Genomic DNA, 461,373 nt, shown 5'->3' on the forward strand with positions numbered 1-461,373 from the left:
TCGTTAACTCGTTTGAATACCGATCATTTAGACGTGTTACTCCTACATCGCCCTGACTTACTCATGGATGCAGATGAAGCGGCTGAATCGTTCGCTCAGTTAAAAGCTGCGGGGAAAGTAAAGCATTTTGGTGTGTCTAACTTCACGCCTGCTCAGTTTGCTTTATTGCAATCAAGAGTTGAACAGCCTTTGATCACTAACCAAGTCGAGATCAATCCAGTGAATTTGCAAGTGACGGAAGATGGCACGCTTGAGCAACTTCAGCAGCATCGCGTGCAGCCAATGGCTTGGTCTTGTCTCGCGGGCGGGCGTATCTTCGGCGAAGAGAGCGAACAGATGTGCCGTTTACGTCATACCTTGGCAGAAGTGGCGCAAGAAGTCGGTGCAATCTCGATCGACCAAGTGATCTTTGCATGGGTATTGCGCTTACCGTCTAACCCAGTACCAATCTTGGGTAGTGGCAACATTGAGCGTGTCCACTCTGCGGTTGGCGCGCTTGAACTGTCATTGACCAATGAACAATGGTACCGAATTTGGGTTGCATCGAAAGGTCATGGTGTAGCTTAAAAACTTAAAGCAACAAAGGCGTTACTCAAAGTAACGCCTTTGTTTGTTCTAACTGGTGCCACGTTTAGGTGACTTTCTCAACTGAATTTCGGCGTACCAAGGTCGGAGTAAACATTAATGCTTCATCGTTGGAGCTTTGTTCTTTGGCTAAATTCAGCGCTAAACGAGCCGCTCGTTCTGCCATCATGGCGATTGGATAACGGATCGTTGTCAGGCGAGGGCTGACATAGCGAGCGATCAAGCCATCATCAAAACCAAGCATTGAGATTTGATCCGGAACCTTGATGCCGTTTTCGTCTAATACCGACAGCGCACCCGCGGCCATATAGTCGTTGTATGCCACAACGCCAGTGATGTCTAACGACTTAGTCAGCAGGTTGGTCATGGCAACTTCACCACCGTCATTGTTCGGCTCACCATATTCAATATAGCTTTGCGGAAGCTCGATATTATTATCTCGCAGGGCTTGCAAGTAACCATCAACACGCTGATCCGAGTCTTCAATACGATGTGCTGAAGCGACGCAAGCTATCTTAGTATGACCATGGCGGATAAGGTATTCCGTGGCGAGGTAGGCGCCTTTGCGGTTATCCAGTGCAATGCAGCGTTCGGCCATTTCTGGAATATGGCGATTGATAAAAACCAAGCCTTTGACTTCTTTGGCATAGCCTATCAACTCTTCATCTGACAAACCTTTTGAGTGAATGACCAGTGCGTCACAACGGTTGTTGATTAACAGTTCAATTGCGTTGCGCTCTTCATCAGGGCTATGGTAACCGTTACCGATCAGGATATGCTTGCCGTGTTCATGGGCAACATTGTCGACTGCTTTGACCATAGTACCGAAAAATGGGTCGGATACATCGCCCACTAGCACTCCAACTGTATTACTGCTTTGGCTTACCAACGCTTTCGCCGCGGCATTTGGGCGATAGCCAAGTTTCGCCATCGCCTGTGTCACTGAGGCAATAGAGGCTTTGCTCGCTTTTGGGGATTTGTTTATGACCCGAGAGACGGTAGCGATCGATACGCCCGCTTCTTTGGCGACATCTTTAATAGTTGCCATGTTTGACCTCGATAAATATTCCTAGAGTTATTTAACCCTTTGGATGTAAATAAGGCAAATTGTATAGCATTCAGTTTCTTGAAATGCGATCTTTACCACTTGCAATATAAGTGGTTGCTGATAGTGTAAACGTTATCTTTTAGTAAAACTTTACTTAATCAATATACTGAGGTTTATCATGGAAACGATTGCATACACAGACTTCGCCAAACTGGAAATGCGCACAGGAAAAATCATCGAAGTCGCTCGCCACGAAAACGCGGACAAGCTCTACATAGTGCAGATTGATATTGGAGAAAAGACGCTGCAAACCGTCACTAGCTTAGTGCCTTACTACACTGAACAAGAATTGATGGGCAAAGAAGTGGTGGTACTGTGTAACTTGGCGAAAGCTAAAATGCGTGGAGAAACATCTGAATGCATGCTGCTTTGCGCTGAGACGGATGATGAATCACAAAGTGTACTGTTAACCCCAGAGCGTTCTATGCCTGCTGGGGTTCGTATTGTATAGAGCTCTCTTTTCGGCTGAGGGTTTTTAGTTAGGTTCTTGCTTCAGCCACCAGAGCATCAATTGTGTTGTGGTGCTCTGGTTTTACTCCTGCTAAATTGCCATATTTGGGCTGATGGCGATCATTCTCCAATGGAAAGTGCCAGCCAAAGGTATGTTCAACAAACTGTTTGGCAAACTGCTCGGAAATTTCTAGGCAGCCTGCCAGTACAGTATCGACGTAAGTCTGCATTATTGGGCTCAATGAACAAGGTGGCTCTGGACTGTCTTTGATATAGACCCAAATTTGGTCACCTGTCGACAGCGATAGTTCTGCGTCTAGTTTATCCGTTGAGATTAAAATTCGGTGGTACCCACGCTCTCTAACATCAAACTCTTGTAGCCCAGTATCGCTGACCTCAAGCAAAACTCCATTCACTTGTCCTTGGCCTTTATCGACGACTAACGGTGACAGAATGTAGCTCTCATCAACTTTGCCCCAATAGCGCTTGAAGCCATGTATTGTGGCCGGAGTTGCGGTAGAGGTTTGGCCCGTCAACTGGCGTGATTCAGAGTTCATTAGACTGCCATAACCAAAGATATAGCTTGCCATTCTGTTCTCCTTCTTGATTGGCATGATCAGTAGAGTTCTAAACTAGCGACTTTTCGTGACAAAAGGAAGTGATACAAATTGTTTTATTGAGGTCATAATGACATGTGTTTATTGTGTCATTATGACTTTAAATTGAGTGATTAGAGCGCTGAAAGCAAGAGTCTATAACGCTTTAACAAACTGGAACACTTCTTGCGATAGTTAAACGAGTTAGAGATTTTAATTTGTTTAGGAGTCTTTCAGTGCTCAATATTACCGACAAAAAGGTTGAAGAAGCCATTCCGCCCGTTTTGCGTCTAGGGTTTCGACCTTTCTTTCTTCTTGGTTCTATTTATGCCGTTATTGCGATAGCGGTTTGGGTATGGATGTTTCAATCCGGCCAACCAACAACATTGAAAGTGCCTGCGTTGTGGTGGCACGTACATGAAATGGTATTTGGCTTTGCGATGGCGATTGTTGTCGGCTTTGTGTTAACTGCAGTGCAAAACTGGACGGGCATTAACGGCACTAAACATCACCGTTTAGCCATCTTGGTTGGGTTGTGGTTGGCGCCTCGTGTACTGTTATGGACGCCGACGCCGTTGTGGCTCATCTCTTCTATTGAAGCGCTTTTTTTAGCCATGGCGGCATTCGAAGTTGGCACCCGAGTGGTGAAAGCCAAAGGGTGGCGTAATCTGTTTTTTGTACCACTATTCATCCTTGCGATTGCGGCTAACTTTGCCAGTTATGCGACTGTGAAAGGCATGCCACCATTCTCCTCATCTGCGGTTTGGCAAGCCATGCTGTGGTGGTTCACTTTACTGCTATCTGTAATGGGAAGCCGAGTGATCCCATTTTTTACTGCTCGCCGGTTTAATTTCGAAAAACCTCAGCCTATCGTCTGGTTGGACTGGGTGGCTAATTTGCCTTTGGTGGGGCTGTTTATTCTTAGTTTCTTCCCGATGACTTTTGCTGAACTTGGCCGGCCATTGATGGTCATATCGGGCGTGGCGCATCTGATTCGTGTAATGAGGTGGCAGCCGTGGCGAACTCTCAGTGAGCCTCTAGTCTGGTCGCTGCACGCAACCTATTTATGTATCCCAGTGAGTTTGTTGCTACGTGGTTTACTAGACAACCCATTTGCCAGCCACAATATGCTGCACATGTTTGCTATTGGCGCCATTGGTGGTGTTATCTTAGCGATGATCGCACGTGTGACGATGGGTCACACCGGGCGCGCGATTTACCAGGGGCCAAACATGAGTATTGCTTTTGTGGCAATTGTCTTAGCTGCTTTGATTCGTAGTCTTGGTGTCGCTTTCTTCCCCCAGTACCTGATTGAATCGGTTAACATCAGCGCTGCATTGTGGATACTCGCATTTGCTATGTATGTTGGATTATTTGGCAAAATGCTGATTACACCTAGAGTCGATGGTCATCCCGGATGAGTTATTAGACAAAGAAAAAGGCTTGGCATGCGCCAAGCCTTTTCTAGGTAGGACAGTGGGGGTTAACCTACCTCAGAAAACTCAACGACAGTTTTAGGTTGTTTGCTCTTTAGGTAGTCACCTAGCACCTGCTGCTCTTGGTCATCCAGATACAAGCCCAGTTTGGTACGACGCCACAAAATGTCTTCCTCAGTTACCGACATTTCATGCTCAATCAAGTAATCAATCTCACGCTGATAAACGCCTTGTGCTGAGTCTGAGAACTTGAAGCCAAGATCATCGACACTTTTTACACCTTCGAGCAATTTCCAGCAATAAGTGCCAAACTGAGTGACATAGCGCAGTAACAATGCCTCAGAAATCCACGGATAATCTTTGCGTATGGATGCAGCAAGTTGCTCTCGTGAACAGCTAAAGTTCCCACCCGGTAACGCGTGGTGAGCAGTCCAAGCAGTTCCCATCTCTGGCAAATAAGGCTTAAGTTTAGTTAACGCTGCTTCACCAAGTTTACGGTATGTGGTGAGTTTGCCTCCAAATACAGACAGCAGTGGTGCTTGGTCATATTTAGCTTCAAGTTCAAGCGTGTAATCACGTGTGATGGCTTGTGGCGAATCGGATTCATCATCACATAAAGGACGCACACCACTGTATGTCCAAACTACGTCTTCACGTTTAAGCTGGTGGATGAAGTGCTGGTTAACGATGTCGATGAGGTAATCGACTTCTTCGTCGGAGATCGCAACTTCTCGAGGATCACCCTGGTACTCCACATCGGTAGTACCAATGATCGAGAACTTATCTAGGTAAGGGATCATAAATACAATGCGATTGTCTTGGTTTTGAAGGATATACGCTTGAGGCTCATTATGAATGCGTGGCACGACAATATGGGAACCTTTAATCAAGCGAATATTACGTGGAGAGTCCTGCTCTAAGCCATCGTCGAAGAATTGTTTAACCCAAGGGCCAGCAGCATTGACTAGGGCTTTCGCTTGACGTTCAAATACTTGGCCAGTGCTTTCATCACGGATAGTGACGTTCCATATCGCTCCCTCTCTGCGGGCACTTTCTACGCGGCAGTAATTACGTATTTCTGCATTGTTTTCTTGAGCCGCAAGTACATTAAGTAGCACCAATCGAGCATCATCTACCCAGCAGTCTGAGTATTCGAAGCCTTTTTTCATTTCAGGCTTGAGTATGCCCGACTTGGCTAAGTCGATCCCTTTACTCGCAGGTAGGGTAGTACGTTTGCCTAAATTGTCATAAAGGAACAAGCCGCAGCGGATCATCCACGCAGGGCGTAAAAATGGACGGTGTGGTAGGCGAAAGCGCATGGGTTGAGCGACATGGGGTGCTTTTTTCAGTATTACTTCACGTTCTGCGAGTGCTTCCGAAACTAAACGAAATTCATAGTGTTCAAGATAGCGTAAGCCGCCGTGAATAAGCTTAGAGCTTGCTGAAGACGTTGCTGAAGCAAAGTCGTTCGCTTCATAAAGACCAACGGATAAACCACGACCAGCAGCATCGGCAGCAATACCTGCGCCATTGATACCACCACCAATAATGATCAAATCTAAAATTTTGTGCGAAGTAGCCGCATTCGGGTTGTTACTCATGAATATGACCTCGTGTTTGAGCGAACGAGCATTTGTGAACATGATTCAATCCTAGCCTAGGTTTCGTTTGTGGTCATTATTTATTTTCGTTTATGCTCGTTTGTGTGATTTAAACACAAAAAAACCTTTATCTAATGATAAAGGTTTCAATAAGGTTAAATACTTCTGAGTGGGGAGTAACTAATCTTCGTTCGCGACCACTTCAAGTGGAATGGCGTTTTCTTTAAGAATTGACAAGATTTCTTTAGGGGGCTGTTTGTCGGTAAACAACATATGTAGCTGAGATATATTGCCGAGCTTAACCATAGCGTTACGCCCAAACTTAGAGTGGTCAACAGCTAAGAATACGCTACGACTGTTTTCTATGATTGCTTGTTTAACCCTGACTTCATGGTAGTCGAAGTCGAGTAGAGAGCCATCAAAATCAATACCACTAATACCCAAAATGCCGAAGTCTAAACGGAACTGCTTAACAAAATCTAGCGTCGCTTCACCGACGATACCTCCATCTCGATTACGGACCTCTCCACCGGCAAGGATAACCTTGAACTCTGGGTTAGGCAGCAAGATGGTAGCAACATTAATGTTGTTGGTAACCACGCGTAGCTGTTTGTGATTTTTACTCAGTGCGCGTGCAATAGCTTCTGGTGTGGTGCCAATATCAATAAATAGAGTCGCACCATCGGGAATGTGTTTCACGACTTCGTCAGCAATGACATCTTTCTCATTGAAATTTAGGCTCTTACGTGTGTTATAAGAGGTGTTTTCTGAACTCAATGGGATGGTTGCTCCGCCGTGATAACGACGGATTTTATTCGTGTCTGCCAATTCATTTAAGTCACGGCGAATGGTTTGCGGGCTTACGTCAAACTTCTCGACCAGTTCTTCCGTGCTAACATAGCCCTGTTTTTGAACCAACTTGATGATCTGCTGATGTCTTGGTATCTGTTTCACTCATTGCTCCCTGAACGAGGTTGGTCGGCAATTTCGAAAAGCCGCATTCGATAGTTGTATTGTGACTATTGTGCTCGAATTTGACCATGGAAAGAAGAGGGAGTCATAAGGAACAAGGGCTAAGGCGCAAAAAGGGCGCTTGAATTGCGCCCTTAGTTGCTTAACGATACGGTGATCTAGTCTTCATCATCGTGCATTTGTGCCCAAGTTTGCGCACACTTCACTGCACGTTTCCAACCTTTATAGCGTCGGTTTCGTTTTTCTTCGTCATGGTGAGGAACGAAAGTGCGATCTAATACCGCTTTGTTTTGCAGCTCATCAATGTTGTTCCAGTAGCCAACCGCCAAACCCGCTAAATATGCTGCACCTAGCGCGGTGACTTCGGTAACTTGAGGACGATGCACTTCGGTGTCCAATACGTCAGATTGGAATTGCATAAGGAAGTTATTCGCAACTGCACCACCATCGACTCGAAGGTTTGCGAGTTTAATACCCGAGTCAGCTTGCATTGCGTCGAGTACATCTCGCGTTTGATAAGCAATCCCTTCTAATGTTGCACGTATGATGTGATTGGAGTTCACACCGCGAGTTAGGCCGACAATCGTACCACGAGCATACGCATCCCAATAAGGTGCACCCAGTCCGGTGAATGCAGGGACAACATAAACCCCATTTGACGAATCTACTTTAGTTGCGAAGTATTCAGAGTCTTTTGCGTCAGCGAGTAGTTTCATCTCGTCACGCAACCATTGGATCGATGCTCCTCCCATAAATACAGCGCCTTCTAGGGCATATGATGGCTCCCCTTTTGGTCCACAAGCTAATGTAGTCAGAAGACCGTTCTTCGACGTTACTTTTTCTTGGCCAGTGTTTATTAACAAGAAACAGCCTGTGCCGTAGGTATTTTTAGCTTGTCCTGCTTCGACACACATTTGCCCATAGAGTGCGGCTTGTTGGTCACCGGCAATACCAGCAATAGGGATACGAGTTCCGCCTTTACCACCAATGTTCGTTTGACCATAGATTTCAGAAGAACATTTGACCTCGGGCATCATGGATGCGGGGATGCCCAATTCATCGAGCATTTTTTGGTCCCAACAGAGATCATTAATGTTAAATAGCATGGTACGTGAAGCATTGGTGTAATCAGTCACATGAACACGGCCTTGCGTCATTTTCCAAACGAGCCAAGTGTCGACCGTACCAAACAGCAGCTTACCCGCTTTCGCGTCTTCGCGAGCACCTTCAACGTTATCAAGAATCCATTTTACTTTGGTACCCGAGAAGTATGGGTCGAGTACTAAGCCTGTGTTATCACGTACGTAATCTTCAAGGCCGCGTTGCTTTAAATCTTCACAAATATCTGCGGTGCGGCGACATTGCCAAACAATAGCGTTGTAGACAGGTTTGCCGGTTTCTTTGTTCCAAACAATGGTGGTTTCTCGCTGGTTGGTGATACCGATACCCGCTAATTGGTCGCTGCGGATACCCGACTTACCAAGAGCTTCAACCAGTGTTGAGCTTTGAGTTGCCCATATTTCGAGTGGATCGTGCTCAACCCAGCCTGCTTTAGGATAAATTTGTGTGAACTCACGTTGCGCAACGCTTACAATGTTTGCATCGTGGTCTAGGATTACGGCGCGAGAGCTTGTGGTGCCTTGGTCTAGGGCAACAATGTACTTTTGCTCAGTCATGGTAAGAATCCTTTTTGTTTCGTTACTTTTAATTTTAGTTAATTCAGGGTTGAAAGGTTATGCGCGCGCTTCTTGCGCTTCGTCTTCTTGTTCACATTGGTTGGGAATTGTGCAGCCGTGGCCTTCTTGAGGCAAATAAGCCGCAATGGCTTTCGGGTATAACCAACCACCAAAACATGCGCCAGCGATTGGGGCAAGTATAGGGACGATGAAGTACGGGATCTCTTTCGCTCCGGTTAGCGCGTATTCCCAGCCAGCAAAGTAAGCAAAAAGCTTAGGTCCAAAATCACGAGCGGGGTTCATGGCAAAACCCGTTAGCGGGCCCAGTGAGCCTCCAATCACAGCGATTAGAATTCCGATTAATAGTGGGTTCATAGCACCACGAGATGCTCCGTTGTTTTCATCCCCTAGAGCTAGAATGACAAACATAAGGACAGCAGTAATAACAAACTCCACAGCAAAGGCGCCAAAGAAAGAGAGTGAAGCATGTGGGTAAGTTGAGAAAATTCCAGCTGTTGCTAGTGCATCTTGGCTGCTGCGTGCGAAACCGTGGGCAATTTCATAGTCGGTGAATAAATTGCTGTATAGGGAGTAAACTAGTGCCGCTGAGCAAAAAGCGCCAAGTAACTGTGAAATGATGTAAGGAATAACTTTAGCTTTATCAAACCCGTGAAACGCGGCTAGTGCGATTGTTACCGCAGGGTTAATGTGCGCTCCGGATACGCCCGCAGTGCAGTAAATAGCAATAGCGACGCCTAAGCCCCACATAATGCTAATTTCCCATTGTCCGAATGTTGCCCCTGTTAATACCAAAGCAGCAACGCAGCCAACGCCAAAAAAGATAAGTAATCCTGTCCCGATGAACTCGGCCAAGCACTCACCTAAGAGTGTAGGTTGTTTGTTCGTTGTCATAGTAAGAGTCCTTTAATAATTATGCTTGTCTAGCACGGCTCTATTGTGCATATGTAAACGTCTTCGAAAACAAACGCGCATTAAAAGTGAGCGTTTGAACATAAAATTGTTAATCAAAATGTTTGTTTTTGTTAAATGGCGCATCTTTTGAACAAAAAAGAAAACTGATAAAGTCGTCATCAAGGAGGTGCTCTTATCTAGAAAGTTAAAACTACCGATGGAAAAATGATTTCACAAACTGGTAAGAGGAGTTTTGTGAGGCCGCGCCACTATTGATAATTGATCGTTAGCGTCTAGAAAATATATCGACATCAAGAGCAAATAAACCACGACCGATGTATAGGCGTGATTGGTTTGTTTCGTTTGCACATTTGGTCGAAGATAACATCGTAACCAAATATGTGAAAAGTGGAATCACGCGCTAATAATTTAACTTTAATACACTGTATTTACTCAGATTTAATTCTTATGCAACATTTGTCACAGAAATAAATTGAATTCCTAATAGAATGCATTTGCTTTCGAACGAAACTTATTTTTTGCTCGTTCGAGTTTGTTAAGACCTTTCCATCGCTCAAGTTATAATGAGGCCCCAATGTTTGGAATATTTAAACCTAAGGCGCATATCGATCGCTTACCCACCGATAAGATTGATAGCGCTTATTCGCGCTTACGCTGGCAGCTCTTTATCGGTATTTTTGTCGGTTATGCTGGCTACTATCTAGTACGTAAAAACTTCAGCCTAGCTATGCCTTACCTAATTGAACAAGGTTTTAGTCGGGGTGACCTTGGTGTTGCACTTGCCGCAGTATCTATCGCTTATGGTCTGTCAAAATTTTTGATGGGCAGCGTGTCTGATCGTTCCAACCCACGTTACTTTCTAAGTGGTGGCTTGCTAATGTCAGCGCTCGTTATGTTCTGTTTTGGTTTTATGCCCTGGGCAACAGAAAGTATTGCAGCTATGTTCATTCTGTTGTTCTTGAATGGTTGGTTTCAAGGCATGGGATGGCCAGCCTGCGGACGAACCATGGTGCACTGGTGGTCACGCAAGGAGCGGGGAGAGATCGTCTCTGTTTGGAATGTGGCACACAATGTCGGCGGTGGCCTAATTGGTCCGCTGTTTATACTAGGTCTATGGGCGTTTAACGATGACTGGCGAACTGCTTTCTATGTTCCCGCTTTCTTTGCCACTCTCGTTGCTATCTTTATCTGGTTTACGGTGCGTGACACACCTCAGTCTTGTGGTTTACCTCCGATTGAAGAGTACAAAGACGACTACCCAGATGATTACGACAAATCTCATGAAAAAGAGATGACAGCAAAGGAAATCTTCTTTAAATATGTCTTTTCTAACAAGTTACTTTGGTCGATTGCAATTGCCAATGCATTTGTTTATTTGATTCGTTACGGAGTGTTGGACTGGGCTCCTGTTTACCTCAAAGAAGCGAAAGATTTTTCTGTAGACAAGTCTTCTTGGGCCTACTTCTTATATGAGTGGGCGGGTATACCAGGCACACTGCTTTGTGGTTGGATTTCAGATAAGTTGTTCAAAGGTCGCCGAGCACCTGCTGGTATCTTGTTTATGGTTTTGGTTACTGTCGCTGTTCTGGTTTACTGGTTTAACCCTGCGGGTAACCCAACCGTTGATATGATGGCTCTAGTAGCGATTGGTTTCTTAATTTACGGCCCGGTGATGCTGATTGGTCTTTATGCGCTAGAACTTGCACCGAAGAAGGCTGCAGGAACGGCTGCTGGTTTGACGGGTTTGTTTGGTTATTTAGGTGGCGCTGTGGCGGCGAATGCGATTCTTGGCTACACGGTTGACCACTTTGGTTGGGATGGCGGATTTATTATCCTAGTCGGATCTTGTATCACTTCTATTGTTTGTTTGACTTATGCTTTTATTGGCGAGCGTGCACATCACGAACAAAAAGCTCGCGAGAAGGAAGCACTAGCGTAACTACAGGCTTGGTATTTCAAGAGTAACAACGTTAGTTAAGGGTATGCTTATCGTCATATGCCAATACGTAAGCGAAAAAATCCCCCAGCAGGTTCCTGCTGGGGGGGTCTTATCAATCTTATTGATTTAAAACTAAAACTGACGTTAGTTGTTGCTGTGAAGCTCTGAATTCAGCTCTACCGCTGTTTTGTTCGCCAGACATTCAATTTGGCCTGTTACTGAATTGCGACGGAATAGCAGATCAGAAACACCTGCTAGGTCGCGAGCTTTAACCACTTCTACTTCTTTACCTTCAGCAATCATGCGAACTTTAGACCCGGCTGTTACATAGAGACCTGATTCAACAGTACAGCGATCACCAAGTGGGAAACCTAGGCCTGCGTTAGCACCAAGTAGTGAGTTTTCACCGATAGATACTACAACGGTGCCGCCGCCAGATAGCGTACCCATGATAGATGCACCACCACCGATATCTGAACCGTCACCAACAACCACGCCAGCAGAAATACGGCCTTCAACCATACTTACACCTGTTGTACCAGCGTTGAAGTTAATGAAACCTTCGTGCATCACTGTTGTGCCTTCGCCCACGTGCGCACCAAGACGTACGCGAGAAGTATCTGCAATACGAACGCCAGCAGGTACCACGTAATCAACCATCTTAGGAAACTTATCGACACAATCTACAGACAGTGCACGACCGGCTAGGCGAGCTTCAATTTGACGCTCAGCCAGTTCTGGCAAGTCGATAGGACCTTCGTTAGTCCAAGCGATGTTGTGCAATAGACCGAAGATACCGTCAAGTACAGTACCGTGAGGTTGAACTTGGCGGTTAGAGATAAGTTGTAGCTTAAGGAAGCCTTCTGCCACTGATGCTGGTTTCTCGTCAGTTGCTAAGACAACCAGTACAAGTGGCTGTGAAGATTCGGCTGCTTTTGCCGCGAATGATGCGTTTGCTGTGTCGCCATTTGCTTCAAATGCGCCAGCAAGCTCAGCACTTTGAGCCGCAGAGATCTCGATAGCTTGGTTACCTTGTTCGTAACTTGCCACTTTAGCAACGGCATCGACAAGTGCGTCTGCTGGATTAAGCACTGGGCTAGGGAAAAATGCTTCGATGATTTTTCCATCACGGTTTTTGGTTGCCGTACCAAAGGCTAGAGAAAAGTAAGCCATGTTGAATCTCCTTGTTTGAATTCATTTAAAGACACCCTTCACTTTGAAGCCGTCACTGCAACGGATTTGGGTATCGAGCATCGTTGCTCTCAAATTAAGTTAAAGTCATCATAAAGAGAGGTTGTGAGACTTTAAAGAGCTGAAATAGATAAAGTCTGTAAGCCGATATTTTTTGTCTCTTTGGCGATATGTTGTCTTTTTGCCTATATTGATGATTTCGCTAGTCATCATTTGATACTAGGAAAAAAAAGAGCCCGAAGCGGTGCTTCGGGCTCTTGAGTAAGACTTTACTTATAACTGATTGGCGCTGCGCTTTTTGCGCTTATATAGCTTTATACTACCAACCGTTCATACCCGTGAGCTTGGGTATGTGAAACAAGTAATTACTTGCTTAGGTCTTCTGCGTGCTCAGATAGGAACGCTGCAACACCTTTTGGAGATGCATCCATTCCAGCTTTACCTTCTTCCCACTGTGCAGGACATACTTCACCATTTTTCTGGTGGAAGTTTAGAGCGTCAACCATGCGTAGCATTTCATCGATGTTACGGCCTAGAGGTAGGTCGTTAACTACTTGGTGACGTACAAGGCCTTCTTCGTCGATTAGGAAAGAACCACGGAAAGCAACGCCTGCTTCTGGGTGCTCAACGTCGTACGCTTTACAGATTTCGTGCTTAACGTCAGCAACTAGTGGGTACTTAACTTGACCGATACCGCCATCTTCGATAGCAGTGTTACGCCATGCGTTGTGTGAGAACTGAGAATCGATAGAAACACCGATTACTTCAACACCTTTAGCTTGGAAATCAGCTAGGCGGTTGTCGAAAGCGATTAGCTCAGATGGGCAAACGAAAGTGAAATCTAGTGGGTAGAAGAAAACAACCGCTTTCTTACCTTTAGTGAATTCTGCAAAGTTGAAGTTATCAACGATCTCGCCGTTACCTAGAACAGCAGCAGCAGTAAAATCTGGGGCTTGACGACCTACTAGTACCATTTTTTTGCTCCTAAAATATATGGTTAGTTCCAAACCAAGCTTGTTGTTTTTGGTTTGGTCCGTGTTTGTACGCGACAAACTATAGTACACATTGTAGTATGTAAAAAAGCGAATTAAATAGATTAAGTTAATCGAAAAAAGCGATAAGTTGGATTTTATTAACTTGGTCAATATCTACCCGGAAATTGTAAATAAATCTATGAATAAGTGGCCTAGCCTCAAACAGTTACATTATCTGATCACCTTGTATGAAACCCGCCATTTTAGTGATGCAGCTGAAAAATGCTTCGTTAGCCAATCGACCTTAAGTAAAGGCATTCAGAACTTTGAAGAGCTGATTGGGTGCCCTCTTTATGAAAAGAAAGATAAAAAGAGCCCGCTAGTCTTTACTAGGGCAGGAGAACTCGTTGTTCAGCAAGGGCGAGAGCTACTGGCTAAAGGGCAAGACTTAGTCGAGTTGGGGCGTCTGTGCCAAGGTGGGGAAATGGAAGGGCAGTTGCGCGTCGGCTGTATTCCGACGATTGCTCCTTTCTTGTTGTGCGATTTAGTTCAGGAAGTCAACCAGCGTTTTCCACAGCTTAACCTTCTATTAAGAGAAGACACCACTACTAATTTATTAGATGCGCTTCGTCATGGTGAACTTGATGTGCTGATTTTGGCGTTGCCGGTTGAAATTGACGGTATGGACAGTCGAATTGTGGGTAACGACCCTTTCCGGATGATCATCAGTCAAAACCAAGCCGACGCAATTCAAACACCGATTAAATATGCTGACTTGCCAAATGAGTTCGTCTTTCTGCTAGAGAAAGAACACTGCTTAACAGAGCATGCGGTCTCTGCGTGCCAGCTCACCGACAAAGAAAAGATTAATCCGTTTTCTGCTACGAGTTTACACACCTTGGTTCAAATGGTGGCCAACGGAATGGGGACCACCTTTATCCCGCAAATGGCGATTGATCACGGTTTGATTGAAAACCAAAATTTGGTTGTGGTCGATGCACCTGGACAGCAGGCTCATCGCCATATTGGCTTAGTTTGGCGTCCAAGCTCGTCTCGAGTGAATACTTTTAATCAATTAGCAGATGTTGTATCAGAGCTACTTTAGCGATAAGTCGTAGCTGATTACCTAGTTATATCCATAAAAAGCGCACTGGGTTTTGTGCGTTTTTTAGCATTTTATTCTGTTGGTAAACTTTAACTTGTAAAATTTCACAAAGAAATCTTGATGAAGCTTTCATTAAATTGTGAAATTTCACAGTGTCAATTTTACAACCAGTCAAATTTTCCCTGTTTGATCTCTCCGTTGCATATCATCTATAAGCCCAGCCCTAATTGGGTTTTCTCTCAATCGCTGATAATCAAACGTTTGTTTAAAACGTTTTTACAAGCTTAATTTTACTGTAATTAAATTACGTAATTACTTACGTTTTGGTGACCCAAATCAATAGTTTTAGGCTGACCGAATAAAACTTTGAATTTAACGGTTTGTTTACTTTTGCTCTTTTACTTAAACGCATGTTGGTATAGCTTAAATGCAGGCTTAGTAAGACTTATGTCTAGATTGAAAAGCGGTTTCTGCTCAGTCAATCTAATAGCCGATGAAACAAAAAAAACCAAACAAGCGATGGTCAATGTGGATGTTTGATTGTTGTTTGATAGTTACAAATGTAACTTGAAATAGACCAAGCAATACCCGAGTGACAGAAACAAATTAAAGGTGAGTGAACAGCACCCAGTTTCAACACTCTGGATAGTTAAGGAAGAAATTATGCTTGCCAACACACCAGATAGAGAAGAAACAACAGTAGAAGCCCAAGAAACCCTACTAACCGAAGGCATGCTTGATGTCACTGGTACCCTTTCACCAGAGCATCAGGCGATTTTCCCTGTTGAAGCCCAAACCTTTTTGTCTCTGCTGTGTGACAAGTTTGCTGGCCGAGTTGACGAGCTACTGGCTACTCGTGAAGAGAAGCAGGCGCGCATCGACGCTGGCGAAATGCCGGATTTTCTTGAAGATACGTTAGATATCAGGGAAGGAAGCTGGAAGATCCAAGGGATTCCAAAAGATCTGCAAGATCGCCGCGTTGAGATTACAGGTCCAACTGATCGAAAAATGGTGATTAATGCACTGAACGCCAACGTAAAAGTGTTCATGGCGGATTTTGAAGACTCTTTGGCTCCGGCTTGGGATAAGGTGCTTGATGGTCAAATTAACCTGCGCGATGCGATAAATGGCGACATCAGTTACACCAATCCGGTTAATGGTAAGCACTATGAGCTGGAACAAGATCCAGCAGTTTTAATCTGCCGCGTACGTGGTCTACATCTAAAAGAAAAACACGTGACATTTAACGGTCAGATTATCCCGGGGGCGCTGTTTGACTTTGCGCTTTACTTTTACAACAACTACACCAGCTTGTTGAAAAAAGGCAGCGGACCTTATTTTTATCTTCCTAAGTTGCAGTCTCATCACGAAGCGAAATGGTGGAGCGAGGTATTCCACTTTACTGAAGACTACTTTGGTTTAGACACTGGCACTATCAAAGCAACTGTACTGATAGAAACGCTACCTGCGGTATTTGAGATGGATGAAATTTTGTTCTCTCTTAAAGAGCATATCGTAGGTCTAAACTGTGGTCGATGGGACTATATCTTTAGCTACATTAAAACCCTAAAAAGACACCCCGATCGCGTGCTGCCGGATCGTCAGGTGGTAACAATGGATAAGCCGTTCCTAAATGCATATTCGCGTTTACTTGTTCGTACCTGTCACAAGCGTGGTGCTTTCGCTATGGGAGGGATGGCCGCCTTTATCCCAGCGAAAGACCCGCAAACCAATCAACAAGTGCTAGATAAAGTTCATAACGATAAATCGCTAGAAGCCAACAATGGGCACGATGGAACTTGGGTTGCTCACCCTGGGCTTGCAGACACTGCGTTAACGGTATTTGATTTAGCACTAGGTGAACGAAACAACCAGTTGAACGTCTCTCGTAAACAGGATGCACCAGTAACGGCTGAAGACTTGCTTGCTCCGTGCGATGGGGCGATTACTGAGCAAGGCATGCGTCACAACATCCGTGTTGCGCTGCAATACATCGAATCTTGGATTTCGGGTAACGGCTGTGTACCTATCTATGGATTGATGGAAGATGCCGCGACTGCAGAAATCTCCCGCGCTTCAATCTGGCAATGGATTCAACACGGTAAATCGCTCGACAATGGACAAACGGTGACTAAATCATTATTCGAGCAGTACTTAACAGAAGAGATCGAAGTGGTGAAAAGTGAGATTGGCCTAGAGCGTTATGACTCGGGTCGATTTGAAGAGGCTGCCAAATTGATGGCGAAACTCACCACCAGTGATGAACTGACTAATTTCTTAACTGTTCCAGGTTATGACTACCTGGATTAGAAACTAACTCCACAACAATAACGTGAATGTTCTACGGCAGAGATGGATGTACTGCCAAGGATAAAAGAAACATAGCGCCCATTTACCCACATAAGAAGCGCTCATCAAAAGAGGGATAGACCGATGACTAACTTAACTCGCCGCCAACAAATCGAAGCTCTGGAAAAAGACTGGGCTACTAATCCACGCTGGAAAAATGTTAAACGTCCTTATACAGCTGAGGAAGTCGTAGAACTACGTGGTTCAATGGTGCCTGCCAACACTATCGCTCAACGTGGTGCAGACAAGCTATGGTCACTGGTCAATGGTGACGCTAAGAAAGGCTATGTAAACTGTTTAGGTGCTCTAACTGGTGGTCAAGCTGTACAGCAGGCGAAAGCTGGTATCGAGGCGATTTACCTTTCAGGTTGGCAGGTAGCGGCTGATAACAATACGGCATCAACCATGTACCCTGACCAGTCTCTATATCCAGTAGACTCTGTACCTTCAGTGGTTAAGCGTATCAACAACTCCTTTCGCCGCGCAGACCAAATCCAGTGGTCTAACGGTAAGTCACCAGCAGATGAAGGCGGCATTGATTACTTTCTGCCAATCGTAGCGGATGCAGAAGCAGGCTTTGGTGGCGTACTTAACGCATACGAGCTAATGAAGTCGATGATCGACGCGGGTGCTGCGGGCGTACACTTTGAAGACCAACTTGCTTCAGTGAAAAAGTGTGGCCATATGGGGGGTAAGGTTCTTGTACCGACTCAAGAAGCAGTACAGAAGCTTGTAGCAGCACGTCTAGCCGCAGACGTATCAGGTACCACAACGTTAGTGATTGCACGTACTGATGCTAACGCAGCAGACTTAATTACTTCAGATTGCGACGCTTACGATGCAGACTTCATTCAAGGTGAGCGTACTCAAGAAGGTTTCTACCGCGTACGCGCTGGAATCGACCAAGCAATTGCTCGCGGCCTAGCTTATGCGCCATACGCAGACCTTATCTGGTGTGAAACGGCAACACCATGTCTGGAAGAAGCGCGCAAGTTTGCCGAAGCGATTCATGCTGAATACCCTGATCAGCTGTTGGCATACAACTGTTCTCCTTCATTTAACTGGGAGAAGAACCTAGATGCTGAAACCATCGCGAAATTCCAACAAGAGCTATCGGATATGGGCTACAAGTACCAGTTCATTACTCTAGCGGGCATCCACAATATGTGGTTCAACATGTTTGAACTAGCGCATGACTACGCGCAAGGTGAAGGTATGCGCCACTACGTTGAGAAAGTACAGCGTCCTGAGTTCCAAGCAGCAGAAAAAGGTTACACCTTCGTAGCGCACCAGCAAGAGGTAGGTACAGGTTACTTTGATAAGATGACCAATACCATCCAAGGTGGTAACTCTTCAGTCACGGCTCTGACAGGGTCAACCGAAGAAGACCAATTTTAATCCCTAGCCAGTAACCTGATATCAGTTGGCTACAAATACAGGCTTTAGATGACTGATATCGGGATTTGGTATTTTAACTAGCATAAACTTTGACATGCTTTTGAGCGGTGCAGACCGCTCCTTTTTATTCGCTTCTCGTTAGTTATCGCTTGGTGCATAACTGCTACAGAACTTAGGTTGACTTGAGCATTAAGCCGCAGGAAGTAGCCAACCTTTCACTCATGAATCACGCTGAACAACTCACAAATAGATGCTAGTTAGATAGGAATTCGAGCAGTTCCGTTTGACTCGGAAGCGCGCTCATTGCCCCTTTTTCAGTTGTTGCCAATGCGCCACATCCGTTGCCCCAACGAACCGCTTCCAGAATATTGAACTCTTGCTGCCAATCATCGCATTGTGATAGATAGGCGAGCAACCCACTGACAAATGCATCACCAGCTCCTGTGGTATCGACCACGTTTACAGAGCGTGATTTCACTTGATGCCTCTGACCGTTAGCTATTGCAAGCGCACCATCTTCACCTAATGTTATCAGTACAAGTGGAATTGAGTGGCGAGAGAGTGCAGCTAGTCCCTCGTCTAGAGACGATGTATCGGTTAAATAGAGCAGCTCTTGTTCTGAAAACTTCACGACATCTGCTATTTGAATTGCGCTCATCACGACTTGGCGGATCTCTTGAGGTTTTTGCCATACCTCATCGCGCAGATTTGGATCGAAGCTGACATAGCCTTTAGCATCCTTGATGGCGTTCATTGCTGTTAATGTGGTTGAACGGCTTGGCTCGTTGGCAAGAGCAATCGAGCAACAATGGAGCCATTGGTTAGCCTGAAACGTCGGAATATCGGTCAACTGAGTAAACTGATCAGCACTTGGCTTGACCATAAAAGTAAATGAGCGCTCACCTTGGTCATCAAGGTCAACGATGACCGTTGAGGTGCGGTGTTGATAATCTAGGGTGAGATGAGAAACGTCAATATTTTCATCGGTTAACACATCAGCCATAAAACGGCCCAGCGGGTCACTGCCCACACGACCAAAAAATCCGCATTGACCAGCAAGCCTTGCAATACCCACCGCCACATTTGCTGGTGCGCCACCAGGACATTTTAAGTAGCTGTTATCACTTTCAGGAATGAGGTCTACCACGGCATCGCCAGTAAGCCAAACTTTGTTCATTTTTCGTTCCTTACAAAAGTGCCCATCGGAGCATAGCAAGATGGGCAAAGACGTTAGTACACCTAGGGGGTGGTGTACCAACGAAAATAATGTTAATGACTATTTTTTACTGGGTTGTAGATTCGAGTCAGTACAAAAGAGGTTGCGAACGCACTGGCAATAACCGTCAAGTAGCCTAAAACAGCAGAGAATGATTGTGAGTATAGTAAAATGCCCGGTATAAATGTGATTCCCATGCCTGTCGCGCTGATATTGAGGATATAAGTGACTAATCCACCTACCGCGCCGCCAATCATGCCAAACAAAAACACCTTGCCGTATTGCAGATTCACGCCGAATAGCAGAGGTTCTGTGATGCCAAATAGTGTCGACATTGACGCACTGTACGCATTGCTTTTCTTCAGTTTGTCTTTAAGCAGGGTAGCCACAGCAATAGCTGCACCAAATTGGCCTGCCATGGATGCTGTGCCTAGAGGTTGAAGTGGATTTACGCCAGTTTCATTAAGCAGCCCAATTTCTATCACACCCAGAGCATGGTGTAAGCCGGTAATGACGATCATTTGCTGTACGGCACCATAGAGGATGTAACCTAGTCCCAGTGGCAAGTCGAGTGCCATACGAACGAGAGATGTGCAGCCGTGTTCAATGGTTTGCAGAATAGGGCCAAAGCCGAATAGAATCACAAACACTGCAATGGTAATCGTTAAAAATGGAGTAAAGACTAAATCCATGCTGGCAGGAATAAAGCGACGTAGGTTACGCTCTAAGTACGAGACAAACCAACCGGCAAATATCGCAGGCAGTACCGTGCCCTGATAGCCAACCAGTGGGAAGTTGATTCCAAGTAGATTAACCATCATCGGCTCGGCGCCACCATTGGCGACAACCCAAGCGTTAGGTAGTTGTGGGGCAACCATCATCAAGCCAACAACAATGGCGATAATAGCATTGCCACCAAATTTCTTTGCCGCAGAGTAAGCGATTAAAACGGGTAGGAAGGCAAAGGCGGTATCAGTTAGCATACTAAAGAGCGCAAGCGTTTCCGGTGAAAAATCGACACCAGAATGCAGCATCATGCCACGTAGACCCATCAACAGACCAGTGGTGACTAGTGCAGGGATCAACGGGATTAATATATCAGCTAAGGTACGAACGACTTTTTGGCTGGCGGTCATATCAGCGAAAGCGTCTTGTTTGAAGTCGGTAGTTTCAAACTCTCCACCGAGTGCACGTTTTAGTGAATCATAAACATGAGAAACCTTGCCTGTACCGATGATAAATTGGTGTTGGCCTGATTGGTAAAAGTAGCCACTTATCTGGTTAATCTCTTTCGCTTTATCTGCGTTGACCTTGTTATTGTCCTTAAGGATTAGGCGCAGGCGAGTCGCGCAGTGTTCTGCGTTACGGATGTTGCCTAGGCCCCCGATACTTTCCAGTATTTCGTTTACGGTAGCGTCATAATTCATTCTGTTCACCACTTTATTATATTGTAAGGTAGGTTAGTTGGGTATTGAGCTTCGCAACGTTTTCAACAGATATATTCAACTGGTGGCTTTCTTGCTTGGGGAAGAAAAGACAGGTAAATACATCTCGACCATTGTTAATATAAATTTCAATAATGCTCTGGTCGCATATGAAAGAAATATTGTTAATGTCGTAGTCTGTAAGGTGTTGACGTTTACAACCATATTTCCAATTTAGGGGGTGATGGTCATATAACTCTCTATCTAAAGTAATAGAGTTACTATTGATAGTGAGAGTTAGCTCGTTACCACTTTGTGTATTTAGTGATATGGTTAAATTCTGAGTATTAGATAAATTATCTAGTGTTAAAGAAAATGATAAACTTTCTAGTTTAACTCCTTGGTTAATTAACAAATGTCCATTTTGTTTGTTGAATGAATTTGAATTAATTATGTTCGGTTTTTGCAGCAGTCTATTGTTTTCGACCGCAAGTTCTCTTGTTAAGGTTAAGCAATTAATCCAACCATATTGTTCGCTCGGTAAGTGTTCATCAGTTCCAGCCCATGCAATTAATGTTTGTTGTTTTGGAGCATTCGCCAATGTCTGTGGTGCGTAGAAGTCAAAGCCTCGATCCAACTCATCCCAGTGAGATACTTCAAATGTTAGTTGCTCAAAGTCGAAACGACCTAAGCAATAGATAACATTGAATTTGTTGTGGAATCGAGTTCCATCAGCAGTAACGCCTTGCGGAGAGAAGATCAGTACGTCATTGCCATCGACCTGCAGAAGGTCAGGGCATTCATACATGTATGCGTCAAGGAACTTACCATCTACTTGAATGTCGAGTGGCCCTTTGTAGTGCCAATCTAAAAGATCTTGAGATTGATAAACAATGATCTCACCTTGTAAGCCTGCCTCTCGTTGAGCGCCGAGCAACATAAGGTAGTCGTTACCGTGTTTGATGATTTTAGGATCGCGTACATGGCCGCTGTAGCCTTGAGGCACGGATTCAATTACAGGATTGAGCGTGTGTTTGGTTACCTGGTTGTTATTATCCAAAATTGCTAAGCACTGATTAGCATCACGTTCATCACCTCGTTTTACATTTCCGGTATAGAAAAGATAAGCATGTTCGTTTTTAACTAGAGCAGATCCGGAATAAGCACCATGGGATTCATAACTTTCTGTTGGTGTTATTTGTGAACCATGTTCATGCCAATTTAATAAATCATCTGAGGTTAGATGCATCCAATGCTTTAATCCATGGTATGTGTCAAAAGGAAACCACTGATAAAACAAATGATATTGCTTATTGAAATAGCAAAAACCATTTGGATCATTTAATAACCCATGAGGTGGAGTTATATGAAACAAAGGTCGAAAGGTTGAGTTTGATTTTATTTTCTCAAACTTTTCTTTATCTGATTCAGTCGCCATACTGATTGTTTGGTATTTTTGTTGTTGCACTGCTCGTTACCTAATAACCTTGGGTTGAGAAAATCATAATGACGCTTAGAAATCGTTGAAATAGTGGTGAAGATTTAATGGCTAGAATTGGAGGGAAATTGAACGAATTAAGATTGTCTTGTGATGTAACACAAAGTCTTGTTACATGGTGTTGGTTAATATGTAGTGGCAAGTGATTGGTAGTTTGGATGAGTATGCAATGACAATTCGAGATGTAGCAAAAAGAGCAGGAGTCTCAATTGCAACTGTATCGCGAGTGTTGAATGGTAATGAGCGCGTTTCGGCAGAGGCGAAGCAAGCCGTTGAAGCAGCAATGAATGAGCTTAACTATCAGAAACCGCCAGAAAAGCGAAAGAGTCCGACTAAACTATTTGCGGTCATCGTGCGTAACATGTCTAATCCCTTTTTCTCACAGTTAGTCGATGTACTGGAAGAAGAAGCGTATAAACATGGACGCAGTTTGTTGCTATTTAATAGCCGTAATAACCTTCAGCTAGAGAAAACTTTCTTTTCTGAGTGTATCAATCATAAAGTGGATGGTGTGTTTCTTGTTCCTCGTTCTTTGAAGAAAGAGCACTTAGCACCGCTCAATGCATTGCCCTTTCCAGTGGTACTTTTAACTGCGACGTCCGAGAATACCATTAGTATAGGTACACACCACCAACATGGCGGCGAGCTAGCTGCAAAGCACTTTATCCAGCAAGGTTATCGTCGTGTAGGCTATATCGGTGCTAGCAATACGCAGTCTGATCGTTTGTTGGGCTATCGAAGTGCACTGAATCAATTGGGGATAGAGCTTGCAGAGTCGAGAGTTCTTGCACCGTACGACTTAAATAGTTTGCATCAATTTATTGATGAGCAAATCACCTTAAGTGAACAGCCGTTGGAAGGCGTGTTTTGCTCAGACGATATTTCAGCCAGTCACCTACACAGTGCCTTGCGAGAAAAGCAAGTGAAGCAGCATGTCGATATTATCGGCTTTGATGATACTTTTATTGCTCAGTCATTAGGTTTTTCTAGCGTTAAGCAGCCAATCAGAAAGATTGCCTTACTTGGTTTTGACATGATGATTGAAGTGATCCAACAGTCCTCTTTTCAGCAGCGCCTGGTGTTGCTTGAGCCTACACTTACGGTGCGCGATCAACCTTTGTTTAGAGTCATGCCCCGCCAGCCAGAAATCTTGCGAAATAATGAACCATAACGCTAAGGGCTGTGCGCCTCTTAGCGCCAATCATTCGTTGTAATAAATGCTCAGTCAATTTCTTCCGGTTCGACTTCTTCTTGTAATTCGAGCAAGTTAATTGCGATAGTGACAAAATCACTGTCGGTAATGATGCCGACCAACTGACCTTTTTCAACCACAGGTAAGCAACCCACTTTGTGTTTTTGCATGTAAACGGCGCTTTCTTTTAATCCTGCTTGTGGCGCGACTGACATGAGGCTAGTTTTCATCACTTCATACAGCGGCGTAGTAAATGTGTAGGATTGGCTTTCGGGGAGTTTTTGCAAGCTCGACTCTTGAGCGGCAAGGACATCTCGCTGTGAGACGACACCGAGCAGTTTTCTATCCGCGTCGATGATAGGAACATGACGGATATCAAGTGCTTCCATCATGTTTTTGGCATCGGCGAGATTGTGGGAGCGGAGAAGCGTATGCGGATTACGCGTCATCATGTCTTCTACCTTAATCATGGCTGCCTCCTGAGTTATTATTCTTGGCTCTTTAAATATAGTAATTTTCTGATTCAGAGTTTGAGAGCTAAACGAGTTTTTACTGCTATAACCACCACTTTTTTGCGATCAATCAACTGGTGAATCGTTCTACAACTGTATTGATTGGCTTAACAGTTATCAGGCGCAAAAGATTACAATAATTCACATCTCTTTCCTTGCTATTGCTAGCGCGCAGAATATACTAGTCGGCTGCGAAAAACTCGTCGTCTGTTTGTGACAGAACCAGTTCGACTTCCATCACGACAAGATAAACCACGACAAAAGATTTAGTGACATGCAAGTATCAGATTTCCACTTTGACTTACCTGATGAGCTGATTGCTCGTTACCCTCAGCCAGAACGTACAGCTAGCCGTTTGCTTCAACTCAATGGCGATAGCGGTGAGCTAAACGATGGCACGTTTACCGATGTACTAAACCACGTGCAACCGGGCGATCTCGTGGTTTTCAATAACACTCGCGTGATTCCTGCACGAATGTTTGGGCGTAAAGAGTCTGGCGGTAAGCTTGAGGTTCTTGTTGAGCGTGTTCTTGATGAGAAGAGTATCCTAGCTCATGTTCGCTGTTCTAAGTCACCGAAGCCGGGCTCAACCATTTTTATTGGTGAGAACGACGAGTACTCAGCGCAAATGGTTGCGCGTCATGACGCGCTGTTCGAGCTGAAATTCAATTCAGAACAAAACGTTTTGGCTGTATTGGAAGAAATTGGTCACATGCCACTTCCACCCTACATTGATCGCCCAGATGAAGATTCAGATAAAGAGCGCTATCAAACTGTTTACAATCAAAAGCCAGGTGCCGTTGCTGCGCCAACCGCAGGATTGCACTTTGATGAGCCTTTAATTGAAAAAATCAAAGAGAAAGGCGCTGAGTTGGCTTACGTGACACTTCATGTTGGGGCAGGCACTTTCCAACCGGTTAAAGTTGATAATATCAATGAGCACCACATGCACGCAGAGTATGTGGAAGTACCGCAACAAGTGGTTGAAGCGATCAATGCGGCTAAAGCGCGTGGCGGTCGAATCATTGCCGTCGGGACAACATCAGTTCGTTCTCTAGAAAGTGCAGCGCAAGATGCATTGAAAAAAGGCACTGAGCTAGCCCCTTTCTTCGGCGATACAGAAATTTTTATCTACCCAGGTTACGAATATCAGTTAGTCGATTGCTTAATCACTAACTTCCACCTGCCAGAGTCAACGTTGATTATGTTAGTGAGTGCATTCGCAGGTTATGAAAATACCATGAATGCCTACAAGCATGCTGTAGAGAATAAGTATCGCTTCTTCTCGTATGGCGACTCAATGTTTATTAAAAAGAAAACGGCATAGGTTACTTTGAGAGATTCCTGATATCTTGTCCCTAGATTCGGGAATGACAAATTTTGCTATCGCAAGGCGAACATGTCATTCCGTTGAGTGGGGAACTCAGACTCTGTCATTCCATAGAGTGAGGAACGAACGAATAGGGAATCTCTTATGTTCAGCATTGAGCTGAACGCAAACAATTTACGAGTGCTAGCAGTAGGCTAGGACGCAAACCAAAAAAGTTGGTTTGTATCTCGCATGGAAGGCGACCGCTCCTTTAATGGGGATAACCCCGAAAATATCGTCAGACTGTTTCTCTGACAACCGGAGGCTTCGTGAAGTTAAAATTCGATCTTAAGAAAAAAGACGGTGTTGCACGCCGTGGTCAACTGACCTTTGAACGTGGCACAGTTCAAACACCAGCATTTATGCCGGTAGGTACATACGGTACTGTTAAAGGCATGACGCCTGAAGAAGTAAAAGGTACGGGTGCTGAAATTCTGCTTGGTAACACTTTCCATCTATGGCTACGCCCTGGCCAGGAAGTGATGAAAATGCACGGTGACCTGCACGATTTTATGAACTGGCATGGTCCTATTCTTACTGATTCGGGCGGTTTTCAGGTATTCAGCCTAGGTAAGATGCGTACTATCACTGAGCAAGGTGTTCACTTCCGTAACCCGGTAAACGGTGACAAGATCTTCATGGATGCTGAAAAGTCGATGGAAATCCAAAAAGATCTAGGTTCAGACATCGTTATGATCTTCGACGAGTGTACGCCATACCCAGCGACACACGATGAAGCGAAGAAATCGATGGAGATGTCTTTGCGCTGGGCACAGCGTTCACGCGACCATTTCGATAAGTTAGAAAACCCGAACAACCTATTTGGTATTGTTCAAGGTGGTGTTTACGAAGATCTACGTGATGTGTCGGTTAAAGGTCTAACAGAGATCGGTTTTGACGGCTACGCGGTTGGTGGTCTTGCTGTAGGTGAGCCGAAAGAAGACATGCACCGTATTCTTGAACACACGTGTCCACAACTTCCGGAAGACAAACCTCGTTACCTAATGGGTGTTGGCAAACCAGAAGATTTGGTAGAAGGTGTACGCCGTGGTATCGACATGTTCGATTGCGTAATGCCAACGCGTAACGCTCGTAATGGCCACCTATTTGTAACTGGTGGTGTGATCAAGATCCGTAATGCGAAACATAAAACGGATACAACTCCGTTAGATCCATACTGTGACTGTTACACTTGTCAGAACTACAGCAAGTCGTACCTTCACCACTTAGAGCGTTGTAACGAAATCTTGGGTGCTCGTCTAAATACGATTCACAACCTACGTTACTACCAACGACTAATGGAAAGTATTCGTAAAGCGATTGACGAAGATCGCTTCGATGAGTTCGTTACTGAGTTTTATGAACGCCGTGGTCGTGAAGTGCCACCGCTAGCAAAAGAACAGTAATTACTGGTTAAAAGAATTAGAGCCTTTGGCATTACGCCAGAGGCTTTTGCTAATAAAGTAGGCAAACGCAGGTTATTTTTGAGAGAGCGATCTCTATTAGTCACTCTCAGACTTGAAACTAAAATGCGAAAGCCCAACTTGGATATTAATAAAAAATAATAGAGGACTTTTTAATGTTTATTTCTCAAGCTCACGCAGCAGCAGAAGGCGCTCCAGCAGGCGGCGGTTTTGAAATGCTAATCATGCTAGGTATGTTTGCGGTGATCTTCTACTTTATGATCTACCGTCCACAAGCTAAGCGTGTAAAAGAGCACAAGGGCCTAATGGCTTCGATGGGCAAAGGTGATGAAGTTCTAACAAGCGGTGGCCTAGTAGGTAAAATTACTAAGATCGCAGAAGAGAACGACTACATCTCTATCGAGCTGAACTCAAACAACGAAGTTGTTATCAAGAAAGATTTCGTTACTGCAGTGTTACCAAAAGGTACGCTTAAGTCTCTATAAAACAGCTAGAGGATCCTCGCTGTGCTAAACCGCTATCCTATATGGAAGTACCTGATGGTGGTGTTTACCATCGCTATTGCTGCATTGTATGCACTTCCAAATGTCTACGGTGAAGATCCGGCTATTCAAGTTACAGGGGCGCGTGGCGCCTCTGTAGATATGTCAACGCTGGATTCTGTCACTCAGGCTCTTGAAAAACAGGGCCTATCTCATAAATCCATTGCTCTCGAAAATGGATCTATTCTCGTACGTTTTAACGACACTGATACACAAATCAGTGCACGCGATATTATCAATGAAGCACTTGGTAGCGATAAAATTGTTGCTCTAAACCTTGCGCCTGCAACGCCAGATTGGCTTGAGTCTATTGGTGCTGCTCCAATGAAGCTCGGTCTTGACCTGCGTGGTGGTGTTCATTTCTTAATGGAAGTGGACATGGATGCTGCAATGGAAAAACTGGTTGGGCAGCAAGAGGAAGCCTTCCGAAGTGAACTTCGTGAAGAGAAAATTCGTTACCGCGCAATTCGTCCTTCAGGCAAAGATGCGGTTGAAGTTTTACTGCGTAATGAAGAACAGTTAGCTGATGCTGAGCGCATTCTAAAGCAAAACCACCCAGATATGATTTTTACACAATCAGACTCTGATGGTCGCTTTGCGTTAACCGCTACTTTTACTGAGCAACGCTTAACTGAAATTCGCAACTATGCTGTTGAGCAGAACATCACTATTCTACGTAACCGTGTAAACGAACTCGGTGTTGCTGAACCACTTGTGCAACGTCAGGGTGCAAGCCGCATCGTTGTAGAGCTTCCTGGTGTTCAAGACACTGCGCGTGCGAAAGAAATTCTTGGTGCGACTGCAACGCTTGAGTTCCGTGAAGTAGACTCTAAAGCCGATCTAGCTGCGGCAGCCAATGGTCGAGCGCCAGCCGGTAGTGAAATTAAGCAAGATCGTGATGGCCGCCCTGTGGTGCTGAAAAAGCGCGTAATTCTAGGTGGTTCAAGTATTACTGATGCAAGCTCAAGTGTGGATGAATATGGCCGTCCTCAAGTTAACATCTCGCTAGATAGCGAAGGTGGCAATAAGATGTCTGCGTTCTCGAAAAAGAATATCGGTAAGCTGATGGCAACCGTGTTTGCTGAGTACAAAGACAGCGGTCGTCGCACGCCTGAGGGCAGAGTTATCTTGTCTAAGCATGAGGAAGTGATCAACCAAGCAACGATCCAATCGGCTCTTGGTCGTAACTTCCGTATTACAGGCATTGACTCTGCGGCAGAAGCACACAACCTAGCGTTGCTACTTCGAGCAGGTGCATTGATTGCGCCTATCTCTATCGTAGAAGAGCGTACTATTGGCCCATCTATGGGTCAGCAGAACATCGATATGGGCATTCAAGCGTGTATCTTTGGTTTAGCAGCGGTCATGCTGTTCTGTCTGGTGTACTACCGTAAATTTGGTCTGTTTGCTAACTGTGCCTTGATCGCTAACATCATTCTTATTATTGGCGTGATGTCGATGATCCCTGGCGCGACGATGACGCTACCCGGTATTGCCGGTATCGTTCTGACGGTGGGTATGGCGGTCGATGCCAACGTACTTATCTTTGAGCGTATTCGTGAAGAGCTGCGTGAAGGTCGTAACCCTCAACAAGCGATTCACCAAGGCTACGCTAACGCCTTCAGTACCATTGCCGATGCCAACATCACTACGCTAATTACTGCAATCATTCTATTTGCAGTCGGTACAGGTGCGATTAAAGGCTTTGCGGTAACGCTGTCTATCGGTATCTTGACCTCAATGTTCACTGCCATCATTGGTACACGTTGTATCGTGAACCTATTGTACGGCGGTAAACGCATTAACAAACTGTCGATCTAAGGAAGTAATATGTTTCAGTTATTGAAAACAGAAAAAACGATCGACTTTATGCGTTGGTCAAAGTTTGCGTTTATCTTTTCGATACTAATGATTGGTGCGTCAATCTTTACTCTATCAACCAAATGGCTGAATTGGGGTTTGGATTTTACTGGCGGTACCTTAATCGAAGTAGGGTTCGAACAGCCCGCTAACCTTGAAGATATCCGCGGCGCTCTTGAGGCTAAAGGCTTCGGCGATGCCACTGTTCAAAACTTTGGTAGTGCACGCGATGTTATGGTGCGTTTGCGCCCACGCGATGATGTCGCGGGTGAGAAGCTAGGCAACCAAATCCTTAATGCAATCAAAGATGGCACGGGTGAAAGTGTTGAAATGCGCCGTATCGAGTTTGTTGGCCCGAATGTCGGTGATGAGCTAACAGAAGCGGGGGGGCTTGCGATCCTTGTTTCTCTAATCTGTATCCTTATCTACGTTTCGGTACGATTCGAGTGGCGTTTGGCGGCAGGTGCAGTAATGGCGCTTACCCACGACGTTATCATAACGCTAGGCATCTTCTCACTGATGCAAATTGAAGTTGATTTGACCATCGTCGCGGCGCTATTGACCGTTGTCGGTTACTCGCTCAACGATACCATTGTTGTATTCGACCGTATCCGTGAAAACTTCCGTAAGATGCGAAAAGGTGAACCCGCAGAGATCATGAACAGCTCAATCACGCAGACTTTGAGCCGTACATTGATTACTTCGGGTACTACCTTATTCGTGGTTATTGCGTTGTTTACTCAAGGTGGCGCTTTGATTCACGGTTTTGCAACCGCACTGTTACTCGGTATTACGGTAGGTACTTACTCTTCAATCTATGTTGCTTCGGCACTGGCGTTGAAACTGGGAATTACCAAAGAACACTTAATGCCACCTCAAGTAGAAAAAGAAGGTGCAGAGTTCGACGAGATGCCATAAAGCATATTGAACTCGCTATACGAAAGCCGCTGAATCTCAGCGGCTTTATTGTTTTGATACCAATCAGAATAAATATCTGACCACCTACTTATCCTGATTGGTCTAAGGAAACCCAATGAATCGTTGTTTTGTGTTTTTTATCTCTGTGCTGCTGAGTTCAACATTATGGGCGAACACGCTAGTCATATCAGGTGATACAGGTGATGAGTTGAAAGCGACGATTCAATCATCGTGGATGCATTGTGAGGAGCAACGTTGGTGTGCTGATGAGCTGTATTACTATCGAGAGAGCTTTATTGCCGAAGCGCAAGTTACCGAGCAGAGCCTTACCGTTGAGTTGTTTGCTGAATACTCACCTCACTTACTCTCTCAATTACAGCTGCATCTGCGCCAAGATGGCTTTGAACTGCTTAGAGTAAAGATTGAAGGGGGAGAGTTTGATGTTGCCTCTGCGGTAAAAGAGTCGTCACTTGCTGAAGCTGATAAAGCGCTAATTCTGTTTCTTAATCGCTACCCCTCGAGTGCTGAACGGACACTTGATTGGCAAAGTCGAGTTTGGCATGCCCAGCTAAAAAGTGATGGCGAGCTAGTCTCGTTGACACTTACCCAGCGTCGCATTCAACCAAGTGGAAACTGATTTGCAAATCTGGACTTGTTTTAACAACAGTTTTCTTATCGGTACTTCATTAACAGTGCTTCACGTACCTTGGTCTGGTCCATATTCGCTTGAGTAGCGAAGATACTATCTGTCGGAATGTTTTTAGGAAAAGGGTTACCGAGAAAAGTTTGATACAAAGCGTACACACCTCGATAGCCCATCTCATAGGGTTGCTGTATCACGAGCCCATAAATTCGACCGTCAGATAGGGCTTCTACAAGAATTTTGTTCGAGTCGAAGCCAATGTGAACTAAATCAGTCGGTGTTTCGAGTGACCCTAAAGCGATTAACACAGCAACGGTTGTGGACTCATTCGGTGTGAAGATGCCATCAAGTTGTTGGATTTTTCCTGTAAGGATTTCTTTGGCATGTTTACGCGCGTCACCAATCTTCAACCCTAAATAGCGGTCTTCAACAATCATTAACCCCGACGATGTTGCACCATCTTCAAAGCCTTGCTCACGGTCGTCTGTTGAAACAACTCCCTTTTCCATTCTTAGTAGAGCTACTTTGCCTTGGTTGCCCAGTTTTTTAGCCATTTTTGTCCCTGCAAGGAACCCTGCGTGGTAGTTATCTGTTGCAATAACGCTGATAACCTCCGCCGAGCCAGTATCTCGGTCGATATAAACGGTCGGAATATCTAGCTCTTTTAGCCGTGCTACATCATCAGCTCTGTCTGCAGAGTTGGGTGCGAGCAATAGTCCAATACACCTGTTTTTTATCACTTGGTCAATGATCATGCGCTGAGCATCAATGTTGGACTCGTCCTTTGGGCCGCGAAAATAAATGGCTAACCCTAGCTCTTGTGCTGCTTTTTCACTGCCAGCTTTAACCGATAGCCAAAAGTCGTGAACAGAGCCGGCTGGAACAACACCAATACAATCTTGAGATAAGCTATAGGAACTGAAACTGAGCAGGAACGGTATCATTAATCGATATAATCCTCTGAGCATCAAGAGAACCTCCGTTAAATACCAATGACTTTATGTTTTCTACTTTCTATCAGTAAGCATAGTGCGCTTCGCCATTTAAGTCGCAATTGCGCTATTAAACAAAAATACGAGCCTGAAATTAAGAATGATCATTTAGAGAGACATTAATGAATATCTTGCTATGATGAGCAAAAATAAAATAGCAGGAAGCATGTTATGCCACATTTACGCTTTAGAGCAGTAGAGCCGCAAACGGTTCAAACACTCTCGAAATCACTTATCGACGATCTGCAGCCGTATATGGATTGCCCACGAGAAGACTTTACCTTTGAGTACATCTACACCACTTTTTATCATGAAGGAGAGGTCAGCCAAGCTTACCCATTCGTCGAAGTGTTATGGTTTGACCGTGGTCAAGAGACTCAAGATGCTGTGGCTAAGATCATCACTAGTCAAGTTCGTGGCATGATAGGCGAAGATGTCGATGTTGCCGTGATTTTTACAGCACTAGAAGCAAGCAGCTACTATGATAATGGTGAACATTACTAGCTAGGGAGTAGGGATGAGAATTAATAAAATGCGAGCTACGGTGCTCTCGTCCTTACTTTCTATGTTTATTGCTCCCGCTTTAGCTACGCCTTGGGAGCAAATCACAACGCCCTCCAAACAACCCCCTCAAGCCATTGGTAGTTATGCTAACGGCTGTTTAGTTGGTGGTTCAGCACTGCCACTACAAGGTGACGGTTATCAAGTTTTACGCAGTCAGCGCGCGCGATATTATGGACACCCGAGTGCGGTGAGCTTTGTTCAAAGGCTGTCCGAGATGACTAAGCATAAGCTCAAAACAAGACTGCTTATTGGTGACATCTCATTGCCGCAAGGTGGGCGCTTTTCAACCGGTCATACTAGCCACCAAACAGGGCTCGATATTGATATTTGGCTACGCTTGGCAGACTCACCACTTTCACAAACGGATCTAGAGCAGCCAATGCCGATGAGTTTGGTTAACCTAAAGCAATATGCGCTGTTAAAAAACAGTTGGGAGTCACGTCATTTTCAACTGATAAAAATGGCTGCAAGTGACGACCAAGTCGCGCGGATATTTGTTCACCCGGTAATTAAAGAAAAACTCTGTACTACGGAAGGGAAAGTCGAGAGGGAATGGCTCCGCAAAGTTCGACCTTGGTGGGGGCACCACTACCATATGCATGTGCGCTTGAAGTGCCCACAGGGGAGCATGATTTGCAAACCTCAAGCCGAACCACCTCAGGGAGATGGTTGTGGTGCGGAGCTGGCGAGTTGGAAGCCACAACCAAAACCCGCAGCGCCCAAGGTAGCGAGCAACAAGTCGAAAAAGAAAAAACGTTCAATCATGCCAGTACAATGTCAGCAACTACTAAACAAAAACGCCGCTCGATGAGCGGCGTAATTTTTATTAAGCTAAACCTTGGATGATGACGAACTTCTCTAATAGTTCTTCATCAGTTTCAACGTGATTTGGATCTGTGATGATACATTTTGTTATCGGGCACACAGACTGACACGTTGGCTTTTCATAGTGACCTTTACACTCTGTGCAGAGATCGGGATCGATCTCGAAGATAGTGTCACCCATGGTAATCGCGCCATTTGGGCACTCAGGATCACACATATCACAGTTGATGCACTTGTCAGTAATCAGTAGCGCCATTGCTTACTTACCAGTTGGATTGCGAGTATCCTGACCTGAGTTTAGGTTACGCATTAATAGGCCGTATTCTAGGTCCATATCCTCAGGAACTGGGATGAATACAAAGTGGCCGTTTCCTTTTGCGTCCTCAATTCTTTCTGACTTGCGGTTTTCCATAGCTTCAAGAGTGAAGATGACGTTGCCTCTTGGTGTCATTAACTCAAGGCTGTCACCAACTAAGAACTTGTTCTTCACTTCAACTTCTGCTAGATCACCACGGCGTTTGCCCGTGAATTCACCGACGAACTGTTGCGCGTCAGAAACTGAGTAGCCGTAGTCGTAGTTTTGGTACGCATCATGAGTGTGACGACGTAGGAAACCTTCAGTATAACCACGGTGTGCTAGGCTCTCTAGCGTGCCCATTAGGTTTTCATCAAATGGCTTGCCCGCCACTGCGTCATCAATCGCTTTACGGTAAACCTGTGCAGTACGTGCACAGTAGTAGAATGATTTAGTACGACCTTCAATCTTCAGTGAGTGAACACCCATCTTGGTTAGGCGCTCAACGTGTTGAACAGCACGTAGGTCTTTTGAGTTCATGATGTAAGTGCCGTGCTCATCTTCGTAAGCGGCCATCTTTTCTTCTGGGCGATGCGCTTCAGAAAGCAGAACCACTTCATCAGTTGGTTTGCCACGACCGATAGTCGTTTCAGGACGCTCATCCTGAACTTCAACCGCTTGCGCTTGTGCAGGGTCAAATTTCTCTACGATGTCGCCAGTGTCGTTCTCTTTGCCTTCTTCAACTTTATATTCCCAGCGACATGCGTTAGTACATGTACCTTGGTTAGGATCACGCTTGTTGATGTAACCAGAAAGTAGGCAACGGCCAGAGTAAGCCATACATAGAGCACCGTGAACGAATACTTCTAGTTCCGTTTCAGGACAGTGCTCACGAATCTCTTCGATCTCTTCTAGAGAAAGCTCACGAGATACAATCACGCGCTCAACGCCGTTAGCTGACCAGAATTTAACGGTTGCCCAGTTCACTGCGTTCGCTTGAACTGACAGGTGGATTGGCATTTCTGGAAACGCTTCACGAACCATCATGATTAGACCCGGGTCAGACATAATTAGTGCGTCTGGGCCCATCTCAACAACTGGTTTTAGGTCGCGGATGAAGGTTTTTAACTTAGAGTTGTGCGGTTGAATGTTACATACCACGTAAAGCTTCTTGCCTTGGGCATGCGCTTCGTCGATACCGATTTTAAGGTTCTCGTGGTTGAACTCGTTGTTACGTACGCGAAGGCTGTAACGAGGTTGGCCAGCGTATACCGCGTCTGCGCCGTAGGCAAATGCGTAACGCATGTTTTTAAGGCTACCTGCAGGTGACAGTAGCTCTGGTACGAATGCTTTCTCAGTCATGTGTAATTCTCTTAATCTGATCTCAAGTCAGGCCGATTCCACCACATGGGATCGGGGGCGCAAATTTTACGTCAAAATGTGACTTGTGACCAGAGTTGAATGTGAACGAAATTTGTTCGAGGCATGAATGACCAGAATAGCTATTGCTTTCCAAGTCGCTTGAGGGGAGTTTTATATTCGAAATGATGCGCAGAGCAATGTCTGCGCATACTTGTCACAATAGCTACACAGGTCACTCTTAAATGTCCTGTGACAAATCTTTATGCGTTAGGGTGAGGTAAGCCGCCTAAGCACTCATATAGATTTGGCAAGAATGCGCTAAGCTCACCACACAGTAGTGAGAAGTCAGCGTCAAAGCGTGCTGCTTGGTCTTCACGTGGGATATCATCATTTTGATCTTTAAGCTCGTCAGAGAACTTAAGGCGCTTGATGCTACCATCCTCAGCTAAGATAAATTCAATACGTTCTTGCCACCAAAGCGCTAGTTTAGTCACGACTTTATCGGCATCAATATGGCTGCGAATCTCGTCTGCTGTCAGCTCTTGTTTCTTACAGCGGATCACGCCGCCTTCCTCAAGTACCGATTTCAGCTCAGCTTCATCAAGCATCTGCATGCCTACTGGTGTTTCACCGGTTTTCACCCATTCTGTTAGCGTTGTTTCGACCGCTTTCTCAGGGATAGCAGGAACCACGGGCAGACTGCCCATGGTTTTACGCAGCAGCGCTAAAACGTCTTCTGCTTTTTTGAAGCTACTCGCATCGACTAAAATAAAGCCTTCTTTGGGTAGTATAAGCACATACGTGTAGTTACTGCGGCTAAAGGCGCGCGGTAGCAAGTCGATCACGATGTCTTCTTTCAGGTTGTCTTTCTCTTTTTTCTTCAGAGGGCGACCTTCTTGCGCTTCAAGTGCTTCTACCTTGGCGTTTAAAGAGTCTTTGATCACTGAAGCCGGAAGCATTTTTTCTTCTTTTTTGGCGCAGATAAGAATGCGGTTTTCTGAAACGTGCGTCATCATGTCGCCATGTTTGCCCATCGCGGTAACCCAACCAAATTTCTGCTTATCTTGGCTACCACACGGGGTAAAACGAAACTCAGATAATTGTTTTTCAAGTTGATCTGCGTTGAACTCGATATCACGGTTAAAACGATATACCAGACAGTTTTTAAACCACATACTCTTTCTCTATACCTTTAAAATAGTTGCCAATCATAAAGACTTTTGCCGCGCTTGTCTTACTGCAAACACACAATAGTGGGATGAAAGTTATATGAAAATTTGTTTTCAAAGGTCACAAAAGTGTCATAATTGCTAGTGATAATGCTTAGCGTTGCACAAGGGTCAATTACCCAAGATAACTTAACTTACATAAGGTTATTAGATTATGTCTAGAAGGATTCTGGTTGTTGAAGACGAAGCACCAATTCGCGAAATGCTTTGCTTTGTACTTGAACAGAAAGGTTACCAAGCGGTGGAAGCGGAAGATTACGACAGTGCGGTAACTAAACTGGCTGAACCCTTCCCAGATCTCGTGTTGCTAGATTGGATGCTACCTGGTGGCAGCGGTATCAACTTTATCAAACATATGAAGCGCGAAGAGTTAACTCGTAACATTCCGGTTGTGATGTTAACAGCTCGAGGTGAAGAAGAAGATAAAGTGCGTGGACTTGAAGTCGGTGCTGATGACTACATCACTAAACCGTTTTCACCCAAAGAGCTAGTGGCTCGTTTAAAGGCGGTTATTCGTCGTGTCACACCAACGGCGTTAGAAGATGTGATTGACGTCCAAGGGCTTAAGCTAGACCCAGTTTCACACCGCGTGACAGCAAATGGAGAAGCTCTCGACATGGGACCGACAGAGTTCAAAATGTTGCATTTCTTTATGACTCACCAAGAGCGTGTGTACAGCCGGGAGCAGCTATTGAACAATGTTTGGGGCACCAACGTGTATGTGGAAGACCGTACCGTCGATGTACATATTCGTCGATTACGTAAGGCGCTTGAGGCTGCAGGACACGACAAGCTGATTCAAACCGTGCGTGGCGCAGGCTATCGGTTCTCGACCAAAGCGTAAAAACAGTACCATTTGGAGAGGTAAGTGGTAGAACGGTTAACTTGGAAAAAGCTAGCCTGGGAGCTGGCTTTTTTTTACACCCCTTGGGTGATTGTAGGTTGGATCTTCGGACATATGCCGTGGTTGCTTTTAGCTGCCACGGTTTTGCAGCTTGTATGGCATTTACATAACCAGATGCGCCTATCTGCATGGCTATGGGATGAAAAGCGTCTTACTCCACCTTCGGGTAGCGACAACTGGGAGTCTCTGTTTAACGGTATTTACCGCTTGCAGCAGCGCCAGCGTAAAAAACGCAAAGAGTTGACCAACTTAATTCGCCGTTTCCGTAATGGTGCCGAATCGCTACCCGATGCCGTTGTGGTATTTCGGGGTGAAGGTAATATTGTTTGGTGCAACAAGCTTGCACAGCACCTGCTTGGTTTCAAATGGCCAGATGATTCAGGTCAGCCTATTTCGAATCTGATTCGTACCCCTGACTTTATTAAGTACCTTAATAAACAAGACTTTTCAGAACCCCTCGAGATGCGTTCACCACTTAATGTTGAACGCATGCTAGAGCTACGTATTGTGCCCTACACCGAAGGTGAGCACTTGATGGTGGTACGTGATGTATCTCAGCTCAAGCAACTCGAAGGGATGCGCCGTAACTTCTTTGCCAATGTTTCTCACGAGCTAAGAACGCCGATGACAGTGCTACAAGGTTATCTAGAGATGACCGAAGACCCTGACATGGTGGTGGGCCCAATGTGGACCAAAGCCCATGGCGTGATGACCGAGCAGCTTAATCGAATGAATAGCCTGGTCAATCAGCTCTTAACTTTATCTAAGATTGAAGCCGCGCCAATGCATGAGCTAGAAGATGTCGTTAATGTACCTGCCATGTTAGAAGTGCTGGAGAAAGAGGCCATCAGTTTGAGTGGGGATCTTGAGCACAAACTGTCATTTGATGTTGATAATAGTTTACGTGTACTCGGTGATGATGATCAGCTACGCAGTGCCATTTCTAATTTGGTTTACAATGCGGTGAAATACACGCCTGCGGGTGCAGATATTCGCGTACGCTGGTATCAGTCGGCTCAAGGGGCGCATTTAGAAGTGGAAGATAGCGGTGATGGTATCGAACCCCAGCATCTACATCGGTTGACAGAGCGATTCTATCGGGTTGATAAAGCTCGTTCACGTGACACCGGTGGCAGTGGCTTGGGTTTGGCGATTGTTAAGCATGCGCTAAGCCACCATGACTCCCATCTAGACATTCACAGTGAAGTTAGCGTCGGCAGCAAATTCTCATTCATTTTGCCACCAAGACTGGTGGTGAGCTGATGAAACAAAATGTCGCATTTGCAATCCTTAGCTTCTGCTTCTCTGTTTCTGCACTGGCCGTTGATGGGCAGGTGGCTGAGGAACTGCCAAGCTACAGCAAAAAGTCAGGCATCACGGGGAGCTTAACCACGGTTGGTTCTGATACCTTAGCGGGGATGACAACTTTATGGGTTGAAGAGTTTAAGCAACTTTACCCTAGTGTGAATGGCCAGGTGCAGGCATCTGGCTCTTCGACCGCCCCTCCAGCTTTGACAGAACGCACTGCACAGTTTGGCCCAATGAGTCGACCGATGCGAAATCGTGAAATTGAAGCCTTTGAAAGAGAGCATGGGTACAAACCAACCGAGCTGAGAATAGCAATTGATGCGATAGGGATCTTTGTCCATCGAGATAACCCAATCAAAGGGCTTAACTTCGCTCAGCTTGATAGTATTTTTTCTGCGACCCTTCGTTGTGGCTCTAACTCTCATATTAATTCTTGGGCTGATTTGGGGTTAGACTATCAATGGGCGAATCGAGGCATGCAGCTATTTGGTCGCAACTCGGTGTCTGGCACTTACGGCTACTTTAAGAAAAATGCCCTATGCGGTGGGGATTTTAAAAACAACGTTAACGAGCAACCGGGCTCGGCGTCAGTTGTTCAATCTGTCAGTTCAGCAATCAACACTATTGGGTATTCGGGTGTAGGTTATCAAGTGTCTGGAGTAAAGCTACTGCCGATTGCTAAATCAGGTCATGACTACGTAGAAGCAAGTAAGGAAAATATCTTATCAGGTAAGTACCCACTATCTCGATACCTCTATGTTTATCTGAATAAGAACCCTATTAAACCCCTTAGTCCAATAGAGCGTGAATTCATTCGTTTTATCTATTCTAAGCAAGGGCAAGCCTTGGTGACTAAAGATGGCTACATTCCAATTTCTGCCGATATTGCACGTCGAGAGTTAGCCAAAGTGGGCATTGCTGAACCTGAATAAAGAAAGACCACTTTCACGCAACCTTTGACAGTTGGAGTTATGCGCTTGTATTTACTTCTAGAAACTCAACTCCCAGCCAGCAGCGAGCCAATACTCCTGTTCACTGCTTAAGTCAGCATCAAGCAGTTTGTTTGACTCTAACCAGCTCTCATCTTGTGAAGTGAGTGTCCACTTATCGCCATCGATAGAAAGGGTCAGTGTTGGAAGTGGATCATCATTTCGCTGCCCGTTGAGCAAGATGGCTAAACGTAAGATGCGTATCAAGCTAACAATGTGCTTCTTTTTGAATAGGGTAAACTCTTCCATCTCATGCAGTTTGAGTGCTTTTCGTTGAAATCGGACCAACATTGCTAACACTCGTTGTTGTTCGCGGTTAAACCCCGGCATATAGGTATTGCGCAGAATATAAGCCGAATGGCGATGGAAAGCTTGCAAGCTGATACTCAGCCCTACTTCATGTAACAGGGCACTCCACTCTAGTAAATCGAACAGCTCCGAACTTTTCTTTATCCCCAAATTTTTATGTACTTGTTGTAAGAAATCAGTCGCTTGAGTTTTGATTTTTGCTGCATGGTCTAAATCAACTAGATGTTTGCTGGCTAGGTTTTCTGTCGTTCGCATGCGAATGTCAGAGCGCTTGAAGCTGTCTTCCATTTCAAACAGCAGTCCTTCGCGTAGTGCGCCTTCAGAAAAGTGCATCTCCGAGACTTTTAGGCTGTTTATAATGGCCGATAAGATGGTGACGCCTGCGGCAAATACGGGTTTTCGTTCAGGTGCAAGTCCACTCAGTTCAATATCACTAATAGTCTCCCATTCGCACAATACGCTGATTAACTTATCAAGACGTTTAGCGGTGATCAGGCCATCTTCAAAGCCTAAACCAATAAGAACTTCACTAATTGACTTGATAGTCCCAGAAGAACCAAATGCGATATCCCAACCTTTCTTTTTGTAACGATAGGCTAAAGACTCCATTTTTTGCTCTGCGGCCAGAACGGCTTTAGTGAAGTTTTTTTTCGACAGCTTGTCATTGGCAAAGTAGCGCTTAGTGTAGCTAACACAACCCATCTGTTTGCTGTTGATTAGTTCAGGGTTAAAGCCGCGACCAATGACTATCTCGGTACTACCACCACCAATATCGACCACAAGCTTAGAATCAGATTCAGGTTGAGTATGGGCGACACCCAGATAGATCAGGCGCGCTTCTTCAATGCCGGGAATAATTTCTATTGGGAAAGGGAGCACTTCACGTGCGCGCTGCAAAAAGATATATGAGTTGTTAGCCTGGCGCAGGGTATGGGTCGCGGCGATACGAACATTTTGCTCTTCAAATCCTTGTAGGCGTTCAGCAAACATCGTCAAACATTCCAGCCCGCGCTCTATTGAGGCGTTGTCTAAATTTTTTTGTCCATCAAGACCTGCTGCAAGGCGAACCCTTTGCTTGTGGCGGCTGACAAGTTGTAAATCTTGTTCAACGACTCGCGCAACCACCATATGGAAGCTGTTGGAACCTAAATCGATAGCGGCAACATCACGAATGTCCGGAGTTTGAGTCATTTGATACCAACCTAAGTAAGTCGTTGAGCAGTCACTTATCCAGATTGGTATGCAACTGTTCTTTACGTTTCTGATTCTTTGTTTGTTTTTCTATATTTTTAAGATAGTCGTAAATGGCAATTTGCGAGCGGACTTTCTTACGGTTTCCACGCGGCACATAACTATTGCTCATTTCTTTATCGATCCACCTTGCCTTAACTGTATCGGTAAAATGGATGTTAATGATATCAATAATGCGCTGTTTAAGACGTTCGTCACGAACAGGAGCAGCGACTTCAATGCGATGGTCAATGTTTCGGGTCATCCAGTCAGCCGATGAGATGTAAACCTGCGGGTCACCATCATTGTGCGCAATCACAACTCTTGGGTGTTCCAGAAAGCGGTCAACGATACTGATGATCTGAATGTTTTCGCTGATTCCTTCGATTCCTGGTACCAAAGAACACATACCGCGGATGATCATTCTAATTTCAACGCCAGAGGCACTAGCGCCATAGAGTTTATTGACCAGCCCTTTATCAACCAAGTTATTCACTTTTAAGATTAAGGCTGCTTTCTTGCCGGTTTTAGCGTTAGCGATTTCATTGTCGATTAAACGATACATTTGCTTACGTGAGTTACGTGGTGAAACAATCAGGTGATCGAATCTAACCGGGCGATATGGGTTTTCAATATAGCCAAATACGTTACGCACTTCGCTGGTGAGTTCAGGGTCGGCTGTTAGCAACGAGAAGTCGGTATAGATACGGGCAGTTTTTTCATGGAAATTTCCAGTCCCGATGTGGGCATAGCGAACGATCTCTTCGCCTTCACGGCGGCTAATTAGCAGCAGTTTGGAGTGAATTTTAAGACCGGGGACACCAAAGATGACCTCAACCCCCGCTTCTGTAAGCACTTTCGACCACTCAATATTCGCTTCTTCATCAAAGCGCGCTTGAAGCTCGACAACGACAGTAACGGCTTTGCCATTATGAACGGCATCAATCAGTGAATTCATTAAGCGTGAATCTTTAGCCACACGGTAGATATTAATTTTAATGCTCAGTACCTTAGGATCGAATGAGGCCTGACGAACCCATTCACTGATATGCTCAAAAGTATGGTACGGGTAGTAAAGTAAAATATCCTGAGCTTTGATGGCATCGAACTTGTTGGCGTGGCCGTCAAAGTCTGCACATTGCATTGGTGGTAGCGGTTTGTTCTCTAGATATTCGCGCCCAACGTTTGGAAAGCCGATAAAGTCTTTGAAGTTATGGTAACGCCCGCCCGGAATCAAACTGTCGTAATTAGAGACTTGGAGTTTATCGCACAAGAAATCGAGCATCTCTTGCGGCATATCTCTTTCGTAGACAAATCGAACTGGCATCGCGGTTAAACGCTGGCTCACACCTTCGGACATCTGTTCTAACAAACTGTGCTCAACCTCATGGCTTAAATCATACTCAGCATCCCGAGTCATTTTCATTGCGTAGCCGTAAAGCGTGTCATAGTTAAAGAAGCCGCTAAATAGCTCATCCAAGCAATGGCGTATAATGTTGTCGAGCAATATGATGGTTTTACGGCGTTTGCCTTTCTGCTCAGGCACCATGACAAAGCGAGGCAGGTGATCAGTTGGGATCTCTATCAAAGCGTACTGATTGTGTTGCTCGGTTTTTAGTTCCACCGCGATATAAGCGTATTCGTCTTTGAGAAATTGCAGAACATCGATGTCATCGCGCATCATCAAAGGGGTAATGTGAGGCAGTACTTCTTTGCGGAAATATTTTCTTACCCACTTTTGCTGAGTTTCACTGAGCTGTGTTTCGTTGACTAAAAAGATTCGACGCCTAGCCATATCACGGATCAACTCTGCATAAAGTTCGTCAAAGCGCTCGTTGAGTTTGAGTGCTTTGGTCTGCATCTTAGTTAGCAAGTGCTTAGAATTGTCGTTACCGCCTCGCTCTTGGTTAATTAGAATTCGGCGTTTCACATCGGCAAATCGAACTTTATAAAACTCATCTAAGTTATTGGAAAATATGCCAAGAAATCGAATACGTTCGATCAAAGGGACATGTTTGTCAGCGGCTTCTTGTAAGACACGTTCATTGAAAGAAAGCCAGCTTAATTCCTTTTCAATATACAGTTTTTCTGCGCTCATGCTCTTACCCTTTAATCAGACTGAGAAAGTCAAATATTGAGAAAACACTCAGATGGATAGCAACTTAAGGTGTTAGTATGACAGTTTTATTGCATTTTTTTATTGCATTGTTTTCAGTTGTTTATTGCGATCTGTAATATAATTGTCACCTAATAGAAATATTATACCCTCGGACGAAAATAGGTAAGAGCAACAGATGGGCAAAGCAGACTTCTCATTGCGAGAGCGTGATCAAAAGCGACTAATTAAAGATCGATTAGTGCGTCTTGCTGTATCCGCTGGTGGTGTGGGAGTTTTAGCCGCTCTGGTTTTGATTTTTGTTTATCTTGCCATGATGGTACTGCCACTGTTCAGTGATGCTAAAATTACTCCAAATGTACGCTCGATGCCGATTTCAAGTTCGCAGCCTGTGGCTTTGGGTATAGATGATACAGGAGAAGGCGCTTTTGTTATTTCTTCCCAAGGTAATATCGATTTTTGGTCGCTAACGAATCCAACTAGCAAGCCCGTGTTATCGCAGAAAGTTAGTCACCCTAATGATTTGTTTGCGCAGTCGTTAGCCGTATATGGGTTATATGGCTTTGCTACGCGAACGGGCGAGGTGAACATCGTTAAGCCAAATCTCAGTTTGGAAATTGAGCAAGGTGCGCGTAAGTTTTCGCCGAGTATCAGTGAATTGACAATACAACTTGATCTTCATCGTGATGGAAAAACGCTGAATAAATTCGCTTTTTCAACCCAAGATAATTTAACCTTGGTCGGGTGGTATGATGACCACTCGGTGCAAGTACGTTGGCAAGCTGAAGGAAAGATACACCGATACACGTTTTCTGAGCCATTGCCAGATTTAGAACAGTTAATTCTCACGCCTGATGGAAATACCCTCTACCTACGTTCGGGATCTGAGCTTATTGTTGCGCTAAAGCAGGGGGATAAGTTTCAAGTTCGAGAGCTAGTGGATCTTAGCCAAGACCGCCCTGAACATGCCGTGACCGATATTGATCTGCTTCCTGGCGCCTATTCGCTGTTGGTTACCCACCAAGACGGTCTTGTTTCTCAATGGTTTGATGTGCTGACGGACGGAGAACGATACTTAACACATATCCGTCAGTTTAAGCTTGCGTCGGAGCTTCAGTTCCTGTTGCCAGATACCTACCGTAAAGGTTTCTACAGCTTTTATATTAATGGTACAGTTCAAAGTCATTACACCACCAGTGAAAAGTTGGTGATGTTTGAGCGTGCCTACACCAAAGCCCCTTTGCTAGCGGCGATGTCGAATAACGAATCGTATTTATTGGCTATCGATAGCAATGCATTAAATCTCGCAGTGATTGACAACCCGTTCCCAGAAGTTTCTCTTTCCTCTCTTTGGCAGAAAGTCTGGTATGAAGGTTATCCAGAACCTGAGTTTGTGTGGCAGACGACTTCAGCTAGTGATGAGTTTGAGGCCAAATTCAGCTTGGTACCAATTGCATTCGGAACATTGAAAGCGGCCGCGTTCGCAATGCTGTTCGCTATTCCTATCGCGGTTTTAGGGGCTATTTATACCGCCTATTTTATGGCGCCAAAAATGCGCAGAGTAGTCAAACCTTCTATTGAACTGATGGAAGCGCTACCTACGGTTATCATAGGTTTCCTCGCTGGATTATGGTTTGCCCCGATAGTTGAAAGCCATCTAGCGGCAGTTGTGGCGTTGATGTTGTTCTTACCTTTATCGACCATCCTTGTAGGATTCTTGTGGCACAACGTATCCAAACAGTGGTCAGGGCAGTTTTCTAATGGTTGGCATGCCGCGATTTTGATGCCAATAGTGGTTGTAATCTGTGCAGTCATTTTGTCGCAGAGTGGCAACATTGAAACGATATTCTTTAATGGTGATGTCAGAGTCTTCCTTGCTGAGCATTGCATCGACTTTGATCAGCGCAATGCGCTAGTGGTTGGCTTTGCGATGGGATTTGCGGTTATCCCTACGATCTTTACTATTGCAGAAGATGCTATTTTCTCGGTACCTAAGCATTTGTCAGATGGTTCACTTGCCTTGGGGGCCACGCCATGGCAAACGCTGATTCATGTTGTTCTATTGACGGCAAGTCCAGGAATCTTTTCGGCAATTATGATGGGTCTAGGGCGCGCCGTTGGCGAAACTATGATTGTGCTTATGGCTACAGGAAATACCCCCATTATGGATTGGAATATCCTAGAAGGAATGCGTACCTTGTCTGCAACGATTGCGGTTGAGATGCCAGAGTCTGCGGTGGGGAGCTCTCACTATCGGATCTTATTCCTAGCGGCTTTATTGCTGTTAGTCTTTACCTTTGCGGTCAACTCTTTAGCTGAATGGGTGCGCGAACGTCTACGTGACAAGTATCGCTCGCTGTAAATCGAATTATTAGGAAACCTTCTACGTGTTTAAGTGGTTAAAATCAGGCTCTCCTTGGATATGGTTAACAGGTGGTGCAGTTAGCATTAGTCTGTTGTCTGTGTTAGGGCTGTTGCTGCTTATCGGTTGGAAAGGACTTTCCTATTTTTGGCCTGCGCCACTCTATCAATGGCAGACAAAGCAAGGTGACGTTTTAGTCGGCCAAGTATACTCACAAGAGTATGTGCCAATAAGCCATTTACGAGAAATGGATGTTGATTTACCTGCAGATGTCGTTGAAAAAGGCTTAGTAAAAAGAATTAGCATTAAAATTGCTAATCGCGACCTTTATTCATCAGACTTTATATCGTTAATTGAAATTGACTTAGATGAACCGACTAAACCAGAAAACTGGGCGGTGATCGAGCGAGCGCGTAGCGGTGACTTCTATGGCCAACCAGTGGGCTATTTACACGCAGATGGACAAGTAAGTCGCAATATTGCCCAAGACTATACTGCGGGAATTGCGTTTGCTGAAACTCTGCGTGATGAAATTGAAAACCTCATTGAACGAGATGTTCGAGTTATCAATGCTCAGGCAGAAAGGTTACGCTTAGAAAAGAGAAAGCGCAGTCTGAATGGCACACTAGATGATGAGTTTCTATCTCTGTATCAAAGTCAAAATACCAAATACACCCAGCTACTAGACGCAACCGAATCTCAGCTCGATAGTCTGCGCAGCCAATTAGCCAATCAAGGCTTAATTGTTGAAGATATGACAGGCCAACGAGTCACTATTCCATTGAATGATATTCTTGATTTGTGGTACCCGAACCAAATGAATCTAGCAGAGAAAATTGCCAGGTGGGGTAAGCAGGCGTGGAAGTTCTTATCAGAAAATCCGCGCGAGTCTAACTCTGAGGGCGGTGTGTTCCCTGCGATGTTCGGTACAGTGCTACTGGTGCTGATCATGTCGGTCATAGTGATGCCACTGGGTGTGATTGCAGCTATCTATCTGCACGAGTACGCTAAGAACAATGCGTTCACCCGCTTAATTCGAGTGGCAGTGATCAATCTCGCAGGTGTACCTTCAATTGTCTATGGTGTATTTGGGTTGGGGTTCTTTGTTTACACGCTAGGCGGCTCAATCGACTCACTATTCTATGCCGAGAAACTGCCAACCCCGACCTTTGGTACACCCGGACTGTTATGGTCAGCATTAACGCTTGCAGTGCTAACGCTTCCTGTGGTGATAGTGGCTACGGAAGAAGGCTTAACTCGAATTCCGAGTTCAGTTCGTCACGGTTCTTTGGCGTTAGGCGCGACTCAATTTGAGACAATGTGGCGAATTGTCTTGCCAATGGCGAGTCCGGCGATTATTACTGGGTTGATTCTTGCGGTCGCTCGCGCAGCGGGTGAGGTTGCTCCGTTGATGTTAGTCGGTGCGGTGAAATTGGCGTCGAGCTTGCCTGTCGATAGCCAATTTCCGTTCTTACATTTAGAGCGTAAGTTCATGCATTTAGGCTTTCATATCTATGATGTTGGTTTTCAGACCACTAACATTGAAACAGCAAGACCTTTGGTTTACGCCACGTCATTTTTACTCGTGACAGTGATTGTAGGCTTGAACTTAACCGCGATCAGTATTCGTAATAACTTGCGTGAGAAGTACCGAACTCTAGGACAAGATTAACCATGTTTTCAGTCAATCAAACACTCGGCTATCAAGCCCCCTTGGATGTGAATAATCTGAGCGATGAGCAAACGGCGATTGCTATCGAAGGGTTAAACTTGTACTACCAAAGCAGCCAAGCGTTGCACGATGTTTCGATGAGAATTCCAAAAGGGCAGGTCACCGCTTTTATCGGTCCGTCTGGCTGTGGAAAGTCGACACTGCTTCGTTGTATCAACCGCATGAACGATCTTGTTGATGGTTGTCGTGTCGAAGGCAAGGTCAAACTACACGGAAAAAACGTTTACCACCCGAAAGTCGATGTCGCTACGCTTCGCCGCCGAGTGGGTATGGTGTTCCAGCGCCCGAATCCGTTTCCCAAGTCTATCTACGAAAATGTGGTGTATGGCTTGCGTCTGCAAGGGATCAAAAATAGCCGCGCTCTTGATGATGCTGTCGAGCGCTCTTTGCGTGCTTCGGCGCTATGGGATGAAGTCAAAGATCGCTTACATGAAAATGCATTTGGATTGTCAGGTGGTCAACAGCAGCGTTTGGTTATCGCGCGTGCAATTGCGATTGAACCTGAGGTACTGTTGCTTGATGAGCCGACTTCAGCACTTGATCCTATTTCCACTTTAACCATTGAAGAGCTGATCAACGACCTGAAAACCAAATATACTGTAGTTATCGTTACCCATAACATGCAGCAGGCGGCGCGAGTGAGCGACCACACTGCCTTCATCCATATGGGCAAGTTGATCGAGTACTCAGATACGGATTCCATTTTCACGTCGCCATTGAAAAAGCAGACTGAAGATTATATTACGGGTCGATACGGCTAATTCGTCGTATTAGAATTTTTACTTATCCATTGGGAGATTAACGTTAACTATGAATTTTGGACGCCACATATCAGGTCAGTTTAATGTCGAGCTAGAGTCGATCCGAACCCATGTATTAACTATGGGTGGTTTGGTCGAGCAGCAGTTGTCGTTTGCGATGCAGGCGTTGCACAAAGAAGACATCGAACTGGCGAGAAAAGTGGTGCGCGATGATCATAAAGTTAACGCGATGGAAGTCTCAATCGATGAAGCCTGTACTCGTATCATTGCCAAGCGTCAGCCGACGGCAAAAGATTTACGACTGATTATGGCGATCATCAAGACGATTACGGATTTAGAACGTATTGGCGATGTTGCGACCAAGATTGCATACGTCGCGATTGAGAGCCCTTCATCGCAAGAGCGCCAGTTTCATGTTTCTCTTGAGCCACTATGTCGCCAAGCGATTGCTATGCTGCACCAAGTACTTGATGCTTTTGCGCGTATGGATGTCGATGCGGCAGCCGAAGTGTACAAGCTTGACGATAAGATTGATGCTGAATACGAAGCAGTGATTCGTCAGTTGATGACCTATATGATGGAAGATCCAAAAAATATTCCCAATATCCTTCAGGTCATGTGGTCTGCTCGCGCGATAGAGCGAGTCGGGGATCGCTGTCAGAACATCTGCGAATACATCATCTATTTTGTCAAAGGCAAAGATGTTCGCCACTTGGGCGAACAAAGTATCGATGACGCGCTGCGTTAATACTCTCTATCGTAATTAGTATTTTTGTGGAACAAACGTTTGTTCTTCAAGTGGAGCTCGAATATAGCCTTCTTTATTGAGATCAGGTAGCTCAATTTCTGGGTAGGTGAGGTCTTGGTATTCTATCTGTTCGAGTAGGTGGCTAATACAGTTTAAACGCGCGCGCTTCTTATCATCAGAAGGTACCACCCACCAAGGACATTGTTTGGTGTCTGTATAAGCGAACATTTTATCTTTGGCTTCAGAGTATTCAGCCCAGCGGTTGCGCGATTCCAAATCCATTGGGCTGAATTTCCAGCGCTTGATGGGGGTTTTGATACGTTCTAAGAAGCGCTTTTCCTGTTCTTCATCGGAAACCGAAAACCAGTATTTGAGCAAAATGGTGCCAGAACGCTGCAACATACGCTCGAACTCGGGGCAAGAACGTAGAAATTCATCATATTGTTCTTCGTTGCAAAAACCCATGACCTTTTCAACCCCAGCTCGGTTATACCAGCTACGGTCAAACAGTACGATCTCACCAGCAGCGGGAAGATGAGCAACGTAGCGCTGGAAGTACCATTGGGTCTTTTCTTTTTCCGTTGGAGCGGGTAGGGCGGCAACTCGACAAACCCTAGGGTTAAGCTTCTCAGTGATGCGTTTAATGACGCCACCCTTGCCAGCAGCGTCCCGACCTTCAAAGATAACAACAACTTTTAACCCTTCTTGCTTAACCCACTCCTGTAGCTTAACCAGTTCAATTTGCAGGCGTCGAAGTTCGTTCTCGTAGATTTTCTTATCAAGCTTGTTCTTGCCCATAATGCACTCCTTTGTTATCAAAAGGTTAGCACTAGTAAGCGTTTGATGAGAGTTTTATCGCTGAGAACTGAGAGTTTCTACGACCTTTTTAATCGCTGTTCTGTCTGTGACTGGAATGGTGAAATCATCGACATTTTGATTACCCATTTTGGCCGCATCTCGGATGCTAGTCATGACACTTGAGCGGGTACTCTTGCCCGAGAGATGAACTTCCCTGACGCCAGTTTGCTGAACGATGTTTTGAACATTGTCGGCTGTTAGTCCAGCACCTGCCATGATTGAGATTCTACCGTCAGCCAGCTCAACCATCTGTTTTAATACAGGTGCGCCTTGCTCAACATTGGCAGCCAAACCTGAGGTTAGAATGCGTTCGCAACCGAGTGAGATAACTTGTTCGAGGGCTTGTCGCCAGTCACTGCTTTGATCGATGGCTCGATGAAAAGTGACGCCTAAGTTAAACAACTTCGCGCGCTGAGTAAGCTGTTCGGCTAGTGGCATATCGATATGTCCATCGGCACTCAGCACTCCCAGCACTACGCCTTCTAATCCAGCCTCTGCTGCCGCTTCGATGTCGAGTAACATGGCCTCAATATCATCTTGGTCGTACAAGAAGTCTCCTTGCCTTGGACGAATCATGGCGAAGATAGGGATAGGGGAGATTTGCGCCGCTTTTTTCATCATGCCAAAGCTGGGTGTTAATCCACCAAGCGCTAAAGAGGAGCATAGCTCAATGCGTGTTGCGCCGCCGCTAATCGCATTATGCAGTGATTCAAGATTATCGATGCAAACTTCAACGTGGTACTTCATTGGTAAAGCTCTCTGAAGATAAAGTTGGCGCTATTTTAACAGTAGGCGCGGAAGATATTAGGGTAAAGGTTGAGGATTTGATTTCCTCAAAACGGCGGAAGTAGATGTGTTGGGTTGAAACAAAAAACCTCAGCATGAGCTGAGGTTTAAGATCTTGAGCAGGAGCTAGGTTAAGCGGCGTCGTCTTGTGCTTGTTCAGCGTCTTCGACTGCTTCAACCTTTTTAGGCTTCTTAGGTGCAGGTTTGCGTTTTGCACCCAGTGCGTAGAGCACTTCTTCTTTGTTTTGTGCTAGGAACATAGCCAAGTCTTCTTTCTTGCCTTCGTCTTCTAGCAGTTCACTTTTACCTAGTAGCTCATAAAGCTCATCAGCCATATCAAGCATTTTGTCATATGCGTCAGCTTCCGCTTTAGAGGTAAAAGTCATTTTCTCTTCTCCGTTGCGTTCTACCACGTACTTGACGATTACAGCCATGGTTGGTCCTCTAACTCAAATTATCAAAAATATTCACTGTCTGTTTATACAGCTTATTGGTGAAAAAGTCTAGGTAGCACAGGCGATCATGAGGTTGAGAACGGTAAAAACTTGGTAACGCGCTGTTCACTATGAAGAAGACAATGGAGTGCAGGACTGGAAAAGATGCTCAGTCGCTATCTTGGCAACGCTTTCTAGCATTTCTGGTGGAGGATTATCTATCGAGTGAATCTGCAGTCCATCGAGCATGGTAACTGCATAATGCGTCATTACTTGAATATCGGCACCTTGCACGAGCTGACCATCATTCTCGGCTCTTTCAAAACGATGTTGGATGAGCTGAATAAACTCTGCGCGCATCTTTAGAGCAGATGTTTTAACCACATGAGAATCATCACTGCAAGCCAGAGAACTTTGGATCATCAAGCACCCTTTGTTCTTCTCGTTGCTGCATTTTGCTTCAGCAGTGCGAGAAAAAATTGTCTCAATGACATCGCGAATTTGAGGCTGTTCTAATGCAGTGAAGAAAGGCGCTCCTTCACGATGTTTATACATTTCTACAGCTTGAAAATAGAGTTGCTCTTTATTGCCAAAAGTTGCGTACATACTTGGCTTGTTGATGCCCATTGCTTTGGTGAGATCTTTGAGCGACGCACCGTCGTAACCTTGTGTCCAAAAGACATCCAAGGCTTTCTCAAGAGCGACTTCTTTATCAAAGCTTTTTGGGCGACCACAGGTTAAACGGACCATAATTTCATTCAATAACTTCTCATATATGACACTCAAATGGTAAATCGCAGGGCGTGTGTTGTCCATATCGAAAATGCATTCATTTGGTAAATTTAACTTGATCAATATCAAAACTTAGGATTATTATACCGATCGGTACAAAAATAATGTAAGGATAGCGAGATGGTAGGTAAACACCTTAAAACCCCCCTTCTACTTATCTCAATTGCAGCACCTTTGGTGTTGTCGGGATGTCAGGATTCACATGCAGAAGTGACTCAGTCCGCACCACCAGCTCCTGGTGTTGAAGTGGCAGAGGTGCTAGTTGAAACCATCACTGAGCTTGATGAATATACAGGTCGTTTAGAGTCACCTCAGACAGTATCGGTGATACCGCGAGTGTCGGGCTACGTTGAGCAAGTGCATTTTGAAGAAGGCACTATGGTTGAAGAAGGCGATGTTCTATTCTCAATTGATGATCGAGCATTTGTGGCAGAAGTGGCGCGACTAGAGGCGGAGCTAAGCAGTGCCAAAGCAAGTTACAACCAATCAATCAAAGATCACCAGCGAGCTCTAAAGCTCAACAAAAATAACGCTATTTCACAAGAAACGGTGGATGCTCGTTTTACCGCTAAGCAGCGCAGCGCAGCAAGTGTCGCGGCGATTAAAGCTTCATTGTCTCAAGCCAAGTTAGATCTTGCCTTTACTCAAGTCACGGCGCCGATTACTGGCAAGGTTTCGAGAGCTGATATCACTAAAGGTAACTATGTGTCTGCGGGTAATACTCAGCTCACCACGCTAGTATCGACTGCTCATATGTACGCTTACTTTGATGTCGATGAAGTGACGTTTCTGAAATACCAGAAATTGAACAAGCTTAAAGCGGGTGAAGGTTACGCGAAACAGTTGGTGCAGCTTGGCTTGGCCAATGATGCAGCTTACCCACGAGTAGGGCACATCGACTTCGTTGATAATGCAATCAATCAAGCTACAGGGACGATTCGAGTTCGCGCGGTATTTGACAACAAAGATCAGTCTTTGTGGCCAGGTATGTTTGCTAAATTGCGCATTACGGGCTCAAGCAGCTACGAAGGTATGTTGATAGACAATCGTGCGGTGGGTACTGACCTCAACAACAAATATGTGTTGGTTCTTGATGACAACAATATCGTGCAATATCGCGCGGTTTCTCTGGGTGAAAAACTCAATGGCTTGCGTATTGTGGCAGACGGGTTATTGCCAGGCGATAAAGTGGTGGTGAATGGCCTGCAACGTGTACGTGCCAACATGCCGGTTACACCGAGTGAAGTCTCAATGGCGAATGAATTAACGTTATCAATGCTGCGTGACCAACAAGATCTGATTGACCAACAGCGCCAATCTCTTACCACAGCGGCATTAAATGAGAAAGGATAACGGGATGTTTTCTCAGTATTTTATTCGTAGACCGATCTTTGCTTCGGTCTTATCGATACTCATTTTTATCGCAGGTGCGCTATCAGTGTGGCAGTTGCCTATTACTGAGTATCCTGAAGTTGTACCTCCTACGGTCGTTGTTACGGCAACATACCCAGGCGCAAACCCTAAAGTCATAGCCGACACGGTTGCATCTCCTCTTGAAGAGGAAATTAACGGTGTCGAAGATATGTTGTACATGTCTTCGCAAGCAACCTCAGACGGGATGATGACCCTAACGGTGACCTTTGAAATTGGTACCGATGCCGACAAAGCACAAAGCTTGGTGCAAAGTCGCGTTGACCGCGCTTTGCCAAGGTTGCCAGAAGAGGTTCAGCGTTTAGGTGTTGTTACCGAGAAGTCGTCTCCTGACTTGACCATGGTGGTTCACCTATACTCTCCAGATGAACGCTACGATTTGCTCTACTTGGCAAACTATGCAGCGCTTAACGTACGTGATGAAATTACCCGTATTGAAGGTGTTGGCGCGGTGCGTGTATTTGGCGGCGGCGAGTACAGCATGCGTATCTGGCTTGACCCTAATAAGGTCGCTGCACTTGGCTTAAACCCTACTGAAATCATTGCAGCGGTACGTGAGCAAAACCAACAAGCTGCGGCAGGTAGCCTAGGTGCGCAGCCAAGCGGCAATTCTGACTTCCAATTGCTGATTAATGTGAAAGGTCGTCTTACTGATGTTGAAGAGTTTGAAAACATCATCATCAAAGTCGGTGAAAACGGTCAGATCAACCGCTTGAAAGATGTAGCTCGCATTGAGTTAGGTGCTGAAACCTATTCACTACGTTCACTATTGGATAACCAAGATGCAGTAGCGATTGGTGTTTTCCAAGCTTCAGGTTCGAATGCGATTCAAATCTCTGAAGATGTGCGCAGCAAGATGGCCGAGCTTGAACAGAGCTTCCCACAAGGTGTGGCATACGACATCGTTTATGACCCGACAGTCTTTGTTCGTGGCTCAATTGAAGCGGTTGTCCAAACGCTACTTGAGGCAGTATTGTTGGTCGTTTTGGTTGTGGTGCTATTCCTACAAACGTGGCGCGCGTCAATCATCCCGCTGGTGGCCGTTCCGGTTTCTTTGGTCGGTACGTTTGCTTTCATGCACTTGATGGGCTTTTCACTCAATGCGCTATCGCTGTTTGGTTTGGTACTGGCGATAGGTATTGTTGTCGATGATGCCATAGTGGTGGTGGAGAATGTTGAACGAAACATAGCGGAAGGCTTGGCACCGATTCCTGCAACGGAAAAAGCGATGCGTGAAGTGACAGGGCCTATCGTCGCGACGACTTTAGTGCTTGCTGCGGTATTTATCCCAACCGCCTTTATGTCTGGCTTAACCGGACAGTTCTATAAGCAGTTTGCGCTGACGATTACCATCTCGACCTTTATATCTGCGATTAACTCTTTGACCTTGAGTCCGGCTTTATCGGCACTGTTACTAAAAGGTCATGATCAGCCTAAAGATTGGCTGACGCGTGTGATGGATTCACTGTTTGGACGTCTGATTTTTGCTCCGTTTAATAAGCTGTTTAATAAAGGTGCTAATGCCTACGGTTACGTGGTGAAGAAAACCATCCGTCTCGGTGCCTTGATTGGTGTTATCTATGCTGGATTACTTGGCCTAACGGCTTATCAGTTTGATCAAACGCCAACAGGTTATGTGCCAGGGCAAGATAAGCAGTACTTAGTCGCTTTTGCTCAGTTACCTGATGCGGCGTCTCTTGAGCGTACCGATGCTGTGATTCGTGAAATGTCTGAGATTGCACTTGCCCAACCAGGTGTTGAACACTCGGTGGCTTTCCCGGGATTAAGTATCAATGGATTTACCAATAGCCCGAACAGCGGCATTGTCTTCACGCCATTGTCTGATTTTGAAGACCGACAAGATCCTAGCTTGAGTGCGGGTGCGATCGCGATGCAACTTAACCAGAAGTTTGCTGCGATTCCCGATGCCTTTATTGCCATCTTCCCGCCGCCACCGGTTCAAGGTCTGGGCACGATTGGTGGCTTTAGGTTACAAATCCAAGATAGGGGTAATCACGGCTATGAGGCTTTGTATCAGGTCACTCAACAAGTGATCATGAAGGCTTGGGCTGATCCTGCGTTGACAGGCGTATTCTCAAGCTATCAGGTCAATGTGCCACAATTAGAGCTAGACGTAGATCGCACTAAAGCGCTGAAACAAAATGTCTCGTTAGATGATGTCTTTGCGACACTGCAATCTTACATGGGCTCAACTTACGTCAACGACATCAACCGATTTGGCCGTACTTATCAGGTGAATGTTCAGGCTGATGAAGCGTTTCGTCAAAACCCTGAGCAGATTCGCCAACTTAAGGTAAGAAATGCCGATGGAGAAATGATCCCACTTGGCTCATTTGTGAATGTTGATAACATCGCAGGACCTGATCGCGTCATGCATTACAACGCCTACAAAACCGCAGAAATCAACGGTAGCCCAATGCCGGGGGTTAGCTCTGGTGAAGCGCAGGCAGCGATTGAAAAGATTCTTGCAGAGACGTTGCCAATCGGTATGACCTACGAATGGACGGAGCTCACTTATCAGCAAAAACTTGCCGGTAATACAGCAACCTTAATCTATCCATTGGTGATTTTACTGGTGTTCTTAGTACTGGCAGCACAGTACGAGAGTGTGCGTTTACCTATGGCGATTATTCTGATTATTCCAATGACGCTGTTGTCAGCGATCAGTGGTGTGATCTTGTGGGGAAGTGACAACAATATCTTTACCCAAATAGGTTTGATTGTATTGGTTGGTTTGGCGACCAAGAATGCAATTTTAATTGTTGAGTTTGCCAAGGAATTGCAGGACAGAGGTCGTACAGTCATGGACGCAATCTTAGAGGCATCTCGCCTACGTTTGCGCCCGATTCTGATGACATCTATCGCCTTTATTATGGGCGTGGTTCCTATGGTGTTCTCAACTGGCGCAGGTGCCGAAATGAGACAAGCGATGGGCATTGCCGTCTTTTCCGGCATGATTGGTGTCACTGTGTTTGGACTCCTGCTCACTCCGCTGTTCTACTACGTACTGGCAAAACGTGGCCAACAGAAGAAACAAGCAGATGAACACAATATTGCACTTGAACCTGCAAATGAATCCACTGTCTGATCCCGCTCATTAGGATTCTTAGGGCAACTCTGGTTATTGGAGTTGCCCTTTTTTTAATCCCATTGATGGCAATATTCGATAAAGGATTTGAGCAATGGGCTCTGATACTTTTCTTTATGCACCAGCAACCAGTAGCGCCTTTTCATATCCAAAGAGAGTTTAAGTTCTACAACTCTACCAGCGGTTAACGCCGGCTGAGCCGCGAGTTTTGATAAGCAACCTAATCCAAGCCCAGCAGAGACACTGTTAATCAAAGCTTCTGTTGTGTTGAGCTGGAATGACTCATGCCACTGTTCAATACGCGGAGCAATAGCGCGAAGGAAAAACTCTCTCGAACCTGAACCTGGCTCGCGTAAAATCCACTCACTCTCTTCCAAATCACCAACACTAAACCTTTGTCTATTTGCCAATGGCGAATGAGGGCAGCAGATCACGCACATCTCGTCTTGGCTGAATTGGGTGGATATAAGCTCGGGGTGCAGTGTTTTACCTTCAATAAGTGCAAGATCAAGCTCATAGTCGACTAACTTCTGACAAATCAAAGCAGAGTTGGAGATAAACAAGCTTTGCGAGTGGTGATTGGTATGGCGGCGAAAGTCACTAATTAGATAGGGCGCAACTTGATTACCTATGGTGTCACTAGCCCCAATTCTTAGTTCACCAGTTAATGTTTGGTCATTATCAAATAACTGCTCGATATCTTGCGCCCGCTCAATGAGTTCGTCCGCTAAAGGCAGTAGTTTCTGCCCTTCTTGATTGAGGATAAGTCGATTATTGACTCTATCGAACAATGAATGACCGATTTGTTTTTCTAGCTCTGACAGCGCCATGCTGACTGCCGCCTTGGACAGAAACAAGGCTTCTGACGCTGCGGTTAACGTGTCATGTTGTGTAATTGAGATAAACACTCTGAGCTGTTTTAGAGATATATTCGCGGCCATAGCTTCGTTTAGATTGTCTGAACATATGTTCTAAATAATTAGATATTATCGAACACTTGGCAAGCGTAAACTAGCTCCATGGTAAGCAAACTAGGTAAATAAAGATGATTAAAGCAGCAAAAGCAAAAGTGATGGGTGCACCTACTCCTATGGCAGGCTTAGCGCTTGGTATTGCCAGTTTAGGATGGTGTTGGGAAAATGCTGCTCCATTCCATGGTTACGCTCAGTGGAGTGGTGCGGCAATCGCAAGTGTATTACTGGCTGTTCTAGCGGTAAAATTTCTCGTTCATAATCATCTATTGCGTGAAGACCTAGCTCACCCTGTCGTGGGTAGTGTTGTACCAACGTTTGCGATGGGCACTATGGTAGTTTCGAATTCTTTAGGGCACTTTTCCCCTTTAGTTGGAGACTTACTTTGGCTGTTTGCGGTTGGTCTTCACATTGTGTTTCTAGTCAGCTTTATCTACCACAGAGCGCAAGAGTTTGAATTGCACCATATGGTACCGAGTTGGTTTGTACCACCTGTAGGCATCATAGTGGCTGATGTTTCTTTCTCAGGTAACCCTGTTTTGAGCCATATTGCAGACGGCGCGCTATTGTTCGGAATGGTCGCTTATGCAGTGATGCTGCCAATGATGATCTATCGTTTTATGTTTACTCATGAGATTCCAGACGCAGCAAAACCAACCATGGCGATCATGGCAGCACCAGCCAGCCTGTCGTTAGCCGGGTATTTAACGGTAACGGCCGATCCTTCACCTGTGATCATAGGTCTATTATTTGGCATTGCGATTTTGATGACAGCAATTATCTACTTGGCTTTCTTTAAATTACTCAGACTGCCATTCAGCCCAGGTTACGCTGCATTTACCTTCCCAATGGTGATTGGTTCAACAGCGTTGTTTAAACTTGCCACATGGATGGAGACCATCGGTGTTGCAGTAAAATACGTCACTCAAGTGCACTACCTTGCCGTCTTAGAGCTCGTAGTAGCGACTCTAGTGGTCAGTTACGTTGCACTTCGTTACCTGCATTTCTATCAGCCTCACAACTTAACAGTGAGCAATGCGTAACCTTTTAGCCTAGATATTTTCTGATACGATATGCACTTATGCTAATCTGAGCGCAATAGCGGCAATATTAGTGTGAGTGCATTTTGTTTACTGTCTACCATTCCAACCAAGTCGATGTCTTAAAGTCACTTCTTGTTGAGCTCGTTCGTCTCAATCCATTAGAAAACCCTTTCGATAAAGAGCAGATCTTGGTGCAAAGCCCGGGGATGTCCCAGTGGTTGAAGATGGAGCTAGCTAAAGAGTTTGGTGTAGCGGCGAACATTGATTTTCCTCTGCCTGCGACATTTATCTGGAATATGTTTACAGAGGTGCTGCCAGATGTACCAAAACGCAGTGCCTTTAACAAAGAGTCGATGACATGGAAGCTGATGCACATCTTGCCTGGGCTTTTGAGTCAAGTTGAGTTCGAGCCACTTAAACGCTATCTAGAGCAAGACGAAGACGGTTCCAAGCTTTACCAACTCTCAGAGAAAATTGCCGACATCTTTGATGGTTATCTGGTTTATCGCCCAGAGTGGATTGCCAGTTGGGAAGCGGGGCAAACCGTGTTGGAGCTGGAAGATGAGCACCCTTGGCAGCCGATTTTATGGCAAGCGCTCTACGATCATACAATTGCCTTAGGTCAGTCACCTTATCATCGTGCTAACCTGTACGAACACTTTATCGATACCTTGGAAAACTTTCAGGGCAGTTTTGAACATTTGCCTCAGCGCTTGTTTGTGTTCGGAATTACCTCACTGCCGCCACGTTATATGGATGCTCTTAAAGCCATTGGTGAGCATATTGATGTCCACCTGATGTTTACCAACCCATGTCGTTACTACTGGGGCGAGGTACGAGACAGAAAGTTCTTAGCGCGTTTAGCAGCAAAACACCGTAAACATGTGGTGTGGAATCAAGACCACTCAGAGCAACAGGGCGAGAGTGAGCAACTTAAAGGTTCGATTGAAGACAACGTGCTTGATGAGCTGCATACCGATGCGGTGGGTAATAGCTTACTCGCGTCAATGGGTAAGTTGGGACGCGACAACATGTATCTTCTCTCGCAGCTAGAGTCCCACGAGATTGAAGCCTTTGTTGATGTCGAGCGAGACTTATTGCTCCATCAACTTCAAGCAGACATTCTCAATCTTGAAGAGCATCAAGATGATCATCAGTTAGAAACCAGCTCGCATAAACAAGTGGTGCAACTAGGTGATAAATCACTCACGCTGCATGCATGCCATAGCCCAATGCGTGAAGTGGAAGTCTTACATGATCAGCTATTGGCGATGTTTGATGCCGATCCAAGTTTAAAGCCACGCGATATTATTGTAATGGTGGCGGACATCAACGCCTACAGCCCCGCTATTCAAGCCGTGTTTGGCAACGCACCCGGTGAGCGATTTATCCCTTACTCTATTTCTGACCGTACCGCCGACCAAGAAAGCCCAATCCTTAATGCATTTATGCAGTTGGTCAACCTGCCAAACACCCGTTGTTTGGCGTCTGAGTTACTCGAACTGCTTGAAACTCCAGCGATCTTGGCTCGATTCGGCTTAACGGAAGATGAGTTTATTTTAGCCAAACAGTGGGTAGAGGAATCGGGTATTCGCTGGGGATTGAATGCGACCACAGGACAAGAGTTTGATTTACCTGAAACCGCACAAAATACTTGGCAGTTTGGTATTGAGCGTATGTTACTTGGTTACGCTATGCCAGAATTAGCAGGGTTGTTTGAATCAAGGTCAGGGGCGCTTTCACCTTACAATGAAGTGCAAGGAATGGGCGCGGAGTTAGCGGGCAAGCTGGCGCACTTTATTGAGGCGGTCAGCGATTACCGACACAAACTGCTACAAACTCAATCAATTGATAGTTGGCGTGAAATACTAACCTTGCTGCTGGATGATTTCTTTAGTGTTGAACTGGAAGGTGAGGCGGCGCTGAAGTCGATTCGTGACACCTTAGCCAATTTAAAAGAGCAACTGACTGACGCAGCCTTCGAGCAATCATTATCTCCGGCGATTATTACCACCTATTTGAACAACAAGCTGTCAGGGACGCGGATCAGCCAACGCTTCCTTGCTGGGCAAGTTAACTTCTGTACTTTGATGCCGATGCGTTCTATTCCATTCAGAACGGTTTGCTTACTGGGCATGAATGATGGTGTTTATCCACGTTCTATGCCGCCAGAGGGCTTCGATCTGATGAATGGACGAACCAAACCAGGGGATCGCTCTCGCCGAGATGATGACCGATACCTATTCTTAGAGGCCGTGCTGTCTGCACAGCAAACGCTATACATCAGCTATGTTGGTCGCTCAATCCAAGACAATACTGAGCGTGTGCCATCGGTGCTGGTTTCTGAGCTAATGGAGTATTGTCACCAAAATTACTGCCTAGATGGAGATGAGGCGTTAGCGAGTGATGAGTCTGGAGAAAAGCTGCTAGCAGTACTCATTGCTCACCACTCTATGGTGCCGTTTAGCGCAGCAGCGTTTGTTGGTGAGCAGTCAAGTTATGCTAAAGAGTGGCTGCCTGCGGTGAATAGATTAGGCCAGGTAAGCGGTGAATTTAATCGACAACTGCAAGATTACTTACTCGATGCCACTTACCCATTAGAGCTGGATTTAGTTGAGCTGCAACGCTTCTGGCGTTTACCGGTGCAATACTTTTTTAATCGCCGCTTAAAAGTGATGTTTGAGCCACCGCTTCCGGTTATGGAAGATGACGAACCTTTTGTGCTCAATGGCTTAGAAAGCTATCAAATGCGCGACAGTTTATTGGATAGCTTACTCAAACAGCAGCTTTCTGGTGGTCAAGATAGCAAGGGTGTGATTGAAAGCTTTGTTAAGCAGCAACGTGCGCAAGGGAAATTACCGGTTGGCGCATTTGGGGATATTGAATTTGAAACTAACCGAGTTCAAGCGCAGGAGCTGGTGGAAAAGCTGACCTTCTTATGTGGCAGCGAAGATAATGACCTCGAAGTAAAACTGACATTTGATGTCTTAGGTGAGGATAAAAAGATCAACCTAACTGGCTGGCTGACACAGTATTATCAGTCGGGCTTGATTCGCTTTCGCAGCGGTAAGATTCGCTCACAAGACTATCTGTCCGCGTGGATAGACCACCTAGCTATGTCGGCGATGGGCATCAGTAAGCGCACCCATATGATTGGTTATGATCGCAAGGAAGGGGTTGTTCATCTTATCTACCCTGAAATTGCAGACCCTAGCTACGCTCATAGCTTGTTATCTGAGCTGATTCGTTTGTTCTACCAAGGCATGACCGAGCCGTTGTGCTATTTCCCGAGAACTGCATTAGCTGGTGTTGAAGCGGGATTCAGTCGTGGCAATTGGGCAGATGATGAAGAGAAATCACTCAAGAAAATGGCCGATACATTTAACGATAGCTTCATGGCCGCAGGTGAAGGCAATAACCCTTACATCTCGCGTATCTGGCCAAGTTGGAACGACAGTTTAGCAGCGCAGGCACGTACTATTACAGCATTGGTACTGCAAACCCCTCGACTTGAGGTAAAGACGAGTGAAGACGCGCAATAGATCAGTTTAGTGGAAAACAGGTTGAAGGAAAGTAGGTGGCCGCCAGTAAATCATTATAGTGTAGGGCGTTCGCTGTACGGCCACAGGTCAGAGGGACCATTATTCTGTCGGTTTGTTGCAACTTGGCTGCTTAGACAAGCTCGGAGTTGCTCAACACATGGCGCGCATAGTAGCGGTTAGGGAACGAGCCTACCGTGAGAAAGATCTCATAAAGTCCCAAGTTTTTAGGGATTTATATTAATAATAATCGTTTTAAAGTCTGGATCACATTTGGATCTCGGTTTTTCATACAAAGGGCAAATATTTTATGACAGCAACGTCAATGGTTACTCCGCTTAATGCCATGACTTTTCCCTTGCACGGTGCACGATTAATTGAGGCATCGGCGGGTACCGGTAAAACCTTTACTATCGCTGGCTTATACTTAAGGTTGCTTCTCGGTCATGGTACATCCGAGACCAAGCATCAGCTGCCGTTGACGGTTGATCAGATTTTAGTGGTGACATTTACGGAAGCGGCAACCGCAGAACTCAGAGACCGAATCCGCGCTCGTATTCATGATGCTCGTCTTGCCTTTGCCCGAGGCAAAAGTAGCGACCCTGTGATTGAGCCTTTACTTGATGAGTTCAGTGACCACAAACAAGCCGCAGAGATCCTTTTGCAAGCGGAAAGGCAAATGGATGAAGCCGCGGTTTATACCATCCACGGCTTTTGCCAACGTATGCTAACCCAAAATGCGTTTGAATCAGGCAGTCGCTTTAACAACGAATTTGTGACCGATGAGAGTCATCTTAAAGCGCAGGTTGTAGCTGATTACTGGCGACGTAATTTCTATCCTTTACCGCTTAATTTAGCAGGAGAAGTGCGCCGAATCTGGAATGCCCCCTCTGATTTACTGCGCGATGTGACTAACTATCTGACAGGTGCACCACTTAGCCTGTCTGTCGCGGCGATGAGTGGAAGTTTAGCGGACTTACACCAACAAAATCTAAAGCGTATCGATGAATTGAAATCGTTATGGCGAGAGCATCAGGATGACTTTTTTGCCCTGATTAGTGACTCTGACGTCAACAAACGCAGTTACAGCAAAAAGTCTTTACCGACTTGGCTCGACGCGGTCAATGTGTGGGCATCAACGGAAACAACGGGTTATGACTATCCAGACAAACTGGAGAAGTTTGCGCAAAATACCTTGGTTGAGAAAACGCCGAAAGGCACCGCGCCGCAGCACCTTGTTTTTGAAGCAATTGATGCTTTCCTTGCTGCGCCAATTGGCCTCAAAGCACCAATGCTTGCCCATGCGATTGAACATTGTCGTGTGATGTTGGCAAAAGCCAAACAGCAGAAACAGTGGCTCTCTTTTGATGACTTGCTGACCAATCTTTCTGCCGCTATTGATGGTGATGAATCTGAGCTACTTGCAGAGCGGATTCGGACTCTCTATCCAGTAGCTATGATTGATGAGTTCCAAGATACCGATCCCCTTCAATACAGCATTTTTAGCCGTATCTACTTGAACAACCCTGAATGTGGTTTGTTCATGATCGGTGATCCTAAACAGGCAATCTACGGCTTCCGTGGCGCAGATATTTTTACTTACATCAAAGCGCGTAATCAGGTTTCGTCGCACTTCACTCTAGGCACTAACTGGCGTTCTAGCGCGGATATGGTTAGAGCGGTAAACCAGATTTTTGACTTGCCTTCAAGCCCGTTTATTTACGATAAAGATATTCCATTCTTGCCTGTCGACTCTAGCCCCTACGCGGATAAACGTATTTGGACTATTGGTGGTCAAAAGCAACCCGCTCTCACTTACTGGCTGCAAGATGCGGAGGAAAAGCCTCTGCCTAAAGGCGAGTATCTTAAGGCAATGTCTAAGGCAACCGCAGATCAAATCCAAACGATTCTCACTGCTGCGCAAAATGAGCAAGCGTTCTTTATGGATGGTAAAGAAGCAGATGGCAAAGATGGTCATCCTATTCAGGCTGGTGATATTGCGGTATTGGTGCGAACCGGTAATGAAGGTCGTATGGTGAAAGAGGCACTAGCAAAGCAAGGTATTGCGAGTGTTTACCTATCAAACCGAGACAGCGTGTTTACCTCGCTTGTCGCCCAAGATATTCAGCGTCTATTGCAAGCGGTGCTGACACCTGAAAATGATCGTGCCTTACGAGCAAGCTTGGCTTCTGAGATGTTTGCTCTCGATGCGGGCGGTTTAGACAAGCTCAACAACGATGAAAATGAGTGGGAAAACGCAATCAATGAGTTTAAAGAGTATCGTAAACTCTGGACTCAGCGAGGTGTGCTACCCATGTTGCGCAGTGTTATGAGCAAGAGACATATTGCGGAGCGTTTACTAGAGGAAGAAGGTGGAGAGCGTGCACTGACTGATTTGATGCATATCGGTGAGCTGCTACAGCAAGCAAGTCAAGAGCTAGACAGTGACCATGGTTTACTGCGTTGGTTGGCTCAAGCAATCAGTGATGCGCAAAACGGCTTAGGTGGCAGCGAAGACCAAATCCAGCGCTTAGAATCAGAGCGTAATTTGGTGCAAATCGTAACGATCCACAAATCAAAAGGTCTGGAATATGATCTGGTGTTGTTGCCTTTCGTTCTCAGCTATCGCGAGGCTAGCGAAGCGAAATACTACGATGAGCAACAAGACAAAACCATTTTAGATATTACTGGGCAAGATGCTTCTTTGGCGCAAGCTGATAAAGAGCGTCTTGCTGAAGATTTACGTCTAATCTACGTAGCGCTCACCCGCGCCGTTTATGGCTGTTTTGTCGGGGCTGCGCCACTGAGAAACGGTCGCTCGACCAAAGAACCAACCGGTGTTCATCATAGTGCGATGGGATATTTGCTACAAGATGGTAAAGAAGGGGGGATCAATGATCTCACTCAGGCAATCCAACAGCATGTGGATGGACTTGAAAGTGTGCGATTAAGTGACCTACCAGAGCTACAACAAGAGGTCTTCGTGGCCCCAAGTTCGCAGCAACAAGATTTAACGGCAAGCGAGCTGAAAAGTGTTATTGATCGAGATTGGCGAATCACTAGTTACTCTGGATTGGTAAAACAAGGCTCTCATCATAGCTCGGATGGCTTTACCGACTTATTGCATCTCGATATTGATTCTTCTGATGAGCATGATGAAGAGGAGTTAGTTGAACCAGAGCAAACCATCTTCACCTTCCCGCGCGGCGCTAGACCCGGTACTTTCCTGCATACGATATTCGAAGAAGTCGAATTTACCGAGCCAAGTACTAGCGAAGCGAATAGTGAGGTTATCACTCATCTTCTCGATAGTGAGCAGTTAGACGCAAGTTGGCTACCGATATTACAACAGTTGATTGATACCGTACTAGCCACACCACTGGATGGAAAATCTCTGCTGCTCAACCAGAAAGGTCCAAGCCAACGTTTAGTTGAGATGGAGTTCTTGCTACCAATTGAGGTACTGGCGGCGCCCGCATTAAACCGTGTAATCCAACGTCATGATCCTTTATCCGCTAAGTCTGGCGACCTAGGATTCTATACCGTTCAAGGTATGTTGAAAGGCTTTATCGACTTAGTGTTTGAGCATCAAGGCAAATACTATGTCCTTGACTGGAAATCGAATCATCTTGGTGACGAAGTCAGTTTCTATCACGGAGAAGCGCTAAAATCTGCCATGGCAGATCATCGTTATGACCTGCAATATCAAATCTATGCCTTAGCGCTACATCGCTTCTTACGCAGTCGAATCGTAGATTATGACTACGATCAGCACTTTGGCGGTGTCTACTACCTATTCCTTAGGGGGATGGACGGAGAAAGCGAGCATGGCATTTTCTCTGCCAAACCAAGCCTAGAGTTTCTTACCGATATGGACAGACTCATTGATGGGCAAAGTGTCGACGGGAAAACGAATCAAGCTGGCCAGATGGAGTTACTTTAATCATGACCACACTTATTTCTGTGCTTAAACAACTGGCAAATAAACCCAGCATCAGACAACTTGATTATCAGTTTGCCCGCTTTATCGCTAGCCAGTCTCAGGATGATCAGATCGCTTTTATTGCAGGTGTGGTTAGCCACGAACTTGGCAAAGGCCATATTTGCTTACCTCTGTTTGACGCAGAAGGGCAGCCTACCGATCTCGCTGCGAAGCTGGGTTTGTTTGGCGAAGCAGCATTAGAGTTGAATCAAACGCTGGTTGCGATTGACTGGGCATCCTTGCTCCATGGCTCTTGTTTGGTGGCTAAAAACTTGGCTGAAGAGGGCGAAGCTCTACCACTGATATTTGATGGTGAGCGACTCTATTTACACCGCTATTGGTACTATGAAGTGACGTTAGCTGAGCGTTTGAATAGCTTTGGGTCACCCATGATCCTAAAGCCTACTGAAATCCAAAAACTATCAAAGCTTCTTGATCATCTTTTTGCTCGCAACTATCGATATCTATTTGAAGTAATTAATAAATCTCAGCAGCAAGGTGATTCTACACCTGTGATGCGACAGCGTATGGTTTGTGACCATCTAGACGTCGTGGCAGAGGATAAGTTGGATTGGCCTACCATAGACCAAAAGCTCTTAGCAGCAAAAAACATTGAGCAGCTCACTGTGCTCGATGAACTAGTGCCATTGGCCGCTTGTGTAAACTGGCAGAAAGTCGCAGCGGCGGTTGCATTGAGTAAAAGGTTTGCTGTGATCTCTGGTGGTCCGGGAACTGGTAAAACGACTACTGTAACCAAACTGCTCGCCGCCTTGATCGAACAAGCACAAAGTTCGGATGCGCAAAATGGCAAAGGTGAGCCACCAACGATCAAACTAGTGGCCCCCACCGGCAAAGCCGCCGCTCGATTAACGGAATCTATTGGCAAAGCCGTGGAAGAGTTGCCTGTTGCACCTGAGCTAAAGCAGGCGATTCCAACTGACGCGAGCACACTGCACCGTTTACTGGGTGCGTTACCCAATAGTGCTGAGTTTCGCCACAACCGGGATAATCCACTCCATCTAGATATGCTGGTTGTAGATGAAGCCTCTATGGTCGATTTACCAATGATGTACAAATTGATCGATGCATTACCTAAACATGCTCGATTGATTTTGTTGGGAGACAAAGATCAGTTGGCTTCGGTAGAAGCTGGGGCGGTACTCGGTGATATCTGCTCGTTCAATCAATTCGGTTTCAGCCATGGTCAAGCGGCTCAAATTGCTCGCTTAACCGGTTTTGAAACACTCGCCCACACGACGAATACGCAGCCTTCTATTGCTGATAGCTTGTGTATATTGAAGAAAAGCTATCGATTTGATGCGCGCTCTGGTATCGGTCAACTGGCGCAAGCGATCAATGTTGGTTCAGCTCAGAAGGTCGATTGGGTATGGCAAAAAGATTTCGCGGATATTGCTCAGTTTCCAATTGATAGCCAGCACTACAATCAAATGATCCAGATGTTAGTTGCCGAATATAGCCACTATCTTAAACGTATTGATACACCGCAATTAGACTCAGTAACAGGCGAAGTTGAAACCATGCCGCAACGAGCCAAAGCGGTATTAGATCATTTTGCTCGCTGCCGCTTGCTATGTGCTATTCGTGAAGGTGACTTCGGTGTTGCTGGACTCAATCAGCGTATCGAACGGGCGCTGGCAGCGAGAAAGCTTATTCAGACCCAAGATGAGCTTTGGTATCACGGTAGACCAGTGATGGTCGCGAGAAATGATTATGCATTAGGTTTGTATAACGGCGATATTGGCATTTGTATGCTTGATGACTCAGAAAACCAGCCAAGATTAAAGGTCTTTTTTGAGTTACCGGATGGCAGTGTTAAATCTGTTTTGCCGAGTAGAGTGCCTGAGCATGAAACTGCATACGCGATGACTATTCATAAATCTCAAGGCAGTGAATTCGAGCACACACTAATGGTCTTACCGCCTGATTATACACCTATACTGACCCGAGAGCTGATCTACACAGGAATTACACGCGCGAAGAAGCGCTTGAGCTTATATATCGATCAACGGGTAATGAAGCGCGGAATCAAGGTTCGCACTCAGAGAGCTAGTGGATTGGTACAAAGGCTGCAGCGAAAGGGATAACCATCCGTGGCTACCGTGTTAAACGATTAAAGTGCTTTCGAGAAAGAAATACTGCGGATGCGGTACTTCTTTTGATAGTTCAAGATGAACGCTTTTAAGCCTTCTGTTACTGGGAAGACACAATGAACGTCTAGATCTTCTAGTAGTTCATTATCTGCCATGTCCCAAAAACTCTGTACAGAGTTACAGATAATTTTCTTCATCGATAGTTTGCTCTTAGTGACGTAGTCAGTAACCTCAAGCAATCCTTGCGACTCAACTTAGGTAAAAGTTAAGTAGAGAAGTGAATCCTATCTAGCTCCCCACTGAGGGCGGGGAGCCGAAATATTAACCAATTAAAAATATGAAATAAAGCTAATAATGTAAGAAAAATTAGCAACAAAGTAGCAAGTATAAGAATTACAGTCAGTTAGAGAGTTAACGACAAAATCTTCGATTTTCTTTGATAGTTGTATAAGTTTTGTTTCTGCGAAGGTAAGAAGTCGACGTTCATCTCATGAAAACCTTGTTCCCTAAACCAGTGCAGGCTGTGGGTAGTCAAAACAAAAATATGTTCAATGCCCTGTGCCTTAGATTGCAGGCGCATATGATTAAGCAACAGTAATCCTCTGTCACCATCTCGGTATTCGGGGTGAATTGCCACACAAGCCATCTCTGCCATTTTCTCTTCTGGGTATGGATAAAGAGCTGCGCAGCCAATTATCAGTCCATCTTTCTCAATGATGGTGAACTGATGTAGCTCTTGCTCTAGTTGTTCGCGCGAGCGTCTGACCAGAACTCCTTGCTCCTCTAGCGGTTGAATTAAATCTAGAATACCGCCGATATCATCAATGTTGGCAACGCGAACCTGCTCCGCACTCGCTTTCACCACTTGAGTACCTATACCATCAAGTGAAAACAGTTCTTGAATTAGAGCGCCATCCACCTTGTAACTGACTAGATGGCTACGGGGAACACCAGCTCGACATGCTGCTGTCGCGGCACGTAAAAACCTTAGAGTGCCAGAGGAATTATCAACGCCTTCTACGCGGTCGGTTTCTAGTCGAGATAAGATTCTTTCTGCATCTTTAGGGAACAGTTCAGCGACGACTTCACCGTTCTCGTCAATGATGCCCTGTTCGGAACAAAAACCTATCAACTTGTCGGCATTCAATTTGATCGCGACTTGAGTAGCGACCTCTTCAGAGAGTAAGTTAAATGACTCTCCAGTCACTGAGCTTGCAATGGGGCCTAGAAGAACAATTGATCCTTGATCCAACATGCGATTAATCCCCTCTACATCAATGCGTCGAATCCTGCCGCTATGGCAATAGTCGATACCATCATCAACGCCAAGAGGTTGAGAAGTAATAAAGTTGCCACTGACAACATTAAGTTGAGTACCGGCCATCGGCGTATTACTCAGGCTCATTGAGAGCTGAGCAGTGATGGTTAACTGTAGCTGACCAGCTGCTTGCATGACATAATTGAGCAAAACCTCATCAGTAACTCGAATTCCTTTATGGTATGGGCTATCATGCTGATTTTGCTGAAGAAGATGGTTGATTTGGGGACGTGCTCCATGAACAAGAACAATTTTAACCCCTAAGCTGTGCAACAGTGCAAGATCACTGATAATATTCGAAAAATTGCCGTCAGCCACGGCTTCTCCGCCAAGCATGACGACCATGGTCTTATCCCGGTGAGCATTGACGTAAGGGGCGGACTGTCTGAACCCTTTTACTAAAGCAGTGCTTCGAATCTTCACAATATCTTCCGTGGATTGAATTTATATACACTGATATTGCAATTTTATTCTGTGTGCGGCAAGGGTTTTTTCTGTGTGATTTGTGGGTTTCATTTAGTTTCTGGTTTGGTGAGTTCATTTTGCATATGAGATTTATGCGTCGCTAAACATTTCTAAATGAGTTTGGAACTCGCAGTTAACACAATTTTGGTTAACACTTAATGGTAAAATTGTTATTACATTGGTGACAAAGAAAGTGAATGGTGTGAGCGGTAAGAAAAAAATATTTGAGCGGGTGATAGTGTTGGGGGCGCTCATTGCTGCAGTTATGGCCATCATGATGGCGAGCAGCCTGTATCAGCTTTACTTAGAGAAAACCTACCCCAAATCGAATGTGTATGGCACTTGGGTTGAGCAAAACGTTGCCTCTTATGCGGCAGAGGAGTTTGTGCTTAGTCCGTCTGGTGTGGCGATTAATGGCGGTATTGTTGATACTCAGTACAGCTGGGATGGATCTCACCTTAAGTACCGCCTTGGTAATAAGGTGCGTAAGTTTAAGGCTCTTAACGAAGAATTCACCGAGCTTCAGTTAGTTTCTGAGCCTAATTATCAACCTGTCTATCGTTTGTCAGAAAAAGTTAAAAATAACATTCATTAACGATGACTCGATTGCGAATTCCTATCAAGTTTGTCATGCTCATGGCATCGCTTGAAAGGGATCAAATCGTGTTCAAAAAATATCTTCCTCTTGCAGCCGTCAGCTTACTGTACGGCTGTGCTCAACCTACTGACCGTGCTCAGCAATATGTCGATGATGAATTCAATGCCATTTTGAATAAAACTGCAGTTGTAGAGTCGAATAAGCCACGAGACTTTACCGAGTTTCACCGTCAGGCTGATCAAGTCGTGGTCAACTCGCCTTCGATGGCAAAGATTTATCAGCCGTTGTATGACCAGTTGAATGAATGGGTGCTGCAAAGTGGAGAGCCTACTGATTTAGCTAATTTCGGCATTCAAGCTGCTCAATTAGGTGGTGGTGATAAGCAAGGCAATGTGCTTTTTACGGGTTACTTTTCTCCGGTGATGGAACTGCGTCACGAATCGAACGAGAAGTTTAAGTATCCAGTATATGCAAAACCACAGTGTGAGAGTGATTGTCCCACTCGAGCGCAAATCTATGCTGGTGCACTAGAAGGTCAAGGACTAGAGCTGGGTTATGCAGCCAATAGGATTGACCCATTTTTGATGGAAGTGCAGGGTAGCGGTTTTGTTCATTTTGAAGATGATGACACCTTGGAGTATTTTGCCTACGGTGGTAAGAACAACAAAGCTTATATCAGCATAGGTAAGGTTTTAATTGAAAGAGATTTAGTGTCGCGTGCCAAAATGTCGATGAAAGCCATCAAGCAGTGGGTGATGGAAAATGACGAAGCAACGGTGCGCGAGTTGCTTGAACAGAACCCTTCTTTTGTCTTCTTTGAGCCTCGCGCAGATGCACCAGTCACTGGCTCAGCAGGTATTCCGTTACTACCTATGGCTTCTGTCGCTGGTGATCGCGCTATCTTGCCAATGGGCACCCCGATCTTAGCTGAGGTGCCATTACTTAATCCTGACGGCTCTTGGAGTGGAGCTCATCAACTGCGCTTGTTAATCGTGTTAGATACCGGTGGTGCGGTGAAACAAAATCATCTCGATCTTTACCATGGTATGGGCCCGCGCGCAGGCACAGAAGCGGGCCACTACAAACACTTTGGTCGAGTGTGGAAGCTTGGTCTTGAAGGAAGCGCAACACAAGCACCTTGGGCATTACCGCCAGAAAAGCTACAATAGCTTCATCTAGACTTTTTAATTAAGAGTGCGTATAAATCGCACTCTTTGTTTTTGTACCCAGCGGAAAACCATATGCGTGAACTCGACACTCCAGCTTCTGATAATTACAACCAACGTTTTGGTGGCACACGCCGTCTTTACGGTAATAGTGAAGTTGAGATTTTGCGCGCTGCGCATGTGTGTGTGATTGGTATTGGTGGTGTTGGCTCGTGGGCTGCCGAAGCCTTAGCAAGAACCGGGGTTGGTGAGCTAACGTTGATCGATATGGATGACGTGTGTGTGACCAACATTAACCGTCAGATTCATGCAATGAGTGGAACGGTTGGTCAAAGCAAGATCGAAGTGATGGCGGAAAGGGTTAAGCTCATTAACCCAGAGTGTAAAGTTAATCTGATTGATGATTTTATTACGCCGGATAACCAACACGAGTACTTAACTAAAGAGTACGACTACGTGCTGGATGCCATTGATAGTGTCAAAGCAAAAGCGTCATTGCTTGCTTACTGTCGCAGCAACAAAATCAAAGTCATTACGACGGGTGGTGCTGGTGGACAGGTTGATCCAACACAAATTAAAGTGGCGGATTTAACCAAAACAATCCAAGATCCATTGGCAAAAAAAATCAAAGATACATTGCGTCGTCATCATAACTTTCCAACTAACCCTGCACGCAAGTTCGGTATAGAGTGTGTATTCTCTACTGAGCAGCTGAAATACCCACAACCAGATGGAAGCGTATGTGGTGTCAAATCGACAGCCGAAGGGCCAAAACGCATGGACTGTGCTAGTGGCTTTGGTGCCGCGACGGTGGTAACGGCTACATTTGGTTTTGTCGCAGTATCGCGCATCGTAGAAAAATTAATTCAAAAATACAGTAAGTAAATTAGGTTAGAGAAAGAATGTCACCGTATCCTCAAACGCCGTTCGGCACTGAAATTACAGCCGATGATATCGCCCAAACCATGCAAGACTTTAAAAGCTGGGAAGATCGCTACCGTCAGGTGATTCAGTGGGGCAAGAAGCTTCCTGCCATGCCAGAAGAATTTAAGTCTGAGCAGGTAACCGTGTCTGGCTGTGAAAGCACGGTGTGGCTTGTGAGCAAGAACTTGGATGGCAAATGGTACTTTTGCGCAGATTCTGATGCACGTATCGTCCGCGGCCTAATTGCTTTGGTACTGGCGGCATTTGACGGTAAATCTTCGCAGGAAATCCAATCGTTCGACATTGATGCTTATTTTGCACAGCTCGGTCTTGTTAAACATCTGAGTCCTTCCCGAGGCAATGGTTTGAATGCCATTGTCGAACAGATTAAGCAAATCACAACTAACTAATTTAACCATCTCCAACTCGGTGGTTCCTTTCTATCAGAAGTGACGATTTGTATCTTGGCTAGCGTGTATATCCAGTCACTCCCGATAGCAAAGAACGTCCGTAACCGGCAATCTATTCAGCGTTTATATCGCTTATGTTTGTGTTGTTTAATAAATAACCGCTTTGATATTAACGCCATAGTAAATACAGGGCTTTACAGGTCTTGTTGTCACTGCGTAAAGGCTGTACAATTCGCGCCCTTAATTAATGTTCCGTCGCTTGAGAGGCCACATGACCACTGAAAAAATCAATCTACTCGACTTTGATCGTCAAGGTTTGCGTAAATTTTTTGCCGATGAACTAGGTGAAAAAGCATTCCGTGCAGATCAGGTAATGAAGTGGATCTATCATTTCGGTGTCGATAACTTCGATAATATGACCAACATTAATAAGAAGTTACGTGAAAAATTACAGCATCGCTGCGAAATCAAAGCTCCTACAGTCGCTGAAGCTCAGCACTCGTCGGACGGTACGATTAAGTGGGCTATGAAGGTTGGTGACCAAGACGTTGAAACGGTATACATCCCAGAAGATGACCGTGCTACCTTGTGTGTATCTTCGCAAGTTGGTTGTGCGCTTGAGTGCAAATTTTGCTCAACCGCTCAACAGGGTTTCAACCGCAATCTGAAAGTGTCTGAAATTATTGGTCAGGTATGGCGTGCCGCGCGCGAAATTGGCTTAGAAAAAGAAACAGGTCGTCGCCCTATTACCAACGTCGTAATGATGGGTATGGGTGAACCACTGCTCAACATGAAGAACCTCATCCCTGCACTTGAGTTAATGCTTGATGATTTAGGCTTTGGTTTATCTAAGCGTCGAGTAACGGTATCAACATCTGGTGTTGTTTCTGGTCTTGATCAAATGACAGGTAAGATTGATGTGGCACTGGCTATTTCGCTACATGCTCCGAATGATAAGCTGCGTAGTGAAATTATGCCGATCAACGATCGTTGGGATATCGAAGGTTTCTTAGCCTCTGTACGTCGTTACATTCAGTCTTCCAATGCTAACCGCGGTAAAGTAACGGTCGAGTATGTTCTACTAGACCATGTGAACGATGATATGGACCACGCTCGCGAACTGGCTGAGCTCATGAAAGACACACCTTGTAAGATTAACTTGATTCCGTTTAACCCGTATCCAGGTTCGCCGTATAAAAAACCAAGTAATTCACGTATCGATCGTTTCCAAAAAACCTTAATGCAATACGAACACACAGTGACGGTTCGTAAAACACGTGGTGACGATATCGACGCAGCATGTGGTCAGCTAGTCGGCGATGTTATCGATCGCACAAAACGAACTGCGACAATAAAAGCTGCCAAAGGTGAAACAATCCAAGTTAAAGCTGTTTCATAAAGAGAGTTATTTTCACCAAAGCCAGAGCCCAGCTCTGGCTTTTTTGTTACATCTGGTAGCGATCTCATGGTCAAAATAACGAAAAACCTTGAGCTGCTTGTAAATTATGCGTTTTGTTTGTGTTGTTTCATCTATGATATCTATTAGAATTGAAGGTTAACGCTTTCGAGGTATTTTTCCTCTGTTTATTGAGTGGAGCGTTAAATTAGATTAATTGAGGGTCATCCTCGACAAATTCAGAGTTTGGTTATTTTTCACGCAACAAAAATAAATAAATAAGCGATGAAGTGACGAAGCTTTAACAAGAAGAGAATTTTTACAATCATGACAGATGAACAACAACACCTAGCGAGTGACGAAAACGTAGAAAAAGTACAAGCAGGGACTTTGCTTAAGAACAAACGTGAATCGCTTGGTCTGAGCCAAAAGCAAATCGCCGACCGTTTGCGCTTGCGCCTTTCAATCATCGAGAACATTGAAAGCAACAATTTTGCCTCTGATCAAGTTGCTACTTTTACCCGAGGTTATTTACGCTCTTATGCAAGAGCTGTAGGGCTTGCTGAGTCAGAAGTGTTGTGTGCGATTGATGGTTGTGAAGAAACTCAACCCGAAGAGCAAGAAATGAAAAGTTTTTCGCGTAAAACTAAGCGCGAAGCTCATGATAGTCGCATCATGACCTTAACTTGGGGAATTATCATTGTTGTATTGGGGATTTCATCAGTTTGGTGGTGGCAGAACCAAGAAAAAAGCATGGAATCACTAACTTCTGACGCGGAACTTGAGCAACAGTTAGAGCAACAAGCTGAAAATCAACCGCTTGACTTTACGACACTTTCTGAGACCGACGTCGAACCTATGGCGAGAGAAGACGAAACTCAAAGCCTAGATTCAACCACGATGCCTACAACTGAAAACGTAGCGGTTCCTGACGCAGTAGAGACAGAAATCGTCGTCGAACCTCAACAAGCACCAGAGAGTAAGCCAGAACCTCAACCGCAAAGCACAAGTGAAGATAAAGCGGAACAGACTCCTGTCGTTGATGAACCTAAAACTGAACAATCTACCGCCGCCGCGAATTTGTTGTCTATGTCATTTGATGATGATTGTTGGATTCAAGTTAAAGATGCGACGGGTAAAACCTTATCTACCGGGGTTAAGAAAGCAGGTCAAAGCCTGAATTTAAGTGGCGATTTACCTTACAGTGTCATTTTAGGTGCTCCTGAAAACGTTTCAATGACATTAGCGAGTGAACCTGTCGACCTTTCTGGGTATACTTCAGGCAAAGTAGCACGATTCAACTTACCTTAAATACTATTATGCAATACGAATCTCCTATCAAACGTCGCCCATCGACTCGTATCTATGTGGGCGATGTACCTATTGGTGACGGTGCACCGATTGCTGTGCAGTCGATGACCAACACCAGAACAACAGACGTAGAAGCGACTGTTGCACAAATTAAATCACTGGAAAATGTCGGTGCTGATATTGTTCGCGTATCGGTTCCCACTATGGATGCTGCGGAAGCATTCAAGCAAATCAAGCAACAAGTGAATGTTCCTCTCGTAGCGGATATTCACTTCGACTATCGTATCGCATTAAAAGTTGCGGAGTACGGCGTTGACTGTTTGCGTATCAATCCAGGTAACATCGGTAACGAAGAGCGTATTCGTTCGGTAGTTGATTGTGCGCGTGACAAAAACATACCGATTCGCATTGGTGTGAATGGCGGCTCATTAGAAAAAGACATTCAAATGAAGTACGGCGAACCAACCCCTGCGGCGCTGGTTGAGTCTGCGATGCGCCATGTGGATATTCTGGATCGCCTTAATTTTGACCAGTTCAAAGTGAGTGTCAAAGCTTCGGATGTATTCCTCGCGGTTGATTCATACCGATTGCTGGCACAAAAGATCGATCAGCCACTTCACTTAGGTATTACAGAAGCGGGTGGTGCTCGCGCTGGTGCAGTGAAATCGTCGGTGGGTCTTGGGATGCTTCTCGCAGAAGGTATTGGTGATACGCTGCGTATCTCTCTTGCTGCCGATCCGATAGAAGAGATAAAAGTCGGTTTTGATATTCTAAAATCTCTGCGTATTCGCTCACGTGGTATTAACTTTATTGCTTGTCCAAGTTGCTCTCGTCAAGAGTTCGATGTGATTGGTACGGTGAACGCGCTTGAGCAGCGTCTAGAAGACGTGATTACGCCAATGGATGTTTCTATCATCGGCTGTGTGGTAAACGGTCCGGGTGAGGCCGAAGTATCTCACTTAGGTCTGGCGGGGAGTAACAAGAAGAGTGCATTCTATGAAGACGGCAAACGTCAGAAAGAGCGCTTCGACAACAACGACCTCGTTGACCAGCTAGAAGCTAAGATTCGTGCCAAAGCTTCAACACTAGATGAAGCCAACCGCATCGACGTTAAAGTACAAGATTAATCTCAACGTAACCCAAATTACGGTAACCATTTTTACGGTAAAAAAACTGTGGCAAAGAAAATCCAAGCAATTCGAGGCATGAACGACTGCCTTCCAACTCAATCACCACTGTGGCAGAAACTTGAAAACACAGTGAAGAACGTAATCAGCGCCTACGGTTACAACGAAGTGCGCATGCCAATCGTTGAGATGACTCATCTGTTCAGCCGTGCTATCGGTGAAGTGACCGATGTGGTTGAAAAAGAGATGTACACATTTGAAGACCGTAACGGCGATAGCCTAACGCTACGCCCTGAAGGTACGGCAGGCTGTGTACGTTCTTGTATTGAGAATAGTCTCATTGATCGTTCTGAACAGCGCCTATGGTATATGGGCCCGATGTTCCGTCACGAGCGTCCGCAAAAAGGTCGTTACCGTCAATTCCACCAATGTGGTGTGGAAGTGTTTGGTCTAAATGGTCCAGACGTTGACGCTGAGCTAATTATGATGACGGCGCGTCTATGGCGTGAACTAGGCATCGACAAGCATGTGCGCCTAGAGTTGAACTCCATCGGCTCTCTTGACGATCGTGCTAACTACCGTACCGCCCTCATTGCTTATCTTGAACGACACATTGATGTACTTGATGACGACTGTAAGCGTCGCATGCACACTAACCCGTTGCGTGTTCTGGATACTAAGAACCCAGATGTACAAGCTATTCTTGGTGATGCTCCGCGTCTATCTGATTATCTTGGGGAAGAGTCAAAACAACATTTTGCTGGTCTTTGTGAACTTCTTGACGCTGCAGGTATCGAATACACAGTTAACGAGCGTTTAGTTCGTGGTCTGGATTACTATAATCGTACGGTATTTGAGTGGATTACCGAAAGCTTAGGAGCTCAGGGCACTGTATGTGGTGGTGGTCGTTACGATGGTCTGGTTGAACAGCTAGGCGGTAAGGCAACACCAGCTGTAGGCTTTGCAATGGGCCTTGAGCGTCTAGTTCTTATGCTAGAAACGCTAGAGCTAACAGAAGTACGTCGCAGCGTTGATGTTTACATGGTCACAGCAGGCGAAGGTACGATGATGGCTGGTATGAAGCTAGCAGAATCACTGCGCGAGCAAGTATCAGGTCTACGTGTTATGAGCCACTTCGGTGGAGGCAACTTCAAGAAGCAGTTCAAACGTGCAGATAAAGTGGGCGCGGCTGTTGCGCTAGTGCTTGGTGAAAATGAAGTCGCTGACAACACAGTCGTATTGAAAGATCTGATTGGAGGTACTCAAGAAACTTTGAGCCAAGCAGATGTTATTACTAAGCTAGCAGAACTCGTTTAATATTAATGATTTATGAGTGGCAGTCTCGGCTGCCATTTTTGATGTAAGAGGACAGGAAGTGGAACTCTACGATACTGAAGAACAACAAGTAGAAGCGATCAAAGATTGGTGGAAAGAGAACGGCAAAGCAGTGATTTTAGGTGCTGTCGTTGGTCTAGGCGGCCTGTTTGGCTGGCGTTATTACCAAGATTCAGTAACAGCGGCTCAAGAAGCTGCGTCAGAAAGCTATACCAAAGCAGTTCAAGCTTTGGCTGAACAAGGCGCTTCAGCTGAAGGTGATATTCAAGCTTTCATCGATGCAAACAAAGAAACGGAATACTCAGTTTTAGCTGCGTTGCAACTGGCAAAAGTTCAAGTTGAAGCGGGTAATCTTGATGAAGCGCTAGCTCAACTTGAGTGGGCTAAGTCTGCGACTAAAGATGCGGCAGTTGCTGCGGTACTTGATTATCGTTTGGCTCGTGTTAAAACCGAGCAAGGTGAGTTTGATGCGGCTATCGCGCAGTTGGCTAATATCAGTGACGAAAGCTGGGCTGGTCGTGTGGCAGAGCTGAAAGGTGACATCTTGCTACGTAAAGGTGATGCACAAGCGGCTTACGCTGCATACACTGAAGCACAGCAGTCAGGCGATGCGAGCCAGACGCTACAGATGAAACTGGATGATCTAGCCAAGTAAGGGCGTCGCATGAAGAATATGCTGAAAAAAGCACTCACAACAGCGATGTTTGTTGGCGTTCTGGCTGGCTGTGCTGGTGAAGAAGACACCATCATTATGTCACCAGTGCCTCAAGTCGACAGTGAATTTACCCCCTCTAGTCAATGGAGTACTTCTGTTGGTAACGGCGTTGAACAGTATTACTCAAAGCTGACGCCAGAGTATGCTTATGGCAAAGTCTTTGTCGCCAGTCGCGATGGTGTGGTTAAAGCCCTTGATCCTGAAAACGGCAAAACCTTATGGGAAACAGAGATTGAAGCCGATGTTTCAGCGCGTTTATCCGGTGGGATTACAGCTGGCTACAGTCAAATCTTTATTGGTAGCGAAAACGGCCAAGTACTGGCATTCGATGAAGAAACGGGTGAAGTAAACTGGCAAGTTGAGGTGGATGGCGAAGTGTTAACGGCGCCAGCAACCGACAACAACTTTGTGATCGTTCATACCAATAGCGGTATGTTAGTCGCGCTCAATCAAGAAACGGGCGAAACTAAGTGGACCATCAGTACTGAAGTGCCGAACTTGACTCTGCGTGGTAACAGTACTCCAGTGACCGCATCTGGCGGTGTTTTCTGGGGAACAGCGAATGGTCGCTTGGCGGCGGCAATTGTTGAACGTGGTCAGCTAATTTGGCAACAGCCAATCGGTATGCCACAAGGAGCGACAGAAATCGATCGTTTGGTTGATGTCGATGCTGCGCCACTGATTTTGGGTAGCTCTTTATACATCGTTGGTTACAACGGACAGCTAACAGCAATTGACCTGCGTTCTGGCAAACCAGCGTGGAAACGCAGCTACTCTTCAGCAACCGATCTTGCTAGCGACGGCAGTCGCCTCTATCTCGTTACTGACAAAGATCATCTGGTCGCTGTTGATGCACGTAGCGGTACTGAACTGTGGACTAATGACCAGTTGGAGCATCGACTTTTAACTGCTCCGACTATGATCGATGACTATGTTGTTGTCGGTGATAGTGAAGGCTTTTTGTACTGGATTGATCGCAGCAGCGGTGAATTTGTATCAATGCAGGAAGTGAACAGTGCTGGATTTGCGGTTGCACCCATAGCTGTACCGGGTGGTTATGTCCTAATGACGCGCAATGGCGATGTAAAGAAACTTACGATCAACGAGTAATCGTGTGATATAATTCACATTCGGCTCCTAGCTGGTAACAGTTGGGAGCCGTTTGTTTGTTTTAGAACCCATAGTTGTGTGTGGTTATAGGTAAAGTGCTCATAGTGTGAACTCTGCGGAGTTGTTACCTATAACTACATAAAGAAAAGAATATTGTAGAGGTTATTATGGTACCTGTTGTTGCTCTGGTAGGGCGTCCAAACGTTGGTAAATCGACGTTGTTTAACCGACTGACTCGTACTCGCGACGCATTGGTTGCGGATTTCCCTGGCTTAACTCGTGACCGTAAATATGGCCAAGCTAAGCTTGGTGAACATGAATTTATCGTGATTGATACCGGCGGTATCGATGGCACGGAAGAAGGTGTAGAAACCAAGATGGCAGAGCAGTCGCTAGCGGCGATTGATGAAGCCGATGTGGTATTATTTATGGTCGATGGCCGAGCAGGTCTGACACCATCTGACATTGCCATTTCTAACCACTTGCGCAAAATTGAAAAGCCTTCAATGCTTGTAGTAAACAAGGTTGATGGTATTGATGCCGACGCAGCGTCAGCTGATTTTTGGCAGTTAGGTGTGGAAAACATGTACCAGATTGCTGCTGCTCATGGCCGCGGCGTTGGTGCGCTTATCGACCGTGCACTTAACCCATTTGCAGAAAAAATGGCTGAAGAAGCGCTAGGTGAAATCGAAGACTTAACTGAATTCGTTGACGAAGAAGAAGAGAAACTAGACTACACCGAAGAAGAAGCGGAAGAAGAGTTCAAGCGTCTACAAGATCAGCCAATCAAACTGGCGATTATTGGTCGTCCTAACGTAGGTAAATCAACCCTGACTAACCGTATTCTCGGTGAAGAGCGCGTGGTGGTTTACGATATGCCTGGCACGACTCGTGACTCTATCTACATTCCTATGGAACGTGATGGTCGCGAATATGTTCTTATTGATACTGCGGGTGTACGTCGTCGTAAGCGTATCAACGAAACCGTTGAGAAGTTCTCAGTGGTTAAAACATTGAAAGCAGTTGAAGATGCTAACGTTGTTCTGCTGGTTATCGACGCTCGTGAAAACATCTCAGACCAAGATCTAAGCCTACTTGGCTTTGCGCTTAACGCTGGCCGCTCAATTGTGCTTGCAGTGAACAAGTGGGATGGTCTGGATATGGACGTGAAAGAGCACGTTAAGAAAGAACTTGATCGTCGCTTAGGTTTTGTTGATTTTGCTCGAATTCACTTTATCTCTGCGCTTCACGGTACAGGCGTTGGCCATTTGTTCGAATCTGTGCAAGAGGCATACAAGTCAGCGACAACTCGTGTAGGGACTTCTGTGCTGACGCGTATCATGAAAATGGCAACGGACGATCACCAGCCACCATTGGTACGAGGCCGTCGTGTTAAACTCAAGTACGCGCATGCAGGTGGCTACAACCCACCAATCGTTGTGATTCACGGTAACCAAGTCAACGAACTGCCAGATTCGTATAAACGTTATCTGATGAACTACTACCGTAAATCATTGGAAATCATGGGTACACCAATTCGTATCCAATTCCAAAGCAGCGATAACCCATTTGAGGGTAAATCGAACAAGATGACGATGTCTCAGGAGCGTAAACGTAAACGCTTGATGAGCATGATGAAAAATCGTAAGAAGTAATCTGCCTAACATCAAATAGGAAAGATCGATTTCGATAAAAGCGCCTAGTTCTCTTGGCGCTTTTTTTATATTGGAAGAATAAATAGATGCAAATTACACCAACCATTACCCAATTTTGTCACCAAACTTGGCAGTTAGAAGCCAGTATTCAACTTATCAAGCAGGGGGAAGGGCATCTGTATGTGGTGACAGATGTTAGTCCTTTTCATCCCGTGAGCCATATTTGGCCAGATCATCCGGCGGACAAAGGCCATATTAATGATATCCCTGTGCTGGATTGCCAAGTCGGCGCGGTTGAGTTGAACAGTGGCGAACTATACGTTGGCAAAGCTATTCCTGTGAAACGTGATGAGCCTGGTTGGGCATTTGTGGTTGTTCACTGCATTGCAGCGGCTGGTTCTGACTTCAAAGTAGGGCAAAGCGTGCATTTAACTGTTGATAAAGAGTTTCAGTTAGCACTAAGTCGAGGACATAGTGCAGGTCATTTGGCCTATCTTGCCCTTAATAAGGTCCTGACTGAACAAGGCTATTGGCGTAAAGATGCTGATCGCAAAGACTCTCACGGAAACTATGATTTTAACAGTTATGCGCAAGTGAGCAGTTTTGTCACCCCAGATAAGTGCTTAGATACTTATCGTTTAGGAAAAACACTGCGCAAACGAGGTTTAAATAGCGCTGATGTGCTTGCAGATTTAAGTCATATTGAGCAGCTAGTTAACGTGCAGATGATCAAGTGGTTAGAGTTGAAATCTGATATCAAAGTTGAGTGTCATGGTGAGGCTTTGACAGATTCTCGCTATTGGCAATGTGACTTAGAAGAGGCGCAAACCGCAGTAATTCCATGTGGTGGCACGCATGCGAGTTCGTTAAGCGATTACCGTATTATTGAAGTGCTTTTGCGGCTTGTAGATGAACAAAATATTGAAATGCATACTGATGTAATATCAATATAGTGAATCCTGATCTTTTTATTAAATTCTAAATATTGTTTTTTTAAGTAGAATATTGAAGTTTTATTCTGGCACAAATTCAAATGCAGCACATGTAACTTATGCTTTCGGTGTGTGGTTATATAAATGTTCTTTTTATGGCAGATCGCTGATCAAATTGGATTTTGCCGACGATCAGACTTGGATCTTTTATCATGTTAACGGTTTTTATTGGGTATATTAATCAAGCGCAGCTATTAATGAGGTTACGATCGGGTTAAAAGCAATTTCTTTATGCTACTTTGTGAAGTGCAAATAAAACAAATAAAGAATCAGCCTTATGAGTCACCTTGAACTTCTCAATGCTCACAGAGAAGTAAATAAGTTGCTTGCTAAATTAGCTTTGGGAATGGGTAAAGAAGAACTCAACAGAAGAGTAGTTAACCTATCTGAGACCTGGTTTGGTGAGCGCAGAACTTCTATTCTTCGCTTAGAGCCGAAAACAAAAACGCTATATTTGGAGTACGCACCAAGCTTACCTCAGGTATATAACGATGCGGTAGAAGGCATCGAGATTGGTCCAAATGTAGGATCTTGTGGTGCGGCCGCTTTTCATAAGAAAACGGTTGTTGTAGAGGATATTAATCAGCATTCTAACTGGGTGCCTTTCACCGACTTAGCGCATCAAGCAAACCTACGTGCTTGTTGGTCTGTCCCTATTTTGTCAAGCGAACAGACTGCAATGGGAACCTTTGCTATTTATAGCTCGGAACCTTCTGCTCCCGCCGAGCATGAGCTGGAAGTGTTAGAAATGCTTGCAGCCCTATATGCTGTTGCTTGGGAAAAGTACCAACTAGAAGATAAGCTCTACTACCAGGCACGTTATGATCCATTGACCAAGTGCTTAAATCGTTTTGCCCTACTGCAGCAAGCTCAAGACTGTCTAAATACTGACTTGAAGTACATTTCTTGCTTTTTCGCGGATATCGATCAATTTAAGTTGATCAATGATCGTTATGGACATGAAGTAGGAGACAAGGTTCTATCGGCTGTAGGTGATCTGCTTAACCGAACTTTCAAAGGTTGTAGTTTAAAAGGGCGCTACGGTGGAGACGAGTTTGTCGTCTTTTCTTTCTCTGATAGTAAAGAAGTTTTCGCCAAGCTCGAGGAGACGTTTAATCGACAGTTGAAAAGTCTTTCTCTATTTGAAGGTTTAACGATTAGTGTCAGTGTTGGTAAATCAGTCTGCGAGGTTAACCGACTTACCTCATTGCAGATTTTGATTAAACAAGCGGATCAGCAGATGTATCGAGTAAAACACAGTCGTAGGCATGATAGAGATCAAGGCAAGCTGATAGCAGAATATTAGAGTGACGGTTAGCGCTTAACTACTATCGAGTACCTTTATGAAAGAAAATGTCTGCCCAGTGTGTGAGGATGAACTAGAGTGGATGGGTAAGTATCATTGCCCGGCTTGTGATGAGAACTACATTAAAGTTGGATTTTGCCCAGACTGTGAAGCTGAGTTAGAAAAGCTACAAGCGTGCGGTGCGGCGAACTACTTTTGTAATAACTGCAATGAGCTAAAATCCAAGTCTCGCATCCGGTTTGAGTTTCAGCCGAGCTAATTATCTAATTGGCTATCGAGCGAATCTCACCATCAGATAAACGGGTGACCAAAGTGTCGCCCGATTTTATTTGTGACGTTTGAGTCACGACGTTACCTTGCGCTGTTTGAGTGATCGAATAACCACGTTTGAGCGTGGCTAGTGGGCTTACTGTCTCAAGCTTTTCCGCTGCCATTGCAAGTTGGTGGCGAGTATTGAGCAGTTTTCGATCCATCGCATCCAATAGCTTTTGCTCCAGTCTTTGTAATGAAGCATTTTGCTCGGCCAGTCGTTTGATTGGAGAATTGAGCTGAATTTTGTGCTGTTGACGTTCAACCTTCTGATTACGCACCGCAATATATTGCCCCATAGCGCGATGTAGTCTAGCTTCGAGTTCATCGAGCTGCTGACTTTGGCGCTGAAGCTGATAGCTAGGGTGTTGCCGCTCTAGACGGTGAAGCAAAGAGGCGATGGTTTTTTTCTGCTCAGCCAAAAAGTAACGCATAGAGCTGCTTAGTTTGTGTTGGCGTGCTAGAAGCGCTTGGTCTTTATGGCTATTGTCTCTACTAACCAGTTCGGCTGCAGCCGACGGAGTAGGAGCACGCATATCCGCCACAAAATCGGCGATAGTGACATCGACTTCATGACCAACCGCGCTGATAATAGGAATCTGACTAGAAGCAATAGTGCGCGCAAGGATCTCGTTGTTAAAACACCACAAATCTTCCAGTGAGCCACCGCCACGGCCAACAATCAAAACATCACATTCATTGCGGCTACTGGCACATCCAATCGCTTGTGCAATTTGAATCGCAGCTTCTTCACCCTGGACCATAGTTGGGTAGATAACCACAGGAAGAGAAGGATCACGACGTTTGAGGACATCGAGGATGTCGAAAAGAGCCGCCCCGGTTTTAGAGGTGATAACCCCCACACATTTTGGATGCTCAGGCAATGGTTTTTTGCTGGTTTGGGCAAATAACCCTTCACCAGCCAGTTTCATCTTTAGTTCTTCAAATTGCTGTTGAAGTCTGCCGTCACCTTCTGGCTGCATGCTTTCAATTATTAGTTGATAGTCGCCACGAGGTTCATAAAGCGATAAACGAGCTTTAACCAAAACTTGATTGCCGTTTTGTGGCTTGAAAGTAACGCGACGATTGTTACCACGGAACATGGCACACTTTACTTGAGCGCGTGAGTCTTTAAGGGTGAGATACCAGTGACCTGAAACAGGCGCAGAAAAGTTAGAGATTTCTCCAACTAACCAAATAATGCCCATTTCATTTTCTAACAACAAGCGGACTTCAGCATTAAGACGAGATACGGTGAAGATGTTTTGATTGGTCAGAGAAGACACAGCTAATTCCGTAGGCGTGGGTATGGAAGTTAGCGGCAATATAATACATAGCAAGGGGGTAAATGCAAGAAAAAAATCAAAAAAACTAGTGGTCAAGCGATTGCGTTAGCCGTATAATCCGTCCGCAATATCTAATCCAAATGCAGCCTAGCATCTCTGCTTACTGCCCTCATTATGCGAAACGATGAGATTGGATTGTTCTTTTTACTCCTCTAATTGTGAGATATTGCAAATGCTAAGAATTGCCAAAGAAGCGCTGACATTCGATGACGTACTACTTGTGCCAGCACACTCCACTGTTCTCCCAAACACAGCTGATCTTCGCACTCAGCTAACTAAGAACATCACCCTAAACATCCCAATGATTTCGGCGTCTATGGACACCGTTACTGAAGCGCGCCTAGCAATTGCACTAGCGCAAGAGGGTGGCATTGGCTTTATCCACAAGAACATGTCGATTGAGCAGCAAGCAGAAATGGTTCATCAGGTTAAGATTTACGAAGCAGGTGTGGTTTCTCACCCTGTGACAGTTAGCCCTGATGCCACAATTGCTGATGTGGTTGCTCTTACTGAAAAGCATGGTTTTGCAGGTTTCCCTGTAGTGACGGATAACAACGAACTGGTTGGTATCATCACTGGTCGTGACGTTCGTTTCGTAACGGACCTTTCTAAGAAAGTAGAAGTTGTGATGACGCCTAAAGAGCGTCTAGCGGCTGTTAAAGAAGGTGCAACTCGTGAAGAAGTTCAAGAGAAAATGCACGAAGCGCGCGTAGAGAAAGTACTGGTTGTGAATGATGAGTTCCAACTAACCGGTATGATCACAGCAAAAGACTTCCATAAAGCAGAGCGTAAACCAAACGCATGTAAAGACGAGCAAGGTCGCCTACGTGTAGGTGCAGCCGTTGGCGCAGGCGCGGGTAACGAAGAACGCGTTAAAGCTCTAGTAGAAGCAGGCGTAGACGTTCTACTTATCGACTCTTCACACGGTCACTCTGAAGGTGTTCTAAACCGTATTCGCGAAACTCGCGCGGCATACCCAGATCTAGACATCATTGGCGGTAACGTAGCAACAGGTGCAGGCGCTAAGGCTCTGATCGAAGCTGGCGTAAGCGCAGTGAAAGTGGGTATTGGCCCTGGTTCTATCTGTACAACTCGTATCGTTACTGGTGTTGGTGTACCTCAAGTTACCGCTATTGCAGACGCAGCAGAAGTTGCTGGCGAGTACGGCATTCCTGTTATCGCTGACGGCGGTATTCGTTTCTCAGGTGATATCTGTAAAGCAATTGTAGCGGGCGCATCTGTTGTGATGGTTGGCTCTATGTTTGCCGGTACAGAAGAAGCACCAGGTGAAGTGATTCTATACAATGGTCGTTCATACAAAGCATACCGTGGTATGGGTTCACTAGGCGCTATGTCTCAAGGCTCTTCTGACCGTTACTTCCAGTCAGATAACGCAGCAGACAAGCTAGTACCAGAAGGTATCGAAGGTCGTATCGCATACAAAGGCCGCCTAAAAGAGATCGTTCACCAACAGATGGGTGGTCTACGTTCAAGCATGGGTCTTACAGGCAGTGCAACGGTTGAAGATATGCGTACTAAAGCTGAATTTGTACGTATCTCTGGCGCTGGCATGAAAGAGTCTCATGTACACGACGTTCAAATTACGAAAGAGGCTCCAAACTACCGTCTAGGCTAATCCTAATTCGATTAGTATAAACCTGACGGAAACGTTTGCTTTTTTCCTTGAAGCATTAATAAGAGGCGAGTAAACTCGCCTCCGTTTTAATAACCTAGCTTATAAGACTGCTCAAAATGACTAAAAATATCCATGACCAACGTATTCTGATCTTGGACTTCGGTTCTCAGTACACTCAACTTGTCGCGCGCCGCGTCCGTGAAATCGGCGTTTACTGTGAACTTTGGAGCTGGGATGTAGAAGAAGCGGATATTCGTGAATTCAACCCAGATGGCATCATCCTATCTGGTGGCCCTGAAAGTGTTACCGAGGACAACTCTCCTCGCGCTCCTCAATATGTATTTGACTCAGGTGTTCCAGTATTTGGTGTATGTTACGGCATGCAAACAATGGCTGAGCAGCTAGGTGGCAAAGTTGCCGGCTCTACTGAGCGTGAGTTTGGATACGCTCAAGTTAAAGTTTCTGGTGAATCGGCACTATTTAAAGATCTTGAAGCGACTCAAGACGTTTGGATGAGCCACGGTGACAAAGTAGTAGAAATTCCAGCAGATTTTGTCAAAGTTGGTGAGACCGAGACTTGTCCTTACGCTGCAATGGCGAATGAAGAAAAGAAATACTACGGTGTTCAGTTTCACCCAGAAGTAACGCACACTAAACAAGGACTGCAGATGCTAGAGAACTTTGTTCTTGGCGTATGTGGCTGTGAGCGTCTATGGACTTCTGAATCAATCATCGAAGATGCGGTTGCACGTATCAAAGAGCAGGTTGGTGATGATGAAGTTATCCTAGGTCTATCTGGCGGTGTTGATTCATCAGTAGTAGCGATGCTAGTTCACCGTGCAATCGGTGACAGATTAACCTGTGTATTTGTTGATAATGGTCTACTTCGCCTTAACGAAGGTCAGCAAGTTATGGATATGTTTGGTGATCAGTTTGGTCTTAACATTATCAAAGTTGACGCAGAAGAACGTTTCTTAGCTGCGCTTGAAGGCAAGTCTGATCCAGAAGAGAAGCGTAAGACTATCGGTCACGTATTTGTTGACGTATTCGACGAAGAGTCTAAGAAGCTTAAGAACGCTAAATGGTTAGCGCAGGGTACTATCTACCCAGACGTAATCGAATCTGCAGCATCTAAGACGGGTAAAGCGCACGTAATCAAATCACACCACAATGTGGGCGGTCTTCCAGATGATATGGAAATGGGCCTTGTTGAGCCATTACGTGAGCTGTTTAAAGACGAAGTACGTAAGATTGGCCTAGAGCTTGGCTTACCTTACAATATGCTTTACCGCCACCCGTTCCCTGGCCCTGGTCTTGGTGTTCGCGTACTTGGCGAAATCAAGAAAGAATACTGTGACTTACTACGCCGTGCTGATGCTATCTTTATTGAAGAGTTACATACTGCTGACCTATACAACAAAGTATCTCAAGCGTTCACGGTATTCCTACCTGTACGCTCTGTAGGTGTAATGGGCGATGGCCGCAAGTACGACTGGGTTGTATCGCTACGTGCGGTAGAAACTATCGACTTTATGACGGCGCATTGGGCACACTTACCATATGACTTCCTAGGCAAGGTTTCTAATCGCATTATCAACGAAGTAGATGGCATTTCTCGCGTGGTATACGACATTTCAGGTAAACCACCAGCAACAATTGAGTGGGAATAATTTTCCTGTTTGAATAGATTAACTAAGCCAGTCATCGGACTGGCTTTTTTTATACCACAAGATAATTAACGTTATTTCCTGTGTTTTTACCAAACGATGTTTCTATTAATTGAGACGTTTCTAGAACATTCGTTTTTTGAACCTACTAGACAGTTTTTATTAGTACGATAGTTTCAGATTCCGTTGCAACTTAAGAGTGACTCGCAACTTGACCTTAACGCAACATACTAGCCGTGAAGTTAGTGGCTGAGTTTTCTAGTCTTTGTTCAGAAATTCACTTAAGGACTTGTCTGATGAAGAAAACAAGCTACCTCGCAGCACTAGCCATGCTATCTGCGGCACCTACATCTTGGGCGACGATGAACATCCAGCCCGATCCTCAAAATCCTACTGGTTATGTCGTTTCACGTGCTGATATCCAAGCAGCAGAGAGTCAGCAGACGGCGGATCCTATGTATCACATATGGTCTCAAGCGTTACGAACGGCGCCAAACGCAGTGGTTGAAGCGATTGATTCGGGGTTAGCAACCAACCCTGGTAACGTAAAAAGAGCAGAGCGAGTATTTCCAAGAGCAGAGTGGGACTTTCTTACCCATATGGCTGCTCCAGAATACACCTATACGCGTTTCTTACGTGCTATTGGTAAGTTCCCTGCATTTTGTGCTGAGTACACCGATGGTCGCGACTCCGATGCAATCTGCAAACGTTCAATTGTGACCGCTTTTGCTCATTTTGCTCAAGAAACTGGTGGGCATATAGCGAAAGATAATATCTCTGACAACCCATTAGCTTTAGAAGAGTGGCAACAAGCACTAGTGCATGTACGCGAAATGGGCTGGTCTGAAGGTCAGGAAGGCTATACCACAGGTTGTGGGCAGAATGATTGGCAAAACAAAAAGTGGCCTTGTGCTACTGGGCAGGGCTATTTTGGCCGAGGTGCCAAGCAGCTTTCTTACCACTTTAACTATGGCGCATTCTCTGAAGCCATGTTTGATGGTGATGCGTCAGTGCTGCTCAACAATCCAGGTTTAGTGGCAGACTCTTGGTTAAACCTAGCTTCTGCTATTTGGTTCTTCCTCACACCACAAGCACCCAAGCCGGCAATGCTCCATGTCATTGATAAAACATGGTCGCCTTCTCAGCGTGAAGTTGACGCAGGAATTGGTTACGGTTTTGGTACCACGATTAACATCATCAACGGTGGGATTGAATGTGGTGAGCAAAACAAAAACAAAGGGCAGCCCGTTAACCGTATTCGTTACTGGGAGGGGTTATCGGCACACTACCAGATCCCCATCGAGTCGGATGAAAAGAACACATGTTGGCAGCAAACTCCATATGGCAGTTTAAACCTCAATGGTGCAACCGATGTGCTATACACTAACTGGGATGGGAACTGGAAATACTATGCAGACAGACCGGGGGGGTACTCCTTCGAGTGTGAGCTGGTTGGCTTCCAAACCGCTTATTCAGCTCTTGTTCCGGGAGATTACGAGAAGTGTGTGACGAATTTCTATGGTTCGCATGCGAGCTGGCCTGAAGTCCGTGTGGTTGAAAAGTTAGACCCTGTCGATCCTGATCCCGATAACGGCACAGGATGGAGCGCAACTAAGGTGTACAACGCTGGTGATAAAGCGACCTATAAAGGGGCGACATACAAGGCTAAATGGTGGACACGAGGAGATGAGCCTAGCTTAGGTGGCCCATGGGAGTTAGTGGCAGGTACGACTGAACCGACACCAAACCCTACTCCTGACCCAGCACCAACCCCAGATCCTGAGCCAACTCCAACACCTGATCCGGAACCGACCCCAAGCCCAGATCCAAATACATTTATTCAGTGGCTACCGGGTGTTTCTCAAGTCGCGGATGGCGATAAAGTGACATACAACGGTAAGTGCTTTGTCGCTAAAAATGGTCCTGGAGTATGGGAATCTCCGACACAATCTAACTGGTTCTGGGATGAAATCTCTTGCCAGTAAGTCATAGCTCGTTAATTGAGTAGCAAAACAGCCTTAAGATGTTTCTTAAGGCTGTTTTTTATTGCGAGATATTATCCGCATTTCGTGTCTTTTATATGTCTTATCGGCTCAAATACGGTCAAAGTTTCGATTTGGTGATTTTCGCAACCTTAGATTGCGATTCCGTACACTATCTTTTTTGTTGAACGACACTAAAATTTGCGCGTAATTTTTATTAACTTTTTTGAAAGGTGCGCAAAATGTCAACAAAACTGGCAAACCCGGCTCCACTGGGCCTAATGGGTTTCGGTATGACAACCATCCTGCTAAACATCCACAACGCAGGTTTTTTCCCTGTTGATTCTATGATCCTAGCAATGGGTATTTTCTATGGTGGTCTTAGCCAAGTTCTTGTCGGCATGATGTGTTTCAAACGTGGTGATACCTTTGGTACTACGGCGTTTACCTCTTACGGTCTGTTTTGGCTAACGCTAGTAGGTTTGATCGTAATGCCATACATGGGCCTACCAGCAAGCCCTGCTCACTTTATGGGCTGGTACTTAGCTCTATGGGGTATCTTTACTGGCTTTATGTTTATCGGCTCACTGTGTTACCCAGTCGCGAAACAGGTTGTGTTTGGTTCTCTGACTGTGCTGTTCTTCCTACTAGCAGCGCGTGATTTCACAGGTAGCCAGTTCATCGGTACTATTGCGGGTATTGAAGGTATTTTCTGTGGCGCGAGCGCGATCTACTTTGCAATGGCACAAGTACTGAACAACGAATATGGCCGTACTATCTTGCCAATTGGTGAGAAAAAGCCAGCAGTAGAAATGCCTCTAGAGCAGGTAGCGGCATAATTAAAAGAATTTAGTTGATGATGTGCCTGAAACAGCGTCGACTAAAACTAAATGAGTGAGTAGTCATTTAATTTAGTGCATTTTTGGGAACAATAAGACGAAAGGGGTTAGCCATTGGCTAACCCCTTTTTTTACCACTGCTTTTTATTTTTATAGCATGTTGCTATTAGGTTGAAGGTTGTTCAACCGGTTTGGACTCTGGTTCAGCCGTTGGCTGTTTGCCAGTTTTACGGCGGTACTTATCTTCCCAGTAATCAGCACCTTTGATGCCTAGTTTCACAGGGTTGAATGTGTACTCTTCAACACCTTGTTTTTGTTGCTCTTCGTAATCGTTGAGAGCTTTCAAAGCAGGCTTAGCCATGAAGAAGATGATCAGGATACCAACGATGTTTAGCCACGCCATTAGACCTACACCGACGTCACCCATTGCCCATGCAAGGTTTGCTGTCTTAACTGTACCGTAGAACACTACTGCAATTAATGCCACTTTTAGTAGGAACATCAGGCCATTAACTTTGATGTGGCGACGAATGTAAGCCACGTTGGTTTCGGCGATGTAGTAGTAAGCTAGAATCGTCGTAAACGCGAAGAAGAACAGTGCAATTGCGATGAATGGTTTACCAATGCCTGGTAATGCACTTTCAATTGCCATCTGTGTAAATACCGGGCCGTTTGCTGCGATGTCAGCGGCAACGTTTTGTACTAGGAAGCCTTCAGCGCCATGCACATTGTATGCACCAGTGATGATGATCATAAATGCGGTTGCTGAACATACTAGTAGTGTATCAATGTAGATAGAGAAAGACTGTACTAGGCCTTGCTGTGCAGGGTGGTCAACGCTCGCTGCTGCTGCTGCGTGAGGACCAGTACCTTGACCGGCTTCGTTTGAGTAAACACCACGTTTAACACCCCAACCGATAGCTGCACCAACACCTGCCATCGGCGTAAATGCATCGCCAATAATCATAGAGAATACGCGTGGTACTTCACCGATGTTGAGAAGGATGATGATGAAGGCTGTCACAATGTAAGCAAGCGCCATGAAAGGAACAACAATCTGCGTGAAGTTAGCAATACGTTTAACGCCACCGAAGATGATAAACGCTAGGATGACTGAAATCAGCGTACCTGTGAAGATCTTCGCAAAGCTGAATGTACCGATAGCTGTTTCAATCATTTCACCAGAACCGAATGCTGCTTCAACCGCATTACCGATACTGTTTGACTGAACGCCAGGTAGCAGGAAGCCACAAGCAAAGATAGTCGCGATTGCGAAGATCCATGCGTACCAAGTTTGACCCATTGCTTTTTCAATGTAGTAAGCCGGACCACCACGGAACTGACCGTCGTCTTCTTCCTTGTAGATCTGTGCCAGTGTTGACTCTGCGTACGCTGTTGCTGCACCAAAGAAGGCCACAACCCACATCCAGAATACCGCACCTGGACCACCAAAACCGATAGCCGCCGCAACACCTGCAATGTTACCTGTACCCACACGACCAGATAGCGAAACCGCTAGTGCTTGGAATGATGAGATACCCTTAGTAGAACTTTTCCCTGAAAGAAGTAAACGCCACATTTCACTAAAGTGACGAACTTGAACAAATCGAGTCATGATCGAATAGAACAAACCAGCGCCTAGGCAAAGATAAATCAGTACCGGGCTCCAGATTATTCCGTTCAGAAAATCAACTAATGACTGCATAAGTATTTTCCCTGTTTTGTTTTGTAGTGGTTGTTTTCTGAACAGGATATTACCCTTTCTGTAATGTAATTGTTAATTTATTTATTTGTTAGTGTTAATTAGCGTGACCCAAAACACAAAGTGCTAAAAAATTGTTAAATGGTAGCGATTGATTATTTACTGAGCTTCAATTGGAACGCTATATGGTCGATTGGGGAGGTTTGTTGGTGGTTTATACATGAGGCAAATAACCCAATTACGTTGCTATATATTTTGTTAATAGAACGTAAATGAGTTAATTGTGTTGATGCGAAAAGTGCGGTTTAACTAGGCATACCTCTCCATGCTGAGCTCCGAAAGAGACTTTTGACCGTTTGATGCCATCAACTCAGCTAAGATATCGGCTGAGCCACACGCCATCGTCCAGCCTAATGTTCCATGCCCGGTATTGGTGAATAAATTGCTGTACTTTGTCTGGCCTATGATTGGTGTTCCATCTGGTGTCATCGGGCGGAACCCTGTCCAGTATTCGGCTTGAGTAAAATCGACGCCTTGCGGGAACAAATTACTGACAACGTGATTTAGTGTCGCAAGGCGTTTATCAGGCAAGGCAGGATCAAACCCTGCTAGCTCTGCCGTTCCCGCGACTCGAATTCGTTGCTCAAAACGGGTCAGAGCGACTTTATAGGTTTCATCCATGATGGTAGACGTAGGAGCTTGATGTTCGTTGATCACAGGCAATGTCAGTGAGTAGCCTTTCACTGGGTAGACGGGAATATCAATGCCGAGTGGATTCAACAAAGCTTTTGAATAACTGCCCAACGCCACTACAAAATGATCACCATGCAGCGTGCCTTGGGTAGTTTTAACCGCCACCACCTTGTTGTTTTCAGCAAGCAAGGCATCTATATCGGTATTAAAGACAAATTCAACTCCGGCTTTTTGAGCCATTTTCTGAAGTTGCTGACAGAACAAGTAGCAATCGCCCGTTTCATCATTTGGCAGGTAAAGCCCACCGACTAACTCGCCTTGCATATTCGCAAGTCCAGGCTCTTGGTTCAGGCATTGTTTAGCATCGAGTAGCTGAAATTGTGTCCTACTCTCTTCTAGCAGCGTCATGTCTTTTTCTACGGCTTTAAGCTGGGCTGACGTGCGGAATATTTGCAGCGTGCCTTGAGTACGTCCTTGGTAATCGAGCTCAAACTGTTGGTTTAATGCGGCTAAACACTCACGGCTACGATTGGCGATGGTAAGCATGCGAGATTTGTTGACGCGGTATTTATCCAACTGGCAATTGCCGAGCATTTGGCTCGCCCAGTAGAGCAATTCAGGACTGAGGGAGGGCTTAATTTTCAGCGGGGCATGTTGTTCAAATAGCCACTTAATAGCTTTAGTAGGAATGCCGGGCGCTGCCCAAGGCGAAGAGTAACCATATGAGATTTGACCTGCATTGGCAAAGCTAGTTTCTTCTCCCGCTTTAGCTTGTCTGTCTATCACAGTGACATCGAATCCAGCTTGATTTAAGTACCAAGCACTGGTTAATCCGATGACCCCACTCCCTAAAACAATCACCTTCACGAACGCTACTCACAGTTTGAAATTTTGCTAAGGATGAATAATTTACATCTGCTTAACAATCGATAAGAATTGATACTAGGTTTTAGTTTTTCTAAAGGCTTAATATGAAATCTACCTTGCTGCATGGGGTGAACTTAATCTGCATTGTTGCTCGCCATCAGAGCCTAACAAGCGCAGCTAAAGAGCTGAACCTTACACTCGGGGCTGTCAGCCAACAACTTCAGCAAATTGAACAACGGTTAGGGTTTAGTGTATTTGAACGTCATGCTCGTGGAATACGTCTAACAGATCAGGGTAAGAAACTGGTTGATGCTACGAGTCACCACTTTGCTGCTATTGAAGAGAACGTTTTTCAATTAACACAAGTTTCTGAGCGCAAGCAGATTCGCCTCAAACTAACGCCTTCTTTTGCCTTTAAATGGCTGGTTCCAAGGCTAGAAAACTTCCACAAACTATATCCTGATATACAGATCCACACTTTTGCCGAGGGAGCCTTGGTCGATAGTGATAAGCGTAATTTCGATATTGCAATTGATTACGGGTCTTTGCCTTATAAGCACTCAGAAGCCGAGTTATTAATGGAAGAAATGCTCATCCCTGTGATGAGCCGAGAGTATTTTTCTGTCCATTCCAAGCTGGTGGAAGGTAGCAGCGCATGGGAAGGAGTGACTTTACTCCATGACGTAATGCCTTGGCAGGGAGCCGAGAAAGACTATGAGTGGTTGTATTGGGCTTCACAACAGCAACTCGATTTCGCAACCAACCGAGGACACTTTTTTAACCGTACCGATATGGCAATGTCGGCTGCAGAGGCCGGAGTTGGAATCGCCCTCGCAAGAGTTGCTTTACTGGGAGATGAGATCGAGCAGGGAAAGTTGGTTGCGCCTTTTACTGCAATTGAAGCCAATGCGGGTTATTTTGTTCTTACTCATATCGATGATCCATACACCAGATTGTTCAAACAATGGTTAAGAGAGCAGGTGAAGGGTAACAAAAACTTTCCCAGCTAACTCAGCGACTAAGAAATAGTCATATTAATTAAATTATAAATAACAATGGCGAGCCCATATGCACCCACTACACTTAATATTGTGTCTAGCTTGGCCTTTGCCGAGATAGATAATGTTAGGGGCAGCGCATATGGAATCTCACCAAGGCCAATGCAGCTATCAAAATCCAGATGGCTGGTGCTGCGATCAACCGTGTGGGGAGTCAGGATTGTGTTACTGGCATGACCCAAAAGTCGATAAAAGCAAAGACAATATAAAAGACAAGGTTGAACGATGGGCCGCAGCAGGTAAACCTTTAGACGGATTTCAGTTGGCAAGAACAAACCTCGAAGACCTTGATTTAGTAAACCGAGGCTGTAAAGAAGGTTATCAATGTCGAGATGTGGATTTTTATCGAGCAAATTTAACGGAGGCTCATTTTTTTGGCTTAGATTTACGTGGCTCATCTTTGATGAAGGCTAAGTTAATTGGTGCAAATCTACACTGCGCCAAACTAGACAACTGTAACTTACTCGGTGCTGAACTTTCTCGTGCCAAGCTTGAAAATATCGAGTGGGGAGGGTGTCTTAAGCAAGAGTTGGAAGCGAAAAAAGCGCTGAGGCAGCGTGATCGTAAGAGATCAGTCATGCTATGCCAAGAGGCTGAAGAGGTGTGCCGCAATATTCGTAAGCAGTGTGAGAAGCAAGGGCTGTTTGAAATGGCGGGAGACTTCTTTAAGCGCGAGATGCGTTATCGGCGTTATCAAATGCCACTTCTGAGTGTAAAAAGGATGATCTCCAAGTTGGTAGATGTCTTTTGTGGCTACGGAGAAGATCCAATTCGCGTAGTAGGCTTTTCTATCTTTTTGATTTTGGTCTGTGCATTGGCTTACTTCTTTTTGGATACCACCGGAGCCCACCCTATTTACGAGGGAGTCACTGGGTGGAAGTTCTATGTACTTGAGTTCTTCAACTCGCTTTATTTTAGCGTAGTGACATTTACTACATTGGGGTACGGCGATATATCGCCCGTCGGCTTGGCACGCTTTATAGCGGCCTGCGAAGCTTTCTTAGGCAGCTTTACCATGGCGCTGTTTGTGGTGGTGTTCGTTAAGAAGATGACTCGTTAATGCAAAGCGCTATTCTGCCTTGATGTCACTTTTTAACCAGTCACTGAGGATGATTTGATCGTCTTTGTACTGGTTAGAAAAGTGCTCAATCAGAGCAGCAAGGTGCTCGCCCGTGTCACACATGGTGTCGGCAACTAAATCTTCAGAGACGGTAATCGCGCCGCCTTGAGGGGTAGCATTTGTGGCTATCTGCACAGGGACAATAAACTTCGACTTACTTTCAAGATGGCACTCTTTTAGTCGCCTAGCTTGCTGGTGGATATTGGCTTTTAACTCTTCAGTATAGTTTTGGTTAACAAGGTCAATGGCGACTGGGAACACCAAACCGCGATAAAGAATAACAACCTCGATACCCAAATTAGAATCTGCTTGCGACAAACCCAAAACAATATCGCCCGCTAAATGAGGCAGTAGATTGAATTGCTGTTTAAGTAGGTCAATTTTTGTCTGCCAGTCTGAAATCGAGTGTGAAAGCTGCGCGCAGATGTCTGAGTTTTCAGATTGGAAAAAATCGAGAATGGAAGCGAAATATTGGGCGTGTAACGTCATCTTGGTTTATTGGCAAATAAGCGAAAAGCAGAGGCTAACCAAGATAGTAGAGTGAGGCTAGCGAGTTAGCTGAATTGTTTGAACTTAGTGTCGCGGAAAACAAAAAGGGTCACCAGATGGCAACCCTTTATGCTGGAACTCTTGCTGATTAAGCGGCGTTGGCAAACTCGGCTAAGAAGCAATCTTTACGCGCGTTAAAGCGCTCTACTAGGTCGTCAACCGCTTCTTGATTATAAGGTTTTAAGCCGCTTGCCACCATGCGCTTAATCCCTTTACCGACCACTTCGCCATCTTCCTTAAAGCTGAAGTTTAGTGTTACAAGACCGCGCTTGCCTTCAACGTCAAAGGTAGCACCAGCGAATTCAACTTCAGGATGAGTCAGGTCAAGGCGATCAAATTCAACTTCCATACTTTCATAAATCACCAATGGACGCTGGCAGTTGATCATCATCTGTGCTTCTTCCATCAGTGGAACCATGATGTGCGGGAAATTCATGCCAGAGAACTGAACATAGCTCGTAACTACGTGCTCGATAAATGCAGCATCGCGGCTTACTTCACCTTCGTGAGACATGTGTAAGTATTCCTTCGCATTGTCATCGACTAGCGCACTTTCTTTCTCACATTTGTTCTCAATCGATAGCGAAATCCCATCGTTAACCATACCTGAGAAATCAAAGCGCATTTTCTGGCTAATGCCTTCTTTGCTTAGCAATACAGCAAATAGCAGATCGCCAGGTACACAGAAGCGTTTGTTATCTTCGTCGTGGATAGGGTTAAAGTCGCCCGCTACCTTTTTAGCAAAGTGGCTTGCTTGCTGGCGAGTGAACTGGAACTGATTGTTATCTTGTGAAAAATACGGTGACAGAAACATACTTTTATTCATGTGGCTATAACTGCCGCGCAGTATACATGAAGCTATGCAATTAAATGGTCTATCCAGATGATCTTGACCAAAGCTTAACCTTAGCACACAAGGCAATATTAAAAGTAAGGCGACTCTGAATGTGAATGAATCCACATATTTGCGTAAATAATGAACAAGTTAATGCTGATTACTGATATGACAATACACAAAATTTACGTTAATCACGCAAGGAAGGCACATGAAAGACGAAACGCTCTCGATCCACTTTGGTTATGAAACCGACCCAACCACAAAATCAGTTGCGACACCAATCTATCAAACGGTCGCTTATGAGTTTGACAATGCTCAGCATGGCGCCGATTTGTTTAACTTAGAAGTCCCGGGCAATATTTATACGCGCATCATGAATCCAACTAATGACGTGTTGGAAAAACGCATGGCAGCTTTGGAAGGCGGGATTGCCGGTCTTGTTGTGAGTGCGGGTAGCGCGGCAATCAACTATGCGATCCTGACACTGGCTCAGACAGGCGATAATATCGTTTCGACGCCTCAGCTATACGGTGGCACCTATACCTTGTTTGCGCACATGTTGCCAAGCCAAGGGATTAACGTGAAATTCGCTAAAGATGATAAGCCCGAGAGCCTTGCCGAGTTGATCGATGAAAATACCAAAGCAGTGTACTGCGAAAGTATTGGTAACCCTGCTGGTAACATCATTGATTTGGAGCGAGTGGCCGAGCTTGCTCATGCTCAAGGTGTTCCGGTTATTGTTGATAATACCGTTGCAACGCCTGCGCTTTGTAAGCCCATTGAGTTTGGTGCCGATATTGTGCTGCACTCGCTAACCAAATACGTTGGCGGTCATGGCACCACGTTAGGCGGTATTATTATCGACTCTGGCAAATTTCCGTGGGCACAGCATAAAGACCGTTTTCCTGTGTTTAATCAACCGGAGCCGTCGTACCACGGTGTAGTTTATACAGAAGCTTTCGGTGAAGCAGCGTTTATTGGTCGTGCGCGTACTGTGCCACTGCGTAATACGGGTTCAGCCTTATCTCCAATGAATGCCTTTATGCTAATGCAAGGGCTAGAGACATTATCTCTGCGAATGGAGCGTCATACTGAGAACGCAATGAAAGTTGCCGAGTACTTACAGCAGCACGACAAAGTCAGTTGGGTGAGCTACGCAGGTTTGCCAAGCTCTGAGTTTTACCCACTGGCAGAAAAGTACATGAAGGGTAAACCATCTGCGATTTTGTCTTTCGGTCTAAAAGAGGGTTACAACGCAGGTGTTCGTTTCTATGATGCGCTGCAGATCTTTAAACGTTTGGTCAACATTGGTGATGCGAAATCACTGGCTTGTCACCCAGCCTCGACCACACACCGCCAGTTAAGTGAAGCGGAGCAGAAACAAGCAGGAGTATCACCTGAGATGATTCGTTTATCCGTAGGTATCGAACATATCGATGATATTCTTGCTGACTTGGAGCAGGCGCTTAGGGCCTAGAGAGAACGGGCTTCGCCCTGCGAGAAACGAGAACGGACTGCGTCCTATAGAACGCTACGCTCCGAGATGAAAGCACTAAAGGTTGACGTTGTACGTCAGCCTATAGAATTGTCTCGTTTCTCGTTTCTCGTTTCTCGTTTCTCGTTTCTCGTTTCTCGTTTCTCGTTTCTCGTTTCTCGTTTCTCGTTTCTAATCTCTTTCCGTTCTTAAACTCACCCGAACCTGCAATATTCGGTTGTTCTGTACTTTTAGAATCTCAAACTGCCATTCTTGATAAGCAATCACTTCACTTTCTGCAGGGACTCGGCCGATTAGCCAGGTTAGAAAGCCATTGAGGGTTTGGAAGCCTTCACTTGTTTCCCCCTCAATGACGCTGATATTTAAACGGCGTTTTAGCTCACTTAGTGGGATCAGAGCATCCATCCACCAGCTACCATCTTGATGTTGTCTCGCCCAAGTGTGCTGTGGGGCCAAGCCTAACTCTCCGGCGACAGATTCTAGAATATCGTAGTGCGTCACCAATCCTTGGATGTCTCCATATTCATCGACGATAAAAGCCATCTCACAGTTGTTTTGCTGCATTTGATTGAGCAAAGGTAAGCCTTTCATTGACTCAGGGAAGTAAAGTGGCTTTCTGACCAAGCGAGCGATTTTTTCAATCGAAAGTGACTCATATTGGTCGAGCAGCACCTTAGATGAAATTGTGCCGATGATATTGTCTAAGCTTCCATGACAGACTGGCCAAACCGAATGCTGAGTATGACGTATTTGCACTAGGCATGACTCTATCGGCTGCTCGATGTCGAGGTAATCCATATCGCAGCGCGGGGTCATCAAAGAGGTCACTAGGCGATCATTCAAATGCAGAATATTACGGATCATCTGCTGCTCTTGAGGCTCAATCGCCCCCGATTCTGAACCTTCACTCACTACCGCAAAGATATCTTCCTCTGTGACTTGCTCGCTATCATCACCTTGTTGGCGAAACAGTTTGAGAAGTGCATCGGTTGATGTGCTCAGCAATAACACAAAGGGTGTGGTCACTATTGCCAGCCAATGAATAGGATAGGCGACAATAATGGCAATTCTCTCGGCATTACGCTGAGCAAAACGTTTAGGCACCAGCTCACCAACCACAATCGCGAAGTAAGTGATTAACACAACGACGCTTGCGGTTGCGACGATAGAAGCCAATTCGGCATCAAGTCCTTGTCGTGTAAGCCACAGAGCAAAAGGTGTAGAGAGGGTTGCTTCACCGAAAATACCACTCAAAATACCAATCGCGGTAATACCAATTTGGATGGTTGATAAAAAGCGGGTTGGGTTGTTTTTTAGCTCAAGAGCGAGCTGCGCTGAAGACTGAGTTTGAGCGAGCGCTTTTAATCGGCTCGACTTCGCAGCCACAAGCGCCAGTTCTGACATGGCGAACAGGCCATTAAGGGTGATAAGCCCCACCAGTATGAATATGTCCATAGAGAATTCCAGCGAGAAACACTTGTTCAGAATAGCGTCTCTTTAACTGAAAAGATATGAGCGCAGTGGCGAATAGTATTTGTGGTTTCGATTACGATTATTGATGTCAAACTATTGGTTAACGTGATAACCAAGATCGTGAAGCTCACGAGCAAACTTGTCCTGAGTTTCGGGCTCGCCATGAATTAAGTGAACCTGTTTCGGTTTGTCGGCAATGCCATTGATAAAGCGCAGAAGATCGTGTTTATCAGCATGGGCAGAGTAGCCCGACATGGTATGAACTTGCGCTTTAACCTCTATCTCTTCACCATCAATTTCTACTTCCATTGCGCCTGTTTGTATTTCTCGACCCAATGTCCCTTGCGCTTGGTAACCTGCCAAAAGTATATCGGTGTTCTCTAGCGGCAGCAGCGCTTTGAGGTAGTCCATAATACGCCCCCCCTGACACATACCAGAAGCGGCGACCACTATTGCGGGCTCTTGGGTCGATTGCAGACGATTGACCAAACGCTGGTGGGTCCGATGATCTTCGACCGTAATGCATTGCTCAAAAGCCAATGGGTGACGGTGCAGTTCTAATCGTTGTTTGGCTTCTTGCCCCCACAACTGTTTGAAATGGCGATAGGAACGAGTGACACGCTGAGCCATTGGCGAGTCGAGAATTATAGGGATAGAAACATCTATTTGTTGGTGGTGGATGAGCTGCTCAATATCGAACAATAATTCCTGAGTGCGCCCAACACTAAACGCAGGAATCAAGATCGCTCCTCCATCTTCAAGAGAGCGTTCTATGATGGCTTTCAGTCTTTCTGCTCGAGTTTTTATATCGTCGTGATTCTTATCACCATAGGTGGTTTCAATCAACAGATAGTCGGCACGTTCGGGTGATCTCGGATCGGGCAGAAGAGGGGTATTGCTTGGGCCTAAATCGCCAGAAAAGACCACCACCTCTTGATTGGCTAAGCGTACTTCGACAAAGGCAGAGCCGAGTATATGCCCCGCTGGTTGAAAACGTATCGTCATCGAACCAAGGGGGTTAATCTTGTCGAGGCAATGCCAACAATTGTAGTCCAAGGCTTAATCAGGCGACGTACCTTGTTTAACACTCGCTCGGTTTGTTTACGGTCTAAACCGAGTTGTAGCTTTAGGCTATCTTCGAGCATTAACGGGATCAGCTCGGCTGTTGCGGTGGTGCAGTAAATAGGTTGGTTGTAGCCAGTTGCGAGTAACCATGGCAGTCGACCTATGTGGTCAATATGGGCATGGGTAATGACAATCGCGGTCAAGTGAGAGGTTTCAAATTCAATATCCAAAGGCCGAGCATCGGCGCCTTGAAACAGCCCGCAGTCGATAAGAATTGCTTGAGCCTCTGATCTGAGCTCATGGCAAGAGCCAGTAATGGTTTGTTTGCCGCCATGGTGAATGATTTTCATGTTAATTCCTCGCAACCTTTCAAGCTGACTGTGCCGACAAAGCTATTTTACGACAACTAACCCACTCAAATTTGCGAGGATTGAACACCTTTGGCAGTAAGTTATAGAGTACTCAGTGGTTTATCTGCGACTGAGTTACTCTTTGAGCGTATTATCTTGCGTGTTTACGCTAAAGCTATGCTGCGCTTCGAGAGCCGCCACTTCTTTATCCAGCTCAGCGATTTTAGCTTCCATTAACTGATGACAATGCTCTGCAAGAGCGCGGGCATCACTCAGGCTGTAATTGGTGGTATCAATTGGCTCAAGCATTTCAGTGATTACCACACCATTGTTGCGGCGGTTAAGGTCAATCTTGTTATGCGTGGTGCTCACCACCATAGGTGTGATTGGTACGCCGGCTTCAATTGCCATACGAAAGGCACCGGTTTTGAACGGTAGCAGTCCTCTCCCTTTGCTGCGGGTACCTTCCGGGTAAGCCCAAACGGACAGATCGCGTTGGTGGATGGCTTCCGCAACTTGCTTAATCGTATCGCGAGCTTTGGACTTATCTTGGCGGTTAATCAAAATATTGCCAGTGATCCAATACAGTTGACCAAAAAATGGTACCCAAAGCAGTTCTTTTTTACCTAATGAAACGGTACGTGGTCTTAGCATTCCCGGTGAGGTAACAAAGTCATACACGCTTTGGTGGTTAGAAATATAGACACTGTTTTTCGGCGTAGGCGCTCGCTCTAGACCGCGTTGAATCAACTTTAAACCAACCAATTTGTGTAGCTGGTTAAACCAACGGCAAAAGAAATACACGTGCCTTGGGTTCCTTGGGCTAAACAGGCAATAAACCATAGCGAAGAGGGTCATAAACACAATATAAATAGCAGCCAATACAAGGCGAAGAATACTTAACAAAACGCGCTCCTTCCGTTATCCAATCCACAGGTATGTGGTCAATCTGGTTTACACAGTTAGAGTTTTAATTCTATTTAACTAAATTGCAACAAGTTTTGCTGGCTCTTGGGGGGTAATCAATTATAAAGCCAATTACTATGCAGTAAGTTCCACTTCGGTAGCAAGGCTATGTCTTCAAGTTATTCTTTTTACAAGCAAAATGCGGAACAACTGTGCGCTCAATATAACAGCATTTCTGATGATTATGTGCATTGTTCATGGCAGCCTTACTGGTCTTTGCCAAATAATAAAGTACTTGATGTAGGTACTGGTAGCGGGTGAGTAGTGAGATCATTATCAGGTCTCATGAAACCGAATAATTATCTAACTTCTCTGTATTAATCGACTCTTGCTTGCCACTCGCCATTTGCAAAATCGTAGCTTGGATTGGGATGGCGAACTCGGCGTTGTTTTGTTTGATGATACGCTCGATGCTAAACAGAAGTTCTTGTTGCAGCTCCAGGAAACGCTCGCGGTTGGTGGTATCTAGGTGAGCGAGAATCTCTAAGTTGATGCGATAGTTATCGAATGTTGAGAAATGGACCCGAACGGGGGAATCCAGAGTGTCTGGATGAGCGACAAGCATGGTTTCAATCTCGTGGGTAATCTTTGTAACTACGGTGGTTGGGGTACCAAAGCGCAGTGCGATTTCTGCTTTAAACGGATATCGGTCACGGCGACTGTAGTTAATGATCTCCATTTTGACTAAATCACCATTGGCTATGGTGATTTGAGTTCTGTCTTTGGCGCGAATGCGGGTAGAGCGCACACCAATCCGTTCCACCACTCCTGACACTTTACCCATTTGGCAGTAATCACCCACCGAGAGTGACTTGTCTAAGAACAGAATCACACCACCAATTAGGTTTTCCATTGTTGGCCGAATAGCGAGCGCAATTGCCATACCGCCTAAACTCAGGCCAGTGACAATGCCATAGACAGGTACGCCGATCCGGCTCAGTCCGTAACCGAAAATGCTTACCGCTAGCGCAGAGCCAACAAGTGTCCCGATAATCTGAGTAATGCTCTGGCGCAGGTTAGAGGCGTCTGTGGTTTTAGCCATAGCAGAACATGTTTTGTAGCCAAGTAAGTAGGCAGCTTGTGCGATTAGCAGCCAGATAACCAACTCACCACATATCGACACGACAGACATTAATTGCCCAGTGAGATTAAGCTGGTGGTTGCTGATAGCGATAAACAAGCCTAAACCGACTGCCATTAACAAAGGGCGTAAAAGCGTTAGCCTGTTAGAGCGGTAAACCCAAACGCTATACATACAGAGCAAGATTGATAACGTTACTAATCCTAACCACTGCCACACGGCCTGTTCAGCCAGTTCTAGCATAAACACGGGGGGCAGGTCTTCAATCCATGCAAACCAAGCGGGAGGGACTAACTTACCTGCAGAAAGGGAGAAATAGCGATAGAAGTCTTTTTCTGTGCCATCCCGATTAGGCAGATGTTTAATGAGCTGATAGTTGCTATGTAAGCTGTCGACCGTTTGAGCAGAAAAAAGAAATTGACCGTTGGGCTGTTTTGTAATGACAAGTTGAGTATTGGGCACAGTCCATTGTTGTACCTGATTAGAGTCGGGAATGATGGAGGGATCGAAAGCTGGAATACGATCGAGAATCTCTTTCATTAACATCACTGATTCAAGTGAGATTCTAGGGTATTCAGATTTTGGTTGTTGCGAAAAATCAAAGCACTGTACCGCTTTGTTGAACAAGGCATAGACAGATTGCTTGGTCGCTTCGCGTTGTTCTGTTGGTAACTCTGGTAATTGAGATAGTTGGTGGTTAGCAGTAGAGACCAAACGATTAAAACTATCGAATGTGGCTTTAGGTGTGCTGGTATCAGGGGGTGATAATGGAAATACCTCCTCTGCACTGGTGGCAAAGGCCATGAACAGCAAAAGAGTTGAGACAATTATGTGAGTGACTATTTTCATTGTTTTGTACACCGAGTCGATCCCTGACGTTACTAAGCTAATTCATATCTCTTTAATTGCATACCCAAGTCTTGTTATCTCAACTTGTTTCACTGATATATGAGGTTTTAGTCAAGTGCCTGTTATCTAGTGCTTTAGTTTATAAACCTGAGAGGCTTTGAAGTGGGGTGAGGCTACCCATTGGGCTAGGGGTTATGACCTGTTAAATATGAGAATTTGCATGCGGCGTGTTATTAAGTGATTGCTTTATAAGGAAATAAATAATCTATTGAGTGTTCACCTTTTAGGTGTATTTGGTGAGCCTGAGCGTAAAATAGAGCATTAACTTTATAAATTGTTGGCGGTTTTATAATCATCCTTTAATGCTAGGTTGCTTGTGAGTTATCACTAAGAATGATGATTCATGAGTAAAAAGTGAATAAAAATAGCTCAATAAGGAATAGAGCAGATGCACAACATAACAAGTAAAACCAAAGGGTTATTCGCCCTTTCAACTATCGCAGTGGCTATGGCCGGAATCTCAGTGGCGAACGCTTCGCCATCAATGGGATTCAACGAGGCTGATTTACCAACCAAATACATTGTTAAATTTAAGCAAGATGCACCCATGCCGTTTACTCGAGCTGGCGAACCAGTGATGGCGCCAAGTGAAGTTCGTGAGTCGGTGCTACAGCAAGTAAAAGCTCGCAAGGTTGAAAAGCTAGGTTCTGAGCCTATCTACAGTGTTGAGATGGATGATAACGAGCTTTCTTCTTTGCGTACTAATTCACAAGTAGAATACGTAGAGGTCGATCCGCCGCGCTACCTGCTAAGTGAAACTACTCCGTGGGGCTTTAATGCGGTGAATGCGCAGCTTCTTAGCGACTCAAATGCAGGCAATCGCACGGTATGTATTATCGACTCTGGTTACGACATTAATCACAATGATCTAAGTGGTAACCGTGTGAATGGTACTAATGATAGCGGTACGGGCTCTTGGAGTTCACCGGGTAACAACAATGCTCACGGTACACACGTTGCTGGTACGATCGCGGCGATTGCCAACACCGAAGGTGTTAAAGGTGTTATGCCGAACCAGAATGTAAACTTGCACATCGTGAAGGTGTTTAACGAATCTGGTTGGGGTTATTCATCAAGCTTAGTGAAAGCGATTCAAACCTGTGCGGATAATGGCGCTAACGTCGTCAATATGAGCCTAGGTGGTAGCCGTTCAAGTGTTACCGAACAAAATGCAATGCAAGATCTGTATGATAAAGGTGTACTACTTATCGCAGCCGCAGGTAACTCTGGCAACACAGCGCACAGCTACCCAGCGTCTTATGATGCGGTAATGTCTGTAGCGGCGGTCGATACTAACAGTGACCACGCAGCGTTCTCTCAAGCAACGGATCAAGTCGATATCGCAGCACCAGGTGTAGCGGTACTTTCAACTGTGACTGTGGGTGAGGGTGTGCTGTCTGATATCACTATTAATGGTGCGACCAGCTTTGATCGTGGCGTTGTTCCGCATAACCGTAAAATCAAAACTTCAGGCAGTTACGAGTCAGCGCCTGTGGCTGGATCGTTCACCGCACCTCTTGCTGCGTGTGACATCTCTTCTGGCAGCTACAACTGTGGCGATATGACAGACAAGATCTGTCTGACTGAGCGTATTGAAAACCAAAGAACGGGTGTTCGCCCTGAAATCAACGCGGTGAAAGCGTGTTCTGATGCGGGTGCTAAAGCCGCGGTTGTATACAGTAATCAAGATTTACCTGGTTTGCAGAACCCATTTGTACTCGATGATAACGACAGCTACCGCATGGTTTCTGTTACGGTTGACCGAGCATTTGGTTTAGAGCTAGCGGGTAAAGTAGGCGATACTGTCACTGTGTCAACGGAAACGGGTAAAGACTACGAGTACTACAACGGTACATCAATGGCAACGCCACACGTAGCAGGTGTTGCAGGTTTAGTGTGGAGTTACCACCCAACCTGTACAGCAGCGCAAGTGCGTAAAGCACTAAACGCAAGTGCGACAGATATCGATGCTGCAGGACGCGACGATCGTACTGGTCATGGTTTGATCAATGCTGATGCCGCGAAAACATACCTAGATGTAGGCTGTAATGGCCCTATTGACACCAGCACGGTTCTAGAAAATGGTGTGGCGAAAGGTGCGCTATCTGGAGCGAGCAAGTCGGGTACGGTTTACACATTTGAAGTTCCTGCCAGCGCAACAAAAGCGACATTCAAGCTGACTGGTGGTAGCGGTGATGCAGATATGTACGTGCGATTTGATGGTACGCCAACAAACAAAACTTACGACTGTCGTTCTTGGGAAAGCGGTAACAACGAATCTTGCACTTTGGATGTAACCCAAGCGGGAACATACCAAGTATTGATTGACGGTTACTCTGCTTATTCGGGGGCTTCTCTAACTGCTACGCACAATGGTTCTGATAATGGTGGTCAAACGCCTTCGAGCTACAGCAACACTAATGCTATCGCCATTCCAGACAACAGTACATTAGGCGCAACAAGCGAGATTGATGTACTGCGCAGCGGCGATTCTGGTACAGTAACGGTTGCGGTTGATATCAGCCATAGCTATGTGGGTGACCTGAAAGTAACCCTGACTTCACCAACTGGTGGCCAAGTGGTATTGCATGAAAATACGGGTGGTTCAGCAAATGACATTCGTACCAGTTTCCAAGGGAACTTCACTGGCTTTGAGTCAAAAGGTAACTGGAAACTGAAAGCAGTAGATAGTGCGCGCCAAGACACAGGTACGATCAATAGCTGGTCACTGACATTTCAGTAAGGGATGAATATGAAGAAGCAAGTGTTTTATGGTTGCGCTCTGGCGGCGGTACTAACGAGTGCGGTGACGACTTGGAGCTATGCTGATAACCCAGCGTTTCCACCTGTTGACGAAAGGCAGGCAGAAGCAGAGGCTCAAGCCCCCCGGTTCTTTGTTAAGTATCATAAAGGCGCAGAGCAGCAGACTCGCGAGCTTCTTCAATCCTATCAGCTGGAAGTGGTTGATACCTTAGACAGCCAGCATGTGCTGGTGGTGTCGGGCAGTCAGGATCAAGTCGATAAGCTTACTTCCAGTAAATTTATCGATTATGTCGAACCAGAACCGATTCGAAGTTTATATTCTCAATAACAAAACACCCCATCTCGCGATGGGGTGTTTTTCTGTTTAGGCCTGTGCTTAAAGCTTTGACTGTGCTCGACTTAATCGATCATGAACAGCCAACCACTCGTCTGAGATAGGTGGACGTTCAACCCAGATCTCTTCACAGCCCCATTTATCTGCCTCATCTAAAGCGCGATAAAGGTCGTGAGAATAGTCAGCCACATCTGATGGCATTTGCTTCGACTTAAAGCTTTGGATTTCAATGGCGGAAATATGCAGGCAGGCAATGTTACTCCCTTCAGCGTTTTCAATCTCAGCAAGGTCAACCAAACGCACTCTGGTATTAGGTTGGTAGTGGCTAGTCACATTTCCCGGAACGGCAACGGTGTGTGCCTTTGGTGACAGCACTTCTTCGCCTAGCGTTTCTGATAGTTGCGCTGCTGTCACCGGGCCGCTGCGTAGAATACGGAAAGGTTTTTGGGTTAGGTCAATGATGGTTGACTCTAAGCCATGAGTGCAGTCTCCACCATCAAGCACTGCGGCAATTTTTCCACCCAATGAGTTGAGTACGTGCTGTGCTGACGTCGGGCTAAGCTTTTTATATGGATTGGCAGAAGGCGCCGCAACGGCCATGCCTGAAGACTTCAGCAAAGTAGCAAACACTTCATGAGCCGGCATACGAATACCTATGGTGTCTAAACCACCGGTTACCACTGGTGTCGCTTGGTCTGCTTTGTTGAGTAGTAAAGTCACAGGTCCAGGCCAATAGGCATTGGCAATGGTATAGGCTTGTTGAGGAATGTCTTTTGCCCACTCAGACAACTGCTCGACCTCTCCAATATGAACGATCAGTGGGTGATTCGCTGGTCTACCTTTGGCGGCAAAGATCTTTTTCACTGCTTCTGGATTTGATGCATCTGCAGCAAGGCCATAAACGGTTTCTGTCGGAATCGCAACAAGCTCGCCAGATGCGAGAATGTCTTTAGCTTGTTCGATATCTTTGCTGTCACTTGCCAAAAGGTGTTGCGTGTTCAATGTCTTTTCCTCAAACAACCAGTAGGGTTAAAAATCTAAGCGCGCTATTTTAACCATGTTTCACAAAGTTTCGACGTTTAATTAAGTATGAATTGTATCTATCGATAATATTTTTCTATATCAGTCGATCTTTCAATCGTTTAAGGTCACGATTAATATTGGTGGTTTGGAGTGGTATAGAGACAAGGAGCAATAGAGTGGATCAGAGTTACGATTACATTGTGATAGGTGGTGGGATTGTCGGTGTATCGACGGCTTGGCAATTGCAAAATCGTTATCCGGACAAGTCCATTCTCTTGCTAGAAAAAGAGCAGCAACTCTCATCTCACCAAACCGGGCACAACAGCGGTGTGATTCACGCAGGTGTCTACTATGCACCGGGAAGTTTGAAAGCGGAGTTTTGTAAGGCCGGAGTTACAGCCACTATCGACTTCTGCAGCAAGCATAATATCAAGGTCGAGAACTGCGGCAAATTGCTGGTTGCAACAAGCCCGATTGAAGTCGAACGCATGCAGGCGCTGTATACTCGTTGCCAGAAAAATGGCATTGAGGTTGAACTGATAGATCTGCAAGAACTTAAAAGGCGCGAACCTAACATAGTTGGGCTAGGCGCAATTGCCGTTTCTGCCACCAGTATTGTGGATTATCGCCAAGTCACGGAGGCGATGGCACAAGAGTTCCGCCAAGCGGGTGGGCAGGTGCGTCTTGGAACAGCAGTGGTGGATTTGCAAGAGTACTCAGATAGGGTTGAGGTTTCGGTTGTCAGTGACGGTCAGGCGCAATCAATCCGAGGTCAGTTCCTTGTGGTCTGCTCGGGGTTAATGGCCGATCGCATGACCAAGATGATGGGGCTACAAACCGATTTTCAGATCATTCCTTATCGTGGTGAATATTACCGCCTTGCGCCTAAGTACAACAAGATCGTCAACCATCTAATTTACCCAATTCCTGATCCTGATTTACCTTTTCTTGGTGTTCACCTAACACGTATGATTGATGGCAGTGTCACAGTTGGACCGAATGCGGTGCAAGGATGGAAAAGGGAAGGTTATTCACACATTAACTTTAGTTTTCGCGATGTGTGCGAAATGCTCTCGTTCAGTGGTTTCTGGAAAGTGACCGCTAAGCATCTAAAAACGGGGTTAATTGAGACGAAAAACTCTTGGTGGAAAGCAGGCTATTTAAAATTGGTGAATAAATACTGCCCAAAAATTCGAGTTGAAGATCTTGAACCCTATCCTGCGGGGGTTAGAGCTCAGGCTGTGCTAAAAGATGGCATGCTAGTACACGATTTTCTGTTTGCACAAAGCCCGCGTAGCTTGCATGTGTGCAATGCCCCTTCACCTGCAGCGACCTCTTCTATCCCAATAGGTAACTATATTTGCGACAAGATTGAGCAGCAACAATCTGCGACATCAGAGCCATTAATATAGCTAAACGCTAAAGTTAAACAATGCTATGTTCCATGTGGTTATTAAACTGTCATAAAAAGTTCATATTTATACAGCTAAGAAGTTTCTCGTCAGTTTTTGTTTTGTAAACCCATGATAAATGGCGTTTAAGAACAGGTGTGCGCTAGTACCTCTAAACCTTTTGCTTAGATTGAGTCTAATCGACTACATTCGTCTCTCTTCACTGTATCGCAGATTTATCTCTCTGATTTCATTTGGCTTATAAAAAGCTCAGCTGGCTAGATGAGAAATCAGGGGAGCATTGAAATTAGACTGACGTTTATCGGGAATTTTACATACTAGCACTTATTGACCAAACTGTTATTAGTGGCCAGTTGGATGCATTGGAGGGGCGTTATGCGTCGAGTGAAATTCATGGACTTGAAATTAAATCAGTTGCTTATTGTGTTGGTTTTTTTGTTCGCATCGCCTAGCTTTGCGCAAAACAACGATACCGAACCACTAAGACCTGGAACAGTAATTTATAAAATTAGTGCCAATGCATCACCGAGTGATCTAAAAGGCCTCAATGCTTTGCTGAAAAGTAACGGCTTAGTCTCAGAGCGGACATTAGAAGGCAGTCAAATTGTGATTGCGACGTTTGAGCACCACGGCCGCGAAAAAGCCATTGCTAAGATTTTAGATAAAAGTGGCTATGTAGAGTTCGCCGAACCCGATTATGCGATGGAACCGACGCTACAACCCAACGACCCACTGTTTGGTAATCAGTGGCATCACACTAACGTAAATAGCCGCCAAGCGTGGGATCTCACCACGGGTAATAGCTCAGTGTTGGTCGGAGTCTGTGATACGGGTTTTGATGTAAATCATCCTGATTTAGGCCCAAATCTACGTACCGATTTAGCTTTCAACGCCCATGATGGGTCCAACTATATTTTTGATGCCAACGGACATGGTACCGGGAGTGCTGGTACGTTAGGCGCTGTGGGTAATAATGCGACAGGGGTAGCGGGCGCGAACTGGGATGTTGATATTATTCCTGTTCGAATTGCGATCAGTGATCAAAACAGCTCGGCCTATATCTCGACCATGGCAACCTGTATTGAGTATGCTGCTGACAATAATGCTCGTGTGGTCAACCTCAGCTATGGTGGTATCCAGTACTCAACGATCGATGCTGCGGCGCAGTATTTGAGAGCTAGAAATGGCCTATTGTTTATGTCGGCGGGCAACAGCGGTCAAGAGCACCCAACATACCCTGATTACACTAGCTTAGTTGGTGTCGGCGCAACGGATCGCAATGATAACAGAGCAAGCTTTTCCAGTTGGGGGGCGTACGTTGATATTACGGCTCCTGGGGTAGAGATCGCTACTACTTACCCTAATAATCAATACGTTTACTATAGCGGTACGTCCTTTTCGTCGCCTCTGACTGCAGGTATTGCGGCATTAATGGTTGCGGCTAATCCGGCGATTACACCAGATGAAATCGAAAATGGCCTGTTCTCTACCGCGGTCGATATAGGCGCAGCGGGAGATGATAATGTGTTTGGCCATGGTTTGGTTGATGCTTTTGCTGCCGTAACTTTCGCGCAGAATTTGGGTAATACTCAATCTCCTGTAGCGGTCATTGTTGTGAGTGACAATTCCGTGCCTTTTGGTACCTCGGTTAACTTTGATGGTACCAATTCAAGTGATCCTGACGGGACTATCGTTTCATATCAATGGGACTTTGGCGATGGGACAACGTCGAACAGTGCGATTGTCGACCATACCTATCAGCAAGCGGGGAGTTTTCAAGTCAGCTTGACGGTGACAGACAATGATGGATTGTCTGACGCAGAAGTAACCACGATTCAGGTTACCAATGAATTGCCGACTCCCGTTATAGAGATCACCAATCCTCAGCCAAGTTATGATATTGGTGAAAGCATTTTCTTCGTCGGATCAAATTCATCAGACTCTGATGGCTCGATCGTCAGTTACGCTTGGGATTTCGACAATGGCGACTCTAGTTCATCGGCCAATGTTGAATATGCTTATGGTGCGGCAGGTAACTACACAGTCACCTTGACGGTTACTGATAATGCAGGAGCACCAAATAGCACCAATGTTACTGTCTCTGTGGTTGATTCATCAGTGCTTGTTGCCCCAACTAATCTATCCGCGACGGTCGATGGTTTGGATGTCTCACTGACTTGGCAAGACAACAGCCTCAGCGAAACGGGTTACTTCGTTGAGCGAGGGGTTAAACGTCGAGGCAGAATAAGCTTTGAGCGTGTTGCTACCCTTGGGCCAGACTCGACGAATTACGTTGATACCGTGCCAGACACAGGCGATTACAGATACCGTATTACGGTTGAAAACGCTGTCGACCAAGCCACCTCAGAGACAATTAGAGTAACGGTCGATTCTTCCTCGGAACCAGAACCTGGCACTTTGCCAGCACCGAGTAACTTGCAGGTCTCGGGCGGAGGTAATAGCACAAGCTTAAGTTGGGTGGATAATGCTAACGCTGACAGCTTTGTTATTGAGCGAGGGTTGAAACGTAAGGGACAGTTCAATTTTGTTGTGATCGAGTCTAATCACACCGGAACCACCTCATTTACAGATACTGAGTTTGGCAGCTTACCGAATGGCAATTATGGCTACCGTGTCAAAGCGATCAAAGGATCAGAGGTTTCTGGCTACAGTAACATTGCAGAGATCCGTAAAAAGTAGTCTCCGTATCAATTTAAGAGTCTTAGAGCTAGCAAAGGTGCTAGCTCTTTTTATATTAAGTTATATCTTGGCGGACAAAATCAGGGTTTTCATTGTACGGTTTCAGCTCTACCGTATTCCCTTCCGGATCTTGGATATAGAGTGAACGTCCGTAACCTTGCGCGCCATATCGCTCTGTGAAGTTTGGTGTCTGTATCTTATTTTGATGTAAGTATTCAATGAGCTCATTTTCATTGAAGGCTGTCACCTGCAGACAGAAGTGGTCAACGTTTCTGCCATTTTGCTGTGGCGCTTTCCCCCCCATTCGGCCTAGTTCACTATCGACTGTCACGATGTCAATTAATGCGCTACCTGCTCTTAGTTGAGTAAGCCCAATATCGAGTTTTTCTCGTTCAATCACACAGCCAAGAATGTCTTGATAAAAATGCAGCATGTTATTGATCTGGCTAGTTCGCAGCACAATATGATCGAGTGCGATGATATTGATAGGCCGTTTACTCATTGATTGCTGCCTCCTCTAAAACAATAAATTTAGTATACGCAGTAGTGGAAGAGGTGATCGATTGAGAAACATAAAAAAGGGCGCTAGAAATAGCGCCCATTGAGTTTGTCTCGCTTAGAGTTAGGCAGTTACTTGTCGAGTCGAGGACTGATAAGCCGGTAGCTCTGAGCGCAAGCCTTTGATCAGGCTGACACACATTACGAGTAGGACAAGAGTGAAAGGAAGACCTGTTGCAACAACCCCAGATTGAAGCGCTTGCAATGCCTCTTTACCACCAATCCAAAGCATAACCGCTGCAATCGAGCCTTCGATACATGCCCAGAAGATACGTTGTGGGACAGGTGCATCAATTTTGCCACCAGCGGTGATACTGTCGATGACTAGGGAGCCAGAATCCGATGAAGTAATAAAAAATACCAAGATCAATACAATAGAAAGTACTGAAATAATCGAGCTGTATGGTAGTGCATCATAGACATGGAACAACGTCAGTGAGATATCAGTTAAGCCGTTTGCGCCAAGCTCACCAACATTATTGACGACTTGGTCTAACGCAATACCACCAAATACCGACATCCAGACAAGAGTCACAACGGTTGGAATAATGATCACAGCAAACAGGAATTCACGCACCGTTCGGCCTTTCGACACTCGCGCGATAAACATGCCTACAAATGGCGACCAAGATACCCACCAAGCCCAGTAGAATACAGTCCAGCCGTGCATCCAGTCGATGTCTTCTCGACCATGAGGGGTACTTAGCGGAATGATGTTTTGCGCATAAGCGAGTGTGGTATCCCACAGTGATAGCATTGCGGTATCAAAGCTAATGAAAATCACAAATGCCAATAGAGCAAATGCGATCAGCATATTTATGTTACTCAGCAGCTTGACGCCACCATCAATACCGCGAACAACTGATAGCACCGCGATAAAGGTCACGAAGGTGATAACAATCATCTGCATGCCAATACCGCCATTAAGACCAAATACATGATTGATGCCGCTGGTTGCTTGTTGTGCACCTAAGCCTAAAGAGGTCGCTAAACCAAATAGGGTTGAAAGAACAGCTAGAATATCAATGACATGGCCTAACCAGCCCCACGCTCTATCACCAAATAGTGGGTAGAAAGCAGAGCGTAGAGAAAGCGGTAGTCCTTTGTTAAAGGCGAAGAAGGCTAAAGATAAAGCTACTATCGCATAAATAGCCCAGCCATGAATGCCCCAGTGGAACATGGTAGCACCCATCGCAAGAGACTTTGCTTGTTCGCTATAAGCCTCGGCGTTTAGCGGCATACCATACCAGTCGGTAAAGTAGGCGGTTGGCTCAGCAACGCTCCAGAAAAGTAGCCCAATTCCCATACCTGCGGCAAACAGCATGGATAACCATGAAACGGTCGAATGTTCAGCTTTAGCGCTTTTACCACCAATACGAATCTTGCCTAATGGTGAGAGCAAAAGTGCTATAGCAAACAGAATAAAGAAGTTAGTGGACCACATAAAGAAGGAATCAAATTGAGCGATGATGCCGTTTCTTAAACCGTTCAGTGCATCGCGTGCAGTCGCAGGTTCAACAATAAGAAGAGAAAGAAGGCATAGGATCACAAGACCAGCGCTAATCCCAAATACTGGATTGTGGATATCGAAGCCCCACTTTTGTACGTTGTCTTGCCCAACTTGATAATCGGTGGTTTCGATACTGTATTTTTTTAATGCATTTTCCATAAATACAAGGTTTACGTTTTTATAGTGTGCTTAACTTTTTCAAGAAAAACACTAAAACCGCCCTCCATTTGTTTTGAGTTCAAAGTAATTTTTGCGACGCAACTATAACCTTAAGTGTGACTGACTGCAAATTTGACGCAAAAACGATCGTATCCATCTGCTTTCTTGGTTAGTTATCTAATGTTTTGATGTGTAAGTTTTCGCTGGTTGTTTGGATGTAGCTAGTGGCAATCAAAGTGTGAGTCACGGGCAAAGAGGAGGAGAACTGTCACTAGGTAGTGGCGCCAAGTGGTGAATTTTGTCGAAACAAAAAACGCCTATCTATAAAGATAAGCGCCTTTTAACGTGTAGTTTAGTAAATACAGTGAGCCACTCATGGTGAATTTTTAAACGAGTAAACCCTGTCTACCACTAGTGTCTAGGCATTAAAAGCTCGAGCCACACGACCTTCACTACAGATGGTGTAACGGCCAACGTAAGCGGGAATGAAAGCTGACTGGCCTTTGGTTAAAGTTAACTGTTCACCCGTTTCTGCATGTAATGTTAAGTCACCATCAATTGGCATTAGAATTTCGGCACTCGACATTTGAACTTGTTGCTGAGGCGCTTGATAAATAGAGAACTGAAAGTCGTGTACTGGTACAGGGAAATTGTGCTCACAGCCATTTACTTTAGCTTGTGTGAGCAGAGTGTTTATTGGTTTAGGCACAAAATCCGTGCATTTAACCAACTCTTCTATGTCGATGTGTTTCGGTGTTAGGCCTGCGCGCAGCACGTTGTCTGAGTTTGCCATAATTTCTAGCCCAGTTCCTTTGATATAGGCATGAGGTGTTCTTGCGCTTAGGAACATAGCTTCGCCTGGTTTTAGAGTCACGACATTAAGCAGCAGTGGCGCAAACAAGCCGACATCATTAGGGTACTGCAATGAAAGATCAAAAATTAACTCATAAATAGGGTCTGCTTGATTTGTCGCTGCGCAGCTCAATAGGTGGCTCAGTGCATTGTTTTTCCGCTCTTTTCGCATCGAAAGCAACTCGACAAAGAACGTACTCAGACCAACTTGATTGGGATTACGCTTAAATTGCTCCAAATACTCACTAATTTCAGGAATTTCACACTGCTGAAAAGCTGCAATGATCTCATCAAATGGGCGGAAACCGTTCATTGCTTGGTAGTCGGTTAATGCGTAAACCAGTTCGGGTTTGTGGTTGGCATCTTTGTAGTTGCGATTAAAAGCATCGAGAGGGACACCAAGCTTTTGTTCGTTGGCGTAACCTTGCTCCGCATCTTGTTTATTTGGATGAACCTGGATCGATAGGGCTTTATCGGCAGCAAGAATTTTGAATAAGAAAGGTAAGTCTCCATAGACTTCAGCGGTAGCTTGAGACAAGCAAGCTATTTGATGATTTTTGATTAAATCAGACAAAGACACGGTCGAATTTTCTTCTTGAATCATGGAGCAACCATTTGGGTGAGTGCCCATCCAGATTTCCGCTTGTGGGTGTTGTTCTGAGTTGGCAAAGCCAAACAGATCTTGGATAGCAGTACGACTTCCCCAATCATAGTTTTGGATTTTGTTATCCATTTTGAAGAAGTTTTTCGATGAAATAGTGTTCAAATTCATAAATTTTACCCGTAGAAAACCCTCCGAACTGAATCGGAAGCAAAAAGTGGAGGTTAGGCGGGTGAGGGGTTAGCTCACCCTAGAGTGTGTAGAGCAGCAGTTTCTACAATCGAAGTTTGGGAGCGAGAGGTTTGCGTGAAGGTTGTGCTTGGAGAAATGGCAGCAGCAGTAAGCCAATAACAGCAGCACATACCGAGATAGTGATAAAGAATCCAGTCCAGTTATACTGTTCAAGAATTAACGCTAGTGGGTAGCCAGACAGTGCTGCCCCCATGTAGGCAAATAAACCGACAAAACCGGTAGCAGCGCCCGCCGAGTCTTTATGGGAGCACTCCGCCGCGGCCATACCAATCAACATTTGTGGGCCAAATACAAAGAAGCCAATAGAGAAGAGCCCCGCAGCTTGGAAGGCGAAGTTGGTCAAGGGCATCAGCCACAAGGCGGCAACAGACAGAAAAATACCCGCAGCAAACAGAAGGTTCATAGGGCCGCGATTTCCGCCAAACAATTTATCTGACCCCCAACCAGCGACAAGAGAACCAACAAAACCGCCAATTTCGAACATAGACAACGCGGCGTTGGCATTGATCAGGCTGTAATGGTGTTGCTCTGTTAAGTATAGGTTTCCCCAATCGTTAATCGCAGTGCGAACGATGTAAACCAATACGTAACTAAAGGCGAGTAACCAGATGTATTTGTTATTAAAGACATAAAGTTTGAGGATTTCTCGATAGCTTAACCCCTGACCATGATTCTCCTGGGCCAGCTCCAGAGCATCATTTCGCCATTGACCAACGGTCGGCAGGCCTTGTGTGGTTGGTTTATCTCTTAAGCGCCAACAGACAATCACGCCGAGAATTACGCCAATAACACCAGGAATGATAAAGCCTTCACGCCAGCTATAGTGAAGGGTGATAAAGCCAACGAGCAAAGGAATCAGCGCCCCGCCGACGTTGTGGGCCGTATTCCAAATAGCCCATAGAAAGCCGCGTTCAGAACGTGAATACCAGGTGGTGAGGAGCTTAGAGCATGATGGCCACCCCCACCCCTGAAACCAGGCATTTATAACCCACAGTGCGGCCAAGGCCACCAATGAACTTGAAAAGCCAAATGCAATGTTGATCAAGCCGGATGCAATAAGACCGACACCCATAAAGAAACGAGGGTTAGAGCGATCGGATATGGTGCCGGAAATAAACTTAGACAAACCGTAAGTAATGTAGAAAAGCGTGCCAATTAAGCCGATGTCACCTTTGTCTAAGCCAAGGTCGACTATCATCGCAGGTGCGGCATAGTTAAAGGTTTTGCGCGTAAAGTAAAATCCGGCGTAGCCCAAATACATGCCAAGCATGATGTGCAGTCGCCAGTATCGATAACGCCCATCGACTTCAATTTTGCTAAGCGGTGCTTGCGTATAGCGTGGAGATTGAAATAAGCCAAACATGCCCGTTATACCTTAGGTAGGGTGAAGGCAATTTGTGTGCCTTCTACATGATCGTTAAGAGAATAGATAAACATCTTTCCCCCCAATGCATGAACGCGCTCTTGCATACCACGTATGCCCATTCCTTTCATACACTCTTCGGTTTTAAAGCCGACACCATTGTCTGCAATGTTGAGCGATAGCTGCTCATCGATATATAGCTCGATAATGATGGATGTAGCGTTGGCGTATTTAGCGGCGTTATTGAGTGTTTCCTTGCATAGGCGAAACAGAGTAACTTTGAGCGTGTCACTTAATGATTCATAGTCACCATTCCAATCAAGTACCACTCGTGTGCCGTGGTTGTCGAACTCCATCTCACGAGTCAGTTGCTGCACGGATTCTTTGAGATCTAAGTCATCAAGCATTTTTGGTCTTAGTTTGCTGAGCAGGTTTTTAGTCGTGTCATAGACATTGAGAGAAAGGTTTTCAATCGTATTCGCACAGCGAGTATTCATTTCTGCGTTATCAATGCGCTTAATGATGCTTGCTTGTGTTCGAATTGCGGTAATGTTCTGGCCGATTTCGTCATGAAGTTCTCTGGCGATATCTTTTCGTACCGACTCTTCTGCTTGAATCAGTTGGCGAGACAAGGTCTGATTACGAGACAACTCCCCCCGCAATTTGTGATTAAGGTCTTTCTGTTTTTGCACAGCTAAACCAAGCATGATTCCAGTCAGGGTTTGCGCCGAGAGAGATAAAAGCAGATCCGTTATTTCTAAGTTAGATACGCCACTGCGAGCAGCGATAAGGGCGATACTGTTTAACATGGTCGCTAGGAATGCACCTTGCCAACCGTAACGCAGAGCCAGAACAATGATAGGAATGGCCATACAGAAAGGAGCAAAGCGTTTAAGCTCATCGGGCAAACTGGTTTGAATTAAAATACTGGCAATTAAGAGCACGGTGTAAAGCACAATATGGCGGACTTTGAACTCAATATTATTGGCTAACAGGTTAGACGTCAGTGGTGACCAAGGACTTTGAAATAGATAGTTCCAAAGCAGGTAACACATCGGCAAGATCATTAAGCCACCAGCAATACTTGCCAGCCACAGCATATAAACAGACTGAACATGAAAGCCTACCGATATAACGTTAATGCACGATGTGACAAGGATTAACACCGCCATCACAGCTAGGTGCTGGTTTTGATCACCGTGGTAATATTTTTTAGCTAAGTAAACGACAGGGATACTCAAAACACTGGCGACGAGCACCATCAGCCACTGAGGCTGCTCAAGCAATAGCGCCAGTGCAACTGTCAATCCCCATTCGGCAAGGTATACAATCGCCCAGTACTTAGTTCGCGTGTGTAGTGTGATTCCTAAACGTAAAGCAAATGGGAACAGCAAAATAGCCAGCTCTGCATCATTAACAAAATAGTAGGCGATAACCCACAAGCAAAACCATGCGCAGGCGGTCATGAAAAAGCCACAAATGGAGGTAATGGTGTAGCTACGCATTAAAATGACTCTTGGGTGAACAATTTTGCCAACTCGACGTTGTTCTTTACACCAAGCTTGTCTAAAGCATTTGCTCGATGGACATGTACCGTTTTATGGCTTAACCCAAGTTCGGTGGCGACAGATTTGACATCTAAGCCACGAGCAAGCAATTGACATACTTCACTTTCTCGGCGTGTGAGCTGAGTGAGTGTTTCGGCTTTGTCGCTAGGAGTCGCTAGTTTCAAAGCGATATCAGGTGTAAGGTAACAACCACCCGCAGCGCTGGTTCTGACCGCTTGAATCAACTCATCGGGACCGCAGCGTTTGCTCAAGTAACCTTTAGCACCAAGCTTGAGCGCTTTTTCTACCATTGCTGGTGAGTCGTGTACGCTTAGCATGACACAAGCAATGCCTGAGGGAATTTCGCTTAGTAGGGTAAGCCCACTTTCGTCTGCCATCGAGATATCGAGAATGACAACATTTGGCTTGCAGGCAGGTAAGCCATTACGAGCTTCTGCTACTGAGCTAAATTCACCAACAACCTTCATGTCTGTTTCTAAACTCAATAATTGAGCAAATCCAGAACGGACAATGACATGGTCATCTACAAGCGCTACGTTAATCATCTTAAATACCAGACTTCAGCAATACACAAACGAAAATGAGCTCCAGTGAGCTCAAAGAAAAACCAGTAATGATACTAAACAGAACAACTAAAATTAATGATCTTACGCGCTTTGGTTGGCAAAGCGCGCGAATTAATTAAGATTGGCTTTCGGCTAGTTGAAGCTTTTTCTTGTTTTGGCGGATCTTCTTCTCTTCTGCAATGGCAACGAAAGCAAGTAGAGTGATACAAATAACCGCTGATGTATCTAGGGCGGCGAATGTACCTTTCCAACCAGTTAAACCAAAGATCGGCGTACCATCGGCAATCATACCTAAGCCCAATTTAGCGAAGCTGTCACCGATTAGGTAAGCAAAAGTACCTTTAACACCATCAGCTACACTGATTGCTTTTTTAGGCACAAAGCCAACAGCAGCGACACCGATAAGAAGCTGCGGACCGAATACCAAGAAGCCAAGTACGAACAGAGACGCTAAGTACATAAACTCGCTGGTGGCGTGTTGGTAGAACTCGAGTGAAACAATGATCAAACCAAGCGAGACACAAGCCACCAAAGCGCGACGGCCATTAGCAAGATCAGATAAGTAGCCCCACATTAAGGTGCCGACGAGTGCGCCAACTTCAAACAGAGTGAAACCAGAGATTGCCGTTTCTTTTGATAACCCCAGTTCTTGGTATGCGTAAACCGTCGACCATTGGTCGATACCGATACGAACGATGTAGAGGAAGATGTTGGCGAAGCAAAGTAGCCAGATAACTTTGTTTTTCAGTACGTACTCAACAAAGATCTCTTTCTTGGTCATTTGATTTTCTTCAGCCGCTTCGTCTTCTTCACTCACTGCTTCATCAAATAGCTCTTCAACTTTACCAAGACCGTACGATTCAGGAGAGTCGTTACCAAAGCGCATACCGATGAAACCAACGATGATCGCAATGATAGAAGGGAACACGAACATACCAATTACGTGACCGTCGAACAGGTAGTTGGCACCAAACAGAGCGACACCCGCCGCACCCGCACCACCGACGTTGTGCGACATATTCCAAAGGCCTAGATACGAACCACGCTTGTTACGAGGGGTCCATTTAGTGATGGTCGAGTAACTCGAAGGGCCACCAGTACTTTGGAAGAAACCGCTCAGAGCGTAGAACGCAACCATTAAGAATAGGCTTGCGCTGCCTCCACCCATGCTGAAGCTGAACCCAAGCATTGCCAGACCAGAAAGGATCAGCATAAAAGGGAGGAACTGCTTGGTGTTCTTTCCGTCAGCGTAGTAAGAAACCACTGTCTTACCAATACCGTAAGTAATCGAGAAGCCAAGGCCGATCAAACCTAAGTCTGTCATCGACAAACCGTAAGTTGAAATCATGTCGTTTTGCGCGACGTTGAAGTTCTTACGAATTAGGTACATGGTTAAATAGCCAATAAATACCACTAGGTAAGATTGGATAAAGGGTTTGAACCACATTTTTCTACGCGCTTCGACGGGAAGGTCTAAGGTAGGCTTCCGGACCTGATCAAGGAATTTTAACATCGTCAACTCTCTTGTAATTGGTGTGATGCACAGAGTGCTCTATTTCTTTTTTCTAGCTGCGATTTTATAGAGTAGGTTTGTTAACCACATGAGAGGGCGGCTTAGATCGACTAGGAAAAATTCCTAATAATGGCTGAATGGCACAGAAAGCGTGAAAATCATCACGTTCTTAGTGAGTGTTTTGTCGGAAGGAATGGAAACTGAACAGATTCCGGTTGAGGGATAGCCTCTAAAGCAACAAATCTAGTGTATGCGTATCGAAATGGTCATGGTGTATTCAGTGATTTTGCCAAATCATTGGCATGGTTTGAGATTGCTCAGGAAAATGGCGATGAGGATGTCGAAAAAGAAATCCTCGACGTGAAGCAATATATGTTTAACGACGAACTTGCTAAAGCACAGCAGTACAAAAACGAAATCATCGACGAAATTTGGTAAGTATACAAAAAAGGCGCTAACTCTATGAGTTAGCGCCTTTCCAAACGTTTGGTGGAGCTGGCGGGAGTTGAACCCGCGTCCAAAAACCATTCATCATTGGTACTACATGCTTAGTCGATCTTTAAATTCACCAAGTACCTGCGAACCGACACGCTAGTAAATGACTATCCTGAATTATAATTCGCCGTTCATCTCTCAGGCGGGAGAATCCGGGCTAGCGCGTTTGGGTTTGATCTCTCGTTGGTCCCCGTCTTACGTGCGGAAGCTAGGGCGAGAGAGCTCTGAGCAGGTTATTAAGCTGCTAGTGCGTAGTTTTCGTCGTTTGCGACTATTTTTTTGCGGCTTTTTACGTGGCCAACCGCCCCACGGCATGCACCTCAGACTTCAAAATTCCTGTCGAATCCTAAATCAGCCCCAAGTGTTCCTCGCATAGTACCAGAAAAGCGTAGCCTGTCTATACTTGTGCGTTTAAGTGCTCAAGATTAACGCAATGAGCTCTTCATAAATCGTGCTTTTTCACGAGCCCAATCTTTTTCTTTAAGATCAGTACGTTTGTCGTGCAGCTTTTTACCTTTCGCTACACCAATTTTCATTTTAACCCATGAGCGTGACCAGTACAGTGATAGTGCTGCTAATGTCATACCTTCACGGTTGATGCGACCGAGTAGGTTGTCGAGTTCACGACGGCTCAGAAGGAGTTTTCGCACGCGCGTTGGGTTAGCAACGACGTGGGTAGATGCTTGATTAAGAGGAGTAATCGTCATACCACTGACAAAAGCTTCACCGTCACGCATGAAAACATAGCTTTCAGCGATATTTGCTTTGCCTTGACGAAGTGACTTAACTTCCCAGCCTTGTAGCTCAAGCCCAGCTTCAATTTCATCATCAATGAAGTATTCGTGGCGAGCTTTCTTGTTGACAGCGATGGTATTGCTACCCGCTTTTTGTTTTGATTTTTTCTTTGCCATAATGGCTGCATTATACGGTTAGGAGCTAAGTTAGGAAATCCCTTTATTTGCGCTGAGTGCAAATAAAAGTAAAATTGCTGCAAGCTTGAAGTTCAAGCAGATGTATTAAGGAGTCAAGATGAAGCAAGTTAGTCGTTCTGCTTTAGTGTCGTTTAGTGCCCAGCAGATGTTCAATCTAGTGAATGATGTTGCAAGTTACCCTGAGTTTTTGCCGGGTTGCTCTGGTTCACGTGTGATTGAATCTAGCTCAAATGCGATGGTAGCTTCTGTCGATGTCGCAAAAGCAGGGATTAGCAAAACTTTTACAACTTCGAATGAGTTGGTTGATGGTGAAGCGATCATCATGAACTTAGTCGATGGACCGTTTAAAACACTTAAAGGTGGATGGTTCTTTACTCCGCTTGATGATCAGGCATGCAAAGTTGAGCTTAAGCTTGAGTTCGAATTTTCAAGTAAGATGATTGAAATGGCATTTGGTAAGGTGTTTAACGAGCTAACCAGTAACATGGTTAATGCTTTTACCAAGCGCGCAAAACAGGTGTACCCCGCTTATGAGTATTGAATCTGAAATGATTCATGTTGAAGTCGTATACGCATTGCCGCAAGAGCAGCGCGTGTTTACGCTAGTGGTTAATCAGTCGATGACCGTTGAAGAGATCATTGTCCAATCTGGTGTCCTTGAGTTATACCCAGAGATTGACCTAAAGAAAAACAAAGTCGGTGTGTTCAGTCGCAACGTTAAACTTGATACGACGATCAATGATAAAGATCGTATTGAGATTTATCGCCCACTGCTAGCAGACCCGAAAGAAATCCGTCGTAAACGTGCCGAGCAAGCTAAAGCTGCAGGTTCTGTAGACCCAGTAACAGGCGGTAAGAAAAATCCCTTAAGGAAAGAGGCTTAAAGAGCGGGAACGGACTTCGTCCTTCGAGGGGCTAGACCGCTTCGCTCCGAGAGTCGGGGTAGGACCGCACCCTTCGAGAGGAGAGCGATGCTATATCGTCAATCCCTAGACTGACGAAGGAAGGAGTAGAAAATCTCCATACGTCATCGACTTGCTTTAAGAGATCCCCAACTCACTCATTCTTCGTTCTTGAGGATGACAGCTTAATTTATTGAAACAAAAAGGGTTGACGTAATACGCCAACCCTCCAAATTTCTCTAGCTCTCTAGCTCTCTAGCTCTCTAGCTCTCTAGCTCTCTAGCTCTCTAGCTCTCTAGCTCTCTAGCTCTCTAGCTCTCTAGCTTTCTAGCTTTCTAGTTAATACTCTCAAAGAAATCTTTGCTCGGTGGGAAATCGCCAGCGACATCAACTAATTGGCCTTCATCGTTAAAGTCAACGATCAGGTTTTTCTGAATAGAGTCTTGGTGACCTTCGGTATGGTGGTAGATGTAGTACCAAGTATCTGGGTAACCATTCTCGACAAGCATAGGTGAGCCCATTACATAGCGGACTTGCTCTTTAGTCATGCCAAACTTTAATTGCTCTACTGCAGATTGCTCTACATAGTTGCCTTGGTTTATATCAATGCGGTATACGAGCTTTTCTAATAGCGAGCAGCCTGTCAGCATAGTCATAGCGAGTGGTACAGCGATAAGCCACTTTTTTAATTGCATACTTAAATTCTTGTAACTGATAAAAATCAAACTCAGCCGATAATAAACAAGCTAGGCGCCAAAGTAAAAAGCTGAAAGCATTTTGAATTGATTCAGACCATGAATTTTGAATTTGGTTGCAAAGTCGAGTCAAAATTCCTCACAGAAAGGGACTTTGACTCGAAAAAGTAGGGATTAAGCAGCGATAAGCAGTTCTTTCGCGTTAGCCAGTGTTGAATCAGTAATCTCACTTCCGCCCAATAAACGAGCTAACTCGGACACACGTTGTTCATTATCTAAGCGGCGCATCTGCGTTTCTGTTTTCCCCGCCTTGGTTTGTTTAGCGACAAAGAGCTGTTGGTGACCGCAGCCAGCAACTTGAGGAAGGTGAGTGACACACAGAACTTGAGTTGACTCGCCAAGTTGGCGCAGCATTCTTCCGACCACTGCCGCCGTTGGACCACTGATACCTACATCAACTTCATCGAAGATTAGGCTAGGAGTGTCGACTTTCTGTGCTGTAATTACTTGGATAGCTAATGAAATACGAGAAAGCTCACCACCAGAGGCGACTTTGGCAATAGGTTGCATCGGTTGTCCTGGGTTGGTTGAGACAACAAAGCAAACGGTATCCATACCTAGTGGAGAGGGGTGGGTACCTTCATTAGATACCTCAATACGGAACTGTGCTTTTTCCATGCTGAGCTCGCGCATGCTAGTCGTGATCAGTTTATTTAATTCTTTTGCGTATCGAGTGCGCGATTTGTGTAGTTTTTCTGACGTTGTTAGGAAGCTTTGGTATTTGTTTTCTACTTCTTGTTCAAGTTCTTCTAGGCGTTCTTCCGAGCAATCAAGTGCTTCAATTTGACCAAGTAGATCTTGATGGTGTTGGTAAAGTTCATTAGGCATAACATGATGTTTTCTCGCCATCGACATGACTTTAGAGAAGCGTTCTTCCACATAAGCCATGCGTGCAGGATCGACATCAATATTGTCTAAGTAATTGCGTAACTCGCTGTTAGCTTCTTCGACTTGAATGATGGCTTCTGCAAGCATATTTGGTAGTTCAGCCAGTTTTTCATCCAATTCTGCAAGTTGAACTAAGGAGTGATTGGCTGATTGCAAAATACCAAGCGCGTTAACTTCCTCACCTTCATAAATAAGCTCGATGGCTTGTTGGCAGGTAGCGGCAAGTTCGCCGCTGTTTGATAGGCGTTTGTGTTCTTGTTCGAGTTTTTCATATTCGTCCTCGCCAAGAGAGAGTTCATTCAGCTCTTTTATTTGGTACTCAAGAAGTTGCTTCTGAGCTAGGTTGGCCGCACTGTTTTCTTTTAACTGTTTAAGGTTGTTATCTGCTTGACGCCAAGACTGGTAGGCGTTGCGTGTATTTTTAAGTTGGTTAGAGTGACCAGCATATTGATCTAGCATTGCCATCTGATAGTCACTTTTCATCAACTGATGGTGAGCGTGCTGACCGTGGATGTTAATTAAAAGCTGCCCCAAAGTTTTTAACTGAGAAAGTGGGACTGGGCTGCCGTTAATAAACGCACGTGACCGACCTTCTTTGCTGATTATTCGACGTAAAATACAGTCGTTGCCGTCTAGCAGATCATTGTCTTCTAACCAACGAGTGGCATTGATATTGTTCTCTAAAGAGAAAGCTGCACTGACTTCGGTTTTCTCTTCCCCCTGACGTACCATGCTGGCTTCCGCTCGCCCGCCTAAACACAAACCGAGGGCGTCAATGGCGATGGATTTCCCCGCACCTGTTTCACCGGTAATGGTTGTCATTCCTTTGGATAGCTCTAGCTGTAGAGACTTAACAATTGCAAAATTATTAACACTTAGATGAGCCAGCATTTTACGCACCTGTTTAAATGAACAATACTGTATAAGAAAACAGTATATACTGTTTCTTTATACAGTAAAGATTGTATTTAGAATTTTTTGAAGAGGATCTAAACCTTGTAGGAGGAGTTTATTGTCATTCCATAGAGCGACGAAGGAGTGAGTAGGGAATCTCGCAACGGCTTGGCTTAATGGTTCTTTTTTCAAACTTTTTATTCAGAGAGTCCATCTATTATTGATGGAGCGTGGGGTTAGGTGAAGGAGTCCATGTGAAACAACCTGCTATATACATACTGGCTAACCAGTCCGGTAGCTGTTTGTACATTGGCGTCACTAGTAATCTAAAAGCGCGGGTATGGCAGCACAAAAATGGTAGTGTAGATGGATTTAACAAGCGGTATAACATTGACCGTTTAGTCCACTATGAGCTTTATCTTGATATCAAAGACGCCATTGTGAGAGAGAAACAGATGAAAAAATGGAAACGAGAATGGAAAGGGAGATTAATCAATGAAACCAATCGTAATTGGGGGAACTTATACGACTCTCTTTGAGAGATTCCTGACTCTGTCGTTCCTCCACCTCAGTAATGACAGAACATTGTATCTTGTTCTGTCATTACTTACTAAGCTCCTAAAACAACCGACTCGACCAGCCCAATTTGTTTCTCAGGACATGGTAATAGCTGTAATCTTTCGGGTGGATTAGCTTAAGTACATTTGGGCTTTGGTAGATGTGGACTTCATCGCCAGGTGAAACGGGGAGTGAAACTTGACCATCACAGCCGACTTCTTGTGTGCCGCGATTATCTGGTGAGACAATCAGTTTGATGTGGCGCTTACTGTCTACAACCAGTGGCCGGCTAGAAAGCGTGTGTGGGAACATAGGCACAAGTGAGATAGCATTTAAGCTTGGTGACAAAATAGGGCCTCCACCAGAGAGAGAGTAGGCCGTAGAACCTGTTGGTGTCGAGATGATTAACCCATCAGCACGAAGAGAAAACGCGAAACTATCATCGATATAAACTTCAAATTCGATCATATGGGCGACTTGCCCTGGGTGAAGTACTGCTTCATTTAGGGCTGCATTATGGCTTTTAACCTGCCCGTGTCGATGGATCTCTGCCTCAAGCAAGAAGCGCTCTTCTTCAATGAACTCGCCGTTTAACACCGCCGATAACGCCGTTTGGAAATCTTCAGGGTTTAAATCAGTCAAGAAACCCAGGTTGCCGCGATTCACACCGATAACCGAGATATCAAAACGTGATAGGACACGCGCTGCACCAAGCATGTTGCCGTCACCACCCACAACGATGGCTAGATCCGCAATACGACCAAGTTGAATCAGACTGGCAAAATCATCTTTAGGAATGTCATCTAAGATTTCGCACAGTCTATCGTCGATATACACTTTGTAACCTTCACTTTGAAGCCAGGTATAGAGCTCTCGATGAGTGGCTATAGCTTGCTGATCTCTTGGTTTACCAATGATGGCGATCACTTCAAAAGGTTTTTTCATAGGTTTTCCGCACCAAATAGGCTTGATTCGACAATCTTCATCCCCATAATAATGGCAAGTTAGCTATTTATGCGAATTTTTGTGTATCCCAATACGATAAACGTGATGTGTTGGGGACCAATGATGAACAATTCTGGAGATATCATGAGCAACGAAGAAAACAAAGTTACAGAAGAAGAGCTGGATCAAATCATCGAAGAGGCAGAGAAAGTTGAGGCGACAGCTCAAGATGCTGAGGCTGAACTTGAAGAAATTGGTGATGAGAAAGACGCTAAGATTGCTCAATTAGAAGCCGCGCTGCTGACTAGCGAAGCGAGAATTCAAGAACAGCAAGATGGTGTTTTACGCGCTAAGGCGGAAGTTGAAAACATGCGCCGCCGTACCGAAACAGAAATCGACAAAGCTCGTAAATATGCGCTAAACAAGTTTGCTGAAGAGTTACTTCCAGTGATCGACAACCTAGAGCGTGCGATTCAGGCTGCTGATACTGAGAGTGAGGTTGTGAAGCCACTGCTAGAAGGTGTTGAACTAACCCACAAAACGTTTGTTGACACCGTTTCTAAGTTTGGTCTTAAAGAGATCAATCCTGAAGGTGAAGCGTTCAACCCTGAAATGCATCAAGCGATGTCAATTCAAGAAAGCCCTGATCATGAGTCAAACACAGTGATGTTCGTGATGCAAAAAGGTTATGAGCTAAACGGACGTGTTGTTCGTCCAGCCATGGTGATGGTCGCTAAATAATTTGCGCATACAAGATGTTTTAAACACAAGAGAGGCTTAAGCCTCTCTTTTTTTATCCTTCCGGGCTAGATTTGTATGTTGTCAATAACTAATTGATTTGGTGAATTATTCTTGTGATGAACTTTAACTGAAAATTAATTTCTGATTTGAAACTTGTAACATTATCGTAAACAAAGTCTTTATTTTGTAACCTTTGTGTGTATTATGTGCGAACTCCGTCGTAAATAGTGGCGGAATAAACTATAAAACCATAATTTAAGAACACAACATTCTGGAGATGGATGATGGATAAATCGCTTTCAAGCAAGATTTTTGTAGGCTTGTTTGCTGGTCTACTAATTGGTACTGCGATTCAGTACCTTTTCAGCGGGATTGCAATCTTTGATACTTACCTTCTAGGCGCTGCGGAAGGCGCAGGCGGTATGTTTGTATCACTGATCAAGTTACTTGTTGTACCTTTGGTCTATGTTTCAATTGTGTGTGGTATTGTTGATTTGAAAGACATCACTGCATTTGGACGTCTTGGTGGTAAAACCTTTGCTCTATACATTATTAACACCATCATCGCGATTACCGCTGCACTGACTGTTGGTCTTATCTTCCAACCGGGCGCTGACGCGAACTTAGCAGGTACAATTTCAGAGACTGTTAAACTAACGACCACTGAAACACCAGACATCTTCTCACTAGTAGTAAACATTGTACCAAGCAACCCTGTTCAGGCGTTCGCTAACGGTGACATGCTACAAATCATCTTTATGGCTATCCTGACCGGCCTAGCAATTCAAGCGCTTGACTCACGCGGTGGCCCAGCTATCCGTACGTTCAAGATGGCAAACGAAATCATGATGAAGCTAGTTGGTCTAGTGATGAGCCTAGCACCATTTGGTGTGTTCGCGCTGATGATTCAACTAGGTGCAACACTTGACGCAAATACGCTGATGTCTGTAGCAGGCTACGTAGCACTCGTTGTATCAATGCTAGTTTTCTGGATTTTCTTCTTCTATCCAATGGCGGTAGGAGTTGCAACGGGTACTTCTCCAAAGACGTTCCTACGTGCAACGCGTGAGCAGATCCTATTCTCTCTATCAACAGCAAGCTCGAACGCGACTATCCCTGTTACAATGCGCACTTTGACTGAGAAGCTAAAAGTATCTAAGTCAGTAGCAGGCTTTGGTGTACCACTAGGTGCAACAATGAACATGTCAGGTGTATCTATCTACATTGCACTAGCGACTATCTTCGTGGCGAACGCATTTGGTCAGCCTATCAACACGGCAGACGTATTCACTCTGGGTCTTACCATCCTTCTGCTATCTATCGGTGCGGGTGGCGTTCCGGGTGGCGGCGTTGTAATGGTCGGCGTTCTTCTTCACCAATTAGGTCTTCCACCAGAAGGTCTGGCAATCATCGCTGCTGTTGACCGTATCAACGATATGTTCTGTACATCTTCTAACGTAGTGGGCGATACCGCAGTCAACACTATTGTTGCTAAATCTGAAGGTGAAATCGGCAAAGAAGAAATTGAAGTAGAAGCGAAACCAGCTCAAGCGAATGCTTAATCTTTAAAGTGTCGGAAATTGAAAGCGAGCCTTAGGGTTCGCTTTTTTTTTCTTGCTTGTGAGGTAATCAACACTGGAGATGCGATTATTGTCATTTCATAGAGCGAAGAATGAGTGAGTAGGGAATTTCTCGAAGTTATCTGCCAATCTTTTTTAACTTTTTTTCACTGCCTCCCTTGAAAAGCCATTTGCCGCCCTTATCTATTGGGCATAGAGAAGCAAACATCATTATTTTTGTTTGTGAGCAAGGGTTGCAAACCCGATTCTCCATCCCCACATAGGGGATATAGCAAAACGAAAATAGAAATTTATTCGGAGATAGCCTGATGGGTAAAATCATTGGTATTGACTTAGGTACTACTAACTCATGTGTCGCTGTACTAGACGGCGACAAACCACGTGTAATTGAAAACGCAGAGGGTGAGCGCACCACTGCATCGGTAATTGGTTACACAGACGGTGAAACGCTAGTAGGTCAACCTGCAAAACGTCAAGCAGTTACTAACCCAACAAACACGCTATTTGCAATTAAGCGTCTTATTGGTCGTCGTTTCGAAGACGAAGAAGTACAGCGTGATATCGAAATCATGCCTTACAAAATTGTTAAGGCTGACAATGGTGATGCTTGGGTTGAAGCACAAGGCCAGAAAATGGCAGCTCCTCAGGTTTCAGCTGAAATCCTAAAGAAAATGAAGAAAACTGCAGAAGATTTCCTTGGTGAGGAAGTAACTGGCGCAGTTATCACAGTACCTGCTTACTTTAACGATGCTCAGCGTCAAGCAACTAAAGATGCTGGCCGTATCGCAGGTCTAGAAGTTAAACGTATCATCAACGAACCAACAGCTGCTGCTTTAGCATACGGTCTAGACAAGCAAGGCGGTGACCGCACTATCGCTGTATACGACCTTGGTGGTGGTACATTCGATATCTCTATCATCGAGATTGATGAAGTTGAAGGCGAGAAAACTTTCGAAGTACTAGCAACTAACGGTGACACTCACTTAGGTGGTGAAGACTTCGATAACCGCATGATCAACTACCTAGTTGAAGAGTTTAAGAAAGAGCAAGGTATCGATCTTAAGAACGATCCTCTAGCAATGCAGCGTGTTAAAGAAGCAGCAGAAAAAGCGAAAATTGAGCTTTCTTCTACTTCTCAAACCGACGTAAACCTACCTTACGTAACTGCAGATGCAACTGGTCCTAAGCACATGAACGTTAAAGTGACTCGTGCGAAACTAGAATCTCTAGTTGAAGACCTAGTTCAACGCTCTCTTGAGCCACTAAAAGTTGCTCTAGCTGACGCAGACCTGTCGGTAAACGACATCACTGACGTTATCCTAGTTGGTGGTCAGACTCGTATGCCTATGGTTCAAGCGAAAGTTGCTGAGTTCTTCGGTAAAGATGCTCGTAAAGACGTTAACCCTGATGAAGCAGTAGCAATGGGTGCTGCAGTTCAAGGTGGTGTACTTGCGGGTGATGTGAAAGACGTACTTCTACTAGACGTTACTCCTCTATCTCTAGGTATTGAGACTATGGGCGGCGTAATGACTAAGCTAGTTGAGAAGAACACAACTATCCCAACGAAAGCGAACCAAGTTTTCTCTACAGCAGAAGACAACCAGAATGCGGTAACTATCCACGTTCTTCAAGGTGAGCGTAAGCAGGCGATGTACAACAAGTCTCTAGGTCAATTCAACCTAGAAGGTATTCAGCCAGCACCACGTGGTATGCCTCAAATCGAAGTTACTTTCGACCTAGATGCGGACGGTATCCTACACGTATCAGCGAAAGATAAGTCGACTGGTAAAGAGCAGAAGATCACTATCCAAGCTTCTGGCGGTCTAAGCGACGAAGATATCGAGAAAATGGTACAAGAAGCAGAAGCTAACAAAGAAGCGGACAAGAAGTTCGAAGAGCTAGCAACTGCACGTAACCAAGCTGACCAAATGATTCACGGTACTCGCAAGCAAGTGGAAGAAGCAGGTGATGCACTTCCAGCGGACGAGAAAGAGAAGATTGAAGCAGCTATCTCTGAGCTAGAAGAAGCACGTAAGGGTGAAGACAAAGAAGCGATCGACGCTAAAGTTCAAGCACTTATGGCTGCAGCTCAAAAGCTAATGGAAATCGCTCAACAGCAAGCTCAAGCACAGCAAGGCGCTGAAGCTGGTGCAGAACAAGCCCAGCCTCAAGACGACGTAGTTGATGCTGAGTTTGAAGAAGTTAAGGAAGACGGCAAGAAGTAATTCTTGATTCGACATACTTAATTTAATTTCTTACGGGCGTTTGAGGAAACTCATACGCCCGTATGTTTGTAACTAAGATGTCAGTCTAGATAATGGTTCTCGAATCTCGAATCTCGAATCTCGAATCTTTATCTAGAATGATACAAACACCAAGCGGTGAGACAAGCGTCTCCCGTTTGCAGTACTACAGTGGTGACGAAGAACATGTCAAAACGTGATTTTTACGAAGTATTAGGCGTAAGCCGCGATGCATCAGAGCGTGATATTAAAAAGGCCTACAAGCGCCTAGCGATGAAATTCCACCCAGACCGTAATCAGGGTGATGACAGCGCAGCAGAAAAGTTTAAAGAAGTAAAAGAAGCGTACGAAATTCTTCTTGATCCGCAAAAGAAAGCTGCTTACGACCAATATGGTCACGCAGCCTTTGAACAAGGCGGCATGGGTGGTGGCGGCTTCGGTGGCGGCGGCGCTGATTTCGGCGACATCTTTGGCGATGTATTCGGTGATATCTTCGGTGGAGGTCGTCGTGGTGGCGGTGGTGGTCACCGTGCACAGCGTGGTGCTGACCTTCGTTACAACATGGAACTATCGCTTGAAGAAGCGGTTCGCGGTGTCTCTAAAGAAATTGAAGTCCCGACACTGGTTCATTGTGATAGCTGTGAAGGTAGCGGTGCGAAAAAAGGCACTTCAGCTGAAACGTGTGGGACTTGTCATGGACATGGTCAAGTACAGATGCGTCAAGGCTTCTTTGCGGTGCAACAAACTTGTCCTACCTGTCACGGTAAAGGCAAAATCATTAAAGATCCTTGTAACGTGTGCCATGGTCAAGGCCGTAAGCAGAAGACTAAAACACTTAACGTTAAGATCCCAGCTGGCGTAGATACTGGCGATCGTATTCGTCTATCAGGTGAAGGTGAAGCGGGAGAGCATGGCGCTCCAGCGGGTGATTTGTATGTACAGGTCCATGTCAAAGAACACCATATTTTTGAGCGTGACGGCAACAACCTCTACTGTGAAGTACCAGTAAGCTTTGCTATGGCTGCGCTTGGCGGAGAAATCGAAGTTCCAACACTCGATGGCCGTGTGAATCTTAAAGTTCCGACTGAGACGCAAACTGGTCGTATGTTCCGTATGCGTGGTAAAGGTGTGAAAGGTGTTCGAGGCGGTGGTATTGGTGATCTAATCGTTAAACTTGTTGTGGAAACACCTGTGAACTTAAGCGCTCGTCAAAAAGAGCTTCTTAAGGAGTTTGAAGAGTCTTGTGGCGGTGAAGCGGCAACTAAGCACAAACCAAAATCTGAAGGCTTCTTCAACGGTGTGAAGAAATTCTTCGATGACTTAACAAGTTAATTCAACATTACGATTTAGGAAAAGCCTGCAACGAAGCAGGCTTTTTTATTGCCAGCAGCTTTCCGGTTGCATTTCACCCAATTGGTTTAAGGTTAATTGGTTGTAGCTGTTGCCACCACAGCGATCATTTAGCTGAGATCCTAACGGCTGTGCTTTGATGGTATAGCTAGATTTGGATGCAGATATGGTAATGCCGAACTGTGCGCTGTCTAGGGTACAAAAACTACAAACGCCACCATAAAGCACTGAACTTGCTGCCGATTGGTAACTCGCTTGATATTGACGCTCTAATTCTAGCTGTATTTTTACCATGTCGGCGATAGCAGTGGTTCGATGTGCTTTCAGACTATGACTTTGATAGCTTGGGTAAGCCACGGCTGCGAGTATTGAGATGATGGCGACGGTGAGTAGTAGTTCGATCAGCGTCATTGCTTCTAGTTTATTTTTTCTTGAATTACATAATATTTTTCGAATCATTTCTAATGCTTCCTATCTGATTTTAAACCTATTTTTCTAAGCTGTTAGCATGTCATCAAGTTGGAAATTTCTTTTCATTGGACTTTGCATAGGAATTTGGGAAATGTCTCGCGGGTTTACTTTGTTAGAGCTGCTGATCGCGATCATTGTATTAGGAGCTTTGCTCTCGGTGGCCGCACCAAGCTTCCACACTCTTAGCGTAAATAGCCAAATGATGAGAGCAGCGAATGAGCTTAACGGCTTTTTAAACCAAGCTCGCTCCGAGGCTGTGTGGAGAAACCGTGACTTATGGGCGCATTTTTCATTCTCTTCATATCCAGTCCTAGCTAAAGAGTGGGCACTTACATTGACAGATTCTGATACGTTGGGTTCGGGGAATAAAATCTTACTCCTGCAAGGCTCGTCGTTTAAAGATATAAAGTTAGATTGGACGTATACCGCCAATAAAATCAAATTCGAAGGAACGCGAGGTAGAGTGAAAGACGGTAGCTTGACCTTTTATCCCAAAGATCAGGTTAGCTTAGCACTGCGCTTAAAAAGTTCGTTTGCTGGAAATCGAGTTATGATTTGCGCCCTTAGTGAGAGTGACTATGGTTTCCCTGTGTGTGAATAAGAGTCATCAAACAGGAGCTAGCTTAGTCGAACTTCTTGTTGCTTCGCTGATAGGGGTTATCGTGATAGGTACTATTGGTTCGGTGTTTATTAGTGGGCAAAAGCTAGTGGCGCACAGAGGAAAGCAGTTGCTCCTAACCCAGAATTTATCAAGCACAATGTTACAAATCAAAGAGGATATTCAGCGGGCAGGCTTTAATGGTGTTGCTACTTCTCCCGCCATGCTGTCTGGTGCAACTTCAAACCTTTATATAGAAACACAACCTGGTTTGGTTGGGTATGTTTACCGTGTCGCTTCATCGGGAACATCGGCATTTCGTAATGTTGTGTTTAAGCGTGAAGAATCACAAGTGTCAAACCTTGGAGACTCGCTTAAGGTATGTGAGAAGCACACGGTTGAGCCTCTTTCTGTTTCCTCTGCCTCTAAATCCGGCCTAGGAGGTTTTTGCTTTAACGTATTTAACCCAAAACAAATATCAGTATCGGATTTTGCACTACATAGTCAAACAGTTAAAGGCGGCGAGGCAGAGATGGCAATGGTGACTATTTCAATCAGCGCGTACCTTGTTGCTGACAGTGGGATTTCTTACCAAACCGGTATAACCATTCTAGAGAGAAATTGGCAATGAGGCGTGTAGATGAAAAAGGGTGGGTGACTCTACTAGTGACATCTGTACTTCTTATTTCAACTTTAGTTTTGGGGTTAACGAGCTACAAGGTGTTGTTTTATCAAATTAAAAGAGCGCAAAATGAAATAAAGGTAAGGAAAGCTCATTGGTTGTCGGAAGCGGGAATAGAGTGCGTTTATGCTTATATACATAGGTACCCTGATAAACTGAGTGCGCTCTCTTCCGCTTCAAACACCTTACTTAATGATGTGTGCAAGCAAGACTTGAAACTAGAATCTCTCTATATTGAGCCGCTAAGTGGAGATAGCTACGTTGTACACGCCAATAGTGAAAACTATCGGATTAATCGACGCTTTCATCACAGCGAAGTGAGTGGTATGGGCGCGATTCAATCGAGAGCTGACTTGCGTCTGATAGGTAGTATTAATATTGCACCAGATGCTCCAAGAGAGGTTAGATCTGACGGCCTTTATGAGTGTGTGGCAGTGAGGTATCTATCTAAAGTAGTGTTCGAAACAGAGGGAAGCACAGGTACACTGTCGACTCGCTCACCTATGCGCAATGGCCCCTACAGCGGATTTAACGGCGAGTGCGCACCAGAGTACAAAACCGCTCTTTCTAGCAACCAAAGCACATCTGAAAATGGCAACCTGTTTAAAAACGATTACCAGCAAGATTCACAACTTAGTACATTTAACAACTACTTCAATATGGAAAAAAGTGCTGAAAATATTGCGCTCGCTAAGCTGCAATATCAAGTGATCTCGTTAGCGACGATGATTGATGGGCACAACTGCGCCGATGTTATTAATACCTATTTGACACCAACCGCCAACAAGTTATGGATCGAAGGACACTGCGTGATAACCACGCTATTGAACGTCTCTTGGCCTTCATCATTAGTGGTCGAAAATGGCATCTTTGCTGCAACAGGACCGAATGTGTTTGCGGGATCTTTTTATCATTTGGTTGATATGTCGTCGCTCGACTTTAGTGAACTGAGTATTAGCGAATATTGGAATGAGGTGAGTTTTAAAAATTCGATTGAAACTTGGCTTGGTAATAAAACGGTGTATTTTGATAATGGAGCATTTCGCCCGGAAGGTGGAATGCACTTCGATGCCGAGGGGGGCGAAGCCGTATTAAAAGGCTCTTATGATTTAGATTACTTCTCTTCTAACAATCCCGTACAGGGACGCAAAGTATTTACTTGGTATCCTGGAGGTTGGTATGTGCAGTAATCAGCAAGGTTTTAGTTTTCTGGAAGTGCTGATTGCCTTGCTATTGATTGGTATTGCCAGCTTGGCGCTGATAAAGATGCAAGTGTATACCGAGCAACGTGCCGATTTTGCTGTTAAGAGTTTAGAAAGCCTGAATTTGATGGAACAAAAACTTGAGTGGTTTCGCACACGTGAAGCGGATCCAACTCTGTCGGCAATTTCAGTAGCAGATTTTGAGTTGATCACTAATGGTTCAGAATCACACCCGCCTTATCAGCTTATTTGGAAGGTCACAACGCCATCGAGCGCTGTTTCTTCGGCGCTAAAGCACATTACTATTACTGCACATTGGCAAGATCGTTTAGGAAAGCTCCAACAAGTCACGCTCAACACCATGATTGCAAAACATGGTGAATTTATAAGCAGATAGATTCATATTGTGAATTGGTAGATCTATTTTACTAACCTGCATACGTTATATTTTGCATTTTGGTTTCATTATTGTTTAGTAATGTCGAGTGTTTGTGTTTTGACTTTGTTGCACGTAGATGGCGTTTTTGCAAAATATGTCTCCAATTATGGAAAAACCTCTAGATTGTTGTGCTTTATTAGAGTGGATTCACTAAAATACGTGGTGAAAAATAGACCGACATAATAAATGCATAAAGGTCTACCGCAACAACATCACATATGGAGTTACCATGAGTAACCAAGCAATTAATAAAGCTCCGTCACCAAAGCCTAGTGGTATGGACCGCTTCCTTAACTTTATTGAACGAGCAGGTAACAAGATCCCGGATCCTGCTATTCTGTTCTTTTGGGCACTGATCATTACATGGGGTGCATCTGCCCTTCTTTCTAACTTCACGTTCGATCTCATTAATCCACGTTCGGGTGAAGCGCTTGCAATCAACAACCTTCTGACTGGCGAATCTTTAGCAAGCTTTCTAGCGAACATGGTGACAACCTTTACTGGCTTTGCACCATTAGGTATCGTGCTTGTTGCGATGCTAGGTGTTGGTGTTGCTGACTCTTCTGGCTTCATTACAACTGGCCTGAAGAAAATGCTTAACTTCACACCAGCTAAGCTACTTACACCAATGCTGATCCTTGTAGCAATTGTATCGCACACTGCAGCAGATGCGGGTTACGTACTGGTTATTCCTCTTGGTGGTATTATTTTCCACGCAGCTGGCCGTCACCCTCTAGCGGGTATCGCAGCGGCGTTTGCTGGTGTCTCTGGCGGTTTCTCTGCTAACTTTATCCCTTCAGGTATCGACCCACTGTTAGCAGGTTTCACACAAACAGCAGCGCAGGTACTTGACCCTGAGTATGTAGTTAACCCATTGGCTAACATCTTCTTCACGGGTATCTCTTCAGTAATCATCGTAGCGATTGGTTGGTATGTTACAGAGAAAATCATTGAACCTCGCTTAGCAAATACACCGGTTGATGAAGATGCAGAAAAAGCACCGGATCTAGGTTCATTCACTGAGCTAGAGTCTAAAGCGTTCCGTTACGCGGGTTGGGCTATGCTTGCGGGTATCGCTGTGCTAGTTGCTGCTTTGATCCCTGAAACATCAGCACTGCGTTCTCCAGACGGTGAAATTACAGCGTTCTCAGCGCCAATTATGAAGTCGATTGTGCCATTGATCTTCATCCTGTTTATCATCCCTGGTTACGTTTACGGTAAAGTGTCGGGTACGTTCAAAACCAGTAACGATATTATCAAAGCGATGGCGGATACTATGTCTACCATGGGTGCTTATATCGTAATGTCGTTCTTCTGTGCTCAGTTCCTATCAGCGTTCGCTCAGTCAAACATTGGCACTCTATTAGCGCTATACGGTGCTGAAGGCTTGAAAGCGATGAACCTGCCTGGTGAAGCAACGATCATCGGTATGATTCTTCTAACAGCGGCAGTTAACCTTCTCATCGGTTCTGCGTCAGCGAAATGGGCTCTGATTGGCCCAATCCTAGTTCCAATGCTGATGGCTGTAGGTATCTCACCAGAATTGTCTCAAGCGGCTTACCGCGTCGGTGATTCTGTTTCGAACATCATTTCACCTCTGATGGTCTTCTTCCCACTTGTCGTGGTGTACTGTCAGCGTTATGTGAAGTCGACCGGTATTGGTACACTTGCTTCACTAATGATGCCATTCTCTATCGCAATGCTAATCGGTTGGTCTATCTTCCTAGTTGCGTACTGGATGCTAGGTATCCCGCTAGGTATTCAAGCTCCATACACTTACACCATGTAATTGTTGGTCACCAAACACTAAATGATAAAGCCTCGCTAATTAGCGAGGCTTTTGTTTTTGAGTGGAATATAAGTCTGCTAAATGGGTTAATGCTGGTTTCTTTAATTGTTAAAATTAATTTTTATTGGTTATAAATTCTTTCAAATGGCTATTAAGTGACATTAATAGTAGATCTGTATGTTTCGCTTTGGCCTTTTGTTTGGTTATAACTATTCACGATAGTTTTTTATATTACTTACTCTTATAAGTGTGGTTTTACACCATATATTCTGTTTGATAATGTGCCCGACCAATTTATTAAATGTGACTCAGTTAAAAGTTTAGGATGTCATTTATGAGTGAAATTGCAGCACCTGAAGTAAAGCCTTCAGGGGTTATCGGGTTCATCGAAAGAGCGGGTAAGAAGATCCCAGATCCGGTCATTATATTTATGTTTTTGTTTGCGCTTTCTCTGGTTATTACCGGATTAATGGATGGCGTGAGCTTTGAAACCATCGGCAAGGGTGGGGAAGCGGTTCAGTTCTCGATTAAGAACATGTTAGCGGCGGAAAATTTCCGTTGGATGTTTGAGAACGCTCTACTGCAAAACTGGCTAGCGTTTGGTCATGGCGTACTTGGCGTTATCTTGATTGTTATGTTAGGTGTTGGTATTGCGGAGAACTCAGGACTTTTAACCGCAGTCATCAAAAAGGTCGGCCTAAAGATTAGTGACCGCTTACTTCCACTACTGGTTGTCTTCCTTGGCATCATGAGTTCCATTGCGGCTGATGCGGGTTACTTAGTACTGATTCCTTTAGCGGGTCTTCTATACGCAGGTCTTGGCAAAAACCCACTCATTGGTATGGCGGCGGCATTTGCTGGTGTATCAGCAGGCTTTAGCGCCAACTTACTACCAGCAACACCAGTTGATGTTGTTTTAGGTGTGAATGCTAAGATCTTTGCTGAGTCACAAAACATCCCATTCGTTGGTCGTAATGGTGAAGAGCTTAATCCAGCTACCATGCACTATTTCTTTGTTTTAGTGTCAACCTTCTTACTCGCTGTGGTTGGTGCTTGGGTTACCACACGTTTTATCACTCCTCGTCTGGAAAAGATGACTTATCAACTTCCAGAGGAAGTAAACTTTGATGAGTTTGAGCTTACCAAGCAAGAGCAAAAAGGTCTGCGTTGGGCCGGTGTTGGTCTATTAGTGACTTTAGCAGCGATCTATGGCTTAGCGATTGGTCCATTAGCGACTTATACCAATGACGCTGGTAAAGAGGTAACCCCTTACCTAGATAACATCATCCTTCTTATCTCTTTGGTGTTTGCTGTTGTTGGTCTGTGCTTTGGTGTTGCAACTGGCAAATTCAAGAAGCTTCAAGACGTTGTAACTGCGATGGTTAAGCAGATGAACACCATGGGTTATGTGTTAGTACTAACCTTCTTCTGTTACAACTTCTTAGCGCTACTTAGCTACTCAGGTTTGGGCACTTATGTGACTTATCTAGGCGCGACTTTCTTACAGTCACTGGGTCTTCAACAGTTCCCTGCGTTAATGCTGCTTGGCTTTATTTTGACCACCGCTGTGATTAACTTGTTCGTTGGTGGCCTAACATCCAAATGGATGCTGCTTGGTCCAATTTTCGTTCCAATGTTGTATCAGGTTAACCCGAATATGACACCAGATTTAGTCACCGCGGCTTACCGTGTTGCTGATTCTTCCACCAACATCATTACTCCAATGATGAGCTATGCCGGTGTTGTTCTCGCCTTTATGCGTAAGTACAAACCTGAGCTGACATTTGGTGATGTGATTGCCATTATGGTGCCTTATTCGGTCGCTTTCTTAACTTTGTGGTCGGCAGTATTGATTGGTTTCTTTACCTTTGGCTTGCCGTTAGGTTTTTAATCTTACCGAACTATCTATTAACAACGCCCAGCTTAAAATGTTGGGCGTTTTGTTATACTCGATTTGAAACGCTATAATCCATCTCCCTAATTAATGCTGCGAGCAAACATAGTGTCTATTGAGCAAGAAGCCCCCCAATTTTCTGAACAAGATCATCACTTTATGCGTATGGCTATGCAACTTGCCGAGAGAGCCGAAGCGGAAGGTGAAGTGCCCGTCGGTGCTGTTTTAGTCAAAGATGGTGAAGTGATTGCACAGGGTTGGAACCAGTCGATAGGTGAGCACGATGCCACGGCGCATGCTGAAATTCAGACATTGCGTAAAGCAGGCCAAGCGTTGCAGAATTATCGGCTGTTGGATACTACCCTTTATGTCACTCTAGAGCCATGCCCCATGTGCGCTGGGGCGCTATTACATAGCCGAGTGAAGAGAGTTGTATTTGGAGCTCGCGATCTAAAAGCTGGAGCTGCTGGGACTGTGTTAAATCTGTTTGAGCACCAAGCAGCTTACCACTATGCAGATGTCGAGTATGGTTTGCTAGAAGAAGAGTGCCGTATTCAGCTTCAGACATTCTTTAAACGTCGTCGTAAAGAGAAAAGAGCGCAGCGTAAAAAGGCAAGAAAACTAAAGCTGAAACTACAGGGTGAGTAAGCTTTCAAGCAAACATCTTCATTAAGATGTTTGCTCTTTGTGGATTATACAGCGATTAACTGCATAAAAGCGCGGTGACGTGCAATCACCTTTTTCTTGTTGTTGCTTAACATACGCTTTCGGCGGTTTGCTGCAACAGTCTTATTAAGGCGTTTTGACTGCATTCTACGTCTAGCCATAAAACAACCTCCTATTATGGTTAAAACTAAATCAATCACGAATGGAATCGAAGGCGACAAATATTCAAACGGTTAACGTCTTATACCTGCTCATTGTTACGATTTTAAGAAAGTCCGTAAGTGATCTTCGACACGATATTATATGTGGGCGATTTGAAGGGAAATCAAGAGCGCTATCTTTAAGCAAAATAGCGCTCCCGGTGATTATTGTTCGCCTGTATTCTCATTTACTAACGCGGGCTGTGCTGCAGAAGTCGATGTCGCGTCTGAGATTGAAGCTTCAGGTACTTGGATTACGGTTAAATCATCTATGCTGGCATCATCATTTGAGACTGATTGTTGCTCTACATGACCGATGATACTTTGGTAATAACGGCGAATGTTTTCAACGTAGTTACGTGCCTCATCGCCACGAGCGAATCCGTAACGCGTTTGACTGTAATACTTTTTCTGACGCAGCAGTGGCAGACGATCTTTAACATCTGACCACGCATCTGGGTTACCGCCTTGGCGCTTGGTCAGACGTCTGGCATCCATCATATGACCATAGCCCACGTTGTAGGAAGCCAGAGCAAACCAAATCTTTTCATGTTCTTCGATTGAATCAGGGATGCGTTCAACCATCCGGCGTAGATATTCCACGCCACCGCGCACAGACTGATTAGGATTGAGGCGATTGGTAACGCCAACGCTTTTTGCTGTTGGCAATGTGAGCATCATCATCCCACGTACCCCAGTTGGTGATTTTGCTACAGGGTTCCAATGAGATTCTTGGTAAGCCAAGGCTGCAACTAGGCGCCAGTCAAATTCATCAGAATATTTTTTAAATAGTGGTGACCATTTCGGTAGTTTAGAATCGAGAGCGCGAATAAAAGCGCGGGTATCAACATAATCAAAGCTGCCAACATGGCCAATGTATTTCTCTTCGAGAGAAGCAAGGTGGCCGGATTGGTTTATTGCACCGAAAAACTCAATTAAAAGTCCGTACAGGCTTTCATCTTGAGAGGGACGTAAAAACCATGAAATAGGCTGATCTTCTGTCAGTTCGAACGCTAGTGCGATATCTGGATAGATTCGCTGAGAGAGTGATACCTCTACTGAATCTGCGACTGTGAATCTCAACTCTCCTTTAGATACGGCTTTAAGCAGATCATTAACATCTGCATTGGGATCAACGTGATAGGAAAACTCAGGATACTGGGTCTTAATATCTGTAAGAGTTTTATTAAAGTGAGAGTCACCGACAATGCTTAAGATATCTTGCCCCTGATTTTTTTCGATCAGTTCAGCCTGCTTTGCGAGTAGTTGTTTCAGGCTTCTGGGGCGCCAATTGCCTTTCTTATACACCACTTGTTGGCTTACGTAATAGTAAGCAGGGCCTGGGCGGAAGTTGTTAAGACGTTCAGGTGATTGACTCAGCCCTGCCGCTATGATGTCTATTTCACCTTTTTCGAGAGCAGGGTAGAGGCTAGAAATACGGTAAGCAGGTTTCATCTCAAGCTGAACACCTAACTCGTTAGCGAATTCGCGTGCTAACTCATAGTCGAGACCAGCAGGGCCGTCGGGACCAATATAATATGACAGTTGGTTGTTTAGGGTACCTACGCGTAGCACGCCACGCTCTTTAATTAAGTCGAGTTCACTTTTGGGTTCTGATTCGATTTGGCAGCCTGAGAGCAACAAGGCTGAAATCATAATCAGACTCAGTGACATAAAGTGACTTTTATAATACTTCTTCATTAACGACGATCTCATACATCCAGTACGGCATTTATAGCAGAGTGTCATAACAAGGCAAGCCAATCAGTGAGTAGGCGAGATAACTGTAGTTAAAATCTTAATCTTGTTGTAATTCAAAATTGACAAAAAAAATGACGCAAACGGTTGCTTTTGGTGTTACATCACAAAAATAATTGCTATATAATGCGCTCGCAAGTGAAGAGGTGGAATCGGCATAGGTTTGGCAGAATTTCGTGAATAGCTTCGAAGTAGTGCAGTAACTCACTGAATTTATTCCAATATCACCTTAATCAATTGCATAAGAGACCTAAGCGCATGAGAATTTTTCGTGGCTCCCCAGCTCTATCTGAATTTCGTGTTAACAAGCTTCTAGAGCTTTGTCGTGAACTGGGCCTACCTGTAACAGGTATTTACGCTGAGTTTGCACACTTTGCTGATCTAACGACAGACCTAGATGCGTCTGAAGTTGAGAAACTAGAAAAACTCCTAACTTATGGTCCAACACTTTCTTTTGACGAAAATGGTGAAGAGTACGCACCTGAAGGTCTACTTCTTCTTGCGACTCCTCGCCCAGGTACTATCTCGCCTTGGTCTTCAAAGTCGACGGATATCGCTAATAACTGTGGTCTAGATAAGGTTGTTCGTCTAGAGCGTGGTACGGCTTACTACATCGAATCATCGGCTGAGCTAAGCGAGCTTCAACTGGTTGAGCTCAAAGCTATCTTGCATGACCGCATGATGGAAGTGGTATTCACTGAATTTGAATCTGCACAAGCACTATTCCAAGTGGCTGAGCCTGCGCCAGTCGCGGATGTTGACCTACTTAAAGGTGGCCGTGCTGCACTTGAAAACGCAAACGTTACCCTAGGTCTTGCACTTGCCGATGACGAAATCGAATATCTTTACGATGCGTTCGTAAACAAACTGGATCGTAACCCTACCGACATCGAGCTAATGATGTTTGCACAGGCGAACTCAGAGCACTGTCGTCACAAGATCTTCAACGCAGATTGGACTATCGACGGTGTTAAGCAAGAGAAGTCTCTGTTTAAGATGATCAAGAACACTTTCGAAACGACACCAGAAAATGTGCTATCTGCATATAAAGATAACGCAGCGGTAATGGTAGGTTCTGATGTGGGTCGCTTCTTCCCGAATCCAGAAACTCGTCAATACGGTTACAGCCAAGAGAAAGCACATATTCTTATGAAGGTGGAAACGCACAACCACCCAACAGCTATCTCTCCATGGCCGGGTGCCTCTACAGGTTCAGGCGGTGAAATCCGTGATGAAGGCGCAACAGGTATTGGTGGTAAGCCAAAAGCAGGTCTTGTTGGCTTTACAACTTCTAACCTACGCATTCCAGGTTTTGAACAACCATGGGAAACAGATTTCGGTAAGCCGGGGCGAATCGTTAACGCACTAGACATCATGCTAGAAGGCCCACTCGGTGGCGCGGCGTTCAACAACGAATTTGGTCGTCCAAACCTGCTCGGTTACTTCCGTACTTACGAAGAAAAAGTGAACTCTCACGCAGGTGAAGAGGTTCGTGGTTACCACAAACCAATCATGATTGCTGGTGGTATGGGTAACATCCGTGACGAGCACGTGCAGAAGAAAGAGATCCCGGTCGGTGCAAGCTTAATTGTGCTTGGCGGTCCTGCAATGAACATCGGCCTAGGTGGCGGTGCGGCATCTTCAATGGCGTCTGGTCAATCAGCAGAAGATCTAGATTTTGCTTCAGTACAGCGTGAAAACCCAGAAATGGAACGCCGTTGTCAGGAAGTGATCGACCGTTGTTGGCAGCTAGGTGATGCTAACCCAATCGCATTCATCCACGATGTTGGCGCCGGCGGTATCTCTAACGCACTTCCAGAACTGGTAGACGATGGCGAACGTGGTGGTATTTTCCAACTACGTGATGTACCAAATGATGAACCAGGTATGAGCCCGCTTGAGATCTGGTGTAATGAATCTCAAGAGCGTTACGTAATGGCGGTTGCACCAGAGAACATGGAAGTATTCGATGCGATCTGTAAGCGTGAGCGCGCACCATACGCTGTAGTAGGTGTGGCAACGGAAGAGCGTGAACTGAAACTTGAAGATTCACACTTCGACAACACGCCAATCGACATGCCAATGGATGTGCTTCTAGGTAAGACGCCTAAGATGCACCGTGATGCAAAAACACTTAAAGCGAATAACCCAGCAGTTAACTGTGATGGTATTGAGTTAAACGAAGCAGCAGAGCGCGTGCTACGTCTACCAACAGTTGCTGAGAAAACATTCCTAATTACTATCGGTGACCGCACGGTGACTGGCCTGGTGGCGCGTGACCAAATGGTTGGCCCATGGCAGGTTCCAGTAGCAAACTGCGCAGTAACAGCAGCAAGCTACGACACGTACCACGGTGAAGCGATGTCGATGGGTGAGCGCACGCCAGTGGCGCTACTAGACTTTGGCGCTTCGGCTCGTCTAGCGGTGGGCGAGGCGATCACGAACATCGCAGCGACAAACATCGGTGATATCAAACATATTAAACTGTCTGCGAACTGGATGTCTCCAGCAGGTCACCCAGGTGAAGATGCAGGTCTTTACGAAGCGGTGAAAGCTGTGGGTGAAGAGCTATGTCCAGCACTTGGTCTAACTATCCCTGTAGGTAAAGACTCAATGTCGATGAAGACTAAGTGGATCGATAACGGCGAGCAGAAAGAAGTAACTTCTCCGCTGTCTCTAATCATCACTGCGTTTGCTCGTGTTGAAGATATACGTAAGACAATCACACCTCAGCTTCGCACCCCTGAAACCTTGGAAGGACTAGGTGACACATCTCTAGTTCTTATCGACCTAGGTAACGGTAAGAACCGTCTAGGCGCAACAGCACTAGCACAGGTTTACAAGCAGCTTGGTGATAAGCCAGCAGACGTAGACAACGCAGCGCAGCTAAAAGGTTTCTACGAAGGTGTTCAAACTCTAGTAGCGAACGACCAAGTCGTGGCTTACCACGACAAGGGGGACGGTGGTCTGTTCGTAACACTTGCTGAAATGGCATTCGCGGGTCACTGTGGCGTTAAAGCAGATATTGCGAACCTAGGTGAAGATGCACTAGCTGCTCTATTTAATGAAGAGCTCGGTGCAGTACTTCAGGTTAAGAATGATGATCTAGATGCTGTTCTTTCTACACTTGCTGCAAACGGTCTAGAAGCGTGCTCACACGTAATCGGCTCTGTAGAAGCATCTGACGAGCTAGTCATCACTTCTGGTGAGACAGTGGTTCTAGAACGTAACCGCACTGAACTGCGTACTATCTGGGCAGAGACAACGCATAAGATGCAAGGTCTACGTGATAACCCAGCATGTGCAGACCAAGAGCATGAAGCGAAGAAAGATAACTCAGACCCTGGTCTAAACGTTAAGCTAAGCTTCGACGTAAACGAAGATATCGCTGCTCCTTACATCGCGAAAGGTGCCAAGCCTAAGATGGCAGTTCTGCGTGAGCAGGGCGTTAACTCTCATGTTGAAATGGCAGCAGCCTTTGACCGTGCAGGTTTTGAAGCAACAGATATTCACATGAGTGACATTCTAACGGGTCAAGCTGTTTTAGAAGAGTACCAAGGCCTAGTGGCTTGTGGTGGCTTCTCTTACGGTGACGTGCTAGGTGCAGGTGAAGGTTGGGCTAAGTCTATCTTGTTCAACGAGCAAGCTCGCAACCAGTTTGAAGGCTTCTTCAAACGTGAAGATACCTTCTCTCTAGGTGTGTGTAACGGCTGTCAGATGCTATCGAACCTAAAAGAGTTAATCCCTGGAGCAGACCTGTGGCCACGCTTCGTTCGTAATGAATCTGAGCGTTTTGAAGCTCGCTTCAGCTTAGTCGAAGTACAGAAGTCTGACTCTGTATTCTTCGATGGCATGGCAGGTTCTCGTATGCCAATCGCAGTCTCTCACGGTGAAGGTCGCGTAGAAGTACGTGACGCTGACCACCTAGCCGCGATTGAAGCATCAGGTATGGTTTCGGTTCGTTACGTGGATAACCACGGCAATGCGACTCAGCAATACCCGAACAACCCGAACGGTTCACCAAACGCAATCACAGGTCTAACAACTCAAGATGGTCGTGTAACGATTATGATGCCGCACCCTGAGCGTGTATTCCGTACAGTAGCGAACTCTTGGTCTCCTGAAGGTTGGGGCGAGAACGGTGCGTGGATGCGTATGTTCCAAAACGCACGGAAAAACATCGGCTAAACGCTAAGAGTATAAAATAAGATGTTAAGCGCAGATCGAGAGGTCTGCGCTTTCTTTTTTTAGAATCGAGAATCGAGAAGCGGGAACGGGCTGCGCCCTATGGATCGCTTCGCGGGATGAGAGTGTGCATAATACCATGCACCAAAACCTACTCATGTAACACTAGATTAAACCTCTCGAAGGGCGGAGCCCGTTCTAGATTCTCGCGGGCGAAGCCCGATCTCGTAGCGAAGCGTTCCTGATAGACGTATTCCGCAAAATACTTGCAGCGTTTTGATAGCTTTTATGCTCTAATACCGCGCTTGCCAAGGGATGGCTAAATCCCTCAATATTCCATTAGAATCCCTTAGGAAATGAAAATGTCGAACAACAAAAAATTTGCCATTCGTGTCACTGAAAAGCGTAACGGTTGGTGTGCAGAGATCACTCGCCAAGTGACTTCACGTAAAACGTCAGTATCAAAACGTGAAACTGGCTTTGAAACTGAATTAGCAGCACAAGAGTGGGCTGAAAAAGAGCTAGCAGGTTTCATTCAAAACCAAGCTGTACGTAACGAGCGTAAAGGCGAAGCGCGTAAAGTTCGTGTCGAACGTGAAGAGCGACTGGCTCAAGAAGCAGCTGAGAAGAAAGCACGTTACGAAGAAGCGAAACGTGCAGCAGCAGCGCAAGCTGAACTTGACGATGAAGATGAATTCTTCGAAGAAGAGTAATAGTCGTCATTCAATAAAAAACCGCCAGCGAGGCGGTTTTTTAATATCTGATAACGCAGTGATCAGCGGAATTGCCCAGCTTCAGGTAAAAAGTCAAAACCAGCAGAAGCTAACTTAGTTTCTAGCGCTGATTTATCAATATCAAAGAATGTGACAAGCTTGTCTAAATCACCGCCGAAGTCATCGCGTAGCTTCATGTTGACGATGCTCATCAGCATGACAGGGTCCATTGTTTCAAAGTTGGCTAAGTTCATTACTTATCCTCAAAATCTGAGATCAGCAAGTTTGCCGCCGCAAATGCCGCTTTTTCACGAGCCTCTTTAGGCAAAGATTCGTCAGCAGCGATTTCGTTTAACGCTCTTACTGCGCATGAAATAGCTTGTGGTATATAGGCTTGATCGCCGCTTCCTATTTGTGCGTACAGTTCGCGCACTAACTCACAACAGCCGTATACTTGCATGGCTTGCACTCCGATAAATGATAACTGCTCTCAAATATACACACTCAAATGCGGAAACTCAAAGTGTAAGCTTGTCCTAACGCAAAGCGTATGACGACGTGTTCAAAACCTAATCAAAATTAATCAGTTTGTAGTTGTTGCTCTAGCTGGAATGTGATTTCAGGGGCAAGCTGGAGCTGCTTAGCGAGCTCTTGAAGATAAGCCTTTTCCATAAAGTTTTGTTCATCAACCACAATCAAAGAGGCAAGATAAACCTCTGAGGCCTGCTGTGGTGATTGAGCAAGCCTTGCTATTTCACCTGGGTCGAGCGGCTTGTTGAGTTCGCTGTGAATCAATTGCTGAAGTTGGGTGTTGGCACCAGCTTGTGTAAGAGTGGACTCAATGCGCTCCATCTCTTCATTATCGACGTGGCCGTCAGCCTTAGCGGCGGCAATCATCGCCTTGATGATCAACTCGTTATGGATATTGTCATTTGAATTAAATGTTTCTTGTGGAGAAGAAGTAGGCTGCTTAGCTTGATAGTCGTTGTAGACTTTGTAAGCCAACGCACCAAGCGCAGCGACGCCACCAATCTTTAGTGCGTTTTTGCCGACTTTTTTACCCATCTTTTTGCTCTTCTTCGAACCCATTAATAGGCTCACTAAGCCACCACCTACGGCTCCTGCGCCTAAAGACTTTAGAGTGTTTGAATTGGATTGCTGCTTAAGCTGCTGTTGCCCTTTTTGGACAATGTCTGAGCTAAGGGCTTGATTGAGTAGGCTTTTAAGATCCATACGTTACCTCCGTCATTTTTGTCAGGATAAGGTAGCGAAGATGAATAGAGGATTAACAGTCGTAAAGAAAAAAGACGAGCATGAGCTCGTCTTTGTATTTGATTGGGTTTAGCAGAGTATTAGTCTTCTGCGTGACCGTGGATTCCAAGCAGCTTACCATCGAGGTAGGCTTCTTTTTCATCTTTCATTACCAAGCGCTCTTCCACTAACCATTTTACCACCATAGGGTAAATACGGTGTTCTTGAGTTTGAACACGCTCAGTCAGTGTCTCGACCGTATCTTCGTCAAAAATAGGCACTTTCGCTTGCAGAATCACAGGTCCACCATCAAGTTGCTCAGTGACAAAGTGAACGCTAGTACCGTGTTCTTCATCACCGGCATGGATAGCACGTTGGTAAGTGTTCAATCCAGGGTATTTAGGCAATAGAGAAGGGTGGATGTTAATCATGCGTCCCATATAGTGACGAACGAATTCGCCACTTAAGATGCGCATGTAACCCGCCAGCACGATGACATCAGGTTGATACTCATCGATCTGCTTCATCAACTCATGGTCAAAGGCATCACGAGTATCGAATGCTTTAGGATCAAGGAAATGTGCCGCTGAACCTGCTTTTTCTGCTCGTTCTAAAGCATAGACGCCTGCTTTGTTAGAGAATACGGCAGTGACTCGGCCACCGGTAATTTGGGTGTTACATGCGTCAATAATCGCCTGTAAGTTGGAGCCATTTCCTGAAACTAAAACAACAATACTCTTCATGCTTATTTGATCTCTACTTGTTCTTCGCCTGCTTCAGCGTTTGCGATTTCGCCAATTACCCATGCATTCTCACCTTCATCCTGAAGAAGCTTCACAGCAGCATCTGCTTGATCTTTTGGTAGAGCAACAACAAGGCCAACACCACAGTTAAATGTGCGGTACATTTCGTGAGTGGTTACGTTGCCTTTTTCTTGTAGCCATTTGAAGATAACAGGCCATTCCCAGCTGTTTCCATCGACAACTGCTTTAGTGCCCTCTGGAAGAACGCGTGGGATGTTTTCCCAGAAACCACCACCTGTGATGTGAGAGATTGCATGGATATCGTGCTTCTCAATCATCTTAAGTGCTGATTTGATGTAAATTTTGGTTGGTTCTAGTAGGTGTTCACCAATAGTGCGGCCTGCTAGTTCTTCGTTTTTGTCTGCGCCAGATACTTCGAGAATCTTACGGATCAACGAGTAACCGTTTGAATGTGGACCGCTTGAACCGACAGCAATCAGCGCATCACCCGCTGCCACTTTAGTGCCGTCGATAACGTCTTCTTTTTCAACAACGCCAACGCAGAAGCCGGCAACGTCGTAGTCTTCGCCTTCGTACATGCCAGGCATTTCAGCCGTTTCACCACCGATTAGCGCACAACCTGCTTGTACACAGCCGTCTGCGATACCAGAGACTACGTCAGCAGCAGTATCCACATCGAGTTTGCCTGTAGCGTAGTAATCTAAGAAGAACAATGGCTCAGCACCTTGTACGATCAGATCGTTTACACACATAGCAACTAAGTCAACACCGATGGTGTCGTGCTTTTTCATATCCAGAGCTAAGCGCAGTTTAGTACCAACGCCATCTGTACCTGAAACAAGAACTGGCTGCTTGTATTTAGTTGGCAGTTCGCATAGTGCGCCAAAACCACCAATACCACCCATTACTTCTGGGCGACGTGTGCGTTTTACTGCACCTTTAATACGGTCAACAAGCGCATTGCCTGCATCGATGTCAACGCCAGCGTCTTTGTAGCTAAGAGAAGTGTTATCAGCACTCACAGGGAAGTCCTCTGGTTTAAAGTTGGATATGAAAACGGCGCTATTCTACCAGTGGATAAACATAGATAGCAAACGTTTGCGTAAGTTTTTTCTTTTGTCTTAGAACAAGAAATTGAGAACGAAATCGTTTATAATCTGGAGGTTTGTTTAAAAATCACCAAATAAGCCGGAGATGGAAATGAAAGTTGTTGAAGTAAAACACCCTCTTGTTAAGCACAAACTTGGTCTAATGAGAGAAGGTGACATCAGCACTAAGCGCTTTCGTGAGCTAGCAACAGAAGTTGGTAGCCTACTTACTTATGAAGCGACTGCAGACTTTGAAACAGAAAGAGTAACCATTGAAGGTTGGAATGGTCCAGTACAAGTAGACCAAATTAAAGGTAAGAAGGTAACAGTTGTACCAATTCTGCGTGCAGGTCTAGGTATGATGGATGGCGTTCTTGAGCATATGCCAAGTGCACGTATCAGTGTTGTTGGTATCTACCGTGATGAAGAAACTTTAGAACCGGTACCTTACTTTAACAAACTAGCATCGAACATGGATGAGCGTATCGCATTGGTTGTTGACCCAATGTTAGCGACAGGCGGCTCTATGATCGCGACTATCGATCTGCTAAAAGAGAAAGGCTGTAAGTCAATCAAGGTGCTGGTACTAGTAGCTGCTCCTGAGGGGATCGAAGCGCTAGAAAAAGCTCACCCAGATGTTGAGCTATTTACTGCAGCTATCGATGAGAAGCTAAACGACAAAGGCTACATTGTTCCTGGTCTTGGCGACGCAGGCGATAAGATCTTCGGTACAGTATAAGCTAAATACGTTAAGTGAATTAAAAGGGGAGCCGATTGGCTCCTCTTTTGTTTAGGAACGGACTTCGTCCTTGAGAGCGCTCCGCTGCGAGATTCGGGACCGAGCTTCTCGCTTACTTCTTTAAACCCAAAGTGCCACCAGAGCGTGGTTTTGCTGCTGGCTTGTCACTCGTTGGCTTGTAGAAGGTCTTACTCTTGTTTGGCTTCGCTTTTGGCTCATCTTGCTTAGCGGTATTGCGGCCTTTTTTAGAGTTTGGTGCATGTCGGAACTCATCGGCGTTGCGGCCCTTAAAGGTACGCTGCTTTTGGTTGCGACGTGCAGTAGAGTCTTGGTTTTCTTCACGGCTATCAAATAATTTAGCATCGGTCGCTCTACGAATGCGTTTACCTTTTCCATCCATCTTTGAGGCTTCTTCCGTGCCGCTAGAACCTTCACACATAGCAAGAATCTCAGAGACTTCAGCATCAGTGAGGTAACGCCATTGACCGTTTGGAATGCCGTCAAGTGAGATGTTCATAATACGTACACGGCGAAGTTTAAATACTTCATAACCTAGTGCTTCACACATACGACGAATTTGGCGGTTAAGACCTTGAGTCAGCACAATACGGAAGGCGTACTTGGTCTCTTTGGTGACTTTACATGGAAGTGTAATGGTATCAAGAATATTGACCCCAGAAGACATCTGCTTGATAAACTCATCGCTGATTGGCTTATCTACACGCACCACATATTCTTTTTCGTGGTTATTACCAGCGCGAAGAATCTTATTGACGATATCACCGTCGTTGGTGAGGAAGATCAACCCGTCAGAGGGTTTATCTAAACGACCAATCGGGAAAATACGTTTTTTGTGGCCAACGAAATCAACGATGTTACCCGGAATATCACGTTCGGTGGTGCAGGTGATTCCAGTTGGTTTGTTAAGTGCGATGTAGATTGGTTTGTCTGTCACCGCGCTGATTGGCTTATCATCTACACGGACATCATCGCCAGGTAACACTTTTGTTCCCATTTCAGGTACGTTGCCATTTATTGTGACTCGACCTTGTTCGATTAATCGATCTGCTTCGCGGCGCGAGCAAAAACCGGTTTCACTGATAAATTTATTCAGGCGCTTTGTGTTATCTTGTGACATGTTGCTCTCCTAACGTTTCACAACGGCGGTTTAAAGGTGTGCTGAACAATATATCAACACATAGAGGGCGCATATTCTAGCACTGTGCTACTTGTTAACCCAGTCGTTTTTGGTGGCGTTCACGAGTTTCGATTTTTTTCTCGGCGCTTTTTCGTAGTAATACGTACACGGCACCAGTGCCACCATGGAAGCGCAGGGCGCTGTGAACACATTGCACTTCTTTGATTTGCATTAGCCATTGAGCGACAAAACTCTTCATCAATGCTGGTGGGTTAGAACGCTCACCTTTGCCATGAACAATGACCACGGTACGAATATCCATCCGCATACACTGCTTTAAGAACTTAACTACTTCATCACGCGCTTGTTCTAGCGTGCGCTTGTGTAAGTCTAGTCTTGCTTGTATCGGATATTTAGCAAGACGTAACTTCTTGTACACACCATCTTGTACGCCATCACGTTTGAACTCGATAATGTCGTCAGGCTTTATCATCTGGGCATGATCGATTGACAGATATTCAGGATCATCTTCGGTCAACCATATTGCCGCCTCGCGTTTTGCTAGCTGTGCATCGGTTACCTGATGTTGCTTTTTATGCTCGGTCGTATCTTGCTCAAGAGGTTTTACGTCGCCCATCATTTGTTGAAATAGGCTTAAGTCATCATCATGAGACATAGTCACATCTCAGAGTAGGAAATCAATATCGATATTATACCTGTGAAGGTAAGGGGGGGATCAAGGGTTTGCTGAAGGAGAAATAAAAAACCGAAGCAGACAAGGTATCTACTTCGGTGCATAGCGAATGTCTATTCTAAGAATAGGGCTAAGCGATTCTAGTGAGGAGATTTGTCGTTCATCACTTTGTAGATGATAAAACCGCCATAGAACAGCATCAGACCCAAGGCTCCAAAGATGACAATCATTGAAGATAGACCTACCGCATTACCAAATAGGAGATCAAGCCACAAGTCCATAGTTCCTCCATCGATTACAAAGTGTGATGACAAGGTTTAAGGTAAACTGTGGTTAAATATGCAACACTGATCTGGATCAATTGTTGTTATTAGGTTGCGAATTTGTTTTTGTTGATGTGTTTTTGCTCACACTTTGTCGCCCGTCGATGGTGTTTTAGGCAATCGAACTAAAATTTTCAAAAAGTTAAATAAAATGGCTTGCGTTCAAATTCAGAATCCGTAATATACGCCTTCGTTGACGGGCAATGAGCTCGAATAAACATCTCGATAAATAGCGTGCTTGGTAACGCATCGAGGGGTTTTGGAATGGCGAACCAGAGGTTGACCCTCTTAGTAACGCAAGTTTCCAAGTCAACATTTCGGTGAATAGCGCAGCTTGGTAGCGCATCTGGTTTGGGACCAGAGGGTCGGGGGTTCGAATCCCTCTTCACCGACCACCTTTAGAAAAAGGCTCTGCAGAAATGCAGAGCCTTTTTTGCATTCATGGTGTAGAGATTCGAACCGAGGTGGGTTCGCCTGATGTTCAAAGAATGGCTCTTCACTGACTACTTTTAGAAAGCCTGCTTTATAGCGGGCTTTCGTCGTTTTGGAACGGGCGACGTCCTATGGAACGCTACGCTTATGGAAAACAGGATCGAACTTCGCTCTGCGAGAGAAAGATTTGTCATTCCTTAGACCGAAGAATGAGGGAGTAAGGAATCTCCATAAGTCATAGACTAGATTGAAGATATCCCCAACTCGTTCCTCGTTCTTGAGGATAACAGCGTGATCAGGTAGAAACAAAAAGGGTGACGCAGTGCACCACCCCTACAAATTACGCTCGCTTTTCGCTATTCCACATCACAACTAATCTCTTTGATTGGCGTATCTGAAGTTGTAAAGCAGACGTAAGCCTCGGCGGGATTATTTGGGCCGATACGAATATAGCCCGCTTTCACTTGGTCTTGATTAAAAGTAATGGAGTAAGACCTGCTCGTCTGATTGTCAAAATACAGCGCTTCGAAGCTTCCTTGCATTTGGCTAGCGACGCGATCGCGGGTATGTGAAGTCGAAAAAGTGATGTTAGCGCAGCGCATTGGTGGTTTTTCTTTAATTAGGAATTGACCACTTTCTTCATCTAGGACTCCGCCCTTAGTTTCTGAAGCGACATCAATAGGCTGGTAGTGTTCTATAGTGCATTTGGCTTTGGCAAAGGTACTTGCAGAAAATAAACTTAAGGACACAAAGCAGTAGCTTAAAGCTTTTGATTTTTTTGACATTGATTTTTAGTTTACTTGGTTAGTTTTGACCTAAGCGTAACATCTCACCGTGTCTTAAGTATGTTAAAACACTGCAAAATTAATGTTGTGATTAGCCAGAATTTGAACAAGTAGACTTAGTATTTGAATTCACAGTTTGAGGCTATGCTCTCAGATAGCTGGGTCACTTTAAAGTCTTCATTTTCTAAAAGCTTCAGTACGCTTTGATCACCGAGTAAATGCAGGGTTCCTACGACAATGACATATTCTCCCTTCTGTTTAGGTAACCATTCGGGGTTTGAAAGTTTTGCCACCCAGTCTAGGTTCCGATCGATAAGAAACGATTTTTCAAATTCTGGTGACGTTTGTGTCAATGAAGCGAATTCTTCGAGTTTACTAATATCTCCTGCTTTCCAACTTTCTATCAGGCAATGTGTTGCGTTTTCGGAATGATCAAACTCTTCAATCACACTGACTAATAGTTCTTTGCCTGCTTCTTTTTGGCCAGTTAGCAAGTCAATTTGGAACTGTAGTGATTCGAGGCTTAATACATTTTTGCCCAATGAGCTTGCTTTGTAAGCGAGCTTAACATCGACGCCATCGGCTGCTGAGTAGCCAAGATATTCGATTTGCCTCATCTGAATGGCGAGTGCAGCGGCCCACGGTGGAGTGTGCAAAAGCTCATTGCCATTTAATTCTAATAAGTTTGAGATACCGCGCAGTTCGTCTTGCAGGCCTTGTGAAAGTACATCTTTGGCTAGAAGTGTTGTTGGAGGGTACGTAATACCACTGTTCTGGCGGATGTCGGTTTCCACAATTAACCCTTGGCTTGCCTTGAGACGATAGAAGATGATTTCAGGTAGTGGGTACATACTTTTGTCGCCTACATGGACAGAGCCGATGATTGTGTAACGCAGCCCACCTTTTTCAACGTTCCAGATGAGAGGTTCGGCTTGGACGCTCGTTGATAACACTAACAACAAGAGAAGTAATTTACGCATTATTGATCCTTACCGATGCGGAAAAATTGTTGAAATCCGTTATTTCAACGGAGTTCAACGAGGGAAAAGTGTGTACAAAGTCATACTTTCTTATCTAAGTCATCTTTAGATATTACGATAACAAATGCCGTGTTGTGATCTTTCTTTACTTTTAATTGTGTTTTGAACTTAAAGGTGTGATTAGCTTCGCAGTAATCTCGTTAAATTAACTACGTCGAAATTGACGAGTTATATAAGTTACTGTTTTAAATTGCTTAAATTTAGTTTGAAAATGTAAAGTTTGAATCAGATCACTTTGGTCGCTGATTAATTTTACGATGAAAAATAACTCGCGATATGTTGTTTGCATCTTAGTTTTAGGGCCAACATTTTTCGGCTTAATTTACGTTTGGGGTAAGTAAGATGTTTAAACAGAGTCTGATCGCGACATCGGTTGTCGCCACACTAGCTGGTTGTTCTTCGTTTCAATCTCATGAGCAAAGTGTTGTTAACTCACTAGCGAACAACCTCGATGTTCAATATCAAGTAATAACTAACCATGGTGCCAACGATGGTCTTGCGTGTCAGGATATGGGCGCTGAGTGGGCTTCTTGTAACAAGGTCAACATGACACTAGTTAACCAAGGCGAAGCGGTTGACTCAAAAGATTGGGCTATTTACTTCCACAGCATTCGCCTGATTTTGGATGTTAATAATGAGCAGTTCAAAATCTCACGTGTAACGGGTGACCTGCATAAACTACAACCAACCGATAAGTTTGATGGTTTCGCTGCAGGTGAAGAAGTATCGCTTCCTCTGGTAAGCGAATACTGGCAGCTATTTGAAACAGACTTCATGCCAGGTGCATTCGTTGCGGCGCCAAACGCAGAGCCTAAGATGATCGCCTCGCTAAACACGGAGGACGTGGCCTCTTTCGTGACTGGCCTTGAAGGTGACAATCTAAAACGTACACCGGATGACAACAACGTTTTTTCGAGCGCAGTGTCTCGTTTCGAGAAGAACGAAGATTTAGCAAAACAAGACGTATCAACCACGCTGCTGCCAACGCCAATGTTTGTTGAAGCGGGCAAAGGTACAGTCGATATTTCTGGTGGTATTGCGCTGCCTATAGATGGGTTCGATGCGACACAGTTTACGGCAATCCAAGCACGCGGCGAAGTGGTAGGTGTGGATGTTCGCGGTGGTGTTCCAGTTAGCATCACAGTTGTTCCTGCAGACTTCACTGGTGAATTGGCGAAATCTGGTGCTTATGAGATGAGCATCAAAGGCGACAGTATTGCGATTAAAGCGTTCGATCAAGCGGGTGCTTTCTATGCGGTACAATCTATCTTTGGTCTGGTAGATAGCCAAAATGCTGATTCTCTACCACTTCTGTCTATTAAAGATGCACCTCGTTTTGATTACCGAGGTGTGATGGTGGATGTGGCGCGTAATTTCCACTCAAAAGACGCAATTCTTGCAACGCTAGACCAAATGGCGGCGTACAAGATGAACAAACTACACCTTCACTTAACGGATGATGAAGGCTGGCGTTTAGAAATTCCGGGTCTGCCTGAGCTGACAGAAGTCGGTGCTAACCGTTGTTTCGATATGGAAGAGAAAAGCTGTTTACTGCCTCAGCTTGGCTCTGGTCCAACATCAGACAACTTTGGTTCTGGCTACTTCAGCAAAGCAGACTACGTGGAAATCTTAACCTACGCGAAAGCACGTAACATCGAAGTGATTCCAGAAATCGATATGCCAGCGCACGCTCGCGCAGCGGTAGTATCAATGGAAGCGCGTTACGACCGTCTAATGGAACAAGGCAAAGAAGCTGAGGCGAACGAATACCGTCTGATGGATCCACAAGATGAATCAAACGTAACCACGGTTCAGTTCTACAACAAACAGAGCTTCATCAACCCTTGTATGGAATCGTCAACTCGCTTTGTTGATAAAGTGATTTCTGAAGTGGCAGCAATGCACATCGAGGCTGGCGCGCCGCTTACAACATGGCACTTTGGTGGCGACGAAGCGAAGAACATCAAGCTAGGCGCTGGTTTCCAAGACGTTAACGCACAAGACAAAGTAAGCTGGAAAGGCACGATTGACTTGTCTAAGCAAGATAAGCCATTCGCGCAATCGCCTAAGTGTCAGACGCTAATTACAGATGGTACGGTAAGCGACTTCGGTCACCTGCCAAGCCACTTTGCTGAGCAGGTGTCTAAAATTGTGGCAGAGAAGGGCATTGCAAACTTCCAAGCTTGGCAAGATGGTCTGAAGTACAGTGATGGCGAGAAAGCGTTCGCAACAGAAAACACACGTGTTAACTTCTGGGATGTTCTTTACTGGGGTGGCACATCATCTGTGTACGAGTGGTCTAAGAAAGGTTACGACGTGATCGTTTCTAACCCGGACTACGTTTACATGGACATGCCATACGAAGTTGATCCGAAAGAGCGCGGCTACTACTGGGCAACACGTGCAACGGATACTCGTAAGATGTTTGGCTTTGCACCAGAGAACATGCCTCAGAACGCAGAAACCTCTCTAGACCGCGATGGCAACGGCTTTACTGGTAAAGGTGAAATCGAAGCGAAACCTTTCTACGGTCTTTCAGCACAGCTTTGGTCTGAGACAGTACGTAACGATGAGCAATACGAGTATATGGTATTCCCTCGCGTACTAGCAGCCGCTGAGCGTGCATGGCACCGTGCAGACTGGGAAAACGACTACAAAGTGGGTGTTGAATACTCGCAAAACTCTAACCTAGTAGATAAAGCAGCACTAAACCAAGACTACAACCGCTTTGCCAACGTACTTGGTCAACGTGAACTGGCTAAGTTAGAAAAAGCAGGCATCGACTACCGCCTACCAGTACCAGGTGCGAAAGTAGAAGATGGAACGTTGTCAATGAACGTTCAGTTCCCAGGTGTTGAGTTGCAATACTCTCTAGATGGTGAAAACTGGCTGACTTACGCAGACAACGCTCGTCCAAATGTAACTGGTGAAGTCTTCATTCGCTCGGTGTCACCGACGGGTGAGAGGATCAGTCGTATAACTAGCGCGAAATAACGTGATTGAATCACCATAAAATAAAAATGCCCAACCAATGATTTGGTCGGGCATTTTTAATTCTTACTATTAAGCCACTTGAGCTTGTTGTTCTTCAACTTGTTCCGCATTGCTGATTGGTGATTCAGCACCGTGCATCCAACGAACCAGTGTGTTTGAGAACATTAACAGGATGACACCAGAAATCGTGGCGGCAATCGCGATACCACCAAAGATTGGTAGTGCGCCCAATTCACCTACGTGAGAGCCAATCAGGCCTGCTACATAGTTTGCAATTGCATTAAAGCCGAACCATGCCCCCATCATTAGAGAAGCAAGGCGAAGGGGGGCAAGTTTAGTCACAAGAGATAGACCGATTGGCGATAGGCACAGCTCACCCAGAGTATGGAAGAAGAACGCGCCGACAAGCCAAAGCATTGATGTTTTCACTGTCGTGTCACCGCCTTGTTCCATAACAGCACCCACCATACATAGGAAACCAAGTGCTAAGAAGAAAAGTGCGAGAGCGAACTTAATTGGTGAGTTTGGTTCTTTAGGACCGAGCTTCACCCAAAGCGCTGCAAGTAGAGGCGCTAGGGTAATAATGAAGAATGGGTTAAGTGATTGGAACCAAGCTGCAGGAACTTCAAAACCGCCGATCATACGATCAGTGTACTGCTGAGTGTAGATATTCATTAGGCCGCCAGCTTGCTCAAAGCCAGCCCAGAATACGATCACAAACAGACCCATTACCAGAATCACTTTAAGGCGATCTAGCTCTTGTTTAGTTAGCGGTTGCTTAGTGGCTGATTTCTTTTTCTCGAGATCACGTGCTGCCGCTGGAACGACACCGATATCACCAAGCCACGACTTGGCCAGTGTCATCTGCATCACTAGGCTGATGATCATACCTAGGCCAGCAACTAGGAAGCCAGCTTTCCAACCAAATGAGTTAGTAACAGAACCTGAAGCGACACCCGCGATCAACGCACCTAAGTTAATACCCATGTAGAAGATGGTAAAGGCACCGTCACGACGGTTGTCACCTTCTTCATACAGGTCACCAACCATAGTGGAAATATTTGGTTTAAAGAGACCGTTACCAATGATAAGCAAAGCAAGGCCAAGATAGAAACTGTGGGTAACACTGAGGCCAATCATGTCTGCTGGAAGTGCTAGGGTAAATTGGCCAATGGCCATTAAAGCACCACCAATCAAAATAGAACGGCGTTGACCCAGGTAGTTGTCTGCAAGGTAGCCACCAATCATTGGTGTGATGTAAACAAGTCCAGTATAGATGCCATACAGATCAAGAGCATCTTTAGTCGACCAGCCTAAACCACCATTGAGGGTTGTATCTGTCAGATAAAGGACAAGAATGGCACGCATTGCGTAGTAGGAAAAACGCTCCCACAGCTCAGTACCAAACAAAAGGAATAGACCACGAGGGTGGCCAAGAATTTGTCGATGTTGGTTTGTCATAAATTTTACTAATGTTACTTATTAAAGATTTTTATTTGTTGTTACGTATACTCCTTAGTTGATCTATCTGCAATGACTAGAACCATAAGCTATATTTATGGTTTTTACTTAAGGTCTTGAAATAAAAGAAATATTTATTTTGATTGATTAAAAAGTGACGTGCTACAAACTTAGTTTTCAAAATCGAGATTGTTGTTTTTACATTATGCTGTCATTTCATAAAGCAAAAATAAGTAGGTAGATTTGATAAGGGTTGGCTGGTAAGTGAACAAACAGGTTGTTTTTCAGCAATTGAAGGATATTGTAGTGAAATAAAAAAGAGGCTCGATGAGCCTCTTTTAAGTTTGGTTTGATTAGTACGAGTCGTTGTGAACGCTTTGAACTGCACGTCCTGACGGATCTGCCATGTTCTTGAATGATTCATCCCATTCAATTGCTTTGGCTGAAGAACATGCTACAGATGGACCTCCAGGGACACATTCTGCTGCCGATGGAAGTGGGAACAGCTCCTCAAAGATTTCTCGGTATACATAACCTTCTTTGGTTGAAGGTGTATTGTATGGGAAGCGGAAGGCTGCTGTTTCCATCTGTTGGTCAGTGACCTTAGCTTCAGCGACTTCTTTAAGTGTGTCAATCCAGCTGTAGCCAACGCCGTCAGAGAACTGCTCTTTTTGACGCCATGCGATTGCTTCTGGCAGGTAGTGTTCGAAACACTCACGTAGGATATGTTTCTCCATCTTACCATTGCCACACATCTTATCTTCAGGGTTTAGGCGCATTGCAACGTCGATAAACTCTTTATCAAGAAACGGTACACGGCCTTCAACACCCCATGCCGCGAGCGATTTGTTAGCACGAGCACAGTCAAACATATTCAGAGCAAGTAGTTTACGTACCGTTTCTTCGTGGAATTCTTTTGCGTTTGGTGCTTTGTGGAAGTAGAGGTATCCACCGAAGATTTCATCTGCACCTTCGCCAGAGAGTACCATCTTGATGCCCATCGCCTTTATTTTTCGGCCCATTAGAAACATTGGTGTAGAAGCGCGAATAGTGGTTACGTCATAGGTCTCAATATGGTAAATCACGTCGCGAATCGCATCTAAACCTTCTTGGATGGTGTAAGTCATCTCGTGGTGAACAGTACCAATTTGGTCAGCAACTTCTCGCGCTGCTTTTAAGTCTGGTGCTCCTTCTAAACCAACTGCGAATGAGTGCAATTGTGGCCACCAAGCTTCAGACTTTTCATCGTCTTCGATGCGCATTGCAGCAAAACGTTTCGCGACCGCAGACGTGATAGAAGAATCTAAACCACCGGACAGCAGCACGCCGTAAGGTACGTCTGTCATTAGTTGGCGCTTAACCGCGGCTTCTAGTGCTTCTGTTAGCTCTTCTTTACTGGTGGAGTTACCTTGTACCGCAGCGTACTCGTTCCAGTCGCGAATGTAGTAACGTTGTGCTTCGGTATCGGTGGAGCTAAAGTAGCTACCAGGTGCAAACTCACTCACTGTTTTACATACTGGAACGAGTGCTTTCATTTCAGATGCAACATAGTAGTTACCATGTTCATCATGTCCTTGATACAGTGGGATGATACCGATGTGGTCACGGCCAATTAGGTATGTGTCTTTCTCTTCATCGTATAGAACAAATGCAAAGATACCGTTCAATTCTTCAAGAAGATCGGGCCCCATATCTTGGTATAAAGCTAGAATCACTTCACAATCAGAATCTGTTTGAAAGTCGTACTTGCCTTCGTAACGAGCGCGAATCTCTTTATGGTTATAGATCTCACCATTTACTGCAAGAATGTGTTTTTTATCAGGGCTGTATAGAGGCTGTGCACCACTATTAAGGCCAACAATCGCTAAACGCTCGTGAGCAAGAATTGCTTTCTCTGAAGAATAAATACCAGACCAATCTGGACCACGGTGGCGAAGTTTCTTAGACATTTCTAACGCGACAGGGCGTAGCGCTTCTGCATCACTCTTGATGTCTAGAATACCGAAAATCGAACACATACAACTTCCCTTTAAAATAAAATTAACTCGTTGAGTTCAATTTGCCATTCTGATTAAAAAAATCAACAGTGTTTGATTAAAAAGTTTAATAAACTCGCCTGTATTTAAATTCCATCTAAATAAAGTGCAATTATAGTGAATGAGGTTTAAGTGTTGTCGCGTTTTTGTGCGGTGGGGATAAAAAAGGCAGCAAATTGCTGCCTTGAAACTGGGATTATTTGATAAAGGTGGGTTTGAGTTGTTCGCAAACATGCCTTGCAAAACCACTGCCTGCCTCACTATAAATGTTGAACGCGGCATCAACTCCACCTTCGACTAAGGCGTCAAGTTGGTCGGGGTACTCGGCAATCGCAGCAATCTGACCTTGGAAGTTTTTACGCTGTAGTTGCTCTAAGGCAATTTGGTTACCTTGGTGGTGTGGCATCGCAAGCAGTACAAGTTTTACATTAGCGACGTCAAGAATACGCTCCCAAAAGTCAGGGTCGGTAGCATCACCTGTGATTACGTTTCTGCCATGTGTTTTGTGCTGATGTGCTGCATCTTCACGGACTTCAATACCTAAGCTGATTTTACCATAGCGATGCCTAAGCTCGTCGTAAGCACCAGTGCCAATGCGACCCATGCCAAGAATCAGGACTTGAGCATGCCCTGCGCTTATCAATTGATCACGAGTATTGAGGTTTTCTGCCGCGTGATCACGTAGCCAACGGCCAGAGCGCTGATAAAGTGCGTGACCATGACGACTAAGTGGGGCTGCTAAGACAAATGAGATTGAAACTGCAATGGCAAGGGCCACGAGTATGTCGCCGCTCATCCAGCCCATTTTAAATGCTAGTCCGCCGACTATTAGACCAAACTCACTGAAGTTAAATAGACTTAAAGATGCCAGAAGAGATGTACGCACACGGAATTTAAATGTATTAAGCACTAGGAAGTAGAGTATCCCTTTAAGTGGTAGTAGCAACATGAACAAAATGGCAAGAGCAAAACCTGACAAGGTGGGTTCTGCGGATAGACCAATGTTTAAGAAGAAACAGACCAGGAACAGTTCTTTAAGGTTGAATAGAGATTTGGATAATTCAGATGCTTTTTTATGTCCGGCGAGCATCATTCCAAGGATCAGAGCCCCAAGGTCTGGTTTCATACCAGCCAATTCAAATAGGCCAGCACCAGCGACTAAGGCGAAGAATATCCCTAATAGGACCAGCATCTCACCGTGGCCTACCCAATCAAGCATTTTGAAGAATATAGGTCTGAGTAAAGGTAGTGCGAATAAAGCGATAGCATACCACTCAGGAAGTTTACCTGTAGATGCGGTGAGAAATACAACCGCGAAGATGTCCTGCATGACCAGAATACCGATGGCGATGGTACCGTAAGTGGCGTTCATTTCCCCTTTTTCTTGCAGTGACTTAACCGCAAAGACGGTACTGGAGAATGATAGCGCAAAGCCAAGCAGCACAACTTGTTCGATAGACATTGCCGCTAATGAGCTAACACCTAGGAACTTAAAACAGAACAGTGCAACACTAAAGAGTGCCGTAGACAATAGATTGTGTATGGTTGCGCCTGCCCAGATCTCTTTAGAGAGTAGGGTTTTGATATCGAGCTTGAGACCAATAGTAAACAGCAGCAGCGTAACACCGAGGTCTGCGAGCGTAATTATGGTGTCGTTAGATTGAAAACCAAAAGCATGTAGGCCAAAACCCGCTAGCAAAAAACCGACTAAAGGGGGGAGGTTGCATTTCAGTGCAATAAATCCGGCAATGAATGCCGCTGAAATCAAAATCAATTCCATATTCGTATTGTTTCGTCCTAAAAAAACGGGCTACATATCGTAGCCCGTTATTCTAACTCAATTAGTTGCTTACAGGGGGAGAAGATTAATCTTCTAACAATTTTTGTAGCAGAACTCCGTTCAACATTGCACGTTTAATCATAGCAAACGCGCCTAATGTTGGTTGCTTATCAATTTGTGAGGCAACAATTGGTAAGTCTGTATGAAAAGTTGTTAGTGATTGGTTCTCAACGTTACGACGAATAGCCGGGAAAAGAACTTCTTCGCATTGGGTAATATCACCAGCTATGACGATTTTTTGCGGGTTAAATAAGTTGATAGTAATTGCAATTGCTTTACCCAATTGGTTACCAACGCGCACCAAACTTTGTTTTGCTAGTTCATCGCCAAGATTTGCGTGTTCGCATATGTCCGTAATATTGATCGTTTCTAGTTCAGTTAAGCTCGACTCATAGCCTTGGTTGATCAATTTATTCACCCGTTCAACGATTGCGGGGTTAGCAGCCACGGTTTCTAGACAGCCAAAGTTGCCACACTGACATTGTTCGCCAAGTGGATCTATTTGAATATGCCCAATTTCGCCCACATTGCGGTTATGACCAAGAAACACTTGCCCATTGACAATGATACCAGCGCCTGTTCCTCGGTGTACACTGACTAAGATCGAGTCTTGGCAATCCCGGCTGGCACCAAAGTAATGTTCGGCAAGTGCCATACCACGCACATCGTTACCAACAAAACATTGCACGTGGAAGGTGTTGTGAATCAGCTCTGACAGGGCAAGGTTATCAATCGAGATATTCGGCATGTACTCAACAACCCCTGTCTCAGGGTTGACTAGGCCGGGTAGCGCGACACCAATAGCAATGAGTTGATTGATATGGCTTTGGTTGATCTGAATAAAGCTTTTTAGCTGTGAAATAAGCCCTTCAACAAGTTCTTCTTGAGTGGTATAGAAAAACTCGTTGTAATTAGAAGCAAGCTCTTTGCCACCTAAGTCGTATAGACTGAATTGAAGATAATCACGCCCTAGTCGAATTGCGACTGAATGAAATGGTTCAACCTCAGTTGTTAAGGATATCGCTCGGCGACCTCCGGTAGAAGCTTGTTGCGCGACCTCTTTTATCAGACCGCGTTCTAGAAGCTGGCGGGTAATTTTCGTAACACTGGCAGGTGCCAGTTGGCTAACATCGGCAACTTGAATCCTCGAAATAGGACCTTGTTGATCGATCAGCCTGTAAACAGCTGCACTATTTAGTTGTTTTACTAAATCTACGTTACCTATTTGTCCGCCATTCATTCTTAATTTTGCTCGTATTGTCCGTTAACAATTGTCGCCTGAACATTGAAGTCACGATCAAATACAGTAAGGTTAGCCACCATGCCTTTTTTAACTCGACCTAGTTTTTCTTCTAACCCTATTGCTTTAGCAGGATACATAGTAGCCATGCGGAGTGCTTCGTCCAGTGCGATACCGACGTGCTCAACAGTGTTTTGAACTGCTTCAATCATTGTAAGTGCTGAGCCGCCAAGTGTGCCATTTTCATCAACACACTTACCATCTCGGTAATATACTTTCTTACCAACAAAAATAAAGTAATCCATGTCAGCGCCTGCAGGAGCTGTGGCATCGGTCACTAATACTAATTTTTCGCCCTTAATTTTGTGAGCGATACGAATGTTTGCATAGTCGACATGGAAGCCATCGGCGATGATGCCAGCGTAAACATCCGGGGTATCGTAGATAGCACCCACAACACCGGGTTCGCGACCAACCATCGGAGTCATGGCATTAAATAGGTGCGTAGCGAATGAAATACCTGCTTCAAAGCCTTTGCGTGCCTCTGCATAAGTTGCGTTTGTGTGGCCGATTGAAACTACAATACCAGCCGTTTTTAGGCGCTCGATGTGAGCAGGATCGTTATGCTCTGGAGCAAGGGTCACTTTAGCAATAACGTCTGCGTTTTCGCACATGAAATCGACCATGCTGTCTTCTGATGGTCGGATGTGGTCAACACTGTGAATGCCTTTCTTCATCACATTTAGGTATGGACCTTCTAGGTGAAGCCCTAACGATTGGTTTTGATATTGAGCATGGTAGTCCCGTGCAGCCGCGACCGCTTGGCGCATGTCTTCATCAGAAGAGGTAATCAGAGTCGGTAAGAAGCTTGTACAGCCAGACTGTAGATTCGCTTGATGCATGATCTGCATGGTCTCAGCCGTAATCTCGTCATTTAACATGACGCCACCGCAACCATTTAATTGAAGGTCAATAAAGCCAGGGCTAACGTTGGCGCCGTTTAGATCACGCGTTTCTATACCAGAAGGTAGTTCAGAAATTGGGCATACAGAATCAATCAGATTGTTGTTAATGATGACAGCATGATCAACGAGGACGTCGCTGCCGGTAAAAATTTTACAGTTAGTTAGCGCATACATGGTTAGCTAATCCTTATAAGTTTAGATTCTAATTACCTTCGGTCATCTATTGAAGCCAGCGATTCACTACATAGTTGTACTTTATTTGTGAGCTTCAATTAGATCGCAAAATATCTTTAGCAAACGAAAAATGAGTTATCAATATTCTGTAAGCACCTTGCCTAGTGCTAGTGTGGCGAGTGATTTACTTCGCATTGATATAGGTTGCGAATACTATACCAGATGATCACTGCGGCCTTATTTGTACTGTAAGAGTACCGCGAAAATTACTCAATGGATGCTATTTTTTTGTATTGTAAAATAAGTTTTATGATCTCGCTAGCAAAAACCTTCCGGAACACCTGTTTCTGGTGATTATGATCACAAATGATAAGGTTTTAATTTGCGGAGCAAAATTAATGTCATAAACTGAGCAGGACTAAATTGAGCGGCTAAAAAAAGTGGCTCAGCCAAAATACAAAATCCTATAGGGGGAACTTAAGGTGAATATTCTTGGATATGCGCAAAAGTTAGGTAAAGCTCTTATGCTTCCTATCGCAACGCTTCCAGTTGCGGCGCTCTTACTACGTTTAGGTCAAGGTGACCTATTAGATATTCCATTTATGGCGCAAGCTGGTGGTGCTATCTTTGGTCAACTTCCACTATTATTCGGCCTAGGTATCGCGATTGGTCTTTCGAAAGACGGTCAAGGTGCTGCGGGTCTAGCGGGCGCGGTTGCGTACTTCGTTCTAACTGCGACAGCAACAACAATTAATGCAGACATTAACATGTCATTCTTCGGTGGTATCATCGCTGGTATTATCGCTGGTCACTCATACAATGCTTTCCATGCGACGCGTCTTCCTGAATGGCTGGCATTTTTCTCTGGTAAACGTCTAGTGCCTATTATGGCTGGTCTATTCGCGCTAGTCGCAGGTGCAATCTCTGGCGTTGTATGGCCAACTATCCAAGGTGGTCTAGACGCACTAGCACACGCAGTTTCGACTTCTGGTGCAATTGGTCAGTTCGTTTACGGTACTCTTAACCGCGCGCTTATCCCTGTAGGTCTTCACCACGTTCTTAACTCTTACTTCTGGTTCGGTATGGGTACGTGTCAAGAAGTACTAGTGACTGGTGCTCAAGCAGCGGGTGAAGCACTTCCTGCTCTACAACAACTTTGTGTAGACCCAGCTCTAGCGAAAACTCTTGTTGCTGGTCAAACTCACACGTTTGAATTCGCAAACTCTGTAACCCCAGAAATCACTGCAACAGTAAAAGAAGTAACTGAAACAGTTAAATCTGGTGACCTACACCGTTACTTCGGCGGCGATAAATCTGCTGGTGTATTCATGAACGGTTTCTTCCCAGTAATGATGTTCGGTCTACCTGGCGCAGCTCTAGCAATGTATCTAGCAGCGCCGGCTGAGAAACGTAGTCAAGTAGGTGGTGCACTATTCTCGGTAGCATTCTGTTCATTCCTAACAGGTATTACAGAGCCACTAGAGTTCATGTTTGTATTCCTAGCACCAGCGCTATACGCAATGCATGCTGTGTTTACAGGTCTAGCTCTAGTTGTTGCTAACATGTTTGGTACACTACATGGCTTCGGTTTCTCTGCCGGTCTTATCGACTTTATCTTGAACTGGGGTCTAGCAACTAAACCGTTCCTACTACTTCTAATCGGTCTGGGATTCGGCGCTCTATACTTCTTCACATTCAGCTTCGCAATCCGTGCATTCAACCTGAAATCACCAGGTCGTGAAGATGATGACGAAGAAGCAGCAGCCCCAGCAGGTGAAGCGAAAAGCGGCGACCTAGCGCGTCAATACCTCAAAGCTCTAGGTGGTCACGATAACCTAACTTCAATTGACGCTTGTATCACTCGTCTACGTCTTACTCTAAAAGACCGCTCAGTAGCAGACGAAGTAGTACTTAAGAAACTCGGCGCTAAAGGTGTTGTAAAACTAGGTGAGAACAACCTTCAAGTTATCCTAGGCCCACTAGCTGAAATCGTTGCTGGCGAAATGAAAGCAATCGGTGCCAATGAAGATCTGTCGGATGTAAAACTTCCTTAATTACGACACGTAAACTAAGAAAGTGATGAAAGCCTCCTTCGGGAGGCTTTCTTGCGTTTTGAGGGTTTCGAAACTGATCCCTGCTAGCTTATTAACCATACAGAGAAAAAAAAAGACGTTTTGCTTCGAGATATTGTTGTGTAATCCACCATAATTGTGGATCATTAGACGCTATGTACTTGACGGTCATTTTAATCGTCTAAGTAAGAATTATCTGAACAATACTAAAACAATTGAGGTGCTATAGATGAGTGAAGCTGAGGCTCGTCCATCGAATTTCATTCGCCAAATCATTGATAAAGATTTAGCGGATGGTAAACACACTAGCGTGCATACTCGTTTCCCGCCAGAGCCAAACGGCTATCTGCATATCGGTCACGCTAAGTCAATTTGCTTAAACTTTGGTATTGCTCAGGACTACCAGGGAAAGTGTAACCTACGTTTTGATGACACTAACCCAGAAAAAGAAGACGTTGAATACGTTGAGTCAATTAAGAATGATGTGAGCTGGTTAGGCTTCGAGTGGGATGGGGACGTATGTTACTCATCAAACTACTTCGATAAGCTATACGGTTACGCAGTGGAATTAATTAACAAAGGCTTAGCGTACGTTGAAGAGCTAAGTCCTGAGCAGATCCGTGAATATCGTGGCACACTTACCCAGCCTGGTAAGCCAAGCCCGTACCGTGATCGCACACCTGAAGAAAACTTAGCGCTATTTGAGAAGATGCGTGACGGTGGATTCGAAGAAGGTAAAGCCTGTCTACGTGCAAAGATTGATCTAGCATCTTCTTTCATTGTGCTACGCGATCCTGTTCTTTACCGTGTGCGCTTTGCTGAGCACCACCAAACGGGTGACAAGTGGTGCATCTACCCAATGTACGACTTTACGCACTGTATTTCGGATGCACTAGAAGGCATTACACACTCACTGTGTACGCTTGAGTTCCAAGATAACCGTCGTCTGTATGACTGGGTACTAGAGAACATTACTATTGATTGCCAACCTCACCAGTACGAGTTTAGTCGCCTAAACCTTGAATACACGGTGATGTCTAAGCGTAAGCTAAATCAGCTTGTCACTGAGAACCTAGTGAATGGTTGGGATGATCCACGTATGCCGACTATTTCTGGTCTGCGTCGTCGTGGTTTCACGCCTGCTTCTATTCGTGAGTTCTGTAAACGCATTGGTGTTACTAAGCAAGACAACATGATTGAGATGAGTTCTCTTGAGTCTTGTATTCGTGATGACTTGAACGAAAATGCACCTCGCGCAATGGCAGTGCTCGATCCGGTTAAGATCGTTATCGAGAACTTCGAAGAAGGCAAAGTAGAGTCTTTGACGGTAGCAAATCATCCAAACAAACCTGAGATGGGCGAGCGCGAAGTACCGTTCACTCGTGAAGTTTGGATTGAGCGTGAAGACTTCCGTGAAGAAGCGAACAAGAAGTACAAGCGTCTGGTTCTGGGCAAAGAAGTGCGCCTACGTGGTGCTTACGTGATCAAAGCTGAGCGTATCGAAAAAGATGCAGAGGGTAACATTACCACTATCTTCTGTAGCTACGATGCAGACACACTAGGTAAGAACCCAGCTGACGGCCGTAAAGTGAAGGGTGTTATTCACTGGGTATCTGCTGATAAAGGTCTTCCAGCTGAGATTCGTCTATACGATCGCTTGTTCACTGTGCCAAACCCAGCAGCAGCGGATAACTTTGCTGAGACAATCAACCCTGAGTCACTGGTTAAGCTGAATGGTTTTGTTGAGCCAAGCCTCGCTCAAGCGCAAGCTGAGAAGGGTTTCCAGTTTGAGCGTATGGGTTACTTCTGTGCAGATATTAAAGACTCTAAGCCAGAAGCTTTAGTGTTTAACCGCACTGTAGGTCTTCGCGACACTTGGGCGAAAATCGAAGCTAAGTAATCGTCTTACACTCTAGTTTGAAAGCCAGTCCTCGTGACTGGCTTTTTTATTGATGGCGATTGGGATTAAACAGCAGACATAAAAAACGCCAGCTTTTGGCTGACGTTTTAAAGTTGGCTGTTAAGACGAAATTATTTCTTCGACTTATGCGCGTCTGGGTTGTCTTTGCAGCTACCGTCAGCACATTTACCGTAAAGGTATAGGCTGTGGTTAGTCAAAATAACATTGTACTGGGCCGCGATTTCTTTCTGACGCTCTTCAATGATGTCATCAGAGAATTCAATCACTTCACCACAATCTAGACACACTAGATGGTCATGGTGGTGCTGAGTTGACAGTTCAAATACAGATTTGCCGCCTTCAAAGTGGTGGCGAGTTACGATACCTGCATCATCAAATTGGTTTAATACGCGGTATACAGTCGCTAGACCAATCTCTTCACCTAGATCAATCAGCTTTTTGTACAGTTCTTCAGCACTGATATGTTGGCATTCAGGTTGCTGTAATACTTCTAAAATCTTTAGTCTTGGAAGGGTAACTTTAAGACCAGCATCCTTAAGCGCTTGGTTATTGTCTGACATATACTTTCCTGTTGATGATCTGCAGTTATTAACAGAATTCAATATTCCTATCATTATAGGGTAGTACTGATAAACAATAAACCACGAACTTCAAAGGGTTACTAGTATTTTTTTATAAACAAGTGAGAAGTCACTGATAAAACATGTCAGACCAGTTACAATTGATTAACAAGTGAGGAAAAATAATCAGTTAAGGACAAGGAATGAATAAGTCATTGGCTAAAATTTATAAGCCTGGAGTGGTTAAATTTGCGCTCAACTCATGGCCACCTTTTTGGGGAGCTGGGATAAAAATCCTGTCGATCAGCGACGACTTTCGCGAGGTCAAAATGAAGCTCAAGCTGCGTTGGTGGAACAAGAATGCCAATCGTACCCAATATGGTGGGAGTATATTCTCATTGACCGACCCAGTGTATTCTTTGATGTTAATGGGCATTTTAGGTGAGCGTTACTATGTGTGGGATAAGGAAGCTAGCATCAATTTTATCAAGCCAGGGCAAAGTGACTTGTTTGCTGAATTTTGTGTCACACAACATCAACTCGAAGATATCTTAAGACAGACAGCAGAAGGGGATAAGTCTTTTCCTGAATTCATTATTTACGTTAAAGATAAACATGGAAATATCGTTTCTGAAGTACAGCGAAAACTCTATGTGCGAAAAAAACCACAATTCAGAGAAGAAGATGGTGAAGAACAAGCGGCATAAAAAAACCTCCTTAGTGGAGGCTTTTTTACAGTAAGTGATGAGGCTAGTCTTCTAGTTCTGCTAGGCACATCTCTTCGTGAATTTGTTTACACCAACTGTTGACACGCTCTTCAGTAAGTTCTGGTTGGCGGTCTTCATCGATACATAGACCAACGAATTGGCTCTCATCGCCTTCAACTAGGCCTTTAGAAGCTTCAAACTCATAGCCTTCAGTTGAAGTGTAGCCAAGGATAGTACCACCTTTCGCTTCAACGATGTCACGAACTGTACCCATAGCATCACAGAAGTACTCTGCGTAGTCTTCTTGGTCGCCACAGCCGAAGATTGCCACTAGCTTAGTCGAAAAATCGATTTGCTCTAGTTCTGGGAAAAAATCATCCCAGTCACATTGCGCTTCGCCATAGTACCAAGTTGGGATACCAAGAAGCAGAAGATCGAAGTTATCAATATCTTCTTTGCTGCTTTTAGCGATATCTTGAACGTGAACCAGTTGTTTACCTAGTTGCTTTTGAATCATCTTTGCAACAGCTTCAGTGTTACCTGTGTCGCTACCAAAGAAGATGCCTACACTTGCCATAGATTCGTTACCTTTACTAATTTCTGTTGTGGGCTCGGTTGATATCAGCCGATACCACCACCTTCCCAGCTAATCTGAATAATGCCTTTGGCGATAAACCCAGCACAGCCAAGGAATAGGACTAACCATACAATGCGACGACCGAAAGGGGGAACATTACCCGCTTTTAAGACATCTTTTATCGCCATACCGATAAAGAAAAAGATAGACGCGAAAAGCAGATCGAGACCAATTGACTCGAGCATATTCATGTAGTCGTAGAGCATGGAATCCCTTTATGCCAAATTACTTGCGCCGCACTATACCACTGTTACCTGATAAAGTTAACGGGCATCGCACAACTGATCTCTCATTCTGTTTTAAGCAATGAATTTGCGAATCGCACGTAATACTTCAGCTGGCTTTTCGGCATGTAACCAATGGCCGGTATTGGCGATAACATGGGCTTTGGCATTACTGAACTGTTGTTGAACTTGACTCTGGTGCTCCGCGGTTAAGTAATCGGAATCGCCACCTTTGATAAACAGAGTAGGCGTAGAAATTGTCTCAATAGTTTGCCAACCAAGAATTTCCCAATAGTTGTCCCATAAGCTTTCAACATTAAACCGCCACGCCAAATGTTCACCTGTGTTATACAAAGATTTACCGAGAAACTGGCGAACTCCTTCTAGTTCGATATGCTCGGCCAAAATGTTTAGTGCTTGCTTACGCTGGGTTGGCTTTTGCTCGATGACGGCTTTGAGTCCATTGAATACATTGTCATGTCGACTTTCTGTGTAGCGAACAGGTGCCATATCCAAAACAAGCAGTTTATGCATCTGATCTTGGGCAATTTCTGCCAATTTCATTGCTACTTTGCCACCCATGGAGTGGCCGACCACAGTGTAGTTAGGAAGGTTTAGGTGTTGCAGCACTGCATAGACATCTTGCGCCATTAATGGATAGCTATGTTCATCACTCTGAAAGGAGAGGCCATGGTTGCGCAGGTCAATACTCAGTACTTGATGATCCTCTTTTAGATCGCGAGCAAGTAAACCTAAGTTGTCTAAATTACCAAACAACCCATGGATCAATACAATGGTGTGACCCTCACCTTCGAGTTTGTAGTTGAGCAGATGTGACATTTTATTCTATTCGTGACAGGTAAACCGTAGAGTCTCTTTAAAGATCTCGCTATAATCCCCCAGAGTTTAAACATAGAGATTGTGAAAAGCGAATGAAAACAATTGAGGTTGATGAGGATCTATACCGTTACATCGCAAGTCAAACCCAGCATATTGGTGAGAGTGCTTCAGACATTTTACGTCGTCTTTTGATGACGCAAGCAGAAGAGTGTGCAACCAAACCGCAGGTAGTGGCGCAACCAAAGGGTGTAGTGGTTAGCAAAGATGCAATACAAGAACAAGCTGTAGACAGTGTTAAAGAGATGCGTTCATTACTTATCTCTGACGAATTTGCTGGCCTTAAAAAAGCAATTGACCGCTTTATGCTGGTTCTCTCTACACTGCATCGCATTAACCCGAATGATTTTTCAGAAGCAACTCAGGTTAAAGGTCGTAAGCGTGTTTACTTCGCTGATAATGAGCAGACGCTACTGGCGAATGGTAATACAACTAAGCCGAAGTCGATTCCTGGTTCACCATTTTGGGTTATTACCAATAACAACACTAGCCGCAAGAGGCAGATGGTTGACCAACTGATGGCGAGAATGAATTTTCCAGCAGACCTTATTGAGAAAGTGACTAACTCGATCTAGAGAATTCTGATAGAAACCTCATAATGCACAACTCAGTTAACGTATTATGAGGTTTTTTTGTGTCTAAATATTTTTAAGAAAGGATGTCAAATGGCTATGCACCCACGAGCGGGACAAAAAGCTCAACAGCAAGACCTGCATAATATACCAGCCCTCGTCGCAAATTATTTTCTTCTTCAACCTGACTCTTCCAATCCAGACCATAAAGTAGAATTTGGTACTTCTGGTCACCGTGGTAGTTCAGACAAGTCTACGTTCAATGAACACCATATTTTAGCGATTACTCAAGCTGTTGCGGAAGTTCGTGCAGAAAAAGGCACAACAGGCCCACTGTTTGTTGGTAAAGATACTCATGCGTTATCTGAGCCAGCATTTTCAACAGTTGTAGAAGTGCTTGTCGCCAATGGTGTGCAAGTGATTGTTCAGCAAGACAATGGTTATACGCCAACGCCGGGTGTTTCTCACGCTATTTTGACTTACAACTTGAAACATCAAGACAAAGCAGACGGCATTGTTATCACGCCTTCGCATAACCCACCGCAAGATGGCGGTATAAAATACAACCCAACTCATGGTGGCCCTGCTGAAGGTGAATTAACTCAAGCGATCCAAGATCGCGCTAACCTACTGATTGCAGAAGGCTTACAAGGTGTGAAACGCATGCCGCTAGGTGATGCGAAATCATCTGAGTTATTTGACGAGCGTGATTTGGTGAAGCCTTATATTGATGACCTAGTTAATGTTATCGACATGGAAGCGATCCAAAAAGCAGATCTTAAAATTGGCGTGGATCCGCTAGGCGGTAGCGGCATAGACTATTGGCGCCAAATCGGTGCTGCTTATAATCTAGATCTGACTTTGGTTAGTGAAGCAATTGACCCATCATTCCAGTTTATGTCGTTAGATAAAGATGGCGTCGTTCGTATGGACTGTTCATCTCCGTATGCAATGGCTGGGTTGCTAGCTCTTAAAGATGAGTATGATCTAGCATTTGGTAATGATCCAGATTATGACCGCCACGGTATCGTTACACCAAAAGGGCTAATGAACCCTAACCATTTCCTAGCAGTATGTATTGATTATCTGTACCGTCACCGCGAAGGTTGGGGCAAAGACGTTGCTGTTGGTAAGACACTGGTATCAAGTGCGCTGATTGACCGTGTAGTCTCTGACCTTGGTCGCGAACTTTGTGAAGTGCCAGTTGGCTTCAAATGGTTTGTTGATGGTCTTTATGAGGGTAAATTCGGCTTTGGTGGTGAAGAGTCTGCGGGCGCTTCAATCTTACGTAAAGACGGTACACCTTGGTCAACTGACAAAGATGGCATCATCTTATGTCTGCTAGCCGCTGAAATTACTGCTGTAACAGGTAAGAACCCACAAGAATACTACGAAGAGCTAGCGGCGAAGCACGGTGCGTCTGAGTACAACCGTATTCAAGCGGTGGCAAATGGCCCGCAAAAAGCAGTGTTGTCTAAGCTTTCTGCTGAAATGGTAACGGCAGAGATGCTAGCAGGTGAAGCTATTACTGCTCGCTTGACACATGCTCCGGGCAATGGCGCTGCGATTGGTGGTCTAAAAGTCACTACTGAAAACGGCTGGTTTGCTGCGCGTCCATCGGGCACTGAAGATATCTATAAGATCTATTGTGAGAGCTTTAAAGGTGCCGAGCACTTAAAGCAGATTGAAGCAGAAGCGCAAGAGATCGTGAATCAGGTATTTGCAGACGCAGGTCTCTAATTTCGACGACTAAGTGTTGCATCAAGGGCTGACAAGTTGTCAGCCCTTTTAATTGAGACTCGGGAACGGACTTCGTCCTATGGAGAACGGGATCGGGCTTCACCCTGCGAGAGGAATATTTGTCATTCCTTAGACCGAAGAATGAGGGAGTAAGGAATCTCTTTGGTATTGCGTCTGTTATAAGAGATCCCCAACTCGCTCGTGCCTCACTCTTGAGGATGACGCTTATCGTGTATTTATTAGTTCGGCCAACTATCCGGCACAACAAACCAAAATTGACCACCTTTGGTCTGAGCATGGACGAACCTTCCATTAGGTTTATCGATAGGGTTGGTGAACTCTTCTAGTCCGATGGCCCAAAGTGGCTTTTCGAGTTCATAAAGTGGCTCACCAATTTGTGTCCACTGGCTTTGATAGCACCAGTATCCAGTAATTTGGCTTTGATTGAGGGGCAGCCCTAAACATTCTTGAGGAATTGTTTCTGGTGAGAAGGGGTTTATATACAACCTTCCTTGAATCAATAGGTGCTCTGTAAGGTTACCATATTGAGGGTATTGCTCAAGAAACTCATCAGTCGAGCTCATTTTTAGCTGGTGGGAAAGCATTCTGGCTAGTTTTTTATCGAGCTGATCATGAGCATTTGGTCCATACCAAACTCCACCACGTAAAAGGTAGAACTTAATCGCGACTTCCCAGTGTTCATTTTGCTGTGACGTAAGGTTATGTAGGATCAGATCAATCGCTCCTAAGGTTTGACCTGATGCCTTATTGATTTGAATCTCTTCTTCGAGCAGCGAATATTTTGAACTATTGCTGATGAGCTCAGTGCATAGGTGCTGGTAGATGAATCCTAATCGAGGGTTTCCCTGATAGTGATCTTGTTTTAGAGGAGTGATATTCAGCGCTTTGACATCGACAAACGGCGGCGTCAGATTAAATAGCGATGGAGTCTCATGGACCCAATGATAAAAACGTTGTAAAGCGTTCATCCTTAAACCTATATCTGCTTGAACGCCACTATTGTAGCTAGGTGCTGGTAAGGTTGCTATGGTTCGAATACACTTTGCACAGCAAGATAAAGCAGTAATGAAAGCAATGAGATGGAAGCTGTCATGAACAACATACGATTAGAAAAGATCCTTAACGAGAAACTCTCTCCACAACTCATTAAAGACTATGCACCTAACGGCTTGCAGGTTGAAGGTAAAGAGCTGATTAAAAAGGTCGTTACCGGTGTGACGGCTTCACAAGCCTTAATTGATAAAGCGGTGGAGCTCAACGCTGATGCACTTTTGGTTCATCACGGCTATTTTTGGAAAGGTGAACCTGAGCCAATCCGAGGAATGAAAGGCAAGCGCATCCGTACTCTGATCAAGAACGACGTAAACTTATTGGGGTACCACCTACCACTAGATATCCACCCTGAACTGGGTAATAACGCTGAACTGGCACGTTTGTTAGAAATAGACGTTGAAGGTGGTCTTGAAGGTCATCCGCAATCTGTCGCGATGTTTGGTCGACTAAAAACACCAATGACAGGTGTTGAGTTCGCCAGCAAGATTAATCAAGTACTCGCTCGCGAGCCACTGCACATTGCGCCAGATAATGCCGATAAGATGATTGAAACAGTCGGTTGGTGTACTGGTGGTGGTCAGGACTTTATTGAATTGGCAGCGAGACACGGTTTAGATGCGTTTATTTCGGGTGAGATCTCAGAACGCACTACTTATTCTGCTCGTGAGCAAGACATTCACTACTTTGCAGCTGGGCACCACGCGACTGAGCGCTACGGAATCAAAGCACTAGGCGAGTGGCTAGCCACTGAACATGGCCTAGATGTTGAGTTTATTGATATCGATAATCCGGTTTAGGTAGAGCTGAAACGGGCTGCGCCCTATGGAACGCTTCGCTTCGAGATCGGGCTTCGCCCTGCGAGAGAAAGATTTGCCTTAAGAATTTCCAACGAACTTGTTCCTCGGTCTTGAAGGTAACAATAATAAAAACAGAGGGTTGACAATAAGTGTCAACCCTCAAACATTTCTCCAGCTCTCCAGCTCTCCAGCTCTCCAGCTCTCCAGCTCTCCAGCTCTCCAGCTCTCCAGCTCTCCAGTTTTCCGTAGGACGCAGTCCGTTCCGAAATCCCGCATCCATCTTCTCCCAAATAAAAAGGGCTGACGTTTTCACGTCAGCCCTTAATATTTTTCGATTCTCGATTCTCGATTCTCGATTCTCGATTCTCGATTCTCGATTCTCTAACGCTTACTCCCGCTCATGTAGAGGTGAGAATTCACGCTGTACTTCACCAGTGTATAGCTGACGAGGACGACCGATACGGTTTAGTGGGTCGCTGTGCATTTCGTTCCAGTGTGCAATCCAGCCGATCGTACGAGATAGAGCGAAGATCACTGTAAACATTGAAACTGGGATGCCGATTGCTTTAAGAATGATACCTGAGTAGAAGTCTACATTCGGGTATAGTTTCTTAGACACGAAGTATTCGTCAGAAAGCGCGATACGCTCAAGTTCCATAGCAACGTCTAGCAGTGGATCTTTGATTTTTAGCTCTTTAAGCACTTCGTGACAGGTTTCACGCATAACGGTAGCGCGAGGATCGTAGTTTTTGTATACGCGATGACCAAAGCCCATTAGGCGGAATGGGTCATCTTTATCTTTTGCGCGTGCAACGTACTCAGGAATGTTGTCAACACTACCAATCTCTTCAAGCATTTTTAGACAGGCTTCATTTGCACCGCCATGAGCTGGGCCCCATAGAGATGCGATACCCGCTGCAATACATGCAAATGGGTTAGCACCAGAAGAACCCGCCAGACGAACAGTTGAAGTGGAAGCGTTCTGTTCGTGGTCTGCGTGTAGCGTAAAGATCTTATCCATAGCGCGAGCAACAACAGGGTTTACTTCATACTCTTCACATGGGTTTGCGAACATCATGTGAAGGAAGTTCTCGGCGTAGCTCAGGTCATTACGTGGGTAAATGAAAGGCTGACCAATAGAGTACTTGTAACACATCGCCGCAAGAGTTGGCATTTTCGACAGTAGTCGGTATGCCGTGATTTCACGGTGTGTGTCATTATGAATATCGAGTGAATCGTGGTAGAACGCAGCCAATGCGCCAACTACACCACACATTACAGCCATTGGGTGAGCATCACGACGGAAGCCGTGGAAGAAACTCGCAATCTGCTCATGGACCATAGTGTGACGAGTAACGGTTGTTTTAAACTGCTCGTATTGTTCACGTGTTGGGGCTTCACCGTAAAGAAGGATGTAACATACTTCTAAGTAATCAGCGTTGTTCGCCAACTGATCAATTGGGTAACCGCGGTGCAGCAGAATACCTTTGCCGCCGTCGATGTAGGTGATTTGAGATTCACAAGATGCAGTGGCAAGAAAACCTGGGTCAAAAGTAAAAAATCCTTTTGCGCCCAGTGTACGAACATCAATCACAGGAGTGCCTAGTGCACTTTCCATAATTGGCAGCTCGATAGGTGCTTGGCCTTCGACATGAAGGGTAGCTTTCTTATCTGCCATAACAATCTCCTTTGTTTATTATTTAATCCGTCCAGGATGTTTGTGTGCCATTTTTGTACGTGTGATCGTTATCAAAGTCAATTTTTCTCATCTGATGTGTGCACTTGTTATGATTTTTTGAACGTATAAGATGAAAAATCTGGTCTGTGTAGCAAAAATTGTTACATCAATTGTATTAGAATGTTGCCAGCCGTATAGTGGCGCAGTAAATTTTGGTGGAAACCTTATAAATTCAAGGCTTGAAAGAAATGTGAGGTGAAATTTCAATCCTTGTTGTTAACAAATGTTTTACAAAATACTCCGGCAATTGTTGCAGTCTTGTGTTAAATAAATGTTAAGTTTTGTAGGTTTGCAATCAAAATTCGTTCATAACTATAAATGCTCAATGGAGCTGAGTGAGCAAGCCCGTGAAAGAAAGAAAGTCAAGACCTGTTAATTTAGATTTACAGACCATTCGCTTTCCGATCACTGCAATCGCATCCATCTTACACCGCGTATCTGGTGTAATTACGTTTGTCGCAATCGGAATTCTGCTTTGGTTACTATCCATTTCTCTATCCTCCCCAATCGGCTACGCACAAGCTGTTGACCTAGTCGATGGTTTCTTTGTGAAGTTTATCTTATGGGGCATCCTAACGGCTTTGGCCTATCACATTGCAGGTGGCATTCGTCACTTATTAATGGATTTAGGTCATTTTGAAGAGCTGGAATCTGGTGCAATGAGCGCTAAGGTTGCATTCGCAGCAACAGCCGTTCTGTCTCTACTTGCGGGGGTTATGGTATGGTAAAACACATTTCATCTTTTGGTCGTAATGGTGTACACGATTTCTTATTAATCCGTGCTACTGCAATCATTATGACGCTTTACACTATCTATCTGGTGAGCTTTTGCGCTTTCACAGATATTTCTTACGTATCTTGGACCCAGTTCTTTGGTGGCACATTCACTAAAGTGTTTACTATGCTGGCGCTACTGTCTGTTCTTATCCACGCTTGGATTGGTCTATGGCAGGTACTGACTGATTACATCAAGTGCGCCAAGCTCCGTGGTGGCCTACAGCTAGGAATTATTGCTGTTCTATTTGGTTACTTCTTCTCTGGTCTATTTATTCTGTGGGGTGCGTAAGTGTCTATTCCAGTTCGCGAATTTGATGCCGTAGTAATCGGCGCTGGTGGTGCAGGCATGCGCGCTGCACTGCAAATTTCTGAGCAAGGTCTTTCTTGCGCGTTGCTTTCTAAAGTATTTCCAACACGTTCACATACTGTTTCTGCTCAAGGTGGTATTACGGTTGCGCTAGGTAATGCGCATGAAGACCACTGGGAACAGCATATGTACGATACAGTCAAAGGCTCTGACTACATTGGCGACCAAGATGCTATCGAATACATGTGTAAGAACGGTCCTGAGTCTGTAATTGAGCTAGAGAAAATGGGGCTTCCTTTCTCTCGCTTTGACAACGGCAGCATTTATCAACGTCCGTTTGGTGGCCAATCAAAGAATTTTGGTGGAGAGCAAGCGGCACGTACTGCGGCGGCGGCAGACCGTACTGGTCACGCACTTCTGCATACTCTGTACCAGCAAAACATTAAGCATAAAACGACGGTATTCTCAGAGTGGTATGCACTCGACATCGTAAAAAATGAAGATGGTGTTGTTTTAGGTTGTACTGCGCTTTGTATGGAAACAGGCGAAGTCTGTTACTTCAAATCGAAAGCGACCATTCTTGCAACAGGTGGTGCGGGTCGTATTTACGCATCCACAACTAACGCACACATCAACACGGGTGATGGCGTTGGTATGGCACTGCGTGCCGGCGTTCCAATGCAAGATATGGAAATGTGGCAGTTCCACCCAACGGGGATTGCTGGTGCAGGTGTACTTGTAACGGAAGGTTGTCGTGGTGAGGGTGGTTATCTTCTCAATAAAGACGGCGAACGATTCATGGAGCGTTACGCTCCTAATGCTAAAGATTTGGCGGGTCGTGATGTTGTTGCTCGCTCGATGATGATTGAAATCCGTGAAGGTCGTGGTTGCGATGGTCCATGGGGGCCACACATTAAATTGAAGCTAGATCACCTAGGTAAAGAGACACTAGAGTCTCGTCTTCCAGGTGTTTGTGAACTGTCTCGAACATTTGCTCACGTTGATCCAGTGAAAGAGCCAATTCCAGTAATCCCTACTTGTCACTACATGATGGGTGGTATTCCGACTCAGGTTTCTGGTCAAGCGATTAAGCAAGACGAGAGCGGTGCTGATGTTGAAGTTCAAGGTCTATTTGCTTGTGGTGAAATTGCTTCTGTATCGGTTCACGGTGCGAATCGTCTAGGTGGTAACTCACTACTAGACTTGGTGGTATTTGGTCGTGCAACAGGTCTACACCTAGGTGAGACTCTCGCTAAGCAAGCGGAGGCTAAGCCCGCAACTGATGAAGATATTGAGCGTTCTCTTGAGCGTTACAATCGTTGGGAGAACAGCACTGAAGGTGAAGACCCTGCGCAAATTCGTAAAGATCTGCAACAATGTATGCAGAACAACTTCTCGGTATTCCGTGAAGGCGATGCAATGGCAAAAGGTTTAGAAGAGCTAAAAGTGATTCGTGAGCGTTTGAAAAACGCACACCTTGCAGATAAATCAACAGAGTTTAACACTCAGCGTATTGAGTGTCTTGAGCTAGAAAACTTGATGGAAACGGCATTCGCAACAGCTGTAGCAGCAAACTACCGTACAGAAAGTCGTGGTGCTCATGCTCGCTTTGATTTCCCGGATCGTGACGATGCACAGTGGTTATGCCACTCGATCTATAACCCGGATACAGAGGCGATGTCTAAGCGTGATGTGAATATGGAACCGATTCACCGTGAAGCGTTTCCACCAAAAGCACGTACGTACTAAGGAAAGGAGGGCATAATTATGAAACTGAATTTCTCTTTGTACCGCTACAATCCAGATGCTGATCAAAAGCCATACATGAAGGACTACACGCTAGAAGTGGAAGAAGGATCAGACATGATGCTTCTTGATGCGTTGATTCTGTTAAAAGAACAAGATCCTACCATCTCATTCCGTCGTTCCTGCCGTGAAGGTGTGTGTGGCTCTGATGGCCTTAATATGAATGGTAAGAATGGGTTAGCTTGTATTACACCACTTTCTGCATTGAGCGGTGACAAAATAGTTATCCGTCCACTGCCTGGTTTGCCAGTTGTACGTGACCTTATCGTTGACATGACGCAGTTCTACGACAACTATGCGAAAGTTAAGCCGTTCTTGATTGATGATGGCGCGCTTCCACCATCTCGCGAAAACTTACAAACGCCAGATGAGCGTGCGCATTTAGATGGTTTGTATGAATGTATCATGTGTGCATGTTGTACTACTTCATGTCCATCATTCTGGTGGAACCCTGACAAATTTATCGGTCCTGCTGGCCTGCTTGCTGCCTACCGCTGGCTAATTGATAGCCGCGATACTGCGACAGATGAACGTTTGTCAAATCTTGATGATGCATTTAGCGTTTTCCGTTGCCATGGCATCATGAATTGTGTAAGTGTTTGTCCTAAGGGACTAAACCCGACGAAAGCAATTGGTCATATTAAGACTATGCTTGTTAACCGTTCGGTTTAATTAACAAAAAATTGCCGACCCATTTCGGGTCGGCTCTTAATAGCTCGGCGTAAGACCGCAGCAAACGTGAAAACTACTGGTTAAGGGAAAATATGCACAACGGCGTGATGAAGGCGTGGCTCGAGTCTTCACACTTGGCTGGCGCCAATGCAACGTATGTAGAGGACCTCTACGAACTGTATCTAAGTGACCCCGATCTGGTAAGTGAGGAGTGGAAACGTGTTTTTGAGGGCTTACCTAAGCCTTCAGATGAAGTGGTGGAACAACCCCACTCACGTGTCCGTGACTACTTCCGACGACTCGCTCAAGAAACAAAGCATTACAATGTCCAAGTTAGTGATCCTGATGTCGACGCTAAACAGGTAAAAGTACTTCAATTAATCAATGCTTACCGCTTTCGTGGTCACGAAGCGGCACAGCTTGACCCTCTAGGTCTATGGCTACGCCCACCTGTGGCGGAGTTAGATCCTGCATTCCACAATCTTACCGAAGACGATTTAGAAGAAACTTTCAACGTAGGCTCTTTTGCTATAGGCAAAGAGACAATGCAACTGAAAGACATTCACTCGTCACTGAACAAAATTTACTGTGGCTCTATTGGTGCTGAATACATGCACATGACTGATACTGAGCAGAAACGTTGGATCCAGCAGCGTCTAGAGTCAGTGGTCGGTCAACCGTCATTTAGCAAAGAAGAAAAACAAGAATTTCTTGAAGAGCTGACAGCTGCGGAAGGTCTTGAGCGTTACCTAGGTGCAAAATTCCCAGGGGCTAAACGTTTCTCTCTAGAAGGTGGCGATGCTCTGATCCCAATGACAAAAGAGTTGATTCGTCATGCGGGTAAGAGCGGCATGCGTGAGGTGGTTATCGGGATGGCTCACCGCGGACGTTTGAACATGTTGGTCAACGTTCTTGGTAAAAAGCCTCAAGATTTGTTTGATGAGTTTGCGGGTAAACACGACGAAACATGGGGAACGGGGGACGTTAAGTATCACCAAGGCTTCTCTGCGGACTTCGCCACACCAGGCGGGGATGTTCACTTAGCGCTCGCGTTCAACCCGTCTCACCTTGAAATAGTTAATCCTGTTGTTATCGGTTCAGTGCGCGCACGTCAAGACCGCCTAGGTGATAGCGAAGGTAACACCGTTCTGCCTATTACTATTCACGGTGACTCTGCGATAGCAGGTCAGGGTGTAGTTGCTGAAACATTTAACATGTCACAAGCACGGGGTTTCAGCGTAGGTGGTACAGTTCGTATCGTTGTAAACAACCAAGTTGGTTTTACAACGTCTAACCCGAGCGATACACGCTCTACCATGTACTGTACTGATATCGCCAAGATGGTTCAGGCTCCTATCTTCCACGTAAATGCCGACGACCCAGAAGCGGTTGCTTTTGTCACTCGCATCGCATTGGATTATCGTAATGAGTTCAAACGTGATGTGGTTATCGATCTGGTTTGTTACCGCCGTCATGGCCACAATGAAGCCGACGAGCCGAACGCAACACAGCCTTTGATGTACCAAAAGATCAAGAAACACCCAACACCACGTAAGCTATATGCTGACGTGCTGATTGAGCGTGGTGACTTTGGTATCGAGACAGCGACCCAATATGTCAATGAGTACCGTGACGCATTAGATCGTGGTGAAGTTGTGGTTAAAGAGTGGCGTCCAATGGCACTGCATTCAGTTGACTGGTCTCCCTACCTGGGGCACGACTGGGATACAGAGTGGGACAACCAGTTTGATACTCAACGTTTGCTAGAACTTGGTCAACGTCTGTGTACTTACCCTGAAAGCCATAAGCTGCAAAGTCGTGTAAATAAGCTTTATAACGATCGAAAAGCCATGCTCAGTGGTGAAAAAGCGATTGACTGGGGTATGGCTGAGACATTGGCTTACGCAACAATTGTTGATGATGGTAAACGCATTCGTATTTCCGGTCAGGACTCAGGTCGTGGTACTTTCTTCCACCGTCACTCCGTACTGCATAACCAGAATGATGCGAGCACTTTTGTTCCGCTTGCGAATATTCACGATAAGCAAGGGCCATTTGAAGTTTTCGATTCTGTGTTATCTGAAGAAGCAGTGTTGGCATTTGAATATGGTTACGCAACTGCAGAGCCAAGCGGCTTAACCCTATGGGAAGCGCAGTTTGGTGATTTTGCCAACGGAGCCCAAGTGGTCATCGACCAGTTTATCTCATCAGGTGAGCAAAAATGGGCACGTCTATGTGGCCTGACTATGCTTCTGCCGCATGGTTATGAAGGTCAAGGCCCAGAGCACTCATCAGCTCGCTTAGAGCGCTACCTACAGCTTTGTGCTGAGCAAAATATGCAGGTGGTTGTACCTTCTACACCAGCTCAGGTTTACCACATGATTCGTCGCCAGGTTGTAAGACCAATGCGTCGTCCTCTCGTGGTGATGTCTCCTAAATCGCTTTTGCGTCACCCGCTGTGTACTTCAACAATTGAAGAGCTAGCAGAAGGTACATTCCAAGCGGCAATTGGTGAGATTGACAACCTTGAAGCAGCTAAAGTGAAACGTGTGGTCTTCTGTTCAGGTAAGGTTTACTTCGATCTGTTGGAGCAGCGTCGTAACAATGAGCAAGAAGATGTGGTGATAGTTCGTATTGAGCAGCTATACCCATTCCCTCTGGAAGAAGTAAAAGCCGCAATCGAGCAATACACAAACGTAGAAGATTACGTTTGGTGTCAAGAAGAGCCTCAAAACCAAGGCGCTTGGTACTCTAGCCAACACAACTTCCGTGCTGCGATTCCAGCCGGCGCTGATCTGAAGTATGCAGGTCGTCCAGCTTCAGCATCGCCAGCAGTAGGTTACATGTCAGTACACTTGAAACAACAAAAAGCGCTAGTTGATGATGCGCTTAACGTGAATAAAAAAACTTCGAACTAAGAACTAGAAGTGAAAGGAAGAAACAGATATGACAATTGAAATTCTGGTTCCAGATTTACCTGAATCGGTTGCTGACGCAACAGTCGCAACATGGCACAAACAACCTGGTGACGCAATTGAGCGTGACGAGGTTTTGGTCGACATCGAAACTGATAAAGTGGTTCTTGAAGTACCAGCTCCAGAAGCAGGGGTTCTAGAAGCCATCATTGAAGAAGAAGGTGCTACAGTGCTTTCAAAGCAGCTAATCGCTAAGCTTAAGCCTGGTGCAGTTGCGGGAGAGCCGACTAAAGACACCACTGAAGAGTCTGAAGCATCTCCTGATAAGCGCCATAAAGCTTCGCTAACAGAAGAGAGCAACGATGCGCTTAGCCCTGCGGTTCGTCGTCTACTCGGTGAACACGGTCTTGAAGCAAGCCAAGTGAAAGGTACTGGTGTTGGCGGTCGTATTACGCGTGAAGACATTGAAGCGCACTTAGCGAACGCAAAAGAAGCGCCTAAAGCAGATGTTCCTGCGGCTGTGGAAGCACCCGCTGCCGCTCGTAGTCAGAAACGTGTACCAATGACACGCCTGCGCAAGACAGTGGCAAACCGTCTTCTAGAAGCGAAGAACAATACAGCGATGCTGACCACGTTTAATGAAGTGAATATGAAGCCAATCATGGATCTTCGTAAACAATACAAAGATCAGTTTGAAGAGCGCCACGGTATTCGCTTAGGCTTTATGTCTTTCTACGTTAAAGCGGTAACTGAAGCGTTGAAGCGTTATCCAGAGGTAAACGCATCGATTGATGGTGAAGACATTGTTTACCACAACTACTTCGATATCAGTATGGCGGTATCAACGCCACGTGGTCTAGTGACTCCAGTACTGAAGGACTGTGACACACTAGGTTTTGCTGATGTTGAGAAGGGCATCAAAGAGCTAGCAATCAAAGGCCGTGATGGCAAGCTAACAGTTGATGAACTAATGGGTGGTAACTTTACTATCACTAACGGTGGTGTGTTTGGTTCTCTAATGTCGACACCTATCATTAACCCGCCACAGTCGGCAATTCTTGGTATGCACAAAATCCAAGAACGCCCAATGGCGGTGGATGGCAAGGTTGAAATTCTGCCTATGATGTACTTAGCGCTATCTTACGATCACCGTTTAATCGATGGTCGTGAGTCAGTGGGCTTCCTAGTAACCATCAAAGAGTTACTTGAAGACCCAGCACGTCTGCTGTTAGACGTTTAATGTCGCTAAAACGTCTAGTGGCCTGTGGTTGCTAGACGTTGAATAAATTTCAAGGCTAGACTAGCTCAACTGTCTGGCCTTCACTTGAGTCTTTATTTGCCCAAAAAGCGAAATAAGATTTATTTGAGAAGACCCTACAGACGTCTGCACTTAACCAGCGGCGTTATGGAAATAATAATCCCTACAAGGGAAAATAAACGGAATATCAAAATGAATTTGCATGAATACCAAGCCAAACAGCTGTTTGCAGAATTCGGTTTGCCTGTACCGGAAGGTTACGCGTGTGATACACCACAAGAAGCCTTTGAGGCGGCTGGTCGTATCTCAACAGAGAAGAAAGTCGTTAAGTGTCAGGTTCACGCAGGTGGACGTGGTAAAGCGGGTGGTGTAGAGCTACACGACACCAAAGATGGCGTTAAAGAGTTTGCTCAAAAGTGGCTAGGTAAAAATCTAGTTACTTATCAAACAGATGCGAATGGTCAGCCTGTAACTAAAATTCTTGTTGAAGAAGCGTCTAACATTGCTAACGAACTTTATCTAGGTGCGGTTGTTGATCGTGCAACGCGTAAAGTTGTATTCATGGCATCGACTGAAGGTGGTGTTGAAATCGAAAAAGTTGCAGAAGAGACTCCAGAGTTAATTCACAAAGCAGCTATCGATCCACTAGTCGGCCCTCAAGCTTATCAAGGCCGTGAGCTAGCATTCAAGCTAGGTCTTGAAGGCGATCAAATCAAACAGTTTGTTAAGATCTTCATGGGTCTTGGCAACATGTTCTCTCAGTACGATTTAGCTCTACTAGAGATCAACCCTCTTGTTATTACTGGCGAAGGCAACCTACTTTGTCTAGACGGTAAGATCAACATTGATTCTAACGCTATGTACCGCCAGCCTAAGCTGCGTGAAATGCACGATCCTTCGCAAGAAGACGAGCGTGAAGCACATGCAGCTCAGTGGGAACTGAACTACGTAGCACTAGACGGTAATGTTGGTTGTATGGTTAACGGTGCGGGCCTTGCGATGGGTACGATGGATATCGTAAACCTACATGGCGGCAAACCTGCTAACTTCCTAGACGTTGGTGGTGGCGCAACTAAAGAGCGTGTTGCTGAGGCATTTAAGATCATCCTTTCTGATGACAATGTGAAAGCGGTACTTGTAAACATCTTCGGTGGTATCGTTCGTTGTGACATGATCGCAGAAGGTATTATCGGTGCGGTTAAAGAAGTAGGTGTAACGGTTCCTGTTGTTGTTCGTCTTGAAGGTACTAACGCTGACCTAGGTCGCGAAGTTCTTGCTAATTCTGATGTTGATATCATTGCTGCTGAGTCGCTAACAGATGCTGCTCAGAAAGTTGTTGCTGCTGCGGAGGCTAAATAATGTCTGTACTAATTAACAAAGACACTAAAGTAATCTGTCAGGGCTTCACTGGTGGTCAAGGTACTTTCCACTCTGAGCAAGCTATCGCATACGGTACGCAGATGGTCGGTGGTGTTTCTCCTGGTAAAGGTGGTCAAACTCACTTAGATCTACCTGTATTCAACACAGTACGCGAAGCAGTCGAAGCAACTGGCGCGACAGCAACCGTAATCTATGTACCTGCTCCTTTCTGTAAAGATGCAATCCTTGAAGCGATTGACGCAGGTATCGAGCTGATCGTAACAATCACGGAAGGTATCCCAACAACAGATATGATCGATGTTAAAGTGAAGCTAGAAGAAACTGGTGTTCGCATGATCGGTCCTAACTGTCCAGGCGTTATCACTCCTGATGAGTGTAAGATTGGTATCATGCCAGGCCATATCCACAAGAAAGGTAAAGTGGGTATCGTTTCTCGCTCAGGAACACTAACGTACGAAGCGGTTAAGCAAACAACTGACGAAGGTTTCGGCCAATCTACTTGTGTAGGTATTGGTGGTGACCCAATCCCAGGTTCAAACTTCATCGATATTCTGAAGTTGTTCCAAGAAGACCCTGAGACTGAAGCAATCGTAATGATTGGTGAAATCGGTGGTACTGCGGAAGAAGAAGCTGCAGCGTACATCAAAGAGAACGTCACGAAACCAGTTGTTTCTTACATTGCAGGTGTTACAGCTCCTCCAGGTAAACGTATGGGTCACGCAGGTGCAATCATCTCTGGTGGTAAAGGTACTGCGGAAGACAAGTTTGCTGCATTAGAAGCAGCAGGCGTTAAGACGGTTAAGTCTCTAGCAGAAATCGGTAAAGGTCTACGCGAGATTACTGGTTGGTAATTTAGCCAATTGTTATAAATGAAGGCTTGGCATTCGCCAAGCCTTTTGTTTTTGTGCTCTCCAGCTCTCCAGCTCTCCAGCTCTCCAGCTCTCCAGCTTTTTATCCCGCTAACTTCTTCTCAATCGCAACCAGTCTTGCGGTTAGATCTGCAACCTCTTGTTCCAATTGCTTTATACGATCCTGATCGTTTGATCCAGTTTTCGCCGCGACTTCGATTTTTGGTACACGATTAGAGCTCTTCCAGCTTTTTAATGTAGTGATTAAAGCCGGCATTGGGACAGAGGTACTCAAGCGCACTTTGACTAAGGCTACAGTCGGCTCCTTTCCTTCTGCGTGTAACTGTTCAAGGATATCTTTTAGCTCTTGGCTAACATCTTGAGTAAGCATAAAACCTCCATTGTGTTGTGATCACCAATAATACTGAGCTTAGCAATAATTGACTAATGGAAAATTAAGAAATGGCGTGTGCGAGATTTCTCACAAGTGATGTAAGACAAAGTGCGTTTGAAACACAGTAATAGTCACTAATTATACTTTAAGTTATTGATTTATAATGGTTTTATGTTTTATTTCTAACTTATTTCAATAATAGTTTTCTTTCATGGCATTGTCTTAAAGGTGAATTCGAGTAAATTAGAAAGTGTCGGAAGGATGCTGACACGGAACAGGAAATACCAAGGATTGGGAATCTTCAGGATGAAGATTGGTTGACGAGGAACGTTGATCAAGCATGGAGCGAAAGGACATTGTAAGGATACGTTCGCTAACAGGATGTTAGTGGCAAGGATGACAATGGACACCTCTAGGATGAGGCTAGGACAGTATCAGGATGATATAAAGGACACCGCTCAAGGAACAAGTGATGTGGAGCTGACGAGGATTGTTAGCTATCAGGACGATTAGGACACCGCTAGGAAGGCGAAGGCAGGATTTTACTGAAGGATTCAGTAACTTATTAAGGAAGATGCATGGAGCACCTTTTGTAGCCGGATTGCTGCGAGTAAGACTATAGCCCCGATACTAACGTATCGGGGCTTTTCTTAGATCTCACCTTTATAAAAAACTCTAACAACAACGTTCAAAAAACTACCTAGATCAATAAAGGCTTTTACAAGTTGGTTTAACTTTCGGCTTTGTTTTACAAGACAATTTTGCTGCTAACAAGGATGTGTCATGACTATAGTGACTCGCCGTGCGTTATTGGTTCCCTATAACGACTCATTACAATCTGAATTTCTGATGCTCAATTGCTGTGCTATCAATCGAGCTCAGATGAACGGTGCCCATACTGTGGCGTCTGCAAAGAAACTATTTGATAAAGTTCTCAGTGATCGAAACATTTACGCGATGGCGGTATTAGATAGTCATACTCGTGAATTTATTGGCCATGTTTTTATTTCAGACTTAGATACTCAGCCAGAGCTCGGATACATTTTTGATAAAGGCTATTGGGGTAGAGGCATTGCGAGTGAAGTGTTGCAGGCATTTTTCCCTAAAGCAGTCAGAGACTTAAATCTGGAACAGGTACTAGCAACCGCTAATGTTGGTCATGAACCATCAGTGCGAATCCTTACAAAGCTTGGCTTTCAGTTAAACGCACATAAGAAAGATACATTTGGCTCGTATGATGAATATGTATTTACATCCGATGTGGTGGAAGCTCAACCTTTGCTAGCTGGAAACCTTGCATAAGGATTCGACCTTGATAGCAGTCATCACCGAGTGAAGAAAATTCAAATTGATAAACAGAATGCCAACGCCAGACACCGTCTGGCGTTTTTAGTTTATGACCTTTAAGTGCCACGCTCAGCAGTTGCAAATCAAGCTCTTTGCACTTACGCGCAGCGATGGTTTTAGCGAGTTCTGCTTGGCGCCGTTGTTGCCAAAAAACAAGGCACACTATCGCCAACCCTAGGATAGCAAAAAGGTCATGAATCATAGTTATGCCTTGGCAGCCTTCTGGAGGTTAATTAGCGCTTTAGCTAACTCTTGAGAAGGACTAGAGTGTAGCAAGGGTAACAGCACCATTCTCAGTTCAGGCAGCATAACTAAATCGGCAAACAACTGGTTAAATAACGCCTGATTACCTGTTTGAGCAAGCCTTAGCAGGAACTGTTCCGCAGTTTTAGGGTCACTTAGCCAATGCCAACAGCGGCCAGCAACACCAATTAACACTTCTTGATGACTTAAACGTGGAGAGGCGAGTATTTGGTCGATGATTGGTTGGCTAAGCGGTAGTGGTGCACCTGACAACGCGCGTATCAAAGCAGACAGTAGGAATAGGTCCGGTTCGTTGCTATCAATTTGCTGTTGCGCTATTTCAACCAAGCGTTCAGCCAGTTTTTGCGGTAAGTCAGTATGTTCAAGTGCACCAAGTAAGGCATACAGAGGCTCGTTAGGAAGGTATTTTAATGCCTTCTTAATATTGACGCCATTCTGCTCCTGGCCCAAACGTGCGCAGATGTCGGTCACACCTTGTAAGCCAACCGTGTGCCATTTGTCCCACTCTAATCCACCAGAGAAATATTGCTGGGCATGTTCATAGTATTGGCTGCATGGAAGATTTAACTCAGCTCGGATTTGGCTATGGAAAACCGCCATCTTATCTTCGGCAGGTTTGAAAGTGTACGGATTGTTGGACAGCTTTTGCTGCTGCTCTTCGCTCATATCTTGATTCAAGCGCGTTCCCATCGCTTCAATCACGTATTTGATGAAGTTACCGATATCGGCCTGTTTAAGTAGCCCTCGTTCATCCAATTCAAACTTAAGAAACCATATCCAAGGCTGCTGTTGAGAGTTCCAGTAAGCGATTGCCAAGTGCGCCTTGCGCTGCATTGGAAAAGGGTAAGCTTGTTGACCCTTTTCGACATCGGCAAAAACCTTACTATCAATCTTCTTGATTCGACGACCAAGATCAAACACTTGATAGTGACAGTCACTGTTGGTCAACAATTGGCTAAGAGTATGAATGGTTTCCATTAGAGATTTGTCCTAACTTTCTTTCCTATATAAATGGTACTCTTAGGGTAATTTTCAAGGTCAGTAACAAAGATAAATGACAAAAGAGAAACAATTAGCGGCGTTGATTGATCAATTAGAGCAGTCAATGAAGCAGCTTGATAGGTGGCAAACCGAATCACCAACTGAGAAAGCACTTCAAAGTCAGCAGCCGTTTGCGCTCGATGCTTTAACCCCCGAAGAGTGGTTGCAGTGGATCTTCATCGTAAAACTACGTGCAATGCTAGAGCAATTACAACCAATTCCTTACGGGTTTTCGCTGTCGCCTTATTTTGAGGAGTGTTGGAAAGATCAGCCCGATTTGATGCCAATTATTACTATCTTGCAGCAAATTGATAAGGAGTGCCGCTAATGCTTGAGATTGTGTTTCAAGATGAATACTTTGTCGCAGTGAACAAGCCTGCAGGTATGTTGGTTCACCGTAGTTGGTTAGATAAACACGAAACCCAGTTTGTGATGCAAACTTTGCGTGATCAAATTGGTCAGCATGTTTTTCCACTTCATCGACTTGATCGCCCTACATCGGGTGTACTGATTTTTGCCTTGTCGAGTGAAGTGGCCTCTCAGGTGATGCCGATGTTTGCTAATCATGAGATGGAAAAAACCTACCATGCGATAGTGCGCGGCTGGGTTGAAGAACAAGGACGTTTGGATTATCCACTCAAAGTCGAGCTCGACAAAATTGCCGACAAACATGCAAGCCAAAACAAAGAAGCTCAAGAAGCGATAACGGATTACTCTCCATTAGCAAAAACAGAGATTGCTTACTCGACAGGTAAATTCCCCACTACACGTTATTGTATGGTAGAGATGAAACCACTGACTGGACGTAAACATCAACTTAGACGTCATATGGCGCATCTAAGGCACCCTATAGTGGGTGACACTACACATGGCGATGGTAAGCACAACAAGCTATTCCGCGAGGTTTATGATTCACATCGCTTACTGTTGCATGCCTCTAGCTTGAAGTTTGTGCACCCGTTTACAGGGCAGGCGTTAGTGATTACAGCGGGAGTGGACGAGACTTGGCACAAGCTATGTGCTGAGTTTGACTGGGATATACCCAATTAGGAAACAGAAACCGTCACTTCGAGACAAAGTGACGGTTAGAAGCGGAATTACTTACAGTAAACACGAGCTTCGCGAGGAGTGTAAATACCAAAAGTAATCGTGCTAAATACGATGTCTTTGAAAGTTTGCTGCGTTTCTACTTTTGCTACTTTATCCACTGAACCACATACTTGAGCGGCGTCAATTTGCTTGCTTTGTCCAATACCGCTAACAAAGAAATGATGCGATGTGAGTTCAGTAGCTTCGTTGGTTTCTGCTGGTGCTACAACAAATGTTTGCTGGGCACAGCCAGATGCCAAAAGAGCAATTGCCGCTGCGATAACAAGTTTTTTCATAACTCTTTCCTTAAAAAATAATGGTTCCAAACCGGCAAGTGTACGGATTGATTTGCCAAGCGCAGTGTAACAAGTTTCTTATTGGTGCGTATGTCTCGTGTTTGTATTTATTTGTCATGTGATTAAGTTTTGTGATATCGATAACTAATTGAACGAGAAAACAAAAAGCCCTCCGAAGAGGGCTTTATCAGTAACAGATTAATGACAAACTTATCGAGTAAGATATTCGCGAATAGATTGCTCGATGCCCGCAGCGTCAAGACCAAGCTCTTGGTGCAACTCTTCTTGAGTACCTTGAGCGATGAACTTATCAGGCAAGCCAAGATTGAGAACGGGTTTGATTATTTTCTCTTGCATCATAAACTCGATCACACCCGCACCGGCCCCGCCAGCAATTGCATTCTCTTCTAGCGTTACCAATACGTCGTGCTCAACAGCGAGTTGCTTAATGAGTGCTTCATCGAGGGGCTTAACAAAACGCATATCTGCGACTGTCGCATTGAGTGTTTCTGCTGCTTGTTGGGCACTACTTAAAAAAGTACCAAAGTTGAGGATGGCTACTTTTTCGCCTTGGCGGACTATGCGTCCTTTACCGATTTCTAGCGCCGTGAATGCCTGTTCGATTTCTGCTCCTGTTCCGGTCCCGCGTGGGTAACGTACTGCAGATGGTCCGGTATGTTTGTGACCTGTGTAGAGCATCTGACGGCACTCATTTTCATCACTAGGGGCCATAATGACCATGTTTGGAATACAGCGCATAAAGCTGAGATCAAACGCGCCTTGGTGAGTTTGACCATCTGCTCCAACAAGACCGGCTCGGTCAATGGCGAACATCACAGGTAGATCCATGATAGCGACATCGTGAATTAACTGATCGTAACCGCGCTGCAAGAAGGTTGAGTAAATTGCCACAATAGGGTGGTCGCCAGCAATTGCCATACCTGTTGCAAGTGTGACGGCGTGTTGCTCTGCGATTGCGACGTCAAAGTACTGCTGAGGAAACTCCTTAGAAAAGCGAACCATGCCAGAGCCTTCACGCATGGCAGGAGTAATCGCCATTAGCTTTGGATCTTGCGCCGCCATATCACATAGAAAATCACCAAAAATTTTCGAGTAACTTGGCTTTGTACCATTGCTCTTCGGCAGTGAGTTATGGCTTGGATCAAATTTCGGTACGCCATGATAACCAATCGGATCTTTTTCCGCTGGTTCATAGCCTTTACCTTTTTTGGTCATGATATGTAAAAATTGTGGGCCTTTAAGTTCACGCATATTTTTAAGCGTTTTGACTAGCTCGTTAACATCATGGCCATCTACTGGTCCAATATAGTTAAAACCGAGTTCTTCAAACAAAGTCCCTGGAACGACCATGCCTTTCAGGTGTTCTTCAGTGCGACGTACTAGCTCTTTAATTGGAGGTACGCCTGAGAGCACCTTTTTGCCACCTTCGCGGATCGATGTGTATAGGCTCCCCGATAGGACTTGAGCAAGATGGTTGTTAAGCGCACCGACGTTCTCTGAAATTGACATTTCGTTGTCGTTAAGAATGACCAGCATATCAGGGTGAACGTCACCTGCATGGTTCATGGCTTCAAATGCCATACCCGCAGTGATAGCCCCATCACCAATGACGCTGACCACTTTACGGTTCTGCTCTTCTTTGCTCGCACTTATCGCCATACCAAGAGCCGCACTAATCGAAGTCGAAGAGTGGCCTACAGAAAGGGTGTCGTACTCACTCTCTTCGCGCCAAGGAAACGGGTGCAGCCCTTCTTTTTGGCGGATTGTTGGCATTTGATCACGACGCCCGGTCAGTATTTTGTGTGGATATGCTTGGTGGCCAACATCCCAGACCAATTGGTCAAAAGGCGTATTGTAGACGTAATGTAGAGCAACGGTAAGCTCTACGGTGCCAAGACCAGAGGCGAGGTGACCGCTCGACTGACTGACCGAATTCAATAAGTAGGTGCGTAGTTCATCACACAGTTTTGGTAGCACTTCTTTAGGAAGACTACGTAGCTCTTCAGGTGTATCTGCTAAAGCCAGTGTTGGATATTTCGAAATATCAAGAGTCATATAAAAATGCGCGCTTATAGTGTTAGTTTTTGCGCTCGATGACGTATCGGGCGAACTCTTCAAGTAACTCTGTATTGTATGGGATTGCAGCCAAAGCTTGAAGGGCTTCATTTAACAGAGTGTGAGCTTTGTTGATAGCTCCGTCTAATCCAAGCAAAGCTGGGTAGGTGCTTTTGTTTAATTCTTGGTCAGAACCCTGAGGTTTACCTAAGGTCTCTGTATCACTGATGATATCTAAAATATCGTCTTGAACCTGAAACGCGAGACCAATCGCATCGGCGAACTTATCAAGCTGAGGCATGACTTCTAGCCCTTTTTGCCCTGCTGCAAGTGCGCCAAGACGAATAGCAGACTTCATTAAAGCCCCTGTCTTGTTACGGTGAATCTCTTTTAGCTCTTGTAAGGATACCGCTCTGTTCTCTGCGGCGAGATCGAGAGCTTGTCCTAGGCACATGCCGTTGGCTCCAGAAGCATCGGCCAGCACTTTGACCATTCGTATACGGTTGCACTCAGCGGTAGGGTGCAATGAACCTTCTGCCAAAATCGTAAACGCTAAAGTTTGCAACGCGTCACCAGTCAAAATGGCAGTGGCTTCATCAAACTTGATGTGGCAAGTAGGTTTTCCACGGCGCAACTCATCATCATCCATTGCCGGAAGATCATCGTGAATAAGCGAGTAAGCATGGATACATTCCACAGCGGATGCCGGAGTATCAAGATCATCAAGGTGGCAACCCAGCATCTGGCCCGTAATGTAAGCCAGAAATGGGCGCGCACGCTTACCACCGAGCAGTAGCCCATAGCGCATTGCTTCAATCAGAGGTTGGTTTTGATGTGGCAGCGCTAGCAGCCAACGATTAAGCTGAGCATTGTTTCGCTGTTGAAGAGAGGTTAATGCCTCATACATGACAGACATATTCTATAACTATTATTCAGGCTGAGCGTTAAATTCAGAAAGCGGAGACTCATCATCATTTTGCAATAAGATGTTGACACGTTGCTCTGCGTCACTAAGTTTTGACTGCCCTGAGCGAGCAAGCGCAATACCACGCTCAAACTTTTTCAGCGCATCTTCTAATGCTAAATCACCATTTTCAAGATTCTCAACGATTACATCGAGCTCTTCGATGGTTGCCTCAAAGGTCATATTTTCTGGTTTCTTACTCGCCATAATGGTTTTACCTAGATAAAGATGGACGAAACTTACCTTAGCCGATAATGATGGTCAAATGTAACCGAGAAAATTTGTCACAAAAATCGAGCTTGTACGGTCATATTCTGCGCGCACACTCAATATAGGGCTAAAGTCTAGTAAGTATCTGCTACTCAGCATCTATATTTATGTGAGTACAGTACCAATAAAATACTAAAGATCTTAAGATGTTGCCGATATAATTTGTTAGAAGCTTAAAGATAGCATGAGGAGTGCTCTGTGGATTTAGCAACGCTGGTAGGACTGATTGGCGGTTTTGCTTTCGTCATTATGGCAATGATACTGGGCGGAAGCATCATGATGTTCATCGACGTCACGTCGATTCTTATCGTGGTGGGTGGCTCTACCTTCGTAGTGTTGATGAAGTTCACTATGGGGCAGTTCTTTGGTGCAGCCAAAATCGCCGGTAAAGCTTTCATGTTCAAAGCCGACGAGCCAGAAGATTTAATTGCTAAAGTGGTAGAGATGGCAGATGCAGCGCGCAAAGGCGGTTTTCTTGCTCTAGAAGAGATGGAAATCACCAATAGCTTTATGCAGAAGGGTATTGACTTGTTAGTGGATGGCCACGACGCGGATGTGGTTCGTGCGGCGCTGCAAAAAGACATTGCCTTAACCGATGAAAGGCATGATTTTGGTTCTAGTGTATTCAGAGCCTTTGGTGACGTAGCACCCGCGATGGGGATGATCGGTACTCTTGTTGGTCTGGTTGCCATGCTGTCTAACATGGATGATCCGAAAGCGATCGGTCCTGCGATGGCGGTAGCACTTTTGACCACACTATACGGTGCGATTCTTTCCAATATGGTGTTCTTCCCAATCGCCGATAAGCTTTCTCTTCGTCGTGAGCAAGAAAAACTCAATCGCCGCTTAATCATGGATGGCGTACTTGCAATTCAAGATGGTCAAAACCCACGTGTTATTGACAGTTATCTGAAGAATTACCTCAATGAAGGTAAGCGTGCTCTTGACGTAGATAACGAGTAAGGTCGCTGATATGGAAGAAGAAGAACCAAAATGTCCGCCACCTGGCCTTCCGCTATGGATGGGAACTTTTGCTGACTTGATGTCGCTGTTGATGTGTTTCTTCGTGCTATTGCTCTCGTTTTCCGAAATGGATGTACTGAAGTTTAAACAGATTGCCGGTTCAATGAAGTTCGCATTCGGTGTTCAAAACCGATTGGAAGTGAAAGATATCCCGAAAGGAACCAGTATCATTGCTCAGGAATTTAGACCGGGTCGACCAGAACCGACGCCTATCGATGTGATTATGCAGCAAACCATTGATATTACTCAGCAGACTCTTGAATTCCACGAAGGTGAATCAGACAGAGCAGGAGGGACGCAGCGTGATGAAGGTAAACTCACTGGCGGGCAGTCTCCCGATACCTCTACGCAGAATAACCAAAACTCTGAATCTGACAGCCAGCAGCAACAGTCCGCTGAACTTTCCGAAGAGTTAGAGACCATTATGGAAAGTATCAAGAAAGCGCTTGAGCGTGAAATTGAGCAGGGAGCGGTTGAAGTAGAAAACCTTGGTCAGCAAATCGATATCCGAATTCGTGAGAAGGGCGCGTTCCCAGAAGGGTCGGCGTTCCTACAACCTAAGTTTCGTCCTCTAGTTCGCCAAATTGCCGATCTGGTCAAAGACATTCCCGGTATTATTCGAGTGTCTGGGCATACAGATAATCAACGTATAGATTCAGAACTGTATCGTTCCAACTGGGATCTCTCTGCGCAGCGAGCGGTGTCGGTGGCGCAAGAAATGGAAAAAGTGCGTGGATTTAGCCATCAGAGGCTACGTGTGCGAGGAATGGCCGATACAGAGCCACTCGGACCTAATGATACAGAAGCGCAGCGTTCACGTAACCGCCGAGTCGAAATCAGTATTATGCAAGGTGAAGCCCTTCTGAGCGACGAAGTTCCTGTTATTCAATAATCTTGCTGGACCAAAAAAGACGAGCACAAACGCTCGTCTTTTTTATGGCCTTTGCTTCATGTATAATCTTGCGCCCTTAGAGGCAGCTCATAGCTGCGAAGCGCCATTGAGCGTGAAAATAGCGAAACAGTTAACTTGTGAAGTGAATTATGAAATTTATCGTAAAGCCCCATCCAGAAATTTTTGTAAAAAGTGAGTCGGTGCGTAAGCGCTTCACAAAGATTCTTGAGTGCAACATCCGTAACGTTATCAAGAGTCGTACAGAGTCTGTCGCTGTTTTCAACCGTCGTGATCATATTGAAGTCACGGCGGAAACGGATGAATTTTACAAAGAGACAATCGAAGTATTGACTCATACTCCGGGTATTCACCACATACTTGAAGTGCAACAGTCAGAGTTTAAAGATCTGCACGATATCTTTGAGCAAGTGCTAGAGCTAAACCGTCCTAACCTCGAAGGTAAGACGTTTGTGGTTCGCGCTAAGCGTCGTGGTAAGCATGACTTCACGTCTATTGAGCTAGAGCGTTACGTAGGTGGCGGCTTAAACCAAGCGATTGAAAGTGCGAGTGTAAAACTGCGCAACCCTGACGTGACGGTTAAAGTGGAAGTCGTTAACGAGAAGCTTAACCAAGTGCTTAGACGTTACAAAGGTTTAGGTGGTTTCCCGCTGGGCACGCAAGAAGATGTATTAAGCCTGATTTCTGGTGGTTTTGATTCTGGTGTCTCTAGTTATTTACACATCAAGCGTGGCTCTAAAGTTCACTACTGCTTCTTTAACCTCGGCGGCCCTGCACACGAGATTGGTGTTAAGCAGGTTTCTCATTATCTGTGGAATAAGTACGGCTCGTCAGCAAAAGTACGCTTTATCTCAGTTGACTTTGAACCTGTAGTGGCAGAGATTCTCGAGAAGGTTGATGATGGCCAAATGGGTGTTATCTTAAAGCGTATGTTCATGCGTGCTGCGGGTATGGTGGCGGAGAAGTTCAAGATTGAAGCTCTCGTCACTGGTGAAGCATTAGGTCAGGTATCAAGTCAAACCCTAACCAACTTGCGTCATATCGATAACGTTACAGATACGTTGATTCTGCGCCCGCTAATTAACTGGGATAAAGAAGACATCATCAACCTAGCGCGCGATATTGGCACTGAAGACTTTGCTAAGACCATGCCTGAATACTGTGGTGTCATTTCTAAGAAACCGACAGTGAAAGCGATCAAGGCGAAACTTGAAGTAGAAGAAGAAAAGTTCGACTTTGACATTCTTGAGCAGGTTGTGCGTGATGCTCGAGTGATGGATATTCGTGATATCGCTAAAGAAACAGAGCAAGCTGCACCAGAAGTTGAACAGGTTCAAGCGGTAGAAGAGCACGCTATCGTATTAGATATCCGCAGCCCTGAAGAAGAAGATGACAGCCCACTTGAGATTGATGGTGTAGAAGTCAAACATATCCCATTCTTTAAATTGGGTACTCAGTTTGGTGATTTAGACCAAGCGAAAACGTATCTGCTTTACTGTGACCGTGGCGTAATGAGTCGTTTGCAGGCACTGTACTTGCAAGAGCAAGGTTTCAATAACGTTAAGGTATACCGACCGTAACGAATTACTGTCATTGAGTGGAAAAGCGCAAATCGTTATTCGTTTTGCGCTTTTTTTTTGCTCTTGACTTATTTTGGGCATAAAAAAACACCGCCATATAGGCGGTGCTAAATATTTGACAGACAGGTCAAAATAAATACAGGAAGTATATGTTTTGTTTCCTTAGAAACAAAACTGGTAGAAACCTACCGAACTCGAAATACGAGTTTGCAAACACAACATCGCAACAAGAGGCCAATTGATCTAACAAGTAAATCAAGCCGTTCTGACTTCTCGTTGCGGAGTGAAATATAGAATTTCTCTGGTCGTCAGGCAATGGACATTTTATAATGTTTCAGATAAAAAAAACTAATCCAATTCATAGAAGGTCACTATGTCCAGAAGATTGCCTCCTTTGAACTCACTAAAAGTGTTCGAAGCCGCGGCTCGACATCTGAGTTTTACTCGTGCAGCCGAAGAGTTGTTTGTGACTCAGGCTGCTGTCAGTCATCAGATCAAAGCGCTAGAAGAATTCCTTGGCTTAAAACTATTCAGGCGAAGAAACCGATCGCTACTGCTTACCGAAGAAGGTCAAAGTTACTTTCTTGATATAAAAGATATCTTCACATCGCTAGCGGAAGCTACTGATAAAGTACTCGAGCGTAGTGAAAAAGGAGCGCTAACCATCAGTTTACCACCAAGCTTCGCGATTCAATGGTTGGTACCACGTTTGGCTGACTTTAATCAACAGGAGCCAGATATTGATGTGCGAATTAAGGCCGTGGATATGGATGAAGGTTCGTTGACAGATGATGTCGACGTCGCAATCTATTATGGACGAGGTAACTGGCCGGGTTTGCGAGCAGATAAATTGTATCAAGAATTTTTGATCCCACTCTGTTCACCTTCATTACTTTTAGGTAACAAATCATTAGAAACTCTAAGTGATCTGAAGTTGCATACACTGCTTCATGACACCTCTCGGAAAGACTGGAAACAGTTTGCAAAGCAAAACGGTATAGAAGGGGTTAATGTCAACCACGGACCGATCTTCAGCCACTCAACTATGGTTCTTCAAGCTGCTGCTCACGGTCAGGGTGTCGCACTTGGCAACAACGTACTCGCTCAGCCAGAACTTGAGGCAGGGCGCCTGATAGCGCCATTTGATGAGGTATTGGTATCTAAGAATGCCTTCTATGTCGTCTGCCATGATAAACAAGCCGATATGGGGCGTATTGCTACTTTCCGAGACTGGATGTTAGCCAAAGCGCAAAGTGAGCAAGAGGAGCTGCTAGATGACTGATTATCTCATTGACGGTGACAAAGGCAATCCACTGTTTATCTTTGCTCACGGTGCTGGAGCAGGAATGGATCATACTTTTATGGAAGCTGTGGCAAAAGGCTTGGCCGAAAAAGGTATTCAAGTTGTTCGCTTTAACTTTCCTTATATGGTTAAGCGTGCTGAAGATGGCAAGAAGCGTCCACCTGATAGAGCGCCTAAGCTATTGGAAGCTTATCAAACCGTTATCGAAGAGCATTGTAAAACAGGTGCGGTGGTGATCGGTGGTAAGTCCATGGGAGGGCGTATGGCGAGTCTTCTAGCGGGCGAGGATAACGTTGCAGCAGTAGCTTGTTTGGGTTTTCCATTCCATCCACCCGGTAAACCGGAAAACTACAAAGGTGCCCACTTAGTAAAGCTAGAAAAGCCTTGTCTGATTGTTCAAGGCGAGCGTGATACCTTTGGCAAGAAGGAGGAATTCGAGCAGTTTGAATTTTCTTCTGCAGTTCAGGTGGAATTTATTCCTGATGGTGATCATAGCTTTAAACCACGTAAACGCTCTGGGTATGGTGAAGAAAGCAATATTGCCTTAGCTGTTGAGCATCTGGCGAAGTTTATTCGTGAGGTTTACGATGGGCAGTAAGCATTGGCTAGCATTAGGCGGTGTGATTTGTGGACTTGGGGTCGGCTTAGGCGCATTTGCAGCCCATGGTCTAAAGAAGATTCTGTCACCATATCTGATTGAGGTATTTTCAACAGGCGTGCAGTATCAGTTTATACATGGCATCGCTATTTTGCTTTGCGGCACCTTGCTTAGCCAAAAATTGCCACTTAAGTCACAAAAATATTTCTCCCTTGCCGCCGTTTGCTTTATCATCGGCATCCTTTGTTTTAGCGGCAGTCTCTATTTGCTGGCATTAACAGGCATTAAATGGTTTGGTCCTATCACTCCATTAGGTGGTGGAACGTTTATGCTTGGTTGGGGATTGTTCGTTTACGCAGCACTACAGGTTAAAGAGGTGAATCAGTGAAACAATTAATGCTCTACTGCCGCAGCGGCTTTGAAAAAGAGTGTGCCGGAGAAATTCAGGATCGTGCGACTCAGTTAGAAGTATTTGGTTTCCCGCGTCTCAAGAAGAACACAGGTTACGTGTTGTTTGAATGCTATCAAGATGGCGATGCACAAAAGCTTGTCAAAGAGCTTGATTTTAAATCACTGATTTTTGCTCGCCAGATCTTTGCTGTTGCTGTTGAAATTCAAGAACTGCCACGTGAAGATCGTATCTCGCCGATTTTGCATGATTTAAGCTTCGTAGAAACAATGCCTCGTTGTGGCGATATTCGCGTCGAAACGCCTGATACCAACGAAGCGAAAGAGCTACTCAAGTTCTGTCGTAAGTTCACTGTGCCAATGCGACAAGCTCTACGTGGCAAAGAGATTCTGTTCCCGAAAGACAGCCCTAAAAAGCCTGTGCTACACATTTGCTTTGTCGCTCCGACGCATTGCTTCATCGGTTATTCTTTACCTAGCAATAACTCACAGTTTTTTATGGGGATTCCACGCCTTAAGTTCCCGGCAGATGCTCCAAGCCGTTCAACCTTGAAACTTGAAGAAGCGTTTCATGTATTTATTCCTCGTGAAGAGTGGGATGAGCGTCTTGCTGCAGGTATGTGGGGTGTCGATCTGGGCGCATGCCCTGGGGGGTGGACTTACCAACTGGTTAAGCGCTCAATGTTCGTTCATTCTGTCGATAACGGCATGATGGCGGATAGCCTAATGGAAACGGGTCAGGTTAAGCATCACCAAGAAGATGGTTTTAAGTTTGAGCCTGCGCGTAAGAACGTGACTTGGCTGGTATGTGACATGATTGAGAAACCATCACGTGTTGCGCAGTTAATGGGTGAGTGGATTATTAGCGGTTGGGCGAAAGAGGCGATCTTTAACCTTAAATTGCCAATGAAAGGTCGTTATGATGAAGTACTAGAAGATATCGAGAACTTAAAATTCTTCCTAATTGAAAATGGTGTGAAGTTTAAGTTGCAAGCGAAACATCTCTACCATGACCGTGAAGAGATTACGGTTCATGTTCAGTGTCTATCTAATATTTCCCCGCGCTAAGATTGAAAAACGCTCCCACTCATGGGAGCGTTTTTGTTTAGTTAGAGGTCGGCCACATCTGCCAAAGCTGCGCTTCCATCGTCTCCTCAGTGCTGTCAGCGATGAGAGAGAAAAAGTCTAAACCAGTTTGCTGTTCAACTGCGTCGATTGTAGTGACAAAGTTTGCGAGTTCACTGCTTGAAACGTCTCTATGCGGAACGATGAAAGCAATGGCTTCGTTGAAAGCTGGATCTAACACAACTTTATAAAAAGCGCTCGGTATGATGACATTGTTACCGATAGTGCTTTCATTCCCCTGATAGATAGGGCCAGTGACAACATAAAGTTCATTGTACTCATTGGCAAGATCGCGCACATGCTCTTCCAGTATGCGCCAGCCTACTCGGTTAAAGCCCGGAAGTTGAGGAGACATATTGCTCATCAGAAAGCTTTGTTTCATCGAGTCTTGGCTAAAATCCATGGTGGCGGATGGTGCGAGATGTCCGCGGTCGTATCCTGAACCGCTGTAATCTGCCAGCTTGGAGCGAGCATAATCAGGTAGCTCATTGTCTTCTTTAAAACTATTACTGCGTTTGAAGCTCGCGTTTACGCTTTCTGCGGTAACGTGGTAAGCAACCCAATCGGCGTTTTTGGTTTGGTAGTTGTAGCCAACCGCATAACCATCTCGACACAGTACCTGATCAGATTGATAAGACGGTAAACCAACATCTAAGTGCTTACCGCAGGTTGTTTGTGCAAATGTTGGCAGTGAAAAGATAACAGCAAGTGTGAGTAAAATTGTATTCTTCATTATTATGCTCCTTGTTATTGGAGCTATGAAAAATAGTTGATTGGTCTTGAGTTACTGTGATGGTGATTAAATGTTAATCAATACCCAGTCTGGTATTGAGTAGATAAATATTAAGCGTGTGAAAGTAACGGATTTCACAACAGATTAAATTAACATTGTATTTCTAATCAATAACTTGCTTATATTCAATCTCTTACTCAGTGTGCTCATTTGCACCACTGAAACGGATATCTTGCAGATTAAAGCCAAGTTGCATATCAGTTTTAAGTGCGGCAATGGTTTTACACTTACGTGCTGACTCAATGTGTTCATCGAGTTTTTTTCGATATTTCTCTGGGAGTTCGTCGCTGGCAAAGGCTTGTTCAATATCGCTAAATTGAGTCAGAATTGCTTTGGCTGCTTTTGGTCCAATCCCCGGAACTCCAGGAACTTGGCTTGAGCTGATTCCAGTTAAGCCCCAGTAGTCTGCAAGCTGATTCGGTTTAACGCCAAATTCTGCTTCGATAAAAGGTTCATCTAGCCAACGATGTTGAAAGTAGTCTCGGATCTGCAGAGTCGGGGAAAGGAGCTGGCAGTAGCCTTTATCTGTGGAGACAATGGTGACTTTTTCACCATGATTGGCAACCTTAGTTGCCAGTGTCGCGACCAAATCATCGGCTTCATCTCCATCGGAAAGGAGAGAATCAATGCCAAGCTTCCACCACGCATCTTGAATCGCGTCTAAACCTTCTAGCAGAGGCTCTGGCATAGGTTTTCGGCTCTGTTTGTACTCTGGCAGGATTTCTGCTCGCCAGCCGCGCTCTTGCTGGTGATGATCAAATACGGCAATGATATGAGTAGGCTGTGATTCAGATAAGATGCGATTGATCGTTCGCATTGTGGTATTAATGGTTCTTGCTATATCAGTGGGATCTGGCTGTGCTGAATGAACGCGTCGGATCAGATTAAGGGCGTCGATAATAACAAGATGAATAGACATACAAATCAAAAAAATAAGGGCTTGAAGCCCTTATTGTATAGATTGAGGTTGAGATTACCAGCGACTAACCATTGGTCTTAATCTGATAGCAAGGTTCGTAGGCGCTACCACCGGGTAATTTCATACGATCTTGTTCGACAAAGTCTTTCAGCAGTTTATCCATTTTTTTCATCAGGTTCGCATCACCATCCAAGGTAAACGGTCCATGACGTTCGATTTCGCGGATACCTTCTGCTTTAACGTTGCCTGCCACGATGCCTGAGAACGCCTGACGTAGTGCGGCAGCCAGGTTTTCTGGACGCTGATTTAAATGCAAGTCTAAGCTCGCCATATTGTCGTGGGTCGGGTCGAATGGCAGTTGGAATTCCGGTTCAATCTTTAGCGACCAGTTGAAGCTATATGCATCGCCCGTATCTTTACGGTATTGACGGACATCCGTCATACTTTGCTTCATGATTTGTGCTACTTTGGCTGGGTCATCAACCACGATTTGATAGTGCTTCTGCGCATCTTCACCCAATGTATCACCTATAAAGCGGTCAATAGAGCGGAAGTACTCTTCACTCTCTTTCGGGCCAGTCAAGACGATTGGTAGTGGTTGTTCTGCATTGTCAGGGTGCATCATAATACCCAAGATATAGAGTAGTTCTTCTGCCGTTCCTGCGCCGCCAGGGAAAATGACAATGCCGTGAGCCATTCGAACGAACGCTTCTAGACGTTTCTCGATATCTGGCATGATCACCAGTTCGTTGACTATCGGGTTTGGTGGCTCGGCGGCAATAATTGATGGTTCAGTGAGGCCTAAATAGCGCTGTTCATAGTAACGTTGCTTTGCATGTCCAATCGCAGCCCCTTTCATTGGTCCTTCCATCGCGCCGGGCCCACAACCGGTACATATGTTTAGCTCGCGTAAGCCTAGTTCGTGGCCCACTTCGCGGGTGTATTGATATTCTGTGCCATTGATTGAGTGCCCACCCCAACAGATCACCAGGTTTGGCTCAATGCCCGGGGTCAACGTACCGGCATTGCGCAGAATACCAAACACTAGGTTAGTAATGTGGCTCGCATTGGTTAGGTTCAAGCGCTGGTTATCGGCAAGATGCATATTGACGTAGACAATGTCGCGCAAGACAGAGAATAAGTGTTCTTGAATGCCTTTGATTATCTCACCATCAACAAAAGCATGCTCCGGTGCGTTGGTGAGTTCTAGCTTAATCCCACGCTCACGGCGTACGACATTCACATCAAAAGATTTGTATCTATCCAGTAACTCTTTGGAGTTGTCAGTGTGGCTACCAGAGTTGAGCACCGCGAGGGTACAGTTGCGGTAAAGTTGGTAAAGATCACTTGCAGCGGTTTTCTTAAGGCGCTCAACTTCTAGTTGAGAAAGCAAATCCATACTACCAGCTGGACTAATGTGTGTGATCATAGTGACCTCCTTGACGAAACAGCACTCAAGTTGAGTGAGGTATCATTATTGTTATTGTCTGCATGCGTTGGATGATATTGGGGAAATCAAGCAAACGCTTATTAAGCTTAGCAGCTTTTTACAGATAATAAACCTAACTAGTTGATATCTATAGATCAATCACATTACTAAAACAATTATTAGCAAGAAAGGGTAACGACTTAGCGCCAAACGAGTTGGTTCTTGCCGAGTGTTTTAGCTTCGTTGAGGCAAAGGTTAAGGCGCTCTAAGATTTCTTCTGGAGTGTCTGAATCTTTAAAGGCTGTACTTGCAGCCGACAGGGTGATGGTCAAGTTACGATCGCGGAACTTAAATGGCAGTTTAGAGACTTGGTTCTGAATTGCTTGAATCATATTGAATGCATTGCTATCAGATAGTTCGGGAAGCAACAGAACGAATTCTTCACCAGAGAAACGAGCAATAGTATCGGTATCACGAACTTCTTTTTTGATGGTACGAGCGATTATCTTGAGTGCTTTATCTCCGGCAGCATAACCAAAGCTGTCGTTGATCGCTTTAAAACCATCGACATCTAGTATAACGACGCGAAGGGGATGCTGGGCGCGAATCCAACGGCGGTATTCAAGCTCAAGGCGATCGCCAAATGCCGCGCGGTTGTATACTTTAGTCAATGGATCAAGCAGCATGCGCTGAGCTTGATCCTCTAGGCGTCGACGATAGTCCTGAGTGACTTCAAATAGGGCTTCTAGTTGGTTCTTACCGTAATCCATTCGCTCAAGTAGGGCTTGCTCACGTTGCTCGGCATGTTTTAAGCGCTCTGATAGCGAGCTGAGTTGAGCCAATAAAGGGTTCACTTGCTGTTTCAGTGAATCTAAGCTTTCGGCACCTGCAACTTTTGCCTGAGTATCTGCCACTAGCTCGGATAACTCGTCGTTCATTTCCTGTCGGTGAGCAAAATAGCTTTGAGATTGCTGAGAGTTCTGTAGTGAACTCTTTAACGAAGAGGAGAGAGAAGCGTTAACTTGTTCCAGAAACTGTTCTGAGGTTTTTCGTTCATAATGCGTCCCTTCGATGACCAGTTTGAGTGTTTGTAATGTCAGTTCCAAAAGAACATGACTGTTTACACCAATCAGTAGCTTAGCGCGAATATCTGTGAGCAATTCTCCAGACTCACCTTCAAAATCCAGTTCAGTAATTAGGTGCTGTAGTTCTTCACAAAGGCGAAGTAGCAGTTCACGATCTGAACTGGCTGCAATTTGATTGACACTGTAGTCAGGGTTGGTGGTAATAATTTTGACTGAGCGTTCATAGAGACTAAGCAGCCTAAGTGCTTGCTCTGATCTCGGGTGCTTAAGGCCATTGGAATAACTGAGTAAATCGCGCAGGTCGCGCTTGATTTTAGCGGGCAGACCAGTCAGGCGCAGCAGCGTTTCGCCACTATGCTTTATTTGGCTGTCTAAATGTTCAGTTTGTTGTTCCATAGCCAAGCCTTGTTGTTTTAGCAAACGTTCCAATACCGCAAGTTTTGGTATTAAGGAGCTGACGTCTTGCTGCTGCTCGATAGCTTGTATTAGTTCTGTTAGTCCCGCTTGTAGCCGCGGGTTTTCACATTTATAAGCACTACTCAAAGACGCGATCACACGCTGAAGTACCTTTTGTTCTCTATTAAATTTGAACGAGGTATCCCTTTGTGTCAATCGAACTTGTTCCAATTGAGATTTCAGGTTGTGCAGCTGTGACTGAAGATCTTGTTCGATAACGCCCATGAATAAACTTAAAAATAGAATCTACTTGTATCTAGTGATCTGTCGATAATATCAAATAAATCGCACGCGTCACGACTTACAACGTTTGATTGATGAGCTTTTATTCATCTTTTAGCAGTTTTTTGATGCCGTCCTCATTCTTGAAAGAAGAGTGAACTTTTATTAGCCCCTGATTAATAGAGTGCTTGCAAGCCTTGCGGATATTGCCTGTGGCTAAACTTGCTGCTGGTGCGTTCTCAATTGCGCGTAAATAGACCCACTGACTCGAGTGTTCTTTCATACTTAATGTTCTAGCAGTACTGGTTGACATTAGTAGTACATCAACTAGTTCCTTATCATTAACTGCAGTATACGCTCTTGGGAGGAAAGGATAATCCGCCATACCAATACGGATGATGCGATTGAGCAGTCGGTCTGGTTCAAATTCAAGGATCCACTGTTGAATCTTTTCAAATAGTTGTTCTGGGTTGGTATTGCGCTCACTATTTGGCTCTATATAAAGCAAGTTTGCATCAGAAAAGTGATATATCCGTGCAGGATGTTCAACGCGCTGTTTTAAGTAGTCTCCAAAAGCGCGCTCAAGTTTCAGGCCTTCTTGGTAACCGTGCTGTAGATACATGTTGCGTAAAAACGGAACGTCAATCATTACAAAGCGCAGGCGATCATTGAGCGGTTCGTGGATCAGTTCTCCGACGTGCCATTTCTCAAATTTATGGCTGCTCTCTTCTAAAGAAGCGGGTAGCTTGGCGTTAAGCATACGCAGGTTTTTAAGGCCCGAGCGTGAGTGGGTGTAGAGATCTTCATTGAGGTCATCAAGCTCCTCTTTTTGCACATTGATGACATGTCCGCGGCGGAGAATAAAAACAAATAGCAGTGCGCAAAGGACAAACAGGGTAAATGTGATCTTTTGGAACTTGCGGTACTCGTTACGTGTTTCTTCTAGCTCTTGTTTTTGTCCACTTAAGTGCAAGGTCTGTTCAACGAATTCTTTTTGCTGGCGGAAGGCATCTTCACTGATCAAATCGAGTTCTTGTTGTTCGATTGTGGCTAACGAATTGTAGTGCTTAAGGTAGTCTAATGCTTGCTGATATTGACCATTGAGTTCATAGCCTAGGTAGAGCATTTGATAGGCGGATTTTTGCATACTGATATCTTGTAAGTCTTTTGCGATATCAAGTGCCTTGTTGGCTCTATCTAGGACTTTTTGTGGCTCTTTCTTATGGCGAGCGAGCCCGGCGTCAAGTAGGAGTGCGTAAGCTTTGAGTTTAGGGATATCGGCATACTCAAGTAACTCTTGCGCCCGTTCTAGATATTGTTCAGCCAACGTAAAGTTAACCAAATGCAAATAGGTTGCCGCCAAAGAGATACGAATATCAATCACGCTTTCAATATTGTTCTGCAATCGCTCATGATCCATCGCATTGAAATAGTGGACTAATGCGAGGTTGTACTTGCCTTGGTAGTAATAGATATCACCCATACGTTTAAGCAGTGGCGCCAAGGCTGGTGAGTTTTCGTAGTTGTCGTAAAAGTCTGCGGCTTGAGAAAAGTGATCATTGGCCTTGTCTAACACGCGACGATCATAGAAAAGCTGACCAAGAATGCGGTTGACCTCAGCAAGCTGGCGAGCAGAGTCGGTTTCAATCGCAGTCCAGTAGCTAATCAACAATTCTGATAGGGCACGATTATATTGTTTATTCGCTAACAAGTGCTTACCGACCGTAGTGTGATACTCAATCACAGTGGGAATTGACTTTGAGCTGTCTACATAGGGTTTTACTTCGAGGTATAGCTGGTCGGCAAGATCGGTACTCCCTTGCGCGGAGGCAATTTCGGCTTTAAGCATCTTCATGCGGTATTTGAGACCGCGAGCGAGTTGCTGAGGATTGTCGATGTGGCTGAATTTTTCTTCAATTTCAGCCATGTTCTGCTTTGCAGTTTCAGCATCACCATCTATCAGCCAAGAAAACCTGACTTCGACCAGTCTCAGATCAAGCAACAAGAAAGGAAGCTTATAAGACTCCGCTAACGATTTGGCCTGTTTCAGCAAACTGAGAGCTTCAAGTTGGTTTCCTAAGTTAAACTCGGCCCGAGCGAGAATACGTAAGGCATCGATTGTCCCCCCAGGAGTACGGGTTCGACTATCGGCTTCATCGCGAGAAATTGCTGAGGGGCTTTTTTCGGTTTTGTTAGTTAAGGTACGCTGGGTTAAATAATCCGTCGCAAGCTGCTTAGCTTGTTTAGGGACAATATCAACTAAACCATTGGCTTCACTCAAAACTGCCGATGAATACAAGGTATTCGCCCATAGTGGCGCAGAGAGAAGGAGTAACAATGCGCTAATAAAGCGTTCCCAGCGTACTTTTATCATTAGTGTTGACGTCCTATTGTCGAGCCATACGTTGATTGTGACTAGGTTGGCTGTTTACGTTAGAGCGATAAGGGTTGATATCTAAACCACCACGCCTTGTATAACGTGCGTAAACCGTCAACGTTTCAGGCTGGCAGAATTCCATAATGTCAGTGAAAATACGCTCAACACATTGTTCATGAAACTCATTGTGCTCGCGAAATGAGACAAGGTAGCGAAGCAGGGCTTCACGATCTATTTGCTTACCCTTGTATTGAATTTCGACACTGCCCCAATCCGGTTGGTTAGTGATTAGACAGTTTGATTTCAATAAGTGGCTGTGTAGGCTCTCTTCGACAAGTTCACCGATTGCAGCACCTTGAATCAACGTGCGGTCAAAGTCATAGTTAGTGATCTCAATATCTTGCTCATCAATGCACTCGCCATCCATTGTTACGACAACAGAATCGGTGTAATCCACCACTGAACGTACAGTAACGGAAACAGTTTCACCTGCGCATGCCGAAAGATCCTGTACTAAAGTCTGTTCCACGTGATCCCAAGACGAAAAACGAGTTTGGTTGAAGCTGTTTAGATACAACTTGAATGACTTAGATTCAATCAGGTTAGCGCTAGTCGCAGGAATTGACACTTCGCCAATCGCCACTTGTGGTAAGCCTTTCTCATTGAGCCAAGAGAGTTCGTAAAGCGTCCAAATATCACAACCTCGAAACGGCAATGAATCGCCAAGATTTAAGTCATCACGGTTGAGGCTACGAGGAACCGGTTGCAACAAACTTGAATCATATTGGTTCGAATACTCAGTCTTTTGACCGAGCGTCAGGCCAGTAAGCTCTTTAGCGTCAGAATATTTGCTCATACTTTTGTTCATTTTCTATTAGAATGTCGAGAATTTTACGCAATCCCGCACTTAAAAGCGAATATTCATGTTGGAGAATCTAATGGCTGACCATGCCTTGCAAGCGTTGCTCTCATTCAGCAAAAAATACCGTCAGGCTTATCTTGATGCACATGGCCATCTTCCAAGAAGTGAAGAGTTGGTTGATTTAGTGTCGCCTTGTGTCGAGAGTAAAACGGATAATGCAGTTGAGTGGCAGGCGTACCAAAGAGAGCAAGCTGCAGATTTTACCAATGTAGAAAATGGTATTGAGCTAACACTGCATGAAGACATCAAAACCTTTTATGGCTCTCAATACAGTGCAGATATGGATGCGACTTGGCAGGGCAACGAGCTAACGCTGCTGCAAGTATGGAGCGATGATGACTTTGTTCGTTTACAAGAGAACATTCTAGGCCATCTGGTGACTCAGCGCCGTTTGAAGTTAAAGCCAACCGTGTTTATCGGCGCTACGGATGCGGAATTGGATGTTGTCTCAATCTGTAACTTAACAGGGAACGTGATTTTAGAGCGACTAGGCACAGATAAGCGCGATGTCTTAGCACAAGACATCGCCGAGTTTTTGGCCAACCTAGAACCTGTGGTGTAATCATGTACGTTGTAGAACTTCAGTTTGAGTGTTTTGATAACACCACGATTAGTGCGGTCGACAAAGCGATTAATGGCTTAATGGATGCTCTGCGTTATAACGGTCAAGTGTTGGGGCGTGAGTTTCCAATTGTGATGGGGGAAGGCGAGTTTTTTGCTCGAGTGGTTTGCCCCGAGCAAGACAGTTTACACCCAAGCTACCATTCTGACTTTGTAAAGGTTTGCTTGAACCGCCTGTCTGAGGCAAGTCTACTTGCGCCTAAAATGCGTCTTCTTGGTCGTGACCTTAATTCTGAGGAGGCTGCGGAAGAGGAGCAACCAAGTTGGCAGGTGCTGTATACCACGTATGTTCATACCTGCTCTCCGCTAAGAAGTGGTGAAACACTATTACCTATCCCACTTTATCGCAATGAAGCGACGTTAAATGGTGATCATAAAGCGGTGGTAAAATGGCAGACCGAGTGGCAAGCGTGTGATGAAATACAGATGGCTGGTGGTTGCCGAGCCGAGCATGCTGCGTTGCATGAGATTTGTGATATAGACAGTGTACTATTTAAGCGTGGTTGGGATTTACGCGGTCGCATCGAATATATCACTAAGATACCAACATACTACTATCAGTATCGAGTCGGTGGACAAAGTCTCGCAGACGAAAAAGCACGTAAATGTCCTAAGTGCGGCGGTGAGTGGCTATTAGATGAGCCATTACACGATATCTTCTACTTTAAGTGCGATGATTGCCGAATTGTCTCTAATATCTCCTGGGATCACCTCAAATAACACTTGAAAATAAAAAAGACGCTAATTTAAGCGTCTTTTTTGGAGTCTTGCGACTCTGGAGTCGTCTCTTCGCCATCGATGTGTGGTTTCTTTTCAGACTGACCAAACTTCATATTGGCTGTGTATTTAAGGGCTGCAATGTTGCCTATTACGACGCTCAACACAATAACAATAATAACCCATGGGTTAGTCAGTAAATCCATCACAGCACCTATTTTGAAATATTGCTAATAAACTGATTGTAGATCGTTTCGAGCTGTTCTAACACCGTCTTCTTACCCAAAATCGACGTTGAGGCAAGCTGTTGTTTGAGTGTCGATGCATCTAACTGCTTTAAGCATTGCTCGGCCACGTCTTTATGGCTGATATGCCAAGGTTCAACCGCGACACCACCGAGATCTTGGGCATAAGGAAAAAAGAACCCATAATCATGTAGATTGCGGCTTAACCAATCATAAAAGGCTTTCTGATGTCCAGTGAGATACTCCCAAGGTTCCAACTTGAGTGCTTCACCCTGAGGTAAGCTATCTCGATCAAACACATCAAAATCTGTTCCCCAGTGATGGCGACTGCCGCCAGGTAAGGCTGACCAACGAAGAATCGCGATAACCTTATTTGCTTCAGACAAAGATTCAGTGTTAATTACTTGGCTATCGCTGTCCAAGATGTCAGTTTTTCCCGACATCTTGTTATTCCAGATCGTGGTTTGGCGATCAAAATCGCGAAAGCCACTGGCGATATTGAAATTAAATCCAGCCTCAGTGGCTGACTGTTTCAGTGCCAGTAAATCTTGGCTCACTGCAGCGTGAACCAAGAATGCTTTTTGACCAACCACAGTTTCAACCAGATGGCTGGTGGATTGACCTGTCAGTTGCTCTGGTGTCATGATTAAGCTAATAGGTTTTCCAATGTTTTTTGGTACATCTCGGTCAGTTTTTCTAAGTCTGAAACCTTAACGCACTCGTTCACTTTGTGAATGGTAGCGTTTACTGGACCTAGCTCAACCACCTGGCCACCCATACGGGCAATAAATCGACCGTCAGAAGTACCGCCTGTCGTCAGCAGCGCAGGCTTAGTTTGGTTAACCGCATCTACCGCATCAACCACTGCATCAAGTAGCGCACCGGTATCGGTCAGGAACGGGTCGCCATTAAACGTCCATTTAAGATCATAGTCTAAGTCATGCTTGTTTAATGTTTCAGTTACACGAGAAACAATGGCATCGTTGTTTAGCTCAGTACTAAATCGCAAGTTGAACTGAACGTTAAACTCGCCAGGAATGACATTTGATGCGCCCGTGCCTGCATGGACATTAGGGATCTGGAAACTGGTTGGTGGGAAGTAGGCATTGCCTTTATCCCACTCAGTGGTTGCCAATTCATGGATAGCCATCAGAGATTGGTGAACCGGGTTTTTCGCCAGGTGTGGGTAGGCGACATGGCCTTGAATTCCTTTGACTGTAAGATCGCCAGTAATAGACCCACGGCGACCATTCTTCACGACATCACCCACAATCTCAGTGCTTGAAGGCTCACCGACAATACACATGTCGATGTTTTCGCCGCGCTCCATCAGTGTTTCAACCACACGGACTGTTCCGTTAATAAAAGGGCCTTCTTCATCTGATGTGATTAAGAAACCAATCGAACCCTTGTGATCTGGGTTATCAGCAATGAACTGTTCAACCGCCACAATCATACTTGCCAGAGAACCTTTCATATCGGCTGCGCCGCGACCGTGCAAGAAGCCATCTTTGATGGTTGGTTCAAAGGGAAGGGTGTCCCATAGCTCCAATTTACCAGCTGGCACGACATCTGTGTGACCAGCAAATGCGAATAGGGGAGCTTGTGTACCACGGCGAGCCCAGAAGTTGGTGGTATCCTCAAACACCATGACTTCAATTTCGAAGCCCAGTGCTTTAAGTCGCTCAATCATTACCTCTTGGCAGCCTGCGTCTTCAGGTGTTACCGATTGGCGACTAATTAAATTTTTTGCGAGAGCCAGAGTTGGGCTATCTGTCATCCTTGAAATCCTTACGAAAAATTATGAAAAAATAGTAGCGTATTGGTCAGCTTTGAAGCCTAGATGGTATTCAGCACCTGAAACCAGAATTGGGCGTTTGATCATTGCTGGCTGCTCAACTAAAAGCTCAATTGCGTTCGCTTCGTTTAGCGACTCTTTTTGTTCTTGAGTCAGTTGGCGGTAGGTTGTGCCGCGCTTGTTGAGAACGTTTTCCCAGTCAAGTTGTTGGCAGAAAGTTTCTACCAAAGCTTTGTCGATACCTTGCTTACGGTAATCGTGAAAATTGTATTCCACTCCTTCAGCTTCAAGCCATTTTTTGGCTTTTTTGATTGTGTCGCAGTTAGGAATGCCATACATGGTGATTGTCATAGTGGAACCTTTGAAAGTGACTTTGGGCAATCTGCCCTTGTTGTTTTTTAGTTTGTTTTTGCATCCTAGCAGGAAGTGAGGAGCGAGACAAAAGTGTGATGTATATATTTCATTGAGCAAAAAAAATGTGTTTCAGGCAAAGGCGATCGTCGAGTTTTTGATCAAACTCAACACACTTACGAGCAAAACAGAAATAATGACTCTAGAAATTTTAAGGAGATATCAATGGAATTGAGTCCTGTTTTTGCAAGGCGCTTGTATCTTGCACTGCTTGTTGAAAATCTAGAGCGTCCAAATGTACCCAAATTAATTGAGCAAACAGGTTGGCCACGTCGTACTATCCAAGACGTGATTAAGGCTTTACCGGGGATTGGCATTGAATTGATGTTTGTCCAAGATGGACGACGCCATAACGATGGCTATTATCAGCTATCCGATTGGGGACCTTTTGACAGTCAATGGGTTCTAGAAAGGGAGACTGACATCGCTGCAAGCCTTGGCTTTTAGGCGAATGAATTGAATACACAAACCTAGCCTTTAAACGCTAGGTTTGTTGCTATTGGTTGCTACTTTTTTCAGGACAGTTGTAGGCATTGCCCATTACCGTGAATGAGGAAATAAAATCTTGCGGTTGAACCAGATAAACAGTGTTAGCACCTAGATCAAATGCTTGATTTTTAATGTCATTCAGAGCACCGCGCACCATCACATCATTAGGGAAGAAGATATAACTGTACCAGTGACCTTCGCTTCCCGTTACTTCTCCTAGCCACTGACAATCGTCGGCATTAAACTGAGCATCTAGGCGCAGATGTACTCCACTGGCATCTGGATCCAATTTGGCGGTTGGTGTTGAACATCCAGCGAGCACAGCAAGAGTGGCTGCGAATACAATGTATTTAGTTTTGGCCAACATAGGCAATAAATCCTATCCAACTGATGACGAGTAACACCCAAGGTAATATTGAACGTTTGCTGTTGATTTCTTGGCTTTCAACTTCAACTTGTGTGTTGTCTATGCTTACATCTTGTTCAACTCTCTTTGCCTTTTGCGCCTTTTTCTTCGCTTTATCCGCTTGTCGAGAGCGCTCTTTCTGCTGTTTTTTGTATTGGGCGATACCTTTCTCGATACCTTGCGCAATCAGCTTTGTTTGTTCTTTTGTTTGACCAGGCTTTTGCGTTGCTTTGGCAATCTTCATCGCTTCTTGTTGTGTTTCTTGAGAAGGAACCACTTTATTTTTCATATTGATAGGTCTTGCTAGATCAAAGATGTATTTATCCTAACAGGATATACTTTGTCAGTAATGAACAAAAGCTTTGGAGTGCTGATGAAACGAGTTTTACTCGCCAGCTTGGTAATTGCCGTACCTGTGTATATTTGGCTTCAAGGCCAGCCACCTGCACCCATTGCAGAGCTTGAGCCGCAGCAGACTCATCAAGAGTGGATGTCGTCTTTGCAAGATCAGCTCAAGCAAGACCCAAATCAAGCTGAGCTTTGGTTTCAACTCGGACATGGCTATCTCAACAATCAAGATTTTCCCTCTGCTTTGACCTGTTTTGACTATGCAGTTCGATTAAGCCATCCACCGTCCGCTAACCAGCTAGCGGCAAAAGCAACCGCCCTTTACTATGTTCATAAGCAGAGAATGACACCTGAAGTCTCGTCTCTACTTGAACAAGCGTTGGTTATAGAAGCTAATAATCTCACCGCCTTAACCTTGATTGCTAGCGACCATTTTATTAGTTTCCGTTACCAAGAAGCGATAGATACTTGGACGCGTATGCTTGACTCTAATCATCCTGAATTGGATCGTGAAATGGTGATTCGATCTTTGAACCAAGCAAAAGCTCTGAATAACGGGTAAGCTGCGATTGAGAGAATAGAGAAGGAAGAATAATGATAGTTATCACTGGCGCTAGCAGTGGGTTAGGTGCCGCATTAGCGAAGCAATATGATGAACAAGATGCGCGAATCCACCTAACAGGGAGGAGTGAACAAAAGTTACTGCATGTCACCAGTCAGTTGTCCTCTAACACCACTTACCAAGCATGCGATCTCGCCAACCACAATGATGTTGAGTCACTGTTTGAGCAACTGGATGAAGTGCCAGACAAAATTATTCATTGTGCTGGCAGTGGCTACTTTGGCTTGCTAGAAGAACAAAACCCTGAGCAGATTGAAGCGCTAATTAAAAATAATCTCAGTTCAGCCATCAATGTTGTGCGTGAGTCAGTAAAACGCTACAAAGCGCAACCCGTTACGTTAGTTATGGTTATGTCTACGGCGGCGCAGCAACCCAAAGCTCAAGAGTCAACCTATTGCGCGGTGAAGTGGGCAGTGAAAGGGCTTATCGAATCCGTCCGTCTGGAGCTAAAAGGTCAGCCAATGAAGATTGTTGCCGTATACCCGGGTGGAATGGCGACGGAATTCTGGATGACCAGTGGCAAGGCGTTAAATACCGATGGTTTTATGTCTGTGCAAGATGCAGCATCAATGATCTACGGTGCGCTCACTGGGCTAGGTAATGGCTATGTGTCGGACATTACAGTAAACCGGGTGTGAGAAGAGTCATCTCAATCTAAACGTCATTCAGTGTCGCTATAAAATAACAAAGCCAGCAATTGCTGGCTTTGTCTATTAACGCTCTAGTGACTTATTGCTCGTAGCTAGCTTCGCGTTGTTCCGCGGCTTTCTTCCACTCTGGGACCACAGTTTTTAAGAAGTTCTCTTTATCAGAGTTCATCTTATCCATATCCATACCCAGTGCTTGTTGTGCAGCGGCTTTAGTCGAGATATCAGGCAGCTCTACAGGATCTGTGATGCCTTTCTTAGCCAATAGGCGAACAATCTTGGTGCGAGCATCTGCCGCGCGGTCTACCGCTGTACCTAATACTTCAAGTGCGACTTCTGGAGCGTGCATATGTACACCGTGTGAGGCGATAGCATAGTCCCAGCGCCATTGAGCGTGGCGGATATCTTGAAGAATATCTTTCATCTCTTCTTCCGTGGCACCGGCTTTCCAAGCTGCGCCCGCTTCGAAGTGAGCAGCAACAATTTGCTTCTCAGCGGTCAGCTTCATGTTGAGCACTTGAGCTTTGCGAGTAGAAACAATGTCACGTAGCTGATCTTTAGACTGCGTATGACAATTTGCACAAGTGTCTTCGAAGCGATCAAATGGGTTACCGACTTTATGATCGGTGTAGACAGTGCCATCTTCTTTGGTCACTTTTGGCATATGACAGTCGACACACGCCACTTTGTTCTTACCATGAATGCCATCACGCCATGTTTCGTAACCTGGGTGTTGCGCTTTTAACATCGGTGCTTTAGAAACCTTGTGCGTCCAATCTTTAAAGCCAAGTGCGTCGTAGTACTCTTCCATATCATCGACAGTGGTGCCCATATCCCATGGGAATTTGACGGACTTGTTTGGACCTGTGAAGTAGTACTCTACGTGGCACTGACCACAGACAGAGGCTTGTTGATCAAGGCGAGATTGTTGCTCAAAAGGTTTGTCTATCGCCTTAAATGCGCGTTCAACATAAGGTTTTGCCAACGCAAGTGCTGGCTCACCATTCTTGAACTCTTCACTACGTGTATCGTGACAGTCTGCACAACCAATAGGGTTGTTAATTTGGTCACCTAAACGGGCCCATTTGCCTTTAAAGTAGCCGTCTTCACCGCGTTCATCGATTACGCGACCTACGTCTGGGCTTTTACAGCTCCAACATGCCATTGGCATTGGACCGGAAGTTTCATCTTGCGGCGCACCGGTACGTAATGTTTGGCGCACATCATCCACCGCGTAAAAGTGGCCACGAGCCTTGTTGTAATCTTTAGCGAAACCATAGCCAGCCCACAAAATCACCATATTCGGATCTTCTGCAAGTGCGTCTTCGATATGTTCGCTTTCTGAGGTGGCTTTCCAAGAGTGGTATTGATCAGGGTGCTGTTGCTCATACGCATCGTTGCGAGGATCAATTAAGCCTTTTTCTTCGGATGCAGCAAAGCTTGTGACACTCATGAGTGAAGTGGCCACAATTGCTAATGCTGCAGCGGATTTTGGTATCCAATGCAATTTATTCACAGTGCTATCTCCGTATTCTGTTTTTTATTAGCAGCGTTGTGAACTGGCTATATTCCAAACTAAGAATTGGAGAACTGAAATATATTGTAATAAATAGAAATAAAATAAATAACTTAGTAATAGTACTTAATTGTTTAAGATCAATTTTAACTAGTGATCCAGTTCAAATTCATCTACCTATACCCCTTTAGGGTTAGTTGGTGTGTGTCTGTACAAGAAATGAAAACTATTATCATCAATGACTTACAACATTGCCCTTTATATTGATAGGGTGATTGAGATCGAATTTTGAACAGTTTTGCCTACCCCTTTAGTGTAGGCGTTGTAATATATAATTTATTAGCGTTGTGGCTTTTCCAAAATAAGAATTGATCTCATTTGATGTGCTTTGAGCGCATTGAAGGATTTTAATTTTTAACCGTATTTTTAATTTGTTGATTGTTTTACGAATTAGTACGGAATAAGGAAAGGATAATATGGGCAATATAAAGTTGGCCATAGTCATAATGCTTAAGTCACTTCTAGCATTTTGCCTCTATGGTTATTCTCTTCATGCCGTAGCCGATACTTCAACAGTGCAGTCTGAAGACAAATCCGCACGTCATGAAGTCACGCTTATCCGTGACAAGGATTATAAGTGTATCCAATGTCATAAGGATTCGCAGCAGACCATCCATCAAACGCACACCACTGAGAAATTTGAGCAGATCGGCAAAACGCTGAACTGTACCACCTGTCACGGCAACATCGGGCCTGACCATCGTGAAGGGGCGCCAGTCGTGACTAAGTACGCGCCAGCTCAATCGCAGATGGGAAGCGACAAGGTGCAAATGCCGCATCAGGGAATACTTGATGCAAATAGCCAGTGTACCAACTGTCATACTTCAGAGCGGTTACATAAAGCGAGCTGGACGCATGACGTGCATGCCAAAAATCTTACCTGTTCAAATTGCCACAATGTTCACGCGGAGAAGAAGTCGAAAGTTCTTAGCCTAGAACGTAAGGACAAAATCAAGATGTGCGTGGATTGTCACTCGGATATTACCCAGCTAAAAGAAGAGGAGAAGTAGTATGAGTTGCTCAAGACGAAACTTCTTAACTGGCGCAGGCGCGGTTATCTTCACTACGGGTGTGGCGGGAACCGCTGTTATCAGTAGTCGAAAAACACTCGCTAATGTTGAACAAGATGGCAACAAGCTCTACGGGATGGTTCATGATGAAACCGCCTGTATCGGTTGTACCGCTTGTACGGATGCATGTCGTGATGTGAATAAGGTTCCTGAAGGGGTATCACGCCTCGAAATTATACGCAGCGAACCACAGGGTGAGTTCCCGAATGTTGATTACCGTTTTACCCGCAAATCTTGTCAGCATTGTGAAAATCCTCCTTGCGTCTATGTCTGCCCAACAGGTGCGGCGTACAAAGATGAGAAAACAGGTATTGTTGATGTCCATAAAGAGAAATGCGTTGGCTGTGGCTACTGTTTAGCTGCTTGTCCGTATCAAGTGCGTTTCTTTAACCCTGAAGATCACTCGGCTGATAAATGTAACTTCTGCCGCGATACCAACCTTGCCAAGGGCAAATTACCTGCTTGTGTTGAGTCTTGCCCAACTAAGGCACTGATATTTGGTGACCTTAACGATCCAAACAGCGAAATTAACCAAGTGTTAAACAGCGAAGTCGTTTATCGAGACAAGGCACACTTAGGCACTAAGCCTAAATTGTACAAAGTGCCTCATCAGAAAGGGGAGGTTTAATCATGACTGGTTTTGAAAGTGCATTCCACTTTGACTCTCTGGTGTGGGATTGGATTATTGCGGTTTACCTGTTCTTAGCGGGTATGTCTGCAGGGGCGGTAATGATTGCGCTTTATCTAAGGCGCAAAGTGATTGAAGGGGATCCGGCGAACAACGGTATCTTGAAGGCAATGGCATGGTTAGCGCCATTTGGTATCATCTCGGGTCTGACGATCTTGATTTTCCACCTTACCAAGCCTTTAGAGTTCTGGAAGATCATGATTTACTTCAATATGAACTCCGTGATGTCAATGGGGGTTATCCTATTCCAGGTCTACATGATCGTCTTGTTTATCTGGATTGGTATTCTATTCCGTCATCAAATCATCGGTTTCGCTGAAGGTAAACTGCCTAGTAAATTGCTCGATTTTGTCGATGGATTCTTAATTAAATCGGGCAAATACAACAATGCAATTGAACTCTTTTTAGGCTTCCTTGCGGTTGTTCTTGCTGCTTATACGGGCTTCCTGCTTTCAGCATTGAAAACATACCCAATGCTGAACAATCCAGTGTTGCCGATTTTGTTCTTGTTCTCCAGTCTTTCATCTGGAGCGGCTGCTTGTTTGATGTTTGGCATCTTAGTGTTCAAAGAGTCTGCGACAAGTCCAAGTGTTTCTTGGGTGCATAGTTTCGAGCGACCAGTGGTGCTGTTTGAACTGTTTGTGTTAGTCACCTTCTTTACCGGGCTTATCTTCAGTGGTGGTCAGAATGAAGTTGCGGCTTGGAATGCGATCGGTGGTGGCTTCTGGTCGAACTGGTTCTGGTTTGGGGTGGTGTTAATCGGCATGCTTTTACCTTTGACGCTTAATGCGGTTGCGCCAAAAGAGACGCGTCATAATGGTGGGTATATCTTTATGGTGACCACCTTAAGCTTGGTCGGTGTACTTATGTTACGAACCTTTATCCTCTACGCAGGCCAGATGACGGTAGTGTAAGTATGGTCGGAGAGCTAGGACACTTTGCATTAGTCTGGGTCGCGGTTTCAAGTTCGCTTATCTCGGCGGCTTATGCATGGAATAAATGGCAACAGCGAAGTGCCGCGCTCTCTTTATCATTGTTAGCAAGGCTTAATGGCGTTGTTGCGTCGTTAAGTCTTGTCGTTCTTGGCTACCTATTTGTTAGTGATCAGTTCCAGTTTCATTATGTCGCCTCTCACTCGAACACAGCGCTGCCTGATTTCTTCAAAATTGCCGCGGTGTGGGGAGGACATGAAGGGTCGATGCTATTTTGGGTTTTCACTTTAACTATCTGGTCGGCCTGTATCTCTTTTGTTCAACAGACTTGCAAAAAATACCTCGATGATGTGCTGTGGGTGATGCAGCTGTTTATCGCTGCGTTTGCCTGGTTCACCCTGATCGCTTCTAATCCATTCTCTTATGCTGAAGTTTGGTTAGAGCAAGGTCGAGACCTCAATCCAATGCTGCAAGATATCGGATTGATCTTCCATCCACCGCTGCTCTATTTGGGGTATATCGGTTTTTCTACCGTGTTGGCATTTGCCCTCGCAGCCTTAATGCAGGAAAGATTCGTCGATGATTGGGTAAAGCTCGCGACTCCTTGGGCAATATCTGCGTGGGCGTTTTTGACGCTGGGCATTTTGGTGGGTTCATGGTGGGCCTATAATGAACTAGGCTGGGGAGGCTGGTGGTTCTGGGACCCTGTTGAGAATGCGTCACTTTTGCCGTGGTTAACAGGGACTGCATTACTGCACGCTTTACTTGCAGCTAGCCGCTATCAACAGCAGCGAAGAACTGCACTGGCGCTAGCATTAGTGACTTTTAGCCTGAGTATTCTAGGCACTTTTATTGTGCGCTCTGGCGTACTTACATCAGTACACGCTTTTGCGGTGGATCCCGGTAAAGGTATTGCTCTGTTAGTGATTCTCGCCGTGACCTTGATTGGCTCATTTGCCTTGTTGTTTGAGCGAGGCGAGGCAATCAAGAGTCAACATGTTCAATCGCTCTTTGGGCGCAGCTATCTTGCCATCGCTTCTGTCGGCATGCTAGCGGTGGCGGCGTTTACAGTTTTTCTCGGTACTTTCTACCCTATGGTGTATGAACTTGTCGGGTTAGGCTCGGTATCGGTTGGTGCTCCTTATTTTAATACCTTGTTCTTACCTTTAGTTCTGCTTGCTCTCATTGGTATAGGATTGGTTCCATTACTCAAGTGGCATAAAGGCAGTCACTATTCCAAACAGCAGATCATCTTGTTATTTATCACCTCCATGCTCGTCGGCATGGTGATGTATTGGTTGCAAGATATGTGGTTCTCGCTAGCTGTCTCTGTGGTCTGGGGGCTAGGGGCTTGGGTGATAATCAGTCACTTGCTATTGGTGGTAAAGCAGCAAAAGCTTACCTTTATGGTGCTTGCTCACATTGGTTTGGCGATAAGCAGTATTGGCGCAGTGATGAATGCAGAACACTCTTTCGAAGTGAACCATAAAATGGCAGCGGGTAGCACTTTAGAATTTGGTGAGTGGCAAGTTGAATACCTTGATACTCATTGGGTTATTGGCGCTAACTATAGCGCTGAACAGGCGAAATTGAGATTCTCTTCCGAGCAGCGAAGCTTTACCTTGATACCAGAGCGTCGTCATTATCCTGTTCGGGTGATGAATATGAGTGAGCCTGCAATCCGGCCATTTTGGCATGGTGACTACTATGTGACGCTAGGCAGCAAAGTTGATGCCGATTCTTATGCGGTCAAGATCCAATATAAGGCGTATATCAGTTGGATTTGGGGCGGGGTGCTAGTCGCTATGCTCGGTGCTGTGTTACCTTTTCTCTCTCGTCGACGAAAGGAAGTGGCTCATGGCTTTATCAAGCAAGCATAAAATTACTCTCTTTAGCGTGATTTTAATGGGTTTTATTGGCTTTCTTATCGCAGGACTGAACACCCAGCAGTTTGGTCCAGCCTCCCAGCCCGTGGTTAGGCAGTTTCCGGAACAATCGATAGCGCTGCTTATGAAGCAGGCACAAGCGCAAAGCACACAGCTATTCCGTCATGAATATCAGCTAGTGAATGTATGGGCATCATGGTGTGGCGTATGTCGTAAAGAACATGCTTACCTCAACCAGCTAGCGAAATTCGGCATTCCTATCATTGGATTAAATTACCGTGATCAACGCTCAGGTGCGGTAAATTATCTTGGCCAGCTTGGTAACCCCTATAGTGAAGTTATGTTCGATCCCAAAGGTATTCTCTCTCTTGATCTCGGAGTAGTGGGAACGCCAGAAACTTACCTCGTCGATCAAAGTGGGGCGATTGTTTATAAACACCTCGGTGTTCTGAATCAAAATGTATGGGACAAGCATTTTGCTGACTTCTTTGCTGGTGGGGAGAACTCATGAACTTAAGGCTGGCTGTTGTGCAGTCTCTGTTGTTATTACTTTCGATAGTAGCGCCACTAAGTCTTGCGAGTGCAAACCAAGATGTCTTTGCCGCGGCTACGACAGAGCAAAACGTTCAAGTCGAGCTGTTTCAATTCGATTCGCCACATAAACAAAAGGTTGCTATTGAACTGGCAAAATCGCTACGTTGCCCCCAGTGTCAGAACCAAAATTTAGTCGAGTCCAACTCGCCGATCGCGAAAGACCTACGCTTGATTGTGTTTAGTAAAATCAACCAAGGACAAAGTGAGCAGCAAGTGATTGATTTTATGACAGCTCGATATGGCGAATTTGTTCTTTATAAGCCGGCCTTTAGCGCTAGCAATGCACTACTTTGGTTAGCGCCTGCTTTGCTTCTTCTGCTCTTTTTTGTCGTTTCGTTTAAACGAGTCCGAACCAAGCATCAGCAATAATCTCGCTGTGGCTATTCGCTATTATCTATCACTCTAATATGCAATAACTGATAGCAAAATACGCTAATTGGTATAGAGTGGAGTCTAATTGAATTCAAGCAGTGACATAGCAGTGCGTTACTCGTTAGAGCAATATGATAAACATGGTTTTTTAAGAGCGCCGAAACTGGTTTGGTTAGCGTGGCTGTTCTTAGCCAAAGCTTGGGTCGTGTTTGTGGTCGCCGGTGCTAGCCGCGAGAGTGGCAGTAAAATTCTTTCGATAGTTTACCCTGATCACAATATGCTTTATCTCGGGCTAGCGATGGGGATTCCGAGTATCCTATTAATGTGGATGGTGAGTCTGCGCAGCCCAGAGCGAGCATGGATAAATCACTTAGTGGCATACGGCAGAGGGATTACGCTTGTGACCGCAGCTGCTCAACTGTCTCAAACTTTGTATCATGTCTATCTAGTCCATGGCGCATTTAGCTGGACAAATGGCGCTGTGATGTTGTTGCTATTATGGTTGATTATTTACTTCGCAAAGAGTCGTAGTGTCAGAGATAGCTTTCGGAAAGTTCCGACACAGTAAACTTCCCCAGTGATGATCGCCATCAATATACAAAATTAATAACGAAATACACTGAGCAAAAAAATCGAGTGAGGAATTAAAAATGTCATACCCTCAAAGTGCAATTCTTCCTGAAGCAGGTCCTTTCGCGCAATACACCTTGCTTAAGGTCAATCAAAACGAAACCAAAGTGTTGGAGCAGCTTCAAGCTCTACCGACTCTAGTTGAAGAACTCAATAAGCAGCAACCCGGTGCAGAGTTAACCCTGTCGATTGGTTTTACTAAGGCATTTTGGAGCAAGCTTGATGTGGCTATGCCAGCAGAGCTCATCGACTTCCCACAACTTGGTGAAGGCGATGCAGTTGCGCCTAGTTCTGATGTTGATGTATTGATTCACTGTCACTCGAACCGTCATGACCTGCATTTTTACCTGTTGCGTAAGCTCTTTGCGCTAGTGTCTGAAGATGTTTCCGTCATTGATGAAACTTACGGCTACCGCTATCTAGATTCACGTGATATGACGGATTTTGTCGATGGTACGGAAAACCCGAAACAAGCTCAGCGTGAGGAAGTAGCGATCATTCCACAAGGGGAGTTTGCTGGTGGAAGCTATGTTATGGTGCAGCGTTTTATTCATGATCTGCCTTCTTGGAACCGCCTTAATGTTTCCGCGCAAGAGAAAGTGATCGGACGTACTAAGCCTGACTCAATTGAACTGGATGATGTTCCTGCAGCGTCGCATGTAGGGCGAGTCGATATTAAAGAAGAGGGCAAAGGGTTGAAGATTGTTCGTCATAGTTTGCCTTACGGTAGTGTTTCTGGTGAGCATGGTCTGTTGTTTATCGCGTATTGCAATACACTGCACAATTTTAAAGCGATGCTAGAAAGCATGTATGGTGTTACGGACGGTAAAACGGACCAACTCCTGCGTTTTACCAAAGCCGTAACGGGCGCATACTTGTTTGTACCTTCAAGTGATATGCTTGCGAGTTTAAAGCTTAAGTAGAACGATACAATTATCTATACTTCAACGATTTAAAACCGAACTTTAGTGTTCGGTTTTTTGCATTTATTCGTTAAAGAAAACCTGTATTTGCCGATAAAGAGAGTAACCCGAGAAAGGACATCATCACTTTATGACCATTACTGTTAATACTAATGTCTCAGCAATGACTGCTCAGCGGCACTTGACCAATGCGACAGACATGCTGAATCAATCTCTGGAGAGACTCTCTTCAGGGTATCGTATTAACAGTGCTAAAGATGATGCTGCTGGCCTACAGATTTCAAATCGTCTTGAATCACAGATGCGTGGTTTAGACGTGGCTATGCGTAATGCCAATGATGGAATATCTATAATGCAAACGGCAGAAGGAGCGATGAATGAAACCACCAACCTTCTGCAACGGATGCGAGATCTGTCATTGCAATCGGCTAATGGTTCAAATAGTCATGCGGAACGAGTTGCATTACAAGAAGAAATGGCTGCTTTAAACGATGAATTGAATAGAATTGCTGAAACCACCTCTTTTGGTGGTCGAAAACTGCTCAATGGCTCGTTTTCCTCCTCTTCTTTTCAGATTGGAGCAAGTTCGGGTGAAGCGGTACAAGTGTCGCTAAAAAATATGCGTTCTGACAGTCTGGATATGGGGGGCTTTAGCTATCTTGCCGCAGGCAAAGCAGATAATAACTGGCAAGTCACGCAGGGTAACGATCAATTGGTGATGGAATATACTAATGCCCAAGGCCAGCAAGAGTCGATAAATATCGAAGCAAAAATCGGTGACGACATTGAAGAGTTAGCGACCTATATTAACGGTCAAACTGATAAGGTTTCTGCATCGGTTAATGAAGAAGGACAACTGCAAATCTTTATGGCGGGCCATGAAACTTCAGGCACCATCTCGTTTTCTGGCAGTTTGGCGAGCCAACTAAATATGAACCTTGATGGCTATGAAGCCGTTGATAATATAGATATTTCCCTGGTTGGGGGGGCCCAACGTGCAATCTCAGTGATTGATACTGCTCTTAAATATGTTGATAGCCACCGAGCTGAATTAGGTGCGATGCAAAATCGTTTCAATCACGCCATTAATAATCTCTCTAACGTTAATGAAAACTTGTCGGCTTCGAATAGCCGTATCAAAGATACTGACTACGCCAAAGAAACCACTCAGCTAGTTAAGCAGCAGATCTTACAACAGGTGAGCACTTCTATCTTGGCTCAGGCGAAGCAACAGCCGAATCTTGCTTTAACTTTATTGGGCTAATTCTCAAAAAAGAGAATGTTATCGACAAGCGAATCGAAAGCTTTAGCGAAAAAATTACTTAATTTGCAGTTTTCTCCCTTTAGTCACGCTTTCCCTACCAAATGAACTTTTTTCAAAAAAAACTCAAAAAAATCCTCAAGGTTTTCTTATTCACGCCGTTAATAAAAGTAACTTTAAGAGAAAACGACTTTGGTTTTCCGAGACGTCGGAAACCGGTTACATCGGAAAATCAAATGGAGAAATCACCATGGCAGTAAATGTAAACACTAACGTATCAGCAATGACAGCTCAGCGTTACCTAAATAGCGCGACTAATGCTCAACAGACTTCAATGGAGCGTTTGTCATCTGGTTTTAAGATCAACAGTGCAAAAGACGACGCAGCGGGTCTTCAAATCTCGAATCGCTTAAACGTTCAAAGCCGTGGTCTTGATGTTGCTGTACGTAACGCGAACGATGGTATCTCTATCGCGCAAACTGCTGAAGGTGCGATGAATGAAACTACAAACATTCTTCAACGTATGCGTGACCTATCACTACAATCTGCGAACGGTTCAAACTCTAAGTCTGAGCGTGTTGCGATTCAAGAAGAAGTAACGGCATTAAACGATGAGCTAAACCGTATCGCTGAAACGACTTCATTTGGTGGTAACAAGCTACTAAACGGTACGTTCACAACTAAATCTATGCAGATAGGTGCAGATAACGGTGAGGCGGTAATGCTAACACTGAACGATATGCGCTCTGATAACGTCGGCATGGGTGGTACTGCATACCAAGCAGCGAATGGTAAAGACAAAGATTGGAGTGTTCAAGCTGGTGCAAATGACTTAGCGATCACTCTTACTGATACAGCAGGTCAACAGCAAACAATCAACATTACCGCGAAAGAAGGTGATGATATTGAAGAGCTAGCGACTTACATCAACGGTCAAACTGATCAAGTCACAGCATCGGTAGATGAAGAAGGTCGCCTGCAAGTATTCGCTGGTACAGATAAAGTTGACGGCCCTGTAAGTTTTGGCGGTGGTCTAGCTGGTGAGCTGAGCATAGGCGCTGGTACAGCAGTTACTGTTGATACTATTGACGTTACGTCGGTGGGTGGTGCTCAAGAGTCAGTGGCTATTGTCGATTCAGCACTGAAATACGTAGATAGCCACCGTGCTGAGTTAGGTGCTTTCCAAAACCGTTTCTCACACGCTATCAGCAACTTAGACAACATTAACGAAAATGTAAATGCTTCTAAGAGCCGCATTAAAGATACAGACTTCGCGAAAGAGACAACGGCACTTACTAAGTCACAAATTCTTTCACAAGCATCAAGCTCAATCCTTGCTCAAGCGAAGCAGGCACCAAACTCGGCACTAAGCCTACTAGGCTAAAGCCGATCTTAATCACAAAAATCCAGCTTAGGCTGGATTTTTTTGTTTGTGTTAACTTTTTGATCTCTAAAACAAATCTCGTTCTGTGAGTAAAAAAGTACCAAAAATGGAAATTATTTTTCTAAAGGTATTTTTTTGTTCGCCGTTAAAGGATTGAGAGAAATGAGATGTGTGGATGCGAGGTGAGAGACGCTGAAACACATCACCTTAATGCCTAAGGAGATCAAATATGGCAATTAACGTAAACACGAACGTGTCTGCGATGACTGCTCAGCGCTACCTTAATGGTGCGACTGATGGCATGCAGAAATCGATGGAGCGTCTATCTTCGGGTTACAAAATTAACAGTGCCCGTGATGATGCTGCTGGCCTTCAAATATCCAACCGCTTGAATGCGCAAAGCCGTGGCTTAGACATGGCTGTGAAAAATGCCAATGACGGTATCTCGATTGCTCAAACCGCTGAAGGTGCGATGAACGAGACCACCAACATACTACAACGTATGCGTGACCTGTCTTTGCAATCTTCAAACGGATCGAACTCCCGTTCGGAACGTGTTGCAATTCAAGAAGAAGTTACCGCACTGAATGATGAGCTTAACCGTATTGCAGAAACCACCTCTTTTGGTGGTAACAAGCTGCTTAACGGCATGTTTGGCACTCAGTCTTTCCAGATTGGAGCAAGCTCAGGGGAAGCGGTTCAGCTTTCTATGGGCAGTATGCGCTCCGATACAGTTGGAATGGGCGGTAAGGCGTATATTGCTCAAAATGGTAAAGCACCGGATTGGGCGGTATCTGCTGGGGCAACTGACCTTACTCTCGACTATACTGATGTACATGGAGAGGCAAAAACACTCACCATAAATGCAAAAGCTGGCGACGATATCGAGCAGCTTGCTACGTACATTAATGGTCAAAGTGAAGATGTGAAAGCTTCTGTAGGTGAAGAAGGCAAGCTTCAACTTTTCGCAGCTTCCAACAAAGTCGCGACAGATGTGACAATTGGCGGGGGACTTGGTGGTGAAATTGGTTTTGGTGCAGGGCAAGATCGTACTGTCGCTGATGTCGATGTTTCCACCGTGGCGGGTTCTCAGCTAGCTGTATCTGTCATTGATGGTGCTTTGAAAACGGTAGACAGTCAGCGTGCTGAACTGGGTGCATTCCAAAACCGTTTTGGCCACGCTATCAGCAACTTAGACAATATTAACGAAAACGTTAATGCGTCTAGAAGCCGGATCGTTGATACCGACTATGCGAAAGAAACTACGCAAATGACTAAGTCGCAGATTCTTCAGCAAGCGAGTACATCTGTTCTAGCGCAAGCCAAGCAGTCTCCGTCGGCAGCTCTTAGCTTATTAGGTTAATCGATAGGTTCGATAGGAGCTTATTGGTGCAACAGTATGTTGTAACCTGCTAAGGTGGAAGGGAGATCGTTATGGAAATACCATCCTACACATCGAACATCCAGCCTTATGGCTCAGATAGTGGCACTAAACTTGCTTCAAAATACGATGTACAGCAAGTTTCCTCGGAAAAGGAACAGGTCTCTACTAAGGAGATAAGTGAAAAAGCGACTCAGACTGTTGAAAAAGCGATAGAAGCCTCGAAAGAGCGCCAAAAGCTTAACAGGGCAGAGCGTGAAAGAATTGTTCAGCAGATGAATGACTTCATCTCGTCGATCAATAAAGGCTTATCGTTTCGCGTTGACGAAGAATCTGGTCGAGATGTTGTAACAATATATGAAGCGGATACTGGGGATATCATTCGCCAGATACCCGATGAGGAAATGCTAGTTATTTTGCGTCGCCTAAGGGAGCAAACCGCCCGGTATTCATCGGGGATTGTGAACCAGACGGTGTAATCGTACTTGAGGTGAATAGATGAGTTTTGGCCCTATAGGCATGAATTCTGGCATGGATATCAATTCCATGGTCAGCAAAATTGTGGATTCGGAGCGCGTACCTAAGCAGCAACGTCTCGACAATGAGCGGGCCCAAATTGATTCCAGTATCAGTGCCTATGGTCGACTCAGAGAGTCGCTGGATACGATGAAAAACTTGATGGCGAGCTTTCGTCAGGAGAAAGCTTTCGCCGCGAGAACAGTGGAATCAACTGATGAAGCTGTTGTGTCCGCGACGGCAACCACTGAAGCTATCGCTGGTCGATATGCTATCGATGTGTTGCAGCTTGCCCAAAGCCACAAAATTGCGTCAGATGTACTGCCGGAGGACGCAAAGTTTGGTCCGGGTAAGCTGCAGATTTCAATGGGGGACAAAGAGTTCTCCATTGATGTGCAGCAGAATTCAAAACTGGTTGATATCGTGCGTGGTATCAACTCTAGTAAATCTAACCCTGGGGTTCGTGCTGCAGTTATCAACGACACACAAGGCCCTCGTCTAATTGTTGCGTCCAATGTTTCGGGTCACGACAATGATATTTCAATGCGCGCCGAAGCTAAATCTGGCGACCCGCTAAAATTACTCGAATACAAAACTCTTGAGCAACGAGTCAAAGACCTCGAACGAGCACGTGCGACTGCTCAGGATTTACTTGCCCCTCTAACACCAGAGGAGCAAAAAATTGCCGATAAAATTGCTCAAAATAACATCGATGCGGCAAAAGCTGTCGATGAAGAGATCGCGGCCACCTCAAAACAAGCGGCAATTCAAGCCGACCCTAATGCGGCGAAAGATGCGACTGCCGATAATGAAATGTCAAAAAATGCGACGGCTGCCGCCGCTCAAGCAGGGATTGAGGCGAATAAATATATTAAGCCGGAAGATCGTATTCCTGGTTGGACTGAGACCGCATCGGGCACATTACTCAGCTCCTATTGGGAGCCTGAACCGCAGCTTGATGATAAAGCGCGAGAAAAAGCGCCAGATGTTCCAGGTTGGTCTAATTCGGCATCTGGAACCTTGACTGATTCGTATGTCACTCCAAAAGAGGCGCAAGCCAAGCTTGATGCAGAACAAGCACGCATCGAACAAAAAGTGGCGGATGAAAAAGCTTTGCTTGCTCAACGTGTAGCGGCGGGAGAGCTTACCCCAGATCAAGCGAAACAGATGGAACGCGCAAAACTTCCAAAAGAAGAGCGCGAATACTTAGAACGAATTGACCAAGCTCAAGCTGACTTAATAGCGGCGCAGCAGTCCTTTGATACTTACCGTGGTATGACGGAGGTACAGGCGGCGCAAGATGCCAAAGTGCTGCTTGATGGTGTCGCTCAACTATCGAGCAACAATAATATTATTGAAGACGCTATTGATGGTGTCGATTTAACCCTTAAAGGACGTACACAGGTAGGCAAACCAGCTTCAGAAATTGACATTGAGTATGATCGCCAAGGTGTTCGTAATGATATTGAACAGTTTGTAGCCGCTTACAATCAGTTTTATCAGACCTCACAAGAGCTTGGTGGTGTTGATCCTAGAACAGGGGCAGCGGGGCCTTTAGCTGGTGATAGTATTGTTCGTAGTGCTGACTCTCGTCTCAAGTCGGTGTTCTCTTCTCGTGTAGAACCGGCTCCGGAAGACTTAAAGACACTTACCGAGTTCGGTATCACTACCACGCGCCAAGGTACTTTAGAGATCAACTATGACATGCTTGACCGTCAGTTGAACAACAACTTCAATAAACTAGAAGACTTTTTTGGCGGTAATCAGGGTTTTGCGAAGAAAGTTGAAGATGCGATTCAAGGTCTTACTGGAGTAACGGGCTCGATACGCAACCGCGAAAAAAGCATGACTGAGCGAACTTATCGACTCCAAGATGATCAAGTGACACTCGATCGTCGTATGGATAATTTAGAGAAGCGCACTCACGCCAAATTCTCGGCAATGCAGGATGCTACAAGCAAAATGCAGTCTCAGCTTGCAGGTATGATGAATGCACTCGGATAATGAAGCCCTTAGCCAACTGGCTGATTTGTGTGAATTAGATCAAAAAATTTCTGAAACTCTTACATCGGAAGAAATAAATGCTGAAGAAATCGTTCAGCTAGTCGATATAAGGGAACAGTTATTGCAAAGTTTACTAGGTGTAATAGAAATGCATCCAGAACTTGCGAAACTACAGCAGTGGCATGATGCGGTCAAAAGAACTCAAACTGTTGTACAATTAATGCAGAATAAAACTTCTGAATTGGGTGTGGCGTTACAAAAGTATCGTCACGGTAAACGCTCTGTTCAGCAGTATCAAAAGTTTTTATAGATTAAGAGGGTTGTTATGCGTGGTTCACTACAGGCTTACAAGAAGGTATCGGTTGATAGCCAGCTCAGTGCGGCCTCCCCGCATAAAATTGTTCAAATGCTGATGGCTGGCGCTATTGAACGTTTGATTCAAGGTAAAGCGGCGATGGAAGCGGGAAATATTCCGGCTAAGGGTGAGCGTTTGGGTAAGGCTCTGGATATCATTATCAGTTTACGTAGCTGCCTTTCGATGGATGATGGTGGAGATATTGCTCAAAATCTCGATCAACTCTATGAATTTATGATTACTCAGATTACTGAAGCTAATCATCAAAATAACCCCCAACCACTCGATGACGTGATTGAAATTATTCGCGAGATTAAGTCAGCGTGGGATCAGATCCCAAATGAATACCACAACCTAACTGCGGCTGATGTTGGTTTATAAATTAGGCCCAGTTTTTAGGATTTTTTATGGCTTAATGAGCATGTATTGAAATATGTTGCTTATTGAGCTTTTGGGCTAATATCACATCAAGTAATTGCTTGGTTGCCTTATTTTTTTTATCAAATAGAATAGAAGCCACTTACTAGCCTAGTGGCTTTTTTTGTTGCTGAAATTTCTAAATTGTCTAACTTAGTTTATCAACTATAGTTACAAGTGACGTTTAGATTTTTAACCCAGCCACAACGTTTTATAATAAAGGCAAACATTCTCACCTATGCAAGGTTTAGCAAAAATACTTGTGATTGAAGATAATGCGCAAGCACGAGTCAATCTCAGTAATATTTTAGAATTTGTTGGAGAACAGTGTGAAGCGATCACTTCTGATCAGCTTGAAGACCTAGATTGGTCTCGAGTGTGGGCCGGTTGTATTCTTGGTTCTCTGAATAATAATAAATTACCTTCCAAGCTAAGCGATAAATTATCCCAGGCCAATCATATTCCTTTGCTTATTGCCGGAAAGCACTCTTATCCAGTTGAAGAGCTGACTAACTATGTTGGTGAACTGGAGTATCCGTTAAATTACCCGCAACTAAGTGAAGCGCTGCGTCATTGTAAAGATTTCTTAGGCCGTAAAGGCGTCAATGTGGTTTCCTCCGCGCGTAAAAATACACTTTTCCGCAGTCTTGTAGGACAAAGTCATGACATTAAAGAAGTTCGACATCTGATTGAGCAAGTGTCAGGGACGGAAGCGAATGTGTTGATTCTCGGTGAATCAGGAACAGGTAAAGAGGTTGTCGCTCGTAATATTCATTATCACTCAGCTCGTCGAAATGGGCCTTTTGTTCCCATTAACTGCGGAGCAATCCCACCAGATCTGCTTGAAAGTGAATTATTTGGACATGAAAAGGGTGCGTTTACTGGGGCGATTACATCTCGTAAAGGCCGCTTTGAGCTGGCTGAAGGTGGCACGCTTTTTCTTGATGAAATTGGCGACATGCCGATGCCGATGCAGGTTAAACTGCTGCGTGTTCTTCAAGAGCGTTGTTTTGAGCGTGTAGGTGGCAACACTACTATACGCGTCAATGTCCGAGTTATCGCAGCAACTCACCGCAATTTAGAGACGATGATTGATGCAGAGTCTTTCCGTGAAGATCTCTACTACCGCCTAAATGTATTTCCAATCGAAATGCCTGCGCTGCGCGATCGTAAAGACGACATTCCGTTGTTGTTACAAGAGCTAATGACGCGTATGGAAGCGGAAGGGGCCCAACCTATCTGCTTCACACCGCGTTCTATTAACTCTCTAATGGAACATGAGTGGCCGGGTAATGTTCGTGAATTGGCTAATCTCGTTGAGCGAATGATTATACTTTATCCAAACAGTTTGGTTGATGTGAATCATTTGCCTACTAAGTATCGTTACAGTGATATTCCGGAATTTCAGCCAGAATATAACAATCTTGAGTCTGTTGAGGATCAAGAGCGTGATGCGTTGCAAGATATCTTTTCTGAGGACTTTAGTCTTGAATCAAGTGATATCTTCCAAGAGCACGAAAATGCACCGCAAAGCCTTCCACCTGAAGGGGTCAACCTGAAAGAAATGCTGGCTGATCTTGAAGTCAACATGATCAATCAAGCCTTGGAAGCGCAAGGTGGAATTGTGGCAAGGGCTGCAGATATGCTTGGGATGCGTCGTACCACCTTGGTTGAGAAAATGCGCAAATACAATTTGCAGCGTTAAATTGACCGAAATGTGACTGTCAATTTACTGACCTTTAATTAAGTGCTTGAAAAATAAATAAAATAGCCTGGCGTGCCTTTTGCATGTCAGGCTATTGTAGTTTTTAAGGCAGAAATACGTCATGCAGTTAACCCCGTCGGTTGATAACCCGATGCCACTAGGCACACTAGAACAACAAGTAGAGCGATATCAGCAGGTACTCGATGTTATGCCCGCTGGTGTTATCTTGCTAGACACCCAGGGTGTTGTTCAGGAAGCGAACCCTGAAGCGTTGAGATTATTGGAAATCCCTTTGGTGGGTGAAAAATGGTTTGAAGTGATTCAACAAGCATTTTCGCCTCGTGAAGACGATGGACATGAAATTTCGTTACGTAATGGTCGTAAAGTACGTTTGGCGATTTCCGCTTCGAAAACAGGTCAACTTATTCTGATTACTGATTTGACTGAAACACGCCTTTTACAGTCGCGCATTAGTGACTTGCAGCGTCTTTCTTCTCTTGGTCGTATGGTCGCGTCATTAGCCCACCAAGTGCGTACACCGCTTTCTAGCGCAATGCTTTATGCCTCCAATCTAGGTGCGCCGAATTTGCCGCCAGCGACCAAAGACAGATTTCAAACCAAGTTAATGGATCGCCTGCATGATCTCGAAAAGCAGGTCAATGACATGTTGTTGTTCGCCAAAGGTGGCGACAACAAAGTCGTTAAGCCGTTCACGGTTGAAGATTTAGTCGCTGAGTTTTCGCCTATGGTAGAGACTGCCCTTAAAAACAACCAAATCGACTATTGCTTAGAAGTTGAACAAGAGCAAACCCAGTTGCTTGGTAATGTAAATGCGATAGCGTCTGCATTGAGTAACTTAGTGATGAACGCGATTCAAATCGCGGGTAAACAGTCTCAAATTGACGTGTTTTTTAGGCCCGTTAACGGCGAACTGAAAATCTCTGTACAAGATAGCGGACCTGGTGTCCCCACCGAACTGCAAAACAAAATCATGGAACCTTTCTTTACCACTCGCTCGCAAGGAACCGGACTCGGACTTGCTGTTGTCCAGATGGTGTGTCGTGCGCATGACGGAAGGTTAGAACTTATTTCAGAACAAGGTGACGGGGCCTGCTTTACTGTTTGCATCCCACTTGAACGTCACCCTCACCCTGATCAACTCGCGATGACTGGAGAATGATAATGGCTCAAAGCAAAGTACTGATCGTAGAAGATGACGAAGGTCTACGCGAAGCGTTAGTCGACACTTTGGCTCTGGCTGGCTATGAGTGGCTCGAAGCGGATAGTGCCGAAGATGCATTGGTGAAGCTTAAGTCGAATAGCGTAGATATTGTTGTATCAGATGTACAAATGGCGGGCATGGGTGGCTTAGCTCTATTAAGAAACATAAAACAACATTGGCCGAACCTTCCTGTCTTACTCATGACGGCCTATGCCAATATTGAAGATGCAGTCTCAGCGATGAAAGACGGCGCTATTGACTATATGGCTAAGCCTTTCGCACCGGAAGTACTGCTCAATATGGTCAGTCGCTATGCGCCAGTGAAATCCGATGACAATGGCGATGCCGTAGTCGCTGATGAGAAGAGTATTAAATTATTAGCTCTTGCCGATAAGGTTGCAAAAACCGACGCCAGCGTGATGGTACTTGGTCCGAGTGGTTCGGGTAAAGAAGTGATGTCACGTTATATCCATAATGCATCCAATCGCAAAGAGGGGCCGTTTGTCGCAATTAACTGCGCAGCAATTCCTGACAACATGCTTGAAGCCACACTATTTGGTTACGAAAAAGGGGCGTTTACTGGGGCGGTACAGGCATGCCCAGGCAAATTCGAGCAGGCGCAAGGGGGAACAATTTTACTTGATGAGATCAGTGAAATGGACCTAAGCCTCCAAGCTAAGTTGCTACGTGTGTTACAAGAGCGAGAAGTTGAGCGTCTAGGTAGCCGTAAGAGTATCAAACTTGATGTGCGCGTGCTGGCGACCAGTAACCGCGATTTGAAGTTGTATGTTCAAGAAGGTAATTTTCGCGAAGACTTGTATTACCGTCTAAACGTATTCCCAATCGCTTGGCCAGCACTTTGTGAGCGTAGAGGTGATATAGAGCCATTGGCGCAACATCTGGTAGAACGCCACTGTCAAAAATTGGGAATGCCAGTGCCTAGTCTAATGCCAAACGCCGTCAACAAATTGCTGACTTACACTTGGCCAGGGAACGTTCGTGAATTGGACAACGTTGTTCAGCGAGCATTAATTCTTAGTGAAAGTGGTCAGATTGATGCAGAGCATATTCTGTTGGAAGGCTTAGATTGGCAAGATGCCTCCAGTCTACAGATTGCAGTTGAAACGGGAGATTGCGTCGTACCTAACGTTAAACCTGTTGCCGAGCTAGGCAGCAATAACTCGACAGGAAATGGTTTAGGAGGTGAGTTACGCGATCAAGAGTATGCAATTATTCTCGATACGCTTGAAGAGTGTAACGGTCGACGCAAAGAAATGGCCGAAAAATTGGGTATAAGCCCACGTACGCTGCGTTACAAGTTAGCCAAAATGCGTGATGCTGGGATTGAAATTCCAAACTAAAGTGTTATTTTTCTTCTGGTACTGACGTGGCACGGAGCTTGCAGCGTCAGTAGTCCAACACTATTTTAAGTCAAAGAGTTGACTACTGAGGTTTTGATGAGAGTTGACGGTTTTCAAAACGAAATGCAAGCAATGATGTTTGAGGCCACTGGCACTAAACCAGCGGCGACTGGGCAAACTGTCGGCGCGGATTTTGGTCAACTGCTGAACAACGCAATTAATAACGTCAATAGTCTTTCAAAGACGTCAAGCGACCTGCAAATGCGATTCGATCGTGGTGACGCAGACGTCTCACTTTCTGATGTAATGATTGCTAGAAACAAGTCTAGCGTCGCTTTTGAAGCCACAATTCAAGTACGGAATAAGCTGGTCGAATCGTACAAAGAATTGATGAACATGCCCGTTTAACGTTAGGTAAAGTCTGTGTCAGAGCAAAACCCATCTACCGATCTAACCGTGACTGAAGGCGCTGGTGAAGGCGCAATGGTCGCCACATCGGATCTTGATACACAAGTTCAAAACCCTGATTTGGACGAAAAATCCAGTTCTAAGTTTGATATGGCGGTAGGCGACCTCGATTTGCTTCGCCAAGTGGTGCTGGTTCTCTCGATCTCTATCTGTGTCGCTCTGATCGTGATGTTGTTCTTCTGGGTGAAAGAGCCAGAAATGCGCCCACTAGGCGTTTATGAAACTGAAGAGCTGATTCCTGTTCTAGATTACCTTGACCAGCAAAAACTCGATTACAAACTCGAAGGCAACACAATCTTAGTCCCTACCAGTGACTTTAATTCGTTAAAACTTGATATGGTTCGCGCTGGACTTAATCGAGAAAAGCAGGCTGGCGACGACATACTGCTGCAAGACATGGGCTTTGGCGTGTCTCAACGCTTAGAACAAGAGCGTCTTAAGCTTAGCCGTGAGCGCCAGCTCTCCAAAGCAATTCAAGAGATGAAGCAAGTACACAAAGCGCGTGTGTTACTCGCATTGCCAAAACAGAGTGTCTTTGTTAGGCATAATCAAGAAGCATCAGCATCGGTGTTTTTAACGCTAAAAACAGGTGCTAACCTTAAGCAAGAAGAAGTCGATTCAGTGGTGGATATGGTCGCCAGTGCGGTTCCTGGTATGAAGCCAAACCGTATTACTGTCACCGATCAGCATGGTCGCTTGCTAAGTTCAGGATCGCAAGATCCTGCATCGGCAGCTCGTCGTAAAGAGCATGAACTTGAGCGTAAACAAGAGCAGGCGCTACGCGATAAAATTGATTCAGTGCTTATCCCAATTTTGGGCTTTGGTAACTACACCGCTCAGGTTGATATTGAACTTGATTTCAGTGCCGTCGAACAAACCAGCAAGCGTTTTGACCCAAACACTCCGTCAACGCGCAGTGAATATACCCTAGAGGATTACAACAACGGCAATGTAGTCGCAGGTGTACCTGGCGCGTTGAGTAATCAGCCTCCCGCTGATGCTTCAATCCCTCAAGATGTGGCGCAGATGAAAGATGGTACCACCTTAGGCCAAGGTTCGGTGCACAAAGAGGCGACACGTAACTTTGAACTCGATACCACCATTAGCCACGAACGTCGACAAACGGGCGTAGTGAATCGTCAAACGGTTGCCGTTGCGGTTAAAAATCGTGCTGTTGTGAACCCCGATACTGGAGAGACCAGCTATCAGCCAATTTCTGAGGCTGAACTAAACTCTATTAAGCAGCTATTGATTGGTACGGTTGGATTTAGCCAAGCGCGTGGCGACTTACTTAACGTGCTGAGTATGCAGTTTGCCGAGCCTGAAATTGAAGTCATGGCTGATGTGCCAATTTGGGAGCACCCTAATTTCAATGACTGGATTCGCTGGTTTGCAAGCGCATTGGTTATCATTGTTGTAATACTGGTACTTGTACGCCCAGCGATGAAGAAACTGCTTAACCCTGCGTCTGATGAAGATGAAGACCAACTTTACGGACCAGATGGCTTACCAATTGGTGCTGATGGTGAAACCAGCTTGATTGGTGGTGACCTAGACGGTGGTGAGTTGTTTGAGTTTGGCTCAAGCATTGACTTACCTAACCTACACAAAGATGAAGATGTACTGAAAGCGGTACGTGCACTGGTTGCAAATGAACCTGAGCTTGCCGCACAAGTCGTGAAGAATTGGATGCAGGATGCCTAACGAAATAGTTCCACAGGAAGAGGGCGGTGAGGTAGTAGAAAACACCGTGGATATATCAGAAATTCCGGGCGAAGAGCGCGCGGCGATTCTTTTACTCAGTCTTAATGAGGAAGACGCGGCAGGTATTATTCGCCATTTAGAACCAAAACAAGTTCAACGAGTGGGTAGCGCAATGGCGCGTGCTGCCGATTTAAGTCAAGACAAAGTCGGTGCAGTTCATCGAGCTTTCCTAGAAGATATTCAGAAGTACACCAACATTGGTATGGGCAGCGAAGACTTTATGCGTAATGCACTGGTCGCTGCACTGGGTGAAGATAAAGCCAACAACTTAGTTGATCAAATCCTGCTGGGTACTGGTTCGAAAGGTCTAGATTCTCTTAAATGGATGGACCCTCGCCAAGTTGCGAGCATCATCATTAACGAGCACCCACAGATTCAAACTATCGTATTGTCTTACTTAGAGCCCGATCAGTCTGCGGAAATTCTCAATCAGTTTGCTGAGCGTGACCGTTTAGACTTGATGATGCGTATTGCCAACCTAGAAGAAGTTCAACCATCAGCATTGGCTGAACTGAATGAGATTATGGAGAAGCAGTTTGCGGGTCAGGCTGGTGCGCAAGCGGCCAAGATTGGCGGCCTGAAGGCAGCAGCAGAGATCATGAACTACATGGACAACAATGTCGAAGGTATCTTGATGGAGCAAATTCGCGATCAAGACGAAGACATGGCGACTCAGATTCAAGATCTTATGTTCGTATTCGAGAACCTTATCGAAGTGGACGACCAGGGCATCCAAAAATTGCTGCGTGATGTACCACAAGACGCGCTACAGCGCGCGCTTAAAGGTGCCGATGATGGTCTACGTGAGAAGATCTTCAAGAATATGTCTAAGCGTGCTGCTGAGATGATGCGCGATGACCTTGAAGCAATGCCCCCAATTAAGGTTTCTGATGTGGAGGCAGCACAGAAAGAAGTACTGGCAATCGCAAGACGCATGGCTGACTCTGGCGAAATTATGCTAGGCGGTGGTGCGGACGAGTTCCTGTAAACTAACGAAACAAGGTATCTATGTCTTTGGAAAGGAAACGCGGTTTTTTACGTCTGGATGATGATGAGCTGGTAGAGAAACCAGAGCGATGGGGTATGCCCGATTATACCTCGCAGAGTCATAAACAGGCCAAAGAAACGGCGATGAATTATGACCCGAGCTGGATGCCAATTGCTGAGCCTGCAGCGGAAGAAGCACCCAGAGAATTGACTGAAGATGAAATAGAACTGCTAAGGCAGCAAGCTTATCAGGAAGGGCTTCACCAAGGTCAAGAAGCTGGCTTCAAGCAAGGATATGAAAAAGGTAAAGAGCAAGGAACGCAAGAAGGACGTCAAGAAGGTTTAGAAACCGGTAAGATCGAAGGTGTTGCAGCAGGGCAAGAGTTTATTCAGCAGCAAGTTCAGACGTTTGTCAGTCTTGCGAATCAGTTTGCTCAGCCACTTGAGTTAATGAATGCTCAAGTCGAAAAGCAACTGGTTGATATGGTGTTGACATTGGTCAAAGAAGTGGTGCATATCGAGGTACAGACCAATCCACAAGTCATATTAGATACTATCAAGCAATCAGTAGAGTCATTACCGATTTCTGGGCACGCTATCACGCTTAAACTTCACCCTGATGACGTTGAGATCATTCGCTCATCCTATGGCGAAGATGAACTTGAATTCCGCAATTGGACATTAATGGCTGAACCGGCACTTAATCGTGGCGATGTTCAGATCGAAGCGGGTGAGTCCAGTGTTAACTATCGAATGGAAGATCGCATTCGTAGTGTTATTCAAAGCTTTTGTGGGGTGAATCGACACCAAGGTGGTGAGTAATGCTCGCGCTTGCAGAACGTCTCACTCAATACAAAACTCAAGGTTTAACCTGCAGACCTGTCGCGGCGGGCAAGCTGGTGCGCGTAGTAGGTTTAACCCTTGAGGCAACTGGATGCAGAGCACCTATCGGTAGCTTATGTACAGTCGAAACCATGCACGGTGAGATGGAAGCTGAAGTTGTTGGCTTTTCAGGTGAAAATTTATATTTAATGCCTAGCGAGCAGATCACGGGCGTGCTTCCTGGTGCGAAAGTGACACCTCTAACCAGTGAGACGGGTTTACCTGTGGGGATGGAACTACTAGGACGCGTCATCGACGGTGTGGGCAACCCACTTGATGGTCTTGGTCCTATCTATACCGAGAAGCGTGCTTCTTTTAATGCGGAACCGATTAACCCTCTTGCACGTAAACCTATCTCAGAACCTCTTGATGTTGGAATTAAAGCGATCAACGGCTTATTAACTGTTGGTAAAGGTCAGCGTATTGGCCTATTTGCTGGTTCTGGTGTCGGTAAATCGGTCACTTTGGGTATGATGACCCGAGGTACAACTGCGCAAGTGGTTGTAGTTGGTCTGATTGGCGAGCGTGGCCGTGAGGTAAAAGAATTTATTGAAGAAATCTTAGGTGTGGATGGTCGTCAACGTTCAGTGGTCGTTGCTGCCCCAGCGGATTCATCGCCCTTAATGCGATTGAAAGGGTGTCAGACAGCACTGACGATAGCGGAATACTTTCGTGATCAAGGCTTAGATGTTCTACTCTTGATGGACTCTCTGACTCGCTTTGCTCAGGCACAGCGTGAGATTGCTCTTTCTGTTGGGGAACCACCAGCGACCAAAGGGTACCCACCTTCTGTATTTGCTAAGTTGCCAGCATTGGTGGAACGTGCTGGTAATGGGAGCCCGGAACAGGGTTCGATCACCGCTTTCTTTACCGTTTTAACCGAAGGTGATGACTTGCAAGATCCGATAGCCGATGCGTCACGGGCTATTCTCGATGGCCACGTGGTGCTATCGCGTGAAATGGCTGATGCGGGTCACTACCCTGCAATCGATGTTGAGAAATCTGTCAGTCGTGTTATGCCTCAAATTACTTCTGAAGAGCATGTGCTAATGTCGAAGGCGGTTCGCCAAGTGCTGTCGGTGTGCCGTAAGAACCAAGATCTCGTCTCAATTGGCGCGTACAAACCGGGAACTGATCCGGCAATTGATGGTGCATTTACGCTGAAACCTAAGCTGGACGGTTACTTGCAACAATCAATGAAAGAAACCGTACCATACGACATGTGTATCAACGTGCTGCGTGGATTGTTACAAGGCGAGTAATTAGCGATGGATAACGCACTAGAATTTCTTTTAGAACAGGCTAAAGAGCGTGAAAACCAAGCGGTGCTAGCGCTCAGTCAAGCTCGCAGCGAGCTAGATGGCTATTATCAGCAGCTTGAGCAAATTGAACAGTATCGTCTTGATTATTGCCAGCAATTGGTCGATCGAGGTCAGCAAGGTCTCACTGCGAGCCAATACTCTCATCTAAATCGCTTTTTGACCACGCTGGATGAAACTCTCGCGAAACAAAAGCAAGCGGAAGCCCATTTTAAAAGCCAAGTTGAAGGGTGTGAACAGAACTGGCTCGAGAGTCGTAAGCAACGACGTTCTTATGAATGGATGATAGAAAAAAAACAGGCTGAAAAACAACGTCTACAAAACATCCGTGAACAGAAACAGATGGATGAATTCGCAACTCTTCAGTTTTCCCGTCGAAGTTTGAATTAATCTTACATACTTAGGCTGTGGCTCACAGTATGTATCTAATTGGCGTGCTTTTTGCAGGTAACCTAAAAAATGTATGCAATCCTATTGGCACTTTGCCGCCTAGAGTCTGACTGGCGCTGAGCAACTGAGAGTGAGCCTGGTATGAATATCAATTTATCATCGGTATCTGAAAGTCCTAAAGTGACTAAAGCGACAACTGAAGGGGAAGGTGCGACCTCTGAATCTTCAGAATCTGGTGGCTTTTTCTCAAAGCTTGCCGCGTTGATTAAGGGGGAGAGTGATTCAGAGGGCAAGGTTGATAAGAGTGAATCGACTACCAAACTAGAAGGCGAAGATGTCGCTGTAGAAGACGGTGAATCAGAGCCTACCAGTGTAAAGGCGTCAGCTACTGAGGGTCAAAGTACTGACGAATTGCTAGAGTCAGATGACGCAGAATCCGTTAAGTCGGTAACTAGCGACATTGAAGGTAATGCGAAGGAAGCGAAAAAAACAGAGGTTTCTAACACAACGGATGTTGCTTCAATCGACAGCAATAAAGCGGCTTCACAATCGGCTGAAAAAATTGTTTCTGAAAACGATGAGGTATTGCAGCGCCTCGACCACTCCAGCAAAGCTCTTCAGCCGAAAGACGGCAAACCGTTGCCACAAGATAACAGTACTCCGCGACCAGCCGATGCGCCAATTACTGAAAATGACAAACAAGCGGCAGCGCTGGCATCAACGGATGGTGGCAAAGAGGTGGAAGGTGATGAGGGTCAACAAGTCACCTCAGTAAACTCAAACCAAAAGCCCTCATTAACCCACTCTGATGCTCAACAATTGACTGACTCTGAGCAAGAAGCACAAAAGGTCATTGTCCGTTCTGTTGAAGGGGAAACCGTGGCCGTTCCAGCTTCTGCAGAGCGTTTTCTGCAGCAAAAAGACGTTGAAACGAATGAACAATTAAAAGCCGAGCTGCAAACCAAAAATCATGCTGTTTCTGCTTCAAGTGCGGCCGCACTCAGTCAACAAGATACAGTAGAATTCGTTGATGGTTCTACCAAGCCACAACTAGACAGTCAGCCATTTCAGACCGAAGTGGCGTCAACAACTGTTTCACAATTTGCCACGGCTGATGAATCACCTGATACAGACGATTCAGAATCGAACGTCGTTGAGGGGGCTGCTCTAGTGGCAGGTTCTGCCGTACTTGGTGCAGCGGCAGTGACTACTGCTGCTGCGGCTGAGAAGGGCACACAAGAGGTAAGTAAGTTAGCGGTCGATGCCGAAACAAGTGCCCAAGCGCTTGCAGTGGCGGCTGATGCTCAAAGTGACTCAGAACTTGATCCGAGTATAGCGGCGGCCACGGTAGTGGCTGGTGCAATACCTTGGGCGGCTTCATCAGAAGGTCAAGTAAAGGATGACGTTGCTTTGAAAGCTGACTCTACACCGAGAACACAGCAAGCCCCAGTTGCTCAATCTGTACATCAAGCACTTGCTCACCAACAGTCCCAAGCACAGCTAGCGCAAGCTGTTCAACAGCAGGTTAGCACCGCAACGATACCAACGGACTTAGCGGCAACGCAAATACAGCAAATGGCAGCGGCCCCAAATGCTACCATTGCTCAGGATCAAGCAATGCTTAAAGCCGTGATGGGGGCGAAAGTAGCAGGAACACTTGGTAAAGTCGCGACAAACAAAGATGGGTCACAGCAAGGCACTGAAACCAATACAGGTTTTGCTCAGCAATTGGCCCAAGCGTCAGGCCAGCAAGGTTCTGGTTCGTTAGGCCAAGTTAGAGCAGAACAAGCTGCCCAAGCACCTTTGCAGTTAAACCGAGAGTTGGCGGGGGAGCAAGTGGCTGAACGCGTGCAGATGATGATATCGAAGAATTTGAAAAACATCGATATTCGTCTTGATCCACCAGAGTTTGGGCGAATGCAAATTCGCATGCATATGAACGGGGATGCCGCGACGGTCCACTTTACGGTTGCCAACCAACAAGCCCGTGATGTAATTGAGCAATCAATGCCAAGATTGCGTGAAATGCTTGCCCAGCAGGGTGTACAATTAGGAGACAGCTCTGTTCAGCAGCAAGCCTCAGGTCAACAGCAAAGACGCTATGCCGACAATGGGCAAGGCAACAATGGTCAAGGTAACGGCAATCTAGGCCCCTCTGGTGAAGAAAACCTTGAACCAGACATCAATCTTGATTTGAATGTCGCAGCAAAGAGTGATGGAATTAGTTATTACGCATAAACTGTTAAAAACAAAAGAATAGAGAACGTTAAGTTATGGCAGACGAAGAACTCGAAACGGAAGCGCCCAAAGGTAAAAGTAAGTTACTTATCATCATTATTGCGGTGGTTGTTTTACTTGCCGGTGGCGGTGGTGCTGCATTCTTCTTGATGGGCTCAGATGAGCCAGCGGCAGGGCAAGAAGCGGCGCAGCAAGAAATGGTCGCACCGATTGATCCGGTGGCTTACGTGAATATCCCGCAACCTTTCTTATTTAATGTCACTGGTGACAAGAAAGACCGTCTGGTACAGATCAAAGTGCAGTTGATGGTGCGTGGTAGCGATAATGAAAACCTTGCTCGTTATCACTCACCACTTATAGAAAGCTCACTATTGAGTACTTTTGCGTCTGCTACTGTAGACCAATTGAGAACGGTAAATGGTCGTGTCGAATTGCGAGATAAGGCTACCGATGACATTAAAGCCAGTTTGAATCGCGCAGTAGGGCAGCCAGTAATTGAACGGGTGCTATTTACTGACTTTGTAATGCAGTAGGTGACGAGTGACTGATCTATTAAGCCAAGATGAGATTGATGCTCTCTTACACGGTGTAGATGATGTTGATGAGGCAGAAGAGGAACAAGTAGCCTCCGATGCCAGTGCAGTAGAGTTCGACTTTTCATCACAAGACCGCATTGTCCGTGGTCGAATGCCAACGTTGGAGTTGATTAATGAGCGTTTCGCGCGTCATATGCGCATTAGCTTGTTTAATATGCTGCGTAAAACTGCAGAAGTCTCCATCAACGGCGTGCAGATGATGAAGTTTGGCGAATACCAAAATACTCTGTACGTACCAACCAGTTTAAACATGGTACGCTTTAGACCGTTAAAAGGTACGGCCTTGATTACCATGGAAGCACGTTTGGTGTTTATCTTGGTAGAGAACTTTTTTGGTGGTGATGGCCGTTTCCATGCGCGAATTGAAGGTCGTGAGTTCACGCCGACTGAGCGCCGAATTGTTCAGTTACTACTTAAAATTGTATTTGAAGATTACAAAGAAGCTTGGTCACCAGTGATGGGGGTTGAGTTTGAATACCTAGACTCGGAAGTTAACCCGAGCATGGCGAACATTGTCAGTCCGACAGAGGTTATCGTGGTCAGTTCATTCCACATCGAAGTGGATGGCGGTGGCGGTGACTTCCATGTTGTGATGCCTTACTCAATGGTTGAGCCGATTCGTGAGCTATTAGATGCAGGTGTTCAGTCAGACAAGATGGAAACTGACGTTCGTTGGAGTACTGCGCTACGTGAAGAAATTATGGATGTGCCAGTTAACTTCCGAGTTGATTTGCTAGAACAAGATATTTCACTGCGGGATCTCATGGAGCTTCAACCTGGCGACATTATACCCGTAGAAATGCCAGAGCACGCTGTGATGTTTGTTGAAGAATTGCCTACTTATCGCGTAAAAATGGGGCGTTCAAGCGACAAATTAGCGGTTCAGGTCTCAGAAGAAATTAAACGACCAGATGTGGTTAAAACGGATATCGCCTTCTTAGGTAAAGACGTCATCTCTGAATTAGAAGAAGATGAAGGCGAAATCGAAGATTAAGAATAATATAGGTAACAAGTATGGAACCGAGTGACGACCAAAAACTGGCGGACGAATGGGCTGCGGCGTTAGGTGAAGATCCAGATGCACCTGAGGTAGACGTTGATGAAGTGATGAATGCCCAACTCGACGAGCTACAAGACACTTCGTCACCCATTTCAGAAGATGAACGTCGTAAGTTAGACACGATTTTAGATATTCCAGTGACGATCTCGATGGAGGTTGGCCGTTCGCAGATCAGTATTCGTAATTTGCTTCAGCTTAACCAAGGTTCAGTTGTGGAACTAGAGCGCTTGGCGGGCGAGTCATTAGACGTGCTGGTGAATGGTACTTTAATTGCTCACGGTGAAGTAGTGGTGGTCAACGATAAGTTTGGTATTCGTCTCACCGATGTGATCAGTCAAACTGAGCGAATTAAGAAACTTCGATAATGTAAGGATTAGTATGTCTTTTAAAGTTAAGGAGTACTTACTTTACTCACTTATACTACTTTCTCCTTCGGCAATGGCTACCGTTTCCACACCAGGTAGCCAGCTTGATTGGGCGACCACCTTTGGGTCGCTCTTATTCGTTATAGTCTTTATTTTATTTTTGGCTTGGCTACTTAAACGCATGAGAGTGCCAGCATTGGTCAATCAGAAAGGCTTAAACATAGTGCGTCAGCTTGCCGTCGGTCATAAGGAACGAATTGTGATTGTACAGGCGGGAGAGGAACAATTTTTAGTTGGTGTTACCGCACAATCGATCCAATTAATCTCGAAACTGGAGAAACCTTTGTCTCAGGAGGAGATGGCTGCGAGTCCGTTTTCAAATCAATTGACTCAGCTATTAAAGAAGAATGATAAAAGCCAATAACCTAACTTCGATTGTTTTAGCGTTTGTCCTAACGTTCTTTTCTGCACTATCGTTAGCGCAGCAGGAACTCGATACGTCTATTCCTGCTAATGCTGCGGTGTCAGATTCAGTGACAGTAAGCGCTATGGAGAAAGAGCAAGGCGCCTCAAAGTCAACAGCGTCAGGGAGCGTTACCGGCGGTGGAGGTATTCCGGCTTTCACCATGACTGCAAACCCTGACGGTAGTGAAGACTACTCCATAAACCTGCAAATCCTTGCTTTGATGACCATGCTAGGCTTTTTACCTGCCATGGTTATTTTAATGACCTCATTTACTCGAATCGTGGTTGTGATGTCTATACTTAGACAGGCGATGGGCTTGCAACAAACTCCGTCAAATCAAGTTATTATTGGTATTGCTATCTTTTTGACCTTCTTCATCATGTCGCCGGTTTTAAACAAAATTAACGATGAGTCGATTCAGCCTTACATCAATGAGCAAATTTCAGCTCGTGAGGCGTTTGATTTGGCCCAGGTGCCGATGAAAGACTTTATGCTCAAGCAAACTCGGGTCAAAGACTTAGAAACTTTCGTTAATATTTCTGGCTCGACCGCAACCGCCCCAGAAGATGTTTCAATGGCGGTTTTAATTCCAGCCTTTATCACTTCGGAGCTAAAGACTGCTTTCCAGATTGGTTTTATGCTGTTCTTACCTTTCTTGATTATCGATTTGGTGGTGGCATCGGTCCTAATGGCGATGGGTATGATGATGCTTTCTCCGATGATCGTATCATTACCATTTAAACTGATGCTGTTTGTATTGGTAGATGGGTGGAACCTGATTTTATCGACCTTAGCCGGCAGTTTCGCCTTGTGACGGGAGAAAGACTATGACTCCTGAAATGTTCGTTGAGTTGTTCCGTGAAGCGTTATGGATGGTACTCATTATGGTCTGTGCGATCATTATACCCAGCCTAATGATCGGTCTAGTAGTGGCTATTTTCCAAGCCGCGACCTCTATTAACGAACAAACCTTAAGCTTTCTACCTCGTTTGATTGTTACATTGCTTGCTTTGATGTTATTCGCCCACTGGATGACACAGATGCTAATGGAGTTTTTCTTTAGCATGATCGAGCGGCTTCCTCAGGTGCTCTACTAGGTATTGCTATGGAGTACCCAACGAGCGTAGTACTGGATTGGATTGCCAACTATTTTTGGCCTTACACCCGAATCGCTGCGATGCTGATGGTCATGTCGGTGACCGGAGCTCGGTTTGTCTTTACTCGCGTCCGCCTATATCTTGGCTTGGCGATTACCTTTGCTGTTATGCCCGCGATCCCTGCAGTTCCCGAAAGCATTGAGTTGCTCTCTTTTGCTGGCTTTATGACTCTTCTAGAGCAGATCATTATCGGTGTTGCTATGGGGACAGTAACGCAGTTTATGATCCAAACGTTCGTAATTTTAGGCCAGATCCTAGGTATGCAATCAAGCTTGGGTTTTGCTTCTATGGTTGATCCAGCGAACGGACAAAACACGCCGTTACTAGGTCAGTTATTTATGTTCTTAGCGACGTTGTTTTTTTTGGCGACAGATGGCCATTTAAAGATGATTATGTTGGTGGTGATGAGCTTTAAGTCACTGCCTATTGGTTCGGGATCGTTGACTACAGTGGACTTCAGAGAGTTAGCTTTGTGGCTCGGCATAATGTTTAAAGTCGCATTGAGCATGTCGTTGTCAGGCATTATTGCGCTGCTGACGATCAATTTGTCATTTGGCGTTATGACCCGTGCAGCTCCGCAGCTGAACATTTTCTCTTTGGGTTTTGCCTTTGCATTGATGGTCGGTTTGCTGCTTTGTTGGTACATTATCGCCGGGCTGTACAACCACTATGAGATATTCTGGATACAGGGTGAACAGCAAGTTTGCTCGTTTATCAGGCTGAACTGCTAGGGTCTGTTGACCTTTTGAGCCGATAACGCAGCAGAAGGGAGCCACAAACGCCGCCCTAAGGGTTCGGCTAAAAGCGTTTTACTCTTTGTTGAGAGGAGTTTTGCTTAGAATGACTAGGCGGCAAACAACTAGCCGTCCGCCACTCGCCGCGATTAAAACGCTTTTATCTCGAACAAAATTTAACCGCAAAAGGTCAACAGACCCTAGGAGGCTGAATGGCAGAGTCAGACGGTCAAGAACGCACAGAAGACGCCACGCCCAGACGCTTGCAACAGGCCCGTGAAAAAGGGCAGGTTGCAAGGTCAAAAGAGTTAGCTTCGGTTTCTGTACTAGTTGTCGGTTCGGTCGCCTTAATGTGGTTTGGTGAAGGGCTCGCTCGCGCATTATTTTCTGCGATGGGCAGAATGTTCACCCTCTCGCGTGAAGAAATTTTCGATCAGGTCAAATTGTTTGACATTGCCTTGGGCTCTTTAAGCAGCTTGTTGCTACCTTTGCTACTAATTCTAATTACCTTATTTATTGCAGCCCTGATTGGTGCGGCAGGAGTTGGTGGAATTAGCTTCTCGGCGGAAGCGGCGATGCCGAAATGGTCAAAGATGAACCCGCTCAGTGGTCTAAAGCGTATGGTGGGACTGCAAAGTTGGGTCGAGCTAATTAAATCAATTCTTAAAGTAGCGCTAGTTTCAGGTATGGCGTTTTATCTGATCAGCGCAGCCAAAGAGGATCTGTTCCAACTGAGCATGGACGTTTATCCTCAGAACATCTTCCATGCACTGGATATCTTACTCAATTTTGTCTTGTTGATCAGTTGCACTTTATTGATCGTGGTAGCGATCGATATTCCTTTCCAAATCTGGCAACACGCTAACCAACTTAAAATGACTAAGCAAGAGGTTAAAGACGAGTACAAAGAGACGGAAGGTAAGCCTGAAGTTAAAGGGCGTATCCGAATGCTACAACGTGAAGCAGCCCAGCGACGTATGATGTCTGAAGTCCCTCAAGCTGATGTTATCATCACCAACCCCGAGCATTTCTCTGTTGCATTGCGCTATAAACAAGATACCGATCGTGCACCAATAGTGGTGGCAAAAGGGACAGACCATATGGCACTCAAGATTCGTGAAATCGCCCGCGAGCACGACATTTACGTTGTCCCAGCGCCGCCGTTAGCACGTGCTTTGTACCACTCGACAGAGCTAGAACAAGAGATCCCCGACGGCTTATTTACCGCCGTGGCTCAAATACTGGCATACGTATTCCAGTTGAAACAGTTTCGTAAACGGGGAGGTCAAAGGCCGAATCTTAAAGCGTCAGAGCTTCCAATTCCTCCTGAGTATAGGAAATAGGGCTAGCGCGGAAAGGACTACGTCCTATGGAATACTTCGCTTGTGGAAAACGGGAGCGGGCTTCGCCCTGCTGGAAAACTAGACTTAATTCAATCAACGCGAGTTACCCAGTTCTGTGTCATTCCATAGAGTGACGAAGGAGCGAGTAGGGAATCTCATAGCTTGGTGCACTCACTTGAAGAGATCCCCAACTCGTTCGTACCTCACTCTTGAGGATGACAAGTCAACTTGTTGGAATAAAAGGGCTGACACTAAGCGTCAGCCCTCGAAAACTTCTCCAGCTCTCCAGCCTTCTACTTCTCAGGTATCGAAAGCAGAACCAATAGCGCGCCATCACCACCAAATTCTAATGGAGCTTGGTGAAAAGCCATAACGTCAGGGTGCTGAGCAAGCCATAATGGGGCTTTTTGCTTAAGAATATGTTTACCAATTCCGTGCTGGACACAGGCACATGAGATTTCGTTTTTAATGCAATAAGCGATCATCGCGCCGAGTTCACGTTTGGCTTCTTGCTGAGTCATACCGTGCATATCTAAAAACACATCAGGAACATATACGCCACGGCGCAGGCGTTTTACTTCATAATGGGAAACGTCATCACGAGCATAGCGGGTTGGGCCATCTTCATTGAGAAGTGGTACAAACTCATCAGAAAAGTAAAACTCGGTATCGCTTGCTTCACGGGCGGTGCGGGTAATTTCTTTTTGCTTAGTATTTTTTTTTGGTTGCTGGACTATGGTATCCTGTGACAACTTTTTTACGCCTTGTACTGCATCCCTAAAAAGGGCGAAGTCATCATCTGTATCGGTGTCTTTTTTGCTCATGGGACTAATTAGTAAATATGTATAAATGCAATTAGCAGTATTGTAGCGCTTTTCGGAGGCAATTTTGGATAAGATTTTTGTAGAAGAAGCAGTTTCAGAACTTCACACGCTTCAAGATATGATTCGTTGGACAGTGAGCCGTTTCAACGCCGCGAACCTATTTTACGGTCACGGTACTGACAACGCATGGGATGAAGCGGTTCAGCTAATCCTACCAACGTTGTACTTGCCAATTGATGTGCCTCCGCATGTATTGAACTCACGTTTAACGACTAGTGAACGCATGCGCATCGTTGAGCGTGTTGTAAAGCGCATTAACGAGCGTACTCCAACAGCCTACCTGACTAACCGCGCTTGGTTCTGCGGCTTAGAGTTCTTCGTTGATGAGCGCGTATTAGTGCCACGCTCGCCAATTGGTGAGTTGATTCAAGCAGAGTTCCAGCCTTGGTTAATTGACGAGCCTGCACGTATTATGGACTTGTGTACAGGCAGTGGTTGTATTGCTATCGCTTGTGCTCATGCCTTCCCAGAAGCAGAAGTTGATGCCATTGATATCTCAACCGATGCCCTTCAAGTTGCGGAGCAGAACGTGCAAGATCATGGGATGGAGCAACAAGTTTTCCCTATCCGTTCTGACCTATTCCGTGATCTACCAAAAGAGAAGTACAACATCATCGTGTCTAACCCACCGTACGTGGATGAAGAAGACATGAATAGCTTGCCGGATGAATTCACTCATGAGCCGGAATTGGGTCTTGCAGCAGGTACAGATGGTCTGAAATTAGTTCGCCGCATTTTGGCCAACGCACCAGACTACCTGACAAACAACGGTATTCTTATCTGTGAAGTGGGCAACTCTATGGTTCATATGATGGAGCAATACCCACACATTCCATTTACTTGGATTGAGTTCGAAAACGGCGGACACGGCGTGTTTATGCTGACTCGCGAACAGATGTTAGAACATGCAGCGGAGTTTTCTATCTACAAAGACTAACTCTTCTATTCGATGGTTTTAACGAAACGCTAAGCAGATGTTGCTTGGCGTTTTTTATGCGGGTTAAAAAACAAAATAGATCCTTTTTAGGGGTTTACATCAAACCGTAATAAAGCGACTATGAATTTACGAAGAATTGAAGTGTAAAGCCCAGTTTACGGGTACATAGGATTGAGGAAGTAATGGCAGGAAACAGTATCGGACAACATTTTCGAGTCACCACATTCGGAGAAAGTCACGGTATCGCACTAGGATGTATCGTTGACGGATGCCCTCCGGGTTTAGAAATCACTGAAGCGGATATTCAAGTTGATTTGGATCGCCGTCGCCCAGGCACTTCTCGTTATACCACTCAACGCCGCGAACCGGATGAAGTAAAGATTCTATCTGGCGTATTTGAAGGTAAAACAACGGGTACTTCAATTGGTCTGTTGATTGAAAATACCGATCAACGCTCGAAAGACTATTCAGAAATTAAAGACAAATTCCGTCCGGGCCACGCGGATTACACTTACCATCAAAAGTATGGGGTGCGTGATTACCGAGGTGGTGGTCGCTCTTCTGCGCGTGAAACCGCAATGCGTGTTGCCGCGGGTTCTGTTGCTAAGAAATATCTTAAGCAAGAATTCGGCGTTGAAATCCGTGCTTATCTTTCTCAAATGGGTGATGTTTCAATTGAGAAAGTGGATTGGGACGAGATTGAAAACAATGCATTCTTCTGCCCAGATGCTGACAAGGTAGACGCATTTGATCAACTTATTCGTGATCTGAAAAAGCAAGGTGACTCTATTGGTGCCAAGCTTCAAGTGGTTGCGACCAATGTTCCTGTTGGTCTGGGTGAACCAGTATTTGACCGCCTAGACGCAGATATAGCTCATGCGCTGATGAGCATCAATGCGGTGAAAGGTGTTGAGATTGGTGACGGATTCGATGTTGTAAACCAAAAGGGCAGCGAGCACAGAGATGAGCTAACTCCAGACGGTTTTGCCAGCAACCACGCTGGTGGCATCTTAGGCGGTATTTCTACAGGTCAAGATATCGTGGCGAATATTGCGCTAAAGCCGACTTCAAGTATTACTGTGCCAGGTGAAACCATCACTAAACAGGGTGAGCCAACGCAACTGATCACTAAAGGTCGTCATGACCCATGTGTGGGTATTCGCGCAGTACCTATTGCTGAAGCCATGTTAGCGATTGTGGTATTGGATCATCTGCTTCGTCATCGCGGTCAAAATCAAGGTGTGATGACAGAAACACCAAAGATTTAATCAACCAAAGATTTGAAAACGGCCTCCATTTATGGAGGCCGTTTAGTATGTGTGTCAATAAATATGAAGGCTATCTATTGGTAGGCTAAATGCTAAAGTCTCGTGGTGATATATGTCACAATTTTATTTGTAATAGTAAGGTCAAGTTATCTGTTGTAATGACAGAAATCACACATATATGTCCGCCTTTATACTAGTATCCGCCTGGTTTATTAACAACTAGGTGAATAAAAAATGAACAAGAAGCTGTTATCTTGTGCAATCCCCTTTTTCCTCTCTTTTCCTACATTCGCCGCAGATGGAGACATTCATCAGGTTACCATCTTAGGTACATCTGATATCCATGGTCACTTTATGCCATGGGACTACGCCGCGGATAAACTCAACATGCGTGGAAGCCTTAGCCAAATTGCGACAAAAGTTAAGGATATTCGTCAAGAAGAGTCTAATGTCATCTTGGTAGATGCGGGCGATACGATTCAAGGCAACTTTGTAGAAACCTTCAAAGATGAACCGATTGATCCTATGATGCTTGGCTTTAATGAGATGGATTATGACGTTTGGGTCTTGGGTAACCATGAATTTGATTTTGGCGTCAGTGTGCTCAATCGTTCTCTTAGACAGTTTAAAGGTCAAAGTTTAGCTGGCAACATTAAGCGCCCAGACGGTAACCGATTCCTACCAGGCTACACAATTGTCGAGCGTGGCGGCATAAAAATTGGTGTGATTGGTATGGATACTCCAATGACGGAAGTGTTTGCCAAAGGTACTAACCGTTTAGATGGTATGACATTTACTAACCCTAGCCTCGAAGTGAAAAAGATCATTAAAAAGTTGGATGATCAAGTTGATGCGCTAGTGCTCGTCGCGCACATGGGGATTGATAATGAAAATGACATTGCTGATACGGGCGTTACAGATATTGCCAATATCAACCCAGAGCTAGATGCAATCGTCGCTGGCCATATGCATACACGCATTGATAAGGCTGTCGTCAATGGCGTTATTGTTACGGAGCCGGATAAGTATGGACGTGCACTCTCGCGGGTTGATCTCCAGTTTGAAGAACGTGATGGGCAATACACCTTAGTCAACAAAGACAGCTTTACTTATAAAATAGATGGCATTGTCTCAGACGAAAAAATGGAAGAGTTGTATCAGCCATACCACAAGCGCTTAAGAGAGATGGCTAACCGTCCAATCGCTGAGCTAAAAGGTGTTGACCTAGTCCCGGAAAATGAAATTCGCGGAATTCCGCAGGTTCACGTGCAAGATACGGGGATAAGTGCCTTGTACCAAGAAGCGAGCTTCTATTACTCACCGAAAGCAAATGTGATTGCTCTACAAATTGACAACGATAAAGCGCAGCTTAATGTTGGGACAATTAAGGCCAAAGACATCGCCTACAACTATCAGTATGCAGGTGGCGAAATTACCGTTTATGAGATGACAGGTAAAGACCTTAAGACTTACATGGAGTGGTCAGCAGGGTACTTTAATTCGGTGAAGCCCGGTGATGTGACTTACAGCTTTGACCCAGAGCGTCGCGCATCAAAATACTCGACGAACGACTTTTTTGCAGGTGTAACCTATAAGATCGATTTAACCCAACCGAAAGGTCAACGAATCACAGATCTTAAGTTCGCAGATGGAACCCCTGTTAAAGATGAGACGGCGATTCGACTAGGTATGAATAGCTATCGTATGGGCCACTTGACCAAGCAAGGCGGAGTACTTGAAGGTCGTGACTTTAAAGTGTTGTCAGATTCGAAAGCGGTGTATGGTGAAGAAGAAGGTACGATTCGCAACTTAACCATCCGCTATTTGACTGAACAGAAAAAAGGTCATTACCAAAGCAAGCCGCAAAAGCGTTGGCAGCTAGTGGGCATGGATGATAGCTACGACAAAGAACGAGAAATCGTTAAGGCTTTGATCAATGAAGGGAAAGTATCTGTACCAAGCAGTGAAGATGGAAGATATACCAATATTGCTTCAATCAATGTCAAAGGGCTTAAGTTTGCCAATGACCAAGCAACGAAAGAAGCGTTGCAAATTCGTCAAAGCAAACTTGCCTCAGCCACTGGTCATGAAAAACTGGCTCTAGAGAGAGACATCGCGATAATAGAAGCGATCAACTAATTTAAATGGGCTTGGTAGTACCAAGCCCATTTTCTATCTTTACTTTTTCGACGTTATCCAGTTATTGATGTTTTCGCGCACCACTTCCATCGGCTGTTGCCCGTAGCGCAGAAGGTGGTCATGAAATTCTGCGTAGTCAAACTTATCACCTAATTCAGCCCGTGCTTTGTTCAGTAACTCTTTGATTACTAAGTATCCTGACTTATACGAAACGGCTTGCCCAACATAGGCTGCATAGCGGAAGCTTTCCGATTCTATGTCACCATCCCCGAGTGCTGAGTTAGCCTTCATGTAATCACGAGCTTGCTGGATGCTCCAGCCTTTGCTATGAATACCCGTATCAATGGCTAGGCGCATATTGCGTAGCTGTGCTTCATTAAGGCTACCGAAGTATTGCAGGGCGTTACACTCTTGCTCATCTTGGTATATCCCCCCTTGTAGTTGACTATAATCAGCATTAGGTGCACACATGCCTGTCCCTTTAACAAAGGTGGGCTTTCCTTGATCATCTAACTCGCCGTAGATACCCATCTCCAAACCTAGCCACTCAGTATAGAGCGCCCAGCCTTCACCATAGGCGGTGTACCAAATATCTTTCATATATTCAGGTATCTTGGCAGGTGGGTACTCTTGCGCATAGGCGTTTTGGAAGTGGTGTCCAGGGGCGGCTTCATGAAGTAGCAGAGTAGAGACATTCCATTTTTGTAAGCTGTAGTCGGGATGAGTATTTAGTGTGAAGGTATTGTCATCGTATGAGGCGACGCCCGCATAGAGTTCATCTTCTGCTGGGGCTGGCTCAATGGTGTAGTCTGTTGCTATTGGTTTAAAGTAGCGACTCACGACATCATTGGCGTTAATCTTGAACGGATAGTAATCGGTTAGCGCACTTTCACATGCTGCTGGAGTTGAAGCTTGATTACATACCTCGGCATATTGATGGTTGCTGACTATCTGGCCATCTCGGCCAAAGAAAAACTGTTCACTGTTGAGGTATTTGAAAAACTCCTCAAGATTAATGTTTCCAGAGTCGGTAGTTAGCTCGAAGGTACGTTTCGAAACTCGATTGGTGAGAGGGTTACGGTAATCAGCTTCGACAATTGAGCCTCGTTTACTGACGACCAGTTTGGCGACGCGAATCATTTCGGCCTTGGCATCAGTTACGAGCTGTTCGCCTAAACGATGTAACTCTGCGGCGGATTTTCCTGTTGTACTGTTTCTATCTAAATGCCACTGATACCAGCTTTGTCCGTTAGGTAGATCTCCCCAACCGATGTTTGTGTCGGTAAGCTGGCCATCGCCACGCGCAGTTTTAGTGTACTGTCCGTGAAGGTAAGCGAGTAGCTTTTGTGTTGCGAGTTGCGCTTTGTCGACTTCCTTAGCATATTGCTCTACAAACTTGTCGCTGTACTCTGGCTGAATCTTTAGATCATTCAGGCCGACCTTGAGAATAGAGAAATCATCATAGCTAATCGCATCCACACTACTTTGATATAACCGTTCGGCAAGAACCGTAGGCAATTGTATACCTTCTAATGTGGCAAGTTGGTATTGACTGCGTAGGTTGTTGACCCAGGCGGTATACTCTTGAAGTGTTTCAAGTTGATCTTGATATGTCTTCGTCTCATCTATATCGGTATCGAGAGCAGCGCCTGCTTCTTCGGCATTCCACTGGATATAGTTGTAGAAATGGGTGACAGGTACATCTAGGTTACCAAATCGAGCATTGGCAAAGCTGGCTCCACGGATAGAGATGTTGCGGTCAAAACGAAATGTGTCGTAGTAAACCTTATCTTCATCCGATAGTGCATCGCGATTAATGTCGAGCAGTTTGCTTAGGTAGAGCCTATCAAGAGTTTGTTTTGCTGCGGCCATTTGGTCATTAATGATACCAAAATGCGAGCTATCTAGTGACTTGGATTCAGAGCTGTATTCATCAAGCAGTGTAGATAGTTGTTGCGAAGCGTTTGGTGTGGATAAAGAGCTACACCCAGATAGGGTAAGTGCAAGTATAGAGAGGGTAAGACCTAGTCTATTTTTCATCGTTAGACCTTTCAGCTTATTAATTAGAGGAAAAAGGAAAGGTTGGGCAGAGAGGGCAAAGGCCTGAACTTTTCCTTGTTGGCGGTAAGAGTAAGATAAATTGCCCGTCGGGATTGTGCAAAAGGTCACAGGATTAACTTGCTGATAATTAACCAGTTGTGCACATTAAGTTGAAGGTTTGTGGCTATGTGATTTGTGGGTAAAAACTTGCTAGTAGATGCAAAACCGCCCTGACAAGCAGGGCGGTGACAAATATCAATGAAGAGAACTTTCGGTTTCTAGATGAAATGATGGTAAACGCCACTTAAATCGGACAGCGGCCATACGTAGCATATAGCCGACAATTAAGGTAGAAATGGTTGCTGTTACTTCGTTCACGCCAAGTTCGAGCTGAAGTAGGTACATACCTGACGCGATAAGCGCCACAGAAGCATAAAGCTCTTCATGCAGCACAAGTGGTGTTTGGCGACAGATCAAATCACGTAATAGACCGCCAAATACGCCTGTTACCAATGCAGAAACCATACAGATAAGCGCATGGTGACCCATTCCTATAGCTACTTTAGTACCAATGATACTAAATACGATAAGACCTAGCGCATCAAGTCGAATGAACAAGCCTTTCAGCTTAATGACCCATCTCGCTAAACCCGTTGTAAGAACACCTGCAATACAAGTAATGGCAAGAAACTCTGGATTTTTGACCCAACCTAGCGGGTAGTGGCCAAGTAGAATATCACGTACGGTGCCGCCACCAATAGCTGTGGCACTGGCGACAAGCATGACGCCGAACCAGTCCATTTTACGTCGACCAGCACTTAGCGCACCCGTCATCGCTTCCGCTGTAATACCGATAATATATAAAACACTTAGCAGCATGGTGAATTCTCAATAAATGGCCAAAAAGTTAGGCAGATCACATAAATTTAAGGCGTGAGTGTAGTGGGAAATGTGATCTGTGACGAATGAGATTTTGTTGGTACGAAAGCGGCTTTCAGATAACTATTTCTAATATCACTATATAAGTTGTGGATTTGCAATTACGATTAAAAATGCGAGAATGCTTGCCGCTGTATAAAAACGCTAACCACTGAGCTATGAACCACGACTACCAAGACTTAATCCGTATTTTTAATGACACATTTTTGGCTGACTATAACACCAAACTTGAGCTAGGTGGTGACGAGCCAATCTATCTGCCAGCAGATGAAAAAACACCATACCATCGGATTATTTTTGCTCGTGGTTTTTATGCTTCGGGAATGCACGAAATTGCTCACTGGTGTGTTGCAGGTCCTAAGCGCCGATTATTGGAAGATTTCGGCTACTGGTATGAACCTGATGGTCGTACTGAGCAAGTTCAGGCAGAGTTCGAAAAGGTCGAGATTCGCCCTCAGGCCTATGAATGGATTCTTTCTAAGAGTGCAGGCTTTTCGTTTACAGTGAGTTGCGACAACCTCAATGGTGAATTTGAGCCAGACCGTCTAGCCTTTATGGCTAAAGTACATAGTGAAGTAGGTAAGATCTTTGAGCAAGGAATCCCACTGCGGGTCAAAATGCTATCTGAAGCGTTAAGAGCTTATTATCAGGTCCCTGAGCTAAACTACTCGATGTTTGCAGTGAAATGAAAATCAAGCCGCATGATGCGGCTTGTTTGGTTTCAGTTACTGGATGAGCCAGTTAGTTTCAGGCTGATTGTTATGATTGAGGGTATACACAAGAGGCTGGGTATTGGGTTCCATTACAGACACAACAGCAATGAGTGACTCACAATGATTGGGTACCTGCAACTGGTAGTTTCCTGTTCCTGATTTTAGTGCCGCTTTCACTAAGCATTTGTTGTAATCCACGGATTCTAGATTACCGTCAGCATTGTCACAGATAGAGATGTAGACCAGGGACGAGGCTAAATGAGGTAAGCTCACATCCACATCTACTTGGTAAATCGATGTCAGGCTATTCTCAGGATCAATCTGTAGTGTGCTGAGAGAGACTGGTGTACCGTTGCTTGCTGGTGCTGGTGCTGGTGCTGGTGCTGGTGTAGAAGAATCCGTAGAGCCAGTTGAACCTGAAGATCCTCCTTCACCGCCTCCACCACCGCCACAACCGTAGAGAGGAAGGATAAAAGCGAGCCCAAGTAGCATTGCTGTATTTGAATTCCACATAATCTTCTCTCCTTTAGTCGACATAAATTCTGTTTGTGTTCGGAATGGTGTACCAAGTAGATTCAGTCAGTCCGGTCTCATCTTGAGCAAAGTCGGCGAACTTTGAATAGGCTTGTAAGATGTTGTGTTGCTCAAGCGGATGCTGCCATGTGGTTGGAATCTCAATAGCCCAAGGTAGTCCGTTGATATTATGGTAATGGGTCTCACCATTAGAGGTGTCTAAACCATAAGCCTTGTATCGGATGTCAAACTTGTTAGTGGGGGCTTGATTTTTTAGATGGATCTCTAAACCGCGCCCCGGGTAACCACCACTCAACTGATAGCCAACATCACCGTAATAATGACCTGGAGATGCAAAGATAAACGGGTCGTAAGGGAAATTTGGCATAGTATCGGTGTTAACGGCGTTTTCTAGCGAGAAAGTTAAGCTCCATGTTGGGCGGTAAGTGGTACCACAGTTCTCCTGCGTTCGGAACATGGTACAGCCTTCCGCTTCGCCTGATTCGATGATCTCCCAAAGATCGGTATGGATGATAAATACCGCGTCTGATGTGTCACTTTCTAAACTGCCAGATTGAAGCGTATTGTTCACATAGAGTTGTACTGAATCAGATTTAATGTCTTCGCGATCTACATCAGGTAAGCGAATAGCAAAACCAGAGTGATAATCGCCACCAAGTGCAGCAACTTTGCCCTCGATTTTAATTCGGATAACCTGATTGTTAAGCTGATACTCAGTAAACTTAACGTTCATCAACACATCGTTCATGTCATAGTCACCCACTAGAGGGTATTGATCTTCGTAGGCAAAAGTAGTGAAACCGCCCCCGCTTGGATAAACCTCAGTGACCACACCGCTTTCAGTAATATCCACGAGGTAATCTTCTACCTCCCCCGCAGGTACACCACCACTCGGGCCTATTCCCGAGGTATTTGATACACGAAAGCGAGCCCAAGTTTCTCCTGCAACCGCCCATGTCGGTACTGAGAAGAAGAGGTCTCCAGTGTTGGCATCCACGAACTGATCACTGATGATAATTTCGTTAGATTCAAATTCTCCATCGCGATCGAAGTCGATCCAAGCATTGAGTACCGAGTTATCCGTTGCTCCGGAGACGGTCGCAATAATTTTGCTGGTTTGACCTACTTGAATAGGTACTGGGAACTGAATGCCGTCATCGTCATTGCTGCCGTCGGAAATGTCATCGCTGAGTGGGTATGGGCTGGCATCGGTTTCTCCGTCAACTAAAGCACCGAGCTTAAGGTCAGACATACCGTGTCTAGCACCTGATGAAGCGAAGGTGGTTTTGTAAGAGTCTGGGGCGTCACCGAAATCGGTGTACTCGCTAGGCTCGACAGGCGCTAAAGCACAGCGAGCACCGTCATTCGAATTACTTGATGGTCCATAAGCAAAGAACTCGGCCGTTGAGCTAGTGCCATTGATGGAAACTTTAAACACATAGCCATTACTGTTGTTACTGGCATAGAAGTTACCATCCACGTCAAAGTAGACCGCGCCGAAAGTCAGGCGATAGCCAAGTACGTTTTTGTCGAGTAATTGGTTTAGTCGGGTTGAGGTACCTGCGCTGACATCAATTTGCCATAGATAGCCATTGGCATCGATTGAGTAGGCTAATCCGTTATCTGGATGGAACGCTAAATCGTAGATGGAGGGGTTACCAAATTGACTTGGTGGAGAAGATAACTCCATAACCAAGCTATCCAAATCTATTCGATATAAGCCGTAGTTTGGTCGATAGCCATACCAGGCATTTTCATCGATAGAAACGTCACCGACGTAGATTGAAGTCGGTGCGCCAGCAGGCTTTGAAACATTCAGTAGCGTCTTGGTAAAGGTTGAATCAATTCGAGAAAGCGAGGCAACACCGTAATCCCAACCATAGATGAAGTCATCATGCTTGCTATAACCGACTCCGTTTAGCTTATCTAAGCCTAAGTTAGAATCTAGAGTGATGTAGCTACCGACATCAATGTTAACACCATAAGCTACTGGCGTTCCGGTCGGATTTTGAATTAAGAATGCCTGTGTAGGGCACTCCGTAAAAGGTATTTCTGCCATAGCCATTGACGAGCCATTTAAAGCGACAGCGACCATAGCTATTTGATGAGCAATGCGTTTTATTTGCATTGGTTCTTCCTCGCTGAACTTAGGTGAATATTTGAGGAAGTGCACAGGGCGTGCCATACGCGAAAGCCTTGCTATTACTAGGGTTTGCGTTGGAATTCTCAATGTGAGAAGCTTGGCGTTCTTTTTGAGAAGCAAACTGATTAGGCGTTAACGCAAAATGATTATTGAATTTGAAGAACAGCTGCTAGAGCTAATTGATGCACGTATTTCATCGGCATCGGATGATGAGTTGTTTGCTGGTGGTTATCTACGAGGTCATATTTCTTTGTCAGCAGCAGCATGTGAAGAAGAAGGCATTAACGATGTCGAAACGTTGAAAGAACGAATCCAAGCCAGCTTAGATGACGCACGCTCCGAATTAACACCTGCTGACCGTACTATAGTTAACGACCTGTGGGTTGAGTTAGTTAACAACGCGTAATCAGACTCGCACAAATGGTCTTAAATTAGGGGTTGTTCGAATTTTTCGAACAACCCCTTAAATTTTTTATGGTTGTTGCTTTTCTGCTCGATGGATATTCTTTTTAGCACATATCGAGAAACGAATAGGAAATCAGATTATGAAAATTGTAGCCTTTGGAGCATCAACCAGCTCAACATCAATTAACAAGACTCTAGCGACATATGCTGCGAATCAGATTGAGGGAGCCGACATTTCTGTTCTCGATTTAAATGACTATCAAGTTCCTATGTTTAGTGAAGACGTAGAGAAAGCAATTGGCCAGGCAGAAGGTGCGAAAGCGTTTTTGGCCGACCTAGCGGCTGCGGATGCGATTGTTGTCTCTTTTGCTGAACATAATGGCTCTTATCCAGCTGCTTATAAGAACCTATTCGACTGGTCTACACGTATTGAGCGTAACGTCTTCCAAGAGAAGCCAGTTGTATATCTTGCGACTTCTCCAGGACCGGGTGGTGCGCAAACCGTTCTAGCGGCTGCTACTGGCTCAGCGCCTTACTTTGGCGCACAGGTGAAAGCTTCAGTTTCAGTACCAAGTTTCTACGACAACTTTGATTTAGAAACAGGTCAGTTCCGCAATCAAGACATTGCTGAACAGATTAAACAAGCCGTCGCTAGCCTCGCATAGTCATTAGGGGAGTATTAAAAAACGCTGCCACCACTTGGAAGTGAGTGGCAGCGTTTTGTTATCTGGGGTACTTAAAGTTCTGTAATTGCTTTGCCCTTACGTAACTTTCGAACCCACATCCTGCTTGGGTGAAGCGTTTCCAATACGTCAACTGGCAATGGCAAGGGATCACCACAGATCTGCGAAGCAAGTGTCTCTGCCAGTAAAGGTGCAGAGCATAAACCTCTAGAGCCCAATCCCAGCATACAATATAGATTTGGGTAACTCGGGACATCTACTGCGTTCTTAGCTGGTTTTTTCTTGTGTATGTCAGCATAGACTTGTTTTATTAGTTCTAGCTTACCTACGTTGCCAATAAATGGCAGGTGATCTCGGCTTACGCAACGAATGCCTTGGCGAGACAGGTTACCAGAGGTATCGACTTGGTTAGGCCAATCTTGGTTTGAAATGCATTTGTGTAGTTTGTCACCATTATCCTGTTGTGCCTGTGGGTCAAACTCGGTATCCAGATGTGAACGATCGTAGCTGGCACCAATACAATGATGATCATTGTTAAGGTTGACTGGCGTCATATAGCCATCGTAGCAAAGCACAGTTTTGAGCTGAGACAGTTCGTCTGTTGTCGGTATATGACTAACCTGACCTTTTACCTGACCAAGGGGAATCTTCGCAGTTTGTTCTAGCTGGTCAAACTGGTGTCCATTAGCAACCACAACGGTTGAGTGTGTAAAGTTTTTTTCACCGGATAAAAGTGTCCAAGTTTGCGTCTCTTCGTTCCAATCTAGAGCGTCTATCTTGGTTTCAAACCGTGTATCAAATAATTTGCTTTGCTCAAGTTTAGTAATTAAACCTTGAGTTAATTCAGCAGGGCACAGCCAACCGCCAAGTGGATAATGGACACTTTCTATATCGATCGGCAGTCCGATAGTCGCACTGGTTTGCGATTGATCTAGACGGTGAATAAGCTGTTGGTCAAAACTGCCCTTTAACATCCTGTCTAATTTCTCGCTCGATTTCTCATCCCACATTAGCTGGGTGACACCACACCAGTCGTGATCGAAAGTTATCTGCTCGGCTGTTTGTTCAACAAACTGACGAGCAAAAAGAAAGGCCGGAGCGAATACACGAGAAACTCCCGAGTGATCGCCATTAAGTAGCGGATAGACAGCTCCTTGGCGGTTACCTGAGGCCCCCTGAGCAGGTTTAGCATCTTGGCAATACAGAGTGACCTTCTTTCCGCGCCGGACTAGCATTTTAGCCAAAGTCGCACTGGCAATGCCGCCACCGACTATCGCAATGGATCCTGACGAATTAGCCGGAGTTCGCGCGAACCAAGGCTTAATATTGGTGGTGGTTTGGCGCTTGGGTAAATGGCCCGCAATCATATCTCGTTTAGTGCCAAAACCTTTGACTTTCTTCATTTCGAAACCCGCTTCAATTAAGCCTCTACGAACAAAGCCCGCAGCGGTAAATGTCGCACAGGTACAATCTTGCCTTGCTAGTTTTGCCATGCCATTGAATAAATTCTGATTCCACATTTCTGGGTTCTTGCTCGGGGCAAAACCATCTAGGAACCAAGCATCAACAATTCCTTTTTCCCCGACAGGCACTCTTGGCATGCAATCTTTAATATCACCGAACCATAAATCGAGGGTGATCGCACCTTCCTCAAGCACTACTCTATGACACTCAGGAACCGCGATAGGGTAGTGCTTTTGTAGTTTTTCAGCGTATTCGGCAAGCTCAGGCCAAGACTGATGCGCCTTGATCAAATCATCTCGACTGAGTGGATATTTCTCAAAGCTCACGAAATGGAGTTCTTTTAGTGGCGCATCCGGGTGTTGCTGCTTAAATTGATCAAACCACTGCCATGCCGCTAGGAAGTTCAAGCCAGTGCCGAAGCCAGTTTCAGCAATAATAAAACGGCGCTGGTCATAGGTTTGCCATCTTTGTGGGAGATGATTCTGGTGCAGAAACACGTAGCGGGTTTCTTCGAGACCATTCACATTGGAAAAATAGACATCATCAAACTGATCGGAAACAGGCGTACCTGTATCGTTCCAGCCTAGTTGAGCATTGGTAATCGAGGTCATAGTGTCGGAAATATGTAAATAAAAGCGATAATATGATTGCAATTGTACGGTTTTAAGGGAAAGCTGACCACTTTTCCCCGCTATCTTAGTTATCATCTAGCGGATTTTTGAATTATAGGAATGTCATAATGAAACGAGTCGTAATCACCGGTATGGGTATTGTTTCAAGTATCGGTAACAACGTCGAAGAAGTTTTAGCGTCTCTAAAAGCAGGTAAATCTGGTATTACTGCCTCTGAGCAGTTTAAAGAACAAGGTCTTCGTTCACAGGTTTGGGGTGATCTAAAAATCAACCCAGCAGAGCACATTGACCGTAAACAGATGCGCTTTATGGGTGATGCGGCTGCTTATGCATACCTATCAATGCAGCAAGCAATTGAAGACGCAGGTTTAACAGACGATCAAGTTTCAAATGATCGCACTGGTATTGTTGCAGGTTCTGGCGGTGCATCGGCACTAAACCAAACTGTCGCGACAGATACAATGCGTGCCAAAGGCGTAAAACGTGTTGGTCCTTACATGGTTCCTCGTACTATGTCTTCAACGGTTTCTGCGTGTCTTGCGACACCATTTAAAATTCGTGGTGTGAACTACTCAATGAGTTCGGCTTGTGCAACATCGGCGCACTGTATCGGTCACGCAATGGAGCTTATCCAACTTGGCAAACAAGACATCGTATTTGCTGGTGGTGGTGAAGAGCTAGATTGGTCTCAAACTATGATGTTTGATGCGATGGGCGCACTGTCAACTAAATACAATGAAACCCCTGATCAAGCCTCTCGTACTTACGATGCAAACCGTGACGGTTTCGTTATCTCTGGTGGCGGCGGTATGTTGGTTATCGAAGAGCTTGAACATGCACTAGCACGTGGCGCGAAAATCTACGGTGAGATCGTAGGTTACGGTGCAACCTCTGATGGCTACGACATGGTTGCTCCATCGGGTGAAGGCGCGGTTCGCTGTATGAAGATGGCGATGCAAGACGTTGACAGCATCGACTACGTAAACACGCACGGCACATCTACACCAGTTGGTGACGTAAAAGAGCTAGGTGCAATTCAAGAGCTATTTGGTGACAACAGCCCAGCGATTTCAGCAACTAAAGCGATGACAGGTCACGCTCTAGGTGCAGCAGGCGTTCACGAAGCAATCTACTCAACACTAATGTTAGATAACAGCTTTATCGCACCAAGTATTAACGTTGAAGCGTTAGATGAAGCTGCGAACGGTCTAGATATCGTGACTGAGAAGCGTGATGCAGAGTTGACGACAGTGATGTCAAACAGTTTTGGTTTTGGTGGCACAAACGCTACGCTAGTTATCAAGAAGTACCAAGGCTAACTGAATTTGCTCATTACAGCATGTAATGGGTAATCCAGTTTCCAGAGCTGACTAACCTTTAGCAATAAAGGTTAGTCTAACAGACGCAGACTTTAACCCATGGAGAGCGGGTTAAGATCCTTTTGTTCTGGACTATTGCCCGGCCAAGTGCCGGGCATTTTTCTATCTAATACCAATCGGAATAATAGGTGATCAGATAATTACTCGACACCGACTCACCTTTTTTGCACAATCAATGCCATTCAAAGCCAAATCGATAAACCCATGAAAATTCTTGTAGATGAAAATATGCCTTATGCTGAACAGCTTTTTAGTCAGCTAGGAGAGGTTGTTTTAAAATCCGGTCGCACACTGACCGCGGATGACTTAATCGATGTTGATGCGCTTATGATTCGCTCGGTGACTAAAGTCAACGCGGAGCTAATTAGTAAAGCCAACAAGTTGAAATTTGTCGGTACCGCAACGGCGGGAATGGATCATGTCGATCAAGCTCTACTCAGAGAGAAGGGCATTTACTTTACCGCTGCACCGGGCTGTAACAAAGTGGGTGTTGCTGAGTATGCATTCAGCGTGATGATGGTGCTTGCTCAGTTGCATGGTTTTTCAGTGTTTGATAAAACCGTTGGAATTATTGGAGCAGGTCAAGTCGGTAGCTACCTGCAAAAATGCTTAGAAGGCATCGGCATTAATGTGTTGATCAACGATCCACCTAAACAAGCTGAAGGGGATTCTCGTCAATTTACTCCTTTGTCTGAATTGTTGGATCAAGCAGATATTATTACTCTGCATACCCCCATCACACGTGATGGTGAGCACCCTACGCATCACCTAATTGATCAAGCAGTGTTGGAAACGTTACGTGGTGACCAAATTTTAATCAATGCGGCTCGTGGCCCTATTGTCGATAACTCTGCACTAAAAACGCGTTTACAGAAGAATGATGGCTTCGTTGCGGCATTGGATGTGTTTGAATTTGAGCCAGAGGTTGATATGGAGCTTCTGCCTCTGCTAGCATTCGCAACCCCTCATGTCGCAGGTTATGGCTTAGAGGGGAAAGCTCGCGGTACGACAATGATCTTCAATAGCTATTGCGAGTTTCTAAACAATGAATTACGTGCGCATGCTAGTGACTTGCTGCCAATTGCGCCAGTTCCACAGCTCTCTTTAGATCGCGAGTGGGACGAAGCAACACTGCACAACATCACGCAGCTAGTCTATGATGTGCGTAAAGATGACGCCTTATTCCGACGCGAAATCAGCAAGCCTGGTTCGTTTGACCTGATGCGTAAAAACTATTGGGATCGTCGTGAGTACAGTGCAGTCACGTTAGTCGGTGGAGAGTCATGCAATCTATCCCCACTAGCAAAACTAGGTTTTCAGGTTGAGGTAAGTCAATGAGCCAACAATATAATGTTGCAGTTTTAGGCGCGACTGGTGCAGTCGGCGAAACAATTATAGAAGTGCTGCAAGAGCGCAAATTCCCAGTGGGTGAGATTTACCTTTTAGCCAGTGAGCGCAGTGAAGGTAAGACTTATCGCTTTAACGGTAAAACTGTCCGAGTTCAAAACGTAGAAGAGTTTGACTGGTCTCAAGCACATATCGCGTTGTTTTCCGCAGGTGGTGATTTATCTGCTAAATGGGCGCCAATCGCTGCAGATGAAGGTGTTATCGTGATTGATAACACGTCACAGTTCCGCTACGAGTACGATATTCCACTTGTAGTGCCTGAAGTGAACCCTGAAGCGATTGCCGAGTTCCGTAACCGCAATATCATCGCTAACCCAAACTGCTCAACGATTCAGATGTTGGTTGCCTTAAAGCCAATTCACGATGCAGTGGGTATTGAGCGTATTAATGTATCAACTTACCAGTCAGTGTCGGGTGCAGGCAAAGCGGGTATTGATGAGTTAGCAGGTCAAACGGCTAAGCTTCTTAACGGTATGCCAGCAGAAAATGAAGAGTTTTCACAGCAAATTGCGTTTAACTGTATTCCGCAGATCGATCAGTTTATGGAAAACGGTTATACCCGCGAAGAGATGAAGATGGTTTGGGAAACACAGAAAATCTTCAACGATCCAGGTATTACTGTAAACCCTACCTGTGTTCGTGTGCCTGTTTTCTATGGTCATGCGGAAGCAGTCCATCTAGAAACATGTGCACCAATCGATGCGCAAGAAGTGATTAATCTGCTAGAGCAAACTGAAGGTGTCGAAGTTTTCCATGGTGATGACTTCCCAACACAAGTTCGCGATGCAGGCGGTAAAGATCATGTGATGGTAGGTCGTATCCGTAACGATATCAGCCACCATAGCGGAGTAAACCTGTGGGTAGTGGCAGACAACGTTCGCAAGGGTGCGGCAACGAATGCAGTGCAAATCGCAGAAGTTCTGATTCGCGATTACTATTAAATCACTGTTGATAATTGTCCAACTAAAGCCTCGCCATAGTGTGAGGCTTTTTTAATCGAATTTTGAAAAATTGTGTGAGATTAATGCGAATATGGCGCCGGACACACATTTTTTACCTCTCCACCTATAGTTTTGAGTGGTTTATCCGATATATTTAACAGATCATCGTCATTAATTTAATTGAGCACATAGCTGAGCCTTATATGCGTCGAATTTTACAGCGTCTACTGTTGCCCCTAGCAATGGTTGCCGTGACTCAAACTACTATCGTAAACGCGGAGAGCATTCGCCTTAAAGGGCCAAATGGTGAGATCCAGTCATCTCCCCAATTCTCAGAGCCCCTTACTCGTAATACGCGTGCGACAGCGGAGCCTTCTCAATTCTATGGCCCGACCACAGAACAAGAAACTTTGTGGAGTATTGCCTCTCAATTGCGACCTTCTCGTGCGGTCACTGTACAACAAACGCTATATGCCATTTTTCAACTCAACCCTCAGGCGTTTGAAAACCAGAATATCCACGAACTCATTCCACAAAGTACGATTCGTATTCCTTCACTGAGTCAAGTTCGCGCCGTCTCTACTCAGGAAGCTGTCAACGTGATGGCAGCTCACCAAGCGCGTTTGGGTAAAGCACCCGCTGTTAAGCCACCACAGCAGACAGCCTCAAAAGTGCAGGTTACCCCCGTCTCTCAACCTGTCGAATCACTCAAGGTTACAGACAAGGGCACTGATACTAATCAGGAGAAGATGGTTGATAAAGACAGCGATCTAAAAGCGATTGCTGAGCAAGAGAAGCAAAAACAGGTTAAATCACTCGAAAACCAGCTTGAGACTTCTGAAACAGAACTAATGGCATTGGAAGAGAAGAACCATAAACTGCGTCTAATGCTTGCTGATGTCCAGTCTGAAGTGGATGTTCTTAAAGATGAACTCGGTGATGAAGACCGCATTCGGACTGAAGTTGAAAAGCTACTTGAAGCGGAGCGGCAGCGCTTAGCAGAAGAACAGAAAATGGCCCCATCTGCGATGGATCAGCTGTTCTCGAATACTTGGTTAGTGGCAGCACTTGCGATTATTCCTGGGCTATTAATTGGCCTGATCGTTATGATGTTGTTAGGCCGCCGTTCAAAAGAAGAACCACAAGCAGCACCCGTTGCGCAGCAGCCTGTGCAACCTGTTGCTCCTGTTGCGGCAGAGACCCTCAACGAAGACCTTGATGATGACCTGCTACTCGATGATGATTTGTTTGGTGAATCAGACAAAGACGAAGAAGAGCTGTTTGGCGACGACTCGGCCGATCCGGATGAAGTAGACGTCTTTGCCGATTTAGATGATGGTGATCTCGACTTTAACCTTGAAGGTGAAGACAGCGATGATCCGTTTGCTGGCATTGGTGATGATGGTGATTTAGATGAATCGCTCGCTGATGCAGACGTTGACATGAGTTCCAACGGCATTAGCGTTAATGGTGATGATAAAGCGCTTGGTCTTGAAGAGATGGAGCGTGCCCTTGATGAAGTCGTCATTGAGGAATCGGATGACGAAGGATTCGACTTGTCAGATGATGGCGAGTTTTCTCAAGATGAATTGGACTCATTGCTCGCTGATGATGGTGGCACTGAAGAGTTAGGTACAGATGAGCTTGATCAGTCACTATTGGACGACTTATTCAATGAAGCTCAGGATGACAGCAACGAAGACTTAGATTTCGATAGCTTACTTGATGAAGGTGAAGACAGCTTCGATTTAAGTGACGAATCTAGCAGTGATATATCTGAACCGAGCCTTGCTTCTGATAGCGAAATTGACGATATCTTTGCCCAGATGGAAGCGCAAGCTGATCTAGAAACGCTTGAAGCGAATGCGGTTGATGAAACTGCGCTGCTAGATGAAGAAGGCGTGCAAGTTAGCGAAGACAGCACTGAATTATTAGACGAACTCCTAGATGAAACGGAAGAACTGTCAAAAGATAGCGTCGAAGAGAGTGACGTATTTGATGAGCTAATTGCTGTTGATGAGCCTGCTGAAGAAAGTACAGACCTATTAGATGAATTTATTGCTGAATCTGCTGATGATATAGACCTAGATTCTGAGCTTGATGAATTAATTGCTGATGATGCAGCAGAAGGTGATATTGATTTAGCCGATAGTACTGATTTACTCGCTGATGTGGTTGATTCTGAACCTCAAATAGAGCAAAGCGTAGAGCTTGGTGATGACGCAACGGATTTATTTGAAGAGTTACTTGAAATTGATCAGCGCGACGAGTTGGCGGAGCCTGAGGTAGCAACGGAACCATCCGTTGAACAATCTGCCGTTGAGCCAGAAACACAAACTACAGCTGATAAGGACTTTGCTAGCGAAGATTTTATCGATGATCTGTTAAGTGTTGCCCCCGAAGGCGACCCGTTGCTTGACGAGTTAGAGCTTGATGATGTTCCCGATGTTGATCCTATTGATGACATTGTATTAGACACAGAAGTCGATCAAGCTATGCTTGCAGAGCCAGAGCCAGAGCCAGAGCCAGAGCCAGAGCCAGAGCCAGAGCCAGAGCCAGAGCCAGAGCCAGAGCCAGAAGAAGATGAAGACGATTGGCTAACAACGGCTATTGAAGACTTTGAGAATCCTCAAGACGAACTTGATGAGCCTACCGATATCGATGAAGTAGACAGTCAAGACGTGCTGTCCAATGAAGGTGTTGCTGAGCAAGCTCCAAGTGAAGATGAACCAGAAGAAGATTGGCTGACTTCAGCAATTGATGAGGTTGAAAGTCCACACACGGCGTCTGAACCCGCTCAAGTTGTAGAGACATCTTCAGCCTCTTTGAATGAGTCGTCAGCGACCTCAGGTGCTGAACAGCAAGCAATTGTTGAAGATGATTTGCTTGCGCAGCAAGAGCAAAATGACACACTGAAAGAAGAGGCTCCAGAGGCTCCAGAGGCTCCAGAGGCTCCAGAGGCTCCAGAGGCTCCAGAGGCTCCAGAGGCTCCAGAGGCTCCAGAGGCTCCAGAGGCTCCAGAGGCTCCAGAGGCTCCAGAGGCTCCAGAGACTCCAGAGACTCCAGAGACCTCAGAAGAATCCAAGTCTTCACCATCTATTCCAGAAGCTATCCCAAATGAGTTTGGTGTTCCTCAAGACGATGATTGGTTAATTGATGAGCCTCAAACTGAAGAAGCTCAAGCAGAAGATACTTTGGCCTCTCAAGCACCAGCCGAACCAGAAGTGCAAGAGCCTGTAGAGCTAGATTTGCCTGATATAGCTCAAGAGCGTGTCGCCGAAGACCCACAGCCAGAAACAGAGGTATCAACAGCAGAGCTTGAAGAGGAATCTTTCGAACTCGATGAGCTAGAGCTACCAGAATTTGGTGAAGAAGAAGCGCTCGCTGAGGTTGCCGACGAGCCGCAGCCAGAATCGGAAGCGCCTGCCGTAGAGCTTGAAGAGGAATCTTTCGAACTCGATGAGCTAGAGCTACCAGAATTTGGTGAAGAAGAAGCGCTCGCTGAGGTTGCCGATGAGCCGCAGCCAGAAGTAGAAGCTCTTGCCGTAGAGCTGGAAGACGAATCTCTCGAACTCGATGAGCTAGAGCTACCAGAATTTGGTGAAGAAGATGAGCTCGCTGAGGTTGCCGACGAGCTGCAGCCAGAAGCGGAAGCGCCTACTGCTGAACTTGAAGGCGAATCTTTCGAACTTGATGAGCTAGAGTTACCAGAATTTGGTGAAGAAGAAGCGCTCGCTGAGGTTGCCGACGAGCCGCAGCCAGAAGCGGAAGCACCTACTGCTGAGCTAGAAGAGGAATCTTTCGAACTCGATGAGCTAGAGCTACCAGAATTTGGTGAAGAAGAAGCGCTCGCTGAGGTTGCCGACGAGCCGCAGCCAGAAGTAGAAGCTCCTGCCGTAGAGCTTGAAGATGAGTCATTCGTTCTTGATGAGCTAGAGCTACCAGAATTTGGTGAAGAAGAAGCGCTCGCTGAGGTTGCCGACGAGCCGCAGCCAGAAGCGGAAGCACCTACTGCAGAGCTTGAAGAGGAATCTTTCGAACTCGATGAGCTAGAGCTACCAGAGTTTGGTGAAGAAGAAGCGCTCGCTGAAGTTGCCGACGAGCCGCAGCCACAAGCGGAAGCACCTACTGCTGAGCTAGAAGATGAATCATTCGATCTCGACGAGCTAGAGCTACCAGAATTTGGTGAAGAAGAAGCGCTCGCTGAGGTTGCCGACGAGCTGCAGCCAGAAGTTGAAGCGCCTACTGCTGAGCTAGAAGATGAATCATTCGATCTTGATGAGCTAGAGCTACCAGAATTTGGTGAAGAAGAAGCGCTCGCTGAAGTTGCCGACGAGCCGCAGCCACAAGCGGAAGCACCTACTGCTGAGCTAGAAGATGAATCATTCGATCTCGACGAGCTAGAGCTACCAGAATTTGGTGAAGAAGAAGCGCTCGCTGAGGTTGCCGACGAGCTGCAGCCAGAAGTAGAAGCTCCTACTGCTGAGCTAGAAGATGAATCATTCGATCCTGATGAGCTAGAGCTACCAGAATTTGGTGAAGAAGAAGCGCTCGCTGAGGTTGCCGACGAGCCGCAACTAGAAGCGTCTACCGCTGAATCTGAAGAAGAGTCTATTGAAATTGCAGAGTCAGATCTTCCTCAATATAACGAAGAAGATGCTCTCGAAGATTTGGAGCCAACCAGTGATGAGTTAGCGCAGGATGACTTTGAGCTAGAGCCCGTAGAGCTACCTGAACTAAGCGAAATACCTTCCGAAAATGTTGCACCTTCAGTAGATGAGATCGAATTAGCACACCAAGATTATGATGAGAGAGCGTTTGATGAATTGCTGTCTGAAGAACAGCCTGAAACAGCAAACTTCTCATTCGAGACGCCAATAGATACAACGACGTCTGATAGTGCAGGGATGGATATTGATGCGATGCTTGAAATGGGCGAAGACTGGAATGGCTTTAGTCTTTCGCCTGAGCAACAGGCAAGTATTCCAGATGATATTCCTGAAGACCAGGCGGATGTGTGGTCGCAAGACAATACACCAGAACAGGCGAAAATTCTTGAAGAAAACTGGGAAGAGCAATCGGATCTTGAAGAGTTTAACCCCAATGAAAACAACTACCGCACTATTGACGAGTTAATGGCTGAAGTGGAGTCTGAAGAAGAACAATCTGTTGATGACGAGCTGAAACTAGATGTTGGCTTGAATGACTTCCCTGATGTGATTGGCGATATTGGTGATGCAACTGATGTCGATGCTAACGCTGAAGCAGCAGGTAAGCTAGACCTTGCAAAAATCTATATCGAGATGAATGACTCACAAGGAGCCATCAAGCTTTTAGAAGAAGCCATTGTTGATGGTAGTGATGAAATCCGCCAAGAAGCAAAAAACCTTATCGATATCATCAATAAGGGGTAAGTAACCTCGTTCTACAAGGGGGCAGTTTAGCCCCCTTGTTTTTTGGTATATACTTCTGCCCCCATTATTCGGCCCAAAATTTCAACGAGAACACCCTGATGAGAATTGCTTTAGGTATTGAATACAACGGTACTCAGTATTTTGGTTGGCAGCGCCAACGAGAAGTTAAAAGCGTACAAGAGAAGCTAGAACACGCGTTGAGCATCGTTGCAAACCATCCTATCGAAGTCCAATGTGCTGGACGTACAGACGCAGGCGTACATGGTACGGGCCAGGTTGTTCATTTCGACACCACAGCAACACGCAAAATGGTCGCTTGGACGATGGGAGTCAATGCTAACTTGCCTGATGATATCGCTGTACGCTGGGCTAAAGAAGTGCCAGAAGCCTTTCACGCCCGTTTTTCTGCCACAGCGCGTCGTTACCGCTACATCATTTTTAATAGTGCATTACGACCAGGAATTCTTTCTTCAGGTGTCAGCCACTACCACGGCGACCTTGACGAAAAGAAGATGCACCAAGCAGCGCAATACCTGCTGGGAGAAAATGACTTCACTTCTTTTAGAGCTACTCACTGTCAATCACGTAGCCCGTGGCGCAATATGATGCACATCAACGTGACTCGTCATAATCAGTATGTGGTGATCGATATTAAAGCCAATGCATTTGTTCATCATATGGTTCGTAATATCACGGGTAGTCTGATTTGTGTTGGCCGTGGTGATCAAAATCCAGAGTGGATAAAAGAGCTATTAGAGATCAAAGATCGCAAGCAGGCTGGGGCAACGGCAAAGGCAGCAGGTTTGTACCTAGTTGATGTTGATTATCCTGAAGAATTCCAATTGCCAAGAGTGCCGATTGGGCCACTATTTTTGCCAGACAATTTGAACTAATACGTGGTAAATTGTCGAACTAATCAGGTTTTTAGTGTGTGTGGAATTGATTCAAGAAATAGGTACAACCAGTTTTTTGTCTACACTTGGCATTTAATATGCTTTAATCCTCACGCGTAAATTCAGAATTTGTATCCTTCGCTTTAAGCGCGGGAGTAGAGAGAAAAGGTCTTCCATGAGTTGGCTTGAAAAGATTTTAGAAAAAAGCAATATCGTTAGTTCACGTAAAGCGTCAATCCCTGAAGGGGTTTGGACAAAATGTACTTCATGTGAACAGGTGCTTTACCACGCTGAACTAGAGCGTAACCTAGAAGTATGTCCGAAATGTGACCATCATATGCGTATGAGAGCACGTCGTCGCCTTGAAACATTCCTAGACGAAGATAATCGTGTAGAGATTGCCGACGAGCTTGAGCCGCAAGATAAGCTGAAGTTTAGAGATTCAAAGAAATACAAAGATCGTATTTCTTCGGCTCAGAAAAATAGTGGCGAGAAAGACGCGCTAGTTGTAATGAAAGGTGAGCTACTTGGTCAGCCTATCGTTGCCTGTGCATTCGACTTCTCTTTCATGGGCGGTTCAATGGGCTCTGTTGTTGGTGCTCGCTTCGTTCGTGCAGCTGAAGCCGCAATGGAAGCCAACTGTGGTCTAGTGTGCTTCTCTGCAAGTGGTGGTGCACGTATGCAAGAGGCGTTGATGTCTCTTATGCAAATGGCAAAAACCAGTGCTGCGCTAGAGCGTATGTCTGCCAAAGGCTTACCGTTTATTTCAGTAATGACAGACCCAACTATGGGTGGTGTTTCTGCTAGTTTAGCCATGCTTGGTGACGTTAACATTGGTGAGCCTAAAGCACTGATTGGTTTTGCAGGTCGCCGAGTTATTGAACAAACGGTACGTGAAGATCTACCGGAAGGCTTCCAACGTAGTGAGTTCCTTCTTGAGCACGGTGCGATTGACATGATTGTTGATCGTCGTGAAATGCGTCAACGTATCGGTAGCCTAATGGCGAAGATGAACAACAATCCATCACCTTTGGTGGTTTCTGTTAACGATTCGCCAAATGAAGCTGCTTATTCTGTACCAGAAGCAGACGAAAAAGGGTAAAGTAGCTCACTAACAAGCAACCGCAATCAATTGGTTATAGTTAGATGAGTCAAACCCAAATTCCTCAAGCCACATCTCCACTATCGATGTGGCTTGATTATTTAACAAACATCCACACCTCTGCGATAGATCTAGGTCTAGACCGCGTCCAAGCTGTCGCTCAAACAGCCAATCTTACTAAACCTGCTGCTACTGTTATTACTGTCGCTGGTACTAACGGCAAAGGCTCTACATGTGCGCTGATGGAAGCAATTTTGCTCGATGCTGGCTATTCTGTTGGTGTCTATAGCTCACCACACCTTATTCGTTACAACGAGCGTGTCCGTATTAACGGTGAAGAGCTAAGTGATGACAAGCATGCGCAAGCGTTTGATTTTGTTGAAAAACAACGCGGAGAAATAAGCTTAAGCCTATTCGAATACGGAACGCTAGCAGCACTGCGCCTTTTCCAAACAGAGAAAGTGGATATTGTTCTGCTGGAGGTCGGCTTAGGTGGTCGTCTTGATGCGACCAACGTGGTGGATCATGATGTCTCTGTGATTACCAGCTTAGCGATTGATCATGTTGACTGGCTTGGTGACGATATTAACGTCATCGGTTTCGAAAAAGCGGGAATTTACCGTAGTGGCAAACCGGCGATTTGTGGTCAACCCAAAGCGCCATCAACCGTTGCAGCTCAAGCTGATGACATTGGTGCTGAGTTCTATGCAGTTGATATACAGTACAGCTACAAACTACAAAGTGAATCAATTTGGCAGTGGACACATGGAAGCTACACCTTAGAAGATTTACCTGTCCCAAACTTACCACTGCAAAACGCCGCAACGGCGCTTATGGCACTTGCGACAGCGAACTTAGACTTAAGCGACGTAAATATCGTTAATGGCCTCAAAAACGCTCAGTTACCGGGACGTATGCAAGTTATCAGCACTAAGCCAACCATCTTGCTTGACGTTGCTCACAACCCGCACTCAGCTGAATATTTGGTTGAAAGAGTTGAGCAGCAGTACCAAGGTAACAACATTCATATTGTGGTGGCTATGTTGCATGACAAAGACGTTGAAGCGACGCTAAATGCGCTAAGCCCAATCGCTGCCAATTGGTATCCTGCTTCTCTTTCTGGTCAACGTGCGGCAAGTTCTGAGGAGCTATGTCAGTATCTTCCGTCAGGTACAACCCAGTATCCAACTCCAGTAGAAGCATTTGAAGCAGCAATGACAAACGCCAAGCCTCAAGATGTCATTCTAGTTGTTGGTTCTTTCCACACTGTGGGTGAAGTACTAGAGTATTGGCAAAACAAAGGTGAATAAATGGCAAGTAAATTTCAAAACCGCCTCGTTGGTACCATCATCCTTGTCGCGATAGGGATTATTGTTTTACCAGACGTGCTAGACGGCAAGAAAACCCATTATAAAGAAGAGATCGCTAGCATTCCTCTTAAACCTGAGCTTGATAGTGAGTTAGAGAGTTTTGAAGTGTTAGATCCGGTTGATGATAGCCAAAGCTTACCTGATACACCAGTTGAGGTAACCATCTCGAGCAACGAACCAATTGAAGAAGATAAACCATTACCAGTGGTGGTAAAAGAAGTTCCAGAGCGCAACGAGTACCAAGATAGTGCATGGATCGTTCAATTAATGGCATTAAAAAATGCCGACAATGCTAAAAATCTGGTGAAAGATCTACAAAAGCGCGGTTATCAAGCTCACACAAAACCCGAAAATGGTTTTACACGAGTCATTATTGGTCCTGATGTATCAAAGAGTAAGCTTGAGCGTCAGATCATTGAACTAGAAAAAATTACTGGTTCCAAAGGTCAGTTGCTCAAATTTAAACCACTAAATCCATAAGAAAACGTTTGCGTCAGCGTTTTTTCTGTTAAAATGCGCGCCAACTTAAGATGTAAGTACAGAATGAATCCGTTAGATATTGTCATTTTAGGTGTGATCGGCCTGTCGGCTTTGATCAGTTTAGTTCGTGGCTTCGCTAAAGAAGCGTTGTCATTGGTGATTTGGTTTGGGGCGTTTTTTATCGCGAGTCAGTACTACGCGAAGCTAGCGGTCTACTTTACCAATATCCAAGATGAGATGGTTCGTAATGGAGCCGCGATCGCAGCCTTGTTTATTGCAACCTTAGTTGTGGGTGCTCTCGTTAACTACGTGATCTCTCAACTAGTGCAGAAAACAGGCTTGTCGGGAACAGACAGAGTATTAGGCATCGTCTTTGGCGGTTTGCGTGGTGTTCTAATTGTTTCTGCCGGACTATTTTTTATGGATGCGTTTACTTCGTTTCCAGATTCACAGTGGTGGAAAGGTTCTCAATTGGTGCCGGAATTTAGCCGCGTCATTGCCCCTTTCTTCGAACACTTACAAGCAACATCTAGTTTCTTATCTGGCGCGCTATAACGCGCCAGTCATTGTCAAAATCGAGGGTTAGGACATGTGTGGTATTGTTGGAATCGTGGGCACTTCGCCTGTAAACCAGTCTATCTATGATGCATTGACGGTATTGCAGCACCGTGGCCAAGATGCCGCGGGTATTTGTACCATAGAAAGCAATCGTTTTCGTCTGAGGAAAGCGAACGGTTTGGTGAAGGATGTGTTTGAAGCAAAACACATGCAAAGGCTCCAAGGCAGTGTGGGTATCGGTCATGTTCGCTACCCTACCGCGGGCAGTGCAAGCTCTTCTGAGGCTCAACCATTCTACGTAAACTCTCCATTTGGTATTACGCTTGCACACAACGGTAACCTTACCAATGCAGCCGAAGTTCGTGAGAAATTGTTCGAGAAAGATCGTCGTCACGTAAACACTACTTCAGATTCAGAAGTTCTGCTCAACGTGCTTGCCCATGAAATTGACACCGTAAAGGGGAATGTCACGGCTGAAGACGTGTTCCGCGCAGTGACCAATGTCCATCGCACTATTCGCGGTGCTTACGCAGTTACAGCAATGATTATCGGTCATGGCATGGTGGCGTTTCGTGATCCTAACGGCATTCGCCCTCTATGCCTAGGTAAACGAGAAGTAGCAGGTAATGTCGAATACATGGTTGCTTCAGAGTCTGTTGCTCTCGATGCTGTAGGGTTTGATTTCCTACGTGATGTAGCGCCAGGTGAAGCGATTTACGCTACATTTGATGGGCAACTTCATACTAAGCAATGTGCCGATAACCCAGCACTAAACCCATGTATTTTTGAATTTGTCTACTTTGCTCGACCTGATTCATTTATCGACAAAATCTCGGTATACAGTGCCCGGGTTGAAATGGGCAAAAAACTAGGTGATCGTATTCGCGACGAGTACGAGCACCTAGATATCGATGTGGTTATTCCAATTCCAGAAACTTCATGTGATATCGCGCTTCAAATTGCCCAAGCGATTGATAAACCTTACCGTCAAGGCTTTGTGAAAAACCGCTACGTAGGTCGAACCTTCATCATGCCGGGTCAGCAGCAACGTAAGAAATCGGTTCGTCGTAAGCTAAACGCGATTCGTTCTGAATTTAAAGATAAGAACGTTCTACTAGTAGATGACTCTATTGTTCGCGGAACTACCTCAGAGCAGATCATTGAGATGGCGCGTGATTCAGGTGCGAAAAAGGTATTTATGGTATCAGCAGCACCAGAAATTCGTTTTCCGAACGTGTACGGTATTGATATGCCAAGCGCGACTGAGTTGATTGCTCATGGCCGTGACAACGATTCAATCTGTAAGCAAATTGGTGCTGATGAGCTTATCTTCCAAACACTTGAAGACCTTGTTGATGCAGTCGGCATGGGTAACCGCGATGTCGAGAAGTTTGAAACATCAGTATTCAGTGGCGAATACGTTACAGGCGACATCGACCAAAGCTACCTAGACTTCTTAGAATCCCTACGCAGCGACGATGCAAAAGTACAGCGTGAGCTCCAGCAAGACCTAGCTAACCTAGAGTTGCATAACGAAGGTGCTTAACGCTGCGCTCGGGAACGGGCTTCGCTGCTGGAAAGCAACCTAGTTTATGATAACTAAATTAAGCCCTAACGCCCCACTTAAGTGGGGCGTTAGCAGTTTGTCACCCCTTTGACGCATTATTGGCGTTAAACTGTCGTATAAGAAATTTGGAATTATTATATGCTTTGGACATCAAACATTAGATGTTGGACGTGTGATGAAGGTTAATACAAAAACAATACTCAATGAACGTAAGTCAAGGGCATGGAGTCAACAACATTTAGCTGATGTAAGTGCTTTAAGTTTAAGAACAATTCAAAGAGTTGAGAAAGAAGGTGCAGGTTCACCTGAAACAGTGAAGGCACTAGCGGCTTGTTTTGAATTAGATGCTAGTGAACTGCTTCTACGAGAAGAGACTAGAAGAAATTCATTCGAGATAAATATCAGAACGAAACTGGCTGCAATGTGTTCTTCATTTATCGTCATTTTTGTCAGCACGATTATGTTTTTTGTGCAGCCTACAATGGCTTCAGATATAGAAATTAGTGCGGATCAGATAGAAAGTTCTGATGAAAATAACTATCAACTATTTAGTGGTAATGTAGAAATATTTGTGCCGGAAGAGATTACTTTTGAAGTCGAATCTGATGAACTTTGGGGGACCGAAGCAGCTTCAGTTGTCACGGGGAGTGTGAAGGTAGTACTAGATGAAGCTACATTGGTAGTAGGTGATGGTGTGATCATCAAAGTCGACAACGGTATAAAAATAACTACAGATTACGCCGAACTGCGCCCTTTACCACTATGATAGAAAACTGCTAACGAAAGCGTAAGGTTTCAAGATCCTCTTTCTAATCTGGCCAAAATTGTTAGAGCTATAATCTAAAATATTCCTGTCCAAAAATAAAAAGAGCTGGCGTAGAACGCCAACCCTCCGAAACTGTTCCAGCTCTCTAGCTCTTAACCCGATACATCTGACTCAGCATAAACATCGCTGTCGCGCTGATTACTACTGATGGGCCGGCAGGTGTGTCGTAGTGCCAAGACATGCTTAAACCAAGTAGAACAGCAATTGCACCAATGACAGAGGCGAGTATCGCCATTTGTTCCGGCGCTTTGGCGAAGCGGCGTGCGGTTGCTGCTGGGATGATCAGTAGTGACGTCATAATCAGAGCACCAACGAACTTCATACCAATGGCGATGACAAGGCCGACCATAAGCATTAGGATTAGGCGCATCAGATCAACGTTATGGCCTTCTACGGCTGCTAGATCTTCATTTACTGTGGTAGACAAAAGTGAGCGCCAGAATAAGGTCAGCACTGCTGAAACAACTGCCACACCAATATAGATATATACGAGATCTTCTGGCGTTACTGCTAACAAGTCGCCAAATAGATAACTCATTAGGTCAATACGCACGTTATCAAGAAAGCTTACTGCCACTAAACCTAGCGATAGGGCGCTGTGTGCAAGAATACCTAATAAAGTATCGGTCGCGACTAACTGTTGTTTTTGTAACGTCACTAAGATAACCGCTAACGCTAAGCAACAAACAGTCAATGCGAGATACAGGTTAATATCGAATAAGAAACCGAGCGCGAGCCCCATTAGAGAAGCGTGAGCTAGCGTATCACCAAAGTAGGCCATACGGCGCCAGACAACAAATGAACCCAAAGGGCCGGCGATTAATGCGATACCTAAGCCCGCTAATATTGAAGGTAGCAAAAACTCAATCATGATGATGGCCGTGAGAATGGTTTGAACAGATTTCTGCATCACCGTCGACGGGCTCTCCGGCTAAGTCATGATGGTGATGGTTGTGTTTATGGTGATAGAAGGCAAATGGCTGCTGATGCGTATGACCGAATAGTGCTATATAGCTTGGGTGCTGTGCGATTTCTGCAGGTGCACCAGAACAGCATACATGGTGATTGATACACACTACGTCATCGGTTTTTGCCATCACGAGGTGTAGGTCGTGTGAAACCATAAATACAGCACAGTTGAAGCGATGACGAATCGTGTCGATTAGCTCGTAGAGATCAATTTGCCCTTGAACATCGACACCTTGCGCAGGCTCATCTAGCACCAATAAATCAGGACGTTGTAGAAGTGCACGCGCAAGAAGTACTCTTTGGTTCTCGCCACCCGAAAGAGAGTGCATGTTACTCTTGAATAGGTGTTCTGCTCCAACGAGTTTAAGCGCATCATTCAGTTCTTGTTTACTGTATTTGCCCGCCAAACGCAGAAATCTTTCTACATTCAGGGGCAGCGAGTCATTGAGCCTAAGTTTTTGTGGCACATAACCAATCTTGACACCTTTGGTCTTGGTCACTTTACCGTTATAGTCTTTCAATAACCCAAGAAGCACCTTGACTAAAGTAGATTTACCCGCCCCGTTTGGGCCAATCAAAGTGGTAATTTCACCTCTATTGAGGCGTAGAGATATATTGTCGAGTACTTTGCGTTCACCAAATTGAACGTTAATACTATTGAGTTCGACTAGAGCCGACATGAATGGAACTCATTTGCAATTGACTAATGTTATAATGTAACATTTATTCACTCTTTTAACCAGTCGGTAATCACCAATCTATGAAACGTTTTCTAATGGCTTGTGCAATTGTTGTTGCAAGCCCGTCTTTTGCTCAAGCATCAGAGGTTTTAACTAGCATCAAGCCAATTCAGCTCATCACGGTTGAGTTGACAAAAAATATCTCACAACCTGATGTACTCCTTGGTTCAAACACCTCACCTCATGACTACGCATTACGCCCTTCAGACGTAAAACGCCTGCGAAATGCGGATCTCGTTGTTTGGTATGGTAATGATTTAGAACCGTTTTTAACTAAAGTTCTTAAAGACCAAGACAATGTACTGACATTGAGTGATATCAATGGCTTAGAGTTGCGTGAGTTTGCTGGTGGTCATCACGATCACCATGATCATGACGGCCATGACCATGGTTCTCACGATCCGCACTTTTGGTTAGGTTATAAACCGACTATGCAAGTTGCTGAAGCGATCACGCAAAAACTTGTTGGGTTAGATGTGACCAACAAAGCTGAGTACGTAAAAAATCTAGAAGCGTTTAAGCAGAAGTTAACCGAACAGAAAGTGGCAATAACTAAACAGTTAGCGCCAGTTGCCGATGCTGGCTACTATGTCTTCCATGATGCTTACGGTTACTTTGAGCAAGATTTCCCACTTAATCATCTCGGTTATTTTACGGTGAGCCCTGAACGCAAACCAGGGGCCAAAACACTGATCGCTATTCGTAAAACGTTAGCGGCAGAAAAAGCGCTATGTGTTTTTTCAGAGCCACAATTTACTCCTGCGGTTGTAGAGTCTGTCATTCGAGGTAGCAAAGTCAAAACAGGTGTACTGGACCCGCTGGGGATAGAAGTAGAAGCCGTTGTTGGCGGATACTTTGAATTCAAACAGAATCTTGCTGATAGCTTTAGTCGTTGCTTGGTGCATTAACGTGATATTCAGCCAAAGACTCTCGAGTCTTTGGCTGACTACCTATCTGTGAACTGATCGAAAAAGTCGTCAACTAATTCTCTTCCTTACTTGTTAATCCCGCTATTTACTAGATAATTATTACCACAAAATAACAATAGAGCCTGCCAAGGTTCAGAATCGCGCACGATTGGTAACTTTCATTTGCTGCTAGGGATCGGATTATCTTGAATAAGTTTATAATGTTGCTTCTTTTGCTCCTACATACCGGAGTATCTTTAGCTGCAAATACTTCGCCTAAGTTGTTTTACCCTTTGCCAACCTTAGCGCAAGGAAAAATTTTCGCGGCGAAGCAGTTATTCTTGGCTGATGATGGCGGCATTTGGTTTCAAGATGTGCGAGACCAAGTCCTTTTTTTTGATGGTCAACATATTCTTCCTGAGAAAGGCTCTGCACTTGATCACGAAGCCTCACATATCGCTTTTCTAGACAATGCATTCTGGTCATTCTTCCAAAACGAAATCTACCGCACTGTTCCTAATCAAGAAAAAGAGTTGGTGTTTAGTCTAACGCCCGGAACCGAGATTTTAAGAATTGGTTCATCGAAGCGTTATATTTGGGTGTCAGATGAAAGGAATTTTTATACTTATCATATCGATACCGGAGAATTTCAAACCTTCTCTTTAATGGTGCTGTATAAATATAATCAATCGTCGCAAATTACGATTAATGATGCCAAATTCATTCTATCTAAATGGGTAGTAGCGACGAATGCGGGGGTGTACTTATCTGATGGTGAGCAGTTTGAACACGTTCCAAGCTCCGGGAAAAATTATGTTGAGAAACTCTATTTTTCTGAAAAACGTCGAGAATTGATTGTTGGCTCTTTGAACGGGGCACTGATTTTTAATATCCAAAAGCCTCAGAAACCGATAAGAACCATTTCGGGTAGTCATGTTTTAAGTATCACAGAAACAAGCCAAGAGTACTGGATTGGAACAGAAAAAGGCTTATACGTTTATACCTTTTTGACAGGAGAAACTCAGAAATTTGAACATGGGATTGGTGCTGGAAACAGTCTTGCTGGGGAAAAGATCTATTCGTTACTTAATGACAATACAGGTGGTATTTGGGTTGCAACAGATCGAGGGGTGAGGTACTTCTCACTCTATTCGCATAAATTCACCCGCTACTCCAATGAAGCTATGTCGCTCCTTAGTCGCGGGGAGAAAACACTCGAGATCTATCGAAGTAAAGGGCAAGACGGATACTGGTTGCTGACCAACAAAGGAGTCTTTCGCCTTAACTTACTCAATTTGGCGTCACGTCAGCAACTATATAGAGGGAATGTTTATGACCTGGAAGAACGCGACGGTGTACTGTGGTTAGCGACTGATGATGGAGTCGTGTGTGTGAATGCAGATACTGGGGAAGTGATCGATGATGACCTACCAAACTTTCTGAAAACGACCAAGGTTAGATTTATTGAGTTCGATCACCATCAAATGTTGTGGGGGGCGAGTGAGACTGAGCTTTGGAGTTACCAACCCGGTAGTCGCAAACTGACTCAGTACGGTTCTGATTGGATGATCGACAAGTATTTACCCGCTCAGTTAACGCATATGCATGTGACTTCTCAAGACTATGTGATGTTGGGGACAGAACATGGTATGTACATGGTGCAGGACGGGCAAATTAGCTTTGTTGGAGAGAGTATTCCCTATGGTGAAGTCATCGATACTGCGCAAGTTTCAGAACAAGAGCTTTGGGTGGCAAGTCGTTATGGATTGTATCGTCTAGACCTTGATAAAAATAGAGTTGAGCCGATCGATATGGTCGATGGGCACGTGACGCCAAAATGCTTAATCAAAAACCAAGATGGTATCTGGTTGACTTCGTCCACAGGGCTATCACGTTACTCATCAAACGGTGCACTTAGTCAGCACTATGGAGAGCCTTTCGGGGTGATTAGTAACGAGTTTCTTTCTGGTGTATGCAGCTTTGGGAGTGACAGTGAACGAACAATTCTGTTGGGAGCAAAAAGTAGCTTGGTTAAAGTCAACACTCAGCAGCTTGTTGTGAGTCGCTTACCTGATACACGGGTAATATTTAGCCAGATAAAACATAACCAAAAGCTATTTTCATTAGCCAATACACTAAAGCAGACTCCAGAGATTGGTTATGGCGAGTCGATTTTCTTCCAGTTTGGTTTTCTTCCCAGTTCAAGCAACATTAATCTTGAGTATCGACTAAACCAAAGCAGCGAGTGGCAAGTATTAGAGGGGAGCACATTGACCATAGAACACCTTATGCCAGGAGAGTATCAGCTTGAGGTGCGTCCAATAAGACACAATCGAGTAAAAGGTGACAGCAATAGCTACCATTTTGTGGTGACAGAACCTTGGTTTTTAAGCCATGTCGCTTTTGCCATTTATATATTGGCGATTCTGATCATTATCGCGATCATTGTTTATTGGCGCTCTCGGTTGATGGCAAAGTCAAACCGTGTGCTTAAGGCTCAAGTGGCACTAAAAACCAACCAGTTACGTCATCAAAGTAGAGTGTTGCTAGGTAATAACAACCAGTTACGTAAACAGCTTCAAGTACGTTGGTTGATCTACAGCCAGTCTATCAGTGGTCTAAAAGAACGGCTCAAAGTCGTGGGCTCTAAAGAACTCGCCCCGGAACAGCTAGTTGACTATGTACAACGAGAGTTAGAGATGTTGGTCAATGTAAGGTCTACCAATGGACAAGCGTTACCCGTTTTTAATCTAACCATGATATTGCATTCGGTTATCAGTAGCTGGAAAGATGAGTTGGCTAAAGTGGGAGTCAATGTCACTTTTGAATCGGACACAGAGCTACATATATGCCTGACTGATTTTAATCTTGATGAGATCTTCAACCTGGTGTTTGACGGCATTCTACGTCGTTGTTACCGCAATCAAACCGTTGTAATTCAACTTACCCAAGCAGAAGGTAAAGTTACGTTTTCTATGCTCGATCAAGGCGATGCCTTTGACGCAAGTACAGCTAGCGCTAGCTCCTCGGAAAACTTGCATGAGCTCGTTGCACAAAGTGGTGGCGAGATGAGTGTGTTCAGTTCAGATGAGAGAAATTTACTGGAGATTAGTTGGCAAGAAAGTGTGTCATTTGAACGTAGCCCTGTTGTAATGTTAGATGAGGAAGATGGGGCTGACTTAGTGCAAGATGATCCTTGGCTTTCAAGAGTGGTGAAAGTGGTTGAATTGAACTACACAGATCCTGACTTTGGTACTTCATCTGCAGCCAAGATGCTTTACGTTTCTGAGCGTAGTCTACAGCGACGATTTAAATCGTCGGTAGAGAAAACTTTTACTGAGTATTTGACTGAAGTGCGCTTAGATAATGCTTGCCGACGCTTGCTGGCCGGAGAGAAGGTGTCGGACGTTGCCTTTGAATGTGGCTTCAATGATCCATCTTACTTTAGCCAAAGATTTAGACATCGCTTTGGTATGTCACCGACGCAGTTTGTTGAACAACAAGGCGATTATTAGCGATCGTATGAACTGCAATCCATCCTTTGTTTCCTAAGTTATATCAATCTCTGTTCTCTGATAGGCCTTGAATGCTTAATTCAGCACTATCTCTGAGAGCCACGTCATTGCAACTTTAAGAATGCGCGGATAGCCATACTTCACTACAAACTGTGTGTCGACTATTGATATAAATCACTGGGTTAGTACTACGTTGTACGTGGATGTGGTGTTAAGGATAAGAAAAAAATGTCGTGGTATAGTCGGGGAGACTATACCACGGGTGTCAATGACACCTTCGCTTGCTGCCGGAGTGACGCTGATGCGTCACCTCTGGAATTTTAATGTCGTCTTAAGGGCGTTCCCTCTTGACGTGATTAACTATAGCGAGGTGGACTTTTTTTACTTATAAAATTAACGCCAAGGTGACATAAGAAAAGCGACACTTAATTAAGTATATGTTTTATTTGAACTAATTTGTTTGCTTGATATTCAGTTGAGTGATTGTTGGGTCGAGCTGATAACTGGATAAGTCTTTTTTGACGAAATTGACGAGTATTGTTTTGACGTTTTTAGAGCAGGGCCTGTGGAGCGATATCTCTACCAATTGTGCTAGTAATCGCAAGAGCTGTTGCTTCAATATCTGCCTATATCACATCACCCCATCTTTACGCTCATACTCCACTTATATATCGCTTCTTTTAGTAACCAGTTACTGACCCCGATTTTCTCGAAACATGAAAACATTGATTTCAGGCAAGATCTGTTAAAACAATTGAAGATAGAATTGTAAGCACAAATGAAAATATTTCTCATTACAAATAACTGGTATGATAATGAAACTCTCACAACTACAACAGGGACAAGGTGCGACCATCACTGGGCTTTCTGAGCTCTCTACGGATGTGCGTAAAAAATTGATGGTTATGGGGCTTCTGCCGCAAACACCTGTCACATTAATTCGAAAAGCACCGATGGGAGACCCACTCCAAGTAGAAGTTCGCGGGGTTTCGCTAGCAGTACGTGTCAATATTGCTGATGCAATTACAGTGGAGGCAAACTGATGGAATACAAGATTCTTACGGTAGGTAATCCAAATAGCGGTAAAACAACGCTTTTTAACGGACTCACTGGTGCCAAGCAACAGGTAGGTAACTGGGCGGGCGTTACCGTCGAGAAAAAAACAGGTAAGTACTCACATTCTAGCGACGACTTTTTACTTACCGATCTGCCAGGTATTTACGCTTTAGACAGCGGCAATGATGGAAACAGTATCGATGAGTCTATCGCTTCTAGGGCTGTGCTGACTCATCCTGCTGATTTGATCATCAACGTAGTCGATGCGACTTGTCTTGAGCGTAGTCTCTATATGACGTTGCAGTTGCGTGAACTTGGTCGTCCTATGGTTGTTGTACTCAACAAGATGGATGCCCTAAAACGTGAACGCCAAACCATCGATATTAAAGCTTTGGAAAAAGTGCTTGGTTGCCCAGTTATGGCTATCTCGGCCAACAACAATTCTCAAGTTCAGGCATTTAAAGAGCGTTTACATAAAACGCTTGTACAAGGTGTTGCACTGGATGAACTGCGCCTTAATTATGGTCAAGAATTTGAATCAGCAATTGAACAAGTACAGCCACTATTTGCAGATCATTCAGAGGTTGCTAAGCGTGCTTTGGCGATTCGAGCACTTGAAAATGATGTGTTGGTACTGAACTCTCTATCTCAACAGCCACGTACAATGGCGCTAGCTGCACAACGCAATGTAGAGCTAGACGTTGATTTGCTTGTCGCTGATGTCAAATATACGTTTTTGCACGAACAGTGTAAGAAGGTACGCCGCTCAGAAGGTAAACTCAGTCACAGCTTCACAGAGAAGGTTGACGCTATCATCCTAAACAAATGGGTGGGTGTACCGTTTTTCTTTGTTGTAATGTATTTGATGTTTATGTTCTCGATCAACATTGGCAGTGCCTTTATCGACTTTTTCGATATTGGTGTTGGTGCTCTGCTGGTTGATGGCGGTCACTACTTGTTAGACGATCACCTTCCTGTTTGGCTGGTGACACTGTTAGCTGATGGTGTCGGTGGCGGTATCCAAACTGTTGCGACATTTATTCCCGTTATTGCATGTCTATACCTATTCTTAGCATTACTAGAAAGCTCGGGCTATATGTCTCGCGCTGCGTTTGTATTGGACAAGGTCATGCAAAAAATTGGCTTACCAGGAAAAGCGTTCGTTCCGCTAGTGTTAGGCTTTGGTTGTAACGTACCTTCTATTATGGCCACCCGCACACTCGATCAGGAGCGTGAACGCAAATTAGCGGCCTCGATGGCGCCATTTATGTCATGTGGTGCTCGTTTACCCGTTTATGCTTTGTTCGCTGCTGCATTCTTCCCTCAAAGTGGTCAGAACATTGTATTCTCACTTTACCTGCTAGGTATTGTTGCCGCAGTGTTCACTGGTTTGGTACTTAAGAAGACACTTTACCCAGGTTCAAGTGATAGCTTGGTGATGGAAATGCCGGACTATGAACTACCGACGATTCGTAATATCGTGATTAAAACATGGCAGAAATTAAAGCGCTTTGTTTTAGGGGCGGGTAAAACGATCGTGGTTGTTGTTACTATTCTTAGCTTCCTAAACTCTGTAGGTACAGATGGTTCATTTGGCAACCAAGACAGCGAAAACTCAGTGTTATCAAAAGCATCACAAATCGTGACGCCTGTCTTTGCTCCTATTGGTATCCAAGAAGACAACTGGCCTGCAACAGTAGGTATTATCACTGGTATTTTTGCGAAAGAAGCCGTAGTGGGTACATTGAATAGTTTGTACGCACCAAGTGAAGAGGAAGGCGGCGAGTACGATCTGATGGGAAGTCTAGAAGAGGCGGTGATGTCTATTCCAGACAATCTAGCAGGGCTTAGTTATTCCGATCCACTTGGTATTGAAGTGGGCGATCTTTCTGACAGCCAAGCGGTAGCAGAAGAGCAAGAAGTTGATGCTTCAATCTTTGGCAACCTAAAAGGTTACTTTGCTTCCAGCAATGCGGCATTTGCCTACCTAATCTTTATATTGCTGTACACGCCTTGTGTGGCCGCTATGGGGGCCTATGTGCGTGAATTCGGTCAGAAATACGCTCGCTTTATCGCGGTATGGACTATGGGGCTGGCATACGGAAGCGCAGCCTTATACTACCAAGTGACGCACTTTACTGATCACCCTGCGTCAAGTTCGGCGTGGATTGCTGGTATTTTGTTGATGAGCTTTGCGACATACAGAGTGCTTAAATCTGTCGGTACCAAACAAAATCAAACGCTAGAGGTACAAGTTGCATGATTCTCTCTGATCTAAAGCTGTGTATCGAGCAAAGTGCTGGTATTTCTCGTCGTGAGTTAGCGAAGAAGTTTGCGATGAGCGAGGATGGGGTAGACGCGATGCTGTCTGTGTGGATTAAAAAGGGCAAGATCTCAAGGTTTGTTGATACTAACTCTTCAAAAAATGTCACTCGGATTAGATACGCAAAAGTCAATGATGACGCTTTAGCTCTGAATGTCACCATGTAATCGGAGACTAATGTTAAAAAGCCGTTCTTGCTAGAAGAACGGCTTTTTTAATGTCCGACGTTTTATTAGTAGGCTTAGAATCTATGCGGCGGTAAATATCGAGCTTAAAGAAAGGACATTCTTAATTCGGTATAGAAGTCTACCTTGCTCATCATCGCTGCGGAACTTACCTTTGGTATTTCCCCAGACAGGACCAGGCCAGGCAACGTCATCTTTAAAACGAGCGATATGATGAATATGAAGCTGAGGAACCATATTGCCGAGTGCGCCAAGATTTAGCTTATCAGGTTGGAATGTCGCTTCTAACGCTTGGCTTACCGCTTGTGATTCAAGCAAGAATTGCTGTTGCTCTTTCATTGGTAAGTGATGCAACTCTTTTAAGTTGTTTCGTTTAGGCACTAAAATTACCCAAGGAACAGCGTTGTCTTTATGCAGTAGGGCAATGCATAAAGGGAATTGACCAATCACAGTGGTATCTTTAGCGAGTTGAGGATGCAGTTCAAAACTCATAGTCGTAATCCATTTTCATCCGATTGTGCCTAGTATACGCCAAATAAAACAAAAGGTTGACGCTCTCGCACCAACCTTCATTCTAGCTCTCTAGCTCTCTAGCTCTCTAGCTCTCTAGCTCTCTAGCTCTCTAGCTCTTACATACGCTCTAGCGTATCGATACCAAGCAAAGAGAGACCTTGCTTGATTGTTTTTGCAGTAAGTGCTGCTAGCTTCAAGCGGCTTTGCTTCACAGACTCATCTTCACTGCTTAGGATTGGGCATGCTTCGTAGAAGCTTGAGAATTGACCCGCAAGTTCGAATAGGTAACTACACATGATATGCGGTTGACCTTCACGAGCAACAGATTGAACCGCTTCTTCGAATTGAAGAAGTTTGGCAATCAGTGCTTTCTCTTTGTCTTCAGTTACTTTGATCTCACCAGATAGCTCGTCCATAGAGATACCCGCTTTAGCGAAGATAGAAGAAACACGAGTAAAGGCGTATTGCATGTAAGGTGCAGTGTTACCTTCAAATGCTAGCATGTTGTCCCAATCAAACACGTAGTCAGTGGTACGGTGCTTAGATAGGTCTGCGTATTTAACCGCTGCCATAGCAACAGTTTTCGCGATGTTGGCTTTCTCTTCAGAATCAAGGTCAGCGTTCTTAGACTCAATCAGTTTAATTGCGCGCTCTTCTGCTTCATCTAAAAGATCGGCAAGACGAACCGTGCCACCTGCGCGAGTCTTAAATGGACGACCATCTTTGCCTAGCATCATACCGAAAGCGTGATGCTCTAAAGAGACTTCTTCCGGTACATAACTCGCTTTACGAACGATAGTCCAAGCTTGCATTAGGTGCTGGTGCTGACGAGAGTCGATGAAGTACAGTACGCGATCTGCACCGAGTGTTTCGTAACGGTACTTGGCACAAGCGATATCAGTGGTGGTGTATAGGAAACCGCCATCACGCTTCTGGATGATAACACCCATCGCTTCGCCGTCTTTGTTCTTGTACTCGTCTAGGAACACAACTTGAGCGCCGTCATCTTCTTGCGCTAGGCCTTGCTGCTTAAGGTCAGCAACAATGCCAGGTAGCATGTCGTTGTACATACTTTCACCCATTACGTCATCACGAGTTAGAGATACGTTTAGGCGGTCGTAGTTACGCTGGTTTTGAACCATAGTAACATCAACAAGCTTTTTCCACATTTCAGCGCAGTATTCGTCACCGCTCTGAAGTTTTACAACGTAGTTACGTGCTCTTGCAGCGAACTCTTCGTCTTCGTCGTATAGCTTTTTAGATTCGCGGTAGAAGGCTTCAAGATCTGAAAGCTCCATTGAGACTTCACCAGACTCTTTCTGTACGCGCTCAAGGTTGGCGATAAGCATACCGAATTGAGTACCCCAGTCACCAATGTGGTTGGCACGGATAACTTTATGACCAAGGAACTCTAGAGTACGAACAACAGCATCACCGATGATGGTAGAGCGTAGGTGACCGACGTGCATTTCTTTTGCAACGTTGGGTGCAGAGTAGTCAGCAACGATTGTTTTTTGTTCTTCTGCGGCAACGCCGAGACGAGTGTCAGCGAGTGCTGCATCTGCTTGCGTCGCTAGAAACTCTTCGCTAAGGAATATGTTGATAAAACCAGGACCTGCGATTTCTGTTTTGCTCGCAATACCTTCTAGGTCCAGAACATCCAATACTTTTTGCGCGAATTCGCGTGGGTTAGTCCCTAGTTTTTTTGCAACGCCCATAACGCCATTTGCTTGGTAATCACCAAACTGAGGTTTTGCAGATTGACGAACTGCTGCAGGGCTGCCTGCAGGTGCGCCAGCGGCTTCTAAAGCCTGAGAAACTTTGTCATTAATAAGTGCTTGGATATTCACACGCGCTTCCTTCAATTCTTGGGAATTGGTTAGCTATGCATTCGTTATCACTCGGCTGGTTCATCGACAGGAGCCGTGAATAATATCCAACAAGTGGAATGAATGCATATCTCGATCTTGTTCATAAATTTGGCGCACATAATAGCAACTTTATTGCTTCGCTTATAGGGAGTTAACTGGGAAATTTTCTACTTTTCCTGACGATCTTGTTAGTATTGGGGAAAAATCAACACATTGGGTATGAAAAAATGTCACAACCGCTGTTCAACGCTGAATTAATGCCTTCTCAAATGAAAACAAACCTTGATGAATTTATGCATAAAATTCAAGGTTTAAGCGATACTTTGCATATTAATCTCAAGCCATTTCAGGCTGATCATATCGCTTTGCGTATCAATGATGCTGAACTAGCGAAATTAGCGCATCAAGAGTGGCAAAAAGAAGGGAAGGTCATTTCGAATGCTCAGATTAATGGCCGCTCAATCATCGTAATTCTGTTTGAGCAAGCTTTGAATAGCCATGGTTGGGATATTGAGTGCTTGGAACTGCCTTACCCAGCGCCCGGGAAAATCTACCCAAAGCAGAATTGGGAGCATGTCGAGTTTGTTGTTCCTTCAACTGCGCAAACCGCAGATGATTACCTAGTAGATTTAAAGAAGCAATTTCCTGATTTTGCGGCTCAGTGGGAGCGACTGTCAGATCTTGGGATCAAAACCAAGCTATCAAGCCCGAAAGGGGAAGGTGAGCGTTTGAACAACCCAACGGTTGCATTTAAATGGCAAGGGGTGTGCATTAAGCTTCACCCCCATTCATTGAAGAACATTGTTGAATCTGAGCAGGCAGGCTAGCCTAACTCAATATCTTGTGGTCTTAATTGGAACTCTTCAATTGAGCCTATTTCCATACCTAGGTTAAGCGTCTCTGATTCATGATGCGCGTTACCCTGAGTGTGCATTATGAGTCGATTCGCTGTGCGTGGTTTGAGTTCATTGACCACGAAGCGAATCATATCTGTGCGGGTTAAGGTTTTGAGCTCCTCCAAAACCACCTCTTTCTGATTGAAATCCGTATCTTTATTGCCAATAGCAACCCACAGTCGCTGAGCGCGGCCGCGTAAGGTGGTATCAGGGGTTGAGATCTGATTCCATAATCCCCGTTTACTGCTATGCCATTGGTACTCGTTTAGCTCTAATAGCACCATATAGAATGCGTTGAGGAATTCATCTATTGAGCTGATCAAGTCAATCGGAGCAGCGTTGGGAGATTGCACATACAACGCAATACCTGGGTGTCGATTTAGTGGTAAGTTGCCTGTACCTACCATATAGCCAAGCTGCTGCTTAGTACGAATCTCATGGAAAAAGGTGGCTGACATTAGGTGGTTGGCTAATGAATATAGGGCGATACTTTTTGGACTAGTGTCGTCACATTGATAGTAGAGTACCGTCGCTGAGTCTTCTTGATCGCAGAACACTTCGCGTTGGAACGAGCCATTTTTACCTAACATAACCAGTGGGCGTAGTGCTTCTTCATACTGTTGGTTTTGCACTCTAAGTGCATCTTTTAAGGTGTGACCGAGAGCAAGGGCGTCGGCTCGAGTCCAATCTCCGTAGACAAACATTTCAACATGCAACTCAGCTAGTATGGCTTCGACAAAACTTGCCAACTCATCGACTTCGATTGATTCCAGTGCTTCCACCAATACTGAGTAAGGTGGGTTGTTTGGTTGTAAAATCCCAGTAAGTGCATTGAAAAGCTGTGAAATTGGACGATCTTGAGCTGAATTACGCCAATTTCTTAGTAATTGCTGTTTGATGGTATTAAATCTCTGGCTACTGAACTCACGTTGGGCGAAGCGAGTTAAGATCTGCTTCATCAGTTCTGGCTGTTTTTGACTAAAGCCTGAGATGGTTAACGTTACTCCCCCTTGATGAGCATACATGTTGTAACCCATCCCTGCGATTTCTGCTTGATAAGTATCAGCAGCGAGGCTGTCTAGAAACATCTCGACGCAGAGGCGAGTCTTAACAATATTGCGTGGGTTGGCTACGGCATGAGGGCTATCAATGGCGATATAAACCACGCCTTTTGGGACGCGAAATTCATCGTCTTGCAAGTGCCAAAGTTTAAAGCCTGGTAACTCTTCTAATACTTGTGGTACAGAGTGAGAAATCTCTAATTCCTTTGGGTCTAAGTCATAGCAGATAAAAGGATTCTTTTCGGGCAGTTCAAAGACCAATGGGCTAGGACGTAAGTAATGTTCTATTTGCTCATGGGCTAATGCACTTACAGAATAAGGTGTGAAATACCATTTAGCCGCTTTGGTGTATTCATACCCATGTGCGATAAGTGTTGTACGGAGATTGGCCGGAGTGAAATATTGCAACAAAGATTTTAGGACGGACTCGTCATAGTGATTCATCATGAAATCACCATAAACAACATCCTCTTCTTGATAATGCTGCATATTAATAACTAAATGGCTGACTAAATCGAGTGAACGAGTGGGCTCTTGAAAACGAAATGCTGACTCCAAGACCGCTTGCTTTTCTGCGTATCGCCACTCATCTAGCCCCTTCTCGCTAATCAAAGAGATATAGCTAAAGACAGCCTGGGTAATATCATCAATGTGATCGAGGCCAAGCGGAGTTAACGCGCAGCTAACGGTAAATTCACGATAGTTGCTGCCACTGGTGCCACCGCCAGCAGATAGAGAGGTGATCCAGTCTTTGTCTTTGAGTGTTAGCATTAAACTGCCGCTACCTTCATAACCTAACAAGTGGGCAAAGTAAGACAGAGGTTTGCTTTGGTAGTACTGATCCATGCTTGGCATAGGAAAGGTAAGAATCAGTTTTCGGATCTCCTTTACGGGTTCTACTTTGACCAAAATCGAGGTTGAATACTGATCAGTAAATGGCGTTGTAATGCACTTTCCGGCTAATTGATGATTTGGGATCGCTGAGAACTTTTCATGACACATTGTTTCAAGTTCATCTAGATCCTGAGGGCCAGTCACAGCCAACGTCATTAAATCGGCAGAATACTGCTCGTAGTGGAAGGCAATAATTTCCTCTCTGATCGACTCACCGTTACGATCCTCTAATGTTTCTAAGTTGCCAACAGAAAACTTACTAAAGGGATGAGCGGGATTGACAATTTCTTTATGGACTTGATAGAGCCTTCTTGAATCATCATTGAGTTTAAGTTTGTATTCAGACTCAACAGCTAGGCGTTCTTTGTCTAATGCTTCGGGGTTGAAAAGTGGGGCGGTAAAAAACTGACTGAAGCGATCTAGGCTTGACTCGAATGCATTGGGTGTTACATCGAAGAAGAAGCAGGTGTGTTCGGTACCTGTCCACGCATTATTACTGCCGCCATGCTGATTAATATAGCTTTGAAATTCTCCGACTTTGGGGTATTTTTCTGTGCCCAAAAACAACATATGTTCTAAATAATGGGCGAGACCTTCTCTATCGGATGGGTCGTCGAAGTGACCCACATTGACCGCGAGGGCTGCTGCTGATTTTTGCGCACCTTGATCGTGAATCAATAAAACCCTGACTCCGTTAGCTAAGGTAAGATAACGATATTGGTTCGTATCATTGGGGCTAATGTGCACAGTACACTCTCCGAAACTGTTTAAGTGGTCTTATAGACAATAGAGTAATTATGACTCGGATGTAGTCGACTGCAAACTATCTGTTTGAGAAATATGAGCAAAATGGGTCAAAGAACTGAACTGATTAGCTTTAAATAGTGTTAAGAAAGTCGGGGTCTTTAGTTAGAGAGTTGATATAATTGTTTATAGGTCCACGCTGATGTTGGGGCCGAAATAGCTCAACACTTGATAACAATGAAGCTGTGTTTAAACCAGCACGACAAAAATAAAACCGCGCCAGAAATAAAGCGGATAGTATTAGGAAAATGCCATGAAAATTTTCATCATGCGCCATGGGGAAGCCGAGCACTTTGCTCAATCCGATGCCCAGAGAGAGCTAACAAACAACGGTAGAAGTGCTTCTGTTGCTGTCGCCCGTGCCTGTGTTAAAAGAGGTTTCTCACAGTTTGATAAAGTGCTTGTAAGTCCATACATTAGAGCCCAACAGACTTGGCAAGAGATCTCGGAGTGTTTCAGTTCCGACCAAGTGGAAACTTGTGATGAGATCACGCCATATGGCGACTCGGAGCAAGTGGCAGACTATGTATCGGCCCTTATTGATGTACATCGCTATGAGCGTATTTTACTGGTGTCGCATTTACCTCTAGTCGGATATCTAACAGCTGAGTTTGTGCCTGACCTTGCCCCGCCAATGTTCCCGACCTCTGGGCTCACATGCATAGAGTATTCTTTAGAGAAGTTAACGGGCGAAGTTGCTTTTAATATTCAACCGTAGCGACTGAGTTTGGCCAATTTGTGTTGGTCATATGCTTGCCGAACACAAACTCCCCTTGCGCTGAGTTATTGCGCAGCCATTAATTTGACAGAGTTGCTGGACTAGATATTGCATAGCTAGTCCAAGTTCTTCTTTTTCAGACTATTGTAGCTACTCAACTATGAAGTTTTCTCTGCCGTTTACGGACAAATTGCCTCCAATCCCTCAACGTGCGATGCCCGCTGTTGGCGCGCCAGTTATGGTATTGTCGACATTGGCAATGGTTATTCTGCCAATTCCAGCATTTTTGCTCGATTTGTTCTTCACCTTCAATATCGCGTTAGCGATGGTTGTCTTACTGGTGACGGTATATACGCGTCGACCACTTGATTTTGCTGCTTTCCCCACGGTGTTACTTATCTCGACGCTTCTGCGCTTGGCGTTAAACGTCGCATCAACACGTGTTGTTCTTCTCTATGGTCATGAAGGGTCAAGTGCGGCAGGTAAGGTGATTGAAGCCTTTGGTAGTGTGGTTATCGGTGGCAACTATGCTGTTGGTCTGGTTGTTTTCCTTATCTTGATGATCATTAACTTTATGGTTGTAACCAAAGGTGCAGGACGTATTTCGGAAGTGAGTGCACGTTTCACCTTGGATGCGTTACCGGGTAAGCAGATGGCTATCGATGCCGATTTAAATGCTGGACTCATTGATCAAGACCAAGCAAGAACAAGGCGTCAAGAAGTTACTAAAGAAGCAGATTTCTACGGTTCTATGGATGGTGCTTCGAAATTTGTAAAAGGAGATGCCATTGCCGGTATCTTGATTTTGTTTATCAACATTATCGGCGGTCTTTCTATCGGTATGATCCAGTATGACCTTGGCTTCAAGGAAGCACTGCAAATCTATACTCTGTTGACCATTGGTGATGGTTTGGTCGCACAAATCCCATCGCTACTCCTTTCCATTGGCGCGGCGATCATGGTTACACGCCAAAACACTGATGAAGATATGGGTCAACAGGTTGCCTTTCAAATGTTTGACAACCCGAAAGCACTCATGATTACCGCGGGCATACTCGGTGTGATGGGGCTAGTACCTGGCATGCCGCACTTTGCTTTTTTACTACTTGCGCTTATTGCGGGTGGTGGTGCTTACTGGATCTTCCGCAAGCAGAAGAAAGCGGCGGAAGAGCCAAGCACTCAAGCGACGACAGAGCAAGAGACAACAACGCCGAAAGAACTATCTTGGGATGACGTTCAGCCTGTTGATATTATTGGACTAGAGGTGGGATATCGATTAATTCCATTGGTGGATAAAGACCAAGGTGGTGAGTTATTAGAACGCGTTAAAGGGGTGCGTAAGAAGCTTTCCCAAGACTTCGGCTTTTTAATCCCTGCTGTACACATTCGAGACAATCTAGAGCTTACGCCCAACAGTTATCGTATTACCTTGATGGGTGTCGCAGTTGGTGAGGCAGAAATTCGACCAGATATGGAGTTGGCGATTAACCCAGGTCAGGTTTATGGAATGATTGAAGGCGAGCCGACCATCGATCCTGCTTTTGGCCTCGAAGCCGCTTGGATTCGAGAAGAGCAACGTGAGCATGCTCAAGCACTTGGCTATACAGTGGTTGACTCTTCAACGGTGTTGGCGACTCACCTTAGCCAACTACTGACTAACAATGCTTCTCAGCTTATTGGCCATGAAGAAGTTCAGAACCTACTCGAAATGTTGGGTCGAAGCACGCCTAAGCTAGTAGAAAGTTTTGTACCGGATCAGCTTCAATTGGGCGTGGTAGTGAAAGTGTTGCAAAACCTGCTTAATGAAGCGGTACCAATCCGAGATATTAGATCTATTGTTCAAACCTTGTCCGAATACTCAAGTAAGAGTCAAGAAGCTGACATTCTTACGGCTGCAGTGCGCATCTCGTTAAAACGATTAATTGTCCAGGAAATCAATGGGATAGAGCCTGAGCTGCCAGTCATTACTCTTATTCCTGAGCTGGAACAAATATTGCATCAAACAATGCAGGCTTCAGGCGGGGAATCGGCGGGAATTGAGCCAGGCTTAGCAGAACGACTACAATCATCATTAAGCCAAGCGACACAAGAGCAAGAGCTTAAAGGTGAACCAGCGGTACTTCTAACCTCTGGTGTACTACGTTCTACGCTAGCTAAGTTTGTCAAAAATACGATTCCTTCATTAAGAGTTCTCTCTTATCAAGAGGTCCCTGACGAGAAACAAATTCGCATTGTTCAAGCGGTTGGAAACTAGAATGGATGCGTTGAGATACGGTACTTAATTTGAAGATTAAACGATTTTTTGCCAAAGACATGCGCAGCGCCTTACTCCAAGTTAAAGGGGAGTTAGGTGATGACGCGGTGATCATGTCAAATAAAAAAGTCGCGGGTGGTGTAGAGATCGTTGCGGCTGTCGATGGTGCTGAAGGAGTTAAGCGCCAAAGTAACGGCTATAACTCAAGTCCTCGCCATAACAATACTCGCCAGGCCCCTGCAAGTATTCCTACTCCAAACCAACGTACATTGGACGATGATCAAGTCAGTTTGCAAACTCAAGCCGATTCTGGTCGCTCTATGACTAAGCGTTTTGCCACTATGCTTAAGCAATACAGCACAAATGGTGCCGATGCTGTCGAGCAAGAGGGCAGCGATAACCAAGACTCACTTTCAGCGTTGCTAAAAAGGCAGTCAGCGTCACGTGATCCGTCTCGAGATAATGTACAGCTCAAAGAAGATTCGCCACTTGCGCGTTTAATTGCTGAAGATCGCCGGGTAGATAAGCCAGCCGCCAAATTAGATCCAACGCGTTATGAAAGACAGCGTCGTGAAGAGCCTCCGGTCTCAAGTGAAGACTTGGAAGAGATGAAAGAAGAGATGACGTCAATACGTCAGCTTCTAGAACATCAAGTTTCGGGCCTGATGTGGCAAGAGGTAGAGCGTCGAGAGCCTCTGCGAGCCATGTTAATCAAACGTCTTGAGCGCATGGGTGTTTCATCTGACCTTGCTGATCAGCTTGCTTGCTATATACCGGAAGACACACCTCCGACTAAGGCATGGAAAGCATTACTCGGATTGGTGTCAGATCAGATCCCTATTTCTCGACAAGATATCTTAAAACGAGGTGGTGTGGTTGCTTTGCTCGGGCCTACTGGTGTGGGTAAAACCACCACTGTTGCAAAACTGGCGGCACGCGCCGCAATGGAGTACGGCTCAGATAATGTGGCACTGGTTTCAACAGATACTTATCGTATTGGTGCGCATGAGCAATTAGCGATTTATGGAAGAATTATGGGTTGTCCTGTAAAAGTCGCTAAAGATTCCAATGAGTTAGCCGATGTAATATATCAATTACGAAATCGTCGCCTAATTCTAGTTGATACCGCAGGTATGGGGCAGCGTGATGTAAGGCTGTCTGAGCAATTAGATACGCTTATGCATGAAAGCGGAGAAATGATCCACAGCTACTTAGTTTTGCCTGCAACGGCGCAACGAAAGGTACTGCAAGAGACCATTGACCATTTCAAACGTATTCCGTTGTCTGGTTGTATTATGACTAAACTAGATGAATCACTGAGTTTAGGTGAGTTTGTCAGCGTAGTTGTACAGAACTCTTTACCCGTTGCCTACATAGCGAATGGACAACGAGTTCCGGAAGATATTGTGATAGCGCAACCTAAATATATGGTCGCAAAAGCAAACGAATTATTAGAGAAGTCGACAGAAGATGAACCTCACTACTGGAATAGTGAAGCGGAGAGGTTCTAGGCGGCGGACGATTATGACTAAAAATATGATACAAGACCAAGCAAGCGGATTACGCCGCTTAACACAGCCATCATTGACCAAGGTTATTTCGGTAACGGGTGGTAAAGGCGGTGTTGGTAAATCAAACGTAACGTTGGGCATGGCAATCTCAATGGCGCGCCAAGGCAAAAAAGTCATGGTATTAGATGCTGACCTTGGGTTGGCCAATGTCGATGTAATGCTCGGTATTCGGCCAAAGCGCAACCTAGGCCATGTGCTTGCGGGTGAATGTGAACTTAAAGATGCGATTGTAGAAGGTCCGCACGGTATTAAGATCATTCCAGCGACATCTGGTACTCAATCAATGACTGAGCTATCTCACGCTCAACATATTGGTCTAATTCGAGCCTTTGGTAGCTTAGAAGACGAAATGGACGTATTGCTGATTGATACGGCAGCGGGTATTTCCGATATGGTTGTGAGTTTCTCTCGAGCTGCGCAAGATGTTGTTATTGTGGTTTGTGATGAACCTACGTCAATCACTGATGCATATGCTTTAATTAAGTTGCTGAGCAAAGAACATCAGGTGCAACGTTTTAAAATCGTTGCAAATATGGTCAGAAGCTATCGAGAAGGCAGAGAATTGTTCGCAAAGTTGACCTTGGTCACAGAGCGATTCTTGAATGTGAGCCTAGAGCTCGTAGCATGTATTCCGTTGGATGATAAAGTTAGACAATCTGTTAAGAAACAAAAGATTGTTGTTGACGCGTTCCCAAGATCTCCGGCGGCACTAGCAATTGGTTCATTGGCAAATAAAGCGCTGACATGGCCAATTCCTAAAACACCGAGTGGACATCTTGAGTTTTTTGTAGAACGCTTACTAAATAGACCTGAGATGCTAGAGGAACCATTTGGTGAATAAGGCTTTGACTTATGAACAGTATGCGAATCAAAACAGCCAACGAGCATTTCTAGAGAAATACTCGGTGCTGGTGAAGCGCATTGCTCATCATTTACTAGGGCGCCTACCGCCTAGTGTACAAGTGGAAGATCTTATTCAGGCGGGCATGATCGGTTTGCTCGAAGCGCAAAAAAACTACGATGGCAGTAAAGGCGCTAGTTTTGAAACATATGCTGGCATTCGTATCCGAGGTGCTATGCTTGACGATATACGTCGTGGGGATTGGGTTCCTCGGTCAGTGCATAAGCATAATCGTGAGGTTAGTCAGGCGATCTCCACTCTAGAAGGTTTACTGAATAGAGATCCTACTGATGCAGAAGTTGCACAGCAGCTAGGAATAAGCCTTGACCAATACCATACTATTTTAACGGATATAAACTGTTCGCGTTTGATTGGAATCGAAGATCTCGGAGTGTCAGAAGATTCAATTTCTCCCGAAGATGCCGATGAAGATAATCTTCCATTTCAGGGTGTGGCAGACGAGTTTTTCCGAAAAGCGCTAGTAGATTCAATTAAATCGCTTCCAGAACGTGAAGCCCTAGTACTTTCGCTTTATTATGATGAAGAGTTAAACTTAAAAGAAATCGGTGAGGTGATTGGTGTTAGCGAGTCACGCGTTAGCCAAATACTAAGCCAATCAATGCAGCGTCTACGCACAAAGTTAAGTGCATGGACAAATAATGAGTAAACATCACTGATCTCGAACTCAGTGGAGGCAATTTTGAATAAAAACATGAAAATCCTTATTGTTGATGATTTTTCAACGATGCGTCGTATTGTTAAGAACCTACTGCGCGATCTTGGGTTTAACAATACTCAAGAAGCGGATGATGGCTTAACGGCGTTACCTATGCTGAAGAAAGGGGAGTTCGACTTCGTCGTGACAGACTGGAATATGCCAGGTATGCAAGGTATTGACCTTCTAAAGCATATTCGAGCGGACGAAGAGTTGAAGCACTTGCCGGTGTTGATGATTACTGCAGAAGCTAAACGTGAGCAGATCATCGAAGCTGCGCAAGCCGGTGTTAATGGGTACATCGTTAAACCATTCACCGCTGCAACACTAAAAGAAAAACTAGATAAAATATTTGAACGTTTATAAGTCAAGGTATTGACTTAAGGCGCTAAAGGCCAATTCAGAATGATTTCATTAGAACAGGCAAAGCAACTCGTAGAGATGTTGGAAGCAGGTCAGCAGCAAGAAGCGGATCTTCTTGTCAAAGATATCTACCAAAACAACTCAAATCCAATGTTTCAAGAAATTGGGGAGTTGACTCGTGATTTACATGAGTCAATCAAACATTTCAGCGTGGATGACCGTATGAGTGAGATTGCCAATGACGAAATCCCAGATGCAAGGGATCGCCTCCAATACGTCATTGACAAAACAGAGGTAGCTGCAAATAAAACAATGGATGCAGTTGACCGCTGTATGCCAATAGCGGACAACCTCCATGAAGGACTGCTACAAGTTCGCCCTCAATGGAATGAACTTATGCATGGTCGAATTGAGCTAGCTGAGTTTAAGGCGCTCTGTCATCGTATTGACGATTTGCTCGGTGAAGTGGAAGGAGACAGTTCTGAACTTCGAGGGCAATTAACCGAGATTCTAATGGCTCAAGACTTTCAAGATCTGACAGGTCAGATTATTCGCCGTGTGATTACCTTAGTCGATGAGGTCGAAGGTAGGTTAGTCGAAATACTTACGGCGTTTGGTTCGAGTCAGCTGGAAGAAAGCACGAATAACAAGAACAAAGCATCTACGGATCCTGAAGGTCCGATCCTTAACCCTCAAGAAAGGGATGATGCCGTTTCATCACAAGACGAAGTCGACGACTTACTCTCAAGTCTTGGGTTTTAGAGGTAACATATGAGCTACGATTTAGACGAAGACATCCTACAGGACTTTTTAGTCGAAGCAGGGGAGATACTAGAACTTCTCTCTGAGCAGTTGGTCGAGCTGGAAAACAATCCTGAAGACAAAGATCTCCTCAATGCCATTTTCCGTGGGTTTCATACGGTAAAAGGTGGGGCGGGGTTCCTAGCGTTAACAGAACTCGTTGATACCTGTCACGGTGCAGAAAACGTGTTCGATATTTTGCGAAATGGACAGCGCTCCGTTACCGCAGGCCTGATGGATACCATGCTTCAAGCCTTAGATACGGTTAATGAACAATTTCAAGCCGTTCAAGATCGTGAACCTCTGCCTCCAGCAGAGCAGTCTCTGCTCGACGAGCTACATCGATTATGTAAGCCTGAGTCTGAAGATGAAGTTGTAGCAGATGCTCCTGCTGTTGTTGAAGAGGCAGTAGTTGCAGAGCCTGTTATCGAAGAGCCTGTTCAAGTTGAAGCTCCTCAAACTGAGGTTTCATCTGGTTCTATTGATGAAATCACACAAGATGAATTTGAGAAGTTGCTTGATGAGTTGCATGGTTCAGGCAGCGCGCCTGGTTCTGCGGCAGGTGAAGCAACGCCTCCACCATCCACGCCACCTCCTGCTGCACCGAGCGCAGACTTGAGTGGTGATATTACCGATGACGAATTTGAGAAGCTGCTCGATGAGTTGCATGGTTCGGGACAGGGTCCTGGTAAAGGCGAGGCGGCACCAGTCGCTCCGGAGACGCCAGCAGCAGCGCCACCCCCACCTCCACCTTCTCCTGCAGCGGGGGCTGGAGACAGCGACTTGATGACCGATGCCGAGTTCGAGAAACTACTCGATGATCTTCACGGTTCGGGCAAAGGTCCTTCGATTGAAGAGCTTGATGCTGCGACTAAACCTGTAGCGGCAAATCCAGCTCCTCAGCCAGCACCAACACCTAAGCCTGAATCTAAGCCGGCTCCTGTAGCTCAAGCAGCACCAAAAGAAGCACCTAAACCGCCAGCGAAGAAAGAAGCCGCTGTACCGGCAGCGCAGGCTAAGAAACCTCAGGCTGAAGCTACAGTACGTGTTGATACATCTACTCTCGACACCATCATGAACATGGTGGGCGAGTTGGTATTGGTGCGCAATAGACTACTTAGCTTAGGATTAAATAGCGACGACGAAGAAATGGAGAAGGCGGTTGCGAACTTAGATGTGGTCACTGCCGATCTGCAGGGCGCGGTAATGAAAACGCGTATGCAGCCAATCAAAAAAGTATTTGGCCGTTTCCCTCGCGTGGTACGAGACCTTGCGCGTAGCCTGAAGAAAGATATTAACCTAGAGATGCGTGGTGAAGACACAGATCTAGATAAAAACCTAGTTGAAGCACTAGCTGACCCATTGATTCACTTGGTGCGTAACTCGGTTGACCACGGTGTTGAAATGCCTGCAGATCGTGTTGCCGCCGGTAAGTCTAAAACAGGGAAAGTGATTCTGTCTGCATCTCAAGAAGGTGACCATATTGAACTCGCTATCGTCGATGATGGTGGCGGCATGGACCCAGACAAATTACGTGGTATCGCAGTTAAACGCGGTATCATGGATGAAGATGCCGCGTCACGATTGACTGATAAAGAATGTTTCAATCTTATCTTTATGCCAGGCTTTTCAAGTAAAGAACAAATCTCTGACATTTCAGGTCGTGGTGTTGGTATGGACGTTGTAAAAACAGCGATCAATACCCTAAACGGTTCAATTGATATTGATTCTGAAATGGGCAAAGGCACCAAGATTACCATCAAGGTACCATTAACACTTGCTATCTTACCGACGCTGATGGTTGGTGTTGCTAATCACCCATTTGCGCTTCCGTTGGCAAGCGTAAACGAGATTTTCCATTTAGATCTGAGTCGCACTAACGTGGTTGATGGTCAGTTAACCATTATTGTGCGTGAAAAATCGATTCCACTTTTCTATCTACAGAACTGGTTGGCACCTCAAGCAGGTCAAGTTGAGTTGCGTAAAGGTCACGGTCATGTAGTGATTGTGCAAATTGGTAGCCAGCGTGTTGGTTTTGTAGTGGATACACTTATCGGTCAGGAAGAGGTGGTGATTAAGCCGCTAGATAACTTACTACAAGGTACACCGGGTATGGCTGGTGCGACCATTACAAGTGATGGTCACATTGCACTTATCTTAGATGTGCCAGATTTGCTTAAGCAGTATGCTGCTGCTTCTCGAATCTAAATCGCGAAATATAGAAGGACAAATATGGCGATCAAAGTATTAGTTGTAGATGATTCGAGTTTTTTCCGTCGTCGCGTAAGTGAAATCATTAACTCTGATGCACGTTTAGAGGTGATTGATGTCGCGACTAACGGTAAAGAAGCAGTAGATAAAGCGTTGCGAATCAAGCCTGATGTCATAACCATGGATATCGAAATGCCTGTCATGGACGGTATTACCGCGGTTCGCGAAATCATGGCAAAAAGCCCAGTGCCAATTTTGATGTTTTCGTCATTGACCCATGATGGAGCGAAAGCAACGCTCGATGCGCTTGATGCCGGAGCGTTAGACTTTTTGCCCAAGAAATTTGAAGATATCGCTCGTAATCGCGATGAAGCCGTCACTTTGCTGCAGCAGCGCGTGATTCAAATCGCGTCAAAACGTGCAATGATGCGCCGCAGCATGCCAAAGCCCACGACGACAGCCAAGCCAGCTTCTCAGACTGCTACTGCGCGTTCATCGCTCCGCCCTTCCCCCACATCACCTGCCTCGAAACCGCCTGTAGCGACGCGTTTTAAAGCGAGTGGTAAAAAGTATCAGCTAACCGCAATTGGTACGTCAACTGGCGGGCCAGTTGCATTACAAAAAATCCTGACCAAGTTGCCAGTCAATTATCCACACCCAATTGTGCTGATTCAACATATGCCAGCAACCTTTACCGCAGCATTCGCTAGCCGTTTGAATTCTCTGTGTAAGATCCAAGTAAAAGAAGCGGCTGACGGTGATGCGCTGAAGCCAGGGGTCGCTTATTTGGCACCTGGTGGAAAGCAGATGATGATCGAAGGTCGACCAGGTTCTGCCAAGCTGCGCATCATTGATGGTGGAGAGCGCATGAACTACAAGCCATGTGTTGATGTTACTTTTGGAAGCGCAGCAAAAATCTATTCCGACTCAGTCTTATCTATGGTGTTGACGGGAATGGGAGCAGATGGTCGTGAAGGTGCGCGTATGTTGAAAGGTGCAGGCTCAACCATATGGGCTCAAGATGAAGAGAGCTGCGTTGTTTATGGCATGCCGCAAGCGGTTGCAAAAGCGGGTATATCCACAGAAGATTTGCCGCTAGAGAGAATTGCTGAACGTATGTTAGTCGAAGTCGGTCTAGCATAGAGGTTATAGATGATTGTTTGGAGCATAGCAAACCAAAAAGGCGGGGTCGGTAAAACCACAACAACCATTACGCTAGCTGGCTTACTTAGCAAGCAAGGTAAGCGCGTTTTACTGGTTGACACGGATCCACATGCTTCGCTAACTACTTACCTAGGCTATGACTCGGACAGTGTGCCTGTTAGCTTATTCGATTTGTTTCAGTTAAAAGAGTATACCGAACAAACGGTTATGCCACTTGTGATGCAGTCTGATATTGAAGGTATAGATTTGATTCCGGCTCATATGTCTCTGGCGACGTTGGATCGTGTTATGGGTAATCGTAGCGGTATGGGTCTTATCCTCAAGCGCGCGCTCCTCGCTATCAAGGAGCGCTATGATTACGTGCTGATCGATTGTCCGCCAATTCTTGGTGTGATGATGGTTAACGCCTTGGCAGCAAGTGACAGAATCCTTATCCCCGTACAGACAGAGTTCTTGGCAATGAAAGGCCTAGAACGAATGATTCGCACTTTGGCAATTATGCAAAAGTCGCGCAATAAATCATTCAATGTCACGATTGTGCCAACCATGTACGATAAACGAACACGAGCGTCATTGCAGACTTTGCAACAGCTTAAGAAAGATTATCCAAGTCAGGTATGGTCGTCAGCCGTACCAATTGATACTAAATTTAGGGATGCTAGCTTAAAGCATTTACCCGTGTCCCATTTTGCATCGGGCAGTAGGGGGGTGTTTGCTTATAAGCAACTGTTGATTTATTTAGAGAGGTTAGCGATTGATGACTAACCACTCTTCGCTTTCAAGTGAACAAGCATTAGATGACTACTTTTCTGCTTTATTAGAAGAGTCTCTCGACGTAGAGGTAAGTGAAAGCACGCAGGAACAAACGCCAGAGTTGTCTGTAGTCCCTGCCGCTGGTACTGAACTTGATGAAGAGTCTAACCTAGACCCGATGGTTCAATCAGTAGAAGAAAAAAGCTATTACCAACTTCCAACTGAAGAGGTTGAGGTCCCTAACCTAGAAGATGTTGAACGTCTGTTAGAGCAGTTAGAAAACACCAACCCAGTTGCTGAGCTAGAACTTGAAGAGGTGATGGAGAAAAACACAGCTGATATTGCTCAAGTTCAGACAGAAATTGCCGTTGAAGAAGAAGAGATTCAAGAGTGGGTTGTTGAAGAACCCGAAATTTTGGTTGAAGAGCCAGAACCTAAGGTTGATGTGCCCGACCTTGATGAAGTTGTCGCTGAACCAGTGATATCTGAGCCAGACGTAGCAGTCGATGCCAGTATTGAACCTGAGCAGGACCTTGAAACACAGGCTGGTGGCAGTGAGATTGGTGTTTGGCACTCAACGCAACGAGATGTTGCCTTTCAAGTGCTCTATTTTGATGTCAATAGCGTGACTTTTGCAGTCCCGCTTGATGAGCTAGGCGGTATTCATAGAATAGCCGAGCTAAACCATTTAATTGGCCGTCCAGATTGGTACTTAGGGTTACAGACCAGCCGTGAAGCGCAATTAGATGTTGTAGACACTGCAAAATGGGTGATGGCTGAGAAGCTACAAGACGACAGTTACAAAGAGAAGTACCAATATATAGTGATGCTAGGTGCAAGCATGTGGGGCCTAGCATCAACACAGCTAATGGGTACTGAAGCTTTAAATCCAGAAATGGTCCGCTGGCGAGAAACGGCAGGAAAACGCCCTTGGCTTGCTGGTATGGTAAAAGAAAAAATGTGTGCTTTGATCCACGTTGAAGCATTGATAGCTATGCTTAATGCAGGACTTGATGTTAAAGCATTAGATAATTAGAACATTTGTGCCGATTTAGGCTTAGAGAGGATAAGGTATGTCTCAAACAAATGAAGTAGAAGTAAGAAAAGAGCAGTCTAACGACGAAGTGCTTCAGTGGGTGACGTTCCAGCTAGAAGAAGAAACCTATGGCATCAATGTAATGCAGGTACGAGAAGTACTTCGTTATACTGAAATTGCGCCAGTGCCAGGAGCACCAGACTATGTTCTCGGTATTATAAACCTGCGTGGTAACGTGGTTACTGTTATTGATACACGCTCTCGTTTTGGTTTGATGGAAGGTGAAATCACAGACAATACGCGCATTATTGTGATTGAATCTGAGCACCAAGTTATCGGTATCCTAGTGGATAGCGTTGCTGAAGTTGTTTACCTACGCTCATCAGAGATCGATACAACACCAAGTGTTGGTACAGATGAAAGTGCTAAGTTTATCCAAGGTGTTAGCAACCGTGATGGCAAGCTACTTATCTTGGTTGATCTTAACAAGCTGCTGACTGATGACGAGTGGGATGAGATGGCTCACCTATAATGGACATGAGTTGGATGACCAGTGCTCCAGTTGTTGCTGGGGCAATAGCGTTAATTTTTCTGTTTATCTGCTTAGCGTTATTTCGACTTAAACGTGGCCAAGTTCGTTCTGCCGAGCACTTACGCCAACAAAATCGTCATCTAGACAAAGAGCTGCAAAAAGCGAGCAAACAGCTTCTAGAAGTTCGCTCGGTTGTTGTTGGACTCGGACAAAAGGTCAGCGAGCAGCAAGATATTATCCAGCATTTAAATGAGCGTATCACAGAACTAGAACAAGCAGACAGTGATGGTCGTTTATACTCGCGAGCAAGTAAAATGGTTCAGCTAGGAGCTGACGTTAATGAGCTCATAGAGGAGTGTGAGTTACCAAAAGCGGAAGCTGAGCTGATGATGTCGTTGCAGAACAAAATATCGGGTAAAGAGAAAGTCCCGCCCCTTGAAACTCGCCCCCAGCGGCAAAAGTTTGCGACCAAAAAACGAAGCGCGAAATGACCGGCTGAATAAAAAGTGTCTTAGGGCACTTTTTTTATATTTGAATGTAACTATTTAGTGGTAGTTAATACGATTTATGTTTGAATATTAACAGATTCTTACTTAGTTTCGTGATTCGTATAGGTCTAATTCTATTTTGCGATGAAAAGGCTGTGGTAAGATGTTAGCTCAAAGTTTACCTAGTGACCGCAAATGTTAGAAGTATCTCAACTGACAGCAATAAGAGATGAAAGAATTCTCTTTGAATCCCTATCTTTTTCCATAGAGTCTGGAGAATTAGTTCAAGTAGAAGGGCGAAACGGTACAGGAAAAACCACCTTACTGCGTATCATTACGGGATTAGGCGACCGCGACAATGGCGACATCTATTGGAGTGGTGAGAACATTGAGTCTAACCGAGATGCTTTTCATCAAGATCTTCTCTTTCTAGGCCACCAAACAGGTGTTAAGCGCGAACTAACGGCCTACGAAAATTTGCGTTTTTATCTAAGTATTCATTCACGCAAGCCAGTCGACAAGCAAACCATTTTCAATGCTCTCACCAAGGTCGGGTTGGCGGGGCGAGAAGATGTCCCAGTGGCTCAATTGTCAGCGGGCCAACAGCGTCGAGTGGCATTAGCCCGATTGTGGTTGAGTGATCACAAATTGTGGATACTAGATGAGCCTTTGACTGCGATTGATAAACAGGGTGTGAAAGTGCTTGAATCTCTGTTTCTTCAACATGCGGAAAATGGTGGTATCGTTATGCTGACTACGCACCAAGATATGTTCGCAGATAACCCAAAACTAAGAAAAATTAAGTTAGGTAATTGAACATGCTAGGCACTATGAACAGTATTATAAGACGCGAGCTGCTCATCGCTTTTCGCCGCCAAGCAGATATCTTTAATCCTCTGTGGTTTTTTATTATTGTTATTACACTGTTTCCGCTAAGTATTGGTCCAGAGCCAAACCTACTGGCTCGTATTGCGGCTGGTATCGTTTGGGTTGCGGCTCTACTCTCTGCTTTATTGTCTCTTGAACGTTTGCTTCGTGACGACTTTCAAGATGGCGCGTTAGAACAGATGATGTTGATGCCTGTTCCATTGCCCATAGTGGTGATTTCAAAAGTCATCGCACATTGGTTGTTAACTGGTTTGCCACTAATTCTGATTAGTCCATTGCTGTCCATATTGTTGTCGTTAGACTTCAACACTTGGTTAGCGGTGGTATTGACACTACTGATAGGCACACCGACGCTGAGTTTTATTGGTGCTATCGGTGTTGCACTGACCGTTGGGCTGCAGAAAGGGGGCGTGCTGCTCAGTCTGCTTGTTTTACCGCTTTACATTCCAATATTGATATTTGCGACGTCTGCCATTGATGCTGCGTCGCTTGGAATGGCGTATAACGGACAATTGGCTATATTAGGCGCGATGTTTATGGGGGCAATGACCCTGACACCGTTTGCTATTAGTGCGGCACTCAGAGTAAGTGTCAATTAGTTGTTTTTGATCAAGCACGAAATTTCCCCTTTATATAAATTACAAAACTAATAATTGTTTAACAAAATAAGTTAAACGAACTGAAGTAAGAGTGAGAACGACGATGTGGAAATGGCTCCATCCCTATGCCAAGCCCGAATCAGCCTACCAGTTATGTGGTAAGCTTTTGCCCTGGTTCTCCGTACTGGCGCTGGTGTGTTTAACCGTCGGCACAGTGTGGGGATTAGCTTTCGCACCTTCTGATTACCAGCAGGGTGATAGCTTTAGAATTATCTACATACATGTCCCTTCTGCGATTTGGTCAATGGGCGTTTATATGTCTATGGCTATTGCAGCCTTCATTGGTATCGTATGGCAGATCCGTTTGTCAGATATGGCGGCATCGGCGATGGCTCCCATTGGTGCAGTTTACACCTTTATTGCTCTTTTAACTGGGGCGATCTGGGGCAAGCCGATGTGGGGTACATGGTGGGTATGGGATGCCCGTTTAACCTCCGAACTTATTCTTCTTTTCCTCTACTTAGGTGTGATTGCTCTTTATCATGCATTCGACGATCAGAAAACGGCAGCAAAAGCAGCAGGTATCTTGGCAATTGTCGGAGTGGTAAACCTACCGATTATTCATTTCTCAGTTGAGTGGTGGAACACCCTTCATCAAGGCGCAACGATCACTAAGTTTGAAAAGCCTTCAATTTCTAGCAATATGTTGTGGCCGTTGCTATTGAACATATTTGGATTTGCTTTCTTCTTTGGCTCAGTCACTATGATTCGTCTGCGCAACGAAATCATTAGTAAAGAGAGTCATCGCCCGTGGGTGGTTGAGTTAGCTGCGAATAAATCTCAGAGAGGGAGTTAAACATGCATTTTGAGTCTTTGAGTGATTTCTTTGCCATGGGCGGCTATGCCGGTTATGTCTGGACTGCATTTGGTGTCACATTTGGTGTCATGCTCTTTCTATTGGTATTAAGTGTGAGAAGAGGTCAATCGCTACTCTCTGAAGTACAAGCAAAAGTAGACAGACAAGCACGAATTGACGCGGCGAAAAATTTGGAGAACACATTATGAACCCAAGACGTAAAAAGAGGCTCGGCATTGTTCTTGCGATCTTTATTGGTATCAGTGCCACATTAGGTTTGATGCTTTATGCACTTAATCAGAATATGGATCTTTTCTATACACCGACTGAGCTTGTTAATGGTAAGCCTGATGGGACAAAGCCAGAGGTAGGTCAGCGCCTACGCATTGGTGGTATGGTCGTTGTTGGATCGGTAAAGCGAGATCCAGAGTCATTGCGCGTATCGTTCGATTTACATGATGTCGGTCCAAAAGTCACCATCGTTTATGACGGTATTCTTCCTGATCTATTTCGTGAAGGGCAGGGTATTGTTGCTCAGGGTGTATTGAAAGATGCGACAACGATACAGGCGTTTGAAGTCTTGGCTAAGCACGATGAAGAGTACATGCCACCAGAAATTGCTGAAGCGATGAAGAAGACCCATGAACCGTTGCAATACTCAGAACAACAGAAACAAGGAAGCGGTCAATGATTGCTGAAATAGGTCACTTTGCACTGATCATCTCTTTGGCATTGGCAGTATTGCTAAGTATCTTGCCACTGGTTGGTGCATCTCGAAACAATACATTGCTAATGAACAGCGCAAGACCTTTGTCTTGGGGCATGTTCTTACTTTTATCGATCTCTTTCGCCATTTTGCTATGGGCGTTTTACACCAATGATTTTACCCTCAATTACGTGGCCAGTAACTCTAATAGCCAGTTGCCTTGGTATTATCGTTTAACCGCAGTTTGGGGTGCGCATGAAGGCTCGCTGCTGCTTTGGGTATTGATCCAAGCCGCGTGGACCGTTGCAGTAGCCACATTCAGTCGCGGTATGCCACAAGAGTCGGTAGCGCGCGTGTTGGCAGTGATGGGTTTGATTACAGTCGGCTTCTTGCTGTTTATTATTCTGACATCGAATCCATTCCTACGTACTTTGCCGTTCTTTCCTGTAGATGGTCGAGATTTGAACCCGCTTCTGCAAGACCCGGGCTTAATTATTCACCCTCCTATGCTCTACATGGGGTACGTGGGTTTCTCGGTAGCCTTCTCTTTTGCGATTGCTTCACTAATGACCGGTCGCTTAGATACGGCATGGGCCCGATGGTCTCGTCCTTGGACAACCGCTGCTTGGTTATTTTTAACACTTGGTATCGCACTAGGCTCTTGGTGGGCATATTACGAACTCGGCTGGGGCGGTTGGTGGTTCTGGGATCCAGTAGAAAACGCATCGTTTATGCCGTGGTTAGCGGGTACTGCATTAATGCACTCACTAGCAGTCACAGAAAAACGCGGTACGTTTAAAGCGTGGACAGTACTGCTTGCTATTTCTGCATTCTCACTCAGTTTGTTGGGGACGTTCCTTGTTCGTTCAGGGATTTTGGTTTCAGTACATGCGTTTGCCTCTGATCCATCACGAGGTATGTTTATCTTAGGTTTCCTTGTGTTTGTTATCGGTGGTTCACTGCTGCTGTTCGCACTTAAAGGCGCGTCAGTAAGAGTTCGCGGTAACTTCGATTTGGTATCGCGTGAAAACGCATTACTCGCTAACAACGTTCTGCTGATTGCAGCGCTTGTTGTTGTACTTGTCGGCACATTATTGCCATTAGTACACAAACAGATTGGTTTAGGTTCAGTGTCCATTGGTGCGCCATTCTTTGACATGCTGTTTGCTTGGTTAATGATCCCGTTTGCCTTTTTGCTTGGTATTGGTCCTCTGATCCGATGGAAGCGTGACAATCTATCTGCGCTGAGGAAACCTATGCTGATTTCAGGCGTAGTGTCGCTAGTCCTCGCGGGTGTATTCGTTACTCTGCTCTCAGAACACTTCCTGTTTATGGCTTATCTTGGCTGGGTAATGGCGCTATGGATCATTTGTTTGCATGGCTTTGAACTATATGAACGTGCCACTCATCGTCATCCATTTTTTGAAGGTGTGAAAAAACTTCAGCGTAGCCACTGGGCGATGATGTTCGGTCACCTTGGTTTAGCTGTAAGTGTGATCGGCATTGCAATGGTGCAGAACTACAGTATCGAGCGAGATGTTCGCTTGGCTCCAGGGGAGCATATCCAGATTCAAGGCTACGATTTCCATTTTGAAGGGCTGCGTGACAAAGACGGTCCAAACTATGATGGATATATTGCAGACTTTAAGATCACTCGCGACGGGAAATACATCAATACTCTGCATGCGGAGAAACGCTTCTATACTACAGCGCGTTCTATGATGACTGAAGCCGCGATTGATCGTGGTATTACTCGCGATTTGTACATTGCGATGGGTGAACGTCTAGGCGATAACAAATCTTGGGCTGTGCGTATTTACCACAAACCGTTTGTGCGTTGGATATGGGCTGGTTCACTGTTTATGGCACTAGGTGGTGCGATTGCTATTAGTGATAAACGCTACCGTTTTAGAAATAGTGCGAAGAAGCAGGAGGCATAATGAATAAGAAGTTTCTGTTTATTCCCTTAGTGGCATTTTTGGGCTTGGTCGCTGTTTTTGCGACCCAGTTGATCAAAAACCAACATGGCGACGATCCAACTAAGCTTGAATCTGTGCTCGTGGGCAAGCACGTTCCTGAGTTTCGTTTAGAAGACCTCGCCGAGCCTGGCAAGTTATACGACCAAGCGATATTTAAAGGGGAACCGTTGCTTCTCAATGTTTGGGCAACTTGGTGTCCAACTTGTTATGCGGAGCACCAGTATCTCAATGAGCTAGCTGCGAGTGGGGTAAAAATCATCGGTCTTAATTACAAAGATCAGCGTGACAAAGCAGTTGGTTGGTTAAATGACCTAGGTAACCCTTACCTGATTAGCTTATTTGATGGCAACGGAATGCTTGGGCTCGATTTAGGTGTTTATGGCGCGCCTGAGACATTCCTCATTGATGCTAATGGCATTATCCGCTACCGCCATGTTGGTGACGTTAACGACCGCAACTGGAATGAGACGTTAAAGCCAATGTACGAGGCAATGCTAGCGGAGGCGAAATCATGAAAAAATGGATGATGGCGTTACTCGCAAGTTTGAGCTTTGCTGTGGTCTCTCATGCGGCGATTGAAATCCATGAATTTGATACGTTAGAGCAAGAACTGCAGTTCAAAGAGCTAGGTGATACGCTACGTTGCCCAAAATGTCAGAACAACACTATAGCTGATTCAAATGCTGAACTTGCCGTCGATTTGCGCGAGAAAGTGTATGAAATGACGAAAGCGGGCAAATCGAAGCAAGAAATAATCGACTATATGATCGCTCGCTACGGCAACTTTGTCACTTATAATCCGCCATTTACAATGGCCACTTCTATCTTGTGGCTTGGCCCTATTGCAGTAGTTTTGTTTGGTTTTGGATTCATCTTAGTCCGAAGCCGAAAACGTAAGGCTACCGTTGCTGAAGGTGCAAAGCAGTGGGATGAAGAAAAAGAAGCACGCTTAAAAGCGCTGCTTGATGAAAAGAATGATGGAGATAAGCAGTAATGACACTATTTTGGATAGCTTCTGTCATTCTAGTTGCCGTTAGCGTATTGCTAATAGCGCTGCCTTTTATCAAGAAGAAATCAAATATCGATGAAGAGCTTCGTGATGAACTCAACAAAGCGTTCTATAAAGATCGTTTGGAAGAGCTAGAAGAAGAGACAGATGAAGGTTTAGTCGAAAACCAACAAGAGTTAATTGAGGATCTAAAACAGTCGCTCCTTGATGATATACCGCACGAAGAGCAACAGAAACAAGAGAGTCGTATTTCTGCTCTAGCGGTCATTGTTCCTTCTACTTTGTTGGTTATCGGATTGTCATATGGGCTGTACTTCAAATTTGGAGCATCTGAAGATGTGCAGAAATGGCATGAAGTTAGTGCTAACTTACCAGCGCTGTCTAAGAAGCTAATGTCACCAGAAGGTGCCGCTCTGAGCGAAGATGAAATGCAAGATCTCACTTTGGCTTTGCGTACTCGTTTGCACTACCAACCTGATGATTCCACAGGCTGGCTGCTGCTTGGTCGGATTGCACTCGCTAACCGAGATGTGGGCACTGCTGTTGGGGCGATGAAAAAGGCCTATAATCTAGAGTCAGATAATCCAGATGTGATGTTAGGTTATGCTCAAGCGCTAATGTTGTCTCAAGATGATAGTGATCAAGATAAAGCACGTCGCTTACTAGGACAGCTAGTTCAACAAGATTATGTTGATTTACGAGTATTCTCACTTTTGGCATTTGATGCTTATGAAAGGAAAGATTATCCTGCTGCTGTTCGTTATTGGAGCATCATGCAGCAGATGATAGGCCCGAAAGACAGCCGCTATGAAATGCTTTCTAGAAGTATCGAAAATGCTCAGAAGCAGATGGGGCAGAAGGTGGGAACAGGTAAGTCAGTATCGGTCAGTATCTCTTTAGCGGACGATATCAATGCCGATCCAAATTCTTCGCTGATTGTTTCTGTGCATACTGCTGATGGTTCGCCAATGCCAGTAGCGGCAGCAAGATACCCGCTTGGAACTTTCCCACGAACCGTTGTCTTAGATGATGGCAACAGTATGTTGGAAGATAGAAAACTATCGTCACTTGAATCTTTGATGGTGCGCGTTCGTATAGACAGTGATGGTAACGTTGCAACCAAACAAGGGGACTGGTTTGGAGAGAGCGAAGCCGTTAGAATGGGTGAACCAGTTGAAGTTATAATTGATAGTCAATATTGATAATTGTTGATTATGAATATACGAAGGCCGGTAACATTACCGGCCTTTTTTATGGATTTATAATAATGAAAAAAAGCACGTTGCAAATAGGGATCTTGTGTTTAGCCTTTGCGCTAACCGGGTGTGCGTCAGCACCTGAAGACGATTCTGCTTTCAGCGAACCGCAAGTCTATGACCCGATGGAAAGCTTTAACCGCTCAATGTGGGCGTTAAACTACGACTATCTAGATCCTTATTTCGTTAGACCCGTTTCTTTAGCATACGTAAACTATATACCCTCGCCAATTCGTACAGGTATTAGCAATTTTTTAGGCAACCTAGACGAGCCTGCAAGTATGGTCAATAACATCATTATGGGTAATGGTGAGAAAGCGGTCGATCACTTTAACCGTTTTTGGATCAACTCAACCTTTGGTATTGTTGGCCTAATCGATATTGCTTCTGAAGCAGGTATTACAGACCACAATGAGAAAACCTTTAGTGATGCGGTAGGTCACTATGGTGTAGGCAATGGGCCTTATGTGATGGTGCCCGGTTATGGTCCTTGGACGGTTAGAGAGGCGTCGGACTTTGTTGACAAAACCTATGTCCCGCTGTCATTTCTGAATTTTTGGGCTGGCTTAAGTAAATGGGCGTTAGAAGGGATGGAAACACGGGCTGCTTTAGTAAACCAAGAAGCCCTGCTTGAAAACTCTCCCGATCCTTATGCTGTTGCACGAGATGCGTATCTTCAGCGTCAAGCTTATAATGCTGAGATCGAAAAAGATGACTATAACCACGAAGAAGAAGAGCTATTAGACGAGTACTTAGAAGAGTTTTAGTCAAAAGTTACTGGAGACAATAAAGGCTTGGAAAATTCCAAGCCTTTTTCTAAACGTGCTTCGATGACTAGAAAGTGTAGTTCGCTTGTAGGCCGATTAGCCATACGTTGCCACTCACTTCACCAATAAACTGACCACCAATTGCCTGTGCGTCATCATCTGATGCATAACCTCGAGACTCAGTGATTGGAGCGTCTCTAGCGATAATGTAAGTCAGACCACCGTCAAGGGTAAACTGCTTAGTAAACTCATATGTTGCACCAAGACTTAGCCAAGTACGATCTGTTTCCGGAATAGTAATCGTACGGTTCTGATCACTAACTGCTGAAGTATCATATGCGACGCCAGTACGTACTGCTAGCTTAGAGTCTACTTGGTAAGTAGCACCAAGAGCAAAACGGTAGTTGTCTTTCCAGTTTTCCTCTTTAACCATTTTAGTGCCGTACGTATCTAGCTGGGCTTCAAGTTTCTCGAAACTGCTCCAGTCAGTCCAATTGATGCTGGCGTGAATAGCAAGTTGGTTGGTAAGCTGATGAAAACTCGCTAGTTCTGCGGTAGCTGGTAATGCTAAGTTCATATAGCCATTATCACGAGCATTGGCCAATGCTGGGTCGAAACCAATACCAGTAGCATAACCTTCTAACTTTAGTTCTACTTCAGATTTGTATGCCAAGCCAATACGATGGTTTTCGTTTATTTGCCATGCTGTACCTGCTTGCCAACCGAACGCAGTGTCGTCACCTTCCATATATTTGAGAGTTGTAACATTGCCTGGTGATACAAGGTTACTTTTCGGTGTTTTAGCTCCAAAACTACCTTCACCCATTACATAGCGCAGACCACCACCAAAGCTCACACTGTCGTTGAGTTTGTAAGCTAGATTTAGGTTTGCTTCCATGGTTGTTACACTAGCTTCGTTGCCAAAGTGAGCAGCGGCAAAGTCGTTACCGAGGTTTGTTTCCATACCGTAGTTTGTACCTAGCGCAAAACCCACTGCAAACTCGTCCGAGTAACGATGTGAAATGTACAAGTTTGGGATAATAGCGTCGTTGGCAAAGTCTGATGAAGACACGGATGAATCTGGTAGAGTTACTTGAGCTTTTGAGCCATCGATGTTGCCATTAACATCGACATTTGGATCAACATAAATCGCACCAGTGGAGATCTGAGTACCTTCAAGGTAAGTCAGCATAGCAGGGTTGCGCCACTGTGCGCTTGCGTTGTCTGCCATTGCCGCTTCACCTGCGTATGCGCGGCCTAAGCCCGTTGCTGAGTATTCTGCTAATTGAAAGCCTGCTGCGTTAACAGTCGATGAGGTTGCCACTAGACCACAAGCGACGGCAAGTGATAAAAGAGTCTTATTTGTTTTCATTGTAATGTTCGCTGAATTGGTTTTATTTGCGTCGGGCGATGATAAGGTTAGAGTTATTACTTTAAAAATTAAAAACACTGTATTTCGAGTTTTTGAAGCTATCAATTAGTCCATGGGTATTTTTTAGTGTTTTATTCTGTATGTTAACGGCGTGTGTGCTGATTTCAGCGAACGTTTGTAGTGCCAAAAGCAGAGGCTTGAGTACACCTGTGCGCTAAAACCCGTAAACATTGGATCACGAACTGACAGAAATTTAGATATCAGAGTAGGTTAGAGGCAAAGAAAAGGCCAGCGAATGCTGACCTTTGCGTAGATAATGTAAGCTTAGTTTAGAATTTATGAGTGTACTGAACACCAAACAGCATCGCTGTCGCCTTGGTCGTCGTATCTAGCTTAACTGTACCGATCGTATCATTAACTTGCTTATCTTTACCCACTAGGTAAGTAAAGCCTACATCAAGAGCCTGATCTTTATTGATATGGTAAGTCGCACCTGCTGAGAACCACTGACGGTCAGAGTCTGGTACAGATACTGAAGTTAGCTCGTCTTGCACCCCTTCATCGAACATGTAACCGATACGAGCTTCCCAGTTCTCATTTACGTAGTAAGTACCACCGATTGAGTAGTGGAAAGTATCTTTCCATTTGTACTCTTTAATCTCTGTACCATTGGTCGTTGCTAGGCGGTCAAATGCACTCCAACCGATCCACTGTACGCTGTAGTGAACGGCAAATTTAGTGTCTTCAATGCGGTGATAACCAGAGAACTCAAACATATCTGGTAGTGGGATTTTTAGATCGCCAATGTTCGAATTACCGCTGTAAGAAACTGTGCCGCTTACTTCTTTCTCTGGACTGTAATGGTAGCTTAAACCGAAACGGTTGTTTTCATCCATTTCAAATACGGTACCTAGGTTAAAACCAACTGCCCAACCCGATGCATCGATATCCATTAGTTGCTGAGTGCTTGTGGTTCCTGTCGGTGTCGCACCGACGAACACATTCATTTCTGATTGACGCTTTAGTTCACCTTCACCGTAGATGATATCTAGACCACCACCAACACTCCATTGCTCGTTGATACGATACGAGCCAAGTAAGGCAATGTTTGTAGTAGTTACGTTAGTAACACCACCAAACCCGTCTGCACCAGGTACCACAACTGGTTGTGCGCCACCTGTAATAACAGAGCCAGTGCCTTTGCCCCAGCTGCTATCAAACTCGTTGGTCGTACCGAAGTTAGAGTAAATACCTAGACCGACGGCAAACTGATCATTGACTGGGTGAACGACATAAAGGTTAGGGACAACAGATGTTGCATCATTTGTCGTGTTATCTAACGAAGTTGGTGTACTACCTGGTAGAGGGGAAGTATACGTAGCGTCTTTGATCTCTACTTTCGAGTCAATAACGTTAAAACCAACAGAAATTTCAGTACGGTCAAATAGAGACATTGCCGCTGCGTTGCGAGACATTACCGAAGCGTTGTCTGCGATGACAGCATCGCCTGCAAATGCTCGGCCTAGGCCAGTTGCAGATTGAGAGTTAAGTTGGAAACCGGCAGCGAGAGCTTGCTGCGAAGCTAAAGTAGCGGTTGTGATAGTCACGGCTAATAGTGATTTTTTAAACAGACGCGTCTTGTTCATTTGTGCTTTTTCCTTTTTGTTCGTCTCTAGTGGACGATATTATTTGAGCAAAAGCTCAGTGGTGGCTGATACTAGACTCAAGTATATGATATAGAAATCCGACCATTGCCGATCAGGACGATAAAATTATGGAAATGATGTGTATCTGGCAGGAAAGTGCTGCAAAAAGCGCCTTTTTAGAGTCTTGACTCTAATTTTATGCTAAAAAAATGGCTTGGGCGCGATGTCCAAGCCATGATGTTGGTCACAAAATGTTGCGATTTTGTTAAGTCATGGGTTTGATGATTTTGGATACGCTTTCTGCGATCTTAGCGACATTTTCACCTTGTTCGCCAACGATGATCAAACTGGTATCACCCATAGGCTCAACAATGCCTGTCATACCATCTTCGTTAAAGTCGACGGCTTGATTCGATGGAATGCCGGTCAAAAATAGTGTGACTTTGCCTTTTTCTCCTTGGAATACCATGTGTAGAGCGTTGGTTTTGCCAAAGCCACAGTGATTTAAGTAGTACACGTGGTAAGGGAAAGAGTCTGACAACTGATGGTCAAATGGCATCATCTTCGCATTGATCTGTGAAGACTTTACTTGCTCATCCAGTCGGTCGACGAAAGGCTTCTCATTTACAACATGTTTCATTGCTGTTGAAGCTAGGCTCGCTTGTGCAGGTGATACAACTAAGTTCCCCCAATTGAGCTGGCCAACTAGTAAACCTGCAACAAAAGCTACTGATGCAGCCATTGCCATCGCTTTACGAGCAAAGTTCGGGCGCACCACATTATCTCTACTAACAGAGGTTTGATTAAATAAAATTCGGTCTGCGAGATCTTCTGGCACGTCGACAGTCATCGCTTTCGCAATTTGTTTGTCGAGTTCGAGGACTTCATCTGCGAATTGCGCATTTTGTTCATTCTCTTTTAGCGCTGCATTTACCTCGCCATCTCTCTGTTTAGGATCGGACATAATGCGTCGGCGAAATTCTAATTCATCCATTTTGCTGCCCCCTATGAGTTTTGTCTGAATCTAACATCTCTTTAAGCTGGTTTCTCGCTCTGAATAGTCGAGTCATCACTGTATTTTTGTTTAGGCCTAAGATCTCACCAATCTCTTCGCCGCTAAATCCTCCGACTACTTGAAGGAACAAAGGCTCACGGTAGTCTTCCTCAAGCTTCATTATCTGCGCCTGAACCCATTGTGTCTGATGGTGAGGATCGTCCGAGACCTTAGCATCATTGCCGTGGTCATCGATATCAACCAGATCAAATTGTTTGCGCTCGAATCGACGTGCGTTCTCGCGCCTTAATATGGTGATGAGCCAAGACTTGGCTGCTTTTTCATCTTGCAGGCTATCAAGAGATTTCCACGCTCGCAGGCAGGTTTCTTGCACCAGATCTTCTGCAACGGTTGGGTCTTTACACAACCAATAGGCGTATCGGTATAAGTCCCTATGGTAGGCCCTGACGAGCGCTTCGTATTTTCTTTGTCTGTCCATATCCGAGTTGACCGGATCTTTGGACTTTTTCTTTCCAAAAATATTTATGATTGACACAGGAGCCTCCCTCGTTGCTCTGTGATTTTTATTGTTGTCTTTTGCTCTATAGTTTTAGAGCAATATCCACGGTTGAATGTAGCAAGCTCTAAGTTTTCGATGACCATTGGTCAAATGCACCACTAATTGATGATGTGAATAGGTAAAGTGAAATATAACAGCATCTATAGGGCAGTATTCCACTTAAAATTGATCTATTTCAAAATCTAGCCAACTCTAACGGTTATAGTAACACCTGTCATCTAGTCGGTGTTTCACTGACAAGTTGAGCAAGATGACACTTCCTTTTGAAGGCTGACTTTACTTTCTCCTAATCAGGAAACTGATTATTTCAATTGGCGTAAGTTAATTGCTTTATATATTCCAACCACACAGTTCTGTGTGGTTTTTTTTTGCCTTTCGTATAGGCTTTTCGGTGTAGTTCATTAGATCTCACACCTACCTAACTTAACGATTTTTCTTCACGATACTATTTACCGTAATTCTAGTTATAGTAGCGGAATCTGTTGTAAGTCACGTTTATTCAAACGACCGTTTGATTGAATTAACATTCTCGTTACAATGATTCTGGTCAGACCTCTATTTATTAAGGAGTAACAATGGGCAAGCAGGAAGTTAAAACTCGCTCAGGAGAACGCGTGGCGATTGTCGCTGGGTTGCGAACGCCGTTTGCACGTCAAAGTACGGAGTTTAGTCAAGTTCCCGCAGTGGACTTGGGTAAAATGGTAGTGAGCGACATGCTTGCTCGTACAGAAATCGATCCAAAGCTGATTGAGCAGGTCGTATTTGGTCAGGTTGTGCAAATGCCTGAAGCGCCAAACATTGCTCGTGAGATTGTTCTCGGCACTGGAATGCACATTCATACTGATGCTTATAGCGTGACTCGTGCTTGTGCGACAAGTTTTCAATCAGCGGTGAACGTTGCAGAAAGCATTATGGCTGGAACAATCGATGTTGGCATTGCGGGTGGAGCGGATTCTTCTTCGGTGTTGCCTATTGGTGTGTCTAAAAAACTGGCGGCTAATTTGTTGGCGTTAAGTAAAACAAAAACACTGAGCCAAAAGCTAAAAATTCTAAAGACACTTTCTTTGAAAGACCTTATGCCTGTCCCACCAGCGGTTGCCGAATACTCGACTGGGCTATCTATGGGCCAGACAGCGGAACAAATGGCGAAGTCACACGGCATTACTCGCCAAGCACAAGACGAACTCGCCCACCGTTCTCATTCTCTTGCTGCTCAAGCTTGGAATGAAGGTAAGATCGAAGGGGAAGTGATGACCGCATTCCCAGAGCCGTACAAGAAATGGATCGCGAAAGATAATAACATTCGCGAAGACTCGACTATCGAAGGTTACGCAAAACTTCGCCCGGCATTTGATCGTCAATACGGCAGCGTGACTGCGGCAAATAGTACACCATTAACTGATGGCGCAGCGGCGATTATGTTGATGCGTGAAGGTAAAGCAAAAGAGCTTGGCCTAGATATCATGGGATACATTCGCTCTTATGCTTTCTCAGCTATCGGGGTAGAGAGTGACATGTTAATGGGGCCTTCTTACGCCACTCCTATGGCGCTTGATCGCGCGGGTATTGAGCTTTCTGATCTTACCTTGATAGATATGCACGAAGCATTCGCAGCTCAAGCACTTTCAAACGTAAAGATGTTCGGTAGTGCACAGTTTGCTAAAGAAAAACTCGGCCGTTCAAAAGCGATTGGCGAAATTGATATGGATAAATTTAACGTGCTAGGTGGCTCAATCGCTTATGGTCACCCATTTGCTGCGACAGGTGCTCGTATGATTACGCAAACGTTGCGTGAACTACAGCGCAGAGGTGGTGGTTTAGCACTGAATACTGCATGTGCGGCAGGTGGATTAGGCGCAGCTATGGTACTGGAGGTCGAGTAATGAGCGAGAAAACAGCATTTAACTTATCAATTGATGATCAAGATATCGCTTGGCTTTCTATAGATGTTCCTGGCGAAAAGATGAATACCCTTCAAGCGGCATTTGCAGAGGAAATGGAAGCGATCTTCGGCCAACTTGCTGAAAAAGGGGCGGCAATTAAAGGTCTGGTTGTACACTCTTTAAAGCCAGACAACTTCATTGCGGGTGCCGATGTTCGTATGCTTGACGCTTGTACCAGCGCCAAAGAAGCCCAAGCACTGGCGGAAAAAGGCCAACAGATGTTCCAGCAACTATCCGATCTGCCTTATCCAGTAGTTGCCGCTATTCATGGCCCTTGCTTAGGTGGCGGGCTGGAGCTCGCTTTAGCGTGTGATTACCGCGTGTGTACGGATTCGGATAAAACTCGTCTTGGTTTACCTGAAGTTCAGCTAGGTTTGCTACCTGGCTCGGGCGGAACGCAACGCTTGCCCCGGCTCATTGGTTTGCTACCGTCGCTAGACTTGATTTTGACGGGTAAACAGCTACGTGCCAAGAAGGCGAAGAAACTTGGTGTGGCAGATGCAGTTGTCCCACACACAATTTTGCTCGATGTTGCTAAAAGCTTTGTAGAGAAAAATGTAGGCAAGAAGAAGGGCAAACGTAAAGTCCCGGCCAAAGAGAAGCTAATTTCTAATACTGGGCTAGGGCGTAAAGTTATTTTCGAGCAGGCGGCAAAGAAAACCAATGAGAAAACTCGCGGTAATTACCCTGCGGCTGATGCGATTTTAGAAGTAATTCGATTTGGTCTAGAAAAGGGCTTTGAAAAAGGCCAGAAGAAGGAAGCTGAGCGCTTTGGTGAGCTAGTGATGACTTCTGAATCGAAAGCGCTACGTTCAATTTTCTTTGCAACCACAGAAATGAAGAAAGAAAATGGCAGCGATGCTCAACCAAAATCCATTGAACGCGCTGCGGTACTTGGGGGCGGTCTTATGGGGGCGGGCATTAGTCATGTAAGTATCGCCAAAGCCAAAGTGCCTGTGCGTGTTAAAGATGTCTCAAATGATGGTGTGCTTAACGCGCTTAAATACAACTACAAGCTGTTCGACAAGCAAAGAAAGCGCCGTATCATTTCTAAAGCTCAGCAACAAAGCAAAATGCTTCAGCTTTCTGGCGGGACGGATTTTACAACTTTCAATCACACCGATATCGTGGTTGAAGCCGTATTTGAAGACTTGAATCTAAAACAACAAATGGTTGCAGATATTGAGAGTAACGCGAAAGATAGCACTATCTTTGCAACCAACACCTCTTCTCTACCTATACATCAAATTGCTGAAAAAGCTGCACGTCCAGAGAATGTCGTTGGGCTACATTACTTCAGCCCAGTAGAAAAAATGCCTTTGGTTGAGGTGATCCCACACCATGGAACATCGGATGAAACGATTTCGACTGTGGTTGAGTTTGCTCGCAAGCAGGGTAAAACACCGATTGTAGTCAAAGATTGTGCAGGCTTTTACGTTAACCGTATACTCGCGCCCTATATGAATGAAGCGGCTCAAGTGCTTATGGTCGGTGAGCCAATTGAACAGCTTGATAATGCGTTATTAAATTTTGGTTTTCCGGTCGGTCCAATAACCTTGCTTGATGAAGTCGGTGTCGATATCGGCGCCAAGATCATGCCTATTTTAGTAGCTGAGCTTGGTGATCGTTTTCAGGGGCCAGACGTGTTCGATAAATTGTTAAACGATAATCGTAAAGGGCGTAAGAGTGGCAAAGGCTTCTATACCTACAAAGGTAAAAAGAAAGAAGTCGATAAGTCAGTTTATAAGCTACTGAGTTTAAATCCTGAATCTAAGATGGCAGAAAAAGATATCGCTATGCGTTGTGTGCTGCCGATGCTCAATGAAGCCGTTCGTTGTTTGGATGAAGGTATCATTCGCAGCCCAAGAGATGGCGACATTGGTGCGATCTTTGGTATTGGTTTCCCTCCTTTCCTTGGTGGACCATTCCGCTATATGGATCAGATTGGAATTAAGAAGCTAGTTGAAATCATGAATGAGCATGCTCAGAAGTACGGAGACCGCTTTGCGCCATGTGATGGCTTACTAACACGGGCAGGGCTTGATAAACCGTTTTATGATTAATGACATACCATGAATTGAGGCGAGCCATTAGGTTCGCCTTTTTTGTGTGTGAGAGTTATTATCAAGAAGAAAACAATAAAGCTTTAAGGAAGTGAAATGGATGCGTTAGATTTACTGCTCAATCGCCGCTCAATTGCGAAACTATCAGAGCCAGCACCTGAAGGAAAAGCGTTAGAAAACATAATCCGTGCGGGCCTACGAGCCCCAGATCATGCTGGTCTAACACCGTGGAGGTTCGTTATTGCTCAAGGAGAAGGGCTTAGTAAGCTGTCCGATATCTTAGTTAAAGCGGCACAATCAGAGAACAGTGAACAAGCCGTGATTGATAAGCTCAAAAATGCCCCATTTCGTGCTCCGATGGTGATTACCGTGATTGCTAAAGTGACAGAGCATGACAAAGTTCCTGCTCTTGAGCAGTATCTGTCGGCGGGATGTGCGGTACAGGCGATGCAAATGGCTGCTGTTGCTCAAGGCTTTCAAGGGTTCTGGCGCTCTGGAAAGTGGATGTTTCATCCAGAAGTACATCAATCATTTGATTTGGAAGAAGACGATGAAATCGTTGGCTTCCTTTATCTTGGTACTCCTAGTTGCACACCAATGAAAGTCCCTGAAAGGGATCTAAGCAAGTTCGTCGAATACCTATAAGAATCAAAAAAAGCTTGGTGAGTACCAAGCTTTTTTACTTTCAGCGTTTGCTTAATGTAAGTTATACGCAATCACAAAATCGATAAACAGTCGGACCTTTTCAGGAAGGTGATCTTTGTGGTTGTACAGCATATAGATGTCTCTAGGGTTGGCACTCCAATCTTCGAGTACACGAACTAAGCTGCCGTCTTCAATATATTCTCGTAACATCACGTCTGGCATTAGTGTAATGCCTAAACCAGAAGAACATGCGCTTCTGACTACATCGAGAGTGTTGGCTTGGAATCGGCCCTTGTCGTTGTTGATGATGGTTTCACCACTATGGTTAGACAATTGCCATTTCAGCAGTGGAGAGCCTTTAAGCAGTGAATGGTGGTGTAGATCTTCAGCGTGCTTAGGTGAAGGGCACAGCTTCAAGTACTCAGGACTTGCAACAAGAATGTCGGCCACTGCACTGATTTTACGAGCGATTAGACTAGAATCACGCTGGGGGCCCACACGGAAAATAACATCCCACTCAGTTGGGTCGAGCTGGTCAGAATGATTGCTCGTAGTGAGTTCAATGTTTATATCAGGGTACTCAACCATAAACGCATTGAACATCGGCATCATCATGCGTTTGGTCAAGTTAGAAGGTGCTGTGATGCGTATTTTACCCGCAGCACCTCGGCATTCATCTGTTAGCTCTTCTGCCGCTGAAGCTAAACGGCTTAATAGCGGAGAGCATTCATTGTAAAAACGTTCGCCTGCTTCTGTAAGGGATAGTTTACGCGCATGACGATTAAGAAGGCGTAAGTTTAAAGAGTCTTCTAGGGCCTGAATTCGACGCGTAATTGTAGCTACTGGAATCATCGTTTTACGGGAAGTTGCGGTATAACTCCCATTTTCGACCACGAGCCTAAATAGGTTTAGATCATCTAATTTCATTGTTCAGACACACATTTTTACGATTTCGGTTAATTTATATGTATATCAAATGTCAAAGCTTGCGTCACATCAACAAGTTTATCGATACTTGATATTCCATACATATAGTATGCAACAACGCTTCAAAGTGGAAGATTTGTATAAATCACGGTTCAGGACTACTTTTTAAAGAGTGTGTGAAGCAAAAGACAATAAGAACAATAAGAGTAGTAACCGTAGTTGTGTGAGGCAAAGGTTTATGCATAAAACAATAGAAGTTGGAACCAGTGCGGCTGTGCCTGTCGTACCTGGGCAGAAAGTAATTATGCTGGTGGACGATGACCCAATTTTCCGCCGCATCACACTCGGCTTTTTAGAAACCCAAGGTTATAAAGTTATTGAGGCAGAAAATGGCCTTGATGGACTACAAAAACTACGTTCGAATGAACCTGATCTCATTCTTTGTGATCTCTCTATGCCTATTTTGGATGGGATAGAGTTTGTCGAAGAAGTTAGTCTCGAGTACCCATCACTACCACTGATCGTTGTTTCTGCAACAGATGAGATTTCGGATGTCGCCAAAGCACTTCGGTTTGGTATTAAGGACTTTTTAGCAAAACCGATAAGTAATCACGAGCATCTTGCTTGCGCGATTGAAAACACACTTGATGATTCTGACAATCACCTGTGTGATCAGCGCGACTTTTCGAGTCAATGGTTTAGGGTTGATAGCGGTGATATGCCGGAAGAGCAAGAGCTGCATTGGCATCTTGAGTACTTAGAAGAAAACCCAAGTGCCGCCAAAGATTTGTTGCACGCTCTGTTACCAGACAAAGATACCTCGCAAGGGGATTGGAAGTGCAGCTATCGGTTACTGCAATCGACAGATGTCATGCCACTTGTATTTGACTACGCATGGCTGATCAATGGTCAGTTTGCCTTCTATCTTGTTGATTCTGCAAGTGAGGGGCAACATGGGGCAGCAACGACGTTGTTAGTTCGTGCCTTGTTCCATGACTATTTACGTAATCTCAAATGCTTTAATGCTGATCTTAAGGATATAGCGGCGCTGCTTGAGAAAGGGATCAAGTGCTCGGATTGCAGCACGCCAGTTAAAGCCTTATTTGGTGTGGCTGATTTGTCTGAGGGATCACTCTCTATCTTGCCTGCGGGTTTAGACGCACAGTGGGCCAACGGGTATTTTTCCCAACACATCCCAGCAGGCCTACTGCTTGGAGAAAATTGCGGAAAGAACTTTATCACCACTGATTTGCCAATTCAGTCCGCCTGTCAGTTAAGCTTAAGCTGCTTAGGTTCGAGCAGCTTTAGCTTAGATATATACCGCGGGAGTAATGCCTAAATTCAGTTCCCTCTATTCATAATAACCCTTTTATTCGTCGGTGTTTGTCGGCGGATGATTAGGGTATAGTCCGCCATAAAACAAAAACAACCCAAGTTTTTAACATTTAGTTAATCAATTGGGAGTAAAGTCGTTACCCTGATTTAGAGAAGTGAGCTCATGGCAGACAAAGATTTTAAAGAACCATATAATATCTACTACTTTCTAGGATTTATTGCAGTCCTACTTATCCCGACGCTACCAGCAACATTGACTTGGATACGCGTGCTTAACGGATATGCGGGCTTCTAAATAGCACTTGGAGCATACCATCATAATCCGTAGACTTTTTCTTCATTTTGTTGGTGTGCTCAGCCTTATACTGGGCATCATAGGGATATTTCTCCCTCTTCTCCCTACTACACCATTTATTCTTCTTGCTAGTGCATGTTTTATGCGCAGCAGCCCCAGATTTCATCGCTGGCTTCATCAACATAAAACGTTTGGGCCCATTCTAACCAACTGGCATCAAAACCGCGCAGTAACCACCAAGGTCAAAAAACGTGGAGTGATATGGATACTACTAAGTTTTGCGTTTTCCATATGGGTAGTGCCACATTTTTGGTTAAAGATTGGTCTCGTCGTAATGTTGGTGATTTTGTTGAGTTGGTTTATTCGCCTGCCTGTGATTGAGTACCTTGCCGATAGCGAAGAAAATCACTAAGATTGTGAAGAAGTGTGCCCGCTTTTATAGTGGGCGTTTGTTTTTTATGCACAACAAACCATGGCAACTATTTTAGTTATTTTCATTGGTTAGATTGTGCTGAGAATTACGCTAACTATTTTGGTCAGTGTTGTAATAAACACGCCAACTCGCCAATCTAAGAAGAACTATGACTACTGAAACAATCTCACAGATCAAATCTAGCATCAAAAGCATTCCTGACTACCCAAAACCAGGTATTCTATTTCGTGATGTAACCAGCCTAATGGAAGATGCGAAAGCGTATCAAGCAACGATCCAGTTGCTGGTCGATAAATACAAAGATATGGGCTTTACCAAAATTGTTGGTACTGAAGCGCGCGGTTTTCTATTCGGTGCGCCATTAGCTCTTGAGCTAGGTTTAGGCTTTGTTCCAGTTCGTAAGCCAGGCAAACTCCCACGTGCTACCGTTGCTCAGTCTTATGAGCTAGAGTACGGCATGGATACATTAGAGATTCACACTGATGCGATAAGTGAAGGCGACAAAGTGTTGGTTGTCGACGACTTGCTTGCAACTGGTGGTACGATTGAAGCCACAACAAAACTGATTCGTCAGTTGGGTGGTGAAGTTGAGCACGCTGCATTTGTTATTAACCTTCCTGAAATCGGTGGTGATAAGCGCCTTGAAGGCCTAGGTCTTAACGTATACAGCATCTGTGAGTTCGAAGGTCACTAATCGGGTAGGTTATTTATGGGTATAGTTGCATGAGTTATCTTGCCTTAGCGCGAAAGTGGCGACCGACTAAGTTCAATGAAGTGGTTGGTCAGGCCCATGTATTAACAGCACTTGAAAATGCGTTAGCTCAAAATCGTCTTCATCATGCCTACTTGTTTAGTGGGACACGAGGCGTAGGCAAAACCACAATTGGTCGCCTGTTTGCTAAGGGGTTGAATTGTGAAACAGGGATAACAGCAACGCCGTGTGGTGTGTGTGATACCTGTAAAGAGATCGATGAAGGTCGCTTTGTTGATCTACTAGAGATTGATGCGGCATCACGGACCAAGGTTGAAGATACTCGTGAACTTCTCGATAACGTGCAGTACAAACCTGCACGTGGTCGGTTTAAAGTATACCTAATTGACGAAGTGCATATGCTCTCTCGCCATAGCTTCAATGCATTGTTAAAAACATTGGAAGAGCCTCCGGAGTATGTGAAATTCTTACTGGCGACCACTGATCCGCAAAAACTGCCTGTGACTATCTTGTCTCGCTGTCTTCAGTTTCACTTAAAACCGATCAGTGTCGATAATATTCACGAGCAGCTCGATCACATTCTTCAGCATGAAAACGTCACGGCAGAGTCGCGGGCGCTCGGTATGATTGCCCACGCGGCAGATGGCAGTATGCGCGATGCATTAAGCCTAAGTGATCAGGCCATTGCTTTAGGTAACGGTCAAGTACTGACCGAAAGCGTCGCTCACATGCTGGGGACATTAGATACCGATCAAGCACTGCATCTACTTGAGGCGATTAGCTCTAAGCAGCCACAAGTGGCGATGGAGTCTATTAGCGCGCTGGCTCAAAATGGTGTTGAGTGGGATGGTTTACTACAACAGCTTGCTAGTCAACTTCACCGCTTAGCCATGTATCAAGCGCTGCCTGCTACTCTCGACCAAAGCCAACCAGATGCTGAAAAAGTGGAGCTGCTTTCGCGTGAGCTAAGTCCGCAAGATGTTCAGCTTTACTATCAGATCGCTTTAAAAGGTCGGCAAGATTTACCTTTAGCACCCTCGCAAAGAGTGGGGCTAGAGATGGTTGTATTACGCATGATGGCGTTTAGACCAGCCTCGCAGCCGCAAGCGAATGTGATCAGCACGCGAGTTGAGGCTCAGCCGCAACCGACTGCTGCACCTGTTAATACGGTGCCTGTTGTTAATCCGGCGATGCGTAGCCAAGCTCGTCAGCCTCAAGCGCCACAAGCAAGCCAATCAACTGCTATGCCTAGCTCGGAGCCACCTGCGCCAGATTATGGTTACGAGCCACCACCTTACGCAGATTCGGCCGATGCCTATATGCAGCCTAATGAGCAGTTTACACCACCACCTTCTGAGATGATGCCACCGCAAGTACAGCCGCGCCCAAGTTCAGCGCAATCAGAGTCAACGCCACGAGCTTCATCACCAGTCAGTGGGCTGCGTCACCAACTGCGGTCGCAGCGAAAAGGGCTAGGATCTGACCAAGGCAATACGCCAAAAAAGATTAATGCGGCATCTGCAAAACCAGATTCTGTTCTAGATCGTGTTGCTAAAAAACACGCTAGCTCAGTGCAGGTGTCGCCATTGTCACAGTCGAACTTCAATGCAGCACCTGAGCCAGCTAAGGATGAGCCCTACCAATGGAAGCCAACCTTACCTCAGATACAAAAAGAATCGATAGAGCTAACGCCAACTTTACTGAAGAAAGCATTAGAACATGAAAAGACGCCAGAAATGGTGCAAAAGTTGGTTGATGAAAGCTTAGAACAAAGCGAGTGGGCGACATTAGTTAGCCAGTTAACGACAGCCAAGTTAACAGAGCAGCTTGCGCTAAACTCATACTATGAGAAAAATGGCGCTTCAATATCGTTAACTCTAAGAGCGAGCCAAGCGCATCTGAATACAGATAGAGCACAAAGTGAATTGCTTGGTGAACTCAATCGTGTTCTTGGTGAAGAGTGCCATCTAAGTGTTGAAGTCGGCGATAGTGGTGAGACGCCGCTAGAGTTGAGAGACAAGCTTTATCAAGGGCGCTTACAGCAAGCATTCACAAGCTTAGAACAAGATGCGAATGTTCAGTTTATTGAGAAGCGCTTTGCCGCAGAGCTCGATAAAGAGAGCGTAAGACCAATATAATTGTCGGGGTTGAATTTTAGCAATTGAGCCCCATCTAATAACGAAACAAGCTAACTAACCAGAGAGATTAACATGTTTGGTAAAGGCGGTATGGGCAACCTAATGAAGCAAGCCCAGCAAATGCAAGATCGCATGCAAAAGCTTCAAGAAGAAATCGCTAATATGGAAGTAACCGGTGAATCTGGTGCTGGCCTTGTGAAAGTAACGATTACTGGTAGCCATAGTGTGCGTCGTGTTGAAATTGACGAAAGCCTGATGGAAGACGACAAAGAAATGCTTGAAGATCTTATTGCAGCAGCATTCAATGATGCGGCGCGCCGCGTTGAAGAAACTCAAAAAGAGAAAATGGCTGGTGTGACTGGTGGTATGCAATTACCACCAGGCATGAAGATGCCTTTCTAACAGAGTAAGAATTAATGCGCACCAGTCATATGCTGGAGCAATTGATGGAGGCCTTACGTTGTCTACCTGGGGTTGGCCCCAAGTCGGCGCAGCGTATGGCCTTTCATTTGTTACAGCGGGATAGAAAAGGCGGTTTGCAACTTGCCGATGCTTTAAGTCATGCGATGACCGAAATAGGTCACTGTAGTGAGTGTCGCACTTTCACCGAAGAAGAAACTTGCCATATCTGTACAAATCCTAAACGTCAGGAAAACGGCCAAATCTGTGTGGTGGAAAGCCCAGCAGATATCGCAGCGGTAGAAGCGACAGGTCAGTTTTCGGGGCGCTACTTTGTGCTAATGGGGCACTTGTCGCCACTCGATGGTATTGGCCCTAGTGATATCGGCCTAGACGTTCTGGATTTTCGTCTGCGCCGTGGTGATATTAGCGAAGTGATCCTTGCGACGAATCCTACTGTTGAGGGTGAAGCAACGGCACACTATATTGCTGAACTCTGTCGAGAGCACCAAGTTCAGGCGAGCAGGATCGCGCATGGTGTCCCTGTCGGAGGAGAGCTAGAGCTTGTCGATGGCACAACCTTGTCGCATTCATTGCTTGGTAGGCAAAGACTCTAACCTTATCTTAAAATTGCCGCAAACTCGTGCGGCTTTTTATTGCTTGCTAGCCCCAGAATCATAGGATTTTTATCTCCAACTATTTGGGGAATAGCCGCTAAGTCAAAGACTCTAACTCGGTAATGTTCTTGAGCGCGGCAGCATTGGTATTGCCACATATAACAGGACAAGGCTTAAACGCATGGCACACCTTGGGTCTTTCTGACTTACCAAACAGTTTACAAAGATTGTCTTCATTTAGCTGAATACATCGAGTACCAGCAGGCTTACCATTTGGCATACCTGGAATTGGTGAAGAAATACTTGGTGCGATACAACACGCCCCGCAACCCAATCGACATTCCATCTACATACACCTTTTACTGAAATTGGCGGCATTGTAACAAAAGATGTGATCTGTATCAGTAGGATTATAACTGTCGTATTACTAATGATTTTTAGGGCTCGAGTGCAGTATGTGCGAGAGCCTGGACAAGTTCATTGCGATCGAGCTGAGCTGAAATTAATTTTTTCGGGTCACCCATAGAGCGAGGCGTTGAGCTAGTATAGTGCTCAAAGTCAACATGTCTGCCGTTAAGTACAAGCTCAATGTGTAGGTGGGGACCCGTTGTCCTGCCACTGTTTCCAGAGCGTCCAATTTGTTGCCCTTGTGTAATTTTGTCTCCTGCTCTTACATTTCGTTGAGATAGATGAAGGTATCTGGATATCGCTCCATCTGCGTGCTGAATATTTATATAGTGACCAGCGAAACGATTATAGCGAGATTTAATGACGCGCCCATCAGCAACACTATAAATGGGTGTTCCAATAGGAACGGCGTAATCTGTTCCCAGGTGAGGTGTAATCCGTTTAGTTATTGGGTGTTTACGCTTAAGATTAAATTCAGAGCTTACTTTGTGGAAGCTATTTAGAGGATATCTATAGACAAGAGGAGTATTAAATTTAGCACCAAACTCATTCAGCGCACCGTTATCATTATCTGTACTTACGAAAAAGTCATTTCCACTGCCGGAGTAGTAAAAAGAACGGATGTTCCTTTCATTATATCTATTGCTTTCAAGTTTAATTGAAAATCGATCCCCTTTTCTAACAGAGCCTACAATATCAAAATTGTTCCCTATTAACTTCAACAATGAATTTATCTCTCTTTTAGACAGTCCTACATTAATCATTGAAGTGATGAATGAGTAGTCAATGGTCCCAGTTACGACGACATTTTTTTTAGCCAGCTTATGAGATGTTGTTTTAGTGGGGGGGCGAAAGTCAATGCTATTACTAGGAGTCGGGAATTGAGTATCTGGAGTAAGAACACTGTGCGTAACGGATACTCCGAACACCACCGCAACAGCTATGACAAAGAGTGTTAGAGCAATATTATTAGTGTTTTGTCTAAATATTAAACTAGTCATTAAGTTAAAGGTGGTTCATAGAAGAGCAGTTGATGGGAAGTATAATATTTTGAAAAAAAACTTACACTCTGATCGACCTAATTAGTGTGTTTTGACTAATTAAATAATTATACATACTGTATTGAGGTAATTATAGGCGTTAAATTTAACTATTGAGCTAGTTTTTGTGTCTGTTTTCATGGTTGTTTTGCCATGTTGAGATATTTTTTGACGATAATATAATCGCGTGAAAATATACTTTGCCAAACTACTATGTTCACTAAAAATATGCTGAAACTGCACCTTAGTCTTATAACTGCATCACTATTGTTAACCGCGTGTGGCGGTGGTGGTGGTGAAGGAGGAGATAACACTCCTGATGCCCGTAAAACAGGAACTATCTTTGGAAATGTTTTTGACGCTCCGGTTTACGGTGCGACAGTAAACGTTTGGGAATATGACGACGGGAAGCTTGGCAGGAAACTGGCGAGTACAAAAACTGACTCAGTAGGAAACTACAAGTTAGAGTTTGAAGCGGCATCTCGACCATTATTGATACGTGCTGAAGGCGGTGGGTACACAGATCCACTAACCAAAGAAACGGTTTCAGTTAGTAATGGCAACATGCTCAAGCTGGATGGTGTGATTAATTACAGCGAAGGCGGCACTCATAGCTTAATGTTAACGCCATTGACGAACATAGCAGCTGGATTGACAAAGTATAAAATCTCCCAAGGTTTAGCAGGCTCTACTGCGATTTCTTCGTCTATAGAAAGTGTGAACTCGATGTACGGTTTCAATGTTAACGAAACCTTACCGATTGATATCACAAAAGGTGGTCAGAGTGGGTACGCGACTCCTGGCCACCAGTACGGAGCTTTACTGACTGCCTATTCGTCATTGTCTTACGACATGATCAAAAAGCATGGTAACTCAGACAATATTTATACCTCGATGCATCTTGCCGACATTCAATATCGAGATGTGGCCGCTGATGGCTTACTCAATGGTGAAGAGATCAGCTCAGTAACTGGCGGTCTTAGCAAATCAACGTTCGGTCAAAAAAAGATCACCAGTGATGTATATACCAACGAGTTTTCTCAGCATGTCCTAATTGTTGTAAATGATCCTGATCTCAATGTATCTGGTACATCTGGCGATGATTATGTTGAATTTAGTAAACAGCTAAATGGTCAGGGAGCGAACGGAAACAGTGGGGGGCTTGTTCCTCCTAGAGATGAAACTCAGATCGATACCACTGCGCCAAATGTCACCCGAGTTGGAAGTGAGGTGCTTGCGGGCAAAGATAAAGTCGATATTGCTTTAACTGATGAAGTCGGCGTGAAGGATGTATCCGTTTATATCCAGTATCAACTGAATGGCTCATGGTCGAGTGAATATCAGTGTGACGATTTACAGTCCTCAGGCAGCCAATTCTGTTCAATTGTATTTGATGACTTTAAAGCAGGTTTACGTGAAACCAAGATCAAAGTGAGTATTGATACCGCAGCCATTGATGCAATTGATGTTAACGATGATACAAAACTATCAAATGTTACAGCGGCTCGTTTGGTGGCGTATACATCTGACGTATTGGGTAACGCGCTTGTAGCAGGAACTGGTTCAGGGCATTTAGTTCCGTTCGAATGGGACAATAATGCCCCTGTTATTGAAATTACCTCAAGTGTTACCATCAAGAAGCAGGATCAAGGTGAAGACTATGTACTTAAAGGTATTGTGAAAGAGCCGCCTGAAGAGCTAGCTTCAGTAACAGTATCGTTTAAAGGAGGTTTACCTACTGAGTTGGAATGTGTTTCAGCTAACTCAGGTAAAGCCTGTGAATTTAGTAATTCCTATCCTATTGCCGAATTTCACTCGTCTACATCGTTTGAGGTGCGCGCGACAGACAAAAGAGGCAATGTTGGCATTGAGCCTTTTGAGGTACGTCAGGATGACCAAGAGCCTACTCAAGATCTTTCTTTCCCTGAAGGTGCACCCATGAACTTTCTTCAAGTTGATATAACTGGAGAAAGAAGCACCAAAGAAGTTTCTTATAATCAAGATACTTATACAAAAGAAAATGTTCAGACGATCCGAGACTATTTAAAGATCGATTATATCTATGCGAGCGAAGGCATACAGAAAGCGATACCTAATATTGACTTTAAGAACTTTAACCCAAGTGTGCTGAAAGAAAATAAAATCCCTTATCTACGTGTAAGAGTGTTCGACATTAATAGCAGCACAGTACTGGGTTCGAGCGCGGACGACCTAACACTAGAGGTTAAATACTATGTAAGCCCTAACAACGATGGCAACTATACGTATAAAGACGTAATCAAGAATAAAGCGTCGGAGGGTACGGCCAACATTCCACATGAGACGATTGTAAAAGAGAATGATCGTGTAGAAGAAATGGTCTACTACGTGCCATATGTTAAAGAAATACTTGGCTCAGGTTTTAAGAGTACGTCAGAAAACAGCAGCCATATGCTTACCATTCAAACGATAGATGGTGCAGGCAATAAGAGCCAGCTTCAAAGTGTTTACTTCCGCAGTAGTTTTGATTTGCCAACAATGAAGGTGGTGACACCGTTCATTGGAGCTCGTGTCCAATTAGAAGGTTTAACGCCTGCAGGAGAGTTCACATCATTGGCAAGTTGTACAGCTCAAACCAGTCAGGCGAAACCAGAACTTGATGTTGCCTCTTGTGAAGTAACAACTGACCTTGTCAATTACGACTTTATGCGTTTAAGACTAATTGGTGTTGAGGGCTCTTCCCCACATTACTACCAGTGGAAAAACGATCCAAGTGCAGAGCAGGAAGTCAAACTTAATGACGCCAATATTGGGGCCTATTTTAAGCTCAACGGTTCGCAGTCATTTTATTTGACTGAACTGTCGACTTATCAAACTGGTCTGTTTGACTACCAGTGGAATAAGCTTACTGCAGGTGAAAAAACCTCAGCGCGTGCCATTGAAATTTTAGATGATGTAAAAGAAGCATTAGCCGGACGTTATAACAACTCGTTTTTCGGCTTTGATCCGACTGTTACACCTTATGCAACCAATGCAATGTTGGCTAATGCGATTCCGAAGAACCCTTCCAATGATTATTTACACCGTTTCCTAGTTGAAGGATTTGAAAAGCTGGCGCAACAAACTCCTTCGTACAATTCTGTAGATTTCTCATCAGCAGTCTATGATGACTTTAGCTTTGACGGAAAAGCAAATGGTTTGGGGAAAGGCAATCATCAAATCGTGCTAGATTTGTATGAGTTTGGTCCTGATACGTATAGGAAACATTTAGCTCAAAGCTACTACGATATTATGACGAGCAATGGTATAGAGCCTAATGTTGCGCAAGCATATGCGGATGCCATTTCCAAAGCTAACCCAAATTTGGATGGTAATCCCATTTTTGACAAAGCAGGTGAAAGTATTGATAAGTCGGCTCCTGAGCCTACTATCGTGATCGAAAGCGGCAGAGAAACCAAAGTTGGTAACAATCTATATGTTGCAGGGCAAGTTGAATCAAAAATTATACTGGAGGACCCATCTGGTATTGATACAAAAGACGGGAGTCAGCCTAAGTTTGTGACAAGATGGTACAAACAAAGTGATCCAAATACCCCGATTGATTTAGTCCTTGATATTACTGAGAGTGGAGCGAGTTCGAGCTATCGCAAAGAATACGAGTTCACTCTCAACACTCAGTCAACGAATTTACCAGGCATTGTTGAATTTGCATTGGAAACCAGTGCGAAAGACTTACAAGGCAATGCCCACGGTTATAATGGTAAAGCACCTCATACACAGTCACTTTACATCGACAATGACTATCCTAAAGCGAGTTATGTGTTACCGAATGGCATTGAGTCTGACGAAGTCTATCTGAATACAAGCTACGTGCAGGAGTTGATGTTTAAGATAGAAGATACCGTTGGTGACAAGTTGGAGCAACGGGGGATAACGTTTTCAAAACTAAGCGGGGAGAAATTCTCTTATACACACGATTTGTTTGATAGCAACAACAATGAGTTCTTTAAAGTCAAACTCTGTACTGGCGATCGTTGTGCAGAGCAAGGCAAAGTCATCGACCTAGGTGAAGGTGAATGGATAGTATCGGTATCTGCCGAAGATAACCTAGGCAACAAAGTCACAGATGGCACTTCTTCTGCTCCAAAGTTTAAGGTATTAATTGATTCAAAGGCTCCTGCTGTAAATGGAACAGTCCTTACTAACAGAATCGGTGGTAATGCGGCTTGGACGCCTGATATTAGTTGGGGATTAAGTCCGGGTAAGCAAGTTGACGTTTTACTGAAAACGGGGGCTGGCAAGCTCGTGAACCTGAAGCACTATGAGGTTGAACCACAAACCAGTGATGAGCCTTATTTGTTCGGAACACAGCCTGACGTTAAAGTTCGGTTGATCCCCACGGCTTTTGATTATAAGGAAAAAAACACCTTTAAGGTTATCGCAACAAACAGTGCTTTCCCAGCGAGTTCAGGTGAAGGAGAGTTTGAATTTCTAGTCGACAACAAGGGCCCAGATATTGTTTTGGACAGCCCATGGATTGTCGATGCTGCGTCTGGTAGCTATGTTTTGGGCCGTAAGTTTAATGTGAAATTTAAATCTGTAACGGATGACTCAGCAGTCAAAGCAGTGTCACTTTGGCAGAAAGGGCAAGAACAATCACAAGATAGAGAAATATACACCATTACTGAGCCTAAAAACCCGACTCAACCTTTTGATATGTCGATAGGTACCGCTGAAAGTGACAAAATTGTACTCAGCCAAGACGATAATCTGGTCAGTTTATTTGTAAAAGCAACGGATGAGTATGGCTTTGTATCTGAGTCTCAGCCAAGCCAAATATTGCTCGACAGAGAAGGTCCTACGTTATCTTTGCATGGCTTTAAGCCAGAGCGTGAGGATGTTTACTATCCTGGCAAGTATGTATTTGACGTCATAGCAGAAGATCTTGATAAAGACGGCGCTACATCACTTTCGGGTGTCGACATTGGAAGCCTCGAATATTGGACATATACAGATCTTCCTCCTCAATCTGAAACTGGAACAAAAGTCGGAGAGACGCTGAAGTTACCTTTGGGTGATTTGAAAGATGGTGATAACTGGGTACGTCTTAAAGGTAACGATGTTCGAGGAAATACTTCTACGTCTGACTTTAAAGTGAAAGTCCATAACAACATGCCTAGTGTTAAGTCTTATACGTTAGCGTATAAAGATGACCAAAGTAGCATTGACGGTGCGATTACTCGCAATGCCCCAGTCGTGATAACGATGGAAGTAGAGGACGTAAGTGGTATTGATAAAATTGAGGCGACTTATAAACACTCGGCTCAACCACAATCTTCCAATCTTGCATTCATAGAGATTTCGAAAGGGAAGTATCAGGCGGAATTATCACCAGCAGACCTCCCTGAAGATGGAAGGTATGACCTTAGGATTAAGGTTTTCAATAATGTTAAATATAACGCGGAGTCTGATCGTAAAGTTAATGATTTTACAAAAACGATGAGTGTTCAGCGACAAGGTGTTCCCCTGAAGATAGCTGCGCCAAAACCGTTCCAAAGTCATATCTCTGGCCCTGAACTAACGGTAACGTTCGAGCCTGTTGGAGAAGTGAAAGCTAAGACTTTAGAGTGCTGGGTGAGAGAAAACTACACTTCAGACGACGCTCCAACAGATAGCGGTGCTTACTCCGGCATCATTGATAATCCGAATGAGCCTTACTCTTGTACTGTTAAAAGTAGCACTAGCATGTCGGATAAAGTAGTGCTGATAACTAGAACTATTGGTACCAATGATAAATCTACAGTAAATAAATATAGCTTTGAAATGGTAGATACTGATGCACCGGTAGTGAAGCATGGTGATACGTATCAATTTGTGGGTACTGAAGTTTCTGATGGCTCTCAGGATGGTACAAACAAAACACTCCAATTCTCGCTAGATTTTGAAGATAAGTTGTCTGGAGTAAACATCTCTGATCAGAATGCTTACCCTAAACTAGTCAGAAACCGCGGCAATATGGCTTTTACTCCGCAAAGCTGTAATACAGATACAAAAGGCTTGACTTCGTGTACTTACAAAGAAAAGTACAGTGACGTTATTGATGGTTTAAGTTCTAGTCACGATTACAAAATTAAGAACTTGAGCGACGTTGCGGGTAATTTAGCCGCTGACCATAGCTTGTCGTTGTTACTCCCGACCGTTAATCCGACTGTTGAAATTCTTAGCCCTCAGGCAGACTCGGTAATTGATGGGCAGCAACAGCTGAGTGTGTCATTTAAAATTAAACGCAACGACAATTCTCGGTTAGATAATATAACCGCTAACGTAGGCGGTACGTCGTATAACAAGAGAGATAACGATGGCTTGTTTACCGACCTTAAAGTATGTGGAACAGGAGATTTGGCTGGTTATGATTGCTCGACTTTTTCTATCCCACTTTCTAAAGATACTGATGGTAAAACTCTAAATGTTAGCATTTCTGCCATTGATGTATGGTCGAATAAAAGTAGTGATAGTATCAATGTCAAAGTTGATCAATCACCACCTACTATTGGTGATGAGGTATTTATCACTCAGTCAGGCGCTGACAAAATTCGTTTCAGATTCAATATTGATGACGAGGTAAGTGGTCTAGCCAAAGTTAAGTACAAAGTTCTCAACCCATCATTCGTAGAAGAGAAAGTAACGGATATGGACTACTTTGAGCTAGATAAATCGCAGCTTGAAGGCCTTGATAGCATTAAAGTTGACATAATAGCGACCGATAAAGTAAACCTGACCACTACCGCATCGAAAACTATCGATATAAAGACTCCGGAAGTTACGGTGAGTTTGGACGGTATTAGCTCATTAGAAGGTGGCAAGCTGCTACTTAAAAACAACAGCCAGCCCTATACGATTACAACCGTAGATAAACAAGGTATAAGTGCTTCCCAGTATAGCTTAGAGTTAGTACCAAGCGCTGGGGACAGCTTGAAATACACTGGTAACATTAACTCATCAAGTGCAAACGGCGTGATGAACTTTACGGTTAATGATCAAGCTGCGTATACCTTTAAGGTAACGGTAACGGATTCTATTGGTAGACAAGTGAAGAGCTTCAAACTCTTTAACGGTAGTTACGACGATAAAGGTATCCCTGCCGTAGTAGACCATGAGCTACCAACGGTTTCTATAGCAAGTGCCAATCAGTTATCCCAGGTTCCTGATAACGGCAGGTATCAGCTAGATGTTACAGCATACGTCACTGACAAGAATTTGAATGTTGTTAGTTCAGCTGCGGATAATGGTACCGGACTTTTTGGCCCTGATCGTGTTACTAAACCGACCAACGAGTCGGATCCTTATGTATTCCACTATCTTCTTGCACCGGGGAGCTATACGTTCAAAGTAAGTGCAACCGATCTCGCCAATCAGAGCGCTGAGCGTACGATTGACGCGAAAGTTGAGGCTGCGACGATTCCGACAGTTGCAATCTCGACGACAGCCACTCCCCCTCTGGCCGGAGGGGAAGAGGCGACTCTAACGTTTACATTCTCTGAAGAAGTCAAAAATTTTGACTTCTCAGATGTAAAGCTCAGTGCGAGCGATAGTGGGAGTGTTGGCCAACTAAAACAAGAAACTTGGGCGACCGCTGACAATATTACCTGGACGGTTAAGTACTTAAGTCCAGTCGGCGAAAACAAAAATATAACGATACGGGTTGATGATAATAGTTACCAGAGCTTAAACACTATCCCCGGAAAAGGGGATAGTTTGCTTCTGGGGGTTGAAGGCGTTTTACCAACCCTAACAAATGCGACTTTTACCCCGGGTTACCAAGCCATCGGTCAAACTGTCGGTGTCAGACTGGAGTTTGATAAAGAGCTGCAATCAGCGACAGCGACCTTAGGCGGAACAAGCATCAGTTCGCTAGCGGCGACGGCAGACAAAAAAGTCTGGACGGGTGATGTGGTTGTGCCTAACAGCAGTGAGCGCAGTATCAGTCTTGAAGTCAGCAATTACACCGATTTAACGGGCAACGTGGGTGATACCAACACAGCGCATGCCTTACCGATTACACCGACTATCACAATTGGCAGCATCAACGGCGGTAATACGATTAACGCCTCGGATGCAACGTCAGTGGCCATCACGGGTAGCAGTACACGTTTTGCGACGGGTGAGTCATTAACGGTTCAGGCGAGCGATACGAACGGTGGTAAAACCGCAGAAACGAGCGTCAATGTGTTGGGCGATGGTAGCTGGAGTTTGAACCTGGATATGAGTGCGCTACAAGATGGGCAAATCACCGTGACAGTGAAAGGCGAAAACAACCTTAACGCAGTGGCAACGCCAGTGACAGATACGGTGCAGATGACTCGAGCGAAGCCAAGCCTATCGTCAGTGACATTCACGCCAAGTCATGAAGCCATCGGTCAAACTGTTGGCGTAAGACTGGAGTTTGATAAAGAGCTGCAATCAGCGACAGCGACCTTAGGCGGAACGAGCATCAGTTCGCTAGCCGTGACGGCAGACAAAAAAGTCTGGACGGGTAATGTGGTCGTGCCTAACAGCAGTGAGCGCAGTATCAGTCTTGAAGTCAGCAACTACACCGATTTAACGGGCAACGTGGGTGATACCAACACAGCCCATGCGTTACCGATTACACCGACTATCACAATTGGCAGCATCAACGGCGGCAATACGATTAACGCCTCGGATGCAACGTCAGTGGTCATCACGGGTAGCAGCACACGTTTTGCAACGGGTGAGTCATTAACGGTTCAAGCGAGTGATACGAACGGTGGTAAAACCGCAGAAACGAGCGTCAATGTGTCGGGCGACGGTAGCTGGAGTTTGAACCTGAACGTTGATGCGCTGCAAGATGGGCAAATAACGTTTACCGTTAAGGGAGAGAACAACCTTAACGCAGTGGCGACGCCAGCGACAGATACGGCGCAGATGACTCGAGCGAAGCCAAGCCTATCGTCAGTGACATTCACGCCAAGTCATGAAGCGATAGGTCAAACTGTTGGCGTAAGACTGGAGTTTGATAAAGAGCTGCAATCGGCGACAGCGACCTTAGGCGGAACGAGCATCAGTTCGCTAGCCGTGACGGCAGACAAAAAAGTCTGGACGGGTAATGTGGTCGTGCCGAACAGCAGTGAGCGCAGCATCAGCCTTGAAGTCAGCAATTACACCGATTTAACGGGCAACGTGGGCGATACCAACACAGCCCATGCCTTACCGATTACACCGACTATCACAATTGGCAGCATCAACGGCGGTAATACGATTAACGCCTCGGATGCAACGTCAGTGGCCATCACGGGTAGCAGTACACGTTTTGCAACGGGTGAGTCATTAACGGTTCAGGCGAGCGATACGAACGGTGGTAAAACCGCAGAAACGAGCGTCAATGTGTCGGGCGATGGTAGCTGGAGTTTGAACCTGGATATGAGTGCGCTGCAAGATGGGCAAATCACCGTGACAGTGAAAGGCGAAAACAACCTTAACGCAGTGGCAACGCCAGTGACAGATACGGCGCAGATGACTCGATCGAAGCCAAGCCTATCGTCAGTGACATTCACGCCAAGTCATGAAGCCATCGGTCAAACTGTCGGCGTGAGACTGGAGTTTGATAAAGAGCTGCAATCAGCGACAGCGACCTTAGGCGGAACGAGCATCAGTTCGCTAGCGGCGACGGCAGACAAAAAAGTCTGGACGGGTGATGTGGTTGTGCCTAACAGCAGTGAGCGCAGTATCAGTCTTGAAGTCAGCAACTACACCGATTTAACGGGCAACGTGGGTGATACCAACACAGCCCATGCCTTACCGATTACACCGACTATCACAATTGGCAGCATCAACGGCGGTAATACGATTAACGCCTCGGATGCAACGTCAGTGGCCATCACGGGTAGCAGTACACGTTTTGCAACGGGTGAGTCATTAACGGTTCAGGCGAGCGATACGAACGGTGGTAAAACCGCAGAAACGAGCGTCAATGTGTCGGGCGACGGTAGCTGGAGTTTGAACCTGAACGTTGATGCGCTACAAGACGGTCAAATCACCGTGACAGTGAAAGGCGAAAACAACCTTAACGCAGTGGCGACGCCAGCGACAGATACGGCTCAGATGACTCGAGCGAAGCCAAGCCTATCGTCAGTGACATTCACGCCAAGTCATGAAGCGATAGGTCAAACTGTCGGCGTAAGACTGGAGTTTGATAAAGAGCTTCAATCAGCGACAGCGACCTTAGGCGGAACGAGCATCAGTTCGCTAGCGGCGACAGCAGACAAAAAAGTCTGGACGGGTAATGTGGTTGTGCCGAACAGCAGTGAGCGCAGTATCAGTCTTGAAGTCAGCAATTACACCGATTTAACGGGCAATGTGGGTGATACCAACACAGCGCATGCCTTACCGATCACACCGACTATCACGATTGGCAGCATCAACGGCGGTAAAACGATTAACGCTTCGGATGCAACGTCAGTGGCCATCACGGGTAGCAGTACACGCTTTGCAACGGGTGAGTCATTAACGGTTCAGGCAAGTGATGAGAACGGTGACAAAACCACAGAAACGAGCGTCAATGTGTCGGGCGACGGTAGCTGGAGTTTGAACTTAGATATGAGTGCGCTGCAAGATGGGCAAATCACCGTGACAGTGAAAGGCGAAAACAACCTTAACGCAGTGGCAACGCCAGTGACAGATACGGCGCAGATGACTCGAGCGAAGCCAAGCCTATCGTCAGTGACATTCACGCCAAGTCATGAAGCCATCGGTCAAACTGTCGGCGTAAGACTGGAGTTTGATAAAGAGCTTCAATCAACGACAGCGACCTTAGGCGGAACGAGCATCAGTTCGCTTGCGGCGACGGCAGACAAAAAAGTCTGGACGGGTAATGTAGTTGTGCCTAACAGCAGTGAGCGCAGTATCAGTCTTGAAGTCAGCAATTACACCGATTTAACGGGCAACGTGGGCGATACCAACACAGCGCATGCCTTACCGATTACACCGACTATCACGATTGGCAGCATCAACGGCGGCAATACGATTAACGCCTCGGATGCAACGTCAGTCGCCATCACAGGTAGCAGTACACGTTTTGCGGCGGGTGAGTCATTAACGGTTCAAGCGAGTGATGAGAACGGTGGCAAAACCGCAGAAACAAGCGTCAATGTGTCGGGCGACGGTAGCTGGAGTCTGAACCTGGACGTTGATACGCTGCAAGATGGGCAAATCACCGTGACAGTGAAAGGCGAAAACAACCTTAACGCAGTGGCGACGCCGGCGACAGATACGGCTCAGATGACTCGAGCGAAGCCAAGCCTATCGTCAGTGACATTCACACCAAGTCATGAAGCGATAGGTCAAACTGTCGGCGTAAGACTGGAGTTTGATAAAGAGCTGCAATCAGCGACAGCGACCTTAGGTGGAACGAGCATCAGTTCGCTAGCGGCGACGGCAGACAAAAAAGTCTGGACGGGTAATGTGGTTGTGCCGAACAGTAGTGAGCGCAGCATCAGCCTTGAAGTCAGCAATTACACCGATTTAACGGGCAATGTGGGTGATACCAACACAGCGCATGCCTTACCGATTACACCGACTATCACGATTGGCAGCATCAATGGTGGTAATACGATTAACGCCTCGGATGCGGCGGCAGTGGCCATCACGGGTAGCAGTACACGCTTTGCAACGGGCGAGTCATTAACGGTTCAGGCAAGTGATACGAACGGTGGCAAAACCGCAGAAACGAGCGTCAATGTGTCGGGCGACGGTAGCTGGAGTTTGAACCTAGATATGAGTGCGCTGCAAGACGGTCAAATCACCGTGACGGTGAAAGGCGAAAACGATCTCGGTGCAATAGCAGAACAAGCCCAAGATACGATTACTTTAGATAAGACACTGTCGGCATTTATTCAGGACTTCAGTCCGCACTTGCTTAAAGAAGATCTCTCATCAAATTTGCCTTTGGCAGCATAATCAAAGCGAGCGTTAAGCTCGCTTTTTTGTGATCTGTGTCTACTGAAGTGATTTATTATATAAATGAGAAACTTAGCATTATGGCTTTTATAGAAGGCGAAATATCTAGAACAACTATCACTAATGTGGTTTTGGGTGCCGATAGAGTCATTATGAGCGTTATATATTGCTTATTGTGGTCAATGTGTCACGTTGAAAATCTTTATTAGTATTATATAGTTACGCCCGTTTCTATACCCAAGTATAGAGTTCTGCTTTAGGTGGCTATTACCACCTTACATTTTGTAACCGAATATAGGGCATATAAACCTAGCTTGCTTCTGGAAGGTTACCTTTGTGAGTGTTTCACACACTCACCTTTTTATTCTTACCTCTTTAGCAGCGTTGATAGACTTCAAAACTCTGCTGTGGAGGCTATATGGCTTAAACATCAATTCCAACGCGTCTAGCCATTTTACGATAAGTGTTAATTGTTACCTTCTGCTCATAAATAGAAACTTAGTACTTCAATGAAATATGCCGTATAGCGTTAAAGTGAGGGCGTTTTCATTGATTATTTTGGTTGCTATGAAGGTTTGTGTGGTTACTTTGACTTTTAATCTAGTTATTGTGCAGGTTTTGCATTTCTTCGCATCTAATTGAAATTAATCAGATAACTTAGTATCATTTCGCGACCAAATCGTACTTGTAAGCCTTATCAGCTTAAATGTCACCGCAACCATATTTACGATGTTGGTTGTGGAGAATTCACATGCAATTAGTTTGCAAATTTATACTTAGCTCGAAGTTATCCTCCAACGAGCTACCTTATGTTCTTACACCGGATGAGTGTATAGGGCAGCTTTCGCGTTTAAGAAAGTCTGATGATATCTTAAGAGCCCTTCCTAAAGGCTTAGTCGAAAAAATTTCCATATCGGCAAAACACTCTACGAACAGCCTGCTCGTTGCAGTGAAATCTGAATTAGCCAACGCTCACTGGGTAGCCCTATCGATCTTGCCGCGCAGAGCCGCTCTAACAGACGCCCAGTTACAATCTGCGCCCCGCTTAAAGTCGCGAATAAGCGCGTTGGCAGGAACAGGTGAGAATAAAGTACACAAAGCCAATTACCAGCAAGTGACCGACGATGTGCCTTTGGTCCGCAATTACACCTTTGTTCCCTCTGAGCCAAGCCCAGATCATAAAATCGTTGTCGAATTTGCGGGGCAGTGGTCTAGCAATGCAGCCTGCTTGATGCTAGGTAAGACAGAAGAGCAAAAAGAAAAAGTGACTGTAGGCAAGGCCGATACCGAAAATAAACACCGTAGCCTTGCGACATTTAAAGATCTAGAAACAGAAGGTAAAACACTTTACATCAAAATCCCTTGTGTCGACCAACCACAGCCGATCTTGCTAAAACTGGCAGAAGATATGCAACCCGTTGATAAAGAAACTCAGATGGATGAGTGGGATAACGTGTTAGTGCCTGTGAGACCGTTGGCTTACTTAGATGGCAGTAAAGACAAAGCAAAAGCCTCGGATCTGAGTGGTGGTTTCCTTTATGTCTTTTGGAAAGGGAAGCTTTGGCGAGAGATGGCCATAAACGAGAAAGGTTACTACCAAGATGTTGACGTCGAGTATTACCGTACCTTAGAGCAAGAAGAAAAGAAAAAAGACACACCTCAGGTAATACAAAGAAGCGCAAGCGGTTTTGCCATGGCGCATTTCTGGGCACCTTACAAAATATCGGGTGAAGTCCAACAGGGAGAAAATGGACTCAAGATCATTTTCTCACCAAAGCAAAAGCGCTTTGCTCAAATTGAAGCATTAGAATCGGATGCTGCTTTGCTAGAGAAATCCAGCACGCCATTAGATGAATTAAGCAGTTACAGTGACGCACAGTCATTCAGTGCACAAGAATTCACTTCCGATGTAGACAGTGCAGCCATCCACAAAGTAACCGAAGACGACATGCCATGGCTGAGCGACCAGCAAGCCATAGTACGCAGTTACGATCAGAGTAATACCGTGATCGCTTATGTGGATGGTAAAAACAGTGGTTTTCTATTGTCAGTTGAAACCGGGCTGATCGATTTTAATACCCCTGTCATTCATTATGCGGTGATATCTGATAGTGAAAGTGATTGGGTACTGAGTGAAGCGCTTCAATATGACCAAGAAAACCCACATTTTGCGACGGCGCAGCTCGGTGGTTTTCCCCCAAAAGGAAAATTTACTTTACAGATCACCTCTCCAGGTTATACCCATCACTCGGAACTGGTTTTTCAAGACTTAACTCTTGAGCAAATACAGAATTGGTCGACTCCGAGCCAAATGGCGGAAAGGGTAGAACCCGAGCCAGAACGCAGCGAACAAGAGCTGAATGCAGAAGATAATCTCAGCCAATATATGTCGCTGTGGAAACAAGAATTAGGAATGTAAGTGATGAATAAAAAAGTCGTATTTGGCTTGACCGCATTTGCTATTGCGGGCGTTGGGGTAGGCAGTGCCTTTAGCCCACAAGTTCAGCAATGGTTAGATGAAAGAGCGATTGCACAAGCGGAGCAAGAAAAATATAACAAGGCGTTAAACACGGTAGTCTCTTACTTAGGGCTAGCTGTTGGTGAAAAGTCAGAGAAAACTGATTGGATATTAGAGGTTGCAGACCCACGTACCGTGCCGTTGGCTCAGTGGGACAACCCCGGAGAAAAGCCGCAAATCATCACGCAGATTCACCTTGCTGAAAATCGCGAGACGGCAGGCTTATACACCATGAATTTAGACGGCAGTAACCTGCAAACCTTGTTGACCCCAGAAGAAGTTGGCGGCTTAGTTGGGTTTACCAAAAACTTGCGCCCGCAGCGCTCACCAAATGGGCGCTTCTTATTTTTTAACATGGGGTTGTTCGTACCATTAAAAGGTTGCGTCGTTGCAGACCTTAAAACCCGCCAAATCGAACGCTTCGGGGGTGATTGTAATTTTGGTGGCTGGCTGCCTGACAGCAGTAAAGCCTACATGTCGCAACTCGGTAAGGCGTATGAATTTGATACCAACAGCATGGTTATGAGTGAGCTACCGTTGGCTTTACCTAACCCGGATTCTCCTGAACTGAGAAAGAAATGGCTTGAAGGTAATTGGGGGGATCTTGCCTATGACAAAATTAAAAGAGTAAGGCTGTTAAATGATGGGAAAGAACTTCTGGTTAAGACAAGGACCTCACGTAGCAAAAAAGTTTTGGGTAGAGCCGATGAGGAAACCAATCTCATCTATCAAGTTGGCGACTGGCAACATTACACTGTGGAGCGTTATTACCCTAAGGAATGTTATTTACTCGAAGAGCGGAGAAAGTACAATGCCGTTGCAGATTATATCTACTGGCGGGAGGATGGTGGTGCGTTTACTTGCAACACCAAGTATGGCTATCGTGCGTTTAATACTCGAGATATGAGTAAGTCTACTCCATTAATTGGAGACAGTCGTTACGCACTTCAGATTGGAGTGTTTAGTGGAAAAGAATCTATCTTAACTAGGCTTAATCGAGCGCGACAAGCAGAAGAGATGTCACCAATTAATGAATTAACGTATCAATATCAAACCCCGTTGAAAGGCGATCGTGTCAGCGGTTTTTCCCTTTATGTTCCAGCGAGTTTACAGCCTCATTTTTCTGATTATGATTTACGTCAGGAATTCCCAGCCTTGCCAAGTCATTCCCAGTTTAAAGAAGCCTATGCTCGCTACCTCGCATCTCAGGAACAAAAGTGCAAAAAAGTAACCTACGAAAATTCTTCTGGTGAAGATATCTTTCGATGTGAACGTACATGTCAAATTGAAAAACAAGGCAATGTTTTTGTGACAACACGTTGCGACTCAAATCAGGTCAAATAAGGAGTAAACTTCGTGGCGAAATCAAACCTTAAAGTCAGTGGTGTTTACCTCCTGGGTCAACTTTTTGATGACACTGAACCAGTACCAAATAGTCGGTATTTTCCATTACGTAATGTGTGTTTCGCGCATAAAGACGACCGTGAAACTAGGGCTGTCAGCTATGATGGCGAAGGGCACCAAACTCAAACGACACCGAAGGCGGCGTTACTGTACAGTGACGCACTCGGGAAAATTACCTATTTTAACGCGCCTGAATCATTAGATTTGGGGCAAGATTTGCCACTGCAAGGTAATCCTGCATCCGTGACAACGTTTGCCTCTGGTAACTCTCGCTTACTATTTTTTCCGCCTTATTTAGCGCCAATTCATCTTATGAGTGAGGAGGGCAAAGACGGTAAATGGCTGGCGAATTTGTATAATTCGCTTATCTCGGGAGCAGAAACTAAGCCTTTAGAAAATTATTATCAAGTTTCTGAACAAAGTGATTATTCCATCTCTGAACTATTACCAAGTAAAGAGGTCAGTGATAAACACTATGCTGCTGCTATCGGTAAACTTGAGGACTCGATAGAGAAAAAGCAGCTGAGTACGCTAAAAGCCATTGTATTACCACAGAAATATACGATTGTGGTCCACTTCTCTGATGCAAACTTTGTTGGTGCGACGGTTACGCTGTCGAATTTTTCTTCACAGTTGCGAATTACAGGGGATGCAGAAAGCAGTAATTTAACCGCGGTGAGCAAAGTCAAATCATTAGAGTTTCGAGATATTGACGGGAAGAATAAAAACATCTACAGCGCGACATTTTGGGTAACTTCCGATTCGGTATTTAAACTCGAGGAGGCGAGCCAGCATTGCCGTTTTGATATTGATCTCTCTACTGTGGACAGAAATGTAACAGCTTACTGGTTAAGGAAAGACTTTCAAAAAAAATACAGTTTTTGCGAACGGGTGTTGCACTTACCAATCTCAACCCCGCTTGGGCGCAGTGCTTTGGTGAACGGTGATCCCATCTCGGTAGAGGAAGCACTGTTTAATCAAGCCCCTCACCTTTACCCCAATTTACTGGAAAAACTGAAACAAAGCCCAACTGATTTGCCTGAAAAACTCGCTAGTGAGCCAAAAAACGCGATTGCTCCCCAGATATGGCACAGTGTACAAAGTAATAAAGCGTACATTGAAAGTGCAGCCCAAACGATGCAACACAAGCTAAGTTGGCAAACCGTTGCCAAGGTTGCGGCAGCTTCTGTTGGTGGCAGTGCTGAGAGCGAAATCAGAAATATTGCGGGTGCTACTGGGGCTTGTTTATCTGTTATGAGCAAAGCCAATGATCTTTCAGCGAACACAGCCGCATTTGGCCAGAGCCAAATCGATCTGATTAATTTGTTCGGTGACAAAGGCAATATCTTATTTGATAAGTTGAAGGATAAAATCAATTTGATTGAAGTACCTTCGCAGTGGCGTCAGTTATTACAAGACACTCAAATAGCTGAAAAGATTGGTAAAGCTTACACCTTAGCGGATGTCATTGTTAAAGGTGGGAACTTAGTAGAGGCTTACAACAAAGACGACAAGGCAAATAAAAAACTTGATTCCGTTGTGGTTGAGTACCTTGCGACTGTACAGCAGCCTGGAATGCGGTCTTTGGCCAGCATTGATGATAAGGCGCTTTTGAACGCAGAGACGAAGGCGCTTGAACAACTCAAAAAGCTACTGCCTAGTCTTGGAGGCAGCGATGAGCTTTCAGTAAATACTGAGGTTCAAGAAAGGCAACACATCTTCGAATTGAGGAGTACAACGTTTGCTTTTGACCGCAGTGTTTCAGATAACTCTAAAGCGAAAGAGAGTTTAATGAAATTGGGGGGGATACTAGCGCAGTTACATCGTCCGATTCCAATAACTATAAAAGGTTACACTTGTTCTCGTGGTTCAATTGAATACAACCAGAATTTGTCAGAACAGCGAGCGAGTTATATACGAGAATGTATTTTAGAAGGGATTACGTCTAACCAAGCCGTTTGGAAAACGTGTATTCGCGCCATTGGTCTAGGTGAGCAATATCCGCTTGTTCCAAATGATTCTGAAGAGCAACGCCGACGCAATCGTCGTGTCGACTTACTGCTTCATTTTGAAGCAATCTTAGATTACCCGGTTTCTCGCGGTGGGTTAACGGTCGTTGAAAAAGCCCGCCAAATGATGATTGCTAATGAGATGCAGCTTGATAAAGCCACTTTAGATGCAATAGAACTTGCCCTTGATACCGCCCTTGATGTCGCTTCAGTAACGCCTTTGGGGGCTTCTGCTAACTTTATTTATACTGTTGCGAAGGAAGGAGGAGCGGCGTTCTCAAATCTTTATGATTTGTGCACCGAAAATGCCGACACGTTAAAGCTACGCAATAATCTTGAACAAATACAGTACCAAAATATCGTCTCTCAAGAACAGATATTGTCATTTGGTTCAGAGAATCTATCTGACGAAATGAAATCAAGCTATTACAAACGTGCTCACGCGCTTAATGGTTTGAGTCGATTATTACTTGAACGAAACTATCAGGAGATGTCAGGTGAAAAGACCAACGTTTCGTTAACGCATATCAATGATTACATTAAACAGTTTCTGCTCAACGATCAGTGGCAACTCAATGAGAATGGGTTTGGCATGGTTCATCTTGATGAGTTCTTTATGGATTCGGACTATGCAAAAGCCGAGTTATCACTCCTAAAAGCCAGTACTTATTCTGCTTATGCGCAGCTTGGTGCAAGTATAGCGGGCAGACGGTTAAGCGATTGGTACTCGGACGCTGAGGGTAGTGAAAGCCCTAGACCATTTATGGAATACAGCCCAATTCACTACATGGCATCTTCTAAGATTAATTCGCTCGTCAAAATGTTTCAGATACCATTTGATAGCGAGGAACTTGAGGCCTTATACAAAGGGGCTAAACAGTCTATATCGGTTAAAACATCTCGTGACGGCGCACCTAAAGACTGGATAGCAATGGATGAGTTCCTAGAAGAGAATGGATCTTTGTCACCATTTGATGAGGTCAGGATTATCGTCGTCTTGGCTAAGGAAGCTGTAGAGTCGTTATCTGAAGAAAAGCGTCGCTTATTGCATCGAGTAGGAATTGAGGTTCAGGCTCGCTGGAATTGGTCGAATTACTCAGATTTAACAGATGCTGTGCTAAAACGCTCAAAAATCGTTAATAAAAGTTCAGAGTACCTGCGAGATATTAAGCCTATAGTCGATAAGTTAAGGTTAACTTCTAAGGAAAAAGCGCTTCTTAGCCAGCAATCTGATGATGAAACTTGGGGCGTCATTATCGAACCGTCTTTTGTTTTTGGTGCCAATAAAATTAAAGGTACAAGACCGTGGATTCCGTTAGACTCGACGAAATACATGTATTTGAGCCATCTATTTAAAGAGGAAAATAGAGAATTACGCTCCGGTGAGTTGCCTCTAGATTATGAGTATCTGGCGGGCATCAAAGGGGTTAATGATTCATTTGAACCTATTGATTATAACTTTTGGGGGACATGGGGGATTTCTACATTCAATCTTTCATTAAGTCCTTCTCGACTTTATCAATTTGGTAAAAATAAGGATGTTAGGCATGCTGATCACTTGTTAGTTTCAGAAAGTTTCCTATCAGCGCCAAAACCGGATGCAGACCAAGGTAGTTTCCCTAAAGTATTTGATGACCCGATCGTTGAACTCCATATAATGCAAAGAGGCATTGGAGGCGAATACTCTGATTTTAAACGGTACTATAAAAAAGAAGTTAAGGGTTTTGATTGGAGTAAGTGGGTTAATTGCTTAGCTGTAGTTAAAACGACGCACTGTGCTGATACTCAATTTACTAATATGGGATTTGCTCCGGGTAAAGTGATAGGTGTTGAGGCCAAATTGAGAGAGGTTGAGCTTACAAACAATATTGATTTTCTACCTGGTGTATCAGGTGGAACTCATTTCGCTTTGGGTAAAAAGGAGTTATACCGAATAGGCACTATTCTTGAAATAGATGATGAATGGCAGTTTGATGTAATGACCTCACAAAAGAATGGAGCGTCATTAAAATCCGAGCTTTCCAACCAGCTTGAGACCTTGCGTCAATATTATTCAAGAATGAATTCGGATGAACTTAAAAGTCATGCCATAACCAACTTTGTTGGATTAAGCCAGAAAACGGATATTTATGCTCAGATCTTTAAGCCTGAATATGTCAATGCATTGGGTACAAAAGTTGCCGGGCTTAAACCATTTAAGAGAGTTGAGAATTTAGTTGATAATTTCCATGAATTTATTGATCTTCAACTTGAACTCATTGGCCCTACCGGTTCCGGGTTAAATGCTCAGTCGGACGAGCTAAAGCTAAATCTTCATTCTGTTGACCGAGAGAACATTCCCGAAACATGGTTCTCATGTAATGAAAAGCACATTCAAGCTGCCGAAGAAATTTTCCAAATTGAGGAAAAAGACGCTCTTTATGTGAAAAGAGGAATAGCAGAAAAGTACGGTAAAACGTATTCGGACATTAAGCCAATTTTAAAATGGTTAGAAGCGGGTGAAGCGAAACCTTCAAGAATAACTGATGCACAACTAAAACTGATAAATGATTGGATTTCAAGCAAATAAAAAACCGCCTTCGGGCGGTTTTTCTTTTCTTATCAATTAAAACAGAAGCTAAAATTTTCCCGTTTCCCCATCAACCCGCAGCAGAAATATCGTATTTCTTCATTTTGTGGTTAAGAGTGCTTAAAGGTAAAGAGAGTTGCTCAGCAGCGCGCTTGGTGTGCCAGTTACAAGCATTTAGGCAGTCTAAGATGACAGTGCGCTCATATTGGCTGACCACTTCCTTAAGACCTAAAGCATTATCTTCTGAGTCAACTGGTGTCGGCTCGTGAGAAGGTTGAGCTAGAGCAGGGGCTTCCGCTTTAACTTCGATGCTTGGCAGTTCTTCTGGGATTTGCTCACCAAATTCAATATGAGTAATGGTTTCGAAATCAGACAGCAGAACAGAACGCTCGATGATGTTCTTCAGCTCACGCACGTTACCAGGGTATGTGTAGGCCAGAAGCTGCTTACGAACGTTGGCACTTAGCCCAGGCGCTTGTGGTAAACCTAGCGTGTTGGTGGTGTGCTGAACGAAGTGCTCCGCAAGTGGAATGATATCCGACTTACGTGCCCTCAGTGGTGGCAAGGTAATCGGGAACACATTTAAGCGGTAAAACAAGTCGGCACGGAACCCGCCATCTTTGATTTGCTGCATTAGATTACAGTGCGTCGCTGCGATAACACGAACATCCACTTCAATCTCTTTGCTAGCACCCACAGGGCGAACTTTACGTTCTTGCAGAACACGGAGCAGCTTGGCTTGCAATAGCATTGGCATGTCGCCAATCTCATCCAAGAAAAGCGTGCCGCCGTTTGCTGCTTCAAACAGGCCAACCTTGTCTTTGTCCGCTCCTGTGAAAGAGCCTTTTTTATGGCCGAACAGCTCTGATTCCAATAATTGTTCTGGAATCGCAGCACAGTTTTGCACAATCAAGGGCTGCTCTGCGCGATTGGAGTTATCGTGAATGTACTTGGCGATCACCTCTTTACCTGCACCTGTTTCTCCGCGTAAGAGTACATCGACAGGTAGCGATAACACTTTATCAAGTCGAGCCAGCACGTTAAGCATTTCATCGCTCTCTGCAATCGGCCCTTGATAGGTTTTCTGAGTACGCTTTTTAAGTTGAGTGTTCTCACGCACCAAAGCCTGGTTATCTGCACTTAGGTTCTTAATGACTTGGCCGTACTGCTCTAACCACACCGCTTGGCGAATATTGCTCGCTGCCATGCGACAAAACTCCGTCAGCGCGGCTTCATTATCAATAACGCTTAAATCCATTAATACCAACAGGCCAATAGTTTTACTTTCACTGTCGATAAGTGGCCAGGCGAGTAGGTTTTCGCTCTTTAATCCTAGCGTTTGCTCTGCCTGGTAGATACTGTCACAGTCGTAGCCGTTGTACTTGTACAGTTCATTGATTAACACCACTTCACCATTGCGAATTGCAAAGTTAAACGGGTCGTTTTCACTGGCAGAATCAAGCTGAAGTGCATCCCAAGGGTGAGAGACAATCGTTTTATCACTGTGATGAGCAGTACTCGGAATCAACGCCTGTCCAGTTTGGTCCAAAACATAAATGATACCGTGCTTGGCGAAGGTCATTTGCCTCGCGGCAGTTAAGACGGCATCTAATGTTTGAGTTAACTGGCTGCGATCAGCCAAAGACTGGCTGATCGCAAGTAGTGCGTTGCTTAGTTCGCTATGGTTAGCTGAACGCATAGGTGAGAGTTCCTTGCTCATCGACAGAGACTGCGATTTGCGTGTGTGAATCATCCTTGTCGTGCACCAGCAACTGAGTAGATAGCTGAGGCAGCAACTGGCGGTTAATTACTGCATCAATGTTACGTGCACCGGTTTCAGCAAGGCGACAGTTACCTAATACGAACTCAACTAAACTCTCTTCGTAGCTCAAAGACAACTTATGGTGGCTTTGTAGACGCTCAGAGACTTTATTTAGTTTGTGATGAATGATTTCTGTCATCGCTTCATCAGACAGTGGTACGAATGGCAATACAGACATGCGGGCCAACAGCGCTGGTTTGAAATGCTGGTTCAACGTAGGACGAATCGCTTCAGCAATGATATTGGCATCGATGTCTTTCGACTGATGAACCAAAGACTCAATTTCATGTGTAGCGAGGTTACTGGTCATGATGATCAGTGTGTTCTTAAAGTCGATAGTACGACCTTCACCGTCGTTCAACGTACCCTTGTCGAACACTTGATAGAACAAGTTAAGAACTTCAGGATCTGCTTTTTCGACTTCATCGAGCAGAACCACAGAGTAAGGGCGTTGACGAACGGCTTCTGTCAGCATACCACCTTCACCGTAACCTACGTAGCCCGGAGGTGAGCCAATCAGGCGAGATACCGTGTGCTTCTCTTGGAATTCCGACATGTTAATGGTGGTCATAAAGCGCTCACCACCAAACATTTGGTCGGCAATCGCACGCGCAGTTTCAGTTTTACCTACGCCGCTTGGACCTACAAGCAGGAACACACCAGTTGGTGCATCTGGGTTACCTAGGCCAGCTTTGGCGGTTTGAATTCCTTCTGAAAGGGCATCGATGGCAAACTCTTGGCCTTTAATGGCTTGAGTTAGGCTGTCTTTTAGCTTGAGTGTGGTTTCTGCTTCGTCTTGAAGCATCTTACCCATAGGGATACCCGTCCAATCTGAAATAACATGGCTTACTTCATCTGGGCCCACTTCAAAGTGAACAAGCGGGTTACCACCACGGATCGCTTCCAGCTGTTCTTGGCAGGCTGAAATAGCAATGCGAACCGCTTCTTCATCCATTTCTGCGTATGGAGAAACTTCTAGCTCAGCCTCTGACTCTTCATCAGCCGCTATTTCCTCTTGTTCAGATTCACCACTAACCAGTGCATGAAGGCGAGATCGCAGGGCAATCATCTCTTGGATTTGCTCTTTCTCTTTGTGCCATTGTGTTTCTTGCTCTGCTAATTCTTCTTTTGTTGCGTCCATCGCCAGTTTTAGATCTGGAATGTTAGCAAGACTGTGCTTGTCGCCAGTTTGTTGCAGTGCGTCACGTTCAAGCGCTTCAAGTTCGCGCTGCTGAGCTGCTAGCTCTTGCTGAAGTGTTTCTACAGAAGCGGGAATGGCATTCAGGCTGATGTTGACTCGTGCACATGCCGTATCTAACACGTCAATGGCTTTGTCTGGTAGTTGACGGCCAGAGATATAACGAGCAGAAAGCGCTGCCGCTGCGGTGATCGCATCGTCACGAACGTAAACGTTATGCGATTTCTCATACGCAGGGCGCAGACCACGAATGATCAAAGCCGCTTGTTCTGGAGAAGGCTCATCAAGCTTAACAAGTTGGAAACGACGCGCCAACGCTGGATCTTTTTCAAAGTACTTCTTGTACTCAGACCATGTTGTTGCAGCAATAGTCTTTACTTCGCCACGCGCTAGCGCAGGTTTTAGTAAGTTTGCCGCATCGCTTCCACCTGCCTGATTACCACCACCAACAAGTGTGTGTGCTTCATCAATAAACAAGATGATTGGTGTTGGCGAGTTTTTTACTTCATCTAACACTGCATTTAAGCGCTTTTCAAATTCGCCTTTTACGCTTGCGCCCGCTTGAAGAAGCCCCATATCAAGGCCGTAAAGTTCAACGCCTTTTAGGTTGTCTGGCACATCGCCTTGGACGATTTTAAGTGCTAAACCTTCTACTACAGCGGTTTTACCTACACCCGGTTCACCTACCGCTATTGGGTTGTTTTTACGGCGACGCGCAAGAATATCAACGATTTGACGAATTTCTTGGTCACGACAGAAAACAGGATCGATTTCGCCTTTACGCGCTTTACCTGTGAAATCAGTGGTGAACTTGCTCAATGCAGAGCCATCTTCACGAGCTTGAGTATTCTCAGATGTGGCCACTTGAGCTTCAAGAGAATGAGTGGTCAGTTCTGCAAAGTTACGCTTTAGGCTGTCGGGGTTTACGGCTTCTAAAATAGAAGCGTATCCGTGTTGTCCGTATCGTAAAGGGTTACTGACCAGTGTTAAAAGCAAAGCACCAGAGCGGATCTGTGTTTCAGAAAGATCTAAAGAAGAAACCAGCCAGCTTTCTTGAAGCCACTCAATCAGCAAAGCAGAAAAAACGGGTTTACTGCCGTTTCCGTTGGAATTGCTGTCGAGAGATGAACGAACTGATTGTCTTAATAAATTCTCAGAACAATCAAAATGACTTAATAAGACGTCAAAATCACTATTTGGCCTTTCTAATAGACTCAGTAGGTAATGTTCAATTTGAACTTCGTTTGCTTTTTCAGAGACCGCTAGCGCAGCAGCATCTTCTAATGCGACTTTTGCTATTGGGTGTAGACGTTGAATTAATGAAGAAAGATTTATATTAATCATGGTCATATTGTTAGTTAGAGGAAAGAAATAGCCTCCATTATACTAAAATTGATATTTATCTTTTTTTATTGTGATATTTTACCTAGCGTTTTTTGGTCACTTTAATACGGTCAACAGGGTGTTTGATTAAAATATTTTCTCTGTGATTGTTATTATGAATATATTTCTGGTTGTTTTGACTAAAGTGGTAGTTTAATTAACTTAATTTGAATAAAAGTTAATGGTTATTTTCACTTTCGAGAATGAAGTCAATTTATTACTATTGGATTCCAATTTTTTGTTTATTTAACCAATAAGTTGTAATTAACAAACTAGATATTAATGGTGGTTTTTTATAAGTGCTTGTATTTAAAAGGCTTATGAAGTTGGCATGGAGTTTGAATAGTAGTAATCAGTCGCGGTGATAAGCGATTTGGTGATTTAACAAATTTAGATTTTAAAAAAGGAAATAGCGATGCCAACTCCAGCATATATGTCTATCAACGGTGAAACTCAAGGTCACATTACTAAAGATACTTACTCTGCAGATTCTGTAGGTAACACTTGGCAAGAAGCTCACGTTGATGAGTTCCTAGTGCAAGAGCTTGACCACGTGCTAACTGTTCCACGTGACCCACAAAGTGGCCAGCCTACAGGTCAACGTGTACACCGCCCAGTAGTTGTAACTAAAGTACAAGACCGTTCTTCTCCGCTTCTATTCAACGCGCTAGTGTCTGGCGAGAAGCTACCTGAGTGTGTAATCCGTTTCTACCGTACATCAGTTCAAGGTAAGCAAGAGCATTACTACTCAATCAAACTGATTGATGCACTACTAGTTGATGTTCAAACTCGTATGAACCACTGTCAAGACGCAGCAACTGCTGACCGTGTGACTGAAGAAGTGCTTAAGTTCACTTACCGCGCAATTGAAGTTACTCACGAAAACTGTGGTACAGCGGGTAACGACGACTGGCGTGCTCCACGCGAAGCTTAATCGCTTTTCGTGTAAAGATTCAGGGCCAACGTATGTTGGCCCTAATTCCATTATTTGTATCAGGTAAAAGATATGGTGAATGACGTAGAATTTAAATTTGAAGTGCCTGGATGTGGGCATGAATTTCGGGTCGAAAGTTTTCAGGTAACTGAAGAACTATCCAAACCTTTTCACATCAGTCTCTCATTACTTTCACTTGATCCAGATATTTCATTCGATACGCTAATTCGCAAAGCAGGTTCGTTAACCCTTTATGGTCAAGGGGTTGGAGCTGCTCGTGTTTTTAATGGTGTCGTCAATGAAGTGCGCTACCTAGGTTCTGGTCGTCGGTTCTCGCGCTACCAGTTAGTGTTAGTACCACAAGCTTGGTTCTTATCGCAGCGTCAAGATTGCCGCATTTTCCAGCAGAAATCGGCGTCAGATATTATTGCTGAAGTTCTAGATGATGGCTCAGTTACAGATTATCGCCTTGAACTATCGGGTATTTATCCTGCTAAAGAATACGTTTTGCAGTATCGTGAGTCTGACCTTCATTTCGTACAGCGAATTATGGCAGAACACGGTATGTGGTACTATTTTGAGCATACTGAAACCAATCACACTATGGTTATTGTCGATAGCAACGATGCTATCGCTCCGCTGTTAAGCACCCCGTTGAACTCATCTTACTTAGGCCCAGTTGTCTATCATGCCGATGGTGGTGGTGTCGCAGATAGAGAACATATTACCGATCTTGAGCTAGTGAATAGGGTACGTACGGGTCAGGTAACATATACCGACTACAACTACGAACACCCTAAAATTCCTCAAGAAATGACCAATGCCGGTGATTTGGACCAAGATCTTAAGCAATTTGACTATCCGGGACGTTACTTCGACCCAGCCATGGGCCAGGTGAGAACAACAGAGTGGATGTCTGAACATATTGTAGACAACCAGCAGGTGGAAGCGAGCAGTGATGTGATGCGTTTAGCGTCAGGTTATAGCTTTAACATTGGTGAGCATCCTCGCTCGGAAATAAACCGTGATTACATCATGCTGTCTGTTGTTCATACCGGGCAAGATCCACAAGTCCATGAAGATGAGACAAGTGGTATGCCGACAACATATTACAACCATTTTGCATGTATTCCACGTGACGTGGTGTTCAAAGCTCCAAAACTCTCTGCCCCAATAGTTGATGGCCCACAAACAGCGGTAGTTGTTGGCCCTGCTGGTGAAGAGATCTACACCGATAAGCTCGGTCGCATAAAGGTACAATTCCACTGGGATCGATACGGTGACAATGACGAGCATTCAAGTTGCTGGATTCGGGTTAGTCAGTCTATGGCTGCGCCAACCTGGGGCGCGGTATATCTGCCGCGTATTGGACACGAAGTTGTTGTAACCTTCTTAGAGGGCGATCCAGACCGACCACTAGTCACGGGTGCTGTGTACAATGGTCTTCATTTTCCTCCGTATTCTTTGCCTGAGAACAAAACACGTACCACATTCCGTACTCAGACGCATAAAGGGGCTGGGTATAACGAGCTGAGTTTTGAAGACGAAGCGAATCAGGAAGAAGTCTATATCCATGCTCAAAAGGATATGTCGACAAAGGTACTTAACAACCGTTATCGAGATATAGGCCAAGACGAGTTTCTAAAAGTTGCGCGACACCAGACCAATGATGTGCACGGTGATCATAAAGAAACGATTGATGGTCATAAAACGACTCAGGTTAACAGCACCTTTACTGAAACCGTTGAGCAAGATGTCAAGGTGACATACAACGCCAACGAAACTCAATATGTGAAGAATAACTCTGACTTAGAAATCGGAGACAACCGTACTACCAAAATTGGTAAGAACGACGACCTAGATGTCGGAGAGAACAGCAATTTAAACGTTGGTGCTTCTAAAAACTCTGACGTTGGCGCTGATGACAACCAAACGGTGGGTGGTAACTTAACCGTTTCAGTGAAAGGCAATACTTCGTATAAAGCCGATGGTGCAACACAGATAATCAGCGGTGAGAAGATAGTACTAAAAACAGGTGGCTCTTCTTTAGTCATGAATAGTGATGGTTCAATTAAACTAACGGGATCTGCAATCACTATTGAAGGTAGTGACAAAGTTGTGGTGAAGGGTGGCAACGTAGCGATCAATTAATGATGGAAAAACACAGTATTCAAGTACAAACCATCACGGAACAGCAAGCCGAATCAACGGCTTGCTTTTCTCGTTTTGGTACCATAGTGGCAATCAACCAATCAACGAATAGTGTTCGAGTGGAGTTTGAGGGAAATCCGTTCAATCAACCACTGACTGCGCGATTAGGTCGGGCTTTTCGTAGCAGTGAATTGCAAATGGCGATTGATAATCAACTGAGCTGTCGCATTGAATTTTTGAATGATGATCTAAGTTTGCCCTTGGTGACAGACATTTTTTTTTCGATTCTTGATGAATCAGAAGAGTTTACCTTGCGGGCTAAAAAGATGGTGATAGAGACAGAGCAAGAGTTAATCGTCAAAAGTGGTGACACGCAAACACGCTACAGTGGACGTGATGGCCGAATTACAACCAAAGCCAAATATGTGACTTCTCAAGCGGAAAAAGCCCAGAAAATTCAGGGTGGGACGATAGCGATTAACTGATAGCCATGGTGTTATTGGCGCTAAATACGGAAAGGTAGATGCGACAAAGAATCGGTGCTGAGCACCTTAATGCTCCCATTACGAGCCAACAAATTGATACTGCGCTAGAAAATTCAGAGCGAACTATCGATGCGCTTTCAGCCTTGTCTGATAGGTGGCTAAGCTTTTGCAATGAAAAGCTGTTGTTGGCCTCAGAGAGCCTAGGATTTCTTCTTAGGCAGCGAGTACAGATACATAAACAGGGCTACCCAAGTCGAGACAATACCTACTTGAACTTAATTGAGCGACAAATTGATGAGCTCAAGCAAGTTTACTTGTCTTTTTATCGATTGGCACCTGGCTTAATACATCAACAAAAGGATGTCGAGCCTGGCATCTATGCATGGCTGATGTTTCAACACGAGTTTGGTGATGAGCTAGATAACCTGCTTAGTGGCGTACGCTATCTTGATGAGCTTGATACAACGACAGCGACACTAATCGTTACTCACTCGTCACTTTCTTCACTAGATAACGTATTGGCGGAGCTTATAGAAGGACAGGCAAAATCAGCCTCTCTCTATTTTGAGTGTTTGCGCTTACGTCAGACTTTGAGCGTTGGATTGGTTAAGCATTGGTACAAAGCAGGGAGAATCAACGCAGAACTGGCTTGCCCTACACTCGCACTAAATGATGTGGAAGAAGGGGTTAGTTGGCTTAGCGAAAATGCGCAAGGTGACCAGTATCTATTTGAACGGTTAATTACCAAAGGTGATAGAAGCACCTGGTTTCGTAGGTACTTTGGCACTGAAGCTAAGCATATCTCCTCATCAAAAACCAAAACGTTCGCCAAACTTCTCGAGATCAAAGAGTTTATGGAGTTTGATATTGAGTCATCACTGGCACCTATCGACTTTGCATTAAGTGGAGACTGCAAATTAGTGCCAATAGTGATGGAGAATCTACAACACTTTGATGACCATCAGTACGAAATTTGGCTTCAGGCTCTATATGTCGTTTATGGTTCTCAACTTCCGATTAAGCCGCAAAACTTTGGCATTGATTACGATCGACAACAAGCGCACGATTTGTTGAGTGATTGGGTTGCTCAAGACAAGCATATACAAAACTTACCAAGTAGGCTCGGTTACGCGTTGAATTTCGACACGACACTGACGGCAATGCAAGACCCTAATATTGGCTTCACATTCCGCCAGTGGATGTGGCGACAGCTATGCATCCAATCAAGAGCTTACATTCCTTGGAACATGGTGATGCCTGTTCATCAACAAGATTGGAATTTCCGTAATTTTAAAGTAACGCCTTCGGTGAGTGAGCGATTCAACTTAAGGAGCACCAATGCAGTTATGGGACATTGAACCGCATTCCGAAGTCACTTTGAAAGGTCGATTTCAACGTGATGAACAAGGGAATGAAGTTTGGGTTGTAGTAGGCAAACGAACCTGGCAATTGGATGGAAGTGGTTGGTGCGAATTGGAACAAAGCGAAGTCTTTGATGATCCGCAGTATTTGGGCGAACCCGGGTTTTCCGCCATGAAGGTTGACCACGAGTTTGCCTACACCAAAAAGAACACTGATGTATTGGTTTTTGGCAAGGCGAGAAGCTACGCCAAAAAACCAGTGATCTATCAGGAATGTCGAGTGCTGATTGATGGCCATATCGATAAAACCTTATCTATTCACGGAGATCGTATTTGGGTTGAACATGGTGGTAGCGTTACCTTAAGCAAACCTATCCCTTTTGTTGAAAAAGATATCGATTATTCTTGTGCAATTGGTGGCGACATTCGCAACCGGCTAGGTGGAGGTATTGCGGGATCAACTGAAGAGTTACTTAAACAGAAAGTACCCTCGGTGTTCTATCCTAAGGAAGAATGGAGTGCGACTAGCTCGAAGATCCGTGTAGCTGGTTTTGGTCCGTTACCGCCTTTTTTTGAGGCTCGCCAAAAGCTGGCAGGCACGTTTGATGAGAACTGGGTCGAAAATCGTAAGCCATTGTTACCTATAGACTTCAGCCAACAGTTCTATCAGAGTGCCCCGCAAGATCAGCAGTGCAAAGGTCACCTTGCTGGTGGTGAACGCTTAATGATGAGCGGATTTTGTCATGATGACACGATCTCATTTCGCATTCCTAAAGACAGGTACGTTGCAGTCGCGAAGTTTCAAGACGAGACCTATCAAGCACCAATGTCCATTTATAGCCTATTTATAAATACGGAAGATAAAACAATATCAATGAGTTACAACGCGTCTTTTTTATGTCAGGACAAAGAACACTTGTTGGTATCTACCTCAATAGTTAAACAACAGGAAGGCTAGGGATATGAATGGGTCCACTGCTCGTTATGTACTTGGGATGGAAGTGATTACCCCGACAGGTATGAATCTGGAAATAGCTCAAACTGTTGCAAAAGCGGATCTCGCCAGGTTTGAGCAACTGGAGGGAGACGATGGTATTGAACGCTTTACGTATGCGAAAATTGATTATACCGAAGCACAAACACTACTCGACAAAACTTGTCAGCTGTCTGGCTACATACTTAGCTCGTTACTGGAACAATTACCACAATCGCTAAAGCCTATACCGTTAATTATCGCAGTCCCTAACGAGGTTTCCCTAGTAAAGGTGCAGGAATGGATAGGTGAAAGTACTTATTCTGACTTCATTTCTAAAATTGATGTTGTGCATTCAAGTGGAGCAAGCTTTGTACTTAAAGCGATGAAGTCCCTAGATGATAATGATGCAATGATGTGTATTTCGGTTGATTCTTTAGTCGAGTCACTGGGTGATCTAATCAAAGATGGCAAGGTGATGAGTACTAGTAACCCATGGGGCATTATCCCTAGTGAAGGTGGGGCTGGCTTGATTGTTTGTCGGAGAAACATCATTGAGACACTCAAGCTAAAACCTAAAGCAAAACTAGGTTACTTAGATATTGAATTAGGCGCTACTGATCGTAGAGGCATGTACCGCCTTGTCCAGCGCGCGAGTCAGCAGATTGATTCATTTGGCGAAGTGTACTCGGATATGTCTAACCTGCGAGCGCATACTGAAGATTATGGGTTTGCTTTGGGGGCGAAAGCAGAGCGCTTTATTCAACCTCAGCAACCTCACTTGATCAATGAATTGTGGGGAACTATGGGTAGTTGCTCCTCGCCAGCATTAATTGCTTACGCAGTAAAGAACCACCATTTTAATCAACCTACCACGCTTATGATGTTTGGCCCAGATGGCGACAAAGCAATACTTCAATTGCTAGCCTGTTGAGTAAATTTGCGCCAAATATACAATTGCAATAATGCCAATTTATCGGGTTGGTATTATTGCTATTAAAACTACGTAATCTACATAGTTAAAGCGTAAGTTAAAGACGCAGATTAGCTAGTAATAATAACTAAATTAATAGGCGTACTGTTCGTTTTTAATACCAGCCTTGAAACTGAGATATGTCAGCAAATATTATCTGCGCTTAATAATATTTTTCGATTAAAGAGTGCAGAGTGTCTGATAAGCAGGGAGCAGCCAAAGGATATATTGATCAGTTGGTTGTAAAAGCGATTGAGAGAAAAAAACAGAACGAACAAAGATTGGCGAATAAGAATAAGCCAAAGCTTGAATACGTTCTTTTTTCACAATTTGATGTGCTAGACACACTGCCATCGAAAAATGGTAGGACAACGGTTTACCATCTTGCCAAAAAAGGTCAGCCTGAGAAACAGATCTGTTGCAAGGTCGTCAATGAAGATGCCTCAGACATAGCAACTAAGATGCTGATTAATGAAGCCAGTAGACTAGAGATTTCTCAACATCCTAGTGTGGCTGAATTTATCAAAGTCGGAAATGAATTTGAGCGGCCTTATTTGATGTATGAGTGGATTCAGGGCGAATCCTTAGCTGAAAAGATGGAGCGCTATTCTACCAAGGGTTTCCGCCACGATCACATTGCTTGGTTGGTTTACCAACTGGCAGGTGCACTCGAGTTCATGCATACCAGAGGAATTTGTCATCTCGATATCAAGCCTTCGAATGTTCTGGTAAGTGAAGGCGACTATGTAAAGTTGATTGATTTTGGAGCTGCCCGCTACATTGGTGAGTCAGAATCATACTCTGAAGCAAGTTTGAGCTATGCATCTCCGCTTTACCTAGAATCAGGGACGACAGAACCACAAGATGATGTTTATTCGTTAGCTTTGCTAACAGGCCACCTATTTTTGGGGGCTATTTTTGGTGATGCTTGGCACAAACAACTGAAAGAGCGCAAGCGCGTCCCACTTATCCCAAATCATATCTGGAAACTGCTCAAAGAAGTCATCAACAACCCAAGGGGGCATGGCTACACGGCTATCTCTTTTGCACAGCAAGTTGCCCGTATAGACACTCAAGCGATTGACTCAAAGTCGAATGCACCGATTTTTAGTAGCCTGAGAAATGCTGACCTGTTGCTGACTCACCGCAAACCTTATGAACGTTTAGGGTACGGGCGTTTCAAAATATTGGAAGCGAGTTTGGTGTTGAGTGTTGCCGTAATTACCGGCAGCTATTTGTACAACCAGAGTCAACCGGAGTGGAAATCTATCATCAATCCCGCTCAGTCCTCCAATGAAGTCGTTAGTGTAATTAAACCAGCTCAAACTGCTTCGTTTCTGGCTCAATCACCTTGGGATATCGAGTTTTCACTCAATGATATGGAGAAGAATGTTGTTACGACGGCGCCTTATCGAGAAGCGTATCAAGTTCAGCAGATGAAACTCTCCAAGCTGTATAAGAGTAACCAATCTGAATTGCACTCTTATCAACTTCTGGCCGACGATTTACCCAAAGAACTGGTTGATTTGCGCAAAGACCTAGTCAATCTCAAGCAGAAACTGGTTAATGATGGCGCTTTGTTCCCTTATGCCGACAAGACGTTGACTGCGGTAATGGCAGGGCTTAATACGGCTTCAATTAACGCTTTGAAATTATCCGCTTTATCAGGCAGTAAAGAGCAGCAACTGACTAATCTGATTCTGAATGGAGAAGCAAAGCTTGCGGATGAAGAGCTTAAAGCGGCTTGGTTGCTCAACCAATCAGAAGCGTATTTCTATAGTCAGGTATTACCTGCAAATGTACTTTCGAAGCTCAATAGCTCAATAGCTCAATTGAGCAGTATGCAAAAGAGCACTACTACACGAAAGCTATTACTCAGGCTGAAGCGGCGATAGCATTTTTTGGTCGAACGCCCGAGCTAAACCAAAAAGTTAAAGACCTGATTGTGGCTAGAAGTGAATTTATTTTGTTTAGTACGGTCACGGAACAATCTATTTTTGACCAGCAACGACTGCATGACTCGTTAGTAGACTTAGAAACGAACGCACCAAAGACATTCAGTGAAATCATTGAAGTCTTGAACAATATGGCGAAGGAATCAATTGATAAAGGACATCAGATTTCCCAACCTGCCAGAGGAGCGTTAGCAGTCGATAACGCGCTGAAAGACTATTTCTCTGAGGTTAGAAGTTAATTATGTCGACGATTGATTCAGAAAAGTTGCTCGCTCCGATTTCAGACTCTTCTCCAGCAGGAGAAGATGCCCGTTACGAGTTTTGCTATGAAATGATGGAAGCTGAGGTCAAAAAGTTCGGCTCTCTATTTGGCGAAACAGTCGACTGGAAGATAGTTAAAACTCATGCAACCGAGGTCCTTGAAAGACATAGCAAAGACCTTAAGGCACTATGCTATCTTGTTCGAGCACTAAGTGAAGAGAGCGGATTGCAAGGACTCAAGCAAGGCTTAATGCTGCTTAATGAGTCGTTAAATAGATTTGGTTCAGATCTGTACCCAACTCGGAAACGAGGAAGAGATGGTGCGGTTGAGTGGCTTAACCATCAGTTTAAGTTGCAATGCAGCAAATTAGCTGAGGAGCCTCAACCGTGGGATCTGGTTTCGGCTTGTGTTACGGCAATTGAAGAAGTGCAAAGGCAGTTCGATGACGTGTTTCATGATTCAGAAGCGGATTTTTTCGAAATCCGTACTCAGCTGAATGTGTTATCTCAGCAAGCCGTAGATGACTCTCAAGGTTCATCCGATCAGATTGAACAAGCTCCACAGGCGGTGCCGCTCAATCCCACGGCGCATGAATCTGTACCCTCGGTAGAAAATGCGAAAACGGCACCCGCGCCGACAAGTAAGCAGTCAGACTCGGCTACAGTCGCCACAAACAAACCTGCGATTAAACAAGTCGACGTTGATACCGATTTTACATCACCATCGGCTTCTAAGCGTACTTTGAAAAAAGTGGCGGAAGTAATGATTGGCTCAGATGCCAGTGATCCACTCGCTTATCGCATCTACCGTCATTTGACTTGGGATGATATTGATGGCTTGCCGGATCATCAAAACTTCGAGACTCCTTTAAGTCTTGCAGTTTCAACAGATCAACAAGCGGAATATCGTGATAAAGCTCTTCAAGAGAGTGATATTGATACGATCAAGCGTCTAGAGAGAACCCTCACAGATGCGCCATTCTGGTTGACTGGCCATTACATGGTCTACTCGATGTTGACTAATCTTGGTTTCGATGAGGCCTCTGCTGCGGTAAAGCAAGAGGTGAAACGTTTCGTTGAGTCACTCGAAGGCATCGAACATCTAAAATTCAAAAATTCTATACCATTTGCAGATGAAGCGACAATAAGTTGGTTGTCTACTCAAGTTGCTGATTCATCGTGCTCTCAACCGATAGTTCAGACGGTTGTTATCACCGAAGAAGACTCATCGCTGATGGAGGATATCACCCTAGATAATCTAGGGGAACGTGCTGCAGAACTGGCCCGCAAACTTGAGTTAGATAGCTCAGGAAGAGGTCAGTTTATGCTGTATTTACAACTGATAGCAGCTTACCAGTCTGTCGGGTTATACCCCTTGTGTTTACCATACCTTGAGAAAGGGTGGGAGGTGCAAAAGGAATTTGATCTTGCTAGCTGGGAACCCCACTTATCGTCGCAATTGGAAGACCTATTTCGCAAAACACTTAAACAGTTATACCGAACCAAAGACCTTCTACCTGCGAAATACGAAGAGTGGCAAGCAATTTATGACTAATTACAAAGTTAGATAAGGAACTAAATATGTCACGTGATGGCTCGGTGGCTCCTAAAGAGCGAATTAATATCCGTTATGTTCCAGCAACAGGTGATGCGCAAGAAGACGTAGAACTGCCGCTGAGCATGATGGTTGTAGGGGATTTTACTGCGCGTGCAGATGAAACACCAATCGAAGAGCGTACTCCGATTAATATCGACAAGGACAACTTTAATGAAGTGCTTGAAGGGTATGCTCCAAATGTTAAAGCAAACGTTCCAAACCAGCTTTCAGATGAAGAAGGCGCTCAGATTGGCGTAGATTTAACATTCACAAACATGAAAGATTTCTCGCCAGAAGCGATTGCTAAAAGCGTTCCTGAACTTAACAGCTTGCTTGAACTACGTGAAGCCTTGGTTGCATTAAAAGGCCCTCTAGGTAACGTTCCTGCGTTCCGTAAGAAAATTGCGGCAGTGCTTCAAGACGAAGAAGCGAGAAAGAAACTATTGGATGAATTGAGCATTGGCCAAGACCAAGGCGCTAAAGAAGAATAAGGGATACCATGTCTGCAGAAGCACAAGCTCCAGAGCAAGAAGCTACCTTAGCGGCTTCAGATTCACTTCTGGATAGCATTCTTAATGAAACACGTTTGAAGCCTAGTGATGAAGGATTTGATGTTGCAAAACGCGGCGTTGAAGCGTTTATCGGTGAGTTGTTAAGTAGCTCAAACACTGAAAAAGTAGATCAATCTCTGGTTGATCTTATGATCTCAGAAATCGATCAGAAACTGTCTAAGCAAGTGGATGCGATTCTTCACAATGAAGAGATTCAAGCGGTAGAGTCGACTTGGCGTGGTCTGAAGTACCTTGTTGATCACACTGACTTTAGAGAAAACATCCAAATTGAGCTGATTTCTGCGAAGAAAGACGAAGTTCTGGATGACTTTGAAGATGCCCCAGAGGTCGTTAAGTCTGGCCTTTACAAGCAAATCTATACTCGTGAGTATGGTCAGTTCGGTGGTAAACCTGTAGGTGCAGTAATCTGTGATTACCAACTTTCAGCATCATCACCTGATGTTAAGCTAATGGAGTACATGGCGAATGTAGGTGCGATGTCTCATGCACCATTTATTACTTCGGCATCTTCTAAGTTCTTTGGCCTAGATAGCTACGAAGAACTGCCTAACTTGAAAGACCTAAAGTCTGTATTTGAAGGTCCTCAATACACTAAATGGCGCGGATTCCGTGAGCATGAAGATGCTCGATATGTTGGCCTATGTACATCTCGCTTCATGCTACGTACGCCATACTCAGTAGAAGACAACCCAATTAAAGCATTCGATTACGATGAGCAAGTAACTGACAGCCACCACAACTATTTGTGGGGCAACTCGGCGTATGCGATGGCTTCTAAAATCAGTGAGTCATTTGCTAAGTACCGTTGGTGTCCAAACATCATTGGCCCGCAAAGTGGCGGTGCAGTATTTGACTTACCGGTATATAACTTTGAGTCAATGGGTCAAATCGAAACTAAGATCCCAACTGAGATTCTGGTTTCTGACCGTCGCGAGTACGAGTTAGCTGAAGAAGGCTTTATGGCCCTTACCATGCGTAAAGGTTCTGATAATGCAGCATTCTTCTCTGCAAACTCCGTTCAAAAGCCTAAGGTGTTTGCCAATACTCCAGAGGGCAAACAAGCCGAAATGAACTATAAACTTGGTACTCAGCTACCGTATATGTTCATTATCAACCGTCTTGCTCACTACATTAAAGTGCTTCAGCGTGAGCAGATCGGTTCATGGAAAGAGCGTTCTGACTTGGAAATTGAACTGAATAAATGGATTCGCCAGTACGTTTCAGACCAAGAAAACCCGCCAGCAGAAGTACGTGGTCGTCGACCTCTACGTGCAGCGAAAGTTGAAGTGTCTGACGTAGAGGGTGATCCAGGCTGGTACAAGGTATCTATGTCTGTTCGTCCTCACTTTAAGTACATGGGCGCAAGCTTTGATTTATCATTGGTTGGTAAATTAGACCAATAAACCTTGATGAGCAAAATCAAGCAGCCAGTGAATACTGGCTGCTTTTTTCGTAGGACTGAGTATGGAAAAAGGTTACCGACTTTTAGAGCGTATTGAACTTGGCGAGCCAAAGAACTGCTATGAAAAAGTTGTTTCACACAAGCACTTGATCGAGTCGATACATTTACATTTGGCAGATTTACTGAACACACATTCAGGGAATGCGATGATCGATGACGAGTACGGTCTGCCAGATTTTAATGATGTTCTTTCCAATAACACCAACCTAGTCCGTCACATTCAAAAGAATATCACGTCAACAATAGAGCGTTTCGAACCGAGATTGCGTAGCGTCGAAGTTCATTATCGCGAAGATCACCATAACCCTTTACAACTGGGTTTTGGCATTCGCGGTGAAGTCTCTCACAACGGCGGTAGAGTTCCGATGTCGATTGATGTCTACATGGGTACTGACGGCCAATTCAACGTTTAGTAGGTATCATTTGAGCAACAGTAAGTACTTTCAAGATGAGCTCACGTATCTGCGTGAAGCTGGTAGCGAGTTTGCTAAATATCACCCGAAGTTAACGCACTTTCTTTCGGAAGGAACCTTTGACCCTGATGTAGAGCGACTGCTTGAAGGTTTTGCATTCCTTACAGGTAGAATTCGCGAAAAAATTGATGATGAATTGCCAGAGCTTACTCAGTCATTAATGACTTTGTTGTGGCCTCACTACATGCGTTCGGTACCGTCTTTGTGTATCAGTGAGCTAAAGCCCCATACCGGAAGTGTAACGGAAAAAACCGTTGTAAAAAGAGGGGCAGAGATGGCGAGCGAGCAAGTAGAAGGAACACAATGTTTGTTTCGCACTTGCTACGATGTTGACTTATATCCCATCACGATCACTGGCATAGAGCAAACCAATAGTCGCACCAGTTCAACGATTGATGTCACGCTTTCAACGGAGCATGGTCTAGAGCTGTCTCGTATCGGCTTAGATACTCTTAGGCTACATCTCCATGGCGAAATTCACATATCACGCGCGGTATTCTTATGGTTGTTCAGGTACCTAGATTATGTAGAGCTAGATGTAGGCGGTGGCTATAAACATAAGCTTGGTCCAGAGTTTGTTAAGCCAGTCGGGTTCGAAGAGGAAGAAGCGTTACTTCCTTACAGCAAAAACTCTTTTGCAGGCTATCGATTGCTGCAAGAGCTATTCTCATTACCTGACAAGTTTATGTTCTTTGATATTCACGGTTTAGAGTGGCTCAAAGGCGTTCCTCAACGTAGCAACGTAAACATTAAGTTTCATTTTAAACGTGCGTTGCCGTCAGAAGTGGTATTAAAGGACAAGCATTTACGCTTGCACTGTACACCAGCGGTCAATTTATTCGAAAAAGACGGTGACCCGATAAGGTTAGAGCATCGACGTAACGAATATAAAGTACGTCCTCAAAGTACTAGCCAAGAGCATTATGAAGTTTACTCCATTGAGCATGTTGAAAGTTGGAGTAAAGATGAACGGCGCCGCAAACCATTGATTGAGTTTGAGACTTTCGAACACCAAATCAATCAACGAGATAAACGTGAGTTTTATAAATCGAAGGTGGGTGAACGTGTAAGTGGCCGCGGATTAGAGCGATATATTTCCTTTCACACCCATAATGGTGACATCGCCGATCTAGGTTCTGAAACGGTATTGATGAAATTGCAATGTAGCAATGCAGATTTAGCCGAGCGATTATCCGTCGGAGACATCACTTATGCCACTCACAAGTCACCGACATTTGCGACGTTCGAGAATATTACTAAGCCAACGCAATCTGTCAGCCCTCAAGTCAATGGCGAGCTACAGTGGCAGCTAATTGCAAACATGTCGTTGAACTATTTGTCTTTAGCAAATATCGATGTTCTTAAGGTTTTACTATCGACATACGATTTTCATTCTCGCGTTGACAGGCAGGCACATCGAGCTTCAATACATCGACTGGATGGCATTATTTCTTCTGAGATGAAGCCTATCGATCGTGTGTTTAGAGGTGTCTCGGTGCGTGGCAATCAGTTCAAGTTAGTCACCAACTCAAAATACTTTGTTAATGAAGGCGATATGTTTTTGATGGTGAATGTACTGAACGAGTTCATCAGGCTTTATTCAAGTGTTAACTCATTTACAGAACTTGAGGTCTTTGATGAAGCGAGTGGTGAAGTATACAGGTGGGCAAGCTTAATCGGACAACAGACAATATTATGATCAATGTACTATCTGAAGAGTCGTACGAGTTCAGCTTCTACCAGGCAGTGTTGTTGCTCGAAAAGCACTATCAGCGCCTACCTGATTCCAATTTTACTGCGGTGGGTGAAAACAAGTACTTTCACCAAGAACGTATCGAGTTTAGTGTATCGCCGAAGCTAAGCTTCCCTAAAAGTGACATGGACTTCATTGTCCATATGGAACGTAATGGCCAGCAATACTCTCGAATTGAAACCAATTTTCTAGGTTTACACGGAGCCAGTTCACCGTTACCCGCATCATACACGGAAAAGCTAGCAGGCAGAGATCCAGAAGATAATCCGGTTAAGGGGTTCTTTGACTTCTTCCATAATCGTTATACGAGCTTACTTTATCGTGTATGGAAAAAGTATCGCTATCACGTTCAGTATCAAAGTGGTGCTAGCGATGCATTCTCAGGCCGGATACTGCATTTAGCGGGTCTGTCTGGTGTGATGCAAGATTGTGATGTCGCTGAGCTAGATAGGGCAAAAATACTATCTTACGTTAATCAATTATCCACACGTACGCGCTCCCCTAAGTTGATTGCGGGGATAGTTTCTCACTACTTCTCTCTGCCGAGCGTGAGAATTGAAGAGTGGGTTTACCGAAGAGTAAATATTGCTGAGTGTCAGAGAAACAAGTTAAACCGATCCAATTGTGTCTTAGGTCAGACTTTACACTTAGGTCAAAGTATTGCTGACTTAAATGGCAAGTTTAACCTATGCATAGATGATATCGACTTTGCCACTTTTAGACGCTTCTCTTATGGTGGTGAGCTGCACAATACATTGGTTGGGCTGATGCGATTCATACTGCGTGACCCTATGTCTTGGGATCTAAAGCTAACGGTGAACCTTGATACAGTGCCTGCGAATAAACTGGGTCATGGGGAAGGAAATAGCTTAGGACAGACGGTATGGTTAGGTAATCCCAGTGAGAAAGACGTTAAGATTAAAGTTATTGGAAGTATTTAAAAAGCCGCTCGAAAGAGCGGCTTTTTTCAATGGAATAGATCGACTACTAACGACTAATCGGCTGGTGGAGTACTACAGTCGTATCCAGCTTTTGAATCCCACTAAAAGACTCAATCTCGTTGGATAGATGGTGAATAGATTGTAGGTCCGGTGCTTCGATCAGGGCAATAATATCGAAGTTACCGCCAACAACACTCGTTAAGCGTACTTCCGGGATCTCTTTAAGCGCGTTTGTGACATCGTTTTTTTTGCCTTTCTCACAAGAAATAAGCAAGTAGCTCGCTGCCGTACGCCCTTCGTTTTCGACACGTATTTGAGCAGTATATCCTTTGATAATACCAGTCTGCTCTAATCGGTTGATTCGCTCGGCCACTGCTGTACGAGACAAACCGATGTTACGAGATAGGTTTGCGATTGACTGACGTCCGTTTGATAACAGGCTCGAAAGTATTTTTCGATCCAACTTATCTAAGCCTTGTAAAGTCATGTTAGAAATCATGTGTTCTGCCTAGTTTATTTTTATATATTTATTAAATTGACTCTGGAAGTGTAAAGTTATACAGCTCCGCTAGAGTAAACGGGTTTTTCTGTGTCAATGGGGTGATACGAAGGCTCAAATCCCGTCCTGACACTTTTATGTTACTGACGAAGCTACCGTTATGAGTGTTTGTCAGGGACGAATCACCTAGCAATCTATATATCGCCCATTGACCACTCTTATTTAAAACGTGCTGTTTACCTTCGTCGGTTACATCTTGGATCGTGATGCTGATGTTGAAGTCACCGTTTTGTGGTGGCCACTCCATTTCACGAATTCTGCTTGGACCGTGATAGTAGCTGATATCAGTGTCAGCAATTTTTATGCTGGCTCTGATGGCACTTGAATCAAGGTCTAGTACTTTGGTGCTAAAAGGTATGTTAACGCGGTTAGTACTTTTATTAATTAGCGTATCTCTTATGACATTGTAGTTGCGTAGCTGCACCAGCATCGCAGGAGAGAGTGGCATAGTCTCGCCATCAACCTGTTTTGGTGTCCATAAGTTGGTGTCATAAAACGGTGCAAAGTTCTTTTGTATAAATGTGTCTAGTAATCCACCCGACGCGAAGAGTAGCTCAAAGTCTTCAATCGAGATTTCTTCTGTTGCCGATAGATCGAAAGGGTACTTGCCGAGGCCGAGTTCTTTAAACTTGGTATAAACCTCGCTATACCATTGAGTTTGAATGCCTTTTGACGATTCAGTAATCATCACCGACCAACTCTGTTGTACGACGCCAAGAAGCCAACTTCTGACTGGCTCAGGCGATTTTTGCGCAATTTGTTTGAGTTTAATTAGCGGATCAGCATCCGTACTGTTCATTCGATGCTGAGTAGCGGCCAACGCTGCCATTTGTGGATCTGGCGCATCAGCAATGTCTTTCATGTAGGTACGAACGCGGCTAAGAGCTGCAATTGTTTCGTCCCACGGTGTCGGAGAGTTTGGAGTCTCGCTTACTTGCAGTTGGTTTAGCAAATGGAAAGCCTGCTCGACACGTTTCATCAGTAGGTAATCAGGTTTGATCACTTCTTCTGCTGCTTCTGAAGCAGAGTTGACGACATCTAGTAGCTTTGGGTTGACCTTTGAAACTAGCGCATTTTGTTCTCCTACAGGAGAGAACTGAGTATTGGCGTAGACCTGCTTTAATACAGTAGTCAAAGGAGATGAAGGCCCCGAGATCAAATCTACGGCATTGGTTAGATCGCCAACATTATCATAGTGCTGTACTTTGAGTTCACTCAGCGCGTTACGCCAATAGCTAATGTAGTCATCAGTATATTTCTTGCGGACCTGGTCTTTAAAGGCCTCTTGTTCTTGCGCAGTAGGGATAACATGATTCGACAATCCAAGTACCCAGTTGTCACTAATGACTTGTTGAGACAATAAATCTACACGAGGACGATAAAAAGTGCTGAAGCCTGTGGAAGTGTAGGCTTTGTCAATCGCCAATCGTTCTGCATCAGTAGGTGTAGAAAAGATGTTGCTAAACTCAAACCCAACAGCACGTTGAAGATCTAAAGTGCCCAAACCAATGGCTTTTGCTTGGCCTAATATGCCAGCGTAGACAAGGTCAACATTGGAGTTCGATAGCAACGAACGTCGAGTGGCACGAACGATGTCCATACTTATGTTTACAGGGGCAAATTCAGTACGGAAATAAGCATCTAGATAGCTCATCGTCTGCTGCACCAGTTCAGGCTCACTTAGTTCGCCAAGCACTTCTAAAGTTTGGTTGCGAAGAAAAGTGATATCTCGCTTAGAAGGGTCATGGAGCATTAAGTACCCTTTAAGCAATGGCATCGAATGATTGACGTCATGAAGATTTTGCGTCAATTGAATACGATAACCACTTTCTAAAATCGGCATTATTTGCTGAGAGACCTGTTGGATGAGTGCCCCATACGCGATTTTAGTACTTTCGTCTAAACGGCTAATATTCAGTGGCAATAGTTCGTCATCTAGAGCTTTTGAGCCACTTAACCATGCATTGTACGAAGGCTGGACTGCTTTGTTCGCATCAGAGAGTAAAGTGTTAAAGTCTGAGTTTTGATCTCTTTGACTTTTGTCGTCAATTCCAAGCAGCTGGTTGATGACACGTAAATTACTATCTAGCGTAGTAGCGAAGAAGTAACCACCGCCGACAAGTAAAACAACGGACGCCAGCATGGCTAGACGACTTTGCCTTTGAATTATACGAAGGTAAGTTTTGTTCTCTCCGGCGAAGTCACTTTCAGGCAATACCTGAGAATCCATTAAAAATCGTGAAAAGTAAGGGGTTTCTGTTAAGTGGGTATGCTCTGACGCAATGATTGGTAAGTTAAAATAGTTGCTACAACTTTTGGCTAATAAGTTGTACTTTCGACCACCTTGTAAGCTAGAGCAGAAGAAAATTTCACGGATGTCTAACGCGTATAAGCCACTATTTGCTTCGCAAAGACGATCAAGAATGTAGCCGATTTCTGGTTGACAGAGCTCGAACTGCTTTGGAAATGAAAGAATGGCTTGTTTCTCTGCAACATCGTTCGATGCTGATGAAGAGTCTAGCGCATTAGTCTCAAGTACTTTTACCAGGTTCTGATAGCTGTCGCGGTAGTACTCAGTCAAGACCCCTTTTGCTTCTTTTAGTGGAATAGAAAGGAACTCCACACGAGATTTGAGTGAGCTGAAACCTACATATTCTTTGAAGCCATCAAGCTTATCTAACTTGGACATCATTAAGTACACAGGCAGAGCTGACGATGTTTTTTCGCTGATAGACTTCATGCGCTCTAGCAATGCGGTCATCGTATAGTCTTTTTGCTCTGGCTCTGAAATGATGAGGAATTCAAAGTCAACAAACAGTAGGCAGCCAGAAAAGGGCTTGCGTGGTCGATAACGGATCACTTCGTCAACAAATGTGGTCCAAAGAGATGCGTCGCTGCTTGAGACCTCTTGGAATACCAACCTTTGATCTGGTTTTACATAAACAGCATTGTCAGATTCGTACCATTGGAAAAAATCGTTTTTCGCGGTGCGAGTCTTGTCCATAGGTTTAATGGCACTAGAGTTAAACAAAAACTGACATCGCCCAGACGCTTTATTACCAATCATCAAGTAAATTGGCTTTTTACCTGCGTTGGCAAGCAGTGGTCGTATGACCATAGATAGAGCTTCTTCTTCTGTCTCGAGGTGCTGCGCTTTTAAGTTATTTTTCTTCTTATACCAAAGCGTGATCTGAAAAATTAGATAAAAAGCAAATATCGCAGCCAGCCCTATCCACAGATACAGCTTTTTTGCATCTTCAAGCCAGAATAAATATACGGCGGTCAGTGTCGCTGCGAGGAGCAAAGCAACGACGGTGGAAACCACGATTGGGTTTCTAAGTATTTTTTGTTTGAACATAAGCCTACGTTTTTTTTGACGTTGTTATTTATTGTCGGTTTTGACTATTTTTATTTGCTTTAACTTGTATAGATAGGTGTTAAGCAACAGGAGAGAACGCTCTACTTCCGATTGTTGCTGTTGTTTTTCCGCGTATTCAATTCTACCTAGTAAAGGAAATAGTGAGTTGCTGTATTTATATGCTGCGATTGCATCTTGATCTGAGTTCTGATTTGCGACATTGGCGAAGACAGTTCTAGCATGTGCAAACCGCTTGTGAATGTTAGTGAATTCGTGCTCGAAATTGCCGCGTTGTGCTTCGAAACCCTCGCGAAGTTGCGAAATAGAAGATGAGTCAGGATAAAGCGCAGTTAATTTTAAAGTCAGCTCATCGATTACTTCGATATTACTGACTTTGACAGGGTCAAAATACCAATTGCTCATAAGGGAGCTAAGGCGGTCTACCGCAGGTTTTCTTAGCGTTGCTGTATGGCGTTTGTTTTCATGACTGAGAGAGTCAACGATGGAAGACAGCTCTGTTAAAGATGCATCGTTAATCTGTTGCTTAAGCGAAGAGTACTCATGTTGCTTATGAATGAAATGTGCAGAAAAGGCAACGAAAATTAATCCGATCAGTGCATAAATGGCGACGTTACTGGATTTTGCCTCTTTTGGTTCAGGCGTGTTTTTTGCTTCGACAGGCTTTGTTGGAGGCGCTATCTCAACTTTGATTCCAGGTACCGGCGGTTCTGTGCTTCTAGGCTTTGGTTTATTTGCTGTTTCTAGCGCTATGCGTGCTTCCTTGAACTCTTCAATCCATTGATTCAATATGCGACGAATACGACCAAATGAAGGCGCTTTGATGCCATAGTGCAGGCGCAGTTCTTCTTCAATACGTAGGCATAGCTGGTGGGCTGCTTCTATGAGTGGTAGCTCTTCAGGGCGAGGCGTGTACTTTTTAATACGTTTTTCAACATATTCGACCATCCACTCAATGGCACTCATTCGAGCATTTGGTTTAGAGTGCTCAGGAAAAGCGGAGTACCAGTAGACAATACACAGATCGAGTAGCGAGTTAAGGCCTTCGACGAGTCCTTTTAATCCTTCATTATGGGTTGACGCAACAGTGTAGTAGCAACTACAGCGAAAGTCCTTGCCATGAGAGGTGAGGATTTTTTTTGATAATGTCTGAACAATTTTCCATGACACTCGACCTGTCACTTTATTCAAGTTATTTATTTGACGCTTGATCTCATCAAAATCATCTAAGCCGTTAGGGTTTAAACCGCTTGGATTATTTTCATCGATCGGCCTTCTGGCGAAGTCGCTGAAAAACATAATTCTAGTACCAACTGTTCAATAAATGTCCACACTATGTTGTGTGATACGAAATATTATTATTAAGACTGATTAATCTTTTTTTTTGGGGATTTTATAGTCAAAAGAAAGAAATTGAACAATAACTAGTAATAAAAAACATATAAATTAACTTAATGTGAGCTAGATTCACATTTTTTGTGTCTATCTTGAGACTATTAACATTAAGTTAAGTGCTACTGATCGCAGATATTGGAATTTTTTGTGCATATATTAGTCGTAAAATCATCAATCTCATTTATAAGACAGCCTGATTGTGGAATCAAAGTAACAGCTTTCATGTCTATGTTTATTAATTAGAGATAATTTTTCTTAATTATAGAGAATTTTTATAAATTGGAGAGTGCTTGAGTCATCGATGGCAATCAAGCTTATGTCGTGTTCAAGTTTTGACATGGTTTTCGAAGCTCGGTTGATAGCGGTTCGGTTAACAATTAGGCGATTTAGGCTAATTAAGCCTGTTTAAGTAGATCCGACTTTGTGCAATTTATAATAGTTAAATTGCTTTTATTTATAGTCGAAATGCCTTATTTGATGGGGGTATTTTTTACCTTATTGAAAAAGAGAAGATTATTGATATCTTTCGCCTCTAATTCTAATCGTCGGTTTTTCCTAGAGGGACGAAATGCTAAAACCAAGTCAAGTCGGGCTGATTTCAGCTTTATGCCTATTCTCAACCTTTGCTGTAGCTAAAGGTGAGCGATACGGTGCATCGGTAAACATGCTAACTATCGATAGCATTAAATATGATCAAGGTTCTAGTGGAGAACAAGATACATTTCGCTATGGCATCGTACATACCCGTCCGATTGATGAGAACAACAATCGCTGGCGATGGTGGCTTGGCCTAAACTACTTGTCTGAAGATGTTAAGGCTCCGGCAAACGGCGTTTATCAAGAAACAACTAATTTCGAGTTGCGCGTTGTGCCTCAGTATGCACTCGAGACGTGGTCTGTCTTTACCCCATACATCGGTGCTGGCCTGTCGCTTGGTTACTCACAGTACTCAAACCGTTGGAAAGTAGACAACGAAGGCTTCAGATATGGTTCGCAACTTGAAGATATCGATCAATTTGAAGTGGGTGCCGTCGCGACAATTGGTACGGTAATCAAGTTAGGTAGCAATCCTGACGCACATATTCAAATCATTCCCCAAGCTTCCTATATCCTTCCTGTGGTTAATGATGGAATCGGCGGCGTTGAACTTTCTGTCTCACTGCTATTTTAAAGGTTAGCAATGCGCTTAAATCAGCTTGTTCTATTCATTTCTAAATGCCCAGAGGAGTACACTGGCGCCAAGCACATTGAAATGCCAGAAGGTGGCGGATCAATAGGTAGGGCTGCCGGTTGTACTCTATCTCTTGCAGACCACAATAGATTCATATCCGGTACTCATTGCTTGGTAAGTGTTTATGGTGATACTCACTATATTAGTGATGTAAGTACCAATGGCATTATGGTCAACGGCAACAAGATTTTGAAAAATCAGCCAGTATCTATATGCAATGGTGATGTCATTTCGCTCGGACAGTATGAGATCGGAGTTTCCCTCGAACTTGTAACCACTAATCAAGATATAGCGGCTGACATTGCACCGGAAAGGGTGTCGAATGATCCACTGCTCAATTTAGGCGAAGCAATGGTTGAAGAAGAAGACCAGAGCGGCGTACTAGAAGATCTGTTTATGGAAACAAAACAGGAAGAAGTAGATAGCCATGATCCTGTCGCGCACCTTAATTTTTCTATGCAGCGAGATGACGATTATCTGATTAAGGATGTAGAGCGCCCAGAGCAAACCAAGCCTATTTCAATCGAAAGTACTCGTCAGATTGCTGATGACAGCTTGAGCATTCATTCGGAATTTGATTTGCCAAACCTAATACCTGAAGACTGGTTCGGCGGCGATAAAGCAAGTCAATCGAGTGCTAGTGAATCGATGCAAGTGTCCGATCTTTCAACTGAAAAATCACAAGTCACCAGAAGTACACCGACAAGTTCGCCTGTTACACAGCCTGAAATAGCCGCGCAGCCGAAAGTCGAACAACCACTCACCACCTCGCAGGCTCCTGCTGAAGCAGTAGGACAAAAGTGGGAAGAGGTTACACAGCCATTTACACCTTCATCTCATCAAGCTGACCAACCAGAACATTCGCAAATTGATCCTAAAGTGGGTTTATTTACTAGTGAACCTGAAGAGAGTAAGAACCTCGCTCAATTTGACGATATCAGCCAAGCATTTTACGAAGGTCTTGGTATTAATAATTCAGAATTAATCAGAAACGATGCATCGCTTTTCAGGCAGATGGGAACGTGTCTGCGTTTATGCATGGATAACTTGCAGAAAGACTTACGTGAAGTTGAAGCTTTAAAAGACGAGCCGAGCGCAAATGAACCTGCTGCTAACTTAGCGGAGTTGATGCTCACCTTGAACAGTCAGAATTTGCTTTCCCCCAATGAGCTGGTTGAACAAATGCTTGATGAGCTTAACGATCATCAAGTGATGTTTAACCGCGCCCTTAATGATCTTCTAGTTGAGCAATCAAAAACAAATGACCCCGAGGCTTTTGCTAGTGAGCGTGCCAAAGGATCTATGTTTACAACTAAATCCAAGCTTTGGGCAGAGTATCTCGACTTTTACGCCAGCAATCGCCGCCAGTTCAATGAAGGCTCATTGAGTGGACTGATTAAGAAAAATTACAACAAAGCTTTAAAGGGAAACCATGCGTAGAATCATCGTATTAATTGGCTTTGCTCTACTACTGTCTGGGTGTGCGATGTGGGAGCAGTTTAAAGAGTCTTCCGGCATTACCCCCGAAACATCGTCAATTGAGCTGGTTATTGAGGCTTCATCAGTATTGAATGTTCGCGAAGGGGGGCAGTCTTCACCTGTCATCCTGCGCATTCATGAACTCACATCTCCGGTGCTTTTCCGCAGCTTAGATTTCTTTGCATTATTTGAAAATGACAAAGCTTCACTCGGTGATGAATACATCAAGCGTTACGAATATCAAATACAGCCGGGCGACAAGATTCACGAGTTGCTGATCTTAGCACCCGAAACAAGAGCAGTAGGCTTTTCGGTAGCGTTTCGCGATATAGACGGATCTTCATGGCGCAAAGTCGAGATCATTGAAGAGAAGAGTGAATACTTTTTAAACCTCAACATTGAAGGCAGTGAGTTAACGTCAAATAATACTCGCGGCATTGAACAAGTTTACTTTTAAGGGATAGAACCATGTCTTTATACAATCCAGTTGTTTGGCAAGATGGAATGTTCATGAAGCCGCAGCATTTTCAGCAGCTTGATCGTTCGCAAAGTAAACTGTCTAGCATGCTAAGCTCTGTTGCATCGCCGCTTCATTGGGGTATCAAACGGTTAGAGATCAACTCGCAGTTATTGGCGTTAGGCAAGATTGGCATTACGCGCGCCGAGGGAATCCTTCAAGACAGGACGCCATTTGATCTGCCATTATTGGCTGAACTGCCAGAAGTAAAAGATGTTGATCCCTCTATTGCAGATAAAGTGGTTTATCTATGTTGTCCACTGCCATCTGAGCGTTCGGAACTTTTTGGTACAGATAAAGACGATGCGCGCTACACCATTGAATCGCAAGAAGCGGTAGATGCGTGCTACGACTCTGAAGATATGGCCAATATAGCGGTGGGCAAGCTTAACTTCCGTTTAATGTACGATCACGAAGACAAAAGTGCCTATACATCGATTCCAATCTTAAAAATTTCAGAAGTTAAGCCTGATGGCAGCGTTATTTTAGACGACAGCTTTATTCCAACCTGTATTGATATTCATGCTTCTGCAGTGCTAAGTAAATTTGCCACTGAGTTTGCTTCTATGCTCAAACACAGAGCAGAATCGATTGTCGAAAGGCTGGGTGTGGTTGATCAGCAGGGGGTATCTTCAGTGTCTGACTTTATGCTCTTGCAGGCACTTAACCGATACGAACCGCTTTTCTGGCACTATGAAAGTAGTGAAGGCATTCACCCGGAGTCTTTATACCGTACACTGCTGCAAGCGGAAGGCGAGCTTTCTACCTTATGTTCTGCGTCGCGCAGGCCGATTGAGTTTACCAAATACAACCACGGTGATTTGAGCAGCTGTCTTTCGCGTACATTAGATAGTGCGAAAACAACCTTAAGTGTGATGTCTGAGCAGCGTGCAATTCCACTTACATTGAAAGATCAAAACTATGGCATTAGAACGGCTGCACTTCCTGATAGCAAGCTGATTGATACCACGACCTTCATTCTTGCGGTTAAAGCCGATGTTACGCTCGATGTGCTACATACTCAGTTTGTTAGCCAGACTAAGATCGGCTCAATCGACAATATCCGTGATCTGATTAACCTGCAATTGCCGGGAATCGAGATCAAGCCTATGCCTGTTGTGCCACGCGCTCTACCATACCATGCAGGTTACACCTATTTTGAGCTTGATAAGAGTGGCGAAGAATGGGCAGCACTGAAAAACACTGCAGCGATCGCCGTTCATATCGCAGGTGATTTTGCTAACCTATCATTGCAACTATGGGCTGTACGTCTATGAGTTATGCAGAAACTGATTTAACGGTAGTACTGTTCCAGCCGGAACCAGGGAAACCGCTGGAGGTAATGCCGCCTCCGGATCTCTCACGCAATATCGCGGTACAAGACCTTAATATCGAATCGATGGGAATTAACCCCTTGGTCGATCAGTTCTCTTGGCTAATTGCGACTTTGTCTTGCATGTCATCTATCCCGTGGTTAGACGACCCAATGCCATTTCGTGAAGAGGTGGCGCGCGAGATCCGCAAGGGCGAACGCAAACTTAACGAGATGGAACTAGACCGCGCTTCAATACTGGTTATCCGCTACTGTTTGTGCGCCGCGATTGATGAATCGGTATGCCGACAAGAGTGGGGGGCAAATAGCCATTGGAGTCAGAACAGTCTGTTGTCTGAATTTCACAATGAAACCTCTGGCGGCGACAAGTTTTTCATCATTCTAGAGCGACTAAAAGCAGACCCGCGAAAGTACCGTCATGTGATTGAGTTCCTTTACCTGCTACTGCAACTTGGTTTTCAAGGTAAGTATGGCCGTGAAGAGCGCGGAAACGAAAAGCTTTCAGAGATTGGTAACACCATATATCGCCTTGTGCGCGATGACCGCCTAGCGGAGCAAGAAAAAGTCTCTTTAGTTAACCTAAAAGCTAAGTACATAAAGAAACCGCTCAAAAGAGTGGTTTCGCCTAAGTTGATACTGGGCATTAGTGCACTTACTTTTGCTGTTATGTATGCAGCGACTTACATCGTGATCGACATGAAGTTTCAGAAATTGCTAGAAGTCTATCAACAAAGTATGTAATTCAAAGTGAGATCTTCTGCCAGATTTTTAAGTTAGCGTGATTTTTCAGGTTACTTCCGTGGAAATCACTAAGCATTTAGAGAGATTGCAATATGCGATCTCTTTTATTATTCACTCATTACATATTCATATGGATTGGTTATGGGCGTAACAGTTTGTGCAAATGGACTCAGCGTAGTTCATAAAGGGTCGGGCGGTGAAGCAAATGCCACGCTTCCCGACGTGTGTCTGACGACAGTAGGCAACTCGGTAGTGCCTATTCCGTATGGCAATAACGCAAAATCTGCTGATTTGGCCGATGGCACCACGACAGTGTCGATGGATGGTGGTAACAGCATTGCAATCAAAGGCAGTAAGTTCAGTGCCAGTACGGGTGATGCTGGCGGCGACAAAAAAGGCGTATCTTCAGGAACGATAGAAGCCGAAGCCGAATTTATTTCCGCTTCACCGACCGTTAAATTTGAAGGCAAGGGCGTGTGTCGCCTTTCCGATCAAATGACCATGAACAAAGCCAACACCATGTGTTTAGGTGGCGCCCAGAACCCATCTGTGACTGTGACGGAAGAAGCTGAAGGGACTTATACGGTTGATCTATTCTTAACTTACTCTGATGGCGAGCCTGTGCAGGGTGCGACGTATAAACTCATTGATCAGACTGGAGCGACATTTGAAGGAACGCTAGACAATAGCGGTAAAGCCACGGTCGGTGGTGTGGCCCCAGGAGAGTTTGATATAGAGTACGGAGAAGATAGTCGTGACTTTATGCCCAATGTTCCAACCAAAACCAACCCGAATTTTAATCCGAACGCTAATGCACAGCTGCTTATAGAAGAAGCGAAAAGAGGGGAAGTCGGTTTTTGGGAAAATGCCTGGAAACGCATGTCGGGAGCGGCTAGCTGGATTTGGGGTGTAATACTTGGTGATTTTAATGACGATGCTTCCGTAGAACAAATCATTGCCAACACCGCCCTGACTATGATTCCCGTTGTTGACCAAGCTGCTGATGTGCGAGATCTTTCTGCGAACGTGATGACGTTGTTAAGTGAAGAAGAGCGCGATAAACCGGAAAACTGGTTGGCACTTTCTTTGACACTAATTGGCTGTATTCCGACGTTCGGCAGTGCAGTAAAAGGAACTTGTAAAGTTGCTTTAAAAGGCGGGAAAGGTACTTCTAAGGACACGTTACTCGCGGTTCTTCGTGGGATGGGTAAAGGTGATCCAGAAAAGTTCTTACGCACTCTAGATTGGGTAGACTACGCAAAGCAGGCAAGTGGAATAATTTCTGACGTACTCAAGCCATGTATCGAAGTAGCAACCGAGCTTGCCTCTTACGCAAATAGAATGGGAGCAGACGAACTTGGTGCCTATTTCTTAAAGCTCGCTGACGAAGTGAAAATCATTGACAAAATGGTACCAGATAAGTTGAAAGAAGCGATGGGCGAATTTGACGATCTGTTTGCTCGTATCTTAGGTAAGAGTGAGAAAACTTATCCGGCGAAGGTTAAACACAGTAAAGGAAAGTCCTCTCAAGCTGGTCGTACCGACGATAAAACTAGTGAAGAAAAGGACAGAAAGACTGCTAGATGTAAGATTTGTCGTCGAATAGCTGGTAAGGCCAAAGGACAGTGTACCGAAGCTCTCAAAATGAAATAAGGAATGTAGCATGGGGATTATAGAAAATGAAGGCAGGTATATTCGTTCGAAAAGCCTGAGGGACTCAGCGGTAAAAAGAAAACACCCACTAAATTTTATGGATAGATCCGTTGCTTCTCATCATATTATTTCTTGTGAGGCTACGAGAAGGTTATCGAGTTATCGAAGAAAGCAAATTACTTACAAAGGATATGATGTAAACCACCCTTGGAATCTAGTTATTCTTCCCATGAAAGATAGAATTGCCTGTCACTTCAAAATGCCACTTCACAAATCTGGACACAAAGATGAGGGTATTATTACTCACTACGAGAGATCTCTGGGGGTGTCTTTAGCTGGTTTACAATCCGAACTTGTAGATGAGGCGAGTCAAGAAAGTAGCCAAGATAAAAGGAAAATCCTTGCGGATGATGTCAGTGTTATAGATGTTCTAAGCGGGTATCATAAAATTGTTGGGGTTAAACTGGCTAGAGCATTAAAAGGTTTGACATGCAAAACCAGTAAGGAGGGGTTTTCTTCTGCATTGGATGATCTATCTATCGAGATACTAGGTGAGATCAGTAGAGATAAATTGCTCTTAATTCGAAGAGGGAAAGACTTTGCAAAAAACAAAGCTGGATGTGAAATCTGCCAAACACCTGGGTCAAACACTAAACGAGTGCATTTTGGCCCATTAGATAAGGCACCTAGTTTAGCCAAAGTACGTGTTTTTTGTTATGCCGGACGTAGACTAAAAACAGTGAAAGAACAAAAATGAGTGGAACATTTATATGTATTTATCCTTGATAACAGAAAATTATTTTACATCTAGTGTTAATTTTACATCGGTAGACAATAGAGAATCGCTGTATAGCACTAATATTTTTCATCCTACGTCTTCAGAAAACTCTATCGTATGGCAAGAGTCAGAAAGCGGGAGCATAAAAAATGTTGGCCCAATTGTTGATTGTGGTGATTTATCCGTAAGCTCGGGATTTGCGTCTAAACTGATGAGTTTTGACCCTTATGGAGTTGAGGTTTATCCCTCTAAGCTAAAACTTGATGACGGACAGTTAGAAGGAAGGTATTTAGTTGCTGTAAATAATATTATTGACGTGCTAGATGAAAATAAATCTGATATTGAAATCTCCCCTCGGAGTGGGAAGAAAATCGTACACGAACTTTACTTTTCAGAAGAGAAACTTCGTAGTATCCCTATGGATAAGAGAATAGCCTTCAGGGTTAAAGGAGCTGAAACGGCATTGTTTTTCTGTGAGGAGTTGTTTGATGTATTGGATTCATCCTCTGAATTTGATGTTTTAAGAAAAGCTAAGATTAGCACCAATGATATAGCTCCTAAATTTTAAATAAAGGTAGATTCATGAGACAAGAATACAGTGTTCTAACAAAGAGGAATCTAACTAGCTTTCCTTTCAAACAAACTCCAAAACCGATTGTACCAGTTGAGCCAGACTTACTACTGGAAATGACTTTCTCACCAAAGCTTTTTATTATTGGGGATATTGCCTCGAAGGTAGAGCAGCTAGTGCAGCACGGTGTGGAGTGGCTAGATGCTCGTGTCGATTGCTCTCCTAGCCAGCCTTCAGATGACCAAATCAAGGTTTACGAAGATTATCGAATGCCGTACATCCATCAAACCTATAAGTTGACGGACAAAGAAAAACAATACGGTAAGTTGAACTGGTTAGATGTTGATTCTACAGAGTTTGATTTCTCCAAGCTAGAGCATGTGCCTCTTGAAGAGCGTTTAATATTTAAGCTAGAAGAAGACTATGGCTTGGTATTTATACACGAAAGCGTGATTGAGCTACTCAAAAAACACGTCAAAGATGTATGGGTTAGAGATGTATAAAGAGCGCCGAAAGGCGCTTTTTCTTTATCAGATTTAATAACTTTAGAAGACAAAAAAGGCGTATCTTCAGGAACGATAGAAGCAGAAGCCGAATTTATCTCCGCTTCACCGACCGTTAAATTTGAAGGCAAGGGCGTGTGTCGCCTTTCCGATCAAATGACCATGAACAAAGCCAACACCATGTGTTTAGGTGGCGCCCAGAACCCATCTGTGACTGTGACGGAAGAAGCTGAAGGGACTTATACGGTTGATATTGAATGCCGTTATCCTGATGGCGTGCTTCTTAAGAACGCAGACTTTGACATTACCGACGTCTCCGGCGGGGTGCTTTCTTCCGGTCATATTGATGATTCTGGCAAAAGCAATGTGTCAGGCTTAAAACCCGGTCAAATCAAAATTCTAGCTAAGGAAAGTGCGGATGATTTTGTCACGACTCCTGTTCGCATTACCAACCCGCACCACCTGCCGGATTACAATGATTATGACTTTTTTGATAGGTCTGCTCAGGGGCAGCAAACCTTTTGGCACCCAAACCGCATTGCCCCTCCAGTAGAAGGTTGGGGGACCATGGGGCCTAGTCTCACTGCAGACCGATATTTCGCCGATATTGTGAAAGAGGAAACGAAAGCTCACTTCGAATTTAGACACCCTGATTTTCAGTTCAGCGTATTGGCAGAATCGTTAATCGCGGGGATTGATAGCCTATCTGAAGTCAGCTTTGACAGTGTACTGGTGAATGGCTTACCAATGGTGATGGAAGAAGGGGAAATTCTCTCCGTATTATTCCGTTTACCCAAGCATGAAACGGCAGACCGTATGCTGGCTTACATGCGTGCTCGAGGTAAAGGTAATCCTCAGACTTTTATCAATAATTATCCTTGGGACAAAGCTAAGAAAAGCCTCAATTCAGAGATTGATGGGCTGTTAAGCAAGATAAAAGGGCGTGTTGAGTCTCTAAAGTCTGAAGCCAGTCGGTTGAATTACGTTTACTTGTCTTCTGATATCTATGAAAAGCATGTAAGTACCATTGATACTTATGCTAAAAAACTGCCCGATAATCTCAGTCAAGCTTTCAAGCGTATGGAGAAGAAAGCTAGCCAACTTATGAGTGATGTATCGGCTGTCTCGGTCATTCAAGCGCCTGATCATGTTTACTCTGCGGAAGCAGGGGCTATTGAAGTTGTGGTTAATGCGATACAGAAAATAGATTTAGAGGAGCAGAAATGGGTCAAAGTCCGTGCAATATACTCCGATCGGTGGCAGACACCTATCTATGCTCAAAACCTCAAAATAACCGCTAACTCAGTGGTGCATGAAGAGAACGCATCACTCAATGCTCTACCCTTGAATAGCACAGAATCTGAAACCATAGATTTGGCTGTCGAAACAAATCAAGTTGAAGGTGGTGTAGCGGTATTTGACACATTAAAGCCTAACACAGATATCGTAACAGCAGAGTTCGTTGGTGAACCAGGTATTGAGGAGCAAATCGTCAATATCCAAGACAGCGTTGAGGCAACACTTGATGGTACATACAACGCACTTATTGAGGACATGAAAGGGTTCCAACAACAGTGGGATGAAGAGGGTTACTGGACTTTAGGTGATGGTGTGATTGACGGTGCCCAAGCGTGGGGCGCTGATATAGTTGATATGTTGTCTCCTAGTTTTTGGGGAGACGCTGCGGACACTATTTCAGATTTATCTTCTTCTGCTGTCGATAAATTGGCGATTTATTCAGTCGATAAGTTCAATTCCATCACCAAGGCAATGCTTAACGAGAAGGGGCAACTGAAAAATCCGACTTGGGTATTGGAAACATTAGGAAGAGAGTTTGACTCATTCCAAGATAGTGTTTTTGAATCTGTCGATGAAGCGATTGAAGATGTGAGTAAGCTGTACGCGGAAAGTCAAGATGTGGTGCGAAAGCTAGAGTGTATTGCTAAGCATCGACAGACGATTCTAGAGCTGCCGCAGAAAATCTCTAATGGTGATGTTGATGCGGTCGAAACCTTTGTTGATACGGTGCTGATGGAGCTTGACCCTGATTGGGCACAGGAAATAAAGAGCCACGAACAGTTCCCTAACGCAATGGCGATCATAGAAGACCACGACACGATTCTGACCTATGTGACTTATCTATCTTTAATGCTTGAGGCTATTCCACCTAACTTCTATTTCTACTACGGCGGTAAAGCGGGCACATATTTGATCCTTGAACTGATTCTCACCGTTGTGCTGGCCATTTGTACGTTAGGCACAGGAGCAGCGGCTCGTATTGCGACACTGGTAGCACGTTTTGCGGGAGGTGCTAAGAAGGTCAAGGGAATAAGAAATGCGGCTAAGGCATTGGATTCATTTATTAAGGCTGTGGAAAGCTTGATTGATGTACTGTCTGATTATCAGGAGCTAGCGGAAAAACTGGTTAAACGCCCACTTGGGAAATTCAAAGGCAAGCCCGTTACAACTATGACTGCGAAAAAGAAAGCGGTGAAACGAGATGCAAGCTGTAGGCTTTGTCATTCCAACCAACATAAAACGCCTCGTTATAAACGGGGTGAGTTAGATTATATTTAGGGTTTAAAAGATGGGATATAGAAAAAATATTCTGAATCGCATAAAAAATGATTTGTCGCATCCAATAAATCATGGGTTTAAAATGCAAGTTCACCACCTAGTCTCGAAAAATGGTGTGACTAAATCTGGAAAGAAAAACATTCTAGAAGCATATGGTTATGATATAAATTTAGCGGGGAATTTGGTTGCATTGCCATCAACATTAGATGGCGCATGCCATTTGAAAGTGCAGCTTCACAGAGGTAATCATACTACTCCTATTGAGGATAACGACAATGACAAGGTTCACCCAATGTCTTATCACACTTATGTGAAAAAAATGCTAAAGCCAGCCGTCAAAGAAATAAAAACAAAATGTAAAACGAATGATATACAAAAAGTACAAGCGTATTTAAATCTACATAGTCAAGTTATATTAGATGATATATCTGACTTTAGATTACCATTGACGAGGGTTTTTAAAGCTTTTGAATCAGGTGCGGTTGGGTGTTTGGGTGAAAAAAAGTTGGTAGTTTAGCAAATAAAATTAAACTGAATATCCCGTGTACTTGCGATCGTGTTCATTCAGAGTACAATTCGTTTCCGTCAACAGGCTATACACTTAAACGAGGTAGGTAATGAAAAATTATAATGATGAATACTATATTATTGAACAGGACTACTCCTTCGAAGAGAATGCAGCATATCCATCCGAGTCTTCATCAAATTTTGACTACGATTATGATGAGTTAGTACTAGGAACTAAGCCTTTAAAGTTTCACGCAGAAATCAGTGATGTTGGAGACTTTAAATCGTCTTATATTTTTCTTTACGATGGGCCTTCATTTCTTGTGAATACAGATCTTAAGGAGAAAATAGACTTTGGTCTATATGGCTCTCAATTCTTTCCTGCAATTATTGTTGGAGAAGACAAAGGAGTAAGAGATGATTTTTGGGTTCTTAACACCTATGATATGCTTGATGCTTTAGATGAAAGTAAATCTGATATTAAAACTATTTCCGAGAGTGTTGATGGTCTATCAATGAGCGGCTCGGTATTAAAATATTCACTTAATTTTGAATTGCTTTCATCAATCCCAGAAGAAGAAAGACTAATATTTAAAATGTCAAATACAAGCACTGAACCTGTTTTTGTTCATGAGAAAATTGTAAGAATATTTAGAAAACTATCAGTTGAAGGTGTGAAATTTTATAAAGTCAGTGAATATGAATTTGGTGATGAGTTTTAATAGATTAATTTGTTGTTTTAATTCAAAAACCTGAAGATAATTAAAAATTACATTGCAAGCTGTTTTTATATCAACGCTTGAGTGCTCTGTGAAATTAAGTGCCCGAGTATGCTTGAGGTACTTAATTGCAATAAATCCTTGTTCTATACTTAGTGTGAAGATTTTCATCGAATCAATTGTAAATATATCTACATTGAATATTAATAGCTAATATTATGGAACTTGATAAGAGATATTTTAACATTTGGATATGTGTCTCGTATAATGAAATACGATTTTGTCAAAGTGTCTGATTGGGTGATAGGTCTTCAGTTTGTTGAGTCTTAACGACTACATCCTCTCGACCATGCACCCTTAGCCGAGATGGATACCAAAGGTAGGACAATGAGCCAATATAACGATCAATACTATATTGTTTTTAAAGATTATGATGAAAATACTTTGTATCTAAAACCTCAAAAACATTCATCCATGAGGGACTATGAATACACTAAGCTAAGTGGTGGTGAGCCAATGTTTTTTGAAAATTGCTATCGCGATGAAGATTTGGCGAGAGGGGCCTCAAGGCCAATTAAACAGGCACACTTAGATTCAACTTATCCTGTGTTTTCCGATGCTATTAAGCAGTCACTTGGCAATATTGACAATGAATATTGTCAAACTTATCCCGCAGTGATTGTGGATGATCATGGTAAGAGCCATGACGATTACTGGGTATTCAACGTATTTGAAAAAATGGATGTGTTGGACATGGATAAATGTGCCATAAGAAAAAGAAATCCCAATAGAGAGGGGCAAAAAATTCAACAATACTGTTTGAGTGATGAAAAGTTAGATGAAGTGCCAGAAGAAGAGCGCTTGGTTTTTATGCCTAAATTCAGCAGTACCCCTCATATTATGATGCATGAGAAAGTAGTGAAAGTGTTTAAGAGACACAACGTAGATACGCTTAACTGTGTCAAAGTGTCTGATTGGGTTATGGGTCTTCAGTTTGTAGAGTCTTAATCTATATCCTGCTCATAGAGGAAGAGATTGACCTTCTTTCCTCTAATGGCCTTTGAATCAATTTCGTTCACTTTTAGGTTCGCGGTTATATTGGTGCAATGGTGGCGATTTGAAAAACAATTTCCGATGTATCCAGTAATCGGCATCGCAAAGCAATTAGTACAAAACAGTGTGAAATGGTTAGATGCTCGGATAGATTTATCTAAGTTAGAAGATGTGCATCTAACAAGAGTACTTGATATTACTCCCCCCCCAACAGAATCACTTGCACTTTGGACAAAGGATCTATATAAATTCGGCTTTCCTTTTTCCACAATGACATTTGAACACTTGGGGTTACCACATGACGCAGTTTTGGCAGCAAAAAGCTCTCGAAGAGATGACCGAAGTAGAGTGGGAATCTCTATGTGATGGTTGTGGTAAATGCTGTCTACACAAACTAATGGATGAAGACAGCGATGAAATCTACTATACCAACGTTGCGTGTAGTTGGTTAAACAGCAAAACATGCTCGTGTAAAGACTACCCAAACCGTTTCACTTCTGGTGAGGAGTGCACCAAGCTCACCCGTGATGATATCGATGATTTCACGTGGCTCCCGCATACCTGTGCTTACCGCTTACTTGCGGAAAAGCAGCCACTGCCAGAGTGGCATCCACTCATTACAGGCTCAAAGTCAGCCATGCATGCCGCTGGCGAAAGTGTCCGCAACAAAGTGGTGTACGAAATTGATGTTGTGGATTGGGAAGACCATATTTTAAACTTACCTTCATAAGATTGGAATGCAGCCTATGATCTACTATAAGGTTTAATTCTACGGTTGGTCATGACCTTTCCCCCTGAATTAGCACCATGACTTCGATGAGATTTCTAATACACTAGAAATAATGGAGATCTCTAAATGAAAAAACGATACACGGAAGAACAGATCATTAAAGCGATAAAGCAGCGCGAAGCTGGTGCTAAGGTAGACGACATTTGTCGTGACATACGGGTATCATCGGGCACGTTTTACAATTGGCGTAGCAAGTATGCAGACTTGGAAATCAACGAAACGAAACGCTTAAGAGAGCTTGAGTCTGAGAACAACAAGCTCAAGAAACTGCTCGCCGAGAAGTTACTTGAAGTTGAAGCGATGAAGGACGTCGTCTCAAAAAAGTGGTAACGCCATCTTCTCGAAAGCTCATTGTCCGCCACCTAATTGATACTCACCAGTTAAGCGAAAGAGCGGCCTGTAAGCTTGCATGTTTGAGTCAAACGGCGTTTCGATACCATCCTAAAGCCGCGTCAGACATAGACGTACGTGGGCGCTTGAAAGAACTCGCGGCGCAATACTCTCGCTACGGTTACTTGATGCTCCATAGCTTACTAAAGGCTGAGGGCTTGGTTGTGAACAAGAAGCATACGTATCGCCTTTACACAGAAGAAGGGCTGCAAGTCAGGACGAAGAAACGGAAAAAGCTACAGCGTCCTCGATTGGTCATGGATGTTCCAAGCAGATTGAACCAACGTTGGTCGATGGACTTTGTCTCCGACCAACTGAGCAGTGGAAGACGCTTTCTCATTCTCAATGTCATTGATGACTATTCACGAGAAGTCGTCGGGCAACTTGTATCTGTATCAATCAGTGGACAGCAAGTCGCTCGCTTTTTGACTCAACTGATTGAAGTGCGTGATAAGCCTAACCACATTGTTTGCGACAACGGAACGGAATTCACCAGTAAAGCCGACTCAAAACGCGTTCGTGGAAAGTTTAAACGGCAAGTTCAGAAATGAGTGCCTCAATCAGCATTGGTTCCGCACTCTGGATGAAGCAAGGTACGAAATAAAACTATGGAGAGTGCACTACAACCATATTCGACCACATAGCTCTCTAAATTATATGTCGCCAATTGATTATGCCAATCAAGCGGCGTAAACATGGGAAACTTCATCGAGGTGGTGGTATTAATCTCGGGGAAAGGTCAGTCATTTATGCTTAGTTTATAATACGTACAAATCTCAACGATTAAAGACTACACGTATAAAAACATTGTTGTCTAAAGGTTGCAATTAGAAGCTAATTAGTGAGTGCCGTAGTAACAATAACGGTGTATTGATAAAAAAGATGCCGCTTCACTAGCAGAGTGGTTGTGATGGCTAAATCACCGAAAACACGAGGCTTGCCCATACTTGTTTGCTTCCATTCACTTTTCGCTTCTTCATAGGTCCGAAAAGTTAGAGACTATCGGTTGATTAGCACTTGATTCAATTGTTTCCAATTCTTTGTTTGTGACGTAGTTTAGCATGAGATTGCAACGATTAATGAGTGTAGCTGATTAGATCATAGCTTATTGATTTAGTTCCACAAATTTAAGCAACAAAGCAGATAGGCGACTAAACCGTATAACTTATCACTGTTTTTTTAATCCCGCTAATCTGCGATGAACCAAGAAAGTAATGTTAGTAGCTAATAGGATATATTTTTATTCTCTTGTTAAGTCCATCAGCTATAAAAAGTCTTTCGTTGGCAATAATTGCGTCAAATGGGGAACTTAAATGACCTATGGAAGTCCCTCGAATCGCAGACTCACCCGTATTGCTCCAGTTGACATAAATGTTACTTTTACTTGCCCCAAGCCATCCAACATATGTTCCATCTAAGTTGAATTTTTGAATTCGATTGTTCCCGAAGTCTGCAACAATAATAGACTGGTTATTATGGATGAAGATCGAGGCAGGCTTATCGAAACCGCCAGGTAAAGATGTCGGTACAGCTTCTCCTCCTACTTCAAATTTAAGGGTCGTTCCTCCGTTTTTTTTTGCTCCAATCCATCCAAGTGGCTGCCCATTTTGGTCAAATTTTTGTATTCGATTGTTTCCTACCTCTACCACATAAACGAAACCATTTTTATCGACTTTAACCATGTGAGGTTTGTTAAACCCTCCAAGGGCACTACTGCTCACTGGTTCCCCGGATTGTGCAAATCCATTTGTAGGTCCGGATGACGTCGCGCCTAACCAACCAATGAAGTTATAGTTTGAATCAAACTTAAATACTCTATGCGAGCCATAGTCAGAAACCCAAATATTTCCAGTTGGGTCTACGTAAGCGTTTGCTGGCCCTTTAAACTTTAGAGATGAATCATTAGGGGAGCTATTTAGGAACTGAACAAAATTCCCACTATCGTCATAGATATGTACTGATAGATTATAATATGCAGACACTACTATATATCCGTGAGAACTAAATGAAATAGAATGAGCGCCAATGGGAGCTTCTAGGCTATCGACGCTAGGGGATAGATCTTCATCAAACCATCCAGATGTATTGGTTTCAGAAGAATAACCAAGCCATTTTTCAAAAGCTAACTCACTAGAAAATCTTACTACTCTGGCTTCGACAATATCAGGTACATATAGTTTAAAGTCATGTGAAACGAGAAGACCATATGGGCCTTGAAAACCTGTAATTGATGTTATAGTTGAGTTGCCAACTACACTGGTAGTTGCAAGCCATTGACTTGACTGGTTAATGCTGCTCTGTTCTGTACCACAGGCTGCTAAGAAGATGGGCAATATAATTGTCCTTAAACGCATGAGTTGTCGCCCCTCGAGTTAACAGGCAAAATTGCAGCCTCATCTTAGATTGAATACATTAATTATAGACTATTTGTTTTACTATCCATATAATTACTTGTTTAAGGTTTAGAAAAAATAAATATAAGCATGGATAATAACTTCAAACTAGCATACAGAAAAGAACTTGATGGGTTGAGGGCTCTTTCCGTTTTTGCTGTGATTACTTATCACGCTGGAATTGAAATTAATGGAATGGAAATGTTCCAAGGTGGCTTTCTTGGAGTTGATGTTTTCTTTGTATTATCGGGGTATTTAATTACTTCCATTATTTTGAGTGAAATAAATTCTGATAAATTTAAAATAATGGATTTTTATTGGAGAAGATTTAAGCGTATTGTTCCTGTGTTTTTAGTGGTCTTGCTTTTTACTAGCTTGATTTCATTTTTTATATTCTTGCCAAATGACCTATTGTCATACTCGAAATCTTTGAAATCTGCAATCTATTTTGGTTCGAATTTATTTTTTCTAGGAGAAGACAGTTACATTGCGGATTCTAGCCTCTATAAACCACTTTTACATACATGGAGTTTATCTGTTGAATGGCAATTTTACATTATTTTTCCTTTGTTTATGTGGTTTGTATGTCGATATTTCAGAAAATATTTATTTGGCTTTATTCTATCATCCGCTCTTTTATCTTTCCAATATTCGGTAGTATTAGCACCTAAATATCCAGATATGGCTTTTTATTCACTTGCATCACGAGCTTGGGAGTTGTTGTTTGGTGCTGTATTGGTGTTTTTTAAAAGAGATTTAATGCTAAATAATATGCGAAATCCAATTGTGAATTTTGCATCGAAAATACTTCCAGTAATAGGGTTGTATATTATATTTTATAGCTTTTTCTTTGTAAGTGACACCTCTATACACCCTTCATTTGTGACATTGTTACCTGTGTTAGGAGCTGGGCTTTTTATTTTATTTTCGAACGAAGGTGAGTTATATAGTGATTTTTTATCTTGGAAGCCCATTGTTGGAATTGGACTAATATCATATTCCTTGTATTTGATTCATCAACCGCTGTTTGTGATGTTTCGTTTTTTAAAATATGAAGAGTTTAGAAATGAACAATTTATATTAATGCTATTTGTTTCAATGGTATTTGCAACAGCACTCTATTTTGGAGTCGAGAGGCCTTTTCGAAAGAGAAGGTGGGCTCTTTGGCAGTGGTGCTTAATGATTGTAACTGTTGTGCTACTTTGTACTTTTTGCTTATTGGTAGAAAAGAATGACGGTTACCCTGAACGAATACCCCCAGAAAATAGGTTGCTGTTTGAGAACTTTAAGCAAACAGAAGAAACAAGGCTGAAAGGAAAAGAAATTGGAGAGTGGTATCCTTTAGGGAAACCCCATGAACCGTGTATTTTACGTGAGCCATCTAAAGCTTGTAGGTTCGGGGATGAGTCATGGGTAACCCTAGGCAGTAGCTATGTTGGGATGTTTGAATATGAACTCCAACAGCGTTTAGATCAGATTGGCAAAGGGTTAGTTTCTTTGACCTATTATTCTTGCCCTTTCTTTTCGACTGACTTATGGATGGAATCTACTCCAATATGCCCGATTATTAATGAAAAAAGGTGGCAAGTTATAAAAAAAATGAATCGACCTAAGACATTTTTTATTAATGCGCCTTATTTTTTGTTTTCAGAAGTTAAGGTTAGAGAACAAGATAATGTTTACGAAAAACAAAAAAATAGGCTTTCTCAAGGGATGAAAGCAGATCCTCAATTGGCGTGGGTAAGTTTTGTAGGAAATATAAATAAATTAATTGATATGGGTCATCGTGTTGTTGTTGTTTACCCCATGTATAATACAAATGTGAATGGATTCCTTCTAGTTAGGAAAAAGATGACACAAAATAAGACTCTACAGAAGATTACGTTTGAAAGGGTAAATGCCCCTCAACGAGAAATTGATAGTATTTTGAAGCTAGAAAGTAAGTTGGATTCACTTCTTTTAGACAGAGAAGGACTATACAAAATAAAGCCATTAGAGATTTTATGTAAGGATAATATATGTCCGTTAGTAGATGAAAAAAATGGCCCTTTGTTTAATAATGGGACGCACTTGTCTAACTACGCAGTAAGCTTGATTCTAGATGAGATGAGCGTAAAATTATCTTACTAGATAACCGTCTATGACTAAAGTATATAGTATAAAGTTGGTATATATTTATTAATCCCATACCTTTTGTTTTCTTTTCGTTACAAACAGTCGCCATTGGCGGCTGTTTTTGTATTTGCTATCTACTACCACTCAATATGCAAACCTTTGAATTTAGTGGTGTACAATTAGGGGTATCAATATAAGAAACAAAGACTTGTGTTTGTCTGAGCGAGGGAATCATGGACTTGTTGTCCTATCGAAACGTTAGAGTGATGGCCGTCGGGCTATTTATTTCACTAGCTGCGATTATTAGCTGCTATACACATGCTTCACAAGAGCCGCTTTCCATCTCGAAACAAGAGCAACTGATAACGAAGATAAATAATGATATCAAAGAGTTATCAGATACTCTCGAAATGAGTAGTGGTGATGAACAAGATGCAATTCAACTCAAGTTGTTTCAGAAAAATGAAGAGCTAAGATCTGTTCTTCAGAGTGCGGTAAGCCGCCAAACCATTTCTGCCGAAAAGCTAATACCTCAAGTTGAAATGCAGCAAAACTACTCAACTGCAGCCGCTTCTTATCTTGAAGATCGAATTAAAGCCCTCAATGCCGAGATTGATTCTGCCAAAAACGAAGAAAAGCTCTCACTGCTTAATGATTTTCAAGAGCTTCAACACTATTTGGATAATGTGATTGAGTCGAGATGGGAAAACATTCAGTGGCTAAAAGTGCTTGGTGTTGACGAATCTCTCCAAGAGTCACAGTTTAAAGATTTACTCACTAAGCGACTTAGATTGACGTCGGCTACTGTAGAGTACTTTAGCCAGCAAGTCAGTGTAGTGGGAAAACAGATTGCGGTTAGTCCGAAGTCTGAAACAGCAACTCTACAGCTTGCTCAGTTGGTGATTAAACAACGAATGAATATTGCCGTTGATAGCTTGACTTCCTTAATCTCCATCGCTGACCAGCTAAACCTTGATACCTCAGAATATAAACGCATGTTGTTTGAGGTGACAGGAAGCATTACTCAAGACTTGTTTGAAGGTAAGGTGATTTGGTCGATCTTAACAAGTTGGTCGGATAATGTGTGGGATTGGGTGGCAAACAATGCACCTCAGCACTTGTTTCAGCTGTTTATCTTCGCTCTAATCATTATTGCCACCAAAATGCTGGCAAAACTTGTGCGTAAAATTGTCAGCAAAACGGTGGTATCAAAAAATCTCAAGCTGTCGCAATTAATGCAGGACTTTTTTATTGGCATGTCGGGCAATATCGTCTGGGTGGTCGGTATTTTAGTCGGTTTGTCGCAGATAGGTTTGAACCTTGCACCGGTGTTGACAGGTTTTGGTATTGCGGGGGTGATCATTGGTTTTGCCTTGCAAGACACCTTATCAAACTTCGCTGCAGGTATGATGTTGCTAATCTACAAACCTTTTGACGTCGGTGACTTTGTCTTCGCTGGTGGCGTAGACGGTAAAGTCAGCCATATGAGCTTGGTGAACACAACGATTAAGACGTTCGATAATCAGATTATTATTATCCCTAACGGCAAGATCTGGGGGGATGTAATAAAAAACGTGACTCATGAACGAGTACGACGCGTTGATATGGTATTTGGCATTGGCTACAGCGATGACTTGCTTAAGGCGGAAAGCATTCTCACGGATATTGTCATGGCTCACGCGGCAGTGTTACGTACCCCAGAGCCAAATATTCGCGTTCATACTCTTAACACTTCTTCGGTAGATTTTATCGTTCGACCTTGGGTTAAAACGGATGACTACTGGGATGTGTACTGGGATGTGACCAAAGAGGTAAAGCTTAGGTTTGACCGTGAGGGCATCTCGATTCCTTTCCCACAGCAAGACGTGCATTTGCATATGGTCAAAGAATCCCCAGAAAAAGAATAAATTAGAGCGCCATCATCGGCGCTCTTTTTTATGATTCAGCTAACTCGTCGTAAAAACAAATTTCTGGCTCTCCGATAAGTAGGCCATCGAGTTTTTGTAGAAGATCATGGAAGTAAGGCTGATCGCAGTGAGCATCAAAAGCGGCCTGACTTGCAAACTGTTCTTGAAAAACAAATATACTAGGATTGGCTTTGTCACGTAGTAGTGTGTATTTCAGGCAGCCTGGCTCGCTGCGAGTTGGGGCTAGCATTGACACCAAGTACTTTTCCAGTGTTGCCTCTTGGCCAGTGTTAGCGTGAAATTTAGCTGTTAAATTGATCATTGTGTTTGCTCTGTTTTTGTCATGTTATAGGTATCGTCCTTGACGTTGTAGAAACTCGATCTTATATCCATCGGGATCGGTGATAAAAAAGAAACGAGCAAGAGGGGCCGAGTGGTGTTCAAGCACTTTTATGTCCGAAGCTTGAATCCCCTTGTCACTCAGGTAGGCGTGAGTTGATTCAATATCCTCTACACTGACTGCAATATGTCCATACCCTGTACCATGTGTATAAGGCTCAGTTTGAGAGTGGTTATAGGTCAGCTCTAGCTCAAACTCGGTTGTTGGGTTGGTTAAATAGGTCAACGTGAAGTTGTCAAAGACAAACTGGTCTTTTATGTTTAGTTGAAGCGCTGTGCGGTAAAACTCGATTGACTCGGTCAGATTGCTCACCCGTATCATGCTGTGAATAAGTTTTGTCATACATCTACCCTTATTTTCTTTGAGGGTAGAGTAAAGGGATTCAAAAATAGTGTGGTAGTACTGGAGTACGACAATAAGCTCAGCTTACTCCTGAGTGAGTTGCAGCTTAACAATATCCATAACTGATGCTGGTTGGCGCAGATAGATCAAGCAGGCGCACCTTAGTAAAGAAGTGAAGTTATTGATTTCTCCATTGTATACCAACGCCTCTGTGTAGATAGAGCTGATAAAGCGTGGCAAAGTCATTGACTGCTGCTCGGCGATCTCTTCTAAGATGTGCCAGAAGCTAGCCTCCAGTTTGATACTTGTCGCATGACCATCAATTCGAATGGAGCGGGCAATGGTTTGATAGTTTTCTTTTGGTTGGTTGGAAAATATTTCGCACATGGTGAACGCATTAAAGTGGGTAAAGCCTGCATTTTTGTCTTTTTATCGTTATAGCGTCAATGATTAATTACCTCAATGGATATCCGATCACGGGCATCCATTGAGGTTGTTTAATGCCGTTAAAGGCTTAGTTCACCTGAGATTTAATGAACTCGCCCAGCTCTGAGTGGTGCATGATCTTAGACACAGGCAGTACTTTGTCAGCAGGACCCCATGCAAACACATTGACTGGGGTGTGAGTATGCGTCCCTGTACCCCACACAATGTTTTGACCTGTTGCTTGCTCACGAGCAAGTAGGTTGCCTCGGTCGTTATATGGGAAGAAGGCATCAAAATCGTTTATCGCAGGCACCTGTTCTGTCGACAGATATTTATGTTGAGCTAAACGATATGGGTTTGGTTTACTCGCAAGTACCCTAGCGGCCTGTTCTGTCGTGATTGGGAAGGCGCTATTTTGATTAACTATCTGAGCGAGGCTTTCCGGTGTCTGTTTGGCTTTGTCTAGCTTTTGGAAAGAGCTGATCATGCCGTAGTAGCTTTGTTTCTGATTATATAAACCATCTAACACGTCGAAGGAACCGAAGTTAAAGTTTGGTGCGTAATCTCTGTTGGCAAAAGCTTCACCTGAACGTTTTTCAGGTTTAGGTAAATCTTGAGATGAGTAGCTGAAACCAAAAGAGCCTGTTTCGTGGTCGGCTGTTACAATGATGAGTGTATCGTCACGACCTTGAGCCCATTCATAAACAGAGTTAACCGCTTCATCAAACTTGAGCATTTCATGCAGCATAGTACCTGCATCATTACTGTGCCCAGCCCAGTCAATTTGCCCGCCTTCCACCATTAAGAAAAAGCCCTGTTTGTTCTGAGATAGGATGCTCAGCGCTTTATCTGTCATCTCTTTTAGGCTTGGCTGACTGCGTTTTGGATCGGCTTTTTTGTTGCTGTAGGCGATACCATCATCCATACCTGAATAAGCAAATAGACCGAGCAGCTTAGAGCCGTTTGCTTTGTCTAGCATCGAGCGGTTGAATGCCAAGCTATAGCCCTGTTGTTGTGCTTCAGCAAGCAGGTTGCGTTCGTCTTTACGTTTTGATTTCAGGTACACATCACCTTGGGTAAGTTGTTCAAGCTGCTTGTAGGTGTCGCCTTTATCATTGGTTGATTTTGGAATCCAATGGCGTAAGCCGCCAGAAAGCATAACATCAACGCTGGTTTCAAGCATGTCTGAGGCAATGTCATTTTCTAGCGAGCGATGGGGCTGGTGAGCGGCGAATGCGGCAGGGGTAGCGTGGGTTAGGCGAGTATCTGAGATCAGGCCTGTTGCTTTACCTGCTTTTTTGGCTTTCTCGAGAACGGTCTCGATGTGGTGACCTTGAGAGTCAATACCAATAACTTCAGAAGAGGTATATATTCCAGTCGCAAGCATAGTTGCTGAACATGCTGAGTCAACTACAATGGCGTCTTCTGGGTGGGTCAACGATGAGCCAATCACCCCTTCTTGCGCTAACTTGAACAGCGCCGTTGTTTTCCCTTCATAAATCGAATTTGGTGCTTGGTTCGCGTACGTTTCTAACAGGCCAACTTGTTGTGGGCCCATACCATCGCCAATCATCAAAATAACGTTTTTGATCTCTGCCGAAAGTACGTTGAAAGAGAGCGTAGAAGCTACAGTCGCGGTTAGTATTGGTTTTATAAAGCGCTTCATGAAATTGTCCTTGTTTTTAAAAGCGCATAGATTTAACCACTACATTATGTCAGTGATGTTAAATATATGTTTCACGAATATGACAAATGGTGCCCCATAACTCTTGCGAGTCTAAACTTGCGGTAATGTGGCACTAAAGCATCAGGCAGGATTAACGTTAATCGAGGAGGGTATGGTGATTACGTGCAGCAGACTGCTCACAATAACCCAAGGTAACATTATAGGTTGTACATGCGAGTGACGACGAACAGCGTAATTTGTTGCGAGTTACAAAGGCTTCTATGGTTGATTACAGTCTTAGAGTATCGCTAAAAGAATTCCTCCAACGGTTGCCGCAGCGGAAAGGTATTGCCCTGCGGAATAAGAACCGTCTTGCTCGTCTTCAATTGTATCAGGATGATCAATACCGAGTGCGCCGTGGGCAAAAGACTCAACTTTGTCACCGACAGTTTTGTCGCCTTCTTTCGCACCTTTTCCTTCTTTTTCAATTTCTTGAAGCGCTGCCAATAGCGCTTTTCCTTCATCTGAAAGCGTGACTTTGTTTTGCTCAACCTTTAGTGGGGCTTGACCCACGTTCGAGTCAGGTGCCTTGGCTTGAGGCGTTACCTGCTGGGTTGGTGACAGCTTTGCCGCCTCCATTCCTACTGGTGTCATAATGCTCTCCTTACATCATCCTCAGACAATATATCGACCGCTTAGTTAAAAACTTGTGCATTTTATTTAAAAAATGAATCTGAATTATTAAAGCATAAATCGTGCCTGTTTAAAGAATGCCCATCAAGTCACTTGCGTTTGATCGGCATTGAATTAAAGACGAGCAATAAGGGTGCCTACTTACACTCTAAATTATCATTTCGCTTAGTCAGATGTTTGTATGCGGCCATTCTGTTTTCCATTTTCACGTAACGGATAGGTGGTGGCAACACTTCAAGTGGGTAGTCGCTCCCGATAGTTTTGCTGTCGAGTGGTGATTCGGTTGGCGTGATGACTAGCACGTTAAGATTCGGGTTGCGCTTAAGAATTGATGCTTTGATTCCTAGCCCTTGTTGAGTGTGAAACAATCCGGCGATATGGAAAACTTGTTTGTTTGGGTTGCGCGCTAGGTATTCGACAATGCTCTCTGCCATGGTTTCATCCCAAGTGACTTGGGCGGCAAACTGGCGCTCAGTCTGCTCTGGTTTGCCATGGTGCATTGAAGCCATGAACTTTTCTTTGTATGGACTGCTTGCAGTATCAATCGTCGTCGCTAGCTGCTTGCGTTGATCGGCAGTCAGTTTTTCTAGATAGCTAACGCCCTGGCGTCCTATACAGCGAACGATGGACTTTGGCGCGTTGGCGGCAATGATATCCAACTGGTTCGCTTTGGCATACTCAACCAATGGGCGGTAATCACTCTCATAGTTTGGCCATGCTGCTCCTTGTTTGATGAGCGTTTGTTCACCGATCTCATCTGCTAGGTATGTATCCAGCACTTTTTGCTTATCGCGTGAGAACTGCTCCATAGAGAGCGCGACATCCATATTTTTATCAGTCAACTGCTTAAGCAAATCCACTTGGAAGTGATGAATCCCGGCATGTGTATGCCACTCGCCAACGAGAATCACATCTGCAGCTTTTAATTCCTCAGGCAAAGAATCGATAGAAATGACTTGTCGCTCAGGGGAATAGAGTTGGTAGTCGTAGTAGCTACTTATTGTACTTTTCTGGGGTGAAAGCGATGGACTTGAACAGGCTACTAAGGCAAAGCAGCTTATAGAAGTGGCAACGAGCCTTAACATAATTGGCCTCCATTAGATTGTTCGGCAATAGTAATGGAGGCCAGAATAGAGTTCAATAAAAATGAGAATTATTATCTATTGAGTGGCTTTTTACGATAAATTCTGATCATAAAGTCTGCCTCGCATTCAAAAAGTGTAGCTGACTTTAGTCTGTCTCGAAGCTCATCAGAAGCTTTCCAAGCGAATGGTGTCATTTGCAGTAAATCGTAACCATCACCGTTACTCAGCTTCATTAAATAAGATAGCTGTTGTTGCTGTTCTAGCTCAAAGCCTTCAATATGTTCAGTTTCTTCATTATGTAACCTCACATCAGGATAGATCTCTTCGCGAAGCTGGTACAGGTGACGACCAGCAGGTGTGACGGTAATAACCACTCCGGAGTTAGTAGTGACCCGAGTCAATTCCTCTGCTTTACAAGGGGCATAGATACGCAAAACAGCGTCAAGACTAGCATCTTCAAACGGAAGACGATGACTTGAAGCAACAGAGAAATTGCAGTTTAAATAGCGCTTAGCGGCGTAACGAATCGCCACTTTTGAAATATCTAGACCATAGGTTTTCGCCTGAGCGTATTGTGTGGTAAGCGATGAGGCGACTTCGGTTGTATAGTAGCCTTCACCACAACCAATATCGAGTAATCGATGTTGTGTATCAACCAGAACGTCAGCACACAGTTGTGCAACGCGTTTTTTCAGTGGTTGGTATAGATCTTTTTCAAGAAAGCGTCTGCGTGCCTGCATCATTTCTTTGTTGTCACCAGGATCTTTAGAGCGTTTGTGCTGTACAGGCATTAGGTTGATATAACCTTCTTTCGCCAAGTCAAAAGAGTGGTTGTTCTGACAGCGATATGTACGCTCGGAAAGAGTAAGATGCTGATGGCATAAAGGGCAGGTGTAGGACATAACTGACTCTGGCAAAAATAAACAAAGCGAAGTTTATCAGGAAGCACAAATACAGACTAGCAGACACAACGAAAAAGGCAGCTCCGAAAAGCTGCCGATAAGTTTTGTGAGAACAGTTAACTTAGTGGAAGAAGTCTACTTGCTGTTTCAATGAAGCAGCTTGTTTGATTAAGTGATCGGCACTTTTTGTCGTCTTCGCACTTGTTTCGCGACTTTCTCGATTTAACTCACTAATTGAGTTGGCGTTGGAAGCAATTTCTTGAGAGACATTCGCTTGCTCCTCAGAGGTTGCGGCAATGGTATCGGCTTGACTCGCGATAGACTGGACTTGAGATGCGATTGCTTCCAAAGCTTCTCCCGCTTCTTGAGCTTTGTCTAAAACCTGATTGGCGTTAGCTTGGCTTTTGTTCATCATTTCGACTGCGTTACTGGTTGAGCCTTTCAGTTTATCAATAATGGATACTACATCTTTAACGGATGTTTGAGTGCGGTGGGCGAGGGTGCGAACTTCATCTGCTACGACTGCAAACCCACGGCCCTGTTCACCTGCACGCGCAGCTTCGATTGCAGCGTTGAGTGCTAGTAGATTAGTTTGCTCTGCAATCTCATCGATCATTTTAGTAACGGTTTGGATTGCTTCACTATCAAGGTTTACCTGTTGAATTGCTTTGGCTGAATTGTCTAGCTGATCATTGAGTTGTGCAACATCAATACACACAGTCTCGACCACTTCTAGTCCAGACTGGCTATCTTGGTTGGTAAGGCGAACATTTTCTGCAATGGCTTCAACCTGCTGGGCAACAGCTTGTGCAGAAGAAGCCATTTCTTCAATGGCAGTGGCAACCTGCTCAACTTGCTCTTGCTGGATATCAGACTGGCTTAAATTGCGCTGAGCATCCCCAGATACGCTTTGTGAGGCACTCTGAACAGAATCACTGGTCGAGCGGATCTCTCCAACCAAAGTATTCAATTGGGTCGCCATATTCGCCACGCCATTGCTTAGGTTCGCTATTTCGTTCTTCGACTCTTTGCCTGAGGAAGGGATATCTAGGCTTACTTCGCCTTTGGCCAGTCGCGTCATGTAATCATTTAACACGGTCAGTGGCTTCAAGTTACGATTTAAGAAAATGGTTAAGATAATGAAAGTTGCGATTGCGACGATTGTAGCGATAGTAATGATCAGTTTAAGCAGCGTGTCGCTACCTTTGGTCACTTCTTTGATGAAGGTACCGCCTAACAGTTTCCAGTTCCAGCCAGGAACTTCCGTATACACTAGGTATTTTTCGCCGACAGTACCTTGGTATTCATAAGGGTAGCGAATTAATCCACTTTCTTGCTCAAAGATCTGATAAAAGGGTTTATTACCATCGTAGTCAGACACTTCAACAATTGAAGGGTCATTCTCATCGCGTAGTGGGTGCAGTAGGTACTTACCTTGGTTGTCTTCGCGGTTATCAACAACAATGGTGTAACCCGTGTCACCCCATGTAATGGACTGAAGGGATTTATATAGAGCTTGCGTGGCCTGCTCGACAGGTAGCCCAATAAAAGATAACCCGGTTACTTTCCCTGCCGCGTTCTTGATTGGCGCATAATAGGTAATATAGCTGTCACCAAACAGTTTGACCTGCGCATAATAAGGTTGGCCGCTAATCAACTGGCTGTAGCCAGGGTGGCTTTTGCCTAGTGTCGTGCCGACTACGCGCTTGCCAGAAGGATCTTTTAAAGACGTTGATACACGAATAAAGTCACCATTTAGTGGCGCAAAAAGAGTGGCAACAGCGCCAGTATCGCGGGTGAAGCTATCAACTAACTTGGTGTCGTTTATTAAGCTCTCACCATATTGGGTAATATTTGGGATCGACTCGCCATTAAAGTCGACGCTATAGTCCTCGACATAAACACCTGCTAGGTAGCCGTTTCTGAAGGTAGATTCCAGCACTTTAGCGGTATGCAAATAGGCGTCGAACTGGCCTGCGATGGTCATTGCCATCGATTCTACTTCTGACTGGTGTTGTTTTAAGGTTGTTTCTAATAACACTTCAGAAGCGTTGCGGTAGACCAGTGTGGCGGTGCCGGCAAAGGACACCAGCAAGCACAGTAATATCACTAGCTTCAACTGAAAACCGACGCTTTGATTTTTGAGTTTTTCTAACATTTTTAGTTATCCTGCCTTTTGTAGACTTGTGTCGTCATCGAAAACTAAACTTTCAATAGCGAATGATAATAGCGATTTATAAAATGGATATAATTGATTCGCGTTAATGATTTTATAGATAACGAGACCGAAATTGACAAGGTAGAGTGCCTAGACTCTAGAGACCAGAATGTAGAAAGAGAAATTTCAAGTGAAAGGAAAGTGTCACGAGCAAGGTTACCCGTGACAAAGGATTTATCTAGCAGAAATCTTAGTAGTTAACTGATGACGTTCATTTGGTTGTAATGTTTTGCCTTGTTCGATTGAAGGCGCGTGCAGAGTCGACTCGACGCAAAGGAAGGTTTTGTAACCGTTGTCTTGCATATCAGCCATTCCCTGAGCGCCCTTCGCCCACGGATTCCACAAAACTGCCGAATTATGACCTTGGTTTTCAACGACTACCGCACGCTTGAAAACCGGGTCTTCAACGATAATTTCTTCTTTGGGCTGAGTATAAACTCGGTCGATGGTGTCAGTCAGTTGGAGTTCTTCGCCGCCTTGACATACCTCACCATGTTTGAGGCTGTCGATGTATTCTGGGCCCATACCTGCTGTGGTCGCTTGCTCGATATCACCAACGGTCAGGTAAGTATGCAGTGCGCCAGAGAATGTCCAAGGTTGCTCATCAGTATTGGCTACATCCAGTGTGACTTTTAGTTCATCACCAATTTCAACCAATAGGTGAGCTTGAAATTGGTAGGGCCAGATAGCCAGTGTCGACTCGTTAGAAAGTAAACCAAGCTCAACGATAACACCGTTTTCGTTTTCACGATGTTCAAGTAGTGTCCATTCACTGTTACGTGCAAAGCCATGCGCTGGCGCTGCAATGCGACCAAACCAAGGCCAACAAACAGGAATACCACCGCGAAGCGCTGCTTTGCCATCAAAAATAGCTTGCTCGCTCACCCAGATTAGGTCTTCTTGACCTTGCGGTTTGAATGAAATGACATGACCACCATGTAGGGCGATACCTGCCGACGCTTTTTCGTGTATGACGCGAACAACTTTAACTTGATCGATCTCTACGATAGTCACGTTGTCAGATAAGACGGTCAGGGTAGGGAGAGTGTTTAAATCCATGTTCTGTTTCCAAGTCCAGTGAGCCTGCGCTCAAAATTCAGATACAAAAAAGGCGACTCGAAAGTCGCCTTTTACAAGATTCTGCGCTAAGCGCTTATCTTTAAGTAGTGATTACTTAGAGATGTGTGCGATTAGGTCTAGAACTTTGTTTGAGTAACCGATTTCGTTGTCGTACCAAGATACAACTTTAACGAACTTGTCAGTTAGAGCAACACCAGCTTTAGCATCGAATACTGAAGTTTGAACTTCACCGATGAAGTCTTGAGAAACAACTTGGTCTTCAGTGTAACCTAGAACACCTTTTAGCTCGCCTTCAGAAGCTTCTTTCATTGCAGCACAGATTGCTTCGTAAGATGCAGCTTCTTTTAGGTTAACAGTTAGGTCAACTACAGAAACGTTAGCAGTTGGTACACGGAAAGCCATACCAGTTAGAAGGCCGTTTAGTTCTGGAAGAACAACGCCTACAGCTTTAGCAGCACCAGTTGAAGATGGGATGATGTTCTGAGAAGCACCACGACCACCGCGCCAGTCTTTAGCAGAAGGGCCATCTACAGTTTTTTGAGTTGCTGTAGTAGCGTGAACTGTAGTCATAAGACCAGATTCGATACCGAACTTGTCGTTAAGAACTTTAGCTACAGGCGCTAGACAGTTAGTAGTACAAGAAGCGTTAGAAACGATGTCTTGACCAGCGTAAGTTGAATCGTTTACGCCCATAACGAACATTGGAGTTGCGTCTTTAGAAGGACCAGTAAGAACAACTTTCTTTGCACCAGCAGTGATGTGCTTACGTGCAGTCTCGTCAGTTAGGAAAAGACCAGTTGCTTCAGCTACAACGTCAACATCGATAGCATCCCACTTTAGGTCTTCTGGGTTGCGCTCTGCAGTAACACGTACAGTCTTACCGTTAACGATTAGGTTACCACCTTCAACTTCAACAGTACCGTTGAAACGGCCGTGAGTTGAGTCGTACTTAAGCATGTATGCCATGTACTCTACGTCGATAAGGTCGTTAATACCTACAACTTCGATGTCGTTACGCTCTTGCGCTGCGCGGAAAACGAAACGGCCGATACGGCCAAAACCGTTAATACCTACTTTGATAGTCATTATAGTTGCTCCACAACTTAATTTCTGATTAAAGATAACTGGTAGTAAAATTACAGAATCCAGTCAAAATCTGCAACAGATAATCGGACTTAACTTGTTTAAAGTCAAAAAAAAGCGTCGCTTTTTTTCACAATTAGTCTTAAATGGCGATGTTTTGAACGGATTGCTAGTTTTTTCCCTAACCAGTTGACGTAAAATAGTTCAGATGTTGACAGCAGTGCTGAAAGTTTAACCATCCTGTTATGGTTTCAAAGTATGTGCTACAAAAGTAATTGAGTGCAAGTTTTTCGAAAAAAAAGTCATAATTAAAAATGAGAGTATGGAGATTTGTTGCCGTGAAACAAAATAGAGAAAAAGTCATAAAGCCTGATGAACACTGGCGTGAGGTGCTGTCTGAGGAAGAGTATCGCGTATGCAGAGAGCAGGGTACAGAGGCCCCATTTAGTGGCAAGTTGCTACATAACAAAGAGACGGGGATTTACTCGTGTACCTGCTGTCAAGCGCCTCTATTTAACTCGGATAGCAAGTATGATTCTGGGTGCGGCTGGCCAAGTTTTGACGCTCCGTTCAATGGTGAGGCTATTCGTTATTTAAAAGATCTAAGTCACGGAATGGTGCGTACGGAAATAAGATGTGCAACTTGCGATAGCCATTTAGGTCACGTTTTTCCTGATGGACCAAAGACAACCGGCGAACGTTTTTGTGTTAACTCAGTGTCGTTAATTTTCAACAATTCATAAAAAAGCGGTGATTTTATCACCGCTCTTTGTTTTATCCTTTCATTAGCCTAGGATTCTTTAAATTTGGGGATGATTGCTCCGTTGAAAGTACCACTCATGATGGCATCCTCAACTTGGTCTGCAATGTCATCAAGTTGGTCATAAACACTCTTATCGAAACCGTATAGGAGTTGCAGTTCACTATCAGAGGCAATCGGAACATTGAACTTTTGTGCCACCATAGTCCACACATAAGCTTCTTTTTTCATCCCCATTCTATAGGTAGTACTCGCCAAAGATTTAAACACTTCAGTATTAATGTTGCTACGGTTGGTAAGTTCGAGGGCATGAATGAGCAACTGAAGTGTTTTCTTTTGGTCTCTGCTGGTATAGAAAGTCGCGAGAGCGTATTGCATTTCGGCGCTTTCAAGGGCTTCGGTCCCTTCAAGTTGTAGAAAGCCCCTGCGAGCTTCTTCGCTACCAATTTGGCTCCATAAAAAATAAAGAGACTCGGGTGAATCTGACTTTTCGAGTGCCGCGACAATGCTCTCAAGGTCATTACCAGAGTTAACTAGTGCGGTAAAGCGTTGTTGCTTGACGCCTTTCTGATCCAAGGGTTGGATCTGAGAGGCCAATTCCAAGCACTTCTTATACGCCGCAACATATCTATATTCTTTTATCAGGTTGAGGTCTGTTGGTTTTTTCATAACCTCGAATCTGTGCCATATCAAGTCAGTCCTAGGAACACGACACTGACCGTCGCCCATATTTAAGCGCTCGCATTGGAGAGCAGGATTGCTTTCACAAAGCTGTTCGGTGTTTTTGTTACCTTCGAAACAGCCAGATAGACCAAAGGTAATGCCAAAGAGCGTGAGTAATTTGAGTGTTTTCATACTGTCGTTGCTTGTGATCCGTTACACTTATTTTTTGTTGTTATCTTGACTGAGTCTACGAGCCAGTTAAGGTGCGCTTAACACCACTGACTTTAAGGATAGACCATGGACGCAGAGCAGTTAATCAACGCCATCACACCAGAGGCTTATGAGCGTCTACTTTTTGCCGTAGAAACAGGTAAGTGGCCTGAGGGTACCCCACTTTCGCAGGAGCAGCGAGATTCTTGTATGCAAGCTGTGATGTTGTATCAATCTAAGCATAATGTAGAAGCGCAGCATATGACAGTTGCTCAAGGTGGAGAGATTAGCTTTAAGTCGAAATCTGAGCTAAAAAAACAGTTCCAACATGGGCAAAGCGATATTGTAAGGGTGAACCCCAACGATTAAAAAAGGCAGGATCGAATCCTGCCTTTTTATGCTAGCCACAACATTTTTTGAATTTCTTTCCACTGCCGCAGATACAAGGATCATTGCGCCCGACCTTTAGGCCTTGAATAGGTTGTGCCAGTCTTGGATCAACTTGTTCTTCAATGGATTCCTGCTGTGGGAAAACGCCATCAATATAGAACCAAAGTCCTTGCTCTCTTACAAAGCGAGAGCACTCTTGTAAGCAAAGTTGTTGTCCATCTTGCTTGAAGAATGCCTTAAAAGTGACAAAACCTTCGTCTGGGTTGTTGCCTGGTTTGGTGCTGATCACTTCTAAGCCACACCAGTCGCTGTCGATTGAATCTGAAATTGCTTGTCGTTCATCTTCTGCATGGCAGCTTGGATGATAGGTATTGATCACATAATCTACTAGACCTTTGACATGGGCAGAATAGCGAGAGCGCATCAGTTGCTCTGGTGATTGGGCCAATGAATGATCGTGATGGATCGGCTCGCAGCAATGACTGTAATCCTTTGGGTTTCCACAAGGACACGAATTCATAAAAACTCCACTTATTTCGTTTTTACAGAAAGAAGGTCAGCAGTCCATTTGACTGAGGAGTCATAGCATTGGCTTAATACCACTTCATCGACCCCAATTGAATCGCAGTAACGGCGTACTTCTTCCCATTGGGCTTGTTCGTATGCTTTAGTTAGCAATAAAATTGCGCCTAGTATGCCTTCATTTTTAGTGATTGCGAGTTTTATTGATTCGTCGACAGAGATCTCTTCAATAATTTGTTCCAAAGGTCTGTCAAGCAAGCTATCAAGCAGCGAGAACATACCGGTCAAAAACGCTTGCCCGGATTCAAATTTGGTTTCTAATCGCGCAGCAAGGAGTTCGCAATAACGGGCTCTTTGAATAGACAAACCATATAAATAATCGGGTTTACTTTCTTGCGTAGATGCGAGAGAGACGAGCGAAATAAACTTCCTTAGTTTATCTTCACCTAAGTAGACTAGCGCTTGCTTGAAAGACTGAATTTTGGTTTGCACGATTGAAGATGAGTTAACGAAAGACAGCAGCTTAAAAGATAATGTGACGTCTTTGCTGATTAAAGACTCAATCGATGCATAGTCCATATCCTGTTTAGCTATTTCAGTCAGCAGTTGAACCACCGTCATAAAAGACGGCTCGAGTGCCTTACGGGTAATCATTTCCGGCTTGCTAAAAAAATAACCCTGAAAGTACTCAAACCCTGCTTTTTTTGCTTGTTCGAATTCTTCGTAGGTCTCGACTTTTTCAGCGAGGAAAGCAATATTGCTCCCAGATAAACGCAGAATAAAATTGCGCGCTTTTTCGATGGATACTTGCCTGATATCAAATTTAATGATCGAGATATAAGGAAGGAACGAACGCCACTCTTTGCTTGGGATAAAGTCATCTAGGGCTATTTTGTATCCCGCTGCGGCCATTTCCTTAATGACGTCGAGTAACTCTTTTGTTGGTGGACAATCTTCCAAAATTTCCACTACAAGGTTGTCTGAAGGGAAAAGAGTTGGCACCTTGTTGAGTAGGCTTTGGTAAGGAAAGTTAACAAAGCCTAGCTTATCTCCAAGTGTTTCATAATGCGTCGAGAGGAAGTGATCAGATAACAAACGGCTGGTTGCATGTTCAGGATCGATCTCTGGAAAGGTATTTTGCGGACCGTCTCTAAAAAGCAGTTCATAACCAATAGTTTGTTTATCTACATTTAATATCGGTTGTCTAGCAATATATGAATAAGTCAAGATCTATACCACGTTCCAAGTACAGGTTTAAGTAAACTAGTCTTTATTTATAATGGACTAAATAACGTGAAAAATAAGTGACTTAGCTTGCAAAAGGCCGTTGTTGTAATTCAAACCCGGATTTATCGTACACTAAGACTGACCCCTGAGTGTACCAGTCACCTAGCACAATTCTAGTATAGTCCTTTTCTTGAACTTGGAAGGAATGAACGTTAGGCCGATGTGTATGTCCATGGATCATAAGGTCCACTTTGTGGCTAAGCATTACGTGTTCAACTTCGTCTTGAGTCACATCCATAATGTCAAGAGACTTAGTTTGCTTGTCAGATCGGATATCGGATTGAACTTTGCTCACAATCTTTTTCTTGAGCAGCATTGGAATGCGATTGAACACCCATTGTAACCAAGGTTGATGTACTTTGGCTCGATACTCTAGGTATTTCACGTCTTGAGTGCAAAGTGTATCACCGTGTAGAACAATGGCTTGACGGCCATATAAGTCAATTACGGTTTCGTCACCAAGCAACTGGACCCCTGTTTGTTTACTAAAGCGTTTTCCAACCAGAAAGTCACGATTACCTTGGGTGAAGTAACAAGGGATGCCTTTGTCGGTTAACGTTTTAAACTCAGTCCTAATGGATGAGGCAAAATCGGAGCGGTCGTCATCACCAATCCAAAACTCAAATAAATCACCAAGCACGTAGAGTGCGTCAGCATGAACGGCTTCTTCACGCATAAAACGGATAAAACACTGGGTGATTTCAGGAGTAGAAGAGGATAGGTGGAGATCAGATATAAAAAGTGTGGTCATAGTTAAATAGCAAGAGAGCGCATCACGCGCTCTCTTTTTTCAATTATTCTTCGATTGTTGTACCAGTGATCAGTACATCTTCAAGCGGTACATCTTGGTGCATGCCGGAAGAGCCAGTGCTAACGCCTTTGATCTTGTTAACGATGTCCATACCTTCAACGACTTCAGCGAATACACAGTAACCCCAACCGTCAAGGCTTTCGCTACGGAAATCTAAGAAGGTATTGTCTTTCACGTTGATAAAGAACTGAGAACTCGCTGAGTGCGGTTCCATAGTACGCGCCATAGCAAGAGTGCCAACCTTGTTGCTTAGGCCGTTATTTGCTTCGTTTTTGATTGGTGCACGCGTTGCCTTCTCTTTTAGGCCAGACTCCATGCCACCGCCTTGAATCATGAAACCGTCGATAACACGGTGGAATAACGTGTTGTCGTAGAAACCATCACGGCAGTACTGTAGGAAGTTTGCACTTGTTTCCGGTGCTTTTTCTTCGTTTAGTTGAATTTTGATGTCACCAAAATTTGTGTGAAGGGTGATCATGATTTTTTCCTTTAGCTGTGTTTTTGCTTTGAGCCAAGATTCTAACTTAACTTTTCAGACATTAACACGTGAAAAGTACGGGTTGAGACCTGAGTATAGGTGTTAATGATGGTTTTTTGCGCATTTCGGGGATTACCTAACTGGGCGTGAGTTGGTATACTGAGCCACTATTTTGTTTCACCTAATATTAGAAAGAGATCATGTTAAAGATATATAACACACTCACAAGACAGAAAGAGGAATTTAAACCAATCAATGCCGGCAAAGTTGGCATGTATGTCTGTGGGGTAACCATCTATGATCTCTGTCATATTGGTCACGGTCGCACTTTCGTTTCATTTGACGTCGTTTCACGTTACTTACGCTATTTAGGCTACGATCTTACGTTTGTTCGTAACATCACTGACATTGACGATAAGATTATCAAACGTGCAAACGAGAACGGTGAGAGCTGTGATTCGTTGACCGAACGCCTAATTGGTGAAATGCACGCAGACTTTGATGCTTTGAATATGAAGCGCCCTGATATTGAGCCTCGCGCGACGGAATACATCACCGAAATCATTGAACTGGTTGAAAAGCTTATCGAACGCGGTTTTGCCTACGTCGCTGATAACGGTGACGTAATGTTTGAAATCGCTAAATATGACGACTATGGCAAACTGTCTCGCCAAGACCTAGAGCAATTACAAGCGGGTGCTCGCGTAGAAATTGAAAGTGCTAAGCGTAGCTCGCTAGACTTTGTACTTTGGAAGATGTCTAAGCCAGGTGAACCTACTTGGGAATCACCATGGGGACCTGGTCGTCCAGGCTGGCACATCGAGTGTTCTGCAATGAACTCATCTATTTTAGGTAACCATTTCGATATTCACGGTGGTGGCTCTGATCTACAGTTCCCGCACCACGAAAACGAAATCGCGCAATCTTGCTGTGCGCACGGTACTGATTACGTCAACACATGGATGCATAGCGGCATGGTGATGGTAGACCGTGAGAAAATGTCTAAATCTCTAGGTAACTTCTTTACTATTCGTGATGTTTTAGGTCACTACGATGCAGAAACGGTACGTTACTTCCTAATGTCAGGTCACTACCGTAGCCAGCTAAACTACAGCGAAGAGAATCTAAACCAAGCACGTGCGTCACTTGAGCGTCTGTACACTTCATTGCGCGGTCTTGACCTTTCAACACCAGCTGCGGGTGGGGAAGAGTATGTTAAGCGCTACACGGAGGCGATGAACGACGACTTCAACACCCCAGAAGCCTACTCAGTGCTGTTTGACATGGCGCGTGAGATCAACCGTGTGAAGACGGAAGATGTAGCAATGGCTAGTGCGCTTGGTTCACTAATGCGTGAACTAGCAGATGTGATTGGTATTCTTTATCAAGATCCAGAAGCCTTTTTAAAAGGTGACTCTGGCAATGACGACGAAGTAGCGGAAATCGAAGCACTGATTAAACTACGTAACGATTCTCGCGCAGCTAAAGACTGGGCCAATGCTGATATGGCACGAGACAAGCTGACGGAAATGGGCATCGTGCTAGAAGATGGCGCAGCAGGCACGACGTGGCGCCGTAAATAAATCGTAGGCATACCATTTCAAGAAGGGCTGTTGATTCAGCCCTTTTCTTTAATTTTTATCATCTTTATACGGGTAACAAACAGTGGCACAGATGTACTTCTATTACTCTGCAATGAATGCGGGTAAATCAACCACTCTTCTTCAGTCTTCTTTTAATTACCAAGAGCGTGGTATGACGCCAGTTATCTTTACTGCGGCGTTAGATGACCGTTATGGTATTGGTAAAGTCAGCTCGCGTATCGGCTTGCAGTCAGATGCTCAATTATTTAATGCAGAGACAAACTTATACCAAGAGATTACGGCACTAAATGAAGTAGAGAAGCGTCACTGTATTCTTGTTGATGAGTGCCAATTCTTGACTAAAGAGCAGGTATATCAGCTAACCGAAGTTGTCGATAAACTGCATATTCCAGTGCTGTGTTATGGGCTAAGAACGGATTTTCTTGGTGAGTTGTTTGAAGGCAGCAAGTACCTTCTATCGTGGGCAGATAAGCTAATTGAGCTGAAAACTATTTGTCACTGTGGTCGTAAAGCCAACATGGTGATTCGCACCGACGAAAGTGGCGTGGCAATTAAAGAAGGTGATCAAGTTGCGATTGGTGGTAACGATCGTTATGTATCTGTATGTCGCGAACATTATAAAGAGGCATTAGGGAAATAACCTCTTGTCAGCACACACAAAAAAGCGAAGCATTATGCTTCGCTTTTTTGTGTGTATTCGAATAATTCGGATTGCGTGAGGCAGTCAGAGATTAACGAGCACGGAAGACGATGCGACCTTTTGATAGGTCGTATGGAGTCATCTCTACAGTTACTTTGTCACCAGTAAGAATACGGATGTAGTTCTTACGCATTTTACCAGAGATGTGAGCAGTAACCACGTGACCGTTTTCTAGCTCAACACGGAACATTGTGTTTGGAAGAGTATCAAGGACAGTGCCTTGCATCTCAATTACGTCTTCTTTAGCCATTTAATCCTCTTTTAAAAATGGACGATTTCAACCGGTGCATAATGCCGATAAAAATGAATTAAGTAAAGTTGGGGCGTATTCTACCCTTGCCAACGCTGATTTACTAGCCTTTGATGACGCTGAAATCGGACTTTATAGCTCATCGCCGGGCATTCATCGATCTGATAGCCTAAATAAAGCCACTGTTTACCTTGCTCTTGGCAATATTGAATCTGAAATAAAACCGCAAGTGTACCTAAGGAAAGCGTATAGTCTGGGTCAAAGTAGGTATAGAAGGCACTGACGCTATTAGACAGAATATCCGTGACAGCGACGGCAATGAGCTTGTCTTGGTCATAAATGTGCAAGAATTGGGTGTTGAGCCAGGCACATTGAGAAAACTGGGCAAATTCATTTTGTTTCGGTGGGTACATAGTTCCGTTGCGGTGTCTAGATTCAATATAGCGTGAGTAGAGTTCGAACCATTGGTCATCCATCTGCTCTTTAAGCTGCCATGTGAATGATTTGGCTTTGTTTAACAGGCGCTTTTGATTGCGTGAAAGAACAACCTCTGGGATGGAGACACGAATGGCCTGACACGCGCTGCATTGATCGCAATGAGGTTTGTAGATGGTATCACCACTGCGCCTGAATCCATTAGCTAGCAACACCTCATAGCTCGAACCACAATGCATGGTGGGCTCAAGAGCTACGGCCACACGCTCCTGTCTATCAGCAAGATAGCTACAAGGGTGGCAGTCGGTTAAACCAATACGGATTTGCTGCAGATCGGAACTCATTACTCTCCCCAAGTTTCGCTGGTTATTCGCTGTTGTGAAAAACAGTTTTCTGATGGCGGCTCACTATTAAATGATAGCAGCCTTTGCATAAAGTCTTCACGATTGAGTTCAATTGCGCCCAATGAGGCGAGGTGAGGGTTAAGCACCTGACAATCGATCAATTTTCCGTTGTGTTGCTCAAAATGTCGGCAAAAATACCACAGTGCTACTTTGGATGCGTTAGCCTCTAAACTAAACATCGATTCACCACAAAATACTTGCCCCACAGAGATACCGTAAAGACCGCCGATAAGGCATTCGTCGCGCCAAACCTCAACAGAGTGGCAATTGCCTTGTTTTGCCAACTGTTTATAGGCTTGACGCATTTCTTCATTGAGCCATGTTTCTTCTTCGCTTCGGGTTGAGGCACAGTAGTCAATAACTTGTTCTGTTGTATGATTAATGGTCACGCGGTAGTTGTGTTTTCTTTGAAATTTTTTGAGACTTTTCGCTGGTTGAAATGTCTTAGGATCAAAGACAGCTCGTGGCGATGGACTCCACCAAAGAATGGGCTCTCCTGGACCGTACCAGGGAAAGATACCATTTTTATAGGCCAAGATAAGCCTTTCTGCACTTAGGTCACCACCAAATGCGAGTAAGCCGTTTGGATCGACTAAAGCATCAAAAGTGGATGGAAACCAAAGGTTATTGAGATCAAGTTCAGTGAGATAAATCGCCATGAATGAAATGAGGAAAAGAAAATGAAGAAGTTACTCTGGATCATATTGGTTTTTCCCTTGATTGCCAATGCGGCTTACCAAAGAAATACGGCACGTCCGGTCAATGAAGTGGTTTTCGGTCAAGTTGATACCGTGAGGTACATAACCCAACAAGATATTGTTAAATCGAAAGGTTCAGGTTGGGAAACACTACTGGGTGCGGTGGTTGGAGGGCTAGTTGGTAACCAGTTTGGTAGCGGTACTGGTAAGGAAGTAGCGACAGCGGTTGGAGCGGTTGCAGGTGCGGGGATTGCCCGAAATCAAGCTAACCAAGAGTATCGAGTTGAATACAAGTTGGTAGAGATACTGATTGAAACCGACAAAGGTAAGTTGGTAGACGTTATCCAAGATGTCGACAACAACATGTTATTCGAGCGAGGAGATAAAGTTCGTATTCTCTATTTTGATGATGGTGTACGGGTCGATAAGGAATATTAATAGACTCAGATGGGTGTTGCCAGAGCAGATAATTATTCAGTTCTATTCGTGATTTGGGTCTGGTTTTACTAGGTGAATTTAGATAGGCTGCAAGTACGAAGAATTTTCATCGTCCCGTTTAGGAAGACGGGGTGAGCAAGGAATATCAATTTAAATGGAAAGCCTTACGTTACAACCTATCAATAAAGTCAATGGTGAGGTCAACTTACCAGGTTCAAAAAGTGTCTCTAACCGAGCTTTATTACTTGCAGCCCTTGCAAGTGGCAAGACACGTCTAACTAACTTACTCGACAGTGATGATATCCGCCATATGTTGAATGCGTTATCTCAACTTGGTGTTTCATATACCTTGTCTGAAGATAAAACGGTTTGTGAAGTTGAAGGGCTAGGAAAGCCGTTTGACGCTCCACAAGCGGTAGAACTCTTTTTGGGTAACGCGGGTACAGCGATGCGCCCTCTGGCGGCTGCACTATGCTTAGGTGGCGGTGAGTACGTACTCACCGGAGAGCCACGAATGAAAGAGCGTCCTATCGGTCATCTAGTCAATGCGCTTCGCCAAGCGGGTGCAGAGATTGAATACCTAGAAAATGAAGATTATCCACCACTTAAGATCCTAGGAACGGGTTTGAAGGGTGGGACAGTGGACATTGATGGCTCTATCTCTAGCCAGTTTTTGACCGCATTTCTGATGTCTGCACCACTTGCTCAAGATGATGTCACTATTAACATCGTGGGTGAGCTGGTATCTAAACCGTACATCGATATCACTTTGCATATCATGGCTCAGTTCGGAGTCGTGGTAGAAAACAACAACTACCAAGAGTTTGTTATTCGCAAAGGTCAATCGTATGTCGCACCAGGTGATTTCTTGGTTGAAGGGGATGCGTCTTCTGCGTCTTACTTCTTGGCTGCCGCTGCGATCAAGGGCGGTGAAATCAAAGTAACAGGTATCGGTAAAAACAGCATTCAGGGTGATATTCAATTTGCAGATGCGTTAGAAAAAATGGGTGCACAAATCGAATGGGGTGACGATTACGTTATTTCTCGTGTGGGTGAATTAAAAGCTGTAGATATGGACTTTAACCACATCCCAGATGCAGCGATGACGATTGCCACTACCGCACTGTTTGCAGAAGGTACTACCGCGATTCGCAACGTATACAACTGGCGTGTAAAAGAGACAGATCGGCTTGCTGCGATGGCGACCGAACTACGTAAAGTAGGCGCCGAAGTGGAAGAGGGTGAAGATTACATCGTTGTCACACCGCCAGCCAAGCTGACGCACGCAGCTATTGATACTTACGATGACCACCGTATGGCGATGTGTTTCTCGCTTGTCGCGCTAAGTGATACGCCAGTGACCATCAATGATCCTAAGTGTACATCTAAGACCTTCCCAGATTACTTCGATAAGTTGGAAGGGTTGAGCTCTTAAGAAATATAGAACGGACTTCGTCCTACAGAACGCTTTGCTTCGAGAGGCGAGATCGGACGGCGACAAATCGTCATTCCATAGAGCGACGAAGGAGTGAGTAGGGAATCTCTAAAGGAATCTTACTCGTTTGCAGAGATCCCCAACTCGGTCGTGCCTCCCTCTCGGGGATGACGGAGCAATGGCGTGAAATGAGAAGGGTTGACACATTGTGTCAACCCTTTATTTTTTCTCGCTTCTCGCTTCTCGCTTCTCGCTTCTCGCTTCTCGCTTCTCGCTTCTCGCTACTGCTCCAACGTAAACTCTTTCGACAAATGATGTGCTAAGTACTTAAACATATTGAATACAGCGGTCGTTTTGGCGGTTGGCAAGCCGTTGTCATCTAGAAAGTAATTCCCTTTGAATACCAATACATCGTCTTTTTCCTCTACGCTGTCTGCGCGCATGCCTTCAATGTAGTCGTCATGTTCTTGGATGATGTGATTGGCAATGATTAATAGCTCAAACTGTGAAATGGCCTTTTTGTCGCTCATGGGATTACCTTTATTTGTTCAATCTTCTATATAAAAAGAAGCCGTGGTTGGAATTGTAGGAAGTTCGGCGATAATTTCAATTGCGTTAGATCAATGGCGTAGGCGCTAATACTCGTCTGGGCAGCTAGGTTTTGTGACTGGTGGCAAAAAACATCATCTTGAGTTGGCGTTGTCGATATTGTGCCGTTTAGTATGTGGCGTTTTCTGGCTTGGCAAAAGACTGAAGCGTTCGAAGCTCAATAATCGATCCTAGATGCTGAAACATCGTTGAATTGTCGAGCAGTCAAGATAGAAATTTAAAAAAGATATTGATCTTCTTGTAATCTCGCTCAATAGTAAAAAAAGAAGCAACGTATTAAGTATGTCGTGCGATATTTTTCGCACTCGATAAAGGACACTTGAGTCAATTATGGGTAAGTCACTGGTTATTGTGGAGTCGCCAGCTAAAGCGAAGACCATCAATAAGTATTTAGGTAAGGACTTTATTGTAAAGTCCAGCGTAGGTCACGTCCGTGATCTGCCGACTGCTGGTCAAAGCACAGGCCAGAAAGCTGCTGCGGTATCAACCAAGGGCTTAAGTGCTGAAGAAAAAGCGCGTATCAAAAAAGAGAAAGATCGCAAAGCACTGATCAAAAAAATGGGTATCGACCCATTTCATGGTTGGGAAGCGAATTATCAGGTTTTGCCAGGCAAAGAAAAAGTCGTGGCGGAGCTACAAAAACTTGCTAAAGACGCAGACAGCGTTTATCTAGCAACCGATTTGGACCGCGAGGGAGAGGCTATCGCTTGGCACCTTCGTGAGATCATCGGTGGCGATGAAGAGCGATACAAACGCGTTGTGTTCAACGAAATTACCAAAAACGCTATCCAACAGGCGTTCGAAAAACCGGGCGAGCTGAGTATGGATGGCGTTAATGCCCAGCAAGCACGTCGTTTTATGGACCGTGTGGTTGGCTTTATGGTTTCTCCACTGTTATGGAAGAAAGTGGCACGTGGTTTGTCTGCAGGTCGTGTTCAATCGGTCGCTGTAAAATTACTTGTTGAGCGTGAACGTGAAATTAAAGCGTTTATCCCTGAAGAGTTCTGGGATATTCATGCTGATACCAAAACTCAAGACAAAACTGATTTCCGTTTGCAAGTGGCGCAGAAAGAAGGCGTCGCTTTTAAGCCTGTTAACGAAGCAGAAACGAAATCTGCAATGGCTGTGCTTGAAAATGCACGCTATGAAGTGTGTAAGCGTGAAGACCGTCCAACATCCAGCAAGCCGTCTGCACCGTTTATCACGTCAACTCTGCAGCAAGCAGCGAGTACTCGTTTAGGTTACGGCGTTAAAAAAACCATGATGTTAGCTCAGCGTCTCTATGAAGCGGGCTACATCACCTATATGCGTACTGACTCGACAAACCTAAGTGCTGAAGCTGTAGAGACCGTACGTGGCTTTATCGGTAGCGAGTATGGTGAGGCGTACCTTCCAGGTAAACCGAACGTTTACGGCAGCAAACAAGGGGCACAAGAGGCACACGAAGCGATTCGTCCATCCGATGTTGCGGTGAAGGCTGACGATCTCAATGGTATGGAAGCCGATGCTCACAAACTTTACTCACTAATCTGGAATCAGTTTGTGGCTTGTCAGATGACACCAGCAAAATACGATTCTACGACAGTGAGTGTTAAAGCGGCTGAGTACACGCTTAAAGCTAAAGGTCGTATCCTTAAGTTCGACGGTTGGACTCGTGTTCAGCGTCCTTTAGGTAAAAATGAAGATCAGATTCTACCTGCGGTGCAAGTAGGTGACACGATTGACCTAGTCAATCTTGATCCTAAACAGCATTTCACTAAGCCGCCAGCGCGCTTTACAGAAGCTGCATTGGTTAAAGAGCTTGAAAAGCGTGGTATTGGCCGTCCTTCGACTTATGCTTCAATCATCTCAACCATTCAAGATCGTGGTTATGTGAAAGTAGAGCAACGTCGTTTCTATGCTGAGAAAATGGGTGAAATTGTCACTGACCGCCTAGATGGTAGCTTCGATGAGCTAATGAACTACGAGTTCACATCTCGCATGGAAGAAAAGCTAGACCAAATTGCGGAAGGCGATGCTAACTGGAAAGGTGTGCTAGATGACTTCTTTAAAGACTTTACTGGTGATTTAGAGAAAGCGGAACAAGACGAAGAGCAGGGCGGCATGAAGCCAAACCATATCGTCTATACCGATATCGAGTGTCCGACCTGTTCACGTGAGATGGGTATCCGTACTGCCTCTACAGGTGTCTTCCTAGGCTGTTCAGGCTACGCGTTACCTCCTAAGGAGCGTTGTAAAACGACCATCAACCTCGGCGATGAAGATGGCATTATCAACGTCCTTGAAGAGGATGTCGAGACAGCTGCGCTGCGTGCGAAAAAGCGTTGCCCAATCTGTGAAACGGCGATGGACGCCTACTTAATCGATGACAAGCGTAAACTGCACGTTTGTGGTAATAACCCGAACTGTGAAGGTTACATTGTTGAGCACGGTGAGTACAAAGTTAAAGGTTACGATGGTCCAGTTGTCGAATGTGACAAATGTGGCAGTGACATGGTGCTTAAGAACGGTCGTTTTGGTAAATACATGGACTGTACGAGTGAAGATTGTAAGAACACTCGTAAGATCCTGAAAAACGGTGAAGTTGCACCGCCAAAAGAAGACCCAGTTCATCTGCCAGAGCTACCATGTGAAAACTCTGATGCTTACTTTGTTCTTCGTGATGGTGCGTCAGGCTTGTTCTTAGCTGCAAGCACTTTCCCGAAATCGCGCGAAACTCGTGCGCCTTTAGTTGAGGAACTCGTGCGCTTTAAGGACCGTATTTCACCTAAGTTCCATTACTTGACTGAGGCACCTCAGCAAGATCCTGATGGTCTGCCTATGGTGGTACGCTTTAGTCGTAAATCGAAAGAGAACTACGTTCGTTCTGAGATTGATGGTAAGCCTTCTGGCTACACTGCGCTCTACGTTGAAGGAAAATGGGAAATTACCGATAAGCGTAAAAAAACCGCGAAGAAGAAATAAGCTCTTCATTTGAAATGACAAAGCAGCCTTAGTTAGGCTGCTTTTTTTTTAGCTGCTGCTAGCTCTTTATACTTTGTCAGTGATTGTACCTCTTTGAGAGCAAAGTCACATATATGTAGAGCTATTGTTATAGAGATGTGTCATGCTCATGGGATTCTGTGAGCTATCGCAGGAGGCGAAAAAGTAATAAGTGTGAGGTCGATAGTACAGCATATTTTAAATTGTAATCTTGCTGAAATACGATAAGTTATAATAAACCTTTTGCACAAGACATAGTAGTGCTTGGTTACCGCCACCACAAGTGTTGGTAGAGCTATTCTTGTTGCATGTTATGCCAAATAGGATTGGTGTAACTATAAAAAATATTGATGAGCCCCCCTAAAAATAGACTCATCACACACAATAAATAAAATGGAGAAATATACATGGCTGGTGTTTTGGGAATGATCCTTGCTGGTGGAGAAGGGTCACGCCTTCGTCCTCTTACAGAATCTCGCAGTAAACCCTCGGTTCCTTTTGGTGGTAGTTATCGCCTTATTGACTTCGCTCTTAACAACTTCGTAAACGCTGATTTGATGCGTGTTTATGTTCTAACTCAATTCAAGTCTCAATCTCTATTCCATCACCTCAAGAAAGGCTGGAACATTAGTGGCATTACCGATCGATTCATCGATCCGATTCCAGCGCAGATGCGTACTGGTAAACGTTGGTATGAAGGGACAGCCGATGCTATCTATCAAAACCTACGTTTTATGGAATTGGCAGAGCCTGATCAGGTATGTATTTTTGGGTCTGACCACATCTATAAAATGGACATTAAGCAGATGCTTGATTTCCATAAAGAGAAAGAGGCGTCATTAACTGTATCGGCGCTGCGCATGCCTTTAGCTGAAGCGTCGCAGTTTGGCGTTATCGAAGTCGACACAGAAGGCCGGATGATTGGCTTTGAAGAGAAACCGGCTAATCCAAAATCGATTCCTGGTGATCCTGAGCATGCACTTGTCTCTATGGGTAATTACGTATTTGAGGCTAAGCCATTATTCTCAGAGCTGGTTGAAGATGCTGATAACCCAGATTCTTCGCATGACTTTGGTAAAGACATTATCCCTAAGATGTTTCCACGCGGTGATGTGTTTGTTTATGACTTCAGCACCAACCGTATCACAGGTGAAAAAGAGGAAGTGTACTGGCGCGATGTAGGTACCATCGGTGCATACTGGCAAGCGCATATGGACCTGCTGGAAAAAGATGCACCATTCTCGCTCTATAATCGTAAGTGGCCACTACATACCTACTACCCACCGCTACCGCCCGCAACATTTACTGACTCGGTCAACGGGCGCGTTCAAATCATTGACAGCTTAGTTTGTAATGGTAGCTATGTTCGCGGATCGCGCATTGAAAAGTCAGTGCTAGGGTTTCGAAGCAATATCGCTTCAGCATGTGACATCAGCGAATGTATTTTACTTGGAGACGTCAAGGTCGGTGATGGATGTGTTTTACGCCGAGTGATCATTGATAAGGATGTAGATATTGCACCAGGGACACAAATTGGTGTAAATCTATCAGAAGATAAGAAGCACTTCCACGTATCGGAAGATGGCATTGTTGTTATTCCTAAAGGAGCACGAATTGGCTACTAAGAATTTATCTATTCTATTTGTAGCATCGGAAGTTGAAGGGTTAATTAAGAGCGGTGGCTTGGCAGATGTTGCCAAGGCGCTGCCTGAAGCGCTCCTCGCACTACAGCAAGATGTTCGTATTACATTACCCGCCTACCAAAAGTTGGCTGGTATTGAGCAAGCCCAGGTGATACTTGATACTCATTTAGAGCATTGGCCTCATACTAATTATCGAGTCAAACAGTTAGAGATCGCAGGTGTCCCTGTTTACGCTATAGATTGTCCTCAGTACTTCGATAGAGCAGAAATGTACGCAGAGAACAATCAGGCTTATTTAGACAATGGTGAGCGCTTTGCGTTTTTTAGCGCTGCCTGTCTTGATATGTTGCCGAAACTCGGCTTTCAGCCTGATATTGTTCACGCCAATGATTGGCATACCGGTTTCGTTCCGTATTTGCTTAAACACCGTTATGCGTTAGATAGCTTTTATGTAGAGATAAAAAGCATTCTGTCGGTGCATAATGCGGTTTTTAAAGGGGTGTTTAGTTACGATGAGTTGCCAAACTTACCTGAAATGCATACCCACTACGTCCCCGATGCTGCGGTGAGCTTGACGCACGTTACCATGCTGAGAGCTGGAGTGATGAATGCAGATAAGATCAATGCCGTGAGCCCGACTTATGCAGAGGAACTTAAAACCGAGCTAGGAAGCCATGGTATGGCGGCCGAGTTCCAGCAGCGCTCTGCTGATTTGGTCGGTATTCTCAATGGTTGTGACTACACAGCTTGGAATCCGCAGAATGACACCTATTTGCCAGTCAATTACAAGCCAAATCGTCAGAGTATGATTCGTGGTAAAAAAGCATGTAAACGTGAGTTGCAGGCGCGAGTAGGACTAGAGGCACAAGATATTGCAGTCTATGGCATGGTTTGTCGTCTGACTCATCAAAAGGGTGTCCACTATTTGTTGCCAATACTTGGAGACTTTCTCAAGTACCAGGTTCAAGTGGTCATCGTTGGTACCGGAGATCCAGCTCTTGCCGCTCAGCTTAAAGAGGTGGCGGCACAACACAGTGATAATTTTGTTTTTGTGGAGGCCTACGATAACGAACTGGCGCACTTGGTTGAAGCAGGCTCCGATTTTTTCATTATGCCGTCAGAATTTGAACCTTGTGGTTTGAACCAAATTTATAGTATGGCTTATGGCACATTGCCAATTGTGCGTGGTGTTGGGGGCCTAAGAGATAGCGTTAATGATTATGATGCAGATCCTGAGGTTGCAACTGGGTTTGTCTTCTATGAGCCCGAGCCAGCGGCTTTGCTTCATGTTTTGCAGCGTTCTTTGTTACTGTATGCTCAGCAGCCCAATGAAGTTAAACGCGCGCAGCTTTATGCTATGGAGCAAGACTTCTGTTGGAACAAAGCGGCGGATGAATATATAACTTTGTACCGTAGTGCATTAAGCTGAAAACGATATGAAATAAGGCGTCTTAAAGGCGCCTTTTTGATGGTTGCTTACATTTTTAATAAAAGAATAATTAAGATTTGACGCATTTTGACGTAAATCCCTCTATGTTTATGCTAATCTCCGTAACCAAATTTTGAACTTGAGTATTCGTTTTTAAATATGAGTGACGCTTTACTTTTCCACAAAACCTATGCCCACCCAACAAGCGATGAATGGGTCGTTTTTGTGCATGGTGCTGGTGGAAGTTCATCAATCTGGTTTAAACAGATTAAAGCGTACAAGCAGCACTTTAATTTGTTGCTAATCGACCTTCGAGGTCACGGCAAATCCAACCAACTGATCAAAGAGCTGATCGCCAATCGCTACACATTCAAATCGGTAACAATGGACATCTTAAAGGTACTAGATCATCTTAAGATTCGTTCAGCGCATTTTGTTGGAATGTCACTGGGTACGATTATTGTTCGAAATTTGGCAGAGCTTGCGACAGATCGAGTAAAGTCAATGGTGCTTGGCGGCGCTGTCACGCGGTTTAACGTGCGTTCACAGATATTGGTCCGTTTAGGCGGTATGTGTAAGCATGTCGTGCCTTACATGTGGCTGTATAGCCTATTTGCTTATATCGTGATGCCACAGCGTACTCAAAGAGAGTCTCGACACCTATTTATCCACGAAGCAAAGAAACTGTGTCAAAAAGAATTTAAGCGTTGGTTTATCCTTACTGCCGAAGTCAATCCTCTGATGAAGTATTTCAAAGATAGAGAGTTACCAATACCAACCCTCTATTTGATGGGAGAACGGGACTATATGTTTATCCAGCCCGTGAAAGAGATGGTCGCAGTCCATAGGCAGAGTCAGCTTCAAGAAATTCGTGACTGCGGACACGTTTGTAACGTTGAACGACCAGAAGAGTTCAATCACCACTCAATTTCGTTTATTCAGCAGCAAATTAAAGCGCCTAACAGTTAAGGTGCAGTTTCGCCGCATTGCCAACATGCGCCAAACTGGGACTCGTTGGACTCACCACAATTGCTACAGTTCCAATTTGAACCTATCTGCGCATTCCTAAACTCTTTGATGACTGCATTGGCTTGAATGATTTGACTGTGATTCAGCAGCCAGATGTAAGGTTCGCTGCTCTCTCCAAATGGCACTTCACCCTGTAAGCCAAATACGCCTTCTCCGCGTACTTCACATTCGATATGGCAAGACTTTAAAAGCTCACAAACAATGTGAGCTTCGGTAGGTGTCGATGCCGAGTAGATTCTCATCAAGCATTGCCATTTGAAGTTGAAGGAGAGGCCTTAACCTTCGCCATGATCCATTTAGCAATGACGGGGAACAGTCCCAATAAGGCAAAAGATGCCAGCACCGTCGGAGACACTATGCCAGACAAGCTTTCAATTTGAGCCAGTTGCGTGCCAGCGTTCAAGTAGACAGCGGTGCCAGGCAACATGCCTAATTGGCTAACAAGGTAAAAACGTACCGTTGCGATTGGGGTTAAACCCATGAGCAAGTTGATCAGGAAAAATGGGAACACTGGAATCAAGCGAAGAGAAAAAAGGTAGAATGCACCGTCTTTCTCAACGCCTTGGTTAATGGCATTGAGTTTCTCACCAAATTTGCTCTGTACCCAATCACGTAGCAAATATCGACTACTTAAAAATGCAAGGGTTGCACCTATTGTACTGGCGAATGAAACCAGCAGTAGGCTAGTCCAGAAACCAAATAGTGCGGCGCCTAGCAGCGTCACAACTGCAGCTCCGGGGATAGAAAAGGCCGTAATAGCTATGTAAGCCAGAAAATAAGTGGCCGCTGCAACCGTAAAGTTGTCGGCAATAAAGGTAGCCAACTCAGCTTGTTGGGCTTTCGCATTTTCCAGCGTGAGATATTGACCAAAGTTTACGCCTAGTAAAACAATTAGTGCAACGAAGAGAATACCAAGGACGATTTTTTTATTCATGTTGAAGCTGCTCCATCTTACATCGAGGATAGATGTATTAAGTGTTACTAGACAAGACAGGGAAAGCAAGCAGCAAATTTCATTGCGATGGATAAAAATAAAAAAGTCAGCGCTGTGGCTGACTTCTTAGATAAGTACTGCTTGATTAACTAACTTGAGTTAATAGCTCTTGACGACGGCTTTGAGGAATGACCGACCAGTGAGTTCCGTTGATCGCGCCTTCCAATGCCCATAAAAGTTCGATATTTACATCGGCAGAGTGTGTGGATTGAATGGCTTTGAAAGCGTGAACTGCACCGACGTCTTCAAGGTTTTTAACCGACTCAATACCTGCCTTTTTAAGCATTCTCTCAGTAGCGAGCCTTAGGTTAGGTAGATCTTTCAAGCGATTTGGTTTTGCTTGCGACTGACTTTGTTTTTCTACGTTCGCTGCTCTGAGTGCGACGTTAGCAATCTCTAGGGCTTTACTGCTGTCTGACGCCAAATCGTCACACAAAGCAAAGTACTTAGTTACGACAGGGAAACCACGTTTTTTGTAAACATAGGGTTCGAGCCCTTGAGATTTAAACTGTTTAGCGAGAGTGGCATCCGCGCGTACGTGAAGCTTATCGTTGACTACAAGTGCGAACATGGTGTCATCGGCAAAAATGCCAAAACCACCAAACATTGAGCGAGACTTAATATGGCCTAACTGCTCAAACAAACGCATTGAGTCTTTTAGTATTGGTTTATCCATGCTGTGTTTTCTCGGTGTATATGTATACGCCACCAATGCAGGTCCGAGAGATTAGCAAAATAATGCAGATACAATGTCAGTAAGGTGTCATACGAGCTCAAGAACAAGTAAAAACGGTATGACAGTTTGCATATTCGCCATCGGCAACCCCGCTACCAGACAATAAATTGTTTAAGGCCGGAGGCTTTGCGTCCCACCCTTTCGGAGTGGTTTGCCCTGTTCGTGGCATTAATCGAACATTTTAAGAATAAATAAAACTGCGCAGAGCATCACATTTGAATGGGATAAATGTGATATTGGTTCAATAAATAGGGGGGATATATACGCTTAGCCAATAAAACGACTACTAGCTAAGCGTTTGACTTGAGGTTACTTATTTAGATTGCGAACGGTTTTACGCTCGACGATTTCAGGGTGCATTTCGAACACGCGTTTGTCATGTTCTTTATCTTTAATGCGCTCTAGAAGGATCTCAAAGGCGTTTTTACCTACACGTCGTTTTGGTTGGTGAACCGTTGTTAGTGGAGGAGAGAAGTATTCTGCAAGCTCAATATTGTCGTAACCAATCACCGACATATCTTGCGGGATTTGAATGCCTTTCTGCTGTAATCGACTCATCAGGCCTAATGCCATTGTATCGTTGAAACAGAACACAGCTGTCGGCTTGTTATCCATTGCTACGATCTTATCTGCCGCCAATACCGCGGTATCACACTCAAAGTTGCCTTCTAAGATCCAGTCTTCATTGACGGGCAGTTTAGCTTCAGCCATAGCACGCTTGAAGCCTCGAATACGTTCGACACAAGCTGCTTTTTCAAAGTGACCGCTCAGGCAAGCAATCTCCTTGTGGCCATGCTCGATTAAATACTTGGTCGCAAGGTATCCACCTTCTTCTGAGTTGTCGATGATCTTATCTGCTTGAGAGCTTTCTGGCCCCCAATCCATAACAACTTTAGGGATGTCCTTGTGGCGATCTAACATCTCGCTCAGCTCTTCAGTCAGATCGGAACACATGACTAGAATGCCATCTACCCGCTTTTCAGCAAGCATACGAATGTAGTCACGCTGCTTTTCATAGATACCACCTGTGTTACACAAGATCAGAGTGTAACCTTGGCGATAACAGTAGCTTTCTACGCCGTCGATAACTTCAGAGAAAAATAGGTTAGTCGATTGAGTAACTAGCATACCAATTGTGCGAGTTGTGTTGCACTTAAGGCTTCGCGCAACGGCACTTGGCGCGTAGTTAAGCTCATTTACCGCTTCCATCACTTTTTCTTGTGTCGCTTCTGCAACAAAGCGTGTCTTGTTGATGACGTGAGACACGGTGGTTGTTGAAACACCTGCAAGGCGAGCAACATCTTTAATAGTGGCCATAAATTCTGTCCTGTCGATGACTGCCACGAGAATATATTCAGTTTAGAATAAGTTGGCAGAAAGTATCAGAAACACAAAAACCGCTCTTATTTAGCGGTTTGTATTTGAATAGTTCATTTTTATCGTTTGCGGTCACGATTTTAGACCGCAATCTGACTGAGGGCAAACAAAATTCGTTGTCCTGACCTGTGCCAGTTCACATTGTCAGACTCTACTCGCCGATTAAGTATGCGCAGTCCAATTCCAAGAATGCCACTGTTAGAGACGTAATAGCAGAGTAAAAACCGAACTCATCGAGCGTTTGGCACTTAGCCGAAAACTTAGGTGCCCAGCTTAGAATGTGCTGGCGAATGAAGCTCTCTTGCTCGATAAGTGCTTCTTCAATATGGCGCTCTTGTTCGAGTTCATTGGAGCGAATGATGAGATTGCCTAGAAAATCGAGTTCAATGGCAATGTGATCAGCAGGCTCGTTTAAGCTTTCATCGACAGCAACGCCATGCTCTAGCATTAACGCTTCCATCTCTTTCGCCGGCTTGTCATCGAGTAGGCCCGACTCGCCGATGTACATAGAAGCATAAGGCAGTGCAGAGTCGCGGTCAGATTTCAAAAACAGATCACAAAAGTCAGCGGCTAATTCAAGCTGAGCATCTTCGCGATCGATCAAGCGATTGAGTGCGTCAATGACACGATCAATCGACGGTTTGAGATCGGCATTCTCGCCAAGGCCAGTAAGGAAAGAGCGGATTTGAGCTGAATGGTACTGCTCAAGGTTCTCTTCGGTTAGCTCTTTGGCGTAAAGGCTTGAAAGCCACCAATAGATTTCTGCACGTTTTTCGTTGAATGCTTTGATTTCTTGCATTAGGTATCACTCCCAAAATAACTACCTATTAGTGTAACTAATAAAAATGAATAGCGGTAATGGCTTACGTGACAATAAAAGACGAATTATGAGCATTTATTAACAAGGGCGGAGGTTTTGTCTTGAATCAATAAAAAATCATCTTTCTCGTTTTTAAAGTGATAAATACTAGAAATGTTACTATTTATGAATAGAATAAATGATAGAACTATTCCCAATGCAAATTAAGTGGTGCAGATGAGTTATCATGTACTAGTAGTAGAAGATGACGTAGTGACTCGCAGCAAGCTCGTTGGCTACTTTCAGAACGAAGGTTACCAAGTCAGCGAAGCAGAAAGCGGTGAGCAGATGCGAGACATGCTACAAAACAACGCGATTGATTTGGTGATGTTGGATATTAATCTACCGGGTGAAGATGGATTAATGCTAACTCGCGAACTACGCAGTCAATCAGACATTGGAATTATCCTAGTAACAGGACGCACGGACAGCATCGACAAAATTGTTGGCCTCGAAATGGGCGCCGATGACTATGTCACTAAACCTTTTGAATTACGAGAGCTACTGGTTCGAGTTAAGAACTTATTGTGGCGAATTTCCGCTGCACGTAATTCGTCAGGAGTGGATAGCGCAGCGAAGCAAGATGATAATGTTGTTCGCTTTGGCGAGTGGACGTTTGATGTTCAGCGCCGCGCTTTAAGCCGAAATGGAGAGCCTGTGAAGCTGACTAAAGCAGAGTATGAGCTGCTGGTTGCTTTGTCTTCATACCCGAATCAGGTTCTCAGCCGTGAGCGTATTTTGAATATGATCAGCCATCGTGTTGATGCGCCGAATGATCGCACGATTGATGTGTTGATTCGTCGCATGCGAGCTAAGATGGAGTTCGATCCAAAGAATCCGCAGATTTTTGTTACCGTTCATGGTGAAGGCTATATGTTCGCGGGTGATTAAATTCGACGGTTGGAACATGTGACTTGCATAAAAATACCGAGGCTTGCCTCGGTATTTTTCTACCTAGAGATACTGATAGTTACAGTTTGCTTTCAGAGGCTTGAAGAGCTTGCTCTTCGTAGTCTGACGCCCAATCTCTCAAGGTTTGCCAGATTCGGCCCAATGTCTCGTGCCAGTATCGTTCAGTTTGCTCGAGGTACTTACCTTTGGGTGTGTATTTTTCCCATGCTTGGCTAATGTTGTTATGAGCCAAATAATTGGTGGGAGCTGGGTAGGGTTTAAGCCCAGCAGCATGGAATTCGTTAAGTGCCCGCTTCATATGGCTCGCTGAAGTAACCACAACCAGTTTTTTGGTATTGACGAAAGCTGCCGCTTGTCTCGCTTCTTCCCAAGTATCTTTTGCGGTTTCTAACAAAATAATATCCGACTTAGATACACCAAGCGCTAGGGCAACTTTAGCCATCATACGCGCATTACTCACTTCAGACCCCCCCGAGTAACCCGATAAAATGAGTTTGGAACCAGGGTAGATACGCATAATGCGAATACCTTCAGCAAGGCGCATTAACCCAGTACGACTAAGCTCAGACGTAGGAGGTATTTTATCGTCAACCACATGACCACTGCCCAACACCATAACGTAGTCGATAGATTCGTCAACGGGGAAAAAGGCGGAGTATTGGCGTTCAAGCGGCATCAACAAACGAGAAGAGATTGGTTGAAAGGCGATAAGGAAGATACCGATGAAAGAGAATAGAACAACAAAGCAGCCTGTCTTCTGTTTACGAGTAAACATGATCAACATTAAGCCGAATAACCCGATGATTAGCATCGCCGGAAGCGGCATAAGTAGAGAAGACACAACTTTTTTCAGCTCAAACATACTTAAATAGTCCGAAAAAACATCAATTGATTATAATTTAAGAGAAAGCCTCTTTATTCCTGCTTTTCTTATGACAGAATAGCAGCACGATTAGACATGATAACCTAAGCTGCTGTGACTGAAGACCGCAATTTCGACGATATTGCCCACAAATTTGCAAAAAATATTTACGGTTCTGACAAAGGAGAGATTCGCCAAGTCATTGTTTGGGAAGATCTTCAACAGATACTTAATGCTGTTGATGGGGCAAATAAGCGACTCAATGTGCTAGATGCCGGAGGTGGTTTGGCACAAATGTCGCAAAAGCTGGCTAAGCTCGGACATCATGTCGCGTTATGTGATCTATCTTCTGAAATGCTGCTGTTGGCAGAGCAGGATATTGCAAATAATGACCTGCTTGAGCAGTATCGCTTCATTCATTCGCCAGTCCAATCGATTGACCAGCACTTAGAGTCCCCAGTGGATGTAGTCCTGTTTCATGCGGTGATGGAATGGTTAGCAGACCCTCAACCTGCTCTAGAAAAAGTCTTAGAACAAGTTAAACCTGGTGGCATGGCATCCGTCATGTTCTACAACCACCATGGTCTGGTCTATAAGAATGTCGTGTGTGGCAATGTTCCTCATGTATTGGATGGAATGCCGCATCGCAAAAGATTTAAATTGCAGCCACAAAAAGGCTTAAGACCTGAAGAGGTCTACCAGTGGATTGAAGACGCTGGCTTTTTAATTTGTGGCAAGTCTGGTATTCGCTGTTTTAGTGACTACATAGGAAATATGGAGTACATGGGCGATTACCAGTATGAAGATGTGTTGGCACTGGAAAGACAACTGTGCAGAGAAGAGCCATACCTCTCGTTAGGTCGATACATACATGTATGGGCACAAAAGAAAGATAAGCAGGACTAACAATGAGTGAGATGACTCTAAATGCTGAACAACCGATTGATGAACTAGTCGGTTGGGTAAAGCAGCAGGATTTCTCATTGAACCTGACAACAGAGCGACTGGCATTTTTGATCGCTATTGCTGTGCTCAGTAATGAAAGGTTTGATGAAGAATTGGGTGAGGGTGAACTGCATGATGCGTTTACTATTATTACCCGACTATTTGAAGAAACAGGTGATGCGTCTGCATTTCGCGCCAACAATGCGATTAACGAAATGGTTAAGCAACGGCTCATTAGCCGTTTCACCAGTGAAGTGACTGATGGAGCGAGTATTTATCGTCTCTCTCCTTTAGCTATCGGTATAACGGACTACTACGTTCGTCACCGCGAATTTTCTAAACTTAAGCTCTCTATCCAGCTTTCAATGGTTGCAGACGAAATGTCGAAGGCGATTGAATCTGCGCGTCAGGGTGGGACTGCGGGTCATTGGCGTAAAAACGTTTATGGCGTGCTTAAGTACTCAGTGGGTGAGATCTTTGATCAGATCGATCTTAACCAGCGTGTTATGGATGAGCAGCAGCAGTCGGTTAAGATTCAGATCGCAGAGCTACTAAACAAAGATTGGCGCGACGCGATCAACAACTGTGAAGCGCTGCTTTCTGAAACATCTAATACGCTAAAAGAGCTACAAGATACGTTGCAAGCCGCGGGTGACGAGCTACAAACACAGATTCTCGATATCCAAGAGCTCGTTTATGGTGATGACGAACTAGAGTTTATTGCTGAAACCCTGTTTGGGCTGCAAATGAAGCTAGACCGAATCACCAGTTGGGGTCAGCAAGCGATCGATCTTTGGATCGGTTATGACCGCCACGTTCACAAATTTATTCGAACTGCGATTGATATGGATAAGAACCGAGCATTCAGTTCTCGTCTACGTCAATCAGTGAAAGAATATTTCGATATGCCTTGGTATCTGACATACGCAGATGCCGAGCGTCTAACTGATCTTCGTGATGAGGCTTTGGTACTGAGAGACGATGAAGTAACCGGCCAAGTGCCACTAGAAGTGGAATACGAAGAGTTTCAACAGGTCAATGATGAATTGTCAGATCGCATAGCTGGTATGCTTAAAGTTCATAAAGAGCAAGGCGCACCAATTGATCTGGGGTTAGTGCTACGTGATTATCTAGCACAGCACCCTCAAACTCATCATTTTGATTTAGCACGAATTGTTATCGACCAAGCGGTGCGTCTAGGCTACTCAGAGTCTGACTACCAGGCCATTCAACCAGACTGGCAAGCGATCAACGAATTTGGTGCAAAGGTACAAGCAAATGTCATCGACCGATATTAATGAATACATGTCAGACAATCTGGCAAAAGCAATTTCAAACCCTTTGTTCCCAGCGCTAGACAGCATGCTGCGAGCAGGGCGTCACATCTCAAGCGAAGATCTTGATAACCATGCAATGTTGTCAGATTTCGAAGTTGAGTTGTCCTCTTTCTACCAACGTTACAACACTGAACTAGTGAAAGCGCCGGAAGGTTTTTTCTACTTGCGACCGCGTTCTACGTCACTGATTGGTCGCAGTGTGCTTTCAGAGCTGGATATGTTGGTGGGTAAGGTATTGTGTTTTCTTTATCTAAGCCCAGAGCGTTTGGCTCATGAAGGTATCTTTACTAACCAAGAGCTGTATGAAGAGCTATTAGCACTTGCCGATGAAGCGAAGCTAATGAAGTTAGTAACCAATCGTGCAACAGGTTCCGACTTAGACAAAGAGAAGCTCTTTGAGAAAGTACGTACGTCGCTACGCCGCCTGCGCCGCTTAGGCATGATCATCAATATTGGTGAAACAGGTAAATTCAGCATCAGTGAATCGGTATTTCGCTTTGGTGCGGACGTGCGTGTGGGTGATGACATGCGTGAAGCGCAGCTACGTCTAATTCGTGATGGCGAAGCTGTGGTGCATACCAAAGAGCCAAGCCAGGGTAGCTTACTAGAACAAACTGACAGCGACGATAACGCTGAACAAGAAATGATGGAAGAGGGTGAAGCATGATTGAAAGAGGTAAATATCAATCGCTAACCATGGTCAACTGGAACGGTTTTTTTGCTCGTACTTTTGATATTGATGGCCTAGTCACCACGCTTTCTGGTGGTAACGGTGCAGGTAAATCAACTACCATGGCGGCCTTCATTACCGCGTTGATTCCTGATCAAACCTTACTTCACTTCCGTAACACGACCGAAGCAGGCAGCAGTCAATCTTCGCGTGACAAAGGCTTATACGGTAAATTACAAGCCGGTGCTTGTTACGCCGCTTTGGATGTCGTGAACTCGCGCAACCAACGTTTATTATTTGCGGTTAAGCTGCAGCAGGTCGCGGGTCGAGATAAGAAAGTCGACATTAAGCCATTTGTGATTCAAGGTTTACCGAGTCATATCAAGCCAACTGATGTTCTGATTGAAAGTGTGTCAGATACTCAAGCGCGTGTTCGCCAGGTCAATGAAGTCAAACAAGCCATTAGCGAGTTTGAAGGTGTGCAGTTCAAAGCATTTTCTTCGATTGTGGATTACCACTCACAGATGTTTGAATTTGGGGTTATTCCGAAGAAACTACGTAATTCTAGCGATCGTTCCAAGTTCTACCGTTTGATTGAGGCTTCACTATACGGTGGTATCTCAAGCGCGATTACTCGCTCACTGCGAGACTACCTGTTGCCACAAAACGGCGGTGTTAAAAAAGCTTTCCAAGATATGGAATCCGCGCTGCGCGAAAACCGCATGACACTTGAGGCGATTAAAACCACCCAGGCTGATCGCGATCTGTTCAAGCATTTAATCACTGAATCGACTAACTACGTGGCAGCAGACTACATGCGTCATGCTAATGATCGACGTAACAAGCTTGAGCAGACCTTGTCACTGCGCTCTGAGTTGTTTAGTTCGCGTGAAACTTTGTTAGAACAAAACAACCTACTTAACCGCGTGCAAGAAGAGTTGGAGCTACTGGTTGAGTCTGAGTCATCGTTAGAACAAGACTATCAAGCGGCTTCAGACCACTTGCAGTTAGTGCAAAATGCACTGCGTCAGCAAGAGAAAATCGAACGCTACCAAGAAGATCTTGAAGAGCTGCAAGAGCGTCTTGAAGAGCAGATGATGGTGGTGGAAGAAGCGCAAGAACGTGTGCTTATGGTTGAAGAACAAGCGACGGTTTCTGAGGAAGAAGTCGACAGCTTGAAAACTCAGCTTGCTGACTACCAACAAGCACTGGATGTTCAACAAACGCGAGCGCTACAGTATCAACAAGCGGTGCAAGCATTAGAGAAAGCGAAGCAGTTACTCCAAGATGAAGCGTTAACCGCCGAGTCAGCACAGGTTTTGGTTACGCAGCTAAAAGACAACGAAGCGCAAAGCACCAATGAACTACTGGCTACTAAGCACAAGCTTGATATGTCTTCTGCGGCAGCAGAGCAGTTTGAAACGGCGCTAAAACTGGTCAAGAGCATAGTTGGCAATGTTGAACGTAACCAAGCGTCTCAGTCAGCGAAAGCGGCAATTGCACAAGGCCGAGAAGCGCAGCAACTGGTACAAAATGAACAGCAGTGGCGTGCCCAGCATCGCGATGTAGAGCGCCGCTTGCATAAGCAGCGTCAGACTCAAGAACTGGTTGGTGAATATCAAAAGCAGCACCATATTGAACTGACTGACGAACTTGTGTTTGAGCAAGAGCGTGAGCGTCATGCGATGCAAATTGAATCGCTGGAGATGTCTCAAGAAGAGGTTCGTGAGCAGCGCAGTGAACAGCGCCGTCTGGAACAAGACGCCTCGGTGGCAATCAAAAAGCTAGAGGCAATTGCGCCAACTTGGATTGCTGCGCATGATGCACTTGAGTCTCTTCGTGAGCAAAGTGGTGCTGACCTTTACGATAGCCAGTCTGTTATGAGTCATATGCAGGTTGTGCTGGAAGAAGAGAAGAAGCAGTCTGTTGCTAAAGATAAGTTGGCAGAGCGCCGTACTCAACTTGAAGGTGAAATTGAGCGCTTAGCGTCCCCTGGTGGCTCCAATGACCCACGTTTGAAAGGGCTAGCTGACACACTTGGTGGCGTGTTGCTGTCTGAGATTTACGATGACATCACAATTGGTGATGCGCCATATTTCAGCGCAATGTACGGTCCGGCGCGTCATGCGATTGTGGTATCCGATCTCTCTGGTATTGAAGAGAAGTTGGTAGAGCTAGATGACTGCCCAGAAGACCTTTACATCATTGAAGGTGACATAGACGCGTTTGATGACAGCTCATTCGATGCAGAAGAGCTTGAAGGCGCTGTGTGCGTGCGTATGAACGACCGCCAAATGCGTTACTCTCGTTTGCCTGAGATTCCTCTATTTGGTCGAGCAGCGCGTGAGCAACGTCTGGAGCTATTGCGTGATGAGCGTGAAGAAGTGGTTGAAGAGCATGCAAAAGCGGCGTTCGACTCGCAGAAACTTCAGCGTATGTACCAAGCATTCAACAGCTTTGTCGCTAAACATATTCAGGTAGCGTTTGAATCAGACCCTGAACAAGCTCTGGCAACTATTCGTGACAAGCGTAATCAGCTTGTGCGTGTTCTAGCTGATCTCGATGCTAAAGAGCAGCAGCAGCGCAGCCAATTACTAGGTAGCAAGCAAGCACTAGCAGCGTTAGATAAAATCGCGCCGAACATGGCGCTGATTGAAGATGATGCCCTATCTGCTCAATTTGAAGAGTTAGAACAGAATCTTGCCAAGTTAACCGAAGCGAAGTCATTCGTCACCAATCACGGCAAAGCGATCGCTGAGCTAGAGAAGATCGTTTCAGCACTTGATGCTGACCCTGAGCAATTTGATGCGCTAGAAGCGGAGTATCAAGCAGCTGATCAAAAACTTCAGCAATTGAAAAAACAGATCTTTGCTCTGTCTGATCTTGTTGAGCGTCGTCATTACTTTGCCTACGCTGATTCGGTTGACTTGCTTAATCAAAGCAGTGAGCTAAGCGAGCAGTTAAAAGCGAAATTGGTTGAAGCAGAGCGTGCGCGTACTCGCTCTCGTGATGAGCTTAAGCAAGCGCAAGGTCAAATGAACCAATACAATCAAGTGTTGGCGTCATTGAAGAGTTCGCATCAAGCCAAACTCGAAACGGTCCAAGAGTTTAAACAAGAACTTCAAGAGTACGGTGTCACAGCCGATGAAGGCGCGGCAGAGCGTGCTATGCGTCGTCGTGATGAGCTTCAGGAGCGTTTACATACTTCTCGCTCACGTAAGAGCGAATATGAGCGTACCATTACTTCCACTGAGCTAGAGATGAAGTCGCTGGCTAAGCGTTTGAAGAAGGTGCAGAAAGAGTACATTGAACTGCGTACTTTCGTTGTGGCTGCAAAAGCAGGTTGGTGTTCTGTACTGCGTTTGGCTCGTGAGAACGATGTAGAGCGTCGTCTCCATAAGCGCGAACTAGCTTATATGTCTGACAACGAGCTACGCTCAATGTCGGATAAGTCACTCGGTGCGCTTCGTTTAGCCGTAGCCGATAACGAAGACTTACGTGACGCGCTTCGCTTGTCTGAAGACAACGCACGCCCAGAGCGTAAGGTACTGTTCTATATCGCTGTTTACCAGCACTTACGAGAGCGTATCCGTCAGGATATTATCCGCACCGATGACCCAGTTGAAGCCATCGAAGAGATGGAGGTCGAGCTTGCTCGTCTAACAGAAGAACTGACTCAGCGTGAAAACCGCCTGGCGATCAGCTCTGAATCTGTGGCAAGCATTATTAAGAAGACGATTCAGCGTGAGCAAAACCGTATTCGTATGCTTAACCAAGGCTTGTCAAACATCTCATTTGGTCAGGTTAAAGGTGTGCGCTTAAACGTTAAGATTCGTGAAAGCCACGAAGTGCTTCTTCACGGGTTGTCTGCCCAGCAAGAGCAACATAAAGATTTGTTTGAGTCGCCACGTTACACCTTCTCTGAAGCAATGGCGAAATTGTTCCAGCGTGTTAACCCGCATATTGATATGGGGCAGCGTTCTCCACAGGTGCTTGGTGAGGAGCTACTGGATTACCGCAACTACCTAGAACTAAGTGTAGAGGTTAATCGTGGCTCTGATGGTTGGCTACAAGCGGAATCTGGCGCGCTATCGACAGGTGAAGCGATTGGTACCGGTCAGTCGATTCTTCTCATGGTGGTACAAAGCTGGGAAGAAGAGTCACGCCGCCTACGTAGCAAAGATATTGTTCCTTGTCGTCTGCTGTTTCTTGATGAGGCAGCACGTCTTGATGCTAAGTCAATCTCGACGCTATTTGAATTGTGTGACCGTTTAGACATGCAGCTTTTGATTGCAGCACCTGAGAATATTAGCCCAGAGAAAGGAACCACCTACAAGCTTGTACGTAAAGTGTTCAAAGATCATGAGCATGTGCATGTGGTTGGGTTAAGAGGCTTCGGTCAAGAACCGAAAACAAGGAGTGATGCGCAAGCACTCATCGAGACTCTTTAACGTTTTTAGGTTCACGCTTTAAATCGAATAGTCCCGGCGCGATTGCGTCGGGACTTTTCTTTTCTAGCTATTTTTCTTGCTCAAGAGCTAACCCTTTTTCCACAAGTCTTTCGAGTTCATTCAGTGCCTCAAAAGATTTTTCGGAAATACGTTTTAATTCTTCTTCTAGATGATTGGATTCATCGATGTTTGGTGGGGGTGTGTATTTGAGTTCTTTCATAACAGTCACCTATATGCTTGGGGGAGTAAGCCCCACTAAGATAAACGATGTGATCGGTTAATCCAAAAAATGACAGTCAATGTGTGATACCTATATAAAAGCGTATGTTTGTCAGTAAAACATTTTTAAAGCTGATGGCTGTCGATAGCGTCGACACTATTTGGTATTAGTTGCGCTAGTACGATACTTTCGCGGTGAGCTGCCACTCCATTTGCGAAAAGCGTGGCGGAAATTGGCACTGTCTGAGAAGCCAACGCGTTCTGAGATTTCTTCAATATTTAATCGTGTAGAAATAAGGTAATGCCTTGCGAGGCGAAATCGGACGGTATCGAGTATTTGTTGGTAGCTCGTATCTTCATTTCTAAGGTGTCGACGTAGGGTTCGTGACGACATACCTAGTTCAGAGGCAAGTGATTCAATTGACGGATAACTACCTGGTCTCTCGACAAATATCTGGGTAATCTTGTCTTTTAGGCTCGGTGAACGGCTGACTTGAGCCAACATCTCATCACATGACTTTAAACACATCTGTAATGTCATTGTATTTGCAGAAGGCAGAGGATCATACAATCTGCTGGCGTCAAACTGCCATTCTAACTCTTGACTATCAAACTCAATAGGGCAGTGGAACACCTTGCTATAAGCATCACCGTATTCAGGCCGAGGGTAGGGGAACTTAAGGTGTTGAGAAGGAAATGGCTGTTGCATCAATTCTTGACATAGATTGAGGATAGCGGCGAGCCAATACTCACAGCAAAACGGCAATAACGTATCTAACTCGATCATTTGTTCTGCACGAAAATAGCCGCGATTTTGTTCGATTTGCATTTTCTTCCTCAATACTGGGCCGGCAAGACGCAGATACTTGAACCCAAGTAGCAAGGCATCAAGTAAAGTGCTGCTACTAAAGGCTGCGTAGCCCAAAACACCAAAATCACTGAATCGAGCTTGTTGCCCGACTTTTAAACCTAGATCCGGCTCGTCAGATAGGCGGATTGCGTTGCTAAACACGATGAGTTTTTGCGCTAGGGTAATATGAGTTTCAGGGCTGTAGAGTTGAATGGGAGAGATATCGCTTCCTTCAAGCAACTCTTGTATTGGAGAGCGATTTTCTAAATACCTTGTTAACAACTGAACATCTAGAATACCACTGGCTTGCATGTCTGGTTCGTACACCGCACTATATTCCATTCTCTTCCCTTAGGTTGCTACCGCTGGTGATCTTTCTTTTATAGCGTGACTAGTGTAGTTCAATCTGTTAATTGTGTCCGAATTTCACCGATTTATGTCTTTCTACCACCTGTGTTAGATGTTAATGAGATGTTGTAATAAGGCATTGCTATAAGTGAGGCACCAAAAATGAACGTGATGGCAACCCGTTTAGCTGGGCAACATAAACCAGACTCTGGACAAACGGATGATGAATTAATGCAATGGTTCTGTGAACTCCAGTCAGCTTACCAAAATGAACCCTCACCAAGTCTAGCGCTCAGGAAGCAGCGATTAAAAGCGCTCAAGAAGCAGCTTTCGCGTTACCAAGATGTGTTAGCCGATGCGATGAGTCAAGACTTTGGTGGGCGTAGCCATACTGAGTCTATTATGGCCGACGTACTCGCACCTATACTAGATATCAATCACGTGTTAAGTCACATTGGAAGTTGGATGAAGCCAAGCCGCCGTCCTACGGAGTGGCTTTTCAAAGGTAATAAGCTAGAGGTTCGATATCAGCCAAAGGGGGTGGTTGGGATCATCTGTCCATGGAACTTTCCGATCTATTTGTCTGTCGGTCCTCTTATCACTGCATTAGCTGCAGGCAATCGCTGCATGATTAAAATGCCACCAAATTGCCCCCAGACGACTATAGTGCTGACGGCTTTGTTAGGGGAAGTATTCGCAACTGATTTGGTGCGTGTTGTGGAAGGGAATCATGTTCAGGCGATGGGTATTTCCCATCTCCCTTTTAATCACCTTATTTTTACCGGTTCACCAAACAGCGGAAAAACCATTATGGCTAATGCCGCAGCTCATCTAACACCAGTGACATTGGAGCTAGGAGGCAAGTCTCCAGTGATTGTGTTTGATGATTATGATGTTGAGCGCGCAGCTCGGCGTATTGCCCATGGCAAAGGGTTTAACTCAGGACAGATTTGTATTGCGCCTGATTACGTCTTTGTACCGCAAAGCAATGTCGATCAGTTTGTAGCGGCAGTGTCTCATGCCCACAAAGAAATGTATGGGCAACTAGAGAGTAACCCGGACTATACGGCATTGGTCGATGAAGCTCAAAACCAACGTTTTCATGACTTGTTAGATGATGCTCGACAAAAAGGTGCGATCATCACCAAGTGTCTCGAGGATGGGGAAGGGCGTAAGACACCTCTGTATATTGCAACTAACTTACAACCAGATATGCGTATTTGCCAAGAAGAGATCTTTGGGCCGCTTCTTCCAGTGCATGGCTATCAAGACTTGGATCAAGTCATTGATTACATCACTGAGCGTCCAAGACCTTTGGCTTGCTATCTATTTAGTGATGACAAATCGCAACGTGAAAAATTTCTAGCAAATACTCATAGTGGTGGTGTCACCATCAATGACTGGGGCTGGCATGTACTTAATCATTCCGTACCTTTTGGTGGGATAGGTCATTCGGGTATTGGCAACTACCACGGTGAAGAAGGGTTTCGCGAACTCAGTCATGCACGCAGTGTTTTTTACATGCGTAAGTGGTTTCCTATTGAACTATTCACACCGCCATATGGCAATCCAATTCAAAAACTGGCTGTGCGGTTATTTGTTGGTAAGCCAGACCCAAGCTTAAGAAAATAGAACAGGGTGTGAATTTCGTGAGTTGATTGGAGAAAGCGGTGGACAGCTATGATTTTATTATTGTCGGTGGTGGTTCAGCGGGCTGCGTATTAGCTGCTCGACTGACAGAAGATCCTGCAGTTAGTGTCTGCTTGCTTGAGGCTGGTGGCAAAGATACTAGCCCGCTTATTCATACTCCAGTTGGCGCAGTAGCAATGCTACCGACAAAATACAATAACTGGGGGTTCGAAACGGTTCCTCAAGCTGGTTTGAATGGAAGAAAGGGCTACCAGCCACGCGGAAAAACCTTAGGTGGTTCAAGCTCAATCAACGCCATGATGTATGCGCGTGGGCACCGCTATGATTATGATTTGTGGGCGAGTTTAGGCAATGAAGGCTGGGGGTTTGATGACTGTTTGCCCTATTTCAAAAAGTCTGAAAATAACGAAATTTATCATGATGAATATCATGGTCAAGGCGGGCCGCTCAACGTCGCCAACCTTCGCTCACCTAGTGAGATGTTAGAGAAATACCTTCAGGCTTGTGAATCTATCGGCATTCCAAGAAATGAAGATATAAATGGTGCTGAACAGTTGGGGGCAATGGCAACCCAAGTGACGCAACATAATGGTGAGCGATGCAGTGCAGCGAAAGCCTACCTTACTCCTAACTTGTCCCGCCCGAATCTTACTGTAATCACCAAAGCGACAACACATAAGGTCCTGTTTCGTGATAAACGCGCTATTGGTGTGGAATATGGTCTGTCTGGTAAGCGAATCCAGATTAAGTGCAGAAAAGAGGTGATCTTATCGGCAGGAGCTTTTGGGTCACCACAGATCTTGCTTCTTTCTGGTGTTGGACCTAAAGAAGATCTGGATAAACACGGTATCTATCAGGTTCATCAGCTTGCTGGTGTAGGTGAGAACTTACAAGATCACATTGATCTGATTCACTCCTATAAATGCAGCGCCAAAAGGTCGACTTTTGGTATTTCACTGCAAATGGCAGCAGACATAAGTAAAGCGCTTCCTGAGTGGCGAAAATACCGAAGTGGAAAGCTAACCAGTAACTATGCCGAAGGGATTGGTTTTTTTTGCTCGGCTGAAGATGTGCAAGTGCCCGATCTGGAGTTTGTCTTTGTTGTTGCCGTTGTAGATGATCATGCGCGGAAAATTCATACAAGTCATGGCTTTAGTTGTCATGTCACCTTACTACGACCTAAAAGTAGGGGAACTGTAAAACTAAAAAGTACAGATCCTTATGATCCGCCAAGCATTGACCCTGCTTTCTTTAGTCACCCTGACGATATGTACGTGATGATAAAAGCGTGGAAAAAGCAGTATAAAATGCTAGAAAGTAAAGCGTTTGATGATGTTCGTAGAGAGAGCTTTTACCCATTAGATGTAATTGATGACAATAGTATTGAGCAAGATATTCGTAATCGTGCTGACACCCAATATCATCCGGTAGGAACTTGCAAAATGGGGATAGAGCAAGACCCATTGGCGGTTGTAGACAATAATCTTTCTGTTTATGGCTTAGAGAGTCTAAGAGTGGTAGACGCCTCAATTATGCCAACGTTGATAGGCGGAAATACCAACGCACCAACGATAATGATTGCCGAAAAAGTGGCTGATAAGATCAAGTCGAAATATGGTTTGTGTACCAATCACACAAACCTCAGTTCAGCTTGATTGTTTGGCTCGAAACATTAAAAAACCCGCATATCGCGGGTTTTCGTCATTTAAGCCTTAGCTTGTCACTTCTTTGGCGAATATACCAAACTGCCTTGCCGCATAAGCGACGCGTTCGGCAGGTTTTGGATACTCGATGCCTAGCCCCAGATTTTCTATGTGGTGGAGCCTAGGTAAAAGGCCAGCACCATTAGCAATTTGAATCGCTAATCCTGGGCGAGCATTAAGCTCAAGTACCATAGGGCCTTCTTCCTTATCTAACACCATATCAGTGCCCATATAGCCAAGTCCGGTCATTTCCCAAGCGCTAGAAGCTAAGGTTAATAATCGTTCCCAGTGTGGAACCTGTAGAGTGGATAGCTCTTTACCGGTGTCAGGGTGGTGAGTGATCGGCTGGTCAAATTGCACGGCTCTTACCGCGCGACCTGTAGCGATATCAATGCCAACACCCACTGCGCCTTGGTGCAAGTTGGCTTTGCCATCTGAGGCTGAAGTTGAGCAACGCATCATTGCCATTACAGGGTAGCCTTTGAAGACGATAATACGCACGTCAGGAACACCTTCGTAGCTAAAGCCATCAAAGCAGCTATCGAACTTAATCAAATTCTCAACAACAGCAACGTCGTTCTTACCACCAAGTGAGAAGAGCCCAGCTAGCGCATTACTGATATGACGTTCAACATCTTCTTGGTTGATCGTCGCACCAGAAGGCTTGGTATAGATGCCATCTTTGTGAGATGTGATAACTAAGATACCTTTACCACCACTACCTTGAGCAGGCTTAATGACGAAACCAGGCCAGTCCTTCACCATTTTATGAATGGTTTTTACTTCAACTTGGCTACTAATAACGCCAATAAGTTCAGGTGTTGTTGCGCCATGCTGTTGGGCAATAATCTTTGTTTTAAGCTTGTCATCCACCAACGGGTATTTTGAGCGGTCATTATAGCGCCCAATATAGCTATGGTTACGTTGGTTCATCCCCATAATACCTTTATGGTGAAGCTTACCGGGAGAGGTAAATTGCGAGGTAAAACGTGAAAGCATGTTTAGTCCTCCGCAAGTGGTTTGAAGCGACGAAGTTCTGTTAAGCGGTAACCTGTGTAAGTACCTAGCAGTAGAATACCACCCAAGACAATTAGCTGCAGACCAATAAAGTTAAACGTTAGGTGCTGAATGAACGGGTTAGTCATTGCTAAGTAAACTAGTACAGCGGTTAGTAGCGAACCGCCACCTTGCAAAACAACCTCTTTAGCACCTTCTTCTTCCCATAGAATCGACATACGTTCTATGGTCCACGACAGGATGATCATTGGGAAGAAGGTAATCGAAAGACCTTCAGTTAAACCAATCTTGAATGCGACAACAGTAAACACAGAAATGATCATGATAACTGTGATGATGACCGCAGAGATCCTCGCTACGAGTAACAAGTTAAGCTTGGAGAGATAACTTCGTATCACCAGGCCTGTGCCGACAATCAATAAGAAACCAACGATACCTGTGACTAGCTGTGTTTGTACAAAGGCAACTGCGATAAGCACAGGCATAAAGGTACCGGAAGTCTTGAGGCCAATAATAACGCGTAAGAATACGACGATAAGTGCACCAATCGGAATAAGCATAATGGTTTTAAACATTGCTTGTTCTTCAAGTGGCAGGCTATGGATTGAGAAGTTTAATAGCCCGTCAGCTTCGACTTTATCTTGAGTTGCTTGTGATGGCGTCACATCTTGCGCAATCATTGAGAAGTGAACTTGGCTGTTTTGACCGCCAATCAAATCCAATAACGAAACATTTGATTCATCCCAAACGAGGATGTTCTCTTTGATGACTTGGTTGGCATTATTTGGATTAAACAAGATCCAGTTTTTACCGTCCCAAACATGATTCATCTGCTGAATAGTTTGACGGCGGCGACCGTCTTCAAGTTCGATAACCCCAACTACTTTGCTTGGAATCTTCGCGTAAGCGAGGATCTTATCGACAGCGTCAACTTTCGTCATGCGGTTGAGAATCAATGATGAGTTTTGGCTATCAGAATCATTGAGTGATTTTATTAGCTCTCTTGTGAAAGTAATGTCATCAGCAGAACGCTCGTTAGCACGTTCAATGAGTGCAACTGCAGCCGCTTCGACAGGCCCATCGAATGTAGGGGAAGTTATCTCCTCGCTTGGCTCTATTGGCTCGACATTTGCCTGCGGGTCAACAAGAAATTGAGTTTTGTAGTAAATAGTTTGTGGGCCGGTTGCACTGCGGATAGACCACTCAGCCCTGCGCCCAGTATCGGTTTGAATGTATGAGATACCGTAGCCAGGAGAAGAAGAGGATTCGTTAATTAAAGTAAATCCAGTCTGAGTATGGGGTGCTGCCAAAGAGGCTTTAACAGGCTTACCTTGGCCATTAAATTCAATTCGCGCTTCGATATCCCAAACCTGTCGAGCCTCACCTGGCGTCCATGGGACACCATAGTTTTGGTGACGAAAGATACTTAAAGCGATACCAGCTACGATAATCAATACAACTGATATGTAAAAGGGGATTTTAGACGTCATAAGCTTACGCTACCTTATTATTTCTGGGGAACTTCCGTGTGTATGTATTTCTTACTTACATCAACCACTGCGATATCACGGATAAACTCGCGACCTAAGAGTACAGGATGACTCATTTGCGATCGATCTGCCAAGGTAAATTGCGCTTTTTCATGGATTTTTCCGAGTTTGACCCACAATTCTACAACAGCGCGTCTTTCTACTTCTTCGTTGGTCGATTGGCGGATTTTTACAAAGCGTATGATAGGGGCTTCAATCCAGCTTGAATCGTTAGGTTCGGTGTCACTGCTGGATAGATGAAAACGTACCCAGTTTTTCCCATTGCGCTCAAATTGTTCGACATCTATTGCATTGAGTGAAGAGGTCGCCGCTCCGGTATCTACACGAGCATCAAAGGATTGTTTTATTGAATCTATGGTGACTTTTTCGACTTCACCAAGCACGATTTCATGGCTTGGAGTCGGTTCAGTCTGAGTTGAAGCTGGAATGACAATAGGTTCGGGCTTTTTACGCACGGCTTCTAATGTTTCTGCTTTAAAAGCCAATAGTTGTTGTTCTAATTCATGAACTTGCTCTTCGAGACTTTCAACATAGTCGGACTGATTATTTAACTGTAAGTTTAGGTTTGTGTACTGGTTGGTGAGATTTGCCTCTGAGGCTTTGATTGCGGCTAATGTTTCTTGGTGGTATTGCTCGCTATTCGTAAGAGTGCAGCCAGACAGCAACATCATTACTACGATAGGGGTAAATCTTGTCAACATTGATAAACCTAAAAGTAATTAAAACAATAGATAAATAAGTAGTTTAGCGTACTCATTTTGCTATAAACAAGCAGTTGTTCATTCTCTGTCATCAAATAGTGATTGATGAACAAATACGTATAAAAAACCAAGGATGTTGGGCATCCTTGGTATTGTATGAGGGATTGTGTCAAAGAGAAACGATTTCTCGTTTGAGATGAGTTAACTCTCTGTCAATTCGCGACTGCTTTATGGTTTCGTTGCAACTAAGACGGCACGACGAGGTGCAGGGTGACCTTCAACGGTTTTATTTGGGTCATTCGGGTCTAGATAGTCGGGCAGAGAGTTGTGCGTCATCCAATCTGTTGTTCTTTGTTCATCTGTCGTAGTGATGTTCTCATCGACAATGCGAACATTTTCAAAGCCAACATTTTCTAACCATACTTTGAGTGCTTTCGCGGATGGGAAGAAGTAGACGTTACGCATTTGGGCATAACGGTCTACAGGTACAAGTACCGAGGTTTCATCACCTTCAATGACCAGTGTCTCTAGTACTAGTTCGCCACCTGAGACCAACTGGTTTTTAAGTTGGATAAGGTGGTCAAGTGGTGAGCAGCGGTGGTACAGCACGCCCATGCTAAATACAGTATCGAAGGCTTCAAGCTTCGGTAGTTGTTCAATACCAAGTGGGAGTAAGTGTGCGCGTTGATCACCACCCATTAACTTTCTAATCGCTTCAAATTGGATCAAGAATAGATGTGAAGGATCAATACCTACGGTAAGTCGAGCACCTTCACCAAGCATGCGCCACATGTGATAGCCATTGCCACAACCGACATCCAGTACGCTGCGGTTCTTTAGCGGTGAGATATGTGGTAATACGCGATCCCACTTCCAATCGCTTCGCCACTCGGTATCAATATGAATACCATGCACAGTGTACGGTCCCTTTCGCCAAGGGTGGAAAGTACGCAGTAGGCTTTCGAGTTTTTTTAGTTCACCACTATGAAAAGGTGTATCGTTAGCAAGCAAAACTGCATTTTTTATGTCAATTTGGTCAGGGTGACCTTCCGGGATTTTGTTAAGCGCCTTAAGCCAGCGACCAAAATCACCATGTTCTGCATTTTGCCAATCGGTTAGCTGTTGAGGCAATACATTGAGCCAAGGCTGAAGGCGTGTGTCTGTGGCAATTAGCTGATAAAAATTGGCAAAGTTAAACATAGTTTTTCACTGATAATAAATTAATAATTTGACACGAGATAAGCGCTAACCAACACTTCTCTCGCTTCTCGCTTCTCGCTTCTCGCTTCTCGCTTCTCGCTTCTCGCTTCTCGCTTCTCGCTTCTCGCTTCTCGCTATTTTATCGCAAACATAGAACCAAAGTTAAAGCACTGGAACCAGACATCGTAGCTACTAAAGCCAATCTTGGCGAAACGTTCCTTGTGTTCTTTTTTCGAGTCTGGGCGCATGACATTTTCAATCGCACTGCGTTTTTGGCTAATCTCAAGTTCGCTGTAGCCATTGGCACGTTTAAAGTCATGGTGTAAATCGATCAGTAGCTCGTTAGAGGCTTGGTCTTCAAAGACAAACTTTTCTGAAACAATCAAAATCCCTCCAGGGCGAAGGCCTGCGTAGATTTTTTTTAGCAAAGTATAGCGATCTTCTGGTGATAGAAATTGCAGCGTAAAGTTCAGCACTACAACCGAAGCGTTGTCGATCTCGATGTCACGAATATCCGCTTCAACGACATCGACAGGTGTGTCACTGCGGTAAGCGTTTACGTGCAGTTTGCAGCGCTCTACCATGGCTGACGAGTTATCCACGGCGATAATCTGACAGCCTTCCTGATTAATGTGTCGTCGCATTGAAAGCGTTGCCGCACCGAGAGAACAGCCTAAGTCATAAATCTTTGAATGTGGCTTTACAAAGCGTTCAGCCAACATGCCGATAGCAGAAATAATGTTGCTGTAACCGGGTACTGAGCGTTGGATCATGTCAGGAAAGACTTCCGCAACACATTCATCAAAGGTGAAATCCCCAATTTTATCGATTGGAGCCGAAAAAATAGTATCTGGATTGCTCTTAGGGTTCATAACTTAGTTCTCTTCAGCACGAAACAACATTTATCTCGCGCGCTACAGCGATTAAAAAGGCGCGTATTTTAAGAGAAATTCACGTCTATGTCATGCTTTGAAGTAATTGGTTCTAAAACATCTGTATCTGTGTGTTGCCATCTGATGTAGGAAAGGCATTTAAGTCTGGTAACTTAACGTTTAATTGCAACTGCTTATAGAGGTTTGCAGCTAATTCAGGGGCAACGATATTGTCTGCAGTATGAATCATCACATAGGGCTGCTTGCCCTGTTCAATCCACTGGGGAAGCTTGGTTAGCCAAGGGGTAAAGAAGTTGTAGTTTTTTTCTTCCTGAGGATGACCGATAAAACGAACCATTGGATGACTGGCAGTAGCAATCGCATGAACGGGTACTTTAGGTTTCTTTTGTTGAGCATCAACAATGGCTTCGTTGTCTGGCTTCGCGGCAAATACAGGGCGGCTGTCCATTATAATGCGATCGTACCCCTTCTCTACAAGCCAAGAGTTGAGCTTTCGCTCTGCATCGTCCTTGGCAAAAAAAGCCGGATGGCGAACTTCGACTCCGATAGGGTAATTAGGTGGAAATAGGGCACAAAACTGTTTCAAGCGCTCTAAGTGGTCTGGTCCAAATGCGGCGGGCAACTGTATTGTCCACTGGCCGATGCGCTCGTGCAAAGGCTCCATTATCGTCATGAAGCTTTTTAACTCGGCCTGACAACCGCGTAACATTTGCTGGTGGGTGATGCTTTGCGGCAATTTGAAAGTAAAACGAAAATCATCATGTGTTGCCGCTCGCCAATTGTTGACGGTGACACTGTTTGGCGTAGCGTAAAAGGTCGTGTTTCCTTCAACGGTATGAAAGACACTGGCGTATTTTTCCAATCTTTCATTGGGCTTGGTGCCAGTGCCATAAAAGCTCTGCTGCCAATTGTTGTGTGACCACATGGTCAGTCCTAGTCTGATGGGTAAAGCATCCATATTCGCAGTTACATTGTCTTGTTTTCGTCGCTTGAACGAGAGTTTTGCCGAACTGCCCAGATTAGGGCTATAATCAGCGCCAATTTTTCATATTGCTGCTGTTTTACGCCTTTGTTGGTTTAAAAAGCATCAATAGATAATAAATCGCAATAAATTGTACGCTGGGTAGTCGATCTCGACACACTTTCAGCGTATAAATGGAACTTTGCTCTATCGGTAAACTTAACACCGATAGATAGTAATCAACAAATTTTAAGAGATTGGGAAATTCATTATGCGTACCCATTACTGTGGTCACCTGAACAAGTCCCTTGCAGGACAAACTGTAGAACTTTGCGGCTGGGTTAACCGCCGCCGTGATTTAGGCGGTCTTATTTTTATTGATATGCGAGATCGTGAAGGCGTTGTTCAGGTAGTTGTCGATCCAGATATGGCTGATGCGTACGAAGTGGCTAACACGCTGCGTAATGAATTCTGTATCAAGTTGACGGGTGAAGTTCGCGTTCGTCCCGATAGTCAAGTAAACAAAGATATGGCAACGGGTGAAGTTGAGATCATCGCTAAAGGCCTTGAGATCATCAACCGTGCAGACGTTCTGCCTCTAGACTTCAACCAGAAGAATACAGAAGAGCAGCGCCTAAAATACCGTTACTTAGATCTACGTCGTCCTGAAATGAGCGATCGCATTAAGCTTCGCGCTAAAGCATCTAGCTTTGTTCGTCGTTTCCTAGATGACAACGGCTTCCTAGACATCGAAACACCAGTACTAACAAAAGCAACGCCAGAAGGTGCACGTGACTATCTAGTACCAAGCCGCGTTCATAAAGGTAGCTTCTACGCACTTCCTCAGTCTCCACAGCTATTCAAACAGCTGCTAATGATGTCTGGTTTTGACCGTTATTACCAAATCGTTAAGTGTTTCCGTGACGAAGACTTACGAGC

The 461,373-nt window shown here is 44.7% G+C and carries 387 protein-coding genes, 1 tRNA gene, 1 other RNA gene, 5 pseudogenes and 1 riboswitch (2 of these 395 running past the window's edge); of the genes and pseudogenes, 245 read left to right on the plus strand and 149 right to left on the minus strand.

Annotation, left to right across the window (positions count from 1 at the left end):
* Window positions 1-567 carry the 3' portion of an aldo/keto reductase gene (locus ZX61_RS20620; protein WP_082173547.1) on the plus strand. 315 nt of this gene lie to the left of the window's left edge, so the window shows 567 of its 882 coding nt (coding positions 316-882); the start codon falls outside the window, past its left edge; its stop codon occupies window positions 565-567.
* A 64-nt stretch (window positions 568-631) separates the two neighbouring features.
* Here ZX61_RS20620 and ZX61_RS20625 read toward each other — a convergent pair whose 3' ends face one another.
* The gene (locus ZX61_RS20625; RefSeq protein ID WP_049846469.1) at window positions 632-1,633 is read right to left on the minus strand and encodes a substrate-binding domain-containing protein; all 1,002 of its coding nucleotides are present in this window, start codon (window positions 1,631-1,633) and stop codon (window positions 632-634) included.
* Between the two features lie 178 nt (window positions 1,634-1,811).
* Here ZX61_RS20625 and ZX61_RS20630 point away from each other — a divergent pair, with 178 nt between their 5' ends.
* Complete coding sequence (locus ZX61_RS20630) at window positions 1,812-2,144, plus strand: tRNA-binding protein (RefSeq protein WP_049846470.1); 333 nt, start codon at window positions 1,812-1,814, stop codon at window positions 2,142-2,144.
* A 28-nt stretch (window positions 2,145-2,172) separates the two neighbouring features.
* Here the strand turns inward: ZX61_RS20630 and ZX61_RS20635 are convergent, their stop codons facing one another.
* Complete coding sequence (locus ZX61_RS20635) at window positions 2,173-2,733, minus strand: gamma-glutamylcyclotransferase family protein (protein ID WP_049846471.1); 561 nt, start codon at window positions 2,731-2,733, stop codon at window positions 2,173-2,175.
* Window positions 2,734-2,975: 242 nt separating this feature from the next.
* Between ZX61_RS20635 and ZX61_RS20640 the strand changes: the two genes are divergently transcribed.
* Window positions 2,976-4,160: an NnrS family protein gene (locus tag ZX61_RS20640; protein ID WP_049846472.1), complete on the plus strand. Its 1,185-nt coding sequence runs from the start codon at window positions 2,976-2,978 to the stop codon at window positions 4,158-4,160.
* 62 nt (window positions 4,161-4,222) lie between these two features.
* Here ZX61_RS20640 and glpD read toward each other — a convergent pair whose 3' ends face one another.
* The 4 genes from glpD to ZX61_RS20660 form a co-directional block, all read right to left on the minus strand.
* Complete coding sequence (glpD, locus tag ZX61_RS20645; RefSeq protein WP_049846990.1) at window positions 4,223-5,776, minus strand: glycerol-3-phosphate dehydrogenase; 1,554 nt, start codon at window positions 5,774-5,776, stop codon at window positions 4,223-4,225.
* 180 nt (window positions 5,777-5,956) lie between these two features.
* The gene (locus ZX61_RS20650; RefSeq protein WP_049846473.1) at window positions 5,957-6,730 is read right to left on the minus strand and encodes a DeoR/GlpR family transcriptional regulator; all 774 of its coding nucleotides are present in this window, start codon (window positions 6,728-6,730) and stop codon (window positions 5,957-5,959) included.
* Between the two features lie 176 nt (window positions 6,731-6,906).
* A complete protein-coding gene (glpK, locus tag ZX61_RS20655) occupies window positions 6,907-8,424 on the minus strand; it encodes a glycerol kinase GlpK (RefSeq protein ID WP_049846474.1) in 1,518 nt (505 codons plus the stop codon).
* A 57-nt stretch (window positions 8,425-8,481) separates the two neighbouring features.
* Window positions 8,482-9,336 (minus strand): MIP/aquaporin family protein, encoded by an 855-nt coding sequence (locus ZX61_RS20660; RefSeq protein WP_049846475.1) that lies wholly within the window; start codon window positions 9,334-9,336, stop codon window positions 8,482-8,484.
* Window positions 9,337-9,931: 595 nt separating this feature from the next.
* On the opposite strand from ZX61_RS20660, the gene glpT reads away from it, so the two are divergent.
* A complete protein-coding gene (gene glpT, locus ZX61_RS20665) occupies window positions 9,932-11,296 on the plus strand; it encodes a glycerol-3-phosphate transporter (protein WP_049846476.1) in 1,365 nt (454 codons plus the stop codon).
* Window positions 11,297-11,440: 144 nt separating this feature from the next.
* On the opposite strand, the gene dapD is transcribed toward glpT, so the two are convergent.
* A complete protein-coding gene (dapD, locus tag ZX61_RS20670) occupies window positions 11,441-12,469 on the minus strand; it encodes a 2,3,4,5-tetrahydropyridine-2,6-dicarboxylate N-succinyltransferase (protein ID WP_049846477.1) in 1,029 nt (342 codons plus the stop codon).
* 383 nt (window positions 12,470-12,852) lie between these two features.
* Complete coding sequence (locus ZX61_RS20675; protein ID WP_004747907.1) at window positions 12,853-13,461, minus strand: peroxiredoxin; 609 nt, start codon at window positions 13,459-13,461, stop codon at window positions 12,853-12,855.
* A gap of 199 nt (window positions 13,462-13,660) precedes the next feature.
* Here ZX61_RS20675 and ZX61_RS20680 point away from each other — a divergent pair, with 199 nt between their 5' ends.
* From ZX61_RS20680 to aceA, 3 genes are all read left to right on the plus strand, one after another.
* Window positions 13,661-14,566 carry a hydrogen peroxide-inducible genes activator gene (locus ZX61_RS20680; protein ID WP_049846991.1) on the plus strand — a complete coding sequence of 302 codons (906 nt, stop codon included), beginning with the start codon at window positions 13,661-13,663 and terminating at the stop codon, window positions 14,564-14,566.
* Window positions 14,567-15,229: 663 nt separating this feature from the next.
* Window positions 15,230-16,876, plus strand: a complete 1,647-nt coding sequence (aceB, locus tag ZX61_RS20685; RefSeq protein ID WP_049846478.1) for a malate synthase A — start codon at window positions 15,230-15,232, stop codon at window positions 16,874-16,876.
* A gap of 123 nt (window positions 16,877-16,999) precedes the next feature.
* A complete protein-coding gene (aceA, locus tag ZX61_RS20690; RefSeq protein WP_049846479.1) occupies window positions 17,000-18,313 on the plus strand; it encodes an isocitrate lyase in 1,314 nt (437 codons plus the stop codon).
* Window positions 18,314-18,566: 253 nt separating this feature from the next.
* Here the strand turns inward: aceA and ZX61_RS20695 are convergent, their stop codons facing one another.
* The 3 genes from ZX61_RS20695 to ZX61_RS20705 all read right to left on the minus strand — a co-directional run bounded on the left by ZX61_RS20695 (window position 18,567) and on the right by ZX61_RS20705 (window position 22,421).
* Window positions 18,567-19,490: an aminoimidazole riboside kinase gene (locus ZX61_RS20695; RefSeq protein WP_049846480.1), complete on the minus strand. Its 924-nt coding sequence runs from the start codon at window positions 19,488-19,490 to the stop codon at window positions 18,567-18,569.
* Window positions 19,491-19,582: 92 nt separating this feature from the next.
* A complete protein-coding gene (locus ZX61_RS20700; RefSeq protein WP_049846481.1) occupies window positions 19,583-20,956 on the minus strand; it encodes a PTS transporter subunit EIIC in 1,374 nt (457 codons plus the stop codon).
* Between the two features lie 16 nt (window positions 20,957-20,972).
* Window positions 20,973-22,421, minus strand: coding sequence for a glycoside hydrolase family 32 protein (locus ZX61_RS20705; RefSeq protein WP_049846482.1), 1,449 nt, complete (start codon window positions 22,419-22,421; stop codon window positions 20,973-20,975).
* Between the two features lie 199 nt (window positions 22,422-22,620).
* Between ZX61_RS20705 and ZX61_RS20710 the strand changes: the two genes are divergently transcribed.
* Window positions 22,621-23,622, plus strand: coding sequence for a LacI family DNA-binding transcriptional regulator (locus ZX61_RS20710; RefSeq protein WP_049846483.1), 1,002 nt, complete (start codon window positions 22,621-22,623; stop codon window positions 23,620-23,622).
* Window positions 23,623-23,672: 50 nt separating this feature from the next.
* Here the strand turns inward: ZX61_RS20710 and ZX61_RS20715 are convergent, their stop codons facing one another.
* Window positions 23,673-24,113: a CBS domain-containing protein gene (locus ZX61_RS20715; RefSeq protein WP_049846484.1), complete on the minus strand. Its 441-nt coding sequence runs from the start codon at window positions 24,111-24,113 to the stop codon at window positions 23,673-23,675.
* 316 nt (window positions 24,114-24,429) lie between these two features.
* On the opposite strand from ZX61_RS20715, the gene queA reads away from it, so the two are divergent.
* The 6 genes from queA (at window position 24,430) to ZX61_RS20745 (ending at window position 30,905) form a co-directional block, all read left to right on the plus strand.
* Entirely contained in the window at window positions 24,430-25,482 is a 1,053-nt protein-coding gene (gene queA / locus ZX61_RS20720; protein WP_049846485.1) for a tRNA preQ1(34) S-adenosylmethionine ribosyltransferase-isomerase QueA, read from the plus strand.
* 311 nt (window positions 25,483-25,793) lie between these two features.
* The gene (gene tgt / locus ZX61_RS20725; RefSeq protein WP_049846486.1) at window positions 25,794-26,930 is read left to right on the plus strand and encodes a tRNA guanosine(34) transglycosylase Tgt; all 1,137 of its coding nucleotides are present in this window, start codon (window positions 25,794-25,796) and stop codon (window positions 26,928-26,930) included.
* Between the two features lie 173 nt (window positions 26,931-27,103).
* The gene (yajC, locus tag ZX61_RS20730) at window positions 27,104-27,433 is read left to right on the plus strand and encodes a preprotein translocase subunit YajC (RefSeq protein WP_049846487.1); all 330 of its coding nucleotides are present in this window, start codon (window positions 27,104-27,106) and stop codon (window positions 27,431-27,433) included.
* A 21-nt stretch (window positions 27,434-27,454) separates the two neighbouring features.
* Window positions 27,455-29,311, plus strand: a complete 1,857-nt coding sequence (secD, locus tag ZX61_RS20735; RefSeq protein ID WP_074181735.1) for a protein translocase subunit SecD — start codon at window positions 27,455-27,457, stop codon at window positions 29,309-29,311.
* Between the two features lie 9 nt (window positions 29,312-29,320).
* Complete coding sequence (gene secF, locus ZX61_RS20740) at window positions 29,321-30,268, plus strand: protein translocase subunit SecF (RefSeq protein WP_049846489.1); 948 nt, start codon at window positions 29,321-29,323, stop codon at window positions 30,266-30,268.
* Window positions 30,269-30,383: 115 nt separating this feature from the next.
* Complete coding sequence (locus tag ZX61_RS20745) at window positions 30,384-30,905, plus strand: hypothetical protein (RefSeq protein ID WP_049846490.1); 522 nt, start codon at window positions 30,384-30,386, stop codon at window positions 30,903-30,905.
* Between the two features lie 35 nt (window positions 30,906-30,940).
* Here ZX61_RS20745 and ZX61_RS20750 read toward each other — a convergent pair whose 3' ends face one another.
* Window positions 30,941-31,879, minus strand: a complete 939-nt coding sequence (locus ZX61_RS20750; RefSeq protein WP_049846491.1) for an ABC transporter substrate-binding protein — start codon at window positions 31,877-31,879, stop codon at window positions 30,941-30,943.
* 195 nt (window positions 31,880-32,074) lie between these two features.
* Here ZX61_RS20750 and ZX61_RS20755 point away from each other — a divergent pair, with 195 nt between their 5' ends.
* Together ZX61_RS20755 and mepA are read left to right on the plus strand one after the other, a co-directional pair.
* On the plus strand, window positions 32,075-32,407 hold the full coding sequence (locus ZX61_RS20755) for a DUF1904 domain-containing protein (protein ID WP_049846492.1): 333 nt from the start codon (window positions 32,075-32,077) through the stop codon (window positions 32,405-32,407).
* 28 nt (window positions 32,408-32,435) lie between these two features.
* Window positions 32,436-33,278 (plus strand): penicillin-insensitive murein endopeptidase, encoded by an 843-nt coding sequence (gene mepA, locus ZX61_RS20760; protein WP_200904269.1) that lies wholly within the window; start codon window positions 32,436-32,438, stop codon window positions 33,276-33,278.
* A 15-nt stretch (window positions 33,279-33,293) separates the two neighbouring features.
* Here the strand turns inward: mepA and ZX61_RS20765 are convergent, their stop codons facing one another.
* The 3 genes from ZX61_RS20765 to rdgC all read right to left on the minus strand — a co-directional run bounded on the left by ZX61_RS20765 (window position 33,294) and on the right by rdgC (window position 36,124).
* Window positions 33,294-33,548 carry a YfhL family 4Fe-4S dicluster ferredoxin gene (locus ZX61_RS20765; protein ID WP_004747928.1) on the minus strand — a complete coding sequence of 85 codons (255 nt, stop codon included), beginning with the start codon at window positions 33,546-33,548 and terminating at the stop codon, window positions 33,294-33,296.
* A 3-nt stretch (window positions 33,549-33,551) separates the two neighbouring features.
* Window positions 33,552-34,949: a prephenate-dependent tRNA uridine(34) hydroxylase TrhP gene (gene trhP, locus ZX61_RS20770; protein WP_049846494.1), complete on the minus strand. Its 1,398-nt coding sequence runs from the start codon at window positions 34,947-34,949 to the stop codon at window positions 33,552-33,554.
* A gap of 260 nt (window positions 34,950-35,209) precedes the next feature.
* Window positions 35,210-36,124 carry a recombination-associated protein RdgC gene (gene rdgC / locus ZX61_RS20775; RefSeq protein ID WP_049846495.1) on the minus strand — a complete coding sequence of 305 codons (915 nt, stop codon included), beginning with the start codon at window positions 36,122-36,124 and terminating at the stop codon, window positions 35,210-35,212.
* A gap of 208 nt (window positions 36,125-36,332) precedes the next feature.
* On the opposite strand from rdgC, the gene phoB reads away from it, so the two are divergent.
* The 3 genes from phoB to ZX61_RS20790 are packed head-to-tail and all read left to right on the plus strand — an operon-like array spanning window position 36,333 to window position 39,322.
* A complete protein-coding gene (gene phoB, locus ZX61_RS20780; RefSeq protein ID WP_049846496.1) occupies window positions 36,333-37,022 on the plus strand; it encodes a phosphate regulon transcriptional regulator PhoB in 690 nt (229 codons plus the stop codon).
* A gap of 24 nt (window positions 37,023-37,046) precedes the next feature.
* Window positions 37,047-38,345, plus strand: coding sequence for a phosphate regulon sensor histidine kinase PhoR (gene phoR, locus ZX61_RS20785; protein ID WP_049846497.1), 1,299 nt, complete (start codon window positions 37,047-37,049; stop codon window positions 38,343-38,345).
* Complete coding sequence (locus ZX61_RS20790) at window positions 38,345-39,322, plus strand: PstS family phosphate ABC transporter substrate-binding protein (RefSeq protein WP_049846498.1); 978 nt, start codon at window positions 38,345-38,347, stop codon at window positions 39,320-39,322. The genes phoR and ZX61_RS20790 overlap by 1 nt, the downstream gene beginning before the upstream one ends.
* Window positions 39,323-39,379: 57 nt before the next feature.
* On the opposite strand, the gene ppx is transcribed toward ZX61_RS20790, so the two are convergent.
* Window positions 39,380-40,879 carry an exopolyphosphatase gene (gene ppx, locus ZX61_RS20795; RefSeq protein WP_049846499.1) on the minus strand — a complete coding sequence of 500 codons (1,500 nt, stop codon included), beginning with the start codon at window positions 40,877-40,879 and terminating at the stop codon, window positions 39,380-39,382.
* Between the two features lie 31 nt (window positions 40,880-40,910).
* Window positions 40,911-43,016 carry a polyphosphate kinase 1 gene (gene ppk1, locus ZX61_RS20800; RefSeq protein WP_049846500.1) on the minus strand — a complete coding sequence of 702 codons (2,106 nt, stop codon included), beginning with the start codon at window positions 43,014-43,016 and terminating at the stop codon, window positions 40,911-40,913.
* Between the two features lie 196 nt (window positions 43,017-43,212).
* Between ppk1 and ZX61_RS20805 the strand changes: the two genes are divergently transcribed.
* From ZX61_RS20805 to phoU, 4 genes are read left to right on the plus strand one after another with little or no spacing between them, the layout of a single operon-like run.
* Window positions 43,213-45,396, plus strand: coding sequence for an ABC transporter permease subunit (locus ZX61_RS20805; protein WP_049846501.1), 2,184 nt, complete (start codon window positions 43,213-43,215; stop codon window positions 45,394-45,396).
* A 25-nt stretch (window positions 45,397-45,421) separates the two neighbouring features.
* The gene (pstA, locus tag ZX61_RS20810; RefSeq protein ID WP_049846502.1) at window positions 45,422-47,068 is read left to right on the plus strand and encodes a phosphate ABC transporter permease PstA; all 1,647 of its coding nucleotides are present in this window, start codon (window positions 45,422-45,424) and stop codon (window positions 47,066-47,068) included.
* A gap of 2 nt (window positions 47,069-47,070) precedes the next feature.
* Window positions 47,071-47,889 (plus strand): phosphate ABC transporter ATP-binding protein PstB, encoded by an 819-nt coding sequence (gene pstB / locus ZX61_RS20815; protein WP_049846503.1) that lies wholly within the window; start codon window positions 47,071-47,073, stop codon window positions 47,887-47,889.
* A 49-nt stretch (window positions 47,890-47,938) separates the two neighbouring features.
* Entirely contained in the window at window positions 47,939-48,637 is a 699-nt protein-coding gene (phoU, locus tag ZX61_RS20820) for a phosphate signaling complex protein PhoU (protein WP_049846504.1), read from the plus strand.
* 15 nt (window positions 48,638-48,652) lie between these two features.
* On the opposite strand, the gene ppk2 is transcribed toward phoU, so the two are convergent.
* From ppk2 to ZX61_RS20840, 4 genes are all read right to left on the minus strand, one after another.
* Window positions 48,653-49,435 carry a polyphosphate kinase 2 gene (ppk2, locus tag ZX61_RS20825; RefSeq protein ID WP_049846505.1) on the minus strand — a complete coding sequence of 261 codons (783 nt, stop codon included), beginning with the start codon at window positions 49,433-49,435 and terminating at the stop codon, window positions 48,653-48,655.
* A gap of 54 nt (window positions 49,436-49,489) precedes the next feature.
* On the minus strand, window positions 49,490-50,242 hold the full coding sequence (locus ZX61_RS20830; RefSeq protein WP_049846506.1) for a copper homeostasis protein CutC: 753 nt from the start codon (window positions 50,240-50,242) through the stop codon (window positions 49,490-49,492).
* Between the two features lie 170 nt (window positions 50,243-50,412).
* Complete coding sequence (locus ZX61_RS20835) at window positions 50,413-50,715, minus strand: YebG family protein (RefSeq protein WP_049846507.1); 303 nt, start codon at window positions 50,713-50,715, stop codon at window positions 50,413-50,415.
* Window positions 50,716-50,844: 129 nt separating this feature from the next.
* The gene (locus ZX61_RS20840; protein WP_235431369.1) at window positions 50,845-51,531 is read right to left on the minus strand and encodes a TetR/AcrR family transcriptional regulator; all 687 of its coding nucleotides are present in this window, start codon (window positions 51,529-51,531) and stop codon (window positions 50,845-50,847) included.
* Between the two features lie 96 nt (window positions 51,532-51,627).
* Between ZX61_RS20840 and ZX61_RS20845 the strand changes: the two genes are divergently transcribed.
* Window positions 51,628-52,860 carry an efflux RND transporter periplasmic adaptor subunit gene (locus tag ZX61_RS20845; protein ID WP_049846508.1) on the plus strand — a complete coding sequence of 411 codons (1,233 nt, stop codon included), beginning with the start codon at window positions 51,628-51,630 and terminating at the stop codon, window positions 52,858-52,860.
* A gap of 4 nt (window positions 52,861-52,864) precedes the next feature.
* Complete coding sequence (locus tag ZX61_RS20850; protein ID WP_049846509.1) at window positions 52,865-56,047, plus strand: efflux RND transporter permease subunit; 3,183 nt, start codon at window positions 52,865-52,867, stop codon at window positions 56,045-56,047.
* 53 nt (window positions 56,048-56,100) lie between these two features.
* Here ZX61_RS20850 and ZX61_RS20855 read toward each other — a convergent pair whose 3' ends face one another.
* Window positions 56,101-56,988 carry a LysR substrate-binding domain-containing protein gene (locus tag ZX61_RS20855; RefSeq protein WP_049846510.1) on the minus strand — a complete coding sequence of 296 codons (888 nt, stop codon included), beginning with the start codon at window positions 56,986-56,988 and terminating at the stop codon, window positions 56,101-56,103.
* Between the two features lie 104 nt (window positions 56,989-57,092).
* Between ZX61_RS20855 and ZX61_RS20860 the strand changes: the two genes are divergently transcribed.
* The 4 genes from ZX61_RS20860 (at window position 57,093) to recD (ending at window position 67,687) form a co-directional block, all read left to right on the plus strand.
* Window positions 57,093-58,061, plus strand: coding sequence for a TDT family transporter (locus tag ZX61_RS20860; protein ID WP_049846511.1), 969 nt, complete (start codon window positions 57,093-57,095; stop codon window positions 58,059-58,061).
* A gap of 83 nt (window positions 58,062-58,144) precedes the next feature.
* Window positions 58,145-61,603 (plus strand): exodeoxyribonuclease V subunit gamma, encoded by a 3,459-nt coding sequence (gene recC / locus ZX61_RS20865; protein ID WP_049846512.1) that lies wholly within the window; start codon window positions 58,145-58,147, stop codon window positions 61,601-61,603.
* Window positions 61,604-61,910: 307 nt separating this feature from the next.
* A complete protein-coding gene (recB, locus tag ZX61_RS20870; RefSeq protein WP_049846513.1) occupies window positions 61,911-65,543 on the plus strand; it encodes an exodeoxyribonuclease V subunit beta in 3,633 nt (1,210 codons plus the stop codon).
* 2 nt (window positions 65,544-65,545) lie between these two features.
* Window positions 65,546-67,687, plus strand: a complete 2,142-nt coding sequence (gene recD, locus ZX61_RS20875) for an exodeoxyribonuclease V subunit alpha (protein WP_049846514.1) — start codon at window positions 65,546-65,548, stop codon at window positions 67,685-67,687.
* Window positions 67,688-67,713: 26 nt separating this feature from the next.
* Here recD and ZX61_RS24405 read toward each other — a convergent pair whose 3' ends face one another.
* Both ZX61_RS24405 and argA read right to left on the minus strand, forming a co-directional pair.
* The gene (locus tag ZX61_RS24405; RefSeq protein WP_004746266.1) at window positions 67,714-67,890 is read right to left on the minus strand and encodes a hypothetical protein; all 177 of its coding nucleotides are present in this window, start codon (window positions 67,888-67,890) and stop codon (window positions 67,714-67,716) included.
* Window positions 67,891-68,096: 206 nt separating this feature from the next.
* The gene (argA, locus tag ZX61_RS20885; protein ID WP_049846515.1) at window positions 68,097-69,434 is read right to left on the minus strand and encodes an amino-acid N-acetyltransferase; all 1,338 of its coding nucleotides are present in this window, start codon (window positions 69,432-69,434) and stop codon (window positions 68,097-68,099) included.
* A 235-nt stretch (window positions 69,435-69,669) separates the two neighbouring features.
* Between argA and ZX61_RS20890 the strand changes: the two genes are divergently transcribed.
* From ZX61_RS20890 to ZX61_RS20955, 14 genes are all read left to right on the plus strand, one after another.
* A complete protein-coding gene (locus ZX61_RS20890) occupies window positions 69,670-70,071 on the plus strand; it encodes a DUF2850 domain-containing protein (protein ID WP_049846516.1) in 402 nt (133 codons plus the stop codon).
* A gap of 68 nt (window positions 70,072-70,139) precedes the next feature.
* Window positions 70,140-71,243: a murein transglycosylase A gene (mltA, locus tag ZX61_RS20895; RefSeq protein ID WP_049846993.1), complete on the plus strand. Its 1,104-nt coding sequence runs from the start codon at window positions 70,140-70,142 to the stop codon at window positions 71,241-71,243.
* A gap of 72 nt (window positions 71,244-71,315) precedes the next feature.
* Window positions 71,316-72,125, plus strand: a complete 810-nt coding sequence (gene tcdA / locus ZX61_RS20900) for a tRNA cyclic N6-threonylcarbamoyladenosine(37) synthase TcdA (RefSeq protein ID WP_049846517.1) — start codon at window positions 71,316-71,318, stop codon at window positions 72,123-72,125.
* Between the two features lie 17 nt (window positions 72,126-72,142).
* Complete coding sequence (csdE, locus tag ZX61_RS20905) at window positions 72,143-72,574, plus strand: cysteine desulfurase sulfur acceptor subunit CsdE (RefSeq protein WP_049846518.1); 432 nt, start codon at window positions 72,143-72,145, stop codon at window positions 72,572-72,574.
* A gap of 271 nt (window positions 72,575-72,845) precedes the next feature.
* Window positions 72,846-73,973 carry a bifunctional tRNA (adenosine(37)-C2)-methyltransferase TrmG/ribosomal RNA large subunit methyltransferase RlmN gene (locus tag ZX61_RS20910; RefSeq protein WP_049846519.1) on the plus strand — a complete coding sequence of 376 codons (1,128 nt, stop codon included), beginning with the start codon at window positions 72,846-72,848 and terminating at the stop codon, window positions 73,971-73,973.
* A gap of 324 nt (window positions 73,974-74,297) precedes the next feature.
* Entirely contained in the window at window positions 74,298-75,281 is a 984-nt protein-coding gene (gene rodZ / locus ZX61_RS20915; RefSeq protein ID WP_049846520.1) for a cytoskeleton protein RodZ, read from the plus strand.
* Window positions 75,282-75,289: 8 nt separating this feature from the next.
* A complete protein-coding gene (gene ispG, locus ZX61_RS20920; protein WP_049846521.1) occupies window positions 75,290-76,408 on the plus strand; it encodes a flavodoxin-dependent (E)-4-hydroxy-3-methylbut-2-enyl-diphosphate synthase in 1,119 nt (372 codons plus the stop codon).
* A gap of 48 nt (window positions 76,409-76,456) precedes the next feature.
* Window positions 76,457-77,725, plus strand: a complete 1,269-nt coding sequence (gene hisS, locus ZX61_RS20925) for a histidine--tRNA ligase (protein ID WP_049846522.1) — start codon at window positions 76,457-76,459, stop codon at window positions 77,723-77,725.
* Window positions 77,726-77,783: 58 nt separating this feature from the next.
* Window positions 77,784-78,398, plus strand: coding sequence for a YfgM family protein (locus tag ZX61_RS20930; protein ID WP_049846994.1), 615 nt, complete (start codon window positions 77,784-77,786; stop codon window positions 78,396-78,398).
* A 9-nt stretch (window positions 78,399-78,407) separates the two neighbouring features.
* Window positions 78,408-79,568 carry an outer membrane protein assembly factor BamB gene (gene bamB / locus ZX61_RS20935; protein ID WP_049846523.1) on the plus strand — a complete coding sequence of 387 codons (1,161 nt, stop codon included), beginning with the start codon at window positions 78,408-78,410 and terminating at the stop codon, window positions 79,566-79,568.
* Between the two features lie 167 nt (window positions 79,569-79,735).
* Entirely contained in the window at window positions 79,736-81,223 is a 1,488-nt protein-coding gene (gene der, locus ZX61_RS20940) for a ribosome biogenesis GTPase Der (RefSeq protein ID WP_049846524.1), read from the plus strand.
* Window positions 81,224-81,309: 86 nt separating this feature from the next.
* A complete protein-coding gene (locus ZX61_RS20945) occupies window positions 81,310-82,176 on the plus strand; it encodes a metal-dependent hydrolase (protein WP_049846525.1) in 867 nt (288 codons plus the stop codon).
* Between the two features lie 316 nt (window positions 82,177-82,492).
* Window positions 82,493-83,521, plus strand: coding sequence for a sensor domain-containing diguanylate cyclase (locus tag ZX61_RS20950; protein ID WP_049846526.1), 1,029 nt, complete (start codon window positions 82,493-82,495; stop codon window positions 83,519-83,521).
* Window positions 83,522-83,558: 37 nt separating this feature from the next.
* Window positions 83,559-83,780 (plus strand): zinc ribbon domain-containing protein, encoded by a 222-nt coding sequence (locus tag ZX61_RS20955; protein ID WP_049846527.1) that lies wholly within the window; start codon window positions 83,559-83,561, stop codon window positions 83,778-83,780.
* A 4-nt stretch (window positions 83,781-83,784) separates the two neighbouring features.
* On the opposite strand, the gene xseA is transcribed toward ZX61_RS20955, so the two are convergent.
* On the minus strand, window positions 83,785-85,116 hold the full coding sequence (xseA, locus tag ZX61_RS20960; RefSeq protein WP_049846528.1) for an exodeoxyribonuclease VII large subunit: 1,332 nt from the start codon (window positions 85,114-85,116) through the stop codon (window positions 83,785-83,787).
* 232 nt (window positions 85,117-85,348) lie between these two features.
* Between xseA and guaB the strand changes: the two genes are divergently transcribed.
* The 4 genes from guaB to ZX61_RS20980 all read left to right on the plus strand — a co-directional run bounded on the left by guaB (window position 85,349) and on the right by ZX61_RS20980 (window position 91,300).
* On the plus strand, window positions 85,349-86,812 hold the full coding sequence (gene guaB / locus ZX61_RS20965) for an IMP dehydrogenase (protein ID WP_049846529.1): 1,464 nt from the start codon (window positions 85,349-85,351) through the stop codon (window positions 86,810-86,812).
* 116 nt (window positions 86,813-86,928) lie between these two features.
* Window positions 86,929-88,482, plus strand: coding sequence for a glutamine-hydrolyzing GMP synthase (guaA, locus tag ZX61_RS20970; protein ID WP_049846530.1), 1,554 nt, complete (start codon window positions 86,929-86,931; stop codon window positions 88,480-88,482).
* A 293-nt stretch (window positions 88,483-88,775) separates the two neighbouring features.
* A complete protein-coding gene (locus ZX61_RS20975; RefSeq protein WP_049846531.1) occupies window positions 88,776-90,464 on the plus strand; it encodes a chitinase in 1,689 nt (562 codons plus the stop codon).
* A 239-nt stretch (window positions 90,465-90,703) separates the two neighbouring features.
* A complete protein-coding gene (locus ZX61_RS20980; protein ID WP_049846532.1) occupies window positions 90,704-91,300 on the plus strand; it encodes an acetate uptake transporter in 597 nt (198 codons plus the stop codon).
* Window positions 91,301-91,466: 166 nt separating this feature from the next.
* Here ZX61_RS20980 and ZX61_RS20985 read toward each other — a convergent pair whose 3' ends face one another.
* Together ZX61_RS20985 and ZX61_RS20990 are read right to left on the minus strand one after the other, a co-directional pair.
* Window positions 91,467-93,005, minus strand: coding sequence for an alanine/glycine:cation symporter family protein (locus ZX61_RS20985; protein ID WP_049846533.1), 1,539 nt, complete (start codon window positions 93,003-93,005; stop codon window positions 91,467-91,469).
* A 306-nt stretch (window positions 93,006-93,311) separates the two neighbouring features.
* Window positions 93,312-94,562, minus strand: a complete 1,251-nt coding sequence (locus ZX61_RS20990) for a D-amino acid dehydrogenase (RefSeq protein WP_049846534.1) — start codon at window positions 94,560-94,562, stop codon at window positions 93,312-93,314.
* Between the two features lie 104 nt (window positions 94,563-94,666).
* On the opposite strand from ZX61_RS20990, the gene ZX61_RS20995 reads away from it, so the two are divergent.
* The gene (locus tag ZX61_RS20995) at window positions 94,667-95,572 is read left to right on the plus strand and encodes a LysR substrate-binding domain-containing protein (RefSeq protein ID WP_049846535.1); all 906 of its coding nucleotides are present in this window, start codon (window positions 94,667-94,669) and stop codon (window positions 95,570-95,572) included.
* Between the two features lie 130 nt (window positions 95,573-95,702).
* Window positions 95,703-96,680: an ion channel gene (locus ZX61_RS21000; protein WP_049846536.1), complete on the plus strand. Its 978-nt coding sequence runs from the start codon at window positions 95,703-95,705 to the stop codon at window positions 96,678-96,680.
* 9 nt (window positions 96,681-96,689) lie between these two features.
* Here the strand turns inward: ZX61_RS21000 and ZX61_RS21005 are convergent, their stop codons facing one another.
* A complete protein-coding gene (locus ZX61_RS21005) occupies window positions 96,690-97,229 on the minus strand; it encodes a hypothetical protein (protein WP_049846537.1) in 540 nt (179 codons plus the stop codon).
* Window positions 97,230-97,377: 148 nt separating this feature from the next.
* Window positions 97,378-98,103, minus strand: coding sequence for a DUF3581 domain-containing protein (locus ZX61_RS21010; protein ID WP_049846538.1), 726 nt, complete (start codon window positions 98,101-98,103; stop codon window positions 97,378-97,380).
* A gap of 232 nt (window positions 98,104-98,335) precedes the next feature.
* On the opposite strand from ZX61_RS21010, the gene ZX61_RS21015 reads away from it, so the two are divergent.
* Window positions 98,336-99,604, plus strand: a complete 1,269-nt coding sequence (locus tag ZX61_RS21015; RefSeq protein WP_049846539.1) for an O-acetylhomoserine aminocarboxypropyltransferase/cysteine synthase family protein — start codon at window positions 98,336-98,338, stop codon at window positions 99,602-99,604.
* Window positions 99,605-99,793: 189 nt separating this feature from the next.
* On the opposite strand, the gene ZX61_RS21020 is transcribed toward ZX61_RS21015, so the two are convergent.
* The 3 genes and pseudogenes from ZX61_RS21020 to ZX61_RS21030 form a co-directional block, all read right to left on the minus strand.
* Window positions 99,794-101,077 (minus strand): hemolysin family protein, encoded by a 1,284-nt coding sequence (locus ZX61_RS21020; RefSeq protein ID WP_049846540.1) that lies wholly within the window; start codon window positions 101,075-101,077, stop codon window positions 99,794-99,796.
* A gap of 111 nt (window positions 101,078-101,188) precedes the next feature.
* Window positions 101,189-102,510: pseudogene (locus ZX61_RS21025) on the minus strand (MBL fold metallo-hydrolase RNA specificity domain-containing protein).
* A gap of 135 nt (window positions 102,511-102,645) precedes the next feature.
* Window positions 102,646-103,416 carry a 1-acylglycerol-3-phosphate O-acyltransferase gene (locus tag ZX61_RS21030; protein ID WP_049846541.1) on the minus strand — a complete coding sequence of 257 codons (771 nt, stop codon included), beginning with the start codon at window positions 103,414-103,416 and terminating at the stop codon, window positions 102,646-102,648.
* Window positions 103,417-103,584: 168 nt separating this feature from the next.
* On the opposite strand from ZX61_RS21030, the gene ZX61_RS24265 reads away from it, so the two are divergent.
* On the plus strand, window positions 103,585-103,737 hold the full coding sequence (locus ZX61_RS24265) for a hypothetical protein (protein ID WP_160316789.1): 153 nt from the start codon (window positions 103,585-103,587) through the stop codon (window positions 103,735-103,737).
* A gap of 22 nt (window positions 103,738-103,759) precedes the next feature.
* Here the strand turns inward: ZX61_RS24265 and ZX61_RS21035 are convergent, their stop codons facing one another.
* Window positions 103,760-105,406 (minus strand): mechanosensitive ion channel family protein, encoded by a 1,647-nt coding sequence (locus ZX61_RS21035; RefSeq protein ID WP_049846995.1) that lies wholly within the window; start codon window positions 105,404-105,406, stop codon window positions 103,760-103,762.
* A 448-nt stretch (window positions 105,407-105,854) separates the two neighbouring features.
* Between ZX61_RS21035 and ZX61_RS21040 the strand changes: the two genes are divergently transcribed.
* Complete coding sequence (locus tag ZX61_RS21040) at window positions 105,855-108,209, plus strand: S8 family serine peptidase (protein WP_049846542.1); 2,355 nt, start codon at window positions 105,855-105,857, stop codon at window positions 108,207-108,209.
* 9 nt (window positions 108,210-108,218) lie between these two features.
* Entirely contained in the window at window positions 108,219-108,557 is a 339-nt protein-coding gene (locus ZX61_RS21045; protein WP_049846543.1) for a hypothetical protein, read from the plus strand.
* Window positions 108,558-108,605: 48 nt separating this feature from the next.
* On the opposite strand, the gene ZX61_RS21050 is transcribed toward ZX61_RS21045, so the two are convergent.
* Window positions 108,606-109,565, minus strand: coding sequence for an L-threonylcarbamoyladenylate synthase (locus ZX61_RS21050; protein ID WP_049846544.1), 960 nt, complete (start codon window positions 109,563-109,565; stop codon window positions 108,606-108,608).
* Window positions 109,566-109,762: 197 nt separating this feature from the next.
* Between ZX61_RS21050 and lhgO the strand changes: the two genes are divergently transcribed.
* Together lhgO and ZX61_RS21060 are read left to right on the plus strand one after the other, a co-directional pair.
* Entirely contained in the window at window positions 109,763-110,998 is a 1,236-nt protein-coding gene (gene lhgO / locus ZX61_RS21055) for an L-2-hydroxyglutarate oxidase (RefSeq protein WP_049846545.1), read from the plus strand.
* A 375-nt stretch (window positions 110,999-111,373) separates the two neighbouring features.
* A complete protein-coding gene (locus tag ZX61_RS21060) occupies window positions 111,374-113,698 on the plus strand; it encodes a S8 family serine peptidase (RefSeq protein WP_049846546.1) in 2,325 nt (774 codons plus the stop codon).
* Between the two features lie 55 nt (window positions 113,699-113,753).
* Here the strand turns inward: ZX61_RS21060 and ZX61_RS21065 are convergent, their stop codons facing one another.
* From ZX61_RS21065 to uhpT, 7 genes are all read right to left on the minus strand, one after another.
* Entirely contained in the window at window positions 113,754-114,200 is a 447-nt protein-coding gene (locus tag ZX61_RS21065; protein ID WP_049846547.1) for a VOC family protein, read from the minus strand.
* Window positions 114,201-114,320: 120 nt separating this feature from the next.
* On the minus strand, window positions 114,321-115,925 hold the full coding sequence (locus ZX61_RS21070) for a BCCT family transporter (RefSeq protein WP_049846548.1): 1,605 nt from the start codon (window positions 115,923-115,925) through the stop codon (window positions 114,321-114,323).
* A 418-nt stretch (window positions 115,926-116,343) separates the two neighbouring features.
* Window positions 116,344-117,549 carry a mannose-6-phosphate isomerase, class I gene (gene manA / locus ZX61_RS21075; protein WP_049846549.1) on the minus strand — a complete coding sequence of 402 codons (1,206 nt, stop codon included), beginning with the start codon at window positions 117,547-117,549 and terminating at the stop codon, window positions 116,344-116,346.
* A gap of 103 nt (window positions 117,550-117,652) precedes the next feature.
* On the minus strand, window positions 117,653-118,993 hold the full coding sequence (locus ZX61_RS21080; RefSeq protein ID WP_049846550.1) for an MFS transporter: 1,341 nt from the start codon (window positions 118,991-118,993) through the stop codon (window positions 117,653-117,655).
* Between the two features lie 5 nt (window positions 118,994-118,998).
* A complete protein-coding gene (gene uhpB / locus ZX61_RS21085) occupies window positions 118,999-120,498 on the minus strand; it encodes a signal transduction histidine-protein kinase/phosphatase UhpB (protein ID WP_049846551.1) in 1,500 nt (499 codons plus the stop codon).
* A complete protein-coding gene (gene uhpA / locus ZX61_RS21090) occupies window positions 120,498-121,106 on the minus strand; it encodes a transcriptional regulator UhpA (RefSeq protein ID WP_049846552.1) in 609 nt (202 codons plus the stop codon). Before uhpA ends, uhpB begins: the two co-directional genes overlap by 1 nt.
* A gap of 136 nt (window positions 121,107-121,242) precedes the next feature.
* Window positions 121,243-122,640, minus strand: a complete 1,398-nt coding sequence (gene uhpT, locus ZX61_RS21095) for a hexose-6-phosphate:phosphate antiporter (protein WP_049846553.1) — start codon at window positions 122,638-122,640, stop codon at window positions 121,243-121,245.
* A 246-nt stretch (window positions 122,641-122,886) separates the two neighbouring features.
* Between uhpT and ZX61_RS21100 the strand changes: the two genes are divergently transcribed.
* Window positions 122,887-123,078 carry a hypothetical protein gene (locus tag ZX61_RS21100; protein WP_049846554.1) on the plus strand — a complete coding sequence of 64 codons (192 nt, stop codon included), beginning with the start codon at window positions 122,887-122,889 and terminating at the stop codon, window positions 123,076-123,078.
* Window positions 123,079-123,127: 49 nt separating this feature from the next.
* Here the strand turns inward: ZX61_RS21100 and ssrA are convergent.
* Together ssrA and smpB are read right to left on the minus strand one after the other, a co-directional pair.
* Window positions 123,128-123,494: a transfer-messenger RNA gene (ssrA, locus tag ZX61_RS23850) on the minus strand.
* A 66-nt stretch (window positions 123,495-123,560) separates the two neighbouring features.
* The gene (gene smpB, locus ZX61_RS21105) at window positions 123,561-124,046 is read right to left on the minus strand and encodes an SsrA-binding protein SmpB (RefSeq protein WP_049846555.1); all 486 of its coding nucleotides are present in this window, start codon (window positions 124,044-124,046) and stop codon (window positions 123,561-123,563) included.
* A 118-nt stretch (window positions 124,047-124,164) separates the two neighbouring features.
* Between smpB and ZX61_RS21110 the strand changes: the two genes are divergently transcribed.
* Both ZX61_RS21110 and ZX61_RS21115 read left to right on the plus strand, forming a co-directional pair.
* Entirely contained in the window at window positions 124,165-124,608 is a 444-nt protein-coding gene (locus tag ZX61_RS21110) for an SRPBCC family protein (protein WP_049846556.1), read from the plus strand.
* Complete coding sequence (locus ZX61_RS21115; protein ID WP_049846557.1) at window positions 124,598-124,951, plus strand: RnfH family protein; 354 nt, start codon at window positions 124,598-124,600, stop codon at window positions 124,949-124,951. The genes ZX61_RS21110 and ZX61_RS21115 overlap by 11 nt, the downstream gene beginning before the upstream one ends.
* A 353-nt stretch (window positions 124,952-125,304) precedes the next feature.
* On the opposite strand, the gene bamE is transcribed toward ZX61_RS21115, so the two are convergent.
* Both bamE and recN read right to left on the minus strand, forming a co-directional pair.
* Window positions 125,305-125,664, minus strand: a complete 360-nt coding sequence (gene bamE / locus ZX61_RS21120) for an outer membrane protein assembly factor BamE (RefSeq protein ID WP_049846558.1) — start codon at window positions 125,662-125,664, stop codon at window positions 125,305-125,307.
* Between the two features lie 174 nt (window positions 125,665-125,838).
* On the minus strand, window positions 125,839-127,503 hold the full coding sequence (recN, locus tag ZX61_RS21125; RefSeq protein ID WP_049846559.1) for a DNA repair protein RecN: 1,665 nt from the start codon (window positions 127,501-127,503) through the stop codon (window positions 125,839-125,841).
* Window positions 127,504-127,760: 257 nt separating this feature from the next.
* Here recN and ZX61_RS21130 point away from each other — a divergent pair, with 257 nt between their 5' ends.
* Complete coding sequence (locus ZX61_RS21130) at window positions 127,761-128,045, plus strand: GIY-YIG nuclease family protein (RefSeq protein ID WP_049846560.1); 285 nt, start codon at window positions 127,761-127,763, stop codon at window positions 128,043-128,045.
* 79 nt (window positions 128,046-128,124) lie between these two features.
* Here the strand turns inward: ZX61_RS21130 and nadK are convergent, their stop codons facing one another.
* A complete protein-coding gene (gene nadK, locus ZX61_RS21135; RefSeq protein WP_049846561.1) occupies window positions 128,125-129,009 on the minus strand; it encodes an NAD(+) kinase in 885 nt (294 codons plus the stop codon).
* Between the two features lie 144 nt (window positions 129,010-129,153).
* On the opposite strand from nadK, the gene grpE reads away from it, so the two are divergent.
* The 4 genes from grpE to dnaJ all read left to right on the plus strand — a co-directional run bounded on the left by grpE (window position 129,154) and on the right by dnaJ (window position 134,905).
* A complete protein-coding gene (gene grpE, locus ZX61_RS21140) occupies window positions 129,154-129,750 on the plus strand; it encodes a nucleotide exchange factor GrpE (protein ID WP_049846996.1) in 597 nt (198 codons plus the stop codon).
* Between the two features lie 284 nt (window positions 129,751-130,034).
* Window positions 130,035-131,312, plus strand: coding sequence for a dicarboxylate/amino acid:cation symporter (locus ZX61_RS21145; protein ID WP_049846562.1), 1,278 nt, complete (start codon window positions 130,035-130,037; stop codon window positions 131,310-131,312).
* A 326-nt stretch (window positions 131,313-131,638) separates the two neighbouring features.
* Window positions 131,639-133,555, plus strand: a complete 1,917-nt coding sequence (dnaK, locus tag ZX61_RS21150) for a molecular chaperone DnaK (protein ID WP_049846563.1) — start codon at window positions 131,639-131,641, stop codon at window positions 133,553-133,555.
* Window positions 133,556-133,759: 204 nt separating this feature from the next.
* Window positions 133,760-134,905, plus strand: a complete 1,146-nt coding sequence (dnaJ, locus tag ZX61_RS21155) for a molecular chaperone DnaJ (RefSeq protein WP_049846564.1) — start codon at window positions 133,760-133,762, stop codon at window positions 134,903-134,905.
* 45 nt (window positions 134,906-134,950) lie between these two features.
* On the opposite strand, the gene ZX61_RS21160 is transcribed toward dnaJ, so the two are convergent.
* Window positions 134,951-135,382, minus strand: coding sequence for a type IV pilin protein (locus ZX61_RS21160; RefSeq protein WP_049846565.1), 432 nt, complete (start codon window positions 135,380-135,382; stop codon window positions 134,951-134,953).
* Between the two features lie 103 nt (window positions 135,383-135,485).
* Here ZX61_RS21160 and ZX61_RS21165 point away from each other — a divergent pair, with 103 nt between their 5' ends.
* From ZX61_RS21165 to tadA, 7 genes are all read left to right on the plus strand, one after another.
* Window positions 135,486-135,995 carry a GspH/FimT family pseudopilin gene (locus ZX61_RS21165; RefSeq protein ID WP_049846566.1) on the plus strand — a complete coding sequence of 170 codons (510 nt, stop codon included), beginning with the start codon at window positions 135,486-135,488 and terminating at the stop codon, window positions 135,993-135,995.
* A complete protein-coding gene (locus tag ZX61_RS21170) occupies window positions 135,988-136,623 on the plus strand; it encodes a PilW family protein (RefSeq protein ID WP_235431370.1) in 636 nt (211 codons plus the stop codon). The genes ZX61_RS21165 and ZX61_RS21170 overlap by 8 nt, the downstream gene beginning before the upstream one ends.
* Entirely contained in the window at window positions 136,620-137,864 is a 1,245-nt protein-coding gene (locus ZX61_RS21175) for a hypothetical protein (RefSeq protein ID WP_049846568.1), read from the plus strand. Before ZX61_RS21170 ends, ZX61_RS21175 begins: the two co-directional genes overlap by 4 nt.
* Window positions 137,854-138,273, plus strand: coding sequence for a type IV pilus modification PilV family protein (locus tag ZX61_RS21180; protein WP_049846569.1), 420 nt, complete (start codon window positions 137,854-137,856; stop codon window positions 138,271-138,273). The genes ZX61_RS21175 and ZX61_RS21180 overlap by 11 nt, the downstream gene beginning before the upstream one ends.
* A 271-nt stretch (window positions 138,274-138,544) precedes the next feature.
* Entirely contained in the window at window positions 138,545-140,104 is a 1,560-nt protein-coding gene (locus tag ZX61_RS21185; RefSeq protein WP_049846570.1) for an AbgT family transporter, read from the plus strand.
* A gap of 334 nt (window positions 140,105-140,438) precedes the next feature.
* Entirely contained in the window at window positions 140,439-141,995 is a 1,557-nt protein-coding gene (locus tag ZX61_RS21190) for an AbgT family transporter (RefSeq protein WP_049846571.1), read from the plus strand.
* A 111-nt stretch (window positions 141,996-142,106) separates the two neighbouring features.
* Window positions 142,107-142,646: a tRNA adenosine(34) deaminase TadA gene (gene tadA, locus ZX61_RS21195; RefSeq protein WP_082173548.1), complete on the plus strand. Its 540-nt coding sequence runs from the start codon at window positions 142,107-142,109 to the stop codon at window positions 142,644-142,646.
* 44 nt (window positions 142,647-142,690) lie between these two features.
* Here the strand turns inward: tadA and ZX61_RS24675 are convergent, their stop codons facing one another.
* Window positions 142,691-142,825: a hypothetical protein gene (locus ZX61_RS24675; RefSeq protein WP_268808193.1), complete on the minus strand. Its 135-nt coding sequence runs from the start codon at window positions 142,823-142,825 to the stop codon at window positions 142,691-142,693.
* 204 nt (window positions 142,826-143,029) lie between these two features.
* Window positions 143,030-144,565, minus strand: coding sequence for a membrane-bound lytic murein transglycosylase MltF (mltF, locus tag ZX61_RS21200; protein WP_049846573.1), 1,536 nt, complete (start codon window positions 144,563-144,565; stop codon window positions 143,030-143,032).
* Between the two features lie 315 nt (window positions 144,566-144,880).
* On the opposite strand from mltF, the gene purL reads away from it, so the two are divergent.
* Both purL and ZX61_RS21210 read left to right on the plus strand, forming a co-directional pair.
* Complete coding sequence (gene purL, locus ZX61_RS21205; RefSeq protein WP_049846574.1) at window positions 144,881-148,810, plus strand: phosphoribosylformylglycinamidine synthase; 3,930 nt, start codon at window positions 144,881-144,883, stop codon at window positions 148,808-148,810.
* Between the two features lie 359 nt (window positions 148,811-149,169).
* Window positions 149,170-149,520 carry a DUF3622 domain-containing protein gene (locus ZX61_RS21210; RefSeq protein WP_049846575.1) on the plus strand — a complete coding sequence of 117 codons (351 nt, stop codon included), beginning with the start codon at window positions 149,170-149,172 and terminating at the stop codon, window positions 149,518-149,520.
* 62 nt (window positions 149,521-149,582) lie between these two features.
* Here ZX61_RS21210 and ZX61_RS21215 read toward each other — a convergent pair whose 3' ends face one another.
* The 5 genes from ZX61_RS21215 to purM all read right to left on the minus strand — a co-directional run bounded on the left by ZX61_RS21215 (window position 149,583) and on the right by purM (window position 152,557).
* The gene (locus ZX61_RS21215; protein WP_049846576.1) at window positions 149,583-149,774 is read right to left on the minus strand and encodes a DUF4250 domain-containing protein; all 192 of its coding nucleotides are present in this window, start codon (window positions 149,772-149,774) and stop codon (window positions 149,583-149,585) included.
* Window positions 149,774-149,980: a YaeP family protein gene (locus ZX61_RS21220; protein WP_049846577.1), complete on the minus strand. Its 207-nt coding sequence runs from the start codon at window positions 149,978-149,980 to the stop codon at window positions 149,774-149,776. The genes ZX61_RS21215 and ZX61_RS21220 overlap by 1 nt, the downstream gene beginning before the upstream one ends.
* Before the next feature lie 119 nt (window positions 149,981-150,099).
* Window positions 150,100-150,753: a tellurite resistance TerB family protein gene (locus tag ZX61_RS21225; RefSeq protein ID WP_049846578.1), complete on the minus strand. Its 654-nt coding sequence runs from the start codon at window positions 150,751-150,753 to the stop codon at window positions 150,100-150,102.
* 119 nt (window positions 150,754-150,872) lie between these two features.
* Window positions 150,873-151,514: a phosphoribosylglycinamide formyltransferase gene (purN, locus tag ZX61_RS21230; protein WP_004742989.1), complete on the minus strand. Its 642-nt coding sequence runs from the start codon at window positions 151,512-151,514 to the stop codon at window positions 150,873-150,875.
* 2 nt (window positions 151,515-151,516) lie between these two features.
* Window positions 151,517-152,557 (minus strand): phosphoribosylformylglycinamidine cyclo-ligase, encoded by a 1,041-nt coding sequence (gene purM, locus ZX61_RS21235; protein WP_049846579.1) that lies wholly within the window; start codon window positions 152,555-152,557, stop codon window positions 151,517-151,519.
* A gap of 178 nt (window positions 152,558-152,735) precedes the next feature.
* Between purM and upp the strand changes: the two genes are divergently transcribed.
* Window positions 152,736-153,362: a uracil phosphoribosyltransferase gene (gene upp, locus ZX61_RS21240; protein ID WP_049846580.1), complete on the plus strand. Its 627-nt coding sequence runs from the start codon at window positions 152,736-152,738 to the stop codon at window positions 153,360-153,362.
* A gap of 112 nt (window positions 153,363-153,474) precedes the next feature.
* Here the strand turns inward: upp and rluF are convergent, their stop codons facing one another.
* From rluF to ZX61_RS23855, 3 genes are all read right to left on the minus strand, one after another.
* Complete coding sequence (gene rluF / locus ZX61_RS21245) at window positions 153,475-154,500, minus strand: 23S rRNA pseudouridine(2604) synthase RluF (protein ID WP_049846581.1); 1,026 nt, start codon at window positions 154,498-154,500, stop codon at window positions 153,475-153,477.
* Between the two features lie 94 nt (window positions 154,501-154,594).
* Window positions 154,595-155,176 (minus strand): DNA endonuclease SmrA, encoded by a 582-nt coding sequence (smrA, locus tag ZX61_RS21250; protein WP_049846582.1) that lies wholly within the window; start codon window positions 155,174-155,176, stop codon window positions 154,595-154,597.
* Between the two features lie 158 nt (window positions 155,177-155,334).
* Window positions 155,335-155,475 (minus strand): DUF3149 domain-containing protein, encoded by a 141-nt coding sequence (locus ZX61_RS23855; RefSeq protein ID WP_064490114.1) that lies wholly within the window; start codon window positions 155,473-155,475, stop codon window positions 155,335-155,337.
* A gap of 360 nt (window positions 155,476-155,835) precedes the next feature.
* Here ZX61_RS23855 and ZX61_RS21255 point away from each other — a divergent pair.
* A tRNA-Pro gene (locus tag ZX61_RS21255) sits at window positions 155,836-155,912 on the plus strand.
* Between the two features lie 393 nt (window positions 155,913-156,305).
* Here ZX61_RS21255 and ZX61_RS21260 read toward each other — a convergent pair.
* Window positions 156,306-156,734, minus strand: coding sequence for a hypothetical protein (locus ZX61_RS21260; protein WP_049846583.1), 429 nt, complete (start codon window positions 156,732-156,734; stop codon window positions 156,306-156,308).
* 116 nt (window positions 156,735-156,850) lie between these two features.
* Window positions 156,851-157,714, minus strand: a complete 864-nt coding sequence (locus ZX61_RS21265) for a TraB/GumN family protein (RefSeq protein WP_049846584.1) — start codon at window positions 157,712-157,714, stop codon at window positions 156,851-156,853.
* 402 nt (window positions 157,715-158,116) lie between these two features.
* Here ZX61_RS21265 and ZX61_RS21270 point away from each other — a divergent pair, with 402 nt between their 5' ends.
* On the plus strand, window positions 158,117-160,768 hold the full coding sequence (locus tag ZX61_RS21270; RefSeq protein WP_049846585.1) for a beta-N-acetylhexosaminidase: 2,652 nt from the start codon (window positions 158,117-158,119) through the stop codon (window positions 160,766-160,768).
* A gap of 69 nt (window positions 160,769-160,837) precedes the next feature.
* On the opposite strand, the gene ZX61_RS21275 is transcribed toward ZX61_RS21270, so the two are convergent.
* The 5 genes from ZX61_RS21275 to nagA all read right to left on the minus strand — a co-directional run bounded on the left by ZX61_RS21275 (window position 160,838) and on the right by nagA (window position 168,484).
* Complete coding sequence (locus ZX61_RS21275; protein ID WP_049846586.1) at window positions 160,838-162,229, minus strand: peptide MFS transporter; 1,392 nt, start codon at window positions 162,227-162,229, stop codon at window positions 160,838-160,840.
* Window positions 162,230-162,582: 353 nt separating this feature from the next.
* Entirely contained in the window at window positions 162,583-164,247 is a 1,665-nt protein-coding gene (asnB, locus tag ZX61_RS21280) for an asparagine synthase B (RefSeq protein ID WP_049846587.1), read from the minus strand.
* 214 nt (window positions 164,248-164,461) lie between these two features.
* On the minus strand, window positions 164,462-166,045 hold the full coding sequence (locus tag ZX61_RS21285; protein ID WP_049846588.1) for a cation:proton antiporter family protein: 1,584 nt from the start codon (window positions 166,043-166,045) through the stop codon (window positions 164,462-164,464).
* A gap of 85 nt (window positions 166,046-166,130) precedes the next feature.
* The gene (gene nagC / locus ZX61_RS21290; RefSeq protein ID WP_049846589.1) at window positions 166,131-167,345 is read right to left on the minus strand and encodes a DNA-binding transcriptional regulator NagC; all 1,215 of its coding nucleotides are present in this window, start codon (window positions 167,343-167,345) and stop codon (window positions 166,131-166,133) included.
* A gap of 2 nt (window positions 167,346-167,347) precedes the next feature.
* Entirely contained in the window at window positions 167,348-168,484 is a 1,137-nt protein-coding gene (nagA, locus tag ZX61_RS21295; RefSeq protein ID WP_049846590.1) for an N-acetylglucosamine-6-phosphate deacetylase, read from the minus strand.
* Between the two features lie 482 nt (window positions 168,485-168,966).
* On the opposite strand from nagA, the gene nagE reads away from it, so the two are divergent.
* Window positions 168,967-170,538 (plus strand): N-acetylglucosamine-specific PTS transporter subunit IIBC, encoded by a 1,572-nt coding sequence (gene nagE, locus ZX61_RS21300; RefSeq protein ID WP_049846591.1) that lies wholly within the window; start codon window positions 168,967-168,969, stop codon window positions 170,536-170,538.
* Window positions 170,539-170,785: 247 nt separating this feature from the next.
* Window positions 170,786-172,456, plus strand: a complete 1,671-nt coding sequence (glnS, locus tag ZX61_RS21310) for a glutamine--tRNA ligase (protein ID WP_049846592.1) — start codon at window positions 170,786-170,788, stop codon at window positions 172,454-172,456.
* A 131-nt stretch (window positions 172,457-172,587) separates the two neighbouring features.
* Here the strand turns inward: glnS and fcrX are convergent, their stop codons facing one another.
* A complete protein-coding gene (gene fcrX, locus ZX61_RS21315; protein WP_004744501.1) occupies window positions 172,588-173,037 on the minus strand; it encodes a ferric iron uptake transcriptional regulator FcrX in 450 nt (149 codons plus the stop codon).
* A 203-nt stretch (window positions 173,038-173,240) separates the two neighbouring features.
* Between fcrX and ZX61_RS21320 the strand changes: the two genes are divergently transcribed.
* Window positions 173,241-173,744, plus strand: coding sequence for a DUF4442 domain-containing protein (locus ZX61_RS21320; RefSeq protein ID WP_049846593.1), 504 nt, complete (start codon window positions 173,241-173,243; stop codon window positions 173,742-173,744).
* Between the two features lie 43 nt (window positions 173,745-173,787).
* On the opposite strand, the gene fldA is transcribed toward ZX61_RS21320, so the two are convergent.
* From fldA to ZX61_RS21335, 3 genes are all read right to left on the minus strand, one after another.
* A complete protein-coding gene (fldA, locus tag ZX61_RS21325) occupies window positions 173,788-174,321 on the minus strand; it encodes a flavodoxin FldA (RefSeq protein ID WP_049846594.1) in 534 nt (177 codons plus the stop codon).
* A gap of 44 nt (window positions 174,322-174,365) precedes the next feature.
* Window positions 174,366-174,587, minus strand: a complete 222-nt coding sequence (locus ZX61_RS21330; RefSeq protein ID WP_049846595.1) for a DUF2788 domain-containing protein — start codon at window positions 174,585-174,587, stop codon at window positions 174,366-174,368.
* A 93-nt stretch (window positions 174,588-174,680) separates the two neighbouring features.
* Window positions 174,681-175,445, minus strand: a complete 765-nt coding sequence (locus tag ZX61_RS21335) for an alpha/beta fold hydrolase (protein ID WP_049846596.1) — start codon at window positions 175,443-175,445, stop codon at window positions 174,681-174,683.
* A 92-nt stretch (window positions 175,446-175,537) separates the two neighbouring features.
* On the opposite strand from ZX61_RS21335, the gene seqA reads away from it, so the two are divergent.
* Together seqA and pgm are read left to right on the plus strand one after the other, a co-directional pair.
* Complete coding sequence (gene seqA / locus ZX61_RS21340) at window positions 175,538-176,077, plus strand: replication initiation negative regulator SeqA (protein WP_049846597.1); 540 nt, start codon at window positions 175,538-175,540, stop codon at window positions 176,075-176,077.
* Window positions 176,078-176,167: 90 nt separating this feature from the next.
* Window positions 176,168-177,814: a phosphoglucomutase (alpha-D-glucose-1,6-bisphosphate-dependent) gene (gene pgm, locus ZX61_RS21345; protein ID WP_049846598.1), complete on the plus strand. Its 1,647-nt coding sequence runs from the start codon at window positions 176,168-176,170 to the stop codon at window positions 177,812-177,814.
* Between the two features lie 239 nt (window positions 177,815-178,053).
* Here the strand turns inward: pgm and ZX61_RS21350 are convergent, their stop codons facing one another.
* A complete protein-coding gene (locus tag ZX61_RS21350) occupies window positions 178,054-178,803 on the minus strand; it encodes a DUF1853 family protein (protein WP_049846599.1) in 750 nt (249 codons plus the stop codon).
* 123 nt (window positions 178,804-178,926) lie between these two features.
* Here ZX61_RS21350 and ZX61_RS21355 point away from each other — a divergent pair, with 123 nt between their 5' ends.
* Window positions 178,927-179,685: a Nif3-like dinuclear metal center hexameric protein gene (locus tag ZX61_RS21355; RefSeq protein ID WP_049846997.1), complete on the plus strand. Its 759-nt coding sequence runs from the start codon at window positions 178,927-178,929 to the stop codon at window positions 179,683-179,685.
* Between the two features lie 388 nt (window positions 179,686-180,073).
* Here the strand turns inward: ZX61_RS21355 and ZX61_RS21365 are convergent, their stop codons facing one another.
* On the minus strand, window positions 180,074-181,363 hold the full coding sequence (locus tag ZX61_RS21365) for a citrate synthase (protein ID WP_049846601.1): 1,290 nt from the start codon (window positions 181,361-181,363) through the stop codon (window positions 180,074-180,076).
* A gap of 395 nt (window positions 181,364-181,758) precedes the next feature.
* Here ZX61_RS21365 and sdhC point away from each other — a divergent pair, with 395 nt between their 5' ends.
* From sdhC to sucD, 8 genes are all read left to right on the plus strand, one after another.
* Window positions 181,759-182,151, plus strand: a complete 393-nt coding sequence (gene sdhC / locus ZX61_RS21370; RefSeq protein WP_049846602.1) for a succinate dehydrogenase cytochrome b556 subunit — start codon at window positions 181,759-181,761, stop codon at window positions 182,149-182,151.
* Window positions 182,145-182,489: a succinate dehydrogenase, hydrophobic membrane anchor protein gene (sdhD, locus tag ZX61_RS21375; protein WP_049846603.1), complete on the plus strand. Its 345-nt coding sequence runs from the start codon at window positions 182,145-182,147 to the stop codon at window positions 182,487-182,489. The genes sdhC and sdhD overlap by 7 nt, the downstream gene beginning before the upstream one ends.
* On the plus strand, window positions 182,490-184,256 hold the full coding sequence (gene sdhA, locus ZX61_RS21380) for a succinate dehydrogenase flavoprotein subunit (RefSeq protein WP_049846604.1): 1,767 nt from the start codon (window positions 182,490-182,492) through the stop codon (window positions 184,254-184,256). It begins immediately after the preceding gene.
* Window positions 184,257-184,274: 18 nt separating this feature from the next.
* On the plus strand, window positions 184,275-184,985 hold the full coding sequence (locus tag ZX61_RS21385) for a succinate dehydrogenase iron-sulfur subunit (RefSeq protein ID WP_049846605.1): 711 nt from the start codon (window positions 184,275-184,277) through the stop codon (window positions 184,983-184,985).
* 92 nt (window positions 184,986-185,077) lie between these two features.
* Window positions 185,078-187,903: a 2-oxoglutarate dehydrogenase E1 component gene (gene sucA, locus ZX61_RS21390; RefSeq protein ID WP_049846606.1), complete on the plus strand. Its 2,826-nt coding sequence runs from the start codon at window positions 185,078-185,080 to the stop codon at window positions 187,901-187,903.
* Window positions 187,904-187,931: 28 nt separating this feature from the next.
* Window positions 187,932-189,140 carry a 2-oxoglutarate dehydrogenase complex dihydrolipoyllysine-residue succinyltransferase gene (gene odhB / locus ZX61_RS21395; RefSeq protein ID WP_049846607.1) on the plus strand — a complete coding sequence of 403 codons (1,209 nt, stop codon included), beginning with the start codon at window positions 187,932-187,934 and terminating at the stop codon, window positions 189,138-189,140.
* A 210-nt stretch (window positions 189,141-189,350) separates the two neighbouring features.
* On the plus strand, window positions 189,351-190,517 hold the full coding sequence (gene sucC, locus ZX61_RS21400; RefSeq protein WP_049846608.1) for an ADP-forming succinate--CoA ligase subunit beta: 1,167 nt from the start codon (window positions 189,351-189,353) through the stop codon (window positions 190,515-190,517).
* The gene (gene sucD / locus ZX61_RS21405) at window positions 190,517-191,389 is read left to right on the plus strand and encodes a succinate--CoA ligase subunit alpha (RefSeq protein WP_049846609.1); all 873 of its coding nucleotides are present in this window, start codon (window positions 190,517-190,519) and stop codon (window positions 191,387-191,389) included. Before sucC ends, sucD begins: the two co-directional genes overlap by 1 nt.
* A 100-nt stretch (window positions 191,390-191,489) precedes the next feature.
* Here the strand turns inward: sucD and ZX61_RS21410 are convergent, their stop codons facing one another.
* A complete protein-coding gene (locus ZX61_RS21410) occupies window positions 191,490-191,777 on the minus strand; it encodes a hypothetical protein (RefSeq protein WP_049846610.1) in 288 nt (95 codons plus the stop codon).
* Between the two features lie 786 nt (window positions 191,778-192,563).
* On the opposite strand from ZX61_RS21410, the gene ZX61_RS21415 reads away from it, so the two are divergent.
* Window positions 192,564-193,082, plus strand: a complete 519-nt coding sequence (locus tag ZX61_RS21415) for a GNAT family N-acetyltransferase (RefSeq protein ID WP_049846611.1) — start codon at window positions 192,564-192,566, stop codon at window positions 193,080-193,082.
* On the opposite strand, the gene ZX61_RS21420 is transcribed toward ZX61_RS21415, so the two are convergent.
* Together ZX61_RS21420 and ZX61_RS21425 are read right to left on the minus strand one after the other, a co-directional pair.
* Entirely contained in the window at window positions 193,030-193,329 is a 300-nt protein-coding gene (locus tag ZX61_RS21420; RefSeq protein ID WP_049846612.1) for a DUF3301 domain-containing protein, read from the minus strand. The two genes, ZX61_RS21415 and ZX61_RS21420, sit on opposite strands and share 53 nt — an antisense overlap.
* 2 nt (window positions 193,330-193,331) lie before the next feature.
* Window positions 193,332-194,369 (minus strand): DUF3549 family protein, encoded by a 1,038-nt coding sequence (locus tag ZX61_RS21425; RefSeq protein ID WP_049846613.1) that lies wholly within the window; start codon window positions 194,367-194,369, stop codon window positions 193,332-193,334.
* Window positions 194,370-194,445: 76 nt separating this feature from the next.
* Between ZX61_RS21425 and ZX61_RS21430 the strand changes: the two genes are divergently transcribed.
* Together ZX61_RS21430 and truC are read left to right on the plus strand one after the other, a co-directional pair.
* A complete protein-coding gene (locus tag ZX61_RS21430; RefSeq protein WP_049846614.1) occupies window positions 194,446-194,760 on the plus strand; it encodes a YqcC family protein in 315 nt (104 codons plus the stop codon).
* The gene (gene truC, locus ZX61_RS21435) at window positions 194,760-195,482 is read left to right on the plus strand and encodes a tRNA pseudouridine(65) synthase TruC (protein WP_049846615.1); all 723 of its coding nucleotides are present in this window, start codon (window positions 194,760-194,762) and stop codon (window positions 195,480-195,482) included. Before ZX61_RS21430 ends, truC begins: the two co-directional genes overlap by 1 nt.
* A 47-nt stretch (window positions 195,483-195,529) precedes the next feature.
* Here the strand turns inward: truC and ZX61_RS21440 are convergent, their stop codons facing one another.
* The 4 genes from ZX61_RS21440 to xseB all read right to left on the minus strand — a co-directional run bounded on the left by ZX61_RS21440 (window position 195,530) and on the right by xseB (window position 199,064).
* The gene (locus tag ZX61_RS21440) at window positions 195,530-195,817 is read right to left on the minus strand and encodes a Bor family protein (RefSeq protein WP_049846616.1); all 288 of its coding nucleotides are present in this window, start codon (window positions 195,815-195,817) and stop codon (window positions 195,530-195,532) included.
* 210 nt (window positions 195,818-196,027) lie between these two features.
* Window positions 196,028-197,893, minus strand: coding sequence for a 1-deoxy-D-xylulose-5-phosphate synthase (gene dxs / locus ZX61_RS21445; RefSeq protein ID WP_049846617.1), 1,866 nt, complete (start codon window positions 197,891-197,893; stop codon window positions 196,028-196,030).
* A gap of 22 nt (window positions 197,894-197,915) precedes the next feature.
* The gene (gene ispA / locus ZX61_RS21450; protein ID WP_049846618.1) at window positions 197,916-198,800 is read right to left on the minus strand and encodes a (2E,6E)-farnesyl diphosphate synthase; all 885 of its coding nucleotides are present in this window, start codon (window positions 198,798-198,800) and stop codon (window positions 197,916-197,918) included.
* A gap of 21 nt (window positions 198,801-198,821) precedes the next feature.
* Window positions 198,822-199,064 (minus strand): exodeoxyribonuclease VII small subunit, encoded by a 243-nt coding sequence (xseB, locus tag ZX61_RS21455; RefSeq protein WP_049846619.1) that lies wholly within the window; start codon window positions 199,062-199,064, stop codon window positions 198,822-198,824.
* Between the two features lie 261 nt (window positions 199,065-199,325).
* On the opposite strand from xseB, the gene pomA reads away from it, so the two are divergent.
* The 7 genes from pomA (at window position 199,326) to rlmM (ending at window position 206,017) form a co-directional block, all read left to right on the plus strand.
* Window positions 199,326-200,090: a flagellar motor protein PomA gene (gene pomA, locus ZX61_RS21460; RefSeq protein ID WP_004744530.1), complete on the plus strand. Its 765-nt coding sequence runs from the start codon at window positions 199,326-199,328 to the stop codon at window positions 200,088-200,090.
* A gap of 10 nt (window positions 200,091-200,100) precedes the next feature.
* Window positions 200,101-201,042 (plus strand): flagellar motor protein MotB, encoded by a 942-nt coding sequence (locus ZX61_RS21465; protein WP_049846620.1) that lies wholly within the window; start codon window positions 200,101-200,103, stop codon window positions 201,040-201,042.
* A gap of 149 nt (window positions 201,043-201,191) precedes the next feature.
* A complete protein-coding gene (thiI, locus tag ZX61_RS21470) occupies window positions 201,192-202,640 on the plus strand; it encodes a tRNA uracil 4-sulfurtransferase ThiI (RefSeq protein ID WP_049846621.1) in 1,449 nt (482 codons plus the stop codon).
* Window positions 202,641-203,013: 373 nt separating this feature from the next.
* Window positions 203,014-203,922, plus strand: coding sequence for a transcriptional regulator GcvA (locus tag ZX61_RS21475; RefSeq protein ID WP_049846622.1), 909 nt, complete (start codon window positions 203,014-203,016; stop codon window positions 203,920-203,922).
* Window positions 203,915-204,541 carry an alpha/beta fold hydrolase gene (locus ZX61_RS21480; protein ID WP_049846623.1) on the plus strand — a complete coding sequence of 209 codons (627 nt, stop codon included), beginning with the start codon at window positions 203,915-203,917 and terminating at the stop codon, window positions 204,539-204,541. The genes ZX61_RS21475 and ZX61_RS21480 overlap by 8 nt, the downstream gene beginning before the upstream one ends.
* Entirely contained in the window at window positions 204,531-204,929 is a 399-nt protein-coding gene (locus ZX61_RS21485; protein ID WP_049846624.1) for a DUF423 domain-containing protein, read from the plus strand. Before ZX61_RS21480 ends, ZX61_RS21485 begins: the two co-directional genes overlap by 11 nt.
* Entirely contained in the window at window positions 204,926-206,017 is a 1,092-nt protein-coding gene (gene rlmM / locus ZX61_RS21490; RefSeq protein WP_049846625.1) for a 23S rRNA (cytidine(2498)-2'-O)-methyltransferase RlmM, read from the plus strand. Before ZX61_RS21485 ends, rlmM begins: the two co-directional genes overlap by 4 nt.
* Window positions 206,018-206,054: 37 nt before the next feature.
* On the opposite strand, the gene ZX61_RS21495 is transcribed toward rlmM, so the two are convergent.
* The 6 genes from ZX61_RS21495 to queF all read right to left on the minus strand — a co-directional run bounded on the left by ZX61_RS21495 (window position 206,055) and on the right by queF (window position 214,211).
* Entirely contained in the window at window positions 206,055-206,807 is a 753-nt protein-coding gene (locus tag ZX61_RS21495) for a DNA/RNA non-specific endonuclease (protein ID WP_049846626.1), read from the minus strand.
* 193 nt (window positions 206,808-207,000) lie between these two features.
* Window positions 207,001-207,786: a flap endonuclease Xni gene (gene xni, locus ZX61_RS21500; RefSeq protein WP_049846627.1), complete on the minus strand. Its 786-nt coding sequence runs from the start codon at window positions 207,784-207,786 to the stop codon at window positions 207,001-207,003.
* 64 nt (window positions 207,787-207,850) lie between these two features.
* Window positions 207,851-209,215: a nucleotide 5'-monophosphate nucleosidase PpnN gene (gene ppnN, locus ZX61_RS21505; RefSeq protein ID WP_049846628.1), complete on the minus strand. Its 1,365-nt coding sequence runs from the start codon at window positions 209,213-209,215 to the stop codon at window positions 207,851-207,853.
* Window positions 209,216-209,415: 200 nt separating this feature from the next.
* Window positions 209,416-210,981 (minus strand): GGDEF domain-containing protein, encoded by a 1,566-nt coding sequence (locus tag ZX61_RS21510; RefSeq protein WP_049846629.1) that lies wholly within the window; start codon window positions 210,979-210,981, stop codon window positions 209,416-209,418.
* Window positions 210,982-211,081: 100 nt separating this feature from the next.
* Window positions 211,082-213,352 (minus strand): tetratricopeptide repeat protein, encoded by a 2,271-nt coding sequence (locus tag ZX61_RS21515; RefSeq protein WP_049846630.1) that lies wholly within the window; start codon window positions 213,350-213,352, stop codon window positions 211,082-211,084.
* Between the two features lie 13 nt (window positions 213,353-213,365).
* A complete protein-coding gene (gene queF / locus ZX61_RS21520) occupies window positions 213,366-214,211 on the minus strand; it encodes an NADPH-dependent 7-cyano-7-deazaguanine reductase QueF (RefSeq protein WP_049846631.1) in 846 nt (281 codons plus the stop codon).
* A gap of 82 nt (window positions 214,212-214,293) precedes the next feature.
* On the opposite strand from queF, the gene syd reads away from it, so the two are divergent.
* Together syd and ZX61_RS21530 are read left to right on the plus strand one after the other, a co-directional pair.
* Window positions 214,294-214,839 (plus strand): SecY-interacting protein, encoded by a 546-nt coding sequence (syd, locus tag ZX61_RS21525; protein WP_049846632.1) that lies wholly within the window; start codon window positions 214,294-214,296, stop codon window positions 214,837-214,839.
* A 2-nt stretch (window positions 214,840-214,841) separates the two neighbouring features.
* Window positions 214,842-215,618, plus strand: a complete 777-nt coding sequence (locus ZX61_RS21530; protein ID WP_049846633.1) for a Zn-ribbon-containing protein — start codon at window positions 214,842-214,844, stop codon at window positions 215,616-215,618.
* Between the two features lie 26 nt (window positions 215,619-215,644).
* Here the strand turns inward: ZX61_RS21530 and ZX61_RS23860 are convergent, their stop codons facing one another.
* From ZX61_RS23860 to ZX61_RS21545, 4 genes are read right to left on the minus strand one after another with little or no spacing between them, the layout of a single operon-like run.
* Window positions 215,645-215,821, minus strand: coding sequence for a DUF2897 family protein (locus tag ZX61_RS23860; protein WP_064490115.1), 177 nt, complete (start codon window positions 215,819-215,821; stop codon window positions 215,645-215,647).
* A gap of 8 nt (window positions 215,822-215,829) precedes the next feature.
* Window positions 215,830-216,504: a M15 family metallopeptidase gene (locus ZX61_RS21535; RefSeq protein WP_200904266.1), complete on the minus strand. Its 675-nt coding sequence runs from the start codon at window positions 216,502-216,504 to the stop codon at window positions 215,830-215,832.
* Between the two features lie 2 nt (window positions 216,505-216,506).
* Window positions 216,507-217,640, minus strand: a complete 1,134-nt coding sequence (dapE, locus tag ZX61_RS21540; RefSeq protein WP_049846635.1) for a succinyl-diaminopimelate desuccinylase — start codon at window positions 217,638-217,640, stop codon at window positions 216,507-216,509.
* Between the two features lie 21 nt (window positions 217,641-217,661).
* Complete coding sequence (locus tag ZX61_RS21545) at window positions 217,662-218,009, minus strand: ArsC family reductase (RefSeq protein WP_049846636.1); 348 nt, start codon at window positions 218,007-218,009, stop codon at window positions 217,662-217,664.
* A gap of 225 nt (window positions 218,010-218,234) precedes the next feature.
* On the opposite strand from ZX61_RS21545, the gene ZX61_RS21550 reads away from it, so the two are divergent.
* On the plus strand, window positions 218,235-218,516 hold the full coding sequence (locus tag ZX61_RS21550; RefSeq protein WP_049846637.1) for a winged helix-turn-helix domain-containing protein: 282 nt from the start codon (window positions 218,235-218,237) through the stop codon (window positions 218,514-218,516).
* Window positions 218,517-218,565: 49 nt separating this feature from the next.
* On the opposite strand, the gene ZX61_RS21555 is transcribed toward ZX61_RS21550, so the two are convergent.
* Window positions 218,566-218,925, minus strand: coding sequence for a DUF4156 domain-containing protein (locus ZX61_RS21555; RefSeq protein ID WP_049846638.1), 360 nt, complete (start codon window positions 218,923-218,925; stop codon window positions 218,566-218,568).
* The gene (locus ZX61_RS21560; RefSeq protein ID WP_049846639.1) at window positions 218,909-219,253 is read right to left on the minus strand and encodes a DUF2956 domain-containing protein; all 345 of its coding nucleotides are present in this window, start codon (window positions 219,251-219,253) and stop codon (window positions 218,909-218,911) included. Before ZX61_RS21560 ends, ZX61_RS21555 begins: the two co-directional genes overlap by 17 nt.
* Before the next feature lie 84 nt (window positions 219,254-219,337).
* Here ZX61_RS21560 and ZX61_RS21565 point away from each other — a divergent pair, with 84 nt between their 5' ends.
* Together ZX61_RS21565 and ZX61_RS21570 are read left to right on the plus strand one after the other, a co-directional pair.
* A complete protein-coding gene (locus ZX61_RS21565) occupies window positions 219,338-219,874 on the plus strand; it encodes a TPR domain-containing protein (RefSeq protein WP_049846998.1) in 537 nt (178 codons plus the stop codon).
* Between the two features lie 32 nt (window positions 219,875-219,906).
* Window positions 219,907-220,572 carry an SDR family NAD(P)-dependent oxidoreductase gene (locus ZX61_RS21570; RefSeq protein ID WP_049846640.1) on the plus strand — a complete coding sequence of 222 codons (666 nt, stop codon included), beginning with the start codon at window positions 219,907-219,909 and terminating at the stop codon, window positions 220,570-220,572.
* A 91-nt stretch (window positions 220,573-220,663) separates the two neighbouring features.
* Here the strand turns inward: ZX61_RS21570 and nrfA are convergent, their stop codons facing one another.
* Window positions 220,664-222,097, minus strand: coding sequence for an ammonia-forming nitrite reductase cytochrome c552 subunit (gene nrfA, locus ZX61_RS21575; RefSeq protein ID WP_049846641.1), 1,434 nt, complete (start codon window positions 222,095-222,097; stop codon window positions 220,664-220,666).
* Window positions 222,098-222,573: 476 nt separating this feature from the next.
* Between nrfA and nrfB the strand changes: the two genes are divergently transcribed.
* From nrfB to flhB, 33 genes are all read left to right on the plus strand, one after another.
* Window positions 222,574-223,167, plus strand: coding sequence for a cytochrome c nitrite reductase pentaheme subunit (nrfB, locus tag ZX61_RS21580; RefSeq protein ID WP_004744439.1), 594 nt, complete (start codon window positions 222,574-222,576; stop codon window positions 223,165-223,167).
* Between the two features lies 1 nt (window position 223,168).
* Complete coding sequence (nrfC, locus tag ZX61_RS21585; RefSeq protein WP_049846642.1) at window positions 223,169-223,855, plus strand: cytochrome c nitrite reductase Fe-S protein; 687 nt, start codon at window positions 223,169-223,171, stop codon at window positions 223,853-223,855.
* Between the two features lie 2 nt (window positions 223,856-223,857).
* Complete coding sequence (nrfD, locus tag ZX61_RS21590; RefSeq protein ID WP_049846643.1) at window positions 223,858-224,829, plus strand: cytochrome c nitrite reductase subunit NrfD; 972 nt, start codon at window positions 223,858-223,860, stop codon at window positions 224,827-224,829.
* A gap of 2 nt (window positions 224,830-224,831) precedes the next feature.
* Window positions 224,832-226,727 (plus strand): heme lyase CcmF/NrfE family subunit, encoded by a 1,896-nt coding sequence (locus ZX61_RS21595; RefSeq protein WP_049846644.1) that lies wholly within the window; start codon window positions 224,832-224,834, stop codon window positions 226,725-226,727.
* Window positions 226,705-227,244: a DsbE family thiol:disulfide interchange protein gene (locus ZX61_RS21600; RefSeq protein ID WP_004744443.1), complete on the plus strand. Its 540-nt coding sequence runs from the start codon at window positions 226,705-226,707 to the stop codon at window positions 227,242-227,244. The genes ZX61_RS21595 and ZX61_RS21600 overlap by 23 nt, the downstream gene beginning before the upstream one ends.
* Window positions 227,241-227,696, plus strand: coding sequence for a heme lyase NrfEFG subunit NrfF (nrfF, locus tag ZX61_RS21605; protein WP_049846645.1), 456 nt, complete (start codon window positions 227,241-227,243; stop codon window positions 227,694-227,696). The genes ZX61_RS21600 and nrfF overlap by 4 nt, the downstream gene beginning before the upstream one ends.
* Before the next feature lie 112 nt (window positions 227,697-227,808).
* Window positions 227,809-228,267, plus strand: a complete 459-nt coding sequence (locus tag ZX61_RS21610) for a DUF2919 domain-containing protein (protein ID WP_049846999.1) — start codon at window positions 227,809-227,811, stop codon at window positions 228,265-228,267.
* 82 nt (window positions 228,268-228,349) lie between these two features.
* A complete protein-coding gene (locus ZX61_RS21615; RefSeq protein ID WP_049846646.1) occupies window positions 228,350-229,252 on the plus strand; it encodes a Dyp-type peroxidase in 903 nt (300 codons plus the stop codon).
* Between the two features lie 130 nt (window positions 229,253-229,382).
* Complete coding sequence (locus tag ZX61_RS21620; protein ID WP_049846647.1) at window positions 229,383-230,516, plus strand: flagellin; 1,134 nt, start codon at window positions 229,383-229,385, stop codon at window positions 230,514-230,516.
* 247 nt (window positions 230,517-230,763) lie between these two features.
* Window positions 230,764-231,897: a flagellin gene (locus tag ZX61_RS21625; protein WP_049846648.1), complete on the plus strand. Its 1,134-nt coding sequence runs from the start codon at window positions 230,764-230,766 to the stop codon at window positions 231,895-231,897.
* A 229-nt stretch (window positions 231,898-232,126) separates the two neighbouring features.
* Entirely contained in the window at window positions 232,127-233,260 is a 1,134-nt protein-coding gene (locus ZX61_RS21630) for a flagellin (RefSeq protein WP_049846649.1), read from the plus strand.
* A gap of 71 nt (window positions 233,261-233,331) precedes the next feature.
* Window positions 233,332-233,757 (plus strand): flagellar protein FlaG, encoded by a 426-nt coding sequence (gene flaG / locus ZX61_RS21635; RefSeq protein ID WP_049846650.1) that lies wholly within the window; start codon window positions 233,332-233,334, stop codon window positions 233,755-233,757.
* Window positions 233,758-233,776: 19 nt separating this feature from the next.
* Complete coding sequence (gene fliD, locus ZX61_RS21640; RefSeq protein WP_049846651.1) at window positions 233,777-235,798, plus strand: flagellar filament capping protein FliD; 2,022 nt, start codon at window positions 233,777-233,779, stop codon at window positions 235,796-235,798.
* Entirely contained in the window at window positions 235,785-236,108 is a 324-nt protein-coding gene (locus ZX61_RS21645; RefSeq protein ID WP_049846652.1) for a flagellar protein FliT, read from the plus strand. The genes fliD and ZX61_RS21645 overlap by 14 nt, the downstream gene beginning before the upstream one ends.
* Before the next feature lie 15 nt (window positions 236,109-236,123).
* Window positions 236,124-236,534: a flagellar export chaperone FliS gene (fliS, locus tag ZX61_RS21650; protein WP_049846653.1), complete on the plus strand. Its 411-nt coding sequence runs from the start codon at window positions 236,124-236,126 to the stop codon at window positions 236,532-236,534.
* A gap of 274 nt (window positions 236,535-236,808) precedes the next feature.
* The gene (locus tag ZX61_RS21655; protein WP_049846654.1) at window positions 236,809-238,275 is read left to right on the plus strand and encodes a sigma-54 dependent transcriptional regulator; all 1,467 of its coding nucleotides are present in this window, start codon (window positions 236,809-236,811) and stop codon (window positions 238,273-238,275) included.
* 121 nt (window positions 238,276-238,396) lie between these two features.
* Complete coding sequence (locus tag ZX61_RS21660; protein ID WP_049846655.1) at window positions 238,397-239,455, plus strand: sensor histidine kinase; 1,059 nt, start codon at window positions 238,397-238,399, stop codon at window positions 239,453-239,455.
* A gap of 2 nt (window positions 239,456-239,457) precedes the next feature.
* A complete protein-coding gene (locus ZX61_RS21665) occupies window positions 239,458-240,858 on the plus strand; it encodes a sigma-54-dependent transcriptional regulator (protein WP_049846656.1) in 1,401 nt (466 codons plus the stop codon).
* Between the two features lie 96 nt (window positions 240,859-240,954).
* Window positions 240,955-241,266 carry a flagellar hook-basal body complex protein FliE gene (gene fliE, locus ZX61_RS21670; protein ID WP_049846657.1) on the plus strand — a complete coding sequence of 104 codons (312 nt, stop codon included), beginning with the start codon at window positions 240,955-240,957 and terminating at the stop codon, window positions 241,264-241,266.
* A 15-nt stretch (window positions 241,267-241,281) separates the two neighbouring features.
* Entirely contained in the window at window positions 241,282-243,030 is a 1,749-nt protein-coding gene (fliF, locus tag ZX61_RS21675) for a flagellar basal-body MS-ring/collar protein FliF (protein WP_049846658.1), read from the plus strand.
* Window positions 243,023-244,078, plus strand: a complete 1,056-nt coding sequence (gene fliG / locus ZX61_RS21680; RefSeq protein ID WP_049846659.1) for a flagellar motor switch protein FliG — start codon at window positions 243,023-243,025, stop codon at window positions 244,076-244,078. Before fliF ends, fliG begins: the two co-directional genes overlap by 8 nt.
* Window positions 244,079-244,098: 20 nt before the next feature.
* Window positions 244,099-244,899: a flagellar assembly protein FliH gene (gene fliH / locus ZX61_RS21685; RefSeq protein ID WP_049846660.1), complete on the plus strand. Its 801-nt coding sequence runs from the start codon at window positions 244,099-244,101 to the stop codon at window positions 244,897-244,899.
* Complete coding sequence (gene fliI / locus ZX61_RS21690) at window positions 244,899-246,221, plus strand: flagellar protein export ATPase FliI (RefSeq protein ID WP_049846661.1); 1,323 nt, start codon at window positions 244,899-244,901, stop codon at window positions 246,219-246,221. Before fliH ends, fliI begins: the two co-directional genes overlap by 1 nt.
* 6 nt (window positions 246,222-246,227) lie before the next feature.
* A complete protein-coding gene (gene fliJ / locus ZX61_RS21695; RefSeq protein WP_049846662.1) occupies window positions 246,228-246,668 on the plus strand; it encodes a flagellar export protein FliJ in 441 nt (146 codons plus the stop codon).
* Between the two features lie 141 nt (window positions 246,669-246,809).
* Window positions 246,810-248,906 (plus strand): flagellar hook-length control protein FliK, encoded by a 2,097-nt coding sequence (locus ZX61_RS21700; protein ID WP_049846663.1) that lies wholly within the window; start codon window positions 246,810-246,812, stop codon window positions 248,904-248,906.
* Between the two features lie 35 nt (window positions 248,907-248,941).
* A complete protein-coding gene (gene fliL / locus ZX61_RS21705) occupies window positions 248,942-249,439 on the plus strand; it encodes a flagellar basal body-associated protein FliL (RefSeq protein ID WP_049846664.1) in 498 nt (165 codons plus the stop codon).
* 7 nt (window positions 249,440-249,446) lie between these two features.
* Window positions 249,447-250,496, plus strand: coding sequence for a flagellar motor switch protein FliM (gene fliM, locus ZX61_RS21710; protein WP_049846665.1), 1,050 nt, complete (start codon window positions 249,447-249,449; stop codon window positions 250,494-250,496).
* Between the two features lie 20 nt (window positions 250,497-250,516).
* A complete protein-coding gene (gene fliN / locus ZX61_RS21715) occupies window positions 250,517-250,927 on the plus strand; it encodes a flagellar motor switch protein FliN (RefSeq protein ID WP_049846666.1) in 411 nt (136 codons plus the stop codon).
* Between the two features lie 13 nt (window positions 250,928-250,940).
* Complete coding sequence (gene fliO / locus ZX61_RS21720) at window positions 250,941-251,351, plus strand: flagellar biosynthetic protein FliO (protein ID WP_049846667.1); 411 nt, start codon at window positions 250,941-250,943, stop codon at window positions 251,349-251,351.
* Window positions 251,335-252,207, plus strand: a complete 873-nt coding sequence (gene fliP / locus ZX61_RS21725) for a flagellar type III secretion system pore protein FliP (protein ID WP_049846668.1) — start codon at window positions 251,335-251,337, stop codon at window positions 252,205-252,207. The genes fliO and fliP overlap by 17 nt, the downstream gene beginning before the upstream one ends.
* A 13-nt stretch (window positions 252,208-252,220) precedes the next feature.
* Window positions 252,221-252,490: a flagellar biosynthesis protein FliQ gene (gene fliQ / locus ZX61_RS21730; RefSeq protein ID WP_049846669.1), complete on the plus strand. Its 270-nt coding sequence runs from the start codon at window positions 252,221-252,223 to the stop codon at window positions 252,488-252,490.
* Between the two features lie 8 nt (window positions 252,491-252,498).
* Window positions 252,499-253,281 carry a flagellar biosynthetic protein FliR gene (fliR, locus tag ZX61_RS21735; protein ID WP_049846670.1) on the plus strand — a complete coding sequence of 261 codons (783 nt, stop codon included), beginning with the start codon at window positions 252,499-252,501 and terminating at the stop codon, window positions 253,279-253,281.
* Between the two features lie 215 nt (window positions 253,282-253,496).
* Window positions 253,497-254,627, plus strand: coding sequence for a flagellar biosynthesis protein FlhB (gene flhB / locus ZX61_RS21740; protein ID WP_049846671.1), 1,131 nt, complete (start codon window positions 253,497-253,499; stop codon window positions 254,625-254,627).
* Window positions 254,628-254,920: 293 nt separating this feature from the next.
* Here flhB and smrB read toward each other — a convergent pair whose 3' ends face one another.
* Entirely contained in the window at window positions 254,921-255,451 is a 531-nt protein-coding gene (gene smrB, locus ZX61_RS21745) for an endonuclease SmrB (RefSeq protein WP_049846672.1), read from the minus strand.
* A gap of 64 nt (window positions 255,452-255,515) precedes the next feature.
* Here smrB and prmB point away from each other — a divergent pair, with 64 nt between their 5' ends.
* The 3 genes from prmB to ZX61_RS21760 all read left to right on the plus strand — a co-directional run bounded on the left by prmB (window position 255,516) and on the right by ZX61_RS21760 (window position 259,855).
* Window positions 255,516-256,448, plus strand: a complete 933-nt coding sequence (gene prmB, locus ZX61_RS21750; protein ID WP_049846673.1) for a 50S ribosomal protein L3 N(5)-glutamine methyltransferase — start codon at window positions 255,516-255,518, stop codon at window positions 256,446-256,448.
* 182 nt (window positions 256,449-256,630) lie between these two features.
* Window positions 256,631-257,716: a chorismate synthase gene (gene aroC, locus ZX61_RS21755; RefSeq protein WP_049846674.1), complete on the plus strand. Its 1,086-nt coding sequence runs from the start codon at window positions 256,631-256,633 to the stop codon at window positions 257,714-257,716.
* A 234-nt stretch (window positions 257,717-257,950) separates the two neighbouring features.
* Window positions 257,951-259,855, plus strand: coding sequence for a bifunctional metallophosphatase/5'-nucleotidase (locus ZX61_RS21760; protein ID WP_049846675.1), 1,905 nt, complete (start codon window positions 257,951-257,953; stop codon window positions 259,853-259,855).
* A gap of 39 nt (window positions 259,856-259,894) precedes the next feature.
* On the opposite strand, the gene ZX61_RS21765 is transcribed toward ZX61_RS21760, so the two are convergent.
* Together ZX61_RS21765 and ZX61_RS21770 are read right to left on the minus strand one after the other, a co-directional pair.
* Window positions 259,895-261,895, minus strand: coding sequence for a DUF885 domain-containing protein (locus ZX61_RS21765; protein WP_049846676.1), 2,001 nt, complete (start codon window positions 261,893-261,895; stop codon window positions 259,895-259,897).
* Window positions 261,896-262,150: 255 nt separating this feature from the next.
* Window positions 262,151-262,774: a trimeric intracellular cation channel family protein gene (locus tag ZX61_RS21770; protein WP_049846677.1), complete on the minus strand. Its 624-nt coding sequence runs from the start codon at window positions 262,772-262,774 to the stop codon at window positions 262,151-262,153.
* Between the two features lie 218 nt (window positions 262,775-262,992).
* On the opposite strand from ZX61_RS21770, the gene ZX61_RS21775 reads away from it, so the two are divergent.
* Entirely contained in the window at window positions 262,993-263,523 is a 531-nt protein-coding gene (locus ZX61_RS21775; RefSeq protein ID WP_049846678.1) for an elongation factor P hydroxylase, read from the plus strand.
* Between the two features lie 36 nt (window positions 263,524-263,559).
* Here the strand turns inward: ZX61_RS21775 and ZX61_RS21780 are convergent, their stop codons facing one another.
* Together ZX61_RS21780 and ZX61_RS21785 are read right to left on the minus strand one after the other, a co-directional pair.
* On the minus strand, window positions 263,560-264,060 hold the full coding sequence (locus tag ZX61_RS21780; RefSeq protein ID WP_049846679.1) for a hypothetical protein: 501 nt from the start codon (window positions 264,058-264,060) through the stop codon (window positions 263,560-263,562).
* 13 nt (window positions 264,061-264,073) lie between these two features.
* Entirely contained in the window at window positions 264,074-266,209 is a 2,136-nt protein-coding gene (locus ZX61_RS21785; protein WP_049847000.1) for an LruC domain-containing protein, read from the minus strand.
* A 157-nt stretch (window positions 266,210-266,366) separates the two neighbouring features.
* Between ZX61_RS21785 and ZX61_RS21790 the strand changes: the two genes are divergently transcribed.
* Complete coding sequence (locus ZX61_RS21790; protein ID WP_049846680.1) at window positions 266,367-266,630, plus strand: YfcL family protein; 264 nt, start codon at window positions 266,367-266,369, stop codon at window positions 266,628-266,630.
* A 139-nt stretch (window positions 266,631-266,769) separates the two neighbouring features.
* Window positions 266,770-267,294, plus strand: coding sequence for an NADPH-dependent FMN reductase (locus ZX61_RS21795; protein WP_049846681.1), 525 nt, complete (start codon window positions 266,770-266,772; stop codon window positions 267,292-267,294).
* A 71-nt stretch (window positions 267,295-267,365) separates the two neighbouring features.
* On the opposite strand, the gene mnmC is transcribed toward ZX61_RS21795, so the two are convergent.
* Complete coding sequence (gene mnmC / locus ZX61_RS21800) at window positions 267,366-269,387, minus strand: bifunctional tRNA (5-methylaminomethyl-2-thiouridine)(34)-methyltransferase MnmD/FAD-dependent 5-carboxymethylaminomethyl-2-thiouridine(34) oxidoreductase MnmC (protein WP_049846682.1); 2,022 nt, start codon at window positions 269,385-269,387, stop codon at window positions 267,366-267,368.
* 128 nt (window positions 269,388-269,515) lie between these two features.
* Here mnmC and fabB point away from each other — a divergent pair, with 128 nt between their 5' ends.
* From fabB to ZX61_RS21855, 11 genes are all read left to right on the plus strand, one after another.
* Window positions 269,516-270,727 (plus strand): beta-ketoacyl-ACP synthase I, encoded by a 1,212-nt coding sequence (gene fabB / locus ZX61_RS21805; RefSeq protein ID WP_049846683.1) that lies wholly within the window; start codon window positions 269,516-269,518, stop codon window positions 270,725-270,727.
* A 264-nt stretch (window positions 270,728-270,991) separates the two neighbouring features.
* The gene (locus tag ZX61_RS21810) at window positions 270,992-272,125 is read left to right on the plus strand and encodes a 4-phosphoerythronate dehydrogenase (protein ID WP_049846684.1); all 1,134 of its coding nucleotides are present in this window, start codon (window positions 270,992-270,994) and stop codon (window positions 272,123-272,125) included.
* Window positions 272,122-273,135, plus strand: a complete 1,014-nt coding sequence (locus ZX61_RS21815; protein WP_049846685.1) for an aspartate-semialdehyde dehydrogenase — start codon at window positions 272,122-272,124, stop codon at window positions 273,133-273,135. The genes ZX61_RS21810 and ZX61_RS21815 overlap by 4 nt, the downstream gene beginning before the upstream one ends.
* A gap of 203 nt (window positions 273,136-273,338) precedes the next feature.
* Window positions 273,339-278,549, plus strand: a complete 5,211-nt coding sequence (locus ZX61_RS24410) for a FimV/HubP family polar landmark protein (RefSeq protein WP_049846686.1) — start codon at window positions 273,339-273,341, stop codon at window positions 278,547-278,549.
* 98 nt (window positions 278,550-278,647) lie between these two features.
* Entirely contained in the window at window positions 278,648-279,442 is a 795-nt protein-coding gene (gene truA / locus ZX61_RS21825) for a tRNA pseudouridine(38-40) synthase TruA (RefSeq protein ID WP_049846687.1), read from the plus strand.
* A 175-nt stretch (window positions 279,443-279,617) separates the two neighbouring features.
* The gene (gene accD, locus ZX61_RS21830) at window positions 279,618-280,544 is read left to right on the plus strand and encodes an acetyl-CoA carboxylase, carboxyltransferase subunit beta (protein ID WP_049846688.1); all 927 of its coding nucleotides are present in this window, start codon (window positions 279,618-279,620) and stop codon (window positions 280,542-280,544) included.
* A gap of 44 nt (window positions 280,545-280,588) precedes the next feature.
* Window positions 280,589-281,854 (plus strand): bifunctional tetrahydrofolate synthase/dihydrofolate synthase, encoded by a 1,266-nt coding sequence (gene folC / locus ZX61_RS21835; RefSeq protein ID WP_049846689.1) that lies wholly within the window; start codon window positions 280,589-280,591, stop codon window positions 281,852-281,854.
* Window positions 281,855-282,394 carry an SPOR domain-containing protein gene (locus ZX61_RS21840; protein WP_049846690.1) on the plus strand — a complete coding sequence of 180 codons (540 nt, stop codon included), beginning with the start codon at window positions 281,855-281,857 and terminating at the stop codon, window positions 282,392-282,394. It abuts the gene before it with no gap.
* A gap of 63 nt (window positions 282,395-282,457) precedes the next feature.
* On the plus strand, window positions 282,458-282,949 hold the full coding sequence (locus ZX61_RS21845) for a CvpA family protein (RefSeq protein ID WP_049846691.1): 492 nt from the start codon (window positions 282,458-282,460) through the stop codon (window positions 282,947-282,949).
* A gap of 34 nt (window positions 282,950-282,983) precedes the next feature.
* A complete protein-coding gene (gene purF / locus ZX61_RS21850; protein ID WP_049846692.1) occupies window positions 282,984-284,498 on the plus strand; it encodes an amidophosphoribosyltransferase in 1,515 nt (504 codons plus the stop codon).
* A gap of 196 nt (window positions 284,499-284,694) precedes the next feature.
* Entirely contained in the window at window positions 284,695-285,285 is a 591-nt protein-coding gene (locus ZX61_RS21855) for a helix-turn-helix domain-containing protein (protein ID WP_049846693.1), read from the plus strand.
* A gap of 145 nt (window positions 285,286-285,430) precedes the next feature.
* Here the strand turns inward: ZX61_RS21855 and znuB are convergent, their stop codons facing one another.
* Both znuB and znuC read right to left on the minus strand, forming a co-directional pair.
* Window positions 285,431-286,216 carry a zinc ABC transporter permease subunit ZnuB gene (gene znuB, locus ZX61_RS21860; protein WP_049846694.1) on the minus strand — a complete coding sequence of 262 codons (786 nt, stop codon included), beginning with the start codon at window positions 286,214-286,216 and terminating at the stop codon, window positions 285,431-285,433.
* Complete coding sequence (znuC, locus tag ZX61_RS21865) at window positions 286,209-286,994, minus strand: zinc ABC transporter ATP-binding protein ZnuC (RefSeq protein ID WP_049846695.1); 786 nt, start codon at window positions 286,992-286,994, stop codon at window positions 286,209-286,211. The genes znuB and znuC overlap by 8 nt, the downstream gene beginning before the upstream one ends.
* Window positions 286,995-287,074: 80 nt before the next feature.
* Here znuC and znuA point away from each other — a divergent pair, with 80 nt between their 5' ends.
* From znuA to ZX61_RS21890, 5 genes are all read left to right on the plus strand, one after another.
* Window positions 287,075-287,962, plus strand: coding sequence for a zinc ABC transporter substrate-binding protein ZnuA (gene znuA, locus ZX61_RS21870; protein WP_049846696.1), 888 nt, complete (start codon window positions 287,075-287,077; stop codon window positions 287,960-287,962).
* A 221-nt stretch (window positions 287,963-288,183) separates the two neighbouring features.
* A complete protein-coding gene (locus ZX61_RS21875) occupies window positions 288,184-291,477 on the plus strand; it encodes an AraC family transcriptional regulator (RefSeq protein ID WP_049846697.1) in 3,294 nt (1,097 codons plus the stop codon).
* Between the two features lie 815 nt (window positions 291,478-292,292).
* Entirely contained in the window at window positions 292,293-292,520 is a 228-nt protein-coding gene (locus tag ZX61_RS21880; protein ID WP_049846698.1) for a FeoA family protein, read from the plus strand.
* Window positions 292,520-294,796: a Fe(2+) transporter permease subunit FeoB gene (gene feoB, locus ZX61_RS21885; protein WP_049846699.1), complete on the plus strand. Its 2,277-nt coding sequence runs from the start codon at window positions 292,520-292,522 to the stop codon at window positions 294,794-294,796. The genes ZX61_RS21880 and feoB overlap by 1 nt, the downstream gene beginning before the upstream one ends.
* Window positions 294,793-295,023, plus strand: coding sequence for a FeoC-like transcriptional regulator (locus tag ZX61_RS21890; protein WP_049846700.1), 231 nt, complete (start codon window positions 294,793-294,795; stop codon window positions 295,021-295,023). The genes feoB and ZX61_RS21890 overlap by 4 nt, the downstream gene beginning before the upstream one ends.
* Window positions 295,024-295,104: 81 nt before the next feature.
* On the opposite strand, the gene ZX61_RS21895 is transcribed toward ZX61_RS21890, so the two are convergent.
* Together ZX61_RS21895 and argS are read right to left on the minus strand one after the other, a co-directional pair.
* The gene (locus ZX61_RS21895) at window positions 295,105-295,533 is read right to left on the minus strand and encodes an HIT family protein (protein ID WP_049846701.1); all 429 of its coding nucleotides are present in this window, start codon (window positions 295,531-295,533) and stop codon (window positions 295,105-295,107) included.
* 137 nt (window positions 295,534-295,670) lie between these two features.
* Window positions 295,671-297,404, minus strand: coding sequence for an arginine--tRNA ligase (argS, locus tag ZX61_RS21900; RefSeq protein WP_049846702.1), 1,734 nt, complete (start codon window positions 297,402-297,404; stop codon window positions 295,671-295,673).
* A 248-nt stretch (window positions 297,405-297,652) separates the two neighbouring features.
* On the opposite strand from argS, the gene ZX61_RS21905 reads away from it, so the two are divergent.
* Window positions 297,653-298,252, plus strand: a complete 600-nt coding sequence (locus ZX61_RS21905; RefSeq protein ID WP_049846703.1) for a VOC family protein — start codon at window positions 297,653-297,655, stop codon at window positions 298,250-298,252.
* On the opposite strand, the gene ZX61_RS21910 is transcribed toward ZX61_RS21905, so the two are convergent.
* The gene (locus ZX61_RS21910; RefSeq protein ID WP_049846704.1) at window positions 298,249-301,023 is read right to left on the minus strand and encodes an insulinase family protein; all 2,775 of its coding nucleotides are present in this window, start codon (window positions 301,021-301,023) and stop codon (window positions 298,249-298,251) included. The two genes, ZX61_RS21905 and ZX61_RS21910, sit on opposite strands and share 4 nt — an antisense overlap.
* Before the next feature lie 310 nt (window positions 301,024-301,333).
* On the opposite strand from ZX61_RS21910, the gene sixA reads away from it, so the two are divergent.
* The 23 genes from sixA (at window position 301,334) to ZX61_RS22025 (ending at window position 322,647) form a co-directional block, all read left to right on the plus strand.
* Window positions 301,334-301,798 (plus strand): phosphohistidine phosphatase SixA, encoded by a 465-nt coding sequence (sixA, locus tag ZX61_RS21915; RefSeq protein WP_049846705.1) that lies wholly within the window; start codon window positions 301,334-301,336, stop codon window positions 301,796-301,798.
* Window positions 301,799-301,958: 160 nt separating this feature from the next.
* Window positions 301,959-304,052, plus strand: a complete 2,094-nt coding sequence (gene flhA, locus ZX61_RS21920; protein WP_049846706.1) for a flagellar biosynthesis protein FlhA — start codon at window positions 301,959-301,961, stop codon at window positions 304,050-304,052.
* A 29-nt stretch (window positions 304,053-304,081) separates the two neighbouring features.
* A complete protein-coding gene (flhF, locus tag ZX61_RS21925) occupies window positions 304,082-305,563 on the plus strand; it encodes a flagellar biosynthesis protein FlhF (RefSeq protein WP_049846707.1) in 1,482 nt (493 codons plus the stop codon).
* A gap of 13 nt (window positions 305,564-305,576) precedes the next feature.
* Window positions 305,577-306,464 (plus strand): MinD/ParA family protein, encoded by an 888-nt coding sequence (locus tag ZX61_RS21930; protein WP_049846708.1) that lies wholly within the window; start codon window positions 305,577-305,579, stop codon window positions 306,462-306,464.
* A complete protein-coding gene (locus ZX61_RS21935) occupies window positions 306,457-307,191 on the plus strand; it encodes an RNA polymerase sigma factor FliA (RefSeq protein ID WP_049846709.1) in 735 nt (244 codons plus the stop codon). Before ZX61_RS21930 ends, ZX61_RS21935 begins: the two co-directional genes overlap by 8 nt.
* A gap of 45 nt (window positions 307,192-307,236) precedes the next feature.
* A complete protein-coding gene (cheY, locus tag ZX61_RS21940; RefSeq protein WP_019277848.1) occupies window positions 307,237-307,605 on the plus strand; it encodes a chemotaxis response regulator CheY in 369 nt (122 codons plus the stop codon).
* Between the two features lie 39 nt (window positions 307,606-307,644).
* A complete protein-coding gene (locus ZX61_RS21945) occupies window positions 307,645-308,364 on the plus strand; it encodes a protein phosphatase CheZ (RefSeq protein WP_049846710.1) in 720 nt (239 codons plus the stop codon).
* Between the two features lie 9 nt (window positions 308,365-308,373).
* Window positions 308,374-310,611: a chemotaxis protein CheA gene (locus tag ZX61_RS21950; RefSeq protein ID WP_049846711.1), complete on the plus strand. Its 2,238-nt coding sequence runs from the start codon at window positions 308,374-308,376 to the stop codon at window positions 310,609-310,611.
* Between the two features lie 24 nt (window positions 310,612-310,635).
* Window positions 310,636-311,757: a protein-glutamate methylesterase/protein-glutamine glutaminase gene (locus tag ZX61_RS21955; RefSeq protein ID WP_049846712.1), complete on the plus strand. Its 1,122-nt coding sequence runs from the start codon at window positions 310,636-310,638 to the stop codon at window positions 311,755-311,757.
* 9 nt (window positions 311,758-311,766) lie between these two features.
* Window positions 311,767-312,543 (plus strand): ParA family protein, encoded by a 777-nt coding sequence (locus ZX61_RS21960; RefSeq protein WP_049846713.1) that lies wholly within the window; start codon window positions 311,767-311,769, stop codon window positions 312,541-312,543.
* On the plus strand, window positions 312,536-313,567 hold the full coding sequence (locus tag ZX61_RS21965; RefSeq protein WP_049846714.1) for a chemotaxis protein CheW: 1,032 nt from the start codon (window positions 312,536-312,538) through the stop codon (window positions 313,565-313,567). The genes ZX61_RS21960 and ZX61_RS21965 overlap by 8 nt, the downstream gene beginning before the upstream one ends.
* 37 nt (window positions 313,568-313,604) lie before the next feature.
* On the plus strand, window positions 313,605-314,099 hold the full coding sequence (locus ZX61_RS21970; RefSeq protein WP_049846715.1) for a chemotaxis protein CheW: 495 nt from the start codon (window positions 313,605-313,607) through the stop codon (window positions 314,097-314,099).
* Window positions 314,099-314,590: a DUF2802 domain-containing protein gene (locus tag ZX61_RS21975; RefSeq protein WP_049846716.1), complete on the plus strand. Its 492-nt coding sequence runs from the start codon at window positions 314,099-314,101 to the stop codon at window positions 314,588-314,590. Before ZX61_RS21970 ends, ZX61_RS21975 begins: the two co-directional genes overlap by 1 nt.
* Before the next feature lie 192 nt (window positions 314,591-314,782).
* A complete protein-coding gene (ccmA, locus tag ZX61_RS21980; RefSeq protein ID WP_049846717.1) occupies window positions 314,783-315,403 on the plus strand; it encodes a cytochrome c biogenesis heme-transporting ATPase CcmA in 621 nt (206 codons plus the stop codon).
* Window positions 315,404-315,405: 2 nt separating this feature from the next.
* Entirely contained in the window at window positions 315,406-316,074 is a 669-nt protein-coding gene (gene ccmB, locus ZX61_RS21985; protein ID WP_049846718.1) for a heme exporter protein CcmB, read from the plus strand.
* A 103-nt stretch (window positions 316,075-316,177) separates the two neighbouring features.
* Entirely contained in the window at window positions 316,178-316,930 is a 753-nt protein-coding gene (locus tag ZX61_RS21990; RefSeq protein WP_049846719.1) for a heme ABC transporter permease, read from the plus strand.
* A gap of 2 nt (window positions 316,931-316,932) precedes the next feature.
* Complete coding sequence (gene ccmD / locus ZX61_RS21995; RefSeq protein WP_049846720.1) at window positions 316,933-317,139, plus strand: heme exporter protein CcmD; 207 nt, start codon at window positions 316,933-316,935, stop codon at window positions 317,137-317,139.
* Complete coding sequence (gene ccmE / locus ZX61_RS22000) at window positions 317,136-317,621, plus strand: cytochrome c maturation protein CcmE (protein ID WP_049846721.1); 486 nt, start codon at window positions 317,136-317,138, stop codon at window positions 317,619-317,621. Before ccmD ends, ccmE begins: the two co-directional genes overlap by 4 nt.
* Window positions 317,618-319,576: a heme lyase CcmF/NrfE family subunit gene (locus ZX61_RS22005; RefSeq protein WP_049846722.1), complete on the plus strand. Its 1,959-nt coding sequence runs from the start codon at window positions 317,618-317,620 to the stop codon at window positions 319,574-319,576. The genes ccmE and ZX61_RS22005 overlap by 4 nt, the downstream gene beginning before the upstream one ends.
* Window positions 319,576-320,130: a DsbE family thiol:disulfide interchange protein gene (locus tag ZX61_RS22010; RefSeq protein ID WP_049846723.1), complete on the plus strand. Its 555-nt coding sequence runs from the start codon at window positions 319,576-319,578 to the stop codon at window positions 320,128-320,130. The genes ZX61_RS22005 and ZX61_RS22010 overlap by 1 nt, the downstream gene beginning before the upstream one ends.
* A complete protein-coding gene (locus ZX61_RS22015) occupies window positions 320,127-320,609 on the plus strand; it encodes a cytochrome c-type biogenesis protein (protein WP_049846724.1) in 483 nt (160 codons plus the stop codon). The genes ZX61_RS22010 and ZX61_RS22015 overlap by 4 nt, the downstream gene beginning before the upstream one ends.
* Window positions 320,609-321,826: a c-type cytochrome biogenesis protein CcmI gene (gene ccmI, locus ZX61_RS22020; protein ID WP_049846725.1), complete on the plus strand. Its 1,218-nt coding sequence runs from the start codon at window positions 320,609-320,611 to the stop codon at window positions 321,824-321,826. Before ZX61_RS22015 ends, ccmI begins: the two co-directional genes overlap by 1 nt.
* Before the next feature lie 65 nt (window positions 321,827-321,891).
* Complete coding sequence (locus ZX61_RS22025; protein ID WP_049846726.1) at window positions 321,892-322,647, plus strand: MlaA family lipoprotein; 756 nt, start codon at window positions 321,892-321,894, stop codon at window positions 322,645-322,647.
* Window positions 322,648-322,714: 67 nt separating this feature from the next.
* On the opposite strand, the gene ZX61_RS22030 is transcribed toward ZX61_RS22025, so the two are convergent.
* The 4 genes from ZX61_RS22030 to ZX61_RS22045 form a co-directional block, all read right to left on the minus strand.
* Window positions 322,715-324,019, minus strand: coding sequence for an outer membrane protein transport protein (locus ZX61_RS22030; RefSeq protein ID WP_049846727.1), 1,305 nt, complete (start codon window positions 324,017-324,019; stop codon window positions 322,715-322,717).
* Between the two features lie 329 nt (window positions 324,020-324,348).
* The gene (locus ZX61_RS22035; protein ID WP_049846728.1) at window positions 324,349-325,665 is read right to left on the minus strand and encodes an outer membrane protein transport protein; all 1,317 of its coding nucleotides are present in this window, start codon (window positions 325,663-325,665) and stop codon (window positions 324,349-324,351) included.
* 265 nt (window positions 325,666-325,930) lie between these two features.
* Entirely contained in the window at window positions 325,931-326,659 is a 729-nt protein-coding gene (locus ZX61_RS22040; protein WP_049846729.1) for a DUF3379 domain-containing protein, read from the minus strand.
* Entirely contained in the window at window positions 326,652-327,215 is a 564-nt protein-coding gene (locus tag ZX61_RS22045) for a sigma-70 family RNA polymerase sigma factor (RefSeq protein ID WP_049846730.1), read from the minus strand. The genes ZX61_RS22040 and ZX61_RS22045 overlap by 8 nt, the downstream gene beginning before the upstream one ends.
* Window positions 327,216-327,814: 599 nt before the next feature.
* On the opposite strand from ZX61_RS22045, the gene fadI reads away from it, so the two are divergent.
* From fadI to ZX61_RS22060, 3 genes are all read left to right on the plus strand, one after another.
* Complete coding sequence (gene fadI / locus ZX61_RS22050) at window positions 327,815-329,122, plus strand: acetyl-CoA C-acyltransferase FadI (protein ID WP_049846731.1); 1,308 nt, start codon at window positions 327,815-327,817, stop codon at window positions 329,120-329,122.
* Window positions 329,122-331,245, plus strand: coding sequence for a fatty acid oxidation complex subunit alpha FadJ (gene fadJ, locus ZX61_RS22055; RefSeq protein ID WP_049846732.1), 2,124 nt, complete (start codon window positions 329,122-329,124; stop codon window positions 331,243-331,245). Before fadI ends, fadJ begins: the two co-directional genes overlap by 1 nt.
* A gap of 96 nt (window positions 331,246-331,341) precedes the next feature.
* Window positions 331,342-331,890, plus strand: a complete 549-nt coding sequence (locus ZX61_RS22060) for an NAD(P)H nitroreductase (protein WP_049846733.1) — start codon at window positions 331,342-331,344, stop codon at window positions 331,888-331,890.
* Between the two features lie 51 nt (window positions 331,891-331,941).
* On the opposite strand, the gene ZX61_RS22065 is transcribed toward ZX61_RS22060, so the two are convergent.
* On the minus strand, window positions 331,942-332,817 hold the full coding sequence (locus tag ZX61_RS22065; protein WP_049846734.1) for a LysR family transcriptional regulator: 876 nt from the start codon (window positions 332,815-332,817) through the stop codon (window positions 331,942-331,944).
* Window positions 332,818-333,055: 238 nt separating this feature from the next.
* Between ZX61_RS22065 and ZX61_RS22070 the strand changes: the two genes are divergently transcribed.
* From ZX61_RS22070 to recR, 7 genes are all read left to right on the plus strand, one after another.
* Entirely contained in the window at window positions 333,056-334,156 is a 1,101-nt protein-coding gene (locus ZX61_RS22070) for a response regulator (RefSeq protein ID WP_049846735.1), read from the plus strand.
* 159 nt (window positions 334,157-334,315) lie between these two features.
* Entirely contained in the window at window positions 334,316-334,447 is a 132-nt protein-coding gene (locus tag ZX61_RS24680) for a hypothetical protein (RefSeq protein WP_004748332.1), read from the plus strand.
* Window positions 334,448-334,454: 7 nt separating this feature from the next.
* Entirely contained in the window at window positions 334,455-334,859 is a 405-nt protein-coding gene (locus tag ZX61_RS23870; RefSeq protein WP_082173533.1) for a YbaN family protein, read from the plus strand.
* A gap of 169 nt (window positions 334,860-335,028) precedes the next feature.
* Window positions 335,029-335,574 (plus strand): adenine phosphoribosyltransferase, encoded by a 546-nt coding sequence (gene apt, locus ZX61_RS22080; RefSeq protein WP_049846737.1) that lies wholly within the window; start codon window positions 335,029-335,031, stop codon window positions 335,572-335,574.
* Between the two features lie 29 nt (window positions 335,575-335,603).
* Complete coding sequence (gene dnaX / locus ZX61_RS22085; RefSeq protein WP_049846738.1) at window positions 335,604-337,730, plus strand: DNA polymerase III subunit gamma/tau; 2,127 nt, start codon at window positions 335,604-335,606, stop codon at window positions 337,728-337,730.
* A 72-nt stretch (window positions 337,731-337,802) separates the two neighbouring features.
* Window positions 337,803-338,132, plus strand: coding sequence for a YbaB/EbfC family nucleoid-associated protein (locus ZX61_RS22090; protein WP_004413339.1), 330 nt, complete (start codon window positions 337,803-337,805; stop codon window positions 338,130-338,132).
* Window positions 338,133-338,146: 14 nt separating this feature from the next.
* Window positions 338,147-338,746, plus strand: coding sequence for a recombination mediator RecR (gene recR / locus ZX61_RS22095; RefSeq protein ID WP_049846739.1), 600 nt, complete (start codon window positions 338,147-338,149; stop codon window positions 338,744-338,746).
* Between the two features lie 97 nt (window positions 338,747-338,843).
* Here recR and ZX61_RS22100 read toward each other — a convergent pair whose 3' ends face one another.
* Together ZX61_RS22100 and ZX61_RS22105 are read right to left on the minus strand one after the other, a co-directional pair.
* Window positions 338,844-339,092, minus strand: coding sequence for a YkgJ family cysteine cluster protein (locus tag ZX61_RS22100; RefSeq protein ID WP_049846740.1), 249 nt, complete (start codon window positions 339,090-339,092; stop codon window positions 338,844-338,846).
* Between the two features lie 91 nt (window positions 339,093-339,183).
* Window positions 339,184-340,155, minus strand: coding sequence for a peptidoglycan DD-metalloendopeptidase family protein (locus ZX61_RS22105; RefSeq protein WP_049846741.1), 972 nt, complete (start codon window positions 340,153-340,155; stop codon window positions 339,184-339,186).
* Between the two features lie 267 nt (window positions 340,156-340,422).
* Here ZX61_RS22105 and ZX61_RS22110 point away from each other — a divergent pair, with 267 nt between their 5' ends.
* The 4 genes from ZX61_RS22110 (at window position 340,423) to ZX61_RS24610 (ending at window position 360,646) form a co-directional block, all read left to right on the plus strand.
* A complete protein-coding gene (locus tag ZX61_RS22110; RefSeq protein ID WP_049846742.1) occupies window positions 340,423-352,146 on the plus strand; it encodes a tandem large repeat in 11,724 nt (3,907 codons plus the stop codon).
* Window positions 352,147-352,897: 751 nt separating this feature from the next.
* The gene (locus tag ZX61_RS22115) at window positions 352,898-354,565 is read left to right on the plus strand and encodes a hypothetical protein (RefSeq protein WP_049846743.1); all 1,668 of its coding nucleotides are present in this window, start codon (window positions 352,898-352,900) and stop codon (window positions 354,563-354,565) included.
* Between the two features lie 3 nt (window positions 354,566-354,568).
* Window positions 354,569-356,008 carry a hypothetical protein gene (locus tag ZX61_RS22120; RefSeq protein WP_049846744.1) on the plus strand — a complete coding sequence of 480 codons (1,440 nt, stop codon included), beginning with the start codon at window positions 354,569-354,571 and terminating at the stop codon, window positions 356,006-356,008.
* Window positions 356,009-356,284: 276 nt separating this feature from the next.
* On the plus strand, window positions 356,285-360,646 hold the full coding sequence (locus tag ZX61_RS24610) for an OmpA family protein (RefSeq protein WP_235431371.1): 4,362 nt from the start codon (window positions 356,285-356,287) through the stop codon (window positions 360,644-360,646).
* A gap of 70 nt (window positions 360,647-360,716) precedes the next feature.
* On the opposite strand, the gene ZX61_RS22130 is transcribed toward ZX61_RS24610, so the two are convergent.
* Together ZX61_RS22130 and tssH are read right to left on the minus strand one after the other, a co-directional pair.
* Window positions 360,717-362,345 (minus strand): sigma-54-dependent Fis family transcriptional regulator, encoded by a 1,629-nt coding sequence (locus ZX61_RS22130; RefSeq protein ID WP_049846745.1) that lies wholly within the window; start codon window positions 362,343-362,345, stop codon window positions 360,717-360,719.
* The gene (tssH, locus tag ZX61_RS22135; protein WP_049847001.1) at window positions 362,332-365,010 is read right to left on the minus strand and encodes a type VI secretion system ATPase TssH; all 2,679 of its coding nucleotides are present in this window, start codon (window positions 365,008-365,010) and stop codon (window positions 362,332-362,334) included. The genes ZX61_RS22130 and tssH overlap by 14 nt, the downstream gene beginning before the upstream one ends.
* A gap of 454 nt (window positions 365,011-365,464) precedes the next feature.
* Between tssH and ZX61_RS22140 the strand changes: the two genes are divergently transcribed.
* From ZX61_RS22140 to tssG, 13 genes and pseudogenes are all read left to right on the plus strand, one after another.
* Window positions 365,465-365,983 carry an Hcp family type VI secretion system effector gene (locus ZX61_RS22140; RefSeq protein WP_049846746.1) on the plus strand — a complete coding sequence of 173 codons (519 nt, stop codon included), beginning with the start codon at window positions 365,465-365,467 and terminating at the stop codon, window positions 365,981-365,983.
* Window positions 365,984-366,055: 72 nt separating this feature from the next.
* Window positions 366,056-368,134 carry a type VI secretion system Vgr family protein gene (gene tssI, locus ZX61_RS22145; RefSeq protein ID WP_049846747.1) on the plus strand — a complete coding sequence of 693 codons (2,079 nt, stop codon included), beginning with the start codon at window positions 366,056-366,058 and terminating at the stop codon, window positions 368,132-368,134.
* On the plus strand, window positions 368,134-368,619 hold the full coding sequence (locus ZX61_RS22150) for a hypothetical protein (protein ID WP_049846748.1): 486 nt from the start codon (window positions 368,134-368,136) through the stop codon (window positions 368,617-368,619). The genes tssI and ZX61_RS22150 overlap by 1 nt, the downstream gene beginning before the upstream one ends.
* A gap of 38 nt (window positions 368,620-368,657) precedes the next feature.
* Window positions 368,658-369,977 (plus strand): hypothetical protein, encoded by a 1,320-nt coding sequence (locus ZX61_RS22155; RefSeq protein ID WP_049846749.1) that lies wholly within the window; start codon window positions 368,658-368,660, stop codon window positions 369,975-369,977.
* Window positions 369,958-370,938 carry a DUF2169 family type VI secretion system accessory protein gene (locus tag ZX61_RS22160; protein ID WP_049846750.1) on the plus strand — a complete coding sequence of 327 codons (981 nt, stop codon included), beginning with the start codon at window positions 369,958-369,960 and terminating at the stop codon, window positions 370,936-370,938. Before ZX61_RS22155 ends, ZX61_RS22160 begins: the two co-directional genes overlap by 20 nt.
* 4 nt (window positions 370,939-370,942) lie before the next feature.
* A complete protein-coding gene (locus ZX61_RS22165) occupies window positions 370,943-371,887 on the plus strand; it encodes a hypothetical protein (RefSeq protein WP_049846751.1) in 945 nt (314 codons plus the stop codon).
* Window positions 371,888-372,120: 233 nt separating this feature from the next.
* Window positions 372,121-374,120 (plus strand): annotated as a pseudogene (locus tag ZX61_RS22170) (serine/threonine protein kinase).
* A 2-nt stretch (window positions 374,121-374,122) separates the two neighbouring features.
* Window positions 374,123-375,697 carry a type VI secretion system protein TssA gene (gene tssA, locus ZX61_RS22175; protein WP_049846752.1) on the plus strand — a complete coding sequence of 525 codons (1,575 nt, stop codon included), beginning with the start codon at window positions 374,123-374,125 and terminating at the stop codon, window positions 375,695-375,697.
* A 26-nt stretch (window positions 375,698-375,723) separates the two neighbouring features.
* Complete coding sequence (tssB, locus tag ZX61_RS22180; RefSeq protein WP_049846753.1) at window positions 375,724-376,230, plus strand: type VI secretion system contractile sheath small subunit; 507 nt, start codon at window positions 375,724-375,726, stop codon at window positions 376,228-376,230.
* An 8-nt stretch (window positions 376,231-376,238) separates the two neighbouring features.
* Window positions 376,239-377,714 carry a type VI secretion system contractile sheath large subunit gene (tssC, locus tag ZX61_RS22185; RefSeq protein ID WP_049846754.1) on the plus strand — a complete coding sequence of 492 codons (1,476 nt, stop codon included), beginning with the start codon at window positions 376,239-376,241 and terminating at the stop codon, window positions 377,712-377,714.
* Window positions 377,715-377,775: 61 nt separating this feature from the next.
* A complete protein-coding gene (tssE, locus tag ZX61_RS22190) occupies window positions 377,776-378,186 on the plus strand; it encodes a type VI secretion system baseplate subunit TssE (RefSeq protein ID WP_049846755.1) in 411 nt (136 codons plus the stop codon).
* 10 nt (window positions 378,187-378,196) lie between these two features.
* Complete coding sequence (gene tssF, locus ZX61_RS22195; RefSeq protein ID WP_049846756.1) at window positions 378,197-379,945, plus strand: type VI secretion system baseplate subunit TssF; 1,749 nt, start codon at window positions 378,197-378,199, stop codon at window positions 379,943-379,945.
* Window positions 379,942-380,940 (plus strand): type VI secretion system baseplate subunit TssG, encoded by a 999-nt coding sequence (gene tssG / locus ZX61_RS22200; RefSeq protein ID WP_049846757.1) that lies wholly within the window; start codon window positions 379,942-379,944, stop codon window positions 380,938-380,940. Before tssF ends, tssG begins: the two co-directional genes overlap by 4 nt.
* A 46-nt stretch (window positions 380,941-380,986) precedes the next feature.
* On the opposite strand, the gene ZX61_RS22205 is transcribed toward tssG, so the two are convergent.
* Genes ZX61_RS22205 through ZX61_RS22215 form a run of 3 tightly spaced genes read right to left on the minus strand, consistent with a single transcriptional unit; the run spans window position 380,987 to window position 386,174 of the window.
* Window positions 380,987-381,439, minus strand: coding sequence for an Lrp/AsnC family transcriptional regulator (locus tag ZX61_RS22205; protein WP_049846758.1), 453 nt, complete (start codon window positions 381,437-381,439; stop codon window positions 380,987-380,989).
* A gap of 31 nt (window positions 381,440-381,470) precedes the next feature.
* Window positions 381,471-384,857: a type VI secretion system membrane subunit TssM gene (tssM, locus tag ZX61_RS22210; protein WP_049846759.1), complete on the minus strand. Its 3,387-nt coding sequence runs from the start codon at window positions 384,855-384,857 to the stop codon at window positions 381,471-381,473.
* 24 nt (window positions 384,858-384,881) lie between these two features.
* Entirely contained in the window at window positions 384,882-386,174 is a 1,293-nt protein-coding gene (locus ZX61_RS22215) for a type VI secretion system ImpA family N-terminal domain-containing protein (protein ID WP_049846760.1), read from the minus strand.
* Between the two features lie 664 nt (window positions 386,175-386,838).
* On the opposite strand from ZX61_RS22215, the gene ZX61_RS22220 reads away from it, so the two are divergent.
* The 15 genes and pseudogenes from ZX61_RS22220 (at window position 386,839) to ZX61_RS22295 (ending at window position 401,805) form a co-directional block, all read left to right on the plus strand.
* Complete coding sequence (locus tag ZX61_RS22220; RefSeq protein ID WP_049846761.1) at window positions 386,839-387,441, plus strand: hypothetical protein; 603 nt, start codon at window positions 386,839-386,841, stop codon at window positions 387,439-387,441.
* Window positions 387,442-387,450: 9 nt separating this feature from the next.
* Window positions 387,451-388,941, plus strand: a complete 1,491-nt coding sequence (locus ZX61_RS22225) for a type VI secretion system-associated FHA domain protein (protein WP_049846762.1) — start codon at window positions 387,451-387,453, stop codon at window positions 388,939-388,941.
* Complete coding sequence (gene tssJ / locus ZX61_RS22230; RefSeq protein WP_074181729.1) at window positions 388,934-389,437, plus strand: type VI secretion system lipoprotein TssJ; 504 nt, start codon at window positions 388,934-388,936, stop codon at window positions 389,435-389,437. Before ZX61_RS22225 ends, tssJ begins: the two co-directional genes overlap by 8 nt.
* An 11-nt stretch (window positions 389,438-389,448) precedes the next feature.
* Window positions 389,449-390,774 carry a type VI secretion system baseplate subunit TssK gene (gene tssK / locus ZX61_RS22235; protein WP_049846763.1) on the plus strand — a complete coding sequence of 442 codons (1,326 nt, stop codon included), beginning with the start codon at window positions 389,449-389,451 and terminating at the stop codon, window positions 390,772-390,774.
* On the plus strand, window positions 390,771-391,571 hold the full coding sequence (gene icmH / locus ZX61_RS22240) for a type IVB secretion system protein IcmH/DotU (RefSeq protein ID WP_049846764.1): 801 nt from the start codon (window positions 390,771-390,773) through the stop codon (window positions 391,569-391,571). Before tssK ends, icmH begins: the two co-directional genes overlap by 4 nt.
* A gap of 141 nt (window positions 391,572-391,712) precedes the next feature.
* The gene (locus tag ZX61_RS22245) at window positions 391,713-393,224 is read left to right on the plus strand and encodes a PAAR-like domain-containing protein (RefSeq protein WP_049846765.1); all 1,512 of its coding nucleotides are present in this window, start codon (window positions 391,713-391,715) and stop codon (window positions 393,222-393,224) included.
* Window positions 393,225-393,234: 10 nt separating this feature from the next.
* Window positions 393,235-393,981: an AHH domain-containing protein gene (locus tag ZX61_RS22250; protein WP_049846766.1), complete on the plus strand. Its 747-nt coding sequence runs from the start codon at window positions 393,235-393,237 to the stop codon at window positions 393,979-393,981.
* A gap of 13 nt (window positions 393,982-393,994) precedes the next feature.
* Window positions 393,995-394,570 carry an imm11 family protein gene (locus tag ZX61_RS22255; protein WP_049846767.1) on the plus strand — a complete coding sequence of 192 codons (576 nt, stop codon included), beginning with the start codon at window positions 393,995-393,997 and terminating at the stop codon, window positions 394,568-394,570.
* A gap of 14 nt (window positions 394,571-394,584) precedes the next feature.
* Window positions 394,585-395,076, plus strand: coding sequence for a hypothetical protein (locus tag ZX61_RS22260; protein ID WP_049846768.1), 492 nt, complete (start codon window positions 394,585-394,587; stop codon window positions 395,074-395,076).
* A 48-nt stretch (window positions 395,077-395,124) separates the two neighbouring features.
* Window positions 395,125-397,653 (plus strand): annotated as a pseudogene (locus ZX61_RS22265) (PAAR-like domain-containing protein); the annotation flags it as partial.
* Window positions 397,654-397,663: 10 nt separating this feature from the next.
* Window positions 397,664-398,170, plus strand: coding sequence for an AHH domain-containing protein (locus ZX61_RS23875; protein ID WP_235431372.1), 507 nt, complete (start codon window positions 397,664-397,666; stop codon window positions 398,168-398,170).
* A gap of 100 nt (window positions 398,171-398,270) precedes the next feature.
* Entirely contained in the window at window positions 398,271-398,882 is a 612-nt protein-coding gene (locus ZX61_RS22275) for an imm11 family protein (RefSeq protein WP_049846769.1), read from the plus strand.
* Between the two features lie 384 nt (window positions 398,883-399,266).
* Window positions 399,267-399,887, plus strand: a complete 621-nt coding sequence (locus ZX61_RS22280; RefSeq protein WP_049846770.1) for an imm11 family protein — start codon at window positions 399,267-399,269, stop codon at window positions 399,885-399,887.
* A 343-nt stretch (window positions 399,888-400,230) separates the two neighbouring features.
* On the plus strand, window positions 400,231-400,662 hold the full coding sequence (locus ZX61_RS22285) for a YcgN family cysteine cluster protein (RefSeq protein WP_049846771.1): 432 nt from the start codon (window positions 400,231-400,233) through the stop codon (window positions 400,660-400,662).
* 126 nt (window positions 400,663-400,788) lie between these two features.
* A pseudogene (locus ZX61_RS22295) lies at window positions 400,789-401,805 on the plus strand (IS3 family transposase).
* A 192-nt stretch (window positions 401,806-401,997) separates the two neighbouring features.
* Here the strand turns inward: ZX61_RS22295 and ZX61_RS24615 are convergent.
* Window positions 401,998-402,138, minus strand: a pseudogene (locus ZX61_RS24615) (IS5/IS1182 family transposase); the annotation flags it as partial.
* Between the two features lie 191 nt (window positions 402,139-402,329).
* The gene (locus ZX61_RS22300; protein WP_082173534.1) at window positions 402,330-403,466 is read right to left on the minus strand and encodes an NHL repeat-containing protein; all 1,137 of its coding nucleotides are present in this window, start codon (window positions 403,464-403,466) and stop codon (window positions 402,330-402,332) included.
* A 129-nt stretch (window positions 403,467-403,595) separates the two neighbouring features.
* Here ZX61_RS22300 and ZX61_RS22305 point away from each other — a divergent pair, with 129 nt between their 5' ends.
* The gene (locus ZX61_RS22305; protein WP_049846774.1) at window positions 403,596-405,635 is read left to right on the plus strand and encodes an acyltransferase family protein; all 2,040 of its coding nucleotides are present in this window, start codon (window positions 403,596-403,598) and stop codon (window positions 405,633-405,635) included.
* Window positions 405,636-405,853: 218 nt separating this feature from the next.
* Window positions 405,854-407,527 carry a mechanosensitive ion channel family protein gene (locus tag ZX61_RS22310; protein WP_049846775.1) on the plus strand — a complete coding sequence of 558 codons (1,674 nt, stop codon included), beginning with the start codon at window positions 405,854-405,856 and terminating at the stop codon, window positions 407,525-407,527.
* Window positions 407,528-407,555: 28 nt separating this feature from the next.
* On the opposite strand, the gene ZX61_RS22315 is transcribed toward ZX61_RS22310, so the two are convergent.
* The 10 genes from ZX61_RS22315 to gap form a co-directional block, all read right to left on the minus strand.
* Window positions 407,556-407,849 carry a putative quinol monooxygenase gene (locus tag ZX61_RS22315; RefSeq protein WP_049846776.1) on the minus strand — a complete coding sequence of 98 codons (294 nt, stop codon included), beginning with the start codon at window positions 407,847-407,849 and terminating at the stop codon, window positions 407,556-407,558.
* 24 nt (window positions 407,850-407,873) lie between these two features.
* Window positions 407,874-408,269, minus strand: a complete 396-nt coding sequence (locus ZX61_RS22320; RefSeq protein WP_049846777.1) for a VOC family protein — start codon at window positions 408,267-408,269, stop codon at window positions 407,874-407,876.
* Window positions 408,270-408,353: 84 nt separating this feature from the next.
* The gene (locus ZX61_RS22325; RefSeq protein ID WP_049846778.1) at window positions 408,354-408,656 is read right to left on the minus strand and encodes a ribbon-helix-helix domain-containing protein; all 303 of its coding nucleotides are present in this window, start codon (window positions 408,654-408,656) and stop codon (window positions 408,354-408,356) included.
* A gap of 127 nt (window positions 408,657-408,783) precedes the next feature.
* Complete coding sequence (locus ZX61_RS22330; RefSeq protein WP_049846779.1) at window positions 408,784-410,361, minus strand: alkaline phosphatase; 1,578 nt, start codon at window positions 410,359-410,361, stop codon at window positions 408,784-408,786.
* A 297-nt stretch (window positions 410,362-410,658) separates the two neighbouring features.
* A complete protein-coding gene (locus ZX61_RS22335) occupies window positions 410,659-411,015 on the minus strand; it encodes a hypothetical protein (RefSeq protein ID WP_049846780.1) in 357 nt (118 codons plus the stop codon).
* 176 nt (window positions 411,016-411,191) lie between these two features.
* Entirely contained in the window at window positions 411,192-412,139 is a 948-nt protein-coding gene (locus ZX61_RS22340) for a ChaN family lipoprotein (RefSeq protein WP_049846781.1), read from the minus strand.
* Between the two features lie 71 nt (window positions 412,140-412,210).
* Window positions 412,211-413,041, minus strand: coding sequence for a 23S rRNA (guanine(745)-N(1))-methyltransferase (rlmA, locus tag ZX61_RS22345; RefSeq protein ID WP_049846782.1), 831 nt, complete (start codon window positions 413,039-413,041; stop codon window positions 412,211-412,213).
* Between the two features lie 121 nt (window positions 413,042-413,162).
* Window positions 413,163-415,199: a methyl-accepting chemotaxis protein gene (locus ZX61_RS22350; RefSeq protein ID WP_049846783.1), complete on the minus strand. Its 2,037-nt coding sequence runs from the start codon at window positions 415,197-415,199 to the stop codon at window positions 413,163-413,165.
* A 234-nt stretch (window positions 415,200-415,433) separates the two neighbouring features.
* Entirely contained in the window at window positions 415,434-416,318 is an 885-nt protein-coding gene (locus ZX61_RS22355; RefSeq protein ID WP_049846784.1) for a D-hexose-6-phosphate mutarotase, read from the minus strand.
* Window positions 416,319-416,429: 111 nt separating this feature from the next.
* Window positions 416,430-417,425, minus strand: a complete 996-nt coding sequence (gene gap / locus ZX61_RS22360) for a type I glyceraldehyde-3-phosphate dehydrogenase (protein ID WP_049846785.1) — start codon at window positions 417,423-417,425, stop codon at window positions 416,430-416,432.
* A 335-nt stretch (window positions 417,426-417,760) separates the two neighbouring features.
* On the opposite strand from gap, the gene msrB reads away from it, so the two are divergent.
* Window positions 417,761-418,165, plus strand: a complete 405-nt coding sequence (gene msrB / locus ZX61_RS22365) for a peptide-methionine (R)-S-oxide reductase MsrB (RefSeq protein ID WP_049846786.1) — start codon at window positions 417,761-417,763, stop codon at window positions 418,163-418,165.
* Window positions 418,166-418,212: 47 nt separating this feature from the next.
* On the opposite strand, the gene ZX61_RS22370 is transcribed toward msrB, so the two are convergent.
* Complete coding sequence (locus ZX61_RS22370; RefSeq protein WP_049846787.1) at window positions 418,213-419,037, minus strand: DUF2989 domain-containing protein; 825 nt, start codon at window positions 419,035-419,037, stop codon at window positions 418,213-418,215.
* A 105-nt stretch (window positions 419,038-419,142) separates the two neighbouring features.
* On the opposite strand from ZX61_RS22370, the gene ZX61_RS22375 reads away from it, so the two are divergent.
* Complete coding sequence (locus ZX61_RS22375) at window positions 419,143-419,424, plus strand: YeaC family protein (protein WP_049846788.1); 282 nt, start codon at window positions 419,143-419,145, stop codon at window positions 419,422-419,424.
* Between the two features lie 31 nt (window positions 419,425-419,455).
* Here the strand turns inward: ZX61_RS22375 and ZX61_RS22380 are convergent, their stop codons facing one another.
* From ZX61_RS22380 to ZX61_RS22395, 4 genes are all read right to left on the minus strand, one after another.
* Window positions 419,456-419,965: a YchJ family protein gene (locus ZX61_RS22380; RefSeq protein ID WP_064429718.1), complete on the minus strand. Its 510-nt coding sequence runs from the start codon at window positions 419,963-419,965 to the stop codon at window positions 419,456-419,458.
* An 11-nt stretch (window positions 419,966-419,976) separates the two neighbouring features.
* Window positions 419,977-421,194 (minus strand): EAL and HDOD domain-containing protein, encoded by a 1,218-nt coding sequence (locus tag ZX61_RS22385; protein ID WP_049846790.1) that lies wholly within the window; start codon window positions 421,192-421,194, stop codon window positions 419,977-419,979.
* 82 nt (window positions 421,195-421,276) lie between these two features.
* The gene (gene lpxH / locus ZX61_RS22390) at window positions 421,277-422,005 is read right to left on the minus strand and encodes a UDP-2,3-diacylglucosamine diphosphatase (RefSeq protein ID WP_049846791.1); all 729 of its coding nucleotides are present in this window, start codon (window positions 422,003-422,005) and stop codon (window positions 421,277-421,279) included.
* 43 nt (window positions 422,006-422,048) lie between these two features.
* Entirely contained in the window at window positions 422,049-422,543 is a 495-nt protein-coding gene (locus ZX61_RS22395) for a peptidylprolyl isomerase (RefSeq protein WP_049846792.1), read from the minus strand.
* Between the two features lie 200 nt (window positions 422,544-422,743).
* Here ZX61_RS22395 and cysS point away from each other — a divergent pair, with 200 nt between their 5' ends.
* Both cysS and ZX61_RS22405 read left to right on the plus strand, forming a co-directional pair.
* The gene (gene cysS, locus ZX61_RS22400) at window positions 422,744-424,126 is read left to right on the plus strand and encodes a cysteine--tRNA ligase (protein WP_049846793.1); all 1,383 of its coding nucleotides are present in this window, start codon (window positions 422,744-422,746) and stop codon (window positions 424,124-424,126) included.
* Between the two features lie 82 nt (window positions 424,127-424,208).
* A complete protein-coding gene (locus tag ZX61_RS22405; RefSeq protein WP_049846794.1) occupies window positions 424,209-424,787 on the plus strand; it encodes a thymidine kinase in 579 nt (192 codons plus the stop codon).
* Window positions 424,788-424,878: 91 nt separating this feature from the next.
* Here ZX61_RS22405 and infA read toward each other — a convergent pair whose 3' ends face one another.
* From infA to aat, 3 genes are all read right to left on the minus strand, one after another.
* A complete protein-coding gene (gene infA / locus ZX61_RS22410; protein WP_001040192.1) occupies window positions 424,879-425,097 on the minus strand; it encodes a translation initiation factor IF-1 in 219 nt (72 codons plus the stop codon).
* A gap of 80 nt (window positions 425,098-425,177) precedes the next feature.
* Window positions 425,178-425,876, minus strand: coding sequence for an arginyltransferase (locus ZX61_RS22415; protein WP_049846795.1), 699 nt, complete (start codon window positions 425,874-425,876; stop codon window positions 425,178-425,180).
* Window positions 425,876-426,595: a leucyl/phenylalanyl-tRNA--protein transferase gene (aat, locus tag ZX61_RS22420; RefSeq protein WP_049846796.1), complete on the minus strand. Its 720-nt coding sequence runs from the start codon at window positions 426,593-426,595 to the stop codon at window positions 425,876-425,878. Before aat ends, ZX61_RS22415 begins: the two co-directional genes overlap by 1 nt.
* A 21-nt stretch (window positions 426,596-426,616) precedes the next feature.
* On the opposite strand from aat, the gene ZX61_RS22425 reads away from it, so the two are divergent.
* Together ZX61_RS22425 and aroA are read left to right on the plus strand one after the other, a co-directional pair.
* Window positions 426,617-427,072, plus strand: coding sequence for a glycine zipper 2TM domain-containing protein (locus ZX61_RS22425; protein ID WP_049846797.1), 456 nt, complete (start codon window positions 426,617-426,619; stop codon window positions 427,070-427,072).
* 154 nt (window positions 427,073-427,226) lie between these two features.
* Entirely contained in the window at window positions 427,227-428,507 is a 1,281-nt protein-coding gene (aroA, locus tag ZX61_RS22430) for a 3-phosphoshikimate 1-carboxyvinyltransferase (RefSeq protein WP_049846798.1), read from the plus strand.
* A 281-nt stretch (window positions 428,508-428,788) separates the two neighbouring features.
* On the opposite strand, the gene ZX61_RS22435 is transcribed toward aroA, so the two are convergent.
* Window positions 428,789-429,037, minus strand: a complete 249-nt coding sequence (locus tag ZX61_RS22435; RefSeq protein ID WP_049846799.1) for a YciN family protein — start codon at window positions 429,035-429,037, stop codon at window positions 428,789-428,791.
* 409 nt (window positions 429,038-429,446) lie between these two features.
* On the opposite strand from ZX61_RS22435, the gene topA reads away from it, so the two are divergent.
* The 4 genes from topA (at window position 429,447) to ZX61_RS22455 (ending at window position 436,139) form a co-directional block, all read left to right on the plus strand.
* A complete protein-coding gene (gene topA / locus ZX61_RS22440; RefSeq protein ID WP_049846800.1) occupies window positions 429,447-432,080 on the plus strand; it encodes a type I DNA topoisomerase in 2,634 nt (877 codons plus the stop codon).
* 425 nt (window positions 432,081-432,505) lie between these two features.
* On the plus strand, window positions 432,506-433,723 hold the full coding sequence (glgC, locus tag ZX61_RS22445) for a glucose-1-phosphate adenylyltransferase (RefSeq protein WP_049846801.1): 1,218 nt from the start codon (window positions 432,506-432,508) through the stop codon (window positions 433,721-433,723).
* Window positions 433,713-435,170, plus strand: a complete 1,458-nt coding sequence (glgA, locus tag ZX61_RS22450) for a glycogen synthase GlgA (protein ID WP_049846802.1) — start codon at window positions 433,713-433,715, stop codon at window positions 435,168-435,170. Before glgC ends, glgA begins: the two co-directional genes overlap by 11 nt.
* Window positions 435,171-435,329: 159 nt before the next feature.
* Complete coding sequence (locus tag ZX61_RS22455) at window positions 435,330-436,139, plus strand: alpha/beta fold hydrolase (RefSeq protein WP_049846803.1); 810 nt, start codon at window positions 435,330-435,332, stop codon at window positions 436,137-436,139.
* Here ZX61_RS22455 and ZX61_RS22460 read toward each other — a convergent pair.
* The 5 genes from ZX61_RS22460 to torD all read right to left on the minus strand — a co-directional run bounded on the left by ZX61_RS22460 (window position 436,136) and on the right by torD (window position 440,105).
* The gene (locus tag ZX61_RS22460) at window positions 436,136-436,441 is read right to left on the minus strand and encodes a DUF2007 domain-containing protein (RefSeq protein WP_049846804.1); all 306 of its coding nucleotides are present in this window, start codon (window positions 436,439-436,441) and stop codon (window positions 436,136-436,138) included. The two genes, ZX61_RS22455 and ZX61_RS22460, sit on opposite strands and share 4 nt — an antisense overlap.
* Window positions 436,441-437,133, minus strand: coding sequence for a TVP38/TMEM64 family protein (locus ZX61_RS22465; protein WP_049846805.1), 693 nt, complete (start codon window positions 437,131-437,133; stop codon window positions 436,441-436,443). Before ZX61_RS22465 ends, ZX61_RS22460 begins: the two co-directional genes overlap by 1 nt.
* 145 nt (window positions 437,134-437,278) lie before the next feature.
* Complete coding sequence (locus ZX61_RS22470) at window positions 437,279-437,869, minus strand: TfoX/Sxy family DNA transformation protein (RefSeq protein WP_049846806.1); 591 nt, start codon at window positions 437,867-437,869, stop codon at window positions 437,279-437,281.
* A 139-nt stretch (window positions 437,870-438,008) separates the two neighbouring features.
* Window positions 438,009-438,095, minus strand: a riboswitch (cyclic di-GMP riboswitch).
* A 143-nt stretch (window positions 438,096-438,238) separates the two neighbouring features.
* Complete coding sequence (gene purR, locus ZX61_RS22475; protein ID WP_049846807.1) at window positions 438,239-439,246, minus strand: HTH-type transcriptional repressor PurR; 1,008 nt, start codon at window positions 439,244-439,246, stop codon at window positions 438,239-438,241.
* Between the two features lie 211 nt (window positions 439,247-439,457).
* A complete protein-coding gene (torD, locus tag ZX61_RS22480) occupies window positions 439,458-440,105 on the minus strand; it encodes a molecular chaperone TorD (protein WP_049846808.1) in 648 nt (215 codons plus the stop codon).
* A 237-nt stretch (window positions 440,106-440,342) separates the two neighbouring features.
* On the opposite strand from torD, the gene torR reads away from it, so the two are divergent.
* Entirely contained in the window at window positions 440,343-441,056 is a 714-nt protein-coding gene (gene torR / locus ZX61_RS22485) for a two-component system response regulator TorR (protein WP_049846809.1), read from the plus strand.
* A gap of 79 nt (window positions 441,057-441,135) precedes the next feature.
* Here the strand turns inward: torR and elyC are convergent, their stop codons facing one another.
* Window positions 441,136-441,939 (minus strand): envelope biogenesis factor ElyC, encoded by an 804-nt coding sequence (gene elyC / locus ZX61_RS22490; protein WP_049846810.1) that lies wholly within the window; start codon window positions 441,937-441,939, stop codon window positions 441,136-441,138.
* A 114-nt stretch (window positions 441,940-442,053) separates the two neighbouring features.
* On the opposite strand from elyC, the gene cmoM reads away from it, so the two are divergent.
* The 4 genes from cmoM to mukB are packed head-to-tail and all read left to right on the plus strand — an operon-like array spanning window position 442,054 to window position 449,342.
* Window positions 442,054-442,845 carry a tRNA uridine 5-oxyacetic acid(34) methyltransferase CmoM gene (cmoM, locus tag ZX61_RS22495; RefSeq protein WP_049846811.1) on the plus strand — a complete coding sequence of 264 codons (792 nt, stop codon included), beginning with the start codon at window positions 442,054-442,056 and terminating at the stop codon, window positions 442,843-442,845.
* 2 nt (window positions 442,846-442,847) lie between these two features.
* The gene (gene mukF, locus ZX61_RS22500) at window positions 442,848-444,182 is read left to right on the plus strand and encodes a chromosome partition protein MukF (protein WP_049846812.1); all 1,335 of its coding nucleotides are present in this window, start codon (window positions 442,848-442,850) and stop codon (window positions 444,180-444,182) included.
* A complete protein-coding gene (gene mukE / locus ZX61_RS22505) occupies window positions 444,163-444,888 on the plus strand; it encodes a chromosome partition protein MukE (protein ID WP_049846813.1) in 726 nt (241 codons plus the stop codon). Before mukF ends, mukE begins: the two co-directional genes overlap by 20 nt.
* Complete coding sequence (mukB, locus tag ZX61_RS22510; RefSeq protein WP_049846814.1) at window positions 444,885-449,342, plus strand: chromosome partition protein MukB; 4,458 nt, start codon at window positions 444,885-444,887, stop codon at window positions 449,340-449,342. Before mukE ends, mukB begins: the two co-directional genes overlap by 4 nt.
* 67 nt (window positions 449,343-449,409) lie before the next feature.
* Here the strand turns inward: mukB and ZX61_RS24415 are convergent, their stop codons facing one another.
* Window positions 449,410-449,562: a hypothetical protein gene (locus tag ZX61_RS24415; RefSeq protein WP_167350309.1), complete on the minus strand. Its 153-nt coding sequence runs from the start codon at window positions 449,560-449,562 to the stop codon at window positions 449,410-449,412.
* A 156-nt stretch (window positions 449,563-449,718) separates the two neighbouring features.
* Complete coding sequence (locus ZX61_RS22515; protein WP_049846815.1) at window positions 449,719-450,753, minus strand: AraC family transcriptional regulator; 1,035 nt, start codon at window positions 450,751-450,753, stop codon at window positions 449,719-449,721.
* A gap of 168 nt (window positions 450,754-450,921) precedes the next feature.
* On the opposite strand from ZX61_RS22515, the gene ZX61_RS22520 reads away from it, so the two are divergent.
* Both ZX61_RS22520 and ZX61_RS22525 read left to right on the plus strand, forming a co-directional pair.
* Window positions 450,922-452,391, plus strand: a complete 1,470-nt coding sequence (locus ZX61_RS22520; RefSeq protein WP_049846816.1) for a coniferyl aldehyde dehydrogenase — start codon at window positions 450,922-450,924, stop codon at window positions 452,389-452,391.
* Window positions 452,392-452,429: 38 nt separating this feature from the next.
* Window positions 452,430-454,064, plus strand: coding sequence for a GMC family oxidoreductase (locus ZX61_RS22525; protein WP_049846817.1), 1,635 nt, complete (start codon window positions 452,430-452,432; stop codon window positions 454,062-454,064).
* A gap of 57 nt (window positions 454,065-454,121) precedes the next feature.
* On the opposite strand, the gene ZX61_RS22530 is transcribed toward ZX61_RS22525, so the two are convergent.
* The 6 genes from ZX61_RS22530 to ZX61_RS22555 form a co-directional block, all read right to left on the minus strand.
* A complete protein-coding gene (locus ZX61_RS22530) occupies window positions 454,122-455,111 on the minus strand; it encodes an alpha-L-glutamate ligase-like protein (RefSeq protein WP_049846818.1) in 990 nt (329 codons plus the stop codon).
* A 2-nt stretch (window positions 455,112-455,113) separates the two neighbouring features.
* Entirely contained in the window at window positions 455,114-456,619 is a 1,506-nt protein-coding gene (locus ZX61_RS22535; protein WP_049846819.1) for an inactive transglutaminase family protein, read from the minus strand.
* A 17-nt stretch (window positions 456,620-456,636) separates the two neighbouring features.
* Window positions 456,637-457,380, minus strand: a complete 744-nt coding sequence (locus ZX61_RS22540) for an ATP-dependent zinc protease family protein (protein WP_049846820.1) — start codon at window positions 457,378-457,380, stop codon at window positions 456,637-456,639.
* A 228-nt stretch (window positions 457,381-457,608) separates the two neighbouring features.
* Window positions 457,609-458,580: a tRNA 5-methoxyuridine(34)/uridine 5-oxyacetic acid(34) synthase CmoB gene (gene cmoB / locus ZX61_RS22545; RefSeq protein WP_049846821.1), complete on the minus strand. Its 972-nt coding sequence runs from the start codon at window positions 458,578-458,580 to the stop codon at window positions 457,609-457,611.
* 134 nt (window positions 458,581-458,714) lie between these two features.
* Window positions 458,715-459,452: a carboxy-S-adenosyl-L-methionine synthase CmoA gene (gene cmoA / locus ZX61_RS22550; RefSeq protein ID WP_049846822.1), complete on the minus strand. Its 738-nt coding sequence runs from the start codon at window positions 459,450-459,452 to the stop codon at window positions 458,715-458,717.
* Between the two features lie 112 nt (window positions 459,453-459,564).
* On the minus strand, window positions 459,565-460,431 hold the full coding sequence (locus tag ZX61_RS22555; protein ID WP_049846823.1) for a DUF72 domain-containing protein: 867 nt from the start codon (window positions 460,429-460,431) through the stop codon (window positions 459,565-459,567).
* Between the two features lie 274 nt (window positions 460,432-460,705).
* Between ZX61_RS22555 and aspS the strand changes: the two genes are divergently transcribed.
* A protein-coding gene (gene aspS / locus ZX61_RS22560; protein ID WP_049846824.1) for an aspartate--tRNA ligase crosses the window boundary here: on the plus strand, window positions 460,706-461,373 show its 5' end (the start). 1,111 nt of this gene lie beyond the right edge of the window; only the first 668 of its 1,779 coding nucleotides appear in the window; it begins with the start codon at window positions 460,706-460,708; the stop codon falls past the right edge of the window.

Source organism: Vibrio sp. VPAP30, from assembly GCF_001188205.1.
Taxonomy (GTDB): Bacteria; Pseudomonadota; Gammaproteobacteria; order Enterobacterales; family Vibrionaceae; genus Vibrio; species Vibrio bivalvicida.

Excerpts from the sequence above, each read along its gene's own strand:
- ispA (WP_049846618.1), bottom strand. The coding sequence starts at position 198,800 with ATGTATGAGGCATTAACCTCTCTTCAACAGCGAAACAATGCTCAGCTT.
- ZX61_RS22335 (WP_049846780.1), bottom strand. The coding sequence starts at position 411,015 with ATGACACCAGTAGGAATGGAGGCGGCAAAGCTGTCACCAACCCAGCAG.
- ZX61_RS21065 (WP_049846547.1), bottom strand. The coding sequence starts at position 114,200 with ATGAGTAAACGGCCTATCAATATCATCGCACTCGATCATATTGTGCTG.
- tssE (WP_049846755.1), top strand. The coding sequence starts at position 377,776 with ATGGAAAAAGGTTACCGACTTTTAGAGCGTATTGAACTTGGCGAGCCA.
- guaB (WP_049846529.1), top strand. The coding sequence starts at position 85,349 with ATGCTAAGAATTGCCAAAGAAGCGCTGACATTCGATGACGTACTACTT.
- ZX61_RS22325 (WP_049846778.1), bottom strand. The coding sequence starts at position 408,656 with ATGTGCGAAATATTTTCCAACCAACCAAAAGAAAACTATCAAACCATT.
- ZX61_RS22060 (WP_049846733.1), top strand. The coding sequence starts at position 331,342 with ATGGATGCGTTAGATTTACTGCTCAATCGCCGCTCAATTGCGAAACTA.
- ZX61_RS22555 (WP_049846823.1), bottom strand. The coding sequence starts at position 460,431 with ATGGATGCTTTACCCATCAGACTAGGACTGACCATGTGGTCACACAAC.
- ZX61_RS20850 (WP_049846509.1), top strand. The coding sequence starts at position 52,865 with ATGTTTTCTCAGTATTTTATTCGTAGACCGATCTTTGCTTCGGTCTTA.
- dapD (WP_049846477.1), bottom strand. The coding sequence starts at position 12,469 with ATGGCTTACTTTTCTCTAGCCTTTGGTACGGCAACCAAAAACCGTGAT.
- recD (WP_049846514.1), top strand. The coding sequence starts at position 65,546 with ATGACCACACTTATTTCTGTGCTTAAACAACTGGCAAATAAACCCAGC.
- ZX61_RS22375 (WP_049846788.1), top strand. The coding sequence starts at position 419,143 with ATGGACGCAGAGCAGTTAATCAACGCCATCACACCAGAGGCTTATGAG.
- fliI (WP_049846661.1), top strand. The coding sequence starts at position 244,899 with ATGCTCGCGCTTGCAGAACGTCTCACTCAATACAAAACTCAAGGTTTA.
- ZX61_RS21220 (WP_049846577.1), bottom strand. The coding sequence starts at position 149,980 with ATGCAAGTATACGGCTGTTGTGAGTTAGTGCGCGAACTGTACGCACAA.
- ZX61_RS21210 (WP_049846575.1), top strand. The coding sequence starts at position 149,170 with ATGTCGAACAACAAAAAATTTGCCATTCGTGTCACTGAAAAGCGTAAC.
- ZX61_RS21785 (WP_049847000.1), bottom strand. The coding sequence starts at position 266,209 with ATGCAAATAAAACGCATTGCTCATCAAATAGCTATGGTCGCTGTCGCT.
- ZX61_RS21770 (WP_049846677.1), bottom strand. The coding sequence starts at position 262,774 with ATGCTGCTAAGTGTTTTATATATTATCGGTATTACAGCGGAAGCGATG.
- ZX61_RS21665 (WP_049846656.1), top strand. The coding sequence starts at position 239,458 with ATGGCTCAAAGCAAAGTACTGATCGTAGAAGATGACGAAGGTCTACGC.
- torD (WP_049846808.1), bottom strand. The coding sequence starts at position 440,105 with ATGCAAGAAATCAAAGCATTCAACGAAAAACGTGCAGAAATCTATTGG.
- ZX61_RS21760 (WP_049846675.1), top strand. The coding sequence starts at position 257,951 with ATGAACAAGAAGCTGTTATCTTGTGCAATCCCCTTTTTCCTCTCTTTT.
- ZX61_RS21890 (WP_049846700.1), top strand. The coding sequence starts at position 294,793 with ATGATTCTCTCTGATCTAAAGCTGTGTATCGAGCAAAGTGCTGGTATT.
- ZX61_RS23860 (WP_064490115.1), bottom strand. The coding sequence starts at position 215,821 with ATGGATTTACTGACTAACCCATGGGTTATTATTGTTATTGTGTTGAGC.
- recB (WP_049846513.1), top strand. The coding sequence starts at position 61,911 with ATGACAGCAACGTCAATGGTTACTCCGCTTAATGCCATGACTTTTCCC.
- znuA (WP_049846696.1), top strand. The coding sequence starts at position 287,075 with ATGAAACGTTTTCTAATGGCTTGTGCAATTGTTGTTGCAAGCCCGTCT.
- znuC (WP_049846695.1), bottom strand. The coding sequence starts at position 286,994 with ATGTCGGCTCTAGTCGAACTCAATAGTATTAACGTTCAATTTGGTGAA.
- ZX61_RS21285 (WP_049846588.1), bottom strand. The coding sequence starts at position 166,045 with ATGGAATTGATTTTGATTTCAGCGGCATTCATTGCCGGATTTATTGCA.
- ZX61_RS21165 (WP_049846566.1), top strand. The coding sequence starts at position 135,486 with ATGTCTCGCGGGTTTACTTTGTTAGAGCTGCTGATCGCGATCATTGTA.
- ZX61_RS22035 (WP_049846728.1), bottom strand. The coding sequence starts at position 325,665 with ATGAACAAGACGCGTCTGTTTAAAAAATCACTATTAGCCGTGACTATC.
- glpD (WP_049846990.1), bottom strand. The coding sequence starts at position 5,776 with ATGAGTAACAACCCGAATGCGGCTACTTCGCACAAAATTTTAGATTTG.
- ZX61_RS21550 (WP_049846637.1), top strand. The coding sequence starts at position 218,235 with ATGGAATTGAGTCCTGTTTTTGCAAGGCGCTTGTATCTTGCACTGCTT.
- ZX61_RS22160 (WP_049846750.1), top strand. The coding sequence starts at position 369,958 with ATGCAGTTATGGGACATTGAACCGCATTCCGAAGTCACTTTGAAAGGT.
- ZX61_RS22315 (WP_049846776.1), bottom strand. The coding sequence starts at position 407,849 with ATGATCAATTTAACAGCTAAATTTCACGCTAACACTGGCCAAGAGGCA.
- syd (WP_049846632.1), top strand. The coding sequence starts at position 214,294 with ATGGCTGACCATGCCTTGCAAGCGTTGCTCTCATTCAGCAAAAAATAC.
- odhB (WP_049846607.1), top strand. The coding sequence starts at position 187,932 with ATGACAATTGAAATTCTGGTTCCAGATTTACCTGAATCGGTTGCTGAC.
- ZX61_RS20660 (WP_049846475.1), bottom strand. The coding sequence starts at position 9,336 with ATGACAACGAACAAACAACCTACACTCTTAGGTGAGTGCTTGGCCGAG.
- ZX61_RS21270 (WP_049846585.1), top strand. The coding sequence starts at position 158,117 with ATGTTTAAACAGAGTCTGATCGCGACATCGGTTGTCGCCACACTAGCT.
- ZX61_RS20995 (WP_049846535.1), top strand. The coding sequence starts at position 94,667 with ATGAAATCTACCTTGCTGCATGGGGTGAACTTAATCTGCATTGTTGCT.
- ZX61_RS22105 (WP_049846741.1), bottom strand. The coding sequence starts at position 340,155 with ATGACTAGTTTAATATTTAGACAAAACACTAATAATATTGCTCTAACA.
- ZX61_RS22370 (WP_049846787.1), bottom strand. The coding sequence starts at position 419,037 with ATGAAAACACTCAAATTACTCACGCTCTTTGGCATTACCTTTGGTCTA.
- phoU (WP_049846504.1), top strand. The coding sequence starts at position 47,939 with ATGAATTTTGGACGCCACATATCAGGTCAGTTTAATGTCGAGCTAGAG.
- ZX61_RS22275 (WP_049846769.1), top strand. The coding sequence starts at position 398,271 with ATGAAAAATTATAATGATGAATACTATATTATTGAACAGGACTACTCC.
- fadJ (WP_049846732.1), top strand. The coding sequence starts at position 329,122 with ATGAGCGAGAAAACAGCATTTAACTTATCAATTGATGATCAAGATATC.
- purR (WP_049846807.1), bottom strand. The coding sequence starts at position 439,246 with ATGGCCACTATTAAAGATGTTGCTCGCCTTGCAGGTGTTTCAACAACC.
- ZX61_RS21060 (WP_049846546.1), top strand. The coding sequence starts at position 111,374 with ATGCGTCGAGTGAAATTCATGGACTTGAAATTAAATCAGTTGCTTATT.
- ZX61_RS22165 (WP_049846751.1), top strand. The coding sequence starts at position 370,943 with ATGAATGGGTCCACTGCTCGTTATGTACTTGGGATGGAAGTGATTACC.
- purN (WP_004742989.1), bottom strand. The coding sequence starts at position 151,514 with ATGAAGAGTATTGTTGTTTTAGTTTCAGGAAATGGCTCCAACTTACAG.
- dxs (WP_049846617.1), bottom strand. The coding sequence starts at position 197,893 with ATGACTCTTGATATTTCGAAATATCCAACACTGGCTTTAGCAGATACA.
- mltF (WP_049846573.1), bottom strand. The coding sequence starts at position 144,565 with ATGAAGAAGTATTATAAAAGTCACTTTATGTCACTGAGTCTGATTATG.
- fliQ (WP_049846669.1), top strand. The coding sequence starts at position 252,221 with ATGACTCCTGAAATGTTCGTTGAGTTGTTCCGTGAAGCGTTATGGATG.
- ZX61_RS21425 (WP_049846613.1), bottom strand. The coding sequence starts at position 194,369 with ATGGAAACCATTCATACTCTTAGCCAATTGTTGACCAACAGTGACTGT.
- ZX61_RS20845 (WP_049846508.1), top strand. The coding sequence starts at position 51,628 with ATGGTAGGTAAACACCTTAAAACCCCCCTTCTACTTATCTCAATTGCA.
- ZX61_RS22465 (WP_049846805.1), bottom strand. The coding sequence starts at position 437,133 with ATGAATAAAAAAATCGTCCTTGGTATTCTCTTCGTTGCACTAATTGTT.
- ppx (WP_049846499.1), bottom strand. The coding sequence starts at position 40,879 with ATGACTCAAACTCCGGACATTCGTGATGTTGCCGCTATCGATTTAGGT.
- tssJ (WP_074181729.1), top strand. The coding sequence starts at position 388,934 with ATGCGTAGAATCATCGTATTAATTGGCTTTGCTCTACTACTGTCTGGG.
- ZX61_RS21875 (WP_049846697.1), top strand. The coding sequence starts at position 288,184 with ATGTTGCTTCTTTTGCTCCTACATACCGGAGTATCTTTAGCTGCAAAT.
- secF (WP_049846489.1), top strand. The coding sequence starts at position 29,321 with ATGTTTCAGTTATTGAAAACAGAAAAAACGATCGACTTTATGCGTTGG.
- smpB (WP_049846555.1), bottom strand. The coding sequence starts at position 124,046 with ATGGCAAAGAAAAAATCAAAACAAAAAGCGGGTAGCAATACCATCGCT.
- ZX61_RS22285 (WP_049846771.1), top strand. The coding sequence starts at position 400,231 with ATGACGCAGTTTTGGCAGCAAAAAGCTCTCGAAGAGATGACCGAAGTA.
- ZX61_RS21215 (WP_049846576.1), bottom strand. The coding sequence starts at position 149,774 with ATGAACTTAGCCAACTTTGAAACAATGGACCCTGTCATGCTGATGAGC.
- ZX61_RS21845 (WP_049846691.1), top strand. The coding sequence starts at position 282,458 with ATGAATCCGTTAGATATTGTCATTTTAGGTGTGATCGGCCTGTCGGCT.
- ZX61_RS22320 (WP_049846777.1), bottom strand. The coding sequence starts at position 408,269 with ATGACAAAACTTATTCACAGCATGATACGGGTGAGCAATCTGACCGAG.
- ZX61_RS22350 (WP_049846783.1), bottom strand. The coding sequence starts at position 415,199 with ATGTTAGAAAAACTCAAAAATCAAAGCGTCGGTTTTCAGTTGAAGCTA.
- ZX61_RS20835 (WP_049846507.1), bottom strand. The coding sequence starts at position 50,715 with ATGGCTGTAATCGTCAAGTACGTGGTAGAACGCAACGGAGAAGAGAAA.
- ZX61_RS21815 (WP_049846685.1), top strand. The coding sequence starts at position 272,122 with ATGAGCCAACAATATAATGTTGCAGTTTTAGGCGCGACTGGTGCAGTC.
- ZX61_RS21005 (WP_049846537.1), bottom strand. The coding sequence starts at position 97,229 with ATGACGTTACACGCCCAATATTTCGCTTCCATTCTCGATTTTTTCCAA.
- ZX61_RS21175 (WP_049846568.1), top strand. The coding sequence starts at position 136,620 with ATGAGGCGTGTAGATGAAAAAGGGTGGGTGACTCTACTAGTGACATCT.
- mepA (WP_200904269.1), top strand. The coding sequence starts at position 32,436 with ATGCGAGCTACGGTGCTCTCGTCCTTACTTTCTATGTTTATTGCTCCC.
- ZX61_RS21530 (WP_049846633.1), top strand. The coding sequence starts at position 214,842 with ATGTACGTTGTAGAACTTCAGTTTGAGTGTTTTGATAACACCACGATT.
- ZX61_RS20980 (WP_049846532.1), top strand. The coding sequence starts at position 90,704 with ATGTCAACAAAACTGGCAAACCCGGCTCCACTGGGCCTAATGGGTTTC.
- ZX61_RS20975 (WP_049846531.1), top strand. The coding sequence starts at position 88,776 with ATGAAGAAAACAAGCTACCTCGCAGCACTAGCCATGCTATCTGCGGCA.
- ZX61_RS20790 (WP_049846498.1), top strand. The coding sequence starts at position 38,345 with ATGAAACAAAATGTCGCATTTGCAATCCTTAGCTTCTGCTTCTCTGTT.
- smrB (WP_049846672.1), bottom strand. The coding sequence starts at position 255,451 with ATGAGCAAAAAAGACACCGATACAGATGATGACTTCGCCCTTTTTAGG.
- asnB (WP_049846587.1), bottom strand. The coding sequence starts at position 164,247 with ATGTGTTCGATTTTCGGTATTCTAGACATCAAGAGTGATGCAGAAGCG.
- fliO (WP_049846667.1), top strand. The coding sequence starts at position 250,941 with ATGTCTTTTAAAGTTAAGGAGTACTTACTTTACTCACTTATACTACTT.
- ZX61_RS23875 (WP_235431372.1), top strand. The coding sequence starts at position 397,664 with ATGGGATATAGAAAAAATATTCTGAATCGCATAAAAAATGATTTGTCG.
- ZX61_RS20745 (WP_049846490.1), top strand. The coding sequence starts at position 30,384 with ATGAATCGTTGTTTTGTGTTTTTTATCTCTGTGCTGCTGAGTTCAACA.
- ZX61_RS22460 (WP_049846804.1), bottom strand. The coding sequence starts at position 436,441 with ATGAGAATCTACTCGGCATCGACACCTACCGAAGCTCACATTGTTTGT.
- ZX61_RS24675 (WP_268808193.1), bottom strand. The coding sequence starts at position 142,825 with ATGGCTAGACGTAGAATGCAGTCAAAACGCCTTAATAAGACTGTTGCA.
- ZX61_RS21795 (WP_049846681.1), top strand. The coding sequence starts at position 266,770 with ATGAAAATTGTAGCCTTTGGAGCATCAACCAGCTCAACATCAATTAAC.
- ZX61_RS22305 (WP_049846774.1), top strand. The coding sequence starts at position 403,596 with ATGGATAATAACTTCAAACTAGCATACAGAAAAGAACTTGATGGGTTG.
- icmH (WP_049846764.1), top strand. The coding sequence starts at position 390,771 with ATGAGTTATGCAGAAACTGATTTAACGGTAGTACTGTTCCAGCCGGAA.
- ZX61_RS21955 (WP_049846712.1), top strand. The coding sequence starts at position 310,636 with ATGGCGATCAAAGTATTAGTTGTAGATGATTCGAGTTTTTTCCGTCGT.
- ZX61_RS20680 (WP_049846991.1), top strand. The coding sequence starts at position 13,661 with ATGAATAAGTGGCCTAGCCTCAAACAGTTACATTATCTGATCACCTTG.
- ZX61_RS21555 (WP_049846638.1), bottom strand. The coding sequence starts at position 218,925 with ATGTTGGCCAAAACTAAATACATTGTATTCGCAGCCACTCTTGCTGTG.
- fliN (WP_049846666.1), top strand. The coding sequence starts at position 250,517 with ATGGAACCGAGTGACGACCAAAAACTGGCGGACGAATGGGCTGCGGCG.
- ZX61_RS21790 (WP_049846680.1), top strand. The coding sequence starts at position 266,367 with ATGATTATTGAATTTGAAGAACAGCTGCTAGAGCTAATTGATGCACGT.
- der (WP_049846524.1), top strand. The coding sequence starts at position 79,736 with ATGGTACCTGTTGTTGCTCTGGTAGGGCGTCCAAACGTTGGTAAATCG.
- ZX61_RS24415 (WP_167350309.1), bottom strand. The coding sequence starts at position 449,562 with ATGAAAGAACTCAAATACACACCCCCACCAAACATCGATGAATCCAAT.
- sdhD (WP_049846603.1), top strand. The coding sequence starts at position 182,145 with ATGGTAAAACACATTTCATCTTTTGGTCGTAATGGTGTACACGATTTC.
- ZX61_RS21320 (WP_049846593.1), top strand. The coding sequence starts at position 173,241 with ATGAATAAGTCATTGGCTAAAATTTATAAGCCTGGAGTGGTTAAATTT.
- ZX61_RS21415 (WP_049846611.1), top strand. The coding sequence starts at position 192,564 with ATGACTATAGTGACTCGCCGTGCGTTATTGGTTCCCTATAACGACTCA.
- tssI (WP_049846747.1), top strand. The coding sequence starts at position 366,056 with ATGGTGAATGACGTAGAATTTAAATTTGAAGTGCCTGGATGTGGGCAT.
- ZX61_RS22070 (WP_049846735.1), top strand. The coding sequence starts at position 333,056 with ATGCATAAAACAATAGAAGTTGGAACCAGTGCGGCTGTGCCTGTCGTA.
- aroA (WP_049846798.1), top strand. The coding sequence starts at position 427,227 with ATGGAAAGCCTTACGTTACAACCTATCAATAAAGTCAATGGTGAGGTC.
- ZX61_RS22380 (WP_064429718.1), bottom strand. The coding sequence starts at position 419,965 with ATGAATTCGTGTCCTTGTGGAAACCCAAAGGATTACAGTCATTGCTGC.
- gap (WP_049846785.1), bottom strand. The coding sequence starts at position 417,425 with ATGACTATCAAAGTAGGTATTAACGGTTTTGGCCGTATCGGCCGTTTC.
- tssH (WP_049847001.1), bottom strand. The coding sequence starts at position 365,010 with ATGATTAATATAAATCTTTCTTCATTAATTCAACGTCTACACCCAATA.
- uhpB (WP_049846551.1), bottom strand. The coding sequence starts at position 120,498 with ATGCGTAGCTACACCATTACCTCCATTTGTGGCTTTTTCATGACCGCC.
- ZX61_RS21080 (WP_049846550.1), bottom strand. The coding sequence starts at position 118,993 with ATGTTTGGCTTATTTCAATCTCCACGCTATACGCAAGCACCGCTTAGC.
- ZX61_RS21625 (WP_049846648.1), top strand. The coding sequence starts at position 230,764 with ATGGCAGTAAATGTAAACACTAACGTATCAGCAATGACAGCTCAGCGT.
- trhP (WP_049846494.1), bottom strand. The coding sequence starts at position 34,949 with ATGACTGAGAAAGCATTCGTACCAGAGCTACTGTCACCTGCAGGTAGC.
- ZX61_RS21180 (WP_049846569.1), top strand. The coding sequence starts at position 137,854 with ATGTGCAGTAATCAGCAAGGTTTTAGTTTTCTGGAAGTGCTGATTGCC.
- ispG (WP_049846521.1), top strand. The coding sequence starts at position 75,290 with ATGCAATACGAATCTCCTATCAAACGTCGCCCATCGACTCGTATCTAT.
- aroC (WP_049846674.1), top strand. The coding sequence starts at position 256,631 with ATGGCAGGAAACAGTATCGGACAACATTTTCGAGTCACCACATTCGGA.
- dnaK (WP_049846563.1), top strand. The coding sequence starts at position 131,639 with ATGGGTAAAATCATTGGTATTGACTTAGGTACTACTAACTCATGTGTC.
- elyC (WP_049846810.1), bottom strand. The coding sequence starts at position 441,939 with ATGTTTGAGCTGAAAAAAGTTGTGTCTTCTCTACTTATGCCGCTTCCG.
- ZX61_RS21070 (WP_049846548.1), bottom strand. The coding sequence starts at position 115,925 with ATGGAAAATGCATTAAAAAAATACAGTATCGAAACCACCGATTATCAA.
- ZX61_RS21700 (WP_049846663.1), top strand. The coding sequence starts at position 246,810 with ATGAATATCAATTTATCATCGGTATCTGAAAGTCCTAAAGTGACTAAA.
- ZX61_RS22395 (WP_049846792.1), bottom strand. The coding sequence starts at position 422,543 with ATGATCACCCTTCACACAAATTTTGGTGACATCAAAATTCAACTAAAC.
- ZX61_RS20750 (WP_049846491.1), bottom strand. The coding sequence starts at position 31,879 with ATGCTCAGAGGATTATATCGATTAATGATACCGTTCCTGCTCAGTTTC.
- ZX61_RS22025 (WP_049846726.1), top strand. The coding sequence starts at position 321,892 with ATGAAAAAAAGCACGTTGCAAATAGGGATCTTGTGTTTAGCCTTTGCG.
- xni (WP_049846627.1), bottom strand. The coding sequence starts at position 207,786 with ATGTCTATTCATCTTGTTATTATCGACGCCCTTAATCTGATCCGACGC.
- aceB (WP_049846478.1), top strand. The coding sequence starts at position 15,230 with ATGCTTGCCAACACACCAGATAGAGAAGAAACAACAGTAGAAGCCCAA.
- rodZ (WP_049846520.1), top strand. The coding sequence starts at position 74,298 with ATGACAGATGAACAACAACACCTAGCGAGTGACGAAAACGTAGAAAAA.
- ZX61_RS22330 (WP_049846779.1), bottom strand. The coding sequence starts at position 410,361 with ATGAAGCGCTTTATAAAACCAATACTAACCGCGACTGTAGCTTCTACG.
- ZX61_RS21620 (WP_049846647.1), top strand. The coding sequence starts at position 229,383 with ATGACCATTACTGTTAATACTAATGTCTCAGCAATGACTGCTCAGCGG.
- ZX61_RS22220 (WP_049846761.1), top strand. The coding sequence starts at position 386,839 with ATGCTAAAACCAAGTCAAGTCGGGCTGATTTCAGCTTTATGCCTATTC.
- guaA (WP_049846530.1), top strand. The coding sequence starts at position 86,929 with ATGACTAAAAATATCCATGACCAACGTATTCTGATCTTGGACTTCGGT.
- ZX61_RS22540 (WP_049846820.1), bottom strand. The coding sequence starts at position 457,380 with ATGTTGACAAGATTTACCCCTATCGTAGTAATGATGTTGCTGTCTGGC.
- ZX61_RS21475 (WP_049846622.1), top strand. The coding sequence starts at position 203,014 with ATGTCCAGAAGATTGCCTCCTTTGAACTCACTAAAAGTGTTCGAAGCC.
- ZX61_RS22100 (WP_049846740.1), bottom strand. The coding sequence starts at position 339,092 with ATGGAATGTCGATTGGGTTGCGGGGCGTGTTGTATCGCACCAAGTATT.
- ZX61_RS22520 (WP_049846816.1), top strand. The coding sequence starts at position 450,922 with ATGAACGTGATGGCAACCCGTTTAGCTGGGCAACATAAACCAGACTCT.
- ZX61_RS21480 (WP_049846623.1), top strand. The coding sequence starts at position 203,915 with ATGACTGATTATCTCATTGACGGTGACAAAGGCAATCCACTGTTTATC.
- csdE (WP_049846518.1), top strand. The coding sequence starts at position 72,143 with ATGTCACCGTATCCTCAAACGCCGTTCGGCACTGAAATTACAGCCGAT.
- tssC (WP_049846754.1), top strand. The coding sequence starts at position 376,239 with ATGTCTGCAGAAGCACAAGCTCCAGAGCAAGAAGCTACCTTAGCGGCT.
- ZX61_RS22225 (WP_049846762.1), top strand. The coding sequence starts at position 387,451 with ATGCGCTTAAATCAGCTTGTTCTATTCATTTCTAAATGCCCAGAGGAG.
- ZX61_RS21965 (WP_049846714.1), top strand. The coding sequence starts at position 312,536 with ATGACTAACCACTCTTCGCTTTCAAGTGAACAAGCATTAGATGACTAC.
- ZX61_RS21780 (WP_049846679.1), bottom strand. The coding sequence starts at position 264,060 with ATGTGGAATTCAAATACAGCAATGCTACTTGGGCTCGCTTTTATCCTT.
- ZX61_RS21485 (WP_049846624.1), top strand. The coding sequence starts at position 204,531 with ATGGGCAGTAAGCATTGGCTAGCATTAGGCGGTGTGATTTGTGGACTT.
- fliS (WP_049846653.1), top strand. The coding sequence starts at position 236,124 with ATGCGTGGTTCACTACAGGCTTACAAGAAGGTATCGGTTGATAGCCAG.
- nrfB (WP_004744439.1), top strand. The coding sequence starts at position 222,574 with ATGGGCAATATAAAGTTGGCCATAGTCATAATGCTTAAGTCACTTCTA.
- lpxH (WP_049846791.1), bottom strand. The coding sequence starts at position 422,005 with ATGACCACACTTTTTATATCTGATCTCCACCTATCCTCTTCTACTCCT.
- ccmB (WP_049846718.1), top strand. The coding sequence starts at position 315,406 with ATGCTAGGCACTATGAACAGTATTATAAGACGCGAGCTGCTCATCGCT.
- ZX61_RS21930 (WP_049846708.1), top strand. The coding sequence starts at position 305,577 with ATGACTAAAAATATGATACAAGACCAAGCAAGCGGATTACGCCGCTTA.
- upp (WP_049846580.1), top strand. The coding sequence starts at position 152,736 with ATGAAAGTTGTTGAAGTAAAACACCCTCTTGTTAAGCACAAACTTGGT.
- fabB (WP_049846683.1), top strand. The coding sequence starts at position 269,516 with ATGAAACGAGTCGTAATCACCGGTATGGGTATTGTTTCAAGTATCGGT.
- recN (WP_049846559.1), bottom strand. The coding sequence starts at position 127,503 with ATGCTGGCTCATCTAAGTGTTAATAATTTTGCAATTGTTAAGTCTCTA.
- ZX61_RS21630 (WP_049846649.1), top strand. The coding sequence starts at position 232,127 with ATGGCAATTAACGTAAACACGAACGTGTCTGCGATGACTGCTCAGCGC.
- ZX61_RS20855 (WP_049846510.1), bottom strand. The coding sequence starts at position 56,988 with ATGGCCGCGAATATATCTCTAAAACAGCTCAGAGTGTTTATCTCAATT.
- ZX61_RS20765 (WP_004747928.1), bottom strand. The coding sequence starts at position 33,548 with ATGGCGCTACTGATTACTGACAAGTGCATCAACTGTGATATGTGTGAT.
- ZX61_RS21190 (WP_049846571.1), top strand. The coding sequence starts at position 140,439 with ATGAGTGAAATTGCAGCACCTGAAGTAAAGCCTTCAGGGGTTATCGGG.
- grpE (WP_049846996.1), top strand. The coding sequence starts at position 129,154 with ATGAGCAACGAAGAAAACAAAGTTACAGAAGAAGAGCTGGATCAAATC.
- fliG (WP_049846659.1), top strand. The coding sequence starts at position 243,023 with ATGCCTAACGAAATAGTTCCACAGGAAGAGGGCGGTGAGGTAGTAGAA.
- ZX61_RS20625 (WP_049846469.1), bottom strand. The coding sequence starts at position 1,633 with ATGGCAACTATTAAAGATGTCGCCAAAGAAGCGGGCGTATCGATCGCT.
- ZX61_RS21040 (WP_049846542.1), top strand. The coding sequence starts at position 105,855 with ATGCACAACATAACAAGTAAAACCAAAGGGTTATTCGCCCTTTCAACT.
- feoB (WP_049846699.1), top strand. The coding sequence starts at position 292,520 with ATGGAATACAAGATTCTTACGGTAGGTAATCCAAATAGCGGTAAAACA.
- ZX61_RS22215 (WP_049846760.1), bottom strand. The coding sequence starts at position 386,174 with ATGTTTTTCAGCGACTTCGCCAGAAGGCCGATCGATGAAAATAATCCA.
- ZX61_RS21970 (WP_049846715.1), top strand. The coding sequence starts at position 313,605 with ATGTCTCAAACAAATGAAGTAGAAGTAAGAAAAGAGCAGTCTAACGAC.
- nrfD (WP_049846643.1), top strand. The coding sequence starts at position 223,858 with ATGACTGGTTTTGAAAGTGCATTCCACTTTGACTCTCTGGTGTGGGAT.
- fliP (WP_049846668.1), top strand. The coding sequence starts at position 251,335 with ATGATAAAAGCCAATAACCTAACTTCGATTGTTTTAGCGTTTGTCCTA.
- nagA (WP_049846590.1), bottom strand. The coding sequence starts at position 168,484 with ATGTATGCGCTAACTAACTGTAAAATTTTTACCGGCAGCGACGTCCTC.
- nadK (WP_049846561.1), bottom strand. The coding sequence starts at position 129,009 with ATGAAAAAACCTTTTGAAGTGATCGCCATCATTGGTAAACCAAGAGAT.
- sucD (WP_049846609.1), top strand. The coding sequence starts at position 190,517 with ATGTCTGTACTAATTAACAAAGACACTAAAGTAATCTGTCAGGGCTTC.
- torR (WP_049846809.1), top strand. The coding sequence starts at position 440,343 with ATGAGTTATCATGTACTAGTAGTAGAAGATGACGTAGTGACTCGCAGC.
- ZX61_RS24265 (WP_160316789.1), top strand. The coding sequence starts at position 103,585 with ATGTCTTCAAGTTATTCTTTTTACAAGCAAAATGCGGAACAACTGTGC.
- ZX61_RS20710 (WP_049846483.1), top strand. The coding sequence starts at position 22,621 with ATGACAATTCGAGATGTAGCAAAAAGAGCAGGAGTCTCAATTGCAACT.
- queA (WP_049846485.1), top strand. The coding sequence starts at position 24,430 with ATGCAAGTATCAGATTTCCACTTTGACTTACCTGATGAGCTGATTGCT.
- tssA (WP_049846752.1), top strand. The coding sequence starts at position 374,123 with ATGTCGACGATTGATTCAGAAAAGTTGCTCGCTCCGATTTCAGACTCT.
- ZX61_RS20950 (WP_049846526.1), top strand. The coding sequence starts at position 82,493 with ATGAGTCACCTTGAACTTCTCAATGCTCACAGAGAAGTAAATAAGTTG.
- ZX61_RS21145 (WP_049846562.1), top strand. The coding sequence starts at position 130,035 with ATGGATAAATCGCTTTCAAGCAAGATTTTTGTAGGCTTGTTTGCTGGT.
- fliD (WP_049846651.1), top strand. The coding sequence starts at position 233,777 with ATGAGTTTTGGCCCTATAGGCATGAATTCTGGCATGGATATCAATTCC.
- ZX61_RS20955 (WP_049846527.1), top strand. The coding sequence starts at position 83,559 with ATGAAAGAAAATGTCTGCCCAGTGTGTGAGGATGAACTAGAGTGGATG.
- ZX61_RS20860 (WP_049846511.1), top strand. The coding sequence starts at position 57,093 with ATGATTAAAGCAGCAAAAGCAAAAGTGATGGGTGCACCTACTCCTATG.
- ZX61_RS21440 (WP_049846616.1), bottom strand. The coding sequence starts at position 195,817 with ATGAAAAAACTTGTTATCGCAGCGGCAATTGCTCTTTTGGCATCTGGC.
- ZX61_RS21015 (WP_049846539.1), top strand. The coding sequence starts at position 98,336 with ATGAAAGACGAAACGCTCTCGATCCACTTTGGTTATGAAACCGACCCA.
- ZX61_RS21045 (WP_049846543.1), top strand. The coding sequence starts at position 108,219 with ATGAAGAAGCAAGTGTTTTATGGTTGCGCTCTGGCGGCGGTACTAACG.
- ZX61_RS22250 (WP_049846766.1), top strand. The coding sequence starts at position 393,235 with ATGGGGATTATAGAAAATGAAGGCAGGTATATTCGTTCGAAAAGCCTG.
- tssK (WP_049846763.1), top strand. The coding sequence starts at position 389,449 with ATGTCTTTATACAATCCAGTTGTTTGGCAAGATGGAATGTTCATGAAG.
- ZX61_RS21225 (WP_049846578.1), bottom strand. The coding sequence starts at position 150,753 with ATGGATCTTAAAAGCCTACTCAATCAAGCCCTTAGCTCAGACATTGTC.
- ZX61_RS21880 (WP_049846698.1), top strand. The coding sequence starts at position 292,293 with ATGAAACTCTCACAACTACAACAGGGACAAGGTGCGACCATCACTGGG.
- ppk2 (WP_049846505.1), bottom strand. The coding sequence starts at position 49,435 with ATGGGCAAGAACAAGCTTGATAAGAAAATCTACGAGAACGAACTTCGA.
- ZX61_RS20805 (WP_049846501.1), top strand. The coding sequence starts at position 43,213 with ATGGGCAAAGCAGACTTCTCATTGCGAGAGCGTGATCAAAAGCGACTA.
- ZX61_RS21000 (WP_049846536.1), top strand. The coding sequence starts at position 95,703 with ATGGAATCTCACCAAGGCCAATGCAGCTATCAAAATCCAGATGGCTGG.
- ZX61_RS22015 (WP_049846724.1), top strand. The coding sequence starts at position 320,127 with ATGAAAAAATGGATGATGGCGTTACTCGCAAGTTTGAGCTTTGCTGTG.
- cmoA (WP_049846822.1), bottom strand. The coding sequence starts at position 459,452 with ATGAACCCTAAGAGCAATCCAGATACTATTTTTTCGGCTCCAATCGAT.
- dnaX (WP_049846738.1), top strand. The coding sequence starts at position 335,604 with ATGAGTTATCTTGCCTTAGCGCGAAAGTGGCGACCGACTAAGTTCAAT.
- ZX61_RS21950 (WP_049846711.1), top strand. The coding sequence starts at position 308,374 with ATGAGCTACGATTTAGACGAAGACATCCTACAGGACTTTTTAGTCGAA.
- ZX61_RS21275 (WP_049846586.1), bottom strand. The coding sequence starts at position 162,229 with ATGACAAACCAACATCGACAAATTCTTGGCCACCCTCGTGGTCTATTC.
- cysS (WP_049846793.1), top strand. The coding sequence starts at position 422,744 with ATGTTAAAGATATATAACACACTCACAAGACAGAAAGAGGAATTTAAA.
- ZX61_RS20985 (WP_049846533.1), bottom strand. The coding sequence starts at position 93,005 with ATGCAGTCATTAGTTGATTTTCTGAACGGAATAATCTGGAGCCCGGTA.
- ZX61_RS20700 (WP_049846481.1), bottom strand. The coding sequence starts at position 20,956 with ATGAATTATGACGCTACCGTAAACGAAATACTGGAAAGTATCGGGGGC.
- ZX61_RS22030 (WP_049846727.1), bottom strand. The coding sequence starts at position 324,019 with ATGAAAACAAATAAGACTCTTTTATCACTTGCCGTCGCTTGTGGTCTA.
- ZX61_RS22260 (WP_049846768.1), top strand. The coding sequence starts at position 394,585 with ATGAGACAAGAATACAGTGTTCTAACAAAGAGGAATCTAACTAGCTTT.
- sucA (WP_049846606.1), top strand. The coding sequence starts at position 185,078 with ATGCACAACGGCGTGATGAAGGCGTGGCTCGAGTCTTCACACTTGGCT.
- fliR (WP_049846670.1), top strand. The coding sequence starts at position 252,499 with ATGGAGTACCCAACGAGCGTAGTACTGGATTGGATTGCCAACTATTTT.
- ZX61_RS21020 (WP_049846540.1), bottom strand. The coding sequence starts at position 101,077 with ATGGACATATTCATACTGGTGGGGCTTATCACCCTTAATGGCCTGTTC.
- pgm (WP_049846598.1), top strand. The coding sequence starts at position 176,168 with ATGGCTATGCACCCACGAGCGGGACAAAAAGCTCAACAGCAAGACCTG.
- accD (WP_049846688.1), top strand. The coding sequence starts at position 279,618 with ATGAGTTGGCTTGAAAAGATTTTAGAAAAAAGCAATATCGTTAGTTCA.
- ZX61_RS21335 (WP_049846596.1), bottom strand. The coding sequence starts at position 175,445 with ATGTCACATCTGCTCAACTACAAACTCGAAGGTGAGGGTCACACCATT.
- ZX61_RS22535 (WP_049846819.1), bottom strand. The coding sequence starts at position 456,619 with ATGACGTCTAAAATCCCCTTTTACATATCAGTTGTATTGATTATCGTA.
- infA (WP_001040192.1), bottom strand. The coding sequence starts at position 425,097 with ATGGCTAAAGAAGACGTAATTGAGATGCAAGGCACTGTCCTTGATACT.
- ZX61_RS21160 (WP_049846565.1), bottom strand. The coding sequence starts at position 135,382 with ATGATTCGAAAAATATTATGTAATTCAAGAAAAAATAAACTAGAAGCA.
- smrA (WP_049846582.1), bottom strand. The coding sequence starts at position 155,176 with ATGTCTCATGATGATGACTTAAGCCTATTTCAACAAATGATGGGCGAC.
- ZX61_RS22040 (WP_049846729.1), bottom strand. The coding sequence starts at position 326,659 with ATGGATGAATTAGAATTTCGCCGACGCATTATGTCCGATCCTAAACAG.
- phoB (WP_049846496.1), top strand. The coding sequence starts at position 36,333 with ATGTCTAGAAGGATTCTGGTTGTTGAAGACGAAGCACCAATTCGCGAA.
- ZX61_RS22300 (WP_082173534.1), bottom strand. The coding sequence starts at position 403,466 with ATGCGTTTAAGGACAATTATATTGCCCATCTTCTTAGCAGCCTGTGGT.
- ZX61_RS21645 (WP_049846652.1), top strand. The coding sequence starts at position 235,785 with ATGCACTCGGATAATGAAGCCCTTAGCCAACTGGCTGATTTGTGTGAA.
- ZX61_RS22010 (WP_049846723.1), top strand. The coding sequence starts at position 319,576 with ATGAATAAGAAGTTTCTGTTTATTCCCTTAGTGGCATTTTTGGGCTTG.
- ZX61_RS22005 (WP_049846722.1), top strand. The coding sequence starts at position 317,618 with ATGATTGCTGAAATAGGTCACTTTGCACTGATCATCTCTTTGGCATTG.
- flhB (WP_049846671.1), top strand. The coding sequence starts at position 253,497 with ATGGCAGAGTCAGACGGTCAAGAACGCACAGAAGACGCCACGCCCAGA.
- ZX61_RS20635 (WP_049846471.1), bottom strand. The coding sequence starts at position 2,733 with ATGGCAAGCTATATCTTTGGTTATGGCAGTCTAATGAACTCTGAATCA.
- ZX61_RS21430 (WP_049846614.1), top strand. The coding sequence starts at position 194,446 with ATGACAAAAGAGAAACAATTAGCGGCGTTGATTGATCAATTAGAGCAG.
- ZX61_RS21035 (WP_049846995.1), bottom strand. The coding sequence starts at position 105,406 with ATGAAAATAGTCACTCACATAATTGTCTCAACTCTTTTGCTGTTCATG.
- ZX61_RS22155 (WP_049846749.1), top strand. The coding sequence starts at position 368,658 with ATGCGACAAAGAATCGGTGCTGAGCACCTTAATGCTCCCATTACGAGC.
- ZX61_RS20695 (WP_049846480.1), bottom strand. The coding sequence starts at position 19,490 with ATGAACAAAGTTTGGCTTACTGGCGATGCCGTGGTAGACCTCATTCCT.
- ZX61_RS22150 (WP_049846748.1), top strand. The coding sequence starts at position 368,134 with ATGATGGAAAAACACAGTATTCAAGTACAAACCATCACGGAACAGCAA.
- ZX61_RS21855 (WP_049846693.1), top strand. The coding sequence starts at position 284,695 with ATGAAGGTTAATACAAAAACAATACTCAATGAACGTAAGTCAAGGGCA.
- ZX61_RS21535 (WP_200904266.1), bottom strand. The coding sequence starts at position 216,504 with ATGACACCAGAGCAACTGACAGGTCAATCCACCAGCCATCTGGTTGAA.
- znuB (WP_049846694.1), bottom strand. The coding sequence starts at position 286,216 with ATGATTGAGTTTTTGCTACCTTCAATATTAGCGGGCTTAGGTATCGCA.
- glpK (WP_049846474.1), bottom strand. The coding sequence starts at position 8,424 with ATGACTGAGCAAAAGTACATTGTTGCCCTAGACCAAGGCACCACAAGC.
- ZX61_RS22530 (WP_049846818.1), bottom strand. The coding sequence starts at position 455,111 with ATGCTTTCACGTTTTACCTCGCAATTTACCTCTCCCGGTAAGCTTCAC.
- ZX61_RS23855 (WP_064490114.1), bottom strand. The coding sequence starts at position 155,475 with ATGGACTTGTGGCTTGATCTCCTATTTGGTAATGCGGTAGGTCTATCT.
- aat (WP_049846796.1), bottom strand. The coding sequence starts at position 426,595 with ATGGCGATTTATCTCACTGAACTTGATCTCAATAACCTTTGGTTTCCA.
- ZX61_RS22435 (WP_049846799.1), bottom strand. The coding sequence starts at position 429,037 with ATGAGCGACAAAAAGGCCATTTCACAGTTTGAGCTATTAATCATTGCC.
- ZX61_RS22470 (WP_049846806.1), bottom strand. The coding sequence starts at position 437,869 with ATGGATAAACCAATACTAAAAGACTCAATGCGTTTGTTTGAGCAGTTA.
- ZX61_RS22130 (WP_049846745.1), bottom strand. The coding sequence starts at position 362,345 with ATGCGTTCAGCTAACCATAGCGAACTAAGCAACGCACTACTTGCGATC.
- ZX61_RS22065 (WP_049846734.1), bottom strand. The coding sequence starts at position 332,817 with ATGAAATTAGATGATCTAAACCTATTTAGGCTCGTGGTCGAAAATGGG.
- ZX61_RS21765 (WP_049846676.1), bottom strand. The coding sequence starts at position 261,895 with ATGAAAAATAGACTAGGTCTTACCCTCTCTATACTTGCACTTACCCTA.
- ZX61_RS22340 (WP_049846781.1), bottom strand. The coding sequence starts at position 412,139 with ATGTTAAGGCTCGTTGCCACTTCTATAAGCTGCTTTGCCTTAGTAGCC.
- ZX61_RS21010 (WP_049846538.1), bottom strand. The coding sequence starts at position 98,103 with ATGTTTCTGTCACCGTATTTTTCACAAGATAACAATCAGTTCCAGTTC.
- fliE (WP_049846657.1), top strand. The coding sequence starts at position 240,955 with ATGAGAGTTGACGGTTTTCAAAACGAAATGCAAGCAATGATGTTTGAG.
- rdgC (WP_049846495.1), bottom strand. The coding sequence starts at position 36,124 with ATGTGGTTTAAAAACTGTCTGGTATATCGTTTTAACCGTGATATCGAG.
- ZX61_RS21515 (WP_049846630.1), bottom strand. The coding sequence starts at position 213,352 with ATGATAAAAGTACGCTGGGAACGCTTTATTAGCGCATTGTTACTCCTT.
- ZX61_RS21110 (WP_049846556.1), top strand. The coding sequence starts at position 124,165 with ATGAAGCAAGTTAGTCGTTCTGCTTTAGTGTCGTTTAGTGCCCAGCAG.
- ZX61_RS21260 (WP_049846583.1), bottom strand. The coding sequence starts at position 156,734 with ATGTCAAAAAAATCAAAAGCTTTAAGCTACTGCTTTGTGTCCTTAAGT.
- tssB (WP_049846753.1), top strand. The coding sequence starts at position 375,724 with ATGTCACGTGATGGCTCGGTGGCTCCTAAAGAGCGAATTAATATCCGT.
- ZX61_RS20945 (WP_049846525.1), top strand. The coding sequence starts at position 81,310 with ATGCAAATTACACCAACCATTACCCAATTTTGTCACCAAACTTGGCAG.
- ZX61_RS22415 (WP_049846795.1), bottom strand. The coding sequence starts at position 425,876 with ATGAGTTCCGATCTGCAGCAAATCCGTATTGGTTTAACCGACTGCCAC.
- xseB (WP_049846619.1), bottom strand. The coding sequence starts at position 199,064 with ATGGCGAGTAAGAAACCAGAAAATATGACCTTTGAGGCAACCATCGAA.
- truC (WP_049846615.1), top strand. The coding sequence starts at position 194,760 with ATGCTTGAGATTGTGTTTCAAGATGAATACTTTGTCGCAGTGAACAAG.
- ZX61_RS22455 (WP_049846803.1), top strand. The coding sequence starts at position 435,330 with ATGAGTGACGCTTTACTTTTCCACAAAACCTATGCCCACCCAACAAGC.
- thiI (WP_049846621.1), top strand. The coding sequence starts at position 201,192 with ATGAAATTTATCGTAAAGCCCCATCCAGAAATTTTTGTAAAAAGTGAG.
- ZX61_RS22090 (WP_004413339.1), top strand. The coding sequence starts at position 337,803 with ATGTTTGGTAAAGGCGGTATGGGCAACCTAATGAAGCAAGCCCAGCAA.
- yajC (WP_049846487.1), top strand. The coding sequence starts at position 27,104 with ATGTTTATTTCTCAAGCTCACGCAGCAGCAGAAGGCGCTCCAGCAGGC.
- nagC (WP_049846589.1), bottom strand. The coding sequence starts at position 167,345 with ATGAATGGCGGACAAATAGGTAACGTAGATTTAGTAAAACAACTAAAT.
- fliJ (WP_049846662.1), top strand. The coding sequence starts at position 246,228 with ATGGATAACGCACTAGAATTTCTTTTAGAACAGGCTAAAGAGCGTGAA.
- ZX61_RS21410 (WP_049846610.1), bottom strand. The coding sequence starts at position 191,777 with ATGCTTACTCAAGATGTTAGCCAAGAGCTAAAAGATATCCTTGAACAG.
- ccmE (WP_049846721.1), top strand. The coding sequence starts at position 317,136 with ATGAACCCAAGACGTAAAAAGAGGCTCGGCATTGTTCTTGCGATCTTT.
- ZX61_RS22280 (WP_049846770.1), top strand. The coding sequence starts at position 399,267 with ATGAGCCAATATAACGATCAATACTATATTGTTTTTAAAGATTATGAT.
- tssG (WP_049846757.1), top strand. The coding sequence starts at position 379,942 with ATGATCAATGTACTATCTGAAGAGTCGTACGAGTTCAGCTTCTACCAG.
- ZX61_RS21905 (WP_049846703.1), top strand. The coding sequence starts at position 297,653 with ATGTCACAACCGCTGTTCAACGCTGAATTAATGCCTTCTCAAATGAAA.
- ZX61_RS22120 (WP_049846744.1), top strand. The coding sequence starts at position 354,569 with ATGAATAAAAAAGTCGTATTTGGCTTGACCGCATTTGCTATTGCGGGC.
- nrfF (WP_049846645.1), top strand. The coding sequence starts at position 227,241 with ATGAACTTAAGGCTGGCTGTTGTGCAGTCTCTGTTGTTATTACTTTCG.
- purF (WP_049846692.1), top strand. The coding sequence starts at position 282,984 with ATGTGTGGTATTGTTGGAATCGTGGGCACTTCGCCTGTAAACCAGTCT.
- cmoB (WP_049846821.1), bottom strand. The coding sequence starts at position 458,580 with ATGTTTAACTTTGCCAATTTTTATCAGCTAATTGCCACAGACACACGC.
- nrfC (WP_049846642.1), top strand. The coding sequence starts at position 223,169 with ATGAGTTGCTCAAGACGAAACTTCTTAACTGGCGCAGGCGCGGTTATC.
- ZX61_RS22515 (WP_049846815.1), bottom strand. The coding sequence starts at position 450,753 with ATGGAATATAGTGCGGTGTACGAACCAGACATGCAAGCCAGTGGTATT.
- ZX61_RS21975 (WP_049846716.1), top strand. The coding sequence starts at position 314,099 with ATGGACATGAGTTGGATGACCAGTGCTCCAGTTGTTGCTGGGGCAATA.
- dapE (WP_049846635.1), bottom strand. The coding sequence starts at position 217,640 with ATGACAGATAGCCCAACTCTGGCTCTCGCAAAAAATTTAATTAGTCGC.
- ZX61_RS21560 (WP_049846639.1), bottom strand. The coding sequence starts at position 219,253 with ATGAAAAATAAAGTGGTTCCTTCTCAAGAAACACAACAAGAAGCGATG.
- uhpT (WP_049846553.1), bottom strand. The coding sequence starts at position 122,640 with ATGTTAAAATTCCTTGATCAGGTCCGGAAGCCTACCTTAGACCTTCCC.
- ZX61_RS22110 (WP_049846742.1), top strand. The coding sequence starts at position 340,423 with ATGCTGAAACTGCACCTTAGTCTTATAACTGCATCACTATTGTTAACC.
- ZX61_RS21365 (WP_049846601.1), bottom strand. The coding sequence starts at position 181,363 with ATGGCAGATAAGAAAGCTACCCTTCATGTCGAAGGCCAAGCACCTATC.
- pstB (WP_049846503.1), top strand. The coding sequence starts at position 47,071 with ATGTTTTCAGTCAATCAAACACTCGGCTATCAAGCCCCCTTGGATGTG.
- ZX61_RS21385 (WP_049846605.1), top strand. The coding sequence starts at position 184,275 with ATGAAACTGAATTTCTCTTTGTACCGCTACAATCCAGATGCTGATCAA.
- ccmI (WP_049846725.1), top strand. The coding sequence starts at position 320,609 with ATGACACTATTTTGGATAGCTTCTGTCATTCTAGTTGCCGTTAGCGTA.
- apt (WP_049846737.1), top strand. The coding sequence starts at position 335,029 with ATGACTACTGAAACAATCTCACAGATCAAATCTAGCATCAAAAGCATT.
- fcrX (WP_004744501.1), bottom strand. The coding sequence starts at position 173,037 with ATGTCAGACAATAACCAAGCGCTTAAGGATGCTGGTCTTAAAGTTACC.
- ZX61_RS21355 (WP_049846997.1), top strand. The coding sequence starts at position 178,927 with ATGAACAACATACGATTAGAAAAGATCCTTAACGAGAAACTCTCTCCA.
- ZX61_RS21895 (WP_049846701.1), bottom strand. The coding sequence starts at position 295,533 with ATGAGTTTTGAACTGCATCCTCAACTCGCTAAAGATACCACTGTGATT.
- fldA (WP_049846594.1), bottom strand. The coding sequence starts at position 174,321 with ATGGCAAGTGTAGGCATCTTCTTTGGTAGCGACACAGGTAACACTGAA.
- ZX61_RS20715 (WP_049846484.1), bottom strand. The coding sequence starts at position 24,113 with ATGATTAAGGTAGAAGACATGATGACGCGTAATCCGCATACGCTTCTC.
- ZX61_RS21565 (WP_049846998.1), top strand. The coding sequence starts at position 219,338 with ATGAAACGAGTTTTACTCGCCAGCTTGGTAATTGCCGTACCTGTGTAT.
- ZX61_RS22425 (WP_049846797.1), top strand. The coding sequence starts at position 426,617 with ATGAAGAAGTTACTCTGGATCATATTGGTTTTTCCCTTGATTGCCAAT.
- bamB (WP_049846523.1), top strand. The coding sequence starts at position 78,408 with ATGAAGAATATGCTGAAAAAAGCACTCACAACAGCGATGTTTGTTGGC.
- ZX61_RS21615 (WP_049846646.1), top strand. The coding sequence starts at position 228,350 with ATGTCATACCCTCAAAGTGCAATTCTTCCTGAAGCAGGTCCTTTCGCG.
- uhpA (WP_049846552.1), bottom strand. The coding sequence starts at position 121,106 with ATGATTAACGTAGCGCTTGTAGATGACCATGTCATTGTCCGTTCTGGA.
- ZX61_RS20910 (WP_049846519.1), top strand. The coding sequence starts at position 72,846 with ATGACCACTGAAAAAATCAATCTACTCGACTTTGATCGTCAAGGTTTG.
- ZX61_RS22310 (WP_049846775.1), top strand. The coding sequence starts at position 405,854 with ATGGACTTGTTGTCCTATCGAAACGTTAGAGTGATGGCCGTCGGGCTA.
- ZX61_RS21810 (WP_049846684.1), top strand. The coding sequence starts at position 270,992 with ATGAAAATTCTTGTAGATGAAAATATGCCTTATGCTGAACAGCTTTTT.
- ZX61_RS21570 (WP_049846640.1), top strand. The coding sequence starts at position 219,907 with ATGATAGTTATCACTGGCGCTAGCAGTGGGTTAGGTGCCGCATTAGCG.
- fliL (WP_049846664.1), top strand. The coding sequence starts at position 248,942 with ATGGCAGACGAAGAACTCGAAACGGAAGCGCCCAAAGGTAAAAGTAAG.
- mnmC (WP_049846682.1), bottom strand. The coding sequence starts at position 269,387 with ATGACCTCGATTACCAATGCTCAACTAGGCTGGAACGATACAGGTACG.
- ZX61_RS21495 (WP_049846626.1), bottom strand. The coding sequence starts at position 206,807 with ATGAAGAATACAATTTTACTCACACTTGCTGTTATCTTTTCACTGCCA.
- ppnN (WP_049846628.1), bottom strand. The coding sequence starts at position 209,215 with ATGATCACACACATTAGTCCAGCTGGTAGTATGGATTTGCTTTCTCAA.
- ZX61_RS24405 (WP_004746266.1), bottom strand. The coding sequence starts at position 67,890 with ATGAAGAAAATTATCTGTAACTCTGTACAGAGTTTTTGGGACATGGCA.
- mukE (WP_049846813.1), top strand. The coding sequence starts at position 444,163 with ATGTCATCGACCGATATTAATGAATACATGTCAGACAATCTGGCAAAA.
- ZX61_RS20840 (WP_235431369.1), bottom strand. The coding sequence starts at position 51,531 with ATGGACAACACACGCCCTGCGATTTACCATTTGAGTGTCATATATGAG.
- truA (WP_049846687.1), top strand. The coding sequence starts at position 278,648 with ATGAGAATTGCTTTAGGTATTGAATACAACGGTACTCAGTATTTTGGT.
- glgC (WP_049846801.1), top strand. The coding sequence starts at position 432,506 with ATGGCTGGTGTTTTGGGAATGATCCTTGCTGGTGGAGAAGGGTCACGC.
- ZX61_RS21945 (WP_049846710.1), top strand. The coding sequence starts at position 307,645 with ATGATTTCATTAGAACAGGCAAAGCAACTCGTAGAGATGTTGGAAGCA.
- aceA (WP_049846479.1), top strand. The coding sequence starts at position 17,000 with ATGACTAACTTAACTCGCCGCCAACAAATCGAAGCTCTGGAAAAAGAC.
- topA (WP_049846800.1), top strand. The coding sequence starts at position 429,447 with ATGGGTAAGTCACTGGTTATTGTGGAGTCGCCAGCTAAAGCGAAGACC.
- ZX61_RS20755 (WP_049846492.1), top strand. The coding sequence starts at position 32,075 with ATGCCACATTTACGCTTTAGAGCAGTAGAGCCGCAAACGGTTCAAACA.
- seqA (WP_049846597.1), top strand. The coding sequence starts at position 175,538 with ATGAAAACAATTGAGGTTGATGAGGATCTATACCGTTACATCGCAAGT.
- ZX61_RS21595 (WP_049846644.1), top strand. The coding sequence starts at position 224,832 with ATGGTCGGAGAGCTAGGACACTTTGCATTAGTCTGGGTCGCGGTTTCA.
- ZX61_RS21350 (WP_049846599.1), bottom strand. The coding sequence starts at position 178,803 with ATGAACGCTTTACAACGTTTTTATCATTGGGTCCATGAGACTCCATCG.
- ZX61_RS22245 (WP_049846765.1), top strand. The coding sequence starts at position 391,713 with ATGGGCGTAACAGTTTGTGCAAATGGACTCAGCGTAGTTCATAAAGGG.
- cheY (WP_019277848.1), top strand. The coding sequence starts at position 307,237 with ATGAAAATCCTTATTGTTGATGATTTTTCAACGATGCGTCGTATTGTT.
- ZX61_RS21840 (WP_049846690.1), top strand. The coding sequence starts at position 281,855 with ATGGCAAGTAAATTTCAAAACCGCCTCGTTGGTACCATCATCCTTGTC.
- flaG (WP_049846650.1), top strand. The coding sequence starts at position 233,332 with ATGGAAATACCATCCTACACATCGAACATCCAGCCTTATGGCTCAGAT.
- ZX61_RS22255 (WP_049846767.1), top strand. The coding sequence starts at position 393,995 with ATGTATTTATCCTTGATAACAGAAAATTATTTTACATCTAGTGTTAAT.
- ZX61_RS21115 (WP_049846557.1), top strand. The coding sequence starts at position 124,598 with ATGAGTATTGAATCTGAAATGATTCATGTTGAAGTCGTATACGCATTG.
- ZX61_RS21510 (WP_049846629.1), bottom strand. The coding sequence starts at position 210,981 with ATGGGCGTTATCGAACAAGATCTTCAGTCACAGCTGCACAACCTGAAA.
- rlmA (WP_049846782.1), bottom strand. The coding sequence starts at position 413,041 with ATGTCCTACACCTGCCCTTTATGCCATCAGCATCTTACTCTTTCCGAG.
- ZX61_RS21990 (WP_049846719.1), top strand. The coding sequence starts at position 316,178 with ATGTGGAAATGGCTCCATCCCTATGCCAAGCCCGAATCAGCCTACCAG.
- recR (WP_049846739.1), top strand. The coding sequence starts at position 338,147 with ATGCGCACCAGTCATATGCTGGAGCAATTGATGGAGGCCTTACGTTGT.
- manA (WP_049846549.1), bottom strand. The coding sequence starts at position 117,549 with ATGAATTTGAACACTATTTCATCGAAAAACTTCTTCAAAATGGATAAC.
- ppk1 (WP_049846500.1), bottom strand. The coding sequence starts at position 43,016 with ATGAGCGCAGAAAAACTGTATATTGAAAAGGAATTAAGCTGGCTTTCT.
- ZX61_RS21265 (WP_049846584.1), bottom strand. The coding sequence starts at position 157,714 with ATGCGTAAATTACTTCTCTTGTTGTTAGTGTTATCAACGAGCGTCCAA.
- ZX61_RS21185 (WP_049846570.1), top strand. The coding sequence starts at position 138,545 with ATGAGTAACCAAGCAATTAATAAAGCTCCGTCACCAAAGCCTAGTGGT.
- queF (WP_049846631.1), bottom strand. The coding sequence starts at position 214,211 with ATGAGCAAATATTCTGACGCTAAAGAGCTTACTGGCCTGACGCTCGGT.
- rluF (WP_049846581.1), bottom strand. The coding sequence starts at position 154,500 with ATGTCACAAGATAACACAAAGCGCCTGAATAAATTTATCAGTGAAACC.
- bamE (WP_049846558.1), bottom strand. The coding sequence starts at position 125,664 with ATGCAATTAAAAAAGTGGCTTATCGCTGTACCACTCGCTATGACTATG.
- ZX61_RS22205 (WP_049846758.1), bottom strand. The coding sequence starts at position 381,439 with ATGATTTCTAACATGACTTTACAAGGCTTAGATAAGTTGGATCGAAAA.
- fadI (WP_049846731.1), top strand. The coding sequence starts at position 327,815 with ATGGGCAAGCAGGAAGTTAAAACTCGCTCAGGAGAACGCGTGGCGATT.
- sixA (WP_049846705.1), top strand. The coding sequence starts at position 301,334 with ATGAAAATTTTCATCATGCGCCATGGGGAAGCCGAGCACTTTGCTCAA.
- ZX61_RS21545 (WP_049846636.1), bottom strand. The coding sequence starts at position 218,009 with ATGACAATCACCATGTATGGCATTCCTAACTGCGACACAATCAAAAAA.
- purL (WP_049846574.1), top strand. The coding sequence starts at position 144,881 with ATGAGAATTTTTCGTGGCTCCCCAGCTCTATCTGAATTTCGTGTTAAC.
- fliH (WP_049846660.1), top strand. The coding sequence starts at position 244,099 with ATGTCTTTGGAAAGGAAACGCGGTTTTTTACGTCTGGATGATGATGAG.
- ZX61_RS20830 (WP_049846506.1), bottom strand. The coding sequence starts at position 50,242 with ATGAAGTACCACGTTGAAGTTTGCATCGATAATCTTGAATCACTGCAT.
- ZX61_RS20675 (WP_004747907.1), bottom strand. The coding sequence starts at position 13,461 with ATGGTACTAGTAGGTCGTCAAGCCCCAGATTTTACTGCTGCTGCTGTT.
- sucC (WP_049846608.1), top strand. The coding sequence starts at position 189,351 with ATGAATTTGCATGAATACCAAGCCAAACAGCTGTTTGCAGAATTCGGT.
- ZX61_RS21600 (WP_004744443.1), top strand. The coding sequence starts at position 226,705 with ATGGCTTTATCAAGCAAGCATAAAATTACTCTCTTTAGCGTGATTTTA.
- ZX61_RS21960 (WP_049846713.1), top strand. The coding sequence starts at position 311,767 with ATGATTGTTTGGAGCATAGCAAACCAAAAAGGCGGGGTCGGTAAAACC.
- ccmD (WP_049846720.1), top strand. The coding sequence starts at position 316,933 with ATGCATTTTGAGTCTTTGAGTGATTTCTTTGCCATGGGCGGCTATGCC.
- flhA (WP_049846706.1), top strand. The coding sequence starts at position 301,959 with ATGAAGTTTTCTCTGCCGTTTACGGACAAATTGCCTCCAATCCCTCAA.
- mukF (WP_049846812.1), top strand. The coding sequence starts at position 442,848 with ATGAGTGAGATGACTCTAAATGCTGAACAACCGATTGATGAACTAGTC.
- ZX61_RS21775 (WP_049846678.1), top strand. The coding sequence starts at position 262,993 with ATGAACCACGACTACCAAGACTTAATCCGTATTTTTAATGACACATTT.
- tssM (WP_049846759.1), bottom strand. The coding sequence starts at position 384,857 with ATGTTCAAACAAAAAATACTTAGAAACCCAATCGTGGTTTCCACCGTC.
- ZX61_RS21330 (WP_049846595.1), bottom strand. The coding sequence starts at position 174,587 with ATGCTCTACGACTACATGAATATGCTCGAGTCAATTGGTCTCGATCTG.
- folC (WP_049846689.1), top strand. The coding sequence starts at position 280,589 with ATGAGTCAAACCCAAATTCCTCAAGCCACATCTCCACTATCGATGTGG.
- ZX61_RS24410 (WP_049846686.1), top strand. The coding sequence starts at position 273,339 with ATGCGTCGAATTTTACAGCGTCTACTGTTGCCCCTAGCAATGGTTGCC.
- ZX61_RS21465 (WP_049846620.1), top strand. The coding sequence starts at position 200,101 with ATGGAAGAAGAAGAACCAAAATGTCCGCCACCTGGCCTTCCGCTATGG.
- ZX61_RS22115 (WP_049846743.1), top strand. The coding sequence starts at position 352,898 with ATGCAATTAGTTTGCAAATTTATACTTAGCTCGAAGTTATCCTCCAAC.
- glpT (WP_049846476.1), top strand. The coding sequence starts at position 9,932 with ATGTTTGGAATATTTAAACCTAAGGCGCATATCGATCGCTTACCCACC.
- ZX61_RS24680 (WP_004748332.1), top strand. The coding sequence starts at position 334,316 with ATGGCAGACAAAGATTTTAAAGAACCATATAATATCTACTACTTTCTA.
- ZX61_RS21660 (WP_049846655.1), top strand. The coding sequence starts at position 238,397 with ATGCAGTTAACCCCGTCGGTTGATAACCCGATGCCACTAGGCACACTA.
- ccmA (WP_049846717.1), top strand. The coding sequence starts at position 314,783 with ATGTTAGAAGTATCTCAACTGACAGCAATAAGAGATGAAAGAATTCTC.
- tcdA (WP_049846517.1), top strand. The coding sequence starts at position 71,316 with ATGCGTGAACTCGACACTCCAGCTTCTGATAATTACAACCAACGTTTT.
- ZX61_RS21420 (WP_049846612.1), bottom strand. The coding sequence starts at position 193,329 with ATGATTCATGACCTTTTTGCTATCCTAGGGTTGGCGATAGTGTGCCTT.
- mukB (WP_049846814.1), top strand. The coding sequence starts at position 444,885 with ATGATTGAAAGAGGTAAATATCAATCGCTAACCATGGTCAACTGGAAC.
- glnS (WP_049846592.1), top strand. The coding sequence starts at position 170,786 with ATGAGTGAAGCTGAGGCTCGTCCATCGAATTTCATTCGCCAAATCATT.
- dnaJ (WP_049846564.1), top strand. The coding sequence starts at position 133,760 with ATGTCAAAACGTGATTTTTACGAAGTATTAGGCGTAAGCCGCGATGCA.
- ZX61_RS22140 (WP_049846746.1), top strand. The coding sequence starts at position 365,465 with ATGCCAACTCCAGCATATATGTCTATCAACGGTGAAACTCAAGGTCAC.
- ZX61_RS21655 (WP_049846654.1), top strand. The coding sequence starts at position 236,809 with ATGCAAGGTTTAGCAAAAATACTTGTGATTGAAGATAATGCGCAAGCA.
- ZX61_RS22355 (WP_049846784.1), bottom strand. The coding sequence starts at position 416,318 with ATGGATTTAAACACTCTCCCTACCCTGACCGTCTTATCTGACAACGTG.
- ZX61_RS20630 (WP_049846470.1), top strand. The coding sequence starts at position 1,812 with ATGGAAACGATTGCATACACAGACTTCGCCAAACTGGAAATGCGCACA.